396 protein-coding genes, 4 tRNA genes, 2 rRNA genes, 1 other RNA gene, 1 pseudogene and 4 riboswitches (1 of these 408 cut by a window edge) are annotated in these 458765 nt (G+C 65.0%); of the genes and pseudogenes, 183 read left to right on the top strand and 221 right to left on the bottom strand.

The annotated features are described in order from the left end of the window. The 10 genes from katG to C8C95_RS19840 all read right to left on the bottom strand — a co-directional run. Positions 1-473, bottom strand: the 5' portion of a protein-coding gene (gene katG, locus C8C95_RS19885; RefSeq protein WP_116749707.1) for a catalase/peroxidase HPI. 1729 nt of this gene lie to the left of the window's left edge; 473 of the gene's 2202 nt are visible here — the first part of the coding sequence; its start codon is at positions 471-473; the stop codon falls past the left edge of the window. Between the two features lie 175 nt (positions 474-648). Beyond that, on the bottom strand, positions 649-1566 hold the full coding sequence (locus C8C95_RS19880; RefSeq protein ID WP_116749706.1) for an SMP-30/gluconolactonase/LRE family protein: 918 nt from the start codon (positions 1564-1566) through the stop codon (positions 649-651). Positions 1567-1586: 20 nt separating this feature from the next. Further along, positions 1587-2495 (bottom strand): amidohydrolase family protein, encoded by a 909-nt coding sequence (locus C8C95_RS19875; protein WP_116749705.1) that lies wholly within the window; start codon positions 2493-2495, stop codon positions 1587-1589. A 3-nt stretch (positions 2496-2498) separates the two neighbouring features. Beyond that, entirely contained in the window at positions 2499-3455 is a 957-nt protein-coding gene (locus C8C95_RS19870) for a tripartite tricarboxylate transporter substrate binding protein (protein ID WP_108499564.1), read from the bottom strand. Positions 3456-3644: 189 nt separating this feature from the next. Next, positions 3645-4652: a tripartite tricarboxylate transporter substrate binding protein gene (locus tag C8C95_RS19865; RefSeq protein WP_116749704.1), complete on the bottom strand. Its 1008-nt coding sequence runs from the start codon at positions 4650-4652 to the stop codon at positions 3645-3647. Between the two features lie 63 nt (positions 4653-4715). After that, positions 4716-5666: an NAD(P)-dependent oxidoreductase gene (locus C8C95_RS19860; RefSeq protein ID WP_207780624.1), complete on the bottom strand. Its 951-nt coding sequence runs from the start codon at positions 5664-5666 to the stop codon at positions 4716-4718. Then, positions 5663-6349, bottom strand: a complete 687-nt coding sequence (locus C8C95_RS19855) for an RraA family protein (protein WP_116749703.1) — start codon at positions 6347-6349, stop codon at positions 5663-5665. The genes C8C95_RS19860 and C8C95_RS19855 overlap by 4 nt, the downstream gene beginning before the upstream one ends. Before the next feature lie 56 nt (positions 6350-6405). Further along, a complete protein-coding gene (locus tag C8C95_RS19850; protein ID WP_116749702.1) occupies positions 6406-7413 on the bottom strand; it encodes a tripartite tricarboxylate transporter substrate binding protein in 1008 nt (335 codons plus the stop codon). Positions 7414-7425: 12 nt separating this feature from the next. Then, positions 7426-8346: an amidohydrolase family protein gene (locus C8C95_RS19845; RefSeq protein ID WP_116749701.1), complete on the bottom strand. Its 921-nt coding sequence runs from the start codon at positions 8344-8346 to the stop codon at positions 7426-7428. A 40-nt stretch (positions 8347-8386) separates the two neighbouring features. Next, positions 8387-9394 carry a tripartite tricarboxylate transporter substrate binding protein gene (locus C8C95_RS19840; protein WP_116749700.1) on the bottom strand — a complete coding sequence of 336 codons (1008 nt, stop codon included), beginning with the start codon at positions 9392-9394 and terminating at the stop codon, positions 8387-8389. A 134-nt stretch (positions 9395-9528) separates the two neighbouring features. Between C8C95_RS19840 and C8C95_RS19835 the strand changes: the two genes are divergently transcribed. The 3 genes from C8C95_RS19835 to C8C95_RS19825 are packed head-to-tail and all read left to right on the top strand — an operon-like array spanning position 9529 to position 11724. Further along, a complete protein-coding gene (locus C8C95_RS19835) occupies positions 9529-10374 on the top strand; it encodes an IclR family transcriptional regulator (protein WP_243415730.1) in 846 nt (281 codons plus the stop codon). Positions 10375-10420: 46 nt separating this feature from the next. Then, positions 10421-11002 (top strand): peroxidase-related enzyme, encoded by a 582-nt coding sequence (locus tag C8C95_RS19830; RefSeq protein ID WP_116749699.1) that lies wholly within the window; start codon positions 10421-10423, stop codon positions 11000-11002. 8 nt (positions 11003-11010) lie between these two features. Continuing rightward, positions 11011-11724, top strand: a complete 714-nt coding sequence (locus tag C8C95_RS19825) for a hypothetical protein (protein WP_116749698.1) — start codon at positions 11011-11013, stop codon at positions 11722-11724. 111 nt (positions 11725-11835) lie between these two features. Here C8C95_RS19825 and C8C95_RS19820 read toward each other — a convergent pair whose 3' ends face one another. The 3 genes from C8C95_RS19820 to C8C95_RS19810 form a co-directional block, all read right to left on the bottom strand. Then, positions 11836-14997 carry an EAL domain-containing protein gene (locus tag C8C95_RS19820; RefSeq protein WP_116749697.1) on the bottom strand — a complete coding sequence of 1054 codons (3162 nt, stop codon included), beginning with the start codon at positions 14995-14997 and terminating at the stop codon, positions 11836-11838. 414 nt (positions 14998-15411) lie between these two features. Then, complete coding sequence (locus tag C8C95_RS19815; RefSeq protein ID WP_116749696.1) at positions 15412-15837, bottom strand: acyl-CoA thioesterase; 426 nt, start codon at positions 15835-15837, stop codon at positions 15412-15414. A gap of 20 nt (positions 15838-15857) precedes the next feature. Beyond that, positions 15858-16640 (bottom strand): SDR family oxidoreductase, encoded by a 783-nt coding sequence (locus C8C95_RS19810; protein ID WP_116749695.1) that lies wholly within the window; start codon positions 16638-16640, stop codon positions 15858-15860. 139 nt (positions 16641-16779) lie between these two features. Between C8C95_RS19810 and C8C95_RS19805 the strand changes: the two genes are divergently transcribed. After that, positions 16780-18480 (top strand): electron transfer flavoprotein-ubiquinone oxidoreductase, encoded by a 1701-nt coding sequence (locus C8C95_RS19805; protein ID WP_116749694.1) that lies wholly within the window; start codon positions 16780-16782, stop codon positions 18478-18480. Between the two features lie 94 nt (positions 18481-18574). Here C8C95_RS19805 and C8C95_RS19800 read toward each other — a convergent pair whose 3' ends face one another. The 10 genes from C8C95_RS19800 to C8C95_RS19755 form a co-directional block, all read right to left on the bottom strand. Beyond that, positions 18575-20248 (bottom strand): methyl-accepting chemotaxis protein, encoded by a 1674-nt coding sequence (locus tag C8C95_RS19800; protein ID WP_116749693.1) that lies wholly within the window; start codon positions 20246-20248, stop codon positions 18575-18577. Between the two features lie 124 nt (positions 20249-20372). Continuing rightward, positions 20373-24026, bottom strand: a complete 3654-nt coding sequence (locus C8C95_RS19795; RefSeq protein WP_116749692.1) for a hydantoinase B/oxoprolinase family protein — start codon at positions 24024-24026, stop codon at positions 20373-20375. A 44-nt stretch (positions 24027-24070) separates the two neighbouring features. Further along, positions 24071-24643 carry a hypothetical protein gene (locus C8C95_RS19790; protein ID WP_116749691.1) on the bottom strand — a complete coding sequence of 191 codons (573 nt, stop codon included), beginning with the start codon at positions 24641-24643 and terminating at the stop codon, positions 24071-24073. 51 nt (positions 24644-24694) lie between these two features. Then, the gene (locus tag C8C95_RS19785) at positions 24695-25660 is read right to left on the bottom strand and encodes a TRAP transporter substrate-binding protein (protein WP_116749690.1); all 966 of its coding nucleotides are present in this window, start codon (positions 25658-25660) and stop codon (positions 24695-24697) included. Between the two features lie 42 nt (positions 25661-25702). Then, positions 25703-27001, bottom strand: a complete 1299-nt coding sequence (locus C8C95_RS19780; protein ID WP_200947593.1) for a TRAP transporter large permease subunit — start codon at positions 26999-27001, stop codon at positions 25703-25705. A 21-nt stretch (positions 27002-27022) separates the two neighbouring features. Beyond that, a complete protein-coding gene (locus C8C95_RS19775; RefSeq protein WP_056640579.1) occupies positions 27023-27532 on the bottom strand; it encodes a TRAP transporter small permease in 510 nt (169 codons plus the stop codon). Positions 27533-27643: 111 nt separating this feature from the next. Then, positions 27644-28609 (bottom strand): TRAP transporter substrate-binding protein, encoded by a 966-nt coding sequence (locus tag C8C95_RS19770; RefSeq protein WP_056640576.1) that lies wholly within the window; start codon positions 28607-28609, stop codon positions 27644-27646. 24 nt (positions 28610-28633) lie between these two features. Next, on the bottom strand, positions 28634-29428 hold the full coding sequence (locus tag C8C95_RS19765) for a putative hydro-lyase (protein ID WP_116750376.1): 795 nt from the start codon (positions 29426-29428) through the stop codon (positions 28634-28636). 305 nt (positions 29429-29733) lie between these two features. Beyond that, positions 29734-30645 carry a LysR family transcriptional regulator gene (locus tag C8C95_RS19760; RefSeq protein WP_116749689.1) on the bottom strand — a complete coding sequence of 304 codons (912 nt, stop codon included), beginning with the start codon at positions 30643-30645 and terminating at the stop codon, positions 29734-29736. A gap of 253 nt (positions 30646-30898) precedes the next feature. Beyond that, entirely contained in the window at positions 30899-31357 is a 459-nt protein-coding gene (locus tag C8C95_RS19755; protein ID WP_056067700.1) for an Lrp/AsnC family transcriptional regulator, read from the bottom strand. Between the two features lie 446 nt (positions 31358-31803). Between C8C95_RS19755 and C8C95_RS19750 the strand changes: the two genes are divergently transcribed. The 10 genes from C8C95_RS19750 to C8C95_RS19705 all read left to right on the top strand — a co-directional run bounded on the left by C8C95_RS19750 (position 31804) and on the right by C8C95_RS19705 (position 44014). Further along, entirely contained in the window at positions 31804-32775 is a 972-nt protein-coding gene (locus tag C8C95_RS19750; RefSeq protein ID WP_060986836.1) for a TRAP transporter substrate-binding protein, read from the top strand. Positions 32776-32900: 125 nt separating this feature from the next. After that, the gene (locus tag C8C95_RS19745; protein WP_060986835.1) at positions 32901-33395 is read left to right on the top strand and encodes a TRAP transporter small permease; all 495 of its coding nucleotides are present in this window, start codon (positions 32901-32903) and stop codon (positions 33393-33395) included. Between the two features lie 85 nt (positions 33396-33480). Beyond that, positions 33481-34758, top strand: coding sequence for a TRAP transporter large permease (locus tag C8C95_RS19740; RefSeq protein ID WP_116749688.1), 1278 nt, complete (start codon positions 33481-33483; stop codon positions 34756-34758). 5 nt (positions 34759-34763) lie between these two features. After that, positions 34764-34868, top strand: a riboswitch (glycine riboswitch). A 13-nt stretch (positions 34869-34881) separates the two neighbouring features. After that, positions 34882-35012: riboswitch (glycine riboswitch) on the top strand. A 49-nt stretch (positions 35013-35061) separates the two neighbouring features. Further along, positions 35062-36204 (top strand): glycine cleavage system aminomethyltransferase GcvT, encoded by a 1143-nt coding sequence (gcvT, locus tag C8C95_RS19735; RefSeq protein ID WP_116749687.1) that lies wholly within the window; start codon positions 35062-35064, stop codon positions 36202-36204. Positions 36205-36291: 87 nt separating this feature from the next. Then, positions 36292-36666 (top strand): glycine cleavage system protein GcvH, encoded by a 375-nt coding sequence (gene gcvH, locus C8C95_RS19730; RefSeq protein WP_116749686.1) that lies wholly within the window; start codon positions 36292-36294, stop codon positions 36664-36666. 114 nt (positions 36667-36780) lie between these two features. Further along, on the top strand, positions 36781-39669 hold the full coding sequence (gene gcvP, locus C8C95_RS19725; protein WP_116749685.1) for an aminomethyl-transferring glycine dehydrogenase: 2889 nt from the start codon (positions 36781-36783) through the stop codon (positions 39667-39669). A gap of 170 nt (positions 39670-39839) precedes the next feature. Beyond that, positions 39840-40247, top strand: a complete 408-nt coding sequence (locus tag C8C95_RS19720) for an FKBP-type peptidyl-prolyl cis-trans isomerase (protein WP_116749684.1) — start codon at positions 39840-39842, stop codon at positions 40245-40247. A 4-nt stretch (positions 40248-40251) separates the two neighbouring features. Then, on the top strand, positions 40252-41295 hold the full coding sequence (locus tag C8C95_RS19715) for a MerR family transcriptional regulator (protein WP_116749683.1): 1044 nt from the start codon (positions 40252-40254) through the stop codon (positions 41293-41295). Between the two features lie 78 nt (positions 41296-41373). Beyond that, positions 41374-42654 (top strand): acyltransferase family protein, encoded by a 1281-nt coding sequence (locus C8C95_RS19710; protein WP_116749682.1) that lies wholly within the window; start codon positions 41374-41376, stop codon positions 42652-42654. Further along, positions 42644-44014, top strand: a complete 1371-nt coding sequence (locus C8C95_RS19705; RefSeq protein WP_279323247.1) for an MFS transporter — start codon at positions 42644-42646, stop codon at positions 44012-44014. Before C8C95_RS19710 ends, C8C95_RS19705 begins: the two co-directional genes overlap by 11 nt. A gap of 63 nt (positions 44015-44077) precedes the next feature. On the opposite strand, the gene C8C95_RS19700 is transcribed toward C8C95_RS19705, so the two are convergent. Continuing rightward, on the bottom strand, positions 44078-44734 hold the full coding sequence (locus C8C95_RS19700) for an NAD(P)H-dependent oxidoreductase (RefSeq protein WP_056067837.1): 657 nt from the start codon (positions 44732-44734) through the stop codon (positions 44078-44080). Between the two features lie 249 nt (positions 44735-44983). On the opposite strand from C8C95_RS19700, the gene C8C95_RS19695 reads away from it, so the two are divergent. After that, positions 44984-47185: an ATP-binding protein gene (locus C8C95_RS19695; RefSeq protein ID WP_116749681.1), complete on the top strand. Its 2202-nt coding sequence runs from the start codon at positions 44984-44986 to the stop codon at positions 47183-47185. Beyond that, entirely contained in the window at positions 47172-47834 is a 663-nt protein-coding gene (locus tag C8C95_RS19690) for an RluA family pseudouridine synthase (RefSeq protein WP_116749680.1), read from the top strand. The genes C8C95_RS19695 and C8C95_RS19690 overlap by 14 nt, the downstream gene beginning before the upstream one ends. A gap of 72 nt (positions 47835-47906) precedes the next feature. Here the strand turns inward: C8C95_RS19690 and C8C95_RS19685 are convergent, their stop codons facing one another. Next, a complete protein-coding gene (locus C8C95_RS19685; RefSeq protein ID WP_099730069.1) occupies positions 47907-48812 on the bottom strand; it encodes an EamA family transporter in 906 nt (301 codons plus the stop codon). 75 nt (positions 48813-48887) lie between these two features. Between C8C95_RS19685 and C8C95_RS19680 the strand changes: the two genes are divergently transcribed. The 4 genes from C8C95_RS19680 (at position 48888) to C8C95_RS19665 (ending at position 52652) form a co-directional block, all read left to right on the top strand. After that, positions 48888-49403, top strand: a complete 516-nt coding sequence (locus C8C95_RS19680; protein ID WP_099730068.1) for a MarR family transcriptional regulator — start codon at positions 48888-48890, stop codon at positions 49401-49403. A gap of 39 nt (positions 49404-49442) precedes the next feature. Beyond that, the gene (locus tag C8C95_RS19675; protein ID WP_116749679.1) at positions 49443-50204 is read left to right on the top strand and encodes an SDR family NAD(P)-dependent oxidoreductase; all 762 of its coding nucleotides are present in this window, start codon (positions 49443-49445) and stop codon (positions 50202-50204) included. A 91-nt stretch (positions 50205-50295) separates the two neighbouring features. Beyond that, on the top strand, positions 50296-51480 hold the full coding sequence (gene bktB, locus C8C95_RS19670; RefSeq protein ID WP_056746178.1) for a beta-ketothiolase BktB: 1185 nt from the start codon (positions 50296-50298) through the stop codon (positions 51478-51480). A gap of 188 nt (positions 51481-51668) precedes the next feature. Beyond that, a complete protein-coding gene (locus C8C95_RS19665; protein ID WP_056746179.1) occupies positions 51669-52652 on the top strand; it encodes a tripartite tricarboxylate transporter substrate binding protein in 984 nt (327 codons plus the stop codon). Between the two features lie 67 nt (positions 52653-52719). On the opposite strand, the gene C8C95_RS19660 is transcribed toward C8C95_RS19665, so the two are convergent. The 4 genes from C8C95_RS19660 to C8C95_RS24020 all read right to left on the bottom strand — a co-directional run bounded on the left by C8C95_RS19660 (position 52720) and on the right by C8C95_RS24020 (position 57869). Continuing rightward, on the bottom strand, positions 52720-53157 hold the full coding sequence (locus C8C95_RS19660) for a universal stress protein (protein ID WP_099730067.1): 438 nt from the start codon (positions 53155-53157) through the stop codon (positions 52720-52722). A gap of 123 nt (positions 53158-53280) precedes the next feature. Then, entirely contained in the window at positions 53281-54060 is a 780-nt protein-coding gene (locus tag C8C95_RS19655; protein WP_116749678.1) for a 2OG-Fe dioxygenase family protein, read from the bottom strand. Positions 54061-54182: 122 nt separating this feature from the next. Beyond that, complete coding sequence (locus C8C95_RS19650) at positions 54183-54674, bottom strand: hypothetical protein (RefSeq protein ID WP_056067657.1); 492 nt, start codon at positions 54672-54674, stop codon at positions 54183-54185. Positions 54675-54878: 204 nt separating this feature from the next. After that, positions 54879-57869, bottom strand: coding sequence for an EAL domain-containing protein (locus C8C95_RS24020; protein ID WP_116749677.1), 2991 nt, complete (start codon positions 57867-57869; stop codon positions 54879-54881). Between the two features lie 95 nt (positions 57870-57964). On the opposite strand from C8C95_RS24020, the gene C8C95_RS19640 reads away from it, so the two are divergent. Continuing rightward, the gene (locus C8C95_RS19640) at positions 57965-58339 is read left to right on the top strand and encodes a PilZ domain-containing protein (RefSeq protein ID WP_056067655.1); all 375 of its coding nucleotides are present in this window, start codon (positions 57965-57967) and stop codon (positions 58337-58339) included. Positions 58340-58424: 85 nt separating this feature from the next. Here the strand turns inward: C8C95_RS19640 and C8C95_RS19635 are convergent, their stop codons facing one another. Together C8C95_RS19635 and C8C95_RS19630 are read right to left on the bottom strand one after the other, a co-directional pair. Then, positions 58425-60110: a long-chain fatty acid--CoA ligase gene (locus C8C95_RS19635; RefSeq protein ID WP_116749676.1), complete on the bottom strand. Its 1686-nt coding sequence runs from the start codon at positions 60108-60110 to the stop codon at positions 58425-58427. Positions 60111-60232: 122 nt separating this feature from the next. Continuing rightward, positions 60233-60742 carry a hypothetical protein gene (locus C8C95_RS19630; protein WP_133246250.1) on the bottom strand — a complete coding sequence of 170 codons (510 nt, stop codon included), beginning with the start codon at positions 60740-60742 and terminating at the stop codon, positions 60233-60235. Positions 60743-60758: 16 nt separating this feature from the next. Here C8C95_RS19630 and C8C95_RS19625 point away from each other — a divergent pair, with 16 nt between their 5' ends. Beyond that, on the top strand, positions 60759-61766 hold the full coding sequence (locus C8C95_RS19625) for a LysR family transcriptional regulator (RefSeq protein ID WP_165836559.1): 1008 nt from the start codon (positions 60759-60761) through the stop codon (positions 61764-61766). A gap of 14 nt (positions 61767-61780) precedes the next feature. Here C8C95_RS19625 and C8C95_RS19620 read toward each other — a convergent pair whose 3' ends face one another. Both C8C95_RS19620 and hrpA read right to left on the bottom strand, forming a co-directional pair. Beyond that, positions 61781-62743, bottom strand: coding sequence for a tripartite tricarboxylate transporter substrate binding protein (locus C8C95_RS19620; RefSeq protein ID WP_116749673.1), 963 nt, complete (start codon positions 62741-62743; stop codon positions 61781-61783). Positions 62744-63081: 338 nt separating this feature from the next. Continuing rightward, positions 63082-67080, bottom strand: coding sequence for an ATP-dependent RNA helicase HrpA (gene hrpA / locus C8C95_RS19615; protein WP_243415787.1), 3999 nt, complete (start codon positions 67078-67080; stop codon positions 63082-63084). A 512-nt stretch (positions 67081-67592) separates the two neighbouring features. Between hrpA and C8C95_RS19610 the strand changes: the two genes are divergently transcribed. The 3 genes from C8C95_RS19610 (at position 67593) to argA (ending at position 69933) form a co-directional block, all read left to right on the top strand. Further along, a complete protein-coding gene (locus C8C95_RS19610) occupies positions 67593-67838 on the top strand; it encodes a hypothetical protein (RefSeq protein WP_116750373.1) in 246 nt (81 codons plus the stop codon). A 164-nt stretch (positions 67839-68002) separates the two neighbouring features. After that, entirely contained in the window at positions 68003-68500 is a 498-nt protein-coding gene (locus C8C95_RS19605; protein ID WP_116749672.1) for a hypothetical protein, read from the top strand. 86 nt (positions 68501-68586) lie between these two features. Next, positions 68587-69933: an amino-acid N-acetyltransferase gene (gene argA, locus C8C95_RS19600; RefSeq protein ID WP_015014347.1), complete on the top strand. Its 1347-nt coding sequence runs from the start codon at positions 68587-68589 to the stop codon at positions 69931-69933. On the opposite strand, the gene bla is transcribed toward argA, so the two are convergent. Continuing rightward, positions 69930-70844, bottom strand: a complete 915-nt coding sequence (bla, locus tag C8C95_RS19595; RefSeq protein ID WP_116749671.1) for a class A beta-lactamase — start codon at positions 70842-70844, stop codon at positions 69930-69932. The genes argA and bla overlap by 4 nt on opposite strands. Before the next feature lie 113 nt (positions 70845-70957). Here bla and C8C95_RS19590 point away from each other — a divergent pair, with 113 nt between their 5' ends. After that, positions 70958-71848: a LysR family transcriptional regulator gene (locus tag C8C95_RS19590; protein ID WP_116749670.1), complete on the top strand. Its 891-nt coding sequence runs from the start codon at positions 70958-70960 to the stop codon at positions 71846-71848. A gap of 86 nt (positions 71849-71934) precedes the next feature. Here C8C95_RS19590 and C8C95_RS19585 read toward each other — a convergent pair whose 3' ends face one another. Next, a complete protein-coding gene (locus C8C95_RS19585; RefSeq protein WP_116749669.1) occupies positions 71935-73563 on the bottom strand; it encodes an HD family phosphohydrolase in 1629 nt (542 codons plus the stop codon). 91 nt (positions 73564-73654) lie between these two features. On the opposite strand from C8C95_RS19585, the gene C8C95_RS19580 reads away from it, so the two are divergent. The 3 genes from C8C95_RS19580 to C8C95_RS19570 all read left to right on the top strand — a co-directional run bounded on the left by C8C95_RS19580 (position 73655) and on the right by C8C95_RS19570 (position 75730). Then, positions 73655-74656, top strand: a complete 1002-nt coding sequence (locus C8C95_RS19580; protein WP_116749668.1) for a rhodanese-related sulfurtransferase — start codon at positions 73655-73657, stop codon at positions 74654-74656. After that, complete coding sequence (locus C8C95_RS19575) at positions 74653-75324, top strand: glutathione S-transferase (RefSeq protein ID WP_116749667.1); 672 nt, start codon at positions 74653-74655, stop codon at positions 75322-75324. The genes C8C95_RS19580 and C8C95_RS19575 overlap by 4 nt, the downstream gene beginning before the upstream one ends. Before the next feature lie 187 nt (positions 75325-75511). After that, positions 75512-75730: a hypothetical protein gene (locus C8C95_RS19570; RefSeq protein WP_116749666.1), complete on the top strand. Its 219-nt coding sequence runs from the start codon at positions 75512-75514 to the stop codon at positions 75728-75730. 134 nt (positions 75731-75864) lie between these two features. On the opposite strand, the gene C8C95_RS19565 is transcribed toward C8C95_RS19570, so the two are convergent. The 6 genes from C8C95_RS19565 to C8C95_RS19540 form a co-directional block, all read right to left on the bottom strand. Further along, positions 75865-76401 (bottom strand): disulfide bond formation protein B, encoded by a 537-nt coding sequence (locus C8C95_RS19565; RefSeq protein WP_056746679.1) that lies wholly within the window; start codon positions 76399-76401, stop codon positions 75865-75867. Between the two features lie 56 nt (positions 76402-76457). After that, positions 76458-77582, bottom strand: coding sequence for a sulfate ABC transporter ATP-binding protein (locus C8C95_RS19560; RefSeq protein WP_116749665.1), 1125 nt, complete (start codon positions 77580-77582; stop codon positions 76458-76460). Between the two features lie 12 nt (positions 77583-77594). Beyond that, a complete protein-coding gene (cysW, locus tag C8C95_RS19555) occupies positions 77595-78497 on the bottom strand; it encodes a sulfate ABC transporter permease subunit CysW (protein WP_116749664.1) in 903 nt (300 codons plus the stop codon). Beyond that, positions 78494-79363, bottom strand: coding sequence for a sulfate ABC transporter permease subunit CysT (gene cysT, locus C8C95_RS19550; RefSeq protein ID WP_056746214.1), 870 nt, complete (start codon positions 79361-79363; stop codon positions 78494-78496). The genes cysW and cysT overlap by 4 nt, the downstream gene beginning before the upstream one ends. A gap of 37 nt (positions 79364-79400) precedes the next feature. Then, on the bottom strand, positions 79401-80405 hold the full coding sequence (locus C8C95_RS19545; protein ID WP_056067832.1) for a sulfate ABC transporter substrate-binding protein: 1005 nt from the start codon (positions 80403-80405) through the stop codon (positions 79401-79403). A gap of 231 nt (positions 80406-80636) precedes the next feature. After that, a complete protein-coding gene (locus C8C95_RS19540; protein ID WP_116750372.1) occupies positions 80637-81221 on the bottom strand; it encodes an alpha/beta hydrolase in 585 nt (194 codons plus the stop codon). 289 nt (positions 81222-81510) lie between these two features. On the opposite strand from C8C95_RS19540, the gene C8C95_RS19535 reads away from it, so the two are divergent. The 4 genes from C8C95_RS19535 (at position 81511) to C8C95_RS19520 (ending at position 85944) form a co-directional block, all read left to right on the top strand. Continuing rightward, positions 81511-83172 (top strand): methyl-accepting chemotaxis protein, encoded by a 1662-nt coding sequence (locus C8C95_RS19535; RefSeq protein WP_116749663.1) that lies wholly within the window; start codon positions 81511-81513, stop codon positions 83170-83172. 141 nt (positions 83173-83313) lie between these two features. Continuing rightward, positions 83314-84222: a hypothetical protein gene (locus tag C8C95_RS19530; RefSeq protein ID WP_116749662.1), complete on the top strand. Its 909-nt coding sequence runs from the start codon at positions 83314-83316 to the stop codon at positions 84220-84222. A 97-nt stretch (positions 84223-84319) separates the two neighbouring features. Beyond that, the gene (locus tag C8C95_RS19525) at positions 84320-84859 is read left to right on the top strand and encodes a sigma-70 family RNA polymerase sigma factor (protein ID WP_116750371.1); all 540 of its coding nucleotides are present in this window, start codon (positions 84320-84322) and stop codon (positions 84857-84859) included. Then, complete coding sequence (locus C8C95_RS19520; RefSeq protein WP_116749661.1) at positions 84856-85944, top strand: ankyrin repeat domain-containing protein; 1089 nt, start codon at positions 84856-84858, stop codon at positions 85942-85944. Before C8C95_RS19525 ends, C8C95_RS19520 begins: the two co-directional genes overlap by 4 nt. Positions 85945-86047: 103 nt before the next feature. On the opposite strand, the gene C8C95_RS19515 is transcribed toward C8C95_RS19520, so the two are convergent. Beyond that, on the bottom strand, positions 86048-86917 hold the full coding sequence (locus C8C95_RS19515) for an HDOD domain-containing protein (protein ID WP_056746683.1): 870 nt from the start codon (positions 86915-86917) through the stop codon (positions 86048-86050). A 164-nt stretch (positions 86918-87081) separates the two neighbouring features. Beyond that, on the bottom strand, positions 87082-88029 hold the full coding sequence (locus tag C8C95_RS19510; RefSeq protein ID WP_056746686.1) for a LysR family transcriptional regulator: 948 nt from the start codon (positions 88027-88029) through the stop codon (positions 87082-87084). Between the two features lie 132 nt (positions 88030-88161). On the opposite strand from C8C95_RS19510, the gene C8C95_RS19505 reads away from it, so the two are divergent. Further along, positions 88162-88806, top strand: a complete 645-nt coding sequence (locus C8C95_RS19505) for an NAD(P)H-dependent oxidoreductase (protein ID WP_099730040.1) — start codon at positions 88162-88164, stop codon at positions 88804-88806. A 190-nt stretch (positions 88807-88996) separates the two neighbouring features. Here the strand turns inward: C8C95_RS19505 and C8C95_RS19500 are convergent, their stop codons facing one another. The 4 genes from C8C95_RS19500 to C8C95_RS19485 all read right to left on the bottom strand — a co-directional run bounded on the left by C8C95_RS19500 (position 88997) and on the right by C8C95_RS19485 (position 94379). Further along, the gene (locus C8C95_RS19500; protein ID WP_116749660.1) at positions 88997-91303 is read right to left on the bottom strand and encodes a bifunctional diguanylate cyclase/phosphodiesterase; all 2307 of its coding nucleotides are present in this window, start codon (positions 91301-91303) and stop codon (positions 88997-88999) included. Positions 91304-91588: 285 nt separating this feature from the next. Beyond that, a complete protein-coding gene (locus C8C95_RS19495; protein WP_056067616.1) occupies positions 91589-92425 on the bottom strand; it encodes a MetQ/NlpA family ABC transporter substrate-binding protein in 837 nt (278 codons plus the stop codon). A 233-nt stretch (positions 92426-92658) separates the two neighbouring features. Then, on the bottom strand, positions 92659-93747 hold the full coding sequence (locus tag C8C95_RS19490) for a DUF6817 domain-containing protein (protein ID WP_116749659.1): 1089 nt from the start codon (positions 93745-93747) through the stop codon (positions 92659-92661). Positions 93748-94070: 323 nt separating this feature from the next. Next, positions 94071-94379, bottom strand: coding sequence for a hypothetical protein (locus C8C95_RS19485; protein WP_060985737.1), 309 nt, complete (start codon positions 94377-94379; stop codon positions 94071-94073). 284 nt (positions 94380-94663) lie between these two features. Here C8C95_RS19485 and C8C95_RS19480 point away from each other — a divergent pair, with 284 nt between their 5' ends. Both C8C95_RS19480 and C8C95_RS19475 read left to right on the top strand, forming a co-directional pair. After that, the gene (locus tag C8C95_RS19480) at positions 94664-94957 is read left to right on the top strand and encodes a DUF4148 domain-containing protein (protein ID WP_015013846.1); all 294 of its coding nucleotides are present in this window, start codon (positions 94664-94666) and stop codon (positions 94955-94957) included. 215 nt (positions 94958-95172) lie between these two features. After that, positions 95173-96401: pseudogene (locus C8C95_RS19475) on the top strand (IS3 family transposase). A gap of 110 nt (positions 96402-96511) precedes the next feature. Here the strand turns inward: C8C95_RS19475 and C8C95_RS19470 are convergent. The 4 genes from C8C95_RS19470 to C8C95_RS19455 form a co-directional block, all read right to left on the bottom strand. After that, positions 96512-97651, bottom strand: a complete 1140-nt coding sequence (locus C8C95_RS19470) for a zinc-binding dehydrogenase (protein ID WP_116749658.1) — start codon at positions 97649-97651, stop codon at positions 96512-96514. 124 nt (positions 97652-97775) lie between these two features. Next, positions 97776-99002 (bottom strand): MFS transporter, encoded by a 1227-nt coding sequence (locus tag C8C95_RS19465; RefSeq protein ID WP_243415785.1) that lies wholly within the window; start codon positions 99000-99002, stop codon positions 97776-97778. 96 nt (positions 99003-99098) lie between these two features. After that, a complete protein-coding gene (locus C8C95_RS19460; RefSeq protein ID WP_207780622.1) occupies positions 99099-100229 on the bottom strand; it encodes an alpha/beta hydrolase in 1131 nt (376 codons plus the stop codon). Between the two features lie 66 nt (positions 100230-100295). Further along, positions 100296-100649 carry a cyclophilin-like fold protein gene (locus C8C95_RS19455; protein ID WP_165836557.1) on the bottom strand — a complete coding sequence of 118 codons (354 nt, stop codon included), beginning with the start codon at positions 100647-100649 and terminating at the stop codon, positions 100296-100298. 213 nt (positions 100650-100862) lie between these two features. Here C8C95_RS19455 and C8C95_RS19450 point away from each other — a divergent pair, with 213 nt between their 5' ends. The 3 genes from C8C95_RS19450 to C8C95_RS19440 all read left to right on the top strand — a co-directional run bounded on the left by C8C95_RS19450 (position 100863) and on the right by C8C95_RS19440 (position 102711). Then, positions 100863-101753, top strand: coding sequence for a LysR family transcriptional regulator (locus C8C95_RS19450; protein ID WP_116749655.1), 891 nt, complete (start codon positions 100863-100865; stop codon positions 101751-101753). Between the two features lie 150 nt (positions 101754-101903). After that, positions 101904-102383: a MerR family transcriptional regulator gene (locus tag C8C95_RS19445; RefSeq protein ID WP_116749654.1), complete on the top strand. Its 480-nt coding sequence runs from the start codon at positions 101904-101906 to the stop codon at positions 102381-102383. After that, positions 102310-102711, top strand: a complete 402-nt coding sequence (locus tag C8C95_RS19440; RefSeq protein WP_116749653.1) for a carboxymuconolactone decarboxylase family protein — start codon at positions 102310-102312, stop codon at positions 102709-102711. Before C8C95_RS19445 ends, C8C95_RS19440 begins: the two co-directional genes overlap by 74 nt. 85 nt (positions 102712-102796) lie before the next feature. Here C8C95_RS19440 and C8C95_RS19435 read toward each other — a convergent pair whose 3' ends face one another. From C8C95_RS19435 to C8C95_RS19425, 3 genes are all read right to left on the bottom strand, one after another. After that, positions 102797-103402 (bottom strand): isochorismatase family protein, encoded by a 606-nt coding sequence (locus C8C95_RS19435; RefSeq protein WP_116749652.1) that lies wholly within the window; start codon positions 103400-103402, stop codon positions 102797-102799. Between the two features lie 80 nt (positions 103403-103482). Continuing rightward, positions 103483-104307 (bottom strand): pirin family protein, encoded by an 825-nt coding sequence (locus C8C95_RS19430; RefSeq protein ID WP_116749651.1) that lies wholly within the window; start codon positions 104305-104307, stop codon positions 103483-103485. A 31-nt stretch (positions 104308-104338) separates the two neighbouring features. Further along, the gene (locus C8C95_RS19425) at positions 104339-105412 is read right to left on the bottom strand and encodes an alkene reductase (RefSeq protein WP_116749650.1); all 1074 of its coding nucleotides are present in this window, start codon (positions 105410-105412) and stop codon (positions 104339-104341) included. 247 nt (positions 105413-105659) lie between these two features. Between C8C95_RS19425 and C8C95_RS19420 the strand changes: the two genes are divergently transcribed. Further along, entirely contained in the window at positions 105660-106556 is an 897-nt protein-coding gene (locus tag C8C95_RS19420) for a LysR family transcriptional regulator (RefSeq protein WP_116749649.1), read from the top strand. Between the two features lie 5 nt (positions 106557-106561). Here C8C95_RS19420 and C8C95_RS19415 read toward each other — a convergent pair whose 3' ends face one another. Together C8C95_RS19415 and C8C95_RS19410 are read right to left on the bottom strand one after the other, a co-directional pair. Next, a complete protein-coding gene (locus C8C95_RS19415; RefSeq protein ID WP_116749648.1) occupies positions 106562-107143 on the bottom strand; it encodes a DUF1566 domain-containing protein in 582 nt (193 codons plus the stop codon). Positions 107144-107253: 110 nt separating this feature from the next. Next, complete coding sequence (locus C8C95_RS19410; RefSeq protein WP_116749647.1) at positions 107254-108228, bottom strand: LysR substrate-binding domain-containing protein; 975 nt, start codon at positions 108226-108228, stop codon at positions 107254-107256. A gap of 166 nt (positions 108229-108394) precedes the next feature. Here C8C95_RS19410 and C8C95_RS19405 point away from each other — a divergent pair, with 166 nt between their 5' ends. The 4 genes from C8C95_RS19405 to C8C95_RS19390 all read left to right on the top strand — a co-directional run bounded on the left by C8C95_RS19405 (position 108395) and on the right by C8C95_RS19390 (position 112791). After that, complete coding sequence (locus C8C95_RS19405) at positions 108395-109483, top strand: tartrate dehydrogenase (protein ID WP_116749646.1); 1089 nt, start codon at positions 108395-108397, stop codon at positions 109481-109483. A 41-nt stretch (positions 109484-109524) separates the two neighbouring features. After that, positions 109525-110829: a glycerate kinase gene (locus C8C95_RS19400; protein ID WP_116749645.1), complete on the top strand. Its 1305-nt coding sequence runs from the start codon at positions 109525-109527 to the stop codon at positions 110827-110829. A 61-nt stretch (positions 110830-110890) separates the two neighbouring features. Then, positions 110891-111925, top strand: a complete 1035-nt coding sequence (locus C8C95_RS19395) for a tripartite tricarboxylate transporter substrate binding protein (RefSeq protein ID WP_116749644.1) — start codon at positions 110891-110893, stop codon at positions 111923-111925. 86 nt (positions 111926-112011) lie between these two features. Continuing rightward, positions 112012-112791, top strand: coding sequence for a GNAT family N-acetyltransferase (locus C8C95_RS19390; protein WP_243415729.1), 780 nt, complete (start codon positions 112012-112014; stop codon positions 112789-112791). Between the two features lie 158 nt (positions 112792-112949). Here the strand turns inward: C8C95_RS19390 and C8C95_RS19385 are convergent, their stop codons facing one another. The 7 genes from C8C95_RS19385 to C8C95_RS19355 form a co-directional block, all read right to left on the bottom strand. Next, entirely contained in the window at positions 112950-113615 is a 666-nt protein-coding gene (locus C8C95_RS19385) for a methionine ABC transporter permease (RefSeq protein WP_056067588.1), read from the bottom strand. Positions 113616-113630: 15 nt separating this feature from the next. Further along, positions 113631-114677, bottom strand: a complete 1047-nt coding sequence (locus C8C95_RS19380) for a methionine ABC transporter ATP-binding protein (RefSeq protein WP_116749643.1) — start codon at positions 114675-114677, stop codon at positions 113631-113633. Positions 114678-114846: 169 nt separating this feature from the next. Next, a complete protein-coding gene (locus C8C95_RS19375) occupies positions 114847-116055 on the bottom strand; it encodes an MFS transporter (protein ID WP_243415728.1) in 1209 nt (402 codons plus the stop codon). Between the two features lie 216 nt (positions 116056-116271). Further along, entirely contained in the window at positions 116272-117231 is a 960-nt protein-coding gene (locus tag C8C95_RS19370; protein WP_056067582.1) for an ABC transporter substrate-binding protein, read from the bottom strand. A gap of 145 nt (positions 117232-117376) precedes the next feature. Continuing rightward, positions 117377-118378, bottom strand: a complete 1002-nt coding sequence (locus C8C95_RS19365) for an NAD(P)-dependent oxidoreductase (protein WP_116749641.1) — start codon at positions 118376-118378, stop codon at positions 117377-117379. A 21-nt stretch (positions 118379-118399) separates the two neighbouring features. Continuing rightward, a complete protein-coding gene (locus C8C95_RS19360) occupies positions 118400-119548 on the bottom strand; it encodes an acyl-CoA dehydrogenase family protein (protein WP_116749640.1) in 1149 nt (382 codons plus the stop codon). Continuing rightward, entirely contained in the window at positions 119545-120363 is an 819-nt protein-coding gene (locus C8C95_RS19355; protein WP_116749639.1) for a class II aldolase/adducin family protein, read from the bottom strand. Before C8C95_RS19355 ends, C8C95_RS19360 begins: the two co-directional genes overlap by 4 nt. Positions 120364-120597: 234 nt before the next feature. Here C8C95_RS19355 and C8C95_RS19350 point away from each other — a divergent pair, with 234 nt between their 5' ends. Then, positions 120598-121623: an ABC transporter substrate-binding protein gene (locus C8C95_RS19350; RefSeq protein WP_116749638.1), complete on the top strand. Its 1026-nt coding sequence runs from the start codon at positions 120598-120600 to the stop codon at positions 121621-121623. A gap of 119 nt (positions 121624-121742) precedes the next feature. Continuing rightward, positions 121743-122339 carry a molybdopterin-dependent oxidoreductase gene (locus C8C95_RS19345; RefSeq protein WP_116750368.1) on the top strand — a complete coding sequence of 199 codons (597 nt, stop codon included), beginning with the start codon at positions 121743-121745 and terminating at the stop codon, positions 122337-122339. A gap of 147 nt (positions 122340-122486) precedes the next feature. On the opposite strand, the gene C8C95_RS19340 is transcribed toward C8C95_RS19345, so the two are convergent. Continuing rightward, positions 122487-123722, bottom strand: a complete 1236-nt coding sequence (locus C8C95_RS19340; protein ID WP_116749637.1) for an MFS transporter — start codon at positions 123720-123722, stop codon at positions 122487-122489. Positions 123723-123819: 97 nt separating this feature from the next. Here C8C95_RS19340 and C8C95_RS19335 point away from each other — a divergent pair, with 97 nt between their 5' ends. Beyond that, entirely contained in the window at positions 123820-124764 is a 945-nt protein-coding gene (locus tag C8C95_RS19335; protein WP_116749636.1) for a LysR family transcriptional regulator, read from the top strand. 136 nt (positions 124765-124900) lie between these two features. Here the strand turns inward: C8C95_RS19335 and C8C95_RS19330 are convergent, their stop codons facing one another. Then, positions 124901-126403, bottom strand: coding sequence for an HNH endonuclease domain-containing protein (locus C8C95_RS19330; RefSeq protein ID WP_116749635.1), 1503 nt, complete (start codon positions 126401-126403; stop codon positions 124901-124903). 537 nt (positions 126404-126940) lie between these two features. Beyond that, the gene (gene yjjJ / locus C8C95_RS19325; RefSeq protein WP_116749634.1) at positions 126941-128299 is read right to left on the bottom strand and encodes a type II toxin-antitoxin system HipA family toxin YjjJ; all 1359 of its coding nucleotides are present in this window, start codon (positions 128297-128299) and stop codon (positions 126941-126943) included. Between the two features lie 172 nt (positions 128300-128471). Here yjjJ and C8C95_RS19320 point away from each other — a divergent pair, with 172 nt between their 5' ends. Both C8C95_RS19320 and C8C95_RS19315 read left to right on the top strand, forming a co-directional pair. Continuing rightward, entirely contained in the window at positions 128472-129053 is a 582-nt protein-coding gene (locus tag C8C95_RS19320) for a type IV toxin-antitoxin system AbiEi family antitoxin domain-containing protein (RefSeq protein WP_243415727.1), read from the top strand. Next, entirely contained in the window at positions 129050-129898 is an 849-nt protein-coding gene (locus tag C8C95_RS19315; RefSeq protein ID WP_116749632.1) for a nucleotidyl transferase AbiEii/AbiGii toxin family protein, read from the top strand. Before C8C95_RS19320 ends, C8C95_RS19315 begins: the two co-directional genes overlap by 4 nt. 174 nt (positions 129899-130072) lie before the next feature. Here C8C95_RS19315 and C8C95_RS19310 read toward each other — a convergent pair whose 3' ends face one another. After that, positions 130073-131002, bottom strand: coding sequence for a LysR family transcriptional regulator (locus C8C95_RS19310; RefSeq protein ID WP_243415726.1), 930 nt, complete (start codon positions 131000-131002; stop codon positions 130073-130075). Positions 131003-131085: 83 nt separating this feature from the next. Here C8C95_RS19310 and C8C95_RS19305 point away from each other — a divergent pair, with 83 nt between their 5' ends. After that, positions 131086-132102 carry a tripartite tricarboxylate transporter substrate binding protein gene (locus tag C8C95_RS19305; RefSeq protein WP_116749630.1) on the top strand — a complete coding sequence of 339 codons (1017 nt, stop codon included), beginning with the start codon at positions 131086-131088 and terminating at the stop codon, positions 132100-132102. A gap of 44 nt (positions 132103-132146) precedes the next feature. Further along, complete coding sequence (locus C8C95_RS19300; RefSeq protein ID WP_116750367.1) at positions 132147-133787, top strand: FAD-dependent monooxygenase; 1641 nt, start codon at positions 132147-132149, stop codon at positions 133785-133787. An 81-nt stretch (positions 133788-133868) separates the two neighbouring features. Here C8C95_RS19300 and C8C95_RS19295 read toward each other — a convergent pair whose 3' ends face one another. Then, positions 133869-134984 carry an LLM class flavin-dependent oxidoreductase gene (locus C8C95_RS19295; protein WP_056744351.1) on the bottom strand — a complete coding sequence of 372 codons (1116 nt, stop codon included), beginning with the start codon at positions 134982-134984 and terminating at the stop codon, positions 133869-133871. A 343-nt stretch (positions 134985-135327) separates the two neighbouring features. On the opposite strand from C8C95_RS19295, the gene C8C95_RS19290 reads away from it, so the two are divergent. Then, positions 135328-135720 carry a VOC family protein gene (locus C8C95_RS19290; protein WP_056067560.1) on the top strand — a complete coding sequence of 131 codons (393 nt, stop codon included), beginning with the start codon at positions 135328-135330 and terminating at the stop codon, positions 135718-135720. Between the two features lie 168 nt (positions 135721-135888). Here C8C95_RS19290 and C8C95_RS19285 read toward each other — a convergent pair whose 3' ends face one another. The 3 genes from C8C95_RS19285 to C8C95_RS19275 are packed head-to-tail and all read right to left on the bottom strand — an operon-like array spanning position 135889 to position 139018. Next, entirely contained in the window at positions 135889-137097 is a 1209-nt protein-coding gene (locus C8C95_RS19285; RefSeq protein ID WP_243415725.1) for a cytochrome c, read from the bottom strand. 8 nt (positions 137098-137105) lie between these two features. Further along, positions 137106-137909 carry an ABC transporter ATP-binding protein gene (locus C8C95_RS19280; RefSeq protein WP_116749629.1) on the bottom strand — a complete coding sequence of 268 codons (804 nt, stop codon included), beginning with the start codon at positions 137907-137909 and terminating at the stop codon, positions 137106-137108. Then, positions 137903-139018 (bottom strand): ABC transporter permease subunit, encoded by a 1116-nt coding sequence (locus C8C95_RS19275; RefSeq protein WP_116749628.1) that lies wholly within the window; start codon positions 139016-139018, stop codon positions 137903-137905. The genes C8C95_RS19280 and C8C95_RS19275 overlap by 7 nt, the downstream gene beginning before the upstream one ends. 398 nt (positions 139019-139416) lie before the next feature. Here C8C95_RS19275 and C8C95_RS19270 point away from each other — a divergent pair, with 398 nt between their 5' ends. After that, positions 139417-140379: an IS110 family transposase gene (locus C8C95_RS19270; RefSeq protein WP_116749627.1), complete on the top strand. Its 963-nt coding sequence runs from the start codon at positions 139417-139419 to the stop codon at positions 140377-140379. A 34-nt stretch (positions 140380-140413) separates the two neighbouring features. On the opposite strand, the gene C8C95_RS19265 is transcribed toward C8C95_RS19270, so the two are convergent. Beyond that, positions 140414-141439 (bottom strand): ABC transporter substrate-binding protein, encoded by a 1026-nt coding sequence (locus tag C8C95_RS19265; RefSeq protein WP_116749626.1) that lies wholly within the window; start codon positions 141437-141439, stop codon positions 140414-140416. Between the two features lie 204 nt (positions 141440-141643). Here C8C95_RS19265 and C8C95_RS19260 point away from each other — a divergent pair, with 204 nt between their 5' ends. Further along, on the top strand, positions 141644-142300 hold the full coding sequence (locus C8C95_RS19260) for a cysteine dioxygenase (RefSeq protein ID WP_243415724.1): 657 nt from the start codon (positions 141644-141646) through the stop codon (positions 142298-142300). Between the two features lie 26 nt (positions 142301-142326). After that, the gene (locus C8C95_RS19255; RefSeq protein ID WP_116749625.1) at positions 142327-143940 is read left to right on the top strand and encodes a rhodanese-related sulfurtransferase; all 1614 of its coding nucleotides are present in this window, start codon (positions 142327-142329) and stop codon (positions 143938-143940) included. 92 nt (positions 143941-144032) lie between these two features. Here the strand turns inward: C8C95_RS19255 and C8C95_RS19250 are convergent, their stop codons facing one another. Next, entirely contained in the window at positions 144033-144962 is a 930-nt protein-coding gene (locus tag C8C95_RS19250; protein WP_116750364.1) for an aldose 1-epimerase, read from the bottom strand. A gap of 76 nt (positions 144963-145038) precedes the next feature. Next, the gene (locus C8C95_RS19245) at positions 145039-145992 is read right to left on the bottom strand and encodes an SMP-30/gluconolactonase/LRE family protein (protein ID WP_116749624.1); all 954 of its coding nucleotides are present in this window, start codon (positions 145990-145992) and stop codon (positions 145039-145041) included. A gap of 124 nt (positions 145993-146116) precedes the next feature. Between C8C95_RS19245 and C8C95_RS19240 the strand changes: the two genes are divergently transcribed. Continuing rightward, positions 146117-146938 carry an SDR family oxidoreductase gene (locus C8C95_RS19240; RefSeq protein WP_055401789.1) on the top strand — a complete coding sequence of 274 codons (822 nt, stop codon included), beginning with the start codon at positions 146117-146119 and terminating at the stop codon, positions 146936-146938. 980 nt (positions 146939-147918) lie between these two features. On the opposite strand, the gene C8C95_RS19235 is transcribed toward C8C95_RS19240, so the two are convergent. Further along, a complete protein-coding gene (locus tag C8C95_RS19235; RefSeq protein ID WP_056067548.1) occupies positions 147919-148881 on the bottom strand; it encodes a LysR substrate-binding domain-containing protein in 963 nt (320 codons plus the stop codon). Positions 148882-149016: 135 nt separating this feature from the next. Here C8C95_RS19235 and C8C95_RS19230 point away from each other — a divergent pair, with 135 nt between their 5' ends. The 13 genes from C8C95_RS19230 (at position 149017) to dgoD (ending at position 165135) form a co-directional block, all read left to right on the top strand. Next, positions 149017-150468: an aldehyde dehydrogenase family protein gene (locus C8C95_RS19230; protein WP_116749623.1), complete on the top strand. Its 1452-nt coding sequence runs from the start codon at positions 149017-149019 to the stop codon at positions 150466-150468. 78 nt (positions 150469-150546) lie between these two features. Continuing rightward, complete coding sequence (locus C8C95_RS19225; protein WP_116750363.1) at positions 150547-151512, top strand: ABC transporter substrate-binding protein; 966 nt, start codon at positions 150547-150549, stop codon at positions 151510-151512. Positions 151513-151703: 191 nt separating this feature from the next. Further along, complete coding sequence (gene chvE, locus C8C95_RS19220; RefSeq protein WP_116749622.1) at positions 151704-152774, top strand: multiple monosaccharide ABC transporter substrate-binding protein; 1071 nt, start codon at positions 151704-151706, stop codon at positions 152772-152774. 110 nt (positions 152775-152884) lie between these two features. Continuing rightward, positions 152885-154480: a multiple monosaccharide ABC transporter ATP-binding protein gene (gene mmsA / locus C8C95_RS19215; protein WP_116749621.1), complete on the top strand. Its 1596-nt coding sequence runs from the start codon at positions 152885-152887 to the stop codon at positions 154478-154480. 59 nt (positions 154481-154539) lie between these two features. After that, positions 154540-155769, top strand: coding sequence for a multiple monosaccharide ABC transporter permease (gene mmsB / locus C8C95_RS19210; protein ID WP_116750362.1), 1230 nt, complete (start codon positions 154540-154542; stop codon positions 155767-155769). Next, on the top strand, positions 155769-157319 hold the full coding sequence (locus C8C95_RS19205) for a sugar ABC transporter ATP-binding protein (protein ID WP_207780621.1): 1551 nt from the start codon (positions 155769-155771) through the stop codon (positions 157317-157319). Before mmsB ends, C8C95_RS19205 begins: the two co-directional genes overlap by 1 nt. After that, a complete protein-coding gene (locus C8C95_RS19200; RefSeq protein ID WP_116749620.1) occupies positions 157312-158358 on the top strand; it encodes an ABC transporter permease in 1047 nt (348 codons plus the stop codon). The genes C8C95_RS19205 and C8C95_RS19200 overlap by 8 nt, the downstream gene beginning before the upstream one ends. Next, positions 158355-159392, top strand: a complete 1038-nt coding sequence (gene yjfF / locus C8C95_RS19195) for a galactofuranose ABC transporter, permease protein YjfF (RefSeq protein ID WP_116749619.1) — start codon at positions 158355-158357, stop codon at positions 159390-159392. The genes C8C95_RS19200 and yjfF overlap by 4 nt, the downstream gene beginning before the upstream one ends. A 34-nt stretch (positions 159393-159426) precedes the next feature. After that, positions 159427-161160 carry an IlvD/Edd family dehydratase gene (locus tag C8C95_RS19190; protein ID WP_094290549.1) on the top strand — a complete coding sequence of 578 codons (1734 nt, stop codon included), beginning with the start codon at positions 159427-159429 and terminating at the stop codon, positions 161158-161160. A gap of 112 nt (positions 161161-161272) precedes the next feature. Further along, positions 161273-162211: a dihydrodipicolinate synthase family protein gene (locus tag C8C95_RS19185; RefSeq protein WP_116749618.1), complete on the top strand. Its 939-nt coding sequence runs from the start codon at positions 161273-161275 to the stop codon at positions 162209-162211. 11 nt (positions 162212-162222) lie between these two features. Next, positions 162223-163272, top strand: a complete 1050-nt coding sequence (locus tag C8C95_RS19180; RefSeq protein ID WP_116749617.1) for a 2-dehydro-3-deoxygalactonokinase — start codon at positions 162223-162225, stop codon at positions 163270-163272. Beyond that, positions 163269-163928: a 2-dehydro-3-deoxy-6-phosphogalactonate aldolase gene (locus C8C95_RS19175; protein ID WP_116749616.1), complete on the top strand. Its 660-nt coding sequence runs from the start codon at positions 163269-163271 to the stop codon at positions 163926-163928. The genes C8C95_RS19180 and C8C95_RS19175 overlap by 4 nt, the downstream gene beginning before the upstream one ends. A gap of 58 nt (positions 163929-163986) precedes the next feature. Continuing rightward, positions 163987-165135, top strand: a complete 1149-nt coding sequence (dgoD, locus tag C8C95_RS19170; RefSeq protein WP_116749615.1) for a galactonate dehydratase — start codon at positions 163987-163989, stop codon at positions 165133-165135. A gap of 358 nt (positions 165136-165493) precedes the next feature. Here dgoD and C8C95_RS19165 read toward each other — a convergent pair whose 3' ends face one another. Together C8C95_RS19165 and C8C95_RS24015 are read right to left on the bottom strand one after the other, a co-directional pair. Further along, on the bottom strand, positions 165494-167098 hold the full coding sequence (locus C8C95_RS19165) for a sensor domain-containing diguanylate cyclase (RefSeq protein WP_116749614.1): 1605 nt from the start codon (positions 167096-167098) through the stop codon (positions 165494-165496). 373 nt (positions 167099-167471) lie between these two features. Then, positions 167472-167603 (bottom strand): hypothetical protein, encoded by a 132-nt coding sequence (locus tag C8C95_RS24015; protein WP_279323246.1) that lies wholly within the window; start codon positions 167601-167603, stop codon positions 167472-167474. A 336-nt stretch (positions 167604-167939) separates the two neighbouring features. Here C8C95_RS24015 and C8C95_RS19160 point away from each other — a divergent pair, with 336 nt between their 5' ends. Both C8C95_RS19160 and C8C95_RS19155 read left to right on the top strand, forming a co-directional pair. Then, complete coding sequence (locus tag C8C95_RS19160; RefSeq protein WP_116749613.1) at positions 167940-168833, top strand: hypothetical protein; 894 nt, start codon at positions 167940-167942, stop codon at positions 168831-168833. After that, entirely contained in the window at positions 168830-171127 is a 2298-nt protein-coding gene (locus tag C8C95_RS19155; RefSeq protein ID WP_116749612.1) for an ATP-dependent DNA helicase, read from the top strand. Before C8C95_RS19160 ends, C8C95_RS19155 begins: the two co-directional genes overlap by 4 nt. A gap of 245 nt (positions 171128-171372) precedes the next feature. Here the strand turns inward: C8C95_RS19155 and C8C95_RS19150 are convergent, their stop codons facing one another. Next, positions 171373-172887 carry a tripartite tricarboxylate transporter permease gene (locus tag C8C95_RS19150; protein ID WP_116749611.1) on the bottom strand — a complete coding sequence of 505 codons (1515 nt, stop codon included), beginning with the start codon at positions 172885-172887 and terminating at the stop codon, positions 171373-171375. A 10-nt stretch (positions 172888-172897) separates the two neighbouring features. Continuing rightward, positions 172898-173320 (bottom strand): tripartite tricarboxylate transporter TctB family protein, encoded by a 423-nt coding sequence (locus tag C8C95_RS19145; protein WP_056067517.1) that lies wholly within the window; start codon positions 173318-173320, stop codon positions 172898-172900. Between the two features lie 152 nt (positions 173321-173472). Here C8C95_RS19145 and C8C95_RS19140 point away from each other — a divergent pair, with 152 nt between their 5' ends. From C8C95_RS19140 to C8C95_RS19125, 4 genes are all read left to right on the top strand, one after another. After that, entirely contained in the window at positions 173473-174171 is a 699-nt protein-coding gene (locus C8C95_RS19140; protein WP_116749610.1) for a response regulator transcription factor, read from the top strand. After that, positions 174152-175642, top strand: coding sequence for a sensor histidine kinase (locus C8C95_RS19135; protein WP_116749609.1), 1491 nt, complete (start codon positions 174152-174154; stop codon positions 175640-175642). Before C8C95_RS19140 ends, C8C95_RS19135 begins: the two co-directional genes overlap by 20 nt. Continuing rightward, on the top strand, positions 175639-176412 hold the full coding sequence (locus tag C8C95_RS19130) for a YkgJ family cysteine cluster protein (protein WP_116749608.1): 774 nt from the start codon (positions 175639-175641) through the stop codon (positions 176410-176412). Before C8C95_RS19135 ends, C8C95_RS19130 begins: the two co-directional genes overlap by 4 nt. A 120-nt stretch (positions 176413-176532) precedes the next feature. Continuing rightward, entirely contained in the window at positions 176533-177069 is a 537-nt protein-coding gene (locus C8C95_RS19125; protein ID WP_110958943.1) for a hypothetical protein, read from the top strand. A gap of 177 nt (positions 177070-177246) precedes the next feature. Here C8C95_RS19125 and C8C95_RS19120 read toward each other — a convergent pair whose 3' ends face one another. Together C8C95_RS19120 and C8C95_RS19115 are read right to left on the bottom strand one after the other, a co-directional pair. Beyond that, positions 177247-177678 carry a nuclear transport factor 2 family protein gene (locus tag C8C95_RS19120; RefSeq protein ID WP_243415723.1) on the bottom strand — a complete coding sequence of 144 codons (432 nt, stop codon included), beginning with the start codon at positions 177676-177678 and terminating at the stop codon, positions 177247-177249. After that, positions 177675-178685 (bottom strand): zinc-dependent alcohol dehydrogenase family protein, encoded by a 1011-nt coding sequence (locus C8C95_RS19115; RefSeq protein ID WP_116749607.1) that lies wholly within the window; start codon positions 178683-178685, stop codon positions 177675-177677. The genes C8C95_RS19120 and C8C95_RS19115 overlap by 4 nt, the downstream gene beginning before the upstream one ends. A gap of 109 nt (positions 178686-178794) precedes the next feature. On the opposite strand from C8C95_RS19115, the gene C8C95_RS19110 reads away from it, so the two are divergent. Further along, positions 178795-179670 (top strand): LysR family transcriptional regulator, encoded by an 876-nt coding sequence (locus tag C8C95_RS19110; RefSeq protein WP_116750359.1) that lies wholly within the window; start codon positions 178795-178797, stop codon positions 179668-179670. Positions 179671-179712: 42 nt separating this feature from the next. On the opposite strand, the gene C8C95_RS19105 is transcribed toward C8C95_RS19110, so the two are convergent. Beyond that, positions 179713-180669 carry a LysR substrate-binding domain-containing protein gene (locus C8C95_RS19105; RefSeq protein ID WP_116749606.1) on the bottom strand — a complete coding sequence of 319 codons (957 nt, stop codon included), beginning with the start codon at positions 180667-180669 and terminating at the stop codon, positions 179713-179715. A gap of 174 nt (positions 180670-180843) precedes the next feature. Between C8C95_RS19105 and C8C95_RS19100 the strand changes: the two genes are divergently transcribed. Further along, positions 180844-182484, top strand: coding sequence for an argininosuccinate lyase (locus C8C95_RS19100; RefSeq protein ID WP_116749605.1), 1641 nt, complete (start codon positions 180844-180846; stop codon positions 182482-182484). A gap of 58 nt (positions 182485-182542) precedes the next feature. On the opposite strand, the gene C8C95_RS19095 is transcribed toward C8C95_RS19100, so the two are convergent. The 7 genes from C8C95_RS19095 to C8C95_RS19065 all read right to left on the bottom strand — a co-directional run bounded on the left by C8C95_RS19095 (position 182543) and on the right by C8C95_RS19065 (position 190252). Beyond that, the gene (locus tag C8C95_RS19095) at positions 182543-183511 is read right to left on the bottom strand and encodes a CysB family HTH-type transcriptional regulator (RefSeq protein ID WP_056744295.1); all 969 of its coding nucleotides are present in this window, start codon (positions 183509-183511) and stop codon (positions 182543-182545) included. Between the two features lie 191 nt (positions 183512-183702). Next, on the bottom strand, positions 183703-185061 hold the full coding sequence (locus C8C95_RS19090) for a sulfatase-like hydrolase/transferase (RefSeq protein ID WP_116749604.1): 1359 nt from the start codon (positions 185059-185061) through the stop codon (positions 183703-183705). Continuing rightward, positions 185058-186152: an ABC transporter substrate-binding protein gene (locus C8C95_RS19085; RefSeq protein ID WP_116749603.1), complete on the bottom strand. Its 1095-nt coding sequence runs from the start codon at positions 186150-186152 to the stop codon at positions 185058-185060. The genes C8C95_RS19090 and C8C95_RS19085 overlap by 4 nt, the downstream gene beginning before the upstream one ends. A gap of 36 nt (positions 186153-186188) precedes the next feature. Continuing rightward, positions 186189-187022: an ABC transporter ATP-binding protein gene (locus C8C95_RS19080; protein ID WP_116749602.1), complete on the bottom strand. Its 834-nt coding sequence runs from the start codon at positions 187020-187022 to the stop codon at positions 186189-186191. Between the two features lie 142 nt (positions 187023-187164). Then, positions 187165-187968 (bottom strand): ABC transporter permease, encoded by an 804-nt coding sequence (locus C8C95_RS19075; protein ID WP_099729984.1) that lies wholly within the window; start codon positions 187966-187968, stop codon positions 187165-187167. A 13-nt stretch (positions 187969-187981) separates the two neighbouring features. Beyond that, a complete protein-coding gene (locus C8C95_RS19070; protein WP_108497572.1) occupies positions 187982-188863 on the bottom strand; it encodes an ABC transporter permease in 882 nt (293 codons plus the stop codon). A gap of 282 nt (positions 188864-189145) precedes the next feature. Beyond that, a complete protein-coding gene (locus C8C95_RS19065) occupies positions 189146-190252 on the bottom strand; it encodes an ABC transporter substrate-binding protein (RefSeq protein ID WP_116749601.1) in 1107 nt (368 codons plus the stop codon). A 279-nt stretch (positions 190253-190531) separates the two neighbouring features. Between C8C95_RS19065 and C8C95_RS19060 the strand changes: the two genes are divergently transcribed. Next, on the top strand, positions 190532-191389 hold the full coding sequence (locus tag C8C95_RS19060; RefSeq protein WP_108497574.1) for a TauD/TfdA family dioxygenase: 858 nt from the start codon (positions 190532-190534) through the stop codon (positions 191387-191389). Between the two features lie 124 nt (positions 191390-191513). Beyond that, on the top strand, positions 191514-192878 hold the full coding sequence (locus C8C95_RS19055) for an LLM class flavin-dependent oxidoreductase (protein ID WP_056744280.1): 1365 nt from the start codon (positions 191514-191516) through the stop codon (positions 192876-192878). Positions 192879-192934: 56 nt separating this feature from the next. Here the strand turns inward: C8C95_RS19055 and C8C95_RS19050 are convergent, their stop codons facing one another. The 16 genes from C8C95_RS19050 to C8C95_RS18985 all read right to left on the bottom strand — a co-directional run bounded on the left by C8C95_RS19050 (position 192935) and on the right by C8C95_RS18985 (position 205703). Further along, entirely contained in the window at positions 192935-193891 is a 957-nt protein-coding gene (locus C8C95_RS19050) for a universal stress protein (protein WP_116749600.1), read from the bottom strand. 123 nt (positions 193892-194014) lie between these two features. Next, the gene (locus C8C95_RS19045; RefSeq protein ID WP_116749599.1) at positions 194015-194419 is read right to left on the bottom strand and encodes a GreA/GreB family elongation factor; all 405 of its coding nucleotides are present in this window, start codon (positions 194417-194419) and stop codon (positions 194015-194017) included. 399 nt (positions 194420-194818) lie between these two features. After that, positions 194819-195526: an SDR family oxidoreductase gene (locus tag C8C95_RS19040; protein ID WP_116749598.1), complete on the bottom strand. Its 708-nt coding sequence runs from the start codon at positions 195524-195526 to the stop codon at positions 194819-194821. Between the two features lie 131 nt (positions 195527-195657). Then, positions 195658-196659 carry an NADP-dependent oxidoreductase gene (locus tag C8C95_RS19035; protein ID WP_116749597.1) on the bottom strand — a complete coding sequence of 334 codons (1002 nt, stop codon included), beginning with the start codon at positions 196657-196659 and terminating at the stop codon, positions 195658-195660. Positions 196660-196864: 205 nt separating this feature from the next. Continuing rightward, complete coding sequence (locus tag C8C95_RS19030) at positions 196865-197473, bottom strand: TetR/AcrR family transcriptional regulator (RefSeq protein WP_116749596.1); 609 nt, start codon at positions 197471-197473, stop codon at positions 196865-196867. A gap of 340 nt (positions 197474-197813) precedes the next feature. Further along, positions 197814-198029 (bottom strand): molybdopterin-binding protein, encoded by a 216-nt coding sequence (locus tag C8C95_RS19025; protein ID WP_015013774.1) that lies wholly within the window; start codon positions 198027-198029, stop codon positions 197814-197816. Between the two features lie 60 nt (positions 198030-198089). After that, positions 198090-198899 carry an ATP-binding cassette domain-containing protein gene (locus tag C8C95_RS19020; RefSeq protein WP_056067467.1) on the bottom strand — a complete coding sequence of 270 codons (810 nt, stop codon included), beginning with the start codon at positions 198897-198899 and terminating at the stop codon, positions 198090-198092. A 4-nt stretch (positions 198900-198903) separates the two neighbouring features. Continuing rightward, positions 198904-199866, bottom strand: a complete 963-nt coding sequence (locus C8C95_RS19015) for an aliphatic sulfonate ABC transporter substrate-binding protein (protein ID WP_116749595.1) — start codon at positions 199864-199866, stop codon at positions 198904-198906. A gap of 48 nt (positions 199867-199914) precedes the next feature. Then, positions 199915-200781, bottom strand: coding sequence for an aliphatic sulfonate ABC transporter permease SsuC (gene ssuC, locus C8C95_RS19010; protein ID WP_116749594.1), 867 nt, complete (start codon positions 200779-200781; stop codon positions 199915-199917). Next, positions 200778-201152: a VOC family protein gene (locus C8C95_RS19005; RefSeq protein WP_056744268.1), complete on the bottom strand. Its 375-nt coding sequence runs from the start codon at positions 201150-201152 to the stop codon at positions 200778-200780. The genes ssuC and C8C95_RS19005 overlap by 4 nt, the downstream gene beginning before the upstream one ends. 23 nt (positions 201153-201175) lie before the next feature. After that, the gene (gene ssuD, locus C8C95_RS19000; RefSeq protein WP_099729974.1) at positions 201176-202339 is read right to left on the bottom strand and encodes an FMNH2-dependent alkanesulfonate monooxygenase; all 1164 of its coding nucleotides are present in this window, start codon (positions 202337-202339) and stop codon (positions 201176-201178) included. Between the two features lie 46 nt (positions 202340-202385). Next, entirely contained in the window at positions 202386-202526 is a 141-nt protein-coding gene (locus C8C95_RS23740) for a hypothetical protein (protein WP_165836556.1), read from the bottom strand. A gap of 41 nt (positions 202527-202567) precedes the next feature. Continuing rightward, positions 202568-203539 (bottom strand): sulfonate ABC transporter substrate-binding protein, encoded by a 972-nt coding sequence (locus C8C95_RS18995; RefSeq protein ID WP_116749593.1) that lies wholly within the window; start codon positions 203537-203539, stop codon positions 202568-202570. A 58-nt stretch (positions 203540-203597) separates the two neighbouring features. Then, positions 203598-203774, bottom strand: a complete 177-nt coding sequence (locus tag C8C95_RS23735) for a hypothetical protein (protein WP_156379578.1) — start codon at positions 203772-203774, stop codon at positions 203598-203600. Between the two features lie 138 nt (positions 203775-203912). Continuing rightward, on the bottom strand, positions 203913-204503 hold the full coding sequence (gene ssuE, locus C8C95_RS18990) for an NADPH-dependent FMN reductase (protein WP_116749592.1): 591 nt from the start codon (positions 204501-204503) through the stop codon (positions 203913-203915). Between the two features lie 177 nt (positions 204504-204680). After that, the gene (locus C8C95_RS18985) at positions 204681-205703 is read right to left on the bottom strand and encodes a sulfate ABC transporter substrate-binding protein (RefSeq protein WP_116749591.1); all 1023 of its coding nucleotides are present in this window, start codon (positions 205701-205703) and stop codon (positions 204681-204683) included. Between the two features lie 158 nt (positions 205704-205861). On the opposite strand from C8C95_RS18985, the gene C8C95_RS18980 reads away from it, so the two are divergent. From C8C95_RS18980 to C8C95_RS18930, 11 genes are all read left to right on the top strand, one after another. Next, positions 205862-206134, top strand: coding sequence for an oxidative damage protection protein (locus C8C95_RS18980; protein ID WP_010461281.1), 273 nt, complete (start codon positions 205862-205864; stop codon positions 206132-206134). Between the two features lie 193 nt (positions 206135-206327). Further along, positions 206328-208289 (top strand): FAD-dependent 5-carboxymethylaminomethyl-2-thiouridine(34) oxidoreductase MnmC, encoded by a 1962-nt coding sequence (gene mnmC, locus C8C95_RS18975; RefSeq protein WP_116749590.1) that lies wholly within the window; start codon positions 206328-206330, stop codon positions 208287-208289. Positions 208290-208425: 136 nt separating this feature from the next. Continuing rightward, positions 208426-209229 (top strand): sulfite exporter TauE/SafE family protein, encoded by an 804-nt coding sequence (locus tag C8C95_RS18970; RefSeq protein ID WP_056744255.1) that lies wholly within the window; start codon positions 208426-208428, stop codon positions 209227-209229. A 6-nt stretch (positions 209230-209235) separates the two neighbouring features. Continuing rightward, positions 209236-211020 carry a nitrite/sulfite reductase gene (locus tag C8C95_RS18965; protein ID WP_116749589.1) on the top strand — a complete coding sequence of 595 codons (1785 nt, stop codon included), beginning with the start codon at positions 209236-209238 and terminating at the stop codon, positions 211018-211020. Between the two features lie 43 nt (positions 211021-211063). Then, a complete protein-coding gene (locus tag C8C95_RS18960) occupies positions 211064-211450 on the top strand; it encodes a DUF934 domain-containing protein (protein ID WP_116750358.1) in 387 nt (128 codons plus the stop codon). A gap of 49 nt (positions 211451-211499) precedes the next feature. Then, positions 211500-212123 (top strand): phosphoadenosine phosphosulfate reductase family protein, encoded by a 624-nt coding sequence (locus tag C8C95_RS18955; protein WP_116749588.1) that lies wholly within the window; start codon positions 211500-211502, stop codon positions 212121-212123. A 14-nt stretch (positions 212124-212137) separates the two neighbouring features. Continuing rightward, positions 212138-213091: a sulfate adenylyltransferase subunit CysD gene (gene cysD, locus C8C95_RS18950; protein ID WP_116749587.1), complete on the top strand. Its 954-nt coding sequence runs from the start codon at positions 212138-212140 to the stop codon at positions 213089-213091. A gap of 14 nt (positions 213092-213105) precedes the next feature. Further along, a complete protein-coding gene (locus C8C95_RS18945; protein WP_116749586.1) occupies positions 213106-214479 on the top strand; it encodes a GTP-binding protein in 1374 nt (457 codons plus the stop codon). 114 nt (positions 214480-214593) lie between these two features. After that, the gene (gene fdxA, locus C8C95_RS18940; RefSeq protein WP_055393870.1) at positions 214594-214923 is read left to right on the top strand and encodes a ferredoxin FdxA; all 330 of its coding nucleotides are present in this window, start codon (positions 214594-214596) and stop codon (positions 214921-214923) included. Between the two features lie 124 nt (positions 214924-215047). Continuing rightward, positions 215048-216091 carry an NAD(P)/FAD-dependent oxidoreductase gene (locus tag C8C95_RS18935; RefSeq protein WP_116750357.1) on the top strand — a complete coding sequence of 348 codons (1044 nt, stop codon included), beginning with the start codon at positions 215048-215050 and terminating at the stop codon, positions 216089-216091. 55 nt (positions 216092-216146) lie between these two features. Beyond that, positions 216147-216251, top strand: a riboswitch (TPP riboswitch). Positions 216252-216320: 69 nt separating this feature from the next. Beyond that, positions 216321-217601: a cytosine permease gene (locus C8C95_RS18930; protein ID WP_116749585.1), complete on the top strand. Its 1281-nt coding sequence runs from the start codon at positions 216321-216323 to the stop codon at positions 217599-217601. Between the two features lie 80 nt (positions 217602-217681). Here C8C95_RS18930 and thiD read toward each other — a convergent pair whose 3' ends face one another. After that, entirely contained in the window at positions 217682-218557 is an 876-nt protein-coding gene (gene thiD / locus C8C95_RS18925; protein WP_116749584.1) for a bifunctional hydroxymethylpyrimidine kinase/phosphomethylpyrimidine kinase, read from the bottom strand. Between the two features lie 534 nt (positions 218558-219091). Between thiD and thiO the strand changes: the two genes are divergently transcribed. The 4 genes from thiO (at position 219092) to C8C95_RS18900 (ending at position 222196) form a co-directional block, all read left to right on the top strand. After that, entirely contained in the window at positions 219092-220225 is a 1134-nt protein-coding gene (thiO, locus tag C8C95_RS18915) for a glycine oxidase ThiO (protein ID WP_116749583.1), read from the top strand. Beyond that, positions 220222-220419: a sulfur carrier protein ThiS gene (thiS, locus tag C8C95_RS18910; protein ID WP_056067422.1), complete on the top strand. Its 198-nt coding sequence runs from the start codon at positions 220222-220224 to the stop codon at positions 220417-220419. Before thiO ends, thiS begins: the two co-directional genes overlap by 4 nt. 78 nt (positions 220420-220497) lie before the next feature. Continuing rightward, positions 220498-221307, top strand: a complete 810-nt coding sequence (locus C8C95_RS18905; protein WP_116749582.1) for a thiazole synthase — start codon at positions 220498-220500, stop codon at positions 221305-221307. Continuing rightward, positions 221300-222196 carry a thiamine phosphate synthase gene (locus C8C95_RS18900; RefSeq protein ID WP_116749581.1) on the top strand — a complete coding sequence of 299 codons (897 nt, stop codon included), beginning with the start codon at positions 221300-221302 and terminating at the stop codon, positions 222194-222196. The genes C8C95_RS18905 and C8C95_RS18900 overlap by 8 nt, the downstream gene beginning before the upstream one ends. Before the next feature lie 102 nt (positions 222197-222298). Here C8C95_RS18900 and C8C95_RS18895 read toward each other — a convergent pair whose 3' ends face one another. Continuing rightward, positions 222299-224470 (bottom strand): hypothetical protein, encoded by a 2172-nt coding sequence (locus C8C95_RS18895; protein ID WP_116749580.1) that lies wholly within the window; start codon positions 224468-224470, stop codon positions 222299-222301. 106 nt (positions 224471-224576) lie between these two features. On the opposite strand from C8C95_RS18895, the gene C8C95_RS18890 reads away from it, so the two are divergent. The 5 genes from C8C95_RS18890 (at position 224577) to C8C95_RS18870 (ending at position 230276) form a co-directional block, all read left to right on the top strand. Then, positions 224577-226100, top strand: a complete 1524-nt coding sequence (locus tag C8C95_RS18890; protein WP_116749579.1) for a 3-hydroxyacyl-CoA dehydrogenase — start codon at positions 224577-224579, stop codon at positions 226098-226100. 36 nt (positions 226101-226136) lie between these two features. Continuing rightward, positions 226137-226916 carry an enoyl-CoA hydratase gene (locus tag C8C95_RS18885; RefSeq protein WP_056745090.1) on the top strand — a complete coding sequence of 260 codons (780 nt, stop codon included), beginning with the start codon at positions 226137-226139 and terminating at the stop codon, positions 226914-226916. A gap of 183 nt (positions 226917-227099) precedes the next feature. Next, positions 227100-227819 (top strand): Crp/Fnr family transcriptional regulator, encoded by a 720-nt coding sequence (locus C8C95_RS18880; protein ID WP_015013747.1) that lies wholly within the window; start codon positions 227100-227102, stop codon positions 227817-227819. 44 nt (positions 227820-227863) lie between these two features. Next, on the top strand, positions 227864-228949 hold the full coding sequence (locus C8C95_RS18875) for a phosphotransferase (protein WP_116749578.1): 1086 nt from the start codon (positions 227864-227866) through the stop codon (positions 228947-228949). 52 nt (positions 228950-229001) lie between these two features. Further along, positions 229002-230276 carry an acyl-CoA dehydrogenase family protein gene (locus tag C8C95_RS18870; RefSeq protein WP_056067410.1) on the top strand — a complete coding sequence of 425 codons (1275 nt, stop codon included), beginning with the start codon at positions 229002-229004 and terminating at the stop codon, positions 230274-230276. A gap of 36 nt (positions 230277-230312) precedes the next feature. On the opposite strand, the gene C8C95_RS18865 is transcribed toward C8C95_RS18870, so the two are convergent. Then, positions 230313-231041, bottom strand: coding sequence for a hypothetical protein (locus C8C95_RS18865; protein WP_116749577.1), 729 nt, complete (start codon positions 231039-231041; stop codon positions 230313-230315). 233 nt (positions 231042-231274) lie between these two features. Here C8C95_RS18865 and C8C95_RS18860 point away from each other — a divergent pair, with 233 nt between their 5' ends. Next, positions 231275-231892 carry a hypothetical protein gene (locus tag C8C95_RS18860; RefSeq protein WP_116749576.1) on the top strand — a complete coding sequence of 206 codons (618 nt, stop codon included), beginning with the start codon at positions 231275-231277 and terminating at the stop codon, positions 231890-231892. A gap of 294 nt (positions 231893-232186) precedes the next feature. Here the strand turns inward: C8C95_RS18860 and C8C95_RS18855 are convergent, their stop codons facing one another. Continuing rightward, on the bottom strand, positions 232187-234739 hold the full coding sequence (locus C8C95_RS18855) for a penicillin acylase family protein (protein ID WP_116749575.1): 2553 nt from the start codon (positions 234737-234739) through the stop codon (positions 232187-232189). Positions 234740-234852: 113 nt separating this feature from the next. Then, complete coding sequence (locus tag C8C95_RS18850; protein ID WP_207780620.1) at positions 234853-235782, bottom strand: adenylate/guanylate cyclase domain-containing protein; 930 nt, start codon at positions 235780-235782, stop codon at positions 234853-234855. A gap of 401 nt (positions 235783-236183) precedes the next feature. Between C8C95_RS18850 and C8C95_RS18845 the strand changes: the two genes are divergently transcribed. After that, positions 236184-236543, top strand: coding sequence for a hypothetical protein (locus C8C95_RS18845; RefSeq protein ID WP_108498163.1), 360 nt, complete (start codon positions 236184-236186; stop codon positions 236541-236543). 91 nt (positions 236544-236634) lie between these two features. On the opposite strand, the gene C8C95_RS18840 is transcribed toward C8C95_RS18845, so the two are convergent. The 4 genes from C8C95_RS18840 to C8C95_RS18825 form a co-directional block, all read right to left on the bottom strand. Beyond that, positions 236635-237624, bottom strand: coding sequence for an LD-carboxypeptidase (locus C8C95_RS18840; protein WP_116749574.1), 990 nt, complete (start codon positions 237622-237624; stop codon positions 236635-236637). Positions 237625-237708: 84 nt separating this feature from the next. After that, positions 237709-239100 (bottom strand): tRNA adenosine(34) deaminase TadA, encoded by a 1392-nt coding sequence (gene tadA, locus C8C95_RS18835; protein WP_116749573.1) that lies wholly within the window; start codon positions 239098-239100, stop codon positions 237709-237711. 58 nt (positions 239101-239158) lie between these two features. Beyond that, entirely contained in the window at positions 239159-239410 is a 252-nt protein-coding gene (locus C8C95_RS18830; RefSeq protein WP_056067393.1) for a hypothetical protein, read from the bottom strand. 141 nt (positions 239411-239551) lie between these two features. Next, entirely contained in the window at positions 239552-240676 is a 1125-nt protein-coding gene (locus C8C95_RS18825) for a branched-chain amino acid ABC transporter substrate-binding protein (protein ID WP_243415784.1), read from the bottom strand. A 226-nt stretch (positions 240677-240902) separates the two neighbouring features. Between C8C95_RS18825 and C8C95_RS18820 the strand changes: the two genes are divergently transcribed. From C8C95_RS18820 to C8C95_RS18810, 3 genes are all read left to right on the top strand, one after another. Beyond that, positions 240903-242906, top strand: a complete 2004-nt coding sequence (locus C8C95_RS18820) for a U32 family peptidase (RefSeq protein WP_116749571.1) — start codon at positions 240903-240905, stop codon at positions 242904-242906. 169 nt (positions 242907-243075) lie between these two features. Further along, positions 243076-245769, top strand: coding sequence for a cation-translocating P-type ATPase (locus C8C95_RS18815; protein ID WP_116749570.1), 2694 nt, complete (start codon positions 243076-243078; stop codon positions 245767-245769). A 169-nt stretch (positions 245770-245938) separates the two neighbouring features. Beyond that, on the top strand, positions 245939-247222 hold the full coding sequence (locus C8C95_RS18810) for an aminotransferase class I/II-fold pyridoxal phosphate-dependent enzyme (protein WP_056067386.1): 1284 nt from the start codon (positions 245939-245941) through the stop codon (positions 247220-247222). Positions 247223-247426: 204 nt separating this feature from the next. Here the strand turns inward: C8C95_RS18810 and egtB are convergent, their stop codons facing one another. The 4 genes from egtB to C8C95_RS18790 all read right to left on the bottom strand — a co-directional run bounded on the left by egtB (position 247427) and on the right by C8C95_RS18790 (position 251508). Beyond that, positions 247427-248632 carry an ergothioneine biosynthesis protein EgtB gene (gene egtB / locus C8C95_RS18805; protein WP_116749569.1) on the bottom strand — a complete coding sequence of 402 codons (1206 nt, stop codon included), beginning with the start codon at positions 248630-248632 and terminating at the stop codon, positions 247427-247429. Positions 248633-248644: 12 nt separating this feature from the next. After that, positions 248645-249562 carry an L-histidine N(alpha)-methyltransferase gene (gene egtD / locus C8C95_RS18800; protein ID WP_116749568.1) on the bottom strand — a complete coding sequence of 306 codons (918 nt, stop codon included), beginning with the start codon at positions 249560-249562 and terminating at the stop codon, positions 248645-248647. Positions 249563-249801: 239 nt separating this feature from the next. After that, the gene (locus tag C8C95_RS18795) at positions 249802-250392 is read right to left on the bottom strand and encodes an OmpW family outer membrane protein (RefSeq protein WP_015013729.1); all 591 of its coding nucleotides are present in this window, start codon (positions 250390-250392) and stop codon (positions 249802-249804) included. A 129-nt stretch (positions 250393-250521) separates the two neighbouring features. Beyond that, positions 250522-251508, bottom strand: a complete 987-nt coding sequence (locus C8C95_RS18790; RefSeq protein ID WP_116749567.1) for a DUF808 domain-containing protein — start codon at positions 251506-251508, stop codon at positions 250522-250524. A gap of 234 nt (positions 251509-251742) precedes the next feature. Here C8C95_RS18790 and C8C95_RS18785 point away from each other — a divergent pair, with 234 nt between their 5' ends. Beyond that, positions 251743-252432, top strand: a complete 690-nt coding sequence (locus C8C95_RS18785) for a methyltransferase domain-containing protein (protein WP_116749566.1) — start codon at positions 251743-251745, stop codon at positions 252430-252432. Between the two features lie 186 nt (positions 252433-252618). On the opposite strand, the gene purL is transcribed toward C8C95_RS18785, so the two are convergent. Then, a complete protein-coding gene (gene purL / locus C8C95_RS18780; RefSeq protein WP_116749565.1) occupies positions 252619-256626 on the bottom strand; it encodes a phosphoribosylformylglycinamidine synthase in 4008 nt (1335 codons plus the stop codon). A gap of 137 nt (positions 256627-256763) precedes the next feature. Here purL and map point away from each other — a divergent pair, with 137 nt between their 5' ends. Then, entirely contained in the window at positions 256764-257579 is an 816-nt protein-coding gene (map, locus tag C8C95_RS18775) for a type I methionyl aminopeptidase (protein ID WP_056067376.1), read from the top strand. Positions 257580-257674: 95 nt separating this feature from the next. Continuing rightward, on the top strand, positions 257675-260275 hold the full coding sequence (locus C8C95_RS18770; protein WP_116749564.1) for a [protein-PII] uridylyltransferase: 2601 nt from the start codon (positions 257675-257677) through the stop codon (positions 260273-260275). A 33-nt stretch (positions 260276-260308) separates the two neighbouring features. On the opposite strand, the gene def is transcribed toward C8C95_RS18770, so the two are convergent. Continuing rightward, complete coding sequence (def, locus tag C8C95_RS18765) at positions 260309-260848, bottom strand: peptide deformylase (protein WP_116749563.1); 540 nt, start codon at positions 260846-260848, stop codon at positions 260309-260311. 164 nt (positions 260849-261012) lie between these two features. On the opposite strand from def, the gene C8C95_RS18760 reads away from it, so the two are divergent. The 5 genes from C8C95_RS18760 (at position 261013) to C8C95_RS18740 (ending at position 263735) form a co-directional block, all read left to right on the top strand. Then, positions 261013-261088 (top strand) — tRNA-Asn (locus C8C95_RS18760). A gap of 66 nt (positions 261089-261154) precedes the next feature. Beyond that, positions 261155-261230 (top strand) — tRNA-Asn (locus C8C95_RS18755). A 110-nt stretch (positions 261231-261340) separates the two neighbouring features. Next, a complete protein-coding gene (gene aat, locus C8C95_RS18750; protein ID WP_116749562.1) occupies positions 261341-262096 on the top strand; it encodes a leucyl/phenylalanyl-tRNA--protein transferase in 756 nt (251 codons plus the stop codon). Further along, positions 262093-262851, top strand: coding sequence for an arginyltransferase (locus C8C95_RS18745; RefSeq protein ID WP_056744184.1), 759 nt, complete (start codon positions 262093-262095; stop codon positions 262849-262851). Before aat ends, C8C95_RS18745 begins: the two co-directional genes overlap by 4 nt. Positions 262852-262907: 56 nt before the next feature. Then, positions 262908-263735, top strand: coding sequence for an IclR family transcriptional regulator (locus tag C8C95_RS18740; protein WP_116749561.1), 828 nt, complete (start codon positions 262908-262910; stop codon positions 263733-263735). 276 nt (positions 263736-264011) lie between these two features. Here the strand turns inward: C8C95_RS18740 and pbpG are convergent, their stop codons facing one another. The 6 genes from pbpG to C8C95_RS18710 form a co-directional block, all read right to left on the bottom strand. After that, positions 264012-265088, bottom strand: a complete 1077-nt coding sequence (gene pbpG / locus C8C95_RS18735; protein WP_056067362.1) for a D-alanyl-D-alanine endopeptidase — start codon at positions 265086-265088, stop codon at positions 264012-264014. 115 nt (positions 265089-265203) lie between these two features. Continuing rightward, on the bottom strand, positions 265204-266742 hold the full coding sequence (locus tag C8C95_RS18730; RefSeq protein WP_056067361.1) for a 2-isopropylmalate synthase: 1539 nt from the start codon (positions 266740-266742) through the stop codon (positions 265204-265206). A 206-nt stretch (positions 266743-266948) separates the two neighbouring features. After that, positions 266949-267782 carry a CDP-diacylglycerol--serine O-phosphatidyltransferase gene (gene pssA / locus C8C95_RS18725; protein WP_056067359.1) on the bottom strand — a complete coding sequence of 278 codons (834 nt, stop codon included), beginning with the start codon at positions 267780-267782 and terminating at the stop codon, positions 266949-266951. Between the two features lie 192 nt (positions 267783-267974). Next, the gene (gene ilvC, locus C8C95_RS18720; RefSeq protein ID WP_056067358.1) at positions 267975-268991 is read right to left on the bottom strand and encodes a ketol-acid reductoisomerase; all 1017 of its coding nucleotides are present in this window, start codon (positions 268989-268991) and stop codon (positions 267975-267977) included. Between the two features lie 64 nt (positions 268992-269055). After that, the gene (ilvN, locus tag C8C95_RS18715) at positions 269056-269547 is read right to left on the bottom strand and encodes an acetolactate synthase small subunit (RefSeq protein ID WP_015013659.1); all 492 of its coding nucleotides are present in this window, start codon (positions 269545-269547) and stop codon (positions 269056-269058) included. A gap of 144 nt (positions 269548-269691) precedes the next feature. Continuing rightward, positions 269692-271485 (bottom strand): acetolactate synthase 3 catalytic subunit, encoded by a 1794-nt coding sequence (locus C8C95_RS18710; protein WP_116749560.1) that lies wholly within the window; start codon positions 271483-271485, stop codon positions 269692-269694. A 292-nt stretch (positions 271486-271777) separates the two neighbouring features. On the opposite strand from C8C95_RS18710, the gene C8C95_RS18705 reads away from it, so the two are divergent. The 6 genes from C8C95_RS18705 to C8C95_RS18680 are packed head-to-tail and all read left to right on the top strand — an operon-like array spanning position 271778 to position 275309. Next, entirely contained in the window at positions 271778-272347 is a 570-nt protein-coding gene (locus C8C95_RS18705; RefSeq protein WP_056067354.1) for an RNA polymerase sigma factor, read from the top strand. Further along, the gene (locus tag C8C95_RS18700; RefSeq protein ID WP_056067352.1) at positions 272344-272799 is read left to right on the top strand and encodes a DUF3619 family protein; all 456 of its coding nucleotides are present in this window, start codon (positions 272344-272346) and stop codon (positions 272797-272799) included. The genes C8C95_RS18705 and C8C95_RS18700 overlap by 4 nt, the downstream gene beginning before the upstream one ends. A 20-nt stretch (positions 272800-272819) precedes the next feature. Further along, positions 272820-273719: a DUF3106 domain-containing protein gene (locus C8C95_RS18695; RefSeq protein ID WP_116749559.1), complete on the top strand. Its 900-nt coding sequence runs from the start codon at positions 272820-272822 to the stop codon at positions 273717-273719. 37 nt (positions 273720-273756) lie between these two features. Further along, a complete protein-coding gene (locus tag C8C95_RS18690; RefSeq protein WP_082522553.1) occupies positions 273757-274308 on the top strand; it encodes an RDD family protein in 552 nt (183 codons plus the stop codon). Between the two features lie 4 nt (positions 274309-274312). Continuing rightward, positions 274313-274723 carry a diacylglycerol kinase gene (locus C8C95_RS18685; RefSeq protein ID WP_116749558.1) on the top strand — a complete coding sequence of 137 codons (411 nt, stop codon included), beginning with the start codon at positions 274313-274315 and terminating at the stop codon, positions 274721-274723. Next, positions 274716-275309: a TIGR00730 family Rossman fold protein gene (locus C8C95_RS18680; protein ID WP_116749557.1), complete on the top strand. Its 594-nt coding sequence runs from the start codon at positions 274716-274718 to the stop codon at positions 275307-275309. The genes C8C95_RS18685 and C8C95_RS18680 overlap by 8 nt, the downstream gene beginning before the upstream one ends. Before the next feature lie 173 nt (positions 275310-275482). On the opposite strand, the gene C8C95_RS18675 is transcribed toward C8C95_RS18680, so the two are convergent. Beyond that, the gene (locus C8C95_RS18675) at positions 275483-275821 is read right to left on the bottom strand and encodes a P-II family nitrogen regulator (RefSeq protein WP_015013651.1); all 339 of its coding nucleotides are present in this window, start codon (positions 275819-275821) and stop codon (positions 275483-275485) included. A gap of 54 nt (positions 275822-275875) precedes the next feature. Continuing rightward, positions 275876-277534, bottom strand: a complete 1659-nt coding sequence (locus C8C95_RS18670; RefSeq protein ID WP_116749556.1) for an NAD+ synthase — start codon at positions 277532-277534, stop codon at positions 275876-275878. A gap of 80 nt (positions 277535-277614) precedes the next feature. Between C8C95_RS18670 and C8C95_RS18665 the strand changes: the two genes are divergently transcribed. Then, entirely contained in the window at positions 277615-278874 is a 1260-nt protein-coding gene (locus C8C95_RS18665; RefSeq protein WP_116749555.1) for a GNAT family N-acetyltransferase, read from the top strand. 105 nt (positions 278875-278979) lie between these two features. On the opposite strand, the gene C8C95_RS18660 is transcribed toward C8C95_RS18665, so the two are convergent. The 4 genes from C8C95_RS18660 to C8C95_RS18645 form a co-directional block, all read right to left on the bottom strand. Then, on the bottom strand, positions 278980-280731 hold the full coding sequence (locus tag C8C95_RS18660; RefSeq protein ID WP_116749554.1) for a methyl-accepting chemotaxis protein: 1752 nt from the start codon (positions 280729-280731) through the stop codon (positions 278980-278982). 400 nt (positions 280732-281131) lie between these two features. Beyond that, positions 281132-282925 carry a methyl-accepting chemotaxis protein gene (locus tag C8C95_RS18655; RefSeq protein ID WP_116749553.1) on the bottom strand — a complete coding sequence of 598 codons (1794 nt, stop codon included), beginning with the start codon at positions 282923-282925 and terminating at the stop codon, positions 281132-281134. 601 nt (positions 282926-283526) lie between these two features. Further along, entirely contained in the window at positions 283527-285326 is a 1800-nt protein-coding gene (locus C8C95_RS18650) for a methyl-accepting chemotaxis protein (protein ID WP_116749552.1), read from the bottom strand. Between the two features lie 43 nt (positions 285327-285369). Next, on the bottom strand, positions 285370-285909 hold the full coding sequence (locus C8C95_RS18645; RefSeq protein ID WP_243415722.1) for a chemotaxis protein CheW: 540 nt from the start codon (positions 285907-285909) through the stop codon (positions 285370-285372). A gap of 274 nt (positions 285910-286183) precedes the next feature. Here C8C95_RS18645 and C8C95_RS18640 point away from each other — a divergent pair, with 274 nt between their 5' ends. Then, positions 286184-286993, top strand: a complete 810-nt coding sequence (locus C8C95_RS18640) for an alpha/beta fold hydrolase (RefSeq protein WP_108499302.1) — start codon at positions 286184-286186, stop codon at positions 286991-286993. A gap of 193 nt (positions 286994-287186) precedes the next feature. On the opposite strand, the gene C8C95_RS18635 is transcribed toward C8C95_RS18640, so the two are convergent. Together C8C95_RS18635 and ppa are read right to left on the bottom strand one after the other, a co-directional pair. Beyond that, complete coding sequence (locus tag C8C95_RS18635; RefSeq protein WP_116749551.1) at positions 287187-289034, bottom strand: methyl-accepting chemotaxis protein; 1848 nt, start codon at positions 289032-289034, stop codon at positions 287187-287189. Between the two features lie 221 nt (positions 289035-289255). Then, complete coding sequence (gene ppa / locus C8C95_RS18630; RefSeq protein ID WP_116749550.1) at positions 289256-289792, bottom strand: inorganic diphosphatase; 537 nt, start codon at positions 289790-289792, stop codon at positions 289256-289258. A gap of 256 nt (positions 289793-290048) precedes the next feature. On the opposite strand from ppa, the gene C8C95_RS18625 reads away from it, so the two are divergent. After that, positions 290049-292130 carry a sodium-translocating pyrophosphatase gene (locus C8C95_RS18625; protein ID WP_056067326.1) on the top strand — a complete coding sequence of 694 codons (2082 nt, stop codon included), beginning with the start codon at positions 290049-290051 and terminating at the stop codon, positions 292128-292130. Between the two features lie 97 nt (positions 292131-292227). Further along, on the top strand, positions 292228-294597 hold the full coding sequence (locus C8C95_RS18620; protein WP_116749549.1) for a DUF1631 family protein: 2370 nt from the start codon (positions 292228-292230) through the stop codon (positions 294595-294597). Between the two features lie 212 nt (positions 294598-294809). Here C8C95_RS18620 and C8C95_RS18615 read toward each other — a convergent pair whose 3' ends face one another. From C8C95_RS18615 to C8C95_RS18605, 3 genes are read right to left on the bottom strand one after another with little or no spacing between them, the layout of a single operon-like run. Beyond that, positions 294810-296252 (bottom strand): sensor histidine kinase, encoded by a 1443-nt coding sequence (locus C8C95_RS18615; RefSeq protein WP_207780619.1) that lies wholly within the window; start codon positions 296250-296252, stop codon positions 294810-294812. Next, entirely contained in the window at positions 296249-296941 is a 693-nt protein-coding gene (locus C8C95_RS18610) for a response regulator transcription factor (protein WP_116749548.1), read from the bottom strand. Before C8C95_RS18610 ends, C8C95_RS18615 begins: the two co-directional genes overlap by 4 nt. A gap of 24 nt (positions 296942-296965) precedes the next feature. Next, positions 296966-297352 carry a PepSY domain-containing protein gene (locus tag C8C95_RS18605; RefSeq protein ID WP_116750353.1) on the bottom strand — a complete coding sequence of 129 codons (387 nt, stop codon included), beginning with the start codon at positions 297350-297352 and terminating at the stop codon, positions 296966-296968. Positions 297353-297467: 115 nt separating this feature from the next. Between C8C95_RS18605 and C8C95_RS18600 the strand changes: the two genes are divergently transcribed. From C8C95_RS18600 to C8C95_RS18575, 6 genes are all read left to right on the top strand, one after another. Then, positions 297468-297872, top strand: a complete 405-nt coding sequence (locus C8C95_RS18600) for a DUF1924 domain-containing protein (protein WP_116750352.1) — start codon at positions 297468-297470, stop codon at positions 297870-297872. 10 nt (positions 297873-297882) lie between these two features. Next, positions 297883-298407 carry a diheme cytochrome c gene (locus C8C95_RS18595; RefSeq protein WP_116749547.1) on the top strand — a complete coding sequence of 175 codons (525 nt, stop codon included), beginning with the start codon at positions 297883-297885 and terminating at the stop codon, positions 298405-298407. A gap of 157 nt (positions 298408-298564) precedes the next feature. Then, positions 298565-299332, top strand: a complete 768-nt coding sequence (locus tag C8C95_RS18590; RefSeq protein ID WP_116749546.1) for a cytochrome b/b6 domain-containing protein — start codon at positions 298565-298567, stop codon at positions 299330-299332. Positions 299333-299364: 32 nt separating this feature from the next. Then, positions 299365-299529, top strand: a complete 165-nt coding sequence (locus tag C8C95_RS18585; RefSeq protein ID WP_056743520.1) for a rubredoxin — start codon at positions 299365-299367, stop codon at positions 299527-299529. 111 nt (positions 299530-299640) lie between these two features. After that, positions 299641-302172 (top strand): cation-translocating P-type ATPase, encoded by a 2532-nt coding sequence (locus C8C95_RS18580; RefSeq protein WP_116749545.1) that lies wholly within the window; start codon positions 299641-299643, stop codon positions 302170-302172. Positions 302173-302189: 17 nt separating this feature from the next. Next, positions 302190-302576: a VOC family protein gene (locus C8C95_RS18575; protein WP_116749544.1), complete on the top strand. Its 387-nt coding sequence runs from the start codon at positions 302190-302192 to the stop codon at positions 302574-302576. Between the two features lie 43 nt (positions 302577-302619). Here C8C95_RS18575 and C8C95_RS18570 read toward each other — a convergent pair whose 3' ends face one another. After that, a complete protein-coding gene (locus C8C95_RS18570; protein WP_116749543.1) occupies positions 302620-303234 on the bottom strand; it encodes a TetR/AcrR family transcriptional regulator in 615 nt (204 codons plus the stop codon). A 140-nt stretch (positions 303235-303374) separates the two neighbouring features. Between C8C95_RS18570 and C8C95_RS18565 the strand changes: the two genes are divergently transcribed. The 5 genes from C8C95_RS18565 to C8C95_RS18545 all read left to right on the top strand — a co-directional run bounded on the left by C8C95_RS18565 (position 303375) and on the right by C8C95_RS18545 (position 309228). Further along, entirely contained in the window at positions 303375-304196 is an 822-nt protein-coding gene (locus C8C95_RS18565) for a metal-dependent hydrolase (RefSeq protein ID WP_056743529.1), read from the top strand. An 18-nt stretch (positions 304197-304214) separates the two neighbouring features. After that, positions 304215-305657 carry a TolC family protein gene (locus C8C95_RS18560; protein WP_243415721.1) on the top strand — a complete coding sequence of 481 codons (1443 nt, stop codon included), beginning with the start codon at positions 304215-304217 and terminating at the stop codon, positions 305655-305657. Positions 305658-305674: 17 nt separating this feature from the next. Continuing rightward, a complete protein-coding gene (locus C8C95_RS18555; RefSeq protein WP_116749542.1) occupies positions 305675-306661 on the top strand; it encodes an efflux RND transporter periplasmic adaptor subunit in 987 nt (328 codons plus the stop codon). A gap of 216 nt (positions 306662-306877) precedes the next feature. Next, positions 306878-308050, top strand: a complete 1173-nt coding sequence (locus C8C95_RS18550; RefSeq protein ID WP_116749541.1) for an ABC transporter permease — start codon at positions 306878-306880, stop codon at positions 308048-308050. After that, positions 308050-309228 carry an ABC transporter permease gene (locus C8C95_RS18545; RefSeq protein ID WP_116749540.1) on the top strand — a complete coding sequence of 393 codons (1179 nt, stop codon included), beginning with the start codon at positions 308050-308052 and terminating at the stop codon, positions 309226-309228. The genes C8C95_RS18550 and C8C95_RS18545 overlap by 1 nt, the downstream gene beginning before the upstream one ends. Positions 309229-309269: 41 nt before the next feature. On the opposite strand, the gene C8C95_RS18540 is transcribed toward C8C95_RS18545, so the two are convergent. Next, entirely contained in the window at positions 309270-309806 is a 537-nt protein-coding gene (locus C8C95_RS18540; protein WP_056067306.1) for an Mpo1-like protein, read from the bottom strand. 117 nt (positions 309807-309923) lie between these two features. Here C8C95_RS18540 and C8C95_RS18535 point away from each other — a divergent pair, with 117 nt between their 5' ends. From C8C95_RS18535 to C8C95_RS18510, 6 genes are all read left to right on the top strand, one after another. Continuing rightward, complete coding sequence (locus C8C95_RS18535; protein ID WP_116749539.1) at positions 309924-310628, top strand: Crp/Fnr family transcriptional regulator; 705 nt, start codon at positions 309924-309926, stop codon at positions 310626-310628. Between the two features lie 103 nt (positions 310629-310731). Next, entirely contained in the window at positions 310732-312165 is a 1434-nt protein-coding gene (locus C8C95_RS18530; RefSeq protein ID WP_116750350.1) for an aldehyde dehydrogenase family protein, read from the top strand. An 86-nt stretch (positions 312166-312251) separates the two neighbouring features. Beyond that, entirely contained in the window at positions 312252-312878 is a 627-nt protein-coding gene (locus C8C95_RS18525; RefSeq protein ID WP_116750349.1) for a DUF2889 domain-containing protein, read from the top strand. 56 nt (positions 312879-312934) lie between these two features. Next, positions 312935-313696: an SDR family oxidoreductase gene (locus C8C95_RS18520; RefSeq protein WP_056067300.1), complete on the top strand. Its 762-nt coding sequence runs from the start codon at positions 312935-312937 to the stop codon at positions 313694-313696. A gap of 379 nt (positions 313697-314075) precedes the next feature. After that, a complete protein-coding gene (locus C8C95_RS18515) occupies positions 314076-315074 on the top strand; it encodes a hypothetical protein (RefSeq protein ID WP_116749538.1) in 999 nt (332 codons plus the stop codon). Beyond that, complete coding sequence (locus tag C8C95_RS18510; protein WP_116749537.1) at positions 315071-315751, top strand: hypothetical protein; 681 nt, start codon at positions 315071-315073, stop codon at positions 315749-315751. Before C8C95_RS18515 ends, C8C95_RS18510 begins: the two co-directional genes overlap by 4 nt. A gap of 28 nt (positions 315752-315779) precedes the next feature. Here C8C95_RS18510 and C8C95_RS18505 read toward each other — a convergent pair whose 3' ends face one another. Beyond that, on the bottom strand, positions 315780-316643 hold the full coding sequence (locus C8C95_RS18505) for a type IV pili methyl-accepting chemotaxis transducer N-terminal domain-containing protein (RefSeq protein ID WP_243415720.1): 864 nt from the start codon (positions 316641-316643) through the stop codon (positions 315780-315782). Between the two features lie 190 nt (positions 316644-316833). Between C8C95_RS18505 and C8C95_RS18500 the strand changes: the two genes are divergently transcribed. The 6 genes from C8C95_RS18500 to C8C95_RS18470 all read left to right on the top strand — a co-directional run bounded on the left by C8C95_RS18500 (position 316834) and on the right by C8C95_RS18470 (position 321674). Then, a complete protein-coding gene (locus tag C8C95_RS18500; protein WP_116749536.1) occupies positions 316834-317253 on the top strand; it encodes a BLUF domain-containing protein in 420 nt (139 codons plus the stop codon). Positions 317254-317300: 47 nt separating this feature from the next. After that, complete coding sequence (gene moaA, locus C8C95_RS18495; protein ID WP_116749535.1) at positions 317301-318437, top strand: GTP 3',8-cyclase MoaA; 1137 nt, start codon at positions 317301-317303, stop codon at positions 318435-318437. Positions 318438-318678: 241 nt separating this feature from the next. Continuing rightward, positions 318679-319317: a molybdenum cofactor guanylyltransferase MobA gene (gene mobA / locus C8C95_RS18485; protein ID WP_116749533.1), complete on the top strand. Its 639-nt coding sequence runs from the start codon at positions 318679-318681 to the stop codon at positions 319315-319317. A 16-nt stretch (positions 319318-319333) separates the two neighbouring features. Next, entirely contained in the window at positions 319334-319879 is a 546-nt protein-coding gene (locus C8C95_RS18480; RefSeq protein ID WP_116749532.1) for a GNAT family N-acetyltransferase, read from the top strand. Positions 319880-319898: 19 nt separating this feature from the next. Continuing rightward, on the top strand, positions 319899-321254 hold the full coding sequence (glp, locus tag C8C95_RS18475) for a gephyrin-like molybdotransferase Glp (RefSeq protein WP_116749531.1): 1356 nt from the start codon (positions 319899-319901) through the stop codon (positions 321252-321254). Between the two features lie 93 nt (positions 321255-321347). Next, positions 321348-321674, top strand: coding sequence for a thioredoxin family protein (locus C8C95_RS18470; RefSeq protein ID WP_116749530.1), 327 nt, complete (start codon positions 321348-321350; stop codon positions 321672-321674). 156 nt (positions 321675-321830) lie between these two features. Here C8C95_RS18470 and C8C95_RS18465 read toward each other — a convergent pair whose 3' ends face one another. From C8C95_RS18465 to C8C95_RS18450, 4 genes are all read right to left on the bottom strand, one after another. Continuing rightward, positions 321831-324986: an efflux RND transporter permease subunit gene (locus C8C95_RS18465; protein WP_116749529.1), complete on the bottom strand. Its 3156-nt coding sequence runs from the start codon at positions 324984-324986 to the stop codon at positions 321831-321833. Between the two features lie 40 nt (positions 324987-325026). Further along, the gene (locus C8C95_RS18460; protein ID WP_116749528.1) at positions 325027-326451 is read right to left on the bottom strand and encodes an efflux RND transporter periplasmic adaptor subunit; all 1425 of its coding nucleotides are present in this window, start codon (positions 326449-326451) and stop codon (positions 325027-325029) included. 192 nt (positions 326452-326643) lie between these two features. After that, positions 326644-327093 carry a ribonuclease HI gene (gene rnhA, locus C8C95_RS18455; RefSeq protein WP_116749527.1) on the bottom strand — a complete coding sequence of 150 codons (450 nt, stop codon included), beginning with the start codon at positions 327091-327093 and terminating at the stop codon, positions 326644-326646. A 76-nt stretch (positions 327094-327169) separates the two neighbouring features. Continuing rightward, positions 327170-328024 carry a methyltransferase domain-containing protein gene (locus C8C95_RS18450; protein WP_243415719.1) on the bottom strand — a complete coding sequence of 285 codons (855 nt, stop codon included), beginning with the start codon at positions 328022-328024 and terminating at the stop codon, positions 327170-327172. On the opposite strand from C8C95_RS18450, the gene gloB reads away from it, so the two are divergent. Beyond that, on the top strand, positions 328023-328799 hold the full coding sequence (gene gloB / locus C8C95_RS18445) for a hydroxyacylglutathione hydrolase (RefSeq protein WP_116749525.1): 777 nt from the start codon (positions 328023-328025) through the stop codon (positions 328797-328799). The genes C8C95_RS18450 and gloB overlap by 2 nt on opposite strands. Then, the gene (locus C8C95_RS18440) at positions 328796-330325 is read left to right on the top strand and encodes a transglycosylase SLT domain-containing protein (protein ID WP_056743559.1); all 1530 of its coding nucleotides are present in this window, start codon (positions 328796-328798) and stop codon (positions 330323-330325) included. Before gloB ends, C8C95_RS18440 begins: the two co-directional genes overlap by 4 nt. Before the next feature lie 75 nt (positions 330326-330400). Here C8C95_RS18440 and C8C95_RS18435 read toward each other — a convergent pair whose 3' ends face one another. From C8C95_RS18435 to dnaX, 6 genes are all read right to left on the bottom strand, one after another. Next, positions 330401-330553, bottom strand: a complete 153-nt coding sequence (locus tag C8C95_RS18435; RefSeq protein WP_015013605.1) for a DUF3096 domain-containing protein — start codon at positions 330551-330553, stop codon at positions 330401-330403. 211 nt (positions 330554-330764) lie between these two features. Continuing rightward, positions 330765-331820, bottom strand: a complete 1056-nt coding sequence (locus C8C95_RS18430; protein ID WP_116749524.1) for an ABC transporter substrate-binding protein — start codon at positions 331818-331820, stop codon at positions 330765-330767. Between the two features lie 155 nt (positions 331821-331975). Next, positions 331976-332401: an MAPEG family protein gene (locus tag C8C95_RS18425; protein WP_056743563.1), complete on the bottom strand. Its 426-nt coding sequence runs from the start codon at positions 332399-332401 to the stop codon at positions 331976-331978. A 114-nt stretch (positions 332402-332515) separates the two neighbouring features. Beyond that, the gene (recR, locus tag C8C95_RS18420) at positions 332516-333106 is read right to left on the bottom strand and encodes a recombination mediator RecR (protein WP_056743565.1); all 591 of its coding nucleotides are present in this window, start codon (positions 333104-333106) and stop codon (positions 332516-332518) included. Between the two features lie 243 nt (positions 333107-333349). Then, the gene (locus C8C95_RS18415; RefSeq protein ID WP_055398201.1) at positions 333350-333682 is read right to left on the bottom strand and encodes a YbaB/EbfC family nucleoid-associated protein; all 333 of its coding nucleotides are present in this window, start codon (positions 333680-333682) and stop codon (positions 333350-333352) included. Between the two features lie 229 nt (positions 333683-333911). Then, entirely contained in the window at positions 333912-335960 is a 2049-nt protein-coding gene (dnaX, locus tag C8C95_RS18410) for a DNA polymerase III subunit gamma/tau (protein WP_116749523.1), read from the bottom strand. 102 nt (positions 335961-336062) lie between these two features. On the opposite strand from dnaX, the gene ffs reads away from it, so the two are divergent. Next, positions 336063-336159, top strand: an RNA gene (gene ffs / locus C8C95_RS18405) — signal recognition particle sRNA small type. A gap of 171 nt (positions 336160-336330) precedes the next feature. On the opposite strand, the gene C8C95_RS18400 is transcribed toward ffs, so the two are convergent. The 3 genes from C8C95_RS18400 to C8C95_RS18390 form a co-directional block, all read right to left on the bottom strand. Further along, positions 336331-337647 (bottom strand): TIGR03862 family flavoprotein, encoded by a 1317-nt coding sequence (locus C8C95_RS18400; protein WP_116749522.1) that lies wholly within the window; start codon positions 337645-337647, stop codon positions 336331-336333. 105 nt (positions 337648-337752) lie between these two features. Further along, positions 337753-341262, bottom strand: coding sequence for a UvrD-helicase domain-containing protein (locus C8C95_RS18395; RefSeq protein ID WP_116749521.1), 3510 nt, complete (start codon positions 341260-341262; stop codon positions 337753-337755). Beyond that, positions 341259-343877 (bottom strand): PD-(D/E)XK nuclease family protein, encoded by a 2619-nt coding sequence (locus tag C8C95_RS18390; protein WP_116749520.1) that lies wholly within the window; start codon positions 343875-343877, stop codon positions 341259-341261. The genes C8C95_RS18395 and C8C95_RS18390 overlap by 4 nt, the downstream gene beginning before the upstream one ends. A gap of 110 nt (positions 343878-343987) precedes the next feature. Between C8C95_RS18390 and trxA the strand changes: the two genes are divergently transcribed. The 5 genes from trxA (at position 343988) to C8C95_RS18365 (ending at position 349384) form a co-directional block, all read left to right on the top strand. Beyond that, positions 343988-344320, top strand: a complete 333-nt coding sequence (trxA, locus tag C8C95_RS18385) for a thioredoxin TrxA (RefSeq protein WP_116749519.1) — start codon at positions 343988-343990, stop codon at positions 344318-344320. Positions 344321-344597: 277 nt separating this feature from the next. After that, positions 344598-345860, top strand: coding sequence for a transcription termination factor Rho (gene rho / locus C8C95_RS18380; protein WP_056067265.1), 1263 nt, complete (start codon positions 344598-344600; stop codon positions 345858-345860). 92 nt (positions 345861-345952) lie between these two features. Next, on the top strand, positions 345953-346207 hold the full coding sequence (locus C8C95_RS18375) for a type B 50S ribosomal protein L31 (RefSeq protein WP_015013594.1): 255 nt from the start codon (positions 345953-345955) through the stop codon (positions 346205-346207). A 109-nt stretch (positions 346208-346316) separates the two neighbouring features. Then, on the top strand, positions 346317-348017 hold the full coding sequence (locus C8C95_RS18370) for a hypothetical protein (RefSeq protein ID WP_116749518.1): 1701 nt from the start codon (positions 346317-346319) through the stop codon (positions 348015-348017). Continuing rightward, positions 348017-349384 (top strand): MATE family efflux transporter, encoded by a 1368-nt coding sequence (locus tag C8C95_RS18365; RefSeq protein ID WP_116749517.1) that lies wholly within the window; start codon positions 348017-348019, stop codon positions 349382-349384. Before C8C95_RS18370 ends, C8C95_RS18365 begins: the two co-directional genes overlap by 1 nt. Here the strand turns inward: C8C95_RS18365 and phoR are convergent. From phoR to pstS, 7 genes are all read right to left on the bottom strand, one after another. Next, positions 349338-350681: a phosphate regulon sensor histidine kinase PhoR gene (phoR, locus tag C8C95_RS18360; protein ID WP_116749516.1), complete on the bottom strand. Its 1344-nt coding sequence runs from the start codon at positions 350679-350681 to the stop codon at positions 349338-349340. The two genes, C8C95_RS18365 and phoR, sit on opposite strands and share 47 nt — an antisense overlap. Positions 350682-350847: 166 nt before the next feature. After that, the gene (phoB, locus tag C8C95_RS18355; RefSeq protein ID WP_015013590.1) at positions 350848-351555 is read right to left on the bottom strand and encodes a phosphate regulon transcriptional regulator PhoB; all 708 of its coding nucleotides are present in this window, start codon (positions 351553-351555) and stop codon (positions 350848-350850) included. 21 nt (positions 351556-351576) lie between these two features. Further along, positions 351577-352278, bottom strand: a complete 702-nt coding sequence (gene phoU / locus C8C95_RS18350) for a phosphate signaling complex protein PhoU (RefSeq protein ID WP_010457902.1) — start codon at positions 352276-352278, stop codon at positions 351577-351579. An 11-nt stretch (positions 352279-352289) separates the two neighbouring features. Beyond that, positions 352290-353072, bottom strand: coding sequence for a phosphate ABC transporter ATP-binding protein PstB (pstB, locus tag C8C95_RS18345; RefSeq protein WP_056067255.1), 783 nt, complete (start codon positions 353070-353072; stop codon positions 352290-352292). A gap of 67 nt (positions 353073-353139) precedes the next feature. After that, positions 353140-353994 (bottom strand): phosphate ABC transporter permease PstA, encoded by an 855-nt coding sequence (gene pstA / locus C8C95_RS18340; RefSeq protein WP_116749515.1) that lies wholly within the window; start codon positions 353992-353994, stop codon positions 353140-353142. A gap of 41 nt (positions 353995-354035) precedes the next feature. Beyond that, positions 354036-355055, bottom strand: coding sequence for a phosphate ABC transporter permease subunit PstC (gene pstC / locus C8C95_RS18335; protein WP_116749514.1), 1020 nt, complete (start codon positions 355053-355055; stop codon positions 354036-354038). A gap of 80 nt (positions 355056-355135) precedes the next feature. Next, positions 355136-356158, bottom strand: coding sequence for a phosphate ABC transporter substrate-binding protein PstS (gene pstS, locus C8C95_RS18330; protein ID WP_108499680.1), 1023 nt, complete (start codon positions 356156-356158; stop codon positions 355136-355138). Between the two features lie 261 nt (positions 356159-356419). Here pstS and C8C95_RS18325 point away from each other — a divergent pair, with 261 nt between their 5' ends. Both C8C95_RS18325 and C8C95_RS18320 read left to right on the top strand, forming a co-directional pair. Further along, complete coding sequence (locus C8C95_RS18325) at positions 356420-357898, top strand: Ppx/GppA phosphatase family protein (RefSeq protein ID WP_116749513.1); 1479 nt, start codon at positions 356420-356422, stop codon at positions 357896-357898. A gap of 52 nt (positions 357899-357950) precedes the next feature. Then, on the top strand, positions 357951-358490 hold the full coding sequence (locus C8C95_RS18320; protein WP_116749512.1) for a hypothetical protein: 540 nt from the start codon (positions 357951-357953) through the stop codon (positions 358488-358490). Between the two features lie 64 nt (positions 358491-358554). Here C8C95_RS18320 and sixA read toward each other — a convergent pair whose 3' ends face one another. From sixA to C8C95_RS18295, 5 genes are all read right to left on the bottom strand, one after another. Next, complete coding sequence (sixA, locus tag C8C95_RS18315; protein ID WP_056067241.1) at positions 358555-359019, bottom strand: phosphohistidine phosphatase SixA; 465 nt, start codon at positions 359017-359019, stop codon at positions 358555-358557. Further along, positions 359016-361076 carry a polyphosphate kinase 1 gene (ppk1, locus tag C8C95_RS18310; RefSeq protein WP_116750347.1) on the bottom strand — a complete coding sequence of 687 codons (2061 nt, stop codon included), beginning with the start codon at positions 361074-361076 and terminating at the stop codon, positions 359016-359018. The genes sixA and ppk1 overlap by 4 nt, the downstream gene beginning before the upstream one ends. A gap of 174 nt (positions 361077-361250) precedes the next feature. Continuing rightward, positions 361251-362342, bottom strand: coding sequence for a glycosyltransferase family 1 protein (locus C8C95_RS18305; RefSeq protein ID WP_116749511.1), 1092 nt, complete (start codon positions 362340-362342; stop codon positions 361251-361253). Continuing rightward, complete coding sequence (locus tag C8C95_RS18300; RefSeq protein ID WP_116749510.1) at positions 362339-363208, bottom strand: UDP-2,3-diacylglucosamine diphosphatase; 870 nt, start codon at positions 363206-363208, stop codon at positions 362339-362341. The genes C8C95_RS18305 and C8C95_RS18300 overlap by 4 nt, the downstream gene beginning before the upstream one ends. A 3-nt stretch (positions 363209-363211) precedes the next feature. Next, entirely contained in the window at positions 363212-364051 is an 840-nt protein-coding gene (locus C8C95_RS18295; RefSeq protein ID WP_056067235.1) for a GNAT family N-acyltransferase, read from the bottom strand. Between C8C95_RS18295 and C8C95_RS23570 the strand changes: the two genes are divergently transcribed. The 3 genes from C8C95_RS23570 to C8C95_RS18285 all read left to right on the top strand — a co-directional run bounded on the left by C8C95_RS23570 (position 364050) and on the right by C8C95_RS18285 (position 369626). After that, a complete protein-coding gene (locus C8C95_RS23570) occupies positions 364050-364232 on the top strand; it encodes a hypothetical protein (protein WP_133246249.1) in 183 nt (60 codons plus the stop codon). The two genes, C8C95_RS18295 and C8C95_RS23570, sit on opposite strands and share 2 nt — an antisense overlap. Positions 364233-364247: 15 nt before the next feature. Beyond that, positions 364248-367199: an EAL domain-containing protein gene (locus C8C95_RS18290; RefSeq protein WP_116749509.1), complete on the top strand. Its 2952-nt coding sequence runs from the start codon at positions 364248-364250 to the stop codon at positions 367197-367199. A gap of 195 nt (positions 367200-367394) precedes the next feature. Next, positions 367395-369626: an EAL domain-containing protein gene (locus tag C8C95_RS18285; RefSeq protein WP_116749508.1), complete on the top strand. Its 2232-nt coding sequence runs from the start codon at positions 367395-367397 to the stop codon at positions 369624-369626. Positions 369627-369688: 62 nt separating this feature from the next. Here C8C95_RS18285 and glmM read toward each other — a convergent pair whose 3' ends face one another. The 4 genes from glmM to C8C95_RS18265 form a co-directional block, all read right to left on the bottom strand. Beyond that, positions 369689-371023, bottom strand: a complete 1335-nt coding sequence (gene glmM, locus C8C95_RS18280) for a phosphoglucosamine mutase (protein WP_116749507.1) — start codon at positions 371021-371023, stop codon at positions 369689-369691. Positions 371024-371113: 90 nt separating this feature from the next. Next, complete coding sequence (gene folP / locus C8C95_RS18275; protein ID WP_116750346.1) at positions 371114-371944, bottom strand: dihydropteroate synthase; 831 nt, start codon at positions 371942-371944, stop codon at positions 371114-371116. A 123-nt stretch (positions 371945-372067) separates the two neighbouring features. Beyond that, the gene (gene ftsH, locus C8C95_RS18270; RefSeq protein ID WP_056067227.1) at positions 372068-373987 is read right to left on the bottom strand and encodes an ATP-dependent zinc metalloprotease FtsH; all 1920 of its coding nucleotides are present in this window, start codon (positions 373985-373987) and stop codon (positions 372068-372070) included. Positions 373988-374167: 180 nt separating this feature from the next. Then, positions 374168-374824: an RlmE family RNA methyltransferase gene (locus C8C95_RS18265; RefSeq protein ID WP_116749506.1), complete on the bottom strand. Its 657-nt coding sequence runs from the start codon at positions 374822-374824 to the stop codon at positions 374168-374170. A 105-nt stretch (positions 374825-374929) separates the two neighbouring features. Here C8C95_RS18265 and C8C95_RS18260 point away from each other — a divergent pair, with 105 nt between their 5' ends. After that, positions 374930-375403, top strand: a complete 474-nt coding sequence (locus C8C95_RS18260) for a YhbY family RNA-binding protein (protein WP_056067223.1) — start codon at positions 374930-374932, stop codon at positions 375401-375403. Beyond that, positions 375403-376179 (top strand): glycosyltransferase, encoded by a 777-nt coding sequence (locus C8C95_RS18255; protein WP_116749505.1) that lies wholly within the window; start codon positions 375403-375405, stop codon positions 376177-376179. The genes C8C95_RS18260 and C8C95_RS18255 overlap by 1 nt, the downstream gene beginning before the upstream one ends. A gap of 79 nt (positions 376180-376258) precedes the next feature. Here C8C95_RS18255 and C8C95_RS18250 read toward each other — a convergent pair whose 3' ends face one another. The 20 genes from C8C95_RS18250 to rpsB all read right to left on the bottom strand — a co-directional run bounded on the left by C8C95_RS18250 (position 376259) and on the right by rpsB (position 397174). Then, the gene (locus C8C95_RS18250) at positions 376259-376705 is read right to left on the bottom strand and encodes a DUF4149 domain-containing protein (protein ID WP_116750345.1); all 447 of its coding nucleotides are present in this window, start codon (positions 376703-376705) and stop codon (positions 376259-376261) included. Positions 376706-376733: 28 nt separating this feature from the next. Then, positions 376734-377210, bottom strand: a complete 477-nt coding sequence (gene greA / locus C8C95_RS18245) for a transcription elongation factor GreA (RefSeq protein WP_056067220.1) — start codon at positions 377208-377210, stop codon at positions 376734-376736. 201 nt (positions 377211-377411) lie between these two features. Beyond that, a complete protein-coding gene (gene carB, locus C8C95_RS18240) occupies positions 377412-380657 on the bottom strand; it encodes a carbamoyl-phosphate synthase large subunit (RefSeq protein ID WP_116749504.1) in 3246 nt (1081 codons plus the stop codon). Beyond that, positions 380657-381820 (bottom strand): glutamine-hydrolyzing carbamoyl-phosphate synthase small subunit, encoded by a 1164-nt coding sequence (gene carA, locus C8C95_RS18235; RefSeq protein WP_116749503.1) that lies wholly within the window; start codon positions 381818-381820, stop codon positions 380657-380659. The genes carB and carA overlap by 1 nt, the downstream gene beginning before the upstream one ends. A gap of 265 nt (positions 381821-382085) precedes the next feature. Then, the gene (locus C8C95_RS18230; protein WP_116749502.1) at positions 382086-382859 is read right to left on the bottom strand and encodes an RNA methyltransferase; all 774 of its coding nucleotides are present in this window, start codon (positions 382857-382859) and stop codon (positions 382086-382088) included. Positions 382860-382879: 20 nt separating this feature from the next. Next, a complete protein-coding gene (gene rnhB, locus C8C95_RS18225) occupies positions 382880-383512 on the bottom strand; it encodes a ribonuclease HII (RefSeq protein WP_108498900.1) in 633 nt (210 codons plus the stop codon). Continuing rightward, positions 383478-384641, bottom strand: a complete 1164-nt coding sequence (gene lpxB / locus C8C95_RS18220) for a lipid-A-disaccharide synthase (RefSeq protein WP_116750344.1) — start codon at positions 384639-384641, stop codon at positions 383478-383480. Before lpxB ends, rnhB begins: the two co-directional genes overlap by 35 nt. 10 nt (positions 384642-384651) lie before the next feature. Then, on the bottom strand, positions 384652-385440 hold the full coding sequence (gene lpxA, locus C8C95_RS18215; protein WP_116749501.1) for an acyl-ACP--UDP-N-acetylglucosamine O-acyltransferase: 789 nt from the start codon (positions 385438-385440) through the stop codon (positions 384652-384654). A 21-nt stretch (positions 385441-385461) separates the two neighbouring features. Continuing rightward, the gene (gene fabZ, locus C8C95_RS18210; RefSeq protein ID WP_116749500.1) at positions 385462-385902 is read right to left on the bottom strand and encodes a 3-hydroxyacyl-ACP dehydratase FabZ; all 441 of its coding nucleotides are present in this window, start codon (positions 385900-385902) and stop codon (positions 385462-385464) included. A gap of 16 nt (positions 385903-385918) precedes the next feature. Next, positions 385919-386902 (bottom strand): UDP-3-O-(3-hydroxymyristoyl)glucosamine N-acyltransferase, encoded by a 984-nt coding sequence (lpxD, locus tag C8C95_RS18205; protein ID WP_116749499.1) that lies wholly within the window; start codon positions 386900-386902, stop codon positions 385919-385921. 24 nt (positions 386903-386926) lie between these two features. Then, positions 386927-387448 carry an OmpH family outer membrane protein gene (locus C8C95_RS18200; protein ID WP_056067203.1) on the bottom strand — a complete coding sequence of 174 codons (522 nt, stop codon included), beginning with the start codon at positions 387446-387448 and terminating at the stop codon, positions 386927-386929. Continuing rightward, a complete protein-coding gene (gene bamA, locus C8C95_RS18195) occupies positions 387448-389745 on the bottom strand; it encodes an outer membrane protein assembly factor BamA (RefSeq protein ID WP_116749498.1) in 2298 nt (765 codons plus the stop codon). The genes C8C95_RS18200 and bamA overlap by 1 nt, the downstream gene beginning before the upstream one ends. 45 nt (positions 389746-389790) lie before the next feature. Further along, positions 389791-391155, bottom strand: coding sequence for an RIP metalloprotease RseP (rseP, locus tag C8C95_RS18190; protein WP_116749497.1), 1365 nt, complete (start codon positions 391153-391155; stop codon positions 389791-389793). 29 nt (positions 391156-391184) lie between these two features. Beyond that, positions 391185-392363: a 1-deoxy-D-xylulose-5-phosphate reductoisomerase gene (gene ispC / locus C8C95_RS18185; RefSeq protein ID WP_116749496.1), complete on the bottom strand. Its 1179-nt coding sequence runs from the start codon at positions 392361-392363 to the stop codon at positions 391185-391187. Then, positions 392363-393217, bottom strand: a complete 855-nt coding sequence (locus C8C95_RS18180) for a phosphatidate cytidylyltransferase (protein ID WP_116749495.1) — start codon at positions 393215-393217, stop codon at positions 392363-392365. Before C8C95_RS18180 ends, ispC begins: the two co-directional genes overlap by 1 nt. A 27-nt stretch (positions 393218-393244) precedes the next feature. Further along, the gene (gene uppS, locus C8C95_RS18175) at positions 393245-393976 is read right to left on the bottom strand and encodes a polyprenyl diphosphate synthase (RefSeq protein ID WP_056067194.1); all 732 of its coding nucleotides are present in this window, start codon (positions 393974-393976) and stop codon (positions 393245-393247) included. 23 nt (positions 393977-393999) lie between these two features. Continuing rightward, positions 394000-394560, bottom strand: a complete 561-nt coding sequence (frr, locus tag C8C95_RS18170) for a ribosome recycling factor (protein ID WP_056067192.1) — start codon at positions 394558-394560, stop codon at positions 394000-394002. A gap of 49 nt (positions 394561-394609) precedes the next feature. Next, the gene (gene pyrH, locus C8C95_RS18165) at positions 394610-395332 is read right to left on the bottom strand and encodes a UMP kinase (protein ID WP_008906712.1); all 723 of its coding nucleotides are present in this window, start codon (positions 395330-395332) and stop codon (positions 394610-394612) included. A gap of 56 nt (positions 395333-395388) precedes the next feature. Continuing rightward, positions 395389-396315, bottom strand: a complete 927-nt coding sequence (tsf, locus tag C8C95_RS18160) for a translation elongation factor Ts (RefSeq protein ID WP_015013552.1) — start codon at positions 396313-396315, stop codon at positions 395389-395391. A gap of 106 nt (positions 396316-396421) precedes the next feature. Beyond that, positions 396422-397174 carry a 30S ribosomal protein S2 gene (gene rpsB / locus C8C95_RS18155; RefSeq protein ID WP_056067188.1) on the bottom strand — a complete coding sequence of 251 codons (753 nt, stop codon included), beginning with the start codon at positions 397172-397174 and terminating at the stop codon, positions 396422-396424. A 187-nt stretch (positions 397175-397361) separates the two neighbouring features. On the opposite strand from rpsB, the gene C8C95_RS18150 reads away from it, so the two are divergent. The 3 genes from C8C95_RS18150 (at position 397362) to C8C95_RS18140 (ending at position 401629) form a co-directional block, all read left to right on the top strand. Further along, positions 397362-398717: an amidase gene (locus tag C8C95_RS18150; RefSeq protein ID WP_116749494.1), complete on the top strand. Its 1356-nt coding sequence runs from the start codon at positions 397362-397364 to the stop codon at positions 398715-398717. A 52-nt stretch (positions 398718-398769) separates the two neighbouring features. Further along, on the top strand, positions 398770-400002 hold the full coding sequence (locus C8C95_RS18145; RefSeq protein ID WP_116749493.1) for an FAD-dependent oxidoreductase: 1233 nt from the start codon (positions 398770-398772) through the stop codon (positions 400000-400002). An 85-nt stretch (positions 400003-400087) separates the two neighbouring features. Beyond that, entirely contained in the window at positions 400088-401629 is a 1542-nt protein-coding gene (locus C8C95_RS18140; protein WP_116749492.1) for an NAD(P)H-hydrate dehydratase, read from the top strand. Between the two features lie 3 nt (positions 401630-401632). On the opposite strand, the gene C8C95_RS18135 is transcribed toward C8C95_RS18140, so the two are convergent. Then, a complete protein-coding gene (locus C8C95_RS18135) occupies positions 401633-402373 on the bottom strand; it encodes an AraC family transcriptional regulator (protein WP_116749491.1) in 741 nt (246 codons plus the stop codon). 122 nt (positions 402374-402495) lie between these two features. Here C8C95_RS18135 and C8C95_RS18130 point away from each other — a divergent pair, with 122 nt between their 5' ends. Further along, complete coding sequence (locus C8C95_RS18130; RefSeq protein ID WP_116749490.1) at positions 402496-403506, top strand: alpha/beta fold hydrolase; 1011 nt, start codon at positions 402496-402498, stop codon at positions 403504-403506. A gap of 93 nt (positions 403507-403599) precedes the next feature. Here the strand turns inward: C8C95_RS18130 and rnr are convergent, their stop codons facing one another. Beyond that, the gene (gene rnr, locus C8C95_RS18125) at positions 403600-405933 is read right to left on the bottom strand and encodes a ribonuclease R (protein WP_116749489.1); all 2334 of its coding nucleotides are present in this window, start codon (positions 405931-405933) and stop codon (positions 403600-403602) included. A 19-nt stretch (positions 405934-405952) separates the two neighbouring features. On the opposite strand from rnr, the gene C8C95_RS18120 reads away from it, so the two are divergent. Together C8C95_RS18120 and C8C95_RS18115 are read left to right on the top strand one after the other, a co-directional pair. Continuing rightward, positions 405953-406037 (top strand) — tRNA-Leu (locus tag C8C95_RS18120). A gap of 186 nt (positions 406038-406223) precedes the next feature. Beyond that, positions 406224-406308, top strand: a tRNA-Leu gene (locus tag C8C95_RS18115). A 150-nt stretch (positions 406309-406458) separates the two neighbouring features. On the opposite strand, the gene C8C95_RS18110 is transcribed toward C8C95_RS18115, so the two are convergent. Next, positions 406459-409239, bottom strand: coding sequence for a DUF349 domain-containing protein (locus C8C95_RS18110; protein WP_116749488.1), 2781 nt, complete (start codon positions 409237-409239; stop codon positions 406459-406461). Between the two features lie 952 nt (positions 409240-410191). Here C8C95_RS18110 and C8C95_RS18105 point away from each other — a divergent pair. The 4 genes from C8C95_RS18105 (at position 410192) to C8C95_RS18090 (ending at position 414206) form a co-directional block, all read left to right on the top strand. Beyond that, positions 410192-411037: a lytic transglycosylase domain-containing protein gene (locus C8C95_RS18105; RefSeq protein ID WP_056743637.1), complete on the top strand. Its 846-nt coding sequence runs from the start codon at positions 410192-410194 to the stop codon at positions 411035-411037. Between the two features lie 84 nt (positions 411038-411121). Further along, positions 411122-411275: riboswitch (ZMP/ZTP riboswitch) on the top strand. 35 nt (positions 411276-411310) lie between these two features. After that, entirely contained in the window at positions 411311-412555 is a 1245-nt protein-coding gene (gene glyA, locus C8C95_RS18100; RefSeq protein ID WP_116749487.1) for a serine hydroxymethyltransferase, read from the top strand. Positions 412556-412579: 24 nt separating this feature from the next. Continuing rightward, positions 412580-413029 (top strand): transcriptional regulator NrdR, encoded by a 450-nt coding sequence (gene nrdR, locus C8C95_RS18095; RefSeq protein ID WP_015013541.1) that lies wholly within the window; start codon positions 412580-412582, stop codon positions 413027-413029. 274 nt (positions 413030-413303) lie between these two features. Next, a complete protein-coding gene (locus C8C95_RS18090; RefSeq protein WP_056067168.1) occupies positions 413304-414206 on the top strand; it encodes a DMT family transporter in 903 nt (300 codons plus the stop codon). A gap of 47 nt (positions 414207-414253) precedes the next feature. Here the strand turns inward: C8C95_RS18090 and C8C95_RS18085 are convergent, their stop codons facing one another. Beyond that, entirely contained in the window at positions 414254-416059 is a 1806-nt protein-coding gene (locus tag C8C95_RS18085; protein WP_116749486.1) for a bifunctional metallophosphatase/5'-nucleotidase, read from the bottom strand. A gap of 36 nt (positions 416060-416095) precedes the next feature. After that, entirely contained in the window at positions 416096-417193 is a 1098-nt protein-coding gene (gene aroC, locus C8C95_RS18080; protein WP_116749485.1) for a chorismate synthase, read from the bottom strand. 204 nt (positions 417194-417397) lie between these two features. Between aroC and C8C95_RS18075 the strand changes: the two genes are divergently transcribed. After that, complete coding sequence (locus C8C95_RS18075) at positions 417398-419635, top strand: EAL domain-containing protein (protein ID WP_116749484.1); 2238 nt, start codon at positions 417398-417400, stop codon at positions 419633-419635. Between the two features lie 63 nt (positions 419636-419698). On the opposite strand, the gene C8C95_RS18070 is transcribed toward C8C95_RS18075, so the two are convergent. Continuing rightward, positions 419699-420148 (bottom strand): CBS domain-containing protein, encoded by a 450-nt coding sequence (locus C8C95_RS18070; RefSeq protein WP_015013536.1) that lies wholly within the window; start codon positions 420146-420148, stop codon positions 419699-419701. A gap of 158 nt (positions 420149-420306) precedes the next feature. On the opposite strand from C8C95_RS18070, the gene C8C95_RS18065 reads away from it, so the two are divergent. The 3 genes from C8C95_RS18065 to C8C95_RS18055 all read left to right on the top strand — a co-directional run bounded on the left by C8C95_RS18065 (position 420307) and on the right by C8C95_RS18055 (position 422947). Beyond that, positions 420307-421617 (top strand): O-acetylhomoserine aminocarboxypropyltransferase, encoded by a 1311-nt coding sequence (locus C8C95_RS18065; RefSeq protein ID WP_116750343.1) that lies wholly within the window; start codon positions 420307-420309, stop codon positions 421615-421617. Positions 421618-421619: 2 nt separating this feature from the next. After that, on the top strand, positions 421620-422438 hold the full coding sequence (locus C8C95_RS18060; protein WP_116749483.1) for an alpha/beta hydrolase: 819 nt from the start codon (positions 421620-421622) through the stop codon (positions 422436-422438). 161 nt (positions 422439-422599) lie between these two features. Then, positions 422600-422947 carry an Mpo1-like protein gene (locus tag C8C95_RS18055; RefSeq protein WP_116749482.1) on the top strand — a complete coding sequence of 116 codons (348 nt, stop codon included), beginning with the start codon at positions 422600-422602 and terminating at the stop codon, positions 422945-422947. 104 nt (positions 422948-423051) lie between these two features. Here C8C95_RS18055 and C8C95_RS18050 read toward each other — a convergent pair whose 3' ends face one another. After that, positions 423052-424302 (bottom strand): YihY family inner membrane protein, encoded by a 1251-nt coding sequence (locus C8C95_RS18050; protein ID WP_116749481.1) that lies wholly within the window; start codon positions 424300-424302, stop codon positions 423052-423054. A 21-nt stretch (positions 424303-424323) separates the two neighbouring features. Here C8C95_RS18050 and C8C95_RS18045 point away from each other — a divergent pair, with 21 nt between their 5' ends. The 4 genes from C8C95_RS18045 to C8C95_RS18030 are packed head-to-tail and all read left to right on the top strand — an operon-like array spanning position 424324 to position 427366. Further along, entirely contained in the window at positions 424324-424764 is a 441-nt protein-coding gene (locus C8C95_RS18045; RefSeq protein ID WP_116749480.1) for a DUF2069 domain-containing protein, read from the top strand. 57 nt (positions 424765-424821) lie between these two features. Continuing rightward, entirely contained in the window at positions 424822-426237 is a 1416-nt protein-coding gene (locus C8C95_RS18040; protein ID WP_116749479.1) for an FAD-binding oxidoreductase, read from the top strand. A gap of 19 nt (positions 426238-426256) precedes the next feature. Then, a complete protein-coding gene (locus tag C8C95_RS18035; RefSeq protein ID WP_116749478.1) occupies positions 426257-426724 on the top strand; it encodes a GNAT family N-acetyltransferase in 468 nt (155 codons plus the stop codon). 21 nt (positions 426725-426745) lie between these two features. Next, entirely contained in the window at positions 426746-427366 is a 621-nt protein-coding gene (locus tag C8C95_RS18030; protein WP_116749477.1) for an SMI1/KNR4 family protein, read from the top strand. Between the two features lie 143 nt (positions 427367-427509). Here the strand turns inward: C8C95_RS18030 and C8C95_RS18025 are convergent, their stop codons facing one another. The 11 genes from C8C95_RS18025 to C8C95_RS17975 form a co-directional block, all read right to left on the bottom strand. Further along, positions 427510-427998 carry a GNAT family N-acetyltransferase gene (locus C8C95_RS18025; protein ID WP_116749476.1) on the bottom strand — a complete coding sequence of 163 codons (489 nt, stop codon included), beginning with the start codon at positions 427996-427998 and terminating at the stop codon, positions 427510-427512. Next, on the bottom strand, positions 427995-428270 hold the full coding sequence (locus tag C8C95_RS18020; RefSeq protein WP_116749475.1) for a hypothetical protein: 276 nt from the start codon (positions 428268-428270) through the stop codon (positions 427995-427997). Before C8C95_RS18020 ends, C8C95_RS18025 begins: the two co-directional genes overlap by 4 nt. Before the next feature lie 72 nt (positions 428271-428342). Beyond that, positions 428343-429377 (bottom strand): PfkB family carbohydrate kinase, encoded by a 1035-nt coding sequence (locus C8C95_RS18015; RefSeq protein WP_116749474.1) that lies wholly within the window; start codon positions 429375-429377, stop codon positions 428343-428345. Between the two features lie 28 nt (positions 429378-429405). After that, the gene (gene xylB, locus C8C95_RS18010) at positions 429406-430890 is read right to left on the bottom strand and encodes a xylulokinase (RefSeq protein WP_116749473.1); all 1485 of its coding nucleotides are present in this window, start codon (positions 430888-430890) and stop codon (positions 429406-429408) included. A gap of 126 nt (positions 430891-431016) precedes the next feature. Continuing rightward, a complete protein-coding gene (locus tag C8C95_RS18005; RefSeq protein WP_069105340.1) occupies positions 431017-431952 on the bottom strand; it encodes an AraC family transcriptional regulator in 936 nt (311 codons plus the stop codon). Positions 431953-431981: 29 nt separating this feature from the next. Continuing rightward, entirely contained in the window at positions 431982-433385 is a 1404-nt protein-coding gene (gene dalD, locus C8C95_RS18000; protein ID WP_116749472.1) for a D-arabinitol 4-dehydrogenase, read from the bottom strand. A 19-nt stretch (positions 433386-433404) separates the two neighbouring features. Next, positions 433405-434151, bottom strand: coding sequence for an SDR family oxidoreductase (locus tag C8C95_RS17995; protein WP_207780618.1), 747 nt, complete (start codon positions 434149-434151; stop codon positions 433405-433407). A gap of 5 nt (positions 434152-434156) precedes the next feature. Continuing rightward, positions 434157-435200: an ABC transporter ATP-binding protein gene (locus tag C8C95_RS17990; protein WP_116749470.1), complete on the bottom strand. Its 1044-nt coding sequence runs from the start codon at positions 435198-435200 to the stop codon at positions 434157-434159. A gap of 160 nt (positions 435201-435360) precedes the next feature. After that, the gene (locus tag C8C95_RS17985) at positions 435361-436206 is read right to left on the bottom strand and encodes a carbohydrate ABC transporter permease (RefSeq protein ID WP_056067136.1); all 846 of its coding nucleotides are present in this window, start codon (positions 436204-436206) and stop codon (positions 435361-435363) included. Between the two features lie 15 nt (positions 436207-436221). Beyond that, entirely contained in the window at positions 436222-437085 is an 864-nt protein-coding gene (locus tag C8C95_RS17980) for a sugar ABC transporter permease (protein ID WP_116749469.1), read from the bottom strand. Between the two features lie 146 nt (positions 437086-437231). Then, on the bottom strand, positions 437232-438563 hold the full coding sequence (locus C8C95_RS17975; protein WP_116749468.1) for a sugar ABC transporter substrate-binding protein: 1332 nt from the start codon (positions 438561-438563) through the stop codon (positions 437232-437234). Between the two features lie 439 nt (positions 438564-439002). Here C8C95_RS17975 and C8C95_RS17970 point away from each other — a divergent pair, with 439 nt between their 5' ends. Then, on the top strand, positions 439003-439296 hold the full coding sequence (locus tag C8C95_RS17970) for a DUF4148 domain-containing protein (protein ID WP_116749467.1): 294 nt from the start codon (positions 439003-439005) through the stop codon (positions 439294-439296). A gap of 103 nt (positions 439297-439399) precedes the next feature. Here the strand turns inward: C8C95_RS17970 and C8C95_RS17965 are convergent, their stop codons facing one another. Next, positions 439400-439912, bottom strand: coding sequence for a GNAT family N-acetyltransferase (locus C8C95_RS17965; protein WP_116749466.1), 513 nt, complete (start codon positions 439910-439912; stop codon positions 439400-439402). Positions 439913-440024: 112 nt separating this feature from the next. Here C8C95_RS17965 and C8C95_RS17960 point away from each other — a divergent pair, with 112 nt between their 5' ends. The 4 genes from C8C95_RS17960 (at position 440025) to xth (ending at position 442952) form a co-directional block, all read left to right on the top strand. Then, on the top strand, positions 440025-440894 hold the full coding sequence (locus tag C8C95_RS17960) for a thymidylate synthase (RefSeq protein WP_116749465.1): 870 nt from the start codon (positions 440025-440027) through the stop codon (positions 440892-440894). Positions 440895-440963: 69 nt separating this feature from the next. After that, on the top strand, positions 440964-441572 hold the full coding sequence (locus C8C95_RS17955) for a DUF4337 domain-containing protein (protein WP_056743682.1): 609 nt from the start codon (positions 440964-440966) through the stop codon (positions 441570-441572). A gap of 32 nt (positions 441573-441604) precedes the next feature. Continuing rightward, a complete protein-coding gene (locus C8C95_RS17950; RefSeq protein ID WP_116749464.1) occupies positions 441605-442093 on the top strand; it encodes a dihydrofolate reductase in 489 nt (162 codons plus the stop codon). 79 nt (positions 442094-442172) lie between these two features. Next, positions 442173-442952 (top strand): exodeoxyribonuclease III, encoded by a 780-nt coding sequence (gene xth, locus C8C95_RS17945; RefSeq protein ID WP_116749463.1) that lies wholly within the window; start codon positions 442173-442175, stop codon positions 442950-442952. A 146-nt stretch (positions 442953-443098) separates the two neighbouring features. Here xth and C8C95_RS17940 read toward each other — a convergent pair whose 3' ends face one another. The 13 genes from C8C95_RS17940 to C8C95_RS17880 form a co-directional block, all read right to left on the bottom strand. Further along, positions 443099-444046 (bottom strand): PA2169 family four-helix-bundle protein, encoded by a 948-nt coding sequence (locus tag C8C95_RS17940; RefSeq protein WP_056067120.1) that lies wholly within the window; start codon positions 444044-444046, stop codon positions 443099-443101. 228 nt (positions 444047-444274) lie between these two features. Further along, entirely contained in the window at positions 444275-445912 is a 1638-nt protein-coding gene (ntrC, locus tag C8C95_RS17935) for a nitrogen regulation protein NR(I) (protein ID WP_116749462.1), read from the bottom strand. 51 nt (positions 445913-445963) lie between these two features. Beyond that, the gene (glnL, locus tag C8C95_RS17930) at positions 445964-446989 is read right to left on the bottom strand and encodes a nitrogen regulation protein NR(II) (protein WP_043566259.1); all 1026 of its coding nucleotides are present in this window, start codon (positions 446987-446989) and stop codon (positions 445964-445966) included. An 81-nt stretch (positions 446990-447070) separates the two neighbouring features. Further along, positions 447071-447592 carry a hypothetical protein gene (locus tag C8C95_RS17925; RefSeq protein ID WP_056067114.1) on the bottom strand — a complete coding sequence of 174 codons (522 nt, stop codon included), beginning with the start codon at positions 447590-447592 and terminating at the stop codon, positions 447071-447073. Between the two features lie 222 nt (positions 447593-447814). Further along, positions 447815-449230, bottom strand: a complete 1416-nt coding sequence (glnA, locus tag C8C95_RS17920) for a type I glutamate--ammonia ligase (RefSeq protein WP_056067757.1) — start codon at positions 449228-449230, stop codon at positions 447815-447817. A gap of 172 nt (positions 449231-449402) precedes the next feature. Further along, entirely contained in the window at positions 449403-450224 is an 822-nt protein-coding gene (locus C8C95_RS17915) for a molybdopterin-binding protein (RefSeq protein ID WP_116749461.1), read from the bottom strand. After that, on the bottom strand, positions 450221-451162 hold the full coding sequence (locus tag C8C95_RS17910) for an EI24 domain-containing protein (RefSeq protein WP_116750342.1): 942 nt from the start codon (positions 451160-451162) through the stop codon (positions 450221-450223). The genes C8C95_RS17915 and C8C95_RS17910 overlap by 4 nt, the downstream gene beginning before the upstream one ends. Before the next feature lie 35 nt (positions 451163-451197). Further along, complete coding sequence (locus C8C95_RS17905) at positions 451198-452211, bottom strand: sterol desaturase family protein (protein ID WP_116749460.1); 1014 nt, start codon at positions 452209-452211, stop codon at positions 451198-451200. A gap of 97 nt (positions 452212-452308) precedes the next feature. Continuing rightward, entirely contained in the window at positions 452309-453130 is an 822-nt protein-coding gene (locus tag C8C95_RS17900) for a polysaccharide deacetylase family protein (RefSeq protein WP_116749459.1), read from the bottom strand. Positions 453131-453153: 23 nt separating this feature from the next. Next, positions 453154-454140: a YncE family protein gene (locus tag C8C95_RS17895; RefSeq protein WP_116749458.1), complete on the bottom strand. Its 987-nt coding sequence runs from the start codon at positions 454138-454140 to the stop codon at positions 453154-453156. A gap of 273 nt (positions 454141-454413) precedes the next feature. After that, entirely contained in the window at positions 454414-455166 is a 753-nt protein-coding gene (locus tag C8C95_RS17890) for a 16S rRNA pseudouridine(516) synthase (protein WP_116749457.1), read from the bottom strand. A 97-nt stretch (positions 455167-455263) separates the two neighbouring features. Further along, positions 455264-455376 (bottom strand): 5S ribosomal RNA (rrf, locus tag C8C95_RS17885). A 143-nt stretch (positions 455377-455519) separates the two neighbouring features. After that, positions 455520-458398 (bottom strand): 23S ribosomal RNA (locus C8C95_RS17880). Positions 458399-458765: the final 367 nt, after the last annotated feature.

The raw sequence follows: 458765 nt of genomic DNA, 5'->3' as shown, positions 1-458765 counted from the left end.
GCCACATTGCCGGTCAGGATCATCAGGTCGGCCCACGAGATCTTGCGGCCGTACTTCTGCTTGACGGGCCACAGCAGGCGGCGCGCCTTGTCCAGGTTGGCGTTGTCGGGCCAGCTATTGAGCGGCGCAAAACGCTGTTGCCCAGCTCCCGCGCCACCACGGCCGTCTGCCAGACGATAGGTGCCCGCGCTGTGCCAGGCCATGCGCACAAACAGCGGTCCATAGTGCCCAAAGTCTGCGGGCCACCAGTCCTGCGAGTCGGTCATCAGTGCGCGCAGGTCGGCCTTCACAGCAGCAAGGTCGAGGCTCTTGAATTCTTCGGCGTAATTGAAGCCGTCTCCCATCGGGTCGGTGAGCGGGGAGTTCTGGTTCAGGGGGCGGAGATTGAGCTGGTTGGGCCACCAGTCGGCATTGCGGGGGCCCGTGGGCACGGCCTTGGTGTGGTCAAAGGGGCATTTGGCTTCGGTCGTCATGGGTCATCTCCTGTGAAATCGCGTCGGCAAAACGTATCGACAGGGCAGATGGTAGGAAGCAAACGATGACAGGTAAATTGAATCGATTGAATCCCATTAATAGCCAATATCAATAGATCATCATCCTTTCATTGATTTCGTTGCGATACCCAGACAAGTTGAGGCTGGGGCAGCGTCAACGCGAACGCGCCAGCGGCAGCCCAGGTGCACCCATGTCAGCCCTCAGGATGCGCCCATGGGTAGAGTCGGTGACATACACCGTGGTACGCCCTGCCCCGCCAAACGCCAGGTTGGTGGTGGAGCTGCCCGGTACGCCGCGCAGCACCTGCACGGGCTCGGCCCGGTGGTTGAGCACCCACACATAGCCCAGGCCCGGGTTGGCCACCAGTAGGTGACCCTCGGCATCCACGGCCAGGCCGTCGGGGCCGCTGGGGCCATACGAGGTGAAGAACTGGCTGACCTTGGCCACGCTGCCATCGGGCAGCAGCGGCACGCGCCACACGCAGTTGCCGCGCGTCACGGCGAGATACAGCACACGGCCGTCGGGCGACAGGGCCACGCCGTTGGGGCTGGGCACGTTGTGCAGCAGCAAGTCGAGCTGACCATTGGGCCGCAGGCGGTACAGGCGGCCACTCGGGTCGTGCAGGCCGCTTTGGCCCTGGTCGGTGAAGTAGAGGTTGCCTTCGGCGTCAAAGATCAGGTCGTTCACACCCTTGAAGCGCTCGCTGTTGCGGCGCTGCAGGTACGGGGTGACCGCACCCGTGGCTACATCCAGTTGCATCAGGCCGTTTTTGTAGTCGGTGATGAGCAGCGTGCCGGGCTTCAAGAACTTCAGGCCGTTGGGCTCGCCGTCGTACTCGGCCACCAGCGCCCAGTCGCCCTGCGGGTTGATGCGAAAGACCCGGCCCCAGGGGATGTCGCTGACGTAGAGGTTGCCTGCGTCGTCGAACACCGGGCCTTCCAGAAACGAATCGGTGATGGTGCCGCCCCGGTTGGCGTCAGCCCAGTCGCTGCGCTCGCGGCGGCGAAAGTGCTCGGGCATGGTGGTGAACAGGTCGAGATCGCGGACCTCAGGGGCTTGCAACAAAAACATGGCGGGTCTTTCCAATTCGTTCAGGCGGCGGGAGCGGTATCGAAACCATACAGCCGCGCCGGGTTGTCGACCAGGATGCGGTCCATGGCCGCGTCGCTGCCAGCCCAGGACTGCAGCAGGTCCACCAGATCGGCGTCGTTTACGGTGCCAGGCGTCTCGGTGGTGTGCGGCCAGTCGCTGCCCCACACCAGGCGCTCTGGCGCGGCCTGCACCAGGGCCTGGCCCAGCGGCAGGGTGTCGGCGTAGCTGGGGCCATGCACGGCTGAGCGCATGTAGGCGCCCGAGAGCTTGACCCAGGTGTTGCCACCATCGAGCAAGCCGCGCACCACGCCGTAGGCCTCTGCGGCCGGGCCTTCGGCGGGATCGATGCGGCCCAGGTGGTCGATGACCAGGGGCACAGGCAGCGCATGCAACTGGGGCGCGAGCGCGATGAGTTGCTCAGGGTGCGCAAAGACCTGGATATGCCAGCCCGCGCAGGCCGGGTGCTCGGCCACCTTGCGGGCCAGGGTGGAAAGCATGGCGGGCGTGGTGGTGCCCCACGATTGGGGCGAGACGAAATTGACCCGCAGCCCGCGCACACGGCGTGCGGCCAGGTGGCTCAGCTCGTCGGCGCTCACGTCCTCGCCCACCACAGCCACGCCTCGGGAATCCATGCCCAGTTGGTCCAGCGCATCCAGCGTGCAGGCGTTGTCGGTACCGTAGGTGGAGGGCGTGACCACCACCGTGCGCGTGGTGCCCAGGCGGGCCTGCAGCTGCCGGTACACCACCACGGGCGCCACCGGCGGCGTGCGCGGCCAATGGGCTGACGGCGCAAAGCGCGGGTCAAAGATGTGCATGTGGCTGTCGCACGCGCCGGGCGGCAGCTGGCGCTGCGGGCGGTTCAGGCCCACGGAGTGGGGCACGGGGGTGGTCAGCGCTGGCAAAGGCATCGCTCAATCCAGCTTGATATTGCCCTTCTTCACCACCTCGCCCCACTTCGCGTCTTCCTTCTTCAGGAAGGCGGCAAAGTCTGCGGGCGTCGAACCGATGGGCTGGGCGCCCAGGTCGGCCAGGCGCTGCTTCACTTCGTCTTCTTTCAGCACCTCTTGCAGGGCCTGCTGCAGTTTGGTGGCCACGTCGGCAGGCACGCCCGCTGGCAGGAACACGCCGTTCCACTCATAGGCCTCATAACCGGGGATGGCCGCCTCGGCCACCGTGGGCACATCGGGCAGGCGCTTGGAACGCTCAGGGGCCGAAACGGCCAGCGCGCGCAGCTTGCCACCCGCCACATGCGGGTAGGTGGCGGCCACGGTGCCGAACATGAAGTCCACCTGGCCAGCCATCACATCAGTGATGGCCGGGCCGCCGCTCTTGTAGGGCACGTGCACCATATCGAGGCCCAGCTTCTGGGCCATCAGCTCCGCCGCCAGGCGCTGCACCGTGCCGCTGCCGCCCGAGGCAAAGTTGATCTTGCCCGGCTGCGCCTTGGCCTTGGCGATCAGCTCGCCCACGTTTTTGTAGGGTGCATCGGCCTTCACGATGAGCACGTTGGGCGCCAGCAGCACCAGCGACAGCGGCTGCAGTGCGTTGGCGGCATACGGCATCTTGGGGAACAGGTGCGGGTTGATGGAATACGGCGTGGCGTCGTACAACATGGTGTAGCCATCTGCCGGGGCCTTGGCCACAAAGCTGGCGCCGATGGTGCCGCTGGCACCGGCCTTGTTGTCCACGATCACGCTGCCGCCGAGCTTGGCGCCCAGGCGGGTGGCCACCACACGGGCCACGGCATCGGCCGCGCCGCCGGGGGCGTAGGGCACGACGATGGTGATGGGCCGCTCAGGGAAGGCGGCGTGGGCCACGCCAGCGGCCAGGGCGCAGGCAGCGATCAGGGGTTTGAGGAAGCGGAACATGGGGGTCTCCTTGGGTAGCATTCAATCAACAAGAGAAGGAAGGCGGTAGCGGTGTTTCACGTCGCACGGTGCGTGCGCGGGCAGCCGTGCTAGGGCCGCCCCGCAGCACCGGCTGCGTCCCCCTTCCCGCTTTGCATCGCAAAGCGAGAGAAGGGGGAAGGCGCAACGCGCCTCAGGGGGTTGTCCGAGTCAATCTGCTTTGAGATCGAGCGCTTTGGCAATCTGGCTATACGTCGCAGCTTCGCGGGCCACACGGGTCGCAAAGGTATTGCCACACACCGATTCGGCATCCATCCCCAGGCCGCGCAGCTTTTCAGCGGCCGATTCGCTCTTGGCAAAGTCAGCGGCCGTGCGCTCCAGCGCCTGGGCGATGGGCTCGGGCAAGCCTGCGGGGGCCAGCACGCCGTACCACACGTCGGCAGCGTAGTTGCCACCTCCTGCCTCGGCAAACGTGGGCACCTCGGGCACCAGGGCCGAGCGCTGGGGCGCGCCCACGGCCAGCGCGCGCAGCTTGCCGCTCTTGATCTGCGGCAGCACCGAACCCAGCGTGGCAAACGAGCTGTCGAGCTGGCCGCCCATCAGGTCGGTCACCACGGGCGCCGCGCCCTTGTAGGGCACGTGGTTGAGCTGCAGGCCCTGGGCGCGGGCAAAGATCTCGGTGGCAGAGTGGCCCGAGCTGCCCACCCCGGCCGTGCCTGCTGTCACGCGGCCGGGCTCGGCGCGGGCCTTGGCTTGGTAATCGGCCAGTGTCTTGACCGGCAGGCTGGGGGCCACCACCAGCACCGTGGGGCTGCTGGCCACCGTGCACAGGGGGCGGAAGGACTTCACCGCATCGAACTTGACGCGGCCCTGGCACAGCGCCGGAATCATGGTGTGGTTGGTGGCGCCGAACAGCAGCGTGTAGCCATCGGCCGGGGCGCTGGCCACGGCCTGGGCAGCAATGATGGTGCCCGCGCCCGGCTTGTTGTCAATGATGAAGGGCTGGCCCAGCGCCTTGCTGGCGTGGTCGGCAAAGGCGCGCGCCACCACGTCGGTGGGGCCACCGGCGGCAAAGCCCACCACCAGCTTCACGGGCTTGGTCGGATAGGCTGCTGCGCCCGTTTGCGCGCAGGCGGCGCCAGACGCTACTAAAACAATAGCTGCCAGCGCATGATTGACTAGCGCAAGAGGCCTATTTTTCTTGAAATTGCGTGCCATGGTCTGTTGTCTCCTGTGCAGCCGGGCACCCTGCCCGGCCATGTTCTTGGGGCAGGCCGGCGCTCAGACGACGGCTACTGCATGCGGTGCACGTGCCAGCACGGCCAGCAGGTTCTTCGCCGCGCCCACGCCCATGTTCACGTAGGCATCGCTCGTCACGCCGCCGATGTGGGGGCTGAGGATGAAGCGCGGCTCGCCCTGGAAGGGGTGGCCCGCCGTCATGGGCTCGACCGCAAAGCTGTCGAGCCCGGCCGCCATGACCTGGCCCGAGCGCACGGCAGCCAGCAGTGCGGCCTCGTCGATCAGGCCGCCGCGTGCGGTGTTCACCACAATCACGCCGCGCTTGCATTGCGCCAGCGTGGTGGCGTTCAGCAGGTTGCGGTTTTCGTCGGTCAGCGGGCAGTGCAACGAGATGGCATCCGATTCGCGCCAGATCGTCTCCAGGTCCACTGCCTGCACATAGGCGGGCAGGTTCTTGGCAAACGGATCGAAGCCGATCACGCGCATGCCCAGGGCGTCGGCCATCTTGGCAAAACGCAGACCGATGGCGCCCAGGCCCACCAGGCCCACCGTGCGGCCACCCAGCTCCAGGCTCTTGTGCGTGGCCTTGTCCCAGTGGCCAGCGTGCATGCGCGCATCCAATGCCACCACCGATTTGGCGCAGGCCAGCAGCAGGGCCAGGGCCTGCTCGGCCACGGCGGCGGCGTTGGCGCCCACGGCGGCCACCACCTCAATGCCACGGGCTTTGGCAGCCACCTTGTCGATGGTGTCGGTGCCGCTGCCGTGCTTGGAGATGACCTTGAGCGCGGGGGCCGCGTCCATCACCGCAGCGCCCACCTTGCCGTAGCGCACGATGATGGCCACGGGGTTGTGCGCACCGCACAGGGCCACCATGTCCTCTTCCGTCGGCGTCTTGCCTGCGTAGACGATCTCGTAGCCTGTGAGCAGGTCGAGGGCTTGTTGCGCCAGGTCGGCGCCGGTCACGATGATGACGGGGTGGGTAGCGTTGCTCACAGCGATTCCCCTTCCTTCAAAACACCCGCAGCGCGCAGGGCTGCAGGCAGCCATTTCGATGCGGTGTCGCCACGGGCAATGGCTTCGATGCGGGCGGCTTCGTCGGCCACCTTCTTGTCGGCCAGGGCCAGCATGGCGGGGGCTTTTTCGCGCTCGATGACGACCACGCCATCGGCATCGCCCACCACCAGGTCACCGGGGTTCACCACCGCGCCACCGGCGCTGATGGGGTGGTTAATGCGGCCGGGCACGTACTTGGTCGGCCCTGCAGGGTTGAAGCCCGCGCTGAACACGGGGAAGTCCAACTCCAGAATTTCCAGCTTGTCGCGGATGGCGGCGTCCACGATCACGCCCGCCAGGCCACGCTTCTTGCAGGCGCTGAGCATCAGCGTGCCCATCAGCGCGGCGGTCTGGTCGCCCTTGCCGTCAATCACCAGCACATCGCCCGGCTGTGCCAGGGCGATGGCGGCGTGGATCATGAGGTTGTCACCGGGGCGCACTTCCACCGTGAAGGCGGGGCCTGCCACCTTCATGTTCTGGTGCACAGGAGCGACGCGGCCATGCATGGTGCCGCGGCGGCCCGCCACGTCGGCCAGGATGGCGGCTTGGAAGGTGGAGGCTTTGGCGACGACGTCGGCGCTGACGCGGTCAATGGTGCGGATGATTTCAGGGAGTTGGCTCATAGGGATGGTCCGGTTGAACGATGGAATGAAGAAAGGAAATAAGAGAACTGCGGTGGTCAGTCGGCTTTGATGCCGCCTTCTTTGATCACCTTGGCCCACTTGGCGGAGTCAGCCTTTTGCAGGTCGCCCAACTGCTGGGGCGAGCCACCCACCAGCGTCACGCCCAGCTTGTCGGCCAGGGCCACAAGGGCCGGGTCTTTCAGCGCGCCGGCAATTTCGCGGTTCAGGCGCTGCACGATGGGGGCGGGTGTCTTGGCTGGCGCAAACACGGCCTGCCACTGCTCCACCACAAAGTCTTTGAGCCCCGCTTCGCCCATGGTGGGCACGGCAGGCAGGGCTTTGAGGCGCTGGGCCGACGTGACGGCCAGGGCGCGCAACTTGCCCGACTGCACATGCGGCAGGGCAGCGGCAACGGGGGCAAACATGAACTGCACCTGCTCGGCCAGTGTGTCTTGCAGCGCGGGGGTGTCGCCCTTGTAGGGCACATGGATGAAGCGCGCACCGGTTTGCTGCGCCAGCAACTCGCCCTGCATGTGCAGGATGGTGCCGTTGCCGCCCGAGGCAAACGCCAGCTTGCCGGGCTGGGCCTTGGCAGCGGTCAGCAAATCAGCCACCGTTTTGAACGGCTGGTTCACGCCCACCACCAGCATGTGCGGGATGGTGCCTACGGTGATCACGGGCTCAAACGCCGTGATGTGGTCATAGGGCAGCTTGGCCATCAGGTGCGGCGCAATCGCCTGCGGGCCGATGGACGTGCCCAGCAGCGTGAGACCGTCGGGTGCCGCCTTGGCCACATAGGCTGCGCCGATGGTGCCCGTAGCCCCGGCCTTGTTGTCCACGATGACGTTGGTGGACAGGGCTGCACCCAGCTTGAGGGCGATGTTGCGGCCCAGCACGTCGGTGCTGCCACCGGCGGGGTAAGGCACCACCCAGGTGATGAGCTTGCCCGCAGGCCAATCGGTTTGCGCCCATGCAGGCAACCCCGCGCCGGCCAAGGCCAGGGTGGTCAGCAAATGGCGGCGCTGCACGCCGTGCGCGGAAAGATGGGATGCCAAAGAGGTCATGGTGCAAGGCCCTCAGACAGGGATAGGGGTTGAAGAAGTCGATACCGGCGCAAAGCCGTAGAGTTCGGCGGGGTTGGTGACCAGTACGCGGCGCAGCGCATCGGCACCGGCTTGATCGCACCAGCGTGCCAGGGTGTCGATCTGCAATGCGTCGTCGGGCAAGGGGTGCAGGCCAGCGCTGGCGGTGGCGTGGGGCCAGTCGCTGCCCCACAGCACGCGCTCTGGTGCCGCACGCAGGTAGCTGGTGGCCAGCGCGTCGAGCGCGGGGTCATCCACCGCATGGGTGGCACTGACGATGTAACCGCCCGAGAGCTTGACCCAGGCCCGGCCCTTGCCCAGCAGTTGCAGCAACAGTGCGTGGGCAGGATGCTTTCCTGCCTGCTCGAGTGCAACGCGACCCAGGTGGTCAAACACCAGGGGCACAGGTACGCCGCGCAATACATCTCCCAAGCTGGCCAGCATGTCGGGAGCCATCAGCAGTTGCAGGTGCCAGCCCCAGGGCGCAATGCGCCGGGCAAGGGGAAGGATGGAGTCCACTGAGCCGGTGACGCCCAGCGACAGGTTGAGCCGCACACCGCGCACGCCTGCGTCGTGAAGGGTTTGCAACTGTGCGTCGCTCTCGCGGCCGTCGATCACGGCCACGCCCCGGGCCTGTCCACCCAACGCAGCGAGTCCCTGCAGCATGCAGCGGTTGTCCGCACCGTAGGTGGATGGCGTGACCAGCACCGCGCGCTCGGTGCCCAGGCGCTGCTGCAGCGCGCGGTAGTCGCTGGCCGACGCATCGGGCGGCAACAGCCTGGCGCCGGGCGCAGCAGGAAAGCGCTGGTCGTACACATGCACGTGGCAGTCGCACGCCGCCGCAGGCAGTGCGGTACGGGGCGCCGTCGTTCCCAGAGAGAACGGTACGGGCGTGACAAGACGATCGCGGGTCATGGCGATGGGCAGTCAGCGGGGGATGAACGTGGCGGCTCGATCAGTCCAGGCTGGCGCCAGAGTCCTTCACGATCTTGGACCAGCGGGGCACTTCGGTGCGCAGCAGTGCCGCAAACTGCTCGGACGTGCCCCCGAGGATGTCGCCGCCTTCGGAGCGCAGCTTGTCCGCCACGTCCGGTTGCTTGAGGGCCTGGTTCACGGCCTTGTTCAGCTGCGCCACGATGGCCGCGGGCGTGCCCGCAGGGGCCAGCACACCGAACCAGGTCACGGCCTCAAAGCCCTTGAACCCGGACTCCGCCAGCGTGGGCACATCCGGCAGCTGCGCCGAGCGCTGGGCCGAGGTGATGGCAATGACCTTGAGCTTGCCATTGCGCACATGGCCCAGCAGCGTGGGCACGGACGACATGTACAGATCAATCTGCCCGCCCATCAGGTCCGTCATGGCCTGGGCCGCGCCCTTGTAAGGGATGTGGCGCAACTGGATGCCAGCAGCGTTCTCTGCCAGCTCCCCGGCCAGATGGGCCACGGTGCCGTTGCCCGAATAGCCCAGCGTCAGGGCATCAGGCTTGCCCTTGGAGGCAGCCACCACATCGGCAAAGGTCTTGAAGCGCGAATTGACTGGCACCACCATCACGATGGGCGAGGACGACACCAGCGCCACCGGCGCCAGGTCCTTGAGCGGGTCGTAGGGCAGCTTCTTGTACAGCGTGGGGTTGATGGCGAGGTTGCTGGTCTGCCCCATCACCAGTGTGTAGCCGTCCGGGTCGGCCTTGGCCACAGCGTCCACCCCCAGGTTGCCACCGGCGCCGGGGCGGTTGTCCACGATCACGCTCCACTTGTTCTGGTCGGCCATCTTCTGCGCCACGGCGCGGGCGATCATGTCGGTGCCACCGCCGGGGGGGAACGGAACAATCAGGCGGATGGCCTTGGCGGGGTAAGCCGTCTGAGCCTGCGCAGCGCCGTGGGGCACGGCCACGGCCGCAAGGCCCAGGAAAGCGGCGCACAGGCGCGCACTCAAAGAACGTGAAAGCGATGAAAAAGCGGTCATGGATTTGTCTCCGTTATGGTGGTTCGTCACGCCGGTCTGCAAGGGCCTGTTCGGGCCTGGCGCCGTGGTGTGCGAATGTACGCACGCGTTTCAACCCATACAATGCAGTTGCACACAATGAAACGAATTGCGCCATGAGCAACCCACCCTCCTCGCCTGTGCGCCCTGCCCCGCGCAAGGCCACCCAGCCAAATGCCACCACTGCCGGGGCCGATGAAAGCGCAGACGGGCCGACCTATGCGGCGACCAAGGACACCGGTGGCGTGATCGCCGTGACGCGTGCGCTGCAGGTGCTGGAGGCCTTTGCGCTGGGCGAATCCAGCCTGTCTCTGGCAGAGCTGAGCCGCCGCTGCAGCCTTCACAAGACCACAGTGCTGCGCCTGGCCCGCACGCTGGCGCAGTCCGGGTTCATGGTGCAGCGCGAAGACGGCGACTGGCGCCTGGGCCCGGCCGCAGGCTGGCTGGGTGCGCGCTACCAGGCAGGCTTTGACGTGCAGAACGTGCTGGAGCCCGCGCTGCGTGAGCTGACCCTTGCCACCGGCGAAAGCGCTGCGTTTTATGTGCGTGAAGGCAATGTACGCACCTGCCTCGTGCGCGTGGAAGGCCCGCAGGCGCTGCGCCACCACGCCCGCATGGGCGAAGGACTGCCGCTGGACAAGGGATCGCCGGGCCGCGTGATCCTGGCGTTTTCGGGCGAGCCGGGCAAGGCCTATGAGGAGATCCGCAAGAAGGGCTACCACTGGTCCATTGGTGAACGGGAACAGGGCGTGGCCACCGTGTCGGCGCCGGTATTTGGCATGCACTGGCGGCTCATGGGCTCGGTGTGCATCTCAGGCCCGGCCTCGCGTTTGCCCGCCGAAAAGCTCGAAGCGCTGGCGCACACCGTGGTCGCTGCAGCGACACAGTTGTCCTACGCGCTGGCTGGCAGTTCGGCCGCGCCGGCCCATGCCCCCGTGCGGGCGACGCAATGGCATCCCTGATACTTGCATCCGTTATCCACCCCACACAAAAACCGAGGAGACTGCCGTGAGCCGCTACCCCTTCCCTGACCTGAACACCCTGCCCGAGGACATCCGCGCGCGGATTCTTGAAGTGCAGGAGAAGGCGGGATTCATCCCCAACGTGTTCCTCGCGTTTGCCCGCCGGCCAGCGGAATGGCGTGCATTCTTTGCGTACCACGACGCGCTCATGCTCAAGGAAGAAGGCAGCCTGACCAAGGGCGAGCGCGAGATGATCGTCACCACCACCAGCGCGGCCAATCAGTGCCTGTATTGCGTGGTGGCGCATGGCGCGATCCTGCGCATCTACGAGAAGAAGCCGCTCATCGCCGACCAGGTGGCGGTGAACTACCGCAAGGCGGACATCAGCCCCCGGGAGCGGGCCATGCTCGACTTCGCCATGAAGGTGTGCCAGAACGCCCACGAGATCGACGACACGGATTTCGAGGCCCTGCACCCCCATGGTTTCGATGACGAGGACATCTGGGACATCGCCGCCATCACGGCATTCTTTGGCCTGTCCAACCGCATGGCCAGCTTTACGGGCATGCAGCCCAACCCAGAGTTCTATCTGATGGGCCGTGTGCCCAAGGCCAAGCCTGCAGCCTGATCCAAACCATGCGCTCCGCACGAACGATCTGGCTTTGGGTGCTGGCCGCCCCTGCGGTACAGGCCGCAGGGTTTGGGCCACCGGAGGGCACGCTGCCCTTTCACCCTTTGACTGTGGCCGTGCCCGCTGGCGCGCTGTCGCCGTTGCGGTCCGCCTCGCTCTTCCGCGAAGAATCCAGCACGGGGGCGGCGCCCACTTACTACCTCGGTGCGGGTGTTGCAGGCTCGCGCCTGCAAATCCCTGACTCGCCGGGCGCTACGGCGTGGCAGGTCGTACCCACCGCCGATTGCGTACGCCTGGAGCCCGTGCCCCCCGCACTGCTGCACACCCCGTCCGTGCAGGCAGTGCTGGTGCAACAGAATCCGCTGCCCATGGAGTGCGCTGCCGCCTTCGAGGGGAGCTGTACCAGCCGTGACGACAAACTGCGCATCACCACGACCTTCGATGGCCGGCGCCGCGCGGCGCGCGTGGGTGGCGGCTTTTTCGGCACCGAAGGCACCATAGACACCACGTTCTACACGGGCGTGCGCACCCTCAGCATCGAACACCTACCCAGCCGTCTTGTGCTGCGCATGCAAGAACGCCTGAACAACAGCAACGGCTACAGCGCACCGCAGACAGCCATCCGGTATTTGCCAGAGCTGCAGCGCCTTTTGCTGCTGGGCGCCTCAGAGGCACAGGGCATGCCTCTGGCGCAATGTGTTGCCCTGCCCTCACGATAAAGGTCGTCCCACTGCGACTCAACGGACCGATACCCGCGCGATGCCCGGCATGACCTCAGGACCTCAGGACCTCAGGACCTCAGGACCTCAGGACCTCAGGACCTCAGGACCTCAGTCCGGCAAGTCTGCATCAGTCTCGCGCACCCAGGGCTGCTGCGCCTGCCACTGGTCCAGCCAGCCAGGCACCTGCTGCGCGGGCATGGGCCGCGCAATGCCATAGCCCTGGCCCAGCACACAGCCCATGGCCAGCAGCGTGCGGCCGTGGTCCACGGTCTCCACACCTTCGGCAATCACCTTGCGGTTGAACGCTTTGGACAGGCCCACCACACCCTGCACAATGGCCAGGTCGTCGCGGTCTTCGAGCATGTCGCGCACAAAGCTCTGGTCGATCTTGAGCAGCTCTGCAGGCAGCTTTTTCAGGTAGGTCAGCGACGAATAACCGGTCCCAAAATCGTCCAGAGCAAACCGCACGCCCAGTTCGGCGCATGCGTGCATCAGGCCAGACACCTGGGCCATGTCCTGCAACGCGCTGGTCTCCACAATCTCCAGCTCCAGCGCCGACGAAGGCACCGAGGGATGCGCGGCCAGTGCCTGGCGCAGCTTGTGCACAAAGTCCTCTTGCTGGAGCTGCTTGGAGAACACGTTGACGCTGACCGGCATGCGCAGCCCCACCGCCAGCCACTGCGCCATTTGCGATAGGGCCATGTCCAGCACCCGCTCGCCAATCGCAATCGCCATGTCGTGGTCTTCAATCACCGGCAGGAACTGGCTCGGGGCCAGCAGGCCTCGCTGCGGATGCAACCAACGGACCAGCGCCTCCATGCCCACCACCTCACCTGTCTGCATGTTGACCTGGGGCTGGTAGTACAGCACCAGCTCCCGCTGAGCGATGGCGGTGGCAATCTGCTCCAGGCTTTCGCGCTTGATCCGGATGGCTGCATCGCTGGCCACATCAAACAGGTGGAACCGATTCTTGCCCGCCTGCTTGGCCAGGTACATGGCCTGGTCGGCATGGCGGATGAGCTGCTCTGAACTGGAACCATCCTGCGGGTAGATGGTGACGCCGATGCTGGCAGACACCTGCAGGGATTGCCCGCTTACCTGCAACGGCTCGGCCGCCACCTGCAACAGCCGCAACAGCAGGGGCTCGCAGTCCTGCTCGGCTGTCAGGTCGGTCATGACGGCCACAAACTCGTCCCCACCAATGCGCGCCAGCGTGTCGCCATCGCGCAGCGCAGACCGCAGACGCTTGGCAATCGCCACCAGAAACTCGTCGCCCGCCGCATGCCCATACCGGTCGTTGATGTCCTTGAAGCCATCCAGATCCAGAAACGCCACCGCCAGCGACTTGTTGCGACGCACACAGTGCGCCATGGCCTGCTGAAGCCGGTCGGCGAGCAGAACGCGGTTGGGCAGGTGCGTCAGCATGTCAAAGTGCGCCACCTCGGCCAGCTGCTCGTTGATGCGGCGCATCTGCGCATTGGCAGCCTCCAGCTCGGCCTGGCTGCGCAGGCGCTCCGTGATGTCGCGAACGATCATGCTGCTGTATTGGCGGCCTTCACTGTCCCCATAGATGCTGGAGCTGATCTCGGCGGTGAAGTGGCTGCCATCACCCCGGACCATGGTCAGCAGGCCGGCGGCCTGCCCCCTCTGCTGGCGCTGTACCAGCAGCTCCTGCAACCGGGGGTCGGCAGGGTCGGCCAGCCCCGTGCGCCCCCGGGCGATGATTTGTGCCTCGCTCAGGTCAAACAGTCGGCAAGCCGCCTGGTTCACGGCCAGCACGGCGCCATCGGGAGAGGTCAGCAACACGGCGTCCATGCTGTTGTCAAACAGCGCCTGGAACTTGAGTTCGCGGTCCTGCAGCTGCGATGTCAGCTTGCGCCGCATGGTGATATCGACAAAGGTCACCACGATCTTGTCGAGCGCTCCCACCGGCGTGAACCAGGGGTCGGCACGGCACAGCACCCAGCAGATGTCGGCGTCTTTGGAGCGAACAATGCCCACCACGATGCCGTTGACCGGTTCGCGGGTGGCAACCACGCGTGAGGCGGGGTAGTCAGACACCGGCATGGTCTGGCCTTCCTCGTTCAGGAAGGACCAGGCCGGGTCAATCAGCTGCTTGCCGGTCATCTGCTCAAAGCTCAGCCCCAGGAGGTTGCTGGCCTCGGCGTTGCACCGCACCACCGCACCCGTCGCATCGTGGATCACCAGGCCCGTCATCAGGTTGTCGATGAGCGACCGCTGCTCGGTTTCACTGTCGCGCAGCACTTGTTCCACCACCAGCCTTTGCTGCGCACTTTCGCTCTCGCGGCGCGCCAGGCGCAGCGACACAAACTTGATGAACGCCAGCAGCAGGGCCGTCAGCGCCAGTGGAGTGTCGATGCTGCGGGCCCATACCTGCCAGAACCGGCGCTCGGACTGGCCCACAAACACCGTCACTGGAAGTTTTTCGAGCCGGTGAAAAAGGTTCACGAAGTTCTGGCCGTTGAGCAGCGCGTTGGGCCCTTCCACCCGCCCTTGCACAGGAAACTGTTGTTGCGTGAGATACCGGATCAACGCCCCGGCACGGCGCGTGCCGTATACCTCGTCCTTGGTGACTGCGGCGGGCACCGGAAAGCGGGTCATCAGGTAGCCATCGTCACGCAGCACGCCCACGGTGAGCTGCTGCACCAGCGGCGCGTCTTTCCAGAGCGACTCCAGAAAATCCACAGGGAATACATCGGTCAACACGGCCTGCGCCTGGCCTTTTTGATCCCGCAGCACATAGCGCAGGGTGAAAACCCAGTCCTTGTTCAGCGCATCGCGCTGCGGCCGCCCCAGGTAGATATCGCGCAGGTCCGGGGCATCGTGCGCAAAATCCTGAAAGCTGGGTTGAGCAGCCAGACTGGGGAGGCCCTGCAAGCTGGGCGTGTGCGACGAGGCCAGTAATTGGCCGTTCATGTCGCTCACGTAGGTCTGGCTGACTTCGGGGCGGTACTTGAGGTAGTCCACCAACAACTGCTGCACCTGCGTCAGGTTGTCGATCCCCCCGGGTGAAATCGCAATGGTCTCAGCCAGGCTCAGCATGCCCGCGCGCTTGGAAAGAAAGAAGGTGTCCAGCGTCCGCGTAAGCAGCACCAGGTTGGACTGCATGTGCTCCTCTTCACGGTCCTTGACCTGCCCCCATTCGTCAAAGGCGTACAGGCCAAACATGAAGAGAACCGACACGATGACCAGATTGGTCACCTTGTTGATGCTGCTGGCAGCCGCGCTTGCTGGGATGGTTGAATTCATTCAGAAAGCACAAAGCAGCACGTCGGTGCGGTGTTGAAAATCCCCTCCCCGGCTCTATTCGTTTTCTTCTATCGTTGCCGAAGTCATCCTAACAGGTAACAAAAAGAACGGGGGGGGGGTTGAATGAGAAGGCGCGGTATGGGATCGGCGGTATGGGCACAGTGCTCCGCGCCTCGGTGCCAGTGGGGCCGTATTCACTGGCTAACGCAGGGCCACCAGCAGAGGGAAGAAGTGGCACGGGTGCTGGGTGCGGGCAGAGGCTTGCCTTCCACCGTGCCGTCAAATCACTGGTGCAAATCGCCCAATTACTATCCTTTTTATAGCAACCAATGCATATACCACGAGCACTTCCAGCCGAATAGTCCAAAAATGAGCCTCCCCCCCGCCATAGGGCTCAAGTGACGGGACGGACGGTCAGCTGGCCGTCACCAGCGTCCGCATCCAGTCGGGCAGCGGCGCCGCCTTCTGCTGCGGAAAGTCCACCCAGATCGTCGTAGCTCCGCCCGCTGCGCATATCACGCCTGGCTGGCCCACGCGCTCCATCGTGCCCCAGGTCTCGAACGTGGTGCGGCCCGGGTCGCTCACGTAGAGCTTGAGCAACACGTCGGCCGGGTATTCGAGCTGCTTGTAGAAATTGCAGAACGCATTGACGACGACGGGCCCCTGTCCGCGCGGGTCGGGGTTGCAGCCCACCGACACCATCCACTCAATGCGCGCGGTTTCCAGGTACCGGAAGTACACGGTGTTGTTGACATGGCCCATCGCATCCATGTCGCCCCAGCGCACCGGGAACCGCATCTCAAAGACCAGCTTCTTGACCTCAGGGATTTCGATCTTCATACCCGCTCGTGCCCCAGGGATCAGACCGCGAAGCCGTCGTCGGCTGCGATCACCGCGCCGTTCACAAAATGGCTTTGGTCGCTGGCCAGCATCACCAGCAGCGCATCCAGGTCCTGCGGCTGGCCCACGCGCTTGCGCGGCAGCATGTCCATGAGCTTTTTGCCCTGCTCGGTCTGCCAGTGGTGGTGGTTGATTTCTGTGTCGATGTAGCCAGGGCAAATGGCGTTCACGTTGATGCCGAACCGGCCCCACTCCAGTGCCATCGCCCGGGTCATCTGCACCACGGCGGCCTTGCTCATGCAATAGACACCGATCTGCGGCAGCACCTTGAGGCCCGCCATCGACGCGATATTGATGATGCGACCGCCGGTGAAGCTGCCCGGCGCTGCACCGCGGGAGCGGGCCAGCATGCGCTTGCCCACCTCTTGCGCCACAAAGAAGGCGCCCTTCACGTTGGTATCGAAGATGAAGTCATAGTCCTCGGGCGTCACGTCCTGGATGCGCTGCGTGGTGCTCACGCCCGAGTTGTTCACCAGGATGTCGATGGAGCCCATTTCGGTCTCGGCATGGGCCACGGCGGACTTGATGGAGTCGTGGTCGGTCACGTCCAGCTCGATCACATGGGCGTCACCGCCCTCGCCTTCGATGCGCGCGCGCAGCTCCTTGAGTTTTTCCACCCGGCGGCTGGCCAGCACGACGCCTGCACCAGCGCGGGCCAGGGTGCGGGCAAACTGCGCGCCCAAGCCGCTAGAGGCGCCCGTGATGAAGGCCACGCGGCCGGACAAGTCGATGCTATATGCCATTTAGAGTCTCCCTACTGATCAAAATAGAACGGTCGTTCGATTGTCTATATTCCGTGAATACAATCAGTCGCCAGACAGACAGGGCGCGGTCGGCGCTCTGTAGAAAATAATCCATTATCAAACGCCCGACGAGAAGCCCATGACCAACGAAGAAATCCTCGCCCAATACGGCCCCCGCGAATCCATGGAATACGACGTGGTGGTCGTTGGCGGCGGCCCTGGCGGCCTTGCCACTGCGATCCGCCTGAAGCAACTGGCGGCCGAAAAAGGCCAGGACGTCTCGGTGGTGGTGCTCGAAAAAGGGTCTGAGCCCGGTGCGCACATCCTGTCGGGTGCCATCATGGACCCCAAGGCCCTCACCGAGCTGATCCCCGACTGGAAAAAGCGCGGCGCGCCCCTGAACCAGCCCGTCACCGACGACGCCTATATCTTCCTGAGCGAAAAGTCGGGCTTTCGCGTGCCCAACATGTTCCTGCCGCCGTTTGCCCACAACCACGGCAACTACATCATCAGCCTGGGCAACCTGACCAAATGGCTGGGCGAACAGGCCGAAGCCCTGGGCGTGGAAATCTTCCCCGGCTTTACGGCCGCTGAAGTGCTCTACAACGACAACGGCTCCGTCAAGGGCGTGGCCACGGGCAACATGGGCATTGGCAAGGACGGCGAGCCCACCGAGAACTTCCAGCTCGGCATGGAGCTGCTGGGCAAGTACACCGTGTTTGCCGAAGGCGCACGCGGCCACCTGGGCAAGCAGCTGATCGCCAAGTTCCACCTCGACAAGGACCGCGACCCGCAGAGCTTCGGCATTGGCGTGAAGGAACTGTGGGAGATCGACCCCAAGAAGCACCAGCCCGGCTTTGTAATGCACACCGCTGGCTGGCCCATGGAGAACGACACCTACGGCGGCGCCTTCCTGTACCACCAGGAGGGCAACAAGGTGGCACTGGGCTTCGTCACGGGGCTGGGTTATGCCAACCCCTACCTGAGCCCGTTCGAGGAGTTCCAGCGCTGGAAGACGCACCCCAACGTCCGCTACTACTTCGAAAACGAGAAGGGCGAGATCACGGCCAAGCGCCTGTCTTACGGTGCACGTGCCATCAACGCCAGCGGCATCAACGCCCTGCCCAAGACCGTCTTCCCAGGCGGCGCCCTGGTGGGCTGCAATGCCGGCTACCTGAACGTCGGCCGCATCAAGGGCAGCCACGCCGCCATCAAGACCGGCATGCTGGCCGCCGAAGCCGCCTATGACGCCGTGGTGGCAGGCCGCCAGCACGACGAGCTGACCGCCTACCCCGAAGCCTTCGAAAAGAGCTGGCTGCACACCGAGCTGAACAAGGACCGCAACTTCAAGAACTGGTTCAAGTACGGCCTGACGACGGCCACGCTGATGAACGGTTTCGAGCAGTTCGTGCTGCGCGGCCACATCCCCTGGACGCTGCACCGCGACAAGCCCGACCACGCGTACCTGAAGCCTGCGGCCGAGTGCAAGCCCATCGTCTACCCCAAGCCCGATGGCAAGCTCACGTTTGACCGCCTCTCCAGCGTGTTCATCAGCAACACGAACCACGAAGAGAACCAGCCCGCCCACCTCACGCTCAAGGACCCGAGCGTGCCGGTCAACATCAACCTGGCCAAATACGCCGGCCCCGAGGCGCGCTATTGCCCGGCGGGCGTGTACGAGTTTGTGCCCGACACGACCAAGGGCGGTGATGCCCAGCGCCTGCAGATCAATGCGCAGAACTGCGTGCACTGCAAGACCTGCGACATCAAGGACCCCACGCAGAACATCGTGTGGGTCACGCCGGAAGGCGGCGGTGGCCCGAACTACGCGGGCATGTAAGCACCGTCAAAATTCATAGCACCTTGCGCTTGAAGGGCCTGCACTGCAGGCCCTTTTTTATGGAGATCAGCGCTGATCTACAGCGCAACGCCCGTCACGCGGCGGCGCGCGTGAGCTGAAACTGTCCCATCGCACCCGCCAGCCGGTTGGCCTGGTCCTTGAGGCTCTGGGCTGCTGCGGCGCCCTGCTCCACCAGCGCGGCGTTTTGCTGCGTCATGTGGTCGAGCTGGTCCACTGCCTGGCTCACCTGGCCGATCTGTGTGCTCTGCTCGCTGCTGGCCTCGTTGATCTCGGCCATCAGCGTGGTCACACGCTCCACGCTTTGCACGATGTCGCCCATCGTGGAGCCTGCGGTGACCACCAGCCGGGCGCCGTCACTGACCTTGTCCACGCTGGTGGAGATCAGCGCCTTGATCTCGCGCGCCGCGTTGGCACTGCGCCCGGCCAAGCCGCGTACCTCGCTGGCCACCACGGCAAAGCCACGCCCTTGCTCGCCCGCACGGGCCGCCTCCACAGCCGCATTGAGCGCGAGGATGTTGGTCTGGAAAGCAATGCCGTCGATGATGCCCACGATGTCGGCGATCTTCTTGCTGCTGGCATTGATCTCTTCCATGGTCTTGACCACCTGGTTGACCACTTCGCCCCCCTTGCTGGCCACCTCGGTGGCGTTGAGCGCCAGCGCGTTGGCCTGGCGCGTGCTGTCGGCATTGGCGGCCACCATCTGCGCCAACTGGGCAATGCTGGCCGCCGTCTGCTGCAGGTTGCTGGCCGCGTGCTCGGTGCGCATGCTCAGGTCGGTATTGCCCGCGGCCACTTCGGAGCTGGCCACATGGATGGATTCGCCCGAGTCGCGCACCTCGGTCACCACGTAGTGCAGCGACTCGACCATCTTGTCCAGCGCGGTGAGCAACTGGCCGATCTCGTCGGTGCGCTGGGTTTGCATGCGCACCGTGAGGTCGCCCCGCGCCACCACAGCGGCCGCCTCGGAGGCCTGGCGCAGCGGCAGCACGATGGAGCGCCGCAGCAGCCAGCCAAACAGCGCCGACAACGCCACCACCACCAGCACCGCCACGGCACTGATCCATTGCGCACGGGATGCATCGGCAATCATGCTGTCCCCCGCCTTCAGAGATGACTGCTCGGAAGCTGCGAGCAACTGGTCGATGGACCGCAGGTATTGGGTCAACGCTGCTGCGTGTTCCTGCAGCTCTTTCTGGCTGATGATCTTGGCTTCCAGGGCGTTTTGCACCAGCGCGTCCCGCAGCACTGCATATTTCTGGCGTTCGGCCTGGGCCTGCGCCCACAGGGGCCTGGCGCTCTCGCTGGAAGACACCTGCGCCAATGCCTCGTCGATGCGCTTGCGCATTGCGTCTTCGGCGGCGATCTGGTTGCGCATTTCGGCCACCAGGGGGAACACGTCGGACGAGAGCGTGGCGCGCAACGCAATCTGGCCGATATAGACCGACTGGGTTTTCCAGTCGCGCACGGTGCGTTCGATGGGCAGTTGCTCCGTGGTCAACAATGTGGCCTGGCGGCTCGTGTCCTGGCCTGTCAGCCAGGTGGTGGCCCCCAGCAGCGCCACCGCAAAGCCCAGGATGCCAAAGCTGGCCGCCAGCTTTTGCCCCACGCTCAGCGTGCGGCTGCGCCGCGCAGGTGATACGCCCTGGGTGGCCTTATCTGACGCGGCGCGGCTCCACTCCGCCTCTGCAGGTGCGGCACGGAAAGCAGCGCCACCAGGCGCCCCGGAAGTGGCTGGCAAATAGTTCATGAGCGTTCTCCTGGTTCGTTTCCCACACCGTGCGGGGGCCTGAGACGGCAGGCGCTGTACCCATTGCGACCCGCAGGTTCGATGCGCACAGCACATGCCCCACAGGGGGCAGTTGCCTATCGCGTCATGACGTGACGCATTCACCAAAGCCGCCACCGCCTGGGGTTGCGATCTCAAACACATCTCCGGGCTCCATCAGCGCCGCACCGATGTGGCCCAGTTCCTCCACCTGGCCGTTGACGCGCAGCACGCGGTTGGCGCCAGGCTTGCCGGGCTGGCCGCCAGCCATGCCAAACGCAGGGTTCAAGCGCCCGTTGGACAGGATGCTGGCCGTCATCGCCTCCAGAAAACGCACGCGCCGCACGCCACCATCGCCGCCCGCCCAGCGGCCCGCGCCGCCGGACCCGCGCTGGATCTCATAGCTGTCGAGGACCACCGGGAAGCGGAACTCCAGCACCTCGGGGTCGGTCAGGCGCGAGTTGGTCATGTGGGTCTGGACCACGCTGGTGCCGTCAAAGCCACGCACGACCTGGCCCGAGGCGTCCAGCACCGCGCCAGCACCGCTGCCGCCAGCAATGGTTTCGTAGTACTGGTACTGCGCATTGCCAAAGGTGAAGTTGTTCATGGTGGGCTGGCTGCCAGCCATCGCGCCCAATGCGCCAAACAGCGCGTTCGTGATGCAGGTGGAGGTCTCCACATTGCCCGCCACCACCGAAGCCGGCGGATTGGGGTTGAGCATGGAGCCTTGCGGAATGATCACCTGCAGGGGCTTGAGGCACCCGGCATTGAGCGGAATGTCATCATCCACCAGCGTGCGGAACACATACAGCACCGCCGCCATGCACACAGCACGCGGGGCGTTGAAGTTGTTCATCTGCTGCGGGCTGGTGCCTGCAAAGTCGATGACCGCACTGCGCTCGGCCACATTGACCTTGACCGACACGCTGATCTGCGCGCCGTTGTCGAGCGGCAGGGTGAAGCTACCGTCCTTGAGCTGCGTGATCACACGGCGCACGGACTCTTCGGCGTTGTCCTGCACATGGCGCATGTAGGCCTGCACGACATCCAGGCCAAACTGGTCCACCATCTTCGACAGCTCTTGCACGCCCTTCTCGTTCGCAGCGATCTGTGCGCGCAGGTCGGCCAGGTTTTGCTGCGGGTTGCGGCTGGGGTATGGCGTGGTGCCGCCGCCCGTGGCCAGCAGGGTGCGCACCTCCTCTTCCAGAAAGATGCCCCGGTCCACCAGCTTCACGTTGTTGATCTGCACGCCTTCTTCATCAATGCGCGTGGAGAACGGTGGCATGGACCCTGGCGTGGTACCGCCAATGTCCGCATGGTGGCCCCGGCTTCCCACATAAAACGTGGGCTCGTTGCCCTCGGCCACATACACCGGGGTGATCACTGTCACATCGGGCAGGTGGGTGCCACCGTGGTACGGGTCGTTGAGCATGTACACGTCGCCCGGGTGCATCTTGCCCGCGTTCTCGCGGATCACGGTCTTGATGCTCTCGCCCATTGACCCAAGGTGCACGGGCATGTGGGGTGCATTGGCGATCAGGTTGCCGGCCGCGTCGAACAGCGCACAGCTGAAGTCCAGACGCTCCTTGATGTTGACCGAATACGCCGTGTTCTGCAGCTGCAGCCCCATCTGCTCGGCGATGTTCATGAACAGGTTGTTGAACACCTCCAGCAGCACCGGGTCCACCGTGGTGCCCGCGGCGTACTGCACCTTGCGGGCCGTCACGCGGTCCAGCACCAGGTGGTCCAGGTCGGTCAGGCGCGCAGACCAGCCGGGCTCCACCACGGTGGTGGTGTTCTTCTCAGCAATGATGGCCGGGCCGGGGATCACGTCGCCGGGGTGCAGGTCCTCGCGCACTACCAAGGCAGCGTCGTGCCATGCGCCGCCCGAGTACATCTTCACCATCTCGCGCTGCGGGTGCTTGCGGTGCGGGTGCACGGGCAGGCGCGGCTCGGCGGGAGCGTCGCCTGCAATCATGGCTTCGACCGACACAGCCTCCACCACCAGGCCCTTGCCCGCCATGAGGAACGCAAAACGCTGGCGGTAGGCGGCCTCAAAGGCCGTCTGGATGCTGGCCATGTCGCCAAAAGGCACCACCAGGGCCGAGTCGGTGCCCTCGTAGCGCACATGCACGTTGTGGCGCACCTGCACCGGGTTCGCACTGACCTGTTGGCGCTCCAGCTCGGCCTGCGCGGCAGAACCCAGCGTATCCAGGCGCTCAGCGATCAGTGGCAGGGATTCAGCCGCCAGCGGCATCTCCACCGCCTGCTCGCGGATCACGGTCTGGTCGGCAAGGCCCATGCCGTAGGCGCTGAGCACCCCAGCCAACGGGTGTACAAATACGCGCGACATGCCCAGCGCATCCGCCACCAGGCAGGCATGCTGCCCACCGGCGCCACCAAAACACTGCAGGGTGTAGCGCGTCACGTCGTAGCCGCGTGCCACGCTGATCTTCTTGATGGCGTTCGCCATCTGCTGCACGGCAATCTGGATGAAGCCTTCGGCCACTTCTTCGGGCCTGCGCTGGGTCTGGGCAGCAATTTCTTCAAATCGCGCGCGCACCGCATCGGCGTCCAGCGTTTCGTTGGCTGCGGGGCCGAACACACTGGGGAAGTAACGGGGCTGCACCTTGCCGACCATCACGTTGGCATCGGTCACAGCCAGCGGGCCGCCGCGGCGGTAGCTCACCGGGCCTGGATTGGCGCCTGCGCTCTCAGGGCCGACGCGAAAACGGGCACCGTCGTAGGCCAGCACCGAGCCACCGCCAGCCGCCACCGTGTGGATGCTCATCATGGGGGCGCGCATGCGCACACCGGCCACGTGGGTCTCAAACTCGCGCTCGAACGCACCGGCGTAGTGGCTCACATCGGTGGACGTTCCGCCCATGTCAAAACCAATGACCTTCTCGTGCCCGGCCAGGCCCGCCGTGCGCGCCATGCCCACAATGCCGCCTGCGGGGCCGGAGAGGATCGCGTCCTTGCCCTGGAAGGTGCCTGCATCGGTAAGACCACCGGAGGACTGCATGAAGAACAGCTTGACGCCCGGCATCTCGCTGGCCACCTGCTCCACGTAGCGGCGCAGGATGGGAGAGAGGTAGGCATCCACCACCGTGGTGTCGCCCCGGCTCACGAACTTCATCATGGGGCTGGTTTCATGCGAGGCACTGATCTGCGTGAAGCCCACCTCCTTGGTAATACGCTTTGCTGCCTGCTCGTGCTGCGTGTAGCGGTAGCCGTGCATGAACACAATGGCCACGCTGCGCAGCCCGCGCCCGTACGCCGCCAGCAGGTCACCCCGCAGGGTGGCTTCGTCAAGGTTCTGCAACACATCGCCATGGGCACCCATGCGTTCGCGGGCCTCGATCACTTCGGTGTAAAGCAGCTCGGGCAGCTGGATGTGGCGGTCAAACAGGCGTGGGCGGTTCTGGTAGGCAATGCGCAGCGCATCGCGAAAGCCGCGTGTGGTGACCAGCAGCGTGGGTTCACCCTTGCGCTCCAGCAGTGCGTTGGTGGCCACCGTAGTGCCCATCTTCACGCATTCCACCAGCGCGGGGGTCACGGGCTCGCCGGGCTTCAGGCCCAGCAGGTGGCGGATTCCCGCCACAGCGGCATCCTTGTACTGCTCGGGGTTCTCGGACAACAGCTTGTGGGTGGTGAGCGATCCATCGGGCCGCTTGGCCACGATGTCGGTGAATGTGCCCCCACGGTCAATCCAAAACTGCCAGCGGGGAATATGGGTAGAGGGTGCAAGTTGTGTCATGGTGTTATGGGTTGAAAAATGAAAAAAAGCGGCTGGTGCGTGACTCAGGCGGCCAAGGCCAGGGATGAACAGGCGGGTGGGCGTGGCACCCGGTCCAATTCCTCAAGCATCGTGCGCACAGCAGGAATGGAAGGTGCCGTTGCCATCACCTGGTCCATACCGCACCAGGGGCGGTCAAGCGCTGCAATCCAGGGCATCACAACGTGGATATCCGACGGCGGCAGCGTCTGCATGGTGCTCACGACGATGCTCAATTCCTGCGCCAAGCGCGAGGCTGGCGCAAAACGCCAGTGGTACTGGCCGCAACCCAGGCGCACAGCGCGGCTGTCCTTTTCCGTCATGGCCACGAGCCAGGAGCAGTGAAACTCAGCGCACGTAGGATTCGGAGGATCGGAAAGGCAGAAGCTGTAGACGTTTTCATACGTGCGGCCGAAGCGGCGCACCAGGGTTTCGGCAATAGCGTCGCGGCCGTGGGCCACGGGCGGAAAATCCATGCCGCCCTGCCGTACCTCCATGCGCAGCAGCGCACCGCCAGCGAAGGCCCGCTCCATCAGGTGGGGGCGGTTGCAGTCCTTGGCCAGCAGATACATCTCGACGGTGTCTGAAGGGGTTTGCATGGTGACTCCTTGATGGTTTCCGTATGCTTTACAGGTGATTCCCGCGATGACTTAGCGCTGCGTGTAGTACGGGATGAAAATCTGATTGGCCTCACTGCCCACCGACCGCACCCACTCTCGGGAGAACCGCTCGCCCAGGCGCTTGAGCTCGGCATCAAAATCCGCCGGCGCACGATCGACCTTGATGCCCTTGCGCTGCAGCTCGGCCACCGACTCTTCGGCCACTGCAGCACTCATTGCCCAACCCCGTGCCTCCGCCTCGGCGGCAGCCTTGGTGACCGCTTGGCGTACGGGTGCAGGCAATGCATCAAAAGCCTGCTGGTTCACAAAAACGATGTTCTTGGGAAACCAGGCATTGATGCCGTAGTACTGCTTGATCTGTCCCCAGACCTGGTTCTCAACCCCGGTGAGGGCCGAGGTGATCATGGAATCGAGCTTGCCGGCCGACAGGGCCTGGTTGACTTCGACCATGGGCACATCCACGGGCGTGGCGCCCAGCAGTTCGGCAATGCGCACGGTCCCGGGGTTGTAGGTGCGCATGCGCGTGCCCTTGAAGTCTGCGGACGAGCGCACGGGGGTGATCGAGAACAGCCCCTGCGGGGGCCAAGGCACTGCGTAGAGCGCTTTGAGCCCCTTGCTTGCCATACGCATCTCGATCAACGGACGCTGCACATCCCACATGCGCCGCGCGTCGGCATAGCTGCGCACCACAAAGGGCACGGCGTCCGCCCCGGCGATGGGGATGTCTCGCACCAGGTTGGTCATGATGGTCTCTCCCGCCTGGGCCTTGCCCTCCTGCACGGCCTGGGGAATCTCGTTCAGCTTGAACAAGGCGTTGTTGGCATGGACCTCGATGCGCAGCGCGCCTGCCGAGGCACGCTCCACGTCTTGCGCAAACTGCACGAGATTGCGGGTATGAAACGACTCCGCGCGGTAGCCCGTGGCCAGCTTCCACTGGGTCTGGGCGTGCAGCACCGGGGCCACAGCGAACGCGGCCAACAACACCAAGGTCTTCATGGGGAACTCCTGTGCGGACGTTTCAGGCGTGGGTGCGGGGGGTCAGCCCTGCATCTGGCGGGGCAGCCAGAGCACGACATCGGGCACGAAGTACGTCATCACGACGGCCACGATCATCAGAGCGAACAGAGGCAAGGCCGTGCGTGCAATCCAGGTTACTTCGCGCCGCGTCATGCCCTGCAACACGAAGAGGTTGAAGCCCACGGGCGGCGTGATCTGCGCCATCTCGACCACCAGCACGATGAAGATGCCGAACCACACCAGGTCAAAGCCTGCAGCCTCCACCGTGGGCAGCAGCACCGCGATGGTCAGCACCACCATGGAGATGCCGTCCAGGAAGCAGCCCAGCACAATGAAGAACACGATGAGCAGCAGCATCAGCGCAAAGGGCGACAGGTGCAGCGCCCCGATGAACTCGGCCAAGTGCCGTGGCAGGCCGATGAAACCCATGGCCAGCGTGAGGAACGCGGCACCGGCCAGGATGAGGCCGATCATGCAGTACACGCGGCAGGCGGCGACCAGCCCTTCCTTGAAGCGCTCCCAGTTCAGCGAGCCCTCGATCTTGGCCAGGATCAACGACCCGGCCACACCCAGCGCCGCAGCTTCGGTAGCGGTGGCAATGCCGCTGTAGATGGCGCCCAGCACCACGACGATGAGAGACACGACGGGAATCAGGTGGCGGGAGGCATACAGCTTTTGCACAAAGCTGAGGCGGGCGTCAGGCGCAGGCACCTTGTCCTTGTTGAACAAGGCCCACACCACGATGTAGCCCATGAACAGCGCAGCCAGCATCAACCCCGGAATCACTCCTGCAAGGAATAGCTTGGAGATCGACACGTTTGCTGCCACGCCGTAGACGATCATGATGATCGATGGCGGAATCAGCAGCCCGAGCGTGCCCGCACCGGCCAATGTGCCCACGGAGATGTCTTCGGGATAGCCGCGCTGCTTGAGTTCAGGCAGCGTGATCTTGCCGATGGTGGCGCAGGTGGCGGCCGATGAGCCCGAGATGGCCGCGAAGATGGTGCAGCCCACCACGTTGACGTGCAGCAGGCGGCCGGGCAAGCGCTCCAGCCAGGGCGCGAGGCCCTTGAACATGCTGCTCGACAGCTTGCTGCGGAACAGGATCTCGCCCATCCACAAAAACAGCGGCAAAGCCGTCAGCGTCCAGCTGGAGGTCGACCCCCAGATCGTCAGCATCATGCTGTCGCCCACGGGGCGGTTGGTAAAAAACTCCATGCCGACCAAAGCCACTGCCAGCAGTGACAGGCCGATCCACAGGCCCGATCCGAGCACTGCGAACAGCACCACGATCAGACCCAAAGCGATGATGACGTCCATGATGAAGTCTCCTGGATCGGGTTATTCGGAACGTGCGGCTTCGGACACCGCCATGAAGGCCGTTCCCTGGAAGCGCAACACCAGCGCATGGGCAAACGCCAGCGCAAAACCAATACAGCCCATGGCCATGCTGATCTGGGGAATCCACAGCGGTGACGCGTCGGCCGCAGGCGAGATGTCATGGGTGATGTAGGAGATCCACACCGAACGCACGGCATAGCAGGCGATGTACACGGACAGCACCAGTGCGCTGACCAGGCAGAACCACTCGAAGGCACTGCGCCAGCGGGCGGGCAGCCTGTCCAGGATGAGCGTCACGCGGATGTGATCGCCGTTTTGCAGCGTGCTGGGCAGTGCAAAGAACAAGGCGGCGGCAATGGCGTAACCCGCGTAGGCGTCGAGTCCGTCGATGTTGAGGTGGATGACTTCGCGGGCAAAAACGCCCAGCGTGACCGCGCCGAACGCGGCCAGCATCGACAGGCCGGACAGCAGCATCAGCAGCCTGTAGAAATTTCGGACGAGCTTGTCCATGGCGTACTCCTGTAACGCTTGAAAAAGAGGGGGAGCGGTAACGAGATTGCGGGGGTAGCGCGCGGTGCGCTACCCGGCCCCGTGGGGGCCTTCAGACATGTTCAGACGCGACTACTTCTTGCGGTAGGCGTCGATGATGGCCTGCCCCTCGGCACCGGCCGATTTCACCCAGTCGGCGGTCATGGATTCGCCGATGCTCGCCAGCTCCTTCTTGATGCTGTCGCTGGGCTCGGCCACTGTCATGCCCTTGGCCGACAGCTCCTTGATGAACTCCTTGTCCACACGCTCGCTGGTGGCCCAGCCGCGTTCTTCGGCGGCAGCTGCGGCTTTGAGCACGGCATCCTGCAGGGGCTTGTCGAGCGCGTCAAAGGCCTTCTGGTTTACCACCGTGGCATTGCGCGGCAGCCACGCGCTGACGGGGTAGAAGTACTTGACCTGCTCATACAGCTTGGACTCCACGCCGCTCGCGCTCGACGTCAGAAAGTTCTGCACCGTGTTGGTCGCCAGGGCCTGGCCCAGCTCGGACAGCTGGATCGTCACGGGCTGTGCCTTGAGCAGCTGGGCAATGCGCGTGGTGGCAGGGTTGTAGGCGCGCATCTTGGTGCCCGCAAAGTCTGCGGGCGTGCTCACCGGCTTGAGCGAATACAGCGACTGGCCAGGCCATGGCACCGAGAACAGTACCTTCACGCCCTGGGCGGCGAGCAGCTTCTCTTGTGCGGGCTTGGCGGCCAGGTACAGGCGCTTGGACTCTGCGTAGGTGGTCGCCAGGAACGGGATGGAGTCCACGCCAAAGAGCGGGTTCTCGTTGGTGGCGCCCGACAGGATGAACTCGGCCGAAGGCACCTGCCCGGTCTGCACCGCGCGCTTGATTTCGTTGGCCTTGTACAGCGAACCACCGGGGTGCAGGGTGATCTTGAGCTTGCCGCCGGTGAGCTTGTCCACTTCATCGGCAAACTGCTGCACGTTCTGCGTCTGGAAGCTGTTGGCGCCGTAGCCGGTGGGCAGGTCCCACTTGACCTGGGCTTGGGCCGCACACACGCTGAGGGCAGCCGTCATACACAGTGCAAATTTTTTCATGGGGAGACTCCTGGGGTAAGCCGCTTAGAAGCTGGCGAGTTGGTGGTTGAGAAGGTCGGTGATCAGCATGCAACCCGGGGCATGCGTGATGCAGAAGGCCGGTTGGGCGTTGAGGATGGCCGATTGCGGCGTCACGCCGCAGGCCCAGAAAACAGGGATCTCACCGGGCATCAGCGCTACGGCATCGCCATAGTCGGGCCGGGACAGATCGGTGATGCCGATGAGAGCCGGGTCACCAATGTGCACGGGTGCGCCGTGCACGTTGGGAAACCGCGAGGTGACCTGCACCGCCCGAATCACATCTGCTGCAGGCATGGGACGCATGGTCACCACCATGGGGCCACCGAAAGGGCCCGCCGGCTCGGTTTGCACATTGGTGCGGAACATGGCTACGTTCTTGCCTTCCTCGACGTGGCGCAGGCGGATGCCTGCCTCGATCAATGCGGACTCGAACGAGAACGAGCAACCGAGAACGAAGGTGACCAAGTCAGAGCGCCAGAGGCTGGCGATGTCCGCCACCTCTTCCGACATTTCACCGTGACGCCAGATGCGATAGAGCGGCACATCGCTGCGAATGTCGATACCCTTGCCCAGTGAAGGCAAGGTGAACTGTCCGGGCTCACTGACCGCCAGCACAGGGCAAGGCTTGGGGTTGCGTTGACAGAACCGCAGGAAGTCACTGGCAAGCACCTCGGGCAGGATGACGACGTTGCCCTGAACATGGCCATCTGCGAGGCCACTGGTGTGCGATGTCCACAGGCCCTTGCGGATGGTGTCACGGACATGGATCGGGTTGCTGGCACCTTCAGGACCAAACACCGCGAGCGAATTTTCTTGAACGAAGTCCACCGTTTTTCCTTGCATTGAGAAATGTCAATTGCATGACGTTGGGCAGATTGTGTTGGGGTGAGAACGACCCTGGCAAATTCAAAAAATTTCTATCACGTCATCGATTTTTTCCATGCACTCCATTGGGGATAGGCGAACCATCTTGGTGCCGAGGGAAAACCCTGAGAGAAAATTTACGGGTAAACCCTGACACCACCGAACCATTGGAATGCCGGAGAAAAAAACGTATGCCGAGCGCACCCGCCAGGGTGCGTCGAGATGTTTTGACAGAAGGCTCAGCCCTTGCGAGGGCGGCGGGCTGGCGCGGGCTGTTGCTGCTCGATGAAGTCCAGCGCCGAACGCACCACGGCCTCCATGGCGGGCGATGAAGGGTCTTCGCGGTAGCTCACGTGGATGGGCAACGGCCGCAATGCCGTGTCGCACACCAGGGCACGCAGGTCGGGGAACGCCAGCAGGCGCTGCACTGCCAGACGCGGCAGCGTGGCCACGCCAAAGCCGCCTTGCACCAACTGCACCATGGCAGAAATCGACGAGATGGTGTGCACACAACGCGGCTCTACTTGGGCCTGGCGCAGCGTGTCGAGCAGGGACACGTGCGGCTGCGAGCCACGCTGGAAAGTCAGGATGTCAGCGCCTGCAAAATCCTCCAGCGCATAGCGGCGCTTGCGGTGCGTTTTGCTGTTGCCCACAAACACCATCTCCATGGGCGTCACCGCCTGGCTGCGAATACCATCCGCCGCCGCCGGCAGGGCTGCGAACACGGCATCCAGCGTGCCGCGGCGGATCTGGTCGAGCAACACCGGGGTGGTCTCGACCGTCAGCTCTAGCTCCAGCAACGGGTTGTCCTTGCGCAGCTGTTCCACCCACGGAATGAGCCATGAGTGCAAGACCGATTCGATGGCCCCCAGGCGGATCGACACCTCCAACGGTCCGCCCGATCCCATCTCGGATTTGAGCTGGCGCTGCAGCTCCAGCATGCGCTTGGCATACACCAGGAACCGGGCACCGGCCACCGTGAGTTTGAAATGCTTGTCGCGCCGGTCCAGCAATAGCACGCCCAGCTCTTCTTCGAGCGCGGAGATGCGGCTGGACATGGCGGACTGGGTCAGAAACAGCTTCTCGGCAGCGCGTGTCACGCTCTTGAGAGAGGCCACCCAGTAGAAGGCTTCGACAAAACGCAGGTTCATGGTGTTCTTCGGAAGGGCTGGGTGTACTTTTACTCAAACGGCTCTGCGCACTGCCCAGACGGGCGCACTGCGATGGTGCGCGGTGTGGGAATCCACCCGCCTTTTTCCGGCAGACACTGCGCTGCAAAAGCCATTGTGCCGTCGCATTTCAAGGTCACAACGCAGAACTGCTCGCAGTTGGGGCGCTGACCAAAAGTGCGTTGCCAGTTTTCTGCAAGGAATCTGCGGCGCCTTGCCACGCCACACCACCGGCCTACCCGGTGAACAAGGGCAGGTCTGCCTTCTTCAAGGTCCGCAGCACAAAGCTGGAGCGGCTGTGCCGTATGCCTTTGATCTTGTAGAGCTTCTCGCGCAGCAGGCGCTCGTAATCGCGGGTGTCCTTGACGACGATGCGCAGCAGGTAGTCGTAGTCACCGGAGACCAAGTGCGCCTCGATCACTTCGGGAATGCTGGCCAGTGTCTCGCCAAACTTTTCGAGCGTGTTGTCCGAATGGCTGTCGAGGGTGACCTGCACCAGTACCGTGTCGGCCAGGTCAAGGGACTGAGGATTGATGCGCACCGTGTAGCCCTGGATGACACCCGCCTCTTCCATCTTTTTGATGCGCCCCCAGCAGGGTGACGGGCTCAGGCCCACGGCCTGCCCTATTTCTTGCAGGCTGGCGCGAGCGTTGGCCTGCAAGACAGCGAGAATTTTTCTATCCAGTCGATCCATCGGCCTGATTATTCAGCAAATCATTCAGATGCAGAAAATTATTCTGCATATCCAACAGAATGCGCCAAATTCAGCAAATTCATCTGCAGCACCCGGCGCATACTTCTTCCATCAAGGCGCTCTTACCGGAGCGCACAAATTGACAAGGCCCCGGCTGGTTACCGCCAGCACGGGGCCCTTGGCATTCCAGATGCCTCCCCAGATTGAATAGCCGCTTGCATCCGTCGGCGGCATGCGTCCTGTGTCCGAACCTCGGCGCCCCATTCCAAAGAGGTGTCGCCAATGCAACTGCAAACGCTGGGTTGACCAGTTGATAAGCACGCTTACCAGCACAAACCCGGATGCCTGCGGCCATGCTGCACCGCCATAATTTGACGGAGGCCAGGGGTGGCTCTGCCAGGAGCCCAAGTGCCCCATTCCCTGCCCCAACATCAACAGGAGACACCATGCAATTGACCAAACTCGTCGTTGGACTGAGCCTCGCGCTCGGCTTTGTGGCCACAGCTGCAGCGCAGACCACCATGCGCATCAGCATCTCGACGGCCCAGAACTCCCACCAGGGTGTAGCCATCGACACGTTTGCCAAAGAGGTCGAAAAGCGCACGGGGGGCCGCTACAAGATCCAGACTTTCTACAACGGCGCCTTGGGAGGCGAGCGCGAATCGATCGAAGCCGTGCAACTGGGCACCCAGGAACTGGCCTTCAGCTCCACAGGCCCTGTGCCCAACTTTGTGCCCGAGACCAAGATCCTGGATGTCCCCTTCCTGTTCCGCGACAAAGCCCATGCACGTGCGGTGCTGGACGGTCCTATCGGCCAGGACCTGCTGTCCAAATTCGACGCCAAGGGCTTCAAGGCACTGGCCTGGGCCGAGAACGGCTTCCGCCACATGACCAACAGCAAGCGCGACGTGAAGGAGCCCGGTGACCTGAAGGGCCTGAAGATGCGCACCATGGAAAACCCCGTGCACATTGCCGCGTACAAGGGCTTTGGCATCATCACCACGCCCATGGCCTTCCCTGAAGTGTTCACGGCGCTGCAACAGGGCACCGTGGACGGCCAGGAGAACCCGCTGTCCGTCATCATCTCGGCCAAGTTCGACCAGGTGCAAAAACACCTCACCCTCACCGGCCATGTGTATTCGCCCTGCATCTTCGTGATGAACAAGGCAGCTTTCGACAAGCTTTCGGCAGCCGACAAGCAGGCCTTCATTGACGCAGCCAAGGAGGGCACCAAGGCCAACCGTGCACGTGTGGACGAAGACGACGCCAAGGGCGTGGCTGACCTGCGCGCCAAGGGCATGACCGTGATCGACAATGTGGACAAGGCCAAGTTTGTGGCGGCTCTGGCCCCTGTGAACGCCGAGTTTGAAAAGCAGTTCGGCAAGGCTGCCATCGACAAGATCCGCGACGTCAAGTAATTTGGGTCTTTGCTATTACGTTTGTAGCTGATAACGCCCGTAGCCATTGCGCTATCGGGCGTTTTTATTCTTGAGCCATCGCTGGTTCTGATCACCTCCTACCTGCCCATGGTTGGCACCGCCCCATGAAAAACGCTTTTCTTACCTTTGAGCGATGGACCACCTTCATCGCCATGCTCGGCGCTTGCGCCATGTTGACCCTGGCCTCGGCCCTGGGCATGTTCCAGATCGTGACGCGCTTTGTGCTGGAGCAGCCCGCCGAATGGACCGAAGTGCTCATCCGCTTCAGCCTGATCTGGATGGTGTTCCTGGCCATCCCGGCCGCGTTTCGCCAGGGCGCGATGGTGAGCGTGGACGTGCTGTACCGCTGGAGCCCGCCACGCATCAAACGGGTGCTGGACTGGGTGGTCGCACTGGCGGCCCTGGCCCTCATCGGCATCATCATCTGGTACGGCTGGGACTACGCGCAGCGCGGTGGGGTGCAGAGCATGGCCGGGCTGGAGTCCGTGTCCATGTTCTGGGCCTACCTCGCCATGCCGGTGGGGGGGCTTTTTTGCATCGTCGGCATCATTGGCAACCTCATTGATCCCCTGCGTATGGAACTGGAGACTGCTCAATGAACGCCGCGCCGAGCCGCCTCAAGCCAGTGAACGGCCCCCTTGGGGGGCAGCGAGGACATGCAATGCCGAGCGTGGGGGTCCAACTATGAGCTTGGTCATGATTTCAACGATGGTGCTGTGCTTTGCACTCACCGTCTCGGTGGCCGTGTCCATCGGTTTGGCGTCCATCCTGGGCATCCAGGCCTCCAACGCGAACATGCTCATCTCCGTCAAGGAGATGTTCGGGGCCATCAACAAGTTTCCGCTCGCAGCCATCCCCTTCTTCATCCTTGCGGGCAACCTGATGGAGACCGGAGGCATCTCGCGCCGTCTGGTGGAGTTTGCCAAGAGCATCGTCGGCGGCGTGCAGGGCGGCCTGCCCATGACCTGCGTGCTGACCTGCATGATCTTTGCGGCCGTGTCGGGCTCGTCGGTCGCCACCACGTTTGCAATTGGCGCCATCCTGATTCCTGCGCTCATCAAGCATGGCTACCCCACCAGCTACGCCGCCGCGCTGCAGGCCACCAGTGCCGAGCTGGGCGTGATCATCCCTCCCTCCATCCCGATGATCCTTTACGGCGTGAGCGCCGAGGTGTCGATTGGTGAGCTGTTCATCGCTGGCTTTGGCCCCGGGCTGCTGATCAGCGGTGCACTGATGCTGTTTGTCTGGCTGTACTGCAAGTACAAGGGCTGGGGCAAAAACGACGGCGATGGGCGCATGCCCTTTGGCAAAGCCACGCTGCAGGCGGGCTGGGCATTGCTGATGCCCGTGATCATCCTCGGCGGCATTTATGGCGGTGTGTTCACCCCCACCGAGGCATCGGCCGTTGCAGTGTTCTATGCCTTGATTGTGGGTGTCGTGATCTACCGCGAGATCAAGCTCAAGGACCTGTTCGCCATCCTGCGCAAGTCGGCCATCTCATCGGCAGTGATCATGTTCATCATTGCCAACGCAGGGCTGTTTGCGTTCCTCATCACGCGGGCTGGCGTGCCAGACGCGATTGGCAGGTGGCTGGAGGCCGTGCTGCAGTCCCCCGCCCTCTTCCTGCTGGGCGTGAACGCTGCGCTGTTCGTGATTGGCATGTTCATCGAGACCAGCGCGGCGATCATTGTGCTGGCCCCCATCTTGGCGCCCGTGGCCATGCACTTCGGTATTGATCCTGTGCACTTCGGTCTCATCATGGTGGTGAACCTGGCACTTGGAATGATCACGCCGCCTTTTGGAGTGAACCTGTTCGCAGCCTGCACGGTGGCCAGAATCTCTCTGGACCGGATCATCAAGCACCTGCTTCCCTTTGTCGGAGTGATTCTGGTGTGCCTGATGATCATCACCTATGTGCCATCGATCTCGCTGGCACTTCGGGATCTGGTCTACGCAAAGTAGTTAGAATCGCCGGGTCAGGAGAGAGTGCTCCGTCTTTTTACGTGACGCGCAGCACCGCCGAAGGCGCAGGCACCCGCCGAACGCTCAGGCAAAAGGACTGGCAACCGCCCGCAGCGATGCGGGCGTTCCCTTGCTGGAGAGAGATGGCCCCACAGTAAAAACCTGTGTGCAGGCCATCCACCGAAGGAGCAAACCGCACGGCCAGCCAGGGCGCTGCGGTGAATCTCTCAGGTAAAGCGGACAGCAGGGCAAATCCCGTGACCACGTTGATGGTCGCGGCCCCCATTTGCCCCGGAGTCCGCCATGTCAGCCACCGTCCCCCTGCTAACCACGCCCCTGAACGCCCTGCACATCGAGCTGGGTGCCCGCATGGTGCCTTTTGCAGGCTATTCCATGCCCGTGCAGTACCCCGCAGGCCTGATGGCCGAGCATGTGCACACCCGCACCGCAGCCGGCCTGTTTGACGTGTCGCACATGGGCCAGCTCAAGCTTGTCGGCGCCGACGCTGCTGCGGCGTTTGAAACCCTGGTGCCCGTGGACGTGATCGACCTGCCCGTGGGCAAACAGCGCTACGGCCTGCTACTCACCGATGAGGGGACCATCATCGACGACCTGATGTTCTTCAACCAGGGCGTGGTGGATGGCGAACCCACCCTGTTTGTCATCGTCAACGGCGCCTGCAAGGTCGGCGACATTGCCCATATCCAAACCCGCATTGGCCAGCGCTGCAAGGTGGTGCCCATGCCCGACCACGCCCTGCTGGCGCTGCAGGGCCCACAGGCCGCCATCGCCCTCTCCCGCCTCGCGCCCGGCGTGGAGAAGCTGGTGTTCATGACCGGTGGCGCATTCAACATTGCTGGCTGCGACTGCTTTGTGACCCGCAGCGGCTACACCGGCGAGGACGGTTTTGAAATCTCCGTGCCCGCCGCGCAGGCCGAAACGCTTGCCCGCGCCCTGCTGGCCCAGCCCGAGGTCAAGCCCATCGGCCTGGGCGCTCGCAACTCGCTGCGCCTGGAGGCTGGCTTGTGCCTGTATGGCAATGACATCGACACCAGCACCACGCCATCCGAGGCCGCACTGAACTGGGCGATCCAGAAGGTCCGCCGCACCGGCGGCGCGCGGGCGGGCGGCTTCCCGGGCGCCGACAAGGTGCTGGCGCAAATCGACAACCCTGCCAGCCTTTCCGCCAAGCGCGTGGGCCTGGTGGCGCTGGAGCGTGTGCCGGTGCGCGAACACACCGAACTGCAAAGCACGGACGGCCAAAAGATTGGCGAGGTCACCAGCGGCCTGCTGGGGCCCACCGTGAACGAACCCGTGGCCATGGGCTACGTCACGCCCGCCTTTGCAGCCATCGGCACCCGTGTCAATGCCATCGTGCGCGGCAAGGTGGTGCCCATGGAAGTGCGCGCCATGCCCTTTGTGCCGGCCAATTACTACCGCGGCTGATTTCGCCAGGCGCATCGACCGGACTGCGCCCGCACCCGCTTACATTGCAGATTCCTTTACTTTTTTCCTTTGCTTGAGGAGCTTCCCATGACGATCAAATTCTCCAAAGACCACGAGTGGATCAACACCACTGATGCCAACGCCTCGGTGGTGGGTATCACCGTTCACGCGCAAGACGCGCTGGGCGACGTGGTGTTTGTGGACCTGCCCGAAGTGGGCAAGAGCTTTGCCCAGGGCGAAGTGGCCGGCGTCGTCGAATCCGTGAAAGCCGCCGCCGATGTGTACATGCCCGTCACCGGCGAAGTGGTGGAAGTGAACGAAGCCCTGCGCGCCGACCCGTCGCTGGCCAACAGCGACCCGCTGGGCGCTGGCTGGTTCTTCAAGGTCAAGCTGGCCGACGCGAGCCAGCTCGACGCCTTGCTGGACGAAGCCGCATACACCGAGTTCGCCAAGAACGCCTGATCCCTGCCAATTGAGAGGGCATGGCGCCGGGCCATGCCCGGCACGCCGCCCTGCTGGGTGCGAGCCCTCTCCCCGGCAACGCCCCCAACCCGCTGCGACCTACGAGACTGCCCCATGCTGATGCAATCCGCCACCCCCCTTGGCGCGCTTGAAAACGCCACCGAATTCCTGCCCCGCCACATCGGCATCGACGCGGCCGACGAAGCGCACATGCTGTCGGTGATCGGCGAGGCCTCGCGCCGTGCGCTCATCGAATCCATCGTGCCGCGCTCCATTGCACGCAGCCGGGGCATGGACCTGCCTGCGCCGCTCACCGAAGCGGCCGCATTGGCAGAACTCAAGGCCATCGCGGGCAAGAACCAGCTGCTCAAGAGCTTCATCGGCCAGGGCTACTACGGCACGCACACGCCTGGCGTCATCCTGCGCAACATTCTGGAGAACCCCGCCTGGTACACCGCCTACACGCCCTATCAGGCCGAAATCTCCCAAGGCCGCATGGAGGCCCTGGTCAACTTCCAGACCATGGTGTGCGACCTGACGGGCATGCCGATTGCCAACGCATCCATGCTGGACGAAGCCACCGCCGCCGCCGAGGCCATGACGCTGGCGAAGCGCTCGGTCAAGAGCAAGAGCAACGTGTTTGTGGTGGCAGGCGACGCGCACCCGCAAACCATTGAAGTCATCCAGACCCGCGCCAGGCCCCTGGGCCTGGAAGTGCGCCTGGCCAATTCGGCCGAGGAATGGAACACCCTGCTGGACGGCGATTACTTTGCCGTGCTGGCCCAGTACCCCGCCACCAGCGGCCGCATTGACGACCTGCGCGCTGACGTGGAAAAAACGCATGCCAAGCAGGCCGCCTTCATCGTGGCGGCCGACCTGCTGGCGCTGACGCTCATCACCCCGCCCGGTGAACAAGGTGCCGACATCGTGGTGGGCACCACCCAGCGTTTTGGCATGCCCATGGGCGCCGGTGGCCCCCACGCCGCCTACATGGCCTGCCGCGACGAATACAAGCGCAGCCTTCCCGGCCGCCTGGTGGGTGTGAGCGTGGACGTGCATGGCAAACCTGCCTACCGGCTGGCCCTGCAAACCCGCGAACAGCACATCCGCCGCGAAAAGGCCACATCCAACATCTGTACGGCCCAGGTGCTGCCCGCCGTGATCGCCAGCATGTATGCCGTGTACCACGGCCCCGAAGGACTCAAGCGCATCGCACAGCGTGTGGCCAGCTACACCGCCATCCTCACGCAAGGGCTGCAGCAGCTGGGTGCGCCTGTGCGTGCACAGGCCACGTTCGACACCGTGAGCCTGCACACCCAGGGCGCTACACAATCCATAGCAACCAAGGCAATCAGCCTGGGCGCCAACCTGCGGATTTACTTTGAAGAGTACCTGTGCATCTCGCTGGACGAGACCACCACACGCGCCGACATTGAGCTGCTGTGGAAGATCTTCGCCAAGGACGGCCAGGCGCTGCCCACCTTCGATGCGTTTGAAAAGGGCGTGGAGCCGCTGATCCCCACAGAGCTGCGCCGCACCAGCAGCTACCTCACACACCCCGTCTTCAACACCCACCATTCCGAAACCGGCATGCTGCGCTACATCCGCCAGCTGTCCGACAAGGACCTGGCACTGGACCGCAGCATGATCCCGCTGGGCTCGTGCACCATGAAGCTCAACGCCACCAGCGAGATGATCCCCATCACCTGGCCCGAGTTTGCCAACGTGCACCCCTTCGCCCCCGCTGACCAGCAACAGGGCTACAAGCAGCTGGACGAGCAACTGCGCGCCTGGCTGTGCCAAGCCACGGGCTATGCAGGCATCAGCCTGCAACCCAACGCAGGCTCGCAAGGTGAATATGCCGGCCTGCTGGCCATCAAGGGCTACCACGAATCGCGCGGCGAAGGCCACCGCAACATCTGCCTGATCCCCAGCAGTGCACACGGCACCAACCCCGCCAGTGCCCAGATGGTGGGCATGCAAGTGGTGGTGACCGCCTGCGATGCCAACGGCAACGTGGACCTGGTGGACCTGAAAGCCAAGTGCGAACAGCACAGCGCCAACCTGGCCGCCGTGATGATCACCTACCCCAGCACGCACGGCGTGTTCGAGACCAGCGTCAAAGAGCTGTGCGCCCTGGTGCACAGCCACGGCGGCCGCGTGTACGTGGACGGTGCCAACATGAACGCCCTGGTGGGCGTTGCGGCCCCCGGCGAGTTCGGTGGTGACGTGAGCCACCTGAACCTGCACAAGACCTTCTGCATTCCCCACGGCGGTGGCGGCCCCGGCGTGGGCCCTGTGTGCGTGGTGCAAGACCTGGTGCCCTTCCTGCCGGGCCATGCCACGGCGGGCGCGCCTGGTGGCGTGGGTGCCGTCAGCGCCGCGCCGCTGGGCAACGCAGCCGTGCTGCCCATCAGCTGGATGTACATCCGCATGATGGGCGCCGAAGGCCTGCAAGCCGCTACCGAGATCGCCATCCTGAGCGCCAACTACATCAGCGCGCGCCTCAAGGACCACTACCCCACGCTGTACGCGAGCGAGAACGGCCATGTGGCACACGAGTGCATCCTGGACCTGCGCAGCCTGAAGGACACCAGCGGCGTGATGGCCGAAGACGTGGCCAAGCGCCTGATTGACTACGGCTTCCACGCGCCCACTCTGAGCTTCCCGGTGCCTAACACGCTGATGGTGGAGCCTACCGAGAGCGAAACCCTGTCCGAGCTGGACCGCTTCATCGACGCGATGATCGCCATCCGCGAAGAGATTCGCCAGATCGAAGCAGGCAAGCTGCCGCAGGACAACAACCCGCTCAAGAACGCCCCGCACACCGCAGAAAGTCTGCTGAGCGGCGAGTGGAACAGCCCCTACACCCGCGAGGCAGCTGCCTACCCCGTGGCTGCGCTGCGCAGCAACAAATACTGGTCGCCAGTGGGCCGCGTGGACAACGTGTGGGGTGACCGCAACCTGAGCTGCAGCTGCATCCCGGTGAGCGACTACGCCTGACCCTGCAGCGAAGGCCACGGCGGCATGGTCTGCCGCCACAGCCCTTGCTCTTGCAAGCCCTGGAGCCCGCTCGCCCAGGGTTTTTTTCGTTGGGAGCCCGTACTGACAGGTGCAGGAACACGCATAAGATCGCGGGCTGCGTTGTGATTCACCCTTTTTAGGAGCCTCCTTTGCGAAACCTCTTGTGCCTTCTGCTCGCCACCGCTGTGATCGCCCCCGCCGCCATGGCCCAGACCTCCAAACCCGTCACCACGGCCAGCGGCCTGGTCTATGAATCGCTCAAAGACGGCACGGGCGAATCGCCCAAGGCCACCGACACGGTCAAGGTGCATTACAAGGGCACGTTCCTCGACGGCAAGGAGTTCGACAGCTCCTACAAACGCGGCGAACCCACCTCGTTCCCACTCAATGGCGTGATCCCTTGCTGGACCGAAGGCGTGCAGCGCATGAAGCCGGGCGGCAAGGCCAAGCTGACTTGCCCCCCAGGCATTGCCTACGGTGCCCGGGGTGCGGGTGGCGTCATTCCCCCCAACGCCACGCTGAATTTCGAGATCGAGCTGATCTCCGTGGGCCGCTGACCCCATGCTGCTGAAGGTCGGTGACCTCGCGCGGCGCACCGGCCTCACGGTGCGCACATTGCACCACTATGACGAGGTCGGGCTGCTCAAGCCCTCGGGCCGGTCGGACGCGGGGTACCGCCTGTACAGCCAGGCCGACGTGCAGCGGCTGCATGGCATCCAGACCATGCGCCAGATGGGCCTGGCGCTCAGCGACATTGCCGAGCTGCTGGCGGGCGAAGGGGTGGCACCCCAGCGCATCATCGGCCAGCAGATCCGGGCGCTGGACCAGCAGATCACCCAGGCCACAGAACTGCGCGGGCGCCTGACCATGCTGCGCGACGGCCTCATGGCGGGTGCTGAGCCCGACATGGGCAACTGGCTCGAGGCGCTGGCGCTGATGACCACCTACGGCAAATACTTCAGCACCACCGAACTCAAGCAGATCTTCACCAACTGGAGCCTGATCGAGGCCGACTGGCTCGTTGTCAAAGACCTGGTGCGCAGCGCCATGGACCGCCAGCTACCGCCTGATGCGCCCGAGGTGCAGGCACTGGCCTACCGCTGGATGGCGCTGATGCTGCACTGGATGGGGGGCGACCTGGACCTGCTGGACCGCTGGGGCCACATGTTTCGCACCGAGCCCAGCGCGCAGGGGCGCAACCACGCACCGCCCGGCGACATGATCGAATACGTGGAAACCGCCATCAAGCTGCGGCTGGCGCTGCTGGAGAAGTACCTGACCCGCGACGACCTGCGCACGCTGGGCCATGTGCCGCACACCGCGTGGGCGGCACTGGAACGTGACGTGCAACAGTTGCTGGACCGCCAAATCCCCACTAACCACACCGACGCAGCGGCTGCGGCCCTGCGCTGGAACACGCTGTTCGACCAGCTGACCCGCGGCGATGCGCAATTGCGCAAAAAGCTGCTCACAGCGTCGGCCAACGAGCCGCTGCTGCAGGCGGGCTCGCCGCTGAGCGCGCCCGTGCGCGCCTACCTGCAGGCGGCGCTCGCGCTGGCCACACCCACTCCCGCCATGGCTGCGACAGTCGCTGCGCGCCGCTGAGACACTCACACCGTCTGCAAAAAAACCGCTGGAAAGTACTTGACCCTCACGCAACGTGAGGCCCCACAGTCGGTCCCCATGAACGGATTGACACCCTCTTCCAGCCCCTCCGCCCCCACCCGGCGGTTGCACGCCCTGGACAACCTGCGCGCCACCATGATGTGGCTGGGCATCGTGCTGCATGTCTCGGTGCTCTACATGAGCCGGCCGTCGCCCCTGCCCTGGCACGACGACCGGTCCAGCCCGCTGGCGGACCTGCTGGTGGCGGTGATCCATGCCTTTCGCATGCCCTTGTTCTTCATCCTCGCCGGGTTCTTTGTAGCGGCGCTGGTCCAACGCCAGGGGCTGGCTGGCATGGTGCGCAACCGCCTGCGCCGTCTCGGTCTGCCTTTTGCGCTGTTCTGGCCGCCGCTGTTCGTGGCCTGTGCGCTGCTCGGGCTAATGTTCCTGCACCGCATGGCCTATGGCACCTGGGGTGTAGACCGCAGCCTGCTGCCCCGAGGCCCCAACGTGCCCCAGGGCCCAGCCACCATGCACCTGTGGTTCTTGTGGATGCTGCTGTGGCTGGCGCTGCTGACGCCCGTGGCGTGGAGGGCGGTACGCGCATTGCCCGCAGGGCTGCAGCAGGCCCTGCAACGCGGTGCCCTCTGGCTCGGCGGCACACCTGCGGGCCTGCTGATGCTCACGCTGCCCCTGGCGTGGATTGGCGCGGGTTACGACCACGGCATCGTCACGCCCAGCGGGTCCTTCCTGCCACCGCTGGCGGAATGGATACACAACGGGCTGTTCTACGGCTTTGGCCTGTGCCTGCACGTGCACCGCAAGGCGCTCATGGCGCGCTACGAACGGCACTGGCCTGCGCTGGCCGGCTTGGGGCTGGTGGGCTTTCTGGTCACTGCACTGCTTTCGGAAGTACTGGCTCAGCCCGAGGCATCGGCCTTTGTGCTGGTGCTGGTCACCGGGGCGTTTACCGATCTTCTGGCCGCACCCGTATCGGCCACGCGCCACCTGCAGTTCTGGATGGCCCTGGCCTACAACAGCGCGTCGTGGCTCTGGAGCTTTGCGCTGATCGGGCTGTTTCTGCGCCATGTCGGCCAGCCCCGTGCCTGGCTGGCCTACCTGGCCGACAGCTCGTACTGGGTGTACCTGGTGCACCTGCCACTCACGATGGGCCTGGGTGCGCTGCTCTACAGCCTGCCCGTTCCAGCCCCGGCCAAGATGCTGATCAATGTGCTGGCCACGACCGCCCTGTGCCTGGCCAGTTACCACCTTTGCGTGCGTTTTACCGCTGTGGGTCGCTTGCTCACGGGGCGCACGCACACCCGTCATTCTTTGGGAGACCTCGTTCATGCGACCTGACACCTCACCCCGTCCTGCCCAGCCACCCGGCGCAGGCCCTGCAATCCCACCCTCAGACCCGCGCGCCGCGCTGCTGCAGGACCCCAACTTCCGCTGGATGATTGGCGGCTCTGCCCTGTCCATGCTGGGCGACCAGTTCACGCTGATCGCACTGCCCTGGCTGGTGCTGCAGATGACCGGCGACACGCTGGTGCTGGGCACCGTGCTGGCACTCATCAGCGTGCCGCGCGCCTTGTTCATCCTGATCGGCGGCGCGCTGGTAGACCGCCATTCGCCCAAGCAGGTGCTGATGATCACCAAATACGTCAACTTGGTGCTGCTGGCCGCGCTGGCGGGGCTGGTGTTTGCGGGCACGCTGTCGTTGTGGATGGTGTACGCGCTGTCGCTGGGCATCGGGCTCGCCACGGCCTTCAGCATTCCGGCGGGCACGGCCATGATGCCGTCGGTGGTGGCACGCCCCCAGCTGCAGGCCGCCAACGGCATCAGCCTGGGCCTGCGGCAGCTGACGATGTTCCTGGGGCCCTTGCTCGCGGGACTGCTGATTGCACTGTTTGGCGCGGGGGATGCAACCGGGGCGGCTACCGGCAGTTCGACACATGCCAACGCCACCGGCATCGGCATGGCCTTTGCGCTGGATGCGCTGAGCTTCGCCGTGTCGGCCTGGACGCTGTCCAAGGTACAGCCCCACGCAGGCCTTGCGGGCGCTTCAGCCCCCACGGCCGCACCACAGGCGGTGCTCGCCTCGGTGGCGCAGGGCCTGGGTCACTTCTGGCGCGACAGCGAGCTGCGCACCTGCTTTTTGTACTGGAGCGCCATTGCCCTGTTCATCATGGGCCCCATCCACATCGCCATTCCGGTGCTGGCCAGCAGCAGCCCGCAGCTCGGTGCCGCCGCCTTCGGCATCATCGTGGGCGCCCATGGTGCGGGCACGCTGCTGGGCATGGTGGTGTCGGGCATGGTGCCCCGGCTGCGGTTCGGCAGCCTGGGCATGACCATTCTGGCGTTCGACGCCATCATTGGCGCGCTGTTCATGCCGCTGGGTCTGATCACCGCCGTGTGGCAAGGCGCGGTGCTGATGCTGGTCATCGGACTGCTCGGCGGCTTCATGCAGGTGAGCGTGTTCACATGGATCCAGCACCGGGTACCCCCCGCCCTGCTGGGCCGCGCGATGAGCCTGTTCATGTTCATCTTCATGGGCCTTGCGCCGATCTCTGCCGCCGTGACGGGCTGGGTGATGAAGAGCATCACGCTCACCCAGCTGTTCGCGGCCAGCGGCGGAACGCTGGTGGTGCTGGCGGCACTGGCTTTTGTGCTCACACCCATGCGCCGCGTGACGGACGCAGCGCCCGCCACACGCTGAGGCTCCCCACGCAAAAAAGACTGGACCACTGTCCAGCCTTTTTTGTGCCTGAGGAGGAGATCCTCAGACTTCGGTCACGAACTGCTCGCGGGGGCGGCGCACCTTCTTCAGGTTCACCAGCCAGTCGCCTTCGTCGGCGCGGTAGCCCAGCGGCAAGATGGCGACGCTGCGCAGGCCGCGCGCACGCAGGCCCAGGATTTCATCCAGCGCGTTGGGGTCGAAGCCTTCCATGGGTGTCGAGTCCACTTCTTCAAACGCTGCAGCGATCAGGGCTGCACTCATGCCGATGTAGGCCTGGCGGGCTGCGTGCTGGAAGTTCACTTCGGCGTCGCGCTGGGGGTAGCTGCTGAGCAGCATCTGGCGGTAGTTTTCCCAGCCTTCGTTCTTGAAGCCACGCTGGTCATTGGTCAGGTCGAACATCATGTTGATGCGGTCGGCCGTGTAGTTGTCCCAGGCCGCAAACACCAGCAGGTGCGAGCCATCGGTGATCTGGGCCTGGTTCCAGGCGATGGGCTGGATCTTGGCGCGCACGGCGGGGTCGGTCACCACGATGATCTCGAACGGCTGCAGGCCGCTGGAGGTGGGCGCCAGGCGGGCGGCTTCAAGAATGCGCTCCACCTTCTCTTGCGGCACCTTCTTGGCGGGGTTCATCTTCTTGGCGGCGTAGCGCCATTGCAGCTTGTTCAGCAGGGGTTGGGCGAGAGTGGTGTCTGTGGTCATGGCAGCGTCCTGAAAGAAGTTGTGGATCAAGGGATGTATCGATGGTGGAACTGTAGGCACCCCACGGTGGTTCGGTAAGCCCTGCCAAAGAAACGGATTGTTCGCAATTCATCAACAATCAACCCACAAGCGCTTTGCAACCGCGCTCTGATGGTGCAGCCGCCATTGCGTGGTGCCAGATGGGCAGGCGTACACTTGAGAAAGCCTGGGCGAGCGCCCGGGCACGCACCCGGCTGACCGCGCCCCTTCATGAGTGAACCCGACCTGTCTTTTCTGGACCCTGCAGGCCGCCAGCCAGCAGCCGCAGAGCACATGCCTCGCCCGCCTGTCCCCCACTCCCGCACGCCCGGCGCTTCGGCAGAGGGCCTGGTGGCCGAACTGCGCGCCTACCAGGCCGAGCTGGAAAACCAGAACAAGGTGCTGCGCTACAGCCAGGCCGTGGCCGAGAGCGCGTACGAACGCTTTGAGACCCTGTTTGCCAGCGTGCCGCTGGCCCTCATGGTGGTGGACGACCACGACATGGTGGTGCAGGCCAACTCCATGGCGCACCGCTCTTTCCAGCCCACCGAGCGCGACCGGCCACTGACCGCGCTGATGCCTTTTGTGTGCCCGCAAGACGCCGCGCGCGTGCGCGAAGCCTTTGCCCAGGCGCACGACCTGGGGCACAGCGAGGTCAAGGAGGTGGTGTTCACCATCAGCAGTGCCACGCGCATCACCGGCGGCCTGCACATTGCCCACATCGATGCACCGCAGACCAGCGGGCCGCCGCTGTCGCAGTTTTTGTGCGCGGTGATCGACCAGGGCCCGCTGCTGGCCGAGCGCCAGGCCTTGCAGCACAGTGCCGAGACCCTGCAGCAGCGCAATGAGCAGATCCGCGCCAGCGAAAAGCGGCTGGAGGCCGTCATCAACTCCGCGCTGGACGCCATCATCTGCGTGGACCAGCACCAGCGCATCACCGTCTTCAACCCCACGGCGGCCGCGCTGTTCCAGTGCAGTGCCAGCGACGCGCTGGGCAGCACGCTCGACCGTTTTTTGCCCGACGCTGCGCAGGCGCTGGCATTTGCCCAGCTCACCACGCAGGCCCTGCTGGGCGAGATGACGGCCCTCACCGCCAGCGGCAAGGAGCTGGCCGTGGAGGTGAGCGTATCGTTCGAACGCCATGCTGACGGGGAAACCACCACCGTGTTCGCCCGCGACCTCACCGGTCGCAAGAAGGCCGAGGCGCACCGCAATGAGCTGGAGGCCCAGCTGCGCGAGTCGCACAAGATGCAGGCCGTGGGCACCATGGCCGGGGGCATCGCGCACGACTTCAACAACATCCTGGGCGCCATTCTGGGCAATGTAGAGCTGGCCAAGGCCGACTGCGCTGCAGGCTCGCCCGTGCTGGAGAGCCTGCTGGAGATCGACAAGGCCGGCCGCCGCGCGCGCGACCTGGTGCGCCAGATCCTCACCTTCAGCCGCAACGAGCCCCCGCAGCGCTCGGCCGTGTCGCTGGCCGAGGTGGTGCACGACACCGAGCGCCTGCTGCGCGTGACCTTGCCTCCGGCCATCGAGCTGCACATGCAACTGCAGGCGGGCCTACCGCCCGTGCTGGCCGATGCCACGCAGGTCGAGCAGGCCCTGCTCAACCTGTGCACCAACGCCGTCCATGCCATTGGTACCGAGCGCGGCAGCATCCACGTGGAGGCCGCCACCGTGCAGCCCGACCAGCGCCTGACCGAGCGCCTGGGCCTCGCGCCCATCGACTACGTGGCCCTGACAGTGCGCGACACCGGCCCCGGCATGGACGCTGCCACGCTGGAGCGCATCTTCGAGCCCTTCTTCACCACCAAGCCCGTGGGCCAGGGCACCGGCCTGGGCCTCGCGGTGGTGCATGGCGTGATGCGCACACACGAAGGCGGCGTGGATGTGCAAAGCGCGCCGGGCCAGGGCAGCCGGTTCACGCTGTACTTTCCGGTCGCCACCGGTGCGACTGCTGGTGCGCAGCCCAGCCCCGCCGCGCAGGCCGTGCCACTGGCCGCCACGACGTCTGCACCGGAGCCTGCCGAACCACCCGGCGGTGCGCCGGGCAAGAAGCACCATGTGATGTACGTGGACGACGACCAGGCCCTGGTCTTCCTGGTGCAGCGCCTGCTGCGCCGCCGGGGCTACGAGGTGAGCGGTTATACCGACCCGCACGAGGCCACGGCTGCGTTGCGGGCTGATCCGCAGGCCTATGACCTGCTGGTCACCGACTACAACATGCCCGGCTTCTGCGGCGTGGACCTGGTGCGCGAGGCCCGCCTCATCCGCCCCGACCTGCCCGTGGCCCTGGCCTCGGGTTACGTCACGGCAGAGATCGAACAGGCCGCGCTGGCCGAAGGCGCGCAAGCCCTGATCCACAAACCCAATGACGTGGAAGAACTTTGCGCCACCGTGCAGCGGCTGATCGTGGGCCATGACCCTGCCTGAACCCGTGGCAGATGGCGTACAGGCGCTGTACGAAGACGACGACCTGCTGGTGCTGTGCAAGCCCTCTGGCCTGCTGTGTGTGCCCGGCCGGGGCCCCGACAAGCAAGACTGCCTGAGCGCACGCGCACAGCAGCGCTGGCCCGGCGCGCTCATCGTGCACCGGCTGGACCAGGCGACCTCGGGCCTGGTGCTCATGGCGCGCCACATCGACGCACAGCGGCGCCTGGGCCACGCCTTTGCCGAGCGCCAGGTGCACAAGCGCTACCAAGCGGTAGTGCAAGGGCTGCTGGGCACAGCGGGCGGCGACTGGAGCGAGATCGACCTGCCCATTGCCGCCGACTGGGAGCGCCGCCCGCTGCGCGTCATCGACCACGCCGTGGGCAAACCCAGCCTGACCCGCTGGCGTGCACTGGCGCAAGACGCTACGGCTCAGACCACGCGCATCGAGCTGGAGCCCATCACCGGCCGCACCCACCAGTTGCGCGTGCACCTGGCCGCCATCGGCCACGCCATCCTGGGCGACGGGCTGTATGCCGATGCCGCCACGCAGGCACAAGCCCCGCGCCTGCTGCTGCATGCCTGTCACCTGGCCTTTGCGCACCCCACCACCGGGGAGCAGGTAGCGCTGGAGTGGGCGGCCGATTTCTAGCCAAATTGCCCGCCAGCGCTAGTGGAACATGCACCAGTCGCTATCTATTCAATAGCAAACAGTAGTTGCTGATCAGCGCCCGCCCGGCGGCATGGCGCGCGACATGGCCCACTGCACGGCCAGGATGCTCGCCAGCACCACCAGCATGCCCACCAGCGACACCCCCGTCATGGCCTGGCCCAGCAGCGCCCAGCCCAGCAGCACCGCCGTGACCGGGCTCAGCAACCCCAGCGACGACACCGCCACCGACGGCAGGCGCGCAATGCCACGGAACCACAGGGCATAGGCCACCAGCGCGCCCGCCAGGCTGAGGTACAGATAACCCGCGATGTGGGTGGGGGTGAGTGCAGGCAAAGGCGGGTCCACCGCCCAGGCCACAGGCGCCAGCATCACGCCCCCTGCCAACAGCTGCCAACCGGTAAACGCCAGCACCGGCAAGTCAGACCGCCAGCGCCGCGACCAGAACGTGCCCGCTGCCATGCACAGCGTGCCCACCAGCGCGGCGGCCACGCCCACCATGTCCCAGCGCGCACCGGGTGACAGCAGCAGCGCCGCCATGCCCAGCACACCCAGTGCCCCGGCCGCCAGCGCCAGTGCGGGCGGGCGCCGGTGGTCCAGTGCCCAGGTCAGGCCCATCACCACCAGCGGGCCCACGGCACCCACCACCGCAGCCACGCCACCGGGTAACCGGTAGGCCGCCACAAACAGCAGCGCCTGGAACACACCAATATTCAGCGCCGCCAGCACCATCAGGCGCCGCCACCCCACCCAGTCGCCCCAGGCCGGCCAGCGGCGGCACCACAGCACCAGCAGCAAGCCCGCGGGCAAGGTGCGCAGCAGTGCGGCGGTGAAGGGCCGGTCGGGCGGCAGCAGCTCGGTGGTGACGATGTAGGTCGAGCCCCAGATGACCGGTCCGAGCGCTGTGGTGAGCGCATCCAGCCAGGTTGAGGAACTTGCAGAAGCACGTGAAGCAGCCATATATTTATCTTCAAATCAAGACAAAAACTCTACCATACAATCTCGAGTTCAAGACAAATCAACCACCACAAGCCCATGGCCACCCCACGCCAACCCGACGCCGTCGACGCCATCCTGGCCCAGTGGAAGCGCGAGCGCCCCGACCTGGACGCGAGCCCCATGGGCCCCATCGGGCGCATCAAGCGCTGCGCCGCGCTGCTGGAGCGGCGGCTGGATGAAACCTTTGCCGAATTCGGCCTGAGCCGCTGGGAGTTCGACATGCTGGCCACGCTGCGCCGCAGTGGCGCACCCTACTGCCTGGCGCCGACCACGCTGTTCTCCACGCTCATGGTCACGTCGGGCACCATGACGCACCGCATGGCCAAGCTCGAAGCCCAGGGCTGGATCGAGCGCCTGCCCAACCCTGCCGATGCCCGCAGCTCGCTCGTGCAGCTCACGCCCCAGGGGCTGGAGCTGATCGACCGCGCCGTGGAAGCCCATGTGGCCAACGAACACCGCATCCTTTCCGACCTCAAGGCGGCCGATCTGGCCGAGCTGGATGCACGGCTGGCCATGCTGCTGTCCGCTTTGGAGTCACGCAGAGGCCAGTGAAGACACCCGCCCCTGTGTACTGCGCAGTAACATGGCGGGATGCCTCAAAACCACCTCTACATCCTTACCGGCGCATCGCGCGGCATGGGCCTGGCCATGGCTCAGCAGCTCTTGCGCAGCGGCAATACCCTGATCTGCATCGCCCGCAGTGCCAACGATGACCTGACCGCCGAGGCCCGGGCCGCAGGCGTCGCCATCGAACAGTGGCAGCAAGACCTGTCGCAGGGCGAGCAGGCGGCCCACAAGCTGCAAGCCTGGCTGCAGGCCCAGGGCCCGCAGGCGTTTGCCAGCGCCACCCTCATCAATAACGCGGGCATGATCCCGCGCATCGCCCCGCTGTCGGCCAGCGACGCGGAAGACCTGGCCACCGCCCTGCGTGTGGGGCTGGAAGCGCCCATGCAGCTCACTGCTGCTTTCCTGGGCGCGACGGACACCTGGACGGTGCCGCGCAAGGTGCTCAACATCTCCTCGGGCCTGGGCCGCCGGGCCATGGCCTCGCAGGCCGCGTACTGCGCCGCCAAGGCGGGCATGGACCATTTCACGCGCTGTGTGGCGCTGGACGAGGCCCTCAAGCCCCATGGGGCCAAGGTATGCTCGCTGGCTCCCGGTGTGATCGACACCGACATGCAGGTCCAGCTGCGCGGCGCCGACCCGGCCGCCTTCCCAGACCGCCAGAATTTCGCCAACCTCAAGACGGGTGGCCAGCTCACATCGCCTGCCGACGCCGCCACCCGCGTGCTCGCCTGGCTGGAGCGCGCAGACTTCGGCACCAACCCGGTGGCCGATGTGCGCGAGGCGTGAGCCCATTTACTCCTACTTTGATAGCTGCAACCGCATGATTCACTAGCGCTTGCAGTCATTTTTACCTGAATTTCTCTGAAAGGACCTCCCCATGACCCGTGAAGTCGTCGTCGTCAGCGCAGTGCGCACCGCCATTGGCACCTTTGGTGGCAGCCTCAAGGACGTGCCCCCCACCGAACTGGGCGCACTCGTCGTGCGCGAATCGCTCGCCCGCGCCAACGTGGAAGGCAAGGACGTGGGCCACGTGGTGTTCGGCCACGTAGTCAACACCGAGCCCAAGGACATGTACCTGTCACGCGTGGCAGCCATCCACGGCGGCTGCGGCGAAGGCACGCCCGCCTACAACGTCAACCGCCTGTGCGGCTCGGGCCTGCAGGCCATCGTCAATGCCAGCCAGTCCATCCTGCTGGGCGACACCGATGTGGCCATTGGCGCCGGTGCCGAGAACATGAGCCGTGTGCCCTTTGCCAGCCTGAACATGCGCTGGGGCGCCCGCATGGGCGACACCAAGATGGTGGACATGATGATCGGCGCACTGCACGACCCCTTCCACAACATCCACATGGGTGTGACGGCCGAGAACATCGCCGCCAAGTGGGGCATCAGCCGCGAAGACCAGGACAAGCTGGCGGTCGAGAGCCACAACCGCGCCGAGCGCGCCACGCAGGCCGGTGTGTTCAAGGACCAGATCGTGCCCGTCACCCTGAAGAGCAAGAAGGGCGACGTGTTGTACGCCACCGACGAGCACTTCCGCCCCGGCGCCACGATGGACGACCTGGCCAAGCTCAAGCCCGTTTTCATCAAGGAAAACGGCACGGTCACCGCTGGCAACGCCTCCGGCATCAACGACGCCGCCGCTGCCGTGGTGCTGATGGAAGCCGGTGCCGCCAAGGCCCGTGGCGCCAAGCCCCTGGCCCGCCTGGTGGCCTACGCCCACGCGGGCGTAGACCCCAAGTACATGGGCATCGGCCCCGTGCCCGCCACGCAGCTGGCGCTGAAGAAGGCCGGGCTCACCGTGGCCGATCTGGATGTGATCGAAGCCAACGAGGCTTTTGCCGCCCAGGCCTGCGCCGTGACCAAGGATCTGGGCCTGGACCCGGCCAAGGTCAACCCCAACGGCTCGGGCATCTCGCTGGGTCACCCCATCGGCGCCACCGGTGCGCTCATCACCGTCAAGGCCATCCATGAGCTGCAACGCATTCAGGGCCGCTATGCGCTGGTGACGATGTGCATTGGCGGCGGCCAGGGCATTGCGGCGATTTTTGAGCGCCTCTGACCTGCACGCGGGTGCGCACACTGCCATCGCCACCCGCGATGCTGCCACCTGCTATTGGCAATGCGAGCGCCACAGTCGATCAGCGATCATTGGCGCCCGCTGCCCCAGATCAGCCGGGCAACCGCAGCCGCACCCAGCGGCCTGGCGGCGACCCGCACACCACTGAACCGACGGAGACACCTCTCACCATGATGCGCACCCTGCTTTCCTTCACCGCCCTCGCCTTCGCGCTGGGCACCACGGCCCACGCCCAGGCGCCTGCGCCCGCTGCGGCATACCCCGCCAAGCCCATCCGCCTGATCGTGCCCTTCCCGCCCGGCGGCGGCACCGACATCCTGTCGCGCCTGGTGGCCACCAAGCTCACCGAAAGCGCCAAGTGGACCGTGGTGGCCGACAACCGCGCCGGCGCAGGCGGCACCATCGGCATTGGCGAGGCCGTCAAGGCTGCGCCCACGGGCTATGACCTGGTCATGGGCCAGAAAGACAACCTGGTGATCGGCCCCTGGCTGTACAAAAACCTGCCCTGGGACCCCACCAAGGACCTGACCGCCGTGGCCCACGTGGCCTACACGCCCGTGGTCATTGCCACCAGCGCGAACTCCAAGTTCAAGACGCTGGCCGACGTGGTGGCTGCTGCCAAGGCAGCGCCCGGCACCATCACCTATGGGTCGCCCGGCAACGGCACCTCGATCCATCTGGCAGGCGACCTGTTCGAAAAGGCTGCGGGCATCAAGCTCAGCCACATCCCTTACAAGGGCTCCAACCCTGCGCTGATGGATGCGCTGTCGGGCAACGTGGACCTGCTCATGTCCTCGGTGCCATCGGCCATGGCCCAGATCAAGTCGGGCAAGCTGCGCCCGCTGGCCGTGACATCGGCCAAGCGCAGCTCGTCCATGCCCGAAGTACCCACCGTGTCCGAGTCGGGCTTCAAGGACTTTGATGTGAGCACCTGGTACGGCGTGTTTGCGCCCGCAGGTACACCGGCCACCGTGGTGAACGTCGTCAACGCAGAAATCAACAAACTGCTGGCCACCCCTGAGATGAAGGCCGCCATCCACGCCCAGGGCGCCGAGCCGGAGGCCATGTCTTCCGCTCAGTTCAACACCCTGCTCAAGACCGACTACGCCAAGTGGAAGGGCATTGTGGAAGCCTCGGGCGCAAAGATTGAGTGACCCTCTGCGGCGCTTGCTGCAATAAAAAACGGCTCCGAAAGGAGCCGTTTTGCATGGGGCAAAACAATCAGTCCCGCACCACCAACACGGGGATGTGCACCACACCCAGCACACGCTGCGTAACGCTGCCCAGCACCAGCTTTTCCAGGCCGCGGCGGCCATGGGAGCCCATCACGATGAGGTCGGCGCCAGTGCTCTCCAGCGCGCGCAGGATGCCGTCGTGCACCGCATGCCCCTCGCCCACCACGGTGGTGACCTGCACACCCGCATCGGCCATGGCCTTCTTGGTGGCGTCCAGCGCGGCATTGGCCTCGGCTGTGGCGGCGCTGATGTATTGCGCCTGGCCGTAAGCAAAGTCGGCGCCCACGCCGGTGAAAGGATACGGGTCGATCACATACACCGCCGTGACGGCGCTGCCAAAGGTCTTGGCCAGGCCTGCGGCCTTGGACACGGCCAGCATCGAGGTCTTGGAACCGTCGACAGGAACCAGAATGTGTTTGAACATGGTGCTACTCCTTGAATGAGGGGTGAGACCAGGCTTGTGGCCTGACCATGGGCGACAGTGTGAACCGCCACCATACCCCGCATCTTGATTCGCATCAAATCGGATGCACTTCTGCCGCAGTGTTCAGGCCCCGGACGGCGCCAGCCCCACCACGTCCGCGCCCTGGAAGTTTCCACGGCGGCAGGTCACCACCAAGGTGTCGCGGTAGCCTCCGTCCTTGAGCGGCTGGATGGGCGTGGACTCGTGGATCATGCGCGCGTCGTCCAGCAACAGCAGCGACCAGGGCTGCGTCAGCGTAAAGCGCTGCCCGGCAGGGCCGTTGGCCTCAAACACCCGCGTCTCGCCCCCCTTGACGCCCTCGCGCCCCACCAGAAACACCGCCACCAGATCCACGCCGTCGCGGTGGGCACCTTCGGGTGTGGGGCGGCCAATGCCGTCGGTGGTGTCGATGCGGAACTGGTGTGCCTCTACAAACCAGGGCACCGGTGCCTGCGGCCCGGCAAACACGGCGTCCGACACGCCCGCCAGCGCGACGAGCAACTGCTGCCACACGGGCTGCGCCACGGTGGCAGGCTCCATGGGGGCAAACCAGCGCTCCATGCCGCCGTGCAGCGCGTTGTACTCCACGGGCTGCCAGTGGGCACGGTGCGGCACCTGCTCCATCCGGCCCTCCTGCAGCACAAAGCAGGCGTGGCGACGGCGGCGGTAGCGGCCACCGTCCTTCAGGAATTCATCAGGCGGCAAGGCTGCCCAGTCGCTGTTGAGGGCCAGCAGCGCCGACAGGTCACAGCCAACCCACTCGGCAACGGCCTCAGGGCTGAGCACGGCAAAGCCGCTGCTTTGCAGCTGGCTGGCGACGTCAGCCGGTGTAGTGAAAGGGGGAGAAAAGGAGACTTGGGCCATAGAGGCCCGAGCTTAACCGCAGCCGCCACCACAGGTTCTGCGATGGCGCAAACAGGGTGGGTGCAGTGTGGGGGCCGCATCCGGATCCAGGCAACCGGCCAGCCCCCGTGGTCGCAAGCCGCTCAGTCCCGGTTGCCATGGCCCTTGCCACGGCCTTCACCCTTGCCATGCCCGCGGTCATGGTCACGGTCGTGTTTGCCACCGCGTCCACGGTCGTCATCCCAGCGATGGTCATCGCGCCCGCGCGGACCCTGGTACGGGTTGCCACGGCGTGGGGGCGGCTCCTGCACAAAGTACACCGGCTGGCTGCAGGCGTTGTAGCGAGCGCAGTGTTTGCCCCAGTTCTTGGCGTGGCCGGGCGGCACATACAGGTAAATGGGCGCACGCGGCACCACCACAGCAGGGCGCTGGATGATGACAGGCTCTGCGTAAATCAGCGGCGGTGGCGGTGCATTGCCAATGTTGATGCGGCCATACACGCCGGGTGCCAGTTCGCCCCCCACGGTGGCATTGACGTAGGCCTGCGCATGCGCGCCGCCCGCCAGGCCGAGGAGCGCGGCCGCAGCCGCACCCGAAACAAGAAGACGGATCGTGGGAAACATGGTGTTTTTCATGGAAAGCTCCTGCTGACTGCCACGCCGTGCACACAAACAGTGCGTGCACAGGGAGGGCGGCCCCGTGTGAGTCACAAGGCTTCCTGTACCTTACACCTTTCAGACGCTACAAAATGTCAGCCAATGGCGACAGTTGTTGGCGCGAGATGAGGTACCGCAATGCCTTGGCTGCCGACGCCTAAGCCCGATATACGTCCACCGGCATCACGACGCCGTTGCACTGGCAGCCGCCTGCTGCAGTGCCTCCGCCGGCCCGGGGCGCCCGAACAGGTAGCCCTGCCAGGTGTGGCAGCCCAGCCCGGCCAGCATGTCGCGTTGCTCCTGGGTTTCGACCCCCTCGGCAATCACCCCCAGGTCCAGGCTCTGGGCCAGGGTCACGATGGTGCGGGCAATGCTGGCGTCATTGGCGTCGGTGAGCAGGTCGCGCACAAAGCTTTGGTCGATCTTGAGCTGGTCCAGCGGCAAGCGCTTGAGGTAGCTCAGGCTCGAATAACCCGTGCCAAAGTCGTCCAGCGAGAAGCCCAGGCCCGACGCACGCAGGGTGTCCATGCGCTGGATGGTGTCCTCCACATCGTTCAGCAGCAGGGTCTCGGTCAACTCCAGCTTCAGCCGGTGCGGGTTGGCGCCGGTTTCTTCCAGCACGCCCAGCACTTCGTCCACAAAGTGGCTGTGGTGGAACTGCCGTGCGCTCACGTTCACGGCCAAGGTCCAGTGGGCAGTCTGCGGATCGCGTGCCCACTCCACCAGTTGCAGGCAGGCCGTGCGCAGAATCCACACGCCCAGCGGCACGATGAGGCCCGAGGCTTCGGCCACTGGAATGAACTCGGCGGGCGACACCAGCCCGCGCTGCGGATGCTGCCAGCGCACCAACGCCTCGGCGCCCACAATGCCTCGCTGCTGGTGAATCTGTGCCTGATAGTGCAGCAAGAATTGCCCCTCGCGCAGCCCGTCGCGCAAGCCCGCCTCCAGCAGCGTGCGCGCGGTCACGTTGGCCTGGGTGCGCGGGTCAAAGAACCGCAAGGTGTTGCGGCCTGCGCCCTTGGCCTGGTACATCGCCATGTCGCCGTGCTTGAGCAATTCGTCCACCGAGCCACGTGCATCGGCATAAAGCGCAATGCCTATGCTGCAAGAACTGTGGTGCGAATGGCCGTCGAGCTGGTAGCTCTGGCTGAGAGCCTGCAGCACCGTGCGCCCCACTGTTTCGGCCTGGGCTGCCGCTTCGTGCGCCTGCGGGCTGAGCCCCTCCAGCAGCACCACAAATTCGTCCCCACCCAAACGCGCGACGGTGTCGCCCATGCGCACGCAGCCCCCCAGGCGTGCGGCGACCTGGCGCAACAGCTGGTCGCCCAGCTCGTGGCCCTGGGTGTCGTTCAGGTCCTTGAAGTTGTCCAGATCCACAAACAACAACGCACCGCCCGCGCCTGAGCGTGCGCTGGCGGCCAGGCTGTGTTGCAGGCGGTCATTCATCAACCGACGGTTGGGCAGGCCCGTGAGCGGGTCGTAGAAGGCCAGCAGGCGAATTTCTTCTTCGGCAGCCTTGCGGCTGGAGATGTCCGTCTGCGTGCCCACGTAATGGGTGATCTCGCCGCGTGGGGAACGCACGGTGGTGATGGTGATCCAGGCCGGATATTCGGTGCCGTCCTTGCGCCGGTTCCATACCTCGCCCTGCCACATGCCGCTGGAGTGCAAGGTGTTCTTCATGGCCGCGTAAAACGACGCGTCCTGGCGGCCCGAGTGCAGCAGGCGCGGCGTCTGGCCCACCAGCTCGTCCACCGTGTAGCCGGTCAGCCGCGCGTAGGCCTGGTTGGCTTTGAGGATCCTCTGGTCGGGCCCTGTCACGATCATGCCCTCGAACGACTCAAACACCGTGGCAGCAATCTGCAGCGATTCTTCGGCCTTGCTGCGCTCGGTGATGTCGGTCGAGATGCCACACAGCGCATAAATGCTGCCATCCGCGTGGCGCAGCGGAATCTTGATCGACAAAAACGCGCGTGTCTCGCCCGTGGCGGCGGGCGTGTTCACCTCCTCCGCCTCCAGCGTCTCGCCGTCCTCCAGCACCCGGCGGTCATTGGCCATCAGCCTTTGCGCCGTGGCTGCGTCGAAAAACGCTGCATCGTCATGGCCCAATACCTCGTGCGCCGGCCTGCCAAAGTAATGCAGCGTGTGGTGGTTGGCGTACTTGTAACGGTAGTCCTTGCCCTTGATGTAGATGAACGCGCCAACACTGTCCAAAATGGTGGCGAGCTTTTGCTCGCTGTCCCGCAAGTGGCGCGTACGCTCTTGGACCTGGCGACGCAAGATCGCAACCATCAACGCAGCCAGCAAGCTGAACGCCACCAAGCCCGCAAGCCCCCGCCACACCCAGGGGGAAATCTGCACGCCAGGGTCTTGCCCGCCCCAGTGGCGCATCACCTGGGCATAGGCCGGGTCGGCGCCACTGCGCCAGTTCTCGACGGATCGGTCAATGGCCGCCAACACATCTGCATTGCGACCGGGGCCGGTCGCAAAGAACAGCGTAGCGGGCTGGAACACAATGCCCGTGTCCACCACGCCATAGCGGGCCGAATGGAAATTGCCGAACAGATGGTTGGAGATGACCGCATCGGCCTCGCCCCGCTGCACCATGGCAAACGCATCTATCAGGCTGGGCGCATCCACCAAAGTCACCTGGATGCCAAAGCTGTCCACCATGTTCAGGAATGTGGACCGCTGCACGGAGCCCTTGAGCACCGCGACCCGCTTGCCCTGCAGGTCAAACAACGAGTAGATGGGCGCGCCTGATGTCCGGTAGATCTGCGACCAGCTGTGCAGCACTGGCAGGCGGTGAAAGTCGTACAGGATCTCGCGCTCGGGCGAGCGAGCCACATCGGGCATCAGGTCGAGCCGGCCCTCGCGCAGCGCATCCAGGCAGTCCTGCCAGCTGCAGGGCACATATTTGATGGTCCACTGCTCGCGCGCAGCCACCAATTGCAGCAGATCCACAAAAATGCCTGCGGCCTTGCCGTCGGCATCCACAAACACCTTGGGTTCGTTCGAGTACACGCCCACGCGCAGCTCGCGGGGCGCTGCGGCAATGCTGGCGCTGGCCGTCAATAGGGCCGCCCACACAATGCCTTTGAGCCACGCGGCACAGCGCCGCACCAGCCAGTTCACGCCAGGTTTCACACCGGCCCCCCCAGGTGATGGAGAAACCATGTTAACGAATGCTTGCAAAAACCTCCAAAAATTAACTGCCGCGTGCCGGTTGGGGTAGCATGTGCCCACCCCCCCGCCCCGCCCAGGAGACAGCGATGCCCCATGAACGCCGCCACTTCGTCCGCGTTGGTTTTGATGCACCGGCCCTGCTGACCACGGCCACCGATGCGTTCAGCGTGCATGTGCTGGATTTGTCGCTCAAGGGCGCGTTGATCATGGTGCCCGCGCAGGCCACGCTGGGGCAAGGCACGTTGTGCCAACTGACCATCCCCCTGGCCGACACGGGCAACCACATCGCCATGTCCACCGAGGTGGCCCACGTGCAGGGCCTGCACACCGGGCTGCTGTGCAAGGGCATTGACCTGGACAGCGTCACCCACCTGCGCCGTCTGATCGAGCTGCAACTGGGCGACCCCGCCCTGCTGGAGCGGGACCTGGGCGAACTGACCATGGCGGGCGCGGCGCACTGACGGCCGCCGCAGGGCTCGTCACCGCCGCCGTAGCGGCATCTCTTTTCTTCTCGGCGCGTTTGTCAAACCGGCGGGTGCCAACCCGTCACTGCGCTTCCTGCTCCTGCAGCGCCCGCCACATCACCTTGCCACTGCCGCTCTTGGGCAGCGCCGGCACAAACTGAACGATGCGCGGCACTTTGTAGACGGCCATGTTCTCGCGGCACCAGTCGATGATCTGCTGCTCGGTCGTGTCCTTGTGGGTAGCGCGCAGCACCACCACCGCCTTGACTGTCTCGCCCCGGTAGCTATCCTTGGCCGCGATGATGCAGGCCTCCTGGATCGCAGGGTGGCGGAACATCAACGCCTCGACCTCGGCCGGCCACACCTTGAAGCCGCTGGCATTGATCATGCGTTTGAGCCGGTCGGTCAGGAAGAAGTACCCATCCTCATCCATGCGCCCCAGGTCGCCCGAGCGGAAGAACCGTTTGCCCTCGAACTCGATGAAGGCTGACGCCGTGGCATCGGGCCGCTTCCAGTAGCCCTCGAACACCTCGGGGCCATGGATGATGATCTCGCCCTGTTCGCCTACTGGCAGTTCCTGCAGCGTGTCGGGGTCAATCACCCGCGCATCGGTGCTCATGAACGGAATGCCCAGGCACTGCTGCTTGGGTTGGTCCGGCGGGTTGGCGTGCGAAGGAGCGGCCGTTTCGGTCAGGCCATAGCCCTCGGCATACCGCAGGCCATATTGCTCCAGAAGGCGCTGCGCCACGGCCTGCGGCATGGCCGCCCCCCCGCCACCGATATAGGCCAGGCTGGAGAGGTCATAGCTGGCAAAGTTCGGGCTGCCCAGCAGGTCAATGACCATGGTGGGAATGTTGGTCCAGGTGGTGACCTGGTAGCGCGATATCAGGCGCCCGGCCAGGTCGCGGTCCCAGCGGGGCATGATGACCAGCGTGGCGCCGCAGTAGATCGACGTGTGCATCACGCTCACCATGCCGGTGATATGGAACATGGGGACCACCGCCAGTGTCACATTGTCGGCAGACCCATTGCCCCACAGGCTGGCGGCCACCGTGTTGTGCATGATGCTTTTGTGCAGGTGTATGCAACCTTTGGGCAGCCCCGTGGTGCCACTGGTGTAGGGCAGCAGCGCCAGGTCGGCCGGGCCTACCAACAAAGCGGGGGGCGCATCAGTACAAGCCAGGGCATCTGCCCAGGCGTGGGCTTGCCCGCCCTCCAGCGCCGGCAAGGGGTGGCGCGTGCCCAGCCAGTCCATCCACGCCTCGGGCGGCGCATCCATGCCGGTCACGGCCACGTCAAACGCATCCGAGAACTGCGTGACCACCAGATGCGCCAGCCGCTCGCCAGGGGCCAACGCATTGCTGGCCTTGGCCATCTCCGGGGCCAGATCACCGGTGGTGATCGCCACCTTGGTGTCAGGATCGGTGATGTAGTGCTTGAGCTCCTCAGCCCGGTTCATGGGGTTGACCGGCACCACCACCGCATTAGCGCGCAGGATGGCAAAGTGGGCCATTACCAGCTGCGGGCAGTTCTGCATGCACAGCACCACGCGGTCGCCCCGCTGCACGCCCAGTTGCGCCAGCCTGGCGGCCAGGCGCTCAGCGCTCTCCATCAACTGGCGGTAGCTCGTCGTGCTTCCAAAAAACACCAGCGCCGCCTTGTCGGGGTAGCGGCGTGCATTGGTGGCCAGGTTGTCCCACAGCGAGGTGGCAGGCAGTGTGATGGCGTGGGGAAGGCGGCGGGGCCAGAACTTGTAGTGAGGGCGCATGGGGCAGACAGACTCCTTGTGCCCTCCAGCCTAGATGCCGCGCCCTGCTCGGGCAATGGGGATGCCCCGCGCCCGCGTCACCAAAGTGACCCCAGGCCCCAAAGATCATGCCCGCCGCGGCACTATCCGGTGATCGCCTTGACCTCTCCAGCGGGCAGGATACGGGCCTCGATCACTGAAAACGAGCCCCCCGCCAGAAGCACGTGCCGAACCGAGAAGCCGGCGGCTAACAGCAGGCTGTGAAAATCCGTCGCCGTGCGCACGCTGCCCATCAGGTCCGACCAGCCTCCCCAGGCTTGCGGCGACCACCACTGCGCATGCGAACTCAGTCCCAGTGCGGCATCGCGGCGTAGCAGATCGCCGGTTGTGGTCAGTCTGCACTGCCCGTGGCCGTCAAGACCCAGCACGCCCAGCGCGGCGAGGCCGCGCAACAACCGATGCAATGCGTCTGCATCGCAGTCACAGACCTTGACCAGATTGACCACCTGCATCACGCCCGAGGCCACATGGTCCGCCAGACCCAATCTGGCCGCCACGCCGATCGCCTGCGTGGCCCAGCTACCGCCAATCAGCTCCAACAGCTGGTGCGCAGCGGCGCGCTGCTCGGCAGTTGCCAATGTCTGCATGGTCACGGCACACTCCCTCGAAATGGACAAGCTCAAAGCCATTCAGTATTTCCTCGCCGCCACGCAGGCCGGCAGCCTGTCGGCTGCTGCGCGCCAGCAGAATGTAAGTTTGCAAGCCGTGGCCAAGCTGGTGGGAGCGCTCGAAGCACAGCTCGGCACCAAGCTGTTCCAGCGTGGGAGTCGCGGGCTCGCGCTGACCGCCGACGGCGTGCAGTACGCCGAGGCCTGCGCGCCGTTGCTGGCGCAATTGCAGGCTGCCGATGACGGGCTGCGTCAGGCCCGGCAGCGCCCGCAGGGCACGCTGGTGATCGGCGGTACGCCTTTCTTCTTGCAGCACTTTGTCGTGCCGGCACTGCCGGCCTTTCATGCCAACCATCCAGACCTGACGATCGACCTGCGCACCGTCGTCCATCTGGAAGAAGCCGCCGCGCGTGAATGTGATCTCCTTGCACTGCATGGATGGTTCGAGGCCGGCGACTGGGTTCGAAGAGAGTTGCCGGTAATGCCCCAGGTCACGGCAGCCACTTCCGCATACTGGAAGCGCTACGGCATGCCGCGTCACCCGAGTGACTTGGCCGACCACAATTGCCTCTGCTACCGCAACCCCTACGGCAAGCTGCTGGACCTTTGGCGATATGGCCAGACTGGCAAACAGGGCCACGTTGTCGAGCAGGTGGTTGTGCGGGGTTGGCTGCATTCGAACCATCGTGACCACCTGCTTGAACTGGCTTTGGGGGGCGCAGGGGTGATGCGGATTGCACATGTCTCAGGGCACGTTGATCCAACCCGTGGGTTGCTGGTGCCGGTGCTGCTGGACTGGGAAGTGCTGGACCCACCGCCGCTGGCCCTCTATTTCCGCCCCGAACTGCGCAGAACCTTGCGCTTGCGTGTCTTTGCAGATTTTGTTGCGGCCCGCTGCGCCGATCTGGCGCAACAGACAACGGCCCTGGGACAGTCGAGCGTTGACAGCAGGCCCGCATGGCACCATGGCAGCAGTCGGCGCGCATCGAGCTGGCTGACCCAGCGCTGAACACCTTCACGCAATCAATCGATGCTGGCGCCAGTCTCCCGGACGTACTGAACATATTGGGCCTCCGCTTGCAACATCAGTTCGCGGGTCTCGGACGGTGCGCGTGCAGATCCAAAGATCATCAGCTGCTCCATTTCCTGCCTGAAGTCGCTCGTCTGAACGGCTTGGCGCACAGCAGCGGACAGGCGTTCAACGATTTCCGAAGACAGTTTGGGAGGTCCCAGCAGGAAGTGCGCCGTGATCAGCGGGCCCGCCGAGACCCCGGACTCGGCCAATGTAGGTACCGCCGGCAGCGAGGCGATGCGTTCGGCCATGCTGCAGCCGAGCATCGTCAGACGTCCTGACCGGACATGGGGCATGCTCGCCCCCAGCGGCAAAACGGCCGCCTGCACGCGCCCCTCCAGCAGGTCCGGCATCATCTGCGGAGCGCCCTTGTAAGGCACACGCTCCAGCTTGAAGCCCAGCGCGCCAGTGATCTGGCCCGCCACCATGTCCTCCGAGACGTTGTTAGATCCACGCATCAGCGGTTGCGCGCTGGCTTTTGCGTAGGCCGCAAACTCGGTCAGCGTCTTGGCTGGCAAGCTGCCGGGCACAACCAGGCATTGCGTGTTGCCACCGAGGGTCGATATCGGCGAGAACTCCATGAGGGACTTGTAGGGTGCCGCCTTGCTCAAGTGCGGCAGGCCCGCGTTGGAGGCCAGGGCAAAGAGCAAGGTGTAGCCGTCCGGAGCAGCCCCCAGCACCGCACCCGCGCCGATCCCGGTGTTGCCTCCAGGGCGGTTCTCCACCAGTACCTGCTGGCCGAGCCCCGCACTCAAACCCTTGGCCAGCGCACGCGCCGCGGCATCGCTCGGACCGCCAGCGATGATCGGAACGATCAGCCGAATGGGCTTGTTCGGATAGGTGGTCTGTGCCCCGGCCGAAGCCGTGAGTACCGTCAGCACGCCCACCACAATGCCTGTCTTCAGTCGGTTCATTGCATGCCCCCAAGCAGAGTCAATGGAGCGCAGTATGGACGGCAGAAGCCACGCAAGGAAGACGGTTGACGTTGTGGCTGGCCTGAACTTCTGGTTCAGCCTGCGTCTTGAACAAAACTGCGATACCAGCGCCTCAATGTCGCACGCCGAGGGCGGCAACTACCAGCCGCCAAGATGCCGAAGTGCAGCGATGGGGCCACCGCAGACAGCTGGCACTACCTTGCAGCCGCTCGCCCCATAGCAGCACGCACACGCCTTAAGCAGGCGCCGGTCGCGATCGGTTCACTGAGCCAACGTTCTCCCACCTCGGGCCGAGACGAAGGCTTCTTTTCTCCATTTCAGCTCTGAATTTGCGCCCACAGCTTGTCCAGCCGCTTCACGCTGACCGGCTGGGGCGTGCGCAGCTCTTGCGCAAAGAAGCTCACGCGCAGTTCCTCCAGCAGCCAGCGCAGCTCTTGCATGCGGGCATCCACCGCGCCCTTGCGCTCGGCGACCAGGCGCCAGTAGCGCTGCTCTTGCGGGCGCAGCTCGGCCAGCTTGGCGGCGTCGCGGGCGGGGTCGGCGCGGTATTTGTCCAGGCGCAGGGTGATGGCCTTGAGGTAGCGGGCGTAGTGGGCCAGTTGCGCCCACGGGGCCACGGCGATGAAGTTCTTGGGGACCAAGCGTTGCAGCTGCTGCATGGCGTCCGCTGTCGCGTCGGGCGCGTTCTTGGTGTCTTTGATCTTGCGCGCGGCGGCCGCGTATTCAGTAAGGATGGTGGCAGCCAGGCGGGCGACCTCGTTGGCGATCAGCGTGAGGCGGCCCCGGCCTTCTTCCACGCGGCGCTTGAAGGCGTATTCGTCGGTGGGCAGCGGGTCGAGCAAAAAGGCGCGATCCAGCGCCACGTCGATGATCTGGGTGCGCAGCTCTTCCTGTGTTCCCAGCGGCATGTAGGCCACGGCCATCTTCTGCAGGTCGGGGATGTTCTTTTCGAGGTACTTGAGGGCGTCCTTGATCTGCAGCGCAAACAGGCGGCGCAGGCCCGCGCGGTGCTTGGCGGCAGCCACTTCGGGTTCGTCGAAGACTTCGATGGTCACGGCGTCGCCGCCGTCGATGAGGGCCGGAAAGCCGATCAGCGTCTGGCCGGCCTTCCTGATCTCCATGAGTTCGGGCAGCTCGCCGAATGTCCAGGTGGTGTAGCGCTGGCCTGCAGGGGTCGATGGTGCAGCGGGTGCGGAATGCGTCGTGCTGCCTGGCTTGGCCGCTGGGCCTGGCCCACTAACTCCTGATTTGATAGCACCATGGGCATAATTCTCCGGCGCTTGCGGCGCTTTTTGCTTCAAATCTGCTGCATCGGCGGCTGTACTGCCCAATTTGAGCCCCGCCAGCGCCTGGAACGCGCCCCGCGCCTTGGCGCCCCACTCGGCCTTGAGTGCGCCCAGGTTGCGGCCATGCCCCAGCTGGCGGCCATGCTCGTCCACCACGCGGAAGTTCATGAACAAATGGGGGCTGAGCATGTCGAGCTTGAAGTCGGCGCGCTTCACGTCGAGCGAGGTTTCGTCGCGCACCTGCTTGAGCAGCACCTCGGTCAGGCTGCCGGTGCCAAAGCGCTCGGGTGCGCCCAGCAGCTCGGCCAGGCGCGTGGCGCTGTCGGGCAGCGGCACAAAGCGGCTGCGCGGGCGCTGGGGCAGGCTTTTGAGCAGGGCCTGGATCTTGTCCTTGAGCATGCCGGGCACCAGCCACTCGCAGCGCTCGTCGCTCACCTGGTTGAGTACAAAGAGCGGGATGGTCACGGTGATGCCGTCACGCGCATCACCGGGCTCGTGTAGATAGCTGGCAGCGCAGTCCACACCACCCAGGCGCACTGTTTTGGGAAAGGCGTTGGTGGTGATGCCTGCGGCCTCGTGGCGCATCAGCTCTTCGCGGGTGAGCTTGAGCAGATCAGGCTGTTTTTTACTTTCTTCGCGGTACCACGCCTCAAAGCTGTGGCCGCTACAGACATCGGGCGGCAGCTGCTGGTCGTAGAAGGCGTAGATGAGTTCGTCGTCCACCAGCACGTCCTGCCGGCGGGATTTGTGCTCCAGCTCTTCGACCTTGGCGATCATCTTCTGGTTGGCGGCCAGGAAGGGCAGGCGCGTCTCCCAGTTGCCACCCACCAGGCCTTCGCGGATGAACACCTCGCGCGCAGCGTGCGGGTCTACCTTGCCAAAGTTCACGCGGCGGTTGTTGTAGACCACGATGCCGTAGAGCGTGGCGCGCTCCAGCGCCACCACCTCGGCGGACTTCTTCTCCCAGTGCGGGTCCAGCAGCTGCTTTTTGAGCAAATGGCCGCCAATCTGCTCCAGCCACTGCGGCTCGATGGCGGCGATGCCCCGGCCAAACAGGCGCGTGGTCTCGACCAGTTCCGACGCGATGATCCAGCGGCCGGGCTTTTTGTTCAGGTGCGCGCCGGGGTGCTTGTAGAACTTGATGCCACGCGCGCCCAGGTACCAGTCTTCCTCGTCACTCTTGCAGCCTACGTTGCCCAGCAGCCCGGCCAGCATGGACAGGTGCAGCTGCTCGTAGCTCGCGGGTTGCGTGTTGATCTGCCACTTGTGCTCGGTCACCACCGTGAGCAGCTGGGTGTGGATGTCGCGCCACTCGCGCAGGCGGCGGATGCTGATGAAGTTCTGGCGCAACAGCTGCTCGTACTGGCGGTTGCTGAGCTTGTGGGTGGCGGCTGGGGCCACAGCGGCACCTGCGGGTGCAGGTGCAGGAGGCGCTGCCGCTGGACTGCCCCCGCCGCTGCGCTGCGCCACCGGCAGATACGCCTGCGAAGGCGCCTTCTGCGCGGCCATGGCCTTTTGGGCGCGGGCCGACGGCAGGCTGGGCGCCCCGCCCCGGGCCTCGTTGATCCACTTCCACAGCTTCAGATACCCGCTGAACTCGCTCTTGTCGTCGTCGAACTTGGCGTGCGCCTGGTCGGCCTGCTGTTGTGCCTCCATGGGGCGGTCGCGCACATCCTGCACGCTCAGTGCGCTGGCGATGATGAGCACCTCGTCCAGCGCCTTGCGGTCGCGCGCCTCGATGATCATGCGGCCCACGCGCGGGTCGAGCGGCAGGCGCGACAGCTCCACCCCCATGGGGGTGAGTTCGTTCGCATCGTCCACCGCACCCAGCTCGGCCAGCAGCTGGTAGCCGTCGGCAATCGCGCGGCCCGAAGGCGCCTCGATGAACGGGAACTGCGTGACATCGCCCAGGTGCAGCGACTTCATGCGCAGGATGACGCCCGCCAGCGAGCTGCGCAGGATTTCGGGGTCGGTAAAGCGCGGGCGGCTGTTGAAGTCCGCCTCGTCGTACAGGCGGATGCAGATGCCGTTGGCCACGCGCCCGCAGCGGCCCGCGCGCTGGTTGGCGGCGGCCTGGCTGATGGGCTCCACCAGCAGCTGCTCCACCTTGCTGCGGAATGAATAGCGCTTGACGCGCGCTGTGCCTGCGTCAATCACGTAGCGGATACCCGGCACCGTGAGCGAGGTCTCGGCCACGTTGGTCGCCAGCACGATGCGGCGGCCCGTGTGGCCGTCAAAGATGCGGTCCTGCTCGGCCTGACTGAGGCGCGCGAACAGCGGCAGCACCTCGGCATTGCGCATGACGGGCTGGTGCGAGAGGTGCTTGCGCAGGTGGTCGGCAGCCTCGCGGATCTCGCGTTCACCGGGCAAAAAGACCAGGACGTCGCCCGCCGCATTCCCCTGCCACAGCTCGTCCACGCCATCGGCAATGGCCTCGTTCAGACCGTAGTCGCGGCTCTCTTCGAACGGGCGGTAGCGCTGCTCCACCGGAAACGTGCGGCCCGACACCATGATGACCGGGGCCGGACCCTTGGCGCTTTCAAAGTGCTTGGCAAACCGGTCGGCATCAATCGTGGCCGATGTGACGATGACTTTCAGGTCCGGCCGACGCGGCAGGATCTGGCGGATGTAGCCCAGCAAGAAGTCGATGTTGAGGCTGCGTTCGTGCGCCTCGTCAATGATGATGGTGTCGTAGTTTTTCAGCAGCGGGTCGGTCTGCGTCTCGGCCAGCAAGATGCCGTCGGTCATCAGCTTGACGGACGCATCGCGGCTCAAGCGGTCCTGGAACCGCACCTTGAAGCCCACCACGTCGCCCAGCGGCGTGTTCAGCTCTTCGGCAATGCGCTTGGCCACGCTGCTGGCCGCAATGCGGCGTGGCTGGGTGTGGCCAATCAGCTGCCCTTTCTGTCCCGGCTTGGCATTGCACTTGCCACGGCCCAGCGCCAGCGCAATCTTGGGCAGCTGGGTGGTCTTGCCCGACCCCGTTTCACCGCAGACGATGATCACCTGGTGCTTGGTGATGGCCTCCATGATCTCGTCGCGCTTGCCCGACACCGGCAACGACTCGGGGAACGTGATGCGCAGCGGCGCTGGCGGCGCGGCGGGTGCAGATACGGGTGCAGATACGGGTGCTGGAGCAGGAACGCGGGACAACGCAGGCAAACGCGGATCAGAAGAAGACATAGGCCCGCATTATCGATAGCAGCACCCTGCCCCCTGCGCTGCATCTGTGCTTTTGGTACGACATTTCGCCGCGTTTTCAGCGCTTTTCGTTGCCAAAGCCCGCCAGCGCCGCCAAAATCGCGCCCATTCTTCGCAAGCCCCTGTTCAGCGCCACCCTCGGCGCACGGCCCGAACGAACCCCTGGAGGTCCCCGACATGTCTGCCCTTTACGCCGCACCCGTCTGACCACAGTCCACCGCCCCGGCTGGATTGTGCACACACAGTTCAGCCATGGCAAATGCACCCGCGCACTCTTTCATGCGCTCCGCAAGCCCTGGCTCCATCGCCGGGGTTTTTTGTTTGTGGAGTACGTGCACACCATGAGTGCCAAAAAACTGTCTCGGGCCTTCGCCCAGGGCGAAATCAAGAAGCTGCGTCGCATGAAGCAGCCCCTGGTGCTGAAGCTCGAAGCCTCGGGCCCGCCCCGAAACCCTGTGGCCGCAGCGCTGGCCCAACGCAGCCTGTCCAGCGCGGCAGGCAAGCACATCCGAAGCCGTGGGGCCCAACGCCGTGCGGACAACGTCGCCCTGCGCAAGGCGATACAGAGCCCCTTCTTGAGCGATTGACATGTCGCCATTCATCCACCCACCCACTGCCGCCACACCAGCGGCATCTCACCACGCGCCTTACACCCGGAGCGGCAGCACCCTGCGGGGCGTGACACCCAGCCATGCAACAGCTAAACCATCACACCACCGCCGCATCGGGGCGCAAACCACCAAGGATCACCATGGCCAGCGGGTTTTCCGAGTCCAGTGACGGGCTGCACTACGCAGAGCACATCTCGGTGCCGATGCGCCTCTTTGTGGGCGCCATTGCGCTGGGCATGTTCCTGATTCCTGTTCCCTTTGTGATGCACGCCACGGCCCGGACGCCGTGGCTGCACCTGCTGTTGGCCGCCGCGTGTGTGGTGGCGGCCTGCGCCATGGGTGCGCTGTTTTTGGCGATTGCTCTGGGGCGGGTGCTGACGCTACATTTCGACCCAGCCAGGCGCCAGGTGCGGCGCACCTCGCGCTGGCCGCTGGTGGGCCGCACTGTGCACATTGCGTTCGATCGCTTTGCACCACCAGAGGTGGTGGAACGCACCTCAGAAGACGGCCCCTACCATGTGCTGCGCCTGACAGTGCGTGGCGAGCGCCCCATGCACCTGGGCGGGTTTGACCGGCGGGAAGATGCCGAACGCTGGCGCAGCCGCATCGCAGCGCTGTTCGTTGGTCACCCTGGCTGAGCGTGCAAATCCCCGCACCCGGTCGCTAAGGACACTTATCATTCGCTCCTCGCGCATTACCACCACTGCCCCAAACACCTTTCTCCATGTCCGCCGTCTTCAATTTCACCTTCGTCCCCTGGTTCCGCTCGGTGGCGCCCTACATCCACAAGTTCCGCAACCAGACGTTTGTGATCGGGCTGACGGGTGAGGCGATTGCGGCCGGCAAGCTGCACAGCATTGCGCAAGACCTGGCACTGATCCAGGCCATGGGCGTGAAGATCGTGCTGGTGCACGGTTTTCGCCCGCAGGTGAACGAGCAGCTGGCGGCCAAGGGGCATGCGGCCAAGTATTCGCATGGCATCCGCATCACTGACTCTGTGGCGCTCGACTGCGCGCAGGAGGCCGCCGGGCAGTTGCGCTACGAGATCGAGGCAGCGTTCAGCCAGGGCCTGCCCAACACGCCGATGGCGGGCGCCACGGTGCGCGTGATCTCGGGCAACTTCCTCACGGCGCGGCCCGTGGGCATTGTGGATGGTGTGGATTTTCAGCACTCGGGCCTGGTGCGCAAGGTGGACGTGGCCGGCATCCAGCGCACGCTGGACATGGGCGCGCTGGTGCTGCTGTCGCCGTTCGGCTTTTCGCCCACGGGGGAGGCCTTCAACCTGAGCATGGAAGAAGTGGCCACCAGCGTGGCCATCGAGCTGCGGGCCGACAAGCTGATCTTTTTGACCGAGGTGCAGGGCATCCGCATGTCGCCCACCGAGCCCGAGAGCGACGACAACCCCATTGACACCGAGCTGCCGCTGGCCGCCGCGCAGGCCCTGCTGGCCCAGTTGCCGCCCGCCCAGCAGCCCACCGACACGGGCTTTTACCTGCAGCACTGCGTGAAGGCCTGCAAGGCCGGCGTGGAGCGCAGCCACATCTTGCCGTTTGCGGTGGATGGCTCGCTGCTGCTGGAGGTCTATGTGCACGACGGCATCGGCACCATGGTCATCGACGAAAAGCTGGAAGAGCTGCGCGAGGCCACGATTGACGACGTGGGCGGCATCCTGCAGCTGATCGAACCCTTCGAGAAGGACGGCACGCTGGTCAAGCGCGACCGCACCGAGATCGAGCGGGACATCGCCACCTACACCATCATCGAACACGATGGCGTGATTTTTGGCTGCGCCGCGCTCTACCCCTACCCCGAAGCCAAGACGGCCGAGATGGCCGCCGTGACGGTATCACCGCAAAGCCAGGGCACGGGCGACGGCGAAAAGCTGCTCAAGCGCATCGAGCAGCGCGCGCGCCTGCTGGGGCTTGACAGCATCTTTGTGCTGACCACCCGCACCATGCACTGGTTCATCAAGCGCGGCTTCTCCCCCGTGGATCCGGACTGGCTGCCCGACGCCCGCAAGCGCAAGTACAACTGGGACCGCAAGAGCCAGGTGCTGGTCAAGAAGCTCTAAGCACGGGTGAAAGTCTCGCGTGCGGCCGCCACGGCGCGCGCCACCTGGGCAATCGCCGCATCCCGCTGCTCGGGCGGCGCAATGGAGCGCGTGAGGTAGCAGGTCACCAGCACCGGTGCGCCGCCGCCTTGCGGCCACAGCACGCCGATGTCGTTGGCCGTGCCGCTGTCGCCCGCCGTGCCCGTCTTGTCGCCCACCTTCCAGCCCGGCACACCGGCGCGCAGGCGTTTGTCGCCCGTGCTGGTCTCCACCAGCCAGCGCTGCAGCCAGGCCCGGGACATGGGGCTGAGCGCGTTACCCAGCACCAGTTTTTGCAGGGTCTGCAGCATGGCCAGCGGAGTGGTGGTGTCACGCGGGTCGCCCACGGCAGCCTCATTCAGCGTGGGCTCGGTGCGGTCCAGCCGCGTGACCTCGTCACCCAGCGAACGCACGAACGCGGTGAACCCGGCCGGGCCGCCATGGCGGGCCAGTAGCACATTGGCAGCGGTGTTGTCGCTCAGGCTGACGGTGGCAGAGCACAGCTCACCCACCGTCAGGCCGCCACCATCGCCCGCGCGCGGGCCGCTGACGGGCGAGTACGCCACCACGTCGGTGGCCGGGTAATGCACGCGCGCATCCAGCCGCTCCTTGCCCTGGTCCACCAGAGCCAGCATCCAGCCGGCCAACACCAGCTTGAAGGTGCTGGCCATGGCAAAACGCTCGTCCTGCCGCCAGCCCAGCGCCAGGCCCGACCCGGTGTCCAGCATGGCCACCCCCAGGCGGCCCTGGGCGGCGCGTTCGATGCTGGCGAGGGCATCGTTCCATGCGCTGGCGGTCTGCTCGCGGCGGTCTGAGTTGCTGGCAGCTGCACAACCCCATAACGGCATGGCCGTGGCGGCCATCAAACCCAAGGAAAACTGTCTTCTTTGCATATCGATTGAAAGCGTAGTGGGGAACAAGGCCCGAACGATACGGAGGTTCAGCCCCCAGTACCATCGACAATAATTGCCAAAAGCCCCAAGAAAAACTTTGACCTTTTGGCGCCATGCACCTGCCACTCAATGCCCTGCGGGCCTTCGAGGCCTCGGCCCGCCACCTGAACCTCACGCGCGCAGCCCAGGAGCTGCACGTGACCCAGACCGCCGTGAGCCAGCACATCCGCAAGCTGGAGGACCGGCTGGGCAAACCGCTGTTTCGCCGCCTGCCACGCGGCCTGGCGCTGACGGATGAAGGCCAGGCCCTGCTGCCGGTGGTGGTGGAATCGTTTGGCAACCTGCAGCGCGCACTGGAGAAGCTGGGCGACACCCGCCCGCGCGAGGTGCTGACCGTGGGCGCCGTGGGCACATTCGCGGTGGGCTGGCTGCTGCCCCGGCTGCGCGACTTTCAGCAGGCCTGCCCCTTTGTGGACCTGCGCCTGCTCACGCACAACAACCGGGTGGACATGGCGGGCGAAGGGCTGGACTACGCCATCCGCTTTGGCGACGGTGCCTGGCACGGCACGCAGGCCGACCGCATCATGGATGCGCCCATGTCCGTGATGTGCTCGCCCGCCTTGGCCCGTGGCCTGCGCACGATGGCCGACCTGGCGCGCCAGCCCTTGCTGCGCAGCTACCGCACCGACGAATGGACGGCCTGGTTCGAGGCTGCGGGTGCGCCATGCCCCGTGGTGCGTGGCGCGGTGTTCGACTCGTCCCTGACGCTGGCCGAAGCGGCGGCGCAGGGCGCGGGCATGGCACTGTTGCCAGTGAAGATGTTCGCGCGCGAACTGCAGCAGGGCCGCCTGGCGCAGCCCTTTGCACAAGAGCTGCACCGGGGCGCCTACTGGCTGACCCGCTTGCAATCGCGCACCACCACGGGGGCCATGGCAGCGTTCCGGGACTGGCTGATGTCACAGGCCAGCGTCACAGTGGGTGCCGGGGCTGAAGAATTGGAATGATTTTGGCCGGTTGCGCTAGTGGATCATGCCCTATAAGCTATCAATTACATAGCAAACATACGCCGTGATGCACGGGTGCAGCGGTGTCAAAACCCCATCGCCGCCACATCCACCCCGTCCACCTGCCCCGCATCCAGAAACTGCTGGCCATAGCGCAGGTACACCCCTTCGCGCACAAACACCTCGAACAGGTCGGGGTCGATGTGCCCGTTGTCTCGCATCCTGCACATGATGGCCAGCGCCTGCGACAGGGTCATGCCACTCTTGTAGGGCCTGTCTGCGGCCGTCAGCGCCTCAAAGATGTCGGCAATGCCCATCATGCGGGCCTGCAGCGACATCTGCTGGCGCGTGAGGCCACGCGGATAGCCCTTGCCGTCCATGCGTTCGTGGTGGCCCCCAGCGTACTCGGGCACGTTCTGGAGGTGGCGCGGCCAGGGCAGCGTCTCCAGCATCTTGATGGTGGCAACGATGTGGTAGTTGATGGTGTCGCGCTCGGCCTGGTTCAGCGTGCCGGAGCGGATGGTGAGGTTCTCCACCTCCTCCCCCGTCAAAAAGCTCGTTTGCACACCCTGCGGGTTGCGCCAGTGGCGCATGGCGGCAATATCGCGCACACGCTGCTGGTCTTCGGGGCGCATGGCCTCGGTGCCGGTGTTGCTGCGGCGCAGAAACTCGCGGTCTTCCTCCAGCGCATGGATCTCGTGCTGCAGGGCCTGCAGCTCCTGGCCTTCAGCCCGTGCATCCACCACCGGACGCAACGCCAGCTGGCGGCGCAGCGCGGCCAGTTCGGCATCGCGCTTGAGCACTTCAAACCGCGTGTCCACCAGGCCGATGCGGTCGTAGATGGTCTGCAGCTTGGTGGCCTTGTCCACCACGTGCACAGGCGTGGTGATCTTGCCGCAGTCGTGCAGCAGGCCCGCCATCTTGAGCTCGTAGCGGTCGCGGTCGCTCATCTTGAACGCGGCCAACGGCCCTTCGCGCGTGGCATCCACGGCCTCGGCCAGCATCATGGTGAGCGCGGGCACGCGCTGGCAGTGGCCGCCGGTATAGGGCGATTTTTCGTCGATGGCCAGGTTGATGAGGTTCACGAACGACTCGAACAGGCGTTCGAGCTGCGTGATGAGCAGCCGGTTGGTGAGCGCAATGGCCGCCTGCGAGGCCAGCGACTCGGCCAGGCTCTGGTCGGCCTGCGAGAAGGTGATGACCTCGCCCGTGTCCGGGTCGCGCGCATTGATGAGCTGCAGCACGCCGATGAGTTCGAGGTCGTGGTTCTTCATCGGCACCGTGAGGAACGACTGCGACCGATAGCCCGTGCGCTGGTCAAACGCGCGCGTGCCCGAAAAATCAAACCCTGCCGCGCTGTATGCGTCGGCAATGTTCACCGTGCGGTCGTGGATGGCCGCGTGGGCCGCCACCAGCGAATCATTGGGCCCGCCGTCGGCCGTGCGCAACGGTAACAGCGGCAGGTCGATGGGTTTGCCCGTGGTGCCCCCCAGGTTGATGCTCAGCGAGTCGGTGCGCAATATCTCGAACTTGAGGGCCGACTGGTCTTCCGTCACGCTGTAGAGCGTGCCGCCGTCGGCCCCGGTGATGGTCTTGGCGGCCTCCAGGATGTTCTCCAGCAGCCGGTCGATGTCCCGCTCGCGCGAGAGCGCAGCGCCAATGCCGTTGAGCTGCTCCAGCCGACGGAACAGATTGAGAGTGGATTCCTTGCTCATGCGACCACCTTGCAAGCAGCGTTGGTAACCCCGCATCGTAACGAAAGGTGACAGCTATCATCCCCCTTCCTGTTTCAAAAACGCCTTTTTCGTGGACTCGGTCACACCCCGCTATCTCACTGCCGCGCTTTATCAGTTCGTGGACCTGCCAGACTTTGCCGCCCTGCGCGAGCCCCTGCAGTCCCTGTGCGACGCGAACGGCGTGCGCGGCATACTGTTGCTGGCGCCCGAGGGCATCAACGGCACCATTGCGGGCGAACCGCAGGGCGTGCATACGGTGTTGGCCTGGCTGCGCAACGATGCGCGCTTTGCCGCCTTGCAGCACAAGGAGGCGCTGGCCGAGCGCATGCCCTTCTACCGCATGCGTGTACGGCTCAAGCGCGAGATCGTCACCCTGGGCGTGCCGGGCCTGAACCCTGCACGCAACGCGGGCACCTATGTGAAGCCCGAACACTGGAACGCCCTCATCGACGACCCGGGCGTGGTGGTGGTGGACACGCGCAATGACTACGAGGTGGGCATTGGCACGTTTGAGCGCGCCATCAACCCGCACACGCAGACCTTTGCGGAGTTTCCGGCCTGGGTAGAAAAAGAGAAACAATCCGGCGGCGTGCTGGCGGGCAAGCCCAAAGTCGCCATGTTCTGCACGGGCGGCATCCGCTGCGAAAAGTCCACCGCGTTCCTCAAGTCGCAAGGCTTTGACGAGGTATACCACCTGGAAGGCGGCATCCTCAAGTACCTGGAAACCGTGCCCGAAGAATCCAGCCGCTGGCACGGTGACTGCTTTGTGTTCGACGAACGCGTGTCCGTAGGCCATGGCCTCGCACCGGGCCACCACCAGCTGTGCCGATCCTGCCGCATGCCGCTGGGCGAAGCCGAGTTGCAATCACCGCACTACGTGCCCGGTGTGAGCTGTCCGTATTGCCACGGCACCCGCACCCCCGAGCAGGAACGCGCCCTGGCCGAGCGCGAGCGGCAGATGCAGCTGGCCCGGCAGCGTGGGCAAGAGCACATCGGCGCGCAGCAACCCGGCCGCCCCACACGCGCTGTGGCCAAGCACGCGGAGGACGATGGCATGGATGGCACAACATGACCGCGCTGCCCGTCCTGTACTCGTTCCGCCGCTGCCCCTATGCCATGCGCGCCCGCCTGGCCCTGGCCGTGAGCGGCCAGGTTTGCGAACTGCGCGAGGTGGTGCTCAAAAGCAAGCCCCAGGGGTTGCTGCAGGCATCGCCCAAGGGCACGGTGCCCGTGCTGGTGTTGCCCAGCAGCCAGGTGCTGGAGCAGAGCCTGGACATCATGCTGTGGGCGCTGCGACAGCACGACCCTGAAGGCTGGCTCACCCCCAGCCATGGCAGCCTGGAAGACATGCTCGCGCTGATTGCCGAATGCGATGGCCCGTTCAAGCAGGCGCTGGACCGGTGCAAGTACCCCAGCAGATACCCGGACGCTGACATGGGCGCGGAACACGCCCAAGCCGTGGCCTGGTTGGGTGCGCTGGAGGCGCGCCTCTCACCACATCAGCCTTACCTGTTCGGCACCAACGCGGCCCTGGCCGACATGGCGATTGCGCCTTTTGTGCGGCAGTTTGCAGGCATTGATGCCGACTGGTGGACCGCACAGCCGTGGCCCCGCCTGCAGGCTTTGCTGGCGCAATGGCAGGCCAGTCCGCTGTTTGGCCAGGTGATGCCCAAACTGCCCGCATGGGTTGACGGTACGCAAGGCGTACCGTTCCCGCATGGCACCGTTATGTCAGGCTGAAGCGGTCGCACTGGAACCGCTTGAGATTGGTGCTTTGGGTACCATCTCTTCTACAAAACACCATGCTCCGTGACGCTAGAGGTTGCCACGGAGCAACCCCTCTTCGCTTCATGCACAGCACAGCCTCCTCAGGGCTTTACCGCGCAGAGCCATCTCCAAGCCACCCCATCGACCCTGTAGCCCCTGCATGAAAATCATCGACGAAATGTTGAACCTGGACCTGCTCACACACGAGCAGCACCTGCAAATCAGTGCATGGATCGCGCGCTCCGCGTCGCCGGAAGAGATATTGCAAATGCCTGCGCCACTGTGGCAGGCCGTAGAACGCGCCAGCCAGACCATGGGCATCAACGAAGACCTTCTGCGTACGCCATCGCTGGACGCCGGGGACGTGGTGCTTGGATAGCCAACCTTGTGCGCTTTCATGCGGCCAGGTGGAACTGCGCTCGGAGCAGGAACACCGGCGCTGGCAGCCCTTCCCATAACGAAAAAGGCGCTCCCTGGAGCGCCTTTTTCATCCAAGCCCATGCCTCACAGGCATCAAGCCATCGAATAACCAGAGCCTCGCTTGTTGCCACCCTTCAGCGCCCGCACCAGCACAGCCAGCAGCACCAAGCCAAACCCCACGAAGCAGATGAACGACCAGTTGGCAATCGAGCCACCCAGGAAGGTCCAGTCGATCGCAGTGCAATCGCCCGAGCCCCGGAAGATCATGGGGATGGCGCGGCTGATGGGGTAGTTTTCGATCATGCCGTAAAAGTCGCGGCCGCAGGTAGCGATCTCCGGCGGGTACCACTGCAGCCAGCTCTGGCGAGCCGCCACAAAGGCGCCAAACCCGGCAGTGATCACGGCCAGCACCGCCCAGGTCATCCACCAGCCCCGATTGCCTCGCGCACTCGCCAGGGCCGTGAATACAGCAACACCAATGAGCGCATACCGCTGCACGATGCACATGGGGCAAGGCTCCAGGCCCACCACATGCTGCAGGTACATGCCAAACGCCAGCATCGCCACACAGGCCACGCTGATCAGCGCCAGCACGCGACGCGGGGCCTGATCAATCCAGTTCAACACCATCATTCTTGTCCCTCGAAACCGCAGGTTACCCAGAGAGGCCTCGAAGGAGAAGCAACTCAGATACCGGCGGCGTGATCCAGAAAAACGCGGGCGCGGCGTGGTGTCACCACCAGCGTCTCACCCTCCTTGAAACCCATGTCCTTGAACTGCTGCGCAGGGATCTGCGCTTCGATCAGGGATTCTGGGGACGCATTGTCCGCTGGTTTGTGATCGTCGGTCGGAATAAGTTCCAGGCGCGCAATGGGGCCCACCACAATGGCGCGGCTCAGCTGGGCCACGATGCCACGGGGACGGCCTTCGGCGTCCAGGCCCGCGCCGGGGGAGTAGCGCTCCACGTCCAAGTCGTGCGGGCGCACATAGGCAAAGGCCTTGGCGTTCTGCGCCGCCTGGTGCTCGGGCGAGTCAAGCTGCATGCCGTCCAGGTGCACCAGGCCTTCGTGGGCGCGGCCGTGGAACAGGTTCACGTCACCCAAAAAGCCGTAGACAAACGGGCTGGCAGGCTGGTCCCAAACCTGCTGGGGGGAGCCGCTTTGCTCGATCTTGCCCTGATTGATCACCACCACGCGGTCCGCCACTTCCAGGGCTTCTTCCTGGTCGTGGGTCACGAAGATGCTGGTCACATGCAGCTCGTCGTGCAGGCGGCGCAGCCAGCGACGCAGCTCCTTGCGCACCTTGGCGTCCAGCGCGCCAAAGGGTTCGTCCAGCAGCAGCACCTTGGGCTCCACAGCCAGCGCGCGAGCCAGCGCAATGCGTTGGCGCTGGCCGCCCGAGAGCTGCGAGGGGTAGCGCTCGGCCAGCCAGTCGAGCTGCACCAGCTTGAGCAGGTCCATGACCTTCTGCTTGATCTGCGCTTCGCTGGGGCGCTCGCCGCGGGGCTTCACGCGCAGGCCGAAGGCCACGTTCTCGAACACGGTCATGTGGCGGAACAGCGCGTAGTGCTGGAACACGAAGCCCACGTTGCGCTCGCGCACATGCACGTCGGTGGTGTCTTCGCCGCTGAAGTGGATGGTGCCCACGTCGGCCGTCTCCAGGCCCGCGATGATGCGCAGCAGCGTGGTCTTGCCGCAGCCCGAGGGGCCGAGCAGCGCAATGAGTTCGCCCGAGGCAATGTCCAGGCTCACATCGCGCAGGGCCTGGAAGTCTCCAAACTGCTTGCTGACGTTACGGATTTCGATGCTCATGTTCTGTTTCCTTCACACGCCAGCGGGCGCGGGGCGCTCGGGCGGCAATTCGGCGGCGGCCTTCAGGGCCTGTTCGTTGCGGTGCTCGGCAATGGTCTTGATGACCAGGGTGACCAGGGCCAGCAAAGCCAGCAGCGAGGCCGCAGCAAACGCAGCCACGGACTGGTACTCGTTGTAGAGAATTTCGACGTGCAGCGGGATGGTGTTGGTCTGCCCACGGATGTGGCCCGACACCACCGACACGGCACCAAACTCGCCCATGGCTCGCGCGTTGCACAAGATCACGCCGTATAGCAGGCCCCACTTGATGTTGGGCAGCGTCACATACCAGAAGGTCTGCCAGCCGCTGGCACCCAGCACGATGGCGGCCTGCTCCTCGTCGTTGCCCTGCGCCTGCATCAGCGGGATCAGTTCTCGCGCGATGAACGGAAAGGTCACAAACACGGTGGCCAGCACGATGCCGGGCACGGCAAAGATGATCTTGATGTCATGCGCCTGCAGCCACGGACCAAACCAGCCTTGCGCGCCAAACATCAGCACATAGATCAGGCCCGCCACCACGGGCGACACCGAGAACGGCAGGTCCACCAGCGTGGTCAAGAAGGCCTTGCCCTTGAACTCGTACTTGGCAATGCACCACGCGGCTGCCACGCCGAACACGAGGTTCAGCGGTACAGCGATCAGCGCAGTGATCAGCGTGAGCTTGATGGCCGACCAGGCATCGGGCTCGCGCAGGCCCTCCAGGTACGCGCCAAAGCCCTTGCGCAGCGCCTCTGCAAACACGGCGGCCAGTGGCAACACCAGGAACAGCAGCATGAAGGCCAGCGCGATGGTGATCAGCGTATAGCGGACCCAAGGCGCCTCGGTGGTGCCAGCCTGTGCGCGGCGAACGGTTCGCGAGTTGTTGCCACTCATGCTGGAGCCCCCGCGTGGCGTCGCTGCCATGCCTGTAGTGCGTTGATGATCAGAAGCAGGATGAAGGAGATGACCAGCATCACCACGGCCACGGCCGTGGCGCCGGCGTAGTCGTACTGCTCCAGCTTGCCGATGATGATGAGTGGCGTGATCTCGGACACCATGGGCATGTTGCCCGCAATGAAGATCACCGAACCGTATTCACCCACGGCCCGCGCAAACGCCATGGCAAAGCCGGTGAGCAGCGCAGGCGTGATGGAGGGCAGGATGACCTTGGTGAACGTCTGCAGGCGTGTGGCGCCCAGGCAGGTGGCGGCTTCTTCAAGTTCCTTTTCGGCGTCTTCCAGCACCGGCTGCACGGTGCGGACCACGAAGGGCAGGCCGATGAAGATCAGCGCGATCACGATGCCCGCCGGCTTGAACGCGAGCTGGATGCCCATGGGCTCCAGAATGCTGCCCACCCAACCATTGCCTGCCAACAGTGCGGTCAGCGAGATGCCGGCCACAGCGGTGGGCAGCGCAAACGGCAAGTCCACCAGCGCGTCCACGATCTTCTTGCCCGGGAACTTGTAGCGCACCAGCACCCACGCGATCAGCAGGCCAAACACCAGATTGACCAGCGCCGCGAGAAACGATGCGCCAAAGGTCAGCCGGTACGACGCCATCACACGCGGTGCGCTGATGGCCGCCCAGAACTGGTCCCAGGTGAGCGTGAAGGTCTTGAAGATCAGTGCCGACAGCGGGATCAGCACGATGATGCTCAAGTAGAAAAGGGTGTAGCCCAGTGACAGCCCAAAGCCAGGCAGCACGCGCTTGGGCGCGCGCCGTCCGGCCGGGGCTGCGGCCACAGCGGTCGCAGTGGTCATAGATGCAGTGGTGAGTCGGGAAAAGCGCTGGGCCTATTTACTTGGCGCCGGGCGTGTACAGCTTGTCGAACTGGCCGCCATCATTGAAATGCACCTTCTGCGCTTCGGTCAGCGAGCCGAAGTACTTGGCCACCGTGAACTGCTTGAGCGGCTTGAAGGTGTCGGCGTACTTCTTGAGCACGGTCTCCGAACGGGGGCGGATGGCGTGCTTGGCTGCAATCTCTTGCGCTTCTTCCGAGTACAGGTAGTCCAGGTAGGCCTTGGCCAGTTGGGCCGTGCCCTTCTTGGCCACGGTGCGTTCCACCACGGCCACGGGGTTTTCAGCCACCACGCTCACCGAGGGGTAGATGGCATCGACCTTGCCCGCGCCGAACTCGCGGTCGATGGAGACCACCTCGGATTCAAAGGTGATCAGCACATCGCCCTGGTTGCGCTGCAGGAAGGTGGCCGTGGCATCGCGGCCGCCCTTGGCCAGAATAGGCACGTTCTTGTACAGCTTGCCGACAAACTCGGCGGCCTGCGCCTCGGTGCCACCCTTTTCACGCACGGCGCCCCAGGCGGCCAGGTAGGCATAGCGGCCGTTGCCGCCGGTCTTGGGGTTGACCACGATCACCTGCACGCCGGGCTTGATGAGGTCGTCCCAGTCTTTGATGTTCTTGGGGTTGCCGTTGCGCACCAGGAACAGCATGGTCGAAGTGGTGGGCGATGCGTCGTGCGGGAACTTCTTGGCCCAGTCCTTGGCAACCACGCCGTTGTCCGCCAGAAACTGTACGTCGGTGGTGGTGTTCATGGTGACCACGTCAGCAGCCAGGCCGTCGTTCACGGCACGGGCCTGGGCGCTGGAGCCGGCGTGCGACTGGTCGATCTTCACGTCCTGGCCGGTGGTCTTCTTGTAGTGCGCAGCGAAGGCCACGTTGTAGTCCTTGTAGAACTCGCGGGCCACGTCATACGACACATTGAGCAGCGAATTTTGAGCGGCAGCCATGCCGCTCGCGGCCAGGGCCAGAGAGGCCAGGAGGGTCTTGAGTTTCAAAGAAGTCATGGTGAAGTCGCCCAAAAAATGCAGGAGATTCCGCATTGTGCGGACCACCCCTTAAAACTCAAAAGAATATATTCTTGTTAATTAATCGAGAATTGGCATATAGACATCTCGAAGGGCGTGCCGGCGCCATGGCCCCAAACCGCACACTAGCTGCCCGGGCCTGACATTTCGGGTCCTGCAGGCTCCAAGCGCTGGTAACACATGCGCCGACAGCTATCGATTAGATAGCAATCAGGCGGCGGCCGGAGAAACCTGCGAATACCCTGGCGCTGGCTGGATGGTGCTGTGGTCGCCCTCCAGAGACTGCAGCAATGCCCAGCCCAGCGGCCATTCGCCATGGCCCGAGTCAATATTGATATGCCCCGCGTTCTGCATGCGCACAAACTCGCTGCCCCAGGCCCTGGCATAGGCGCCCGCTAGGCGAATGGGACAAAACGGGTCATTGCTGCTGGCCACCACGATGCTGCGGTAAGGCAACGCCGCGTAGGGCACGGGGGCAAAGTCGCTCAGGATGGCGCGGCGCTCGGGGTCGGCAGGAGCCACCAGCAAGGCGCCGCACACCTTGGCTGCAGCCTCCGGCCCCATGTGGGTGGTGGCAATACAGCCCAGGCTGTGCGCCACGATCACTACAGGGTGCGTTGCGGCCAGCACCGTCTTCTCCAGCTGGCTCACCCAGGCTGAACGCGTGGGCGTGATCCAGTCGTCCTGCACCACGCGGCGCGCGTGGGGCAGGCGCTCGGCCCACAGGCTTTGCCAGTGGCCGGGGCCCGAATCGCGCCAGCCGGGGACGATGATGATGGTGGTGGTGGTGGTCACAGGCAGGGATTCTGCGAGCCAGCCTTTAAAACCCAAACGACTTAATTCTTGTTATTTAATCTCCAAATCATCTAAAAAAGCGACTTCTGCTTGCCTCTTTCAAGCAATGACTATTGAGTAAATAAATTAAACCAACCGGTTTAATTTCAAACCGACGCGTACAATGTAACGAATTGCAAACAAGACACCTGGCGCCGTTCCGCACGACGGCCGCTGGTTGGGTTTGCATTGGCGGCTTGTCCCAGGTCGGTTCTTCCTTAGTCATCTTCACTTCAAGAGGCACCTTTCAATGCACACATGGAAAATCAGCCAGCGCCTGATGGCGGGCTTCGGTTTGGTCATCGTGGTCCTGCTCGGCATGTCGGTCTACAGCGTGCTCATTGCACGGGGCATTGATGCCGCCCTGACCGCCAATGCCACCCAAAACGCCGTCATCCAACGCGCTGCCATCAACTTCCGGGGCTCGGCGCACGACCGCTCCATCGCGGTGCGCGACGTGGTGCTGGCCCCCAACGACGACGCACGCAAGAAGGAAATCGAATCCATCGCACGGCTGGCGGACTTCTACGCCCAGTCCGCCACGCAGCTGGACAGCGTGCTGAAAACCGCCAAGGAGATTCCGCCCGAAGTGGCCCCTATGGTGCAGTCGCTCAAAGACATTGAAGCGCGTACGGTAGCCACCACTAGCAAGGTGGTCGCGCTGATGCAGTCCGGCGACCGCGCAGGCGCTGAAGCCATGCTCTGGACCGAGGCCAAGCCCCAGTACGAGCAATGGCTGGCAGCGGCCAACAAGCTCATCGACTACGAAGAAGCGCGCATCATCAAGAACAGCCAGACGGCCAACCAGGACGCGAGCCAGTTCACCGGCGTGATGCTGTCCATCACGCTGTTGGCGGTGCTGATCAGTGTGGCGGTGACGGTGCTGGTATCACGCAGCATTGGCCGCGAGCTGGGCGCTGAGCCCAGCGAAGTGCGCGCGGTGGTGCAAGCCATCCAGCAGGGCAACCTCACCACCCCAGTGCAAGTGAAGGCGGGCGACACCGGCAGCGTGATGGTGGCCGTGCGCGACATGCAACAGCGCTTTCATGAACTGGTCTCGGCCGTGCGCGACAACATTGCGCAGCTACGCACCACCAGCGACGACATCAGCAGTGGCAACCAGAACCTGGGCCACCGCACCGAACAAGCCGCCAGCAGCCTGGAGCAAACCGCCGCCAGCATGGAAGAGCTGACCGCCACCGTGCGCCAGAGCGCCGACTCGGCCCGCCAGGCCAACCAACTGGCCACCACCGCCGCCAGCACCGCCACCAAGGGCGGCGAGGTGATGCAGCAAGTGGTGAGCACGATGCAGGACATCCACCACAGCAGCCAGAAAATCGCCGACATCATCGGCGTGATCGACGGCATTGCGTTTCAGACCAACATCCTGGCGCTGAACGCTGCCGTGGAAGCAGCGCGCGCGGGTGAACAGGGGCGCGGCTTTGCGGTGGTGGCCACCGAGGTACGCAGCCTGGCACAGCGCAGCGCCGAGGCCGCCAAGGAGATCAAGGCGCTGATCCAGTCCAGCGTCGACAAGGTGGACTCGGGCACCCAGCTCGTGGCCAACGCGGGCGAGACCATGAACGAGATCGTGCAAGGCGTGCAGCGCGTGAACGGCATCATCGGCGAGATCAGCACCGCCGCTGCCGAGCAGAGCGACGGCATCTCGCAGGTCAACGTGGCTGTGACCCAGCTGGACCAGATGACGCAGCAAAACGGCGCGCTGGTGGGTGAAAGCACCGCTGCCGCAGAGAACCTGCGCCAGCAGGCCCAGCGGCTGGCGGAGCTGGTGGCCGTGTTCCAGGTCGGCGGCAGTGCTTCAGCAGGCATGGGACTCGATGCACCGCGTGCCACGCCAGTACATCGTGGCAATGCCCTGCCCGTCCCCGGCGTGCGACGCCTCGCACACTGAGACAGCATTGCGGACAGCAGGTCCGCCAGGGTGGGTGCAATGAGGTGCTGAAAAAATTCTTGAATTTTTCGGTACCCCTCAACCCCATTGCCCCGCCCCGTTCGTTTCACCCAGCACCACCACTTTTTTGATGGAGCTGCCATGAAACCCCGTTCACTCACCCTGCACGCCCTCGCCGCCCTGACAGCACTGCTGGGCCTGGCCCACCTGCCTGCCCAAGCCATTGGCCGCCTCGCCGACGTGACCATCGTGGACCGCGACACCGGCGCCACGCTGCCGGTGCACTACGCCCGGGGCGAATACTGGGTGGCCGGGCGGCCCGGGGCGCGGTATGCCATCACGGTGCGCAACCGGTTGGGCGAGCGGGTGCTGGCCGTGCCGTCGGTGGACGGCGTGAATGTGCTCAGCGGCGAAACCGCTGCGTGGGACCAGCGCGGCTATGTGTTCTCGCCCTATGAGCGTTACCAGATCACCGGCTGGCGCAAGAGCGACAGCCAGGTGGCGGCCTTCGAGTTTTCGCACATCGCCAACTCGTATGCCGCCCGCACGGGCCGCCCTGCGCATGTGGGCGTGATTGGCGTCGCCCTGTTCCGCGAACAGCCACCGATGCCCCAGCCTGCCCCCGCCATCACCCCCGAGCCCTACAGCCAGCGCCGCGACAACAGCCTGGGCCTCGGGCGTCTGCGGGAGGACCCCGCATCGCCCGCAGCCGCTGGGGCTGCCGGTGCGCCTGCTGCCCCAGCCCCATCGGCCGAGGCAGAGTTCTCTGCCCGCTCGCAATCTGCCGACAGTGTGGCCAAGGCCGTTCCCATGCCATCGGCCAAGCTAGGCACGGCGCACGGCCAGCGCGAGACCTCGGTTGTCACCCACACCAGCTTCACGCGCCTGCAAGAGCAGCCCAATGAAATCATCAGCATCCGCTACGACAGCCGCGAGAACCTGATCGCCAGCGGCGTGATCCGCGAGCCCATCGCCCGCCCCCACGTGCCCCATGTGCCGCGCGCGTTTCCGCAGTCGGACAACCTGTCGTACGTACCCGACCCACGGTAGGCCTGGGCCGGCCCGTGAGTGCATGAGGGTTTCGCATAATGCCCGGGTGCCTGCCGCCCCACCCTCTCACGATGCCTACGACGCCGACGAAGCGCTGATGCTGCTCTACGCCGGTGGCGACATGGCCGCGTTTGACCGGCTGTACGCCCGGCACGAGCTGGCCGTGTGGCGGTTTGTGTTTCGCAGCGTGAAGGTGCAAGCCGTGGCCGACGACCTGCTGCAGGACGTGTGGTTTGCGGTGGCGCGCAACGCTGCCCGCTACGAGGTCAAGGCCAGGTTCCGCACCTGGCTGTTCACCTTGGCACACCACCGGCTGGTGGACCACCTGCGTACCGCCAAACACCATGCCAGCCTGGATGCCAGCGACGACGATGCGCGCAGCTTGGCAGACACGCTGGTGGCGGACTCGGGCTTTGGGCCCGTGCGCCAGCTGCAGTCGCGCGAGCAGGCCGCCGCGCTCATCGCCGCCGTAGAGCAGTTGCCGCCAGAGCAGCGCGAGGCCTTTTTGTTGCAAGCCGAAGGAGATCTGAGCGTGCAGGAGATTGCCGAGACCACCGGCGTGAACTTTGAAACCGCCAAAAGCCGCCTGCGCTACGCGCGGGCCAGCCTGCGCCAGCACCTCAAGGAGTTTGTATGACCCGGCAGGATGACGAACTGGTCCGGCGCTACCACGAGGCCAGCGAACAGGAAGGCGCCCGCCCCGGCGTGCATGTGCGCGATGCCGTGCGTGCGCATGCACAGATGGTGGCAGCGGCTGCGGCATCAGCCACCCCGGTAGCAGCCCCTGCCGCCAACCAGGCACGCTGGAAGATTTCGGCCCTGGCCACCTTGGCCGTGGTGGGGCTGACTGGCTTGCTGATGCTGCAGTTTGAGCGCGGCACGCCCGAAGAGCGGGACACCGCTTTCAGTCACCGCCGGACCGAGTCGCCTGCGCAGGCTCCCACGGTCCCTGCCCCTGCGGCCACACCGACGCTCCCGCCACCGGCAGAGCCCCCATCGGTCACTCCGCCTGCACCGGAAAGCGCGCAGAAAAGTACGCGGAACAGCGCCGGCCCGTCGGCCGACGCCATGCTCCCCAAGCCCGCCACGGTAGCCCCCCCCGCGCCTGCGCAGACACCAGCACCCGCCCAGCCCGTAGCCAAGCCGGCTCCTGTGTCGCCTTCCACTGAGCAGGAAGCCCTGTCAGCACGTCGCGCAGCCGGGGCCCTCTCCGGTTTCCCAGCATCACCCCCCATGCCCTCGACGGCCGCAGCCCCCCGCGCCGAATCCAGTACCGAAAGGCGCGAACGCGCATCAGTCTCCCCTGCACCAGCCCTTCAAGAAACCGCTCCGGCTGCCCCCGCCGCAGCAGCTGCACCAGCCACCCGCGCCCCGCTGGCTGACTCTGCAGCGCGCGACCACCAGACGGCGGCTGCAGCCCCTGCCATGTCAAAAAATCTGGGCGCGGCCTCGCCCAACACCATCTGGGAGGCCGCCCGCTCGGGCCAACCCCAGCAGGTCGAAGCCCTCGTGCAACAGGGCACGCCAGTGGATGCCCGCGACCCCGAAGGAAAAACCGCCCTGATGCTGGCCGCCTTGAACGGCCACACCGCCACTGTGCAGCGGCTGCTGGCGCTGCGCGCCGACCCGGCGCTGGTGGACCGCGAAGGTCTGAATGCGGCACAGCTCGCGGCACAGCGGGGGCACACGCGCCTGGCAGAGCTGCTGGAAGCGGCCCGCTGAAAAGCGCACCAGCAGATCTCGCAGTGCCCACGTCATGTCCGCAGGGGGCGGGCGTAGCTGCCCCGCTCGGCGGTAGCGGCGAGTCAGTTGCTCGTCGGAATCATTAGAACCGCACTGCCTCAAACGCGGGGTGCAGCGCGTCGATCCAGTGGTCCAGCTCGTCCTGCGTCACATGCAGGTGGTCCATGCAGGCTTGGCCGTGTTGGGTCCACTCGCGCGTGGGGGCCAGGCCGTCGTGCTGGTTGACCAGAAACTCGGCCAGCAAGCCCAGCGCCACCAGGTGGCGCACGGTGGGATCAAACTGCTCGTCGTTCAGGCACGCAAAGTCGTGGTGCAGCCAGATGGCCTGGGCCACGTCGCCCGGCAGGTGCCAGGTGCGCGCCACGATGGCGCCCATCACCGCATGGTCGGTGCGGTGGCTCGCGTTCTCGGTCTGGGTAAAGGTGCGGTCCTTGCGCGCCAGGGCCTCGGTCACGGTGCCCGCGTAGCCACGCACCGCCTTCACCAGCACCGGCATGCCCACATGGCAGAACAGCCCGAAGCTGTAGCCCAACCCTGGGTCCAGGCTGTAGAGCTGGTGGCCGATGTGCTCGCACGCAATGGCGCGGCGCTGCGAGCTTTCCCAGAAATGCTCCAGCAGCGGCGAGCGCACCTGCAGCGCGTTGCGCGTGATGAAGGCAGACAGCAGCTCCACGGCCGGCTGCAGCCCCAGCACCGTCAGCGCCATGCCCACGGTCTGCACCGGTTGGGCCAGGCCGTACAGCGGGCTGTTGGCCAGCCGCATCACGGCGGCGGCCAGGGCTACGTCGGAGGATGCCAGTTGCTCCAGCGCGGTCGAGTCCAGCTCGGGCGCCGCCACGATCTGCTGCAGGCGCAGCAGTGACTCGGGGCACGGCGGGATCACGATGGCGCGCACGGCAGGGTGCACGCGGGCTTGCCGGATGTCTTGGTCGATGGGGTGTGGAGCGGTCACAAAAAGTCCCCGGGCCGCCGCGTGTGCCGACCACACGGACGGGCGCAGCCCGCACAGTTGCAATTCGTTGCATTGTGGCGCCAAAAAGCGCTTTGCCCACCGAACCCGTGCACAAGCGCAGGCTTTGCGCCCAGCGCCTCAGAACCTGCCCTTTGAACAGGTTCTCAGATATTGGCGCCGTCGAGCCCCTGCAGGGCCTGCCGCGTGCTCAGGCTGCTCCGGCCGGGCATGGCCTCGCCCAGGTAGTCCAGAAAGCGCCGCACCGCGGGCGACAGCCCCCGGCGGGAGGGGAACACGGCATGCACGATGGCGGGCGCCGGCGCCCAGTCGGGCAGCACCCGCACCAGCTTGCGCTCGCGCATTTCTTCCTGGCACATGTAGTCGGGCATCCAGCACACCCCCGTGCCGGCCACGGCCGCGTATTTGAGCGTGAGCAGATCGTCCGCCACATAGCGCGGCGTGTGCTGCACCACCTGGTGCACGCCGCCCGGGCCGATCAGGTTCCAGGTCGATCGGCCATCGGGGGCCGACATGGCGATGCTGTCGAGCTTGGCCAGGTCGTCCAGCGTTTGGGGCGTGCCCTGGCGGATCAGCAGCTCGGGGCTGGCCACCAGGATCTGCGTGGTGTGGTCCAGCCGCTTGACGACCATGCTGCCGCTGTCGTCCACCGAGGGACGCACGCGCAGCGCCACGTCGATGCCCTCTTCCACCAGGTTGACCGCGCGGTTGCTCACCAGCATGTCGATGCGCACCTCGGGGCAACTGGCCAGGAACCTGGGGATCAGCTCGGCCACCACGGTCTGCGCCAGCGTCACCGGGCAGCTCACGCGGATGGTGCCGCGCGGCACGGTCTGCACCTGGGCCACCGTGTCGGCCGCCGCCTGGGCCGATTCGCGCATGGCCTGGCAGTGGCGCAAATAGGCTTCGCCCACTTCGGTCAGCGAGAGCTTGCGGGTTGTGCGCTGCAGCAGGCGCACGCCCAGCTGCGTTTCCAGGTCGGACACCCGGCGCGACAGGCGCGATTTGGGAATGCCGAGCGCGCGGCCCGCAGCGGCAAAGCCACCGCGCTCCACCACTTCGGCGAAATACAGCATGTCGTTGAGATCTTGCATGGGCTTCATCGTCCTATGGATAGAACAATCTATCGCAAGTTCACTACCTTATCAACAAATTGATCCATCCCCACAATTCATCCCATGGCCACACGCTGTGGCTCCGATCCACAGAACCCCAGGAGTTCCCTCATGCAACTGCTTCACGTCGACTCTGCCATCACCGGTGATCAATCCGTGTCCCGCCAACTGACTGCCCGCACCGTGACCGCCTGGCAAGCCGCCCACCCTGGCACCACCGTGCAATACCTGGACCTGGCCCAGCAAGCGCCTTCGCACCTGTCGGCCCAGTCGCTGGGGTTCCGCACCGGCCAGGCCGCTGCCACCGAGGCAGAGCGCGCTGAAAACGCACTGTCCGAGGCCCTGGTGAGCCAGTTCCTGGCCTCCGACGTGATCGTGATTGGCGCGCCGCTGTACAACTTCTCCATCCCCAGCCAGCTCAAGGCCTGGATCGACCGCCTGGCGCAAGCGGGCCGCACCTTCAAGTACACCGAGAAGGGCCCCGTGGGTCTGGCCGGTGGCAAGACGGTGATCGTGGCCTCCACCCGTGGCGGCGTGTACTCGACCAGCGAAGGCGGCCAAGCGATGGAGCACCAGGAGAGCTACCTGAAGGTGGTGTTCGGCTTCTTCGGCATCACCGACGTGCGTTTTGTGCGTGCCGAAGGCGTGGCCATGGGCCCGGACGCCAAGGCGGCCGCACTGGCCTCGGCCAACGTGGAAATTTCCACACACACCAGCGTGGCCGCCAACCAGGGTCGCGTGTCGCAGGCCGCCTAAGCCCAGCGGCAACAACGGCGCGCAGGGCACAAGCCCTGCAAGCCCCCTCCCCAAACCCGGCCCTGTGCCGGGTTTGGGCTTTTATCAGGGAAAAACGGCCGGATGCGCTAGTGGAACATGCCTGAGCAGCTATCATTTTTGATATGCCACACACGGACCATGCCGCCCCCACGCCACACCGTGCCTGCAGTCACTGCGCAGCGGGCGGCGCCTGCCGCTGCAACCATTGCTGGGCCAGTGGCCCGGGCGCCAGGGCCGGTGCAAACAGCCAGCCCTGAAAACGCTCGCAGCCCATGCGGATCAACAACTGCAGCTGTTCCTCGGTCTCCACGCCTTCGGCCACCACCTCCAGCCCCAGCGTGCGGGCCAGGGCGTTGACGGTGGCGCAGATCTCGCGGTCGTTCACGTCCACCACGATGTCGCGCACAAACACCTTGTCGATCTTCAGCTCGCTCACCGGAAGGCGCTTGAGCTTGATGAGCGACGAGTGGCCGGTGCCAAAGTCGTCGATCGACAGCGCAAAACCCGCGTTCTTCAGATCGAGCGCGATGGCGTACAGGGACTCGTCCAGCAGCTGCGACTCGGTGATCTCCAGCACCAGGCCGGCGGGCGCCACCCCGGCGCGCTGGGTCACGCCCAGCAGGGTCTGGGTAAAACCCGGCTCACGCAGCTGGATGGTGGAGACATTGACCGACACCACGGGCACCTGCCAGCCCTCGGCACGCCACTGTGCCATCTGGCGGCAAGCGGTCTCGAACACCCACAGCCCGATGGGCACGATGAGCCCGCTCTCCTCGGCCAGCGGGATGAACTCGTCGGGCGGCACCGCCTTGCCATCCACCGACCAGCGCAGCAGCGCCTCGGCACCCACGGTCTGGCGCTGCTGGTTGAGCTGGGGCTGGTAGACCAGCGCGAACTCGCCCGCCTGCAGCGCGTTGTGCAAGCGCCGGCGCAGCTCCAGCCGCCCGCGCGTGATCTGCGTGAACTCCTCGATGTAGAAGCGGTACGAGCCCCGACCTGCACTCTTGGTGGCGTGCAGGGCCGAATGCGCGTGGCGCACCAGCTCCACGCTGTTGGCCGAGTCGTCCGGGTACAGGCTGATGCCCAGGCTGGCACCCATGTATTGCGCACCCACCTCCGACAGCTCCCACGGCCGCGCCAGGCCCTCCACCAGCGAAGCCGCCAGTTGCGCCAGCTCGGTGCGCGACGCCGGCCGCAGCAGCATCACCGTGAACTGGTCATTGGCCAGCCGCGACACCAGGCCCTGCCCCGCCAGCAGCTGGGTGATGCGTTGCGCCACCTCGCTCAGCAGCGCGTCTCCCACGCGGTGGCCATAGGTTTCGTTCACGCTCTTGAAGTGATCCAGGTCGATCAGCATCAGCGCCACGCGGCGGTTGGTGCTGTGTGTGTCGCGGGCGGCCTCGGCCACGGCACGCTCCAGCGCGTCTTCAAAGTAGCGGCGATTGGGCAGGCCGGTGAGCGCATCAAAGTGCGCCACGCGGTACAGCTGCTCCTCGTTGCGCAGCACAGCGGCCTCGGCCGTGCGCAGGCGGTTGAGCAGGGTCACCACAATGGTCTGGCGCAGTGCAGCCAGCAGCAGCACCAGCAGGCAGCACACCAGGATCAGCGCCTGCATGCCTGCCCTGCCATCGGGCGCCACAAACAGCAGCACCAGGGTGATGGCCGCCAGCGTCATGGACAGCAGTGGCACGTAGTTCATGACCTGGTCGCACTGGCGGCGGTAGGCCGAATCTGCCGACATCTCAAACCGCAGCCAGCGTGCGCCCCAGCCCAGCACCAGCGCCGACGCACTGAAGCTGGCGTTGAACCAGATGCCCGGCTGCACCGTGTTGCTGATGACCATAAGGTTCCACTGCATCCAGCTCAGGCCAAAGCCCAGCAGGCCCAGCAGCACCAGCGCATGGGACCGGTCGATGCGCACCCCCACCGTCGGAACAGCCAGCGCCGTGACGCCCGCCGCAGCGAGAAACCCGGCCGGGTACAGCACCAGCACCGTGCCCACGGCCAGCGAGTCCACCTCGCCCGAGGGCAGGTAGATCACCAGCGTGAACGCCAGCAGCGCCAGCACCGTGCCGCCAAAGTCCAGGGCCGCCGGGTAGGCCCGGTCGCGCGACAGGCGCGCAAACGTGGCGCGGATGACGGTGGCAGCCCACAGCGGCCCCCCCGCCAGAAACAGCAGGTCGGCGGGCGCGGGGAATGGGTTCCAGTCCAGCGCCACCTGCACGTTCCACACCATTTGCCCCAAGGCCACCAGCACCGCAAAGATCAGCAGGCCGGTGTGCAGCGCGCGGTCGGTGGGCGGCGCCAGCCGCCAGCCACGCCAGGCCCAGAAGGCAGACAGCCCAAACGCCAGCGTCCAGGAGGCGTTGTCCAGAAACAGCCGCACGCCCGGTGCCGGTGCCCACAGTGACGCAACGAACAACAGCGTAGTCGCACTCAACCAGACCGCTGTGAGGATTCGTTCCGCGAAGGGCATGGTGGAGGGGATGCTGTTACTGGACGTTACCCTCTCATTGTGTATGCAAGCGCGACACCACAGTTTTCCCAGCGCAACGCAGGGGAATGGTGTTGGCGAACCGCTATCATTTAGATAGCTATTTGCGCTTTACGGAAAAGCGCATAACGCCAAAAATACTTGGATGTTTGACTGCTGTCGCAGTCGCTTTTTCCGCCCCTCCCCCCTTGCGGGAGAGAGGGCGAAGCAGCAACCAGTCCGCAGAGCCACAGCGCCCTTCATCGCAGGGCGCTTTTGCGATCAGCTTCAGAAGCCTGGCAGCACCGAGCCCTTGAATTCGGTCTGGATGAACTTCTTGACTTCTTCCGAGTGGTAAGCCTTCACCAGCTTGGCCACCCAGGGCTTGTCCTTGTCGGCTTCACGCACGGCGATCAGGTTGACGTAGGGGCTCTTGGCGTTTTCTTGTGCAATGGCGTCCTTGCCAGGGTTCAGGCCGGCCGACAGCGCAAAGTTGGTGTTGATGGCCGAGGCGTCCAGATCGTCCAGCGAACGGGGCAGCTGGGCGGCGTCCAGTTCAACAAACTTGAGCTTCTTGGGGTTGCTCACCACGTCCAGCGGCGTGGCCTTGAGGCCCGCGCCGTCACGCAGCTTGATCAGGCCCTTGTCCTGCAGCACCAGCAGCACGCGGCCGCCGTTGGTGGGGTCGTTGGGAATGCCGAACTTGGCGCCTTCCTTCAGGTCTTCCAGTTTCTTGACCTTCTTGGAATACAGGCCGATGGGGAAGTTGACGGTGTAGCCCACCGACACCAGCTTGTAGCCACGGTCGGCCACTTGCGCATCGAGGTAAGGCTTGTGCTGGTAGCTGTTGGCGTCCAGGTCGCCCGCAGCCAGCGCGGCGTTGGGCTGCACGTAGTCGCTGAACTCGACGATCTGGATCTTGAGGCCGTCCTTCTCGGCAACCTTCTTCACCTGCTCGAAGATCTGGGCGTGGGGGCCGCCGGTCACGCCCACCTTGATGGGCTTGTCCTGGGCCATGGCGCCGGACGAGAAAGCGGCAGCAGCGGCCAGGGCCAGGGCGGATTGCAGGAGAAGGCGCTTGTTGTTGTTCACAGGGAAAACCTTTCGTTGAGAGATGGTTCGCATCCTAGGGTTTCCCCGATAAAACTGGAACAACTAAGTTTTCATTTCATTACAACCCATTCGAATAAGAAGACAAGGCCCGTGCCCCCACCCCCACCTCATGAAACTGGCGCCCGCCCGGCGAGGGCAGCCGAGCAAGGGCCGCCCCGCAGCGAGGGCTGCGTCCCCCTTCCCGAATCGCGCAGCGATTCAAGAGGAGGGGGAAGTGGCGCAGCCACTCAGGGGGATGTTCCAAGTCACCCACGCAGTGCCACGTTGTTCAGCTTGTCCAGCCGCTCGGGCCAGGTGCCTTCCACCGTCGCGCCCTGCAGCAGGATGCGCGTCCAGGCCACCCAGGCGTCCCACTGCACGCGCTTGTCCCACGCATTGCCCCAGGCGCTGAACAGGTGCAGCGCGCTCTCGGCGGCGGCCTTGGCGTCGTCCTTGCGGCCAGCCGACAGATACAGCTGCGCCAGCACCATCTGCGGCTCGCCCACCCAGGGGTTGTGGCGCACGGCGCTTTCCAGCACGCCGGTGGCCACGTCCAGGTCCACCAGCGGCTGGTCTTGCTGGATGACAGACCAGTACAGCGACGTGGCCGCCGCCTCGTTGGCGGCCGACAGGTGCTGCGAGCAATGTGCAAACACGGGCGGCATGGGCAGCACGTCCTTCAGCCCTGGGTGCTGCAGCGCTTTGGCCAGCCCGTTGATCTGGTGCACCATGCGCCCCGACGGCCGCATGGGCCCGGGCCAGAGCGATGCAGCCCAGTGCGCCTTCTGGTTGCGGTGCTGCACGTCCGGAAAGCGCGAAAAGATGTCGTCTTGCCAGCTGAACCACTGCTCGATGGTGTCGGCCATGCTCACGATGATGAAGGCCGCCACCTCGTAGGGCGTGAGCACGTGGTCCTGCCCGTCTTTTTGCAGCACCAGGCTGCCGTCTGCTTCCAGCGCATGGGCCAGCACTTTTTGCACAAACTGCGTGCGCGACTGGGTGCAGAACAGGTAGACCAGGTGCTCGGCCGACTCGCCCGCAATCTCGCGCACCCGGGCGCGCTCCTTGGCAGGGTCGAACTTCACCAGGTCCACAAACGCATTGCCATACACACTGTGCAGCAGCCCCAGCAGGCGCACGTCGCGCGGCTGCTGCCACACCGTCAGCGTGCGCGTCACGCCCACCAGGTGGTGGCGAAACGTACCCGCCTTGTGCCAGTCCTGCCCCACATTGCGTGCAAGCACCGTGGGCAGCACGGGTGCCAGCTCGGGGTCGCGGGTCAGCCATTCATCGTCCAGCAGCGGCAACGCGCGGGCAAACAGGTCAGGGTCCAGGGGGTGAAGCGGCAGGGTCATGGGGTTGTGTCTCCGGCGTTGAGGGTGCAGGGAATGCAATGTACACACAGTATCTGCCCCCACGGCGGTTGCGCAAGCACGAGGGCGACCCGGCCCGTACACCCCGCACGCGCCTGCACGGCGGTTCGGTCAGCCCCATTGCGTGCTGCGGGCCTTCAGGCTCAGAGGCTGAGAGCTTTTTAGCCGGGCCCGAAAGGCGCGCCCATACGCCTCGGATCTAGGCGCAAAGCACAGCCATAGCTCAGGCTATGGCGAGCATTGGTAACGACGAGCCGGGGCGTATGGGCGTGCCAGGCGGGCGTGGATAAAGGACTCTCAGCCTCTCAGACCAGCCGCACCTCAAAGTAAGCACCCTCACCCTCCCCCAAGTCCCGGAACCCGGCCTGCCGGGCCGCCACGCTGGCCTTGCCCCATGCCTTGAGCAGGGTGAGATCGCCCGGGGACACCACCTCGGGCGGCGACTCCTCCAGGCTCTGCATGGTGTCCAGCGCGGCCGCCACCTGTTCGGGGCCGCCCAACTGCTTTTCCAGGGCCCTGGCGTACCGGGTTTCGGCGGCTATGCGCTCCTTGGCCGGAAGCTCCTCGGGGTAGTCGCGGAGGTTGACGACGTACGTGGATTCGATGACTTGCATGGCGCTGCTTCTCCTGTGGTTTGATACTGTATAAATATACAGTTTTTTCCAACAAAATTCGAGCGCTGAAAGATTCCCCGCAGAGTGCGGGAGGAAGGAAAGATTGTTCTCAATACTGGAACAGTTAGTTTGCGACTAGGTGGTTTTTCCCTGAACACCATCGGCGTACAGTTCATCCCATCGATGAGCCGAACCCGCAAGGCGACTCACCGAACCCGGTTCAGGAATGGTTTTTGACCCGGCTTTTTTGAGACGCTTTTTAAGTTTTTTTAAGGATTTTCATCATGAACAAGACCGCCCGTTTCCTCTCCGTCGCCGCTGTTGCCGCTTTCGCCGCCTTTGGCGCCCATGCTGACGAAGCCGATGGCTCGCAATTTGCTCTGAAGTTCGACACGAACCGCACCCGCGCTGAAGTGCAAGCCGAAGCTGTAGTGGAAGCCAAGACCCACAACATGGAACCCGCAGGCTCGCGTGTGGTGACCTACAAGTCCACCGCTGACCGCGCTGCCGTGCGTGCACAGGCTGCCGAAGCCGTGCGCACCGGCCAGATCCCTTCGGGCGAATTCAGCGCCATGTAATTTGGCAGACCAACTGCTTGGGTTGGATTGAAGCAGTTGCGGGACTTCCCAGGGTGGTGGCACTTCGCGCGGTGCGGGTGCTGCTGCCATGGGGAGTGTTAACTGAACCGCAGGGGCGGGCAGGCAAAAAGGGCTCCCTTTGGGAGCCCTTTTTGTTGGGTGTGACCCGTCCTACCCGGCGTTGACACATGGACCTTTCAAAAAGGGCATGTGTCATGGAATCAAGTGTCAAACGCACGCAGCGCGACTACACGCTGGCCTTTAAGTTGGCGGTGGTGGAGCAGGTGGAAAAAGGCGAGCTCACGTACAAACAGGCGCAGCAGCGCTACGGTATCCAGGGCCGCTCGACGGTTCTGGTCTGGCTGCGCAAGCACGGTCGCCTGGGCTGGAGTCCTGCGGCATCATCTGCAGCCATGCCGATAGACAAGAAGAACACTGGGGCTCTCACGCCCGAGCAGCAGATCAAGGCCCTGCAGGTGCAGCTCGCACAGGCGCAGGAGAAGGCCAGGCTATTCGAAGCCGTCATCGACGTGCTGCGCAAGGACTACGGGGTGCGCGTCGTAAAAAAGCCTTTGGGCAAGTCCTCGCGCAAAACCTTGTCACAGGGTTGAGCGTGAAGAGGGCTTGCCAGCACATGGGCCATAGCCGGCAGGCGTATTACCAGGGCAGGCGCCGCCAGGCCGATCGCCTCGCGAACGCGCAGGCGGTGGTGGAGTTGGTGCGCGAGCAGCGCATGCGTCGGCCACGCATCGGCACGCGTAAGCTGCACTACCTGCTGCAGGAGCCGCTGCAGCGCTGAGGCATCGACTTGGGCCGCGATGCAATGTTCGACGTCCTGCGCAACGCCAGGCTGCTGGTGGCGCCCCGGCGGGCGTACCACAAGACAACAGACAGTCACCACCGCTTCCGGCGCCATCCGAACCTGCTCAAAGCCGGGCCACAGCAGGTTCGCGCCAGCGCCAGCGAACAGGTCTGGGTAGCAGACATCACCTACCTGCCCACACACGGCAAGTTTGTTTACCTGAGCCTGGTCACGGATGCTTATTCCAGAAAGATCGTCGGCTGGCACGTGCATGAGAGCATGCAGACCGAGGAGGTGGCGCAGGCCATGAAGATGGCGCTATCGGGGCGACAGAGCAGTCGGCAGCTGGTGCACCACTCCGACAGGGGTATCCAGTACTGCTCGACGTATTACCAGGCCCTGCACAAGCGCCATGGCGTGATCTGCTCGATGACGGACGGCTACGACTGCTACCAGAACGCGCTGGCCGAGCGGGTCAACGGCATTCTGAAGACCGAGCTCTTGTTGCAGCGCCCTGCGGATCTCGCCCAGGCCAGACGCATGGTCGAGCAGTCAGTCGACATCTATAACTGCGAGCGACCTCATCTGTCGCTGAAAATGCAAACGCCCGATGCAGTGCATCGGGCGTCATTAGTCGGATAGTCCGGCTGGAGTTTTAAACCGTCCTGGGTGTCAACGCTATTCAGGACGGGTCATGCCTGCCGTGTAGCCGCGCCCCCCCAGGGGCGCCAGGCGCGCCCCTGCAAAGTCGCTTACAGCGACGGGTCGATCAACACCTTGGCGCCGGTGTTGCGCGGGCCGTAGAACGCGATGGACTCGGCACTCAGCACCCCTGCCAGCGACACGGTGCGCGCGTAGTGGCTGGCGAACGTGGTCTTCAGCTCGGCCGCCACGCGCTGGCGCAACGCCTGGGTGGCCTCTTCGCCGATCTTCTGCAGAAACGGAAACAGCAGCCATCCACCCATGCCCCAGGCCATGCCAAAGGTGCGGTGCACTTCGGTCGGGCGCGTGTCCAGGTGGCCGTACAGGTACACCTGCTTGTGCACTGCCGAGCCGTAACGGCTGTATTCCTTGGCCTTGCGGTTGATGGCGGCCTCCATGCACTGCAGGATCTGCCCGGCCAGCGTGCCGCCGCCCGTGGCATCAAACGCAATGGTGGCGCCCGTGGCGGCCAGCACGTCGGTCAGTTCGGCCATGAAGGTGGGCGCGCTGCTGTCGCACACATATTGGGCGCCCAGCTCGCGCAGCAGCGCCGCCTGCTCGGGCTTGCGCACGATGTTGACCAGGCCGACACCGTCTTTCTGGCAAATCTTGAGCAGCATCTGGCCCAGGTTGCTGGCTGCCGCGGTGTGCACCAGCGCAGTGTGGCCCTCGCGCTTCATGGTCTCCACCATGCTCAGCGCCGTCAGCGGGTTGACAAAGCACGATGCGCCTTCAGCCGCCGTGGTCCCGGGCGGCAGCGGCAGGCACTGCGACGCAGGCATGGCGCGGTATTGCGAATACATGGCGCCGCCAATCACCGCCACCGTGCGGCCCAGCAGCGCCTGCGCGGCAGGCGAGCTGCCTGCGGCCACCACCAGGCCCGCGCCCTCGTTGCCCACCGGCATGCTCTGGCCCAGGCGTGCCGCCATGCCCGGCATGGCGCGCTCAGGGATGCGGGCCGTGGCCACCGGCCGCTCGGCCGTGCCCGTGACCTGCACGGTGGACAAGTCGGCGGGGCCCAGCAGCAGGCCGATGTCCGACGGGTTGATGGGTGTGGCTTGCATCTGGATCAGCACTTCGTCGGGCCCTGGTGTGGGCACGGGTGTCGGCTCCAGGCTGATCTGCAAGGTGCCATCGGCTTGCACAAGCGAGCGCAACTGCAGCGCGGTGGTAGGGATGGAGGGGTTCATGGAGGACTCGCTGTGGGGTGATGAAAATGGGGCCGCGCGCATGGAGCGACGCGACGTGGAGGGAGGCTGCGGTGCCAGGAGGTCACAGCCTCCCCACCGGAACCCGCCATTTTTCATCAGGACGCTAGGTTTTGCTGTCCCCTCTGTTTTGCACCCCATACGAGGTCAGCTTGCTCGCGCGTGTGCAGCCTGTCTCTCTTCCTCCATCTGAAACAGCATCGCCCTCGGCCATGCCAGCGCGCCAGGTCAGTAAGACCAGCAAAGCTGCCAACAGCAACAAAAAAGCGCTAACGAAAAATGTGATCTGGTAGCCGCCATGGTCAAACAGCAGGCCGCCCACCGTAGAGCCCAGGCCAATAGCCAGCTGGACCACCGCCACCATGAGGCCGCCCCCAGTTTCGGCGTCGTCCGGCATGGAACGGGCCACCCATGTCCACCAGCCCACAGGCGCGGCCGTGGCTACCAGGCCCCACACGCCCAGCAAGGCCGTGACAGCGGTGAGCTGGTCACCCAGACTGACCAGTGCGATAGCAATGAGCGCCATCAAGGCGGGTGCCATGAACAGCGTCGTATAGAAACCTCTGGCCAGCGCCATGCCGACCAGCGCAGTGCCCACAAAGCCCGCCACCCCGATCACCAGCAGGATGAACGATACCGTGAACCCACCCACCTGCGTGACAGTTTCCAGAAATGGCCGCAGGTAGGTAAACAACACAAACTGCCCCATGAAAAAGCAGCCCACGGCCAGCATGCCCACAGCGATCACCCGGCACCGCAGCAGCCTGACAACCGCACCACCAGAGCCCCCCGCGCGCTGCAGCCCGGCAGGCATGGGCGGCAGGCTCACCCACTGCCAGATGAAAGCCACCACCGCCACCGGCACCAGCCCCCAGAAGGCCCCACGCCACCCGACCACGGCACCCAGATAGCTGCCCAACGGCGCCGCCACCACCGTGGCCAGTGCGTTGCCACCATTGAAAATGGCCAAAGCCCGTGGCACCTGCTGCGCAGGCACCAGCCGCATGGCCGTGGCGGCAGACAAAGACCAGAAGCCGCCCACCACCACCCCGATGAGCGCGCGACCAGCCATGTACACCGCGTAATTCGGCGCCAGAGCAATGACCGCGCCAGAGAGGCACATCAGCGCTGTGAGACCCAGCAACAAGATCTTGCGGTCCACTCGGCCTGACAACGCCGCAATGCTCAGGCTGGTGAGTACGGCGAAGGCGCCCGATATCGCAATGCCCTGCCCGGCCCAGCCTTCGCTGACCCCTAGGTCTGCGGCCATGGAGGTCAGCAGGCTGACGGGCATGAACTCCGATGCGATCAGCGCAAACACGCAGAGCGTCATCGCAAAGACACCGCTCCAGCGCGCAGGCTGCACCGCTGCACCCACCGCACCGTCAAAATCGCCCGACGGCGCAGCACATACCTGAGTGGTCATCGTTTATGCCAGGTGCTTGCCAAAGAACGCCGTCAGCTTGTCCCACGGGATCAGGTTCACGCGGTCATACAGATCCACGTGGCCCGCGCCGGGGACGATGTGCAGCTCTTTGGGCTCGGCAGCACGTTGGAAGGCGTCTTCGCTGAACTCCTTGGAGTGCGCCTGATCGCCCGTGATGAAAAGCATGGGGCGCGGAGAAATCGTCTCGATGTCATTGAACGGATAGAAGTTCATGAACTTGACGTTGCTGGTCAGCGTGGGGTGGGTGGTGGTCAACGGCGAACCGCCCTTGGGAGTGAACTCGCCACGCGGGGTGCGGTAGAAGTCGTAGAACTCGCGTTGAATGGGGTGCGTGTCTGCCGTCAGCTGGTGCACCGTGCCACCGGTGTACTGGGTGGCACCGCCGGTGAACTCCACATACCGCTGCTCGGCAGCGGCGGCAATGATCTGCTTGCGCAGCTCCACGGTTTGCGAGTGGTTGAGCGCATCACGGTTGGCAGCGCCCATGTCGTACATGCTGACCGTGGCGATGGCCTTCATGCGCGGGTCGATCTTGGCAGCGCTGATGACAAAGCTGCCGCTGCCGCACACACCAATGGCACCGATGCGCTCGCGGTCCACCATCGCCTGCGTGCCCAGAAAATCCACCGCTGCACTGAAAGCCTCGGCATAGATGTCAGGCGCCACTGCGTTGCGCGGCTGGCCGTCACTCTCTCCCCAGAAAGGCAGGTCCAGCGACAGCGCGACAAAACCCTGCTCCGCCATCTTGGTGGCATACAGGTTGGCGCTTTGTTCCTTGACTGCGCCCATGGGGTGGCCCACCAGAATGGCCGGATTTTTTTTGCTGCGGTCCAGGTTCTTGGGCACAAACAGGTTGCTAGCCACCGCCATGCGGTACTGGTTTTTGAAGGTCACCTTGCGCACGGTCACCTTGTCGCTTCGGTAGAAATTGTCGGCACCGCTGACCTTGCCGGGTGCTGGCTGCAGCCCCGCTGTCATCGCACCGCTGCTCGCAGCAGACAACCCGCCGATTGCTGCGGCACCAAAGCCCGCTCGGATGAGGAAACCGCGCCGGTCCGAGGTGGGCGGGTCCGTAACGGGGTCGGTGTTCAAGGCGTTGAGGGTGTTGTCCATGTTCGATGCTCCTGTGGATGGGGGAATTCGGTGTCAGTGTCGAGAGGGGGCGAAGACGGCGACCGTTCAATCGCTGGCACGCTCAATGCGCACGGTGAAGGGCCCCGGCCGTTGCAGGGCTGCAAGGCCGCTGTCCACCTTGCCAAGGCGGACCAGGCCTCGGTCGTGAACAGTGCCGCTCAGATAGATCGCCAGGTTGCCCCACGGCGCGTAGTAAGCGATGTCACCGGTCACAGGGGTCATGCCCGTCGATGCGGCCGGGGTAGACAACTTGCGCGGCAGTGTGGCAATGCGCTCGATCTCCGCATAGTTCTGCAGCGTCAGCGACAACGGCAGTTGGGCCAAAAAATCGCGCGTGGCGGCGTTGTTATCCAGGATGGCGGTGGCAATGGCGCCGTCGGTATGCAGTTGAATTTTCATGGAGCCCTGCTGTGCAAAGGTGGTAGCTGGCGTCCCCGCAGCTGCCAGGGTGAATGCCACGGCGACACCCGTGAAGGCAAGGCGTTGGAAGGGGTGGGTGCTGATGCGTTGTGCCATGGCAAGAAGTTTGCCCAGCACTCGCCGCACTGACTAGATAATGAATGACGAATAGGTTTATAAGAATGGCTAACCAATCAACCCACAGAACCTGCCATGGCGCGACGCAACCTGAACGACTTGCTGGCCTTTGTCACCGTGGCGCGCGAGGGCAGCTTCACCCGGGCTGCAGCCACGCTGGGCGTCACGCAGTCCGCCCTGAGCCAGACCATCCGTGGCCTCGAAGAGCGCCTGCAGATCCGGCTGCTCACACGCACCACGCGCAGCGTCTCGCCCACGCCAGCGGGCGAACGCCTGATGCACGCCATCGGCCACCGCTTTGACGAGATTGAGGCCGAACTGGATGCCCTGACCGCACTGCGCGACAAACCCGCAGGCACTGTGCGCATCACCTGCGGCGATCACGTCATGCACACCACGCTGCTGCCCAAGCTCATGCCGCTGCTGCACGACAACCCCGACATCACGCTGGAGTTCGACATGAACTACGGCTTTCGCGACATCGTGGCCGACCGTTTCGATGCCGGGGTGCGCCTGGGCAACACCATCGACAAGGACATGATTGCCATGCCCATCGGCCCGCCGCTTCGCATGGCCGTGGTCGCATCGCCCAGCTACTTTGCCGCCCATCCCATTCCCAAAACCCCGCACAACCTGACGGCGCACCGCTGCATCAACCAGCGCATGCCGACCTCGGGCGGCCTGTACGTGTGGGACTTTGCGCGCAAGGGCAAACAGGTCAACGTGCGGGTAGATGGCCCGCTGATCTTCAACACCGCCCCGCCCCAGGTCGATGCAGCGTTGGCCGGGCTGGGCATTGCGCTACTGCCCGAGGACGAGCTGGGCACCCACATCGAAGACGGTCGCTTGGTGCGGGTGCTAGAAGACTGGTGCCCGTCGTTCGCGGGCTACCACCTGTACTACCCCAGCCGGCGCCAGCCATCACCCGCGTTCTCGCTGGTGCTGCAGGCGTTGCAGCTGCATTGAAAAGACTACTCGCAAGCCACGCGGGTGGCAAAAGGTCGCGAGGCTGCGGAAGCGAGAAATGGCTAGACGATGGCCTTTTGCGGCGCCTCGTCACCATGGACTGATTCAGCACTTGACTTAGAGTGCACTCCAACTTTCAGAATCGTTCCCATGGCATCCCTCCTCACCATTGCCGAAGTCGCCAAACGCACCAGCCTGACCGCACACACCCTGCGCTACTACGAGCGCGCCGGTTTGATTGCGCCGGTAGCCCGTGCACCCGGTGGCCAGCGCCGCTATGCGGCGTCGGACATGGAATGGATCGGATTCCTGCTGCGCCTGCGCGAGACCCAGATGCCCATCGGGCAGATGCAGGCCTTTGCGCGGCTGCGCAGCGAAGGGAACGCCACCACCCCTGAGCGGCGCCAGTTGCTGGAACAGCACCTGGCGCAGGTGCTGGCAACGATCACCACGATGCAGCAAGCCGCACAGGCGCTGCAAGCCAAGATCGCGCACTACCAGGGCCTGGAAGCTTCCCTTCGGTCCACCCCGTCGTCCACCCACCAAGGAAGCTCCCATGCCCCCCGAAACCCAACCCCGCTATCTCCAGGGCCTCGCCAAGCTGCGCGAAATCGACGGCCACGCGGGTGAGCGTGTCGTCGCCAGCCTGGCCGACATCGCCCCCGACTTTGCACGCTACCTGATCGAGTTTCCGTTTGGCGACATCTATTCACGCCCCGGACTCGATCTGCGCAGCCGCGAGATTGCAGTCATCGCCGCACTGACCGCGCTGGGCAACGCCACGCCACAGCTCAAGGTGCATTTGCAGGCGGCGCTGAATGTGGGCGTCACCCGCGAAGAGGTCGTGGAGGTGCTGATGCAGATGGCGGTGTACGCAGGCTTTCCGGCCGCGCTCAACGGACTGGCCGCAGCACGCGAGGTGTTTGCAGCGGCCGACGCGCAACCAGAGACCGCTTGAAGCGCCCTGCCGTCCCGCCCTGTCCGGCCTGATGCGCATGGAGAGCGGCGACCGCCTATCTGGCGGCCCCCATTCACATCGATCGTCAGGCGATGCCTGCACCCAGCGCCGGGAACACATCCGTGAACAGCAGGGTGATCAGCTGCTGGCCGGTGGGCGTAGACCAGTCTTGCGCAATTTCAGCCATCAGCGTGTTGGTGGCGGTGAGCACGACACCGGCGTCGTGCATGCGCTGGCGCGAGAACTCTTCGGACAGGTCGCTGGGCGAGCCGGAGGCGTCCATCACCGCCTGCACACCGAAACCTTCCTTAGCGGCATCGATGGCCGGAAAGATAAGGCAGACGTCGGTGGTCACGCCAGCCATGATGAGGTTCTTGCGACCGGTGGCGAGCACCGCCTTCTTGAAGTCGGGGTAAGCCCAGGCGTTGACCACGCCAGGGCGCTTGATGCGAGCGTCATGGGCCTCAGGGAGAATCTTTGCAATCTCAGGAAGGATGGGGCCCTGGGCGCGGTCTTCCTGGCTGGACGTGATGACGACGGGCATGTTGAGAATCTTGGCCATCTTCGCCAGGGCAATCGACTGCTTGGCCGCCAGTTCCCTGTCGATGTTCTTGATGAGCTGCATGGTGCCGACCTGGTGGTCGATGAGCAGCAAGGCAGAGTTTTCGGCGGTGAATGTTTCAACTTTCATGGTGTAGCTCCTGAGTACCTAAGTGGTCAATGAATGAAATGGGGCGTAGGGGACACCCGCCCCGGCGGTGTGTGGCGCCCTTACAGGCTTCCCAACTCGCCACGTTGATAGGCGGCGGCTGCTGCAACCAGGTGATCCTGGTTGGCAAACGCCATCGGTCCGTTCGACACAACAGGCTGGTGCAGGGGTTGACCGATGAAGACGGCCACCTTGGCTCCGCTCGTCCTGGCCATCAGCTTGTGGGTCGTCGCCTCCGCGCTGGTTGGCAGGACGGGGGCGCTGAGGTCATCGAGACCGAACACCTCGCCATCAATCTCAGCGCTGCCAAACACCGGCATGAAGAACGCCCGTTGACCGGCGGGCACCGGTATGTCCACCGATGCCCATGGCTCCAGCGTGACATCCAGCAGGGTGACGTCGGTCGGAGGAGTCAATGGCGACTTCGCGTCTCCAAAGCTTCCCAATGGCACACGCACTCTGGCCCCTGAACGATGGATGACAGGCACATCTTGCGGGCGCAAAGTCAATGCGAACGGAGCATCGGTCTGGCGGGCCTGCGGCAAGTTGACGAAGATTTGCAGCAGGTGCGTGGTGCTTCCCAGGACGGCCGGGTTTTCTTCATGCACCACCCCGCGCCCTGCAGCCGTCCAGTGCAAGCCACCTGGTTCAATCAAGGTGCGATTGCCTTGCGAGTCGCGGTTGGCGATGCCTGTTTCCGAGTCCAGGAAAAGGTAGGTCACAGCAGAGAACCCGGCATGCGGATGCGGCGGGAAGGTGGGCGCACTCATCCAGGCGTGGTCAATGCCCATGAAGGGATCGAGCAGCGCTGGATCGGCGCCGTGCAAACGGTAGGCGCGGAACTGCGTTCCCCTGTTGGCGCGCTGCATGCGGGCAATGGTGGTCATTGGTGATCTCTCCTTGTAGCGCCAGGGCACCTCAATCGACTTCGGCGGGCTTCAGCACGGGATAGTCGATGTAGCCCCTGGCAGTCGGTGGTGCGAAGAACGTGCTGCGGTCAGGTGCGTTGAGCGCGGCGCCCACGCGAAAGCGCTCCGGCAGGTCGGGGTTGGCAAGAAACGACGCACCAAACACCGCAGCGTCGGCCTGCTTGTCTTGCAGCAGCTTCTCGGCGCTTTCCTGCGTGAGGCCGCTTCCCGCCAGGTAGGTGCCGTTGAACAGGGGTCGCAGCACGGCGTGGTAGTCCACGGCAGGGTTACCGAACAGTGCGACATGCAGGTACGCCAGGCCCCGGTCGCGCAGTTGACCCACGAGGTGCGTGTAGGTCTCTGGGGGCGCGGCATCCGTGATGCTGTTGTAGTTCATCTCTGGCGAAATCTTGATACCGACACGGTCTGCGCCGGCTTCGGCGGTCATGGCGTCCAGCACCTCCAGAACGAACCGCGCGCGGTTCTCGACCGAGCCGCCGTACAGGTCCGTGCGCTGGTTGCTTCCCGAGGACAGGAACTGTTCGGGAAGGTACCCCGACGCAGCGTGCAGCTCGACACCGTCAAAGCCCGCGTCGAGGGCCCGGCGGGTGGCCTGGCGGTAGTCGTCGATGACCCCGGCAATTTCTTCCAGACCCAGCGCACGGGGCGTCACGAAGTCCACCTGACCCGTCGGTGTCCAGGCTTGCCCCTCGGGCTGGATGGCGGAGGGCGCCACAGGCGTCTGGCCATGGAGCAGCGAAGGGTGCGACACACGGCCGCAGTGCATGAGCTGCATGAAGATGCGCCCGCCACGGGCATGCACCGCCTCGGTCACTTTCTTCCAGGCCACGACCTGGGCTTGCGTCTCGATGCCGGGCGTGTTGACGTAGCCCTTGCCCAGGGCCGAAGGAAACACGCCCTCGGTGATGATCAGACCGGCACTGGCGCGCTGGGCGTAGTAGGTCACCGTGATGTCGCCCACCACACCGTCATCGCTGGCGCGAGAGCGTGTCATGGGAGCCATGAGGACGCGGTTCGGGGCGACGAGACGGCCGATGCGGACGGGAGTGAACAGGGGGTTCATGGGGATTCCTTGGGTTTGAGGTTGGGGTTGGCAAAGAGGCCGCGATGGCCCGTTCAACAGCGCGGGCCGCCTGGAGCATCCCGCTCAGCGGGAACACGCCTTGTGCTTTTGCGGGTGCGGGATAGAACTGCTGTGCTGGTGAACATCGAATCGGTCCTGTGACTGCGATGTCGGTATTTTTTATTATTCCCACCAAGAGATAAATACATCAAAATGGCAATCATTGATTCAAAAATGGAGCAATCAATTGGAGTTGCTGAATGACATGGCGCTGTTTGTGGAAGTGGCACAGGCACGCAGCTTTCGGGGCGCGGCCGATGTGACCGGCGTACCGAACTCGACCCTGTCACGCAGGATCAGCGCACTGGAGAAAGCCATCGGCCTGCGACTGCTGCATCGCACGACCCGCAAGGTCGAACTCACGGAGGCCGGGCAGCTGTATTACGAGCGCAGCCGACGGATCGTGGATGAAGCGCGCATAGCACACGAACAGCTCAGCGAAATGCTCGCGCAGCCCAGCGGCGTGCTGCGCGCATCACTCCCGGTCGATTTCGCGACCATCTACATGGCCCCACTGGTGGCAGACTTCGCGCGCCGCTATCCTGGCATCAGCTTCGATTTCGACCTCACTCCCCGGCGGGTAGACCTGGTCTCCGAACCGTTTGACGTCGCCATCCGCATGGGTGAACTCCGTGACTCCAATCTGATTGCCCGGCTGCTGGCCAGGCTGTCGGTGCAGGCCTATGCGTCACCCGGCTACCTGAAGGTGTCGGGAGTCCCAGAACACCCATCGCAACTGTCCGGGCACGAGTGCCTGGGGTTTGCCAAGGCCGCCACCTGGGAGCTGCACCGGGGCGAAGAAACCGTGAGGGTGGAAGTGGGCGGGCGGTTTCTGGTCAACAGCGTGGGCATGTTTCGCAGCCTGGCCACACTGGACATGGGCGTCGTTCTCCTGCCCGCAGAAATCGTGGCCGATGATGTGGCGGCGGGCCGCCTGCAGAAGGTCCTGCCGGAGTGGGCGGGCAAGCCGACGCCGGTCTATGCGCTGACGGAAACCCGCTTGCTACCCGCCAAGGTGCAGCGCTTCATCGAGTTCCTGCAGGAGCGCCTGGGACAGCGCGGCGACGAGGCGCGCGCAGGCTGAGGCCCTTACCGCCCTACCGGCATCGGCCGCACCAGCCGCACGGGCAGCTTGCTGGCCCGCGCGGCATCGCCGCGCGCCTCGCCGGTGGACAGGTTCACCGCCCAGCCGTTGATCATGGCCGCCTGCCGTGCGCCGTCGCCTGCGCGGCCCTGGGCGATGTTGCCGTAGGTGTAAGGGTTGACGCTGGGCGCGCTCACGTTGGCAGTGGACGACCAGTGCCACTGGCCCGGCGCCGCCGGGAACAGGAGGGGGTTGAGGCCCGGGGGCGACAGCGCCTTGTCCACCAGCCGCTGCAGCTCTGTCGCACGGGGCAGGCGCCAGCCTACACCCTCGGCCTTCCAGCGGTCAGAGGCCAGGGCCGTGGCCTCGGCACGGTCCAGCAGCAGGGGCTGGCCCGTGCAGGTTTTGCCGGTCCATTGCATGCCCTCCACACAGCGTGGCCAGGCCAGGCCGGCACGCTGGTCCAACACATAAGCGCCATCGGCGGACAGGGACCAATCGGCTGCCACCTGCGAATCGGCGGCCTGCGCAGGCCCGGCAAACAGGGCAACCAACAGCGGGGGGATGAGCGGCAACAACGTTTTCATGGGCAAAGCAGGGGCAATGAAAGCCAGGTACAGGTCCGGGGGCAGAGAGGCATCACAGGATGCCTCGGCAACACCCTAACCCGGCAGCGGCCCGCGCGCCACCCATCAGGTCAAGAAACCCGCACGGCCCGCCGCTTGTCCGTGCGGCCACCCACGCCCACTCCTGCCAGCGTGCCTGACGCGTCCAATGCCTCGGCCAGGAACCCCACAAACGCCTGCACCCGCGTCGAAAACTGGTGCCGCTGCGGGTACACCGCGTAGATGTCGGCCGCAGGCGTGTGGTACTGCGGCAGCACGGGCTCCAGCAGGCCCTGGGCCAGATGGCGGTTCACGTCCCACTCGGCGCGCATCACGATGCCGTGGCCTTGCAGCGCCCACAGTACAGCGATCTCGCCGTCGTTGGTGGTGAGGTTGCCGGTGATCTTGATCGACTCGGTGTGCGCCTTGCTGCCACGCCCGGTGGTCAGGCGCCACAGGCCGTAGGCCTCGTCGCCCTGGCGGATGCCGATGCACTGGTGCTCCATCAGGTCGCGCGGCACGCGGGGCCTGCCATGCTGCTCCAGGTAGGCGGGTGCGGCGCACAGCACGCGCCGGTTGGGTGCCATGCGGCGGGCAATCACGCGGCCGTCGGGCGGCTCGCCAAAACGCACGCACACATCGTAGGCATCGTCGGTGATCGGTGGCGGGTGCACCGACAGCTGCAGCTGCACATCCACTTCGGGGTACTGGCGCACAAAGTCCGAGATCACGGGCGCAATGTGCATGCGGCCAAAACCCAGCGTGGCATTCACGCGCAGCAGGCCCTTGGGGCTGGCCTTGGACTGCACGATGAGTTCGTCCAGCGCATCGATCTCGCGCAGGATGCGGCGCGCGTGCTCCAGCAGCAGCTCGCCCTCGGGCGTGAGGCTCATGCGCCGGGTGGTGCGGTTGATGAGCACCACACCCAGGCGCTTTTCCATCTGCGCCAGGTGTTTGCTCACGGCGGCGGTGGAAACACCCATTTCGCGCCCGGCGGCGCTCAGGCTGGGGCTGGCCGCCAGTGCCGAGAAGAAGCCCAGTTCTGCGGGCTGGATGGTGGAGCTCATCGCCGCATTATCAACTGCAGGTTAACGATGGATTCACTTGGCCGCCATTTTTACAACGAGCGGATGCCTACAGTCGCTCTCACTTTTTTGTTCCACCCGCTTTTCGCGGCCCGACATCCCCACAGGCCTTTCCCGACGCTTTCACACACCAAGACCAGAGACCTTCATGAAAATCTACCAAATCGCCACCATCCCCGGAGACGGCATCGGCAAGGAAGTGATTCCCGCCGGCCAGCGCGTGCTCGAAGCCCTGGCCGCCCGCCATGCGGGCCTGCAGTTCCAGTTCGAAAACTTCGGCTGGGGCGGCGACTGGTACCGCGCCCACGGCGTGATGATGCCGGCCGACGGGCTTGATGCGCTGCGCGGCAAGGATGCCATCCTGTTCGGCTCGGCGGGCGACCCGGACATCCCCGACCACATCACGCTGTGGGGCCTGCGCCTGAAGATCTGCCAAGGGTTCGATCAGTACGCCAACGTGCGGCCCACGCGCATCCTGCCGGGCATTGATGCGCCCCTGAAGCGCTGCACTCCCAAGGACCTGGACTGGGTCATCGTGCGCGAAAACTCCGAGGGCGAATACTCGGGCGTGGGCGGCCGCGTGCACCAGGGCCATCCCATCGAGGCGGCGACCGATGTGTCCATCATGACCCGCGTGGGGGTGGAACGCATCCTGCGCTACGCCTTCCGCCTGGCCCAATCCCGCCCCCGCAAGCTGCTCACCGTCATCACCAAGAGCAACGCGCAGCGCCATGCCATGGTGATGTGGGACGAGATTGCCGCGCAGGTGGCCACCGAGTTCCCCGACGTGAAATGGGACAAGGAGCTGGTCGACGCCGCCACGGCCCGCATGGTTAACCGCCCAGCCACGCTCGACACCATCGTGGCCACCAACCTGCACGCCGACATCCTCAGCGACCTGGCCGCCGCGCTGGCGGGCAGCCTGGGCATTGCGCCCACCGGCAACATCGACCCCGAGCGCCGCTACCCCAGCATGTTCGAGCCCATCCACGGCTCGGCGTTCGACATCATGGGCAAGGGCCTGGCCAACCCCATCGGTACCTTCTGGTCGGTGGTGATGCTGCTGGAGCACCTGGGCGAGGCCGACGCCGCGCGCGGCGTGATGCAGGCCATCGAACAGGTCACCGCCAACCCTGCCCTGCACACCCGCGACCTGGGCGGCACGGCCACCACGGCGCAGGTGACCGACGCCATGTGCGCGCTGATCAGCAGCACGCAGTTGCAAAAGGCCGCCTGAGCTGCGTGGCTCCAACACACTGCGCCCTGCCCCTCGACCCGATGAGCACACACATCGACACCCAGGCCCGCCACTGGCTGCGCAGCATGTTCGACGCCGCCATCGCATCCGCGCAGCCCGCGATATGTCTGCCGCCGCACCTGCCTGCCCCGCCCCGGGGCCGCACGGTGGTGATCGGCGCGGGCAAGGCATCGGCGCAGATGGCGCAGGTGCTGGAAGCCCACTGGCCCACGCCGCTCTCTGGCGTGGTGGTCACACGCTACGGGCATGCTGCCGCCTGCCAGCACATCCGCGTGCTGGAGGCTGCCCACCCCGTGCCCGATGCGGCGGGCCTGGCGGCTGCGCAGCAGATGCTGGCCGCAGTGGCGGGCCTCACAGCGGACGACCTGGTGATTGGCCTGTGGTCGGGCGGCGGCTCGGCGCTGCTGCCCTTGCCATTCCCTGGGGTCACGCTGACAGACAAGCAGGCGCTCAACCAGGCCCTGCTGCGCAGCGGCGCCAGCATCGGCGAGATGAACTGTGTGCGGCGCCACCTCTCGGCCATCAAGGGCGGGCGGCTTGCCCTGGCCTGCAGCCCCGCCCGCGTGGTCAACCTGGTGATGTCCGATGTGCCGGGAGACGACCCGCTGGACGTGGCCTCAGGCCCCACCGTGGCCGACCCGACCACCCGTGCACAGGCGCTGGCCATCTTGCAGCGCTACCGCATTGCGCTGCCACCCGCCGTACTGGCCGCACTGGACACTGCCGCCAGCGAAAGCATCAAGCCCGGCAACACCCGGCTGGGCCCCATCACCACCCATGTCATTGCTACACCCGACCTGGCCCTGCAGGCAGCCGCCCAAGTGGCGCGCCAGGCGGGCATCGAGCCCACGCTGCTCGGCGATGCACTGGAGGGCGAAGCCCGCGACATGGGCACCGTGCTGGCCGGTGTCGCCCGCTACGCCGCCAAGGCCCCGTCACCACGGCACCGCGTGCTGCTGAGTGGCGGCGAGAGCACCGTCACCCTGCGCCCGCCGGCACCAGGGCAAGCCATGCCAGCCCCGGGGCGCGGTGGGCGCAATGTGGAATGCCTGCTGTCCCTGGCCCTGTCGCTCAAGGGCTTGCCCGGCGTGTACGCATTGGCCGGAGACACCGATGGAATCGATGGCCTGGAGCCCGTGGCAGGCGCCATCGCCACGCCCGACACGCTGGAGCGCGCCTCAGCACTGGGCCAACACGCCACCGCAGCGCTGGACGCACACGACGCCCACTCCTTTTTTGGCGCGCTGGGCGACGCCGTGGTCACCGGGCCCACGGGCACCAACGTCAACGACTTCCGCGCGATCCTGATCGCAGCCACGGGCTGACGCCATGCACCGACGTCCCTAGCCCAGCAACCACAAGAACCACAACCCAACGGAGACAACCATGACACGCATTGCAACCCCGCACCACCCACCATCAACGCCGCCCACAACGCCCTCCACACGCCGGCACCACCTGCTGGCGCTGGCCGCCCTGGCTGGCGCTGCCTGTGCGCTACCCAGCGCACCGGCGCAAGCGCAGGCCTGGCCGGCCAAACCCGTCACCATCGTTGTGCCCTTTGCGGCCGGCGGCACCACCGATGTGCTGGCCCGTGCGCTGGGCGAAAAACTGGGCACGGCCCTGGGCCAGCCCGTGATCGTGGAAAACCGGGGCGGCGCGGGCGCCACCATCGGGGCCGACTACGTGGCCAAGGCCCCCGCCGACGGCTACACGCTGCTGATGGGCGCGGTGCACCACACCATTGCAACGAGCGTGTACAAAAAGCTCAACTACGACTTTCAAAAGAGTTTTGCACCCATCACCACCGTGGCGCTGGTGCCCAACGTGCTGGCCGTGAGTGCGGCCACGCCCGCCAAGGACGTGAAGGAGCTGGTGGCGCTGATCAAGGCCACGCCCAACAAGTTCTCCTACGGCTCCAACGGCGCGGGCACGGCGCAGCACCTGATCGGCACGCAGTTCGCCACGTCCATCGGCCAGCCCCTGCTGCATGTGCCCTACAAAGGCAGCGGCCCGCTCACCACCGACCTGCTGGGCGGGCAGGTGTCGATGTCGTTCGACACCGTCACCCCCGTACTGCCGCACATCAAGGCGGGCAAGCTGCGCGCCCTGGCGGTGACCACGGCCAAGCGCTCGTCCACCCTGCCCGATGTGCCCACACTGCAAGAAAGTGGCTTTGCGGGCTTTGACATCGGTACCTGGTTTGGTGTGCTGGCCCCCGCCCGCACGCCCGCCGATGTGGTGGCGCGGCTGAACACCGAAATGGTCAAGGTCATCCAGTCGCCGGACTTTCAAAAGCGCATGCACGACATTGGCGCCGAACCCATCGGCAACACCCCCGCGCAGATGGCCGAGCAGATTGCGGCCGACACCGCACGTTTTGCCAAGCTGGTGGCCGACAACAAGATCACCACCGACTGACCGAGGGGCCAAGAGCAGTTGCACAGAGTTGTCGCACAGGGTGGCTGGCGAGGTGAATGGTCAAGGTGGGTTGGTATAAACCAACGATGACCGACACCGCCGCCCTCATTGCCAACACCGCACCCGCTGCCCTCGTCCGCGCGCTGGAAGAGCGCGCCTTCAACGCCTGGCCTGCGCACCAGACGGTGTTTCACCGGGGCTGGGTGTTCCGGCTGTCAGGCGGCTACACCAAGCGCGCCAACTCGGTCAACGCGCTGGTGCCCGGCGCACCGTTTGACGGCGTGCGCGAGGCGGCGGCGGCGCTGTATGCGCGGCATGGTTTGCCCGCTGTGTTCCGCATCTCCCCCCTGGCTCCGGCCGAGGCCGACCAGGAGCTGGCGGATGCGGGCTACCAGCATTTTGACCCCTCGCTGGTCCTGCACCGGCCGCTGGCGCCGGGCTCGGTGCCCCGGCCTGATGGCACCGCCGTGGTCAGCACTTCGCCCTCGCCCGCGTGGCTGGAAGGTTTTGCGGCGGCCAACGGCGTGGCGCCGCACCACCGCAACCTGCACCGCGGCATCCTGGACGCCATCGCCCACCCGGTGGGCTATGCGCTGCAACACGACGCCCAGGGCCACGCCGTGGGCTTTGGCCTGACGGTGCTGGAACGCGGCGCGGTGGGCCTGTACGACCTGGCCGTGGCGCCTGAGCACCGGGGCGGCGGACGCGGGCGCGCGCTGGTGCAGGCGCTGCTGCACTGGGGCATGGAGGCCGGTGCAACCAGCGCCTACCTGCAGGTGCGGGCGCAGAACACGCCTGCGCTGCGGCTGTATGAATCGATGGGGTTCAAGACGGCCTACGGCTACCACTACCGGGTGCCGGGCTGAGATTGGCTTCTGCACCTCTCCCAGAGGGTGCGAGAGAGCCAGGACCAGCGCAGAGGCCCACGCAGTGCCTTCACGCGTGGGTTGGAAGCCAAACAGGCCGCAAGCGCTAGTGGATCATGCGCCGGCAGCTATTGATTCAATAGCAAATCATCCACCACTCAACGGTGGCTGAGCTTGCGCACCGCCCAGTCGCCCAGGCTTTGCACGGCTTGCACAAAGAAAATCAGCACCAGCACCACGGCCAGCATGATCTCGGGCAGAAAGCGCTGGTAGCCGTAGCGGATGCCCAGGTCGCCCAGGCCGCCGCCGCCAATGGCACCGGCCATGGCCGAGTAGCCGGTCAGGCTCACAAACGTGATGGTCAGGCCCGCCACGATGCCGGGCAGCGCCTCGGGCAGCAGCACCTTCCACACGATCTGGCTGGTGGTGGCGCCCATGGCCTGCGCGGCTTCGACCAGGCCGTGGTCCACCTCGCGCAGCGCGGCCTCGACCAGGCGGGCCACAAACGGGGCAGCGGCAATGGTCAGTGGCACCACGGCGGCGGCGGTGCCGATGGACGAGCCGGTGATGAGCCGCGTGAACGGGATGATGGCCACCAGCAGGATGATGAAGGGTGTGGACCGCACGGCGTTGACCAGCCAGCCCACCAGCTTGTTGACGGGGCCGTTCTCCAGCACACCGCCGTCATCGGTCAGGCGCAGGAACACACCCAGCGGCACCCCCAGCAAGCCCCCCACCAGGCCGGAGATGCCGACCATGATGAGCGTCTCCCACAGCGACGAGGCAAACAGATCCAGCATGGCTGGCGTGAAGTTGTTGAACATGATGTGTGCTCCCTCTTAACCGGCCACGGCCACTTCTTCCACCTCGACCCCGCCCGCGCGCAGGTGCGCCACGGCGCCCCGCACGCTCTCGGCCTCGCCACTGGCGTACACGGCCAGCGAGCCAAAGGTTTCGTCCTGGATCTCATCCACCTGCCCGTGCAGGATGCTCATGTCCACGCCAAACTGGCGGATCAGCTGCGACAGGATGGGCTGGTAGGCGCTGTCACCCGCGTAAGACAGGCGCAGCAGCTGGCCGGTTCGTCCTGCGCTCAGTTGGCCTGCCAGCTTGCGCACATGGTCCAGCACGCTGGCGGGCAGCTCTTGCGGCAGGATCTCGTCGATCAGGCTCTTGGTGATGGCCTGCTGCGGGCGGGTGAACACGTCCAGCACGCGGCCCTGCTCCACGATGCGGCCCGCTTCGATCACAGCCACACGGTCGGCCACCTGCTTGATAACCTGCATCTGGTGGGTGATGAGCACCACCGTCAGGCCCAGCTCGCGGTTGACCTGGCGCAGCAGGTCGAGGATGGAGCGCGTGGTTTCCGGGTCCAGCGCCGAGGTGGCTTCGTCGCTCAGCAGCACCTTGGGGCGGCTGGCCAGCGCGCGCGCAATGCCCACGCGCTGCTTTTGCCCGCCGCTGATCTGCGCGGGGTAGCGGTCGGCCAGGTGGGCCAGGCCCACCAGCTCCAGCAGCGGGTTCACACGCGCGCGGATGGCGGCCTTGTCCATGCCCGCCAGCTCCAGCGGCAGCGCGGCGTTGTCAAACACGGTGCGTGACGACAGCAGGTTGAAGTGCTGGAACACCATGCCGATCTCGCGGCGCGCCTCGCGCAGCTGCGCGTCGTTCAGCCGGGTCAGGTCCTGCCCGCCCACGATGACCTGGCCCGTGGTGGGCCGGTTGAGCAGGTTGATCACCCGCACCAGCGAGCTTTTGCCCGCGCCGCTCTTGCCGATGATGCCGAACACTTCGCCCGGCTGGATGGTGAGGTCGATGCCCTTGAGCGCCTCGACCGGGCCTTGTGAGCCCTGGTAGGTTTGGGTGATACCCCGTAGTTCGATCATGAAACACAAAGGGCCGCCACACGCCGGGCGGCGCGGGTTCGGCCCCAAAAGACACAAAGATCAGGGAATGTACTATTGCGCCATAAAGAATCAAACTATCAAAAAATAAAGTAATAAGACATCAAAGTTATTTGCGCATTGCAGCCGACGCGATGCAGCCAAGTCTGGTCTACGCCCCCGCAGGCGCCGCCACCCTGCCATTCACCTTGCGCGACACCAGCGCGCCCAGCACCAGCACCCCCAGCGCCGCCACCGAGAACACGGGCGCAATCCAGCCCCGGTCCACACTGGCCGCCACCAGCAGCACCCCCAGCGACTGCCCCAAAAACAGCAGGCACGCAAACAGCGTGACGGCCGTGCCCCGCGCCTCCGGCGCCATCTGCGTGGCCTGCACCTGCAGCGTGTTGTGCAGCATGTAGAACCCCACCCCGGCAAAGAAGCAGCCCAGCACGCCCCAGGCCGCCACCGGCCCCCAGGCCAGCAGCAACAGGCCGGCGGCAATCAGCGACGCACCCACCAGCGCCAGGCCCCGCTCGCCCAGCAGCGCCAGCCAGCGGCGCGCCAGCAGGCTGTAGATGAGCCCGCCCACGCCATACAGCACCATCACCCCACCGGCGGCCGAGGCAGACAGCCCAAACCCGTCCACCATGCGTGCGGGCACAAAAGCCAGCGTGCCAAAGGCCAGCGCGCCCTCCACCGCCACCACGGTCAGCACCCAGCGCACCCGGGGCATGCGCAGCAGCGCGGCCGTGTTGGCCAGGTACGCCGACAGCGAAAAAGCGGGTGGCACCGCACTGCCAGCCGCAGGCGCTGGCGTGCCGGCAGCCATGGCGCGGGACTGCCGCCACAGCAGGCTGGCAGCCGTCAAAAACAGCAGCGACAGCACCACAAACGCCGCCCGCCAGCCCAGCGCCTCCACCGCAAAGCCGCCAAACCACTGCCCGGCCATCATCCCCGACACCGTGGCCACCATCAGCTGCGCCAGGGTCTCCTGCCGCTGCTCGTACGGCACGTTGTCGCCAATCCACGCCATCGACAGCGGAATGATGCCCGCCGCTGACGCCCCCATGGCCGCACGCGCCGCCACCAGCACCGGCAGCGTGGGCGCCAGCGCCGTCACGCCGCTGAAGAGCGCACAGGCAAACGTGGCGCCAATCACCACGCGCACCTTGCCCAGCCGGTCGCCCAGCGGGCCATAAAACAACTGCAGCACGCCATAAGACACGGCAAACGCCGCAATGACGGCCGAAGCATCGCCCGTGGTGACAGCAAACTCGCGAGCCAGAGACACCAGCATCGGGTCGCACACACGCATGGAGGCCATGCTGCAAAAGGCTGCCAGGCTGATCACTCGCAGCATCGTCGAAGAAGAGGTCATATGACCCGATTGTGGTGCGGCTGGCGCAAGGTTGCTGGCGCGGGGCGGCATGCACCCCGGTGGCTCAAGGTCAGGGAGGGGCGCGTTGGACACACCAGCGCGTTCCGTTGATGGTTGGCGAACGACATCCAGCGCATCAACCCGCCCAACGCCCACCGGGACGGACGGACTGCAAACGGCGAATGCCGAACGGCGAACGGTCGGGAGCAGACGTCCTCAGCCCTTACCCCCATTGAAACTGGTGTCGAACGTGCCCCGCACATCCAGCCGCTGCTTGATGAGGCCTGCCGCCAGGTAAAAGTCGGCCGTCTTCTGCTGGTCGGCCAGCACCTGGGCGTCGATGTCCTGCCAGCGGGTGGCGCGGCGCTCAAACTGCAGCTGCGCCGCATCGGCCGGAATGCCCACGATGCGCGCCAGCGACTGGCCAAACGGCTTGGCGTTCTGGTACGACCACACCTGCGCACGCGCCACGCGCTCCTTGAAGTCCGCCAGCGCCGCACGCTTTTCTGCCAGGGCCGCATCGGTGGCTGCCAAAAAGCTCAGGCCCGACCACAGGCCCCGGCCGCTGACCAGCACGCGCGCATGGCCGCTGGTCTCGGCCAGCGCGGTGTAGGGCTCCCACGTGGCCCAGGCATCGACCGAGCCCTGCGTCAGCGCCAGCTTGGCGTCTGGCGGCGGGATGAAGCGCAGCTGCACATCGTCGGCCTTGAGGCCTGCCGACTCCAGCGCCTTGAGGGTGACCAGATGGCCGATGGAGCCCCGGTTGGTGGCAATGCTCTTGCCCTTGAGGTCGGCCGCCGTCTTGAGCGGCGAGTGGGGCGCCACCAGCACGGCCGTGCCGTAGGCATCTGACCGGCTGGCCGCAAACGCCTTGACCCGGCTGCCCGCCGCCAGCGTAAAAAGCAGCGGCGCATCGCCAATGGGGCCAAAGTCCACCGCGTTGGCGTTGAGCGCCTCGGCCAGCGGCGCAGCCGCCGGGAACTCGCTCCACTTGATGTCGTAGGGCAGGTTCTTGAGCTCGCCCGCTGCGTCCAGCAGCGCCTGCAGCCCACCCTTCTGATCGCCCGCACGCAGCAGCACGCGTGACGAGGTTTGGGCATGGGTGAGAACGGGCGACAGGAATGAACTGGCAGCGACCGAGGCGGTCAGCAGATGGTGGAATTGGCGGCGCAGCATGGTGTGGTCAATGAAGGCAAGGTTGATTCGGCATTCATTGCATCACCCACCCCGCGCGGCGCCAACGAAGGCTTGCAAGCATCCATATGCGGTTTTCGCATGCGCGCGCGGGGTGTGGGTGGGGTGGCCCGCTGGCCTGCGGCGCTCAGTAGCCGCGCACCCTGTCCACCACGTCGTGCAGCGGCAGCCCGGCCACAAAGCGCTGCAGGTTGTCCACAAACTTGCGCGCCGTCACCTCCGCAGCCCCTTGTGCGGCCCACGACACATGCGGCGTGATGCGCACACGCGAGTGGTGGTACAGAGGGTGGCCGTCGGGCAAAGGCTCGGGGTCGGTCACATCCAGCGTGGCGCCCGACAGGCGGCCCGCATCCAGCGCATGCAGCAATGCCTGCTGGTCCACCAGGGCGCCGCGCGCAATGTTCACAAGGTGCAGCCCCGGCCGCGCATGGGCCAGCGTGGCCGCGTTGATGAGGTGGTAGGTCTGCGCGGTGATGGGCAGGGCCAGCACCAGGTGGTCAGACGCCGCCAGCAGCTGCTCGATGGAGCCCACCGCCTGCACGCCTTCATCCCCTTCACCCCCTCCATCCACCCGCGCACCCCCACGCCGCAGCGCCACCACCTGCATGCCCAGCGCCTGTGCACGCACGGCCACCGCGCGGCCAATGGCGCCATAGCCCGCAATGCCCAGCGTGCGGCCCTGCAGGGTGCCGGGCAGGTGCTGGTCCACCCGCGCAAAGGTCTCACGCCATGGGTCGGCCCCTTGCACGCGCAGTGTGTCCCAGTCGCGCTGGTGTGCCAGCAGCGCCGTGATCACATATTCGGCAATGGGCACAGCCGCCACACCGCGTGAACATGTCACCAGCGGCACCTGCAGCAACCACGGCGGAAAGAAGTCGATGCCCGCCGACGCCACATGCACCCACTGCAGGCGCCCCGGCCAGCCCGCCGGGGGCTGCGCGGGCGCATTGCGCCAGCCATTGCGCGGGCCGGTGAACAGCACATCGGCATCAGCGGCGCGCTCCCACGCAGGCGCAGCGGCATCGTCGGCCAGGGCCACGGGCAAGCCCGCTGCGGCCACCAGGGCATCGGCCTCGGCACCGGTCTGGTTCAACACCACCAGGGGGCGGGGGGCCAGCACGGCATTCATGGTGTATCCGTTCTCATCGTCTCAGCCCAGGCCCAGCGCGCGGCGGCCTGCGGCAATGTGGGCGCTGTCCTCCTGCGGGGTGTGCACACGGCCACACAGCACATCGCGCAGGTGGCGCTCCAGCGGGTTTTTGCGTGCCAGGCCGTGGTTGCTGGACAGCTGCAGCGCCGCCTGCACCACGTCGATGGCGTTCTGCGTGGCCACGGTTTTGACGAGGCCGCTGTCCACCGCAGGCACCAGGGTGCCGGTGTCCAGGTCATGCGCCACGCTGGCGATCAGCCGGTCGTTGGTGAGCAGCAGGGCCTCGATGCGGCCAACGGCCTCCTGGGCGCGCGGCAGGCTGGACAGGGGTGCGCCCAGGTTGGCGGGCGTGCGCTCGCGCAGAAAGCGCACCACCCAGTCGCGCGCCGCGCGGGCCACGCCGGTGTACAGCGCGCCCAGCATCACCGTCATCTCGGCCAGCATGGCGGGCTCGCCACGGGCCCAGTCCTGCGGCAGGCGCACATCGAGCGCGTGGTCGTGGGGGGTCAGCACGTCCTGCAGGATCACATCGTGGCTGCCACTGGCGCGCAGGCCCAGGTGGTCCCAGGTGGCGTCGATGCGGATGCCGGGCGAACCGGCCCGCACCAGGAACGAGCCCACGCGCGGCACCTCTTCATCGGTGCGGGCCCACACCACATACCAGCGCAGGATGGGCGCGCCGGTCGAATACACCTTGTGCCCGCTGATGCGCCAGCCCTCGGCCGTATGCCGCGCCACTGTTGCAGGCAGGCCGCCACGTGCGGGCGAGCCCAGCTCGGGCTCCACGCGCAGCGCATTGATGAGCGACACCTCGTTGTGCGACTCCTGCACCAGCTGCCGGGCCAGCGCCTGCGGCCAGGGGGAGCCGGGCCGCCCCATGCCGCGCTGCTGGATGTACTGCATGGTCAGCACCAGCGCGGTGGCCGGGCAGCCCTGGCCCACTGCGCCAATCACCTCGCCCAGTTGCGCGGCCGACGCGCCCTGCCCGCCCAGCGTGCGCGGCGCGGCCAGCGCCAGCAGCCCGGCCTGCTGCAGGTCGGCAAAGTTCTGGTGCGGAAAACTCCCGTCCCGGTCGTGCGCCACGGCGCGCTCGGCAAACTCCACCGCCAGCGTGCGCGCCACCTGCCCCCAGGTCAGCGGCGCGTTCATTGCAGCACCTCGGGCTGCTGCCGCACAAGGATGTCGAACATGCTCCTGAAGGCAAACTGCGCACCGCCGGGCCCGCCAATCTGCGCATGCGTGTGCTGCGCGATCTCATGGCGAATGGGTTGGGGAGTGCCCGCCGCCTCGGCCAGCAGCTGGGCCTGGCAGGCGTTCTCCAGCGCGATGTACCACCACGCTGCCGCCTCCACCGACGGCCCCGCCGTCAGGATGCCGTGGTTCTGCAGGATCACCGCCTTCTGCGCCCCCAGCGCCTTGCCAATGCGAAAGCCCTCGTCCGTCTCCAGCACCACCCCCGTGAAGTCGTCGAACAGCGCGTGGTCTTCATAGAAGATGCACGAGTCCTGCGTCAGCGGGTCGAGCTTGCGGCCCAGCGCAGACCACGCCTTGCCGTATGTGGAATGGGTGTGGGCCGCAGCAATGATGTCGGGCCGCGTCTCGTACAACGCCGCGTGGATGGCAAACGCCGCGCGGTTCAGCGGGCCCTGGCCGATGACGATCTCGCCTGCGGCGTTCACCAGCAGCAGGTCGGACACCTTGATCTGCGAAAAATGCACGCCCAGCGGGTTCACCCAGAAGTGGTCCGTCCACTCCGGGTCGCGCGCAGTGATGTGGCCTGCCAGCCCGTAGTCAAACCCCTGCTGTGCAAACAGCCGAAAGGCCACGGCCAGGTTCTCCTGCCGGTAGCGGCGCTCGGCCTGCACCGTGGGGCGCGGGCTGGGCGCATCAAACCAGTCCTTGCGCTGCGGCGCGGGGTTGCGGGCGAGGTCGGTGGCGGGCAGGGGCTTGAGGACGGCAGACATGGGCGGCGGCTTTCCAGATCGGTGATGTGGACGAAAGAGAAACGAACCCGCCCACCATAGGGGCGCCCCCGCCCCGCGCCAACGAAGAAATCCGCGTGACCACATGCGGTTTTCGCATGCACCACGGTGGGTGCTGCGTTTGCCGCATATCGATGCTACGCAATGGTCTTTGCGCTGCCGCCGGGCTTGTTGGAACCTTGTGGCTTGACACACCGATCCACACACCAGCCTGCCATGCACCATACCCCTTCTTCACTGAACCGCCGCCATCTCCTCCAAACCGGCCTGGGCGCCGCCGCATGGGCGGCCACAGCGGGTGTGCCCGCAATGGCGGCATCGCCCGGCACGCCCGACCTTTCCAAGGTCACGCTGCGCATTGGCACCTACAAGGGCCTGTGGCGCGCGCTCATTGCCGCATCGGGCCAGGGCAACACTCCCTACCGCATCGAATGGCGCGAGCTGAACAACGGCGTGCTGCACATCGAGGCCCTGAACGGCGACGCGCTGGACCTGGGCTCGGGCAGCGAGATCCCTGCCCTGTTTGCCGCCCGGCAAAAAGCGCAGGTGCGCTTCATCGCTGTAGTGCGCGAAGACCTGAACAATCAGGTCACCCTGGCCCGCAAAGACGCCCCCATCCAGCGCATTGCCGACCTGAAAGGCAAACGCGTGGGCTATGTGCGCGCCACCACCTCGCACTACTACCTGAGCAAGCAGCTGGCCGAAGCGGGCTTGTCGTTTGCCGACATCACGGCCATCAACCTCACGCCGGCCGACGGGCTCTCGGCCTTTGACCGGGGCGACCTTGATGCCTGGGCCATCTACGGCTACAACGGCCAGCTGGCGCGGCTGCGCTACGGCGCCCGCGTGATCAAGACCGGTGTGGGCTACTTGTCGGGCAACTTTCCCATCTATGCCAACCCGCGCGCGGTGGACGACCCCGCGCGCCACGCCGCCATCAGCGACTACCTGCTGCGCCTGCGCCGCGCTTACCAGTGGGCCAACGGCAACTACCTGGACTACGCCCGGGCCCAGTCGGCCGAAACCCGCGTGCCCGTGGGCGACCTGATCGAGCTGTGGAACAGCCGCAGCACCGACTACGACCTGCGCCCCGTGGACGACGCCGTGGTGCAAGGCCACCAGGCGGTGGCCGACACCTTTTTGCAACTGGGCGTGCTGGACGGCCCCGCGCAAGTGGCGCCCCTGTGGGACCGCAGCTTCAAAAACGTGTTGCGCCCCTTCGCGATCGACAAGGCGGCCTGACACGCACAAACACCCCCGCCGCCGCAGCCACATTCCGTGCCACTTTTTGCGTGGCGGGGAGCACCGCTTGCGCTTACCATGCGCCCCTGATTTCCATCAAGGAGGACCCTCCCATGAGCATGAACAAGCGCAATTTCGTCGCCGCCGGCATGGGCCTGGCAGGCCTGTGGACTGCCGCGGGCAGCAGCCACGCCGCCACACCGGCCAAGGCCCCCAGCGGCCCGACGCTGCTCACCATCAGCGGCGCCATCACCCAGTCCAACCGCGGCGCGCTGGACACCACCATCGACCAGATGATGGGCAAACACGGCATCCAGTTTGACAAGGCCTTCGCGCTGGACGCCGCCGCCCTGGCGCGCATGCCCGCCGTCACCATCAAGCCCACGCTCGAATACGACAGCAAGCCCCACACGCTCAAGGGCCCCCTGCTCACCACCGTGCTGGCCGCCGCCGGTGTGGCAGCGGGCAGCCCCGTGCAACTGGGCCTGCGCGCGGTGGACGGCTACAACGTCAACATCAGCATGGCCGACGTGCAGGCCTACCGCATGATCGTCGCCACCCACATCGACGGCCAGCCTATGGGCCTGGGCGGCCTGGGCCCCCAGTGGGCCGTGTACGACGCGGACGTGCTGCCCGCCTTCAAAGACAAGCCAGTGAAGGAGCGCTTTGGCCTGTGCCCCTGGGGGCTGTACCACATCGAGGTAAAGAAGGCCTGAGCCCGCGCAGGCCCACCGCCGACGGGCCGGTGCATAGCAAAGCACCTCAACCCCGCACCCAACAAAAAGAGCGACCCCAGGGTCGCTATTTTTTTGATAGCTGCCAGCGCATGATTCACTATCGCTACAGCCATATTTCGCCAAAAATCAGCCCCGGCGCCGCCCCATGCGCACCGCCAGCGCCGCCAGCGACCCCACGGTGGCCAAGCCCACCACCCCCAGCCAGCCCCACTGCGCCAGCGCCAGGCTGCCCAGCGCCGCCCCGGCCGACATGCCGATGAACATGCCGGTGAACAGCAGCGCATTGAGCCGGCTGCGCGCCGCGGGGTCGATGCCGTACACGATGGTCTGGTGCGCCACCAGCGTGGCCTGCACGCCAAAGTCAAAGCCAATCGCGCTGACCACAATCAAGCCCAGCTGGGCCTGCGCAGGCAGCAGCGGTGCCAGCGCCATCACCGCAAACGACGCAGCGGCAAGGCCTGCGCCATAGCGCGTCACCACCTCGGGCCCGCGCTTGTCGGCCAGGCGCCCGGCCAGCGGGGCTGCCAGTGCACCCGCCGCCCCAGCCAGGCCAAACGCGCCCGCCGCCGCCGTGCCCAGGTTGAACTGGCTCTGCAGCATCACCGCCAGCGTGGACCAGAATGCGCTGAAGCCCACGGCCAGCAGCCCCTGCGCCCAGGCCGCGCGGCGCAGCGCCGCGTGCTGGCGCCACAGCGCCACCATGGAGCCGATCAGCGCGCCGTAGCCCATCTGCGTTGTGGGCGCAAAGCGCGGCAGCCCGCGCCACACGGCCACCGTCAGCAGCGCAATGGCCACCGCCGCCGCCACATACACCGTGCGCCAGCCCCACTGCTGCGCCACAAAACCGCTGACCACGCGCGACAGCAAAATGCCCAGCAGCAGCCCCGTCATCACCGTGCCCACCATGCGCCCGCGCTGTGCGGCCGGGGCCAGTGTGGCGGCGGCGGGCACCACGTCTTGCGCCACCGTGGCCGCCAGGCCCACGGCCAGGCTGGCCGCCAGCAGCGCACCCATGCCGGGCGCCAGGCCGCTCAGCAGCAGCGCCAGCATCAGCGCGATGGACTTGATGACAATGATGCGGCGCCGGTCAAACCGGTCGCCCAGCGGCGCCAGCAGCAAGATGCCCAGCGCATACCCCAGCTGCGTGAGCGTGGGCACCAGCCCCACCACGCGGCTGTCGGCCTGCATATCGGGCCCCAGCACGCCCAGCATGGGCTGGCTGTAGTACAGCGACGCCACGCTCAGCCCCGCCGTGGTCGCCAGCAGCAACAGCAGCGGCGCACTCACCGCCCCCTCCGCAGGCGGCGCCACCGGGGCCAGCCCCGCTGCACCGCTTGCATGCACATTTTGAATGGAAGACATCACAACACCATTGGTTAGAAAGGAATGGTGCGATTTTTCTAGCCCACCGCTGCGCTGGGTAGTAGGCTGAATTGCAGATTCGTTATACGCTTAGCGTATGACCAACACCCTGCCAGCCTTGCAACCCGGCGCCGACCGCATCGAGCTGATGCAGACTTTTGTCCGCATCGTCGAGGCCGGCAGCCTGTCTGCCGCCGCCAAGCAACTGGGCACCAGCCAGCCCACCGTCAGCCGCCGCCTGCAGGCGCTGGAGCGCAGCCTGGGCATCAAGCTGCTGCAGCGATCCACCCACGTGATGAAGCTGACCGAAGACGGCGACCGCTGCTTTGCCCACGCCAAGGCCCTGCTGGAAGACTGGCGCGCCATGGAGGACGACCTGCGCGGCACCGCCGACACCCCGCGCGGCACCCTGCGTGTGCTGGCGCCGCACGCCTTTGGGCAAGACCAGTTCATCGCCCCGCTGATGGCTTACCTGCGCCGCTACCCCGAGGTGGACGTGGAATGGATGCTGCACGACCGCCGCCCCAACTTCATCGCCGAAGGCATCGACTGCGCCATCCAGGTCGGCGCAGTGGACGACCCCAGCGTGGTGGCCGTGCGCCTGGCCGAAGTGCCCCGCATCGTGTTGGCCGCTCCCACCCTGATGGCCGGGCGCCCCACGCCACGGCACGCGCAAGACCTGCAACCCCTGCCCTGGCTGGCCCTGAGCACCTTCTACCGCCGCGAAGTCACGCTAACCCAAGAGCCCGGCGGCGAGGCTCACACCTTTGGCATCACCCCCCGTTTGGCCACCGACAGCCTGTACGCCCTGCGCAGCGCCGCCCTGGCCGGGCTGGGGGCGTGCATTTCATCGGCGTGGATCGTGGACAACGACGTGCGGCAGGGGAACTTGCTGCACCTGGTGCCCAACTGGCACGCGGCGCCACTGCCGGTGTACCTGGTGTACCCGTATGCGCGGTTTTATCCGGCGCGGTTGCGGCTGTTTTTGGAGGCAATGCGGGGGGCGATGCCGGGGTTGGTGGGGATGCGGGCGGTGGGGTGAAGGTTGTTGGGAGTGACAGTAACCGGCCAGGAACGACCTGCGGCGGCAGATAAAAGCGGACGCTCAACGTAGAAGTCACCGGCGCTGCGCGGTTCTATCGCGCAGCGTCCGCGTGGACGACCGGGTTAGAAACTCATTACTGACCGTAGATGACATATTTCTCCGTCAACCCTTTCCGCATAAATAGATCATCCTGTTTCTTTGCAGAAACCAATAGGCTATCTATTTCACCTTCGGGTTCATCCCACATAGGATGGCTGAACAGCCGATTTAAACACTTGCTGATGATCGCCTCTTGATGTGACGTAATGGGCGATCGGTACAGTATTTTTTCACGCTCCTCATTTGTCATAGTTTGAAGCGCAAAATATAAAATGCTCTTCAGATAAGGTGACCAAGTGAGAACAGAACCTTTATGCCAGATTCTTCTTGCCTTCAACTGTTCATTGGAAAGGGTCTTGCCTTTGGCATTCTGCACCCAGTTGTCAAGACAAGCTTCTTGCGCCAGCAATGCGGTTACGGCGGCAAAATTCTGAGCTTCGGCATTCCTGTAATCTTGTTCCGAAGTGAATTTCGCGGAGGAGGGCTCTAGATACAAGGTTGACGGAAATACTGTCTTATTCAATAGGTCGATAGTTACGGGGTAGCTGGCATCTTTAGACGCCTCCGCAACGTACTTATCCAATTTAGAACCATCGAGTGCGGAGTTCTTGATTGCACTCCGAAGCATCTCTTTAGCTTCAGATTTGGTAAATTGTTTTTGCATGGCGAGAAAATTAACAAAATTTTCTTCTGTATGATTTTCCGAAGGCTTGGTGGAAATAAATTCCTCAAGAAACTCTTTGTAAATAACCGATAAGCGATCAAGGAGTGTTGATGTGTAAAAAGGGACCTGTTTTAGTTTGGAATGCGCCTCTAGGTTGGTAATCATCAAAGCATCGAAGAGCTTTTTTGATCCCTCTTGATCCCCTGGCGAAATATAGACCTTGACATCTACTTCGCTGTGATTGTTCAGCACTTGAGCTGCGAGCTTATGCTGGCCATCAAAAAGTTTGAGCCGGTTGTCTAGCAATCTCGCAATTGAAGGCGCAAGTTGTGGATGATTTTTAAGATGATCTCGAATTGATATTAAACGCTTGTAGTCGATTACACGAGGTTGCAATCCCTCTTGATCGTCATTTTCGAGCCATGCAATAGGTATTCGACCGTAGAAGTAGGCGACGCCCAGAATTTCGTCCTGAAATAGGGGGAATTTTCTTGAAATCTGTCCGTCCTCAACTGTAATGTTTTCACCACTTTTGGTCGTATGAGTATTCCGTCTTTTGACTTCTTTAAGCTCCAGAATGTCTTGCAGCTTGATGTTGTTCTTCTTGTTTTCGAATAACCGCTCCAGCCTGCTGTTGTCCCTGACCTCGTAGAGCGACTGGTCAGATTTCCGCCGGTTGTGTGTTTTTAGAACGATACGAATGTTGGATGTGCTCGTATCGCCATCCTTAGAATACGGGTTAATGTGGTCAAATTCGATCTCATCTTGGTCCGAAATGATGTCTCCGGAGATAAAGCATCGCAGCGAGCCATCGGGCAAGAGTTGCTGTTGCCGAACAGTCGATTTTTCTGACTCAGTCAATTGTCTTTTCATTTTAGATAATCACTTTCAGTAAGGCTGACAATTTCTAATGTGATGTATCCCGCAAAACTTGCGAGACAAATGGACTGCGCGGGATATTCTGGACACTGATTTCTCCTAGAAGTAGCTCGCAGCATAGGCGTGCAGGCATCGCCTGTTCAAAAATCTAGGTATAAAAATTCCGCGAAACCCGGCACGCTTCAAGTCGGCAAACTATAGCTTGCCAATAGGCAGAGACTGGGATTTTCAACAGCATGTTTGGAATGGTGAGGCAGCAGGCAGCAAATCAATGGCAGCTTCCGGGTGGCGCTTCTCAACGGCGGCTCAGGATCGATAGCGGCCAATCCTCTCGCATTCATTTCGAAATTCAAAGAAAAAGAGCGCAACAACATTCGCTCTCAACTTCATAGCTGATACCGCATCTAGACAAGCGCTATCGGCATATTTGGCATTGAATCCGTTTCCAAAACCCGCTCTTGCCCCGACGGATCTGGTCTCCGCAAACACCATCGCCGCCAGCCCTTGCTGCGTAACCCGCCGGTATCTGGCCTAAAGCACGAGCCGCCCGATCCGTTCCCCAGCCACTGTCACATGGCGCATCAACTCAGCCTTGCACATGTCAAAACCTGCGCTGAATCCTTCCTCGCCATCCAACCGACGAACAAACACTCGGGCCATCGCGAACGCATCTTTCCAAGCCGCCGCGCTGACCTGCTCCCCCACCGTCAGTTCAAGCGTCCGATCCGGCAAGCCTCCCCCCGCCGTGGGTGCAAACGCCATGGGCGTCATGTCATACGCAGGCGCCAGCTCGTAAGGCCGTTGCCCCTCTGACAAGCACGACAGATTGCCGCTGTCCATGTCGGCGTTGCCGATCAGGGTGCCAAACGCCCACAGCAGGCAGGCTGTGTCGAAGGCCTGAGGGGTGATGACCCCGGACTTCAGCAACGCCCTGGCAATCACCGGCCAGTTGCCGCCGCTGCCGACAAACTCGGCGTCCAGTGCGGCGAAGGAATGCAGCGCCCTGCGTCCGCGCGCGCCCAGCCGGTCAAACCGTTGCACCTCCAGAAATCGTTGGGTGCCGTGCATCCAGGTCATCGACTGCGCGGCAGCCACACCATGCTCGCGCAGCACCTGCAGGGCGATGTGTTCGGCCAGCAGCAGGTCGCGCCAGCGGGCGCTCACGGGGGTGTCAAGTTCTGCGGTGAACTTGACCATCACATGCGCGGCGGTGCCATCGGCCTGCTCGGCGTAGGCGGTGAACTTGGGCTGCTCGCCCGCGGCTGACGAGCCCGCCACTTCGCCGCGCGCGGCCAAGTCGGCCAGCTGGGCGTAGGCGTGCAGCTTTTGCGCAGCTGGAATGGGCACCGGGTCGGGCGCGTTGACGAACTGGTCGCGCGCGGTGGGGCCGATGAGCAGGTTGCCGGGCATGTCGTCGCCCTGGTCCAGGATGGCGCGCAGCGCGTGGGTGTCGCTCCAGTCGCCCAGCCGCTCGGGCAGGCCCAGGCGCTGGCCGTGCCGCTGGCAGTAGGCGCGCCCCAGGTAGCCCTGCGGGCGCATGTCAAAAATCCACCACGGCAGGCCGTCGCTATGCAGCCGGGCCCCGCCCGCTTCGACCATCACAAAGCCCTGGGGGCAAACCGGGACCAGGGTGCCCAGGGTTTCCAGTGCGCCCTGGGCGGTGACGCGGTAGACGGCGGCCTCCAGATCGGCGCGCTGGGGATCGCGGAGCGTGTATTGAATAGATCTTGCAGCGCCAAAAGGCACCACCTCGTCACCCAGCGCGCTAAGGGCCCGCGAGACGGTGGGCTGGCTGACCTGCAGCGCCTGGGCCAGCGCCTGCGCCTTGGCAGGACCGGGGCGCAGCAGGGGGCGGATGGCGTTGGCGTAGGTTTGGGCGGCGGAGGGCATGCCTTAAGGATACGCCGGTTGAATGGAAAACTGAATAGATAAAAGAATAGATTAAGCAACCTGGATCAAAGCCTGGTTTGTTGCATTTTTTAGTTATTTATTGACAAACAACTATCTAATACAACAAACTTGTGGCGTGCCACCAGCCCCCCTCACCTCCCAAGAAAACACGGTGCTTGAGCTTGCCCAACACCAACCCCTGCTCCGCGCGCGCGACCTGAGCGCGCATGGCCTGCCCACGGTACTGCTGACCCGTTTGGTTGCCGCAGGCAAGCTGGACCGCGTGGCACGCGGCATGTACAGCCTGCCAGGCCGTGCCGTCAGCGAACACCGTTCGCTGGCCGAGGTGGCGCTGCGTCTGCCCAAGGGCGTGGTGTGTTTGCTCTCTGCTCTGCGCGTGCATGGCATTGGCACGCAAGCGCCGTTTGAGGTGTGGATGGCGATACCGCCGAACACGCCCACCCCGCGCCCGGGCCAACCGGCGCTGCGTGTGGTGCGCATGTCTGGCGCGGCGCTGACGGAAGGCATCGAACGGGTGGACATTGACGGCGTGCAGGTACCGGTGTTCAACGCCGCCAAGACGGTGGCGGACTGCTTCAAATACCGCAACAAGATCGGGCTGGACGTGGCGCTGGAGGCGCTGCGCGATGGCTGGCAGCAAGGCAAGCTGCCCATGGATGCACTATGGCACTACGCCACGATCAACCGCGTGGCCAATGTGGTGCGACCTTATCTAGAGAGCGTGACGGCATGAGCCAGCGCAATGTGGCCGCCTCCATCAGCGCGCGGCTCAAGCTGTACGCCGATGCGCACCAGCAGGACTTCAACCTGACGCTGACCCGCTACGGGCTGGAGCGGCTGCTGTACCGGTTATCGATCTCGCCACACGCCGACCGCTATCTGCTCAAAGGCGCCCTGCTGTTCTCGCTGTGGTTCGACCAGCCCCACCGGCCCACGCGCGATGCGGACCTGCTGGGTTTTGGACCGGATGACGTTGAATCTGCCGTGCTGGCGTTCCGCGAGATATGCCAGATCGAGGTGGACGATGGTTTGGCGTTTGACCCGGCCTCGGTCAAGGGCGCCACCATTCGCAAAGAGGCGGGGTACGGCGGTGTGCGGGTGGACCTTCTGGCCACGCTGGATGGCGCACGCATTGCGCTGCAGGTGGACATTGGTTTTGGCGACGCCGTGACCCCGGCGCCCGAGGCGGTGCACTACCCGGTGCTGCTGCCAGACTTGCCTGCGCCCCAGTTGCGCGCTTACCCCAAGTACACGGTGGTGGCAGAGAAGCTTCATGCGGTGTGCCTGCTGGGCATGGCCAACACGCGCATGAAGGACTACTTTGACCTGTGGGTGTTGCTGACCGAAGGCGTGTTGGACCCGCAAGAACTGCACCGCGCAGTGGCTGCCACGTTTAATCGGCGGCACTTAGCCCTGCCCAATGCTATTCCCTCAGGCCTGAGCGACGCATTTGCACAGGATGCGGCCAAGCAGAAACAGTGGGCCGCCTTTCTGAAAAAGAACCGCCTGCAAGCCTTGGACCTGGCAGAGGTGGTGGAGGTGCTGCGCAGCGAGTTGCAGAAGCTGTTGGGGCTATGAAGCGACAGACCGATGGGATGAGGGGGGCGAATGGTGCTCAACAACTGCGTGCCATGTCATATCCGCTCCTAACTTGATAGCTGCCTCGGTATGTTTTTCTGGCGCTTGGTGCACATTTCGCACTGAATCTCAGCCCCGCACCTTCCCAGCATCATCCCAAGACGGTTCAGGCTTTCAAGCAGGCAACCGCACCGCAGCCTCCCGCAACGCCTCGGCAAACGCCATGGCCGCCGGTTGTTGCTGCGTGCCCCGGCGGTAGGCCAGGTACAGGTCCAGATGCACCACGGGCTCGCGCAGCATGGCGACACCCAGGCCCTGGCGCAGGCATTCTTCCAGCGCGAACGAGGGCACGATAGCGCTGCCACGGCCGGCGCGCACCATGCCGATGAGGGTGCCGATCAGGTTCATGCGGGGGCGCTCCTGGTGGGCCAGGCCCAGGCGGGAGAGCTGCTTTTCGATGACCACCTGTATGGGGTTGCCCGACGGCAGGCTGACCAGAGGCACGTCTTTGAGTCGGCTCCAGGGCTGGCTGTCGGACAGCTGGCCGCTGGTGTGCGCCGCATCGGGCGGGCTGATGCGCATGAGGCGGAACTTGCACAAGGGCTGGCGCGACAGCCCCACGGCGGGTTTGACGAAGAAGCCAAAGCCGATGTCGGCCTCGCCGTCGAGCACGCGCTGGCGCACGGTGCCTACCTCTACGTCGCTGAGCTGCACCTGCACGCCGGGGTGGCTTTGCGCAAAACCGCGAATCACCTCGGGCAGCAGGCTGGCCGAGATCATGGGCGTGGCCGCCACCAGCAGGCGCGAGCGCACGGCGGCCTCGTTGCCGTCCAGCACGGCGCCCAGGGCGCGCAGCTCGCCCACCACGCGCTCGGCCACGGGCTGCAGGCGGCGCCCGGCCTCGGTCAGCGTGATCGACCGGGTGGTGCGGTCAAACAGGCGGGCACCCACCTGGTCCTCCAGCTCCTTGACCAGCATGCTCATGCCCGAGGGCGACAGGTGCACCTGCTCGGCTGCCTTGGCAAAGCTTTGCAGGCGCGTCACCTCCAGAAAAGCGTGGAGCTGGCGGGTACTGACATTCATCAGCTTTGATGAAGAATTCATCAGAATTTTCCGTTTGATCAATGTCAAGAGTGTCGTTGTAATTGTCCTGTAACGCCCTTCCAACGACTAGAGAGACAAGCCCCATGCCCCAGCTGCCCACCCTGCGTGCCAACGCGCACACGCCCTCCCCCCAACGCCGCAGCCTGGTGCTGGGTGCGCTGGCCGCCACGGCTGCCGCCGCCACGCCCTGGGCCTGGGCGCAGACGGGGGCCGATGCGCCGGTGCGGCTGGTGGTGCCGTTCACGCCCGGCACGGGCATCGACCTGATTGCGCGGCAAATTGCGCAGCCGTTGTCTGACCGGCTCAAGCGCCCGTTTTTTGTGGAGAACAAGGCGGGGGCGTCCGGCATCATCGGCACGCAAGAGGTGGTGCGCGCCACGCCCGACGGCACCACGCTGCTGGTCAGCGTGAACACGCTGGTGATGAACATGGCGCTGTACCCCAAGCAGGGCTTTAACCCGCTGACGGACCTGGTGCCGGTGAGCCAGACGAGCTGGGGGCAGCTGCTGCTGGTGGCGTCGGCCGGGTCGAAGATCGAATCGCTCAAAGACCTGATGGACCGCGCCCGGGCCAAGCCCGGCTCGCTCAACTATGGCTCGCCCGGTGCGGGCACGCCGCACCACCTGGCGATGGAGCTGCTGAAGAACCGGGCCAAGATTTCGCTCACCCACATCAGCTACCGGGGCACCGCCCCGGCCGTGACGGACCTGCTGGGCGGGCAGATCGACGCGATGTTTTTGCCCATCCACGTGGCCTTGCAGCATGTGAAGGCGGGCAAGCTGAAGGCGCTGGCGATCAGCTCGGACACGCCGCACCCGCTGCTGCCCGAGGTGCCGTCGCTGGGCACGCTGAAGCTGGGCGACCTGAACGTGGACATGTGGTACGGCGTGTTTGCCCCCGCAGGCACACCCCGCGCCATGGTGGACCGGCTGAACACCGAGCTGCGCGACGTGCTGGCCTCGCCCGCCGTGGCCAAGTCGTTCGAGACCCAGGGCATGACGCCCGCCCACAGCTCGCCAGACGCCTTCCAGAAGCTGGTGACGGCTGACGCCAAGCGCTGGGCCGACCTCATCAAGGCCCAGGGCATCACCGCAGAGTGATCTCACGCACCACCAAGCAGACCGTAGCGAAGAACACCAACAACATGAACCAGCAAGCAACCGTGGCGCCGCAGCAGGACGCCGAAGTGATCATCGTGGGCGGCGGCCCGGTCGGCATGGGCCTGGCCATTGAGCTGGGCCAGCGCGGCGTGAGCGTGATCGTGGTGGAGCGCTATGCGCAGCCCCAGCCCATCCCCAAGGGCCAGAACCTCACGCAGCGCACCATGGAGCACTTTCACTTCTGGGGTGCCGAAAAGCAGCTGCGCGCGGCGCGCACCATCCCGGTCGAATACGGCATTGGCGGCCTGACCGCACATGGCACGCTGCTGGGGCCCTACAGCTACGACTGGCTGCAACGCGACCTGGTCAAGCCCTACTACTTCACTGCCAACGAGCGGCTGCCGCAGTACGCCACCGAGGCCGTGCTGCGCCAGCGCGTGGCCCAGCTGCCGTCGGTGCAGACCCTCTACGGCTGGGAGACCAGCACCGTGGCGCAAGATGACGCGGGCGTGTCCGTCACCATCCAGCAGCGCGGCGACGGCAAGGCCCAGCGCGTGCTGCGCGGCGCCTATGTGGTGGGGTCGGACGGGGCGCGGTCGGTGGTGCGCGAGCAGGCGGGCATCACCCACACCCGCACCGACCACGACCGCATGATGGTGCTGCTGGTGTTCAAGTCGCAAGGCCTGCACCAGCTGCTGGAGCGCTACCCCGGCAAGTCTTACTACAACGTGCTGCAGCCCGAGCTGAAGGGCTACTGGAAGTTTCTGGGCCGGGTGGACCTGGGCAGCACCTGGTTCTTTCACGCCCCGGTGCCGCCAGGCACCACCAAGGACAACTTTGACTTTGCCGCCTACCTGCACGAGGCGGTAGGCGCGGAGTTTGAAGTGGAGTTTGAGCACATCGGCTTTTGGGACCTGCGCTTCATGCTGGCCGACAGCTATCGCAAGGGCCGGGTGTTCATCGCGGGTGATGCCGCCCACAGCCACCCGCCCTATGGCGGCTATGGCGTGAACTCGGGCCTGGAAGACGCGCGCAACCTGGGCTGGAAGCTGGCCGCAACGCTGCAAGGCTGGGGCGGCGAGCGCCTTCTGGACTCGTACGACGCCGAGCGGCGCCCGGTGTTTGCGTCCACCATCAACGACTTCATTGCGCGGTCCATCGAGACAGACAAGGAGTTTCTGGACACCCACGACCCGGCGCGCGACCAGGCCGCGTTTGAGGCCGCGTGGCAAGCGCGCGCCCAAGGCGCCGTGGGCGAGGTGCATGCGTTTGAGCCGCACTATGAGGGCTCGGGCATCGTGTGGGGCAGCGAGGGCCGCGCCAGCAGCGCCCAGGGATCGCACCGGTTTGAGGCGCGGCCTGGCCACCACCTGGCACCCGCCACGCTGCCCAGCGGGCGCAATGTGTTTGAGGAACTGGGCCCGGGCTTTTCGCTGCTGGTGGTGGGCGGCGACGGCGCCCACGCGCCATCGGTGCAGGCCTTTCGCGAGGCGGCAGCGGGCATGGGACTGCCCCTGCGGCTGGTGGACTGTGGTGACGGGGGCGAAGGCACCGAGCCTGCGCGCTATGGCGCACCGCTGGTGCTGGTGCGGCCCGACCAGTTTGTGGCCTGGACAGCGCCTGCTGGCGGCCCCGTGGTGACCGCAGCGCAAGCCCGCGACGTTCTGGCGCGCGTGGCGGGGTAACCGCACGGGCGAGGCCGCTGCGTTAGCGGCAACGCCCCAGCCCGGGAGTGATCCAGGCCAGGGCGCCAGGCAGCCAATCGCTCAGGCGGCCTTGCGCAGCGCGGCGGGCGCCACCGGTGTCTGCTGCCCGTCGCGCTCTGCCACCTTGGCGCGCACCAGGGGCAGCAGCTCGCGGCCGTACTCGATAGCGTCCACCAGCGGGTCAAAGCCACGGATCAGGAAGGTGGTGATGCCCAGGTCGTAGTACTTGAGCAGTGCGTCGGCCACCTGCTCGGGCGTACCCACCAGCGATGTGGAGTTGGACCGGCCGCCCAGCTCGCGCGCAATGGCCGTCCACAGGCGTTCGTCCACGCGGTCGCCCTTGGCGGCGTCGGCCAGCAGGCGCTGCGCGCCTTCGCTCTGCTGCGGGCCTACGCCACGCGAGTAGCCTTGGCTCACACGCAGGCGGCGCGTGTCTTCCAGAATGCGTTCGGCCTTGGCCCAGGCTTCGTCCTCGGTCTTGCCCAGGATGGGGCGGAACGAGATGCTGAAGTCCACATGCCGGCCCTGCAAGGTGGCCTCGGCGCGCACACGGCGCACCAGGTCGCCCGCCTGGGCCAGCGACTCGCCCCACAGCGCGTACACGTCGGCATGTTTGCCGGCCACCTGCAGCGCGGGTGCAGAGGCACCGCCAAAATAGATGGGCACGCGCTGGCCTTGCAGGGGCTTGACTTCCGACACCACCCCCTTGGCGCGGTAGTAGGTGCCTTCGTGGTCAAAGGGTTTGTCTTCAGCCCACACGCGGCGCAGGACGGTGAGGTATTCGTCGGTGCGCGCATAGCGCTCGTCGTGGTTCAGGAAGTCGCCATCGCGCTGCTGGTCTTCGTCCGAGCCGCCGCTGATGTAGTGCACGGCCAGGCGGCCGTTGGTGTAGTGGTCCAGCGTGGCCAGCTGGCGCGCGGCGAGCGTGGGCGCCACAAAACCTGGGCGGTGCGCCAGCAGGAACTTGATCTTGTCGGTGACCGATGCCGCGTACGTGACGGTCAGCAGCGTGTCGGGGCTGGACGAGCTGGCAGGCACCAGGATGCGGTCAAACCCCGCGTGCTCGTGCGCCTGGGCAAACACGCGCACATAGGCGGGGTCCACCGCCGGGCCCTTGCGGGCGATGGTTTCAGAGACTTCGTGCGGCTGGATCATGCCGATGAACTGGACGGGCATAGCGGGCTCCTGTGGCGATGGGGTGAAACAAGGTTGGGTGAAGGGTTGGCAACGTCACGCGTGCGGGACTGCAGCCATGATCTGCCCGCCCCTGGCGCGCGCCAACGAAGAAAAACGCGTTTGCAAAGTTGTGCGGCGCATAGGCCCCGCTGTGCACGGCGAAGGGGGTACACCGCCGCCGTGCGCGCCGCTATGCTGTGGCTGGTTGCCATCCAGACTCCGCCGCCTGGCCGTCAGCGTCGGCATGGTCGGCCAGTGCGTTGCCGACCTGAACGCCTGGCCCTGGCCTCTGGCACCTCGCAACAGCCTGCCCGCTTCGCATCCAGAAAGGACCCCACCCACCATGCTCTCGCACGTTTTTGTTGGCATCACAGATTTCGAGCGCGCCCTGGCGTTCTACCGGCCGGTGCTGGCCTCGTTGGGCATTCAGGAGCGCTTTTGCGAAGCCGAGCGGCCCTGGGCGGGCTGGGAGTCCACCCCCGGCCCCCGGCCGCTGTTTGTGATTGCCCGCCCGTTCAACGGCGAGGTGCCCCACCCTGGCAACGGGCTGATGGTGGCCTTCATGGCCGCCACGCGCAGCCAGGTGGACGCGGCCCATGCGCTGGCGCTGAGCCTGGGCGGCCAGTGCGAGGGCCGCCCCGGGCTGCGGCCCGAGTACCACGCCAACTACTACGGCGCGTATTTTCGGGACCCGGACGGCAACAAGCTGTGTGTGGCGTCGCACGGACAGGCGTAGCGCAGGTCGGCACCGGGCGGGCGAAAAGCCCCTGCGCTGCTCATTTAAGGAAAAATGGCCTCAAGCGCTAGTCGATAAAGCGCTGGCCGCTATTCTTTTAAGAGCAACCTGAATGCGACTCAGGCGTTCGCTCGCGGCCGACTGCCAACACGCTGGTGGCAGGCACTGTCAGTGCGGGAAGCCGCCCCGCACCAGCCGCACGGGCTCTGCGTCCATGCGGCGAATCAGCGCCTGCAGGCCATCGCCCGCAGCGTTGGCAGCTACATCGGCAGAAGGCAGCTGCTGGGCCGCTGGCGCAGTGCGGCAGACCAGATCGTCCTCCGACCATGCGGCCTTGCCCGGCTGGCCCCGTGCGCGCAGCCAGCCCGCGCGGTCTGCGATGAGCTGGTGGCCGGGCAGGTCGCTGGCGGGAACGCCCAGCACCAGGGCCAATGCCAACGGCGCTGCGGTATCGGTGGTCAGGCATTCCGCATCGGCGGCAGCAGCATCGGGAGTGTGCGGCGCGCCAGGCCCGGGGTGCGCCACCACCAGCGAGACAAGGCGTGGGTCATCGGCGGGCAAGGGGCTGCCGCTGCCTGGCAGCACCACGCGCAGCCGCTGCCCCACCAGGCTGCGCGCCGTGTGCTGGCGCCCCTGGCGGCACAGCACGGCCACGTCGGGCAGGCGCACCGGGCGGTCCCAGGTGCCCGATTCGCGCAGCATCTGGCCTGCGGCATGGGCTTGCAGGTAGTCCAGCACCTCCCACACCTGCGCGTCGGTGAGCTGCGTGGTGTCAAAGCCGGGCATGGTCTGCGCGCCGTTGCGGCCCTGCATGCCGTGGCGCACGCGCCAGAAGAGTTCGCCGTCCAGCCGCTTCCACAGCAGCGCGCCGTTCAGGTTGGGCGGCCACATGGCCAGCCGGGCTGCATCGGGCCCTTCGCCGTTGGCACTGGCGCCATGGCAGCGCACGCAATGCTGCTGGTACACCGCCTGGCCGCGCACGATGCCCTGCGCAGTGAAGCCCGTGGGTGACTGGTGCAGGCTGGTGGCCACGGCGGGCGTCAGCAGCAGGTGGCGATGGGGCCAGGGCGCAAACACCACCAGTGCAGCGGCCAGCCACCACAGCGGCTTGCGGCCGCGCCGCCACGCCACGGATGCCGCCAGCGCCAGCAGCGCCACACCCACACACAGCAGCGACAGCAGCACGCGCCGCGCGTGGCCGGCATCCACCACCAGCATCTCGGCGGCCACACGGTGCGCAAACGGCCAGGCGGGCTGGCCGTGCACATCGGGCGTCAGGCCAACCACATACAGCAGCGCGCGCAGGCCCTGCTGGGTGGCCTGCAGGCCTTCGAGCAGAGCGGCCAGCCACTCGGGCGGCAACGACAGCCAGGCCAAGGCGGCGGCTACCAGCTGGCGTCCAGCCCCAGCAACGCCAGCGCCTCGTGGCGCAGGGCCGCCAGGCGCGGGTCGCCCCGGTGGCGCGGGTACGGCAGGTCGTTGACCAGCACCTGCTTGACGCGCGCGGGCCGGTCAGAGAACACCACCACGCGCTGCGCCATGAACAGCGCTTCCTCCACATCGTGCGTGACGAGCAGGGCAGAGAAACCCGCACGCTGCCACAGCTGTACCAGCTCGGTCTGCATGGACAGGCGCGTGAGCGAGTCGAGCTTGCCCAGCGGCTCGTCCAGCACCAGCAAGGTGGGGTCGTTGACCAGCGCACGCGCCAGCGCCACGCGCTGCGCCATGCCGCCCGACAGCTGGTGCGGGAAGGCCTTGGCAAAGTCCTGCAGCCCAACCAGGGCCAGCGCTTCATCCACGCGGTGGCGCTGGGATTTGAGGATGCCCCGCGCCTGCAGGCCCAGGGCCACGTTGTCCCACACGGTGCGCCAGGGGAACAGCGTGGGGTCCTGGAACACCACGATGCGCGACGGGTCGGGCTGGGTGATGGGGGCGCCATCCTGCAGCAGCTCGCCGGTGGTGGCGGGCTCCAGCCCCGCCACCAGGCGCAGCAGCGTGCTCTTGCCGCAGCCGCTGGGGCCCAGCAGGGCCACGAACTCGCCGGGTGCTATGGACAAGTCCAGCTCGTCGATCACGTGCAGCGGGCCTGCGGGCAGGTCAAACCAGTGGCTGACATTGCGCACGTCAATGCGTGCGCCGGTCACACGGGCCGCCGTAGAGACTTCAGGAATCGTCGCGGAACTCACCATTTCACCACCCCCTTCTGCCACGACAGCACCCTGTCGCGCAGCACAAACAGCAGCGTGATCACGCCCGAGAACAACAGCGCCATCACAATGAGCGCCGCATACATGTTGGGATACGCCGCCCAGCCCTGCGCCCAGGTGAGGTACCAGCCCAGGCCCGCTTTCACGCCCAGCATCTCGGCCACCACCAGGGTGGAGAACGCCGCGCCCAGGCCCATGAACAGGCCCACAAACACCTGCGGCAGCGCCGCCGGGATGGCCACACGCAGCACCAGAAACCAGGGCGACGCACCCATGGTGCGGGCCACGTCATAAAAGTTCTTGTGCACCCCGGCCACGCCCGACCAGGTGAGGATGGCCACCGGGAAGGCCGTGCCCAGCGCAATCAAAAAGATCGCCGTGGACCAGCTGGACGGAAAGAAATAGAAGCTGACCGGCAGCAGCGCCGTGGTAGGCACCGGGCCCAGGATGCGCAGCACCGGGTGGATCCAGTAACTGGCCTGGCGCGACCAGCCGATCAGCACGCCCGTGACAAAACCTGCCGCCGCTCCGATGGCAATGCCCAGTGCCAGCAGGCGGATGGAAGCGCCCGCGCTCTCCAGGAGGCGCGGCCAGTCGGTGGCGTACACCTCCACCAGGCTTTGGGGCGGTGCAAAAAAGGGCGGCGGCAGCGTGCCCAGCTTGGCGGTGAACACCTCCCACACCGCCAGGCCGACGGCAATGGCAACCAGCCACGGTCCAGCCGCACGCACGCGGCGCACCACGGCAGCCAGCGGACGGGCCAACACCGTCAGCGCCAGCAGCAACGCCGACACGCCCCCCGCACCCCAGGCGAACTCTTCGGTAAACGCCCATTCGCTGAAACCCGCCGGCTTGTTGGGCCACAGGCCCGTGAGCAAGGCCAGCCCCGCCCAGGCCACGGCGGCGGCCAGCCCCGCCCACCAGACCCCCTGAGCCGCTTTGGCCGCCTTGAAGTCGGGCGCGGTGGCAGGCTGCGCACCCGCAGCACGGGGCGCACCGGATGATGGGCTGGGCGCACGCAGCGGCGGCTGCGAGGGCTTGGGGCTGATGCCCGGCGGGGCGCCCAGGATGTTGTCGGCAACAGTGCTCATAGTCGGGTCCAGTCAGATCGATTCAGGTCCAGTGGTATTCATTCATCACGGTGAATGTTTGGCCATAGCCGCGCGAGGTGGGCGCGGCCCATGCGAGGGCTGCCGAGCAAGGGCCGCCCCGCAGCGAGGGCTGCGTTCCCCTTCCCGAAGTCGCGCAGCGATTTCGAGAGAAGGGGGAAGGCGCGAAGCGACTTGTATCTTCCATCCGACCCTCGCGGTAAAGTTTGATTGCCCTTTTGGGGGTAGCCAGACCGGTCCGTGCAGTTTGGTAGCGACTGGGGTGTTCGAGCCCGTCCCTGAGTACATAACGCACGGCTGCCGCGCTGGTCTTCATGAAGCCCGAACGGTTACGCGCGCCGCCTTCGAGCGCGCATGTACAAGCATGGGAGCTGAAGATCATGTCTGCTTTTTCACTGACGGTAGGCATCGACGTGGCCAAGGCCCACGTGGATGTCTGTGTGCTGGGCGCCGACAGCGGTGCGCAGCGGTTTTCCAATGACCCCGATGGACACTCGGCACTGGCGGCCAGTTTGTTGCCCTTGGGGGTTGACCTGGTGGTCATGGAGGCTACCGGTGGCTATGAGGCTGCCCTGGCCTGTGCGTTGCAAGCCTCGGGCCTGCCTGTGGCCGTGCTGAACCCGCGCCAGGCGCGTGACTTTGCCAGGAGCATGGGCCGTCTGGCAAAGACCGATGCCGTGGATGCGCGCATGCTGGCCGAGATGGCAGCGGTGTTGGTGCGCCGCGAGGATTTGGCGCGCTTTCTGCGCCCTGTGGCCGATGAGTGTCAGCAGTGGCTGGCGGCTTTGGTCACGCGCCGCCGTCAGTTGCTGGCCATGCTGGGCAGCGAACGCCAGCGTCTGCAGATCACGCCCACAAAACTGCACCCCAGCATCGAGGCCATCATTGCCGCCATCAAGGCCCAACTCCATGATCTGGAGGCACAGATGGTGGGCCATGTGCGCGAGCACTTCAGCGAACTCGACGGGTTGCTGCAATCGACCAACGGCATAGGTCCTGTGGCCAGCGCAACGCTGATTGCCCAGTTGCCTGAACTGGGTCGGCTCAATCGCCGCGAGATAGCGGCTTTGGTGGGCGTGGCCCCTATGTCCAACGACTCGGGCAACCGTAAAGGCAGGCGCAGGGTGCAGGGCGGGCGTTTTGAAATTCGGCGTGCGCTGTACATGGCGACCCTGACCGCCACGCGCTACAACCCCGTCATCCGGGCGTTCTACGAGCGCCTCAAAGCCGCAGGCAAACTGCCCAAGGTAGCCTTGGTCGCTTGCATGCGCAAGCTGCTGACCATGCTCAACGCCATGGTCAGAACCGGGAAACCTTGGGATGCTTCGCTTCATCGCGCTTGACTTTGAAGACGGTTACTCAGGGGGGTGCCCTTTGCTACACCAGCACGTCAGCGTGGACGTGGGCCGCGAAGCGCGCAGGGTCGGTGCCGGGCTTGAGCACGCCCACCAGCTTGAAGTCGCGGGCATAGAACTCGATCTCCTGCCGCAGCGCCGTGCCCACCGGGTGGCTGCGGTGCGTGAGCGTGCCCAGCACGGCGCGCAGGTCCTCCTGCGGCACCTTGGAATACGGGCTGAAGATGCGCGCCGTTTCGTTGGGGTTGTCGGCCACAAAGTCCGACGCCTCGATGATGGCGCGGGTCAGCGCGGCTGCCGTGCCCTTGTCGTTGCGCACCATGGCGCCGCTCACGCCCAGCACGCAGCAGGTCTTGGCCGCGTATTCGCCCGACAGGTTGGACGCCAGGTCCACCAGGCCCTTGGTGCGGCGCTGGATCAGCAGCAGGTTGGGGTCGCCATCGGCAATGGCCTGGGCCTCGCCTTTTTCCACCGCCAGGCCCAGCATGTCGCCGGGGAACTGGCGCCAGGTCACGTCCTTTTCGGGGTTCAGCCCGGCCTTGGTCAGCAGCACCGAAAAGAAGTTCTTGCCGGGGCTGTTGAGGTCCGACACCGCAATGGTCTTGCCCTTGAGCTTTTGCAGGCTGGTCACGCCCGCGGCCTCGTAGCCCACCAGGCGCGAGCAACCGCCGTGCGAGCTGCCCACCAACTTCACGTCAAAGCCCGACTCCAGCGGCTTGATCCAGCGGTGCACCATACCCAGGCCCGCGTCGGCCTTGGAGGTGGCGATGGTCTCCAGCAACTGGTCGGTGGAGCCCGCAAAGTTGATCAGCTCGACCTTGAGACCATGTTTTTCAAAAATGCCGCGCTCGATGGCGACCGGCGCGGCCGACAGGCAGATGGCGTTGGCGTTCCACGCCAGCTTCACTTCGCGCAGCTTGCCGGCGGCCAGCACGTGGCTGCCCACCACACTCGACGCCCCCACCACGCTGGCCGCGCCCGCTGTCTGCAACAGCTGCCGGCGCGTCCAGCGCCCTCCCACCCCACCTTGGTTTTGAAGCTTGCTCATGTTGTGCCCTTTTGGTTGTCAAATCCTGATCGGCGCTGCGATTGCCCGTGAATTCCTGTGGATGCCTGCGAGCCGGTCCGCACCGCCGTTACGATGGATTGGCATTGAACTGAAAGACGCCTCGCAACAGAACGAAGAAAAACAGGGATGCATATGCAAAACACGCAACACACGGGCAGCCCGGGCGCTGGTGCAATACCGGGCATGAGTGCATTGCCCAACCCATCGACCCCACCCACGTCCCCCTCCGCCCCCCACACCGCCCGCCTGCGCCACTTTGTGCAGCAGCTGGCCGCGCTGGTGGAGCAGCGCCTGCCCGAGCCCGACACCCTGGCCCAGGGCGCCACGCTGCTGGGCGCGCTGGTGGCCCATGACGACTGGCTGCCCGACACCTATGCCCAGCCCCACCCCGAGCGCTACCAGCAGTACCTGCTGCATGCCGATGCGCTGGGGCGCTTTTCGGTCGTGAGTTTTGTGTGGGGCCCCGGCCAGGCCACGCCCATTCATGACCACACCGTGTGGGGCTTGATCGGCATGCTGCGCGGCGCCGAGGATTCGCAGGCCTATACCCGCACGCCCGACGGCCGCTGGGCACCGCAGGGCGCGCCCGTGCGGCTGCAGCCGGGCCAGGTGGAGACCGTCTCGCCCAACGACCCTGCCATAGGCGATGTGCACCGCGTAAGCAACGCGTGGGAGGGCCACACCTCCATCAGCATCCACGTGTACGGCGCCAACATTGGCGCGGTGCAGCGCAGCGTGTACCTGGAGGACGGCACGCGCAAGCCATTCATCTCGGGCTACAGCAACGGCACCCTGCCCAACCTCTGGGACCTGTCCAAAAACCCTGCACCGGCTGCCTGAAGCCGATCCGACCCAACACCAAGACCATGACCGCTCCCGCCCTGCCCCAGACTTCGTTCCACCAGGTTCGCGAGGCCCTGCTCGCCCGCCAGGAAATCGCCTTGCTCGACGTGCGCGAGGAAGACCCGTTTGCCCAGAGCCACCCGCTGTTCGCCGCCAACCTGCCCGCCGGCAAGATCGAGCTGGAGGCGTGGACGCGCATTCCGCGCCGCGACACCTTCATCGTGGTGTACGACAACGGCGAAGGCCTGGCCGAGCCCGCCGCGCGCAAGCTGCAGCAGCTGGGCTACACGCAGGTGACGCTGCTGGCCGGTGGCCTGCAGGGCTGGCGCGATGCGGGCGGCGAGCTGTTCATCGACGTGAACGTGCCCAGCAAATCGTTTGGCGAGCTGGTGGAGGCCGAGCGCCACACGCCCTCGCTGGCGGCCGAAGAGGTGCAGGCGCTCATCGACGCCCAGGCCGATGTCGTGGTGCTGGATGCGCGCCGGTATGACGAGTACCACACCATGAACATCCCCACCGGCGTGAGCGTGCCCGGCGCGGAGCTGGTGCTGCGCGCGCAGGCACTGGCGCCCAACCCGGCCACGCAGATCATCGTGAACTGCGCGGGCCGCACGCGCAGCATCATCGGCACGCAGTCGCTGGTGAACGCGGGCATCCCCAACCCGGTGGCGGCCTTGCGCAACGGCACCATCGGCTGGCTGCTGGCCGGCCAGACGCTGGAGCGCGGCGCCACCCGCCGCTTTGACCCCGCCGTGCATGCCGACCGCGAGCGCGCGCCCCAGCAGGCACGCAGCGTGGCCGACCGTGCGGGCGTGCAGCGCGCCACCCGCGCCGACCTGACGCGCTTTGCGGCCGAGGCGCAGCGCACCACCTACCTGCTGGATGTGCGCACGCCCGAAGAATTTGCCGCAGGCCACCTGCCCGGCTTTCGCAACACGCCCGGCGGCCAGCTGGTGCAGGAGACCGACCACACCGCCGCCGTGCGTGGCGCGCGCATCGTGCTGGTGGATGACGACGGCGTGCGCGCGAACATGAGCGCATCGTGGCTGGCGCAGATGGGCTGGGACGTGTGGGTGCTGGACGACGCGCCCGCCGCCGACTTCAGCGAGACCGGCGCCGTGGCCAACACCGTGCCCGAGCCCGAAGGCCCCATCGCCTGGGTCACGCCCGCGCAACTGGCGGCCTGGCTGAACGAAGAAAGCAAAGAGCGCCCCGGCCACACCGCCGTGCTGGACCTGACCACCAGCGCCAACTACGTGCAGCGCCACATCCCCGGCGCGTGGTTCGTGATCCGCTCGCAACTGGCGCAGGCCGTGGCCAGCATTCCCAAGGCGCAGCGTTATGTGTTGACCTGTGGCAGCAGCCTGCTGGCACGCTATGCCGCGCAGGACCTGGCTCGCCTGACGGGTGGTGCCGAGGTGGTGGTGCTGGAGGGTGGCACGCTGGCCTGGATTGCCCAGGGCCTGCCGCTGGAGCATGGCGAGACGCGCCTGGCCTCGCCACGCATCGACCGCTACCGCCGCCCGTACGAAGGCACCGACAGCCCGCGCGAGGCGATGCAGGCCTACCTGGACTGGGAGTTCGGGCTGGTGGAACAACTGGGGCGCGACGGCACCCACGGGTTCCGGGTGATCTGATTTACTATCGATTTAATAGCTGCCAGCGCATGATTCACTAGCGCTACCGGCTGATTTCTCTATAAACCCACTCCGGGGCGCCCCCAGGGCGCTCACAACGCCCCGTACCGCCACGACACGTTCATCGCCAGCACCTCGCACTGCGCCAAGGTGCGCAGGCCGGGCTGGCCCGGCTGGTGAAAGGCATCGATGGGCTGGGTGATGGGCTCAAAGCAGAACGCCGGGCCCTGTGGCGGGCGGTACACCAGGCAGTAGTGGTGGGCCGCGCCGCCGTCCTTGTCAAAGTCCGGCATGTGGGCGGTGAGGCGCAGCCCGCGCTCGGGCCAGTCGATCTGCGCGGTGCCGCCCCAGCCGGTGTAGGCGTTGTCGATCAGGCCGCCATGTGCGGGGGCGCCTGCATTCAAGTCCCAGCCAGGCGGAAACTGCTGCGTGTGCTCCGTGGGCAAAGGGTCGTCGCCGCACAGCCACACGCCTTGCACCGGCGCCTTGATGCGCGTGCGGGGCGTGCGCGGAAACCAGGGGTGCAGGCCCAGGCCGTAGGGCAGCGGCTGCTCGCCCAGGTGCCGCACCTGCACCGACTGGTCCAGGCCGCCCTCCACCAGGCGGAAGGTCTGCACGCATTCGTACTCGTAGGGGTTGCCGTCAAAGCGCTCGGAGCGCAGCTGCATCTGCAACGTGCCGGGCGCGGGCTGGGTCAGCTGCCAGGGCTGCAGCCACCCGTCGCCGTGGATGGGGTACGGCTCGCCCACGCGGTTGGGACGCATGGGGTGGAACTGCCCCGCATGCTCAAACCCGCCGCCGCTGACGCGGTTGGACCAGGGCACCATGGCAAAGGATGCAAGCTGGTACAGGTCGGGCGTGGCTCCATCCCACGGCCGCCACAGGTCGATGCGCGCATCAGCCTCTTGCGGGTCGTCGATCTGCCAGGCTGCCACGCTGCCGCCCAGTGTGGGCACCAGGCCCAGGTGCTGCCCCGCGTGGTGCAGCCAGACGATGGGGTGGGATGAAGAGGCCTCGGTCATGGGCGGTGTGCTTTCTGCGGGATGGAGAAAAAAGGAGGCGGAGCCATGGGCCTCGCTGCTGCGCGCGGGGCCGGCATCAGCCGCCAAACAGATGCGCGGGCAGTCCGGGCGTGGTGACGTCCACGGCAAACAGCGCACCGGCCAGCGGCTCGGCCGCGAGCTGCTCGGGCGCGAGGCCGGTGCGGGCCGAGGTGATGTACAGCGTGCACAGGTCCGCACCGCCAAAGGCGCAGTTGGTGACCTGGCTCACGGGCAGCGGGATACGGGCCAGCTCGTCGGCCGTGTCGGCGTCGTGGCAGGTGACGCAGCCGCCACCCCAGTGCGCCACCCACAGGCGGCCCTGCGCATCGGTGGTCATGCCGTCGGGCACGCCGTCAGCCGCGGGCCAGCGCTTCCACAAGGTCTTGTCGCTCACGATGCCGGTGGCCGGGTCGCAGCGGTAGCGATAGGTGGTGCCCTGCACCGTGTCGTTGAAAAACATGGCCGGGCCTTGCGCGGTGGTGGCCCAGGTGGGGCCGTTGGTCACGGCAAAACCATCGTCGTGCCGCACGCAGTGGCCGCTGGCGGTGTAGGTGTAGAGCGCGCCCGTGGGAGCCTCGCACGCAAAGTCCATGCTGCCACCCCAGAAGCGGCCCTGGGCGTCGCACTTGCCGTCGTTGAATCGGTTGCCTGTGCGCTCTGGCTCGGGCTGGTGCAGGTAGCGCGGGGCGATGTCAGCAGCGGGGTCGAACAGTGCAAAGCCCCGGCGCAGGGTGACGATGAAGCCGGGGGCGTTGGTGCGCTCGGCAATGGCAGAAATCTCTTCGTCAAACGTCCAGCGCTGGTGGGCGCTGGTGGCCGGGTCCCAGCGGTGCAGCTCGCGCTGCAGGATGTCCACCCAGTACACGGCCTGCTCGCGCACCGACCACATCACCCCCTCACCCAGTGCGTTGCCCAGTGTGACCACGCAGCGCACGGCGCCGGTTGTTGTGGGAGCAGAGGCGGACGCGCCGCTGGACGGTGGGATGGGGGTATCCAGCGAAGGGCGCACGTTGGTTGTCTCCGGTCGTTTTTTTGCATCGGCCTGCCACCAGGCACTTGACGAGCGGCATCTTATCAACGCCAATTGATGCTTGAAATGAATTTTTTTGCCATTGATTGATTGCAATATTGATATGACACAGCTTTTTACCCCCTCCTCTTCCTCGACCGACGCCACCGGCGCCCCCCAGGGCCTGGCGAAATTCCCCAGCCTGCAAGGCCGCGCCGTGTTTGTGACTGGCGGCGGCAGCGGCATTGGCGCGGCCATCGTGGCGGCGTTTGCCGAACAAGGTGCCCGCGTGGCGTTTGTGGACGTGGCGCGCAACGCCAGCGAAGCCCTGGCCCAGCACATTGCCGACGCAGGCCTGCCCCGCCCCTGGTGGCGTGTGTGTGATGTGCGCGATGTGAACGCCCTGCAGGCCTGCGTGGCCGAAGCGGCGGCCGAGCTGGGCAGCGACTTTGCAGTGCTGGTGAACAACGTGGCCAGCGATGACCGGCACACGCTCGAATCCGTGACCCCCGAGTACTACGACGAGCGCATGGCCATCAACGAGCGCCCCGCCTTCTTTGCCATCCAGGCCGTGGTGCCCGGCATGCGCAGGCTGGGCGCGGGCTCGGTGATCAACCTGGGCTCCACGGGCTGGCAGGGCAAGGGCACGGGCTACCCCTGCTATGCCATTGCGAAGTCGTCGGTGAACGGCCTCACGCGCGGGCTGGCCAAGACGCTGGGGCAGGACCGGATCCGCATCAACACGGTGTCGCCGGGGTGGGTGATGACGGAGCGGCAGATCAAGCTGTGGCTAGATGCCGAGGGCGAGAAGGAGCTGGCGCGCAACCAGTGTTTGCCGGACAAGCTGCGGCCGCATGACATTGCGCGGATGGTGTTGTTTTTGGCGTCGGACGATGCGGCGATGTGTACGGCGCAGGAGTTCAAGGTGGATGCGGGGTGGGTTTGATTTTTTGAAGTCTTTTTGGGCTCTGGCGCTTATCCATTAAGCGCTGGTAGCTATTGTTTTTGTATTTTCTGGTGATCTACGAGCGTTCGAGCTGATCCTGTATGAGCCGGCGCGCGCTGGTTTGAGAGGCATGCTTGGATTCAGGGCGGAGGCCGGGAGTCGCCCGGCGTGCGAGTAACTTTCTTTCGCTTGCTCGACAAGAAAGTCACCAAAGAAAGGGCGGCCCTACTGTCTGCGACCCCTTCGCTTCGCTACGGGGCAACCTGGGGTGCTCGGTCACGGGGTGCACCGCAGAACTCGCTGCGCGCCTGCGGCGCTTCGCTCGAACAACTGCGGTGAGTCAGTTCACGAAGCATGCGTGTCCTTCGGCACACATGCCACCCCGCGCCCTGCGCGCCCCAGGCGCATCCAGAAGGGAACCCGGGGAGCGGACATCCACACGGGCCATTGCTTCGCTGCGCTACGCTCGGCCCCGTCTCGCGGGCGCAAGCGCCACGCGCTGCGCAGGCCAGGCCGAGCGCAGCGATGGCCCGAGGGCTGTTCGGTTGTTCGGTTGTTCGGTTGTTCGGTTGTTCGGCTGTCCCACCCCTGCTGGCTGCGCCTGCGGCGGGGCGGTTGCGGGGTGGCACGCGCGTCGGAGCGCGCGTGCTTCGTGCTCTGACTCGCCGTGGCTGTCCGAGCGGCGCGCGCAGCGCAAAGCGAGTTCCACGGCGCACCCCGCAACCGACACGACGCAGGTCTGCCCCGAAGCGCAGCGCAGGGGTCGCAGACTGGGGGTCGCCTTTTCTTTGGTGACTTTCTTTTGGCGAAGCAAAAGAAAGTTACTCGCTCGCCGGGCGACTCCCGGCCTCCGCCTTAGAACCAGACACGCAGCGAGATGTGCAACCCATACCCAACGCAACAATCAAAAAAGCACTACAAAATCAATAGCTACCAGCCCATATCCCCCTAGCGTATCCAGCCAACAACAACCTAAACCATCAATCCCCCACCTCCAACCTCCGCCCATACTGCACCAGACTCGTCTGCTTCAACGCCTTCATCATCACCTTCGCCGCCGGCGACAGCAGCCGGTCCGACCGCGTGATGATTCCGAACGCATCCATATGGCACGGCATCGCCAGCGGCAACACCGTCACGATCCCATGCGCCGCGTAATAGCGCGCCACATCCTCCGCCACCACCGCAATCATGTCGCTCTGCTGCAGCATGCGCGTGATGAACAACAGCGCCGATGTCTCCACCGTGTGCAGCGGCGGCGCCAGCCCGTCCTGCTGGAACATCAGGTCAAACCGGTGCCGCAACACGCTGCCCGCTGGCGGCACGATCCAGCTGGCCGACACCACGTCGCGCAGCGTCAACCCGGTCATGCTCGACAGCGGGTGGCCCGGGCGCGTCATGGCGCAGACCAGCTCCTCCGTCAGCGACTCATAGCGCAGGTTCTCCTTGTCGTGCTCCTCGTAGAGGCGGCCCACCACGATGTCGAGCTTGCCCTGCTCCAGCCGCTCCAGCAGCACGGGGCTGGTTTCGATGTCCAGCGAAATGCGCAGGCTGGGGTGCTCCTGCTTGACCTGCGCCACGGCGGCGGGCAGCAGACTCAGGCCGGGTGAAGTGATGGCGCCGATACCCACCTGGCCGTAGTGCCCGCGCTTGAGCGCACCGATCTCGTCGTGCGCCTGGTTCAGGTTGGCCAGGGCCATGCGCGCGTGGCGGATCATCGTTTCGCCGTACCAGGTGGGGCGCATGCCACGCGGCAGGCGGTCAAACAGCGACACCTCCAGCACATCCTCCAGGTCCTTGAGCAGCTTGGAGGCGGCCGGCTGGGTCATGCTGAGCACCTGGGCGGCGCGGTGGATGTTGCCCTCTTCGGCCAGGGCCACCAGCAGCAGCAGTTGGCGCGTCTTGAGGCGGGCGCGGATGAACCAGTGGTTGTAGGTGCTCATGAATGGGAGGACGGGAAAAAAAGGGAGGGGTTTTCCAGAATGCAAAGAACGATATGTATTTTGTCTAAAAAACGATTGGATTGATATCGAAACCTTCCATAGACTTCGCCGCAACTGCAACAAAGGCCTCTCTCCATGAAGCTCGGCGACCTCCAGCTCAGCCCCCGGCACCTGATCAACGGCCGGTGGGAAATCGGCACCACCACCGGCATCAGCACCAACCCGTCGGACACCCGCGAGGTGGTGGCCGAATACGCCCGCGCCGACCGCAACCAGACCGAGTTGGCCGTGCGCGCCGCGGCCGACGCGCTGCCCACCTGGAGCCAAAGCACGCCCCAACGCCGCGCCGACGTGCTGGACATGATCGGCAGCGAGCTGCTGGCACGCAAGGACGAGCTGGGCGCACTGCTGGCGCGTGAAGAAGGCAAGACGCTGCCCGAAGGCATCGCCGAAGTGGCACGCAGCGGGCAGATCTTCAAGTTTTTTGCGGGCGAGGCGCTGCGCATCCAGGGCGAGCTGCTGGCCTCTGTGCGCCAGGGCGTGCAGGTGGACGTGACCCGTGAGCCCGTGGGCGTGGTGGGCATCATCGCGCCGTGGAACTTCCCGTTCGCCATCCCGGCCTGGAAGATCGCCCCTGCCCTGGCCTACGGCAACACCGTGGTGTTCAAGCCCGCCGAGCTGGTGCCCGCCTGTGGCTGGGCGCTGGCCGAAATCATCAGCCGCAGCGGCCTGCCCGCCGGTGCCTTCAACCTCGTCATGGGCAGCGGCCGCGAGGTGGGCCAGACGCTGGTGGATCACCCGCTGGTCAATGCGCTGAGCTTTACCGGCTCTGTTTCCACAGGCGACCGCATCTTGCGCGCGGCCTCAGCACGGCGCGCCAAGGTGCAGCTGGAGATGGGCGGCAAGAACCCGCTCATCGTGCTGGCCGACGCCGACCTGGACCAGGCGGTGGACTGCGCGCTGCAGGGCTCGTATTTCTCCACCGGCCAGCGCTGCACCGCATCGAGCCGTCTCATCGTCGAGGCCGAGGTGCACGACGCCTTTGTGGCGCGCCTGCGCAACCGGCTGGCCAGCCTGAAGGTGGGCCACGCGCTGGAGCGCGGCACCGAGATGGGCCCGGTGGTGGATGACAACCAGCTGGCACAAAACCTGGATTACATCGACATTGCGAAGAGCGAGGGAGCGGAGCATGTCTGGGGTGGCGAGCGCCTGGAGCGCCCCACCCCAGGCCATTACATGAGCCCAGCCCTCTTCCTGGCCCGCCCCGAGCACCGCGTGGCGCGCGAGGAAATCTTTGGCCCCGTGGCCTGCGTGCTGCGGGCCGACGACTACGAGCACGCACTGGCCTTGGCCAACGACACGCCCTTTGGCCTGTGTGCGGGCATCTGCACCACGTCGCTCAAGCGCGCCATGCACTTCAAGCGCCACGCCGCCGTGGGCATGACCATGGTGAACCTGCCCACGGCGGGTGTGGACTTCCATGTGCCTTTTGGTGGCCGCAAGGAATCCAGCTACGGCGCCCGCGAGCAGGGGCGCTACGCCGCTGAGTTCTACACCACCGTCAAGACGGGCTACATGCTGGCTTGAGCCCTGCCCTTTTCGAGCGTTCCTTCTTTCCATCCCGCAACCATCGTCAACCAACCATTACAGACAGGAGACAAGATGATGAAAATGAACCGCCGCACCGTTGCTGCCGCCTTGGCCAGCGTGCCCGTGGCCGCCTTGCTGCCCGGCACTGCCTGGGCGCAAAAGCCCCTCGTGCTGGGCTTCAGCCAGGTGGGGGCCGAGAGCGAATGGCGCACCGCCAACACCGAGTCCATCAAGTCGGCCGCCAAGGAGGCGGGCATCGAACTGAAGTTCTCGGACGCGCAGCAAAAGCAGGAGAACCAGATCAAGGCCATCCGCTCGTTCATCGCGCAGAAGGTGGACGTGATTGCGTTCTCGCCCGTGGTGGAGTCTGGCTGGGAGCCCGTGCTGCGCGAGGCCAAGGCCGCCAAGATCCCCGTGGTGCTGACCGACCGCGCAGTGAACACCAAGGACACATCGCTGTACGTGACTTTCATGGGCTCGGACTTTGTGGAAGAAGGCCGCAAGGCCGGCCGCTGGCTCGTGGAGAAGATGAAGGACCAGAAGGGCGAGGTCAACATCGTCGAGCTGCAAGGCACTGTGGGCTCCGCCCCTGCCATCGACCGCAAGAAGGGCTTTGAAGAAGTCATCAAGGCCGACCCCAAGTTCAAGATCATCCGCAGCCAGACCGGCGACTTCACCCGTGCCAAGGGCAAGGAAGTGATGGAGGCCTTCCTGAAGGCCGAGGGCAAGAAGATCAATGTGCTGTACGCGCACAACGACGACATGGCGATTGGCGCCATCCAGGCCATCGAAGAGGCCGGCATGAAGCCCGCCAAGGACATCGTCATCATCTCCATCGACGCAGTGAAGGGCGCGTTCGAAGCCATGATCGCCGGCAAGCTCAACGTGAGCGTGGAGTGCAGCCCCCTGCTGGGCCCGCAGCTGATGAGCGCTGTGAAGGACATCAAGGCAGGCAAGGCCGTGCCCAAGCGCATCGTGACCGAAGAAGGCATCTTTCCGATGGAAGTGGCGGCGAAGGAAATGCCGAACAGGAAGTATTAACCCCCTGAGGCGCTGCGCGCCTTCCCCCTTTCTCTCGCATCGCTGCGCGATGCGGGAAGGGGGACGCCACCAGTGCGGCGGGGCGGCCCTTGCACGGTGGCACTGGCATTAAACCGTGCCAGTTGCGACGGCCTGCGGCGGACTTCAGGCGTCTATCAAAAAAACAAATTCACACCAGGAGACAGACTCAAATGAAGCGTGCAATTTTCAAGGCCGTGTTGGCCACCGTGACACTGGCTGCCGTCGGAGCCACGTCCGTGGCATCGGCCCAGGACAAGGGCACCATCGGCATCTCGATGCCCACCAAGTCCTCGGCGCGCTGGATTGCCGATGGCGACAACATGGTCAAGGTGCTCAAGGACCGGGGCTACAAGACCGACCTGCAGTACGCCGAAGACGACATCCCCAACCAGCTCGCGCAGATAGAGAACATGATCACCAAGGGTGCCAAGGTGCTGGTGATCGCGTCGATTGACGGCACCACGCTGTCCAAGGCGCTGCAAAACGCGGCCGACAAGGGCGTGAAGGTCATTGCCTACGACCGTCTCATCAAGGGCTCGAAGAACGTGGACTACTACGCCACGTTCGACAACTTCCAAGTGGGTGTGCTGCAGGCCACCTCCATCGTGGACAAGCTGGGTCTCAAGCAAGGCAAGGGCCCGTTCAACATTGAACTGTTCGGCGGCTCGCCGGACGACAACAACGCCTTCTTCTTCTACGACGGCGCCATGAGCGTGCTGCAGCCCTACATCGACAGTGGCAAGCTGGTGGTGCGCAGCAAGCAGACCGGCATGAACAAGGTGGGCACGCTGCGCTGGGATGGCTCGGTGGCCCAGGCGCGCATGGACAACCTGCTGTCGGCCTACTACGGCAAGGACAAGGTGCATGCGGTGCTGTCGCCCTATGACGGCATCTCCATCGGCATCCTGTCCTCCCTCAAGGGCGTGGGCTACTGCACCGCCCAGCAGCCCTGCCCCGTGGTCAGCGGCCAAGACGCAGAGGTGCCTTCCATCAAGTCCATCCTCAAGGGCGAGCAGTCTTCCACCGTGTTCAAGGACACCCGCGAGCTGGCCAAGGTGGCCGCCAACATGGTGGACGCCGTGCTGACGGGCAAGCAGCCCGAGATCAACGACACCAAGACCTACAACAACGGCGTGAAGGTGGTGCCCTCGTACCTGCTCAAGCCCGTGTCGGTGGACGTATCCAACTGGAACACGGTGCTGGTGGGCAGTGGCTACTACAAGGAGTCCCAAATCAAGTGAGCGCGAGCGGCTTCTGCATGTAGAGCCGCCGCCTGCGAATGCTGCTGGGGCAGCGCAGGCGGCGTGCAACCGGGATGGGGCCAGAGGCCCCGCCAACAGACTGAGAGACCATGCTTCTTGAAATGCGGAACATCCGCAAAACCTTCCCTGGCGTGGTGGCGCTGAACCAGGTCAACCTGCAGGTGCAGGCCGGGGAGATCCATGCCATCGTCGGCGAAAACGGGGCGGGCAAATCCACGCTGATGAAGGTGCTGTCGGGTGTGTACCCACACGGCAGCTACAGCGGCCAGATCCTGTTCGACGGGCAGGAGCGCGAGTTTGCGGGCATCCGCGACAGCGAGCACCTGGGCATCATCATCATTCACCAGGAGCTGGCGCTGGTGCCGCTGCTGTCGATTGCCGAGAACATCTTCCTTGGCAACGAAACCGCGCGGCACGGCGTCATCGACTGGATGGCTGCGCACAGCCGCGCCCAAGCGCTGCTGCACAAGGTGGGCCTGCGCGAGTCGCCCGACACACCGGTGGGCCAGCTGGGTGTGGGCAAGCAGCAGCTGGTGGAAATTGCCAAGGCGCTGTCGCGCAAGGTGCGCCTGCTGATCCTGGACGAGCCCACCGCCAGCCTGAACGAAAACGACAGCCAGGCCCTGTTGGACCTGCTCCTGGAGCTGAAAGCCCAGGGCATCACTTGCATCCTGATCTCGCACAAGCTCAATGAAATCTCGCGCGTGGCCGATGCCATCACCGTGCTGCGAGACGGCAGCACCGTGCAGATGCTGGACTGCCGCGAAGGCCCGGTGAGCGAAGACCGCGTGATCCAGGCCATGGTGGGCCGCGAGATGAGCGACCGCTACCCCCAGCGTCAGCCGCAAGTGGGTGACATTGTTTTTGAGGTGCGCAACTGGCGCGCCCACCACCCGCAGCGCAGCGACCGCGAGCACCTCAAGGGGATCGACCTGAACGTGCGGCGCGGCGAGATTGTGGGCATTGCGGGCCTGATGGGAGCAGGCCGCACCGAGCTGGCCATGAGCATCTTCGGCCGCTCTTGGGGCCAGCGCATCAGCGGCGAAGTGCGGCTGCACGGGCAGCCCATCGATGTGAGCACAGTGGAAAAGGCCGTGCGCCATGGCCTGGCCTATGTGACCGAAGACCGCAAGGGCAATGGCCTGGTGCTGAACGAAGACATCCAGTTCAACACCTCGCTGGCCAACCTGCCGGGCGTGTCGTTCGCCAGCGTGATCGACAGCGGCCAGGAACACCGCGTGGCACAGGACTACCGCGAGAAGCTGCGCATCCGCTGCTCGGGCGTGGACCAGAAGACGCTGAACCTGTCGGGCGGCAACCAGCAAAAAGTGGTGCTGAGCAAATGGCTGTTCACCAGCCCCGAAGTGCTCATCCTCGACGAGCCCACGCGCGGCATCGACGTGGGCGCCAAGTACGAGATCTACACCCTCATCGCCCAGCTGGCGGCCGAGGGCAAATGCGTGATCGTGATCTCCTCCGAAATGCCCGAGCTGCTGGGCGTCACGGACCGCATCTATGTGATGAACGAAGGCCGCTTTGTGGCCGAGATGCCAACTTCAGATGCCTCGCAAGAAAAGATCGTGCGAGCCATCGTGAGTACCCCCCCTGAGGCGCTTCGCGCCATCCCCCCCAAGGGGGACGCCGCCAGTGCGGCGGGGCGGCCCTTGCACGGTGGCCGCGCGTAGCTGCAGCGCCCCTCTTCAGCGCCTGATGAACCGCACAACGCATTGAACTGATGACCGAAATGAGCCAGACCACCCATCCACCCGCCAGCACGCTGGCCGACGGCAGCACGACAGCAGCGGCGCGGCACGACAAATCGCTGTTGCAGCACCTGCAGCACAACCTGCGCGAATACGGCATGTTGATCACGCTGGTGGCCATCATGGGCTTCTTCCAGTACATGACCGAGGGCACGCTGATGCAGCCCTTGAACCTGACCAACCTGGTGCTGCAGAACAGCTATATCGTCATCATGGCGCTGGGCATGCTGCTGGTCATCGTGGCCGGGCACATCGACCTGTCGGTGGGCTCGGTGTGTGGTTTCATCGGCGCACTGGCCGCGGTGCTGATGGTCGAATACAACTGGCACTTTGTGCCCGCCACGCTGGTGTGCCTGCTCTGCGGCGGGCTCATCGGCGCCATTCAAGGCGGGTTTGTGGCCTTCTCGCGCATCCCCTCGTTCATCGTCACGCTGGCGGGCATGCTGGTGTTCAAGGGACTGGCGCTGGCGCTGCTGGCGGGTCAGTCGGTGGGGCCGTTCCCCTCGGCATTCCAGATGCTCAGCTCGGGCTTCATCCCCGACCTGTTCAGCGTGGAAGGCCTGCGCCTGACCTCGCTGCTGCTCGGCGCTGCCGTGGCTGCGGCCCTGGCCGTGGGTGGACTGCGCCAGCGCGCCAACCGCCTGCGCCATGGCGTGCAGACGGAGCCCGCTGGTCTGTTCGTCGCACGCACGGTGGTGTTTGGCGGGTTGCTGGTGTACTTCAGCTACCTGCTCGCCTCGTACAAGGGCCTGCCCAACGTGCTCATCGTGATGGCGCTGCTGATCGTGCTGTTCGACTTTGTCACCAGCCGCACCACCGTCGGCCGCCGCATCTATGCCATGGGCGGCAACGAGAAGGCGGCCAAGCTCTCGGGCATCAAGACCGAGCGGCTCACGCTGTATGCCTTCATCAACATGGGCGTGTTGGCAGCCCTGGCCGGGCTGGTGTTTGCGGCGCGGCTCAACACCGCCACGCCCAAGGCGGGCCTGGGTTTTGAGCTGGACGTGATTGCTGCCTGCTTCATCGGCGGCGCATCGGCATCGGGCGGCGTGGGCAAGGTGATGGGCGCGGTCATCGGCGCCTTCGTGATGGGCGTAATGAACAACGGCATGTCCATCCTGGGCATCGGCATCGACTACCAGCAGGTCATCAAGGGCGTCGTTCTGCTGGCCGCCGTGCTCGTGGACGTTTACAACAAGAACAAAGCGTGATGACCCCCATGGACGCGTCCACCGCTCACGCCCCAGCCGCAGCCCCGGTGCTGCAGCTTTCGGGCATCCACAAGCAGTTTGCAGGCATCCCCGTGCTGCGCGATGTGCAGCTCAACCTCTACCCTGGCGAGATCCATGCGCTGATGGGACAGAACGGTGCGGGCAAGTCCACCCTGATCAAGGTGCTGACAGGCGTGTTGGAGGCCAGCGGCGGCCAGATGCGGCTGGGCGGAGCAGCGGTGTGGCCGGACTCGCCGCTGGCGGCGCAGCGCCTGGGCATCAGCACCGTGTACCAGGAGGTCAACCTTTGCCCCAACCTCTCCGTGGCCGAGAACATCTTTGCAGGCCGCTACCCGCGCTGCGGCATTGCACAGGGTTTTCGTATCGACTGGGCCACGCTGCACCAGCGCGCCCGCGATCTGGTGGCGCGCATCGGCCTGCAGATCGACGTGACGCGCCTGCTGTCGGACTACCCCGTGGCCGTGCAGCAGCTGGTGGCGATTGCGCGCGCACTCAGCATCGAATCGCGTGTGCTGATCCTGGATGAGCCCACCTCCAGCCTGGACGACGACGAGGTGCAAAAGCTCTTTGAGGTGCTTCGGCGCCTGCGCAGCGAGGGGCTGTCCATCGTCTTTGTGACGCATTTCCTGAACCAGGTGTATGCCGTGTCCGACCGCATCACCGTGCTGCGCAACGGCAGCTGGGTGGGCGAGTGGCTGGCCAAGGACCTGGGCCCGCAGGCGTTGATTGCTGCCATGCTGGGCCGCGACCTGGCCGCTGCATCGGAGCGACCCGCACCAGCACCCGCCGTGGACAGCCGCCAGGCCAACCTGCTGCAAGCCGAGGGCCTGGGACAAGACACGCAATTGCAGCCGCTGGACCTGCAGATCCGCGCGGGCGAGGTGGTGGGCCTGGCGGGGCTGCTGGGCTCGGGCCGCACCGAGCTGGCGCGTCTGCTGTTTGGCCTGGAGCAGCCCGACCGGGGCGCGCTGCGCATCGACGGGCAGGTGGTGAAGTTTGCCAACCCCATGGATGCGATCCGCCATGGCCTGGCCCTGTGCCCTGAAGAGCGCAAGACCGACGGCATCGTGGCGGAACTGTCGGTGCGCGAGAACATTGCGCTGGCGCTGCAGGCCCGCATGGGCGTGGGCCAATTTCTCTCGCGCGCCGAACAAACGGCGCTGGCCGAACGCTATGTGAAGCTGCTGGGCATCAAGACCGAGACCGTGGACAAGCCCATCGGCCTGCTCTCGGGCGGCAACCAGCAAAAGGCCATCCTTGCGCGCTGGATGGCCATCGAGCCGCGCCTGCTGATCCTGGACGAACCCACGCGCGGCATCGACGTGGCCGCCAAGCAGGAAATCATGGACCAGATCCTGCGCCTGGCCCAGGGCGGCATGGCCGTGCTGTTCATCTCTTCCGAAATGAGCGAGGTAGTGCGCGTGGCGCACCGCATCGTGGTGCTCCGCGACCGCCACAAGGTGGGTGAGCTGCCTGCGGGCAGCAGCGAAGACGCCGTCTACGACCTGATTGCTGCCGAACATGTCTGAACGCTCCCCTTCCCTCTTGATAGCGCTGTTGCGCCACCGCCTGGCCTGGCCGCTGATCACGCTGGCGCTGCTGCTCATCGTGAACACGGTGTTCAACAGCAGCTTTCTGCACATCGAATGGCGTGACGGGCATCTGTACGGCAGCCTCATCGATATCCTGAACCGCGCTGCACCGCTGGTACTGGTATCGCTGGGCATGACGCTGGTGATTGCCACGCGCGGCATCGATATTTCGGTGGGCGCGACGGTGGCCATTGCAGCGGCCGTGGCCGCGTGGCTGATTGGCGGCTCGGTGTCGAGCACCGAGAGCCGGTTTCCACTGCCCGTCGCCATCCTGGGCGCCATCGGCGTGGCACTGCTGTGCGGCTTGTGGAACGGCGTACTGGTGGCCAAGGTGGGCATGCAGCCCATCATCGCCACGCTGATCCTCATGGTGGCGGGCCGGGGCATTGCCCAGCTCATCACCGACGGGCAGATCATCACCATCTACTACACGCCCTACTTTTTCATGGGCGGTGGGTACCTGGCAGGGCTGCCGTTCTCTGTGTTCGTAGTGGCCGCAGTCTTCGTGGTGCTGTACCTCGCCATCACGCGTACGGCGCTGGGCTTGTTCATCCAGGCAGTGGGCATCAACCCCACGGCGGCGCGGGTGGCGGGTGTGCAGGCGGGGCGGCTTATCGTGGCGGCCTATGTGTTCTGCGGCGTGTGCGCGGGCATTGCGGGGCTGCTGATCAGCTCCAACGTGAAGAGCGCGGATGGCAACAACGCTGGACAGCTGCTGGAGCTGGACGCCATCCTGGCCGTCACGCTGGGTGGCACCGCCCTCACCGGAGGCCGATTCAGCCTGGTGGGCAGCGTGATTGGCGCACTCATCATCCAGACGCTGACCTACGCCATCTACTCGCTGGGCGTGCCGCCCGAGATCAACCTGGTGGTGAAGGCCGTGGTGGTGTTCATCGTGATGCTGCTCCAGTCGCCCGAGTTCCGGGCGCAAGTGGGCGCCCTGGCACGCCGCCCCGGCGCGGGAGCTTTGCCATGAGCGCCGTGCCCAAGACCGCAGGCTTCGGCACCGTGAACCACCCTGCCCCACAGGCCACCGCCGCGCGCGCGCGGTTCAACCCCAAGTACCTGCCGCTGGCAGCCACCATCTCGCTGTTCGTGGCCATGGCCACGCTGGGCTCGGTGCTGTACACCGGGTTCTTCTCGGCCCAGGTGTTCCTCAACCTGCTGATCGACAACGCCTTCCTCATCATCGTGGCGGTGGGCATGACCTTTGTGATCCTGTCGGGCGGCATCGACCTTTCGGTGGGCTCGGTGGTGGCGCTCACCACCATGGTGCTGGCCGCGATGGTGGAACACCGGGGCTGGAACCCCATGGTCGCCATCCCGCTGGTGCTGCTGATGGGCACAGCATTTGGCGCGTTCATGGGCTTCCTCATCGAGCGCTTTCGGCTGCAGCCCTTCATCGTCACGCTGGCAGGCATGTTCCTGGCGCGCGGGCTGTGCTACCTGATCAGCATCGACTCCATCAGCATCACCCACGAGGGCTACTCCGAGCTGGCCCAGTGGCGCCTGCCGCTGTGGGAAGGCGCATCCCTATCGCTGGGCGCGCTCATCGCCATTGCCGTGCTGCTGGTGGCCCTGTTTGTGGCGCACTGCACGCCGTTTGGCCGCAACGTGTACGCGGTGGGCGGCAGCGAGCACTCGGCTGTGCTCATGGGCCTGCCGGTGCGCCGCACGCTCATTGGCGTCTACACGCTCTCGGGCTTTTGCTCAGCGCTGGCGGGCGTGGTGTTCACGTTCTACATGCTGTCGGGCTATGGCCTGCATGCTGTGGGCATGGAGCTGGACGCGATTGCCGCCGTGGTCATTGGCGGCACGCTGCTCACGGGTGGCGTGGGCTATGTGGCGGGCACGCTGTTTGGCGTGCTCATGCTCGGAATCATCCAGACCCTGATTTCCTTCGACGGCACGCTCAGCTCCTGGTGGACGCGCATCGTCGTTGGTGTGCTGCTGTTCGCTTTCTGTCTGCTGCAGCGGCTGCTCTCGCGCCGCTCGGGCAAGGCCCGTTGAACCTTCATTTCTCCCCTTTCTCTCGCACCCCACCATGACCACCCCCAAGCGCAAACTTCGCTCCGCCGAATGGTTCGGCACCGCCGACAAAAACGGCTTCATGTACCGCAGCTGGATGAAGAACCAGGGCATCCCCGACCACGCGTTCGACGGCCGCCCCGTGATCGGCATCTGCAACACCTGGTCCGAGCTGACCCCGTGCAACGCCCACTTTCGCAAGATCGCCGAGCATGTGAAACGCGGCATCTACGAGGCGGGTGGTTTCCCCGTCGAGTTCCCGGTGTTCTCCAACGGCGAATCCAACCTGCGCCCCACGGCCATGCTCACGCGCAACCTGGCCAGCATGGATGTGGAAGAGGCCATTCGCGGCAACCCCATCGACGCGGTGGTGCTGCTGGTGGGCTGCGACAAGACCACGCCCGCGCTGCTGATGGGCGCGGCCAGCTGCGATGTGCCGGCCATCGTGGTCACGGGCGGCCCCATGCTCAACGGCAAGCTCGACGGCAAGGACATCGGTTCGGGCACCGCCGTATGGCGCCTGCACGAATCGTTGAAAGCCGGCGAGATCAACGAGCACCAGTTCTTTGCGGCCGAGGCCGGCATGTCCCGCTCTGCCGGCACCTGCAACACCATGGGCACGGCCAGCACCATGGCCTGCATGGCCGAGTCGCTGGGCACATCCCTGCCGCATAACGCGGCCATCCCAGCCGTGGACTCGCGCCGCTATGTGCTGGCCCACATGTCGGGCAAACGCATTGTGGAAATGGCGCACGAAGGGCTCACGCTCTCCAAGATCCTGACCCGCGAGGCATTCGAGAACGCCATCCGCACCAACGCTGCCATTGGCGGCTCGACCAACGCCGTCATCCACCTCAAGGCCATTGCAGGCCGCATCGGCGTGCAGCTCGACCTGGAGGACTGGACCCGCATCGGCCGGGGCACACCCACCCTGGTGGACCTGCAGCCCTCGGGCCGCTTCCTGATGGAAGAGTTCTACTACGCAGGCGGTCTGCCCGCCGTGCTGCGCCGCTTGGGCGAGAACGGCCTGCTGCCCCACCCCAACGCACTCACCGTCAACGGCAAGAGCCTGTGGGACAACGTGCGCGAAGCCCCGCAATACAACGACGAGGTGATCCGCCCGATCAACAACCCGCTGATTGCCGACGGTGGCATCTGCATCCTGCGCGGCAACCTGGCGCCGCGTGGCGCGGTGCTCAAGCCCTCCGCCGCCTCGCCCGAGCTGCTCAAGCACAGGGGCCGCGCCGTGGTGTTCGAGAACCTGGAGCATTACAAGGAGCGCATCGTCGATGAAAACCTGGACATCGACGCCAGCTGCGTGATGGTGCTCAAGAACTGCGGCCCCAAAGGCTACCCCGGCATGGCCGAGGTGGGCAACATGGGTCTGCCACCCAAGCTGCTGCGTCAGGGCGTAAAGGACATGGTGCGCATCTCCGACGCGCGCATGAGCGGCACCGCTTACGGCACCGTGGTGCTGCACGTAGCGCCCGAGGCCGCTGCACTCGGCCCCCTGGCTGCTGTGCGCGACGGCGACTTCATCGAGCTGGACTGCGAGAACGGCCGCCTGCACTTGGACATCAGCGACGAGGAACTGGCCGCGCGCCTGGCTGCCTTGGCGGGCACGGACAACGGCGGGCGCGGTGGCTACCAGCGCCTGTATGTGGACCACGTGTTGCAGGCCGACGATGGGTGCGACTTTGACTTCTTGGTCGGCTGCCGGGGGGCCGCTGTGCCCCGCCACTCACATTGATGCGCCCTTTGAGACGCTCGCAGCACTCAATTGCTACAGATTCAATAGCTGCCAGTGCATATTCGACTAGCGCTATAGGCACATTTCACTCAAATTCTTACCCGCACCCGCCATGCCAGCCACCCATTCCCTCCAGAACCCTCGCTACCGCGGCATCTTCCCCGTCGTGCCCACCACGTTTCATGAGGACGGCACACTCGACCTCGACAGCCAGAAGCGCTGCCTCGACTTCATGATCGACGCCGGTGTGGATGGCGTCTGCATCCTGGCCAACTTCTCCGAGCAGTTCTCGCTGTCCGATGCCGAGCGCGAAGTCCTCACCCGCACATCGCTGGAGCACGTGGCGGGCCGCGTGCCCGTCATCGTCACCACCACCCACTACGGCACCCGCGTGTGCGCGGAGCGCAGCCGCGCCGCACAGGACATGGGCGCGGCCATGGTGATGATCATGCCGCCCTACCACGGCGCCACCTTCCGCGTGCCCGAGGCGCAGATCTACGAGTTCTATGCCCGTGCGTCCGATGCGATCAGCATCCCGATCATGGTGCAGGATGCGCCCGCCAGCGGCACGGTACTGTCGGCCCCGTTCCTCGCGCGCATGGCGCAGGAAATCGAGAACCTGGCCTACTTCAAGATCGAAGTGCCCGGCGCCGCCAGCAAGCTGCGCGAGCTGATCCGCCTGGGTGGAGACGCCATCGAAGGCCCGTGGGACGGCGAAGAGGCCATCACCCTGCTGGCTGACCTCGATGCGGGCGCCACGGGCGCGATGACGGGTGGTGCCTTCCCCGACGGCATTCGCCCCATCATCGAGGCGCACCGCCAGGGCGACATGGAGCAGGCGTTTGCGCTCTATCAGCGCTGGTTGCCCCTCATCAACCACGAAAACCGCCAGGGCGGCATCCTCACGGCCAAGGCGCTGATGAAGGAAGGTGGCGTGATCGCCTGCGAGGCAGGCCGCCACCCCTTCCCGGCCATGCACCCCGAGGTGCGGCGCGGCCTGATCGACATCGCACGGCGGCTGGACCCGCTGGTGCTGCGCTGGGCCCGTTAAGCGGGACACCCATGGCGCCTGCACGTTATCTGGTGCCCGCCGAGGCGGGCCTGATTGCCCTGGACTGGGGCACCAGTGCATTGCGTGCCTTCCGCATGGGCGCGCATGGCGAAGTGCTGGAGACCCGGCACCGCCCCTGGGGCATCATGAACCTGCCCCCGGCCGCGAGCGATGTAGCCGATACGGAACCCAGCGCCGCATTTGAACGCGCACTGCAAGACACCTGCGGCGACTGGCTGGCCACCACACCTGGCCTGCCCCTGCTGGCCTGCGGCATGGTGGGCAGCGCCCAGGGCTGGCGCGAGGCCAAGTACCTGCCGACGCCCACATCGCTCGATGCACTGGCGCGGGGCCTGACACTGGTGGAGCGGCGCGACGGCCCGCCGCTGCACATCGTGCCGGGCCTGTTGCAGCAGGGCGCGCTGCCCAACGTGATGCGCGGCGAAGAAACCCAGGTGCTGGGGGTGCTGGCAGGCCTTGCACTGCCTGCAGATGCGCCCGTGCTCATCGGCCTGCCCGGCACCCACAGCAAATGGGTGCTGGCACGCCGGGGCCGCATCGAACAGTTCCACACCTTCATGACCGGCGAGGTGTTTGCCGCACTGCGCGGCCACACGATTCTGGGCAAGACCATGCAGGCTGCAGCGGCACCCGACGACGATGCCTTTGCGCGCGGGCTGGAGGTGGCGCGGGGCAGCGATGCCGCGCTGGGACTGCTCTCGCACATCTTCAGCACCCGCACGCTGGGGCTGACCGGCGCGCTGGCGCCTACCGCGCAAGCGGACTACCTCTCGGGCCTGCTGATCGGGCACGAGGTGGCGAGCCTGAGCCGCGCACAGGATCGAACCCCAACAACACCACCAACGCTGGTGCTGTGCGGCGAGCCCGACCTGTGCCGCCGCTACGCCGTCGCGCTGCAGACCCGTGGCTTTGCCGCACCCACCATCGCCACGCAGGCCACGGCCACCGGGCTGTGGCAGATCGCGCTGGCGGCAGGGCTGGTCGTTGCGCCCGCACCCACCTCCTCACCCCCCTTCACCGCCGGGAATCTGGCTGCATGAACCCCATCGACAAAGCCCTGTTCCACATCCTGCAGCGCTGCGGGCTCATCGCCATCCTGCGCGGCGTGCAGCCGCACGAGGTGGTGGCCATCGGCCACGCGCTGTACGACGCGGGGTTTCGCATCATCGAAGTGCCGCTCAACTCCCCCGAGCCGCTGGCCAGCATCCGCGCGCTGCGCGATGCACTGCCTGCCGACTGCCTGGTGGGCGCAGGCACCGTGCTCTCCATCGATGCCGTGGCCGACGTGGCCGCAGCCGGTGGGCAGATCATCGTCATGCCCCACAGCGACCCCGATGTGATCCGCGCTGCCCGCGCTGCCGGCATGGCCTGCGCGCCCGGCGTGGCCACGCTGACCGAAGCCTACGCCGCGCTGGCAGCGGGCGCCAACATGCTCAAGCTCTTCCCTGCCGAGGCGCTGCCGCCCCATGTGCTCAAGGCCTGGCGCGCCGTCATCACGCCGCCCATGGCGCTGGTGCCCGTGGGCGGCATCGTGCCCGAGAGCATCGCGCCCTATGCCGCCGCTGGCGCCAGCGGCTTTGGCCTGGGCTCGGCCCTGTACCGGCCCGGCGACCAGGCCCCCGAAGTCGCGCACAAGGCGGCAGCGTTTGCGCGGGCGTGGCAGGCGTCCTTTGGCACCGCGCCCGCCACGGCCTGAACCGCCCCCCCACTCGTTCCAGCCAATCCAGCACTTCTGAACCGACTGCCCATCCCCCATGAAGATCACCCGACTCACCACGTTCATCGTCCCGCCGCGCTGGTGCTTCCTCAAAATCGAAACGGACGAAGGCATCACTGGCTGGGGCGAGCCCGTGCTGGAAGGCCGCGCGCACACCGTGGCCGCTGCGGTCGATGAACTGGCTGACTACCTCATTGGCAAAGACCCACGCCACATCGAAGACCATTGGACCGTGCTGTACCGGGGCGGCTTCTACCGGGGCGGCGGCGTGCACATGAGCGCGCTGGCCGGCATCGACCAGGCGCTGTGGGACATCAAGGGCAAGGCGCTGGGCGTACCCGTGTCCGAGCTGCTGGGGGGCAATGTGCGCAGCCACATCAAGGTCTACAGCTGGATCGGCGGAGACCGCCCCAGCGAAACGGCCGCCGCCGCCCAGGCCGCCGTGGCACGCGGCTTCACGGCCGTGAAGATGAACGGCACCGAAGAGGTGCAGTACGTGGACAGCTACGACAAGGTGGAGCGCTGCCTTCAAAACGTAGCCGCCGTGCGCGAGGCCGTGGGGCCGAACGTGGGGATTGGCGTGGACTTTCACGGCCGCGTGCACCGGCCCATGGCCAAGGTGCTGGTCAAGGAGCTGGAGCCCTACAAGCTTATGTTCATCGAAGAGCCTGTGCTGAGCGAACACGAAGAGGCGCTGAAGGAGATCGCCGGCATCTCATCCACCCCCATTGCCCTGGGCGAGCGTCTGTACTCGCGCTGGGACTTCAAGCGCGTGCTGCAGGGCGGCTATGCGGACATCATCCAGCCCGACCCCTCACACGCAGGCGGCATCACCGAAACCCGCAAGATCGCCAGCATGGCCGAGGCCTACGACGTAGCCCTGGCCCTGCACTGCCCGCTGGGCCCGATTGCACTGGCGGCCAACCTGCAGCTGGATGCGGTTTGCTACAACGCCTTCATCCAGGAGCAGAGCCTGGGCATCCACTACAACCAGGCCAACGACCTGATGGACTATGTGTCCAACCCCGGGGTGTTTGCGTACCAGGACGGCATGGTCGCCATCCCCACGGGGCCGGGGCTAGGCATTGAGGTGAACGAAGACTATGTGCGCGAGCGGGCGCAGGAGGGGCACCGGTGGAGGAACCCCGTGTGGCGGCACCGGGATGGAAGTTTTGCGGAGTGGTAAGCGGGTTGGGATCTCCGTCAGTGGATTCGGTGGTGAGGGGCTGCTTTAGAGTGCAAGCCGCCTTCAATGCCGCCGTGAGATAAGAGCCGTTCAATGCGAAGGTTGTCTTTCAAAATCGCCGCGGAGAAGTTCCTTGAACTCAATCGTTGACACATCCACTCTGCTCACAGAAGGACGGAGACGCGGATGGCCGCCTCTTTTGCGGTCTCCTCCTGTTGCTCCAACTACCGCAGTGGCGGAAATCTCCATCCTTTAGTGAGGCTGCCCCCGTGAGCCCAGTGCGCATCAAAGCAGATGACAGCTTGGAAGGAGTCCGTTCCGTCCCAGGTCCTGGATGGCGACGGAAAGCTCCTGCAAGCTAAATGGCGGTTCGTACGCGCCGCTTGCCGGCGGCCTTGGCGCCATACATCGCTTGGTCGGCTTTGCGCAACAACGTATCCACGTCTGTCGCAGTGCCCGGAAAGTGGGATACGCCAATGCTGGCTGACACCTCTGCACGGCGTCCATCCAGAAAATAGGGTTGCGAAATCAACTCCACCAACCGGGTGGCGAATACACGCGACTGCTCCAGACTCGAATGGATCAGAGCCACAGCGAACTCATCCCCCCCGAGTCGCGAACAGATATCAGATGTCCGGCAGGCCTTGGCGATGCGCTGCGACACCTCGCGCAGCAGCTGGTCTCCAGCTGCGTGGCCTAGCGTGTCGTTCACGGCCTTGAACCCATCCAGGTCGATGAAAAGAGCACAAAGCTCGTCATTGTTGCGCTCGCAGAGAGCCAAATTCTGTGCAACTGAGAGACGAAACAGCGTCCGGTTGGGCAACCCCGTAAGGCTATCGTGATGTGCGTCGTACTGAGACTTCCGAAGCGAATCGGATGCGTCCAAGAGCGCCTGGCGCATGGCGTTGGCCTCCTTGAAGTGCAACAGAGGGATGTCCAATGGAACACCGGAAACCATATCCACTGCAGGCTGGGCCAACGCAGTGATCGACCTTGCCACCCTTCCGCCCACGAACCAGGCCAGCCACAGACCCAGGCCGAGCGCGCCCAGTGTTGCGAGAACCAATCGAAGCAATGTCTGGCGCAGACCTGCTGTCAGTTCCGCCTTGGGAATCCCCACGGCGACGCCCCAGTGTGAGGTCGGCGATCTGCTGTAGGCCGTCAGTACGGGGACGCCGTCAAGCGTGACGGACTCCAGACTGCCTTCGCCGGACGTCTGCATCCGCGCTAACAAGGCTGGAGCGACGGGTTTGCCAAGAAACTTCTCAATCTCATGTGACCGAGCCACGATCCTATTGTTACCGTCGGTGATAGCAACGCGCCATGACTCGGGAAAAGCGTTGGCCTTCAGCAAGGCCATGAACTGCTGGTGTGTGTAGGTGGCGTTCAGCGAGTATGCAATGGACTCATCGACCCGCACCGGTACGCCAACGGTGAAGATCCGCTGGTTGGTGATCGGTCCCACGAACAGGTCTGAAACACCAGGCTTTCCTGTTTCCAGAATTCTCTCCAGGAGCTTGGCGTCCGCTACCTTAGGCAGTGGGCCGCCATATGGAACGCGTGTGGAGAGAAGAATCTGACCGGATCTGTCGAGGACGAGAATGCTGTCCGCTCGCACGTTCGCCAGCGCCTCGAGTGCGCGACGGTGAAACCCTTCCAGGTCACCTGTCGCCAAGCGGTGAGAGGTGCTGAGGGCCAGAAGCGCCGATTGGGCTGCTGCAAACTCCCGGTCTACCGAAAGCACCAAGCTTTGCGCTCGGTTGATCGCAGATTTGGAAAGCTGGATCTGTTCTCGCTCGTAGTAATTGAGGAACAGTAGACCCGCGACAAGTGAGATTGGGAGGACACAAACAACCACCAATAGCGCCAGCGTGGCACGGATACTGGGAGCGCCCTTGGTCGAAATTCTCAGCCAACGATGAGGCAAAGGCGCCGCACTGGGGGGCTGAGGTGAGAAAGCCATGCCGGGTCCTACGTAGTTACGCACGTATTGGAGATCTGCATCCAGGCCTCGGTCGGTCCCCCGCAGCCGTTTGCGGGATGCGCTCCATTCTGACCGTATGGTATCGCCAAGCTGACTGGCGGGTCTGGCTAGATAGCTATAGGTATCCGGTTCGGCCGCGGCACTTGAAACTCCGCCCCGCGTATGTGGATATGAGGCAACGGGTCGAGACAATGGGCACGGATTTCTTCAGTGGTTTCGCACCTATCTTGCGACGGCTGTGTCGATTGCCTGCGTGGGTTCACGGGCCGCTGCCTGAGCATCCCTGTGAGCACAAAAAAAGGGCTGGTGTCCATGGACGCCAGCCCTTCTTGAGAAAGCTAGGCTTTACCTATCAATCACAGCAGCCCAGCATTTCCATGCAGCACTCAGCGAGTTCTGAGCAGCAATCGGTTTGGGCCATGGCCACGCCTGCAATCGAAAGCAAGAGAGCGGCCACACTGAACTTCAAAAGTTTGTTCTTCATAGGAATGTTCCTGTTTAGGTTGAATGGAAATTGAGAAATCAACCCAAACCTAGTCAGGAGGTCGCCACACCGATGCCCGCCAAGAAGTCCAGCCTTTTACAGAGCCGTCGGGCATGCCTGTGGACTGAGGTGAATCCGACCTGCGGGACAGCGTGGAGGTCATCAGGTGCAAGCCGCAGGGTTGGCAGCCCGGAATAGCTACCAGTGCATATTCATCGTGCACCAGATGCCAATCTGACCTAATTTCGTCTGCGCTCCCCTTCCGCCCATCCGAAGAGCAGCGCCAGCAGGATACTGTGATTAAAATCAGTATTCCGCCAGCCCACCCAACCCGCCATGACGGTGCTGCCCTCCCCCACTTCGGACTCCCCGCCCTCCACCCCCATCACCCGCTTTCACCGCGCGCGCCTGATGCAGATCTGGCGCTCGGCAGGCTGGCCGTGCAAGGATGGTCTGGAGGTTGACTTGCTGGCTGCGGGCCTCATCAGTCTGCACATTGCAGCCGATGGTTGCGAGACCCTGCGCCTCACCGACGAAGGCATCCGCACGCTGGCGCAGGCCCGCCAGCGTGGCGTGCGGGCACTGAGCCTGCACGACCGGCTGGGGCAGAAGTTTGCGGCGCAGTTGCTGGCTTCCGGGCGCATCGTATGGACCGAACTGTCACTGCGCGCGGTGATCGACACCGTGCCGATGGGGGATGTAGTGCCGCCTGCGGCCACAGCCGATGCACCCGCCAACACCGCGCCCGCCATGGCACCGCTGTGGGCCGAGGATGACCACGCCCCCGCTGCCCGCGCCGCCGCCAACGTGTGGCGCATGGCCCGGCCCGATCTGTTCTCGGTGCGCAACACCTCGGTGCCCGCCTACTTGCAGCCCATGGTGCATGAGGTGAAGGCGAGCCGGGCCGACTTGCTGTCGGACCTGCGGCACGATGCCAAGCGGCAGGCCTACCAGTGGCTGTGCGAGGAGTGCTACTACGTGTTCCCGGCGGGCATAGCCGAGCCCGAAGAGATCCCTGAGCACTTCGGCATTTGGGTATTGCACGGCAGCGTGGAGGACGGGCGCTTTGAGCTGCTGCGCCCCGCGCGGCACAACCGCTGCACGCTGCCCTTTGCGGTGTGGATGGCGCTGTGCAAGGCCACGCCGCTGCGCAGCGATGACGACATGGCTCAGACCCATTTGGGCGAGCCTGCTCCTCCCGCCACCGACACCCCGACCACCCCGCCATGACCTATACCGTGGCGGTGCGCGAGCTGTGCGAGTTCACCGCCAAGCAGGGCGACCTGGACCTCCGCTTCACGCCTGCGCCCACCGCGCTGGAAGGTATGGCAGGCCATGCCGTGGCGGCAGCGCGCCGGGGTGCAGGCTATCGCGCCGAAGTGGCACTCAGCGGCAGCTACCAAAGCCTGCGCGTGCGCGGCCGGGCCGATGGCTACGACCCCGCGCAGCAGCGCATCGACGAGGTCAAGACCTTCAAAGGGCGGCTGGACCGCCAACCCGCATCGCACCGCCACCTGCACTGGGCGCAGGCCAAGGTGTATGGCTGGCTGCTGTGCGAGCAGGAGCAGCTGGCGCACATCGACGTGGCACTCGTCTACCTGGACGTGGGCACGCAACAAGAGACGGTGTTCACCGAGCGCTGCAGCGCGGCTGACCTGCGCCAGCACTTCGAGGCCCAGTGCCAGCGCTTCATTGCCTGGGCCGAACAGCAGATGGCCCACCGCGCGGCACGCGATGCGGCGCTGACCACGTTGGCGTTTCCCTTTGGCGACTTTCGAACCGGCCAGCGCCCGCTGGCCGAGGCCGTGTACAAGACGGCAGTGGCGGGCCGCTGCCTGCTGGCCCAGGCGCCCACGGGCATTGGCAAGACCATGGGCACGCTGTTCCCACTGCTCAAGGCTGCGCCTGCGCAGCGCATCGACAAGGTGTTCTTTCTGGCCGCCAAAACCTCGGGGCGGCAGATGGCGCTGGATGCGCTGGCGCGCCTGTCCGACAGCGCACCGCCGCTGCGTGTGCTGGAGCTGGTGGCGCGCGACAAGGCGTGCGAACACCCAGACAAGGCCTGCCACGGCGAATCCTGCCCGCTGGCCCGGGGCTTTTACGACCGGCTGCCTGCCGCCCGCGCTGCCGCCGTGGCCCCCGCCAGTGCAGACAAACCCGCGCCCGTCCTGCAACAAGCCCGTGTGCGCGACGTAGCCCTGCAGCATGACGTCTGCCCCTACTACCTGAGCCAGGAACTGGCCCGCTGGGCCGATGTGGTGGTGGGCGACTACAACTACTACTTTGAACTGGGCGGGCTGCTGCACGGCCTGGCCCAGGCCAACCAGTGGCGCACGGCGCTGCTGGTGGACGAGGCCCACAACCTGGTGGAGCGCGGCCGCAAGATGTTCACCGCCGAGCTGCACCCCGCCGCCTTGGCCCAGGCCCGCAGCAGCCCCACCGCCGCGCAGCATGCGCCGGTGAAGAAGGCGCTGGACAAGGTGCGCCGCGCCTGGGTGGCGCTGGACAAGGCGCACCCGGCCCCGTACACGGTGCTCGAAACCTTCCCCGACAAGCTGCTGGCCGCGCTGCAGCAGTGCACCACCACCCTCACCGAACACTTCACCGACCACCCCACGGAGCCGGATGGCGCGCTGCAAACCTTCTATTTCGACGCCCTGCACCTGCAGCGCATGGCCGACCTGCTCGATGCGCATTCGATGGTGGACATCACCCAGGCTTCTGCCGCCCACCACCAGCGATCCTCCAAACCCGGCGATTCCGTAATCTGCATCCGCAACGTGGTGCCCGCGCCCTTTCTGCAACCCCGCCTCGCAGCGGCACACACCAGCACCTTGTTTTCGGCCACGCTGCAGCCCGCGCGCTACTACGCCGACCTGCTGGGCCTGCCCGAAGGCCACATGTGGGTGGATGTGGAATCGCCCTTTGCCGCGCACCAGCTGCATGTGCAGGTGGCGCGCCACATTTCCACACGCTACCCGCACCGCGCGGCGTCCCTCGCGCCCATCGCCACGCTGATGGCGCAGCAGTTTCGCGAGCGGCCCGGCAACTACCTGGCGTTTTTCAGCAGCTATGACTACCTGCAGCAGGCTGCCGCATTGTTTGCGCAGCAACACCCCGACGTGCCGCACTGGTGCCAGTCGCGCCGCATGCTGGAGGGCGAGCAGCGCGATTTTCTGGCGCGCTTTACCGACAGCAGCCAGGGTATTGCCTTTGCTGTGCTGGGCGGCGCGTTTGCCGAGGGCATCGACCTGCCGGGCAAGCGGTTGATTGGCGCCTTTCTGGCCACGCTGGGCCTGCCGCAGGTCAACCCCGTCAACGAGCAGATCCGCGGGCGCATGCAGGCGCTGTTTGGTGCGGGCTATGACTACACCTACCTCTACCCCGGCCTGCAAAAGGTGGTGCAGGCCGCAGGCCGCGTGATCCGCACGCCCAGCGACGAGGGCGTGGTGCACCTGATGGACGACCGGTTTGCGCAGGCCCTGGTGCGTGCGCTGCTGCCTGCATGGTGGCAGGTGGACTGAGAGGCTTAGAGGCTGAGAGTCTTTTGCCTATGCCCGCCTTGCACGCCACCACACCGCTGCTCGTCGTTGCAAATGCGCGCCATAGCCCAAGCTATGGCTGTGCTTTGCGCCTCGATCAGCGGTGTGATGGCGCACCTTTCGGGCACTGACAAAAAACTCTCAGCCTCTGAACCAAAAAAAGGCCGGTCACCCATTGGGGACCGGCCTTGCAAAGGCCGCCAAAGCGGCACACAGAGAGTCAATCTTCAGGATGCAACGGGGTCCGTCACCACCAGCTCCTTGGCCTTGCCACGCTGGCGGAAAAACGCCACCGTTTGCCACAAGACGAATGCGGCGATCAGGCTGATCAGCGTGCCGCTGATAGGACGGTTGATGAACACCTCAAAGCTACCGCGCGACAGCAGCATGGAGCGGCGGAAGTTCTCTTCGAGCATGGGGCCCAGGATGAAGCCCAGCATCAGCGGCGAGGGGTCCATCTCCAGCCGCATGAACAGGTAGCCCAGCGCACCAAACGCTACGGTGATGAACACGTCGTCCAGGTTGTTGTTGATGCTGTAGGTGCCAATGCAGCAGAAGAACAAGATCGCGGGGAACAACACGTTGTACGGAATCTTGAACACCGACAGCCAGTAGCGCACCAGCGGCACGTTCAGCACCAGCAGGAAGCAGTTGCCGATCCACATGCTGGCGACCAGACCCCAGAAGAGTTCGGGGTGGCCGGCAATCATGTTGGGGCCGGGCTGGATGCCCTTGATGATGAACGCGGCCATCATCAGCGCCATCACGGCGTTCTCGGGGATACCGATGCTCATCAGCGGGATGAAGCTGGTGCGTGCAGCCGCTTCGTCCGCTGCAGCCTGGCCAGCCACGCCTTCGATGCAGCCGGTGCCGATTTCGTGGCGGTACTTGCTGACCTTCTTGTCCAGCGCATAGGCCGCAAACTGGGCGATCACGGGGCCGCCGCCGGGCAGGATGCCCAGGATGGAGCCCACCACGCTGCCACGCAGTGCGCTGGGGATGATGCGCTTGAACTCGGGCCAGGTGGGCATGAGCTTGATCTTGCCGTTGAAGGGCGAGCGCTCTTCACGCGAGTCGAGGTTCTTGGCGATCTCTGCAATGCCGAAGCAGCCCAGCGCAATGCTCACAATGCCCACGCCATCAGCCAGGAACGGAGCGTCCCAGGTGAAGCGGGCCAGGCCGCTGTTCACGTCGGTACCGATGGAGCCCAGCAGCACGCCCACCATGCACATGGCCAGGCCATTGAGCAGGCTGCCGGTGGTCACAAAGCTCACGCACACAAAACCCACCAGCATCAGCGCGCAGTAGTCGGCAGGGCCGAACAAAAAGGCCACCTCGCCCAGGCTGGGCGCCAGGAACGCCAGCACCACAATGGCCACCGTGCCCCCGATGAAGCTGGAGAACCCGGCGGTGAACAGGGCCAGCCCCGTTTTCCCTTTCAGCGTCATCGCATACCCGTCGATACACGCCACGATACTGCTCGCATGCGGGATCTTCATGGTGATGGCGCTCACGCTGTCGCCGTATTGCGCACCGTAGTAAATACCGGCCAGCATGATGAGTGCGCCGGTGGTGTCGATGGAATAGGTCAGCGGCAGCAGCAGGCTGATGGTGGCCAGCGGGCCCAGGCCCGGCAGCAAGCCCACCAGGGTGCCCACCGTGCAGCCCAGGGCGCAGAACATCAGGTTCTGCAGCGTCAGCGCGTGGCTGAAGCCAAACGCGAGGTTGTTCAAGACTTCCATGGCGGCGACCTCAGTACAGCGGCAGGCTCACGCCCAGCAGCTTTTGGAATGCGAACGCGATGCCGACCAGCACCGCAGCGATCTTCAGGTTGCGCTTCCACGAGTACGACGTACCCGCAAACCCCGAGCAGAACACCAGAAACACGATGCCCGCGATCATGTTCACAAAGTGCGACAGCGCCGCAAAGCCACACAGGCTGCCCAGAATGATGGCGATGTTGCGCACCTGGAAGTCCATGGGCACCGGCGCCACCAGGCGCGCGCGCACCACGGTGATGACCCCGATCACAAACAGCATGCAGCTGACGATGAACGGGAACATGCCCGGCCCTGCGCGGCCGAGCGTCCCCAGCGAATAGCTCATGGACGGCAGGCCGAAGCCCAGCGCCAAAGCCATGAGGGCAAAGCCTCTGAGTAGATTGCGGTTGATCATGTAAAGGTTGTCTCCTGATAGGCTGGACGACCCCATCCGGCGGTGCAAACGGCGCGCAGGGCTGGGGTATGCTGACGGGCAGACTATCTCCATCGAACCTGATCGCAGGCTGATCTTGGCCATGCGTAATTTCACGTAGAACCCCGACCTCCATGCGCCTCCTCTTGGTGGAAGACGACCCGGTGCTCAGCCGCACCATGGCCCAGGGCCTCGAAAACGCGGGCCACCGCGTCGAGCTGGCCCATACCGTCGAAGAAGCCCAGCACTGGTGGGCCGTACAGGCTTTCGACGCCGTGCTGCTGGACCTGAACCTGCCCCACGCTGCCCACGCGCGCAGCGGCCTGGGCAGCGGCCTCACCGCCCTGCGCAGCGCCCGTGCGCGCGGCGACCGCACTCCCGTGCTGGTGCTCAGTGCCCGCGACAGCACCGAGGAGCGCATTGCCGGGCTGGACGCCGGCGCCGACGACTATCTGGGCAAGCCCTATGAACTCAAAGAGGTGGAAGCGCGCCTGCGCGCGCTGCTGCGGCGCGCCAGCGGCACCGCCGACATCGTCACCGTGGGCCAGCTGGTGTTGGACCGCCAGGCGCGCCGCGTCAGCGTGGCCGGGCAACCGCTGGAGCTGCCCGCGCGCGAGTTCGACCTGCTGTGGGAGCTGATGACCCCGCCCGGCCGTGTGCTGAGCAAGGGCGACCTGTCCTCGCGCCTGTCGGACGGCGGCGAAGTGGTGGGCGAAAACGCGCTGGAGGCCTCGTTCTCGCGCCTGCGGCGCAAGATTGCAGGCAGCGGTGCGGCCATCCGCACGCTGCGCGGACTGGGCTACGTGCTAGAGGATGACGTTGGCCAGCCCTGAACCCGGCACCGCACCGCTGCACCCGCAGCCGCCTGACCTGCGCCAGCGCATAGGCCGGCGCGTGCTGCTGTCGCTGGTGCTGATCTGGGGGCTGGGCAGCACCGTGGTGCTGGGCGTGGGCAACCACTTTGTGGCCGAGGCGTTTGACCGCGCCTTGCTGGACGACGCCCACGCGCTGGCGGCCCATGTGCGCGGCGGCCAGGCGGCTGACCCACCAGGCACCCTTCTGCAGCTCGACCTCACCCCGCGCGAGGTGGGCCTGCTGCGTTTTGACCAGAGCGAAACCGTGTGGTTTGCGGTGTATGCCGCCGACGGCAGTTTCATCGCTGGCGACTCGCACCTGGCGCCGGGCGTGGTGGCGGCGGGCAGCAGCCACGCGTTTTCTCACCTCTCGCAAGACGGGCGCGAGATGCGGCGCGCCACCTTGCAGATTGCGGGGCCGCCGTCGTTCACCGTCGTCATCGCGCAGACCACGGCAGAGCGCACGCAGCTGCTGCGCAGGCTGCTGGTGTACTCGGGCCTTGCCCAGCTGTGGCTGCTGGTGGTGCTGGGGTCATGGCTGCTGCGCGGCATAGAGCGCGACCTGCACCCGCTGGGGGCGCTGCAAGACGCCATGGACCAGCGCGACGCCGCCGACCTGCAACCCCTGCCTCCGGCGCTGACGCAGCAGGCCAGCACCAGCGACGTGCAACGCCTGGGCGTGGCCCTGGACGGCTTGCTGGCACGCGTGCAGCAAAGCCTGCATGCGCAGCGCGAGTTTGCGGGCAACGTGGCGCACGAGCTGCGCACTCCGCTCGCAGGCATCCGCGCCCAGGCCGCCCACGCGCTGGCCCACAACGACCCGGCCGTCTGGCGCAGCGAAATCGAGGGCATCGCCCAAGCCGAACAGCGTGCCAGCCGCACCGTGGACCAGCTGCTGGCCCTGGCCCGCGCGGCCGAGGGTGGCATCGCGCTGACGTTGCAGCCCTTGGCCTTGCACACGCTGGTGCGCGACGTGCTGCTGCGCTACCTGCCACGCGCCGATGCCCTGGGGGTGGACCTGGGCGCCGAGGGGCTGGACCAGGCCGTGGTGGTGCGGGGCAACACGGCGCTGGTCGAAGGCATCCTGAACAACCTGCTGGACAACGCACTGCGCTACGGGCGCGGCACGCCGCCCCGCATCACCGTGGCGCTGCACACCGAGCCCGGCTTTGGCGTGCTGCGCGTGACCGACAACGGCCCCGGCGTGGACGCCACGCTGGCGCAGCAGCTGCAACAGCGCTGGGCGCAGGGCGACCAGGGCCAGCGCCTGGGCCAGGGTGCAGGGCTGGGCCTGGCCATCGTGGCGCGGTATGTGCAGCTGATGGAAGGACGGCTGGAACTGGCGGCAGCCAGCGACACAACCGACGGATCTGGCCTAGCGGCCAGCGTGTGGCTGCCGTTGGCGCCCAATGCGCCTGCCCCCTCCAGCACGCTCCCCACAACCCCATGACGAGCCCGCCCGACCCAGCACTGACCGAGGCAGAGCGAGCGGCCTTCCTGCAGTCCATCGCCCGCGTGCGCAGCGCGGCCGGGCGGGCCCTGCGGGCAGCACAGACAAATGCCGTGCAAGGTACAGCAGCCCATGGCACCGGCGCCATCGCCACCGGCCAGGCCCCCGACGCCACCGAATCCGCAGCCCAGGCTGCAGTCGATTTCATTGCGCAACTGCACCAGGGCCTGGACACCGTGGCCGAACAGGCCCGCACCAACGGCCCCCAGCCAGCATGCCAAGCGGGCTGCGCGCACTGCTGTCACCTGCGCGTGGAGGCGACCGACCCCGAGGTGCTGCACATTGCCCAGCACCTGCAGACGCTGCCCAGCGCAGACCAAGCGACAACCCTGCGGCGTCTGCAACAGCATGCGGCGGCGGCAAGCGTGGGCACCACGCGCCAGCCCTGCAGCTTTCTCGTCCATGACCGGTGCGCCATCTACAGCGTGCGCCCCGCTGCCTGCCGCAAGGCGCATTCCTTGTCGGCTGCGCACTGTGCAGAGCAGTCGCCCACCATCCCGCAGAACCTGCGCCTGCTGGTGGACGCCGAAGCACTGATGGCGGGCACCGCCCTGGCCTACCGCGACCAGCCCCTGCCCGCCAGCGCCCACGAACTCAACGCCGCCGTGCTGGCAGCGCTGGATGGCACAGCGTCGCCCCCAGCTGGCGCCCTGCTGCGCTGGTACCGGGGTGATGAAGGCGCGCTGGCCCTGCGCGGCACGCCGCCGTAAAAGCCTGTGCGCCTTGATATCCGTCAAGACCCGCCGCGGCCAGCCGCCCACAATGCAGCCAGCCCCGCAACAGTCTGGCCGTGCGGCCAAGCTGCGCAACGAACCACCGCCTCACGCCCGATGACCCAGCCCCCAATCCGCCCCTGCGCCCTCCTCCAGCTGGCAGCCGCTGCCGCTGTGGCGGCGGGCCTCGCAGGCTGCAACAAGCCCGAAGCCACCGGCCCCGCCACCACCGGCTTCGATGCCATCACCACCGCCTGCACCCAGTTCCTGGCCGCACGGCAACCCCATGTACTGCCCGGTGCAGCGGGCGACTGGACCCTGACCGGTTACAGCCCCGCCCTGGTCCAGCCCGAAGTCACACGCACCGAATCCACTGTGACGCCTTATGTGGGCAAGCTCGTCATCAAGGACAACGAGGCCCAGGCTCATGCACCGACGCAAGCCGCTGCCCAGGCCATCACCCTCACCCCCGCACACCTGCTGTCCAACCGCACGCACACCTTCATCTACAGCTTTGACGGCACCCAATGGCGCTGGCAAAACGGCCAGCGGCTGACGAAGATACCGGGGCAGAACGACCGGCTGGAGGCCGTGACGCTGGCGGATGTCTCAGCAGCAGGGCCCAGGGGGTTTGCGGGGTGCCTGCCGCGTTGAGTCGGATCAAAATGCTCTCTTTTCGATAGCTGCCAGGGCATGATTCACTAGCGCCTGAGGCCGTTTTTGCTCAAATTCCGCTTCAACACAGCCCAACGCTGCCTCGTGCAGCCCGGTGCAGCCTGGCGTCGTACGCCAGCCCTGAGGGTCGCCGCGTAGCCAAGCCATCCACACCGCTCATTCCAGGTCGGCATCCAGCTGAGCGATCAAGCCCTGCGCATCCACGGAGATGTCCAGGTTGCCGATCTCATGACCAAAATCCCCCGTGAAGTCCACCCGCACCCTCGCGCGCTGCGGCCCGATGCGTTGCATCGACAGGAACCGGGTCACCGTCTGGTAGCCAACGAAGTACTGTTCTACATAGCGGCGTATTCCGGCATGGCCATCAAAAAGTTGGCCCGTGGAGGGGTCGTCGATCACGGCGTCATGCGCAAAAAGGCCGAGCACCTGCTCCACCGCAAACGCATTGGTGGCGGCGATCAACGCATCGGCCACGCACCGCAGGTGTTCGTGCGTGGGGTCCATCGCGCCACGCCGCGTGGCTGCTGCGTCGTCCCCGCTGGCTGGCGCGCTGGCACTTTCTGCAAAGGGTTGGCCTGGCTTGCTCATGGCAGCACGCTCACCACCACCTTGCCGCGGGCACGGCCCTCGGCGACCAGAGCGTGTGCCGCTTCGGCCGTATCCAGCGTGAAGCTGGTCGGGTCCAGCAACGGCACCAGTTGCCCCGCTTCCGCAAGCGTGGTGGCCTGCTCCATGATCTCGCCATGGTGTTCGCGAAACTCCCCGGTGAGGATGGGAAGCAGCGTGAACACGCCCGAGAAGGTCGCGCCCCGGAACGACAGGGGCGCCAGCTTGTGGGTGCCCCAGCCCAGCGACGTCACAACATGGCCCGAGTAGCGGCGGACGGCCACAAACGACGCATCCAGCACCGGCCCCCCGACGGTGTCGTAAACGATATCGAAACCCTGGCCGTCGGTGAACGCGTTGACATAGGCCTCGACCGAGGTTGCTTCATGGTCGATGGGCGTCGCGCCCAGGGACCGGATGTAACCGGCCTGCGCAGCCGTGCCCGTGGCAAACACCTCGGCACCCCGCGCACGGGCCAGCTGCACGGCCACATGGCCCACGCCACCGGCGCCGCCGTGCACCAGCACCTTGTGCCCGCTGCGCACGTTGGCGCGGTCTACCAGGCCCTCCCAGGCGGTGATGAAGACCAGCGGCAAGGCCGCTGCCTGGCGCATGGTCAGCCGGCCTGGCTTGTGGGCCAGCAGCCGGGCATCCACCGCTGCGTATTGCGCCAGGCTGCCTTGCAGCCCGCCGATGCCGCCGGTAAAGCCATACACCGCATCCCCCACCTTGAAGCGAGAGACGCCCTGCCCCACCTCCTCCACCACGCCCGCGAGGTCCATGCCCAAAACGGCGGGCAGTGGTTGCTGGGCGTGCTCGGCGGCGCCGGCGCGGATCTTGGTGTCCAGCGGGTTCACACTGCTGGCGTGGATGTGGACCAGCACCTGGCCTGCGTCGGGCTGTGGCCGCGGCAGCCAGGTAGAGGTCAATGCGCCGTTGGGGGCGGCGAGCACCAGGGCCTGCATGGTGGGGGCGGTAGGGGTGGACATGGCGTTTTCCTTCGTGGGGTTGAACAGTGCCGCCAGTTTTCACCTTTCTCTTTTGAATGAAAAGCCACAAGATTGAAACCTTTCCATTCACTTTTGTATGATGCAGCCGATGAACTGGGATGATGTACAGGTGTTCTTGGCCATTGCCCGGCACGGCACGCTGGGTGCCGCAGGCCGCGCCCTCCAACAAAGCCAGCCCACCATGGGCCGCAGGCTGAAGGCGCTGGAGCTTTCTCTGGGCCACACCCTGTTCCAGCGGACTTCCGAGGGCTTCGTCTTGACCGACGAAGGAGCCGCCGTGCTGCGCCACGCCGAGGGCATGGAAGCGCAGGCGCTGTCGTTCTCCCGCCAACTGGACGGCGCAGACCAGCAGCTGGAAGGCGCGCTGCGGGTATCGACCTCCGACTGGTTTGGTCTGCATGTGCTGGCGCCGCTTTGCGCAGCGTTTACCAACAACCACCCTCGGGTCACCATCGAACTCCTGACCGATGCGCGCCTCTTCAGCCTGGCGCGCCGCGAGGCGGACCTGGTGGCGCGCATCGTTCCTTTTGACGAGCCCGATGTGATACAGCGGCGGCTGATGCATGTGCCCTATGCGCTGTACATGCAGCGGGGCGCAGACATGCCCACGGACGATACGGACGTTCGCCTCATCACCATGGACCTGGGATTCAGCGAGATGCCGGACGCGGCCTGGCTGCGCGAGGCCTTTCCTTCGGCGCGCATCGCGTTTCGCAGCAACAACCGGCACGTGCAGGCCGTGGCCTGCGCATCGGGCGCGGGCCTGGCCGTACTGCCTTGCCCGTTGGGTGACTCGCACCCCGGCCTGCAAAGGGTGGAACGTACCCCAGCGCCGCCAGGGCGCGATGTGTGGCTGGGTTACCACCGGGACCTGCGCCGGGTGCCCCGGCTGCGCGCGCTGGTGGAAATGCTGATGCAAGCGCTGGGCCCTGCTCAGGGCGATGCAGGCGACCAGGGCGGCTGACAAAACGCCGGGAGCGCCGTCGCAGCGCTTGGCTGATGGCGGTCAGCGACCCAGCCCCGCCCCAACGGCCAGCACATGCTCGATGAAGCTGTGACACGGGTGGCTCTGGTGCGCCAGCACATCTGCCTTGACCAAGATGCCCAGCGGCCCCACCGCCTGTGACTTCCACGGCAACACCGCCAGCTCTCCACGCTGAACCAGCGGCCGCAGCAGGCTGGCGGGCGCGCACATCAGCATGTCGCTGTCGGCCAGCATGGCGTATGCAATCTCGGTCGAACGGCTCGACACGCGGCACAGCTCGGGCACACCACCCAGTTCATCGAAGAGGCTCTCCACCTGCTGGGGTCCCAGCCCGGTCAGGGGTGGGGCCAGCCAGCGCTGCGCCAGCAGCTCTGCGGCGGTGACGGTGGCCTGCCGGGTCAGAGGATGCTCCGGGCGACAGGCCACCACAAACCCATCCTGCAGCGCGGCGCAAAACGCGAACCCTTGCGGCAGCGGGGTCGGTTCGCGGCAGATGGCCAGGTCCAGCGTCCCCTCCTGGATGCTCTCCAGCAAATTGTCGATCGTGACCTCGTGGACATCGATGGCCGCATCCGGATGTACGGCAACGTAGGTCGGGATGGCCATCGTGAGCAGGCCGTTGATGCCCGCCGCAATGCTGCCAATGCGGATCAGCGCAGACGCTGCGCCCTGCTGCAACAGCGCAGCATTGCCTGCGGCGGCCTGGAGCGGAACCAGCGATGCGCGCAACAGCGGCAGGACCGCCTCTCCCAGGCGGGTCAAGCGCATGCCCTTGGAGTGCCGCTCGAACAGAGGCCCGCCCAGAGAGCTTTCCAGCTCGACCAGCGCATGGGTCGCGGCGGGCTGGCTCAGGCCAATGGAGGAAGCCGCCCGGTGCAGGCTCTGCAGGTCGGCGATCGCAATGGCCAGCTGCAGGTGCTTGAGGCGCACCCGCCCCAGGATGCGGTTGAACAGGACGGAAGGCGTCAAATCTGGCATGAGCTATTCAGAAATTGAATTCACTTGAAAAACAAGCATTGGCCTTGCGGCGCCTGCTATGGAACGATCGCGCGCTGGCAAGGGGCAAACCCACGCCAGATGCATTCAATTAACGAATATTATTCCAGCACCAGCCTGCCGCTGGATGCAAGAGATCTCAGGAGACAAACCACCATGCCATCACCTCAGCGCCAGCCCCTGCGCACGATCACCTTGCGCCCCACCCACTTCCTGCTCGCCCCGGTCGTGGGCGCACTCCTGGCCATGGGCCAGGCACAGGCCGCTGACACCCTGGACACCGCCTGCAAGACCACCGCCGAATGCCAGGCACAGGTCGCCAAGATCCAGGGGCTGGTCAAGGGGGACGCCACCAGCGCCTTGTCCAAGTCGCAGGACACCTTCTACTGGTTTGGCCGCATCAACATGGCATCGACCGTGGTCAACGTGGAGCAAGGCATCATCCCCAAAGCCCAGGCGGGCCGCATTGCGAGGGGCGTGGAGTTGTCGATCACGCAGGCGACGGCCCCGGGCGGCAAGCGCCCCACCGATGTGCTGCAGGTCGAGAAGATCATCACGGACGCCGTGGGCCCCGAGGCCACGCTGATCCACACCGGACGCAGTCGCCAGGACATCCACTCCACCTTGAACGCCGCGCAGTTGCGCCTGGAGATGCTGGACTTTGCCGATGCGCTGGACCAGGTGCGCGCACGGCTCATCACCATCGCACAGGCGCACACCGCCACCTATGTGCCCGCCTACACCAATGGCGTGCAGGCCATGCCCATCAGCTATGGGCACTACCTCATGGCGTTTGCCGATTCGTTCGCCCGCGACTCGGCACGCATCCGCGAGGCCTATGCCCGCATCAACCTCAGCCCCATGGGCACGGCGGTGCTGGCCAACTCCAGCTGGGGCATCAATCGGGAGCGCCTGGCGCAACTGCTGGGGTTTGACGGGCTCATCGTCAACTCGCTGGATGCGGGGCAGATCAGCACCTACGACATCCCGATCGAGGCCACGTCCATCGCCAGCTCCACCGCCATCCGCGTGGGCGCTTTCATGCAGGATGTGCACACCCAGTACCACCAGACCCGGCCATGGCTGCTGCTGGCGAGCTCCAAGACCTACACCAGCAGCGCCATGCCGCAGAAAGCGAACCCGGGCATCATCCAGAACACCCGCGCCAAGGCCAGCGATGTGGTGGCGTCGGCCCAGGCATCGCTGTGGCGCGCCCATAACGTCACGCCCGGCATGATCGACTACAAGAACACCTGGAGCCCCGGTAGCGCCAAGACTTTTGTCCAGGGCGTGGAGATGCTGCAGCAGTTGGCCGATGTGCTGGACTCGCTGCGCATCGACCCGGCCCGCGCGCTGGACGAACTGGAATCCGAATGGACCACGTCGATGGAGCTGGCCGAAACCCTGCAGCGCACCCATGCCATTCCGTTCCGGGTGGGCCACCACTTTGCGTCGGACGTGGTGGTGTATGCCAAGGAACGCAACATCCGGCCCAAGGACTTTCCGTACGCCGAAGCCGTGCGCATCTACCGCGAAGCCGGCAAAAAGTACGACATCAAGGACCAGCGCCTGCCGCTCACGGAGAAGGAATTCCGCCGCGCCCTGTCCCCCGCCGAGATGGTGCAGACCCGCACCGGCACAGGCGGCCCCCAGCCCCAGGAGGTCGCGCGCATGGTGGCCGCTGCCAAGGACACGCTGGCCAAGGACCGCGCCTGGTCGGGTGAAGCCCGACAGCGCCTGCTGGCCGCCGAGGCGGCGCTGAACGCGGCGTTTGAGGGCGTGAAGTCATTGCCCTGAACGGGGGATGCCCGGGGGCGGGCCTGAGGAGAAAAAGAAACCGGCGGCGTCGCCGGTGTCATTCCAGCCTGCGTCCGTCGGTGTCATCTGCCACGCCATCACCGCCCTGCTGCACCGCTTTTTCGACCGCTTCGCGCGTGAGCGTCGGCACAAAGCTTTCAATGAACCGGTAGGCATAGCCGCGCAGCCAGGCGCCGCGCCGCAGGCCCAGGCGGGTGAGGTTGACCTCGAACAGATGGCCCGCGTCGATGAGCCGCAGGTGGCGGTCGCGCTCTTCATCGACCGCGATGGACGCGACGATGCCCACGCCCATGTCCAGCTCTACATAGGTCTTGATCACGTCAGCGTCCATGGCGGTGAGCACGATGTCGGGCGCAATGCCTTCGCGCGCAAAGGCCTCGTCGATGTGCGCACGGCCGGTGTAGCCCAGCTCGTAGGTGATGATGGGGTATTGCGCCAATTGCTCCAGCGTCACCGGGCCGGGCAGATCGAGCAGGCGGTGGCCCGGGGGAACCACGATGCTGTGCGTCCAGCGGTAGCACGGCAGGGTGACCAGGGCGTCGTAGCCGGCCAGCGCCTCGGTGGCCACGCCGATGTCGGCCTCGCCGGACAACAGCATCTCTGCCACCTGGCGGGGCGAGCCCTGGTGCAGGTGCAGCGACACCTGCGGGAACAACGCCCGAAAGTCGCGCACCACCTGGGGCAGCGCATAACGCGCCTGCGAGTGCGTGGCCGCCACCGACAGGCGCCCCTGCGCGCTGTCGCTGAAGTCCTGACCAGCGCGCCTGAGGTTGTCGGCCTCCAGCAGCAGGCGCTCTACCGTGGGCAGCAGCACTTCGCCAGGCGGTGTCAGGCCCGTGAGGCGCTTGCCCGCCCGCACAAAAATCTCCACGCCCAGCTCTTCCTCCAGCTCACGGATCTGGCGGCTCACCCCGGGCTGCGAGGTGTGCAGGATGTGTGCCACTTCGGTCAGGTTGAAGCCCCGCCGCACGGTTTCGCGCACAGAGCGCAGTTGCTGAAAATTCATGGATAAAAGCCGGTCTCACAATGTCGATGTGACTGCCACCGCGCGGGGACCGTGTTGGCGACGGCCCCATGCGTTCCGTAGCCAGACAGCCCGTAGCGCAGGGGCCTATAAATACTATGTTTTTGATAGCATCAAGCGCATATTCCACTAGCGCATCATTCACTTTTCTTTGGTTTTTGCCCGTGCGGGCCTTACATGCCCCGCTGGGACAGGCCGGGCACATAGCGGTCGGCCTGGATGTCGGGCGACAGCCCGTGGGTGATGACCTCGTCGGTGATGGGCAGGAACTGCGCATTCCACTGCTCCCACGCCGTGCGCAGGCGTTCAAACACTTCGGGGTGCTTGTGGCGCAGGTTGGCGCGCTCCAGCGTGTCGTCTTCCACGTCGAACAAAAACTCGTTGTCGTTGATGCGCAGGTACTTGAAGCGGCCCTCGCGCACGGCGCGCTGGCGCTGCGACTTGTAACGCCAGAACAGCGTGCGCGGGTGTGCGGGCGCATCGCCCAGCAGCACTGGCAGGATGTCCTCGCCGTCGGGCGGGTAGTCGGCATGGGGCGCCACGCCCGCAGCGGCCAGCAGCGTGGGCAGCCAGTCCATGGTGGCGGTGACCTGGTCGCTCACCTGCGGTGCAATGCGCGCAGGCCAGCGCAGCAGCGTGGGCACGCGGATGCCGCCTTCGAGCAGCTCGGTCTTCTGGCCGGTGAAGGGCCAGGTCTTGGAAAAGCGCTCGCCGCCGTTGTCGCTGGTGAAGACGACGATGGTGTTGTCGGCCAGGCCTTGTGCCTTGAGGGCATCCAGCACCTGGCCCACTGCCTTGTCGAGCGAGCGCACCATGCGCGCATAGGTGGCCAGGTTGCCGCCGTCGTAGTGGAAGAGGTCCTTCAGGCCCAGCGAGATCTCTTCGTCCTCCGGACCCACCCAGGGCCAGTGGGGTGCGGTGAAGTGCAGCGACAGAAAGAACGGCTTGGCCGCGCTGCGCTCGCCGATCCAGCGCGTGGCCTCATCGGCCAGCAGCTGGGTGTAGTAGCCCACGCGCTCCACCGGCACCTCGCCTTCGTACAAATCGCGCGCCACGGCATCGCCCACGCCGGGCTTGTGCGTGAAGTAGTCGATGGCACCGCCATAGTTGCCAAAGAAGCGGTCGTAGCCACTCTTGAGCGGGCCGAAGGTGGGCAGGCTGCCCAGGTGCCACTTGCCAATCAGCGCCGTGTCATAGCCCGCATCGCGCAGCAACGATGGCAGCGTGGGGTGCTCGGGCGGCAGGCCGTGCACATGGGCCTTGCGCACCAAGGGTTCCTCCAGCCCGCCGCGCAGCCGGTACTGGTTGCGCCCGGTGATGAGCGCAAACCGCGTGGCCGAGCACACAGCCGAGTTGGCATAGGCCTGGGTAAAGCGCACGCCCTCGCCCGCCAGCGTATCCAGGTGCGGCGTGGTGAAGTCGGCCTGGCCGTACACGCTCAGGTCGGCCCAGCCCAGGTCGTCGGCCAGGATAAAGACGATGTTGGGCGCTTGGGTGGATGCGGAGGCGGCCACATTGGTGGTGATGCTCATGCAGCCCCCTTAGCCTTGCCGGCGGCATCGGTCTCGCGCCACTGCTTGTCGAGCTTGAGGTCCTTGAGGGCCTGCTGCACGAAGGCGGGCTGGAACCAGGCCTTCACGTCAAACGTCTGGCGGATCAGCCCCAGCTTGACGCCGTCATCCAGCACGCCCTGATAACCGGCGATGAAGCCCTCGTCGAGCAGCGGCGAATATCGGGCGTTCAGGTTGTCGCCCGCCAGTTCTTCGCGGAACGAAAGCTCGGGGTTGCCGCTGTTGTCGGCGTACAGCTTGATGAGCGCCTCGCGGTTGCCCTCTTGCGAAGACCAGTGGGCGGCGCGCACCAGCTGGGTCACCAGGCGCTGGGTGAGCTGCGGGTTCTGTGCAACGAAATCTTCGGTGGCCAGGATGCCGGAGTTGATGGTGTAGTCCGGTCCACGGCCCTTGGTGCTCAGCGCAATCTGCACTCCCTGCGGTTTGAGCAGAAACAGGTCCGAGCCCCCGAACGTGGCGTCGATCTGCCCGGCCACCACGGCGGCCTTGGAGGTGGGCCAGTCCATGTTGATGAGCTTCACGTCCTTTTCGGTCAGGCCCGCCGTGGCCAGCAGGTTGTCGAAGGTGCGCTGGTAGGCGGTGCCCTTGAGCACCGTGACCTTCTTGCCCTTGAGATCGGCCACGGTCTTGATGCTCACGCCCGGCGCCGTGGCCAGATAGCTGTTGCTGCCCCGGCCCGTGGCCGCAATGAAGCGGGTGGGCAGACCGCGCGCGCGGCCAATGACGGCGGCAAGGTCGCCCAGAGAGACGATGTCGAGCTGCTTGGCCGACAGCGCCTCGTGCACGGCCGGGCCTGCGCCGCGAAAGAAGTTCCACTCGATCTTGATGCCGTCCTTGGCAAATTCATCTTCCAGCCACTTGTTGGCCTGCAGCACCGCAAACACGCTGCCGCCCGGCGAGGGCTTGCCGGCCGTACCCAGGTCGGGCGAGCCGATGCGGATGACCTTGGCGGGCGACTGGGCGCGCAGCACCATGGGGGCAGCCAATGCGGCAGCGCCAGCCACCAGCAGCGAACGGCGCGTGGAAAAAGCGAGGGGGTTTTGTTGTGTCATGGGAATCTCGGGGATCGGTAAAAGGGGAACAAACAATCAAACGGCAAATTGCCACTGCGCGGCAGGCGCCAGCTGCTCGCCGCGCTTGAGCGGCGGCTCGGCCAGGTCGGCCGCCGGGTGGCCGGAGAACTCGCGCAGCACGCTGTCCTTGATGGCGGTGAACGCGTGGGAGGTGCGCTCGCGCGGATGGGGCAGCCCCACCGGCACGGTGCGGCGGATGCGGCCGGGGCGCGGCTCCATCACGACCACGCGGTCGCCCAGGTACACGGCCTCTTCCACGTCATGGGTCACCAGGATCATGGTGATGCCCTCCTGCTGCCAGATGCGGTGCAGCTCCTGCTGCAGGTGGGCACGGGTCATGGCGTCGAGTGCGCCAAAGGGTTCGTCCAGCAGCAGGATGTCGGGCCGGTTGACCAGCGCCCGCGCAATGGCCACGCGCTGCGACATGCCGCCCGAGAGCTGGTGCGGGTAGGCCGTCTCAAAACCTTGCAGGCCCACCAGCGCAATGTGCTCGCGCACGGTGGCGCGCTGCTGGCCTTCGGTCAGGCTGGAGTTGAGCAGGCCCAGCGCCACGTTCTTCTCGACCGTGAGCCAGGGGAACAAGCGGTGCTCCTGGAACACGATCCCCCGGTTGAGGCTGGTGCCCACAATGCGCTGGCCGTTGAGCAGGATCTCGCCCTGGTAATCGCCCTCCAGGCCAATCACCAGCCGCAGCAGCGTGGACTTGCCGCAGCCGCTCGAGCCCACGATGCTCACGAACTCGCCGGGCTCGATGGTGAGGTGGATGTCCTGCAGCACGGGCAGGGCTTCGCCCTTGACCTCGTACTGCTTGTTCAGGCCGCGAATGGCCAGGGTACCGGCGTGTGCCATGGTGTGTTCCTTTTCAAATGACGTTGTTCTCAGCAATGGCCCGCAACTGGCGCGGCCCAGGCCAGTGCCCCCGGGGAGCTGGCTTTGCCAGGCCCCTGGGGGCGTCCCCCTGAGGGGGATGGCGCGCAGCGCCTCAGGGGGCTCAATACCTTGCGATCGTGCGATCACGCCAGGCCAGCAGGCGCTTTTCCAGTGCGGCCAGCAGCGCGTTCAGTACAAAGCCCACCAGGCCCACCACCACCACGCCAAACAGCACCAGGTCCATCCAGAAATGCTCGCGCCCATCGATCAGCGTGTTGCCAATGCCCTTGCCAGAGGCCAGCAGGTATTCGGCCCCTAGCGTGGCCAGCCAGCTGTAGATGAGGGAGAGCTGGATGCCAGTAAACAGTGAGGGCGCGGCGGCTGGCGCCACCACACGGCGCAACGTTTGCCACACGCTGAACTCGTACACGCGGGCCACCTCCAGGTACTCACGCGGCACGCTGCGCAGGCCCTCCAGCGTGTTGAGCACCACCGGAAAGAACGCCGCCATGGCCACAAACGCTACCTTGGCGGTATCGCCCAGGCCAAACCACATCGACAGCATCGGAATCCACGCAAACAGCGAGATCTGCTTGAGCGTGTGGAACGTGGGCCCCACCAGCCGCTCGGCCCAGCGCGACCAGCCCAGCAGCGCACCCACCGCCAGCCCGATGCCGGAGCCAATGCCGAACCCCCAGGCCATGCGCCACAGGCTGGCCGACAAGGCCACCCACAGTTCGCCGCTGACAACCTGGCCCACACCGCGCTGCCATACGGCCAATGGCGATACCAGCAGGGGCGAATCGGACGCCCCCGAAGCCACCACCGCCCACCACACCGCCAGGATCAGCACGGGCAGCACCCAGCCCCGCAGGCGTGCGGGCACTTTTTGGAACACGTTGCGTTGCACGTTCACAGAAGACATTGGCACACCCCGTTCACAAACCCGGCTTGCGCCAGCGCAGCAGCCAGGCCTCGGACACGGCGAGCAGCTTGTCGATCACAAACCCCACGATGCCCACGGCCAGCACGGCGGCCAGCACCACGTCCAGCTGAAAGAGCTGGCGGCCATAGACGATGAGGAACCCAATGCCCTCCGATGACGCCAGCAGCTCCACCACCACCAGCGCCAGCCAGGCATGCGTGAGGCCATAGCGCACGCCGTTCCAGATGGGTGCCGTAGCCGCCGGAAACACCACCCTGCGCAGCATCTGCCAGCGGGTGAAGCCATACACACGCGCCACCTCCACCAGCCGGTTTGGCACGTTCTGAATGCCCTGGCAGGTGTTGATGGCCACCGGCACCAGGGCCGCCTTGGCGATCAGCAGAAACTTGAGCCCCTCGTCAATGCCCACCACCAGGATCAGCAGCGGCAGCCAGCCGATCACCGGCACCTGGCTGAAGGCCTTGAACAATGGGAAGAAGTAGTCACGGAATGTCGGCGACAGGCCCATGGCACCACCCAGCACCAGGCCCAGCGACAGGCCGATGCCAAAGCCCGCAAACACACGGACCATGCTGATGCGCAGGTGGTCCCACAACTCTCCGCTGGCCAGCAGCTCGCCAAACACCTTGAACACGGCGGCGGGCGGGGGCAGCACCTGCTCGGGCACCCAGCCCCACAGGGCGGAGAGCTGCCACAGCGCCAGCACGGCCAGCGGAAAGGGCCAGGCCCAGAGCGAACGCCTCGCCCAAGTCCAGGCAGCGTTTTGCCTTGCCGCTACGGGGCGGCGCGTGGGGGCATCCGGCAGCGCGTCCAGCGGGCTCACGGGGCTGCCTGGCCCGGCCGCGTTCAGTGCGGGTATCGCCATCTTTTGCATTTCCTTTGTGGGTGGTGGAGCTGCTACCACCTGGGGTGAGCGCAGCGCCATCGATAACAACCAAAAGAAATGTAAAAGACGTTTGTTATAAAAATAAATGGTTAATACTCATATGCAATGACAAAGATGTTTGCGGCATGAGCAGCGACGCCTGCGTTATGAGGTTGCCTCGGCGCAGGCACAAAAAACCCGCCGCGCACAAGGTGCGGGCGGGTTGCAACGAGCGGTGGTGAGTGGCTTTTTCCCGGGCTTGGACACCGTGGTTCGGATTGGAGACCTGGATCAAGGGGCGGCGACCAGATCCCCGTTGGCGCCATACACGGGCCAGTAGCTCTCCAGTTTCAGTTCCTTGAGAGCAGCGTTCAGATAGCGGCGGTCAAACCAGCTATCGATCTCTGGCTTCTTGCGGATGAGTTTGAGCTTGTGGGCCTCGTCAGCCGCGTCCTTGTAGCGCGCCACCAGAAATGGGTCGAGCAGTGGCGACAGGCGCACGCGCAGCGGCTGGCCAATGAAGTCTTCGCGCCACACCTTCTCGGCGTACTCGGCCTTGCCCCACTGCGCAAACAGGTCGGCTCGGCGATTTTCGTCGGAATATTTATGGGCGTACAGCACCACCGTCTTGACCACGCGCTCCACCGCCTTGGGGTGGCGGGCGGCGAAGTCGTCGGTCACCAGCAGCGCCGTCTGGCGGGTGTACTTGTAGGAATCTTCTGCAGCCGACCACACCACCTTGGCCAGGCCCTGGTCACGCAGCTTGAAAAAACCCACATAGCCAAATGCGGCGTCGATGTCCTTGCTGACCAACGCCGCCTCAGCGCTGGGCAAATCCAGATTGAGCAGTTTCACATCGCGCTCGCTCAGACCCTTGTCGGCCAGCGCGCGCACGGCTGCCAGATGCAGGTTCGTGCCCTTGAATACGGCCACCTTGCGGCCCTTGAGGTCTTCCAGGCGGCGGATGTTGGAGTCGGGCGGCACCGCAAGGTAGAGCCCGCCGCGCACGCCACTGCCCAGAATGATCTTGGTCTTCACGTCACTGGCCCGGTGCACGATAGAGGGCAGGTCGCCCTGCCACGCAAAGTCCAGTTGCTTGTTGACCAGTGCCTCATTGACGGCCGGGCCTGCGCCCTTGAAGAAGGTCCATTGCACCTTCACGCCGTCCTTCTTGAACTCTTCTTCCAGCCCGCCATCGGTGTAGGCCAGCGCGGCCGAGGTGCCACCATGGCGCACCGGGTCGCTGCCCACACCGCCGGTGGCGATGCCGATGCGGATCACCTTCAGGGGATCTTGCGCCTGTGCGGCTGCGCTACCCGCCCACAGGCCCAGGGCCACCGCTGCGCTGGCTGTCGTGGCAGCCGCCCAGAGCGCTGTTTTCCATTGCGTTTTTTTCATCTGTTGACCCTTCGTGCCTGTTGTTTTGCCTGTTGTCGTTCCGGTGTGCGTGCGCAATGTGCTGCACACGTCGCCGATCACTCTAGGCAGGCCCTGCGCGTGGGCCAACGACCAAAAACAGATATCCAAATTTGCGGATGGCAGGCCCACGCGCGCCAGTGCAAGGCGCAGTTTTCCGACTATGCATATGCGAACTGCTTCGTTGATGCGCGTCCTTTGCGCTGTCCCAATCGTGTGGGAGTTCTCTTTCATCACCCCACCGTTTCAGAAAGCAGCGCCATGTCCAAGATCAACGATTTGCACCCCACGTTCACCCGCTTTGCGGTAGAGCCCTACACCCCCACCATCGGGGCAGTCATCCACGAGCTGGACCTGCGCCAGCCCCTGGACGCCGCCACGCAGGCCGAGCTGCGCCAGGCACTGGCCGTGCACGAGGTGCTGTTCTTCCGCGACCAGCACATCACGCCGCAGCAGCAGGTGGACTTCACCCGCAGCTTTGGCAATGTGGCCGAGGTGAAGGCGTTCTTCCCCCGGCTGGAGAGCCACCCTGAGATCGAGATCGTGGAGAGCACGGCCGAGCGCCCCAAGGCGTCCAACCAATGGCATGCGGACATCACCTGGCGCGAGCAACCGCCGCTGGGCACCAGCCTCTATGCACAGGTGATCCCGGCCAGCGGCGGCGACACGCTGTGGGCCAGCCTCACGGCCGCGTACGCCAGTCTGCCGCCCGCCTTCCAGGCTTACCTGGAAACGCTCACGGCCGTGCACACCTGGGAGATCAGTGGCTGGACGGAGTACCTGCTGCGCAAGGACGCCAGCGGCGAAGAACTGAAGGCCGCCCGCGCCAAGTACCCGCCCGTGGAGCACCCCGTGGTGCGCGTGCACCCCGTCACGGGCAAGAAGATCCTGTACGTGAACCCCACCTTCACCAGCCACATCAAGGGCCTGCACCGCACGCACAGCGATGCGCTGCTGACCCAGCTGTTTGCCCTGCCGCAGGTGGCCGAGTTCCAGGCCCGCCTGCGCTGGGCGCCTGGCACGCTGGCCGTGTGGGACAACCGCTCCACTCAGCACTACGCAGTGGGCGACTTCTTCCCGCAGCACCGCAAACTGCATCGCATCACTATTACCGAGTAGCCCCCCTGAGTCGCCTTCGGCGCCATCCCCCTTAGGGGGACCAAAGCCGGTTCCACGGGTGCACTGGCCTGGGCCGCGCCAGTGTCGAAGGCCGCGAGCCATCTCCACAAGTTTGGAATCTCACATGACCCAACCCGACACATCCAGAAAACTGCGCCTCGGCGCTTTCATCATGGCCACGGGCCACCACGTGGCCGCCTGGCGCCACCCAGGCTCGCAGGTCGATTCAGGTGTCAACATCGATCACTACATCGAGGTCGCCAAAACCGCCGAACGTGGCCTGTTTGACCAGGTGTTCGTGGCCGACAGCCCCGGCGTGTGGCACAAGGGCGACCGCGAGTCCTTCAGCCGCCAGGGACGTATCTCGCACTTCGAGCCCGTGACGCTGTGGGCAGCGCTGTCGGTCGTCACCAAGCACATCGGCTTTGTGGCCACAGCCTCCACCACCTACGAAGACCCCTACCTGCTGGCGCGCAAGTTTGCGTCGCTGGACCACATCAGCAAGGGCCGGGCCGCCTGGAACGTGGTGACCACCAGCGCCGAAAACGTGCACGGCAACTTTGGCCTGGACACGCACCCGGACCCTGCCACGCGGTACGAGCGCGCCCACGAATTTGTGGACGTGGTCAAGGGGCTGTGGGACAGCTTTGACGACGACGCCCTGGTGCGCGACCAGACAAGCGGCATCTACTTTGACCCCGACAAGCTGCACGCACTCAACCACGTGGGCAAACACCTCAAGGTGCAAGGGCCGCTCAACATCGAGCGCTCGGTGCAAGGCCACCCAGTGATTGTGCAAGCCGGCTCTTCGGAAGACGGCAAGGAACTGGCCGCCGCGACGGCCGAAGCCATCTTCACCGCCTGGACCAGCCTGGCCGAGGCCCAGGCCTTCTACAAGGATGTGAAGGGTCGCATGGCCAAGTACGGCCGCAGTCCTGAAGAACTGCTGGTGCTTCCCGGCATCTCCCCCGTGATTGGCCGCACCGAGGCAGAAGCCCAGGCCAAGTGGGCCGAGCTGCAGGCCCTGATCCACCCCAGTGTGGGCCTGGCCACTCTCACCCCCTTCTGGCCCGGAGAGGACCTGTCGAAGTGGAACCTTGACGCACCTCCGCCGTACATCCCCGAGCCACCCAAGGGCATCAACAGCCGCGCCCACGTGGTGCTGGAGCTGGCCCGGCGAGAGAAGTACACCGTGCGTCAGCTGTACGAATACCTCGCCGGTGCACGCGGCCACTGGGTGGTGATCGGTACACCCGAGACCATTGCCGACCGCATGCAGGAATGGTTTGAGAACGGGGCGGCGGACGGCTTCAACGTGATGCCGCCTGTATTGCCCCAATCACTCAACGAGTTTGTGGACCTGGTGGTGCCTGAACTGCAGCGGCGCGGCCTGTTTCGCACCGCCTACGAAGGCACCACCCTGCGGGAGAACCTGGGCCTGGCACGGCCCGCGAGCCGGTACACAACGCTGCTCGCGAAGGCGGCCTAGGCCTCATGCACGCCGATCCCAAGGACCTCGGCAGGGCTGTCCACAGGGCTCCTTCGTCATGTGCCACCCTGCAGCGCCGCAGGGTTGGGATGACTCGGCAGGCGCGGCTGGCCTGCCTTGACACGGCGCACGGGCAGATCGGTCGCCAGGCGTTTCAGGGCGGCCCCCCGGGATGCGGACCGAAAGCCGTGCGGTACCACCAGCACGTCCGTGCGGGCTTCACGCAGGATGCGTTGCGCAACGCGCTCGAACAGCCAGTCTGCCCACCGGGACGCGGGATGCTTGCCCACAACGATCAGGTCGGCCCCGACCCCTTGCTGCGCCACCAGCACCTGCCGCGCCGGGTCGCCCCGGCCTATGGAGGATGAAAGCCGGTTGCGCCGCGCATCGTACGAGTCGGTCAGCGTGAACATGCGGTCCTGCGCATGGCGCCTGCACTGCTCGCGGTAGATCTGGATGGCGCGTTCCGACACTTCGGCATAACGCAGCTTGCCCTCATTGGCAGTGCTGACGGCATGGAACAGTTCCACACGTGCGCGGGGGTGGAGCGCCAGGCCCAGATCCACCAGGCGATGCGAAGCCTGAGAAAAGTCCACCGCCACCATCAGGCTCTGGTAGGGTTGTGCCGCTGCGCTACGCACCACGATCACGGGGCGCTGGCAGGCACGGAGCAACTGGATCGCAGGGTGCGCGCCGAACCAGGCACGCAACCCGCGCTGCGGGGCCATGCCCCACACCACCAGGTCGTGACCCGCTGCCGCGCGGGCGATATCCGCCACCGTGCAATCCATGCGTGTTCCGGCATCAACAGGAATCTGGTGGCGCTGCCGAATCTGCAGCGCATGGTGCGACAGTCGCACGGCCACGTCGGGTGGCGGCACTTCGCCGGGTTGGGAGAGATACACCAGCTGCAACGCAGCCCGATGCTCTGCGCCCAGCAGCGCCGCACGCGCCAGCGCGTGCCCTCCATGTTCAGAAAAGTCGGTGACGGCAAGGATGGAACGAGGGGTCATGGGGGTACGTCCTTCTGTGGTGAACAACGCGCACTCCTCCAACGGCTGCCAGTGCGATTGGCGCCGGTCTGGTGAGAAGTGATCTGGTGGTACGGCCCGCAGCGGGCCGGCGTGCAAAGGCGACTAGGTGAGGTAGTCGCCTGTGGCCTCGGGCTGGTACTGGATGCTTTCGATGGTGGCGGAGCAATCTTCGCCATGGGGCGTTTGCCAACGGGCCACGTCCCCGGCCCGCAAGCCCAGCAGGCTGATGCCGACCGGCGACAGCACCGAGATGAAGCCCGCCGCAGGCTCAGCGTCCTGCGGGTAGCACAGGGTCAGCACCTGGCGCCGGTGGGTGTGCTGGTCCACCAGTTCCACGCGTGAATTCATGGTGACCACGTCTGCCCGCACGGTGCGCGGGCTGGTGATATCGGCGTTGGCCAGCAGGTCGTCCAGCAAGGGGGCTGGCCGGTTGCCGACCAGCTTGGTCAGGCGCGAATAGTCCAGGTCGGTGAGCGTGCGCTCGCCAGGGGTCACAACTGCATGCATACAAAGCACTCCATCGAATGCGGCGGTGCCCCGTGGGGACAAGACGGCCGCTACCGCGCTTGGCTGGTGCCCGGCGGTGGATGGTTGCGCTACAAGGGGATGAGGAGAGAGGGTGCCGCCGGGCTCAGGAATGTGCTGGCGTCAGCTGACGACGCGCGTTCTTCTTGGCCACCGCTCGCGCGCAGGCCGCTGCGCGGGGCAGCACAGCCAGGGCGGCAAAAGGGCAAACCAGAAGGGTCGTCATGGGCCCGAGTGTAGGCAACACGGGCGGTTCTGGGGGCAATAGCCCCAGGGTTCTTGCCAGATACCCGGCGGCTGGGTGGCCGGGTGGCCGATCTTTGTCGCCACCAGGGGCCACCCAGAGCGTCACGCCAGCTGGGTGGGCCCTGCACGGCGCACTCAGGCCACTTGCGGCAGGTAGCTGGGTCGCGTGGCTGTCATCGCGAGCTTGACATGCTGTGTGAGTTCATCGGCCAGCACCTCGTCCGCGCCTGCTTCCAGGCCATCCAGCGCGCGCCGAACGATCTGAACCGGGCTGGTCTTGGGCACGTCAAAGCCGCGCGTTAGGTCGGTATCCACATACGCCATGTGCAGGCCCAGGACCTGCGTGTTTTGCGCGGCCAGCTCATGGCGCAGTGCATTGGTGAGCGACCAGGCCGCAGACTTGCTGGCCGAGTAAGCAGCCAGCTCGCCGCCATTCACCCACGACGCCACAGACAGCACGTTGAGCAGCGCCCCGCCTCCGTTGGACTGCAGGACCGGGGCAAAGGCTTTGCTGACACGCAGCACGCCAAAGACATTGGTCTCAAAGATGCGGCGCATGACCTCTTCGCTGTCGGCCGCCAGAAACCCGCCGGGCTGGGCGATGCCCGCGTTGTTGATCACCAAAGTCACGTCAGACGCCTGCGCGGCGGCAGCCGCCACCTCTTCGGGGTTGTTGACGTCCAGGCGCAAAGCCTGCACGCCGGGTTGCGGGACGATGGTGGACGGATCGCGCGCGGCGGCGTAGACCTTGCGCGCACCGCGTGCGAGCAGCTCGCGAACAAAGGCCAGGCCAATGCCGCGATTGGCACCGGTGACGAGGACAACAGCGTTTTCGATCTTCATGGGAATCTCCAGGGTTGGGGTGAGACTGAACAGGGATATGCGAGGGCTGAGCAAGGGATGGATATGGAGTGAGGGCTCGATAGGTGCGAGATAAATGGGAGATAGATGCGAGGCAGCAGCAAGCGAGCAGCTCAGCGCAACTTGACCACGACCTTGCCCTTGGCACGGCCGGTTTCCACGTAGGCGATGGCTTCGTTGGTTGCATCGAAGGGAAACACCTTGTCGATCACCGGGCGTATGGCCCCTGCATCCACCAGACGCGTGATTTCCTGCAGCTGGCTGCCCTGCGCACGCATGAACAGGAACGAGTAGCCAATGCCCAGCACTTGGGCACGGCGCCGGGTACCGGCGCTCAACAGCCGGAACACCATCCGCAAGAAGCCCGACGCATGAAGGGTTTCGCCGAATGCGGGATCGGGCGGGCCCGAGACGGAGACAAGTTGGCCTCCGCGCTTGAGCACGCGCAGGGACTTGGCCAGCGCCTTGCTGTCCTGGCTGTGCAGCACCACGTCATAGTTGCGCAGCACGTTTTCAAAATCTTGCTGGCGGTAGTCGATGACAACGTCCGCGCCCAGGCTTTGGACCAGTGCGGAACTGCTCGCGCTGGCAGTGGTGGCCACGGTGGCGCCCAAGTGCTTGGCCAGCTGGATGGCGATGCTGCCGAGCCCCCCCGACCCTGCCTGGATAAAAACCTTCTGCCCTTTGCTGACCTGGGCCTTCTCCACCAGCGCCTGCCATGCCGTCAAACCCACCAGCGGGATCGACGCTGCCTCTTCCATGGTCAGGCTGCGGGGCTTGAAGGCCAGCGAAGACTCCTTGACCGCAATCAGCTCCGCAAAGGTGCCGATGTGAAAGTCGTCCGCCCGGGCATAGACCTCGTCCCCCGGCTTGAACTGCTGCACGCGCGGCCCTACCCGCACCACCACACCCGCCACATCGTGCCCAAGGATGAGCGGCATCTTGTAAGGCAGGAGGAGCTTGAACTCACCATCTCGGATCTTGGCGTCGAGCGGGTTGACGCCCGCTGCATGGACCTCCACCAGCACCTCATCGTCGCGGAGGGAGGGAGCGGGAACATCAGTAGGCCTGAGCACGCCCTTTTTGGCATACCGATCCAGGACAAACGCTTTCATGGGGTTTCCTTTGCTGCAAGGGATTGCATGGCCGCGCGGCAGAGCCACGTGGACTGGAGAGGCTTCACCAAAAATGCCGCCCCTCCATGACGCACCAGGTGCTGTGCAGGGGTTGGGTTGCAATTTCGCATGATAAACATCATATGTAATGACAAAAAAATGCGTGCCATCGCACGATCAAGAAGAGGCTGGGTGTGAATCCGCGTTATGCCGTTTCCGCCGGCAACAGGTGCTTGAGCGCGGCTTCGCGCAGGCTGTCGGACAGCGCGGCGTCGTCCACAGCGCGGGCAAGCACGAGCGCTCCCACCATCGTGGACAAGGTGACAAGCGCTTGCTCATGCGTTTCTGGCTGGCCCCACTGGGGTGACTGGCGCGCAATCAGATCGACCATTTCCTTGATGTGCCGGGTGGAGACGCGCCGCACCTCAGGGGACTGGCGCGAGGTTTCGGAGCCCAGCGCGGCCAGGGGGCAACCCGTTTCGATGCTCTCGACATGTTCGCGCGAAAGGTAGGCCTTGAGCACGGTTGCCATCGCCTGCGAGGCGGGCTCCCCCGCCACAGCGCCCGCCACCGTCGCTACAGACTGAGCGCACGCCTGTGTTGCCGCTTCGGCGAGCATGGCCTCGCGAGACTCGAAGTGCGCATAGAAAGCGCCATGCGTCAGGCCTGCTTCCTTCATGATGTCCGCAACCCCGGTGCCATGGTAGCCCTGGCGACGGATCGCCCGCGCCGCCACCGACACGATGCGCTCATGGGTCGCTTCTTTGGCGGCGGCTCGGGCATTGGGCTGTTTATTTCGCATGACGCTTATCATACATAAATTCACCATCCAGTGCAACGGCGCTTCGTCCAAGGGGTTACACACACGCCCGTGCATCGTTCCCCCCAAAAAAACAGGCCCCTGTGGGGCCTGAAATACGAGGAGCGCCATCAACAGGTACGTGATGGGCGGTCAACAAGAAGGCGGGCTGCGGCTGTCTTGATGAGCCCCCAGCCCTCCCCTCCTGCGATGCGACCGTTTCCAAGCGAGCTATTCGCCTGTCGCAGTCTTCGTCCAAAGCACCGCAGGCCCCCGCACGCAGCGGGTCGCTTCAAACGCCCGCTTTGCGCGCGATTCAGCCGCAACACCAGCGATGGCTGCGGGCCGTGCTCCATCACAGCTTGGCGATGGACACCTCCGTGGACTTGACCAGTGCGACTACATCGGAACCCACGACCAAGCCCAGGTCGTCCACCGAACGGGTGGTGATGACGGAGGTGACGATGCCCCAGGGGGTTTCGACATCGACCTCGGAGACGACATCGCCGCGAATGATCTCGCGCACTTTGCCCTTGAACTGGTTGCGTACGTTGATGGCTTGAATGGACATGGGGTTCTCCTTGAATAGTCCGTTGAAAAATGAAAACAGTGGGTGAGAGAAACAGAAAAATCACACCGCCCAGCGCAGGCCATGCGCTGGCACACCTGGCCATGGCGCCTCGTGTGCGGGGTCGCCATCGGGCTTTTGCAGCACGCGGTCCAGGATGCGTTTTTCGATGGCAGCAAACGCGGCGTCACCGTGCGAACGGGGGCGTGGCAGGTCGATGCGCTGGTCCAGCGCGATCTGGCCGTCTTCGATCAGGATCACGCGGTCGGCCAGGGCCACGGCCTCTTGCACGTCGTGGGTGACCAGCAATGCCGTAAAGCCACTGGTGCGCCACAGGCCTTCGATGAGGCGGTGCATCTCGATGCGGGTCAGTGCGTCGAGCGCACCAAGGGGTTCGTCCAGCAGCAGCAGGCGCGGGTTGTGCACCAGCGCACGCGCCAGGGCCACGCGCTGGCGCTGGCCGCCCGACAGGCGTGCCGGCCATTCGCCCAGCCGGTCGCCCAGGCCCACGCGCGCCAGCACGTCGGCCGCGGCGCCGCGCCGCTCGGGCGGCAGGCCCAGGGCCACGTTGTCAGCCACACGCTTCCAGGGCAAAAGGCGCGAGTCCTGGAACATGATGCGGGTGTCACCGCTCAGGCCGGTGATGTCCCGGCCGTCCAGGCGGATCGCACCGCCAGAGACTGACTCCAGGCCCGCCACCAGGCGCAGCAGCGTGCTCTTGCCGCAGCCACTGCGGCCCACAATCGCAACGAACTGGCCGGGTTCAATCGTGAGCTCGGTCTTCTTGAGGACATCGCGCGTGCCGTAGCGCTTGTCCACACTGCGCACTTCCAGGCGCACGCCCTGCGCTGTGTTGGGATCGTTCTGGCTCATGGCGTCAGGCTCCGGGTTTGAAGAGAGGCACATCGAGGGCATTCACGCGCCTGGGCAGCAGCTTCTCGGCCAAAAAGGCATCCGCAATGCGCTGTTGCTCGGCAAGGGCTGTGGGGACCACGGCGCGCACCTCATAGCTGCGGCGGCTATTGGCCAGCTCGATCACGCCCGCATCCAGCCCCCACACCGGTGCCAGCAGCGCGGCTGCGTCCTTGGGACTTTGCTTGACCCAGGCACCGGCCTTCTGCAGCTCGTGGAAGAACACACCGAGTACATCGGGTCGGGCCTTGGCATAGGGAGTCCCGGCCAGGTAATAGCGCTGGTAAGACGCCAGCTCACGCCCGTCGGCCAGCACCCGTACCGCCGACTGCTTTTGCACGGCGGCCAGGAACGGGTCCCACACCACCCAGGCATCAATGGCGCCACGCTCAAAGGCTGCGCGGCCGTCGGCCGGCGTGAGGTAGGCGGGCTCGATGTCCTTGAACGTCAGGCCGGACTTCTCCAGCGCTGCAATCAGCAAGAAGTGCACGCCCGCCGCCTTGGCAAAACCGATCTTCTTGCCCTTGAGGTCGGCCACGGTCTTGATGGGTGAATCGGCACGCACCACGATGGCCTGGGCGGCGGGCGATGGCGATTCCTGCGCCACGAAGGTGAGGTTGGCGCCGGCCGCCTGGGCGAAGACGGGCACGGTGTCGGCCACGTCGGCACTGACATCGATGTTGCCCAGGTTCAGGGCTTCGAGCAAAGGCAGGCCACTGGTGAACTCGTGCCACGAGACCTTGACGTTCAGCGGTGCCAGCAATTGCTCCAGCGTGCCCCGTGTTCGCAGGATGGTGGTGAGCGTGGATGATTTCTGCAAACCAATGCGCAGGATCTCGGGCTTGCCTTGCGCCGCAGCCAGGCCGCTGGACAGGGCCGCAAGGGCACCGAGCACGGTGCGCCGATGAATCAGGAAAGGAAGGGTCATGGTCGTGATGAATGCGTTGTAGGAATGTCGGAGTCAGGGCCTCGCAGCTCAAGCCGTCTGGTAGCCGGGGTGCCAGCGCAACCAGTAGCGCTCCAGCCCCTTGGCAAACACGTCAGCCAGCTTGCCCAGCAACGCGTACAGCAAGATGCCCACGAGCACGATGTCGGTCTGCAGGAACTCACGCGCATTCATCGTGAGGTAGCCAATACCCGCCTGTGCCGAAATGGTCTCTGCCACGATGAGGATCACCCACATCAGGCCGAGCGAGAAGCGCAGTCCCACCAGGATGCTCGACAAGGCGCCGGGCAGAATGATCTGGCGGTACAGCTGCCAGCGCCCGAGGCCGTAGGTGCGGCCCATCTCAATCAAGCCCGGGTCCACATTGCGGATGCCGTGGAAGGTGTTGAGATAGATCGGGAAGAACACCGACACGCTGATGAGGAACAGCTTGGCCGATTCGTCGATGCCGAACCACAGGATCACCAGCGGAATCAGCGCCAGCGCAGGGATGTTGCGCACCATCTGGATGGTGGAGTCGAGCAGCGTCTCGAACAGCTTGACCGAGCCGGTGAGCAGGCCCAGCAGCAATCCCAGCCCGCCCCCGATGGCCAGACCCGCCAGCGCCCGGCCTGCGCTGACCTTGACGTGGGTCCACAGCTCGCCGGACAGGGTCAACGTCCAGGCGGCCTTCACCACCTCCAGCGGTGCAGGCAACACGCGGGTGGACAGCCAGCCCGAAGAAGAGGCGATCTGCCACAACACGATGAGCCCTAGAGGCACGGCCCAGGGCAGCAGACGCTGCGCCACATTGGCCACAAAGCGGACCGGCGACGCTGGGAGCCAAGGCCCTTCGAGCGGGAGATCGACGGAGTCCGCCACAGGCGATATCTGCAGCTCTCGGGTGGTCTGTGTCATGGTGTGATGTCCTGTTCGTTATCGGGCTCCAGGAACTCCAGCTGGTTACCCGCCGGGTCCTTGACGTAAAAGCGCAGGTAGCCGGGCAGCGCGCGGTTTTCCACCAGCGGCAGCTCGGCCTGCAGCAGGCGGTGGCGCAGCGCGGGCAGGTCCTGCACCTCGAAGGCCAGGTGCGACACCGCAGGCGCCGGTTGCCAGTGCTCGGTAGGCACCAGATCGATGCGCTGGGTGCCCGCAGCAAACCGCAGCGTGTTACCGGCCTGCAGGCGCACCTCCGGCAGACCCAGCAGGCTGGCGTAAAAGCGCCGGATGGGCGCCTCGGCCCCAGCCGGGAAGGCCAGTTGCACGTGGTTGATGGACTGGATGCTCATGGCATATCTCCTGCGGTGCCGATTCAGCTTTGCGACGCACGGGGCACAAAGTCATTGGCCACGGTCTCGCCAAACGGCCCCAGCGGGTTGCCGCCAGAGAGCTTCTCGCGCACGCCCACGGGCAGCAGCGGGAACACCAGCTCGGCAAACCGGTAAGCCTCTTCCAGGTGCGGGTAGCCCGAAAGCACAAAGGTGTCCAGCCCCAGCGCCGCGTATTCCTCGATGCGCGCCGCCACCGTTTCCGGGTCACCCACCAGCGCCGTGCCCGCACCACCGCGCACCAGGCCCACACCAGCCCACAGGTTGGGGCTGATCTCCAGGTCGGCGCGGCTGCGCTTGACGCCACCCGCATGCAGCTGTGCCATGCGGCGCTGGCCTTCGGAATCCATGCGTGAGAACACCGCCTGGGCACGCGCCACGGTCACGTCGTCCACATGGCTGATGAGTTCTTCTGCAGCGGCCCAGGCCTGGTCTTCGGTTTCGCGCACGATGACGTGCAGGCGGATGCCAAACTTGACCGTGCGGCCCCGCTTTGCAGCGCGGGCGCGCACGTCGGCCACCTTCTTGGCCACTTCGGCGGGGGGTTCACCCCAGGTCAGGTAGGTCTCCACCTGCTCGGCCGCCAGGTCGTGGGCGGCGTCGGACGACCCACCGAAGTACACCGGTGGATGCGGCTGCTGCAAGGGCGGAAACAGCAGCTTTGCGCCCTTCACCGTGAGGTGCTTGCCCTCGTAGTCGAGGCTTTCGCCCTGGTGGCTGCGCGTGAGGATTTCTCGCCAGATGCGGATGAACTCGGCCGACTGCTCGTAGCGCGTGGCGTGGTCCAGAAACACGCCGTCGCCCTCCAGCTCGGCCTGGTCGCCCCCGGTCACCAGGTTGATGAGCAGGCGCCCGCCCGAGAGCCGGTCGAACGTGGCGGCCATGCGTGCAGCCAGTGCGGGCTGGTGCAGGCCGGGGCGCACCGCCACCAAGAACTTGAGCTTCTTGGTCACGGCAAGCAGGCTGGACGCGACCACCCACGGGTCTTCGCAAGAGCGGCCGGTGGGGATAAGAACGCCCTCGTAGCCCAGGCTGTCAGCGGCAACCGCCACCTGCTGGAGATAGTCATGGCTGAGCTGGCGTGCGCCTTTGGCGGTGCCAAGGTAGCGGCTGTCGCCGTGGGTGGGAATGAACCAGAAGATTTGCATGGGACAGGTCTTTTCAAAACGGGATCTCAGCGAGGTCCGAACGAAATCAGTAGGAGATGGCAAAGCCGAACTGGGGCGGGCGCAAGACCGCGCGCCGCTGCTGACCGTTCAGCCCCCAGGCGGTGGCCGTGACGCACAGAACGCGTCGCAGCTGGGCGTGCAACGGGAAAGGCATGGGCGCAGGCATGGCAAGCTCCTTGGAACGTGTTTGTGGTCTGGGTGGTGGGGTTACAGCAGATCGACCGGCGCGGCGTGCAGCAGGTTGAGCTTTTTGGGGATCAGCTTCAGGTCGAAGAAGGTGTCGGCAATGCCTTGCTGCTCGGCCAGGATCTCGCGCGTGACCGGGGCGGTGCCGAACTGCGCGCGGTTCAGGTAAAGCTCGGTGATGGACTTGTCCAGCCCCAGCACGGCAGAGAGCTCTGCGGCTGCAGCCGCCTTGTTCTTGGACGCCCAGGTGTCAATCGCGTTGACCTCTTCGATCGCAATGCGCAACACATCGGTGTTCTTGGTCGCGAAGTCGCGCGAGGTGAAGTAGTAGGCGCGGTTGTTGACCACACCCGTGGCGTCGGCCAGCAGGCGGGCATCCAGCGTCTTCTGGGCGGCAGCGAGGAACGGGTCCCAGATGATCCAGGCATCGACTGCGCCCTTTTCAAACGCGGCGCGCGCGTCGGCTGGGGCCAGGAAGACAGACTGCACGTCGCCGTATTTCAGGCCATTCTTCTCCAGCAGCTTGACCAGGAAATACTGCACGTTGGAGCCCTTGTTGTAGGCCACGCGCTTGCCCTTGAGGTCGGCCACGCTGCGGATCGGGGAGTCCTTGGGCACGATCACGGCCTCCAGCGCGGGGCGCGGCACCGTGGCGCCAGCGTAGACCAGCGGCGCGCCAGCGGCCTGGGCGAAGATGGGCGGGGCTTCGCCCACGTCGCCAAAGTCGATGGAGCCGACGTTGAGCGCTTCCAGTTGCACGGGGCCGGCGTTGAACTCGGTCCAGGTGACCTTCACGCCCAGCGGGGCCAGTCGCTTTTCGAGCGTGCCACGGCCCTTGAGGATGGAAAGCCAGCCCTTTTGGTGGCCCACGCGCAGCACGCGGCCGGGCGCAGTCGTTTGTGCAAGGGCCGGGGCCCCCGTGACGCCGAGAGCGGCGGCGGCCAGACCGGTGAGCAGCGCCTGGCGGCGATGAAGAGAGAAATGTGTCGTCATGGTGATGGTTTGTTTCTAGAAAAATGGGGCGGCAAAAAGAGGCCAAAACTGTGGGAGTTCAGCCCGCGACAGGCACTACCGGCATGAGCAAGAAGGCACCGATGACCACGAGCGAAGCCACCACCAGCAAGGCAACACCCAGCCAGCGCAGGGCGTCGCGCAAACCCAGGGGTCGGTCTTCAAGGACCGATGGAGCCTGTGGCTGTGCGGACAGAGGGATTGCGTCACCGGACATGAACAGCACCTTTTTTTGTACAAGCAGGCAACAGCCCACCCTGCCTGCGCTCAGCGGGCATTACCAGGAAAACAATGGAAAGGAGGAAGGCGGGCGGAGCGTGGGCACCCGCGGCCAGGGCCGCAGGCGCGCGGTCCGTCAGACGCTACATCGCACTTGCGAGAAATGCACGGGCGCGAACCGTGTGGCCTGGGCGAGCGATGGGCGAAGGGTTTCGGTGACCAGCACGTTCACCGCGTCATCCAGCCGGGCGGCAATGTCGGCCTGCACGTGGTAGGTGCCCTCAGGCGTCAGCGTGACCTGGGCGTCGGTGGCGTAGATGCCGGGCAGGATGCTCTTGGCACCCAGCGACTGCAGCACGGGGCGCAGCGCGTAGTCCAGCGCCAGCATGTGGTGCGGGCTGCCGCCCGTGGCCAGGGGCAGCACGGTCTTGCCCTTGAGTGCTGTCTGCGGCAACAAATCCAGAAACACTTTGAGCACGCCGCTGTACGCCGCCTTGTAGACGGGCGTAGCCACCACCAGGACGCTGGCATCTGCCACCTGGTCAATCGCCTTCACCACGGTGGGATGGCCAAAATCGGCCAGCAACAGCGCCTGGGGCGACAGGTCGCGGATATGGATGCGATCCACCAGCGCGCCGCGCACCGACAGGCGCTGGGCCACGGCGTCGAGCAAGGCGGCGGAGCGGGAGCGCTCTGAAGGGCTGCCAGCGATGAGCAAGGCGGACATGGTGTTGGTTCCTTTGTTACTACTGTTTTGATAGCTACCAGCGTATGACGGACTAGCGCTTGAGCTTGTTTTTCTTATAAAAAGGACAAACAACGCCCCGCCCGGCCCGTTGGGGCCAGGGTTCTTCCATGGAGGCTGGAGCATCGCCCCAGCCACCTTCGGGGCGGTTGGGCCTGCTTACTTGCGCGTATAGATCTGATCGAAACTCGCGTTGTCCGCAAAGTGGTCCTTGGCAGCCTTGTCCCAGCCACCGAACGCGTCGTTGATGGTGAACAGGTTCAGCTTGGGGAACTGCTTGGCGTATTTGGCCTTGGCCTTTTCGGACACGGCGGGGCGGTAGAAATGTTTGCCCGCAATGTCCTGGCCCTCTTCGGTGTAGAGGAACTTCAGGTATTCCTCGGCCACGGCGCGCGTGCCCTTTTTGTCCACGTTCTTGTCCACCACGGTCACAGCGGGCTCGGCCAGGATCGAGATGGACGGAGCAATCACGTCGAACTTGGTGCCAAATTCCTTTTCGAGCAGGTAGGCCTCGTTTTCCCAGGCGATCAGCACATCACCCTGGTTGCGCTGGGCAAAGGTGATGGTGGAGCCACGCGCGCCAGTGTCCAGCACAGGCACGTTGCCATACAGCCTGGCCACGAAGTCCTTGGCCTTGGCGTCCCCGCCGTACTTGCGCTTGGCGAATTCCCAGGCGGCCAGGTAGTTCCAGCGCGCGCCGCCCGAGGTCTTGGGGTTGGGCGTGATCACGCTGATGCCGGGCTTGACGAGGTCGTCCCAGTCCTTGATGCCCTTGGGGTTGCCCTGGCGCACCACCAGCACGATGGTGGAGGTGTAGGGTGAGCTGTTGTGCGGCAGGCGCTTTTGCCAGTCCTTCGGGATCCAGCCGCCGTTGGCGTGCAGCGCGTCGGTGTCGCCAGCCAGCGCCAGGGTGGCCACGTCGGCATCCAGCCCGTCAATGATGGAGCGCGCCTGCTTGCCCGAGCCGCCATGGCTTTGCTTGATGGTCACGTCCTGGCCGGTCTTGGCCTTCCAGTGCTTGGAGAAAGCCTGGTTGAACTCCACATACAACTCGCGGGTGGGGTCGTACGACACATTGAGCAGCGTCACAGACTGTGCAAACGACGGCAATGCCGTCAGGGCCAAACTGCCCACCAGGGCGGCAGCGAAGGGAAACTTGATAAAGTCGCGGCGAAAGTTCATGGGAGGCCTCTTTTTTGGGAATGTATTTCGGTGCAAAACACCGATGGAACGCATTCTGGAAGGCCCTCTTCAAAACTGGAACTACTGAGATTTCAGTTCTTTATATCCAAAACATCTGAGCAACCCCTGTTTGCTCGCTCCATACAAGGAAACACCCCATGGCACGCACCGTCCAATGCATCAAGCTCGGCAAGGAAGCCGAAGGCCTCGACTTTCCGCCCTACCCTGGCGAGCTGGGCAAGCGCATCTGGGAGAGCGTGAGCAAGGAAGCCTGGGCCGGCTGGCTCAAGCACCAGACCATGCTGGTCAATGAAAACCGCCTGAACCTGGCCGACGCCCGCGCCCGCCAGTACCTGGCCCGGCAGATGGAAAACCATTTCTTTGGCGGCGGCGCAGACGCCGCGGCGGGATACGTCCCGCCCAGTGCGTAATGGAGCGAAGCGCAGTGCAGCGCTGCAAAAAGTGGTTTCGCTAAAACCACTTTTTTGGCAGCGGTGCTGACGCTGCAGCGGGATACGTCCCGCCCAGTGCGTGACGCAGCGCAACACACCCCGGAGCGGTTCGCGGTAAAAACCGCCTTCCCTTTCCAACAGGCCGGCGCCACGCCGGCCTGTTGCCGTTCTCATGACTGAATCCATCGAGTGGCTGCCGGACGGCACCCCCTACAGCCCCCGCTTCGGCGACCGCTACCACAGCGAAAACGGCGGCCTGGACCAGGCCCGCAGGGTGTTTCTGAACGGCTGTGGCCTGCCCGAGGCCTGGGCGGGGCAGCCGCAATGGCGCATTCTGGAGACCGGGTTTGGCTTTGGCCTGAACTTCCTGGTGACCTGGGCCGCCTGGCGGGCCGACCCCGCGCGGCCCACGCTGCTGCACTTCGTATCGACAGAAGCCTGGCCCGTGAGTGCAGCCGATCTGCTGCGTGCCACCTCGGTCCACCCCGAGCTGGCGCCGCTGGCCGAAGCACTGCACCAGCAATGGTGGGGCCTGCTGCCGGGCGTGCACCGGCTGCGCTTTGATGAAGGCCGGGTGCTGCTCACCCTGTATGTGGGCGACACCCAGGCCATGCTGCGCCAGCAGAACCTGACGGTGGATTCCATCTACCTCGACGGTTTCAGCCCCCAGCGCAACCCCGAAAGCTGGGACCTGCACACTCTGAAGGCCGTGGCGCGCTCTTGCCGTCGCGGTACACAGCTCGCCACCTGGACCATCGCACGCGCCGTGCGCGATGCCCTGGCGCAATGCGGCTTTGAAGTGACCCGCGTGCCCGGCGTGCCGCCCAAGCGCGACAACCTGCACGCCACTTACAACCCACGCTGGGAGCCGCGCACCACGCGCCAGCCTGCGGTGGCGCCCGAACCCGCCCTGCCCGGCCCCTGCATCGTGATCGGCGGCGGGATTGCAGGCGCCGCCGCCGCTGCCAGCCTGGCCCGGCGCGGCTGGCAGGTCACCGTGCTGGACCAGGCCGCCGAGCCCGCTGCAGGCGCATCCGCCCTGCCCGCTGGGGTGTTCGCGCCCCATGTGTCGCCCGACGACAGTGTGCTGTCGCGCCTGTCGCGCAGCGGCATCCGCTCCACGCTGGAGCAGGCCCGCTGGTTGCTGAACGAGGGGGTGGACTGGGCGCATTGCGGCGTGCTGGAGCACCGCACTGACGGCAGCCCTGGCCTGTCACCCGATTGGACACAAGGGCCGGGTGCCGCCTGGAGCGAGCCTGCCCCCCCCGCTGCCCTGGCGGCTGCCCAGTTACCGCCCGACGCAACCGCCTGCTGGCACCACCAGGCGGGCTGGGTGCGCCCGGCGCGCCTGGCCAGGGCCCTGCTGGGCCAGCCTGGCATCCAATGGCGGGGGAATTGCGCGGTGGCCCAGCTGCGGCGCGTGGAGACACCCGCCGCGACACACAGTCCGGCCATCACCACGTGGCAAGCGATCGATGCCCACGGCCAGGTGCTGGCAGAGGCGCCCACCGTGGTCATTGCGGCAGGCGCGGGCAGCGCGGCGCTGCTGAACCACCGCTGGCCCCTGCAGCCGGTGCGCGGCCAGGTGTCGTGGGGCGTGCACGCCGACCCGGCAACACCGCAGCTGCCATTGATTCCGTTCCCGGCCAACGGCAACGGCAACCTGGTGCCCCGTTTCCCCCTGGGCGACCAAGCCGACAGGGATCAAGGCTGGGTGATGGGCTCGACGTTCGAACGCGATGTGCAGGCCCTGCCGCCCAGCACAGCCGACATCCACACCGCCCATGCCACCAACTGGGCCAAGCTGCAGGGCCTGCTGCCCGGCATCGCGCCCCAGCTGGAGCCTTTGTTCACCCAGGCGCTGGCCGTGTCAGCGCCTCAGCCCGCCCCGGGCGAGTCCCCGGCTCTGCGCACCTGGGCCGCCGTGCGCTGCACCGCGCCCGACCGGCTGCCTCTCGTGGGCCCGGTGGATGCGGTCCACCTGCCGGGCCTGTGGGCCAGCACGGCCATGGGCGCACGGGGGTTGACACTGGCGCTGTTGTGCGGCGAACTGCTGGCCGCCCGGCTGCAGGGCGAGCCGCTGCCGCTGGATGCGCGGCTGGCCAAGGCGCTGGGCACCGAGCGCCTGCCGTAACACCCTCTCGGCAAGTGGGTGGCCAGCGGCGGCCACCCCGCCAGCCCGCGCCAAGCCTTGCTTATAAACAAATAAGCATATTGGCAGAGCGAAACAATAGTTTGCATCCATAAGAAGCCCCTCTACATTCGCCGCCATGCATGAATTGGCGTTTGTTTTTGCGGGCTTTGCCGTCGGGCTCATCGTTGGCCTGACCGGTGTGGGCGGCGGCTCGCTCATGACGCCGATCCTGATCTTCTTCTTCGGCATCAAGCCCCACATGGCGGTCGGCACCGACCTGCTGTTCGCGGCCTTCACCAAAATGGGCGGCACCGTGAGCCTGGCCCGCCAACGGCTGGTGCCCTGGAAGGTTGTGGGCCAGTTGTGCGCCGGCAGCATTCCGGCGGCGCTGCTGGCGCTGTGGGCGCTGAAAGTCCTGGGGCCCGCCAGCGGCACGGCACAGGCCATCATGACCACCACGCTGGGCTTTGCCCTGCTGCTCACGGCGGCGGCCACGCTCTACAAGGTGGTGGCGTTTTCTGCCCAGCGCCAGGCGGCCGAAGCCGCTGCCCGCAAAAGCCACACCGGAGACCCCACCCGCCCCCGCCACTGGAGCCTGCCGGTGCTGCTGGGCGCCGTGATCGGCACGCTGGTGACCTTTACCTCGGTGGGCGCAGGAGCCATTGGCGTCACGGTGCTGTTGCTCGTCTACCCCATGCTGCCGCTGCCACGCATCATCGGTGCCGACATTGCCTATGCCGTGCCGCTGACCCTGGTGGCGGGCCTGGGCCACGCATCCCTGGGCTCGGTGGATTGGCCTTTGCTTGCACAATTGCTGGCTGGCTCGCTGCCGGGCATCTGGCTGGGCTCTCGCCTCGTCGCCCGTACTCCTGAGCGCCTGATTCGCTCCGCCTTGTCCATTCTGCTGGCCTGGGCAGGCTTCAAACTGATTCTGATCTGAGTCCCTATGTACCAATACACCGCTTTCGACACCCAGTTCGTGAAACAGCGTGCCGCACAGTTCCGTGACCAGCTCACGCGCTGGCAGACGGGCAAGCTGAGCGAGGACGACTTCCGCCCCCTGCGCCTGCAAAACGGCTGGTACGTGCAGCGCTACGCGCCCATGCTGCGCGTGGCAGTGCCTTATGGCGAGATCGCCAGCCGCCAGCTGCGCGTGCTGGCGCAGATTGCCCGCGAATACGACGAGCCCGAAGCCGCCGTCTTCAAGGCCGCCATGGAAGGCCAGGGCAAGCTGGGCACCACGTTCCTGCCCACGCACTGCGCCCACTTCACCACCCGCACCAATGTGCAGTTCAACTGGATTCCGCTGTCCAAAAGCGCCGACGTGATGGACCTGCTCGCCAGCGTGAACCTGCACGGCATCCAGACCAGCGGCAACTGCATCCGCAACACCACCACCGACGCGCTGGCAGGCATCGCCGTGGACGAGATCGTGGACCCCCGCCCCTATGCGGAGCTGATCCGCCAGTGGTCCACGCTGCACCCCGAGTTCGCGTTCTTGCCTCGCAAGTTCAAGATCGCCATCACCGGCGCCAAGGACGACCGCGCAGCCACCGGTTGGCACGACGTGGGCCTGCACCTGGTCAAGAACGATGCGGGTGAGATCGGCTTCAAGGTGTTTGTGGGCGGCGGCATGGGCCGCACGCCGGTGATTGGCACCGTGATCCGTGAGTTCCTGCCCTGGAACCAGATCATGAATTACATCGAGGCCATCGTGCGCGTGTACAACGAGCACGGCCGCCGCGACAACAAGTACAAGGCCCGTATCAAGATTCTGGTGAAGTCCGAAGGCCAGCAGTACATCGACGATGTGGAAGCCGAATACCGCCAGATTCTGGAGATCGACGGCGGCCCCCACACCATCCCGCAGGCCGAATTTGACCGCGTGGCCGCCTGCTTTGTGGCACCGAAGCTGGCTGACATTGCCGACGTGGCGCCAGAGGCCCTGCAAGCCCAGCTGGACGCACAGGCCGCAGAACACGTGATGTTTGGCCGCTGGCTGCAGCGCAATGTGCACCCGCACCAGAACCCCCAGCTGCGCGCCGTGACGCTGTCGTTCAAGCGCCCCGGCCAGTCGCCCGGCGACGCCACCAGCGACCAGCTCATCGCCCTGGCCGACCTGGTGGACAAGTATTCCGCCGGTGAGGCCCGCGTGACCCACGACCAGAACGTGCTGCTGCCCTGGGTACACGCAAGCCGTCTGTTCGACCTGTGGCAAGAAGCCAAGGCCCTGGGCTTGGCCAGCGCCAACGTGCAGTTGCTCACCGACATGATCGCTTGCCCCGGCGGCGACTTCTGCGCGCTGGCCAACGCCCGCTCGCTGCCGATTGCCGAGGCCATCACCCAGCGCTACCAGGACCTGGACGAGCTGGATGACATCGGCGAGATCGACCTGCACATCAGCGGCTGCATCAACAGCTGCGGCCACCACCACAGCGGCCACATCGGCATCCTGGGTGTCGATAAAGACGGCAAGGAGTGGTACCAGGTCACGCTGGGCGGCTCCGACGGCTCTGACCTGTCGGGCGCTGCCGTGGCCGGCAAGGTGATTGGCCCATCGTTCTCGGCGGCCGAAGTTCCGGATGTGATCGAGGCCGTGCTCGGCACCTACCGCGACCTGCGCGAAAGCGGCGAGACCTTCCAGAACACCGTGCGCCGCACTGGCCTCGACCCGTTCAAGGAAGCCGCCAAGCAGGCACGCCACAAAGACGAAACCCTGGCCACGGCCTGAAGCCGAGCTACTCCGCTCCCCCGATCCCGGAACGATGATGAACCTGAAACTTCTCGCATCCCACGAACACCAGCCCCCGGCAGAAGGCGACGCCCGCGCGGTGGCGCTGGCCAACGATGCCGACGCCCTAGCCCTCACGCTGGAAGGCGTGGAGCGTGTGGACCTGCACTTCCCCAACTTCACCGACGGCCGCGCGTTCAGCCAGGCCTTCCTGCTGCGCCGCCGCCGTGGCTTCAAGGGCGAAATCCGCGCCACCGGCGATGTGCTGATCGACCAGCTGGTGCAGATGCAGCGCACGGGTTTTTCCAGCGCTGTGTTGCGCGAGGGCGTGGACGCTGCCGATGCGCAGCGCCAGTTTGAACGCTTCCCCGGCTTCTACCAGGGCGACGCCGTGAACCCCCAACCCCTGTTTGCCGCCAAGGCCGCCTGACAGGCGCACCGCCCACGCGCCCACCGCACCGAAACACGAGCCCCTCACCATGAGCCACATCGATCTCGCACGCATCAATGCCGAACTCGGCCACAACGCCCAGGGCCTCGTGCAATGGGCACTGGGCCTGGGCCAGCGCCCCATCGTCACCACCAACTTCCGCCCTTTTGAAGCCGTGATCCTGCACATGGTCACGCAAGTGAACCCTGACGTACCCGTGGTCTGGATGGACAACGGCTACAACACCGAAGCCACTTACCGCTTTGCCGACGAGGTGACGAAGCAGCTGGGCCTGAACCTGAAGATTTACCTGCCCTTGCGTTCGCGCGCCCACCGCGAGGCGGTGGACGGCCCCACTCCCGCACTGGACGATCCACGCCACGCTGCCTTCACCGAAGAGGTGAAGCTCGAACCCTTTGCCCGCGCCCTGCGCGAGACCGCGCCGCAAGTCTGGTTCACCGCCCTGCGCGCCACCGACACCGCCGTGCGCGCCCAGATGGACCCGGTGACCATCAACCCCGATGGCCTCATCAAGGTGGCGCCGCTGCTGCACTGGTCGTCCAAAGACCTGCACGAATACTGTGTGAAGCACCGCCTGCCCAACAACTTCGACTACGTGGACCCCACCAAGGGCGAAGACAACCGCGAGTGTGGCCTGCACATTGCCCACTGACCCCAGGTCCGACCATGAATGCCCGCACCGACTCAGCGCTGCTTGAGAAAACCAACAACATGAGCTACCACCTCAACAACTCCCACCTCGACGCCCTGGAAGAAGAAACCATCTTCATCCTGCGCGAAGTCGCCGCCGCCTTCGAGCGCCCCACCCTGCTGTTCTCGGGCGGCAAGGACTCGCTGGTCATGCTCAAGTGCGCAGAAAAAGCGTTTGGCGCAGGCCGGATTCCCTACCCGCTCTTGATGATCGACACGGGCCACAACTTCCCCGAAGTGACGGATTTCCGCGACTTCCGGGCGAAGGAGCTGGGCGCCGAACTCATCGTGCGCAGCGTGGAAGATTCGATGGCGCGCGGCACCGTGCGCCTGGCCCACCCCGGCGAGTCGCGCAACGTGCACCAGTCGGTCACGCTGCTCGAAGCGATTGAAGAGTTCCGCTTTGACGCCCTGATCGGCGGTGCCCGCCGCGACGAGGAAAAGGCGCGCGCCAAGGAGCGCATCTTCAGCCACCGCGACAGCTTCGGCCAATGGCAGCCCAAGGCCCAGCGCCCCGAGCTGTGGACCCTGTTCAACACCCGGCTGCAGCCCGGCGAGCACTTCCGCGTTTTCCCCATCAGCAACTGGACCGAGCTGGACGTGTGGCAGTACATCGACCGCGAGAACATCGCTCTGCCCAGCATCTACTACACGCACAAGCGCCAGGTGGTGGACAAGAAGGGCCTGCTGATGCCTGTGACCGAGCTGACGCCGGCACGTGAAGGTGACGTGGTGGAGACGCGTGACGTGCGCTTCCGCACCGTGGGCGACATCACCTGCACCGCACCGGTGGAAAGCACCGCCGCCACTCCGGCCGAGATCGTCATCGAGACCCTGGCCGCCGACGTGAGCGAGCGCGGCGCCACGCGCATGGACGACAAGACTTCCGACGCTTCGATGGAGAAGCGCAAAAAAGACGGCTATTTCTGAGACGGGTACTTCCGATGACCACTACCAATTCGATAGCTGCCAACGCTTCCCAGACGGGCGCAAAGGCCCAGAATGACCATATCTCTGCCCTCAAGTTCATCACCTGCGGCTCGGTGGACGATGGCAAGAGCACGCTGATCGGCCGTCTGCTGGTGGACAGCAAGGCCGTGCTGCAAGACCACCTGGCCGGCGTGCAGCGCCAGGGCGAAACCGACCTGGCCCTGCTGACCGACGGCCTCAGCGCCGAGCGCGAGCAAGGCATCACCATCGATGTGGCCTACCGCTATTTCGCCACCGAAGAACGCAAGTTCATCATCGGCGACGCCCCCGGCCATGAGCAGTACACCCGCAACATGGTCACCGCCGCCAGCAGCGCCGACGCTGCCGTGGTGCTGGTCGACGCCACCAAGCTCGACTGGAAGAACCCCAACCTGGCCCTGTTGCCACAAACCCGCCGCCACAGCCTGCTGGCCCATTTGCTGCGCGTGCACTCGCTGGTGTTTGCCGTGAACAAGCTCGACGCAGTGGCAGACCCCGTGCTGGCGTGGAAACACATCCAGGGCGCATTGCAGTCCTTCGCGCAAGCGGCCGGCATTGCCGTGCGCGCCACCGTGCCTGTCTCCGCCCTCAAGGGCTGGAACGTGGTGGACGCCCATGCGGGCTGGTGCGGCTACGAAGGCCCCACGCTGCTGCAGGTGCTGGAAGTGCTGCCCAACACCCCCGCCGACACAGTGCTGGCCCCCGCCTTCCCCGTGCAGTGGGTCGAAAAATTCTCGTCCTCATCGGACACCAGCCAGGGCCGCCGCGTGTTCTGGGGCCGCGTCGCCGCAGGCAGTTTTGCGCCTGGCACCGCCGTGCAGGTCTTCCCCAGCGGCCAGCTGGCCACCGTGGCCCAGGTGCTCGATCACGCCCGCCGCCCCACCGATGTGCCCGCCGGCACCAGCGCGGGCATCATCCTCGACCGAGAGGTGGACGTGTCGCGCGGCGACTGGATTCTGGCCGCCCCCACGGCAGCCGCTGCACCTGCCGCCGATGACGACTTCGGCGACACGCCCGCTGCCGCACCGGCCTGGCCCGCCAGCCGCGAGCTGCAAACCACCATCGCCTGGATGGACGATGAACCCCTGGTTGCCGGCCGCGTGTACTGGGCGCTGCACGGCCACCGCTGGGTCAAGGCCAAGGTGAAGGCCGTGGTACACAAGCTCAACATCAACACGCTGGCCGAAGAAGCGGCCACGCAGCTTGACCCCAACGCCATTGGCCATGTCCTGCTTGTGCTGCAAGAGGCCATTCCGGCCGCCCCGTTTGGCCAGGCGCGTGTGCTGGGTTCACTGATTCTGGTGGACACCGCCAGCCACAAAACCGCCGGCGCCGTATTGGTCAACTGACCTAAATCAGCCCCCAAACCTCCAGTCACCCCATCGGGGTGAGGGACCCTGTAACCAAAGGTCGGTGAAAGCTTTTAAAATCGAGGGTTTTCACCGACCCACACAACTCCTGTCATGACCCACGTCGTCTCCGAAAACTGCATCAAGTGCAAGTACACCGATTGTGTGGACGTGTGCCCCGTGGACTGCTTCCGCGAAGGCCCGAACATGCTCGTCATCGATCCCGATGAGTGCATCGATTGCGCCGTCTGCATCCCCGAGTGCCCGGCCAACGCCATCTTTGCCGAAGAAGACCTGCCGGCCGACCAGATCGCCTTCATCAAGCTCAACGCCGACCTGGCCTTTGCCGACGGCTGGAAGAGCATCACCAAGCGCAAGCCGGCGCTGCCCGACGCCGACGAATGGAATGGCAAGCCGGGCAAGGTCAACGAACTAGTCAAGTGACCCCTCTGAGTCGCTTCGCGCCATCCCCCAAGGGGGACGCCACCAGTGGCCTGGCAAAGCCAGTTCCACGGTGGCACAGGTCTTTGGCAGCGCCAGTTTCGGGCGCTGCGCGCGTGGCTTGAGCATGATTCAAGAAACCGACGCCGTCGTCATCGGCGCGGGTCCCGTGGGCCTGTTCCAGGTCTTCCAGCTGGGCCTGCAAGGCATCACCGCCCACCTGATCGACGCCCTGCCCCATGCGGGCGGCCAGTGCGTCGAGCTGTACGGCGACAAACCCATCTACGACATCCCGGGCATCCCGGTGTGCACCGGGCGCGAGCTGGCTGGTCTGCTGCTTCAGCAGATCGCGCCGTTCAAGACCCACTGGCACCTGAACACGCTGGTGTCTGCCCTCACCGTGCAAGCGGACGGGCGCCTGCTGGTCGAAACCTCGCAAGGCGCACAACTGCTGGCCCGCAGCGTGTTCATTGCCGCAGGCGTGGGCGCCTTTGTGCCGCGCACTCTCAAGGTGGACGGCATCGAACGGTTTGTAGGCACCCAGGTCCACTACCAGGGCCTGCCCGCCACAGTGGATGTGACCGGTCGCCACGTGGTCGTGCACGGCGGCGACGAGCCCACCGTGGCACGCGCCGTGGAACTGGCCGAACAAGGCCAGGCCGCCCGCGTGAGCCTGCTGCATCGCCGTGACGTTTTCCAGGCGCCTGACGCCTTGCTGCAACGCCTGCAGCAACTGCGCGACGCAGGCCGCATCCACGTCGAGGCCGCGCAGATCACCGGCATCGACACTGCGGGTGACCGCCTCACTGCATTGCAGGTCGTAGATGCGGACGGCAGCACCCGCGCCCTGGCGCTGGACCTGCTGGTGGCGGTACTGGGCATTTCGCCCCGCCTCGGTCCCATCGCCGACTGGGGCATCGCCATGGACCGCAAGCAGCTGGTGGTGGACACCGAAGCCTTCCGCACCAGCGTGCCCGGCATCTACGCCGTGGGCGACATCAACACCTACCCCGGCAAACGTAAGCTCATCCTGTGTGGCTTCCACGAGGCCACGCTGGCCGCCTTTGGCGCGGCCGAAGCGCTCAAGGGCGACAAGGTGGCCCTGCAATACACCACCACCAGCCCGCGCCTGCACCAGTTGCTGGGTGTGGCCCCGGCCACCGCTGCCTGACTGGGCGCGCGACGGCCGCACACCACTACAATCCGCAGCGCGCTGCTTTAGCAAGCGCTACCGCTAGGGGTGTCGATGTGGGCCCGCCCGCTTCGACTGAGAGAGTCCCTTTGAACCTGATTGAGATCATCCTCGCGCAGGGAAGCAAGTCCGCCATGGCACGGCCCTGAACACTTCAGGGCGCACTGGTGGGCGGCCCCTGCTCTGTATCTGCTTACGGAGCCATTCCATGTCCTCATCGCCTGCCACGCACGCCACCAACGAAGCGCTGGCTCCCGTCTCCCCCGATCGTCGCGTCTTCCAGTGGCATGACCACGCTTCGCTCTGGTTCAGCCTGGGCGTGGGCCTGCTGGTCATGCAGGTGGGCGCCTACCTGATGCCTGCGCTGGGCACCAAAGAGGCACTCATCGCCATCGTCGCCGGTTCCATAGTGGGCGCGGGCCTGCTGGGCTGGGTGGCCAAGCTGGGCTGCGACAGCGGCCTGGCCAGCGCCGGGCTGATGCATGCCGTGTACGGCCGCACGTTTGCCAGCCTGCCGATCATCCTGAACATCGTGCAGCTGGTGGGCTGGGGCACGTTCGAGCTGGTGGTGATGCGCGATGCCACCGTGGCCATCGGCCAGCAGTCGGGCGCCATGGCCGGTGCCCACTGGCCGGTGCTGGCCACGCTGCTGTGGGGCGGCGTGGTGATGCTGCTCATCAGCGGCTCGATGGTGCAGCTGGTGCGCAAGCTGATTGCGCGCATTGCCCTGCCGCTGGTGGTGTTGTCGCTGCTGTGGCTGTCGTGGCAGTTCCTCTCGCTGGCGCAAACCCAAGGTTTTGAAGCGCTGTGGACACGCAAGGGCGACGGCGGCATGGGCGTGCTGCCTGCGCTGGACCTGGTGATCGCCATGCCCATCTCGTGGCTGCCGCTGGTGGCCGACTACGCGCGCCATGGCAAGAACGGCGGCTCCGCACTGCGCGGCACCTGGCTGGGCTATGCGTTGGCCAACATCTGGTGCTACAGCCTCGGTGTGCTGGTGGCGCTGACCTTGCCCAGCCAGGACCTGGTGCAGGCGCTGCTGCTGGCCCAGGGCGGGCTGATTGCGCTGTCGCTGATCCTGATCGACGAGGTGGACAACGCCTATGGCGACGCCTATTCGGGCGCCGTGTCGGCCCACAGCCTGCTGCCGCGCTGGGGCGTACGCGCTTGGGGCCTGCTGGTGGCCGCGCTGTGCACCGGGCTGGCACTGGTGCTACCCATGCACAGCCTGGAGCCGTTCTTGCTGCTGCTCAGCTCGGTGTTCGTGCCGCTGTTTGGCGTGATCCTGGGGCGCCTGGCCTTCGGCACCGATGCGCCCGCCCTGCTCGCGGCTGCGCGCAAGGTGAATGTAGCGCCCGTGGCCATCTGGCTGGCGGGCATCGCGGTGTACCACCTGGCACCCAAGGCGTTGCCCGATGCGGGCTCTGCCCTGCCCGCACTGGTGTTCAGCTTTGTGCTCGCCTGGGCCACGAGGCCCAAGGCACACTGAACCAATCAATCACTATAAAAAGATGAGCACTCAGCGCATGATTGACTAGCGCTTGAGCCTCAAAACACCCAAAAATTGCTCTACAGTGCCTGAAACACTCGCTGCGCCGCGGGCGCGTAGCCGTGGTTGAGGGGACCATGGCCGTGGCCGGTGGTGACATCCGCCCCGGCAGCAATGGCCCCCAGGATGTAGGCCCGTGCCTGCTCCACGGCCTGCTGCAGCGGCTGGCCCAGTGCCAGCTGCGCGGCAATCGCTGACGACAGGGTGCACCCGGTGCCATGCCCGTTGTGGGTGGCAATGCGTTGTGACTGCAACCGGTGGCCCTGTCCTTGTGCGTGTTCCCCGCCTTGCACGGCCAGCACATCCACCACCCAGTCGCCCGGAAGGTGCCCGCCTTTGAGCAGCGCGGCGCGGGCGCCCAGTCGCAGCAGGTCTTGCGCGGCCAGCTCCAGCGCCTCCACGCCCTCGATGCTTCGCCCCAGCAGCCAACCGGCCTCGTCCAGGTTGGGCGTGACCACTTCGGCCAGCGGAAACAGCTCCTGGACCAGCACGGCCACCGTCTCCTGGGCAATCAGCCGATCGCCACTGGTGGCCACCATCACCGGGTCCAGCACCACGTGCGGCAGCTGATAGGTCCGAATGGCTTCTGCCACCACGTGCACCACGTCCGGTGAGTGCAGCATGCCGATCTTGACGGCGTCCACGCCAATGTCCTGCACCACCGCATCGATCTGGGCCTTGAGCATCTCGGGCGGAATGCCGTGGATGCCTATCACCCCACAGGTGTTCTGGGCCGTGATGGCGGTGATGGCCGTCATGCCATAGCAGCCCAAGGCACTGAAGGTCTTGAGATCGGCCTGGATGCCCGCGCCACCGCCGCTGTCAGACCCGGCAATGGAGAGCACGCGTGCGTAGCGGTGGCCCGTGGAGGGCAAGGAGATCGTCGGTGAAATCATGGCAAAAATTATGGCCTATGCGCCACGTCAAAACGGGGCGCTTAGGGGATGTGCTGTAATTCATTTTCCGGACGAAACAGGGGTGTCCCACCCTAGAGCCGGTTCCAAGTCTTTTTGGAGACTGCATTGGAGTGCAATCGGGATGAGTGAATGCTTCGGGTGCGCCGCATGGGCTCATGCCCATGCAAGCAGTCGGGGCGTCCAATCGCCCGATTTCACTCCAACCCTTCGGGCAAGTGCCTTGCCGGGCGGTCTGCGGCGTTGCGGCGCTTGTTGATAGTCGAGCTATCAACTGCGCACCGCGCCTAGCACCCCTTCCCGGCAAGGTACTTGTGCAACTCCAAAAAGACTTGGAACCGGCTCTTGGCACGCGACTGAGAAATACCCTGGGGCCCGCACAGAACCCTGTGCACTGCGGCACACGCAGCAGCCCCGCTACCCGATCCAGGTCATGCTGGCGTGGGGAGTTTCCATCAACGGTGACCCCGTTTTGTCCATGGCTGCTTGCCACTACATGGACACACTGACGGAGCTATGTCACTTCCACCTTCTTCCTTTGCCATACTGGGCGCAGGGCTCATGGGCCGTCTGCTGGCTGTGGAGCTTGCGCGTCTTGGGCACCGTGTAGACATCTACGACGCGGGCAGCCCCGCCGCCGAAAACTCGGCCGCCACCGTGGCTGCGGCCATGCTGGCCCCGCTGGCAGAGTCTGCGATCACCGACCCCGGCGTGGTGCGCATGGGCCACCACGCGCTGACCCGCTGGCCCGAGTTGCTGGCAGCCCTGTCAGAACCCGTGTTTTTTCAGCAAGCCGGCACGCTGATCGTGTGGCACCGCCAGGACGCGGCCGAAGCCCAGCGTTTCACCCGCCAGCTCGAAAACAACCAGCGCGGCCTGCCCGAGCTGCCCGCCCTGCAAAAGCTCGACAGTGGCGCCCTGGAGCAGGTGGAGCCCGCCCTTGCGCACCGCTTCAACCAGGGCCTGTACCTGCCCGGCGAGGGCCAGCTGGACAACCGCCAGTTGCTGGCCGCCCTGGTGGTGGAAATGGAGCGCCTGGGAGTGCGCATGCACTGGCACACGCCCCAGTCGCCCGAAGCCTTTACGCCCGGCGCACCCGGCCAGCCTGACCGGGTGCTGGACTGCCGGGGCCTGGGCGCCAAGGGCCAGTGGAGTGCCTTGCGCGGCGTGCGTGGCGAAGTGGTGCGCATCCATGCGCCCGACGTCACGCTGCAGCGCCCCACCCGGCTGGTGCACCCGCGCTACCCCATCTACATTGCGCCCAAGGAAGACCATCTGTTTGTCATTGGCGCGACCGAGATCGAGTCCGACGACCGCTCCCCGGCCAGTGTTCGCTCCACCCTGGAACTGCTGAGCGCCGCCTATGCGGTGCACCCCGGCTTTGGCGAAGGCCGCATCCTCGAGCTGGCCACGCAGTGCCGCCCCACGCTGCCGGACAACCTGCCCGCCATCCGCCAGACCCGCCCGGGCGTGCTGGAGATCAACGGTCTGTACCGCCACGGCTTCATGATCTCGCCCGCCATGCTGGATGTGACCCTGGAGGTGCTGAACACGGGACAATCGACCCTGTCCGAACGTTTTGACCTCCGGCTGGAACTGGAGCCAGCCGCACCCGCCCCGACCGGCGTTGCAGCCCCCGCATTTGCATGAACATCTCGATCAACCAAATCCCGCACGAACTGCCCGAGGGCGCCACCGTGGCCGATGCTGTGGCCGCCATCGAAGCGCGCCCCCCGTTTGCCGTGGCGGTGAACACCACTTTTGTGCCAAACACCCGCTACGCCGCCCATGCGCTGCAGCCTGGCGACCGTGTGGAGATCATCTCGCCGGTCACGGGCGGCTGAATCAGCCAAAATTCAATCAAAAGAGCTGTAAGCGCTTATAAATCATGCACTAGCAGCTACAAAAATCATAGTAAACCAATGACCACTCCGACGCCCCAAGACCCGCTGGTGCTGTATGGCCAGACGTTCGCCAGCCGCCTGCTGCTGGGCACCTCGCGCTACCCATCGCCCGCCGTGCTCGAAACCGCTGTGCAACGCGCCAAGCCCGCCATGGTTACGGCATCCCTGCGCCGCCAGGGCAGCAACCCGGCCGAAAGCGGCAGCAGCTTCTGGGATCTGCTGCGCAAGCTCAACGTGCCCGTGCTGCCCAACACCGCCGGCTGCCACAGCGCGCAAGAGGCCATCACCACCGCCCAGATGGCGCGTGAGGTGTTCAACACCCCCTGGATCAAACTGGAGCTGATCGGCGATGACTACACCCTGCAGCCGGACACGCTGAACCTGGTGGGCGTGGCCGAGCACCTCATCAAGGAAGGTTTTCAGGTACTGCCTTATTGCACCGAAGACCTGGTGCTGTGCCAGCGCCTCGTCGATGTGGGCTGCCAGGCCGTGATGCCTTGGGCCGCCCCCATCGGCACCGGGCGCGGCCCGGTCAACCCCTATGCGCTGCAAACGCTGCGCGAGCGCCTGAACGTGCCCATGCTGGTGGATGCCGGGTTGGGCCTGCCCTCGCACGCCTGCCAGGTCATGGAATGGGGCTACGACGGCGTGCTGCTGAACACCGCCGTGGCTCTGGCACAAGACCCGGTGGCTATGGCCGGCGCATTTGCCAATGCCGTCAGCGCCGGGCGCGCAGCCCGCCTGGCCGGTGCCATGGCCGCACAAGACGCCGCCCAGCCCAGCACCCCCGTGCTGGGCACCCCTTTCTGGCACCACGCCCATGCATGACACCACCACCCTGGCGCAGGCCATCCTGAGCCACCACGCGGCCCCCTTTGCGGGGTTTGCGCCCGAGCCCGTGCCAACCCCCACGTTGCAGGACCCTGTCTACCTCGCCGCGCTACAGGCCTGCAGCCAGTTGGGCTTCATCGCCCATGACGCCGAATGCCTGGCCCGCGCCTGGCAGGCGCGCGCGCTGCGCACTGGCAGTGCACAGCCCGAGCAATGGCCGGACGAGCCCCAGGACTTTGGCCTGCAGCGCCTTCCGCGCGCCCAGCAGTTTGCCGCGTGCCCCGAGCGCCTGGGCCTGTATGCCGTACTGCCTGACGCCCAGTGGGTGGGCCGCATGGCACGCGCCGGGGTGCCCACAGTGCAGTTGCGCTTCAAATCGGACGACGCCCGCGCCATCCGGGCCGAAGTCCAGGCCGCCGTCGAGACCGTGCAAGGCACGGGCGCACTGTTGTTCATCAACGACCACTGGCGGGATGCGATCGATGCAGGCGCCTACGGCATCCATCTGGGCCAGGAAGACCTGGACGCACTCACTGCCGAAGAGCTGCAGACGCTCCACCGCTCCGGCCTGCGCCTGGGCGTGAGCACCCATGGGTATGCCGAAATGGTGCGTGCCGACGCCGTGGGGCCCAGCTATATCGCGATGGGTGCCGTGTTCCCTACGACCCTCAAAAAAATGGCTACCGCGCCCCAGGGCGTGGGCAGGCTGGGCGTGTATGCGCGGCTGATGCGGCACTACCCGCAGGTGGCGATTGGTGGGATCAGCGCCGAGCAGTTCCCCACGGTACTGGCCACTGGCGTGGGTTCCGTGGCCGTGGTGCGGGCCTTGGTCAACGCGCCGGACCCTGAAGCATCGGCCGCAGAGCTGATGGCGCTGATGCGGTGACGGCTGGGTGGCGATAGCGGCCACGGCGGCTATCGCGCATCCCTCTCGACCATCGCAGCGCCCCCTGGATAGTCGCCGGGTGGCCGATTGGTCGCCTGCTCGCTACTTGTTGTCGGGCTTCTTCATCTGCTCCAGCTCAAGGCGGAGCTCCATGAGATCGTTCTCCATGCCAAAGCCGACCGGCTGGCCCGCTGGCGGCGGCGCCGTCACGGGCACCGGGGGCAGATCGCTCAGCGTGAGGCGGGGGGGGTCCGACAGATCCAGGTCGAGCGGAATGCCCCGCGAATCCTCGCCTACTGCTGCTGCGGGCCTGGAGGGAGTGGCTGCAGAGCGCACGGGCTCCTGCTGGGCCTTCATCGCGAACTCGAACTCCAGGCTGGCTGCCAGTGAATCAAGCGGCTGGTCGTCGTGCAGCGCCACCGGTGTATGAGCTGCAGGCGCCACCAGTGTCTCGGACCGGGGCGGTGCCAGGGGCGTCGTCCGCTTGCGCGGGGGCGCTGCACCGCGCGCGCTGGCGGGCGTGGTCTGTGCAATCGCCAGCAGCAGCAACAGATCGTCATAGGCCGCCAGATCAAACGGCTCCACCGCTTCAGCGCCCGTGCGGCGAAACAGGAATTTCTCCAGCAGGCCCAGCACCGCAGGCGTTGTCCACTCGGCCTCGATCTCGGCGAGTGCGTCGGTGTAGTGGTACAGCATGCGGCCCGTGCGGTGAAAGCCCGCAAACTCCGGCACTTGCGCGTTGAAGGACTGCATGAACTGCGTTCGCAGCTGCGCAAACTCATCCACACGACTGAGCGTGTGGTACAGCCGCAATAGCTCCAGGTAGGCCAACGGAGAGGTCTGGCGGTGCTCGGCAATGTGATTCTTCAGCACCTCGATGGCCTGCTGGTGCTCGCCCACCGAAACAAAAAATTCAGCCTGCTGCTGGATGTCAAACAGCTCTTCAGGGTTGACGATGTGGGAAGCTACCGAGGCGGCAGCCGGCGCGGAAACCGACTTCGCCTGCAAGGGAGCGGGAGCACTCGCCGCCGGGCTGGTCGCTACGAAGCGTGGTTCCACGGCCGCAGCGGCTGCCTTGCGCAGGGGCGTGGCACCGGACTCGGGGTTCGCCGCGACGGCATGAGGCTGGGTTTCCGACGGCAGCCACGTGTCGCCGGGATGGGGGGTAAGACTGACCGCTTCTTCATGCGCCGATGCTGCATCGCCACGTGCGCCCAAGGCCACAGAATCGCGCCACGAACGCACTGCCTTGTCAGAGGCGCTGCGCATCCGCGACCACATCCATGCCACCCCCGCCAAGGCCAAGGCCAGCAGACCGCCCAAGGCATATACCACCGTCGCAGGAAAACGCTCCTGTTCCATCGCCTCCAGCTGCTGCTGCAACTGGCCAGCGGCTGCACGGTCCTTGGCGGCCTGTGCTCGCAATGCGGCGGTGTCCGATTCCAGCGCCTTTAATCGTTCGCCGTCTTTTTGCAATTCTTCCGGCTGCGCGTTCAATGATCTCCACAACGCGGCAGCCTGGGTGCGCAGGACCGACATCTCTTCAGAAGGTGCCGTGGGTAGCTGCGCGGTAGAGCGCAACGCCACAGGACTGTCCAGCCAGGTATCCAGGGGCTCAACCACCAAACGCGAGCGCGCTGCAGGTGCAGCGGCCACCACCGACTTGCCAGGTGCTGCCGTACCCACACGCGCGGAAGGCCGCGCGGCAGCTGCAGAGCCGGGAGCGCGGCTCTCAGCGGAGGGCGAGCCCAAGGCCCTTGCCGGTGCAGGCGCCTTGTCACGGGGCCTGGTGGCCTGCATCGCACCGGCGGCAGCCGCAGATGCGCTGCCACTACCCTGTGAAGGCGAACGCTGTGACTCTGAAGCTGCGCTGGGGGTTGCTGCAGGAAGCCGCGCCAAGTCCACCGGGGACGCAGAGGCGGACCGGGTGACGGTGGTCGGCAAATCCGAGAGGAAGGTGTAGCTGCGCGTGGTTTTTCCGTTGCACCCTGCGGTCAGGGTCACGGTGAGAACCGGTTCATCCAGCGATACCGAGGCCAGCACGCGGACCCCTGAAGGACGCCCACGCACCTCGGGCAATGGGACCACTCGCACCTTGCTGTCACTGATGGCGTTGTCGCCTGCCACCAGCTTGGCCGTGACGCAGGACGATGCGACATCCGTGCCCGGGTCGGGCTGCAACTCGAACGAGAGATCGACCGGGGCGCCCAGCACAACCGTACCACTACCATTGCCCAGGGACAGCGCCGAAGCACCGGCTGCAAGCGCCCACAATCCTGGTCCAAAAACGGTGTTACGGATTTTCACAATCAATTCTGTTTTTCGGTCCGGAGGATTCTTGCACATAAGACCCAGATAAGGCCAGAGCCATAATGCCGCTATGAAAATTCAGTTTCCCAACATCGCCATCGTGGGTACCGGTGCCATGGGCCGAGGCATCGCACAAATTGCTGCCCAGGCTGGCAGTCAGGTTTTTCTGCTGGACGCAAACCCCGGAGCCGCCGACGCCGCACGGGCCGCCCTGCAGGAGCAATGGAACAAGCTGGTCGCCAAGGGCCGGATCGAAGCGGACCAAGCCACAGCACTGACCGCGCGGCTGCACCCCGTCAAAACAGCGGCAGACCTGGCGGCCTGCGATCTGGTGGTGGAAGCCATCGTGGAGCGGCTGGATGCCAAACAGGCCCTCTTCGTCGAACTGGAAGGGGTGGTGCGCGCCGATGCGGTGCTGGCCACCAACACGTCCTCTCTGTCCGTGACGGCCATTGGCGCAGTCCTCAAGCGCCCCGAACGCCTGGCCGGGTTCCACTTCTTCAACCCCGTCCCTTTGATGAAGGTGGTGGAGGTGATCGCGGGCCTCAAGACAGATCCAGCGATCTGCAATGCGCTGGCCGCGTATGCCAAGGAAATGGGCCATACCCCTGTACAGGCGCAGGACACCCCTGGCTTCATCGTGAACCACGCGGGGCGCGGCTTCGGCACGGAGGCCCTGCGCATCGCGGGCGAAGGCGTGGCCGATTTCGCTACCATCGACCGCATCCTTCGCGACCAGGTCGGCTTCAAGCTGGGGCCCTTCGAGTTGATGGACCTGACGGCGCTGGACGTGTCGCACCCGGTCATGGAGTCCATCTACCGCCAGTACTACGATGAACCCCGTTTCCGCCCCAGCGTGATCACCGCGCAGCGTCTGGCGGGGGGCGTGGTGGGCAAGAAGGTGGGCGAAGGCTTCTATCGCTACGTGGAGGGCACAGCGCAGGTGCCTGCCGAGGCGCCTGCCCCCGTGGTCAACGACATTCCGCCCGTGTGGGTGTCCCCGCGCGCTGCACGCCGGGCCGAGCTGTACCAATTGCTCAAGGACCTGGGGGCCACCATCGAGACCGGCCAATCCCCCTCCCCCCAGGCCATCACGCTGGTTGCCCCGCTGGGCTTTGACGTGACCACCGTCGCCGTGGTGGAGCGGCTGGACCCAGCCCGCACCATCGGCATCGACATGCTCATCGATGACGCCGCGACCAAGCGCCGCGTGCTGGCCACCAACCCCGCCACGCGCGTTGACATCCGCAACGCGGCGCATGCGCTGTTTGCGCGCGACGGCAAGGCTGTCAGTGTGACCCGTGACAGCGGTGGTTTCGTCACGCAGCGCGTGGTGGCCACCATCGTGAACATCGCCAGCGACATCTGCCAGCAAGGCATCTGCACCCCCAAAGATCTTGAGACCGCCGTCACCCTGGGCCTGGGCTACCCGCTGGGCCCCCTGGCCATGGGCGACCGCTGGGGCCCCACCAACATCCTGGAAGTGTTGTTCAACATGCAGACCGTGTATGGCGACACGCGCTACCGCCCCAGCCCGTGGCTGCGCCGAAGGGGTGCAATTGGCCTGAGCCTGAGCCATGTCGAAGAAGACTGATTGCCAAGCACCACGGCCACCTCACTGAACACCACCATGCCCGCAGAACTCCAGAGCACCAGCCAGGGCCAGACCCTGATCCTGACCCTTCGCAACCCCGAGCGGCGCAATGCCATCGACCCGGTAATGTATGCCGCGGGTGTGGAAGCACTGGGCGTGGCCGAAAGCAGCCCTGACATCCGCAGCGTGGTCATCACGGGCGCCGATGGCATGTTCTGCTCGGGCGGCAATCTGCAGCGCCTGCTGGCCAACCGCCAGGAAGCGCCGCAGGTGCAGGCACAAAGCATTGAAGGCCTGCACAACTGGATCGAGACCATCCGCACCTACCCCAAGCCGGTGATCGCCGCCGTGGAGGGCGCGGCAGCCGGTGCAGGGTTTTCGCTGGCACTGGCCTGCGATTTCATCGTGGCGGCCCGCAATGCCGTGTTTGTGATGGCCTACAGCAACGTAGCCCTGTCGCCCGATGGCGGCGCCAGCTGGAGCCTGGCCCACGCGCTGCCCCGCCAGATTGCCACCGAGATCCTCATGTGCGGGGACCGCATCGGCGCAGAACGCCTGCACGCATTGGGCCTGGTCAACCGCCTTGCCGAAGCAGGCAATGCACTCGACACCGCCCTGGCGCTGGCTGAGCAGCTCAATGCCCGTGCACCCAATGCACTGGCCAGCATCAAGGAGCTGCTGAACGAGGCTCCCCATGCCCAGCTCACGCACCACCTGGGCCATGAGCGCGACCACTTCGTGAAGAACCTGCACCACGCCAATGGCGGCGCAGGCATCTCAGCGTTTCTGGAAAAGCGCGTGCCCCGCTACGAGTAGCGCTGCACCACAAACGCCTCGACGCATCCACCGTCGCAGACCCATCAACCCCCGGTACGCTGCCACCCAGCGCCGGGGGTTTTCTTTTGGCCTACGCGCAGACACGCAGGTGACAACCCTGACGCATTGCGCAGGTCCCTGACGCGACAATGGGCCTGTTTCTAGTCACCCAAAAGACAGGCCATGGACGACCCGATTCTTACTATCGAAGAACGTGAAGCGATCAACTCCGGTCGCTGGTTTTCATCACTCTCACCTTCGCTACGCCACGACATCCTGCGATGTGCATACGTCAAACGCTTCAAGGACGGCGGCCTCATCGCCGCACGCGGCGACCCGCCCGAGGAGTGGATTGCTTGCGCGCGCGGTGCAGTGCGGGTGAGCTCCACATCCATCTCGGGCAAGCAGATCACGCTGACCTATGTGGAGCCGGGCATCTGGTTCGGCGATGTGGCGATCTTCGATGGGGACCGGCGCACGCACGACGCCTACGCGCACGGCGACACCACGATCCTGTGTGTGGCCAAGGCCGATTTTCGCAAGATCCTGGCCGTGCACACCGAGCTGTACGAAGCGATGCTGCGCCTGCATGCGCGGCGCATTCGCCAGCTGTTCGGGCTGGTGGAAGACCTCAACACGCTGCCCCTGCGATCGCGCCTGGCCAAGCAGCTGGTGCACCTGGTACGCAGCTACGGCGTGCCCAGCCTGTCGGACGGCAGCGAAATGCGGATCAGCCTGCAATTGGCGCAGGAAGAACTGGCACAACTGCTGGGTGCGTCGCGGCAACGCGTGAACCAGGAACTCAAGGCCATGGAACGCGAAGACGCCATCCGCATCGAGCCGGGCGGCCTGGTGGTGCGGGACCGCGAAGCCCTGATGCGCATCGCTGAAGCCGACAACTGACTCACTTACCCCATCACTGACAGCCAGAACCTTCATCCGCCTCCATGAGCAACTTTGACCATTTCGTCGGCACCCGCCCTGTTTCCGATCAGCACGCCTTTGACCTCGAAACGCTGACTGCATGGCTCTCCAGGAACATGGAGGGCTTTGCGGGCCCGCTGACGGTAGAGATGTTCAAGGGCGGGCAGTCCAACCCCACCTACAAGCTCATCACCCCCGGCGCCAGCTACGTGATGCGAGCCAAGCCCGGGCCCGTGGCCAAGCTACTGCCTTCAGCACACGCCATCGAGCGCGAGTTTGCGGTGATGAGCGGCCTGTACGGCACCGACGTTCCCGTGCCGCGCATGTTTGTGCTGTGCGAGGACGAGTCGGTGATTGGGCGTGCCTTCTACGTAATGGAGTGCATGCAGGGCCGCGTGCTGTGGGACCAGTCCCTGCCCGGCATGACGCCAGCTGAACGCGGTGACATCTACAACGAGATGAACCGGGTGATCGCGGCGCTGCACACGGTGAAATTTGCGGACCGAGGCCTGGCCAACTATGGCAAGCCCGGCAACTACTTTGACCGCCAGATCGGCCGCTGGAGCAAGCAATACGTGGCCTCCATCACGCAGCCCATCGAAGAGATGGACCGCCTCATGGAATGGTTGCCCGCCAACATGCCCGCCAGCGCACGGGACGAGGGCCATGTGTCCATCGTGCACGGCGACTACCGCCTGGACAACCTGATGTTCCATCCCACCGAGCCCCGCGTGATCGCCGTGCTCGACTGGGAGCTGTCCACACTGGGCCATCCGCTGGCGGACTTCAGCTACCACTGCATGAGCTGGCACATTCCTGCCTCGCTGGGTCGTGGCATTGCGGGGTTGGACCTGGGCGCACTGGGCATTCCCGACGAAGACACCTACATCCGCCTGTACTGCGAGCGCACCGGCATCACCACCCCCGATGCGCTGCGTGCCGACTGGAACTTCTACCTCGCCTACAACATGTTCCGCATCGCCGCCATTTTGCAGGGCATTGCCAAGCGGGTAGAGGCTGGCACGGCCTCCAGCGCCCAGGCCAAGGCCTCGGGCGACACCGCGCGACCCATGGCCCAGCTGGCCTGGTCCTTCGCGCAACGCGGCTGAACACACGACGCAACACCAGCGCCGCCCACGATTACCAACGGAGAAGAAACCCATGGACTTTGACTACTCGCCCAAAACCAAGGAACTGCAGGCCAAGCTGCTCCAGTTCATGGATGACCACATCTATCCGAACGAGTCTGCCTACAAGGATGAGTTGGCCGCCAACACCGTCGCAGGCAAGCGCTGGAGCGCGCTGAACACCATCGAGAACCTCAAGCCCAAGGCCCAGGCCGCCGGGTTGTGGAACCTGTTCCTGCCGGTCGACAGCGCCGCAGCATCCGGCTATGCAGGTGCCGGCCTGACCAACCAGGAATACGCACCGCTGGCCGAAATCATGGGCCGCGTGCCATGGGCCAGCGAGGTGTTCAACTGCTCCGCGCCCGACACCGGCAACATGGAAACCATTGCCCGCTACGGCGACGAAGCCAACAAGGCCCGCTGGCTCAAGCCCCTGCTCGAAGGCAAGATCCGCTCGGCCTTCGCCATGACCGAGCCCGATGTGGCATCGAGCGACGCCACCAACATCGAGACCCGCATCGAGCGCCAGGGCGATGAGTACGTGATCAACGGCCGCAAGTGGTGGATCTCTGGTGCGGCCGACCCGCGCTGCGCCGTGTTCATCACCATGGGCAAGACCGACCCCGAAGCCCCGCGCCATTCGCAGCAGAGCATGGTGCTGGTGCCCGCCGACGCCCCTGGCATCAAGATCATCCGTCCGCTGAATGTTCTGGGCTATGACGACGCCCCGCACGGCCACGTCGAGATGACCTTCGAGAACGTGCGTGTGCCCGTCTCCAACATCCTGCTGGGCGAAGGCCGTGGCTTCGAGATCGCCCAAGGCCGCCTGGGCCCTGGACGCATTCACCACTGTATGCGCCTCATTGGCCTGGCCGAGCGTGCGCTGGAGCTGATGTGCAAGCGCGCATCGTCACGCGTGGCCTTTGGCAAGACCGTGGCCCAGCAGACCGTGACACAGGAGCGCATTGCCGAGGCCCGCTGCAAGATCGACATGGCGCGCCTGCTCACCCTGAAGGCTGCCTGGCTGATGGACGTGGCTGGCAACAAGGTCGCCAAGACCGAGATCGCCATGATCAAGGTGGTGGCCCCCAGCATGGCCTGCCAGGTCATCGACTGGGCCATGCAGGTGCACGGCGGTGGCGGCATGTCTGACGACTTCCCGCTGGCCTATGCCTACGCCGGTGCGCGCACCCTGCGCTTTGCCGACGGCCCGGACGAAGTGCACCGCAACGCCATTGCCAAGTGGGAGCTGGGCAAGTACGGCACCTACGGCCGGGACGCCGCCGTGCCGGTGACCCGCGGTAGCTGACGCTCCACGGCACAGGACACAGGACCCGCAGACGCTCTACTGCGGGTCTTCAGCGTCTCCCGTCGCCCCGCCTGCGGCAGCAGGGGGCGGCAGGTTGTGTAATGCCCCTTGGGCAGCCGCCAGCAGCAATTGCGTGGCCTGGGCGATCTCCGTCAGGCTGCGCTGCGTGTGCTCCATGCGCAGGTACACCTTGCCGCGTACCAGCATCAATAGCAGCGGCGACTGCGCCCGTACCTCCCCGCCCTCACCTTCCACGACGTTGAGCAACTGGGATACCACCGGCGCATGGATCCAGCGCTGCGCGGTCTCCATGCGCTCGGCCACCACCGCAAAGTGCTGGCGAAACGAGGCCGGCAGGCCCGGCCAGGTCACCTCTTCAAACATGGCCAGCCAGCGCATTTCCTCGGGCAGGCTGGCATTCACCGTGGTCTGCAGGGTGTCGGTGATGGCGTTGTAGGCATTGCCCTCCAGGGACTCCTGCAAGGGGCGGTTGAGCACCATCACCGCCGCGTCCGGGTCCACCCCCAGATCGGCGCGCCCCCGCAACTCCAGGCCGCGCACATAGTCACGCGTGGGGTTGCCGCATTCCAGCCGCCACGGGTGGCCATTCAGGTCGCCCCCCAGGTCAAAATGCCCGTCCACCGCCTGCGGCACCACCGCCAGGCGCTGGGTGGCCGCCCAACGCACCACCTCCTGGTTGGACACGGGCCGTGCGGCATTCGGGCCACCGGGCAGATGCAGCGCTTTGCGAAGACGGTCAAACATGGCGATTCGAAGCCCAAGGCTTCGCGGAAGTCACGGATGCAGGCATTATTGGGGGCATCGGCCGCTGCGGCAAACCGGCGGAACGCCTTCTGTGACCTGGTTCACCATGCCGGAAGGGCAAAGCGGCGAACGGCTGGTGCGGCCACTGCCCACGCGCATGGGCACTGCACCGCGCCGGAGCAACCCCGCCGCATTCACTTTTGGCGATCTGAACAGCCCACATGCTCTTCTCTATGGACCGCAGACTTGCCCTCATCACCGTGGCTGGTGCGCTGGCCGCTCCGGGGACCGCCCTGGCGCTGCCCGACGATGCATCGGCCCGGGTGCGCCAGCTGGTGCGCTGGTCCACCGCGACGGCCGACCACCAGGGCTTGCCGTTTGCCGTGATCGACAAGCCTGCCGCGCGCATCCACGTATTTTCGGCACAGGCCCAGTGGCTCGGCAGCGCGCCCGTGCTGCTGGGGGCCGCTGCGGGTGACCGCTCAGCCCCGGGCATCGGGGCCAAGCCTCTGTCCCACATCCGCCCGCACGAACGCACCACCCCTGCAGGCCGCTTTGTGACCGAGCCTGGCCGCAACCTGCAGGGTGAAGACATTGTGTGGATCGACTACGACGCTGCCGTCTCACTGCACCGGGTGCGCAGCGTGAGCGCCGCAGAGCGCCGCCTACAGCGCCTGGCAAGCTCCAGCACCCGAGAAAAACGCATCAGCTATGGCTGTGTGAACGCACCCGCAGCGTTTTACGACCAGTTCATAGCCCCCTGGTTCGGGCGGGCGCCTGGGGTGATCTACGTGCTGCCGGACACCGAGCCTTTCGCTACATTTTTTGAAGCAGCCAGCGCATATGAGTAATGCGCTACCGGCTCATTTCGCTCAAAAATGCGCACCCAGGAGCCACTGCACAATAAAACGGCCATTCCGCACGGTCATGCAGTGGGCTCCATCCGTTGCGGCTCCCGGTCAGGCCTGAAAAGGCGCGATGACGAAGCCCATTCAAGTGACCATGTAAGGGTCAGACATCTGCGCCCACAGACCGGAAGTGCAGTGATTCACCGTGACGTCTTCCCAATGCCGGTAGTTGGCCTGCATGCCTCAAATCTGCTCGATCTCCAGGACCCCACCCGCTGGGATTCTTCGGCCCCGGGGTTACGGTGCAGCCGGTGCGGGGGCCAGCGTCAGCTCATGGGACCAGCGAGCAGGCTGGCGCTGCAGGGCACGGTAGCCAGTCTGCGCCCAGGTGCTGCTCATATCGCGGTAACGCGGCGAAAACACCAGGCCGCTTTGCCCTGTCTGGTAGATGAAGCGCGACTGCTCCAGGTCGGCCAGGTCGTACACCGCGCGCAGCGATGCGGCGTGGCGGTTCACAAACGGCCCCTTGGCTTCGCCCGCGTTGTACTGCCCCACGTTGACGGTGTAGGCGTCGCCATGCGATGGCTCGCTCACGTCAAAAAAGCGGGCCAGTGCAGGCACATTGCCAAATGGCCGGTGCACGCTGAGTGCCGGGTGCGCCGCGCCCCAACGCCATTGCGCGGGGTCTGCGCCGTACGCCGCCTGCAGCCGGTCGAGCGCGCGTCCCAGGGCTGCGGCAGACTGCTCTGCACACGTTGCGGGCTGGCACCACCAGGGGTCGTTGCGCTCCAGTATGCCCTCCAGCGCGGCCCGGTAGTCGCGTTTGCCATAGGTGGCGGTGAACCGCGCCTCGCCGATGCGCGGCACGATCAGGCCCCGCGCCAGCTCGTCGGTCCATGCGGCAAACACCAGGGGCGCAGCCTTGCCCGCATCCATCACACCGTCAAAGCCTTGGAGCTGCTCCTGCGCAGCTGCGGCCAGGGGGTGTGATGACTTGGCCTGCTGCAGATAGGGCAGCAGCTTGCGCGTGGCCAGTGAGGTCACATCGCGGTGGATGGCCTGCATGCTCGCGGCATCGTGCTTGTCGGTGGCCTCGATCAGCTGCGCAATGCGTTCGTAGCGGTAAGGCAAGGCCCAGTCTTGGGTCAGGTAGTGGGGATAGTCGGGCGCCGTCACCCGCTGGTTGGCGGTGGCTATCCAGCCCCGGGCGCCGTTGTCCTCCGGCGTCTGGTCGTACGGCAGCCACCCCTTCCAGTCGTACCGGGCGTCCCAGCCCGGCGAAGGCGCCACGCCCCGGATGTCGTTGGCAGGGTCTCGCACGGGCGCGCGGCCTGCGGCCTTGAAGCGGATGTTGCCCTGGTCATCGGCCGCCACCACGTTCTGCATCGGCGAGTGGTAGTGCGAGAGAGCCGCGAACAACGCGTCCACCGATTTCGCCTGGTTGGTCTGGAGGCCCGCCAGCACCGTCTGGTTGTCGGCATCGAGCGCGCTCCAGCGCAGCGCCAGCACGTATTTGCCGAGGTCTAGCACGTCGGCATGCGACTTCTGCGCGTCGCTCAACACGGGGCCGTGCCGCGTGCTGCGCACCTTCAGGGCGACATCGGCCTGCCCTTTCACACGGATGGTTTCGTTGCGCACCGTGAAGAGCGCCCAGCCCTCGGGCGTGCGGTACTGCGACGCGTCGGCGGGGTTGATCTGCTCCAGGTACAGGTCCTGCACGTCCGGGCCCGTGTTGGTGAAGCCCCAGGCCAATTTGTCCGTACGGCCCAGCACCACAAAGGGCATGCCGGGCAAGGTGGCGCCCACCGCGTCGATGGCGCCGATGGGGGTGCCGTCAGACGCCTGGCCTGCGGGAGCCTGCAAGCCCGCAAAGTACCAGATGGCGGGTGCCGACAGGCCCAGGTGCGGGTCGTTGGCCAGCAGCGGTTTGCCACTCACGGTGCGGGTGCCTGCCAGCACCCAGCTGTTGCTGCCCTTGCCCTCGTTGGTGCCCGCATTGCGAGTCAGCTCGTCGGCCCAGGCCAGCATGCCGGCACTGATCTGGCGGGACAAGGGCCCGTCGCCCAGCGCGGCAGATGCAGCCTCCCGATCGGCCAACGCTGTAGCTGCGGACGGTGCAGCAGAGGCGTTGGCATCGGTGGCCCGGTACACCCCCAACTGCCGGTACAACGCGGCCAGGTCGGCCGAGGCTGCGGGGCGCTCGCCCGGGTACGATGGCATCAGTTGCCACAAGCGCTCGGTGTCCAGCGTTTTCGCAATGGACAGCCGCGCAAACTCGTTGCCCCAGTTGCCGCCCAGGTCCAGCGCCATCATCAGCGCCCAGCCCACGCTGTCCTCGGGCTCCCACACGGCGCCCGTGGCCCCACCCGGCTGAACGCCCAGGATATGGAACTCCGGCGGCAGCGCCTGGGGGCGGTTCTGGTGGAAGGCATGAATGCCCTGGCTGTACGCCTGTAGGGCCTCCTGGGCATACAACGGCAGGCCTGCGTACTGCCGCTTGGCCGTGCCCATGATGTCCAGCGTGCGCATGAGCTTGTCAGTCTCCAGCGTGGCCGGCCCAAACACTTCGGACAGCTCGCCGTGCATCACGCGGCGGTTGAACTCCAGCTGCCAGGTGCGCTCCTGCGCATGCACGTAGCCCATCGCAAACCAGGCGTCTTGCGGGCTCTGCGCGCGAATGTGGGTGACGTCTGCGCCATCGCGCTGCACCTGCACGGCCTGGCGCAGGCCCTTCACGACCAACTTGCCATCCAGTGTCGCAAAGCTGCGCTGTACATACACGGCAGCCCCCGTGCCAACCAGCAAGGCCGCCACCACCAGCCCGACGGCCGTTCGCTTCATCCACGCCATGTCTCGTGTCTCCTGATTGTTCTGGGTTGTTTGTGTGGGTTCGGAAGTGAAAGGGCTGCGCGCTGACCGGGAGTCCGCCGCGCTGTGACAGCTGTCGGCGGCAGCCGACGGCCTCAGCCCAGATGAACGCTGGTGCCGGCGACCTGAAAGTTCATGATCGGAGCACTGGCCTCGGTAAAGGGAACCCCCAGCGCAATCTGCCCCGTGCCATGCAGGATGCAGGCATCGCGGCGCAGCCGCACGGGCGAGTCGCTGCCGTCAAACCGCACCCAGGTGCCGAAGCTGCTCATGTCGGTCAGCACGAACCCGCTGTTGCGCCAGTCGATGCGCGCATGCAGCCGTGAAACGCGGGGGTCATTGATGCACAGCTGGGCATGGTTGGCGCGCCCCACATGCACGGGCGCATCCGACGAGGTGAACGACATGTCCACCCCATGCCAGGAAAACTGGATCTGCCCCAGGATGGAATCGGCCGGAGCAAAACTGCTGACCAGCGCCGCCTGCATGGTGAGCGAGTCGGGCTCTTCGTTCTCGCGCCACTCCACCTGGTAGAGCATCTGCAGCTCGGCCTTACCGCGGATTTCCATCAGGCCCAGCTTGCGATACCACACATCGGCAGCGGCCCCCGCCAGCAGCACAGTCGTCTCGGTGGCCCAGATTTCGGCGGGGCCCGCGCGCTCGCACAGGCGGGAGGCCACATTGACGGCATCACCGTAACAGTCGCCATCCACATCGACCACCTCGCCACTGGCCACTCCCACGCGGATGTCCATGCGCAGCGGCTGCGGCCACCGGTCCAGACGCGCCTGGTGCTGGCGCAGCATGTGGGTGGTGGCAGTCACGGCACTGGCCGCATCACCAAACACACACAACACCCCGTCGCCCAGCTTCTTGACCACGCGCCCCGCATGCGCCTCGATGGTGTCACTGATCCACTGCGTGACCTGAGTCACCGCCTCGGTGGCGCGCTCGTTGCCCAGCGTTTCATACAACGAGGTGCTGCCCGAAATGTCGGCGAAGACCACCGTTGACAACACACTCATGAACGATGGCCGATTAGTAACATCATGTGAACCAGTTTAGTGCAAGCTCAACGAAGACGCACCTAACAAAGCGTCAACAATCCTTTGCCAGGGTCTTTACGGGCCACGCGCCCCGGTACTTGCGGCCTCACTGCAGGCGCTAATGGCAGCGGTAGGCGTGGAGGGTGCGCACCTTGGGTGCCCGAAGGTGCTGGCAAAACACACGCCGAGCAGCGCACCTGTTCGCCCGCTTGCCTCGCGTCAGGCCGCCGCAAGCATTCGCGATGAATTGCGTAAAAGTTCGCAACAAACGGGGGCGCCGTGTTGTCTTTATGCAAAAACAGGAGCGTCACCCTTGCGTCAATCCTCACTCCCGCTTACTTTGATCGACCCTGTTACAAAAATCGCACAGCCCACCGTCCATGCGCTGGAACAAGCCCAATCTCCGCAACAACCTGCACGACCTGCTCGGTCGTGACAAGCCGTCATCGACGGCCTGGGTGCGCGACCAGGGTCTGGAAGAGGTGCGGCGTGCCATGCTGCACAGCCTGATGGGGCTGACCGGCTGCGAAGTGGCGCGCATGAACATGCGCCTGCGCTACGCGGGCGATATTGAAGCGCTGTGGTACCTGCGCAGCGATTTGCTCGACACGCTCACCCTGCTGCGCGGCGAGGCCATCGCGCAGACGGTGCTAGACCGGGTGACGCCGATGTTCCAGGGGCAGTTGCCGCTGTCGCTGCGGGTGCCACAAATGCCCAACGCACCCCGCGCGCACCTCTGAAACCCTGAGATTGCAGCCCTGACGGCCGGGGCCGGTCACCACGCCGCACCGGCATCGTGCCACGCAGCGGCCCCGGGTTAGCGCCGCCTGTTCAGTGCTGGTGGCCCCAATAGATCAGCGCATCACGCTCTTCCACCGACAACGACACCGTTGCACCCACGGGCAGCAGCACCTTGGTCTCGACATGCCCAAACGGCAGGTTGGTCAGCACGGGCGCCTTGATCTGGGTGCGCAGCCAGTCCACCACCGACTGCAGCTTGTAGCCCTTGTCGTGCGGCGCCAGCTTGAAGTTGGTGAACTGCCCCAGCACCACGGCTTTCTGCTGGGCCAGCACACCGGCGTGCAGCAGCTGGGTCAGCATGCGCTCAACGCGGTAGGGATGTTCGTGCACATCCTCCACAAACAGCACCCCGCCCTTGACCTGCGGGAAGTACGGCGTGCCGACCAGCGAAGCCAGCACCGCCAGGTTGCCGCCCCACAGGGTGGCGCTTTTCACATAGACGTTGGGCACAGCAGGCTTGCCGGTAGTGGCATGGGGCTTTTCCTTGTGCATGCGCCAGCCCGTGCCTTCACCGTGGCCGGTCAACAGGTCGTCAAAGCAGGCTTCCATGATGTCGTCGGGCGCGCCCTCCACGCCAAAATCGGCCCCCAGCGACGGCCCCGCCCAGGTGGTGGCCCCGGTTTTGGCCAGCACGGCGAGCTGGAAGGCGGTGAAGTCGCTCACGCCCACGAAGTGGGTGCCCTTTTCGATGGCCTTGGCCACCGCCTTGTAGCGGATGCCCGGCAGGATACGCGTGAGGCCATAACCCCCGCGCGAGATCAGCGCCACATCGGCGCCGCTGGCCGCCGCACGGTGGATGGCGGCCAGCCGGGTGGCGTCGTCGCCCGCAAAGCGCGTGTGTGTGGCCAGCGCGTCCACATCCACCTCCACCTCATGGCCCTGGGCCTTGAGACGGGCGATGCCCCGCTTGAAGGCGGCCTTGTCGCGCACTGCACTGGAAGGCGAGTAGATGTAGATGTGCTTGGGACCGTGGTCGTGGTCGTGGTCGCACTGCGAGGGATCGTGATGGTGGTCGTGCAAAGCGCTCAGGCCCCGGTGGGGCCTGCTCCGTAAACAGGGGGGATGCCCGCTGCCCCATGCAGTCAAGGGGCACGAGCGGGCACATCAGTGCGTGAAGTATTCCACAGCCTGTGCAGCAATGGCCTCGCCATGCTCCTGAACAAAGTGGCCCGCATGCGGCAGCACCACCGGCTCGGGGCATCCACGGATGTTGTGTTGCAGCGCCCGCATGGTGGGCAGTCCCAGCACGGGGTCTTGCGCCCCCACCACCATCAGGCTGCGGCCTGGCCACCGGTGCTGCCAGAAATCGCGGGCTTCACGCGACAGCGCCGCACCGGCGTCATCCAGGGCGGCAGGGACACGTTCAGGGAACGCACGCAGCGCAGCCCGGTAACCTTTATCCGGAAAGGGGGCATCGTAGGCTGCGCATTCCGCAGCGCTCAGGTGCGGGTTGCCGCGTGCCAGCAGGCGCCCCACCCCGTACAGCGGCTTGTCCCGGCACATCGCACGCCAGTCCACAAAGCCCTGGGGCAACGGTGCATCGCCTGTGGCCAGCAGCGTGTTCATCACCAGCAGGCCGCCAAACCGCTCGGGCATCGCCACGGGCAGCGTGAGGCCCAGGATGCCACCCCAGTCCTGCACCACCAGCACGACATTGCGCAGGTCCAGCCGCTCGATCAGCTCCAGCAGCACCTGGCGGTGCCATTCGAACTGGTGCGCACCTTCCTTCTTGGGCTTATCGCTTTTTCCAAAACCGATCAGGTCGGGCGCCACCACGCGGTCGCCTGCAGCCAGAAAGGTGGGCAGCATGCGGCGATAGAGGTAGCTCCAGGCCGGGTTGCCATGCAGACACAGCCAGGTGCGCGATGCGTCGCGCGGGCCTTCGTCCAGGTAGTGCAGGCGCAGGCCCGCCAGACTCGGCAGGTCGCTGACGTAGTGGGGAGCCCAGGGGTAGCCGGGCAGGTTCGCGAAAGCCGCATCGGGTGTACGCAAGGCATCGTCACGCAGGGGGTGGCGGGCCAATGCCTCGGCGCGTTGCTGGCGGCGCCGCTGCGCAAAAAAGTGGCTCAGCAGGCCGCCGCACTCCTCGGCCAGCACCCCGCCCTGCACCTCGGTCTGGTGGTTGATCTCGGCATGCCCAAACAGGTTGAGCACCGAGCCTGCCGCCCCCGTCTTGGGCTCCATCGCACCAAACACCACCCGTGCCAGGCGGGCATGCAGCATGGCGCCACCGCACATGGCGCAAGGCTCCAGCGTCACATACAGGCTGCAGCCGTCCAGCCGGTAGTTGCCCAGGCGCAGCGCCGCAGCACGCAGGGCCACGATCTCGGCATGGGCCGTCGGGTCGTGGCCTTCCACCGGGGCATTGCGGCCAGTGGCGATGACCTGGCCGTCCTTGACCACGATGGCGCCCACAGGCACCTCGCCCGCGCTGGCTGCGGCTTGCGCCTCGGCCAGGGCCAGTCGCATCCAGTGCGCATCGTCGGCTATCTTCATTACTATATTTTCAATAGCATCCAAGGCATGAAATATGTGCGCTTAGAAGCAATCTGGCTTATTTTTTCTCGTCTTCAGGCATGGGGCGTGCCTGTTGCATCAGGCCTTCTACCTGCTGCTTGACCTGCTGCTGCATCTGCTGGCTCTGCTCACGCACCGTGCCGGTCGGCGCCGACGCAGGCCCCGCCGCGCCTGTGGCGGTTTGCAATGCGGGCACGGGGGCGCGCGTGGCCGCCAGTTGCTTCTTGGCCAGCAGGCCCACGATGGCCAGCACCACCACCAGTCCGACCAATCCAAACATTGCGCGCATACCAGGGCTCCTTGGCGGGCACCGGGGGCCCGCGCGTTCTTGCGATGGGATCTGACTGTAAAGCCAAACGCCGCACGCAAAAACGGCCGCAGGGAGCGGCCGTGGGGTCAGGAGTCGCTGAAGCAACGCCGGAGAGTGACCTCAGTTCAATGCCACGCGGCTACCGTCCTTGAACGTGTACAAGGTCACGGCGGGCGTGGTCAACTCGCCCTTGGCGGTGAAGGCGATGTTGGCGGTCACGCCCTTGTATTCAGTCTTGACGAGGAACGGCGCGAACACCTTGGGGTCCACTGAGTTGGCGCGCTTCATCGCGTCAGCCAGCACCATGGCGGCGTCATAGGCATAGGGGCTATAGATCTGGAACTGGCCGGGGAACTTGGCGTCGTAGCGCTTCTTCCAGTCCGAGCCGCCCTGCATCTTGTCCACCGAGGCACCGCCCGTCGCGCAGGTCACATTCTTCAGCGCGGGGGTCTTGCCCGACAGTTCGGGCAGCTTCTCGGTGCACAGCGCATCACCGCCAAAAAACTTCACGTTGCCCAGGCCCAGCTGCTCCATCTGGCGCAGCATGGGGCCAGCTTGGGCGTCCAGGCCGCCGTAGAAGATCGCGTCGGGCTTCTTGTTCTTGATGGCGGTGAGGATGGCCATGAAGTCGGTGGCCTTGTCGTTGGTGAACTCCTCGGCCACCACTTTCAGGCCCTTTTGTAGCGCCGTCGCCTTGAAAACCGAGGCCACGCCCTGGCCATAGGCCGTGCGGTCGTCGATGATGGCCACGCTCTTGAGCCTGAGGTGGTCCGCACCAAACAAGGCCAGGGCAGCACCCAGCGCGTTGTCGTTGGCGATCAGGCGGAAGGTGGTCTTGTGGCCGGGCTTGGTCAGGTCGGGGTTGGAGGCAGAAGCCGTGATGTGTGGCAGGTCGCACTTGGCGTAGACCGCCGAGGCGGGAATGGACGTGCCCGATTGCAGGTGCCCTACCACGCCCGCCACCTTCTGGTCGCACAGCTTCTGGGCCACGGCGGTGGCCTGGCGTGGGTCGCCCGCGTCGTCTTCGGCCGCGATTTCAAACTTGATCTTCTTGCCGCCAATGACGAGGTTCTGGGCGTTCAGGTCGTCAATGGCCAGACGCACACCGTTTTCCGTGTCTTTACCGATGTGGGCAATGCCGCCCGAAACCGGGCCCGCATGGGCGATCTTGACGGTCTGTACGTCCTGGGCAGAGGCCAGATGGGCCGCCAGCGCAAGGGCGGTCAGCGCAGAAATTCGGAACAGAGGCGAAGAAGCGAAAACGGGGCGCAGCACAGTACAAAGTCTCCTGGGTCGGTCAAAGCATCCTGTTGTGCACCGAACTTGTACACAACAAACCCCACATCGTAGCCACCTCAGCCCTCGTTTTCGCAAAATTACTAAGCAAACTTAGTAATTTGCTCCGGCATTAACCGGGCTAATACGTCCGGCGCGCACCGCCCGCCCAGGCAGGCTGGGATAATCACGCCCCATGTCCCTCCTGCCCCACCAGCTCGAACTGCTCTCGCCCGCGCGCGACGCAGACATTGGCATCGAAGCCATCAACCACGGCGCCGATGCCGTCTACATCGGCGGCCCGGCCTTTGGCGCGCGGGCCAGTGCGGGCAACGACATTCGGGACATCGAGCGCCTGGTCAGACACGCGCACCGCTTCAACAGCCGCATCTTTATCACGCTCAACACCATCCTGCGCGACGATGAACTGGAGGCCGCGCGCAAGATGGCCTGGCAGGTGTACGAGGCGGGCGCGGATGCATTGATCATCCAGGACATGGGCCTGCTCAAAATCGACCTGCCGCCCATCCAGCTGCACGCCAGCACCCAAACCGATATCCGCACGCCCGAAAAAGCACGCTTCTTGCAGGACGCGGGCCTGTCGCAGATCGTGCTGGCACGCGAGCTGACGGTGCAGCAGATCGCCGCAGTGCACAAGGCGCTGGGGCCCGTGGATGCGCCGGGGCGCGCCAACATCGAGTTCTTCATCCACGGCGCGCTGTGCGTGGCCTACAGCGGCCAGTGCAACATCAGCCATGCGCAAACGGGCCGCAGCGCCAACCGCGGCGACTGCAGCCAGGCCTGCCGCCTGCCCTACCAGGTGACCGACGCGCAGGGCCGCTTCATCGCGCACGACAAGCACGTGCTGAGCATGAAGGACAACAACCAGAGCGACAACCTGCGCGCACTCATCGATGCGGGCGTGCGCAGCTTCAAGATCGAAGGGCGCTACAAGGACATGGGCTACGTGAAGAACATCACCGCCCACTACCGCACCTTGCTCGACGAGAGCATCGAAGAGCGCGAGGCCCAAGGCCGGCCGCTGTCGCGCTCGTCCAGCGGTCGCACCACCTTCACCTTCACGCCCGACCCACTGCAGAACTTCAACCGCGAGTTCACCGACTACTTCGTGACGGGCCGCAAAGAAGACATCGGCGCGTTCGACACCCCCAAGAACCCCGGCCAGGCCATCGGCTGGGTGACCAAGCTGGGCCCAGACTTTGTGGAGCTGGAACTGAGCGACCCGGCCACCGTGCTGCACAACGGCGACGGCCTGTGCTACTACGACCTGCACAAGGAACTGGTGGGCATGGCCATCAACGTGGCCGAGCCGGTGTCGGCCCGCAGCGTGGGCCAGTGGCGCGTGTACCCCAAGGACCCGATGGACGGCTTCAAGGACCTGCGCAAGGGCACCGAGGTCAACCGCAACCGCGACATGGACTGGGTGCGCACGCTGGAGAAAAAGTCCAGCGACCGCCGCATCGGCCTGTGGGCGCACCTGAGCGAAACGCCCACTGGTTTCAGCCTGATGCTGACCGACGAGGACGGCAACGTGGGCTGTGCATCCGTGCAGCAACCCCACCAGCCAGCCACTGACGCGGCCAAGGCCGAGGCCAGCCTGCGCGAGCAGCTCGGCCGCTTTGGCGCCACGGTGTTTGCGGTGCATGACATTGCGCTGCAGCTCTCGCAGCCGTGGTTTGTGCCCGCCTCGGTGCTCAACGCCCTGCGCCGCGATGCCGTGGCCGAACTGGAAGCCAACCGGGCCCACAACTTTGCCCGCCTGCCGCGCGCCACGCCAGTGGAGCCGCCTGCGCCCTACCCTGAGGACACGCTTTCTTTCCTGGGCAACGTGTTCAACCACAAGGCCCACGACTTCTACGTGCGCCACGGTGTGAAGGTGATCGCTGCGGCGTACGAGGCGCACGAAGAGGAAGGCGAGGTCAGCCTCATGATCACCAAGCACTGCGTGCGCTTTTCCATGAGCCTGTGCCCCAAGCAGGCCAAGGGCGTGACGGGTGTGCAGGGCACCATCAAGGCCGAACCCTTGATGTTGATCAATGGCAAGGAAAAGCTGACCTTGCGCTTTGACTGCAAGCCCTGTGAAATGCATGTGGTGGGCAAGATCAAGCGCCAGGTGCTGAACCAGGTGCCAGAAGCCCCGCTCCAGTTCTACAAAGCCCGGCCGCAAGTCGCGCACTAAGAGCGGCTAACAAAACTCCCCTGGCGTCGTTGTCTCGCCTTGTCGTACTACTTGTACTGCCTGCGGCGAAACGCCTAGCCAGGGCCGCTTCGCTGAGTTTTGTTAGCCGCTCTAAGGCAACGCGAAGAAGCCCTTGTGTGGGCGTGCGGCCCGTTTCACCGATCGCCGCATGTCCCCATCCACCGCGCCGCACCTGCACCCCACCGACGCCGTGGCCCATGCCCATGGCGTCAACCCTGACGCAGGCCTGCATGCCGACGAGGCCCAGCGACGCAGCGCCACCCATGGCGCCAACGAGTTGGCCGCATCGCAGGACCGCCCCTGGTGGCGCCTGCTGGCCGACCAGTTCAAGGACTTCATGGTGCTGGTGCTGCTGGGCGCGGCCGTCATCTCGGGGCTGGTGGGCGAGGTCACCGACACGCTGGTCATCCTCGTCATCGTGGTGCTCAATGCCGTCATTGGCTTTGTGCAGGCCTGGCGCGCCGACCAGGCCATGGCTGCCCTGCGCCAGCTGGCGGCGGCGCACGCCACCGTGCTGCGCGGCGGTGCCGTGCAGGTGGTGCCTGCCACCGTGCTCGTGCCCGGCGACATCGTGCTGCTGGAGGCGGGCAACCAGATCCCGGCCGACCTGCGGCTCATCGAGATTGCGCAGTTGCAGGTGGATGAATCGGCCCTCACGGGCGAGTCCGTCACCGTAGCCAAACAGACCGAAGCCCTGGCAGCCGAAGACGTGGGCGCGCTCGGCGACCGCACCAACATGGCCTTCAAGGGCACCACCGCCACCCACGGCCGCGCACGCGGCCTGGTGGTGGCCACCGGCATGCGCACCGAGCTGGGCAAGGTGGCCACGCTGCTTGACACCGGCGACCGCAGCACGCCGCTGCAACTGCGCCTCGCTGCGTTTGGCAAGCGCCTGGCGATAGCGGTGCTGGGCATCTGCGCGGTGATCTTCGTGGTGGGGGTGCTGCGCGGCGAGGCGCCGCTGCTCATGGCCCTCACCGCCATCAGCCTGGCGGTGGCCGCCATCCCCGAGGCCCTGCCCGCCGTGGTCACGGTGCTGCTGGCCCTGGGTGCCCGCCGCATGGTGGCAGTGCATGCCCTGGTGCGGCGCCTGCCCTCGGTGGAGACCCTGGGCTCGGTCACCACCATCTGCTCGGACAAGACCGGCACCCTGACCCAGAACCGCATGCATGCCGAGTTGCTGCTGGCCCACGGCGTGCGCTGGGTGCCTGGCGACCCCCTGCCCGGCACCGCCCACGCCGAGGCCCTGCGCGCCGCCGCGCTGTGCAACGATGCCACGCTACAGGCAAAGAACGAAGAGGGTCCGTCAGGCACCCAGTGGCTGGGCGACCCCACCGAAACCGCGCTGGTGCTGGCCGCCCACGCGGGCGGGCTGGACAAGGCCCTGCTTGACGCCGCCAGCCCCCGCGTGCAGGAGCAGCCCTTTGACTCCGACCGCAAGCGCATGACCACCTTCCACCGCGCTGCCGATGGTTTTGTGGCCTACACCAAAGGCGCGCCCGAATCCGTGCTGCCCCGCTGTACCGCCCACTGGACGCCCGAAGGCGCTGCCCCAATCGACACCGCCAAGGTCCTCGCCACCGCACAGCAGCTCGCCGCCCAGGGCCTGCGCGTGCTGGCCCTGGCCCGCCGCAGCCACGCCCGCCTGCCCGACACCAACGACATTGAGGCGGTAGAAAACCAGCTGGAGCTGCTGGGCCTGATCGCCCTCATCGACCCACCCCGCCCCGAGGCCCAGGCGGCAGTGCGCGACTGCATCAGCGCGGGCATCACGCCAGTGATGATCACGGGCGACCACCCCGCCACCGCGCGCGCCATTGCGCACCGGCTGGGTATCGTGCGCAGTGCCGATGCTCCGGTGCTGACCGGCGCCGACCTGGCCACATTGGACGATGCCGCGCTGCGGGCCAAGGTAGAGCAGGTGCAGGTCTATGCCCGCGTGGACCCGGCGCAGAAGATCCGCATCGTCGAGGCCCTGCAGGCCCAGGGCCACTTTGTGGCCATGACCGGCGATGGCGTGAACGACGCCCCGGCGCTCAAACGCGCCGACATCGGCGTGGCCATGGGCCAGGGCGGCACCGACGTGGCACGCGAGGCATCCAGCCTGGTGCTGCTGGACGACAACTTCGCCACCCTCGTCGCGGCGGTGCGCGAGGGCCGCCGCATCTACGACAACATCCGCAAGTTTGTGCGCTACGCGATGACGGGCAACTCGGGCGAGATCTGGACCATCTTCCTGGCGCCGCTGTTGCTGTTGCCCATCCCTTTGCTGCCCATTCACATCCTGTGGGTCAACCTCGTCACAGATGGTCTGCCCGGCCTGGCGCTGGCGGCCGAACCGGCCGAGCGCGGCATCATGCAGCGCCCGCCCCGCGCGCCGCGCGAGAGCCTGTTTGCCCATGGCATGTGGCAGCACATATTGGGCGTGGGCCTGCTCATCGGCGGGCTGTGCCTGGCGGTGCAGGCCTGGGCCCTGCACACCGGCCACACGCACTGGCAGACCATGGTGTTCACCGTGCTCACGCTGGCGCAGATGGCACATGTGATCGCCATTCGCTCCGAATCCGAACCCATCTGGCGCCTAGGCCTGCTGAGCAACCGCCCGCTGCTGGGTGCCGTGCTGCTCACCTTTGCGCTGCAGATGGCCACCATCTATGTGCCCTGGCTCAACCCCATCTTCCGCACCGAGCCGCTGAGCCTGGGTGAGCTGGTGCTGTGCATCGGCGCCGCGCTGGTGGTGCTGGTGGTCGTGGAAATCGAGAAGGCCTGGCGCCGCAGCCAGCAGGCGCGGCGCACCACCCCAGAGCCCATGGACAGCGCCATGGACGAGCCCTCGGCCTGAAAGAGTCCAGGGCGCACAAGAACGTCATAAGCACATAGCCAACGATTCGATGACGCCAGGGGTCCAGGGTGCCAGAATGGCCCGCGCCATCGGCACATCGGGCCTCATCCAGCAATGGGCCGAGCCCGGTTGTTCCACTCCCATCCCTTCAATGAAAGAGACAGCACCCATGCAGATCGAAACCCTGGCCGTACACGCAGGCTACAGCCCCGACCCCACCACCAAGGCGGTGGCCGTGCCCATCTACCAGACGGTGGCCTACGCGTTTGACAGCGCCCAGCATGGCGCCGACCTGTTTGACTTGAAGGTGCCGGGCAACATCTACACCCGCATCATGAACCCCACCACCGACGTGCTCGAAAAACGCGTCGCGGCGCTGGAAGGCGGCATTGCCGCGCTGGCCGTGGCCTCGGGCATGGCCGCCATCACCTACGCCATCCAGACCATTGCCGAGGCGGGCGACAACATCGTCTCGGCCAGCACGCTCTACGGCGGCACCTACAACCTCTTTGCCCACACGCTGCCGCAGCAGGGCATCACCACCCGCTTTGCCGACCCGCGCGACCCGGCCAGCTTTGCGCAGCACATCGATGCGCGTACCAAGGCGATCTTCATCGAGTCCATCGGCAACCCGCTGGGCAATGTGACCGACATCGCTGCGCTGGCCAAGGTAGCGCACGACCACGGCGTGCCGCTGATCGTGGACAACACCGTGCCCAGCCCCTACCTGCTGCGCCCCATCGAGCATGGCGCCGATATCGTGGTGCACTCGCTCACCAAGTACCTGGGCGGCCACGGCAACAGCGTGGGCGGCGCGATTGTGGACAGCGGCAAGTTCCCGTGGGCGGAGCACAAGACACGCTTCCCGCGCCTGAACGAGCCCGACGTGAGCTACCACGGCGTGGTCTACACCGAGGCGCTGGGCCCCGCCGCCTTCATCGGCCGCGCGCGCGTGGTGCCACTGCGCAACACGGGTGCGGCGCTGGCGCCGCTCAATGCCTTCCTGATCCTGCAAGGCATTGAAACCCTGGCGCTGCGCATGGACCGTATCTGCGACAACACGCTGGCCATTGCCCAGTACCTGCAAAGCCACCCCAAGGTCGAATGGGTGCGCTACGCCGGTCTGCCCGACCACCCGGACCACGCGCTTGTGCAACGCCAGTCAGGCGGCAAGGCATCGGGCATCCTGAGCTTTGGCGTGAAGAACAGCGACGCCGACCCACGTGCGGCCGGGGCGCGCTTCCTGGATGCGCTGCAGCTCTTCACGCGCCTCGTGAACATTGGCGATGCAAAGTCGCTGGCCACCCACCCAGCATCCACCACCCACCGCCAGCTCAATCCCGAAGAGCTGGCCAAGGCGGGCGTGAGCGAAAGCATGGTGCGCCTGTCGGTCGGCATCGAGCACATCGACGACCTGCGGGCCGACCTGGCCCAGGCACTCGACAAGGTGTGATGTGCGAATGGCCATGCGCCCCCACAGGCGCATGGCCAGGCACCTGTCACCGTACTTTTGAGGCTTTTTGCGTCCAAGCGCTAGTGGAATATGCGCCAAAAGCTACACATTTGATAGCAATCAAGACCACGGCACGCAGCGATACCGTCATGCCGGCCCCAGCGCGGCGGGTCGATGGCGGCCAGCGCCAGGCGCTGGCGGCCTTCAGCCGAGGTCGCGTGCCAGCCGAATGCCGGTGAACTGCCAGCGCGCCGTGGCCGGAAAGAAGTTGCGGTAGGTCAGTCGCTCGTGCCCTGGCGGCGTGGCGCTGGACGAGCCCCGCAGCACGTACTGGTTGACCATGAACTTGCCGTTGTACTCACCCACGGCGCCTTCGGCCACCCGGAAGCCGGGGTACGGCGCGTAGCTCGACTGCGTCCACTGCCAGGCAGCGTCGTGCCACTGCGCCATGCCAGCGGCACCCTGCGCGGCCGCATGCTCCCATTCGGCCTCGGTGGGCAGGCGCGCGCCCACCCAGCGCGCGTAGGCATCGGCCTCGTAGTACGACAAATGCACCACCGGCTGGTTGCCCTGTAGCGGTTGCAGGCCGGCCAGCGTGAACTGGTGCCAGGCCCCGTCGACGCGATGCCAGTACAGCGGCTGCTCCAGACCCTGCGCCGCCCGCCAGTCCCAGCCTTCGGCCAGCCAGAGCAGTGGGTTGCGGTAGCCGCCACCTTCCAAAAACGCCAGATACTCGGCCTGCGTCACCAACCGCGAGGCCAGCGCGTAGGGATGCAGATACACACGATGGCGCGGGCCCTCGTTGTCAAAGGCAAAGCCGCTGCCAGCGTGGCCGATATCGGCCAGCCCCCCGTCAAAGGAATGCCACGCCAGTGTTTGGTCAGCCTCGGGCGCCACAGCGTCTGAAGGCTTGGCATAGGTAGGGAACAAGGGGTTGCAGGACAGCAGGTGCAGGATGTCGGTGAGTATCAGCTCCTGGTGCTGCTGCTCATGCTGCAGGCCCAGCTCGATCAGGCCACGCAGCGCAGCGTCGTGCGCCACAGTGGGCCACAGGCGCGCCATGCGGGCGTCCACGTCGGCCCGGTAGGCGAGCACCTCGTCCAGCGATGGCCGCGTGAGCAGCCCGCGCTGCGGACGCGGGTGCTTGGCGCCCACACCGTTGTAGTAGGAGTTGAACAGCACCCGGAACGCCGGTGCAAACGGCTGGAAACCTGGCTCGTGGGCTTCGAGCACAAAGGTCTCAAAGAACCAGGTGGTGTGGGCCAGGTGCCATTTGGTGGGACTGGCGTCGGGCATGGACTGCGCGGCGCAGTCCTCCGGCGACAGCGGAGCCGCCAGGGCCAGCGAGCGGCCGCGCACGGCGGTGTAGCGCGCCAGCAGCGTGTCGAATGCGGGGGATGTCACGGTCATGGCAGCCACCGGTCAAGGACGGGCGTGGACCACCGCGAACCAGCCCCGCTCGTCCGTCCACGCCTGGGCCTGCGCAAAACCGGCGCGCGCAAGCATGTCGGTGAACACGGGCAACGGGTACTTGTAGCTGTTCTCGGTGTGGATGCGCTCGCCCTGGTCGAACCTGCGACCGCCGCCGGGCCAGCACACCTCGGTGTCAGAGGCAGCCTCCAGGTGCATTTCGATGCGCGACGCCTCGGTGTTGAAGAACGCACGGTGCTGCCACTGCGCCACGTCAAAGTCGCTGCCGATCAGGCGGTTCACATGCCGCAGCACATTGCGGTTGAACTCGGCGGTGACCCCCGCTGCATCGTCGTAGGCGGCTTCGAGCACCGTCACATCCTTGGGCAAATCGATGCCGATGAGCAGGCCGCCATCGTCGTCGATCAGCTCGCGCATGTGGGCCAGCAGCTCCAGCGCGTGCGGCGGGTCGAAGTTGCCGATGGACGAGCCAGGGTAGAACACGAGGCGCCCGGTGCGGGGAATGTCGTCAGGCAGTGACACCCCCAGGGTCATGTCGCCCGCCAGCGCGCGGGCATCCAGCGCCGGGAAGTCGTCGCGCAGCCCTTGCACCGCCTGCTCCAGAAAATCCGCCGAAATGTCCACGCCCACAAAACAGGCCGGCTGCACCAGGCGGCACAGGGTGCGGGCCTTCTGGCAGTTGCCCGCGCCCAGTTCGATCAGGGTGCGGCCTGCGCCCACGGCGCCCGCGATGCTGTCTGCATGTGTCTGCATCAGCGCCATTTCGGTGCGTGTGGGGTAGTACTCCGGCAGGCGTGTGATGGCTTCAAACAGCTGCGAGCCATGCTGGTCGTAGAAATACTTGGGGGAGATGCGTGCGGGCCGCTGGGTCAGTCCGCGGGTGATGTCGGAATAGCGAGGCAGGAGCATGGGTCGTCAGGACGTTGGGGCGGCAGCGCCGCCGGGTGGTCAAAAGCAGAGGCACCTGGAGCGCCCACATTGCGGCACGCCCCACACGCTCCCCTGCCCCATTGTGCGTTGCCTCGCTGACTGCCGTGTGTAGGCCATTTCCGCACCCACAAAAAAAGGCTGGCGCATGCGCCAGCCCTTCAGACCCTTGGAGAACTTTTATTGTCAGGAACGCAGGGCCCGCCTGGGGCCCTGTGCCCTTAGAAGCGCCAGCCCAGACCCACGCCCACCAGAACGGGGTCCACCTTGAAGGTGCCCAGCTTGGCACCGCCTGCGCTCACGTCGGTCTTGATGAAAACCTTCTTCACGTCGAAGTTGAGGTACAGGTTCTTGGCCAGAGGGATGTCCACACCCACTTGCAGCGCGGGGCCGAAGCTGTTGCGGTCAATGCTCACGCCTGCGGGCAGGTTCACGCTCGAGAAACGCGTGTAGTTCAGGCCCGCGCCCACGTAGGGCTTGAAGCCGGGGGCATCAAAGTGGTACTGCGCCAGCAGTGTGGGGGGCAGGTGCTTGAGCGTGCCAATGGCTGCGCCGCCAGCGCTGAGCGTGTGCTTCTGGGGCACGGTCAGGATCAGCTCGGCCGCGATGTTCTTGTTGAAGAAGTAGGTGACATCCACTTCAGGGATGGTCTTATTGTTGACCGACAGGCCCAGCGGTGTGCTGTCCTTGTTGGCGCTGTCCAGGTGCACCGCACGTGCACGGACCATCCAGGGGCCTTCAGCCTGTTGCGCCAGGGCAGCGCCAGAAGAGAGGGCACAGAGAACGGCGACAGCCAGCAGGTTCTTTTTCATGGTATTTCGCATCGGTTGGACGGGGACGACCCCCGTGCATGCATTGAACCGCTGCGGCCACGACCCGGCCTTGCCTTACCTCAAGCCCTCGGTAGTAACCCTTAGACCTAGATCAAGGAATACCCACTATCAAGCTGTGGACTTGCCCCGCAGGCGCTGAACCAGCGTCCACCCGGCCAGCACCAGGCCACCCGCCACGATGCCCACCACGGCGTTCAGCAGGTTGGGCACCAGCACCGCCCACAGCCCACCCACGGGCCATTGCGCCGCTGCCGTACCTGCAGCCTCAACCGCATGGTGCAACGCAGGCACGCCGTGCACCAGAATGCCACCGCCCACCAGAAACATCGCCGCAGTGCCCGCAATGGACAGCCCCTTCATCAGCCAGGGTGCTGCGCGCAGGATGCCCGATCCCAGGGCGCGCGCGGCGCTGCTGGCCTTGTTGTTGAGCCACAGGCCCAGGTCGTCCAGCTTGACGATACCCGCCACCAACCCATAGACACCGATGGTCATGATGACGGCGATGCCCGACAGCACCGTGAGCTGCTGCACGAAGGGCGCAGCGGCCACCGTGCCCAGCGTGATCGCAATGATTTCGGCCGACAGGATGAAGTCCGTGCGCACGGCGCCCTTGATCTTGTCCTTTTCAAAGGCCACCAGATCCACCGCCGGATTGGCATTGGCCTTGGCGTGGCTCTCATGCTCGGCCTCATCCTCATGCTGGGCGTGCAGCAGCTTGTGCGCTACCTTCTCAAAGCCCTCAAAGCACAAGAAGGCGCCCCCCACCATCAGCAGCGGCGTCACGGCCCACGGCGCAAAGGCGCTGATCAGCAGCGCAGCGGGCACCAGGATGACCTTGTTGATGAACGAGCCCTTGGCCACCGCCCACACCACCGGAATCTCGCGCTCAGCGCGCACCCCGGTCACCTGCTGGGCGTTGAGCGCCAGGTCGTCCCCCAGCACGCCCGCCGTCTTCTGTGCAGCCACCTTGGTCATCACCGACACATCGTCGGCCATGGCAGCGCTCTTTTTGGCCGCCACCTTGGTCATCAAGGCCACATCGTCGAGGATGGTGGCGATATCGTCGAGCAAAGCAAGCAGGCTGCCAGCGGCCATGGGAAGTCCTTGGGATGAGTCGCAAAAAAATGCGGCGAACAAGCCGCCGGTGTGCGCCGCACTATAGCAACGCACAGGCAACCGCCGCGCAAGCCCCCATCGTCGTGCAGCGGCCATGCCATTCGCAGATAGCCCCACATTGCCTGCGGGCATGCCTGCCCAGCCACAAGGCGCATACTCGCGCCCTCATCCACTACCCGCTATGGGGCCTTCTGCGGGCTTCACCGCCCCGCCATGCCCGGCTACCTGACCAAACAAGAAGACATCGCCATCACCGGCGCGGCAGACCTGATCATCCAGTCGCTGCTGGATAAGCAGCAGTTTGCCGACCCGCTGGGCGCCGCCGAGGCGCTGGGCATCTCATCAGCCGCCTGGCCCCTCTTCGGCCTGTTGTGGCCGTCGGGCGCGCAGCTGGCCCAGCGCATGGCCAGCCGCCCCCTGCTGGCGGGCGAACGTGTGCTGGAGATCGGCTGCGGACTGGGCCTGGCCAGCCTGGTGTGCCACCGGCGCGGTATCGATGTCACCGCCAGCGACTGCCATCCTCTGGCCCAACAGTTCCTGCAGGAAAACGCGCGCTTGAACGGCCTGTCACCCGTGAAGTACCGCACGGGTCAATGGGGCTCGGACGCGCCAGCACCGGCCAACGCGGTGCAAGGCCAGTTCGACCTCATCATCGGCAGCGATGTGCTGTACGAACGCGACGCTCGTGCGTCCCTGGCCACCTTTCTGGACCACCACGCAGGCGACGGCGCGCAGATCTGGATCGTGGACCCGAACAGGGGCAACCGCTCCACCTTCCATAAGCAGATGGCTGTGCACCGTTTCGATGTGATCGAAGAGCGACTGGACCACCCCGCCCTGGCCGATGTGCCGGCGTACAAAGGGCGGCTGCTGATGTACCAGCGCACCTTAACAGCGGCCTGAACACGACTTTGAAGGGTTGGCCCGGCGCGATAGCGCCACCATCAGACCGCCGAGCCCGCGCACCCTAAGCGCCAGGGCAGCCGAGCAAGGGCCGCCCCGCAGCGAGGGCTGCGTCCCTCTTCCCGATTCGCGCAGCGAATCGAGAGAAGGGGGAAGCGGCGCAGCCGCTCAGGGGGATGCCCCCTGCTACCCCACCCACTTGCGCGCGTTGCGCCAGATGCGCATCCAGCCGCTGTACTGCGCCTTGTCTTCGCTGGTCCAGCTCATCTGCACGTTGCGGAACACGCGCTCGGGGTGCGGCATCATGGCCGTGAAGCGGCCGTCGGCAGTGGTCACTGCCGTCAGGCCACCCGCGCTGCCGTTGGGGTTGAAGGGGTACTGCTCCGTCGCGCGGCCATGGTTGTTCACGTAGCGCATGGCGGCGATGGCCTTGTCGGCGTTGCCCCGGTACTTGAAGTTGGCATAACCCTCACCATGCGCCACGGCGATCGGCAGGCGGCTGCCCGCCATGCCCTGCAGGAACAGGCTGGGTGATTCAAGCACTTCCACCAGCGACAGGCGGGCCTCGAAGCGCTCGCTCTGGTTGGTGGTAAAGCGTGGCCAGTCTTGTGCACCGGGGATGATGTCCGCCAGCTCAGCAAACATCTGGCAGCCGTTGCACACGCCCAGGCCGAACGTGTCGGTGCGACCGAAGAAGCCCTGGAACTGTGCGGCCAGCACCGGGTTGAAGGTGATGGACCGCGCCCAGCCAATGCCAGCGCCCAGCGTGTCGCCATAGCTGAAGCCGCCGCAGGCCACCACGCCCTTGAAGTCTTCGAGCTTGACGCGGCCGGTCTGCAGGTCGGTCATGTGCACGTCGTAGGCCTCGAAGCCCGCCTCGGTGAAGGCGTAGGCCATCTCGATGTGCGAGTTCACGCCCTGCTCGCGCAGGATGGCGACCTTGGGTTTGGCCAGGTTGAGGTACGGCGCGGCCACGTTGTCGGCCGCGTCGAACGTGAGGTGCACGTGCAGGCCCGGGTCGGTGGGCTCGCCCGCTGCAGCGTGCTCGGCATCGGCGTTGGCGGGGTTATCGCGCTGCTGGCAGATCTTCCAGCTCACCGCATCCCACACCTGGTGCAGGTCGGCCAGCGAGGCACTGAACACGGCCTTGGCATCTCGCCAGACCTGGAGTTCGCCCTTGCCTGCGTCGATTTCGGACGACACTGGGCGCGTCTTGCCCACGAAGTGGCTGAATTTGGACAGGCCATGCTCGCGCAGCACCTGCATCACATCGTTGCGCTCGGCGGTGCGCACCTGCAGCAGCACACCCAGCTCTTCGTTGAACAGCGCCTTGAGCGTCAGTTCTTCACGGCGGGCACTGACCTGCTGCGCCCAGTTCTTGGCGTCACCGGTTTCCATGCGGCTGTCGCTGATGCCGTCGCCTTCAGTCACCAGCATGTCCACGTTGAGCGCCACGCCCACATGGCCTGCAAAGGCCATTTCGGCTGCTGCGGCCAGCAGGCCACCATCGCTGCGGTCGTGGTAGGCCAGGATATGGCCCTTGGCGCGCAGTGCGTTCACGGCGTTGACCAAGTTGACCAGGTCTTTGGGGTCGTCCACATCGGGCACCACGTCGCCGCTTTGCTCCAGCGTCTGGCCCAGGATGCTGCCGCCCATGCGGTTCTTGCCCTTGCCCAGGTCGATCAGCACCAGCGTGGTATCGGCCTCGGTGGCGTTGAGCTGGGGAGTGAGCGTACCCCGCACGTCGGACAGCGAAGCAAAGGCGCTCACGATCAGGCTGACGGGCGAGGTGACTTTCTTCTTGTCGGAACCTTCATTCCACTGCGTGCGCATGGACAGACTGTCCTTGCCCACGGGGATGGACACGCCCAGCGCGGGGCACAGTTCCATGCCCACGGCCTTCACGGTTTCGTAGAGCGCAGCGTCTTCGCCGGGCTCGCCGCAGGCGGCCATCCAGTTGGCCGACAGCTTCACACGCGGCAGCTCAATGGGCGCAGCCAGCAGATTGGTGATGGCCTCGGCCACGGCCATGCGACCCGAGGCGGGCGCGTTGATGGCGGCCAGCGGCGTGCGCTCGCCCATGCTCATCGCTTCACCCGCAAAGCCCTTGTAATCGGCCAGCGTCACGGCGCAATCGGCCACGGGCACTTGCCAGGGGCCGACCATCTGGTCGCGGTGCGACAGGCCACCCACGGTGCGGTCGCCAATGGTGATGAGGAAGCGCTTGGAGGCGACCGTGGGATGGGCCAGCACATCGATCACGGCCTTTTGCAGCGGCACGCCGGTCAAGTCCATCGGTGCAAATTCGCGCACCACGGTCTTCACGTCGCGATGCATCTTGGGCGGCTTGCCCAGTAGCACGTTCATGGGCATGTCCACGGGGAGCTTCTGGTCGTCGGCCGTGGCAGCGGGGTCGTGCAACACCAGCTGGCGCTCTTCGGTGGCCGTACCGATCACGGCAAACGGGCAGCGCTCGCGTTCGCAGAAGGCTTTGAACTGCTCCAGCGATTCGGGCGCAATCGCCAGCACGTAGCGTTCTTGCGACTCGTTGCTCCAGATTTCCTTCGGGCTCATGCCGGACTCTTCGAGCTGCACGGCACGGAGGTCAAAGCGCGCGCCGCGGCCAGCATCATTGGTCAGCTCGGGGAAGGCGTTGGACAAACCGCCCGCGCCCACGTCGTGGATGGCCAGGATGGGGTTGTTCGTGCCCTGTGCCCAGCAGTGGTTGATGACCTCTTGTGCACGGCGCTCGATCTCAGGGTTGCCGCGCTGCACCGAGTCAAAGTCCAGCTCGGCCGCATTGGTGCCGGTGGCCATGGAGCTCGCCGCGCTGCCGCCCATGCCGATGCGCATGCCGGGGCCGCCCAGCTGGATCAGCAGCGAGCCTGCAGGGAATTCGATCTTTTTCGTCAGCTCTGCATCGATCACGCCCACACCGCCCGCGATCATGATGGGCTTGTGGTAGCCACGCTGCACACCGCCGACGTTCTGCTCGTACTCGCGGAAGTAGCCGTTCAGGTTGGGACGGCCGAATTCGTTGTTGAACGCCGCGCCGCCCAAGGGGCCTTCGACCATGATCTGCAGCGGGCTGGCAATGTGCTCCGGCTTGCCCACGGTGCTGCCCCAGAGCTTGGACACGGTGAAACCCGTGAGGCCCGCCTTGGGCTTGGAGCCACGGCCCGTGGCGCCTTCGTCGCGGATCTCGCCGCCCGCGCCGGTCGATGCGCCTGGGAAGGGCGAGATGGCCGTGGGGTGGTTGTGCGTTTCCACCTTCATCAACACATGCTGGGTAACGCTACTTTTTTGATAGCTATTAGCGCTTGATTCACTAGCGCTTGCGGCCATTTTTGCCACAAAACGCTCCACCTGATGGCCTTCCATGACCGAGGCGTTGTCCGAATACGCGATCACCGTGTGCTGGGGCGCCAGCTGGTGCGTGTTGCGGATCATGCCGAACAGGCTCTTGCCCTGCGCCACGCCGTCAATGGTGAACTCGGCGTTGAAGATCTTGTGGCGGCAGTGTTCGCTGTTGGCCTGCGCGAACATCATCAGTTCCACGTCGGTGGGGTTGCGCTTCAGGCCCGTGAAGGCGGTCACGAGGTAGTCGATTTCATCGTCGGCCAGGGCCAGGCCGAAGCGGGTGTTGGCCGCTTCGAGTGCCGCGCGACCACCGGCCAGCAAATCCACATGCTCCATGGGCGCGGGCTGCAGTTCGGTGAACAGGGCGGCTGCGGCGCTGCGGTCGGCCACCACCGATTCGGTCATGCGGTCGTGCAGCAGGGCCGCGATCTGGCCCAGTTGCTCGGCCGTCAGCTCGGGTGTCTTGCCCAGCAGGCCGGATTTCAGGCTGATGCGGTACTCGGTGATGCGCTCAACACGGCGGATGGCGATGCCGCAGTTGCGCGCAATGTCGGTGGCCTTGGAGGCCCAGGGCGACAGCGTTCCCAGGCGGGGCGTAACGATGAGCGCGGCGCCGTCTTCAGGGCCCGCGTAGGGGTCGCCGTAGGTCAGCAGCGCGGCCAGGCGTTCTTGTTCTGCAGGAGTGGGGGCCGCATCGGTGGCGACCAGGTGCACGAAACGCGCTGCAATGCCACTGATCTTGGGGTGGATCGCCTCCAGGGCGGGTTGAAGTTGCTGGGCGCGGAAGGAGCTGAGGGCGTTGCCGCCCGCCAGCGTGGTCATGTGCAAGGTCACGGTAGCGGCCTGTTGGGGGGTGTCAGGGGTAGAGGGTGGCTCCGGGCACCAGCGTGCAACCAGCACCGGAGCCCTCCATTTTACCGGGCATGGCCGGGCCGCCTGCGCAGCCGGGGGCCCAATGGGATAATTGCGCCATGAGCATCACCATCAAAAGCGCCGAGGACATCGAGGGCATGCGCCTGGCCTGCCGTCTGGCCTCCGAAGTGCTGGACTACATCACACCGCACATCAAGCCCGGTATCACCACCAAAGAAATCGATCGCCTAGGCGCCGAATGCATGGCCCAGCAGGGCACCATCTCGGCCACCGTGGGCTACCAGCCACCGGGCTACCCGCCCTACCCGGCTTCGCTGTGCACCTCGGTCAACCATGTGGTGTGCCACGGCATCCCCAACGACAAGCCGCTCAAGAAGGGCGACATCGTCAATGTGGACGTGACCGTGATCACCAAGGACGGCTGGTACGGTGACAACAGCCGCATGTTCCTGATCGGCGAGTGCTCGATCGCTGCCAAGCGCCTGTCAGCGCTGACGTTTGAAGCCATGTGGCATGGCATCGTGCAGGTCAAGCCCGGCGCGCGGCTGGGGGATATCGGCCACGCGATCCAGAAGTTTGCCGAAGGGCACGGCTTCTCGGTGGTGCGCGAGTTCTGCGGCCACGGCATTGGCCAAAAGTTCCACGAAGAACCCCAGGTGCTGCACTATGGCAAGCCCGGCACGCTCGAAGAACTGGTACCCGGCATGGTGTTCACCATCGAGCCCATGATCAATGCCGGCCGCCGCGAAGTGAAGGAATTTGGCAACGACGGCTGGACCATCGTGACCAAGGACCACAGCCTGTCAGCCCAGTGGGAGCACACGGTACTGGTCACGCCCACGGGGTACGAGGTGATGACGTTGTCAGCGGGTTCGCCCCCGTTGCCGTCCTTTGTGACCGCCACCAAGACCTGAGGCGAGCGCCGGGCCGCCGGTTCCCGCGCAAAAAGGCAGCCGCTTGCACAACTCTTGCATGGCTTTTTCATGGCCTCCCACGATACTTACCGACCATGACTGAACTCCATGCCCTGCGCGACGCCTACCGCAGCGACAAGGCCGCGCTGCTGGCGGCCATGCAATCCACCGGCGCATCGACACGCGGCATCCGTGTGCTGCTGCGCAAGCTGTCGTCGCTGGCGGGCAACCTGCTGCAGACCCTGTGGCAGCGTGCTGCGCTGCCCAACGACATGGCCCTGGTGGCCGTCGGTGGATTTGGGCGCGACCAGTTGTTCCCCTATTCCGATGTCGATGTCCTGCTGCTGCTGCCCGACGGCACGGCGCCCGAGGCCGGCAGTGCCTTGCGCACGAAGCTGGAAGGCTTCATCGGTAGCTGCTGGGACACGGGCCTGGAGATCGGATCGAGCGTGCGCACGGTGGCCGAATGCCTTGCCGAAAGCGCGGGCGATGTCACCGTGCAGACCTCGCTACTCGAATCGCGGCTGGTGTGCGGCAGCGCCGCGCTGTTTGCAGAATTCCAGCGCCAGTACCGCGCACAGATGAACCCCCAGGCGTTTCTGGTCGCCAAGACCCTGGAGATGCGCCAGCGCCACACCAAGTACGAGAACACGCCCTATTCGCTGGAGCCCAACTGCAAGGAGTCGCCCGGCGGGCTGCGGGACCTGCAGATGATCCTGTGGGTGTCGCAGGCTGCCGGGCTGGGCAGCAACTGGAAGGAACTGGCCACCAGTGGCCTGGCCACGGCCTTTGAAGTGCGCCAGATCGAGCGCAACGAGGCGCTGCTGTGCCTGATCCGCGCCCGTCTGCATGCGGCTGCCGGGCGGCACGAAGACCGGCTGGTGTTCGACTTGCAGACCGCCGTGGCCGAGTCGTTCGGCTACCGCTCGCAAGCACCCGATGGTTCGCGCCTGCCCATGCGGGCCAGCGAAAGTCTGATGCGGCGGTACTACTGGGCAGCGAAGGCCGTGTCGCAACTCAGCCAGATCCTGCTGCTCAACATTGAAGAGCGCCTGAACCCATCGACCCATGAGCCGCGTCCGATCAACGAACGGTTCTTTGAGAAGGCGGGTCTTATCGAGGTGGCCAGCGACGACCTTTACACCCGCGACCCGCATGCGATCCTGGAGACCTTCCTGCTCTACCAGACCACGGTCGGACTCAAGGACCTGTCGGCGCGCACCTTGCGCGCGCTGTACAACGCACGCGGCGTGATGGACAGCGCCTTCCGTCGAGACCCGGCCAACCGCGATGCCTTCATGCGCATCCTGCAACAGCCCTCGGGCATCACGCACGCCATGCGGTTGATGAACCAGACCTCGGTGCTGGGACGCTACCTGTGGCCGTTCCGTCGCATCGTGGGGCAGATGCAGCATGACCTGTTCCACGTCTACACGGTGGACCAGCACATCCTGATGGTGCTGCGCAATGTGCGCCGCTTCTTCATGGCCGAGCATGCGCACGAATACCCCTTTTGCTCGCAGCTGGCGGGCGGCTGGGACAAGCCCTGGATTTTGTATGTGGCGGCGCTTTTCCATGACATTGGCAAGGGACGCGGTGGCGACCACTCGCAAATCGGCGCAGAAGAAGTACGGCGCTTTTGCCGCCAGCACGGCGTGGACCGCGAAGATGGCCGGCTCATCGAGTTTCTGGTGCGTGAGCACCTGACCATGAGCACTGTGGCGCAAAAGCAGGACCTGAGCGACCCCGATGTGATTGCTGCCTTTGCACGCCGCGTGGGCAATGAACGTAACCTCACGGCCATGTACCTGCTCACGGTGGCGGACATCCGTGGCACCAGCCCCAAGGTCTGGAATGCCTGGAAAGGCAAGCTGCTGGAAGACTTGTACCGCGCCACGCTGCGCACCCTGGGTGGCCGCGCACCCGATGCTGCGGCCGAAATCGAAGCCCGCAAGCGCGAGGCGCTGGTGCTGCTGGCGCTCAACGCCCTGCCCTTTGAAGCGCACAAGGCGCTGTGGGCCACGCTGGATGTGAGCTATTTCATGCGCCACGACGCTGCCGACATTGCCTGGCACACACGCCACCTGTCGCGCCATGTGGGCACGGCCAAGCCCGTGGTGCGCGCCCGCCAGTCGCTGGCGGGTGATGGGCTGCAGGTGATGGTCTACGCCGCCGACCAGGCCGACCTGTTTGCACGCATCTGCGGCTACTTCGACCGTGTGGGTTTCAGCATCCTCGATGCGCGGGTGCACACCGCCAACAATGGCTATGCGCTGGACACCTTTCAGGTCGTGGCCTCTTCGGCATCGGAGCAGCCAGGGCACTACCGCGAGCTGACCCACATGGTCGAGAGCGACCTGATGCGCGTGATCGAGGAAGGCGGCCCTTTGCCAGAACCCACCCGCAAACGGGTGTCACGCCGGGTCAAGAGCTTTCCTGTAGCGCCCCGGGTGACCTTGCGCCCCGACGAAAAGGCGCAGCGCTGGCTGCTGGCGATCTCGGCCAGCGACCGTGCCGGTCTGCTCTATCTCGTGGCACGCATCCTGGCGCAGCACCACCTGAGCGTGCAACTGGCCAAGGTCAGTACCCTGGGCGAGCGGGTGGAAGACACCTTTCTCATCCAGGGCCCAGAGCTGCAGAACAACGCCCGCCAGATCCAGATCGAAACCGAGCTGCTGCAGGAACTGTCGTCCTGACCGCGCAGGGATAGGCCAAGGAGAGGATCTCTATCAGTCGTCTTCGGTGGCACTGATCTCCGGGAACAGCACCTCGGTAAACCCGAACTGCGTGAAATCACGCACCCGCATGGGATACAGCTTGCCGATCAGGTGGTCGCATTCGTGCTGTACAACGCGCGCATGGAAGCCCTCTACCGTGCGGTCAATGGGGTCGCCGTACAGATCGAAGCCTGTGTAGCGGATGCGCGACCAGCGGGGCACCTTGCCGCGCAAGCCCGGCACGGAGAGGCAGCCCTCCCAGTCTTCCTCTTCTTCCACCCCCAGGGGCGTGATCACCGGGTTGAGCAGTACGGTGGGCGGCACAAGCGGCCGATCCGGATAGCGCGGATTGCGGTCATTGGAACCAAAGATCACCAGTTGCAGATCCACCCCAATCTGCGGCGCGGCAAGGCCGGCTCCGTTCACGGAGGCCATGGTCTCGAACATATCCCGCACCAGCTGATGCAACTCGTCAGTGTCGAACGCAGTGACAGGCTGCGCCACGCGCAGCAGGCGGGGGTCGCCCATTTTCAAAATGGTGTGGATGGTCATGAAATATGAGACAGGCTTGGAGACAAGGCACAGACTGCCAAATTGGCAGCAGGATGCCCAGCATATCGCGCCATACAGCTTCAGGTTGGCGCGTGGGTTTGCAAACCGATGCAGTCAGTTTTGTGGATTCGGCACAATTTTTGTGTATATAATCTAAGTCTTGTTCCTCGATAGCTCAGTCGGTAGAGCGCCGGACTGTTAATCCGTAGGTCCCTGGTTCGAGCCCAGGTCGAGGAGCCAAGAATTTGCAGGCCCTGCATGAAAAAGCGGGGCCTTTTAATTAGTCAGTTGATAGATACCGATCATTCCTCGATAGCTCAGTCGGTAGAGCGCCGGACTGTTAATCCGTAGGTCCCTGGTTCGAGCCCAGGTCGAGGAGCCAATCTGAAAAAGCCCCACACTTTCTGAGTGTGGGGCTTTTTTGTTGGCCGCCCCCACCACGCAGCGTGCCAGTGCGTGCCAGACAATAGTGCCTTTGCGACACACACCCGCATGCCCCCGCAACTCCCCTGGCTCGAACCTGACGACCCCCTTCCCGCCCCGACCCTTGCGTGGGGAGAGGGTGACCCTGCGCCGGGACTGCTGGCCGCAGGTGGTGCACTGGATGTGGACAGCCTCCGTGCCGCGTATGCGCAGGGTACTTTTCCTTGGTATGGCCCTGGGCAACCCATCCTGTGGTGGGCACCCGATCCGCGCATGGTGCTGCCAGTGTCGGAATTTCGGCTGCATCGATCACTGAACAAACGGCTGCAGGCGTTTCGCAGACAGGCGCATTGCGAAATACGCGTCGATAGCGCATTCCACGAGGTCATCACGGCTTGTGCCACCATGGAACGCGAGGGCCAGGCTGGAACCTGGATCGTGCCGGAGATGGTGAACGCCTACACTGATTTACACCGAGCAGGCCATGCCCACAGCGTGGAAACCTGGGTGGACGACCAACTCATAGGGGGCCTGTACTGCGTGGCGCTGGGTCGTGCGGTGTTCGGAGAATCCATGTTTGCCCATGCGACCGACGCCTCCAAGATCGCTCTTGCAGCCTTGGTCTGCCTTTGCCGCCGCCATGGCATCACCCTGATTGACTGCCAGCAGAATACGCAGCACCTGACCTCCCTGGGCGGCCGGGAAATACCCCGCGCCGATTTCCTGGTGCATGTGGACAAAGCGCGACAACAGCCTGCCATCCCCTGGAGATTTGAGCCCGTATACTGGAACGAGCTGCTGCCACCCAAGATCGATCCGGCATGACGCAACTCAATGACCTTCCACTGCAGACCCTGCAGTTTTACGCGACAGCCCCCTACCCCTGCAGTTACCTGCCGGACCGTCAGGCACGATCGCAGGTCGCCACCCCCAGCCATCTGATCCAGAGCGATCTCTATTCCGACCTCGTAACCAAAGGGTTTCGCCGCAGTGGCATGTTCACCTACCGCCCCTATTGCGACGGATGCCAGGCGTGTACACCGCTGCGGGTCCTGGTCAACGAATTCAAGCCTGATCGCAGCCAAAGACGCGCGGCAACACGCCACGGCCAACTGCAGGCCCGGGTGCTACGGCTGTGTTTTGTGCCCGAACATTACCAGCTGTACCTGCGCTACCAGAACGGCCGCCATGCAGGCGGTGGCATGGACCATGACAGCATCGACCAGTACACACAGTTTCTGCTGCAAAGCAGGGTGAACTCGAGACTGGTGGAGTTCCGCGAAACAGACGCATCAGGCGAACCCGGTGCGCTCAAGATGGTCTCCATTCTTGACGTGCTCGATGACGGCCTGTCTGCCGTGTATACGTTTTACGAACCCGAGCCCCATTGCAGCTACGGCACCTACAACGTCATGTGGCAAATTGCGCAAGCCCATGCACTGGGCCTGCCCCATGTCTACCTGGGGTACTGGATAGAAACCAGCCCCAAGATGAACTACAAGGCACGCTTTGTGCCCCATGAAATCCGTACCGATGGGCTATGGCACCGGGTAGCAGACACCGGCCACGCGAGCACCTGAATACGCGTTAACATTTCACAAGATAAAATGTGGCGGCCTTCGAACCATAGCCGCTCATGAAAAAAACCGATTCCAGCATCCCTCTCAAACCCAGCGTTCAGGTGCTTGAGCGCATGTTCACTCTGATCGATGTTCTGGCTTCTCGTGAAGAGGCGATTTCCCTCAAGGAAATCAGCGAAAAGACTGGGCTGCACCCCTCTACGACTCACCGCATCCTGAACGACCTGACCATCGGACGGTTTGTGGACCGCCCCGAATCGGGCAGCTACCGGCTCGGCATGCGACTGCTGGAGCTGGGCAACCTGGTGAAGGCACGCCTGAGCGTTCGTGATGCGGCGCTGACCCCCATGCGCAGTCTGCACAAGCTGATCCAGCAGCCCGTGAACCTGAGCATGCGCCAGGGCGATGAGATTGTGTATGTGGAGCGCGCCTACAGTGAGCGGTCGGGTATGCAGGTGGTGCGAGCCATTGGCGGCAGGGCACCACTGCACCTGACCTCTACAGGAAAGCTCTTCCTCGCACTGGATGACCCCCAGCGCGTTCGTGCCTACGCCACCCGCACCGGTCTTGCAGGCCACACCCGCAACAGCATCACCCAGCTGCCCGTGCTGGAGCGAGAACTGGCAAAGGCCCGGCAATACGGCATTGCCCGCGATAACGAAGAGCTTGAGTTGGGCGTGCGCTGTATGGCAGCCGGTGTGTATGACGACCAGGGAAAACTGGTAGCAGGCCTGTCCATTTCTGCCCCCGCTGACAGACTGGATGAAGGCTGGCTGCCCAAGCTGCAAGCAACGGCGAACGAAATTTCACTGGCCCTGGGCCATACGCCAAGTACCGACGCCAGTCATAACCCAATCACCAACCAACGCACCGAATTGCGCTGATATTCTGCATCCACACCCCATTTGCCAATGGCGCCATGGGGGGGGGCCGCAGTGGCGTATTGAGGCATCGAGGCAGGCGCTGCACGGTGTGGGAGGGACACGCGCAGCAGGCCTCCGGCATGGTCTTGCCAGCTCATCGCATCCCAACCCATTCAAGACAAGAGATGCCCGCTGACCGGATTTACCCAAGACCGTTTGCGAGGCCGGACTCGCACTACAAAAGAAAACGCCTGACAGGACCAGCCTGTCAGGCGCATGTGCGGAGATGTCTGCCTATCAGCCGTTGTTGCTCCGTACCGCCTGTAAAGGTGCGGCCAGCGAAGGATTCGACTCCACCCAGCGGCGCACCCGCTCGGCATCGCCCAGTCGACTGAATTTACCTGCAGAGTCCAGGAACACCATGATCAATTTGCGTCCCGCCACCTGGGCTTGCATCACCAAGCAACGCCCTGCCTCGGAGATATAACCGGTCTTCTGCAGACCGATGTCCCAGGTAGGATTTTTCACGAGACCGTTGGTGTTGTTGTACTGAAGCGTCTTATGCCCCACCGCCACTTCATAGCCGGGGGAAGTGGACAGCTCGCGCAACAAAGGATCTCCATGCGCCACACCCACCAGCGTTGCAAGATCGCGGGCACTGGACTGGTTACGGCTGGACAGACCCGTGGGCTCCACATAGTGAGTATCGTTCATGCCCAGCGACTTGGCCTTGGCGTTCATTTGCGTCACAAAGACCTCCAAACCACCCGGGTAAGTACGACCCAGTGCATGGGCTGCCCGGTTCTCGCTGGACATCAGCGCCAAATGCAGCATCTCGCCACGCGTTAGCGTGGTACCTACGGTTAGACGCGACCGACTCCCCTTTTCGGTGTCTACATCGTCCTGCGTGATGGTGACAGGTTCGTCCATGGGCAACTTGGCCTGCGAAATCAGCATGCCCGTCATGAGCTTGGTCAGCGAGGCGATGGGAAGCACAGCCTGATCGTTCTTGCGGAGCAACACCTCATGGGTGTCTTGGTCCACCACCAGCGCAACGCTGGACTTGAGGTCCAGCGGATCATTGACCTCGTGCAAGCCCGCCATCTGGCCGAAAGAGGGCTTGGCTGGAACAAACGCCACCTTGGTAGGTGCTTTGGCAGTCCGGGCAGCGACGCGCGTGGGCTTGATGCTGGCGGCCACCTTGCGTGGTGCCACGGCACGCTTCGCGTTGCTTGCGCTGACCTGCTGTTTTTTGACCCCTGGCTTTTTGACATCTGCCGCATGCACAGAGGGGGAAATGAGGGCAGCGCTCACGAGCGCGAAACCCATCCACTGGAAAAATCGATTCACTGCAGCGTTGCGGCGATGGTGCATCAAAGTGCTCCAAACGGTAAGAATTATTGAGCAGTGTACAGAATCAAAAAAAGTCGCGCAAGATCAATACCTTGCGCGACTTTCCGAGAAAGTGAGTGAATTATAAATTGATCACTCAGCCTTGTGCGGCCACCCGATCGGCTTTACTTTGTAACTTGTTCAAAGCGCTAAGGTAGGCCTTCGCCGACGCCACGACGATGTCTGGGTCCGCGCCCACCCCATTCACCACACGCCCGCTGTTCTGCAACCGCACCGTGACCTCGCCCTGGCTCTCGGTAGAGCCACTGATGGCATTGACGGAATACAACACCATTTCGGCGCCACTCTTCACATGCGATTCGATGGCCTTGAGCGAGGCGTCGACAGGACCGTTGCCCTCGGCCTCGCCGCGCACTTCTTGCCCATCCACGGTGAACACAATACGTGCACGGGGCTGCTCACCGGTTTCGCTTTGCTGGAACAACGATACGAACCCGTATTGCTCTTTTTCAGCAGTCACGCTCTCGTCGCTCACCAGTGCCAAGATATCTTCGTCAAAGATCTCGCTCTTGCGATCGGCCAATTCCTTGAAGCGCGTGAAAGCGGTGTTGACTTCGGTTTCGCTGTCCAGGCTGACACCCAGTTCCTGCAGGCGCTGTTTGAAGGCGTTACGACCACTGAGCTTGCCCAGCACGATCTTGTTGGCGCTCCAGCCCACATCTTCCGCCCGCATGATCTCGTAGGTATCGCGTGCCTTGAGCACGCCATCCTGGTGGATACCGCTGGCATGAGCAAATGCGTTGGCACCCACCACGGCCTTGTTGGGCTGCACCACAAAACCAGTGGTCTGGCTGACCATGCGGCTGGCTGCGACAATGTGCTGGGTATCAATCCCCAGTTCAAGGCCAAAGTAGTCACGGCGGGTCTTGACTGCCATCACGACCTCTTCGAGGGAGCAATTACCGGCGCGCTCACCCAGACCGTTGATGGTGCATTCGACCTGCCGCGCACCACCAATCTTCACACCGGCGAGCGAGTTGGCCACCGCCATGCCCAGATCATTGTGGCAATGCACCGACCAGATCGCCTTGTCGCTATTGGGGATGCGCTCGCGCAGTGTCTTGATGAAGTTGCCGTACAGCTCCGGAACGGCATAGCCCACGGTATCAGGCACGTTGATGGTGGTGGCACCTTCTGCAATCACGGCTTCCAGCACGCGGCACAAAAAGTCGGGGTCGCTGCGGTAGCCGTCCTCAGGGCTGAACTCGATGTCACCCACCAGGTTGCGGGCGAAACGGACCGACTGTTTGGCCTGCTCCAGCACCTGGTCAGGCGTCATCCGCAGCTTTTTCTCCATGTGCAACGCCGAAGTGGCAATGAAGGTGTGGATGCGGGCACTCGCCGCGCCCTTGAGGGCCTCGGCAGCGCGTGAAATATCACGATCATTGGCCCGAGACAGGGAACAGATGGTGGACTCTTTGATGGCGTTGGCAATCGCCTGCACGGCTTCAAAGTCGCCATTGGAGCTGGCTGCAAAACCGGCCTCGATCACATCCACCTTCAGACGCTCGAGCTGGCGGGCAATGCGCAGCTTCTCGTCCTTGGTCATCGAGGCACCGGGAGACTGCTCCCCATCGCGCAAGGTGGTATCGAAAATGATCAGTTTGTCAGCCATGTTGTTCTCCTGGTATCAGTGGGTGGGGCCCCGCAACGTAGAAATCTGGCGCCCAAAACAAAAGGCCCGTCGCGGGTGCAAACGGGCCTTTGTGGAAAAGTGTGCGCGTGCGCCTACTGTCTCCGCCCGTGGGGAGGTAGCAGTAGCGCCAAAGCAAACAAATCCATATCGCGCAATGTAGCACAACTGGCCGGATATCACGGCCATCACTTGTGCAGACCGCGCTCGTCGGGTTCGTCGGTAGAGGTGCTGATCACGCTGCTGTGCTGCCCTTTGGCCTTGCGCCAGGCGTACACGCCATAACCACTCAGGCCATAGAACACGAACACACCAAACAGCACGATAGGGGGGTGAATGTTGATGACAGCGATGCCCAGCGCGATGAGCACGATGGCAGCAAAAGGCACGCTCTTTTTCATCTGCACATCCTTGAAGCTGTAGAACGGCACATTGGTCACCATGGTGAGCCCTGCATACAGCGTGAAGGAGAACATGATCCAGGTCACCTGGCTCCATGTCAGCCAGTGGTCTTCGCCGGGACGCACGCCCAGCTCGGTCATCAACCAGATAAATCCCGCCACCAAGGCCGCAGCGGCTGGTGAAGGCAGCCCCTGGAAATAGCGCTTGTCCACAACGCCCGTATTCACGTTAAAGCGCGCCAGGCGAAGCGCCGCACAGGCGCAGTACACAAACGCAGCAATCCAGCCCCATCGGCCCAGACCCTGCAGGGACCACTCATAGGCAATCAGGGCAGGCGCAGCACCAAAGGACACCATGTCGGACAACGAGTCCATCTGCTCGCCAAACGCACTCTGGGTATTGGTCATGCGGGCCACGCGCCCGTCCAGGCTGTCGAGCACCATGGCGCAGAAAACGCCTACCGCTGCTTGATCGAAACGGCCATTCATCGCCATGACGATGGAATAGAAGCCACCAAACAGCGCCGCCAGTGTGAACAGGTTGGGAAGGATGTAGATGCCTTTGCGCCTTTTGCGCACCATCACACCGGGGTTCTCGGTGGACTCATTGCCGTCATGCATCAAACAGACCTCCAGCGCTTGCAAATATTGCACAAGCAGCTATTAAATTTATAGTATTGAACCATTTCCCGCAGGAATGCCGACTGCCAAGCGCGCAAAAGGCGAAGGCCGCAGTGTAGCGCCTGCCCACCATGCCGCCCGCCAATGAAAAAGGCCACCGAAGTGGCCTTTTGACGCTTCAGAAACGAAACATCAGTTGCGGGTCTGGTCGACCAGCTTGTTCTTGGCGATCCAGGGCATCATGGCGCGCAGCTGGCCGCCCACCTTTTCGATGCTGTGGTCGGCCGTGTTGCGGCGGCGGGCCGTCATCGATGGGTAGTTCAGGCGGCCTTCCTGGATGAACATCTTGGCGTAGTCACCGTTCTGGATGCGCTTGAGGGCATTGCGCATGGCAGCGCGCGACTGCTCATTGATCACTTCAGGGCCGGTCACGTACTCGCCGTATTCGGCGTTGTTCGAGATCGAGTAGTTCATGTTGGCAATACCGCCTTCGTAGATCAGGTCCACGATGAGCTTGAGCTCGTGCAGGCATTCGAAGTAGGCCATTTCGGGCGCGTAGCCGGCTTCGACCAGGGTTTCGTAACCCATCTTGATCAGCTCCACCGCACCGCCGCACAGCACGGCTTGTTCGCCGAACAGGTCGGTCTCGGTTTCTTCCTTGAAGTTGGTCTCGATGATGCCGGCCTTGCCGCCGCCATTGGCTGCTGCGTAGGAGAGCGCCAGATCACGGGCCTTGCCGGACTTGTCTTGGTGCACGGCCACCAGGTGAGGCACGCCGCCGCCTTGGGTGTAAGTGTTGCGCACAGTGTGGCCTGGGGCCTTGGGGGCGACCATCCACACGTCCAGGTCAGCACGGGGCACGACTTGGTTGTAGTGCACGTTGAAACCGTGGGCAAAGGCCAGCGAAGCGCCTTGCTTGATGTTGGGTTCGACGTTGTTCTTGTACACGGCTGCGATGTCTTCATCGGGCAGCAGGATCATGACCACGTCAGCGGCCTTCACGGCGTCGTTGACTTCCAGCACGTTCAGGCCAGCCTTGCCGACCTTGTCCCACGAGGCACCGCCCTTGCGCAGGCCGACCACCACCTTCACGCCGCTGTCGTTCAGGTTTTGTGCGTGGGCATGGCCCTGCGAGCCGTAGCCGATGATGGCCACGGTCTTGCCCTTGATCAGGCTCAGGTCGGTGTCTTTGTCGTAGAAAACTTTCATGGGTCGCTCCGGTTGAAATGCGTTGTTGGGGGGGATTGAAATGGGAAAAACGGGGTGAATTGTCTTACACACGCAAAATGCGCTCGCCCCGGCCGATGCCGCTGGCGCCCGTGCGCACGGTTTCCAGGATGGCCGTGCGGTCGATGGCTTGCAGGAACGCGTCGTTCTTGGACTGGTCGCCTGTCAGCTCGATGGTGTAGCTCTTCTCGGTCACGTCGATGATGCGGCCACGGAAGATATCCGCCATGCGCTTCATCTCCTCGCGCTCTTTGCCCACCGCGCGCACCTTCACCATCATGAGCTCACGCTCGGTGTAGGCACCTTCGGTGAGGTCAACCACCTTGACCACTTCAATGAGGCGGTTCAGGTGCTTGGTGATCTGCTCGATCACGTCATCGGAGCCCGTGGTCTGGATGGTCATGCGCGACAGCGATGCATCCTCAGTGGGCGCCACGGTGAGCGACTCGATGTTGTAGCCACGGGCCGAGAACAGACCCACAACGCGGGAAAGAGCACCAGGCTCGTTTTCCAGCAAGACAGCAATGATGTGTTTCATGATGAAGAGATTCCTCTTTTTGCTGCCCTCCCCCATGCACGGTAATGCATGGGCTTGGCAGGCAATAGATTCGTCAAAAATTTAGATGCTATCTATTCGATAGCTGGTAGCGCATAAAAAACATGCGCCTGAGGCCGATTTGGCTTAAAGGTCTTCCGACCCCAGCAGCATTTCGGTAATGCCCTTGCCGGCCTGCACCATCGGGAACACGTTCTCGGTGGGGTCGGTACGGAAGTCCATGAACACCGTGCGGTCCTTGAGCTTGCGGGCTTCGCGCAATGCGGGCTCCACGTCCTTGGGGTGTTCGATCAGCATACCTACGTGGCCATAGGCCTCGGCCAGCTTCACGAAGTTGGGCAGCGCGTCCATGTAGCTGTGGCTGTACCGACCGGAGTATTCGATCTCCTGCCACTGGCGCACCATGCCCAGATAACGGTTATTCAACGAGCAGATCTTGATCGGCGTGTTGTATTGGAGGCAGGTGGACAGTTCCTGGATGTTCATCTGCACCGAGCCTTCGCCGGTAATACAAAACACTTCGGACTGTGGCTTGGCCAGCTTGATCCCCATGGCATAGGGAATGCCCACACCCATCGTGCCCAGACCACCGGAATTGATCCAGCGGCGCGGCTCGTCGAAGCGGTAGTACTGCGCCGCCCACATCTGGTGCTGCCCCACGTCGGATGTGATGTATGTATCACCATCCTTCGTCATGTTCCACAGCGTCTCTACCACGTACTGTGGCTTGATCACATCGCCGCTGCCCATGCTGTACTTCAGGCACTCGCGCTTGCGCCAGCCTTCAATAGTGTCCCACCAGGCAGCCAGGGCACCGGCGTCAGGGCGGGTGCTGCTCTCGCGGATCATGGAAATCAGCTCGGTGAGCACGTCCTTCACGTCACCAACGATCGGGATGTCGACCTTCACGCGCTTGGAGATGCTCGACGGGTCGATATCGACGTGGATGATCTTGCGGTCGTTCTGCGCGAAGTGCTTGGGGTTGCCGATCACCCGGTCGTCAAAGCGCGCACCCACTGCCAGCAGCACGTCGCAGTTCTGCATGGCGTTGTTGGCTTCGATGGTGCCGTGCATGCCCAGCATACCCAGGAACTTGCGGTCCGATGCGGGGTAGGCCCCGAGACCCATCAGCGTGTTGGTGACCGGGTAGCCCAGCATGTCCACCAGCGTACGCAGCTCGTTGGTGGCGTTGCCCAACAGCACGCCGCCGCCCGTATAGATGTAAGGGCGCTTGGCCGCAAGCAGCAACTGCAGGGCCTTTCGGATCTGTCCGCCATGGCCCTTGCGCACGGGGTTGTACGAGCGCATTTCTACCGTTTGCGGGTAGCCGGTGTAAGGCACCTTCTTGAAGGAAACATCTTTGGGCACATCCACCACCACAGGGCCTGGGCGGCCGGTACGGGCAATATGGAAGGCCTTCTTCATCGTCGCGGCCAGGTCGCGCGGGTCCTTGACGAGAAAATTGTGCTTGACGATGGGGCGGGTGATACCGACCGTATCGCACTCCTGGAAGGCATCAAGCCCGATGGCGGGCGTGGGCACCTGACCAGAAATGATCACCATGGGGATCGAATCCATGTACGCGGTGGCGATGCCGGTCACGGCGTTGGTCAAGCCGGGGCCCGAAGTGACCAAGGCCACGCCGACTTCACCCGTGGCGCGAGCGTAGCCGTCGGCAGCGTGCACGGCGGCCTGTTCGTGACGCACCAGTACGTGCTGGATGGTGTCTTGCTTGTAGAGCGCGTCGTATATGTACAGAACCGCGCCGCCAGGGTAGCCCCAGATGTACTGGACGTTCTCTGCCTGGAGGGCCTTGATGAGGATCTCAGAACCCATGAGGTCCTGCGAACCGGAAGCGGGAGATGTGTTGCCCTGCGAAGCAGCGGCTGCTGAAGAGATTTCAGCCTTGGGGATTTCCATGATCGATCAACCTTTGTGAATTTCTCTGACGAAAAACCTTGGGTGCCCCTCGCACGCGCTCTTGTGAAGCCAGCTTGGAACTTGAGGCCAAGGACATGGGCGGGATGATTGCCGCGCCGGACCGTGACCCGTTTGCCTTTTGAATTGCAGGTGGATTATCGCACTGCAACACTCACAAAACGCTCCGCAGCCGAAAAAAACTCCGGCGGGTGCGATAATCTGCGGTTTTACGGCGCCGTTGAGTTGCGAAACTGCAGATATCTGCGCCGATCTCCTCCCGGGCTGACCCGTCTTGGCAACCGAACAAGAACTTTCCGATTTCCTCAAAAGCGTAGAAAAGCGCGCGTTCAAGCGCTCGGTCTACCACGTTCGCAACGAGGAAGCGGCGCTCGACATCGTGCAAGACAGCATGCTCAAGTTGGCCGAGCACTACGGGGACAAACCGGCGGGCGAGCTGCCCATGCTGTTCCAGCGGATTCTTTCCAACTGCACCCTGGACTGGTTTCGCCGCCAGAAGACGCGCAATGCACTGTTTTCGAGCATGAGCGACTTCGAAGGCCCAGGTGAAGATGGCACGGATTTTGATCTGCTCGAAGCGTACTCAGGGACAGAAGACGGCGACAAAGCCGAAAGCGCGGAAGACCTGACCCGCCGGGCCCAGATATTCCAGGGCATTGAAGAAGAAATTGCAGAGTTGCCACCACGTCAACGGGAAGCGTTCCTGATGCGTTATTGGGAGGAAATGGACGTCGCAGAGACGGCTGCCGCCATGGGCTGCTCCGAAGGCAGTGTCAAAACACACTGCTTTCGCGCCATACAAACCCTCAGCAAGGCACTGAAGGCCAAAGGAATCGAGCCATGAAGAACACTGTACAGACCCCACCGACCCAAGCTGAAGCTGCTGCCGAGCGCTTTGCGCTGCGCGTCACGGCGCGCCTGTCCAGCGGCACCGACGCCCTGCCCTATGACATCTCCGAGCGGCTGCGCGCCTCGCGCATGCAGGCGTTGGCCAAACGCAAAGTCACCGCGCCAGTGCATCGCACCGCCCCCGCAGCAGTGGTGGTCAACGCAGGCAGCACCGCCACACTGGGCCGTGGCGGCGAAGGCGGTGGCTGGTGGAATGCCCTGGTGTCCGCCGTGCCTCTGCTGGCGCTGGTCGTGGGACTGGTGGTCATCAACATCGCGCAGGACGAACGCAGTGCCAACGATGTGGCCGAGGTAGATGCCGCTCTGCTGACCGATGACCTGCCTCCCGCCGCTTATTCGGACCCAGGCTTCGTACAATTCCTCAAGACCTCCGCGCAGTCAAACTGACCTGCCTGACTCTGGACTGCATGCACCCAAGCCCCTCTGAAGCTCCCTCCACGCTGCCAGCCTTCGTGCTGGCATTGGCGCTTCTGGGTGCGCTTACTGCTGGTGGCTGGCAGGCGTTGGTGCAGATGCGCATGGCCCCCAGCACAGTGCTCCAGGCGGGCGCTGAGGCCGCAGTGGCCCGCCCCAATAACGCCCGCACAGACCTGTCTGCCGTGAACATGCCCCCTGCCACGGAATCAGGACCAGGCTGGGGCACGCTCACCACGGCGCAAAAACTGGCGCTGTATCCGCTGTCGGAACGCTGGGCGCTGATCAGCGAAGCCCAAAAACGCCGCTGGCTCGACTTGGCCATCAACTACCCCAGTCTTTCGGAAGAGGAACAACGCAAGTTCCATGACCGCATCACCGACTGGGCCAATCTGAGTGCCCAGCAGCGCAACCAGGCACGCTTGAACTACGCGGTCACCAAGCGCCTGGCTGGGGACGACAAACGGGCGCAGTGGGAGGCCTACCAGGCACTGTCTGACGAAGAGCGCAAGGCGTTGGCCTCCAAGGCGACCCCCAATCCCCATGGGGCTGCCACGGCCCTGCGCCCTGTCTCGCCCAAAAAGCTGGCCCAGGTGCCCGCAGCAACGCAAGCCAACCCCGATCGGCCCAACGCCCCCAAGATTCCACCGGTGGTAGACCACTCGCCCCGCGTTGCGGCCCCTGTGCCTCAGCCGACGGCGCCTGCGATGCCATCCACCCCCGCATCCGCAGCGCCGGCAACCTCGACGGGTGGCGTGGAAACAGCGCCCGTGGCGATCCCCAGTGCGGTGCCTGCTGTACTTCCGCCCCTGGGCTCTGGCGGAGCCGACAGCACGGGCTCGCCCGGCACCCCCGCGGTAACACCTGACACCTCCGGCCTGTATCCTCAGTAGGTTTCAACCTGCCCTGGCCCGACGGGCCTGACCTGGAATGTCTGTTTCTCCCTCTCCCACCACGCCCCAGCCTGCGGCCAACGCATCAAGCGGTGTCCTTGCGGGCGGCCCCACGCCCAACCTGTGGCGGCGCATGGCCTGCTGGCTGTACGAAGGCATGCTGATGTTCGGCGTGGTCTTTATCGCCGGGTACCTGTTTGGCACGCTGAGCCAGACGCGCAATGCGATGGACAACCGCCATGCGCTGCAAGCCTTTCTCTTTGTGGTGTTCGGTATTTATTTCACCTGGTTCTGGGCCAAAGGCCAGACCCTCGCACAGAAAACCTGGCACATCCGCGTGGTGGGCACTGCAGGGCAACCCATCAGCCAGCCGCGCGCCTTGTTGCGGTATGTATTGAGCTGGCTGTGGTTTCTGCCGCCGCTGGCGGCAATCGCACCATTTTCCCTGTCGGGGGGTGAGTCCGCCGTGATCGTGCTGGGCTGGGTGGCCATCTGGGCGCTGCTCAGCCGGTTCCACCCCACGCGGCAGTTCTGGCACGACGCGCTGGCCGGCACCCGGCTGGTGCACTACGAAATTCCCAAAAAATAAGCGCATGCAACCCTCCTCCCCTTCTCCGGACTCTCCGGCCAACCCCCAAAAGGCGCGCTCGGGCCTCAATCGCATCTGGCATGCCGCCGGCTATTCCATGGAAGGGCTGCGGGCCGGCTGGAACGAGAAGGCCTTCCGCCAGGAAGCCATCGCCGCCATGGTGCTGCTGCCGCTGTCGCTCTGGCTGGGCCGCAGTTGGGTCGAAGTCGCCTTGTTGGCGGGCTCCGTGGTCATCGTGATGATTGTGGAGTTGCTCAACACGGGCATCGAGACCGCCATCGACCGCATCGGGCCCGAGTGGCATGACCTGTCCAAACGCGCCAAGGACATGGGCAGCGCAGCGGTTCTGCTGGCCTTGCTGCTGTGCATTGGCATCTGGGCTGCCGCATTGTTTCAGAGGTTTTTCCATGGCTGAACCCACTTTTTCTGTGTGCGTATATTGCGGATCGCGCCCCGGCGACAACGCCGCCTATGCCCAGGCGGCGCAGGCAGTGGGCCAATGGATCGGCGCCCACAACGGACAACTGGTATACGGCGGTGGCCGCAGTGGGCTGATGGGCACGGTGGCCGAGGCAACGCATCTGGCGGGCGGCCGGGTGGTGGGGGTGATACCGCAGGCGCTGGTGGACAAGGAGCTGGCCAACCGCCAATGTGACGAGCTGCACATCGTGCAGACCATGCACGAACGCAAGGCCATGATGGCAGAGCGCAGCGATGCCTTCCTCGCCTTGCCCGGCGGCATCGGCACGTTTGAAGAACTGTTTGAGGTGTGGACCTGGCGCCAGCTGGGCTACCACGACAAGCCCTTGGGCTTGCTGAATGTGGCGGGCTACTACGACGGCCTGCTGGGTTTCTTGCAGGGCAGCGTGGTCAGTGGCTTCATGGGTGAATGGCAGATGGGCCTGTTGCATGCATCCACCGATGCAGAGGGCCTGCTGCGCACGCTGGTGCAAGATGCGGGGCCTGACCAAGCGCCCGTCCCGCTGCGCTCGGTGATCTGACTCCCCGCACTCCGAAACTCGAGCGGCCCACAAGCCAAGGCCACCGAGCAAGGGCCAACAGACTGCGCATGCGGCGCTTCGCTTGCTTGCGCTGGCGTTACCTCCCTTTTCTCGAATGGCGCAGCCGTTCAAGAGAAAGGGCAAGGTAAGAAGCGACTCAGGGGGTTGTCACCTCAGACCGCTGCGTCGTCCAGATCGCCCGTGCGAATGCGCACCGTGCGCTCCACGGCGGTCACAAAAATCTTGCCGTCACCGATCTTGCCGGTGCGCGCCACGTTCACGATCGCGTCCACGCAGCGGTCCACATCCTCGGACTTGACGACGACCTCGACCTTCACCTTGGGCAGAAAGTCCACCACGTATTCCGCGCCGCGGTACAGCTCGGTATGGCCTTTCTGGCGGCCAAAACCCTTCACTTCGGTCACCGTGAGGCCGGTCACGCCGCATTCGGCCAGGGCTTCGCGGACTTCTTCGAGCTTGAAGGGCTTGATGACGGCGGTGATCATTTTCATGGCGGGTCTCCTGGAGGATGTAAAAAATCGGGCTGGGGGCACGGCGCCGAAGCGTCACGCCCTGAATTTGCTGGTGATAGGGTAACGCCAGTCCTTGCCAAAGCTGCGGCGCGTGACACGAATCCCTACCGGCGCCTGGCGGCGTTTGTACTCGTTGAGCTTGATCAGGCGCGTCACGCGCTCGACATCGGCCCGGGCGAAGCCGCTGGCAATGATGGACTCGATGGGCTCATCGTTTTCCATGTAGCGGGCCACGATGGCGTCCAGCACCTCATACGGCGGCAGGCTGTCCTGGTCCTTCTGGTCGGGCCGCAGCTCGGCACTGGGCGGCCGGGTGATGATGCGCTCAGGGATGGGGCTGGCGCAGGTGCCATACGGGTCGTTGGCATTGCGCCAGCGGGCCAGATCAAACACCCGGGTCTTGGCCACGTCCTTGATCACGGCAAAGCCGCCGGCCATGTCGCCGTACAGCGTGCAGTAGCCGGTGGACATCTCGCTCTTGTTGCCGGTGGTCAGCACGATGGCGCCGAACTTGTTGGACAGCGCCATCAGCAGCGTGCCCCGGATACGTGCCTGCAGGTTTTCTTCGGTGGTGTCTTCGGGCAGCCCGGCAAACTCGGTGGCCAGCGCGGCCTTGAAGGCCTCGAACTGCGGCTTGATCGAAATCTCGTCGTAGCGCACGCCCATGCGCGTGGCCATGTCGCGCGCGTCGATCCAGCTGATGTCGGCGGTGTAGGGCGACGGCATCATCACCGTGCGGACCTTGTCGGCACCGAGCGCGTCCACCGCAATCGCCAGCACCAGCGCCGAGTCGATGCCGCCCGACAACCCCAGCAGCGCGCCCGGGAAGCCGTTCTTGCCCACATAGTCGCGCACACCCAGCACCAGGGCATCCCACAGGTCGGCCTCCAGCGTGCGCTCTGGGGCAACCTCTGCTGTAATTTTGATAGCACCCTGGGCAAATTCGACTAGCGCATAGACCAGCTTTTCTACAAAAGCAGGGGCCCGAGCCGCCACCGAGCCGTCGGCGGCCAGCGCAAACGAGCGGCCTTCGAACACCACCTCGTCCTGCCCGCCCACCAGGTGGGCGTAGACCAGCGGCAGGCCCGTCTCGACCACACGGGCGCGCATGGTGGCCTCGCGCTCCGTGCCCTTGCCCAGGTGGAAAGGCGATGCATTGATGACTGCCAGCAACTGCGCACCGGCGGCAGCGGTATCGCGCGCGGGGGTGGCAAACCAGGCGTCTTCGCACACCAGCACGCCCACCTTCACGCCCTCCACCTCGAACACGCAGGGCTTGCTGCCCGGCACGAAGTAGCGCCGCTCGTCAAACACCTGGTAGTTGGGCAGCTCGCGCTTGGCATAGGTCTGCTCGATCTTGCCGTCGCGCACCACGCTGGCGGCGTTGAAGCAGACGCTGAAGGCCTGGGCGCCAGGGGCCATGGCCTGCGGGTGGCCCAGCACGATGGCCAGGCCTTTCAACCCCGCAGTCTCGCGGGCCACGGTTTTCACGGCATCATCGCAGGCCGCAATGAAGGCAGGGCGCAGGAACAGGTCTTCGGCCGCGTAGCCGCAGATGGCCAGCTCCGGTGTCAGCAACAGGCGAGCGCCCTGGGCATAGGCCTCGCGGGCTGCCGCAATGATCTTTTGGGCGTTGCCGGGCATGTCGCCCACAACAAAGTTGAGCTGCGCAGTGCAAATGGAGAGCGTCATGGAACTGGAATCGGCCCCTGAGGCCAGGTTGAATACCGCCGTTGCAGGCCCGCAATCAAAGGTGCATCACAGGGGCCTGCATGGCTGAAGCTGCCATTATCGCCCGCGTGCTCCCCTCCGTGCTGGACGTGGACACTACCGCCTGGAACCACCTGCTGGCGCAGCAAAGCCACCCCACGCCCTTCATGCGGCATGAATACCTGGCCGCGCTGGAAAGCAGCGGCAGCGCCACGCCGCGTACCGGCTGGACGCCCCGCTTCATGACGCTGTGGGACGGCGACACCCTGGTGGCCGCCTGCCCTCTGTACCTCAAGAGCCATTCGTACGGCGAATATGTGTTTGACTGGGCCTGGGCCAGCGCTTACGAGCAGCACCGTGTGCCCTACTACCCCAAGGCCGTCATTGCCGTGCCCTTTACGCCCGTGCCGGGCAGCCGGCTGCTGGCCCGCGATGCCGCCACGCGCGCCCTGCTGGTGCAGGCGGTGTGCCAGTGGTGCGAGCAAGAAGACGTGTCGTCCGTGCATGTGCTGTTTGCCAGCGATGACGATGTGCTGACCAGCGCACAACAAGACCTGATGCTGCGGCACACCGTGCAGTTTCACTGGAAGAATGAGCGGCCCACGCTCCCTGTGGCCCAGGGTGTAGTCGCCACCGACGGCGAAACCCTGCGCTACCAGGACTTTGACCAGTTCCTCGCCAGCCTGTCGCAAGACAAACGCAAGAAGATCCGCCAGGAGCGCCGCCGCGTGGCCGATGCCGGAGTCACCTTCCGCTGGTCACGCGGGGCGGACATCAGCGCTGCAGACTGGGATTTTTTCTACCGCTGCTACGAGCGCACCTATCTGGAGCACGGCAACCCGCCCTACCTCACGCGCGACTTCTTCGCCCGCATGGCAGCGGATATGCCCGAGGCCTGGCTGCTGTTTGTGGGGGAGCGGGACGGGCGGCCTATTGCTAGCAGTTTGATAGCTATAGGCGCATATTCATCTAGCGCATCAGCCCCAAAAGACGCTGAATCAGGCCCCGAATCACGCTCCGAGCTGGTGGCCTACGGCCGCTACTGGGGCGCGCTGGAGCGCGTGGACTGCCTGCACTTCGAGGCCTGCTACTACCAGCCGCTGCAGTGGTGCATCGCCCACGGTGCCGTGCGGTTTGAGGGGGGCGCCCAGGGCGAGCACAAGATGGCCCGCGCGCTGCTGCCCGTGCAGGCCACCAGCGCGCACTGGCTGGCACACCCGGCATTTGCTGAGGCGGTGCAGCGCTTTCTGGACCGCGAAGGCGCGGGCGTGGAAAGCTACCTCGGCGACCTGCAAGCGCGGAGCCCCTTCAAGGCCGCCTGACCTGCAGTGATCAGGCAGGACGCGCGGACGAGATCAAAGCCAGGCTTGAACCAACACACGGCGAAGGCAGAGCCCGTCACGCCTGCCGAGGGCGGCGAGTCACTGTCAAAAACTCTCCCAGTCAGCATCATTGCCGCTGCCCGAACGAGCTGGCGCCGTTGACACAAGAGCCGGTGCGGGCTTGGCGGCCGCACGCAGGGGCGGCACCTTGGACGGGGCCACAGAGGCTGGTCGGCTGGAACCGGCCAAGGCCTTAGATGGGCCTGCAGCCTTGGGCACATACGCAAAGGCAGACGCAGCCGGCTGCGCAGCCTGCGCTGGCGACAGCTTGAAGAACGCCACCGTGCTCACCAGGTCCTGCGCCTGGTTGTTGAGGCTGGCAGCGGCGGCGGCCATTTCTTCCACCAGGGCAGCGTTTTGCTGGGTGACCTGGTCCATCTGTGTCACAGCCTCGCCCACCTGGGCCACGCCCTGGCTTTGTTCAGAGCTGGCGGCACTGATCTCGCCCATCAAATCCGTGACACGTTTGATGGAGCCCACCACCTCGGTCATGGTTGCACCCGCCTGATCGACCAGCGTGGTGCCTGCGGCCACGCGTTCCACGCTGTCGTTGATCAGGGTCTTGATCTGCTTGGCCGCGTCGGCCGAACGGCCCGCCAGGCTGCGCACCTCGGACGCCACCACTGCAAAGCCCCGGCCCTGCTCGCCCGCACGCGCTGCTTCGACGGCCGCGTTCAGCGCAAGGATGTTGGTCTGAAAGGCAATGCCATCGATCACACCGATGATGTCGGCGATCTTGCTGCTGCTGTCGTGGATGCCCTTCATGGTGTCCACCACCTGGCTCACCACCTCTCCGCCATGCACGGCCACCGTCGATGCGCTCTGCGCAAGCTGGTTGGCCTGGCGGGCGTTGTCGGCGTTCTGGCGGACGGTCGAATTGAGCTGCTCCATGGATGCTGCCGTCTCCTGCAAGGCGCTGGCCTGCTGCTCGGTGCGAGCGCTCAGGTCGTTGTTGCCCTGAGCGATCTCCGACGACGCCGTGGCCACGTTCTCGGAGCCGGAGCGCACGTGCCCCACGATGCGCGACAGGTTTTGCTGCATTTCGTCCAGCGAGCGCAGCAGCTGGGCCATCTCATTGCGGCCATCGCCCACGTCGGGAATCTGCACCGACAGATTGCCGTGGCTGATTTCATCGGCCGCCCGCACCGCACGCTGCACCGGCCCCACGATGGAACGCGTGGTCCACAGCGCAAACAGTGCGCCCAGCACCACCGACACCACCGCCCCCAGCGCCAGCACCCACTGGCTGGTGCCTGCGGCCTGGATGATGGCGCCCTCGAACTCATCGAGCTGCTTGTGCGTGTTGTCCGCCACATCGGCCAGCGACTGCAGGTAAGCGGTGGCCAGGGGCTTGAGGTCGCTGTCCACCAGCGCAAACACGTCTTCCCCGGCCTTCTTGCGCTCCAGCAATTTGGCGCGCGCGTCCACATAGGCCTTGCGGGTCACCGCCACACGTTCCATCAGCGCCTTTTCGGTGGGGTCGTCCACCAGCGCCTCCAGCTTCTTTTGCGCCTCGCTGGCCCGTTGGGACGTGGTGGCCATGTCGGCCGTGAGCGACTGGATGTAGCCCGCATCCGTGGCCTTGAGCGACGCCGACGCCCGCACCCAGTTCAGGTCGATGGCCGCCTTCCACTCCTGCGCCAGGGCGTTGCGCTCCATTTCGACAGTGGCAATGCGACTGCTGGCCTCCTTGAGTACCGCCAGTCGCCAGACGCCGGTGGCGGCGATGGTGGCGGTGATCAACAGCACAAGGCCAAAGGCCAGGCTCAGCCGCGCTCCGATTTTCAGGTTGCTCATGGGAATCTTTCGTGGTTTTTATGGGGGCTTTTGCCAGCCATGGGTGCGCCGATGTGGTGCCACGCACCTGCGCGGGACCACAAGGAATCAGCGGCTGGAATGTGATAATTATATCATATTTATGATAAATATGATTTCATCAATTTGAATCATCGCAAGAGAGTCGACGGCCCACTGCGCAAACGCTGCGCCGGTGGGGGCATGGGTGCGGCCCCCTGTGTCAGCCGTGGGGATATCAAAACAGCGCACAAGGCCCCGTGCGTGCAGCGCACGCACGGGCTGGAGTGCTACATCGCGGGCGCTGTCGGCGCAGTGCCAGGCGCTGAACCAACTTGGGGAAGTCTACGCCCCAAAACGGGGCGCTACGCTTACAAACGGTGCAGGCATGGCCTGCCGTCGGTCAAAAGCTCTCCCAGTCGTCCTCGGCACCGGCGGCCACTGCTTGTGGGGCCGCTTTGGATGCGGCGCCCGCGGCCTTGGTGGTGGCACTGGCAGCAGGTGCCTTTTTGGCGGCAGGAGCAGAGGGAGAGCGCAAAGCAAGGGTTGCCTTGCTGCCCGCCGCATGGCTGCCCATCGCCGCCTTGCGCGTGTCCGCGGCGGGCGCAGGGCGCGGCACCGAGTCCACAGCGCCGCCAGGCTGCGATGCCCGTGCCTGGTCGGCCGTGAGCTTGAACACCGCCACCGCCCCCACCAAGGCCTGGGCCTGGTGGCTCAGGCTGCTGGCAGCAGCCGCCATTTCCTCGACCAGCGCCGCGTTCTGCTGGGTGACCTGGTCCATCTGCATGACGGCCTCGCCCACCTGCGACACGCCCGTGCTCTGCTCGCTGCTGGCGGCGCTGATCTCGCCCATGATGTCCGTCACGCGGCGAATGGCGCCCACCACCTCGGTCATGGTGATGCCCGCCTTGTCCACCAGCTGGGTGCCCTGCTCGACCCGCTCCACGCTGGCAGTGATGAGCGATTTGATCTCTTTGGCCGCCTCGGCGCTGCGCTGGGCCAGATTGCGCACCTCGCCCGCCACCACCGCAAAGCCCCGGCCCTGCTCGCCCGCGCGGGCGGCCTCCACGGCCGCGTTCAGCGCCAGGATGTTGGTCTGGAACGCAATGCCGTCAATCACGCTGATGATGTCGGCGATCTTTTTGCTGCTGTCGTTGATGCCCTTCATCGTGGTCACCACCTCGGCCACCACATCGCCGCCCTGCCCCGCCACGGTGGATGCGCTCATCGCCAGCTGGTTGGCCTGGCGCGCGTTGTCGGCGTTTTGCTTGACGGTGGAGCTCAGCTCCTCCATCGACGCAGCGGTTTCCTGCAGCGCGCTGGCCTGCTGCTCGGTGCGGATGGACAGGTCGTTGTTGCCCGATGCGATCTCGGCACTGGCCGACGCCACGCCCTGGGCATTGCCACGCACGCCCGACACCACATGCGCCAGGTTGTCCCGCATGGCGGTGAGGCCGCTGAGCAACTGGGCGATCTCGTCTTTGCCGCGCGCATGGATCGCCACGGTCAGGTCGCCCTGCGCCACCGCGTCGGTGATCTGCACCGCATCGCCCAGCGCGCGCGAAATCTGCCGGATCATGGCGCCGCCCATCAGTACCGCCAGCACGATGCCCGCCACCACGGCCGTGACCGCCAGTGCGCGGATGGTCTGGTAGCTGGCGGCCGCACTGTCGTACTCGGCCTTGGCGCGGTCCAGCTGCACCTGCATCAGCTGGCCCAGCACCTCCTGCAATGGGTCGATGGCGGGGTACATCTCCTTGGCCGCAAACGCGGTCAGGGCCGCCACATCGCCCGACTTGAAGTGCCCCGCCAGTACATCGGTGGCCGCATCTGCCTTGGCCTGCAGCGGCTTGAAGCGCTCGACCAACTGCGTTTCCTCCGGCACCAGCTGGGTGGCCAGATAGGCCTTCCAGTTGGCCTCGATGGCCTTGCGCGCATCGGCCACCGACTGCAGGCCCTGTGCGGGTGTCAGCGTACCGTCACGCACCTTGTGGGCCGTGTCCACCACATTGACCGCATACATGTCCGCCACCACCTTGATCTGCTTGAGCGGCACCACCCGGTCGTCGTATACCGACTTGAGCCCGGCATTGGAATTGCCCATGCCATACAGCCCCGCCACGCCCACCAGCAACACCAGCAGACACAAGGCCGCAAGCAAACCCGCCAGGCGGGTGGAAATCTTGAACTGGTTCATGACAACACTCCTGAGGGAAACAAGCAAACAGGCTGCGCCCGGCTGGCTGCGCACCAGCGGTTGGAAAGGGGCATACGGAGAGCGCGCGGCAGACTCAGGTGCGGCCAGGGCGGCGCCCCGGTTGGCGTCGCAGACCACACGGCAGGCGCATGGGAGCTCGCACTGGTGATGATGGGGCGGCCACCCATGCACGTGCGCGACGCGTTGAAACCTCGGTCCATTGCAGAACTCCTGTGGAGAACGGCGCCAAAAAGGAATGTCCACCCACCGACGGGCCGCGCGCCGTGGCGGGCCCGCTCAGCATAGCGCTTTCCGTTACGTTTGCGTACAAATCGCCCGCCAACATTGGCGCGCCGCTGCCCATAACGGCAACTCGCCATCACGCACCTGCAGCAAGCATCGCGCCAGCGGTGGCAGACCCACCCCACGCATGCCTTCCGCCATCACCAACAAAGCGCCCGACCACAAAAAAGCACGCAGAAGATAGCCCCCCTCTGCGTGCTTTCTTGCTTTGTTTTTGATAGCTTTCAGCGCATGTTCCACCTGCGCTTGCGGCCGTTTGGACCTGATTTCTTCACCCAGGGGCCTGCGCAGCCCTTGGTCAGAAGCTCTCCCAGTCGTCGTCGCTTCCTGCAGCCTTGGGTGCCGGTGCCGGGCTGGGCGCTGCGGGCTTGGCGGCAGTGGAGGCTGCCGGGCTGCTGGCCTTGGGCGCCGCCAGGCTGGCGGCTGGTTTGCTGCCGGTCTTGGCGCTTTTGCCCAGGCTGGTGCTGCGGGCCGGGGCTTTGTAGCTGGGCGCTGCTATGGGGGTGCGGGCGGGGGCTGCCGTGTGGCGGTTCTGGCTGTAGCTGCTGTTCGTGCTGCTGGCGTCGAGCTTGAACACGGCCACGGCGTTGACCAGTTCGCCGGCCTGGGCGTTCAGTGCGCTGGCGGCCGCGGCCATTTCTTCCACCAGGGCAGCGTTTTGCTGGGTGGCCTGGTCCATTTGCGTGACGGCTTCTCCCACCTGGCCGACTCCTGCGCTTTGTTCGCTGCTGGCGGCGCTGATCTCTCCCATGATGTCGGTCACGCGCCGGATGGCGCTGACGACTTCGGTCATGGTGGCTCCGGCCTTGTCGACCAGGGCGGTGCCTTGTTCCACGCGTTCTACGCTGGCGGTGATGAGGGCTTTGATTTCTTTGGCGGCTTCTGCGCTGCGTCCTGCCAGGTTGCGTACTTCTCCGGCCACCACGGCAAAGCCCCGGCCTTGTTCGCCGGCGCGGGCGGCTTCCACGGCTGCGTTGAGCGCCAGGATGTTGGTCTGGAAGGCGATGCCGTCGATGACGCTGATGATGTCTGCAATCTTGTTGCTGCTGGCGTTGATGCCTTTCATGGTCTCGACCACTTCGGCCACCACGTCTCCGCCTTGCACGGCCACGGTGCTGGCGCTCACGGCCAGCTGGTTGGCGGCTCTCGCGTTGTCGGCGTTCTGGCGCACGGTCGAGCCCAGTTCTTCCATCGAGGCGGCTGTTTCTTCCAGCGCGCTGGCTTGCTGTTCCGTGCGTGCGCTCAGGTCGTTGTTGCCTGAGGCGATCTGTGCGCTCGCTGAGGCCACGCCTTCGGCGTTCTGGCGCACCGAGCTGACGGTGTTGACCAAGCTTTGCTGCATGCGCTGCAGGGCGCTGAGCAGGTGGCCGGTTTCGTCCTTGGACTGCACGACGATCTGGCCGCTCAGGTCGCCACTGGCCACACGGTCGGCCGCTTCCACCGCCTGCGCCAGGGGGCGGGTGATGGAGCGGATGATGGTGATGGCCAGAAAGATGGCGATGGCGATGGCCAGCGCACCCGCGATGAGCACATCGCGCTGCAGCGCCGCAGCGGCGGATTCCGCGCGCGCGCCGGCGTCCGCCGTTCTCTGTGATTGAAACTCTAACTGGTCATCTATCGCTGCCATGTAGGCCCGTTGCGCAGGGCGAAGCTGATCCTCCAGCAGCTTCAGGGCTTCGTCCCGTTGACCTTGCTGGAGCACTGTCAGGTATTGATCTCGAAGCTTGACGAAATCGGCACGCCGCTGCTGCATGCGCGCCAGGATTTCCTTGCCTTTCTCTGAGGTGATCAGAGTATTCAAGGTTTTGTACTGCGCCTCCACATCCGCGGAAGAACTAGAAAGCTGACTTGTCGCCGACTTCACGATCGACTCTGTCGTGAAGATCGCCAGATTGCGCACCTGGATGGCTTGCTCATTCACGCCGTCGTTGAGTGCTGACAGGGCTTGGGTAATAGGTACACGAACATCAATGACGTCTTTGAGCTCCGCACGCTGGTTCGCAGACCGCACGAGACTCACTGCCCCCAACGCGACCAACAGAAGCACCATGACGGCAAATGACACGGCCAGTCGGGTTGAAATCTTTAACTGATTCATCCTTCTTCTCCTCTGGGTTGATGTTGTGTGGGTGGATGGCAGGTTACCCGTGTGCCGTCTTTGTCACCAGTCCTATTTCGTCGCTGCTCAGCAACGCTACGATGTCCATCACGATCAGCATGCGCTCGCCCAGGCTGGCAATGCCAGTGACAAAGGCCGGGTCCACATGGCCCTGTCGCTCGAACTGGGGCGTGGGCTTGATGAGGTCGGGTGTGAGCGAGACCACATCGGCCACCGCATCCACCACCGCGCCAATCACGGTAGAGCCGATGTCCAGAATGATCACCACGGTGAAGTCGGTGTAGCTCGCTTCAGGGCATTGCAGCTTCACCCGCAGATCCAGGATGGGCACGATGCGGCCGCGAAGATCGATCACGCCCTTGATGAAGTCGGGCGATTGCGCCAGGCGCGTGGGTCTCTCGTATGAGCGGATCTCCTGCACGCGCAGGATGTCAATGCCGTACTCCTCCGCACCCAGGCGGAAAGTCAGGAATTCACGATGGGCTGCGGTGGGGCTTGGGGCCAGCGCGCGGTGCGCAGAGTGGGTGGCGGCAGGCGCAGCGGCGTCGGCAATAGCGGTCATGGCGCGGGCTTTCAGGCGGTTGGAACGGGAGGGTTGCGAACAGCGCCAGAACGCGACGAACGCAAAAGCTATCCAAAGCATAGCAGCGCACGGTTGCAAAATGTGACATTCGCGGGCAATCCCCCCCGCAATCCGAAGGGGACTCCCCCGGCCCGGGCGGGGGCAATTGGAGAGCTTGCTCCATTTCGCGCCCCGCCTTGGTGCGCAAAAACTGCTACCGTCGCACAACCCGCCTGCCTTGCCCGGCAGGCGCCCGTTTTGGAACGACGACTTGATGCCTCTCTTCTCCGACCGCAAATCCGCCGCCCCTGACCACATGCCACCGCCCAGCCTCCCCCTGCTGGCGCTGGAGCTGCGGGCCCCCTGGGAATTTGGCGCCGTGCTGCCCGCATGGCCCGTTCTGCAGCGCGCTCCACTGGGCGATGGCCACACGGTCATCGTGTTTCCAGGCCTGACAGCTGGCGACGCCACCACCCTGCCCCTGCGTCGCTACCTCGAATCGCGCAACTACAACACGCTGGGCTGGGGCCAGGGCCTGAACCTGGGGCCGCGCGATGGCGTGCTGGAGAACGCCAAGGCCCAGCTGCAGCAAGCGGTGGATGCCAGCGGCCACAAGGTGAGCCTGGTGGGCTGGAGCCTGGGCGGCATCTACGCCCGCGAGCTGGCCAAGGAAATGCCGGACCTGGTGCGCTGCGTGGTGACCCTGGGCACCCCGTTTGCCGGGCCCCACACCTCCACCAACGCCTGGCGCATTTACCAGTTCGCCAGCGGCCGCAGCATCGAGCGCGAAACCGAGAACTACAACCTGCCCGAAGCCCCTCCGGTGCCCACCACCAGCATCTACTCCCGCACCGATGGCGTGGTGGCGTGGCGCGGCAGCATCCAGGCGCCCGCCGACCACAACCCCCACACCGAGAACATCGAGGTGGTGGCCAGCCACTTTGGCATCGGCCTGAACCCCAGTGCCTGGTGGGCCGTGGCCGACCGTCTGGGCCAGCCGCACGGGCCAGGCGTGGTGTGGCAGCCGTTCCAGCGCCCGCAGTTGCCAGGGCTGCATCTGGTGTATCCAAACCCGCACCGCTGAGAGCAGTACGGAAAAGTCCCCTGCCGTACCCGAAGGGACGGCGCATTCCTAAGTGCCACGTAAAAAAGCACGCAGAAGGTGTCCCCTCTGCGTGCTTTTTTACTTCTCTTTTGATAGCTGTCCGCGCATTTTCCACCTACGCTTGCAGCCGTTTTGACCTGAATTCTTCATCCAGGGGCCTGTCTGGCCCTCGTCAGAAGCTCTCCCAGTCGTCGTCGTTGCCCCCTGCCTTGGCCGGTGCCGGGCTGGGCGCTGCCGGTTTGGGGGCTGCGGCGCTGGCTGCTGGGGCCGCTGGTGCTGCGCTGCCGGTCTTGGGCGCTGCCAGGCTGGCGGCGGGTTTGGTGCTGCTGCTCTTGGCGCTGCTGCCCAGGCTGCTGCGGGCCGGGGCTTTGTAGCTGGGCGCTGCCATGGGAGGGCGGGCGGGGGCTGCGCTGGTGCGCGCCGGGCTGTGGCTTGATGTGCTGCTGGCGTCGAGCTTGAATACGGCCACGGCGTTGACCAGTTCGCCGGCCTGGGCGTTCAGTGCGCTCGCAGCAGCGGCCATTTCTTCCACCAGGGCAGCGTTTTGCTGGGTGGCCTGGTCCATCTGGGTGACGGCTTCGCCGACCTGGCCGACACCTGCGCTTTGTTCGCTGCTGGCGGCGCTGATCTCTCCCATGATGTCGGTCACTCGCCGGATGGCGCTGACGACTTCGGTCATGGTGGCTCCGGCCTTGTCGACCAGGGCGGTGCCTTGTTCCACGCGTTCCACGCTGGCGGTGATGAGGGCTTTGATTTCCTTGGCGGCTTCTGCGCTGCGTCCTGCCAGGTTGCGCACTTCTCCGGCCACCACGGCAAAGCCCCGGCCTTGTTCGCCGGCGCGGGCGGCTTCCACGGCCGCGTTGAGCGCCAGGATGTTGGTCTGGAAGGCAATGCCGTCGATCACGCTGATGATGTCTGCGATCTTGTTGCTGCTGGCGTTGATGCCTTTCATGGTCTCGACCACTTCGGCCACGACGTCTCCGCCTTGCACGGCCACGGTGCTGGCGCTCACGGCCAGTTGGTTGGCGGCGCGGGCGTTGTCGGCGTTCTGGCGCACGGTGGAGCCCAGTTCTTCCATGGAGGCCGCCGTTTCTTCCAGGGCACTGGCCTGCTGTTCTGTGCGCGCGCTCAGGTCGTTGTTGCCGGAGGCGATCTGCGCGCTCGCTGAGGCTACGCCTTCGGCATTGCTGCGCACGCCCGACACCACCCGAGCCAGGTTGGCGCGCATGTCGCCCAGCGCGTTGAGCAGCTGGCCCATTTCATCCTTGCCGCCCGAAGGCACTTCGGTCGCCAGGTCGCCATCTGCAATGGCGCGGGCAGCCAACACCGCATGGTGGGCCGGACGGGTCACGGCGCGAGTGATGGCAACGCCCAGCACGGCGGCCAGTGCCACGCACAGCGCAAGTGTGCCCAGCACCCAGGCGCGCGCCACATTGAACACCCTCATCGCTTCCTCGTTGGCCTGCAAGGCCGCGTCCGCATTGATCTTTTGCAGCTCGCCCAGCGTCTCGGCCGTGGCCACAAAGGCCGACTCCGATTCGCCCGCATACAGCATGCTCAAGGCGTCAGCAGTCAGCTCCATGGTCTCGGCGGTGCTGAAGTCCACGCCCTTGGCAATGTCCGCCAACTTGTCCTGCAGCGCCACATAGGCCGCCTTGCGGGTCTTGTAGGCGTTGAATACCTCGCGCTCCTTGGGCATGTCGATGAGCGGTTCGTAGACCGCTTCGACTCTGCTCAAATCTTTGTGGCGCGCGGCAACCTGCTCGGCAAACGCCTTGACCTCGGCCGAGCTACGCGCAGTGACCATGCCCGCCTCGGCACGGCGCATGCGGTTGAGCAGCACGCGCAGCTCGCCCGTTTGCGTGACACTGGGCAGCAGGTTCGTGGCAATCTCCTCGGCGTTGGCGTGGATGCGGGACATCTGTACCAGCGCAATAGCCCCGAGCAAGGCGGTCAGCAACACCACTGCCAAAAAACCCGCTGCCAGCTTCACGCCAATGCGCAGATCAGAAATTTTCATGAATCACCTCAAAGTACCTCGAAACACCGGAACAGCCGCAGTCATGTAACAAAATGCAGTCTATCAGCGCGCCCAGCCGCACATGGCGCGGCTTTTCCCTACCCTGGCAGGGTGCCACCCACAAAAAAACACGCCACCCGAGGTGGATGGCGTGCTTTTATTTTGATAGCATCCAGTGCATATTGCACTAGCGCTACGGGCAGAAAGCGCCCAAAGGGCTATCAGGCCTGCGACTTCTTGTAGCTGTCGATGCCGTCGGTGATTTCCTTCTTGGCGGCGTCGATGCCTTCCCAGCCCAGCACCTTGACCCACTTGCCCTTTTCCAGGTCCTTGTAGTGCTCAAAGAAGTGGGCGATGGCGTTGCGGCGCATGGCGTTCACATCGTCGATGCTCTTCCAGTGGTCATACATGGGCAGGATCTTGGACGTGGGCACAGCAATCACCTTGCCATCCACACCGGCCTCGTCTTCCATCATCAAGATGCCCAGGGGGCGGCAGGGCACGACCACGCCGGGGAACAGCGGGTAAGGCGTGATCACCAGCACATCGACCGGGTCGCCGTCGCCCGACAGCGTCTGCGGCACATACCCGTAGTTGGTGGGATAGTGCATGGCGGTGGTCATGAAACGGTCCACAAATATGGCGCCCGATTCCTTGTCCACTTCGTACTTGATCGGATCGGCGTTCATCGGAATCTCGATGACGACGTTGAAGCTGTCAGGAACGTTCTTGCCTGGGGGGACGTTGTTGAGGGACATGTCTTTGGATAGTGGTTTGTTGACGATAACCCGCGAGGCCTTCGGCACTGATGCAGCGCAACGAAGCGTCGGGATTAACCCTGATTTTAGGCGCACGCCCCTTTCTGCCCGCTTGCAAACCGGCGTTTGCCTGTAAATTGGGCCTGTTGGCCAATCGGCTCCTGCGCGAAACGCATGGGTAGCACGAGGAAGCAACGCAGCGGGGAAGCCACCGATGCGTTGGTCCCCCTCCGTGCAACACACCAAGGAGAATTGAATGGCTGCAAGTTCAGCACTGACATCCCCTCTCATCCTCGCCCTCGTTTGCGGGCTCATCGCGGTGGCCTACGGCATCTGGGCCCGGGGCTGGATCCTTTCCAAAGACCCGGGCAACGCCCGCATGCAGGAGATTGCCGCCGCCATTCAGGCCGGCGCCGCCGCCTACCTGGCCCGCCAGTACAAGACCATTGCCATCGTGGGCGTGGTGCTGGCGGTACTCATCGGCGTGTTTCTGGACGGCACCACGGCGGTCGGTTTTGTGGTGGGCGCCGTGCTCTCAGGCGCCTGCGGCTTCATCGGCATGAACGTCTCTGTGCGCGCTAATGTGCGCACCGCGCAGGCGGCCACCCAAGGCATTGGCCCCGCGCTGGATGTCGCGTTCCGTGGCGGTGCCATCACCGGCATGCTGGTGGTGGGGCTGGGTCTGCTGGGTGTCACGGGCTTTTACTGGTTCCTGGCGGGCAATGGCAACCACACGCCCACCACCCATCTGGCCACGCTGCTCAACCCGCTGATCGGCTTTGCGTTCGGCTCATCGCTGATCTCGATCTTTGCACGCCTGGGCGGTGGCATCTTCACCAAGGGCGCAGATGTGGGCGCCGACCTGGTGGGCAAGGTGGAGGCTGGCATCCCTGAGGACGACCCGCGCAACCCGGCCGTGATTGCCGACAACGTGGGCGACAACGTGGGCGACTGCGCGGGCATGGCGGCCGACCTGTTCGAGACCTACGCGGTGACACTGATCGCCACCATGGTGCTGGGCGCCCTGATGGTGGCCACGGCCCAGGTCAATGCGGTGGTGTACCCGCTTGCGCTGGGGGCGGTGTCCATCGTCGCATCCATCATTGGCTGCTTCTTCGTCAAGGCAACGCCCGGCATGAAGAACGTGATGCCCGCGCTGTACAAGGGCCTGGCGATCGCGGGCGTGCTGTCGCTCATCGCTTTCTACTTCGTCACGCTGTGGATCATGCCGGACAACGCGGTCACGGCCACGGGCACCCAGCTGCGGCTGTTTGGTGCCTGCGCCACCGGCCTCGTGCTGACGGCCGCGCTGGTCTGGATCACCGAGTTCTACACCGGCACGCAGTACTCGCCCGTGCAGCACATTGCCCAGGCGTCCACCACCGGCCACGGCACCAACATCATTGCGGGCCTGGGCGTTTCGATGCGTTCTACGGCCTGGCCCGTGGTGTTTGTGTGCACGGCCATCATCGTGTCCTACGGCCTGGCTGGCCTGTACGGCATTGCGGTGGCAGCCACGTCGATGCTGAGCATGGCGGGCATTGTGGTGGCGCTGGATGCGTATGGTCCCATCACCGACAACGCGGGTGGCATTGCCGAAATGGCCGAGCTGCCCAGCAGTGTGCGCGACATCACCGACCCGCTGGACGCCGTTGGCAACACCACCAAGGCCGTGACCAAGGGCTACGCCATCGGCTCGGCCGGCCTGGCTGCACTGGTGCTGTTTGCCGACTACACCCACAAGCTGGAGAGCTACGGCAAGGCCATCACCTTTGATCTGTCGGACCCGCTGGTCATCGTGGGCCTGTTCATCGGCGGGCTGATTCCGTACCTGTTCGGCGCCATGGCCATGGAGGCTGTGGGCCGTGCCGCAGGCGCTGTGGTGGTGGAGGTACGCCGCCAGTTCAGCACCATCAAGGGCATCATGGACGGCACGGGCAAGCCCGAATACGGCAAGGCCGTGGACATGCTGACCACCGCCGCCATCAAGGAAATGGTGATCCCCAGCCTGCTGCCGGTAGTGGTTCCCATTGTGGTGGGCCTGCTGCTGGGGCCCAAGGCGCTGGGCGGCTTGCTCATGGGCACCATCGTCACAGGTCTGTTTGTCGCGATCAGCATGTGCACCGGCGGTGGCGCGTGGGACAACGCCAAGAAGTACATCGAAGACGGCCACCACGGCGGTAAGGGCTCTGAGGCGCACAAGGCCGCCGTGACCGGTGACACCGTGGGCGACCCCTACAAGGACACGGCCGGCCCGGCCATCAACCCGCTGATCAAGATCATCAACATCGTGGCACTGCTCATCGTGCCGCTGGTGGTCAAGTTCCACGGCGGGTAAAACCGCCCCACCATCGTCAAAAAGGGGCCTCTGGCCCCTTTTTGACGCGTAACATCGCATCCACTGCAGCAGCCACTGGTATCGCGCTCCACTGAAGATGGCCTTGACACACACCACCCTGCCCGCCCCGGCCCCGACCGACAGCCCCGCTGCGCCCCAGCAGCGCATCGTCCAGATCGCGCTGGCCCAGGCCCGGCCTGTGGTGGAGCGCGTCATTGAGGCCACGCGCGTGTCCCTGCAAGCGCGCCTGGACAGTGCCCGCACCCCCGGCGAGCACCATGCGATGCAGGAGGCACGGCAGCAACTGGTGCGGCTGGCATCGGTGATGGCAGATCGCTACCCCGACGCACTGCGCAAGGCGCTGGACCAGGACACGGCACAGGGCGACGACAAGCCCACGCGGTCCCTGTTCACCGTGCACTTTGACGACCTCGAACTGATGGACGAGGCGCAGATCAACGACAGCGTGGAGCGCGCACGTGCCCGTCAGGTACTGATCTCTGCAGTGGAAGGTCCGCTGGCTGACCTGGACGCGTTGGTGTGCGCGGCCCAGGGGCTGTCCCGGGTGCAGCCGGAGCACAACCCGCTGCGCCCCGACGTGTTCTTGCAGGCTCTGCAGTCCGTGGTGTCGCAAATGCAGGTCACACCCCAGGTGCGCCACGACTGGGTGGGGCTGATGGCACAGGCATTGGGCGCCGAGCTGCGCAGCCTGTACCTCGCGCAAATCGACCAGCTCAAGCAAAGTGGTGTGAAGCCTGTGGGCTACGCCATGCGGCAGGCCACGGGCGAAGTGGTCTATGTGGCGCCGGCCGACGCCGGGGCGTCCCCCGGTTTTGCAGCCGACAACGACTTGTACGTGTCGTCCACCAGCACGGGCGACCCGTTGCTGACGCTGGACCGCCTGCGCCGCCTGCTGCTGGGCGAGTTCAATGACGCAGCCGCCCCTACTGACATGCACGCCAGCGGCGACAACCCCCAGGAATCTTTCGCAGCCCGGTTTGACCGGGAGTTTGAACACCCGTCACAAGGTTTGCCGCAGATCGACCCACCGGCCACGGATTTCGCGATGACGGTGCCCGCAGCGTTTGAGGCGCTGCAAGAGATGAACCAGGTAGGCCAGATGATGGAGCGCCTGGGCACGCCACGCCCGCCCGCCGCCCCTGGCGCAGACGGCCACTCCGCCGCCGCGCAGCGGGCGCAGGTGCAGGGCCTGGGCCAGGCCTTGAGCATGGAGGTGGTGGCGCTGATGGTGGACAACATTGCGCGCGACACGCGGCTGCTGTGGCCGGTGCAACAGTTCATCCGCGCGCTGGAGCCGGCGCTGATGCAGCTGGCACTGTCCGACCCGCGCTTCTTCAGCCACAAGGAGCACGCCGCACGCCGCCTGCTGCAGGACATCACCGACCGCAGCCAGGCCTTCAACAGCCCCGAAGCCCCTGGTTTTCAGAGCTTCATGCGCTCGCTCATGCACATCGCAGGCCCGCTGGCCACCGCCACCATCGACAGCGCTGATGACTTTGAACAAGTGCTGCAGCAACTGCACGCCAAATGGGCCGAGAAGGACCAGGCGCTCAAGCAGGAGCGCTTGCGCGCCATCGAGGCCCTGCAGCACGCAGAGCAGCGCCATCTGCTGGCCGCACAGATATCGCGCGAGATCTGGCTGCTGCCCGACATCGGCAAGGTGCCGGACGCCATCTCGCGCTTTTTGCTGGGCGCATGGGCCCAGGTCATGGCGGAGGCGCGTCTTTCGGACAAATCAGGCACGACCGACCCGGGCCGCTACCAGGAACTGGTGGACGCGCTGATCTGGAGCGTACAACCCGAACTGACGCGCGCCAACACGGGCCAGCTGGCTCGCCTGCTGCCCAAGCTGCTGGCCAAATTGCGCGAAGGTCTGGCGTCCATCGACTACCCAACAGACCGCACGGAGGCTGTTTTTGAGCTGCTGATGCAACTTCACCAGCAGGCCTTCAAACCCGGGCCCAGGGTGGCTGCGCCAGCCCCTGCAGCCGCAGCGACTTTTGCAACGCCCGCGGCAGAGCCGCAACAACCGGCGCCCCTTGATGACGACGACCCCTGGGTTGCGCCCTCCGAAGCGAGGGAGTCCGGCTACATCGATATCTCGCAATCGCCCGAGAGCGAGGGCGCAGACACGGCCCCTGAGGCTGCCCCCAGCAGCGCTGCGCCCCTGCCGCTGCCCGCCGCCACCATCACGGTGGGCACCTGGGTCAATCTGCAGGTGGCGGGCCAGTGGGAGCGCACACAGCTGTCCTGGATCGGCTCGCACGGCAACCTGTTCCTCTTTACCAGCGCCGCTGGCCGCACCCAGTCGATGACCCTGCGGCTGCTGGACCGGCTACTGCAACGGGGAGCGATGCAGGTGCTGGCCGAGCACACCGTGGTGGACAACGCCCTGGACGCCGTCGCTCAGACAGCCATGCAAAACAGCGTGGAAAGCAGGCACTGAAGGCCGCTTGCACAACAAAAGTGGTCAAACACGGCAGACGGTGATACCCTGTCTCCATCACTCCAAGGCTTTGTAAAATTCAGGGGAATTTGTCAGGGCCTTAGCCCGCTTTGGCGGGCTTTTTTAATGGGTTTCCGCTTTGGCGGTTTTTCTCTAGGCGCCCCGCCCAGCGGGACTTTTTTGGCGTGTCGAGCAGCCGCAGCCACTGCGGCTCAGAGAGCGCTCGCAGCAGGAAGGGTGAGCGTCGCCCGCAAGCCGCCAAGGCCTGCGGGTTCCAGATCCAGCCGCCCCCCATACAAAGCTGCCAGGTCCTGCACGATGGCCAAGCCCAGTCCCGTGCCGGGCACGGTTTCATCCAGGCGCACGCCGCGTTCCAGCGCCTGATCACGTTGCGCGGCATCAATGCCGGGGCCGTCGTCTTCCACCGCAACCACCAGTTGGGGCTGCGCAGCGCCCGATCCGGCGGGCAGCAGTTGCATCTGAAGCCGCACCGCAGCCTTCGCCCACTTGCAGGCGTTGTCCAGTAGGTTGCCCAGCATTTCCTGCAGGTCCTGCGCCTCGCCCGCAAAGAAAAGCGGCACCGCTGAAGACTCGACACTGATATCGAGCAACCGGTCCGCATGCACCTTGTTCATCACGCGCACCAGCCCATCCACTACCGGCTGCAGCGGCGTGCGCTGCCCAGGCAAGCGCGCAGATGCCGCCACCCGCGACCGCGCCAAGTGCCAGTCGATGTGCCTGCGGGCCACCACCACCTGCTCTCGCACCAGCGCCGCCAGCTCCGGGCCATCAGTGGGCTGTTGTGTGCGGGCCGCGTTCTCCAGCACCGTGAGGGGCGTCTTGAGCGCATGGGCCAGGTTGCCCGCCTGGGTGCGTGCCCGCTCCACCACCTCGCCATGCCGGCGCAGCACGGCGTTAAAGTCGTCGACCAGCGGCTGCACTTCCGCAGGGAAGCTGCCTTGCAATTGCGAAGCCCGCGCTTCTTGCACATCCTGCACCGCGCGCTGTAGCGCCTGCAGGGGCTTGAGCCCCACCGCCACCTGCGCCCAGGCGGCGGCCACCAGCAGCAATAGCAACACCGCCAGCGACAGCCCCAGCACGCCAGTGAACCGGGCCGTGGCTGCCTGCGTGGCCTGCAGGTCAGCGGCCACAATCAAGCGCCAGCGCGCTGCATGCACGCCCTCGGCGCGCACCGTGCGCTCCAGCACCAGCAAAGGCACGCCCTGCGGGCCTGTTATCTCATGCACATGCACGGTGCCATCGGCCAACGCATCCACCTGTAGCGCCAGGCTGGTGTCCCACAACGAGCGCGATCGCAACACCCCTGCCCGCTCCCGCCCATCGGGCGCCATGGCGTCCACCTGCCAATACAGGCCGGAGTAAGGCTTGAGCCAGCGCGGGTCAGACAGCGCCTCGGCAGCAATCACCGGCCGCCCCTGGGCGTCAAACTCCAGCCGCGCCGTGATCTGGTCCAGCTGCAGCTGCAGCGCAGCCTGAAACTGCTGCTGCACATGCTCGCGGAACAATCCGCTCAGCACCAGCCCAGCGAGCACGATGGCCACGGCCGCACCCGCCAGCGTGACGGCCAGCAGCCGCACCCGCAACGACCGGGACCAGTGCACGGGCGGAGCAGGTGGCACAGCTTGCGCGCTCATGGCGGCACCAGGCGGTAGCCCATGCCACGCACGGTTTCGATGCGTGCCGAATCCGTCAGGGCAGCCGACGAAGCCGCAGGAGGCAACATCTTCTTGCGCAAGCGCCCCACAAAGACCTCAATGGTGTTGGAGTCCCGATCAAAGTCCTGCGCATAGATGTGTTCGGTCAGCTCCGCGCGTGACACCAGCACGCCAGGCCGGTGCATGAGGTAGTCGAGCACCTTGTACTCATGCGCTGTCAACGTCACCGGCTGGCCCGCACAGGTCACGCGGCCACTGCGTGTGTCCAGCGACCAGTCTCCACACTGCAGCACGGCCGACGCTTGCCCGCTGGCGCGGCGGATGAGTGCGCGAAGGCGCGCCAGCAGTTCTTCGAGATGAAAGGGCTTGGTCAGGTAGTCGTCGGCACCGGCATCGATGCCTGCGACTTTTTCGTGCCAGTTGTCGCGCGCGGTGAGGATCAGCACCGGCATGTTGCGCCCCTCGGCCCGCCACCGCTTGAGCACCGTGAGCCCGTCCACCACGGGCAGGCCCAGGTCCAGCACCACGGCATCCACTGCCTCGGTGTCGCCCAGAAACTGCGCGTCGCGTCCGTTGTCTGCCTCGTCCACCGTGTAGCCCGCGCCGTGCAGGGCATTGCGCAACTGGGTGCGCAGCAGCGTGTCGTCTTCTACCAGCAGGATGCGCATGGAGGTGTCGTGGTCGGAAGGGTGTCAGCGATTGTCACGGCTTCGCTGCTGATCTTCGCGCGATTCTCGGGATCGCACACGCAGCACCTCCGCCGTGCGCGCATCGAGCTTGACCTTGGTCAACTGCCCGGCAGGCGTCAGCAGCTTGATCTCGTAGATCCAGCGCTCGCGCTCCTGCTCCAGCTCCACTTCCAGCACCTGGCCAGGTACCTCGCGCTGCAGACGTTCCAGCACGACGGGCAGTGGCAACACCTGGCCCGCCTGCACGGCCTGCCGGGCGCGGTCGTGGTCTTCCTTGCCGCTGGCCCAGGCGGACGGCACGGCCAGCGCGGCAGCCCACAGCACACACGCCGCCAAGCACATGCGCCGGACATGGCGGCCCGCACAAGCAGCGTGGAAGGAGAAAGGCATGGGCGCATTGTCCTGCGCGATATCTGAACGGCCGATGAACAGCCCTTTCACACGCCGTTCAGGCGGGGATTTCAACAATGCCTGCACAAGCGATGAAACCCCCAAGGACCACAGCATGACTTCCCTTCGCACCCTGACTCTGGCCGCGCTCTGTGCACTTGCAGCCACCAGCATCAGCCACGCCGCTGACACCACCGCAGCCCAGCAGCTCGCCCACTGGAGCGCACAGGCCGGCAGCCCAGGCAATGCCGACAAAGGCAAGGTGTTCTTCAACGCACGCCATGGTGGCGAATGGTCTTGCGCATCCTGCCACGGCACACCGCCCACCGCACAGGGCAAACACGCCAGCACCGGCAAGCCGATTGCGGCCCTGGCGCCGGCCTTCAACCCCAAGGCATTTACCGACACCGCCAAGGTGGACAAGTGGTTCCGCCGCAACTGCAACGACGTGGTGAGCCGTGAATGCACAGCAGTGGAAAAAGCCGACGTGCTGGCCTACCTCAACGCCCTCAAGCCCTGAGACCGACACCATGCAAAAACCAGCCCCGTTGCGCCCTGCGGCCCTGGCCGCAGCTGTGTGCGCACTGACCCTGCTGTCACTCTCCAGCGCCCATGCAGACAGCGGGCGCGCCATGCCCCGCAACGTGCCCAGTGCCTACACACAGGAATGCGCCGCTTGCCACACCGCCTACCCGCCGGGCCTGCTGCCCGCAGCATCCTGGAACCGCGTGATGACGGGCCTGGACAAGCACTACGGCACCGACGCATCGCTGGACGCTGCCACCGTGCGCCAGCTCAACCAGTGGTTGCAGGCCCACGCCGGCACCTACAAGCGCGTGAACGAAGAGCCACCCGAGGACCGCATCACCCGCTCGGCCTGGTTTGAACGCAAGCACCGAAAGATCGAACCCGCCACCTGGAAACTCGCCAGCGTGAAAAGCGCTGCCAACTGTGCGGCCTGCCATACGGGCGCAGACCAGGGGCAGTTTGACGAACACAACCTGCGCATGCCGGTAGGGCTGGATACCCGTTCCCGCCGCGCCTGGAACGACTGAGAGCGGTGAACAGAACTCTTCTGGCGTCGTTGCTGTGTCTTGTCGTACTGACCGTACTGCCTGCGACACAGCGCCTCGCCAGAACCGCTTCGCTGAGCCCTGTTCGCCGCTCTCGATCTGCATTGAATCTGACCTGTATCCGATCAAGGAAAACACGATGAACAACACACCCACCCTCCATCCCGCCGACGCCTCGGCACAACCCGCGCCCGCGAAGGCTCCCAGCCGCCGGGTGACCGATGCGCCCACGCGCATGTTCCATTGGCTGTTTGCACTGAGCTTTGCCGGGGCCTACGCCACGGCCGATGGCGAGCACTGGCGGCTGCTGCACGTCACGCTGGGCTACACCATGGCGGGGCTGCTGGGCTTTCGGCTGCTGTACGGCATCTTCGGGCCGCGCACCTCGGGCCTGGGCCTGCTGGGGCGCAAGTTGGCGGGGGCGCCCGCATGGCTGCGCTCCCTGCCCCAGGCCACATCGGTCACGCAAATCAACTGGCGCCAGGGCCAGAACCTGCTGATGGCGCTGGCCATCGTGCTGCTGCTGGCGCTGGTGGTGCCCCTCACCCTCAGTGGCTACGCCACGTACAACGACTGGGGCGCTGCGCTGGGTGGCCACTGGATGGGCGAAGCGATGGAAGAAGTGCATGAGTTCTTCGGCAACGCCCTGCTGTTGGTGGTATTGGCCCATATTGCGCTGATTGCTGGCTTGAGCGTGCTGCGCCGCAAGAACCAGGCCCTGCCCATGCTGAGCGGCCGGGTGGAGGGTAAGGGGCCCGACCTGGTCCCCAAGAACCGCACCTGGCTCGCCGCCCTGCTGCTGATCGCAACCCTGGCCTTTGGCGCCTGGCAGTGGCAGCAGTCGCCCAGCGGCTGGGTTGCCAACGGCACATCGACCGAACGCCAACGGCACCACGATGACGACTGACGCAGAGCCACCGAACACGAAGGAACCGCCCTATGAAAATCTACATGTGTGCCGTCTGCGGCTGGATCTACGACGAGGCTGCGGGCCTGCCCGACCACGGTATCGCACCCGGCACCCTCTGGGCCAACGTGCCCGACGACTGGCGCTGCCCCGAATGCAATGTTGGCAAGGCTGACTTTGTGATGTGCGAGGTGTGAAAGAGAGGTATCGGGTGCGGCCCACTGCGCTGCGTCAGGGCTGCAGACATCGCTGCGCGGTATAACCGTTACACCATTGCATCCTCTGTGCAACGCAGCCTCACACCCCCCATGCCACCTACCGACTCCCCCACCGGGCTCGACCCGGCCATGGCCGCCCAGCGCCTGCGCGACGAGGGGCCCAACGAACTGGGCATCACCCAGCGCCGCACGCTGCGCGACATGGCCAGGGACGTGGTCACCGAGCCCATGTTCCTGCTGTTGCTGGGCGCAGGTGCCATCTACCTCGCCATGGGCGACGCGCACGAGGCGCTGATCCTGCTGGGCTTTGTGGTGATCATCATGGCGATAACGGTGCTGCAGGAGCGCCGCACCGACAACGCGCTGAACGCCCTGCGCGACCTCTCCAGCCCCCGCGCGCTGGCATTGCGCGGCGGCACCCTGGTGCGCATTGCAGGCCGCGACGTGGTGCGCGAAGACCTGCTGATGATTGCCGAGGGCGACCGCATCCCCGCCGACGGCACGCTGCTGCAAGCCCACGAGCTGGCCGCCAACGAGTCGATGCTGACCGGCGAGTCGGAGCCTGTGGCCAAGCAACCTGCCGACAAGGTGTTTGCGGGCACGCTGGTGGTCAGCGGCCAGGGCCTGCTGCGGGTGACCGGCGTGGGACGCCACACCGAACTGGGCCGCATTGGCCAGTCGCTCGACACCATTGCCCTGCAGGCCTCGCCGCTGCGCGAGGAAATGGCGCGGCTCACGCGCAAGCTGGTGGTCATTGGCCTGTCGCTGTGCGCGCTGCTGGTGGCCCTGTTCTGGGCGCTGCGCGGCGACTGGCTGCAGGCCGTGCTGGCAGGCATCACGCTGGCCATGGGGGTGCTACCGCAAGAACTGCCCGTGATCATGATCATCTTCCTGGCCCTGGCCGCGCGGCGGCTGGCGGCGCAGCAGGTGCTCACGCGGCGGCTCAACGCCATCGAGACACTGGGCCAGACCACCGTGCTGTGCGTGGACAAGACCGGCACGCTCACCCAAAACCGCATGGCGGTGGCGGCGCTCTGCATTGCGGGCCAGGAGCTGGATGTGCAACACCTGCCAGCCGCGGCGGATGGCAGCGCGCTGCCCGATGCTTTCCACGAACTGCTCGAATACGCCGTGCTGGCCAGCGAGATAGAACCGCACGACCCCATGGAGCAGGCCTTTCACCGCATGGCGGCCGACCACCTGGTGGACACCGAGCACCTGCACCCCGCATGGTCGCTGGCGCGCGAGTACGAGCTGTCGCCCCAGCTGCTGGCCATGAGCCACCTGTGGCGCGACGGCACCTCGGCGCACGACACCGTGGCCACCAAGGGCGCGCCCGAAGCCGTGGCCGACCTCTGCCATCTGCCCGAAGCCGAGCGCGCCGCCGTCAGCGCCCAGGCCGCACGCCTGGCCGACCGGGGCCTGCGCGTGCTGGGCGTGGCCAAGGCACGGCACCGCACGCAAGACACCTGGCCCGATGCCCAGCACGACTTTGACTTTGAATGGCTGGGCCTGGTGGCCCTGGCCGACCCGCTGCGCCCCGAGGTCCCCCAGGCCGTTGCACAGTGCCGCCAGGCGGGCATCCGCGTGGTGATGATCACCGGCGACCACCCTCGCACCGCGCGCGCCATTGCCGCCCAGGCGGGCATCGCTAACGACCGCGTGATCACCGGCGACGAGTTGGTCCACATGCCGCCGCAGGTGCTGGCCGACGATGTCCGGCAGGTCAGCGTGTTTGCGCGCATCAAGCCACACCAGAAGCTGGCGCTGGTCGAAGCCCTCAAGGCCCAGGGCGAGGTGGTGGCCATGACGGGCGATGGTGTGAACGACGCCCCCGCCCTCAAGGCCGCACACATCGGCATCGCCATGGGCCAGCGCGGCACCGATGTGGCGCGCGAGGCCGCTGCCCTGGTGCTGCTGCACGACGACTTCGCGGCCATCGTGCTGGCGATTCACCGGGGCCGGCAGACCTTTGCCAACCTGCGCCAGGCCATGGTCTACACGCTGGCGGTGCACGTGCCCATCATTGGGCTGGCGCTGCTGCCGGTGCTGTTCGGGCTGCCGCTGGTGCTGGCGCCGCTGCACATCGCGTTTCTGGAGCTGGTCATCGACCCGGCCTGCTCCATCGTGTTCGAGGCCGAAGAAGGCGCTGCCGACCTCATGCAGCAGCCGCCGCGCGCGGCCGACGAACCCCTGCTGTCCACCCGCCACATCCTGCTGAGCGTGCTGCAGGGCAGCGTGGTGACCGCTGCCGTGGTAGGCCTGTATGCCTGGCTGCTGCGCCAGCCCCCACATGCCGCCACCGCCAGCACGGCCGCGTTTGTGGTGCTGGTGGCCGCCAACGCCGCGCTCATCCTGCCCAGCCGCAGCAGCCAGACGGGTTGGCGCAGCCTGTGGGCAGGCCTCACACCGGTCAGCCTGTGGGTGGCAGGCGGCACGCTGGCCGCGCTGGCGGGCATCACCACCGTGCCCTGGCTGGCCAATGCTTTCCGATTTGTGCCGCTGTCGCCCCTGCACTGGTTCATGGCCCTGCTGGCCGGGCTGCTGCTCACGGTGGTGTTTACGGCCAACAAGCGCTGGCTGCAGCCCGCCACACTGGCGCGCCACACTTCCCTCGCCTGATCCTCCCGCCCTACACCATGCCCATTGTTCTGGAATCCATCGACCACGTCGTGCTCACCGTCGCCAGCATCGACAAAACCATTGCGTTTTATGAGCGTGTGCTGGGCATGACCGCGCGGGAGTTCAAGCCCCAGCGGTACGCGCTGCACTTCGGCGCGCAAAAGATCAACCTGCACGAAGTGGGCACGGTGGTGGACCCCAATGTGCGCCACGCGACGGCGGGCTCCGGCGACCTGTGCTTTCTCACCCAGATGCCGCTGGACGACGTCATCGCCCACCTGCATTCCGAAGGCGTCCCCATCGTGCAAGGCCCGGTGGGCGCAACGGGCGCCCGCCACCGGTTGCGCTCGGTCTACATCTACGACCCGGACGACAACCTGATCGAGATTGCCAACGAGGTGTGAGGCGCTGGCTGCACCGATCGCAGTACGGTCTCCAACACAACGATCAGAACTCGGCCGAGATCGCCGCCCGCAACAACGTTGCCGCGGGCTCCACCAGCTCTTGCAGCTGCCCGGCCCGGTCCTGCTCGATGGAGTGCAGCACCATCTCGTTGATGCCCCCCACCACCGCCATGGCCATCATGGGCTGCAGGGGCGTCTTGCGTTTGCGCTCACCCGCGCGGTTGTTCACCACGTCCAGCATCAGGTCGGCCAGTTGCTGGTTGGCGCGGCGGCGCGCGGCCAGCCCCGTGGGGCCCAGGCCCAGGATGTCGATGAACAAGGTGCGCAGCAGCACGGGGTTGCGTGCCAACACGCCAAAGTAGGCTGCCATGGCCTGCTCCACCTGGGCCTCCCAGTCACTGTGCGGGTCAATGGCTGCGCGCAGCACCGCTATCGCGTTGCCGCTGGCCGCCTCGTACAGCGCGGTCAGGCACTCGGCCTTGTCGGCAAAGTTTTCATAAAAGGTGCGGCGCGACACGCTGGCTTCGCGCACGATGTCGGCAATGGTGGTGTCGGCATAGCCCTTGGCGGCCACGGCGCGCGCCATGCCCTCCAGCAGGCGGGCGCGGTGTTCGGTGCCCGCAGCGGGCGCAGCAATTGGGGCGGTGACGTCACTCATGGAGGCTGATCGCAATGCAGAATATTCGACGAGGTACTTGACAGTACCATAGTTGATCTGCATCATACACATCCACCGGTACTGCAAAGTACCAAATCCATGCACCACCGCGCGGCCCCCTTGCGCCAGGAGCTTTCTTCATGACCGAACTCGTTGTCCGCCGCCTGCTGATCGACCTGGAGACGCCGTTTGCGCGCCACTGGTGTGGTGGCGACGCGTTTCGCTCTGCGCTGTTCAACGCGCTGTCGATGAGCTTTCCGGTGGGCGAGCAGTTCTTTATCGACGCCGTGCGTGACGGCCACAAGGCCCTGCCCCCCGACAGGCAGGCGCAGTTTGCCGACGAAGTGCGTGGCTTCATCGGGCAGGAGGCCACACACCGCCGCATCCACGCGCTGTTCAACGGCCACCTCGACCAGCAGGGCCTCGCCAATGAATGGGCCCCGCGTGCGCAAGAGCGCATGAAGCTGTTTGCGGGCGCCGACCCACGCCATCCGCTGGCTGTGACCGCTGCCAACGAGCACTTCACCGCCCTGCTCGCCGAATGGCTGCTTGCCCACCCCGAGGTGCTGCAGGGCGCCGAGCCGCGCCTGGCCACGATGTGGCAATGGCACTGCGCCGAAGAGTCCGAGCACAAGAACACGGCCTTCGACCTTTACCAGGCCCTGGGCGGCAACCACGAGTGGCGCATCACCTGGTTCCGCCGCATCACGGTGGTGTTCCTCGGCGATGTGCTGCGCCAGACGGTGCTGAACCTGCGCCGCGATGGCTCGCTGTGGAAATGGAGCACCTGGACCAGCGCCGCACGCACACTGTTCGGCAAGGGCGGCCTGGTGCGCGAGACCTGGCGCCCCTGGCGCGAATACCTGCGCCCCGACTTTCACCCCAGCCAGCACGGCACCGACCTGTCGGCACGCTGGCTGGCAGAGCACAGCAACGCCTACACCCCCGTGGGTGCGCGCTGACAACCACGACCTGACACCATGACCCATCCCACCACGCCCCGGCACACAGGCCGGGCAGGCGCGGCTTTGCTCTGCCTGCTTGCATCGACCGCCTTGGCCCCCTTGACCCTGCTGCCCCTGCAGGCCCACGCTGGTCCCCTGGCATTTGATGCCGCTCTGCAGCAGCTGCAGCAGCGCTCCGACCAGCTGGCCGCATCGCGCAACGCCGTCGAAAGCGCCCAGCTGCGCCGCGACGCCATGCAGCGCCTGGGCGGCCCGGTGGTCAACCTGAGCGGCGCCGCCTACACCTACAACGCCAACCTGGACGTGGACCTGAACCCGCTGAACCGCGCCCTGCCCGGCGTGCTGTCGCAGCTGCCGCCCCAGCTGGCGGGCTCACTGGCCCAGTTGCCCCACCTGCCGTCCAGCTACACGCTCAACCGCAGCAAGAGCGACACCACAGCCTCGGTCTCTGCCATTTGGCCGATCTACATGGGCGGCGCCAGCAATGCGGCCCGGGGCCTGCTGGATGCCCAGGCGCAAGAAGCCCAGGCCGACGCCGCCAAAACCGGCCATGAGGCCACTACCCTGCTGGTGCATCGCTACTTTGGCGCCCAACTGGCGCAGCGCGCTGCCCTGCTGCGCGAATCGGCCCTGGCGACCATCGAACAGCACGACGCTGCCGCGCAGAAGATGCTGGACGCCGGCGTGATCGCGCGCGTCGAACGCCTGCAGGCCCGCTCCGCACTGGAAGAGGCCCGCCGCAATGCCCGCAAGGCCCGCGACGATGCCGAGCTGGCCGCCACGGCGCTGACCCGCACCCTGAAGGCGTCCGACCCCGTCACGCCCACCAGCCCGCTGTTTGTGCTGAGCCAGCCGGTCGAGCCCCTGCCCCACTTCATCGACACCGCTTTGGCCCACCACCCAGGCTTGGACAAAGTAGCCGCCAAGAAAGAACAAGCCACCCAATTGCACGCCGCCCAGGAGGCACTGCGCAAGCCCCAGGTGTTTGCGTTTGGCCAGCGCCAGCTCAAGACCGGCCGCGATGCCGACTGGGTGGCCGGCGTGGGCGTGCGCTGGACGCTGTGGGACTCCATCGACCGCAACGCACTGGCCGAGTCATCCAACCGCCAGATCGAGCAGGCTGAGCGCACCGGTGCGCAAGCGCAGAACGACATTGCCCTGCTGGTGGAAAAACGCTGGCAGGCCCTGGAGCAGGCGCGCCGCGCCTACTTTGCGCTGCAGCCGGGTCTGGAGCTGGCCGACGAAGTGCTGCGCCTGCGCATCTCCGGCCTGAAGGCCGGCACCAGCACCACGCTGGACTTGATCGACGCACAGGTCAACCAGGCCAAGGCCCAGACCGAACGCGCCCAGGCCGCCCACGACTACGTGAAAGCGCTGGCCGATCTGCTGGAGGCCTGCGGCCTGTCGGAAGACTTTGGCAAATACATGGCGCGCGCTGATGCGGTGCGGGTGGAATGAGTAAAGGTGGAACGAACATGAGCAAGAACAACAGCAAAAAGGCGGCCGTGATCGGCACGGTGGCCTTTGTGGCCGTGGCAGGCTTTGTGGGCTTTGGCCTGTGGAAGGCCTCGCAGCCTGCACCCGAGGTGTTCCAGGGCCAGATCGAAGCGCAAGAGGCCGACATCGCCCCCAAGGTCACCGCGCGCATCGCCCAGATCCTGGTGAAGGAAGGCGACCAGATCGCCGTGGGTGCACCGCTGATCCGCATGGACAGCCCCGAGGTGAAAGCCAAGCTGGCGCAGGCCACCGCTGCCCAAGAGGCTGCCCAGGCCGTGGCCGCCAAGGCCGAGAGCGGCGCCCGCCCGCAAGAGATTGAAATGGCCCGCCTGAACTGGCAGCGCGCCGTGGCCGCCGCCGATCTGGCCGAATCGTCCTTCAAGCGGGTGGACGGCCTGGCCCGCGAGGGCCTGGTGGCGGCGCAAAAACGCGACGAGGCCGAGGCCAACTTCAAGGCCTCGCGCGACCAAGCACTGGCGGCCAAGGCCCAGTACGACCTGGCCCGCGCCGGTGCCCGCAGCGAAGACCGATCCGCCGCCAGCGCCCAGGCGCGCCAGGTGGCTGGCGTGGTGGCGGAGGTGCAGGCGGCCCAGGCCGAGACCGAGCTCAAGAGCCCCGTGGCCGGCGAAGTGGCCAAGGTGCTGGCCCGCACGGGCGAGTTGTCGCCGCAGGGCGTGGCCGTGGTCACGGTGGTGGACCTGAAGGACCAGTGGGTGGTGCTGAACGTGCGCGAAGACCGCCTGCAGCGCTTTGCCATTGGCAACGAGTTCGACGCCACGCTGCCCGCGCTGGGCGGCAAAACCGTGAAGTTCAAGGTCTACCACACGGCTGCGCTGCCCGACTTTGCCACCTGGCGCGCCACACGCGCGGGCCAGGGTTTCGACGCCCGCACGTTTGAAGTGCGCGCGCGCCCGGCGGCCCCCATCGAAGGTGCACGCCCCGGCATGACGGTGCTGGTGAACTGAAATGCGACACCCCGCTGAGCGCCTTCGGCGCTTCCCCCCGCTCTCGCAACGCTATGCGTTGCGGGCAGGGGGACGCAGCCCTCGCTGCGGGGCGGCCCTTGCTCGGCTGCCCTCGCCGGGCCGCGCCTGTTCCGAATTCCGCGACGGGAGTGGAGCGCGATGGAAAACCGATCCAAGAAAGTGCCGCCAGCGCTTCTCTTACAAGCGCAAAAAGCTATGAATTCAATAGCAAACAGCCTTCGCCGCGAAGCCCGCCGCCTAGCGGCCGATCCGTGGGACCTGGCCATGGTCACCTGGGTGCCGCTGCTGGGCGTGGCGCTGCTGTGGTGGATCTTCTCGGCCGGCCTGCCGCGCCACCTGGCGGTGGGCGTGGTGGATGACGACCACTCCAGCCTGTCGCGCCAGCTGGTGCGCATGCTGGACGCCACACCGGGCGTGCAGATCACCCAGCACTTCACCAACGCGGCAGAGGCCGAACGCGCGCTGCGCGCGGTGGACGTGTACGCCGTGGTCTCCATCCCGCGCGACTTTGCGCGCACCGTGAAGGAAGGCCGCGCAGCGCAGGTCACGCTGCTGCACAACGCGCAGATGTCCACCCACTCGGGCCTGCTGCAGCGCGATGTGCGCACGGCCGTGGGCACCTTGTCGGCGGGTATCGAGATGGCCGCGCGCAACAAGCGCGGCGAAAGCGCCCAGGCCGTGCACGTGAGCATGGAGCCCATCCACACGCAGATGGTGGCGCTGTTCAATGTGTCCAGCAACTACGAGCAATTTCTGGGCGCGGCGCTGATCCCCGCCCTGCTGCACATCCTGGCCATGACGGCCGGTGCCTGGACGGTGGGCCGCGAGCTGCGCGACCGCACGCTGGGCGAGTGGCTGGGCGCAGGGGGCTGGGTGCGCACTGCAGGCGCGCTGGTCGGCAAGCTCGCCGTGCCCTGGGTAACACTCACGCTGGTGGGCCTGCTGGCGCTGGTGGGCATCACCTGGGGCCGGGGCTGGCACCCGCCGGGCAACCTGTGGTGGGTGGCTGCGGCGCTGGCGCTGCTGATAGCGGTGTCGATCACCGCAGGCGCTGCGCTGGCAGGCATCACGCGGTCGCTGCGCACCGCACTGTCGGGTGCGGGCTTTTTTGCAGCCCCGGCGTTTGCGTTCAGCGGCGTGGCGTTTCCCCTTGCGGGCATGCCCGGCAGCGCACGCGCGTGGGCCGAAGCCATGCCGTTCACCCACTACATCCGTCTGCAGATCGAGCAGTTGCAAATGGGCGCACCGGTGGCTACCAGCGTCTCGACGATGGTGGCGCTGACCATCGCCACCACCGCGCTGTGGCTGATAGGCGCCACCGCGCTCACGCTGGCGCACAAGCGCCCAGACACCTGGGGAGGCCGCTGATGAACACACCGATGCAACCCATGCCGGTGACCACGCCACCCCACCAGGGCCTGCTGGGCGCCTGGCTGCAAGCACTGGCCACCGTGGTGCGCGACAAGGGCGTGCTGCTGCTGTTGGTAGGAGCGCCCGTGCTCTACGGTTTTTTCTACCCCTGGTTCTATGCCGACGAGGTGCTGACCCGCGTGCCTGTGGCCGTGGTGGATAGGGACCACACCAGCCTGTCGCGCCAGATCACCCGCTTTGCCGATGCCGACCCCCGCATTGAAGTGCGTTTTGTCGCCGCCAGCGAACGCGAGGCGCAGGAGGCCCTGTGGCGCGGAGAGATCGAAGGCTACGCGGTGATCCCTGCCGGGCTCAAGCGCAGCGTGGTGCGCGGCGAAAACGCCGTGGTCAGCATCGAGGCCAACGGCGCCTATGCGCTGCTCAACAAGGCCGTGCAATACGGCTTTGCGGAAGCCGTCGGAACGGTGTCTGCCGGGGTCGAGATCCGCAAGCTGCAGGCCAGCGGCCAGAGCGCCCCGCAGGCCCGCGCCAGCCGCGCGCCGGTGCAGCTGCAGATGGTGGCGCTGTTCAACCCCACCGAAGGCTACGGCAGCTTTGTGGTGCCCGCCGTGGCGCTACTCATCCTGCAGCAGACCTTGCTGATGGGCGCTGCGATGCTCACCGGCACCTGGGTGGAAAGCGGCCAGCACCGTGCCCGCGCCACCACCTGGCTGGGCCGCCTGCTGGCGCTGTGCACGCTGGGCTGGGCCAGCGGCCTCTTCTACTTTGGCTGGATCTTTGTGCTGCACGACTACCCGCGCGGCGGCAACCCGCTGGGCGCACTGGCGCTGCTGGCCTGCTACATCCCGGCCATCGCTGCGCTGGGTGTGTTGTTAGGGCTGTGGTTTGGCAACCGTGAACGCGCGCTGCAGGTGCTGCTGTTCACCACACTGCCCATCGCGTTCGTCGCAGGCTTCTCGTGGCCGGTGGAGGCGCTGCCCGAGCCGCTGCAGTGGCTGCGCTGGCTGCTGCCCAGCACCTCGGGCGTGCAGGCGTCGCTGCGGCTCAACCAGCTGGGCGCGCCGCTGTCCGCCGCGCTGCCTTACCTGTGTGCGCTGGTGGCGCTGGGTGCGGTGTGCGCAGGGGCCGTGCTGGCCCTTGCGAGGCCCTCAAGCACTTTGCGCCCTGGTGCCTAAGCAGCACAAGCAGCAAACGCGGCGGAGCGCGAGCGCAGAGCTTACTGAGGGTGGGCAGCAGCCTGTTGCCCGGTACGCAAGCGCACCGGGCCGCTGCGCTCTTCCACTGCCGCCTGCACCTCCTTGCGCAGACCCAGTGCAAACGCCCACTCGGCCACCACAAACAGCGGGCCCACGATCAGGCCCACCAGGTCGTCCACAAAAGCGGGCTTGCGGCCTTCGTAGTAGTGGCCCACGAACTGGATCACCCAGCCCACGGCAAACAGGCCGATGCCCGTGGCGAGCCAGACGGCCAGGGTCTGTGCCGCCACCCATTGCCCGCCCACCAGCATGGCGGCCAGCAGCGCGGCCATGGCCAGGCCAAAACGCATGTCCAGTCGGAAGTAGAAAACACTGGCCACCAGCGCTGCCAGCAGCGCCGGGCTTAGCGGCAGCGCACCCACCATCCATGTCGGGCGCGACAGCAGGATGACGACCGCGAACATGATCATGGGCACGCCCACAAAATGGGTGTGGATGTTGCGCGGGTCGCGGTGGTAGTCGGCGTATTGGGAGAGGTGGTCGATCAGGGTTTTCATGGGTGTCTCCAGCATGTGTTTTGCGCAGCATCAATACTCGCTCTCAGGCCGCGCCAGCGTCTGTCGTGCAGACGACAAAAAGCCGCCGCGCACTCCTGCCCCGTTCAATCGCATCCCATGTCCACCCCTTCCGCCTACCTGCCTGTCCTCCAGTCTGGCCGCTGGTTTGCCCACCTGCCGCCCGACTTTTCCCAGCCGCTGATTGCCATGGCGCAGTTGCGCCATCTGCCGACGGGCGAGGTGCTGTTCCGGCGCGGCGATGCGCCCTGTGGCCTGTATGCCGTGGTGCGCGGCGCGGTCAGCATCTCGGGCACCGGGGGGCGGGCCGACGAGGCGCGTGCAGCGCTGCTGATCCGCCTGGAGCCGCCACACTGGTTTGGCGAGATTTCGGTGTTTGACAACTCGGCCCGCACCCACGATGCGCAGGCCACCGAACCCACCACCCTGGTGCACATCCCGCACGAGCGGCTGCAGCACTGGCTGCAGGCCCACCCGCAGCACTGGCATGCGCTGGCCTTGTTGATGACCGACAAGCTGCGCTCGGCCTTTGTTGCGATGGAAGAGCTGGCCCTGCTGCCCGCCCCGCAGCGTCTGGCGCGGCGCCTGGTGATGATGGCCGAGGGCTACGGCCAGTGGACGGCAGAGGGGCAGTCGCGCCGCGTGATCGAGATCTCGCAAGAGCAGCTGTCGCTGATGCTGGCGATCTCGCGCCAGACCACCAACCAGATCCTCAAGGACCTGGAGTCGCGCCGCCTGGTGCGCGTGCAGCGCGGCGAGGTGGAGATTCTGGACCTGGCCGGCCTGCGGGATGCCTGCGCCTGATTACTATTAAATCGATAGCAACCAAGGCATATTGCACTAGCACATCAGCGTGTTTTCACACAAATACTAAGCACACATTCCATTTCCGGGCAAAATGGCGGCCATGCAACTGAACTACATCGCCAACGCCTCGGTGCCCTCGTCTTCGGGCCGCACGATCCCCGTGATCGACCCGTCCGACGGCCAGCCCTTCGACGAGATCCAGCGCAGCAACGCCGACGACATCGACGCGGCGGTGCATGCAGCCCGCCAGTGCTACCACGCGGTGTGGCAGAAGCTGGCCCCGGTGGAGCGCGGCCGCCTGCTCCAAAAGCTTTCGGCCAAGATCCTGGAGCACGCGGACGAGCTGACGGCGCTGGAGCAGCGCGACTGCGGCAAGCCCACCAAGCAAGCACGCGCCGACGCCATTGCGCTGGCCCGCTACTTCGAGTTCTACGCCGGTGCGTGCGACAAGTTCCACGGCGAGACCATCCCCTACCCCGACGGCTACAGCGTGCTGACCTGGCGCGAGCCCCACGGCGTCACGGGCCACGTGATCCCCTGGAACTACCCCATGCAGATCTTTGGCCGCAGCGTGGGCGGCGCCCTGGCGGCGGGCAATGTGTGCGTGGTCAAGCCAGCCGAAGACGCCTGCCTCTCGCTGATCCGCGTGGCGCAGCTGGCAGCGGAGGTTGGCTTTCCTGCAGGGGCGCTCAACATCGTCACCGGCTACGGCCACGAGGTGGGCGACGCGCTGGCGCGCCATCCCGGCATCGACCACATCAGCTTCACCGGCAGCCCCAAGATCGGCACGCTGATCCAGCAGGTGGCTGCCGAGCGCCACTGCCCCGTGACGCTGGAGCTGGGCGGCAAGAGCCCGCAGATCATCTTTGCCGACGCCGACCTGGACGCCGCCATCCCCGTGGTCATCAACGCCATCGTGCAGAACGCGGGGCAGACCTGCTCGGCCGGTTCGCGCGTGCTGATCGACTCGCTGATTTATGAACCCCTGCTGGAGCGCCTGGGCAAGGCGTTTGAAAAGCTGCGCGTCGGCCCCGCTGCCATGGACCTGGACGTGGGCCCGCTGATCCGCCAGACGCAGCAGCAGCGCGTGTGGGACTTTTTATCGGACGCGCAAGTGGCCGGCATCCCCATGGTGGCCCAGGGCGTGGTGGTGGACGACGCGCCCGAGACCGGCTACTACCAAGCCCCCACCTTGCTGCGCGATGTACCCGTGGGCCACCGCCTGGCGCAGGAAGAAGTCTTCGGCCCCGTGCTGTCGGCCATGGCCTTCCAGGACGAGGACCACGCGGTGGAGCTGGCCAACGCCACGCAGTTCGGCCTGGTGGCCGGCATCTGGACGCGCGATGGTGCGCGCCAGTTCCGCATGGCCAAGCGTGTGCACAGCGGGCAGGTGTTCATCAACAACTACGGCGCGGCCGGCGGTGTGGAGCTGCCGTTTGGCGGCGTCAAATCCAGCGGCTATGGGCGCGAAAAGGGCTTTGAGGCGCTGTACGGCTTCACCACCTTGAAGACCGTCGCCATCAAGTACGGTTGAAGCACCACAAGGTGTCCCGCCCGCGCGCGACGGCATGGGCAGGCCCCGCTAACCTCGGCTGCTTCTGTACGACGATTTTCTTCCCCATGCCCCTGAGCCCCCCCGCCCCTCGCACCCTGAAGCATGTCCGCCGGGTGAACTACCAGGGCTTTGAACGCGACGATGGCCTGTGGGACATCGAAGGCGAGCTACACGACAGCAAGGCCTACGACGCCCCCTCGCACCGCGACCCGACGCGCACGCGCCTGGCAGGCGAAGCCATCCACCACATGTGGCTGCGCGTGACCGTGAACCGCCAGCTGGTGGTGCAGGCGGTGGATGTGTCCATGGATTCACACCCGCTCAAGGGCTGCACCGAGGCCCAGGCAGCGCTGCAGCGCATGGTGGGCTGCAGCATGGCACGCGGCTGGCGCCAGGCCATCCAGAAACACCTGGGCGGCGTGGAAAGCTGCACGCACCTGCGCGAACTGCTGTTCAACCTGGCCACGGCAGCATTCCAGTCGGTGCCTGCCGTGTTTGCTGCCAGCCACCCCGACGAGCCGCCACGCCATCTGGGCCAGTGCACGGGGTGGGACTTCAACGGCAATGGCGTCAAAGAGTTCTTTCCGCAGTTCTATGGCCGGGAGCCCAAGGCACCCGCCCCGGCAGCCCCTGCGGCCGATACAGCTTCGGCCACTGAAATTTCAGCCCCATCGGGCACTAGCGCTAGCTGAATATGCGCTGGTAGCTATCAATTTTGATATATCACCACAACCCATCGGAGACACCCATGCGTGTGCAGAACAAATCCATCATCGTCACCGGCGCTGGCAACGGCATTGGCGAAGGCATCGCCAAGCGCCTGGCCGCTGAAGGCGGCAAGGTCATCGTCAACGACATCAATGAGGTGGGAGGCCAGCGTGTGGTGGCCGAGATCACGGCCGCCGGCGGCACCGCCGCGTTCTTCAAGGCCGACGTGACGAAATCCGCCGAAGTGAAGGCGATGGTCGACGAAGCCGTGCGCCTGTACGGCCGCCTGGACGTGGTGGTGAACAACGCAGGCTGGACGCACCGCAACCGCCCCATGCTCGAAGTGAGCGAGGACGAGTTCGACAAGGTCTATGCCATCAACATGAAGAGCATCTACCTGAGCGCCATCCACGCCGTGCCCGCACTGCGCCAGGCGGGTGGCGGCAGCATCATCAACATCGCCTCCACCGCCGGGCTGCGCCCCCGCCCAGGCCTGACCTGGTACAACGGCTCCAAGGGCGCCGTCATCATCACGAGCAAGTCCATGGCCGCTGAGCTGGGCCCGGACAACATCCGCGTGAACTGCATCAACCCCGTGTTCAACCCCGACACGGGCCTGGCCGCCGAGTTTGCGGGCGGCCCGGTGGACGATGCGCGCCGCGCCAAGTTTCTGGCCACCATTCCGTTGGGCCGCTTCTCCACCGCGCTGGACGTGGCCAACGCCGCGCTGTACCTGGCGAGCGAAGAGGCGTCGTTCATCAGCGGCGTGTGCATTGAGGTGGATGGCGGGCGCTGCGTTTAAGTCAGCAAGCAAACAAACAGGCGTCGCGGCATGCTCTGTGAAGCAGCCACCACGCACCTTTTTGAGCGGCCCAATCCGCACTGGGGCAGTGCGGATTAATTTGACGGTGCAGGCCCTGCTGCCTATAGTGCGCCCGATGTTTGCGAGCCACTCTCCCGCCACAGCCGCCAGCGCGACCGCGCCGCTGCGCCGTGCCGCGCGCTCGCAGGCCACGCTCCAGGCCGGTGACCGCGCTCTCTGCACCCTCGCTGCAGATTCCTGAGCCCGGCGACACCCCCTCCCCTCCGCATTCTTTTCGCGCACCTCTTGTCGCCGGGCCCCACGCCCAGCGCCAGCTTGCGCCTTGGCCACGGCCGGGGCGCGGACGTCAGGAGTGTCCATGCCCCCGTTTCCTTCGGGCGAGATTTCGCTCGCCCCGTGCGCGCCCGCGCACCCACTTGCTGCCCCTGCGCTCGCGCGCGACGGTGCTGTCGATCAGGCCGTGGCCCACGCAGCCGCCGCCGACATCACCCGCCAGTTCATCCGTGCCAAGCAGCCCTGCGCCGACGGGTACCGCTGGTACCTGCGCCGCCAGGAAGGCGCCAGCAACTACCAGGCGCTGCTGGACGACCTCGTGCGCGAGGGCCGGGTGGAAGACGCGTGCTGGATGCTGGACCAGTTCGGCCCCACCAACGATGTGCTGGAGGTGGACCACCTGGAGGCAGACGCGCTGGTGTTTGCCGGCAGCGTGCGCTGCCGGGGCCATGCCGACGTAGAAGGTGTGCTGCGCACGGGCCGCAGCCTGAGCGTGCTGGGCGGCCTGCGGGTGGGTGGTGCACTGCGCGTGGGCGAAGACCTGCGCGTGGCAGGCGCGGTGCGCTGCGAGGGCAGCGCGCGGCTGCAGGGCGATGTGCGCGCGGGCTGGTCGCTGACCGTGGCTCAGCGGCTGCAATGCACGGGCAGCCTGCGCGTGGGCGGGGAGCTGGACTGCGGCGCCGCCGTCCAGATCGGCGGCCACTGCCGGGTGGCCCAGGATCTGCGCGTGGCGGACGACCTGGGCTGCGAAGGCGGCCTCAAGGTGGGCGGCCACCTGCATGCCGGCGCGGCCCTGCAGGCGGCCCGGGGCCTGTGGGTGATGGGCGATGTGGACTGCAAGGGCCACCTGCAGGTGGGCTGGGGGGTGCGGGCCGGTGGGCATATCCACGCCAGCGGGGCCATCCGTGCGGGAGAGAGCCTGTGGGCGGGCGACACGATTGCCGCGGGCGAAGCCTATGGCGTGTATGCGGGCCTGGATGTGCCCTTGCCCGACTGGCCCCACAGCGCCCAGGTCAGCGCCCGCGAACACCCCGCGCGCCTACTGAGCGGCTGCTGGGCAGGCGGCCCGGGGAGCACGCCATGACGGCCAACACCTTCTGCCTGCACCTGCCAGGCCATGCCACGGCCACCAAAGCGCAGTCCAGCCCAGGCCTGCGGGGCCGCTGGGCCCAGTGGCTGACCGAGCTGCGCATCGACGTGGACCTGTCGGGCCGCGACATCCAGCGCGAGTTCGATGCCCTGTACGACCGCATCCGCACCAACCACCGCACGCGCGACGCGATGCAGCCACTGCCCCTGCATCTGCGCGGGCTGGTGTTCCGCCTGCGCGAGGCCGATGGCGAATATTTTGTGTACGCCATCGACCCGCTGCGCAACCGCATCGTGGCCTACACCGTGTTCAACCGTCTGGTGGAGGTGGACCGCCGCACCGACCGCCACCTGCGCGCACCCCACACCAAGGTAGCGCACGGCTACCGGCGCATGGGCATTGCCACCGCCATCTACCGCTGGTGGCTGGACTCTGGCCGCAGCCTCATGACTGGCGCACGCCAGTCTGCCGGCGCGCACGGCCTGTGGATGGCCCTGGCGCGCGCCTATGAGCTGGCAGCGGTCCGCATCGACGCGCACAAGCGCGTGCAGCACTTGCCGCTGCCACCGCCGCCGGGATTTTTCGACGCGCTGGATACGCGGCTGGTGCTGGTGGGACGCGATTGCCGTTTGGCGGAATTCACGCTGCCTGCCGCCTGTGGCGGCGACTGACCGGATGCGCCCAGCCGTGCGGTGCGGCTCAGCCCAGCACCTCGCGCAGGGCGGCCTCGTAGAGGCTGGTGAGCTTGTCCATCACGCCCAGCAGGCGTTCGCTGGTGGTCGCCACGGCACTGAGCCCTGCGTCATCGGCCGGTCGGCGCAGGGCGGAGTCGAAGAACAGCCACTGCGAGTCGGCCAGCTCCAGCTCGCTGCGGATGGCAGGCGTGGACACGGGTGCGGCCTTGAGCGTCTGCAGCGCCTGCCGGAAGTCGGCCGCATCGGCCACCAGCTGCGCGTGCACCACCTTCGACTCCACCTTGGCAGCACTCAAGAAATAGTTTTTGGCCAGGCGCTGCGACAGCATGCGCTGGCGGCCCGCCAGGTTGACCAGGCGGGCGCTGGGGGCCTGTGCCATCTTCTCGATGGACTCGGTCACAGCCTGGGCCACCAGCAGCGTGCGGTCCGCCTGCTCGGAGGCCGCAACGACCAGGGCGGTCTGGGTAGCGGGCGCTGCAGTCAGCTGGTTGAGCAGCGCAAACTGCTTTTGCACTTCTTCCAGCTGGCGCCCCACATCGGCAGGCCATTGCCCTGACTGCATGCCCCGGGCCAGCTCGTTGCTGCCCGACTGCGCCATCTTGCGGGCCAGCCCCATCACATCCACCGCCGCGCCGGGCAGCACCTGCAGGTACTGCTGGCAATAGGCCTTGGCCATGCGTTGCGACAACGCACGGAACCAGCCCGCATAGTTGATGGCACCGGACAACCCCATCTGTGCCTGGGCCCCACCGGCCACAATCGCCCAGGTGGGCAGCAGGATGCCTGCCGCCACCCACTGAACCGCCACGCGGCGCTGACAGGGCATGGCGTCGGCGGAGAACCTGTTCAATACCTCGCGAACTGGCATGGGAACCCTTTGAAATCGGATGCCTGCATTGTTGCGACGCAGCATTTCCATGCCCTGCGCCAGATCAAAGCGCCCCGCCATCCGCCGCAATCGTTTGCGCTGCAGCAACAAATCCGCCTTCAAGGTCATTCGCAGCAGGGCCTACAGGCACCCGTCAAACCTGACACACTGCGCCGCTCAGGAGACGAACATGTTGATACAACTGACCTACGCCAGCCGCACCTCCCGCGTGCTCGGCCCTGCGGACATCAAGGACATCTTGAGCGCCTCGCAGCGCAACAATGCCCGCGCGGGCATCACCGGCGCGCTGTGCCTGAACAACGGCATCTTCTTGCAGCAGCTCGAAGGCGACCGTGCTGCCGTCAACGCGCTGTACCACCGCCTGCTCAAGGACACGCGCCACAAGGACACGGCCGTGCTGGACTTTGGCGAGATCCCGCACCGCCGGTTTACCAGCTGGTCCATGGGGCTTCTGGGCTCGTTGGACGCCAACCGCCAGCTGTTCCTCAAATACTCCAGCACCCCCGATTTCGACCCGTTCAGCATGAACACCTTGACGCTGCGCAGCTTCTTTGACGAGATCCTGCAGAACGTGCGCTGGCTGGAGTGAGAAAATGCGGGGCATGTGCCCTCCCGTCCTGCTGAACGAGCCCACCCATGTCTGAACGCGTGATTCCGCTGGTCGATGAGCGCCTGGCCGCGCTGGCAGCCACGGTGCCAGCGCGGCTGGTGAGCCCCACGGGCCAACTCACCGACACGCGGGGCCGCCCGCTGCGCGACCTGCGCATCAGCGTGACGGACCGCTGCAACTTCCGCTGCAACTACTGCATGCCCAAGGAAGTGTTCGACAAGGACTACCCCTACCTGCCGCACGGGGCGCTGCTGAGCTTTGAAGAAATCACGCGGCTGGCGCGGCTGTTTCTGGCGCACGGCGTGCGCAAGATCCGCCTGACCGGCGGCGAGCCCCTGCTGCGCAAGAACCTCGAAGACTTGGTGGCGCAACTGGCCCAGCTGCGCACCGTGGACGGCGTGGCGCCCGACCTCACGCTCACCACCAACGGTTCATTGCTCGCACGCAAGGCCCAGGCCCTGAAGGACGCGGGCCTGAACCGCGTGACGGTGAGCCTGGACGGCCTGGACGACACCATCTTTCGCCGCATGAACGATGTGGACTTTCCGGTGGCCGATGTGCTGGCCGGCATCGAGGCCGCGCATGCGGCGGGCCTGTCGCACATCAAGGTCAACATGGTGGTCAAGCGCGGCACCAACGACCACGAGATCTTGCCCATGGCGCGGCACTTTCGCGGCACAGGCACCACCCTGCGCTTCATCGAATACATGGACGTGGGCGCCACCAACGGCTGGCGCATGGACGAGGTGCTGCCATCGGCCGAACTCATCGAACGCCTGCGCGCCGAACTGCCGCTGGTGCCGCTGGACCCGAGCAGCCCCGGCGAAACCGCCGAGCGCTGGGGCTATGCCGATGCGCAGGGCCAGCACGATCCCGCACTGGGCGAGGTCGGCGTGATCAGCAGCGTGACACAGGCCTTCTGCCACGACTGCAACCGCGCGCGCCTGTCCACCGAGGGCAAGCTCTACCTGTGCCTGTTTGCCAGCCAGGGCTACGACCTGCGCAGCCTGCTGCGCGGCGGCGCAAGCGATGCTGACATTGCCTCGGCCATCGCCCCCATCTGGCAGCAACGCAACGACCGCTATTCGGAGCTGCGCAGCAGCCTGCCCGCCGACACCGGCCAGGGCGCGCGCCGCGTTGAGATGAGCTACATCGGGGGCTAGTGTGCTGTCCCGCAAATAACTGCACATGAAATCGCGTCCTCACCCCCAAGGCTGCGTTGCAAATCCTCGCGATAGCTACGGCTATCACTGCGGTTTGCGCCTTGCCCTGGGCGCGATGCCATCGATTTCATTTCGTGCAGCTATTTGCGGCACAGCACACTAGCAGCTCTGTCGAAAAAGCGTTGCGCTCATGCACAGCGCCGGCTATCCAGCACACGACCCATTGCCCACAGGATTTCAATTGATCAATCAGCAAGACATTACCGGCCTGGTCCTCGCAGGGGGCCGCGGCTCCCGCATGGGCGGGGTGGACAAAGGCCTGCAGAACTTTCGCGGCCTGCCGCTGGCCTTGCACACGCTGATGCGGCTACAGATGCAGACCGGTGCCACCATGGTCAATGCCAACCGCAATCTGGCGGCCTACGAGGCCTTTGGCACGCCGGTGTGGCCGGACGTGCTGAGCGACTACGCCGGGCCCCTGGCAGGCTTTCTGACCGGGCTGGAGCGCTGCGAAACCCCCTGGCTGCTCACGGTGCCCTGCGACACGCCGCTGTTTCCGCTGGACCTCGCCCAGCGCCTGGCGGCAGCGGCAGACGCCGAGGGCGCCGACATTGCCATGGCCGCAGCCCCGGAAGACGACGGCAAGGGCCAGATCACCGTGCGCCCGCAGCCGGTGTTCTGCCTGCTGCGCGTGGACCTGCTGGAAAGCCTGGTCGCCTTCACCCAGGCCGGTGGCCGCAAGATCGACGCGTGGACCGGCCAGCACCGCTGCGCCATCGTGCCGTTCGACCGGCCGGGCGACAACCCCCAGGCCTTTTTCAACGCCAACACGCTGGCCGAGCTGCACGCGCTGGAAAACAGCAGCGCGCCCCAGGCCTGACCCGCGCGCCAACCCCATGAACAGTCGCCCCCCGGTGGACGCTGGCGCGGTGCAGATCCGCCCCCTGGTTGCCGCAGACGCATTGGCCTACAAGGCTTTGCGGGACGAGGCACTGCGCACAGCGCCGGATGCCTTCACCTCGGACTACGAATCCTCCGTGGGCCGCGATGCCAGCGAGTACGTGGCGCGTTTCGGCGCGCTGGAGTCCGGCCAGTTTTTCCTGGGCGCCTTCGACACGGCGGGCCAGCTGCTCGGCTGCCTGGGCTGCGAGCGCGAGCAACGCACCAAACAGCGCCACTGCGCGGTGGTGGTCGGCATGATGGTGTCGCCTGCTGCGCAGCGCCGGGGCGTTGGCCGGATGCTGGTGGAGGCCTGCGTGCAGGCCGCCAGCCAGGTGTCGGGGCTGACCCAACTGGTGCTCACCGTCACCGCGTCCAACCAGCACGTGGTGCGCCTGTACGAGCAGGCCGGGTTCCGCCCCTGGGGCCTGCTGCCCAACGCCATCGTGGTGGATGGCGTGGGCTACGACAAGCTGCACATGGTACGGCTGCTCTCCCACTGACTTCAAGCGAATCCCACCCATGAAAACCATTGCCCAGATTGCCGCCGAGTTGCAAGGCTACGACCCGCAGGCCCTGAGCGCCGCCGATGTGAACCAGTTTCTAGACCGGCTGGTTGAGCCCGTCACCGCCACCGAAGTGCTGCCGCTGTTCAGCGCGCTGGGCCGCGTGCTGGCGCAGGATGTGATCTCGCCCGTCAGCGTGCCGCCCCACGACAACTCGGCCATGGACGGCTACGCTTTTGCGGGCGCGCAACTGGCGGCTGGGCAGCCGCTCACCCTGCGCGTGGTGGGCACCGCCCTGGCGGGCAAGGCCTGGGCAGGCACGGTGGCTGCGGGCGAATGCGTGAAGATCATGACCGGCGCCATCATGCCCACCGGGCTGGACACCGTGGTGCCGCAGGAGTTCACCACCACCGCTGCCGACGGCCACGTGACCATCGCAGCCGATGTGCTGCGCGCCGGAGACAACCGCCGCTTCAAGGGCGAGGACATCATGGAAGGCCGCGTGGCCCTGGCCCGTGGCGAGTTGCTGACGCCCGCCGCCCTGGGCCTGGTGGCCAGCCTGGGCCTGCCCACCGTCACGGTGGTCCGTCGACTGCGGGTGGCGTACTTTTCCACCGGCGACGAGATCCTGAGCCTGGGCGAGGCTCCCCGCGAAGGCGCCGTGTACGACAGCAACCGCTACACCGTGTTCGGCCTGCTCACGCGCATGGGGGTGGAGGTGATTGACCTGGGCGTGGTGCGTGACGAGCCTGCACTGCTCGAAGCTGCCTTTCGCCAGGCGGCCCAGCAGGCCGACGCCATCATCACCAGCGGCGGCGTGAGTGTGGGCGAGGCCGACCACACCCGCACCATGATGAAAAAGCTGGGCGACGTGGCCTTCTGGCGCATCGCCATGCGCCCCGGCCGGCCCATGGCCGTGGGGCGCATCGGCAACGCAGAAAGTCAAGCTGTTTCGACCTCAAGCGCTAGTGCATCATGCGCCGGCAGCTATCACAATAATATCAACGCACCCACCGGTGGCGCTGTACTGTTTGGGCTGCCCGGCAACCCCGTGGCGGTGATGGTGACCTTTCTCGCCTTTGTGCGCCCCGCCCTGCTGCGCATGATGGGCAGCACCCGCGCGGCGCCCCCGCTGCTGCGCGCCATCAGCACCGAGCCCATGCGCAAGAAGCCCGGCCGCACCGAATACCAGCGTGGCCTGGTCACCACTGCCGCCGACGGCACGCTGCAGGTACGCACCACCGGCAACCAGGGCTCGGGCGTGCTCAGCTCCATGGTGCAGGCCAACGGGCTCATCGTGTTGCACCACGGGCAGGGCAATGTGGCGGTAGGCGACGCCGTGGATGTGATGGTGTTTGAGGGCGTGATCTGACACGGTAATGCGCAGCAGGCCGGTGCATGTCATCTGCCGCCGGATTCACCTGAAAACCGCCTTGCACAACAATCCCAGACAACGTATCGCGCCATGCCCTACGCCGCCCAACACCTTGCCCCCCCCCCATCCCGAGACGATGTGGACCGCCTGCCCGGCGCCACAGTGGTCGAGTTCGGTACCCCCTGGTGCGGCCACTGCCAGCGCGCTCAGCCATTGATCGAAACCGCCCTGAGGGACCGCGCGGACATTGCCCACGTCAAGGTGGAAGACGGCCCTGGCCAGCGCCTGGGCCGAACGTTCGGCGTGAAGCTGTGGCCGACACTGGTCTTTATGAAGGACGGCAAGGAGGTGGCACGCCTGGTGCGCCCGCAGAGCGGCCAGGAATTGCAGGACGCGGTGCAGGCGGTGCTGGCCTAAGCCACCCGCACTGCAACCCGCTGGACCCAGACCGTCCTCACGCTGGCACTGCACAACAGAAAGCAGAAAGCAGAAAGGGCCCTGCCGGGCCCTTTCTTGTCTTGTCTTGCTTTGCTTTTGCTGTTTTGGCAGCTCGCTTTGCACTCCCACTGAAGTCTACTTGGCCACATAGTCGTGCGGGTGCAGCGGGTGGGCCGGCTGATCCACGGCCACCGCTGTGTTGGCCCCCGGCACCGCCTTGCGGGCAAACAGCGTGTACATGGTGGGCACCACAAAAATGGTGAGCAGCGTGCCCAGCGACATGCCGCCCACAATCACCCAGCCGATCTGGGTGCGCGTTTCGGCACCAGCACCAGTGGCCAAAGCCAGAGGAATGGCACCCAGCACCATGGCCCCCGTGGTCATCAGGATGGGGCGCAGTCGCTGGGCCGAGGCCTTGACCAGCGCGTCCACCATCTCCATGCCCTCTTCGCGCAGCTGGTTGGTGAACTCCACGATCAGGATGCCGTGTTTGGTGATCAGGCCCACCAGCGTGATCAGCCCGATCTGCGAATAGACGTTGAGCGAGCCGCCGCTCCACTTGAGCGCCAGCAGCGCACCGATCATCGACAGCGGCACCGACACCATGATGACCAGCGGGTCGATGAAGCTTTCGAACTGCGCGGCAAGCACCAGGAAGATGAACACCAGCGCCAGCACAAACACCACGCCCAGCGCGCCTTGCGAGTTCTTGAACTCCCGCGAGGTGTCGTTCAGGTCGGTGGTGTAGCCGGGCTTGAGCACCTTGGCCGCCGTCTCGTTCATGAAGGTGATGGCCTGGCCCAGCGAGTAGTCGGACGACAGGTTAGCCGTGATGGTGGCCGAGCGGCGCTGGCCAAAGTGGTTCAGCTCGCGCGGGCTCACGCTTTCGCGCACGTTGACCAGGCTGGTCAGCGGGATCATCGCGTCGTTGCGGCCGCGCACATAGATGGTGTCGATGTTTTCAGGCGTGGTGCGGCCCCGGGCCTCGGTCTGCACGATCACGTCGTACTGCTCGGCATCGCGTTTGTAACGTGTGACGGTGCGGCCGCCCAGCATGGTCTCGATGGCTTTGGCCACCACTTCCACGCTCACCCCCAGGTCGGCGGCGCGTTCACGGTTGACTTCGATGCGCAGCTCGGGCTTGTTCAGGCGCAAGTCCACGTCGGGGGACACGATGCCGGGGTTCTGCGCGATCTCGGCCATGAATGCGGCCACCACCTTGCTCAGGTTCTCGTAGCTGTCCGAGGTCTGGATCACGTAGGTGAGGGGTCGCGAGCGAAAGCCCTGGCCCAGCGACGGCGGTGTGATCAGAAAAGCATTCACGCCGGGCAGGCCCGCCACCTTGGGCTGCACCTCCTTGGCCAGGGCCAGCGTGGTGCGGTCGCGCTTTTCCCAGTCCACGGTGCGGTAGATGACGCTGCCCTGTGCCACCGTGGGGTTGCCGATGTTGGCAAACACGCGGTCGAATTCGGGGTAGGTGTTGCCGATCTTTTCCAGCTCCAGCGCATACCGGTTGGTGTAGTCCAGCGTGGCGCCGTCGGGCGCGGTCACACTGGCCAAAATGGTGCCCCGGTCTTCCAGCGGCGACAGCTCCTGCCGCATGCTGGGGAAGACCAGCACCAGCGCCGCGCCGCTGAGGGCCATGACGCCCAGCACGATCCAGCGGGCCTGGAACAGCGCACCCCGCACGCCACTGCGCCCCGCGCCCGCCCCACCCCAGCGGGCCGTGACGAGCCAGCGCAGCAGGCGGCCATAGGCGTCCGACAGGGCCGTGAGCCAACGCTCCATGGAGCGGTCAAACCAGTTGGGATTCGGGTTGTGCTTGAGCAGCAGTGAACACATCATGGGCGAGAGCGTCAGGGCCACAAAGCCCGACACCACCACGGCCCCGGCCAGCGCCAGTGCAAACTCCACAAACAGGCGCCCCGTGCGGCCTGGCGTGAATGCGAGCGGCGCATACACCGCCACCAGCGTGAGCGTCATGGCCACGATGGCAAAGCCGATTTCACGGGCACCCTTGATGGCGGCCGAGAACGGGTCAAGCCCCTCTTCGATGTGGCGGTAGATGTTCTCCAGCATCACGATGGCGTCGTCCACCACCAGGCCAATGGCCAGCACCAGCGCCAGCAGCGTGAGCGTGTTGATCGAAAAGCCCGCCAGTGCCATCAGCGCAAAACTGCCCACCAGGCTGACCGGGATGGTGATGATGGGGATGATGGACGCCCGGAAGGTGCGCAAGAACACAAAGATCACCAGGGCCACCAGCACAACGGCCTCAATGATGGTGGAGTACACGCTCTTGATGGAGCGGTCGATGAACAGCGAGTTGTCGTTGGCAATGTCGATGCCGATGTCTGGCGGCAAGTCGGCCTTGAGCAGGGGGATCATGGCGCGCACGCCCTTGGACAGCTCCAGCGGGTTGGCCGTGGCCTGGCGGATCACGCCCACCGAGATGGCATCGCGCCCGTTGAGCCGCACGCGGCTGCGGTCGCTGGCGGGGCCTTCTTCCACCCGCGCCACATCGCGCACACGCACCGAGAACCCGTTGACCGTGCGAATCACGATGTCGGAAAACTGGGCTGGGGTTTTCAGGTCGGTCTGCGAGGTCACGCTGAACTCGCGCTGTTGCGACTCGATGCGGCCCGCGGGCAGCTCCAGGTTGTTGCGGCGGATGGCGTCTTCCACGTCCTGCGTGGTCAGGCGGTAACCGGCCATGCGTTCGGGGTCCAGCCACACCCGCATGGCGTATTTGCGCTCGCCGTAAATCGGCACGTCGGCCACGCCGGTCACGGTCTGCAAACGGGGCTTGACGATGCGATTGATGAGGTCGTTGACCTCCAGCGGGGTGCGCGTGTCGCTGCTGAAGGCGAGCCACAGCACGGGCGATGCATCGGCCTCCACCTTGGCAATCACGGGCTCATCCACCGCGAGCGGCAGGCGGTTGCGCACACGGGCGGTGCGGTCGCGTACTTCAGCGGCGGCGTTGTCAGCGTCCTTCTCCAGGCGAAAGCGCACGCTGATCTGGCTTTGCTCGGCCCGGCTGATGGAGGTGATCACATCCACGGCGTCGATACCGGCGATGGAGTCTTCGAGCGGCTTGGTCACCTGCGATTCGATGACCTCGGCCGACGCGCCCGCATACCGCACGCTGACGGTCACCACGGGTTCGTCGATCTTGGGGTATTCGCGCACCGACAGGCGTGTGAAGCTCACCGCGCCAATCAACAGCACCAGCAGTGACAGCACGGTGGCAAACACCGGCCGGCGGATGGAGATTTCAGCGAGTTGCATGGCAGTCCAGAGGCATCAGAGGGTGACGACAGGCAGTCCGTCAGACGGGAGGGCGGCTGCCAGTGGGCGTGGACCGGCTGGAGGTTCCGGCCAGCTGGCAAGGGTTGGGGCCGGGCAGCGGATCGGTTTCGCTGCGAGCCGCCATCATGCTGGCCCCCGAGGGGGCGGCAGCAGGAGATGGAGATGCCGATGCCACAGAGGCGCTCGGCGCAGGCGCAGGCGCATCAGCCACTGGTGCTGCCTTTTGGCCCGCCCCAGTCGCAGCACCTGAAGCGCCCGAAGCCGACCGCGTTGCCGCGGCCGCCGCACCACCGTTGCCCTGCTTGCCCAGCTCCACCACGCGCACCTCGGTGCCGTCCTTGCGGATGCGCTGCTGGCCCGCCGTGACCACCAGGTCTCCAGCGCTCAAGCCGTCCACCACCTCCACCCACCCAGGTGAACGGACGCCCAGTTTGACCGGCGTGCGGCGCGTCACCTTGCTACTGGGCTCCTTGCCTTCCACCACTTTGAGCACATAGGGGCTGGTGCCGTCAGGCACGATGGCTTCCTCGGGCACCACAAGCGCGTCGCTGCGTTCGGAAAACACGGTCGTCACCCGCGCGAACATGCCGGGGCGCAGCTGTAGGCGGCGGTTGTCGATGCAGCCACGCACCGCGATGGCCCGCCCATCCGCATCGATCTGTGGGCTGATGGCCTGCACCACGGCGGCGTAACGCGCGCCCGGTAGTGCATCAAACGTGACCTGCGCGGTCTGCCCCGGGCGCACCTTGCCCTGCAACCGCTCGGGCAGGCGGAAATCGACATACACCGCATCAAGGTCTTCGATGTTGACGATATCGGCCCCGTCCTTGAGGTAGTCGCCCACGTTCACGCCCCGAATGCCTGCGATGCCATCGAACGGGGCCAGGATCTTGAGGCGCTGGGCCGTGGCCTGGGCCAAAGCCAGCTTGGCCTGGGCCACTTCGAGGTTGGCCGCACTCTCGTCCACCGAACGCTGGCTGATGAAGCCCTGGGCCACCAGCTCCTGATTGCGCTTGTGGTTGGCCCGCGCAATCGACAACTCGGCCTGGCTTTGCTGGATCTGCGCACGCGGCAACTGGTCATCCAGCTGCACCAGCACTTGCCCGCGCCGCACACGCTGGCCGTCACGGAAGTTGAGCTGGGTGACGCGCCCGCCCACCTCGGGCCGCAGCATCACGCTCTGGCGCGACCGCAGGCTTCCCACGGCTTCGGCATCGTCGCGCAGCGCCATCTGCCGCACGGTCACCGTTTCCACGGCCACGGGGCGGCCAGAACCAGCGGGCGCGGTGCCACCAGCCGATGCGCCAGCGCCTGCACCGCCCGCCCCGGCCTCGGTACGCTGCTGCGGCTGCACGGGCTTCTGCAGCCACCAGGCAGCGCCCGATGCGGCAGCGATGCCGATGACAGCGAAAACGAGGTACTTGTACTTGCTCTTGGACGCCATGGGTCAATCAATCCAGTGAGGTGGGATGCGCAGTCACACAATGTAACAGTGGGTGTGTGCAGCCGCAGCCACCCGCAGCAATATCCCGGAGCATTCGCCGCTGGTGTGTGATGGCCGTACTGGCCGCATTGGACGCGGGCGCAAAAAAAGCCTCCGAAGAGGCTTGCATGCGGTGAGCAGCTGGCGATGGATCTACCTGCGGCCCAGGGCCTGGTCCACGCCCCGGTTGGCCAGCGCGTCGGCCCGCTCATTGCCCGGGTCGCCCGAATGCCCTTTCACCCAGCGCCATTCGATCCGGTGTCCGCCGGTGCTGACCAGCGCATCCAGCCGCTGCCACAGCTCCACGTTCTTGACCGGCTGCTTGGAGGCCGTGCGCCAGCCCTTGGCCTTCCAGCCATGGATCCACTCGGTAATGCCCTTGCGCACGTACTCGCTGTCCAGGTACAGCGTCACGGCACAGGGGCGCTTGAGGGCCGACAGCGCCTCGATCACCGCCATCAGCTCCATGCGGTTGTTGGTGGTACCCAGTTCGCCGCCAAACAGCTCTTTTTCGGTCGCGCCAGAGCGCAGCAACACGCCCCACCCGCCGGGGCCCGGATTGCCTTTGCAGGCGCCATCGGTGTAAATATCTACCTGGTTCAAACTCTGTTCCTGACAATGAGGTGGATGGTTGCCATGACGAGGCATGGAAGCCCACGGCAACCGCGAAAGGCTGTGCTCAAGGCTTGTGCCGGGCTGCAGTGGGCGCAGTGCGCGAAGGATTCACCCCGCTTTGAGACACCCGGTTGGCGATGGGCACGGTGCCTGCAGCACGCTGGCGGTGGGTGCGCCAGGCGGGCTCCAGCAAGCGCATGCCATGCACCCGTTTGACGGCCACCAGAAAATACGCGGCACCCAGAATGGGCCACCATTTCTCGCCCAAAGGGTCCATCCAGCCAAAACGCTCCAGCCACTGCGCGCTGCGCACCGCTGGACGATAACAGCCAAATCGGGCAGATTCGACCTCGAAGTTCAAAAGCCGCAGCCAATCGCGCAGGCGGCGATAGCCGATGAACTCGCCCACGTCGGGCAGGTACAGCGTGCCCCGCCCCAGGCGCTGGTACAGCCGCGCGCGCCGCTGCCGCAGGCCCCACAGGCTGGTGGGGTTCAGGCCGCTGATGACCACACGCCCTTCAGGGACCAGCACCCGCTCCACCTCGCGCAGCGCGGCATGGGGGTCAATGCTCAACTCCAGCGTGTGGGGCAACACCAGCAGGTCCAGGCTCGCTGCGGGGAAGGGCAAGGCCACAGGCTCGGTGAGCAGGTCCACCGCGCGGCGCTGCAGCGGCCCATCGTCATCACCGGTCTCCACAAAGGCGATGGAGCCCTCCGCGGCCTCCTGCCCCATCGCAAGCCACTGGTGGGGCATGCGGTTGGCGCGCAGGCCGTCCAGCAGCGGCATGCCGAGCTGGAGACTGTGATAGCCAAAAATATCGGCCACCGCCTCGTCAAAGCGTGCCTGCTCCCATGCGAGCAGGTAGCGGCCAGGGGGGGAGTCGAACCAGTGGTGCAAACCTATAATTTGATCGCTCATGAACTTGCTACCGCTGCCCGCCTTTACCGACAACTACATCTGGATGCTGCACGACGGCCGCCAGGCCATCGTTGTGGACCCGGGAGAAGCCGCGCCGGTGGAGCAGGCCTTGCACCGCTGGGGCCTGTCATTGCAAGCCATTCTAGTCACGCACCACCATGCCGATCATGTCGGCGGAGTCGATGCCCTGCGCCAAGCCACCGGGGCACAGGTGTATGGCCCAGCGCGGGAGCGCATGCCCGAGCCGCTGGAGCGGCTGGCGCAAGGCGATACCGTCAACGCGCTGGGGCTTCAGTTCCAGGTCATCGACGTGCCAGGGCACACGGCGGGCCACATTGCCTACTACTGCCCCGAGATGGACGGAGCGCCCCTGCTTTTTTGTGGCGATACGCTGTTCTCAGGCGGTTGTGGCCGGCTGTTTGAAGGCACACCTGCGCAAATGCTCGACTCGCTGGACCGGCTGGCGGCACTGCCTGGCAACACCCGGGTGTGTTGCACCCACGAGTACACACTGTCTAACCTGAAGTTTGCGCGGGCCGTGGAACCTGGCAACGCCGCCCTGCTCCACTACAGCAGCCGATGCGAAGCCCTGCGGGCGCAGAACCAGCCCACACTGCCTTCGCACATGGCGCTGGAGCGAGACATCAACCCCTTTCTGCGCGTGCGGCAGGACCCGGTGGCGCAAGCCGCCCAGGGCTACGACGCGCAGGTGCCCCTTGACGACGCCGTAGCGGTGCTGGCCGCGCTGCGTCAATGGAAAAACGAGTTCCGATGAAAATTTTGCACATTGCCTGCCTGGCCGGCCTTCTGTGGCTGACAGGCTGCGCCACTACGGGCTCGACGCCCGACCAGGCTTCCGCCAGCGGAAACACCACCAGCACCAAGGGCCCTGCGTCGCCCCACACCCCTGTCATCCCCAACGGCCCGCTCAAACCCATCACTGCCGCGCAAGCCACGAGTGGCGAGGTGGCATCGCTCTCGGCCCCCGCCGACTTGTGGGACCGCATCCGGCGTGGCTTTGCCATGCCCGACCTGCAGCATGAGCTGGTACAGGACCGCGAGCAGTGGTACGCCACGCGCCCCGACTACATGCAGCGCATGACGGAGCGTTCCAGCAAGTACCTGTTCCATATTGTTGAAGAGCTGGAACGCCGGGGGATGCCGACCGAACTGGCGCTGCTGCCCTACATTGAAAGCGCGTTCAACCCCCAGGCCGTATCGAGCGCCAAGGCCGCAGGCATGTGGCAGTTCATGCCTGCCACGGGCAATTATTTCGACCTCAAGCAGAACGCCTTCCGCGACGACCGTCGCGACGTGCTGGCGTCCACCCGGGCGGCACTCGACTACCTGCAAAAACTCTACGGCATGTTTGGCGACTGGCACCTTGCCCTGGCCGCCTATAACTGGGGTGAAGGCAGCGTAAGCCGGGCCATTGCCCGCAACCAGAAGCTGGGCCTGGGCACCACTTACACCGACCTGAACATGCCCGCGGAAACCCGCATGTATGTGCCCAAGCTGCAGGCCGTCAAGAACATCGTGGCCAACCCCGATGCCTTCCGCACCGAGCTGCCCCTGATCGAGAACCACCCCTACTTCCAGACCGTGGACATCACGCACGACATCGATGTGTCGCTGGTGGCCACACTGGCGGGTATTCGCGAGGAAGACTTCCGTGCCCTCAACCCGTCGTACAAGCGACCCGTGATCCTCGCCGCCGGGACGCCGCAAATCCTGCTGCCCTGGGACAACGCCAAGGTCTTCCAGCGCAACCTGGAGGCCAAGCGTGAAGGCCAGTACGCGAGCTGGACCGTGTGGTCTGTGCCCACCACCATGACGGTGGCTGAGGCGGCACAACGTGCCGGCATGAGCGAGGCGGATCTGCGCAGCATGAACAACATCCCGCCGCGCATGCTGATCAAGGCGGGCTCGGCGCTGATGGTGCCCCGCTCCACCACCACCCGGCAAGACGTGTCGTCCCACTTGGCCGACAACGGCCAGCTGAGCCTTACCCCCGAGATCGTCACCCGCCGCACCACGGTGCGGGCCGGCAAGGGCGACACGGTGGCCAGCATTGCGCGGCGCTACAAGTTGGCAGCCGCCAACGTGGCGGACTGGAACGATGTGCGGGCGAATGCCGCATTCAAGGTAGGCCAGCAGATTGTGGTGTACCTGCCGGTACGCCAGAGTCAGGCGCGCAGCAGCGGCGGCAGCGCTCGCGCATCGGCCGCCCCCGCGGGCAAACGCCAGGCTCCAGCGCCTGCGCGGCGTGGCGGATCCCCCTCCAAGGTCAAACGCCGCTGAGCCGCAGGCGCCTCAGTAAAGCCACCTGGGCCCGGCGAAGCCCGGCATTGCTTGGCCGGTCGCTGGGCCCCCGCATCAGAACCGGAGCGTGTGCATGCCCAGCAGCCCCAGGATTCCCATGATGATGAGATAAAGCGCCACGATGGTGCTGAGCAAACGCGGCATGACCAGAATGAGGATGCCTGCGATCAGGGAGACGAGCGGGCCGATGCTGAGGCTCAGCGACATGGTGGATAGTCCTTGAAAAATGGCACGGGAATGGCGCAGCACAAGTGCTGCGTGTGTAGCCTGCGCAATGCGTATCGCACGGTGTGATTGCGGTGCAGTGGCAGGTGGGCAGGCGGCTGACACTGTAGTCGATGCCAGGGCCCTCAGAGCCTGTTGACGGTCTCGCAGGAGAGGTAAGCAGGCCCTTGGGGTCTCCCGCCGCAGCGGCTTGTCAGACGCTGTACTTTTGGCGGGCTTTGCGCACCAGATCGTTGCTGGACGTACGCGCCAGTTCGACCTTGGCCTCGGCCAGTTCGGGCAACACGCGCGACAACACCCGCAGTGCGGTAGCCGGGCCTTCGTCCGGCATCAGGCCGTTGGTGGAGTAGGTCTCGCGCACCCGGCTGAACGCCGCCAGATAGAGCCCCCGGTCGCCCATCAGGTAGGCGGGAGGCACCGCCTTCACCAGGTCTGCCGGTGCTGCCGTCTGCAGCCACTTGAGCGCATGCACAACGCCATTGACCAATGCCTGGGCCTGGGCAGGCTGCTTCTGGATGAAGGCCTGCGGGGCATACAGGCAACTGGCGGGCATGGTGCCACCGAACATGTCCTGCGCTGCCTTGAGAGAGCGCAGATCGCCCACGATGCGGGTGTCAGCCTTTTGCTCCAGCAAGGTCATGATGGGATCGGCATGGCACAGTGCATGCACCTGGCCGGAACGCAGCGCGTTCATGGCATTGGTGCCCGAGCCCACCCCCACAAAACCCACATCGCGCAACGGCACGCCCGCACGCATCAGCATCAGGCTGGCTGCCAGGTGGGTGGATGAGCCCACCGACGACACCCCCACCTTGCGCCCCGCCAGGTCGCCCAGGTCCTTGTACGCAGGCACCGACCGCAGGGACACACCCAGCGCCAGCTGCGGGGCCCGCCCCTGCAGCACCAGCGCACGGTATGCATGACCTCGCGCCTGCGCACGCAACACGTGCTCGAAGGCACCGGAACAGACATCTGCCGCACCGTCCTGTACCGCCTGCCAAGCAAGCGCTCCCGCAGAATAGTCCCGCACCACCACGTCCAGGCCTTCCTGGCGGAAGTACCCCAGCGCATCGGCCAGCGCCAGCGGCAGGTGGTACAGAACGCCCTGCCCTCCGACCGCCACGGTCACCCGCCCGAGAGCAGCACCATCGGTCTGCGCACGCACCCGGATGGCAGGCGCCCACACCGCAGCCGCCGACAAGGCAGATACGGCGCCAAAGGCGCGGCGGGTGAGTGGAGGCAGGGACATGGAATCAGGCAAAAAGACAATGCTGCATTGCAACAATCGTGCCGCAGCACAGGCGAAACCGCATCAGGGTGAATCCCTGCGGGTTACTACGTACCGAGATAGACAGCCTTCAACCGCAGCACACCGCAAGACGGGTGGCGCGCCCCCCGGGGCGCTCAACGGTAACCGATGAACAGGATGGCAATATTGACCAGAAAACCACCGGCCCAGACTGCGCTGCGGGCCATCGGCATGTCGGCCACGTACATCATCACGTAGAAGATGCGCAGGAAGACATACAACAACGCCAGCAGGTCCAGCAACGTCTGCCCCGCGCCCAGCAGGTGCGCAATGATGACCGCGCCGATGAAAAACGGCAGCGCTTCAAAGCTGTTGGCCTGCGCTGCGTTGGCGCGTCCGCGCCAGTCGGTCTGCCGCGAGAGCCAGCCGCGCGGATCGTGGTTGTCAAAACCGCCTTCTTTGCGGGACTTGCCAAAGTTGCCACTTTTGGCCAACCAGGCACAAGCGATGGGCAGCAGTGCTGCGAACAGCACGCACCAATAGGCCACGGTGAACCGCGCGACGTGCAAGGTGGTATTCATTTTCGAGGCTTTTGAGGGCAACAGCGCAGCAAATACAAGCGCTGGTAGCTATTAAATTGAGAGTATTTTAGCCGCAGACATTGTCGGGGCGACGGGCTGGCAGGCGCCTTGGCGTCACCGGCGATCCACCAGCGCATGCGCGATCGTTCCCAGGTCCACGTACTCCAGCTCACTGCCGACAGGCACGCCGCGCGCGAGCCGCGTGACATGCAACCCACGGCTCTTCAGCGCCTCGCTGATCACATGCGCAGTCGCCTCCCCCTCGGCATTGAAGTTGGTGGCCAGGATCACCTCCTGAACGGTGCCATCCGTGGCGCGCTCCATGAGCTTGTGCAGGCCGATCTCCTTGGGACCGACACCATCGAGCGGGCTGAGCCGCCCCATCAACACGAAGTACAACCCCTTGAAGGCCCCCGTGCGCTCCAGCGCAGACTGGTCAGCGGGCGTCTCCACCACACACAGCCGCGTGGCATCGCGGTCAGGGTCCAGGCAGGTGCTGCACACCTCCGCCTCGGTGAAGGTATGACAACGCGCGCAGTGGTGCACCGTGCCCACCGCTTCCGAGAGCGCACGCGACAGGGTCAGCGCGCCTTCGCGATCGTGCTGCAACAGATGAAACGCCATGCGCTGCGCAGACTTCACCCCCACCCCCGGCAACCGGCGCAGAGCCTGGATCAAAACGTCGAGGGAGTTGGTGGTGGACATGGAAACGAGCGGTGCAGGAAAGATGCGAGGAACGAGCGGGGCAAGGCTTCGACAAGCTCAGCCCCAAAGGATGCCAGCAAAACAACAGGCATGTGGTCCTTGCCTTCACACCCCGCCCTCAAGGGCGTAGCGAGCGGGATCAGCTGCCAGGCGGACGGAGCACAGCCACCGGAACGTACTTGAAGTACGCGAGGATGGCGAGCACCGCCCAACGACGCAGATGGCCCGCTCGGTAGCTAACCCTCAGAAAGGGAATTTCATGCCGCCGGGGAGGCCTGGCATACCTTGCGTCAGCTTGCCCATCTTCTCCGAAGATGTCTCCTCCGCCTTGCGCACCGCCGCATTGAACGCAGCCGCCACCAGGTCTTCCAGCATGTCCTTGTCTTCGGCCAGCAGGCTCGGGTCGATGGTGATGCGCTTGACGTCGTGCTTGCAGGTCATGACCACCTTCACCAGGCCCGCGCCCGATTCGCCTTCCACTTCAATGAAGGCCAGCTCGTCTTGGGCCTTCTTGAGGTTGTCCTGCATGGCCTGGGCTTGCTTCATCAGGCCGGCGAGTTGTCCTTTGTTGAACATGGTGTGGTTTCCTTTGCTTTCTTTCTGGTTGATCGATTCCCACGTGGGGACTGAAATTCAGTATCCGAAATTCACGGTATTGTGCTTTGCACCGTTAGCGGCCATCGAAACTGCCGCTGCCCAGACCAGTGCTCCCGCGCAAGGGCCGCCCCGCCGCGCTGGGAGCGTTCCCCTCCCGCGAAGCGAGAGAGGGGGAAGGCGCCGAAGGCGACTCAGGGGGTGTTTCATCTCACGCGGGCTTGATACTGCCCGGCACGATTCTCGCGCCGTAGTCACGCATCAGCGATTGCACGAAGGGATCGTTGTGCACGATTTCTTCCGCGCGGCGTTGGCGCTCGGCGGCGGCGGCGGCGTTGCGACGGGCGGGGCTGTCGATGACCACGCCCACTTCCACGCTGATCTGGGTCGCATGGCCCGCAGCTTCAAGGGCCGCACGCAGGCGCTCGCGCGCCGTGGGCTGGTTGAGCGATTCGCGCTCGACGCGCAACAGCCAGTGACCACCGTCGCGGGCCACCAGCTGCGACTGCAGGGCCAGTTCGCGCACCAGAGCCGTGATGGCCTCTGCTGCCACCAGTTGCTGCACCGTGGCATGCCAGACGTCCCCCTCTTCGGTGGGGGTGTAGCGGGCAGATACCGGGGTCGGTGCAGACAGTGGAAGCGGCTGCAACCGCTCGCCGGGCTCGGGGGACTCACGCACCGGGATTGCTACATATTCAGGAGCATTCTGTGCTTTGAATGATTGCGCTACACCGGGATTTTGATCAAACCTCTCGGTGGTGCGTACCGGCAACGCCGTGGCAGCGGGTGCAGCCGCAGTGGTCACAGTACCGGGCTCGTCAGAACCTGGCCATGGGGGTGGCTCAGAATCGTTGAACGACTCTGACGGATGGTCTCCGGCGCCAGAAGGTGCGGTGCCTGCAGCGACTGCTTGAACGGGGGCCGGAACTGCAGGCGCGGGGGCCGCAGACGGGACTTGCTGGGCAGCACGCACCGGAGCTGCAGGCGCCGACGGTACAGGCAGGGCCTGGGGGGGCTTCACCGCTGCCCCTCCCACAGGCCCTGGCGTGGCCACCACTGCAGCAGGGGCTGCAGCAGTTGATGCAACAGCGCCTGAGGGGGGCGTTTCAGCCCGCGTCAGAGTTTTTTTTTCAGCCGATTCGCCGATGCCGCTGGCAGGCTTGAAGGCCAGCAGGCGCAGCAGCACCATGGTGAGTGCCGCGTACTCGTCGGGCGCCAGGCCCAACTCGCCGCGCCCGTGCAGGCACAGGCTGTAGAGCAACTGCGTTTCATCGGCGGGCATCAGTGCAGACAGGCGGGCTGTTTCAGCAGCCTCGGGGTCGTCTGCGTCCACGGCACCGGCCATCTGGGGCACGGCCTGGAACACGGCCATGCGCTGCAGCACGGCACTCATCTCTTCGAGCGTGGAGGCGGCAGACAGCCCGTTCATGCGCAGCGTGTCCGAGGTCTCCACCACGGTTTTCCCGTCACCCTGGGCGAGCGCTTCGATGAGCCGGAACACATAGGAGCGGTCCACCGCACCCAGCATCTGGCGCACACCGGCTTCCTGCAGCTGGCCGCTGCCAAAGGCAATGGCCTGATCGGTCAGCGACAGTGCATCGCGCATGGAGCCGCGCGCAGCGCGCGAGAGCAGGCGCAGCGCCTGGGGCTCGGCAGGCACGTTCTCGGTCGCCAGCACCTGCGTGAGGTGCGAGAGGACGGTTTCAGGCGCCATGGGGCGCAGGTTGAACTGCAGGCAACGGCTCAGCACCGTGACCGGCACCTTCTGCGGGTCGGTCGTGGCCAGCACAAACTTGAGGTACTCAGGCGGCTCTTCCAGCGTCTTGAGCATGGCGTTGAACGCCGTGTTGGTCAGCATGTGCACTTCGTCGATCATGAAGACCTTGAAGCGCCCCTGCACCGGCTTGTAGACCGCCTGCTCCAGCAGGCTTTGCACTTCGTCCACGCCCCGATTGGAGGCCGCGTCCAGCTCGGTGTAGTCCACAAAGCGGCCGCTGTCGATGTCGGTGCAGGCCTGGCACACGCCGCAGGGCGTAGCGGTGATGCCGCCAGTGCCGTCCGCCCCCTGGCAGTTGAGCGACTTGGCCAGGATGCGCGACACCGTGGTCTTGCCCACGCCGCGCGTACCGGTAAACAGGTAGGCGTGGTGCAGGCGCTGCTGGGTCAGCGCATTCGACAAGGCCTGGACCACATGTTCCTGCCCCACCATCTCGGTGAAATTGCGGGGACGGTACTTGCGGGCGAGCACGAGGTAGGACATGCGGGCGATTCTACGGGCTGGGCCATGCGCCCCTGGCGCCGCCAGGGCAAACAAAACAGCCGCTGAAAAATCAGGGCCTCCATCCGACGTACAATCAGCGGTGACGGGCCTCCTCGCATGGTGAAGCGGCCAACCGGGTCAGGTGGGGAACCAAGCAGCCCTAACTGTGGAGTCAGTGCCGGGGGTAAGGCTCGTCAACTTCTTTTTTTTGCGCGGTCGCGCAAAAATTCCCATATCCAGCATTTCCGTAGTGCGCCTCAGCGCCTTCTCATTCCGTTTCCAAATCATTCGTGTCTAGGCGCGAAGCCGCAGACAGTGCTGTAGCACGGCAAGGCGAAGCAACAACGACACGGGTGATTTCGAGACGGAATCAAGCCCCTGCGGACTGCCCCAGCCAGCGCAGCGCCCCCTCTCCCGCCACACGGCCGCTGGCCATGCTGGCGGTCAGCAGATAGCCCCCGGTGGGCGCCTCCCAGTCCAGCATTTCGCCCGCGCAAAACACACCTGGTAACGCCGTCGCCATGAGGTGTGCGTCCATCGCTTCAAAAGCCACACCGCCCGCCGTGCTGATGGCCTCGTCCAGCGGGCGCGTGGCCACCACGGTGATGGGTAAGGCTTTGATGGCATGGGCCAGTGCCACGGGGTCGTTCATTCCGTCCTTGCCCAGGTGTTCGTACAGGATGCCCGCCTTGATGCCATCCAGGCCCAGGCGGCTCTTGAGGTGGCTGGAGAGCGACCGGGAACCGCGCGGGTGGCGCACTTCCACCAGCACGCGCTCAGGCGCATGGTCGGGCAGCAGGTCGAGGTGGAACGTGGCGTGGCCATGGGCCTCCACCTCGTCGCGCAGCAGGTGCGACGCGGCATAGACCAGGCTGCCTTCCACCCCTGTGGCCGTGACCACAAACTCGCCCCGGCGGCTGAAGCTGTGGCCCCGGCTGTCGGTAAAGCTGAGCGCCACGGTCTTGAAGGGCTGGCCCACAAACTTCTCGGCAAAATGCGGCGTCCAGCCCACGGTGGGCGCAGGCGTGCGGCCCAGCAGCTCCTGCAGAAAGGCGCGGCGCGTCTCGCCCGCAGGTGCGTCTGCACGCAGCACATCAAAGCCGCAGTTGGACGGGCGCAGCGGCGCCACGGCCACACCCTGCTGCGCCAGCAGCGGCACCCAGGCACCGTCAGACCCCAGGCGTGCCCAGCTGCCGCCGCCCAGCGCCAGCACCACCGCCTTGGCCGCCACCCGCACCTCGCCAGCCGGTGCGGTAAAGCGCAGCGCCCCCTCCTCGGCCCAGCCCAGCCAGCGGTGGCGCATGTGGAACAGAACCCCTTGCCCGCGCAGGCGCTGCAGCCAAGCGCGCAGCAGCGGCGCGGCCTTCATGTCGGTGGGGAACACGCGGCCCGAGGTGCCCACAAAGGTCTCCACCCCCAGCCCCTGCGCCCAAGCGCGCAGCTCAGGGCCGCCAAAAGCCTGAATCAGAGGCTCAATCTGTGGTTCGCGCCCGGCATAGCGACTCACAAAAGGCGCGTGCGGCTCGGAATGCGTGAGGTTGAGCCCGCCCTTGCCCGCGAGCAGAAACTTGCGGCCCACCGAAGGCATGGCGTCAAACACGTGCACGGCCACCCCCGCCTGGGCCAACACCTCTGCGGCCATGAGACCCGCCGGACCACCGCCGACGACGGCCACGTCGCACTGCAAAGCCTCCGCAGACTGGGCAAGTGCAGGGGATGTATCGGAAGGAGGAAGGGGGTGGGACACGTAAGGGCCTTGCTGAATAAAGGAGCGCGTTGCGGGGGCGGCACGTCAGAACAGGGAGCCTTGCGGAGAATCCGCAGGGCCTGGCGCGGTGGGCGCGCGCTCTGGTTGTGCTGGAGCAACCGGCGCAATGGGGGCAACGGGCGGGCGAGTATGCCCCACCACAAGGGCCTGGGCCGCCGATGCCCCTGCTGAGCCCGGCGTATCGCCCACCATTACCAACCGCCCATCGCCCGTGAGAAAGGCGGCATGCACCACCTCGCCCGGCATCAGGGCCTGTACGGCTTCGCGGTAACGCTGCAACTGGGCCACCAGTGCCTGCTGGCGCTGGGGTTGGGTGGCGCTTTTGTAATCCAGCACCCACCAGCCGGCCTCTGCATCGCCGGCGTGTGCCGCGCGGCGCTGCACCAAGCGGTCGATGCGCAGGCTCTGCCCCTGGTAGTGCAGCGGCGCTTCGTTGATGGCGGTCTGCACCAGGGCAGCGTCCCACGCCCAGGCCCCCTCGCCCGCCAGAATGGCCTGCGCCATGCGGGCGGCCAACTCGGCGGCAGCGGGGGCAATGTCGTGGTCCAGAGCCAGGCGGGCAATGCGCGCGGCAGCCCAACCCTGGGCGCGCAAGTCGGCCAGTGGGGCACCAGCCACGCCGGCTTGCTCCAGCAGCTGGTGCATGGCATCGCCCTGGCGCGACAAGGGGGTGGATTCTCCGTCGCCCGGCATGGCCACAGGGCTGTCGCCCGGCAATCCCGCATCGGTTTGCACGCGCGCGCTTTGCAGCGCCTCGGGCAGCGCGGGCAGGCAGGGGATGGTGAAGGTCTGGGCGGGCGCTACGGCCGCCACGGCATGTTCTGCGGGGGCCAACGCCTGCGTGTCCACTTCAGTGACCAAGGGAGCGAGCCGATTCCACCAACTGCCGGGGGCCGAGTTACCGGGCTGCACAGACGACAGGGCCAGGCAATGCTTGGCACGCGTCATGGCCACGTAGAGCATGTTCAGTTCCTCGCGGCTGCGGGCCTGCTGCTCGGCGGCGAGCGCATCCACTGCGCTGGGTGGCGGGTTCGATTCGCTGGCCAAAAAGACGAAGGCAGACGGCACGGCCTGCTCGCCAGGCCAGTCCACCAGCACGCCCATGGTCTCGGCCTTTTGTGGACGGGTGTCGGTATCGAGCAGCAGCACGCAATCGGCCTCCAGCCCCTTGGCACCGTGCACCGTCAGCAAGCGGATGGCCTGCGCATCCGCCCGGCCTGGGGCGCGCACACCGCCCTTTTTCATGGCCCGCACAAAGGCATAGGGCGTGAGGTAACGCCCCCCGTCGTGCTGCAACGATGCCGCCAGCAGTGCGCGCAGATTGGCCTGCACGGACTGGCGCTGGGTGACAGGTGCTGCGGCAGCAAAGCGGGCCAGCACGTCACCGTGTTCGTAAATGGTGTGCAGCGCGTCGTGGGGCGGCAAAGTACCCACCCACGTCTGATATTGGGCCAAAACGGCTCCAAGCGCTTGATATTCATTCGCTAGCAGCTCACTTTTCAATAGCAACTCAAACCAGCTACAGCCCGCGTGTTCCGGCTGGCGGAGCAACAACGCCAGCGCGACCAGCGCGTCGTCGCCCAGTCCAAACAGGGGTGACTTGAGCGCGCGTGCCAAAGACAGGTCGTGTGTGGGCGACACCAGTACGTCGAGCAGCGCCACCATGTCCTGCACCTCGGGCGCGTCAAACAGGTCGGCTTTTTCGGGCTGCACACAGGGCAGGTGCAGGGCGCGCAGGGCATCTTGCATGCTGGCCAGGCGGTCGCGCTTGCGGGCCAGCACCAGAACCTCTTTGGGCGGCGTGCCGCTGGCAATCTGCGCGGCCACCCAGGCGGCGGCCTGGGTGCATTCGCGCATGCGCTGGGTTTCTTCGGCCTCGTGGCGCGGTTCGGTCAGGCTGTCGCGCCAGGCCAGCGGGTCGCGCGCTGCGCCCTGGCCATCGTCGTCCGCGTCGGTGATGGCGGGCAGGCGCAGCAGCTGGCCTGTATGTTTCGATTCAGTGGTGTGGTCGCGGAATCCGCTGGTCTCGTGCTGCGCCTGGGCCTCGCCCATCACGGCGTTGACGGCGCCGATCACGCCCTGCGCGTTGCGGCGTGTGTGGTCGCAGCTCAGCAGGTCGCCGCCCAGCCCATCGCGCACAAAGGCCTGCGCGGCGATGAACACCTGCGGCTCGGCGCGGCGAAAGCGGTAGATGCTCTGCTTGGGGTCACCCACGATGAACACGCTGGGCGCGGTAGACCCGCCGCCCGAGCCCGCATAGCCCGACAGCCACGCGTGCAGCGCCTGCCACTGCAGCGGGTTGGTGTCCTGGAACTCATCGACCAGCAGATGGCGAATGCGGGCATCGAGCCGCTCCTGCACCCAGCCCGACAGCACCGGGTCCGCCAGCATGACCAGGGCGGTGCGCTCCACATCGTTCATGTCCACCCAGCCGTGCTGCTGCTTGACGGCCACAAACTGCGCGATGAGACAACGCGCCAGCCGGGCCATGCGCTGCTGGTGCTGCCAGGCCTCGTGCTGGCGGCGGGCGGTGAGCAGGCGCTGCAGTTCGGGCTCGGCCTCTTGCGCGGCGGGGAACTTCTCCAGGTTCTTCGACAGGCGGTCTTCCTTGGCGACGAACATCGCTTTGCGCAGCATGTCCAGGCGCTGGTTCAGGTCGGTGCAGGCCAGGGCGTCGATGATGGCGTCCGCCGCCTTTTGCGGGGTCTTGTTGGACTCGGCGCCCAAGGCGCTGGCACGGTTGCGCCAGCGCTGCTGGGCGGCTTCGGTCTGCAGGGCCTCGGTAGGCTCGGATAAAGCGGCCAGTTCGGGGTAGGCCTGCTGGAACGGCGGCACCGAGGCATCGACCACGCCCGCCTCGTCGGCCAGATCGAACTCCACCCGCTTGGCCAGCGCCGCTGCCAGGGCCTTGTGCGTTTGCGAGCGGCCGTGGCGGGCCACCACGGCTTCGTAGTCGGCGCGCAGGCTGGCGCTGTCGGCCACAGTCTGCAAGAACGGGGGCCACACCTCGCGCACCGCCTCGGCATCGTCTTCGAGCAGCTCAAAGTGCGCGGGCAGGCCCTGCTGCTGCAACAGCGCCAGCGGCGCCGTGCCCAGCAGCGCGGCAAACCAGCTGTGGAAGGTGCGGATCTGCACCGGGCGACCCGCAGTGAGCAGCTGGCGGTATAGATTTTGTAGCGCCTCGCGCTTGTCCGGTGCCCCTTGGGGGCTGATTCCCCTTGCAATCAGCTCGGCCGTGAGTTCCTCGAGCGGCTTGTGGCTGAACTGCTCCAGCCACTCCTGCAAACGCTGGCGCATCTCCCCGGCCGCCTTCTTGGTGAAGGTGATGGCCAGGATCTCGTGTGGCGCGCAGCCGTCGAGCAGCGCCCGCAGCATGCGCGAGACCAGCATCCAGGTCTTGCCCGCACCGGCACAGGCCTCCACCGCCACGCTGCGCGCGGGGTCACAGGCGATGGCGTAGAAGGCCTCGCGCGATACGGGGCGGCCGTTGTGTTCGTAAGCGGCCTGGGCGGGTGGGGAAAGGCTCTCGGTCATGGCGTCTCTTGCGCGGGCAACGCCTGTTCAGCGTCCGCCCAGTAGTCCTTGCGGCACAGGCCGCGCACGGCGCAGAACTCGCACACCGATCCCTCGCCCAGCGCGGGCAGCGGCGCGCCGGCGGCGATGCGGGCCATGTCGTGCTGGATGCCTTCGATCAGCACATCGCGCAGGTGCACCACTTCGTCCTGTTCGTGTAGCTGCGTCTCGCCGCGCTCGCCTACGTTGACGTAGGCAGCGCGCAAGGTGTCGTGGCTCAGCAAGGCGGCGTAGAAGGCCAGTTGCGTGTCCTCCGCCCCGGACTTGATGCGCTGGCGGGTCACGCTGTCGCTTTCGGTTTTGTAGTCAATCACCAGCACCGTGGGCTCGCCGGTGGACGAGACGCCATCGATGCGGTCGAGGGTGCCGATGAGTTCCAGATCGCCCAGCGGCTGGCGGGCCTTGACCTCGGCCTGGCGGAAGGTGGCGCCCTGTTGCTCATGCCCTGCCAGCCATTGCAGGTAGCCGTCGCGCAGTTGCGTCCAGCCTGCGGCAAAGGGCAGAAAGTCGCCGTCCTGCAAACGCTGCTCGCGGGTGACGGCCTCGGCGGCGGCGTCCATGCGCACACGGCGCTCATCCAGACCATCGGTCGGCTCCGCCAGCAAGGCTTCATGAAAATGCTGCAGTACCGCGTGTAGCCAGGTGCCAAAGTTCCGCTTGTCCACCTCGGCGTCCAGCTCGTCGGCCTCGCGCAGGCCCAGCTGGCGCTGGGCAAAGAAGCGGTAGGGGCACTGGCGCAGGTCGGAATACGCGGTGGATGACAGGTGTGCCACCGGCAGCGCCTGGCCCACGGGCAAGGGGCGTAGCGTGGGAGTGGCGACCACCTCGCGCGCACCGCGCTCATCGGATCCTGACAGGGCGGCACCATCCAGTTGCAGGGCGAGCACCAGCGCGCTGGCCAGCAGGGGCTCACCGCCTTCGTCACCGGTGCGCCACAGCACATCCACCACCGGCGTGCGCAGGGCATGGGCCCAGGCGGCACGCTGGGCAGCCTCCAGCGACTGGCGCGTAGGCAGGCCCCATGCCTCGCGCTGGGCCTGTGTCCAGTCGCCAGCGGGTTCGGGAGCAGGTTGCAGGCGCTTTTCATCGCAACCCGGCAACACGGCGGCGGCGAAGGGGCGGCCCAGCAGTTGCGGCATGGGCACCACCACCACGGGGGCACCAGCCGCCTGCGCGGCCACATAGCGCCCGGCCTCCAGCACGTCTTTGGCCCAACGGGTGAATTCGGCCAGTGTCATGCGACGGCCCGCACTGTCGCCCCAGCCGTCCAGCTCTGACTGCTGACCGTCCTGCAGGCGCAGAGCGGCCAGCACCCGCATGCCAGCAGGGTCGGCCTGCAGACCCTGCCATTGGCCCGCCTGCTCCAGCACCGTGCGCAAAGCGGGTAGCCACTGCGCCAGCGGCCGTGCAGCGCGCAGGGTGTTGCGCCATGCTTCTACGGTGGCCACGGTGCGGGCCAGGTGGGGCCGCGCATCCACGTCGCCCGTCAAAGCCAGCTGGGCGGCGGCGCTCCAGTGCTGCACCACACCTTTGCGCAGCCATTGCTCCAGGCGATTGACCTCGCCAGGCATCAGCGCTGGGGTGTGTTTGACCCAGTCCAGCACCTCGTTGGAAGAGGCATTCCACGCAGCGGCCTGCAGCACGGCCATGACCCGTGAAGCGGCGCGCGTGGTGGACAGAATCCAGCCGCTTTCGTCGCGCACCAATACGCCACTGCTGTCCAGGTGGGCCAGGACACGGCGGATCAGTGCGCGGTCAGTGGCCGCGAGGGCCACGGGCACCCGACCCTGCTCGACATGACGCAGCACACAGGCCGCAGCACGGTGCGCCTCGTCTTCGGCGTCCGTTGCGGCGTGCAGGGCCCACTGCGGTGGTGAACCCGCATCACCGACCAACGCGGGGAGCGCAATGCACACACCTTGCTCGCCCCAATGCGCCTGCAGGGCCCGGGTCAGCGTGTCAGACTGAAATCCCTCCAACACCACCAGCGTATCCACCGCCCCGCGAACGCCGGGCTCAAACAGCACATCGGTCGCGTAGCGCGATGCCAGTGCCCATTCCAGCGCCAGGCGAGCCACCAGGGCCTCGTAATGCAGGGCGGTACCTTCTTCCGGCGTGGCCAGCAGCTTCCGAGCCTCGTCACCCCAGGCAGCGCGTAGGGCTGGGGGCACGGCAGCAATCACCGGGGCCAATTGGGCAGCGGCCTCCTGCAGTGGCGTGGCCAGCACTTCGCGCTGCCCGCCCTGCCCCACGCGGTCAAGCAAAGTGCGGGCCGTGAGCGTGTCGCGCGCAACGTCGCCCGCCAGGTCGTCGCCCGTGGGCTCAAACGCTTGCAGCTGGCGGGCCCAGTTGCGGGTGGTTTCAAAACGTGGTGCAAAGCTCTGCGGAAACTGCTGAACCCAATGGCGCTGCGCCCAGGGCATGAGCTGGGCGTAGGGCACCAGCACCACCGTGCGCGCCAAATGGGCACCATGGGCTTGGGCATGCGCGGCCACCCGGGCCAGTGCGCGTTGCCACAGGGCGGTGCTTGCGGCCGCAAATCCACTGGTTTGATCGCTTTTCGCTATGACTGTCATAGCGTCGCAAGACCCGGCCACACCGGTGAACGTGGGATTGGTTTCTGTCACAATGCCCAGACTTTAAACGTACACCGGTCGCAACCCGCCCAAAATCAAGGAATTCCGCCATGGCCAGCGAACTCATCAAACATGTCTCCGACGCCAGCTTTGAAGCCGACGTGCTCCAACCGGGCACCGCCGTGCTGGTGGACTACTGGGCTGAGTGGTGCGGCCCCTGCAAGATGATTGCTCCCATCTTGGACGAAGTCGCAGGCACCTACCAAGGCAAGCTGCAGATCGCCAAGATGAACGTGGACGAGAACCGCGAAATCCCCGCCAAGTTCGGCATCCGCGGCATCCCCACCCTGATGCTGTTCAAGGATGGCCAACTGGCAGCCACCAAGATCGGCGCGATGAGCAAGGCCCAGTTGACCGCCTTCATCGACCAACAACTGGCCTGACCCACTGCCCCAAGCCCCCTCGGTACGAATGCCGATGGGGCTTTTTTGTTAAGCGATAGACCTGCGGGGAAACAACACGCTGGCAGTTGCGCAAGCCCACACCTTGCGCCCCTGAGGCCCCCGCATTTTTTCCTGTCATAATTCCCACAGATCACCGGGCTGCATGCATTGGCAGCCGGACCAAGATCCCTGGCGAGCCGGACCTGCAAACAGCAGCCCATTCGGCATCAGCCCACCTCCCCCAAGATTCATACCAGCTCCGCCAAGGAGTCAATCCATGCACTTAAACGAACTCAAGGCACTGCACGTGTCTGAAGTCCTGAAGCAGGCCGAAGAACTCGAAATCGAAAACACGGGCCGCATGCGCAAGCAGGAGTTGATGTTTGCCATCATCAAGAAGCGCGCCAAGGCGGGTGAGCAGGTGTTTGCAGACGGCGTGCTGGAAATCCTGCCTGATGGCTTCGGCTTTCTGCGCAGCCCGGACACCAGCTTCACCGCCAGCACGGACGATATTTACATCAGCCCCAGCCAGGTGCGTCGCTTCAACCTGCACACCGGCGACATGATCGAAGGTGAAGTGCGCACGCCCAAGGACGGCGAGCGCTACTTTGCACTGACCAAGCTCGACAAGGTCAACGACGGCCCCCCAGAGCAGAACAAGCACAAGGTGATGTTCGAGAACCTGACGCCCCTGTTCCCCAAGGAGCAGATGCGACTGGAGCGCGACGTCAAGAGTGAAGAGAACATCACCGGCCGCATCATCGACATCATCGCGCCCATTGGCCGCGGCCAGCGTGCGCTGATCGTCGCGCCGCCCAAGAGCGGCAAGACGGTGATGATGCAGCACATCGCCCACGCCATCACGGCCAACAACCCCGACGTGCACCTGATGGTGCTGCTGGTGGACGAGCGCCCTGAAGAAGTGACCGAAATGCAGCGCACGGTCAAAGGCGAAATCATCGCCTCCACCTTCGACGAGCCCGCCGCCCGCCACGTGCACGTGGCCGAGATGGTGATCGAGCGCGCCAAGCGCCTGGTCGAGCTCAAGAAGGACGTGGTGATCCTGCTGGACTCCATCACCCGCCTGGCCCGCGCCTACAACAACGTGGTGCCGTCGAGCGGCAAGGTGCTGTCTGGCGGTGTGGATGCCGCCGCACTCCAGCGCCCCAAGCGCTTCTTTGGCGCTGCGCGCAAGGTTGAGGAAGGTGGTTCGCTCACCATCATCGCCACGGCGCTGGTCGATACCGGCAGCCGCATGGATGAAGTGATCTTTGAAGAATTCAAGGGCACGGGCAACTGCGAAATCCACCTGAACCGCCGCCTGTACGAAAAGCGCGTGTTCCCTGCCATCGAGCTCAACAAGAGCGGCACCCGCCGCGAAGAACTGCTGCTGGCCCCCGAGATTCTGCAGAAGACCCGCATCCTTCGCCAGTTCATGTACAACATGGACGAGATCGAGTCCATGGAGCTCATGATCAAGAACATGAAGGCCACCAAGACCAATGTGGACTTCTTCGACATGATGCGTCGCGGGGGCTAATTCTCAGCCTGTGCAATAATAGCGGGCTTTTTCTTGCGGAAAGTACATCGGACTGGCCGGTGCGGCTCCCGCAGTTGACTCAAAGGAAGATCATGAAAGAAGGCATTCACCCCAACTACCGCGAAGTTCTGTTCGTGGACCTGTCCAACGGTTTCAAGTTCGTGACCCGCTCGTGCGTGAACACCAAGGAAACCGAAACCCACGAAGGCAAGGAATACCCGCTGTTCAAGCTGGACACCTCTTCTGAGTCGCACCCCTTCTACACCGGCACGCAAAAGTCCGTGGACAACATGGGTGGCCGCGTGGAGCGCTTCCGCAACCGTTTCGGCAAGACCGCAGCGAAGTAATTCTCCCCTGCGATCCCGCCAAAAAGGCAGCCCGGGCAACCGGGCTGCCTTTTTTCATGGGTTTTGCCTTTATTCTCGGTGGCTCCTTTGCCCAGCCGCCCACTGCCGCGTGACTCCACCCACCCCCGCCATCGTTACCCAGAACGCCGTCAGCCCACTGCCCCGCTGGGCTCTGCTGCTGCTGTGCATTGCCTACGTAGTGCCCGGCTTTGTGGGCCGCGATCCGTGGAAAAACGCAGACGTCACCGCCTTTGGCTACATGCTGGAGCTGGCCCAGGGACGCACTCCCTGGCTGAGTCCGCTGCTCGGTGGCATGCCCCCCGAAACCGAAGGGCTGCTGCCCTACTGGCTGGGTGCCTGGGCCGTGCAGATGGCACCGGCCTGGCTGTCGCCGGAGATGGCGGCCCGCATGCCGTTCATCGCGCTCCTGGTCATCACCCTGATGGCCACCTGGTATGGCGTGTACTACCTAGCCCGCAGCCCGGGTGCCCAACCGGTTGCGTTTGCTTTTGGCGGCGAGGCTTCCCCACTGGACTATGCGCGTGCTATTGCCGATGGCGCCTTGCTGGCGCTGATCGCCTGCCTGGGCCTCGCGCAGCTGTCACATGAGGTCACAAGCTATCTGGCGCAGCTGGGCTGCACCGCTTTGCTGTTTTTTGCGGTGGCCGCCATGCCCCACCGCACCGTGGCGCCCGCCGTGGCCCTGGTGCTGGGCATGGCCGGGCTCACGCTGTCCGGAGCCCCCGCACTCACGGCCTTATTGGGCATGGGTGGCGCGTTGCTGGCACTGTTTGCGCCCGCTGGCAACACCGACCGCCGCTGGCGCTGGGCCGCCGTGCTGGCCGCAGCCACGCTGGCAGCGGCCGCTCTGGCCCAAGGGCTGGACCTGTGGCGCTGGCGTGTTGTGGGGTTCGATGGTGGTGGCAAGGACTGGCTGAGCCTGGCGCGCCTGCTGCTGTGGTTTGGCTGGCCGGCCTGGCCACTGGCACTGTGGACCTTGTGGCGCTGGCGCCAACAGATCTTCAGCCGCCCCGGCCAACGACACATGCTGCTACCCCTGTGGTTCACTCTGGTGTCGATTGGCGCCACCATCACCACCCAGCCGGCCGACCGGGCATTGCTGCTGGGCCTGCCCGCCCTGGCTGCGTTGGCAGCCTTTGCCCTGCCTACGCTGCGCCGCAGCGTGGGGGCCTTGATCGACTGGTTCACGCTGCTGTTCTTCACCGCATCGGCCCTCGCGATCTGGGTGATCTGGATTGCCATGCAGACCGGGGTGCCTGCCAAACCTGCCGCCAACGTGGCCAAGCTGGCGCCCGGGTTCGTGCCGCAGTTTTCTGCACTGGCTTTGCTGGTGGCCGTGGCGGCCACCGTGGGTTGGTGTGGTCTGGCGTGGTGGCGCGCATCCCGCAACCGGGCCCCCATCTGGAAGAGCCTGGTGCTGCCCGCAGGTGGTGCTGCCCTGGGCTGGCTGTTGCTGATGACCCTCTGGCTGCCCCTGCTGGACTACGCACGCAGCTATGGTCCGCAGGTGCGCAGTGTGGTGGCAGCCCTGGGGCCTGAGCCCGGGTGCATTCAGACCGTGGGGCTGAACCGTGCTCAGGTGGCGGCTCTGCAGTTCCATGGACAGCTGTCGCTGCAGCGCGCGGGCCTGCAGGATGAATGCCAGTGGCTGCTGGTGGACAGCGCCTCCTGGCCCGCGTCCGAGCGCATGGTCCGCGCTGAGCTGTGGGAAGCCCGGGCCACGCTGCCCCGCCCCACCGACAAGAACGAGAACCTGCTGCTGTTCCGCCGTGCGGCCCCGGCCCGCTGATGTCGGAGCTGTCCACCATCACCCGGCACGCCGTGACCGTGCTGGCGGGGCAATTGGCGGTCATGGCCTTCGGGGTGACGGACACCATCGTGGCGGGGCGCTACAGCGAATCGTCGCTGGCCGCGCTGTCCGTGGGGTCGGCCATCTTCATCAGTGTGTACGTCGCACTGATCGGCGTGCTGCAGGCACTCCTCCCCGTGTGGGCTGAACAGCGCGGCGCGCAACAGCCTGAGGCCGTAGGCCGATCACTGCGACAGGCCTTGTACCTGTGCGCTGCTGCTTCAGTGGTGGGCATGGCGGTGCTGCTATCGCCAGGCGCGCTGCTGCGCTGGACGGAGGTCCCCCCTGCGCTTCGCCCACAGGTAGAAAACTACCTGGCTGTGCTGGCACTGGCACTCCCACCCGCCCTGCTGTTTCGCATCTACAGCACCCTCAACCAGGCCCTGGGCCATCCGCGTCTGGTCACCTGGCTACAGGTGGGCTCGCTGCTGATCAAGCTGCCGCTGTCGGTGTGGTTCACTTTTGGCGGCGGGGGCCTGCCTGCACAGGGGGTGGTGGGCTGCGCCTGGGCCACGCTGGTCGTCAACTGCAGCATGCTGGCCCTGGCTGTGTGGCTGCTGCGCACGCAGGACATCTATACCCCCCTGGGGCTGTGGCGCCGCATGGAGCCCCCGCACTGGCCCACCATTGCAGGCTTTGCCAGACTCGGGATTCCGGCAGGCCTGGCCGTGATGGTGGAGGTGACCTCCTTCACCCTGATGGCCTTGTTCATCGCGCGCCAGGGCACCACCTCGGCGGCCGCCCACCAGATCGCCGCCAACATGGCTGCCGTGCTCTACATGGTGCCGCTGTCGCTGTCCATCGCCACCAGCGCGCGGGTGAGCTACTGGCTGGGCGCACAGCAGCCCCAGCGAGCCCGTCAGGTGGTTTTGATGGGTTTTTCGCTCGCTGCGCTAGTGGGCATTGCCTTGGCAGCTATATTATTGATAGCAAGATACTCGATCAGCCAGATCTACACCGACAACGCCAGCGTGGCAGCCGTGGCCGGCACGGTGCTGGTCTGGGTGGCGGCGTACCACGCTGCCGATGCGGTGCAGACGCTGTGCGTGTTTGTGCTGCGCTGCTACCGCATCACGCTGGCGCCACTGGTGGTGTACTGCGCGCTGCTGTGGGGGGCTGGCCTGGCGGGCGGCTATTGGCTGGCGTATGGAGGCATCGGGCCTTGGTCGGGTGTGGCTTCGCCCACTCCCTTCTGGGCGGCCAGCGCGGCGGCGCTCGCAGTCACCGCACTGCTGTTCGTCGCCATGCTCTGGCGAGCCATCAACCCGGCAAGGAAAAACCCCGCAAACGGTTGGCCGGGAAGGTGACCGAAAACACCGAGCCCTTGCCCAGCGTGCTCGCAATGTCCAGCGTGGCGCCGTGGCGCTGCAGCACATGCTTGACGATGGCCAGGCCCAGCCCGGTACCCCCGGTCTCGCGCGAACGGCTGCGGTCCACCCGGTAGAAGCGCTCCGTCAGGCGCGGGATGTGCTCGGGCGCAATGCCGGGGCCGGTGTCGTGCACCGAGAACACGGCACTGCCATCCTCCTTGCGCAGCCACTGTACCTCGATGGAACCACCGCCGGGCGTGTAGCGCACCGCGTTGTTGACGAGGTTGGACAAGGCGCTTTGCAGTTCGGCAGGCACACCAGCAATCTCACCTTCGGCCCGCAGCAAATCGGCCGCCGGAAAACGCATCGCATGGGGACGCTGCTGGTTCTGTGTGAGCAGCGCCGACAGGGCGCGGCCCTCTTCCTCGCAACGCTGCATCAGCGACTGAACAGGTGTCCATTCGGCCATGCCGGGCAGCGGGCTGCCCTCCAGACGCGACAGCGTGAGCAGGTCCTGCACCACACTTTGCATGCGCTGCGCCTGCTGCGCCATCATGCCCAGGTAGCGCGAGCGCTCGTCGGCGCTCAGCGGCAAGGTCTGCAAGGTTTCGACAAAACCGGTGAGCACCGTGAGGGGTGTGCGGATCTCGTGCGACACATTGGCCACAAAGTCTCTCCGCATCGCGTCGGCCTGCTCCAGCGCCGTCACGTCGCGCGACAGCAGCAGCGTGCGGCCATCGCCATAGGGGTGCAGGTGCACCGAGATGCGTACGGGCCGCGACGGCGTGCTCAGGCGCCCCTCCAGCACCACGTCGCTGGTGAAGTCCTTGGCGGCGAAGTAAGCCGTGAATTCCGGGTTGCGCAGCAAGTTGCCGATGGACTGCATGACGTCGCGCTGCGCGTCAAAGCCAAACTGGTTGGCCGCCATCTGGTTGCACCATTCGATGCGTCCCTGCGCATCCAGCAGCACCACACCGTTGGGCGAGGCCTGCAGGGCGGCCAGGATCTCCTGCAGCCGGTCCTGGCTGTCCCGAATCTGCGCCTCCTGCTTGCGCAGCAGCCGCCGCGCACGGTCCGCTGCCTCGCCCCAGATGCCACGCATGGACGGCACCGATGCCAGGTCGCCGGTGCGCAACCAGCGCAGCACCCGCACGCCCCGCAGCAGGTCCCAGACGAACCACGCCCAGGCAGCAATGGCGGCCCCCAGCGCGGCGCCCCAGGGCCCGCCTTGCCACCACCCCAGGCCACCACCCGCCAACTGCCACAGCAGGAAAAACGAAATACGCCACAGCATGCGGATTGCAAAGCCTTCTCAGAAACGCCAGGGCCGCGACACGCGCGCCCATTGATCCATCACATCCATCCATCGCCACCACCGATGCACGCCGACCGCAGTGGCCAGCTGCACAGCAGCCATCGAGCGCGTCGCATCACTCACAGGCGGCAGCCCGCCTGCCCCGTCAGGCCGACAGCGGCACCTGGGGTTGTGCAGTGAGCCGGTAGCCCGCGCCGCGCACCGTTTCCACCATCACGGACGCTGCACCCAGGGCCTCGCGCAGGCGCTTGACATGCACGTCCACCGTGCGCTCTTCGATGAAGACATGGTCGCCCCACACCTTGTCGAGCAGCTGTGAGCGGCTGTGCACACGCTCGGCATGCTTCATCAAGAAATGCAGCAGCTTGAACTCGGTGGGGCCCACCTTCAGGGGCTGGCCCTGGAAGGTGACCCGGTAGGTCGCAGCATCCAGCACCAGCTCGCCAATGCTCACGCTGTCGCTCACCTGCTCGGGTGCGCGGCGGCGCAGCACCGCACGGATGCGGGCCAGCAGCTCCTGCGTGGAAAAGGGCTTGGTGATGTAGTCGTCGGCACCGGCGTCCAGCCCGGCCACCTTGTCCGGCTCATCCCCACGCGCGGTGAGCATGAGGATGGGGATGGGCTTGGTGCGGCTGTCTGCACGCCACTTGCGCGCCAGCGACAGACCGCTCTGCCCGGGCAACATCCAGTCCAGCAGGATCACGTCGGGCAGCACGGCATCCAGCTCGCGCTGCGCGCTGTCGCCGTCTTCCGCCCAGAAGGGCTGGAAGCCGTTGTGGCGCAGGTTGACTGCAATCAGTTCGGCAATCGCGGGTTCGTCCTCCACGATGAGGACACGGGGAAGCTTTCTCATGGTGATTTCAGCGCCCCGTACTTACAGCACTGCCGACTCGATCTCGTCGAGGGCTGTGTGGCGAACGTCCTTGCCCTTGACCAGATAGATGATGAGCTCGGCCACGTTCTTGGAATGGTCGCCAATGCGCTCGATGGCCTTGGCGAGGAACAGCAGATCCAGGCTGGGCGAGATGGTGCGAGGGTCTTCCATCATGTAGGTGATGAGCTTGCGCACGAAGCCGTCGAACTCCTTGTCGATGAGGTCGTCCTCTTTGAGGATGGCGACCGCCGCTTTCACGTCCAGCCGTGCAAACGCATCCAGCGTCTTGCGCAGCTGGCCCGAGGCCAGCTCGGCCGCCACCCGCAGGTCGCTCGATGGCAACGAGCGTGGGGCACCGCCTTCGATGATGGAGCGCACCATGCGCGCCATCTTGTTGGCTTCGTCGCCCATGCGCTCCAGATTGGCCGTGGCCTTGGAGAAGGCCAGCAGCAGGCGCAGGTCACGCGCGGTGGGCTGGCGGCGGGCGATGATGGAGGACAGCTCCTGGTCGATCTCGACCTCCATCGCATTGATGCGGGTCTCCATCGAAGCCACCGTTTCCACGGCCTCCAGGCTGAATTGCGACAGCGCGTACACCGCCTGGCGAATCTGCGACTCCACCAAGCCGCCCATTTCCATGACGCGGGCAGAGACGCTGTTGAGTTCGCTGTCGAACTGGGACGAAAGATGTTTATCGGGCATCTGCTGTCTCCTTAGCCGAAACGGCCGGTGATGTAGTCTTCGGTTTCTTTGCGCTCGGGCTTGAAGAAGATCTGCTCGGTCGCACCGAACTCGATCATCTCGCCCAGGTACATGTAGGCGGTGAAGTCGCTGCAGCGGGCGGCCTGCTGCATGTTGTGGGTCACGATCGCAATGGTGTAGTCGTGCTTGAGCTCGTCGATCAGCTCTTCGATCTTGGCGGTGGACAACGGGTCCAGCGCCGAGGTGGGCTCGTCGAGCAACAGCACCGAAGGCTTCACCGCCACGCTGCGCGCAATGCACAGGCGCTGCTGCTGGCCGCCGGAGAGCGACAGGCCGCTCTGGTGCAGCTTGTCCTTCACCTCGGTCCACAGTGCGGCCTTGGACAGTGCCCACTCCACGCGGTCGTCCATCTCGCTCTTGCTCAGCGTCTCGTAAAGCTTCACGCCAAACGCGATGTTGTCGTAGATGGACATGGGGAACGGCGTGGGCTTCTGGAACACCATGCCGATGCGAGCGCGCAGCAGGTTGATGTCTTGCTTGGGGTCCAGGATGTCCTGGCCGTAGAAGCTGATGGAGCCCTCGGCGCGCTGGCCGGGATACAGGCTGTACATGCGGTTGAGCGTGCGCAGCAGCGTGGACTTGCCACAGCCCGAGGGGCCGATGAAGGCAGTGACCTTGTGCTCAGCGATGTCCAGGCTCACGTTGCGCAGGCCCTGGAACTTGCCGTAGAAAAAGCTCAGGTTACGCAGCTCCAGCGCGTTCTTGCTGGCAGTGGCGGTAGCAGTGGCGTTCATTGTCAATTCCTGAAAATGGAGGCAGTCTTGTCGATGGCGTTGGCGTTGGCCGGATCAGCAAAGGGAATCACACGCGGTTCTTTTCGCGCAGGAACACCCGCGCCACGACGTTGAGGATCAGCACCGACAGCGTGATGAGCAGCGCACCGCCCCAGGCGAGGCGAACCCAGTTCTCGTACGGGCTCAGCGCAAACTGGAAGATCACGACCGGCAGGTTGGCCATGGGCGCATTCATGTTGGTGCTGAAGAACTGGTTGTTGAGCGCGGTGAACAGCAGGGGCGCGGTCTCGCCACTGATGCGGGCCACAGCCAGCAGCAGGCCAGTCATCACGCCGCTGCGAGCAGCACGCAGGGTGACCATGGTCGAGACCTTCCAGCGCGGTGCACCGAGGGCAAAGGCCGCTTCGCGCAGGCTGCCGGGCACCAGACGCAGCATGTTCTCGGTGGTGCGCACCACCACCGGCACGGCGATGAGCGAGAGCGCCAGGCTGCCCGCCCAGCCCGAGAAGTTGCCCACGGTCGCCACCGCGATGGCATACACAAACAGGCCCAGCACGATGGAGGGGGCAGACAACATAATGTCCGTCACAAAGCGGGTCAGCTCGGCGGTCTTGCTCTGGTCGCCGTACTCGGCCAAGTACACGCCCGCCAGCACGCCGATGGGTGTGGACACCAGCACCGTGAAGCCCACCATCAGCAGGCTGCCCACGATGGCGTTGGCCAAGCCACCGCCGTCGGAGCCAGGGGCTGGGGTGGACTGCGTGAACATGTTCCAGTCCAAGGCAGCAAAGCCATTGGACAGCAGCACGCTCAGAATCCAGAGCAGCACGAACAGGCCCAGTGCCATGGCGCCCAGTGAAAGGGTCAGGCCAATGGCGTTGGAGCGGCGGCGCTTTTTGTAGAGTTGTTGATTGAATTCCATGGAGCTCGTCTCTGAAGAGGGTCGGGAGCGGGCTGCAGGGCTTACAGGCCCTTGGCCTTCTCGGCGCGCAGCAGCATGATCTTGGCGGCCGACAGCACCACAAACGTGATCACGAACAGCAGGAAGCCCAAGGCGAACAGTGTGGACAAGTGAAAGTCCGCCGCTTCGCCAAACTCATTGGCCAACGTGGATGCGATGGACGTGCCGGGCGAGAACAGAGAGGTGGGCATGCGGTTGGCGTTGCCAATCACAAAAGTGACGGCCATGGTTTCGCCCAAGGCCCGGCCCAGCCCCAGCATCACACCGCCAATCACGCCCTTCTGGGTGTAGGGCAGCACCACGCGGCGCACCACCTCCCAGGTCGTGCAACCCAGACCATAGGCGGACTCGCGCAGGATGGGGGGAACAATCTCGAACACATCGCGCATCACGGCAGCCACAAAAGGCAACACCATGAAGGCCAGCACGATGCCCGCGGCCAGGATGCCAAAGCCGTTGGTACTGCCGCCAAACAGGAAGCCGACCAGCGGCATGGAGCCGAGCAGCTTTTGCACGGGTACCTGGAAATGGTCTGCGAACAATGGCGCAAACACGAACAGGCCGAACATGCCGTAGATGATGGACGGCACGGCCGCCAGCAATTCCACCGCCGTGCCCAGCGGGCGGCGCAGCCAAACAGGGCAGGTTTCGGTCAGGAACAGCGCAATGCCGAATGCCAGTGGAACGGCGATCAGCAGTGCAATGCCTGCGCTGGCCAGGGTGCCGACGATGGCAATCGCCGCACCAAATTCTTCATTGATGATGTCCCACTCAGCGCGCCAGATGAACTGGATGCCAAACTTGTGAAAAGCTGGCCACGCGTAGATGAACAGCGAGACGATGATGCCCAGCAGCGCCACCAGCACCAGCAGCGACAGGCTCTGGGTCAGCCGATGGAAAACGATGTCCTGCAGCCGCTGCCGCTTGGCAATCGACACCATGGACGGTGTGGGGGCGTCCGTCTTCTTGACGGACACGGGTTGCGAACTCATGGTGGTTCCCACGCTCATGTTGACTCCCATCTGGCTTCTGGAGACCCCACAAACCAGCGCCCATCGGCCAGACCTGCCGGCCGATGGGCACTATTCTGGGGCAAACCGCTTTACTTCTTGATTTGCGACCAGACCTTGGAGCGGATCTGGGCCGTCAGAGCGTCAGGCAGCGGCACGTAGTCCAGGTCAGCAGCCATGGTTTTGCCGTTCTTGAAGGCCCAGTCAAAGAATTTCAGGACTTCGGCTGACTGGGCTTTGTCTGCGGGGTCGGCGTACATGAGGATGAAGGATGCCGTGCTCACGGGCCAGCTGTTGGCACCCTTGGCGTTCACCATCGAAATACCCATGCCAGGCACGCTGAACCAGTCAGCGCTCGCAGCAGCCGCTGCAAAGGTGGCATCGTCGGGCGCCACATACTTGCCATCAGCGTTCTGCAGTTGCAGGAACGTCATGTTGTTCTTCTTGACGTAGGCGTACTCCACGTAGCCCAGCGCACCCTTCACACGGGTCACGTTCGCCGCAACGCCTTCGTTGCCCTTGCCGCCCACGGAAGACTGAGCAGGCCACTTCACCGCAGCACCCTTGCCCACCGTATCAGCCCACTCCTTGCTGACGGAGCTCAGATAGTCGGTCCAGTTGAAAGTGGTGCCAGAGCCATCGGCGCGGTGCACGATGGTGATGTTCTGGTCGGGCAGCGTCTTGCCGGGGTTCAGGGCAGCCAGCTTGGCATCGTTCCACTTGGTGATCTTGCCCAGATACATTTCGGCCAGGACGGTGCCGGTCACGCGCAGTTCGCCTGGCTTGAAGCCGTCCAGGTTCACCACAGGCACGGTGCCACCGATGATGGCAGGAAACTGCACCATGCCGTCTTTTTCCAGTTCAGCGCCCGACAGAGGGGCATCGGTAGCGCCAAAAGCCACGGTCTTGGCGCGGATCTGGCGAATACCACCCGAGGAACCGATGGACTGGTAGTTCAGACCCACGCCGGTTTCCTTCTTGTAGGCTTCCGCCCACTTGGCATACATCGGGAAGGGGAACGTAGCGCCGGCGCCGGTGATGTCTGCCGCAAAGGCGTTGCCCACTGCCAGGGCGGCCAGAGTTACTGCGACGGTTTTGAGAAATACGCGTTTCATGAGGTACCTTTCGGCAGGGGTTAACAGGAACAGAGCGAACTCTAGAGGCCTATCGTGACAATTCAGTGACACAAAAAACCAACCTCAGACCATTGCAACACCCCCATGACGCAGCATCGCTGACGTCATGAATGCGTCACACAACCTCGTCACACTCCCGCCATCTCCCGGTCACTTGCCCGCCCAGCCAATGGCGGCCCGCTTAGGATCAGGCCACGCGCATCGCGGTACGATGCCGCACGCAGCTCCCACCAAACACACATGCAGAACGGCACACGCCTCGCCGCAGTCGATCTCGGCTCCAACAGTTTTCGCCTGGAAATCGGGCGCTATGAGTTCGGACACGTCCAGCGGGTGGAATACCTCAAGGAAACCGTGCGCCAAGGCAACGGGCTGGATGAAGATCGAAACCTGACTCGCGACGCCATGGAGCGCGGCTGGGCTTGTCTGGCGCGCTTTGGCGAGCGCCTGGCGGGCTTTCCCCGCGCGCAGGTCCGCGCAGTGGCCACTCAAACACTGCGTGAAGCGCGCAATCGCGAAGAATTCCTGTCACGCGGCAGTGAGGTGCTGGGATACCCTATCGACGTGGTGTCTGGCCCGGAAGAAGCTCGCTTGATTTACCAGGGCGTAGCCCGATTGCTGCCTCAATCGGACGAGCGCCGCCTGGTGGTGGATATCGGAGGTCGGTCCACCGAATTGATCCTCGGCGAGCAATTCACGCCCCACGCGGTGGCATCTTTCCGGGTTGGCAGCGTCGCTTGGTCACAACGGTACTTTGCCAAGGGAGAGTTCTCTGCCCAGGCCTTCCTGGCGGCGGAGATTGCTGCCAAGGCGGTACTCGATGAGGCGCTGGAGACTTTTCGCCCCGATGCATGGGATGTTGCCTATGGGTCGTCTGGCACGGCGGGCGCCGTGGGGGACATTCTGTCCGCTGCAGGAGGTTCGCAGGGTCTGATCACCCGCGATGGGCTGAACTGGCTGCGGGAGCGTTTGCTCCGCGCCCAGAGTGCCGACCGGCTGCGCATGGACGGACTCAAGGAAGAGCGCCGTGCAGTCATCGGGGGGGGCATCAGCGTGCTGCGCGCCATGTTTGACCTGCTGGACATCCATGAGATGCAGGTGGCGCAAGGAGCACTACGCCAGGGCGCCTTGTATGACCTTCTGGATCGGGAGCAACCCGGCACCGACCTTCGCACCACCACCGTCCAAGGGCTGATGCAGCGGTTTGGCGTGGACATGGAGCATGCAGACCGCGTGGCGCGCACCGCCTGCGCGCTGTTTGACCAGGCTGCCCCACCCGGGAGCGAACGTGCCAGCCGCAAGCTGGATTGGGCCGCCCGCCTGCATGAGATTGGCTGCCGCATTTCCCACAGCGACTACCACCGACACGGCGCCTACATTCTCGACAACACTGATGCCGCTGGTTTTGCGGTGCCAGAACTGCACCGCCTGGGAGTGCTGGTGCAGGGGCAGCGGGGCAAGGTACGAAAGCTGGGGGTGGAACTCGACGATCCGATTTTTGTGCTGCAGCTCTTGTGCTTGCGCTTGGCCGTGGCGCTGTGCCATGCACGCCGGGAGCCAGATACCAAAGGACTGTCGTTGCAGCTGGACAGGCAGCGATTTGAGGTCAGCGCTCGCCCGGGCTGGGCCATGGCCTACCCACAGTCGGCCCACCTTCTGCGCGAAGAAATTCAAGCCTGGCAAAAAACCCCCTGGGAGCTGGCTGTGGGCATACCTTGAGGGGAAACAATAAACGATATAAACTGTTTATACCGTTTATCAATCCTCTGTCATGACCACTGCCACTACAACCCCCCACCCCTCCGTCACACCCGCCGCGCCCGCAGCAGCTCAGCCCGCCAAGGCCGTCAAGTCAACCAAGCCGGCAACAGCACCCAAGGCTCCAAAGGCATCCAAGGCTGTCAGGCCCACCAAAAAGGCAGTGGCAGAAAAGGCGCCGACTTCCAAACCAGCCGCTGCGACCAAGCCTGCCAAGGCAGCAGCTGCAGTGAAAACCGGCAAGGCCACCGAGACCAAGGGAAAAAAGCCCAAGCTGGTCCGTGACAGCTTCACCATCCCCAAAGACGAGTACGCGGTGCTCGACACCCTGAAAGACCGCGCCACAGCACTGGCCCACCCCGTCAAGAAAAGCGAGCTGTTGCGCGCAGGGCTCAAGGTGCTGGCAGGTCTGTCAGACAGCGCGTTGCGCAGCGCTTTGCAAGCGGTGCCTTCCATCAAGACCGGTCGCCCAAAGGCCAACACAGCTGAAGCCGCGCCAACTGTCCCTGCCAAGGCAACGACCAAGTCCAGCGGCAAAGCAGAACGCAAGTAAACCTGTCCCGAGACACGGCGTGTCCAGGGGCACGGCTTCGGGCCCTCGGACATCGCCGGGCAAGCTAAAGAAACTCCGGTGACTGCACTGCCATGAGCACGGTCTGGCTGTGGTCCCAGCGCTGGCGCTGGCGCAACCACCACACGGAGCCCTTGCGCACAGGGCACTCGGGGGCCTGTAGTTGCAACAACTGGGCAACGGTCTGGCCCAGCATGGGCTGATGCCCCACCACCAGAACAGCGCCCTTGGCACGCGGCCATTGCACGAGCTCTAGCAAATCCTGTGGTGTACCGCCAGGCAACAACTCGGCGCGCATCTTGAATTTGCGGCCCAAAGCGTGGGCAGTTTGCTCAGTCCGCCGCGCTGGACTTGCCACCACCCTCAGGCCTTCTGGCAGTTGACGATCAAGCCAGGCCGCCATGCGCGCCGCCTGCTTCTCGCCCCGGGCCGTGAGCGGGCGTGCAAGATCATCGCTACCGTCTTCTGCCTCTTCCGCCTCGGCATGACGCCAAAGGATCAAATCCATCATGCGACCCCTGGCTCCCCGCGACCCAGAGCAGGCCGTGGCCCATAGCGCACCATCAACGCGTTTTGGGCACCACTACCGTCCACCGGGTGCACAGCGCGGTCGTAGACGCCTGCGGCATTCAACGTCCAGGCATCGCGGTCATCACACAGGTAGGCCACCAAACATTCATCAATGATTTGCTGGCGCAGCTTGGGGTCAGTCACCGGCCACGCCAGCTCGACGCGGCGCATCATGTTGCGGTTCATCCAATCGGCACTCGACAGATAGAGGTCTTCTTCGCCCCCCGCGCGGAAATAGAAAACACGCGTGTGCTCCAGGAACCGACCAATCACCGAGCGCACCCGGATGTTGTCCGTCACTCCCGGCACCTGCGGAGCCAGCATGCAGGCCCCGCGCACAATCAGATCGATGCGTGCGCCGCGCTGCCCAGCGAGGATCAACGCCCGCATCAATCCCTCGTCGGTCAGAGCATTCATCTTGGCAACGATCCGTGCGTCTTCCCCGCGGCTGGCAGCCAATCCCACGCGCTCGATTTTCTCGATCATGCGGCGATGCAAATGGAACGGTGCCAGCATGAGCTTGCGCAGCTTGGGAGGCCGGTTCTGGCTGGCAAGGTGATTGAAAACACCGTCCATATCGGCAGTGGTTTCTTCATCTGCCGTGAGGTAACTCAGGTCGGTATACAGCTTGGCCGTGCGCACGTTGTAGTTGCCAGTGGAGAGATGGCCGTAACGGCGTAACCGCCGCCCTTCACGGCGTGTGACGAGCAGCATCTTCGCGTGGGTCTTGAGGCCCACGACGCCATAGACCACCTGCGCCCCAATCGACTCCAGCGCCTCTGCCCAATTGATGTTGGCCTCCTCGTCAAAGCGTGCTTTCAGCTCCACCACCGCCATCACCTCCTTGCCTCGGCGTACCGCCTCGCTGAGCAGGTCCATGAGTTCGGAGTCGGCGCCCGTGCGGTAAATGGTCTGTTTGATGACCAGCACGTCCGGGTCGTTCACAGCCTCCCGCAGGAACGCAAGCAAACCATCAAAGCTCTCGAACGGCTGGTGGATCAACACGTCGCGCTCGCGCAGTTGACCCATGATGGACACCCCTGGCTGGAGTTGACGTGGCCAAGCGGAACTCCATGGCGGGAACAGCAACGCGGGATCGTTCACCAAGTCCACCAGCTGATTCAGGCGCACCAAGTTCACAGGACCATGTACACGGTACAAGGCCGCGTTGGGCAGATCAAATTGCTGCAACAAGAAGTCGGACAGGAAGCGAGAGCAACCCGCAGAGACTTCCAGGCGCACAGCCTGTCCGTAATGACGATGCTGCAGGCCCTGCCGCAAGGCGGTGCGCAGGTTACGAACATCCTCTTCGTCCAGTGCCAGATCGGAGTGGCGTGTGACACGAAACTGGGAAAACTCCGTCACTTCGCGGCCAGGAAAGAGGTCTTCCAAATGGGCACGCACGATGCTGGACAAGCTGACGAACAACGCCCCGTCGGACGCAACCTTCTTTGGCATGCGGATCAGGCGGGGCAGTGCACGCGGCACCTTGACGATGGCGATTTCATTCTCGCGGCCGAAGGCATCATGCCCCTTTAGACGCACTATGAAGTTCAACGACTTATTAGCCACCTGCGGAAACGGGTGGGCCGGATCGAGTCCCACCGGAATCAATAAGGGACGGACCTCGCGCGCAAAATACTCGTGCACCCACCGCCTCTGCTCTGCGGAGCGGTCACCATGCGCCACGATGCGTATCCCATGCTTTGCAAATGCGGGAACCAGTGCTTCGTTGTACAGCGCGTATTGCCGCTCTACCAGGTCGTGTACCTGGGCGGACAGGGCCTCGAACGACGCTGCGGTGTAGAGCCCCTTGGTCTCGCCCTTCTTGGCCGCCGTGATGTGCGCTGCGGCACGTACTTCAAAAAACTCGTCGAGGTTGGATGACACGATGCACAGGTAGCGCAGCCGCTCCAGCAGCGGGACATCTGTGCGAACCGCCCAGTCGAACACGCGTTCGTTAAATGCCAGGATGCTGTGGTCGCGGTCCAGAAACATGTGGGGGGCAACGCCCGTGACAGCCCCCACAGCCGCAAAATCGTTGTCATGTGACACGGCGTGCGAGGAGTCCCCGACAGCATCGGGGTGCTCGCGCTGCAAAGGGATGGAATCAACAGGAGGCAGGGGCAGCATGGATACGCGCGTACAGCAATTGCGGGATCGCTGCAGTATTTAACGCCCAGATGACAACTGCGTGACAGACTTTGTGACAGACACGAAAACTCCCTGCGAGCCGGAGCGGGCTGGTACCAGGTACTGTTGAAACAGCCTTGCCGCATGTGCCCAGGTGAACTCCAACGCCCTGCTTCGTGCTTCGGACCTCGGTATGGACAAGGCCTGCTGCGTGGCCGCCAGAAGGCTCGCGTGCAACACACCGCCCATCGGCACCCTGCCGTCCCCAGCACCCAGGACCTCACGCGGACTGTCTTCAGGAAAGGCAGCGACCGGCGTGCCGCAAGCCATTGCCTCCAGCATGACCAGCCCAAAGGTTTCGGAGCGGCTCGGAAACACAAAGACATCGGCCGAGGCGTAGACCTGTGCCAGCGCCTCCCGGTCCAGAATGCCAAGCCAGCGTACCTGCGGGTACTTGGCTTTCAGCCGTGCCTCGAGCGGGCCTACACCACACACCACCTTAGTGCCCGGCATGTCCATCTGCAAAAAGGCATCGATGTTCTTTTCATATGAAATGCGCCCCACATACAGCGCCACAGGATGCGCCAGAACGCCAGTGAGCGGACTCTGACAGACCTCACCATGAAAGCGAAACGCCTGGGTGTCCACACCGTGCGTCCATAACCGCAGTTGGCGAAAGCCCCGCTGCTGCAGCATTTGCAAGACACCCTGCGTAGGAACCATCACCCCCGACGAAGGGCGATGAAAATGCCTGAAAAGCGCATAACCCCAACCCAGTGGTATGCGCAAGGCTGCCTGAAGAATCTCGGGAAACCTTGTATGAAAGGCTGTGGTGAACGCCAGGCCACGCTTGAGACAGTAACGACGCCCCGCCCAGCCCAGAGGCCCCTCGGTCGCCAGATGAATGGCATCGGGCTGCAGGGCGTCCAACTTCTGGGTGAGTAACTTGTAGGGTCGCACCGCTAGATCAATGCCAGCGTAACCGGGACAAGGACGGGTAGAAAACTGACCAGGATGCAGCACCTGCACGTCATGCCCGGCATCTTCCAGCTCTCGCACCAACTCGACCAAAGTGGTCACCACGCCATTGACCTGCGGCAGCCATGCATCAGTCAGCAGCGCAATCTTCATGCGGACACCCGTGTGGCCTGGCTGGACAGATTGGCTACGGGCACAGCGGACCATTGCAACAGCTCCAGCCGACCATCAAGGTGCTCGACGAGTGCTGTGTGGCTCTCCACCCAGTCGCCATCGTTGCAATACAAGGTGCCACCAATCTCGCGCATCTCTGCGCGGTGGATATGTCCGCAGACCACTCCGTCATGCCCGCGGCGACGGGCCTCTGCGGCCACCGCCACTTCAAAATCGGTGACGTAGTTGAGCGCCTTTTTTACCTTGCCTTTCAGGTAAGCAGACAAAGACCAATACGGAAGCCCCATCCGCGCCCTAAGGATGTTGAGATGGCGGTTCAGCTTGAGCGTGAATTCATAGAGGTTGTCACCCACGTAGGCGAGCCATTTGGCACACTGGATCACACCATCAAAGTGGTCACCATGCGTGACCCACAGGCTGCGCCCATCTGCAGTGGTGTGCACAGCATCGGACACCACCTCGATACCGCCAAAAGAATGCCCCACAAAGGCTCGGGCAAATTCGTCGTGGTTACCAGGAACAAACACCACACGACACCCCTTGCGCGCGCGGCGCAACAGCTTTTGCACCACATCGTTGTGCGCCTGTGGCCAGAACCACCGGCGGCGCAACTGCCACCCATCCACGATGTCTCCCACCAGGTACAGATGGTCGCTGGGATGGTGCTTCAGAAAATCCAGAAGCGCTTCAGCCTGACACCCAGGCGTGCCGAGGTGCAAATCCGAAATGAATACCGCACGGAACCGGCGTTGACCGGCAAACGCCGCAAGGGCGTCGGGCTCTGCATCCTGCGGCACCGGGGACTCGTTCAACCAAGGGCCCAGGGCGTCGAACGCGGCACGCACCGTTCAGGCCCCCAGAAAATGCTTGCGGTAGCGGGGATGCAGATCGGCCAGCCGCATCAGCATGGGCAGGTCGGCGGTATTGAAGTCCGGATCCCACGCCGGTGCACCCAGTACACGGGCGCCCAGTCGCAGATAGCCTTTGATCAGGGCCGGTGGGTCCACGGCAATGGATCCGTCCAGATGCTCCACGGGCAACGGCAGGCGTGGCAGCACGTGGTATTCGATGGGTGCCAGATGGGTCTTTCGCACTTGCTGCCAGATGCTGGCCGCCGCGTCGCCGCTGACCACGCCATTGTGAAGCATGGGAATGCTGGCACAGCCGATCATCGTGTCGAGTTCGTTGCGCACCATGAAGTCCGCCAGCGCGCTCCACAGCGCCATGATCACGCCGCCGTGGCGGTGGTCTGGATGCACACAGCTGCGGCCCAGCTCCACCATGCGCGGGCGCAGCGTGCGCAAGCGCGTCAAGTCGAATTCAGTATCGCTGTAAGTTCCGCCCACCCGCTTGGCCTGCGCGGGCGTCAGCACCCGGTAAGTCCCAATGACTTGCTGGCTCGGAGCGTCGCGCACCAGAAGATGCTCGCAATAGTCGTCAAACAGGTCCACGTCGTGGCCAGGAATGGGGGTCGTCAATCGAGCGCCCATCTCTGCCGCGAACACCTCAAACCGCAAGCGCTGCGCCTCACGGACCTCATCCAGATGTCTGGCCCAAGTCACCTCGATAGCACCACGCGCCGGGATAGCATGCACAGCGCCCGGCACAACACCAGAAGGCTGAACAATACCGGTACCTGTAGCCTCCGGCGATGTGGACAACTGCATCAAAGTGGGCAGGTCGTTCATGGACAACGTCTCCTTCGGTAAGAACGGGCACAGCTGGAATTTCCAAACAGAGCGGGAATCCGCTTTCCTGGCCGGGAGTGTGAAAGCCGCGCATGACAAGCCCATGTCTTCGGCGTGTCAACGCCATGACAATGCGCGCTTTCCATTGGCACGAGCCCTCACCAATGGCCTGCATAATTGACTGAGGAACTCCGCCGTGCCGTCCCCCGCCCTGCCCCCCACACGCAGCCCCATCGCAGCCTTTGTGGCTGTGTTTGTGCTGGCAGCAGCCTGCGCTGGTGCTTTGATCTGGACGCTGGAACGCCAGGAACGTGCGCAGCAGCGCACCCAAGCCGCCGATGTGGCGGGCGATCATGTCCAGGCCCTGCAGCGCGCCATCGAGTTGGCACTGTCGGCCAACAACACCCTGGTGGCGCTGGTGCGCCAGGGCCACGGGAACGTTCCCCAGTTCGAAGAAATCGGCGTGCAGATGCTGCCTTTCTACCCGGGCATCGCGGCCATGGGCCTGTCCCCTGGGGGGGTAGTGCAGCAGGTTGTTCCCCGTGCAGGCAACGAAAATTCAATTGGTTTTGACCAGCTCAACGACCCCCGCCAAGGGGCGGAGTCAGCCCGCGCCCGCGAGTCCGGCGTGTTGACGCTGGCGGGGCCCATGGAGTTGGTCCAGGGCGGCCTGGGCGTCGTGGGGCGCCAACCGGTGTACCTGGAAGATGACCTGGGGCGCCGGAGCTTCTGGGGTTTTACTTACGTCACCATCCGTCTGCCCGAGGTGCTGGCCACCGCCCGGCTGCCCCAGCTCAAGGAACGGGGTTTTCACTATCGATTGTGGCGTGTCCGCCCGGATAACAACCAGGAGCAGACCATCGCGACGTCTGACCCTCCGCCCACCGGTGACGCTGTTGGCCGGTCCCTGACCCTGCCCAATGGCCAGTGGACGCTCAGCCTGACACCCGCCAAGGGATGGGGCGCGCCAGATGTACTGGCTCTGCGCTGCGCCTTGGGCTTGCTGTTTGCGTTGCTGATGGGCTACCTGGCGCGCTTGCTCGTCGAATTGAAGGCGCACGAGCGCGGTCTGGCGACACAGGTGGCCCAGCGGACCTCCGAGATCCAAGCCACACAGCAGCAGCTGCGCGCCACCATCGATGCAATTCCCGATCCGTTGTTTGAAATCGACCAGGACGGCCGCTATTGCAGCGTGCACAGCCCTCGTGCCGAGTTGCTCATGGGCCCTGCTGAGCAATTGATCGGCCGCAATGTCACCGAGGTGTTACCCGCCCTGGCTGCACTGACGGTGATGGATGTGCTCAATGAAGCGCAATCCCAGGGATGGTCCACCGGACGCCAGATCATGCTGGACCTGCCTGGCCTGGGGCCCACCTGGTTCGAACTTTCTGCGGCCCGCAAGGCCGGATCAGCGGGAGGAAAACCCCGGTTCATCGTGCTGTCCCGCGACATTTCTGAACGCAAGCGGTCGCAAGAACAACTGCAGCTGACGGCCCAGGTGTTTGACCAGAGCGGCGAGGCCATCGTGATTGCCGACGCGGCCCAGACCATCGTGCGCATCAACCGGGCGTTCAGCCGCATCACCGGCTACTCCGAAGCGGAGGCCGTAGGTCAGTCGATGCGCCTGCTCACGGTGGCAGAGTCCACCCGAGACTTCGACGCCGACCTGGTGTACACCCATCTCACCAAAGAAGGGCACTGGGAAGGCGAAGCCTGGGGCCGCCGCAAGGATGGATCGACCTACCCCCAGTGGCTGTCCGTCAGCCGCGTGCGCGATGGCAATGGCAGCACCACCCACTCCATCACGCTGTTCCGCGACATCACCCAGCAACGCGAGGCTCAGGACCGCATCCAGCGCCTCGCTCATTTCGACCCCCTCACTGACCTGCCCAACCGTGCGCTCCTGGCAGAGCGCGCCCAACGCCACATCGAACAAGAGCAAGCGCGGGGCGGAACGCTGGCCTTGCTGTTCCTGGACCTGGACCACTTCAAGAACGTCAACGACTCGCTGGGGCACCGCATTGGCGACATCCTGCTGGTGGCAGTAGCGCGACGGCTGGAGTCCCTGCTGGGCGCACAGGACACCGTATCGCGCCTGGGAGGGGATGAATTTTTGCTGCTGCTACCCGCTGCCTCGGCCCTGCAGGCGGCCGACGTAGCCAACCGTTTGCTGATGGCCGTGGCGCAGCCGTTTCAGGTGGAGCCTTACGAACTCACCACCACCCTGTCCGTAGGCATTGCCATGTATCCGGCGGACGGAGACTCGTTCGACACCCTGTACCAGCGCGCTGATGCCGCCATGTACCGTGCCAAGCAAAGCGGGCGCAACCGCTTTGGCTTTTTCACCGCCGACCTGGAGGCACGGACCGCCCGAGCCTTGCAGATCGAAAACGCACTGCGCCGGGCACTGGAACGCAACCAGTTCGAGCTGCACTACCAACCCCAGGTGTCACTCACCACGCGCCAAGTGGTCGGTGCCGAGGCGCTGCTGCGCTGGAGCCACCCCGAGCTGGGCATGGTGTCCCCGGCGGAGTTCATCCCTGTGGCCGAAAGCAGCGGCATGATCGTCGCAATTGGCGAGTGGGTGCTGAACACTGCCGTGCATGACGCCAAGCGCTGGCTGGACCTTCAATTGCCACTGCGGGCTGTGTCAGTCAATCTGTCGGCGGTGCAGTTCCGCCACCCCCAGTTGCCCGAGATGGTGACACGCTGCCTGCAACAAGCCGGACTGCCTGCGCGTCGGCTGGAGCTGGAGCTGACCGAGGGGGCTGCGGTAGACGACCCCGCTGCTGCACTGGCCATGATGGACCAATTGCATGACCGGGGCGTTCGGCTGTCGATGGATGACTTTGGCACGGGATATTCGTCGTTGAGCTACCTCAAGCGCTTCCAGATCTACAAGCTCAAGATCGACCAGTCATTTGTGCGCGACCTGGACGACGACGCCAATGACCGGGCCATTGTCAGCGCCATCATCCGCATGGCGCAGGCCTTGGGCATGCAGACGACCGCCGAGGGGGTGGAGACCGATGGCCAGCTGGAGTTTCTGCGCGCGCAGGGCTGCGACGAAGGCCAGGGTTACCTGTTCAGCCGCCCCCTGGCAGCCGATGCCTTTGAGGCCTATCTGCGGGAACACTTGGGACGCTAAAAACGCCGGGCAACGCGTCTCTGCACCCTCTCGCGCCAGAGCTCCTGGCTCCTGGCGACTGCACTTGCATCAGCCGTACGGCAGAACCTGCAGCGCTGTACCTGAGGCATACCCTCAAACGGCTTGTAAGCTGCCGCTGCTACACTTTGGCACACTTTTCTGAGGCCGTCTGGCCCAGCCGCCTGTTCTGGTCTTATGTATTCGCTGTTCAGCACTCCGCCCTCGCAGCGCGCCGGAGTGCCCCCTGACACCCACCTGCAACGCACCTTGCGTGAACAACAAACCCTCCTGGACAGCGCGGGAGTGGGTATCGTGTTCCTGCGCCAGCGCAGCGTGGTGCGCTGCAACCAGCGGTATGCCGAAATTTTCGGCTATGCCAGCCCCGCCCACTTGGTAGGGCTCAACACCGAAGCCTTCTATCCAGACCGGGATGCATTCCGGGACCTCGGGCGCACGGCTTATCCCGCGCTGGCCCAGGGACAGTCATTCCGGATCGAACGCCAGTTGCGTCGTCAGGACGGCACACTGTTCTGGGGCAGCCTCACGGGGCGCCTGATCAATCCGCACGACACCGGAGAAGGCTCGATCTGGATCGTGGACGACATCGATGAGCAAAAGCGTGCCCACGCCGCGCTGAATGCCGCTGTGCGGGAAAAGCAGTTGCTGTTTGACAGCGCGATGGTCGGCATCGTCTTTCTGCGAGACCGGCATCTGACCCGCTGCAACCACCATTTTGAACAGATGCTGGGCTTTGAGCCGGGCGAACTCATTGGCAGCTCGTCGCGTCGCTGGTACGCCAGCGATGCTGCCTGGCAAGAAGTGGGCGACCGCTGCTACCCCTCGTTGGTGGCCGGACAGTCGTACGAGGGCGAGGTGGAGCTATGCCGCAAGGACGGCACCCCTGTGATTTGCGAAGTACGCAGCAAATGCATCGATCCCGCCGACCCTGTCCAGGGGACCATCTGGATCACCATGGACATCACCGATCGCAAACGCGCGCAGGCGGTGCTGGCCCAGGCCCATGAGGAGCTGGAGCGGCAGGTGCAAGACCGCACGCGCGAGCTGCGCGAGACAGTGGAAAACCTGCACCGTGAAATCAATGACCGCAAGGCCGACCAAGAGCGCATTTACTGGTTGGCCCACTACGATGCGTTGACCGGTCTGCCCAACCGTGCCCTGCTGGCAGAACGTGCGCAGCAGGCCATTCGGGTGGCGCAGGAGAACCAGACGCCGCTGGCCGTCATCTTCCTGGACCTGGATCACTTCAAGCATGTGAACGACTCTCTGGGCCACCGGGTGGGCGATGTGCTGCTGGTCGAAATTGCCAAGCGCCTGCGTGCGGTGGTGCGCGACAAGGACACGGTGTCGCGCCTGGGAGGGGATGAGTTCATCCTGCTTCTGCCAGGCGCCGACGCGCGGGGTGCAGCCAGGGTCGCCAGCAAGTTGCAGGAGGCATCCCGTCAGCCGTACCAGATCGATCACCACGAGCTGACCATGGCCCCGTCGATGGGCATTGCGCTGTTCCCCCAGGACGGACACGATTTCGATACTTTGACCCAGTCGGCAGACGTGGCCATGTACCGCGCCAAGCTGGACGGACGCAACACCTTTCGCTTCTTTACCCCCGAGATGCAGGCCCAGTCGGTACGGGCCCTGCAGCTCGAAAACGCATTGCGCCGTGCGCTGGAGCGCGAACAGTTCCACCTGCACTACCAGCCACAGATGAACCTGGCCACGGGTACTGTGCGCAGTGTGGAAGCCCTGCTGCGCTGGCAACACCCCCAGCTCGGTGCGATTTCTCCGGGAGAGTTCATCCCCATCGCCGAAGACAGCGGCCAGATTCTGCAGATCGGCGAGTGGGTGCTGCGCACAGCGCTGGCCCAGCTCAAGGCATGGCGCAGCTGCGGGTTTCCCGAACTCACAATGGCAGTGAACCTGTCAGCCATTCAATTTCGCCAGCCACAGCTGCCAGAGCTGGTGAGCCGGGTGCTCGCGGAGTTTGACCTGCCCCCCGATTCGCTGGAACTGGAACTGACGGAGGGGGTGGCAGTGGACGACCCCCATGCGGCGGTGGCCACCATGGACCAGTTGCATGCGCGTGGAGTGCGGATGTCGATGGACGACTTCGGCACGGGCTATTCGTCACTCAGCCAGCTCAAGCGGTTCCAGATCTTCAAGCTCAAGATCGATCAATCCTTTGTGCGCGACCTGGGCAACGACAGCAACGACCGCGCCATCGTCAGCGCCATCATCCGCATGGCGCAGGCGCTGGGCATGCGTACTACCGCCGAAGGTGTGGAAACCGAGGGGCAACTGGCCTTTTTGCACGAACAAGGTTGCGACGAAGCGCAGGGCTACCACTTCAGCACGCCACTGCCCGCGGAGCAACTGGAACGCTTCATGCGGCAACACACGGCCGCACACTGACCAGCCTCAAGACCCTTTCCAGCGCGGCGGACGCTGCTGCACTCCGCCGATAGACCAAAACTTCAACCCGCGCGGGCTGCGTCGGCCAGGCGCTGAGCGCAAGAGCTGGCCAACTGCGCGTCGCGCGCCTCCACCATCACACGCAGCAGAGGCTCGGTGCCACTGGCGCGGATCAGTACGCGGCCCGAGGAGCCCAACTGCTGCTCCACCGCCTGCGTGGCCTCTGCCAGTAGACGGTTGGCCTTCCAGTCTTGCCCTGGCGCCAATCGGACGTTGAGCAAGACCTGTGGGTAGAGCGTGATGCCTGCCAGCAGCTGCGCCAGCGTGCGGCCACTGCGCACACAAGCCTGCAGCACCTGCAGGGCACTGACCAAACCGTCGCCGGTGGTGTGTCGGTCCAGAGCCAGCAGATGCCCGGACCCCTCCCCGCCCAACACCCAGTGGTGGCGCGCCAGTTCTTCCAGTACGTACCGGTCACCGACCTTGGCGCGTACAAACTTCACTCCTTTCGCCAGTAGCGCCACCTCTACCGCCATGTTGGTCATCAGCGTGCCCACCACGCCAGGCACGTGCTCGTCACGGCCCATGCGGTCTGCGGCCATCAGGTACAGCAGCTCGTCACCGTTGTACAGCCGCCCAGTGGCGTCCACAATCTGCAGCCGGTCTGCATCCCCATCCAGGGCAATGCCATAGTCGGCACGGTTCGCGCGCACAGCGCGCACCAACGCGTCGGGGTGTGTCGCACCGACCTCGTGGTTGATGTTGAGGCCGTCGGGTGCGCAGCCAATCGACAGCACTTCCGCACCCAGCTCGTGGAATACCTTGGGCGCCACCTGATAGGCGGCTCCGTGGGCAGCGTCCACCACAATCTTCAGGCCCTTGAGCGTCAGGTCCTGGGGAAACGTGCTCTTGCAAAATTCGATGTAGCGCCCGGCCGCATCATCCAGGCGCCGGGCCTTGCCCAGGCTGGCCGAATCGACCCAGACGGGTGGTTCGGCCAGTGCGGCTTCCACCGCCAGCTCCCAGGCGTCCGACAGCTTGGTGCCTTGCGCGCTGAAGAACTTGATGCCGTTGTCAGGGTAGGCGTTATGGCTGGCGCTGATGACCACGCCCAGACTGGCGCGCTGCGCGCGGGTCAGGTAAGCCACGCCTGGCGTGGGCAACGGCCCCAGCAGCACCACATCCACCCCTGCCGAGTTGAAACCAGACTCCAGCGCGCTTTCAAGCATGTAGCCAGAAATGCGGGTGTCCTTGCCGATCAACACTGTGGGCCGCTCTTCCGTGCGGCGTAACACGCGACCCACAGCATGGGCAAGGCGCAGCACAAAATCCGGTGTGATGGGCGGCTGCCCCACAGTGCCGCGAATGCCGTCGGTTCCAAAGTATTGGCGTGTCATGTTCTGGCGTCTCCTCGTACGGATCTCAGTATGTTGTTGTCAAAGGCGAGGACCTGGCGCCCCACTACCTGCTCTCGAATCACTGGCCCCTCAGCCAGATCGCTGCATCGCAGACCACACTGCCAGTGCCGCCACCGTCTCGCGTACATCGTGCACACGCACTACCGACGCGCCCCGCTCCACCGCGAGCAAGGCGGCGGCCACACTGGGGACCATGCGTTGGCTCACCTCCAGCCCGGTGATCGTGCCCAGCGATGACTTGCGCGACCATCCCGCCAGCAGCGGGTAGCCAGCGGCCAATAGCTCGGACTGTCGTGCCAGCAACGCAAAGTTCTGTTCCACCGTTTTGCCGAAACCAATGCCCGCATCCAGCAGGATACGAGCCTTTTCGACCCCAAGCACTAGTAGATTATGCGCCTGCAGCTGCAAAAATGATAGCACCTGAGGCACCACATCCCCCCCCATAGGCGCCTGCTGCATGGTCTGCGGGTCGCGGTGCATATGCATCAGGCACACACCACACTGCGGGTGCGCAGCCACCGCTGCCGCAGCTCCTGGCTGCCGCAGGGCCCAGATGTCGTTGACGATGTCAGCCCCCAGATCCAGCACAGCGCGCATGACCTCCGGCTTGTAGGTGTCCACCGAAATCGGGACACCCAGCGCCACAGCCTCACGCACCAAGGGAACGACACGAGACAGCTCCTCATCCAGCGGCACAGCTGGGCTGCCTGGGCGGGTGGACTCACCACCGATATCCAAAATATCTGCGCCCTCTTTCAACAGCTGTTCGCAATGCCGTAGCGCAGCAGCCGTGGAGCCATGGCGCCCACCATCGGAGAAAGAATCGGGAGTGACGTTGACGATGCCCATGACCTGGGGACGGACCAAGTCAATTGCGAAGCGAGAGGTTTGCCAGATCATGCCGATCACACCCGTGCAGATTTCGAAATAGCGGCTCGACAAAGCATTCCGCAAGAAAAAACGATGGTCCCCATGAAAAACGGGGCACAAGGCCCCGTTCAGACGGCTAGACCGCGAGCCTGGTCAGGCCGCCGTCGGTGCGGTGTCCGTGGCTACAGCTGGAGTGCCGCCACTGGAGTTATCACCACCAGAGGGAGGGGTGCGTGGCGTCCAGTCCTTGGGAGGACGAGGTTCCTTGCCCGCCATGATGTCGTCCAACTGTTCGGTATCGATGGTTTCCCATTCGAGCAAGGCCTTGGCCATGGCGTGCATCTTGTCACTGTTCTCTTCGATCAGGCGGCGGGCGAGGTTGTACTGCTCGTCGATGATGCGGCGCACTTCCATGTCCACCTTTTCCATGGTCTGTTCGCTCATGGTGGTGGTCTTGGTGACCGAGCGGCCCAGGAACACTTCGCCTTCGTTCTCGGCGTAAACCATCGGCCCCAGGGCATCGGTCATGCCGTAGCGCGTGACCATGTCGCGGGCGATGTGGGTCGCGCGCTCGAAGTCGTTGCTGGCGCCGGTGGTCATCTGGTTCATGAACACTTCTTCGGCAATGCGGCCACCGAACAGCATGCTGATCTGGTTGAGCATGTATTCGCGGTCATAGCTGTAACGGTCCTGCGCGGGCAGGCTCATCGTCACGCCCAGAGCACGGCCGCGGGGAATGATGGTGACCTTGTGCACGGGGTCGCACTTGGGCAGCAACTTGCCGATCAGCGCATGGCCTGACTCGTGGTAAGCCGTGTTGCGGCGTTCTTCCTCGGGCATGACCATGCTCTTGCGCTCGGGGCCCATGAGGATCTTGTCCTTGGCCTTCTCGAAGTCCTGCATCTCCACGGTGCGCGCATTGCGGCGGGCAGCCATCAGGGCGGCTTCATTACACAGGTTGGCCAAGTCGGCACCGCTCATGCCGGGGGTACCACGGGCGATGATGCCAGGTGCCACATCCTGACCAATCGGGATCTTGCGCATGTGCACATTCAGGATCTGCTCGCGGCCACGGATGTCGGGCAGCGTCACATACACCTGGCGGTCAAAACGGCCAGGACGCAGCAGGGCGGCGTCCAGAATGTCAGGGCGGTTGGTGGCGGCCACCACGATGACGCCCAGGTTGGTTTCAAAGCCGTCCATCTCGACCAGCATCTGGTTCAGGGTCTGCTCGCGCTCGTCGTTGCCACCGCCCAGGCCAGCGCCACGCTGGCGGCCCACCGCGTCGATTTCATCGATGAAGATGATGCAGGGAGCGTTCTTCTTGGCGTTGTCGAACATGTCGCGCACGCGGGCCGCACCCACGCCAACGAACATTTCCACAAAATCCGAGCCCGAGATGCTGAAGAACGGCACCTTGGCTTCGCCCGCGATGGACTTGGCCAACAAAGTCTTACCGGTACCGGGAGGGCCGACCAGCAGCAGGCCACGGGGAATACGGCCACCCAGCTTCTGGAACTTCTGCGGGTCCTTCAGGAAGTCCACGACTTCCTTGACTTCTTCCTTGGCCTCGTCACAGCCGGCCACGTCCGCGAACGTGACCTGGTTGTTGTTCTCGTCCAGCATGCGCGCCTTGCTCTTGCCGAAGCTGAAGGCGCCGCCCTTGCCGCCACCCTGCATCTGGCGCATGAAGTACACCCATACGCCAATCAGCAGCAGCATGGGGCCCCAGCTGACCAGAAGGGTCATGAGCAGGGAACCTTCCTCACGGGGCTTCACGTCGAACTTGACGTTATGGTTCAGCAGGTCGCCCACCAGACCACGGTCCAACACCGAGGCATTCGTGCGGATTTTGCGGTCATCGGTCGTGACCGCCACAATCTCGCCGCCGCTCAGCCCTTCAGGAATGGTGGCGCTTTTGATGCGGTTGTTGCGGACTTCGTCCAGAAACTCGGAATACCCGACGTGGCCTGCACTGGCGCCGCTGCGGGTGTCAAACTGCTTGAACACCGTGAACAGCACCATGGCGATGACCAGCCATACGGCAATTTTTGAAAACCACTGATTGTTCAAGCGGGGCTCCAGTTGCGGGGAACAGAAAACGGACACACTGCCGTCATGGCACACATGTGCGGCCCATTTTAGGTCTTTCAAGCCACGGGGCCAGCCCTATTCCCCCTCACGCCCATGGAATCAGCGCGGGCTTTGGCGCCAAAGTTCACGGATTCTTGACCTGAGGCAAGCCTGAACAGGCTACTTTTTAAGCCCCATCCCCACCAGGAACGTTTCGGAAGACTTGTCGCGCGAAGCCTTGGGTTTCAGGGGCTTGACGACCTTGAAGGTCTGCTTGAACAGGGTGACCAGATCGCTGTATCCGCTGCCATGGAACAGCTTGACCACCAGGGCGCCTTCCGGTTTCAAATGGTTGCACGCAAAATCCACAGCCAACTCCACCAAATGCGCAATCCGTGCTGCATCGGCCGACTCGATGCCCGACAGGTTGGGCGCCATGTCAGACACCACCACGTCCACCACCCGGCCGTCGAGCGCCTGCTCCAAGCGCTCCAGCACCTCAGGCTCGCGAAAGTCTCCGTTCAAGTAGGTAACGCCTTCAATGGGGTCCATGGGCAGAATGTCCAGCGCAATGATCACCCCGTTGAGCTGCCCCGCAGCGGCGCCAGCGGGCGACATGCGCCTGCGCAGATACTGGCTCCACGCCCCCGGTGTGGAGCCCAGGTCGACCACCGTATAACCAGGCTTGATGAGGCCCAGTTGCTCGTCAATCTCCTTGAGCTTGTAGGCGGCACGGGCGCGGTAACCCTCCTTCTGTGCCAATTTGACATAGGTGTCGTTCACGTGGTCGTTGAGCCACGCCTTGTTCACCTTCTTGCTCTGGGTTTTGACTTTCATATGGCGGTATTGTCTCTCGACAATCGCTGTAGCTGGTGACTTGAAAGCCTTGCCGCACTTGGGAGGTGGAGTCACCCCACCACGGGCCGCAGACATAATACGGGTATGCCCCAAATTCAACTGACTCCTGCCGAGCGCCGGGAACAACGCGCCAATGCCCACCACCTGGACCCCGTGGTCCTGATCGGCGGCGATGGCCTCACCCCTGCCGTGAAGAAGGAAATCGACGCCGCCCTCAACGCCCATGGCCTGATCAAGGTGCGTGTTTTCAACGACGACCGCGTGGCGCGCGAGCTGATGTACCAGGAGCTGACCGCCGAACTCAACGCTGCACCCATTCAGCACATCGGCAAACTGCTGGTGCTGTGGCGGCCCCAGCCTGTCAAAGAGCGAACCATCGACGAAGACCGGATGCCCGGCCCACGCGATGTCAAGGTGCTGAAGTACAGCAAACGGGGTGGTCAGCGCCCCGAGATCAAGCAGTTGCGTGTGCTCGGCAACCAGCGCCTCACGTCAGGCGGCCAAATCAAGCGCGCCAAGCCCAAGCAAAAATCCATCAAGAAGCGCCAGGCTGACTGATGACCGCTGAAGCAGCATCTGCAACCATTGCAGCACCTGCCGGCATGGCGCCGACGCGCCACATCCTCTGCATGAAATGGGGCACGAAATACGGCCCCGAATACGTCAACCGGCTGTACGCCATGGTGCGCCGGCATCTGAGCGGAGACTTCCGTTTTGTCTGCCTCACCGATGACAGCACCGGAATCCGTAGCGAAGTGCAATGCCTGCCCATTCCTGCACTGGATCTACCGCCCGGCATTCCCGAGCGGGGCTGGACCAAGCTGGCCACGTTCAGCGCAGACTTGCATGGCCTGCGGGGCACCGCCCTGTTTCTGGACGTGGATGTGGTCATCACCGGCAGCCTGGATGATTTTTTCACCCAGCCCGGCGAATTCCTGATCATTCACGACTACAAGCGCCCATGGCGCATCACGGGAAACTCGTCGGTCTACCGCTTCGAGCTTGGCGCCCATCCTGATGTGCTGGCGTATTTTCGCGAACACTTCGCGGAGATCCGCGCACAGTTTCGCAACGAACAGGCCTACCTGTCCGACTTCTTGCACAAGCAGGGCAAGCTGCAATACTGGCCCGCTGCATGGTGCCCCAGTTTCAAGTACCACGGGATACCGCCGTGGCCCACCAATTACTGGCGCGCTCCGTTGGTGCCCGAAGGCGCACGCATCGTGATTTTTCACGGGGAATGCAATCCCCCGGATGCGCTGGCGGGGAGGCGCAACCGCCGCTTCCGCTACATCCGCCCAGCTACCTGGGTGGCGGAACACTGGCACGAATAGGCGCGGCGGCGGGCAGGCTTGTCCTCAAAAGAAAAGTCCACGCCGCAGTAGGTCTGTCAGCGAGTCACTTGCCTGACCGTCAATCGCTGGCGGACCGCTCTTTCACTGCCGTGTGCGCTCCTGGCCGAAGCGTTTGCCAGAACACTGCCAAGGCGCAGCCCCATTGCACCGCGTACATCACTGTCCCCACGCTGTGCCACAGACGCAAGTCCTGCCGGGCCACAATGCGGGGCGCCACACCAAACTGGTTGAGCAACGCCAGCAGCAGGCCGCCCAGAACGAACAGCATGGCTGCGCGTGCCCACGGATATTGGGTCACCCCATGCCGAGGTCTGGACAGCAGAAGCAGCACCACACAGCACACCACAGCCACCCAGGTTTGCGCCGCAAACAGCCGGGCCGCCATCTGTCCCGCCAGGGAAGGGGATGGCAGAGAGGCGAACAACAGCGGCACCACCAAAAAGCCGATGGTGGTGAGACTGCCCCACCACAAGGCCGCCACCAGAGCGGGAAGTCGCGGGCGCACGCCCAGCCACATGGCAGCCATCACACCATCACTGGTAGCTGACAGCCACCACTTCATAGCGGCGGATGCCACCGGGGGCCTGCACCTCAGCGGTGTCGCCCTCCTCCTTGCCAATGAGGGCACGCGCGATGGGGCTGGAAATATTGATCAGGCCTCGCTTGAGGTCCGCCTCGTCTTCCCCGACGATCTGGTATTTCACCGTGTCGCCCGACTCTTCGTCCTCCAGTTCGACCGTGGCACCAAACACCACCTTGCCGCCGCCATCGACCGCACTGGGGTCGATGACCTGGGCCACCGAGAGCTTGCCCTCGATCTCCTGAATGCGGCCTTCGATAAAGCCCTGGCGGTCCTTGGCGGCGTCGTAATCGGCGTTTTCACTCAGGTCGCCCTGCGCACGCGCTTCGGCAATGGCCGAGATCACAGCGGGACGCTCCACCGTCTTGAGTCGGTGCAGCTCTTCCTTGAGCATTTCGGCGCCGCGCTTGGTAATTGGAATGGTGGCCATGAGATTGAGTCTCCACAAGTCAAAACGGTGAAAGTGCAATGCACTTCCACCGATCTGTCGCCACGCTGCGCCCCGCAAAACACTGGCGGGTGCACATGGCACATCTACAAAAGGAAACCGCCGCACGTTGCCGCGCGGCGGTGTTAGTTCGGCTGCAATTATGCCGTGTTTGCGGCGGCAAAAGCCACCGCAAAAACCCGGTCAGGCAGCCAGTTGAGCGTGCAGTTCCTGCACGGAATACACGTCGAGCTTGTCGAGGTACTTCATGCCCTCGACGGCCGCCTCGGCACCAAAGATGGTGGTGAAGGTGGTCACGCGGGCCAGCAGCGACGAGGTGCGGATCGCGCGAGAGTCTGCAATCGCGTTGCGGCGCTCTTCCACCGTGTTGATGACCATGACAATCTCATTGTTCTTGATCATGTCCACGATGTGCGGACGGCCTTCCGTGACCTTGTTGACCACCACCACCGGGACGCCCGCCTCGGCGATGGCCGCAGCGGTGCCCTTGGTCGCCACCAGGTCGAAGCCGAGCGCCACCAGCTGGCGGGCAATGTCCACCGCACGGGGCTTGTCGTTGTTCTTCACGGTGAGGAACACCTTGCCCGACGTCGGCAGCTTGGTGCCCGCGCCCAGCTGGCTCTTCACGAACGCTTCGCCAAAGGTCTTGCCCACGCCCATCACCTCGCCGGTGGACTTCATCTCGGGGCCGAGGATGGTGTCCACGCCCGGGAACTTGACGAAGGGGAACACGGCTTCCTTCACGCTGAAGTAAGGCGGTGTCACTTCCTTGGTGATGCCCTGCGAAGCCAGCGACTGGCCCGCCATGCAGCGCGCTGCGACCTTGGCCAGCTGGATGCCGGTGGCCTTGGAGACAAACGGCACCGTGCGCGAGGCGCGGGGGTTGACCTCCAGCACGTAGATGACGTCCTTGCCATCCACTTCCTGAATGGCAAACTGCACGTTCATCAGGCCCACCACGTTCAGGCCTTCGGCCATGGCAGCAGACTGGCGCTTGAGCTCGTCCACCGTGGCTTGCTTGAGGTAGTACGGCGGCAGCGAGCAGGCCGAGTCGCCCGAATGCACGCCGGCTTGTTCGATGTGCTCCATCACGCCACCGATGAAGGTCTTGCCTTCGGGGTCGCGCAGGCAATCCACATCGCACTCGATGGCGTCGTTCAGGAAGCGGTCCAGCAGCACGGGCGAGTCGTTGCTCACCTTGACGGCCTCGCGCATGTAGCGCTCCAGGTCGCGTTGCTCGTGCACGATTTCCATCGCGCGGCCGCCCAGCACGTAGCTGGGGCGCACCACCAGGGGGTAACCCAGCGTGGCGGCCTTTTCCAAAGCCTCGGCTTCGGTACGCGCCGTGGCATTGGGCGGCTGGCGCAGGCCGAGGTCACCCAGCAGCTTCTGGAAACGCTCGCGGTCTTCGGCCGCGTCGATCATGTCGGGGCTGGTGCCGATGATCGGCACGCCTTCGGCTTCCAGGCCCAGTGCCAGCTTGAGCGGCGTCTGGCCGCCGTACTGCACGATCACACCGTGTGGCTTTTCCTTGTCCACGATCTCGAGCACGTCTTCCAGCGTCAGCGGCTCGAAGTACAGGCGGTCGGAGGTGTCGTAGTCGGTCGAAACCGTTTCAGGGTTGCAGTTGACCATGATGGTTTCGTAGCCATCCTCGCGCATGGCGAGTGCGGCATGCACGCAGCAGTAGTCGAACTCGATGCCCTGGCCGATGCGGTTCGGGCCACCGCCCAGCACCATGATCTTTTTCTTGTCCGTCGGCGCAGCTTCGCACTCTTCCTCGTAGGTCGAATACATGTAGGCCGTGTTGGTGGCGAACTCGGCAGCGCAGGTGTCCACGCGCTTGTACACGGGGCGAACGTTCAGCGCGCGGCGTGCCTCGCGCACCGATTTCTCGGTGGTCTTGAGCAGCTTGGCCAGGCGGCGGTCGGAGAACCCCTTCTTCTTGAGCGTGCGCAGCGTGTCGGCATCCAGCGTAGCCAATGCCGCATCACCCTTGTCGGCGGCGAGCTGGTCGAGTTCGAGTTCGATTTTCACGATCTCTTCGATCTGCACCAGGAACCACTTGTCGATCTTGGTGAGGTCGTACACCTCGTCCACCGACAGGCCCATGGCAAACGCGTCGCCCACGTACCAGATGCGCTCGGGACCGGGCTCGCCCAGTTCCTTTTCGAGCACTTCGCGGTCCTGGGTCTTTTCGTTCATGCCGTCCACGCCCACTTCCAGACCGCGCAGGGCTTTCTGGAAGGACTCCTGGAAGGTGCGGCCCATGGCCATGACCTCGCCCACGGACTTCATCTGGGTGGTCAGGCGGCTGTCGGCCGTCGGGAATTTCTCAAACGCAAAACGTGGGATCTTGGTGACCACGTAGTCGATCGAAGGCTCGAACGAGGCAGGCGTGGCGCCGCCGGTGATTTCGTTCTTGAGCTCATCGAGCGTATAGCCCACGGCCAGCTTGGCCGCAACCTTGGCAATCGGGAAACCCGTGGCCTTGGACGCCAGTGCCGACGAACGCGACACACGGGGGTTCATCTCGATGACGATCATGCGGCCGTCTTTCGGGTTGACCGAGAACTGCACATTGGAGCCGCCCGTGTCCACGCCGATCTCGCGCAGCACCGCGAGCGACGCGTTGCGCATGATCTGGTATTCCTTGTCGGTCAACGTCTGCGCGGGGGCCACGGTGATCGAGTCGCCCGTGTGCACGCCCATGGGGTCCAAGTTCTCGATGGAGCAGATGATGATGCAGTTGTCCGCCTTGTCGCGGACCACTTCCATCTCGTACTCTTTCCAGCCGAGCAGCGACTCTTCGATCAGCAGCTCGTTGGTGGGCGAGGCTTCCAGGCCGCGCTTGCAGATGGTCTCGAACTCTTCGGGGTTGTAGGCAATGCCGCCGCCGGTACCGCCCAGCGTGAAACTGGGGCGGATCACGGTGGGGAAACCTACGGTCTTTTGCACGGCCCAGGCTTCGTCCATGCTGTGGGCGATGCCGGAGCGCGCGGAGCCCAGACCGATCTTGGTCATGGCGTCCTTGAACTTCAGGCGGTCTTCGGCCTTGTCGATGGCTTCGGGTGTGGCACCGATCAACTCGACCTTGTACTTGTCGAGCACGCCGTTGCGCCACAGGTCCAGCGCGCAGTTCAGCGCAGTCTGGCCGCCCATGGTGGGCAGGATGGCGTCGGGGCGTTCCTTGGCAATGATCTTCTCGACCGTCTGCCAGGTGATGGGCTCGATGTAGGTGACGTCGGCGGTGGCCGGGTCGGTCATGATCGTGGCAGGGTTGCTGTTGATCAGGATGACCTTGTAGCCTTCTTCGCGCAGGGCCTTGCAGGCCTGCACGCCGGAGTAGTCGAACTCGCAGGCCTGGCCGATGATGATCGGGCCGGCGCCAATGATGAGGATCGATTTGAGGTCTGTGCGCTTTGGCATTATTTCTTCTCCATCAGCGCGGTGAAGCGGTCAAACAGGTAGGCGATGTCGTGCGGGCCGGGCGATGCCTCGGGGTGGCCCTGGAAGCAGAACGCAGGCTTGTCGGTGCGCTCCAGCCCTTGCAGCGTGCCGTCGAACAGGCTGATGTGCGTGGGGCGCAGCGTGGCGGGCAGCGAGGCCATGTCCACGGCAAAACCGTGGTTCTGGCTGGTGATGCTCACGCGGCCGTTGTCCAGGTCCTTCACCGGGTGGTTGGCACCATGGTGGCTGTTGTCCATCTTGAAGGTCTTGGCGCCGCTGGCCAGTGCCATGATCTGGTGGCCCAGACAGATGCCGAAGGTGGGCACGCCTGCATCAACGATCTGGCGGGTGGCGTCGATGGCGTAGTCGCAGGGCTCTGGGTCGCCGGGGCCGTTGGACAGGAACACACCATCCGGCTTCATGGCCAGCACGTCGGCCGCGGGCGTCTTGGCGGGCACCACGGTGAGCTTGCAGCCACGTTCGGCCAGCATGCGCAGGATGTTCTTCTTGACGCCGAAGTCATATGCCACCACGTGGAAGCGCGGGGCAGCCTGTGTGCCATAGCCTTCGCCCAGCTTCCACTCGGTCTGGTCCCAGGTGTAGGTCGATGGGGTGGTCACCACCTGGGCGAGGTCCAGGCCCTTCATGCTGGGCGCGGCCTTGGCAGCCGCCAGGGCTTCGTCGATGCGCGCCTGCGTCACAGCCTCACCAGCCGCCAGGCCCAGGATGGCGCCGTTCTGCGCACCCTTGTCGCGCAGCAGGCGGGTGAGTTTGCGGGTGTCGATGTTGGCAATGGCCACCGTCTTCTCGCGCACGAGGTACTGCGAAAGCGTTTCGGTGGATCGGAAGTTGCTGGCCAGAAGGGGCAGGTCTTTGATGATCAGGCCTGCAGCATGGACCTTGTCGGCTTCGATGTCTTCCGCATTGACGCCGTAATTGCCGATGTGCGGATACGTCAGGGTGACGATCTGCTGGCAGTAGCTGGGGTCGGTGAGGATTTCCTGGTAGCCGGTGATGGCGGTGTTGAACACCACTTCACCGACCGTGGTGCCGGTGGCACCGATCGAGTTACCGATAAAGACCGTGCCGTCTGCGAGCGCCAGGATGGCGGGCGGGAAGTTTCCCTTGAGAGACAAAAGCACTGGGTTCTCCGGATGGTTACGGTCGCCCGGCGCCTGCAGACCACTCGCACACTCGAAGCGCGATGGTGCCAATGGCTGCTCTCAGATGGGTTGTTGCTTTGGGTGCGGTCGGGCGACGCTGTTGCGAGAAAAGCTCCCGATTATACCCTCCGTCGCTGACACCTCCGCAATGCACGCCTTGCATAACCCTGATACCAGCGTCTATGACCTGCGAGCCCCAAGCTCGCCTTGGACGCCCACAGCACCGATGCGGGCGCAGACAGCGTCAGCGCCCTGCTCCGCTCGCGTGCAGGCAGATGGCCGCAGCCGCCGCCACATTCAGCGATTCCTCGCCACCGGGTTGGGCAATGCGGATGCGCAAAGAAGCCCTATCTTCCAGAGCCGGGCTGACGCCCTGCCCTTCGTGGCCCATCACCCAGGCGCAGGGCCAGGGCAAGGCGGCGCGGTGCAAGAAGTCGCCCGCGTGGGAGCTGGTGACCAGCAGCGGCACCTGCAGGACCGCGAGGTCGTCCAGCGCCAGCCCCTCGATCAGGTCGAGTGCGAAATGCGCCCCCATGCCAGCCCGCAAGACCTTGGGCGACCACAGCGCGGCACTTCCCTTGATGGCGGCCACCTGGCGGAATCCGAACGCCGAGGCGCTGCGCAGGATGGAACCCACATTGCCCGCGTCCTGCACCCTGTCCAGCACCACGGTGGGCGCATTGGGCTGGAGTGAAGCCGGTGCGGGCAAGTCCAGGATAAAGCCCATCGAGGCGGGCGACTCCAGTCCGCTCACGTCCGCAAAAAGTGCATCGGCAAGGACTATGAATTTTGTAGCTGCACCAGCATATTGCACCTGCGCTTGCGGCCAAAAAGACTCCGAAAACACCGCCACCGATGCCCGCAGCCCCCGTGCGAGCGCAGCGCGGCACAAATGATCGCCTTCAAGCCAGACACGGCCCTGCTTGCGGTACGCCGTCGTGTCCTGGGCCAAACGGCGCAAATCCTTGACGAAGGTGTTATCGCGGGAATGGATGGCGGTCACGGACGAGGAGGTCATGGCAAATTTTCAGCGCGCGGTCAGGATCCGGCGCGCAGGTTCTGGGCCACCGGCGCAAACGAGCGCCGGTGGTAAATGCAGGCACCGTGTTCGCGCAAGGCGGCCATGTGCACGGCCGTACCGTACCCCTTGTGGCCGGCAAAGCCGTACTGCGGAAACTCGTCATGCACCTGCGCGCACCAGCGGTCGCGGTGCACCTTGGCGAGGATGGAGGCCGCCGAGATGGCCGGCACCAGCGCATCGCCCTTGACGATGGCCTCCGCAGGAACGTCCAGCACGGGCAGCCGGTTGCCGTCCACCAGCACCATGGCCGGTTTGAGCCGCAGCCCCATGACGGCACGGCGCATGGCCAGCAGCGTGGCCTGCAGGATGTTGAGCTGGTCAATTTCTTCCACGCTGGCCTCGGCAATGCTGCAGCACAGGGCCTTGGCGCGGATCTCGTCGTAGAGCTTCTCACGCCGCGCGGCCGTGAGTTTCTTGGAATCGGCCAGGCCAGCAATGGGGTGCAGGTCGTCCAGGATCACGGCCGCCGCCACCACCGGCCCGGCCAGGGGGCCACGGCCAGCCTCATCCACGCCAGCCACGAGGCCGGGCGGGTGCCAGGGCAGGCAGGCCTGCTCAGGCAACGGGAGCGAGGATTTTCTGGATCGCATCGGCAGCCAGTTGGGGGGTGTTGCGCAGCAGGCTCTCGTGCAGCGCCGTAAAGCGCTGCTCCAGGGCTGCAATTTTTGGGGGATCTTGGCGCTTTGCGTCCAACCAGTCCAGCGCGGCTGCGCAAAGCGCCTGGGGCGTAGCGGCGTCCTGGATCAGCTCTGGCACCACAAACTCGCGGCACAGGATGTTGGGCAGGCCTACCCAGGGTTGCAACTGCTTGCGGCGCATAAGCCACCAGCTGAGCGGGTGCATGTGGTAGCCGATGACCATGGGCCGCTTGAAGAGCGCGGCCTCCAGCGTCGCGGTGCCGCTGGCAATCAACGTGGCATCACACGCTGCGAGCACCGTGTGCGACTGGCCCGTGGTGATTTGCAAGGCATCGCCCAGACCGCACGCGCGCGCCAACTGCTCGATGCGATCACGCAGTGCGGGCACTGCAGGCACTATCAATTTAATAGCTGGTCGCGCTTTAAGTACTAGCGCTGCAGCCTCAAAGAATGGCCGGGCAATGTACTGGATCTCGGAGGAGCGGCTCCCAGGCAGGATGGCCAGGACTTCGTCCTCATCCTTCAGACCCAATTGCGCACGCGCGGCCGCACGGTCGGGCACCATGGGGATCACACCCGCCAGCGGGTGACCTACGTAGGTGGCGGCAATGCCGTGCTGCGCGAGCAGCTCTGGCTCAAACGGGAAGATGCACAGCACATGGTCCGCGCTGCGGCGGATCTTGTCGACGCGATCCGCACGCCAGGCCCAGATGGACGGGCACACAAAATGCACGGTCTTGATGCCCGCAGCGCGTAAATCGGCCTCCAGGCCCAGGTTGAAATCGGGCGCATCCACACCGATGAACACGTCGGGGCGGTCCTTGAGCAGGCGCTCGCGCAGTTGTTTGCGAATGCCCAGCAACTCGCGCAGCCGGCGCAGCACCTCCATGCTGTAGCCGTGAACTGCCAGCTTGTCGCTGGGCCACCAGGCAGTAAAACCGCGGCGCGCCATCTGCGGCCCGCCAATGCCGCTGGATTGCAGCCCGGGCCAATGCGCCTGCATGCCATCGATGAGCAAGCCCGCCAGCAAGTCGCCCGACGTCTCGCCCGCCACCATGGCGACGCGGGGGGAATCTGCCATCGCCAAGCCCTCAGCGCGCAATGCCGCGCGTGGCGTCGGCCAGGAACCGCTCCATCATCGCCGCGTCGTCGCCGGCCTGCGGCGCGGACTCCGCCAGCTCTGCAATGGCGGCGCGCGCGGCCTCCAGCGTGAGGCCCTGGCGATAGATTAGCTTGTGCATCTGCTTGACCGCCGCAATGCGTTCGGCCGAAAAGCCACGGCGGCGCAGCCCCACCACGTTGTAGCCGCGCACGGCCAAGGGGTTGCCATCCACCAGCATGAAAGGCGGCACGTCTTGCGACACGGCGCTGGCAAAGCCCACCATCGCGTGGGCACCAATCTTGACGAACTGGTGAATGCCGGTGAGCCCGCCCACCGTCACCCAATCGCCCAGGTGCACATGACCTGCCAACGTGGTGTTGTTGGCCAGTGTGGTGTGGTTGCCCACATGGCAATCGTGGGCGATGTGGGTGTACGCCATGATCCAGTTGTCATGGCCCACGGTGGTAATGCCACCCGCCTGGGGCACGCCCAGGTTCAGTGTGCAGAACTCGCGGATGGTGTTACGGTCGCCGATGACCAGTTCGGTCGGCTCGCCCGCGTACTTCTTGTCCTGCGGGATGGCGCCGATGGAGTTGAACTGGAAGATGCGATTGTCAACACCAATCGTGGTGTGCCCATCGATCACGCAGTGCGCGCCGACCGTGGTACCCGCACCAATGGTCACGTGTTCGCCAATGACCGTGTAAGGCCCCACCGTGACCGTAGGGTCCAGGCGGGCGCCGTGCGCAACAATGGCTGTGGAGTGAATATTGCTCACGATCCAACAGGTCTGAACCGGTCAACCGACGTTGCGCATGGTGCACATGAGTTCGGCCTCGCAGGCCACCTCTTCGCCCACGCTCGCGACGCCCTTGAACTTCCAGATGCCACCGCGCACGCGGTCGATGGTGATGGTCAGGACCAGCTGGTCACCGGGCTCCACGGGGCGCTTGAACCGCGCGCCATCAATGCCGACAAAGTAGTAAATGTTGTTCTCATCGGGCACCTTGCCCATGGCATCGAACGCCAGCAAGCCCGCAGCTTGGGCCAGTGCTTCCAGGATCAACACACCCGGCATCACCGGACGGCCAGGGAAATGCCCCATGAAATAGGGCTCGTTGAACGTGACGTTCTTGATGGCCTTGATGCGGGTGTTGCTCTCTAACTCGATCACCTTGTCCACCAGCAAAAACGGGTAGCGGTGGGGCAGTTGTTTGAGAATTGCGTGAATATCCATCATCGAGTTGTTCTTCCGTTCATGCTGCCTTGAGGGCCAGCTCCAGCGCCTTGATGCGCTCGCGCAGGCTGTGCAATTGTTTGAGTGTGGCAGCGTTTTTTTCCCAGCGCGCATTGTCGTCGATGGGGAACATGCCGGTGTACTGGCCAGGCCGGGTGAGAGAGCGGGTGACCACCGTCGCGGCCGAGATGTGCACGTTGTCAGCCAGCTCCAGGTGCCCCAACACGATGGCACCACCGCCCACCGTGCAATGCGCCCCGATGGTGGCGCTGCCCGCCACGCCTACACACCCAGCCATGGCCGAGTGCTTGCCGATACGCACGTTGTGCCCGATCTGGATCAGGTTGTCGAGCTTCACGCCGTCTTCGATCACCGTGTCCTGCAGCGCACCCCGGTCGATGCAGGTGTTGGCCCCAATCTCGACGTCATCTCCAATGCGCACGGCACCCAGTTGCTCGATCTTGACCCACTGCCCGTTCTCAGGCGCAAAACCGAAACCATCAGCGCCAATGACCACGCCCGCATGGACGATGCAACGCGCGCCGATGCTGCAGCCCTCGCCCACGGTGACGCGCGACTTGAGCACGGTATCTGCGCCCACCGAGGCGCCCCGCTCAATCACGCACAGCGGACCGATGGTGGCCGAGGGGTGGACCTGCGCCGAGGGATCAACCACTGCGCTGGGGTGCACACCGGACGACCGCGCGGGCGTATTGCGCTGCCGCCACAACTGGGTAGCGCGGGCGAAGTACACGTAGGGGTTGTCGGCCACGATGCAGGCCCCCCGCGCCAGTGCTGCGTCGCGCATGGCAGGCGCCACAATGACACAGGCCGCCCGGGAGGCGGCCAGTTGCTGTTGGTAGCGGGGATTGCTCAGGAAACTGAGGTCTCCCGGACCCGCAACCTCCAGTGGCGCAATGCGGGCAATGACGGTTTCCCGCGCACCCCCTTCCAGCGAACCACCGAGCGCATCAACAATGTGCCCGAGAAGCAAACTGCTCACGCGCCACCTGTCTTGCGCAGCGGCTTACTTGGCAGCAGCAGCGGCATTCAGGGCCTTGATCACCTTGTCGGTGATGTCGTGCTTGGGATTGATGTAGACGGCCTCTTGCAGGATCACGTCGTATTTTTCGGCCTCGGCCACCTGCTTGACCACCTTGTTGGCGCGTTCCAGCACTTGCGACAGCTCTTCGTTCTTGCGGGCGCTCAAGTCTTCCTGGAATTCACGGCGCTTGCGCTGGAAGTCGCGGTCCTGGTCCACCAGCTGGCGCTGGCGCGCGGTGCGTTGGCTCTCCGCCATGGTGGGTGCTTCACGCTCAAACTTGTCGCTGGCAGTCTTCAGGGTGTTGCCCAGATCCACCAGTTCTTTCTCGCGACGGGAGAACTCCTGCTCCAGCTTGGCCTGCGCAGCCTTGGCTGTGGTGGCTTCTCGGAAGATGCGATCAGTGTTGACGAAACCGGCTTTGAACTCTTGCGCTTGTGCAGGGGCTGCGATGGCAACGGTGCCGAGCAGCAAGGCCACGGAGAGATGGCGAGAAAAGGATTTCATTAGAAAGACGTTCCAATCTGGAATTGCAGTTTCTGGATTCTATCGCCGGCGAACTTGCGCACTGGCTGCGCAAACGCCAAACGCAAGGGGCCGAGTGGCGAAATCCAGCTCAGACCCAAGCCCACGGAGGCACGCATGTCACTGAAGGTAACTTTGTCGTTCTCGCCGTACACATTGCCCACGTCCAGGAACGTGAACACACGCAGGGTCCGGTCATTGCCAGCACCGGGGAACGGAGCAATCAGCTCGGTGTTCAGCGTGATCTTCTTGGACCCACCCAATGAGGCCCCGGTCACATCACGCGGTCCCAGGGTGCCCTGGTCGAAACCACGCACCGAGCCCAGACCGCCCGAGTAGAAGTTCTTGAACACAGGGAACGGACGGCCGTTCAAGCCCTTGCCGTAACCGGCCTCGCCATTGAACGCAATGGTGAAGCGCTTGTTGAGGGGGATGTATTGCTGGTACTGGTAGTTGGCCCGCACGTAGCGTGCATCGCCCGCCACAGACCATTCGGAATTGAGGCGCTGGTACCGGCCGGAGTTGGGCGCCAAGGCGCTGTCCCGGTCGTCACGGGACCAACCCACAGTCAATGGAATCGAGGTGCTGCTGTAGCCGAACTTGTCTGCGTAAAACAGGTAAGTGGCCGGGATGTTCGTGCCGGGCTTGATGCGGGTCTGCTCCAGCCCACCGCCAAAGAACACCGTGTCGGTCTCACTGAAAGGCACACCAAAACGCACGGAGGTCCCAGTGGTGACCAGCTGGTAATTGCCCCCCTGGTCTTCATAGGGCTTGTCGGTGCGGTAGTACACATCGAGAGTACGCGAGATGCCTTCGGGCGTGAAGTACGGGTTGGTGGTGCTGAACACCAGTGTGCGCCGGTACTTGCTCGTGTTGACGTCGATGCCCAGGTAGTTGCCCGAGCCAAAGATGTTTTCCTGCTTGATACCGAACGAGAGAGACGCTTTTTCGGCGCTGGAAAAACCCACACCGAGTTGCAACGAGCCGGTGGGCTTTTCTGCCACGTTGATCACCAGATCGACCTGGTCGGGCGAGCCGGGCACTTCCTGGGTTTCCACGTTCACTTCCGTGAAGAAGCCGAGACGGTCCACGCGGTCGCGGGACAGGCGGATCTTGTCGCCGTCGTACCAGGAGGCTTCGTACTGGCGGAACTCACGGCGAATGACTTCGTCACGCGTGCGGTTGTTGCCACTGACGTTGATACGGCGCACGTAGGCGCGGCGTGCCGGTTCGGCTTGCAGCACAAAATTGACGCGATTGTTCTCGCGATCAATTTCGGGCACAGCCTCCACGCGGGCAAATGCAAAACCAAAGCGGGCAAAGTACTCGGAAAACGCCTTGGTGGTCTCAGTCACCTGGTCCGCGTTGTAGGGCTCACCGGGGCGAATGGTCACCAGCGACTTGAACTCGTCCTCGCGGTCCAGATAGTTGCCTTCGAGTTTCACGCCCGACACCACATACCGTTCGCCTTCCGTCACATTGACAGTGATGGAGATGTCCTGCTTGTCCGGCGAGATGGCGACCTGCGTCGAGTCCACACGGAACTCCAGGTAGCCGCGCTGCAGGTAATACGAGCGCAGGGTTTCAAGGTCGGCGTTGAGCTTGGTGCGCGAGTAGCGATCGGACTTGGTGTACCAGCTCAGCCAGCCCCCCGTGTCCTGGTCGAACAGGCCCTTGAGCGTCGATTCACTGAACGCCTTGTTGCCCACGATGCGCACTTCCTTGATGCGTGCGGGCTCACCTTCCGTGATCGTGAAGGTCAGGTTCACGCGGTTGCGCTCGATGGGCGTGACCGTGGTCACCACCTCGGCGCCATACAGGCTCTTGTTGATGTACTGGCGCTTGAGCTCTTGTTCGGCGCGGTCGGTGAGCGCCTTGTCATAAGGACGCCCTTCCGTCAGGCCCACTTCGCGCATGGCTTTTTTGAGCGCATCTTTGTCGAATTCACGGGCACCGGCAAAGTCCACGTCGGCGACAGTGGGGCGCTCTTCGACCACCACCACCAGAACGTTGCCGCTGGCCTCCAGTCGCACATCCTTGAAGAGACCCAGACCGAACAGCGCACGAATTGCTGCGGCGCCTTTTTCGTCGTTGTAGTCGTCACCCACCCGCAGGGGCATGGATGCAAACACGGTACCCGGCTCCACACGCTGCAAGCCCTCCACGCGAATGTCCTGCACCTTGAATGGCTCCAGAGCCCATGCCGCATTGGCGGCAAAAATCATGGCTGCAACGGCCGATGCGGTACGCACGCCCAGGCGATTGATGTGTTTTTTCATGAATGAAGCGGGAGCCGCAGTTGCAGGGCAAGCGCGGCAAAAGTGTTAGCCAAAGAGCCGGGTGATATCGTTGAACAGAGCTATGGACATCATGACAAGCAGGACAGCAACGCCTCCACGCTGCAATCGCTCCATCCATGCGTCCGACACACCCCTGCCCGTGACACCCTCCCAAAGATAATACATCAGGTGCCCACCGTCCAAGACTGGCAGCGGAAGCAGGTTCAGCACCCCTAGACTCACACTGATCAGGGCCAGAAAGATGAGGTACTGCGTCAGCCCCATGCTGGCTGAGCGGCCTGCGTAGTCGGCAATGGTCAAGGGGCCACTGAGGTTCTTGAGCGACGCCTCGCCGATCACCATGCGGCCCATCATGCGCAGGGTCAGCAGCGACACATCCCAGGTCTTCACCACACCACCCCACAGACCCTCAACCAGCCCGTAGTCCACCGTGACGAATTCTGGTGCAGCTCCCACATAGGCGCCAATGCGCCCCACCGTATTAGCGGGTTCGGTCACAGCCTCGGGCAACACATCCAGTGTCATCACCTGACCACCGCGCTCAACGCGCCATGGCTGCGCCAATGGCTCGTTGCCCCGCACCGACTGCCGGATCAACTCGCGCAATTGCTGGCCGTCCACCACATCGGTCTGCCCCACCTTGAGCACCACATCACCTTGGCGCAGGCCAGAGCGCTCAGCCGCGCTTTGCGCCATGACCTCGCCCAACACAGGGCGGGTCCAAGGTCCCAAGATGCCGACCTTGCGAAACAGCTGGGCATCAGCCTCACGGCTGTCGATCCGGGACATGTCGAGCACGACCTCACGATGGCCCGCACCATGGGCGGACTGGACGTCAAGACGCACGTTCAGCCCCTCAAGCGCACCACGGGTAAGCAGCCACCGCAGGTCTTCAAACGAACGAACTGGCTCCAGATCTTCTGCACCCAATGCGGCGCGCTCTACCAGTTCACCGCCCCGCAACCCGGCACTGTGTGCGACAGAGCCTGCGACCGGGCTTGCCAGAATGGCCCGGGGTTCCTCGACACCATTCCAGTTCACCACCGAATACAGCAGCACTGCCAACAACAAATTGGCGATGGGCCCAGCCGCAACGATGGCTGCTCGCGAGCGCAGGGGCTGGGTGTTGAAGGCCAGATGCCGCTCCTCTGCGGCAACGGGTGCCTCGCGCTCGTCCAGCATGCGCACATAGCCCCCCAATGGGAAGGCTCCCAGCACAAACTCCGTGGGAGACCCCTGGGGCTGCCAGCGCAGTAGCGGCTTGCCGAAACCCACAGAGAACCGCAATACCTTGACCCCACAGGCCACCGCCACGCGGTAGTGCCCGTATTCGTGCACTGCGATCAAAAGACCGAGGGCGACGATGAAGGCAGCGATAGTAAGCAGCATGGATGGATGGTTCCTGAGTGGGCCGGCAGTCAGGCAGCCAGACGGCCCGCCACATGTTCAGCCGCATGGCGGGCCTGGGTATCCAGATCCAGCAACGCGGCGAGCGAATCGGGCTTGGAGGGCGAAACTGCATCCAAAGTTGCAAGGTTGACCGCATGAATATGGTCAAAACGCAGCCGACCCGACAAAAAGGCGCCCACCGCCACCTCGTTGGCCGCATTCAGTACGGCAGTGGTCCCCTCGGCCGCCTTCAGCGCCTGCCAGGACAGGTGCAGGCCCGGGAAGCGAATGGCGTCCGCGTCTTCAAACGCGAGGGCGCTCAGGGTCGAGAAATCCAGCTTGCTGGCCCCGCTGGTAATGCGCTCGGGCCAGGACAGGCCGCAGGCAATCGGCACGCGCATGTCGGGCGTCCCCAACTGCGCCAGGATGGAAGCATCCTTGAACTGCACCATGGAGTGGATGATCTGCTGCGGGTGGATGACCACCTTGATCTGGTCCGGGTGCAGATCAAACAGCCAACGCGCCTCAATGACCTCCAAGGCCTTGTTCATCATCGTGGCCGAATCCACGGAAATCTTGCGTCCCATCGAGAAGTTGGGGTGCGCGCAGGCCTGGTCAGGGGTGATCTGCGCCAACGTGGCCGGATCCCGCTGGCGGAAGGGACCGCCTGAGGCTGTGAGCAGGATGCTGTCCACCCGGTCAGACCAGGTGGCAGGGTCTTCTGGCAGGCACTGGAAGATCGCAGAGTGTTCGCTGTCGATGGGCAGCAACGTGGCACCGCCGTCGCGCACGGTCTGCATGAACAGCCCGCCACCCACCACCAGGGCCTCCTTGTTGGCCAACAGCAATCGTTTGCCCGCGCGCGCCGCAGCCAGACACGGAGCCAGACCGGCAGCCCCCACGATAGCCGCCATTACGGCGTCGACCTCATCATGAGACGCTATGATTTCAAGAGCATCTTGCGCTTTTATCACTTGTGTCGGGAGGCTATTGGCCTGCAATTTTTCTGCCAGCTTCGCCGCATGGGATGCGCTGGCCATCACCGCGTAGCGAGGGCGAAACTGCGCGCATTGTTGCAGCAGCAGATCCACTTGCGTCGCAGCGCTGAGGGCAAACACCTCGAAGCGCTCCGGGTGGCGTGCCACCACATCTAGCGTGCTGGTCCCAATGGAGCCGGTGGAGCCGAGAACGGTGAGTCGTTGTTTCATCATGGGGTCGTCAGGCTCGTGAGCATCATGGCCAGGGGCAGTGTGGGCAGCAAGGCATCCACGCGGTCAAGCACGCCGCCGTGTCCGGGCAAAAGGCCACTGCTGTCCTTGACTCCGGCGCTGCGCTTGATGAGCGACTCCACCAGGTCACCCGACACGCTCATGGCCACCATGAACAACGCCGCAATCACCAGCAACCACCAGCCCTGCTGCGCCATGCGGCTGTAAAAACTGGGCACCGACGCCTGCCAGTGGGCATCCGCTGCCGCCCAAACAAAAGCCATCACCATCACCCCTGCCAGGCCGCCCCACACACCTTCCCAGCTCTTGCCGGGACTGATCGAGGGCGCCAGCTTGCCCTTGGTAAACCGCAATCCGAATGCGCGCCCCGCAAAGTAGGCAAAGATGTCGGCCACCCACACCAGCAGCAGCACCGACAGCAAAAAATTGATGCCCACATTGCGGGCCTGCACCACGGCCAGCCACGCGAGCCACAAGGCAAGCACGCCAGCCACGAGACGCACACCGGCTGGTATGCGGGGCCAGCCGGGCACTCCGGCCTTGAGCAGCCAGGCAGCCGCCAGGACCCACAGCCCGCCGCCCATAACCCACAGGGCAGTCAACGGGCGATCGACCCAGCCCAGCGCCCACGACCCGGCGCACAAGGCCACACAGGCCACACCCACCGCCACGGAACCTGCTTGGCCAAAGCCGCTCAGACGACCCCATTCCCAAGCCCCGGCAGCCATCAGAACCAGCACGACCAGCGTGAACGGTATGGTGTTGGCGTAGAAAAGCGCGGGCAACAAGATGGCCAGCAGAACAAGGGCTGTGATGACGCGCTGTTGAAGCATGGGGGCTTTCAGAACCTGTTCAGGTTCTCAACCCGGCATCGGATCAGGATGCGCGGACAGAATCTGTTCAGAGGTTTTGCCAAAACGGCGCTCGCGGCGGCTGAAGGCGTCGATGGCCTCGTCCAGGGCGGACTCATCGAAATCGGGCCACAGTCGGTCGCTGAAGAAGAACTCGGAGTATGCCGATTGCCAGAGCAAAAAGTTGCTGATCCGCATTTCTCCCCCGGTGCGGATCACGAGGTCGGGGTCGGGCACGTGGGCCAATCCCATCGCATTGTGCAGGCTGGCCTCGGTGATGGGCTCGCCACGGGCAGCTAGCGATGCCGCCGCCTGCGCGATGTCCCAGCGGCCTCCGTAGTTGAAGCACACGTTGAGCACCAGGCGGGTGTTGTCCGCCGTGGCGGCTTCTGCCTGACCCAGGCCGTCTCGCACCTTGGGCGAAAGGCTGCCACGTTCGCCCACAAAATGAAGACGCACGCCGTCTTTCTTGAGCTGGGGCACCTCGCGCGCCAGCGCCATCGCCAGCAGCTCCATGAGGCCGGAGACCTCGTCGGCGGGGCGGTTCCAGTTTTCGGAAGAGAACGCAAACACCGTGAGCACACCAACGCCGCGCTGCACGCAAGCGCGTGCGCAGCGGCGAAGTGAGTCAACCCCTTGCTTGTGGCCGGCCAGACGCGGCAGAAAGCGACGCGTAGCCCAGCGGCCGTTGCCATCCATGACGATGGCAATGTGGTGTGGCACCACCGGAGATACAGACATGGGAATGTTCAAGCCCTGGGGGCTCAAACCGCCATGATTTCCTGCTCTTTGGCGGCCACCAGCGCGTCGATCTCGGCGATGTGCTTGTCGGTGAATTTTTGCACTTCCGTTTCGGCGCGCTTCTGGTCGTCTTCGGACGCCAGCTTGTCCTTGACCAGTTTTTTGACGGATTCGTTGGCATCGCGGCGCAGGTTGCGCACGGCGATCTTGGCGCTCTCGCCCTCGTTGCGCGCGAGCTTCGTCATTTCCTTGCGGCGCTCTTCGCTCATGGGGGGCATGGGCACGCGGATCAGGTCGCCCATGGAAGCCGGGTTCAAGCCCAGGTCGCTTTCGCGAATAGCCTTTTCAATCTTGGCGCCCATGCCCTTTTCCCAGGGCTGCACGCTGATGGTGCGCGAATCGATCAGCGCCACGTTGGCCACCTGGCTCAGTGGAACCAGGGAGCCGTAATACTCGACCTGCACCGTATCGAGCAGGGCCGGATTGGCACGACCGGTGCGAATCTTCTGCAGGTTGTTCTTGAACGCGGTGATGGACTGGTCCATCTTGGTTTCAGCAGTCTTCTTGATGTCGGCAATCGTCATGTTTTCTCCTCGGGCCGACCTGCATGCAATGCAGGCCTTTCCATCGTGATCAAGCGTAAACCAGCGTACCTTCGTCTTCGCCCATCACCACGCGCTTCAAGGCGCCGTGTTTGATGATGGAGAACACCTTCACGGGCAGCTTCTGGTCACGGCACAGGGCGAAGGCAGTCGCGTCCATGATGCCCAGATTGCGGGACATGGCCTCGTCAAAGCTGAGCTTGGTGTAGCGCGTCGCCGTGGGATCCTTCTGGGGGTCGGCAGTATAAACGCCGTCCACCTTGGTGGCCTTGAGCACCAGTTCGGCGCCAATTTCCGCGCCACGCAGGGCAGCTGCTGTGTCGGTGGTGAAAAACGGGTTGCCCGTACCGGCCGCGAAGACCACGACCTTGCCCTCTTCAAGATACTGCAGCGCCTTGGGGCGCACATAGGGCTCGACCACCTGCTCAATGGCAATGGCGGACATCACACGGGCCACCAGGCCCTGCTTGTCCATGGCGTCAGCCAGGGCCAGGGCGTTCATCACGGTGGCCAGCATGCCCATGTAGTCGGCGGTGGCACGGTCCATCCCGACCGAGCCCCCGGCGACACCACGGAAAATATTGCCCCCACCGATCACCACGGCCACCTGGACACCCAGGCGGGTCACTTCGGCGATCTCCTCGACCATGCGCACGATGGTGGCGCGGTTGATACCGAAGGCATCATCCCCCATCAACGCCTCACCAGACAGCTTGAGCAAAATGCGCTTGTGGGCTGGTGCAGCGTTGGACATGGGAAATTTCTCCAGTAAGTGGTACGAGGCTTTGGTGGGGTGGTTACAGGGAACGATCAGGCAGCAGCCTTGGCAGCAGCCACCTGGGCAGCCACTTCGGCAGCAAAGTCGTCCACCTTCTTCTCGATGCCTTCGCCCACCACGTACAGGGTAAAGCCCTTCACGTTGGTGTTGGCAGCCTTGAGCATCTGGGCCACGGTTTGCTTGCCGTCGGCAGCCTTCACGAAGACCTGGTCGGCCAGAGAGACTTCCTTGAGGTACTTCTGCACCGCGCCGTCGATGCGCTTGGCCGTGATTTCAGCGCTTTGTGCAGGCTTGCCGGCAGCCACGAGTTCCTTGTTGGCTTCGTCAGCCTTGCCTTCGGCGACCGAGCGCTCCTTGGCGATCAGGTCGGCAGGCACGTCGGCGCTGGTCAGGGCCACGGGCTTCATGGCGGCCACGTGCATGGCAACGTCCTTGGCGGCGGTAGCGTCACCGTCGAACTCGACGACCACGCCGATGCGCGAGCCGTGCAGGTAGGCTGCCAGGTTGGAGCCGCTGAAGCGCTTGAAGCGGCGGAACGACATGTTTTCGCCGATCTTGCCGATCAGACCCTTGCGCACATCTTCCAGCGTGGGGCCGAAGCTGTCTTGCTCGTAGGGCAGGGCACCCAGGGCTTCCACCGTGGCGGGGTTGTGCAGTGCCACCAGCTTGGCAGCGGCGTTGGCCATGGCAATGAAGCTGTCGTTCTTGGAAACGAAGTCGGTTTCGCTGTTGACTTCGACCAGAGCACCCGTGGTGCCGTCGATGTAGCTGGCGACCACGCCTTCAGCAGTCACGCGCGATGCGGCCTTGCCAGCCTTGGTGCCCAGCTTGACGCGCAGCAGCTCTTCTGCCTTGGCCATGTCGCCGTCGGCTTCGGTCAGCGCCTTCTTGCATTCCATCATGGGGGCGTCGGTCTTGCCACGCAGTTCAGCCACCATGCTTGCGGTAATTGCAGCCATCTTTATTCCTTCAGTATTCAGTTCAGTCAGTTCAGATTCGGGCTAAAAAAAAGGGGGCTCACCAGGGGCCCCGCTTTTGTTCGCGACGGATCGCGCAGCCGGGCTATCAGGCAGCGGCTTCTTGCACTTCCACGAATTCGTCGGTGCTCTCGGCGGTTGCAGCCTTCACGACTTCATTCACGGCGTTGGCACGGCCTTCGATGATCGCATCAGCGATGCCACGGGCGTACAGCGTGACAGCCTTGGCCGAGTCGTCGTTACCAGGGATCACGTAGTCGATGCCTTCGGGCGAGTGGTTGGTATCAACCACACCGATCAGCGGGATGCCCAGCTTCTTGGCTTCGGCCACGGCGATCTTGTGGAAACCCACGTCGATGATGAAGATGGCGTCGGGCAGAGCAGCCATGTCCTGGATGCCGCCGATGTCCTTTTCGAGCTTTTCGATTTCGCGGGAGAACGTCAGTTGCTCCTTCTTGCTCAGGTTCTCGAGGCCAGCTTCTTGCTGAGCCTTCATGTCCTTGAGGCGCTTGATCGAGGTCTTCACGGTCTTGAAGTTCGTCAGCATGCCGCCCAGCCAGCGCTGGTCCACGAAAGGCACACCAGCGCGTTGCGCTTCGGTGGCCAGGATTTCACGGGCTTGGCGCTTCGTGCCGACCATCAGGATCGTGCCGCGGTTGGCAGCCAGTTGCTTGGCGAACTTTTGGGCTTCCTGGAACAGTGGCAGCGACTTTTCCAGGTTGATGATGTGAATCTTGTTGCGATGGCCGAAGATGTAGGGGGCCATCTTGGGGTTCCAGAAGCGGGTTTGGTGACCGAAGTGGACACCGGCTTCCAGCATTTCGCGCATGGTAACGGACATAAAAATACTCCAAAGGTTAGGTCTAAAATCAGCCCCAATATTTGCAGTGCCGTGATCCTCACGAACACTGCAACACCTTGACAGGGCTGCTTTGCGATTGGTCTTGCCGCAGCGGCCACGCCGGTTGTGCAAACCTTGCACCACTGCGCTACTGCTCCCAGCAAAACCCAAAGATTCTAGCACACCCATGCTCCCTGACCTGATCGCCACCCGTGAGCAACTGCGGGACGGCGCCACCACCGCGCCCGCCGAGCTGGAGCGCTGCATCGACGCCGCCCAGGCCGCATCCAACACCCACAGCTTTGTGCGCACGCTCTTTGACGAGGCACGCACCACGGCGGTGCAGCCGGGTGCGGCCCAGTTGCCCCTGGCCGGGCTGGCGGTGTCGGTGAAGGACTTGTTTGACGTGGCCGGCCAACCCACCCCGGCGGGCTCTACCGCGCTCGCAGACGCTCCCGCAGCAGCCGAGGACTGCCCGGCCGTGGCCCGCCTGCGCGCAGCGGGCGCCAGCCTGATCGGCCGCACCAACATGGTGGAGTTCGCGTTCTCTGGCGTGGGCGTCAACCCCCACTACGGCACGCCTGCTGCCTGGGATGCCCGCTTTGGCGCCCTGCCCGGCGCGCCCCGCGTGCCCGGCGGGTCTTCGTCCGGCGCCGGGGTATCGGTGGCCACTGGCGCGGCGTTCATCGGGCTGGGATCGGACACCGGTGGCTCCATCCGCATTCCCGCAGCGCTCAATGGCATTGTGGGTTTCAAGAACACGGCCCGGCTGGTGCCTACCGCAGGCGCCGTGCCGCTGTCCACCACCCTGGACACTGCCTGCGCCATGACGCGCACCGTGCGCGACGCCATCGTGGCGCACGAGGTGCTGGCCTCCCGGCGGGTGACGCGCAGCCTGGAGCCGCTGTCCCAGTACCGGCTGGCAGTGCCGTCCACCCTCTTCCTGGACGGGCTGGACGCCCCCGTGGCGCGCGCCTTTGAGCGCAGCGTGGAAGCCTTGCGCCAGGCGGGCGCACAGATCGACACCATCGCATTGCCCGCCGTGCTGGAGCAGCCCGCCTACGGCTTTGCCGCCCCAGAAGCCTACGCCTGGCACCGCGAGCTGCTGCAGCGCGCAGGCGACCGCTACGACCCCCGGGTGCGCATGCGCATCGAAAAAGGCGCCACGCTGATGGCCTGGGAATACATCGACCTGCTGCAGGCGCGCCAGCAATGGATTGCACGCATGATCGCCGACATGGAGCCGTACGACGCCCTGCTGTCCCCCACCGTGCCCATCCTGGCGCCACCGCTGTCCGATGTCGCTCCTGCAGATGGTGCGGACAAGGCCCGGGACGCCACCCGCGATGCCGAGTTCTTCCGCGTCAACAACCTGCTGCTGCGCAACACCAGTGTGGTCAATCTGCTGGACGGCTGTGCGCTGTCGCTCCCCTGCCACGTGCAAGGGGAACTCCCGGTCGGGCTGATGGTCTGGCACGGGGCGCTCAGGGATGACACGGTGCTCAACATCAGCCTGCAGATCGAGCAAACACTACAAAAATAATAGCTACCAGCGCATGATTCACTAGCGCTACAAGCCAAAAACACCCAAATTCATGAAGATTGCCATCGTGGGCGCCGGCATTGTCGGCGTCACCACCGCGTACGAACTGGCCAGCGACGGCCACGAAGTCACGGTGTTTGAACAACGCAGTGCGGCCGCCGAAGAGGCCAGCTTTGCCACCGCCGGGCTGCTGGCGCCCCACCTGCTCAGCCCCTGGGCGCTGCCGGGCTTCGGCCAGCCGCTGCGGCTGATGGGGACACAGGCCACCCTGCGGCTGGCTGGCGGCCTGACCCGCGCCAACTGGGCCTGGCTGCGGCGCTGGCGCAGCATGGCGCGCAGCCACAGCGCCCCGGCCGCCGCGGTCGAACGCCTGGCGCAATACAGCCAAGCTCGACTGCAGGCCATTGCGAACCAGCACGAGCTGGACTTTGAAGCCAGCGACGGCCGACTGGTGCTGCTGCGCACCGAAGAAGACCGCACCCGCCTGCAGCCCGCACTGCAAGTGCTGCGCGACAGCGGCGTGGCCCTGCGCGAGATCGACGCCGATGCGGCGCGCCAGATCGAGCCCGGCCTGTCGCCCGAGGCGCCGCTGACAGGCGCCATCCACCTGCCCGATGCGCACGCAGGCAACTGCCGGCTGTTCGCGCAGCTGCTGCGCCAGGGCATCCAGGGTGCGGGGGTGCAGTTTGTGTTCAACACCCGGGTGGACCGCGTCGGCACCAGCCCCACCGGCGTGGTGCTGCAGGGCGAAACAGACCTGCGCCGCTTTGATGCCGTGGTGCTGTGCGCCGGCATGGCATCGGCCACGCTGCTGCCCGCACTGGGCCTGGGCCTGCCCATGGCGGCCGTGTATGGCTACTCCGTGAGTGCCCCGCTGCGCGAATCCACCCACGCCCCGCGCGCCAGCGTGGTCGATGCGGGCCAGCAAATCTCCATCACCCGCCTGGGCCAGCGCGTGCGCATTGCCGGTGGCGCTGAACTGGCCGGGGCCGATGCCGAGCACCACCCCCCCACACTGCAGCGCCTGTACCGCACGCTGAACGACTGGTTCCCCGGGGGCGCGCAGCTCTCATCCAACCTGCAGATCTGGCGCGGTGCCCGCACCATGCTGCCAGACGGTGCCCCGGTGGTGGGCGCCAGCGGCGTGCCGGGCCTGTGGCTCAACACCGGCCATGGCGCTGGCGGCTGGGCCCTGGCCTGCGGCAGCGCGCGGGCACTGGCCGACCTGATCGCGCAGCGGGAACCCGAGGTGTCGCTGGACGGGCTGGGCATGCGGCGGTTCTGAACCTTCCGCGCTTTGCCCCCACGGGGCGTCGGCGCACAATGGCAAGCGCGCTGCCGCTGGCAGCAGCCCTTGCCCCCTGCAGCCCATGCACCGCATCACCGCCCACCAGCCTTATCCCCTGTTCAACACGGCCGCCACACGCCGCCTGGAAAAAGCGGCGGCAGCCGCCCTGCCTCCGCACGCGCTCATGCAGCGCGCCGGCCTGGCCGTCGCGCAACTGGCCCAGGCGCTCGCACCCCACGCACGCACCGTGTGGATTGCCTGCGGCCCCGGCAACAACGGGGGTGACGGGCTGGAGGCTGCCATGCACCTGCAGCGCAGTGGCCGCAGAGTGGTCGTGACCTGGCTGGGCCAGCCCGATACGGCCCCGGCGGATGCCAGGGCCTCCTGGCAGCGCGCACGGGATGCGGGCGTATCCTGGGCAGACACTGCCCCCGACGATCTGGGGGCCAACGACCTGTGCATTGATGCGCTGCTGGGCATTGGCGTCTCTTCGTCACCCCACAGCCCCGCACGCGCGCCCGACGCAAGGCTCCAGGCCTGTCTGCAAGCCCTGCACCGCAGCCCGGCCCCCGTGCTGGCCGTGGACCTGCCCAGCGGGCTGGACGCGGACACCGGCCAGTTTGCAGCAGGCCTTGCGCCCGACACCCCAACCCACCAGCACTACCACCTGCACCACCAAGCGCCCCCGCCACGCCACACCCTGAGTCTGCTCACCCTCAAGCCCGGCCTGTTCACCGCCGCCGGGCGGGACGCAGCAGGCCAGGTCTGGCTGGATGATCTGGGCGTAGAACCCGGGCACGAGCCGCCCAACGCCTGGCTCTCCGGCCCCGCCCTGCCCGCCCCCCGCGCCCACGCCAGCCACAAGGGCAGCTATGGCGATGTGGCCGTGGTGGGTGGCGAAGGTTGGGCAACACGCGGTATGGGCATGGCGGGCGCCGCACTGCTCGCGGCATCGGCGGCCCTGCACAGCGGCACGGGCCGGGTGCTGGTGGCCCTACTGGACGATGGGCATCTGCAACTGGACCTGCAGCAGCCCGAGTTGATGTTCCGCCGCTTTGACGCCCTCGCGCTCGAACAGCTCACCGTGGTCTGCGGCTGTGGTGGCGGGCAGGCCATCACACGCGTGCTGCCCGAAGTCATCACCCGCGCGGCCCGACTGGTGCTGGATGCCGACGCGCTCAACACCATCGCCACCCAGGCCGCACTGCACGCGCTGGTGGTGGCACGCGGACAGCACGGGCAACCCACGGTGCTCACACCGCACCCGCTGGAGGCTGCGCGCCTGCTGGGCCTGACCACGGCCGAGGTCCAGGCCCACCGGTTGGATGCCGCGCAGCAATTGGCCAACCAGTTCAACTGCGTGGCCGTGCTCAAGGGTTCGGGCACCGTGGTTGCTGCACCCGACCGCGTCCCGGCCATCAACCCCACGGGCAATGCGCGGCTGGCCACGGCGGGCACGGGCGATGTGCTGGCAGGCATGGTGGGCGCCCACCTGGCCGCCGGTGCCAGCGCCTTGCGCGCGGCGAGTGAAGCGGTGTACCAGCATGGCCAGGCGGCTGATGATTGGCCAGCGCGCCAGGCGCTGACGGCCAGCGCACTGGCGCGGCGCGTGGGCGGAAGCTGAGCCTCAGGCCAGCAAGGTCACCTTCTTGAGCGGCTTGAGCACGCTCGACGGTGTCATGCCAAAGGTCTGCCGGAACATGCGGCTGAAGTGTGCCGAATCAGAAAACTCGCCATGTAGCGCCGCGTCGGTCAGGCGCGGGCTGACCGCCAGCCCCGCCATCGCCAACCGCACCTGGGACCAGACCCGATAGGTGCGCAAGCTCACGCCCATCTCGGCGCGAAACAGGTGGTTGAAACGCGATGCTGAAAGCTGGACGCCCAAGGCCAGGTCACCCCGTGCCACCCGCCCAGCCTGCGGATGGCGCAGCACATGCAGGCTGCGGACGACGCGTGGGTCGAGCGGCGCCACCTCGCTATCGAGCGGGCACCGCAGCAAGGCGGGCAGGTCGAACTGATGCAGATAACCCTCCATGGCACTGCGCGCGCCCACAGGGACTGCGACGTCCACCACCACACCCCCCTCTTGCCCGAACAGCCCCCGCAGGCCGCGCGCCTGCGCCGAATCTGGCTCCAGATACACCAGCGCCACCACTTCACCACAGGGGTCGAACAGGTGCTCCACTGCGGCATCGACCAACGCGCTGTGGCAAGTCTCCACACACCCTGCCCCCCAGCGCACCGCAAACCGGCCCGAGAGCCCCATCAGCAGCACCGGCGACGCATGGCAGTGCCAGCCCGTGGCCGGGATCTCTCCGACGTAGAGCGCGCGGTCAGTGCCCAGGGTCAGTGTGTTGCGTGCCGGCATAGCCCAAACCTACAAGTTTTTTTACAGAGATCTCCGTAGCCTTGCCTCTCCTGCCAGGGGGCCTGCCGGTGTGCAAGCAGGGCCCCTGACGTGTACGCAGCCACATCCCTGGAGAACGCTTCTTGAAACGCATCGCTATTTCTGTTGCAACGGCACTGGTACTGGGCACAGCCGGCCTCTACTACGGGGCCCCTTCACTGTTCAAAGAGCCCCTGCTCAGGGCCAATCGCCATCTGTCTGGCCTGGAAGAAAAAACCACCAACGCGGCGATGCACACCATCCACTACCTGGACAACGGCACGCCCCCAAACCCCGCGCTTCCCCCCCGCAGTGGAGCAGATGCTGGAACGCCCATTGTTCTGCTGCACGGCATATTTGCGGAGAAGGACCATTGGGTCGATTTTGCGCGCCCCCTCACCGGCCAGTACCGGGTGATTGCCCCAGATATCGCGGGCTTTGGCGAAAGCACGCGGCGCGATGATCAAGCCTACGACTATGCGGCCCACGTGACGCGCCTCGCCGCGTTTCTGGATGCACTCGGCTTGGCGCAAGTGCATCTGGCTGGCAACTCAATGGGTGGCACGATCGCAGCGCTCTTTGCCCTGCGGTACCCTGAGCGCGTAGCCAGCGTGGCCTTCATCGGCGCGCCCCACGGCATACGCTCGCCCCAGCCCAGCACCATGGACCGCCTCATCGACGCCGGGCAACGCCCGCTGGTGGCCCACGATGCCACCGCTTTCAAAGCGATGATGGAGTTGGTGTTTGAAAAGCGCCCCTTCCTGCCCTACCCCATCCTGCATGCCTCCGAGCAGGACGCGCTGCGCAACGCTGCATCCAACGCCCGCCTGTGGGACGCGCAGCTGAAAGACCGTTATCTGCTGGAACAACACCTGGGCCACCTGCAGCAGCACCCCACCCTGGTCCTGTGGGGCGACGGCGACCGCGTGTTCGACCGAAGCGGCCTTCAGACGGTGCAGAAGCTGCTTCCGCAGGCACACATCGCCGCGCTGCCCGGCATTGGGCACCTGCCCATGATGGAAGCCCCCGCCGACACGGCACAACGGTATGCGCGCTTTCTGGAGCAATCGAGCGCCCCTCAAGCCGCCAAGCATGCACATTTCAATAAAAAATAGCCGCAAGCGCATGTTTTATATGCGCTTGCAGCTATCAATTAAATAGCAATGGTGAGGCGAACTGGAGGGCCTTGGTCCACCAGCTCGACGACCTCAGCCCCGGCGTGGCTTGCGCGCTTTGCCTTTGCTGGACTTACCCGCCACCGCCTTCTTGACCGATGCTTTGAGCGACTGGATCGGCGAACGCGCGGCCCGCTCGCGGGTCAGGCCTGCCTGCTCGGTGGCAGATGGACCTGCGGCCTTGTCGGCCTTGCGTCCGCCGGACCGACCACCCGCCTTGCGGGCGCCACCACCAGCCCCCTCGGTACCCATACCCTTGTCCTTGAGCGCGCGGCCCAGCAGCTCCTCGCCTTCGCGCACCAGGCGGAAGTCGATCTTGCGTCCGTCCAGATCCACACGGCTCACCTGCACCCGCACCCGCGCGCCGATGGCGTAGCGGATGCCGGTGCGCTCGCCGCGCAGCTCCTGGCGCGCCTCGTCGAACTTGAAGTATTCGCCGCCCAATTCGGTGATGTGCACCAGCCCCTCGACGTACATCGCGTCCAGCGTCACGAAGATGCCGAAGCTCGTCGCAGCACTGACCACGCCACTGTATTCCTCGCCGAGGTGCTCGCGCATGTACTTGCACTTGAGCCAGGCTTCCACATCGCGGCTGGCCTCGTCGGCGCGGCGCTCGTTGGCACTGCAGTGCAGACCGGCTGCCTCCCAGGCCTGGGTGTCGCGGCTGGGCGGTTTCACATCCTTGCGTGGCTTGGTGCCAGGTGCGGCCACGCGGGCCGCCAGCCGTTTGGCCAGCTTGGCATGGGCTTCGCCGGGTGTGGGCAAGGACGGCAGCGCGTACTTCGTCTTGCTCAGGATGGCCTTGATGACCCGGTGCACCAGCAAGTCGGGATACCGACGAATGGGGCTGGTGAAATGGGTGTAGGCATCGAACGCCAGGCCGAAGTGGCCGCTGTTGATGGGCGTGTAGATGGCCTGCTGCATGGAGCGCAGCAGCATGGTGTGGATCTGCTGTGCGTCGGGCCGATCCTTGGTCGCCGTAGCAATCGCCTGGAAGTCGCCCGGCTTGGGGTCGTCGCCAATCGTCATGCCCACGGCCATGGCCTTGAGGTAGTTGCGCAGGATCTCCTGCTTCTCGGGCGTGGGGCCTTCGTGCACGCGGAACAGGCCCGGCTGGCCACCCTGTGCAATGAAGTCGGCGCTGCACACGTTGGCGGCCAGCATGGCCTCCTCGATGAGCTTGTGCGCGTCGTTGCGGGTGCGCGGCACGATCTTTTCGATGCGGCCGTTTTCGTCACACACAATTTGCGTCTCGGTGGTCTCGAAGTCCACTGCGCCGCGCGCCTGGCGCGCGATGAGCAGCGCACGATATACGTCATGCAGGTTGAGCAGGTCCTTGACGCGGTCCTTGCGCTTGCTGGCTTCCGGGCCGCGCGTATTGGCCAGGATGGCGGCGACCTCTGTGTACGTGAAGCGCGCGTGGCTGAACATCACAGCCGGATAGAACTGGTATGCGTGCACCTCGCCCTTGGCGGTGACCAGCATGTCGCAGACCATGCACAGGCGCTCCACCTCGGGGTTGAGCGAGCAGAGCCCGTTGCTGAGCTTCTCGGGCAGCATGGGGATCACGCGGCGCGGAAAGTACACGCTGGTAGCACGGTCGTAGGCATCGATGTCGATGGCGCTGCCCGTTTCCACATAGTGGCTCACGTCGGCAATCGCCACCAGCAGACGCCAGCCCTTGCTGCGGCCGACCTTGGCGGGCTCGCAGTACACGGCATCGTCGAAGTCGCGCGCGTCTTCGCCGTCGATGGTGACCAATGGCACATCGGTCAGGTCCACGCGGCGTTTCTTGTCCTGCGCGCGCACCTTGTCGGGCAGCTCCTTGGCCTGGGCGAGACACTCGGCAGAGAACTCGTGTGGCACGCCGTACTTGCGCACCGCGATCTCAATCTCCATGCCAGGGTCGTCCACTTCGCCGAGCACTTCGGTGATACGCCCCACAGGCTGGCCGAACAGGGCCGGAGGTTCTGTCAGCTCAACCACCACGACCTGCCCGGGCTTCGCGGCGCCCGTGGCGCCCTTGGGGATCAGTACATCCTGGCCATAGCGCTTGTCTTCGGGAGCCACGAGCCACACACCACTTTCCTGCAGCAGTCGGCCGATGATGGGCTGGGGTGGACGTTCGATGATTTCCACAACGCGGCCTTCGGGACGGCCACGGCGGTCCTGGCGCACGATGCGCACGCGCACACGGTCCTTGTGCAGGACTGCGCGCATTTCGTTCGGGGGAATATAGATGTCGCCTTCGCCATCGTCGCGGATGACGAAACCGTGTCCATCACGGTGCCCTTGCACGCTGCCTTCGATCTCTTGCGACAAATGTGTGGCTGGCTGCGTGCCGGGGGTGGATTTTTTGTTATACAATCTTAGTCTTTCCTGAAATGCCCAGGTGGCGGAATTGGTAGACGCACTAGTTTCAGGTACTAGCGAGTAACATCGTGGAGGTTCGAGTCCTCTCCTGGGCACCAAGTTTAACGAGAACCAGCGATGGTTTTCAAAATATCGAAGCCGCTGTACACCCAGCGGCTTTTTTATTTGCTGAGATATTTTGGATGCCCTGCTGCGGCCAAAGATTTTTGAGCCGATGGCACATTTTTTTGAAAACTCTTCAGAAGCCCGAATTTCTTGTCCTATAATTCGAGGCTGATCTGAAAGCCCAGGTGGCGGAATTGGTAGACGCACTAGTTTCAGGTACTAGCGAGTAACATCGTGGAGGTTCGAGTCCTCTCCTGGGCACCAAACATATAAAAAGCCGTTGCATCCGCAACGGCTTTTTTGTTTTCAAACCATCAAAGCAAAGAAAAAAACGAGACCGCCAGCGGTCTCGTTTTTCGTTCTGTCTGCTGCCCTGAGGGTACACGCGCCGCAGCGCGCGCCCCAGCCCTTCAACTACTTGCGCAGCAGCGTCTTGAGCACGTTCTGCAAACGGCGTGCGTTCGCCGCATCGCTATTGCTCGCCAGCACGCGCGCCACATCCTGACCCCAGGTCTGGGTGGGCGCAGGGTCGTTGCGGCGCGTCAGCAACTGCAGTTGCAACATGCGCCGCGCGGCAATGTGCTCGGCAGGCGTTGGGGCCTCGGCCGCCATTTCAAGGCGCAGCAGCGCTTCTGCCGCATCGCCCTTGGGCGCAGCCGACAATGCCTGTGTCCAGGCACTGCGCACCGACGCCGTCACACCCGAACCCAAATCTTGCGTGCCGGGGACCAGCGCAGCATCGCGCTTTTCCCATGCGGTCAACAGCTGGGTCAAGGCTTCGCCGTGGGCCTGTGCAGCCAACTTCTTCAGAGCCAGCTGCGCGTGCTCCATCGCCTCGCGCTGAGCACGGAATGCCGTGTCCCCCAAGCGAGGGCCACGGTCCTCGAAGGCTGGACGATCACCAAAACGGCCTCCCCGGTCAGCGCGATCGCCCATGCGGCCATCACTGCGTGGGCCGCGGGCACCGTCACGGTCGCCCGGACGACCATCGCGGCGGTCACCCGGTCGCGCACCACGGCCGGGGGCCACCGGAGCGTCTTTCTTCATCCCAGGGCGGTCATCCCCACGCACGGCCACAACAGGTCGTGCAGCAGGCTTGGGGGCTGCGGGTGCTGGCGCGGGCGCGGCTGCAGCGGTGTCACCACCTTCCGCAGCCTCGGCAGAGGCCTCCGCTCCAATTTCAGTAGCAGCTGGAGCAGCAGGAGCAGCATTTGCCTGCGCTTCAGCATGCGACTGGGCATCCTTGTTGGCCGTGGCGACCGCTTCAGCCGCCTGGGCCTGGCCGCGCAATGCAGCCTCCAGCGCCTGCATGGCAGCACGGATCTGCTGCGCATCACCCGTGGCGTTGGCAGCCTCCAGAGCCTTGGAGGCGTCCAGAACGACGCGGTCCCGCGCACTCAACTCGGTGACAGCACGGTCACGATCCGCCGACTTGCGGTTGAACGCTTCATCAATGGGCTTGCGGAAAGCGTCCCACAGCTTTTGCTCGTGCTTGCGGTCCAGCGGCACGGTCTGTGCCTCCGCCTGCCAGCGCTGTTGCAACGCCTTGACGGCATCGATGCGCAAAGCGGGTGCCGCGCCCAAGGCTGTGGCCTCGTCGATCATCGCGTGACGACGCGCCAGACTTTCCTTCTGTGCAGCCTCCAGGGGTGCTGCGGCCAGGGCAATGGCCTGTTTCCACAGGGGCTGCAGCTCTGCAAAAATCTTCTCGCCCACATGCCCGCCTTCGCGCCAGCGGTCGCCGAACTGATACAGCGAGCGGTTGATGGCCTTCCAGTCGCCCGATGCAGCGTGTTCTTGCGCCCAGGCCTTGACCTCTTCAATCAGCGCCAGGCGCTGAGCCTTGTGCTCGGCCGCTTCAGTGCGGATCTTGTCCAGCCAGGCCTCGACCACCTTGTGCGCCGCGTTGCAGGCTTCATCAAATTTCTTCCACAGGGCGTGGTTAGGCGCACCACCCTGGTCTGCCTGCTTCCACTGGTCTCTCAGATTGCGCAGGGTCTCCTGCATCTTGCGGCCACCCAGGGCCTGACCCTCGGGGCGGTTGAGCAGCGCTTCGGCCTTGGCCACCAGGTCTTCACGCACCTGGTCGGCACTCCAGCGTTGCCAGCCTTCCAGCTCACCGGCAGCCACCAGCGCCGTGTGCACCTGCTGCTCCAGGGCATTGTCAATGTGTTTGCCATGCACCTTGAGCACGGCGCGCAGCGCAGCCGCTGCGCCAGCGCTGGCCTTGCCATGGCCTTCAGCGGTTTCTTTTTCGAGCGTCGCCAGCGCATCGCGCACCAGTTGGTGCGCCTTTTCGATCACCTCTGGCGCCACCTTGGGTTTGGCGACGCGGGCTGGCTTGCTGGCCGCTGCTGAAGCAGCCGCAGCGGCGGCGGCCTCCGTGGGCAGGCCACGGGCAGCGCGCAATTCGTCCGCCCAAACCGGCACGGGAGGCAGGGGCGCGGAGACATCTTCTGCCGCTGCAGCCGCCTGGGCGACTGCGGGCTGAAAAGCCTCCCACACCACCAGCAACTGGGTGCGAGAGGCATCCAGCAAAGGGGGAAACCGCGCTTCGACGCTCGCCCAGCTCGCATCGCCCGTGAGCTCCTGGGCCTGCTCCTGCCAGCGCGCCACATCGGCACGCAGCAGCTCCAGCGCAGCATGGGCATCACGCCAGGGTTTGGTGGAGAGCACTTCAATGCGCTGCGCCAGCAGCACAGCGGCCTCGCGCTGCACCTGCACGCGGTGCTGCAGGTCTTCAATGACCTTCACACGGTCCGCCAGCTGCACCTTGAGCAGCGACAGCGGCTCGCGCGACAGAGGCGCACCCGCCTTGGCGGCATCCCGCTGCCAGGCCAGGGCATCTGCAATATTGAGCTTGGGGGCCGCCAGCAATGCCTGGGCCTTGTCCGCCCATTCGGCCGCAATAGCCTCCTGCCCCTTGGCACGGCGGATTTCGTCCAGACGTTCGCGCACGGCGCGGGCTGCGCCCTTGTCACGTCCGCTCAACTCCTTGAACACCTCCTGCAGCTGCTCAGACGCTGGGTGCGTGGCCAGCCAGTCACGGATGCGGGAAGCGCGCTCACCCGACGTAGCGGCAGAAAAAGCGCCGCCGGTCAGCGCATCGAGCGGGTGCGGCTCGTGGGTTTTGGCCGGGGCCGGATTCACTTCAGGTGCGTCGGACATTTTGCTGCGGGAAAAAAATGGAAACATGGATCCAATGGATTACGAAGGCGTCCCTGGCGCAGGGCCTGGGGCCGTGCCCGAGCGACCGCACCATGCGCACGCCAGGGCAACAAAAGGGCTATTTTCACCGGATTGGGCCAGCAAGCCATGGCGGGGAGCATCGTCCACACCAGCCAAGTGATCTGGCACAAGGCTTTGCGAGGCAGGCCGCCCCGCCGATGGACCTCTGCGAGAACGCCGCGCGACACTCCGGGCGAAGGGTCGCCGCTCTAGGGAACAGCCCCCATTATCTATATATAAGACAGCGCCGCCCACCCACAAGGCGAAGCACCAATAAGAAAGCCCGACGAGCAGTGCCTGAAGGGCCTGCCCGCCGGGCTTGACGGCTGACACAACGGTCTTTGCCATCGGTCGCGATGCGGAGAGAAAGGTCCGCATGGCGAGGAGGCAAGGTATTGCCTCCAGGGGTTGCCATGGAAGCGGCATCTGCTGCACCTTGGCACTGAATGCCCTCGGAGGGAGACTTCGCTTCGTCTGGCGATGCCTGAAATCTACAGGCGCCTCCACCTTATCAAACTCACTCGGCCAACTCAAATCGGATTCTCAATGGCGGAGAAAAGCCCGATTGAATTTGACATGGTGATGTCAGCCACCACCGGCCCACCCACAGCGCTGAACAGCCCCTCACCCCACAAAAACTGTGATTTTTCACATGTTTTTCATAATTTTTATGTCTTAAAAATAGTTTTGTTAGTATTGACTATGCATTTAGTGAGCTTCTAGAATCCGCCAGCCCCAAAAACAGGGCTAGTTACAAACCCCAATCGCTGCCGAACCCGGCTAAGTCAACCCAGGGCGCCAAGCACTCCACAGACGTGCAGCCCGGACTTGATGGCGTACCAATCCAGGCGATCTGCCAGCAAAGCACAGTCCACTGCGACTGCCCCGCTCCACTGGCCCGCTTCAGAAAGGAAGAGCTATGACAGCGTCAGGAAAAATAGTCTCCGGCGTGCGAACCTTCGCGGCCGACGTGACCGAAGGTTTTCTTGAAATCACCCACAACAGCTTCGCCCTCATCGGCTTGGCCGTTGCCTTTGTCGTCATTGCCCTCACTGCACGGCCCGATCTGCGCCAGGCTGGTGAAGAGCAACTGATGAACTGGCTGCAAGCCCGCCAGGTTGAAATGCTGGGCATGCCCATAGAGCCAGAAGCCAGCGAGCGCGCTACGGCGGTGAACCCCAAGGACCTGCCCAAAGAGCAGGCAGCCGTGGCCTTCTGGCTCAGCAAAAAGTACCGCGTGGCGCCTGAGCCCCTGAGCGCTTTGGTGGCCGAGGCCTACGAGATTGGCACCCGCGCAAAGATCGACCCCACCCTGATCCTGGCCATCATGGCCATTGAGTCGAGCTTCAACCCATTTGCCGAAAGCGCCGTGGGCGCACAAGGGCTCATGCAGGTGATGACCCGCGTGCACACTGACAAGTACCAGAACTTTGGCGGTCACTTTGCAGCCTTTGACCCGGTGAGCAACCTGCGGGTCGGTGTGAAGGTGCTGCAGGAATGCATTGCTCGCGCTGGCTCGCTCGAAGGCGGCCTGCGCTTTTATGTGGGTGCAGGCAACATGGCCGACGACGGAGGCTATGCCGCCAAGGTGATGGCGGAACATTTGCGCCTGCGCCAGGTGGCCGGCGGTCGCGCAGTGCCTTTCAATCCTCCACCCTCCTTGTCTACCCAGGCTCCCGTGCAGAGCATCCCCGCAGCGGTGCCCCGCACCACAGCCCCTGCAGCAGCCAGCGACAAGGTGGCTTTGCTGACACCTGGCCTGTAACCCTGCAGGCTCCCGGCACCCAGGTAACAACCCTGGCGCACAGCGGTTCGGACGGTGCAGCACTGGCGCCGTGTCGGCTACACTAACGGGGTACGCGACTGGCGATAGGCGCAGCATCCAGCCACTGGATGTTGCCGCTGACGTGGAAACCAGCAAGAACCTACTTCTTGTGAACCACTGGGAAGCGTGCCGCAGGGGCCCTGCCCCATGCGTTCAGCCGTTCGCCTGGGCAGCCCTTGTTTCAAGGGACACAAGTTCATAGGACTGCCAATCATGTACGACCGCAAAATTCTTGTCGAACAAACCGACCCCGAGCTGTTTGCCGCCATCCAGGCCGAAAACGCCCGCCAAGAGCACCACATCGAGCTGATCGCCAGCGAGAACTACGCTTCCCCCGCCGTGATGTGGGCCCAGGGCACCCAGCTGACCAACAAATACGCAGAAGGCTACCCAGGCAAGCGCTACTACGGTGGCTGCGAGCATGTGGACGTGGCCGAGCAACTGGCCATCGACCGGGTCAAGCAGCTGTTCGGCGCAGAAGCCGCCAACGTGCAGCCCCACTGCGGCGCATCGGCCAACGAGGCCGTGTTCCTGGCCTTCCTGAAGCCCGGCGACACCATCATGGGCATGAGCCTGGCCGAAGGCGGCCACCTGACACATGGCATGCCGCTGAACATGTCGGGCAAGTGGTTCAACGTGGTGTCCTATGGCCTGGATGCCAAAGAAGCCATCGACTACGAAGCGATGGAGAAAAAGGCGCACGAGACCAAGCCCAAGCTGATCATCGCCGGTGCCTCGGCCTACAGCCTGCACATTGACTTCGCACGTTTTGCCAAGGTGGCCAAGGACGTGGGCGCGATCTTCATGGTGGACATGGCCCACTACGCCGGCCTGATTGCCGCCGGTGTGTACCCCAACCCCGTGCCCCACGCCGACGTGGTCACATCCACTACGCACAAGAGCCTGCGCGGCCCGCGTGGCGGCATCATCCTGATGAAGGCACAGCACGAGAAGGCCATCAACAGCGCCATCTTCCCCGGCCTGCAAGGCGGCCCGCTGATGCACGTGATCGCTGCCAAGGCCGTAGCCTTCAAGGAAGCGCTGCAGCCCGAGTTCAAGGCCTACCAGGAGCAAGTGGCCAAGAACGCCAAGGTCGTGGCTGAGACGCTGACCGCACGCGGCCTGCGCATCGTGTCCGGCGGCACGCAAAGCCACGTGATGCTGGTGGACCTGCGCGCCAAGGGCATTACCGGCAAGGAAGCCGAGGCCGTGCTGGGCGCCGCCCACATGACCATCAACAAGAACGCGATCCCCAACGACCCTGAAAAGCCGATGGTGACCAGCGGCGTGCGCATTGGCACCCCCGCCATGACCACGCGTGGCTTCAAGGAAGAAGAAGCCCGCATCACGGCCAACCTGATTGCCGATGTGCTGGACAACCCCCGCGACGAAGCCAACATCGCCGCCGTGCGTGCCAAGGTCAACGCCCTGACCGCTCGTTTCCCGGTCTACCGTTAAGCAACAAGCCGGTCCTCAGCGCCCATGAAGTGCCCCTTCTGCAGCCACCTCGAAACGCAAGTTGTTGAAACGCGGGTGTCTGAGGATGGGGTCTTCATCCGCCGCCGCCGCCAGTGCGGCGCGTGCGACAAGCGCTTCACCACCTACGAGCGGCCGGAAGTGAACTTCCCGGCCATCGTCAAAAAAGACGGTCGGCGCATTGAATACGACCGCAGCAAGCTGCTGGGCTCTTTCAACCTGGCGTTGCGCAAGCGCCCGGTCAGCACCGACCAGATCGACAGCGCCATCGAGCGCATCGAAGAAAAGCTGCTCAACCTGGGCCAGCGCGAAGTGATCTCCAGCCGCATTGGCGAGCTGGTGATGCGCGAGCTCAAGAAGCTCGACAAGGTGGCTTACATCCGCTTTGCCAGCGTGTACCGCAGCTTTGAAGACATCGACGACTTTCGCGCCATGGTGGATGAGGTGCGCAAGTAGCCAATCGCGCTCCAGGGTGGCCGTCACGCGGATGACCGCCCTGGAGCAGCCCCCGCCCCTGCTACCTCGTCTGGCCAATGCAGAGCGCGGCACCGTTGGCACACATTGCGCACTCCCAGGTTCTGCCATGGCCCTGCGCGTGTGTCGCGCAAGCTACTCTGCAATTGCTACTAATTTGATAGCTATCGCAGCATGATGGACTGACGCTTCAAGCAGTTTTTTGCATCAAAACTGCCATCTAACACTCCGGCAAGCACTGCGCAGGTGCCTGACAATGCGCGCGGTGAAAACCCGCCACTTCCTGCAGCTGGTGCTGCTGTCTGCCCTGTGGGGCGCTTCCTTTTTGTTCATCCGCATCGCCAGCCCGGTACTGGGTCCGAATGTGATGGCCGCGCTGCGCATTGGGCTGGCCACTCTCACGCTGATCGGCATCATGCGCTGGGTGGGTGAGCCCTGGCCCTGGCGCCACTGGCGGGAACTGCTGGGGCTGGGTGCGCTGACGGTGGCAGCGCCTTTTCTGCTGTACGCCTGGGCGGCACTGCACCTGCCTGCGGGCTACAGCTCTCTGCTCAACACCATGGCCGTGCCGTTTGGCGTGATCGCCGCCGCCTGGATGAAGGAAGACACGCTGAGCACGCGCAAATGGGCGGGCTGCCTCTGCGGCTTTGCAGGGGTCGCGCTGATCGTGCAGCTGGGGCCTGTGGCGCCCACCTCGGCGGTACTGCTTGCGGCAGGCGCGTGCGTGACCGCTGCGGCGTGCTATGGCCTGTCTCTCACCTGGATGAAGCGGGCGACCACCCGCATGTCACCGCTGTCGATCGCGGCCGGCATCCACGCCGCTGCCCTGGTTCTGCTGCTGCCCGGGGCGGCCTGGACATTGCCCACCGCACGTTTCACTCCCGAGGCGCTGGCCGCCGTAGCCGTGATGGGCATCGTGACCTCGGGGCTCGCCTACTGGCTCAACCTGCGGGTCCTCAAACATGTCTCGCCCGTGGCCGCCATGAGTTCCGCCTTCATGATCCCGCTGTTCGGCGTGGCCTGGGGTCATATCTTTCTGGGCGAGGCACTGGGGCCGGGCATGCTCTGGGGCGGTGCGCTGGTGCTGGTGGCGACCGGGCTGGTCACCGGCTTCAACCCACTGCAATGGCTGGGAGCGCTGCGCCGCACAGACGACTAAGCGGCGGACTCCCCCACCCAGCGGGCACCCAACGCCTTTGGTGCTCCTCAGCGCGCGGCAGGCGCAACGCGGGTGATGCGGTGGGTAGCGGGTGGTGCCACCGGGCTCTGCAGCCGGAAGTACGCCTCCAGCGCATCCAGGTCCAGCTCACCCACGCGCCGGTCCTGGCCTTGCGTCAGCACCGTGAAGTTGTCACCACCGCTGTCCAGAAAGCTGCTCATCACCACACGCACGGACTGCATGTCTGTCACCGGCGCACCATTCAGCACCATGTGGCTGATGCGCGCCCCGGCGGGCTGGCTCAGGTCGTAGCGGTAACTGAACCCGCTGGACACCGACAACACCCGGGGCCGCTGCACCGTGTTGCCCCCGCTGGCGAACTGCTGCTCCAGCACCGCGCGGATCTGCGCACCCGTGAAGGTCTTGATCACCAGCTGGTTGCCAAAAGGCTGCACCGCATACAGCTGGCCGTAACGCACCAGCCCTTGCTCATCCGGCACCAGGTCAGCGCGCAGGCCGCCCGGGTTCATGAAGGACAGCTGCGCACCACCATCCGCAGGCGCTCGTGTGGCCAGCAGCTGGGCGTCCGCCACCAGATTGCCCAGCACGCTCTCCAGCGCCGCGTTGGGCTGGCGGCGCATGGCCCCTTGGGCCTGCCCCACTGGACGCTGGGCCAGCGGAATGGCGGCAGCGCGGTAGGTGTCGATGATTTTTTGCACGCCGGGATCCGCAGGGAACGTCGGCACGGCCGTGGTCAGCGGCACCGGCCCCTGGGCTCCCGTGAAGGCCTCGCCCTGCACCACCACATTGCGCGCCGTCTTGCTCACCACACGGCGGGTCTGCGTATCCACGCGCAGCTGGATGTCGGTGAGCAGCGTGCCGTACTGGCCTGCGCTGGTCAGCAAAAAGGGCTTGGCCGGGTTCACGCGGCTGTAGTCGCACACATAGGCCTGGTGCGTGTGGCCCGAGACCACCACATCCACGGCCGGGTCCAGGCGCTCCAGGATGGGCACGATGTCGCCCGACAGACCTGCGCAGCTGGTCTCCTGCACGCCCGCCGCGGTGCCCCCGCCTTCATGGATGGCCACCACAATCACATCGGCGCCTTGGGCCTTGAGCTGAGGGATCAGCGCGTTGGCCGTGGCCGCCTCGTCCTCAAAACGCAGCCCAGCGACCCCGGACGGGCTGACCATGGTCGGTGTGGCTTGCAGCGTGAGGCCGATAAACCCCATGGTGACGGTGACACCGCCTTCGGTAAACCGCTTGAGCCCTGTGGCGGGCAGCAGGGTGCGCCCGTCTTCACGCACCGTGTTGGCCGCCAGCAGGCCAAATTGGGCGCCTTCAAAAGGTTTGCTGATGCGGCAAGGCTCGCGCGATGTGAATTTCTCGCAGCCACCGTTCTGCAGCCGCAGTAGCTCTCGCCAGCCCCGGTCAAACTCGTGGTTGCCGACCGCGTTGAAGTCGATCTGCATGCGGTTGACGGCCTCGATGGTGGGCTCGTCCAGGAACAGCGACGACACCAGCGGCGAGGCGCCCACCATGTCACCCGCCGACACCACCGCATGGTGCGGCGACTGGGCCTTGAGGGCAGCCATGGCGCTGGCGAAATACGCCATGCCCCCGGCAGGTGCCAGCACCGGGCCTGTGGGCCCCTGCACCCGATGCGCCATGTGGGGCGGCTCCAGGTTGCCGTGCAGGTCGTTGAAGCCGATGAGGGTGATGTCGATGTGGGCCGGCGCGCTACCCGCCGCAGGGGCGGTGGACGCAATGCCGCTACAGCCAGCCAGCCACAGCGGCACCGCCAAGGCGGCCAGCGCCCTGCGGAGAAAGGCCCGGAACAAGCGGTTGCTCATACAGAGGCACCGCCCCAGGGACGGTGGGAGTTGGTGTTACAGAAACGAGGCCTGGATCGGCGGCACAGGCGGCACCACATCGCCGCATTGGGCACGGTGACGCAGGGCGTGCTCCATCACCACCAGCGCCAGCAGCGCCTCGGCAATCGGCGCGGCGCGAATGCCCACGCAGGGGTCGTGGCGGCCCTTGGTGATGACCTCGGTGCTCTGGCCGTGGATGTCAATGGACTCGCGCGGGCTGATGATGGAACTGGTGGGCTTGATGGCGATGCTCACTTCCAGGTCCTGCCCGGTACTGATGCCACCCAGCACGCCGCCGGCGTTGTTGGTGCGGAAACCCTGGGGCGTCATCGAATCGCCATGCATCGTGCCCCGGTGGGCCACGCTGGCAAACCCGGCGCCAATCTCCACGCCCTTCACCGCGTTCAGGCCCATCATGGCGTGGGCGATGTCGGCGTCCAGCTTGTCGTACAGCGGCTCGCCCAGCCCCACGGGCACGCCCGTGGCCTGCACGCGGATGCGGGCGCCACAGGAATCGCCGGCCTTGCGCAGGGCGTCCATGTAATCCTCGTACTGCGCCACGTCGGCCACGGGGGCAAAGAAAGGGTTGCTGCGCACGTGGTCCCAGCTCTCGAAAGGGATGGGCAGCTCGCCCAGCTGCGTCATGCAGGCACGAAACTGCGCGCCGTACTGCTGGGCCAGCCACTTCTTGGCCACGGCGCCGGCGGCCACGGTGGGGGCCGTCAGGCGGGCGGAAGACCGGCCACCGCCACGCGGATCGCGGATGCCGTACTTGTGCCAGTAGGTGTAGTCGGCATGGCCGGGGCGAAAGCTCTCGGCGATGTTGCTGTAGTCCTTGCTGCGCTGGTCGGTGTTGCGGATCAACAGGGCGATGGGGGTGCCGGTGGTCTTGCCCTCGTACACGCCAGAGAGGATCTCCACCGCGTCGGGCTCGTTGCGCTGCGTGACGTGGCGGCTGGTGCCAGGGCGGCGCCGGTCCAGGTCGGCCTGGATGTCAGCCTCGGTGAGCGGCATGCCGGGCGGGCAGCCGTCAATCACGCAGCCAATGGCCGGGCCGTGGGATTCACCAAAGTTGGTGACTGCGAATAGGGTACCGATGGTGTTGCCGCTCATGGGGCGGGATTATCCCAGAGCCCCGGGTGCCCGACGCACGGCCACACCGGTTTGCTGAGGTGCACTCCCCCACAGCTGCTACGTCACCGCACCCACGAGGCACCAAACGCCCGATACGTGGCGCCCTTGCACAGGCATGACATATCCTGCTTGGCAGGGTTCTGGACGCTTGTTAGCATGTAAACATCGATTTTTGGGATCTCCATGCCCGCCCTCGCACCGCCCTCTCCGGGTCCGATATCACCTTCCCGCACCCTTCTGACTGCCGCCCTGGCAGACGCCCCCCTTCGCCGCGCACTGGACGCCAGCGACAACGCGGTGGTGATGACCAACAGCTCCAAGCGTGTGGTGTATATCAATGAAGGATTCACGCGGTTGTTTGGCTACCAGCCCGCCGAGGTGCTGGGCAGGCACCTGAGCGAGGTCTTGCTCGGCCCCCACTCCGATCCGGACCTGCTCGAAAGCATCCGGGGCAATGTGCTGACCAAAGGCAGTTTTCGCACGGACACCCTGCTTTACAGCAAGGCGGGGCAGCCTCGCTGGGTGTCCCTGGTGATCAATGCGTCCGACGAAAGCTCCGGCGGACCGGGGGGCAGCATTTCGATCCTGACCGACATCACGCTCACCAAGATGCACGAGGTCCTGCAGACGCATGTGCTGGAGGGCATGGTCAACGAGTTGCCCCTGCCCGAGCTGATGGCCCTGGTCTGCCGCGAGGTCGAACGCATCGCGCCCGAGGTCACCGCCACCATCCTGGCGGTGGATGCCCAGGGTCGGCTGCACCCGCTGGCGGCGCCCAGCCTGCCACCCACCATCAGTCATGCGCTGGACGAACTGGCGATTGGCCCCACGGCCGGGTCGTGTGGCACCGCTGCCTTCCGCAACGCGCCCGTGGTGGTCACCGACATGGCCACAGACCCACTCTGGGACGACTACCGCGACCTGTTTGCCGACAGCGGTTTGCGCGCCTGCTGGTCCAGTCCCATTCGCGACCACCGGGGCCAGCCGATCGGCACCTTTGCGTTTTATTTTCGCGAGCCCCGCGCACCCGATGCACTGCACCGCCGCCTGGTGGATGTGTGCCTGCACCTGTGCGCACTGGCCATCGAACGCAACAGCACGCACGAGCGCATCCATCAGCTCGCGTTTTTTGACGTGCTGACCGGGCTGCCCAACCGCGCTCTCTTTCGCAGCAGCGGGGAGCGCGCACTGGCCGACCTGCAGCGGGGGCGCCACACAGGCGCCCTGCTGTTCCTCGACCTGGACCGGTTCAAGCAGGTCAACGACACCCAGGGGCACGCCGCAGGCGATGCGCTGCTGAGCGAGGTGGCCCAGCGCCTCACACAAGGCCTGCGCGCGCGCGACCTGATCGCGCGCCTGTCGGGCGACGAATTTGTGCTGCTGCTCTCCGAATGCACCACCGAACAGGCTGTACAAAGCGCCCACCGCGTGCTGCACGACATTGCCCAGCCGCTGGACATCTTCGGGCAGACCCATGTGCCCCACGCGAGCATCGGCATTGCGATGTTTCCGAATGATGGAGACACCATCGACACCCTGCTGCGCCATGCCGACCAGGCCATGCACCAGGCCAAAAGCGACCATCGCCACAGCCTGCAGCTGTTCAGCGCCGAGATGAACCGCCGTGCCCAGGAGCGCGCCTCGCTGGAGCGCGCGCTGCAGCAGGCGCTGTCCGACCGCAGCCTCACCCTGCACTACCAGCCGCAGGTTCTCAGCAGTTCCCCCGGCACCTTGCACGGTGTGGAGGCTCTGGCGCGCTGGAACCACCCGCAGTGGGGCATGGTGCCGCCGTCGCAGTTCATCCCCGTGGCCGAGGACGCCGGGCTGATCCATGAGCTGACCCTGTGGCTGCTGGACGAAGCCTGCCGCCAGCTGGCGGCCTGGCGCGCTGCAGGCCACGACGTGCCCTGCGTGGCCATCAACCTGTCGGGCCGCAGCTTCCACCGGCCGGAGTTTGCTCATGAGATCAGCGATGCGCTGCAGCGCCATGGCCTGCGCGCCAGCGATGTGCTGCTGGAGATCACGGAGAGTGTGATGATGGATGCGCGACCCGTCACGCTGCAGAACATCGAGGCCCTGCACCACCAGGGCTTCAAGCTGTCGCTGGATGACTTCGGCACCGGCTATTCCAGCCTGAGCTACCTGCACCGCTTGCCCATCAGCGAGCTCAAGCTCGACATGGCTTTTGTGCAGGACCTCACCACCAGCGCCACGGCGCGCGCCCTCACGGTGTCGGTGCTGAGCATTGCGCACAGCCTGGGCATGGTGGTGGTGGCCGAGGGGGTGGAGACCACCGGCCAGCAGCAGTGGCTGCAGGCTCACGGCTGCCCGGTCATGCAGGGCTACCTATTCGGCAAGCCGCTACCACCCGATGAGATCGAGGCCTGGCTCTGCGCCCAGGCGCCTCGCCCCTATCGCTGACTTGGCGAGAGGCACATCTGTGCCGTCACGCCGGGGCGTGGGCCTCGCGCCCCGCCCACAACCTCAGGTACGGGGTTCTTCTTCCGGCCAGTCGCGGATGTAGGCCTTGAGCATCTTGTTCTCAAAGTTCTGGCTGTCCACCACGGCCTTGGCCACGTCATAGAAGCTGATCACGCCCATCAACATGCGGCGGTCCATCACGGGCATGTAGCGCGCGTGGCGGTCCAGCATCATGCGGCGCACTTCGTCCATGTCGGTTTCGAGTGTGCAGGTCAGGGGCGCATCGTCCATGGCCGTGCGCACCAGCATCGTGCCCACGCTGCCGCCGTTCTTGACCAGCGCCTGGATCACTTCGCGGAAGGTGAGCATGCCCACCAGATCGCCGTGCTCCATCACCACCAGCGAGCCGATGTCGCGCTCGGCCATCAGGCTCACGGCACCCGCCAGCGGCTCGTCCGGCGATGCGGTGTACAGGGTGTTGCCTTTGACGCGAAGGATGTCGCTGACTTTCATGGTGCGGAGTCTCCGGGGGATCGGGAAGAATCGGAAAGAGTAGGTGTGGGCCCGCAGCGACCAGCACACCGGCGGGGGCTGCCCAGGTGCTGCAGGCTGTTTGTCAGCAAATATAGCCCACAATGCCCGCCTGCATTGACAACATGGGAGACACACAGATGCCCGGTTACTCCGACCCCGGCTTTGACACGCTGGCGCTGCACGCAGGCGCCAGCCCCGACCCCGCCACTGGCGCGCGCGCCGTGCCCATCCACCTGACCACCTCGTTCGTCTTCGAGTCGAGCGACCACGCGGCGTCCCTCTTCAACCTGGAGCGCGGCGGCCATGTGTACAGCCGCATCAGCAACCCCACCAACGCGGTGCTAGAGCAGCGCGTGGCCGCCCTGGAAGGCGGCGTGGGTGCCATTGCCACCGCCAGCGGTCAGGCCGCACTGCACCTGGCGATTGCCACGCTGATGGGCGCGGGCAGCCACATCGTGGCGAGCACGGCGCTGTATGGCGGATCGCAGAATCTGCTGCACTACACGCTGTCGCGCTTCGGCATTGAGACCACCTTCGTCAAGCCCGGCGACATCGACGGCTGGCGCGCTGCGGTGCGCCCCAACACCAAGCTGTTCTTTGGCGAGACCGTGGGCAACCCCGGCCTGGATGTGCTGGACATCCCCACCGTCTCCGCCATCGCGCACGAGGCGGGCGTACCGCTGCTGGTGGACTCCACCCTCACCTCGCCCTGGCTCATCAAGCCGTTCGAGCATGGCGCGGATCTGGTCTACCACTCGGCCACCAAGTTCCTGTCGGGCCACGGCACCGTGGTGGGCGGCATCGTGGTGGATGGCGGCAGCTTTGACTGGGACGGCCCCAAATCGGCCGGCAAGTTTGCCGAGCTGACGCAGCCCTACGACGGCTTCCACAACATGGTGTTCACTGAAGAGAGCACCGTGGGCGCCTTTCTGCTGCGCGCGCGGCGCGAGGGCCTACGCGACTTTGGCGCCTGCATGAGCCCGCACACCGCCTGGCTCATTCTGCAAGGCATCGAGACCCTGCCGCTGCGCATGGCGCAGCACATGCGCAACACCGAGAAGGTGGTGGAGTTTCTAGCCGCGCAGCCGTTTGTGTCGCGCGTGGGCCACCCCTTGCTCGACTCGCACCCCAGCCATGCCTTGGCGCAAAAGCTGCTGCCACGCGGCGCGGGCTCGGTGTTCAGCTTTGACCTCAAGGGCAACCGCGAGCAGGGCAAGAAGTTCATCGAAACCCTCAAGGTCTTCAGCCACCTAGCCAACGTGGGCGACTGCCGCAGCCTGGTGATCCACCCGGCCAGCACCACACACTTCCGCATGAGCGACGAGGCGCTGGCGGGCGCGGGCATCAGCCAAGGCACGATCCGCCTGTCCATCGGCCTCGAAGACGCCGACGACCTCATCGACGACCTCAAGCGCGCGCTGAAAGCCGCTGAGAAAGCGGGGGCCTGACCATGCACATCCAAGTCAATGGCGCCGCCACCTACTGCTACACCGGCGGCAAGGCATTCGACGCCGCCAAGCCTACCGTGGTGTTCATCCACGGCGTGCTTAACGACCACAGCGTGTGGGCCCTGCAAAGCCGCTACATGGCCAACCACGGCTGGAACGTGCTGGCCATCGACCTGCCCGGCCACTGCCGCAGTGGCGGCGATGCCCCTGCTACGGTGGAGCAAGGGGCGGACTTCATCGGCGCGCTGCTCGATGCAGCAGGCGTGCAGCGCGCGGCACTGGTGGGCCACAGCTGGGGTTCCCTCATCGCCATGGAAGCCGCTGCGCGCCTGAAGGACCGCATCAGCCACCTGGTGCTGGTGGGCACGGCCTTCCCGATGAAAGTGTCGCCCGCGCTCATCGAGGCCTCGCAGACCGACCCGGAGAAGGCGATGCGCATGGTCAATGTGTTTTCCCGCAGCACCCTGTCTGCGCCCCCGTCGGCCCTGGGCCCGGGCACCTGGGTGTTTGGTGCAGGCATGGCGCTGGGGCGCAAGGTGCTGCGCAGCAACACGGCAGTCAACGTGTTCCACCGGGGATTTGTGGCCTGTGACAGCTATGCCGGTGGCGAAGCGGCCATGGCGCAACTGACCTGCCCCGTGCTGTTTGCGCTGGGCAGCCAGGACCAGATGACGGCGCCCAAGGCCGCACAGGGACTCGTCAAGGCCGCCCAGGCGGCGGGCAAGCAGGTGCAGATCGCCCATCTGCCCGTGGGGCACAACCAGATGACCGAGGCGCCTGAAGAGACACTGGCCGCCATCCGGGACTTCCTGGCCCGGTGACTCCCAAACCCCGGCGCGCTGGCAGGCCCGCCGGGGCTTTCAGAACCTGTTCAAAGCGGCAGACCCGTTGGCGACACCACACCCGCACTGCCCCGCTGGTGCGCACCGGGGTCACGGCGTATAACGCGGGCAGAGCCCCAACGCCGCCCGGAGACAACGCCATGACCACCCAGACTGCCACCCCGCAACCAGCGCCCAGCACGGACCCTCGGGCCTTCAAGCGCTTCGCGGACTTCTACCCGTTCTACCTGAGCGAGCACAGCAACCGCACATGCCGCCGCCTGCATTTTGTGGGCTCCTCCCTCACGCTGGTCTGCCTGGCCATGCTGGTGGCCACGGGCAAGCCCCAGTACCTGCTGTACGGCCTGCTCTGCGGCTACGGCTTTGCCTGGGTGGGGCACTTCGGCTTTGAAAAGAACAAGCCCGCGAGCTTCAAGCGCCCGCTGTACAGCTTCATGGGCGACTGGGTCATGTACAAGGACATCTGGACGGGTAAAGTGCCCCTGTGAGATGACTTGGAGCGCCAGAGGCTGGAAGCGCTAGTGCAACATGCCTTAGCAGCTATTACTTATATAGCAATTGACTGCTACTTGAAGGCGGCAGTCCACCCCGGTCAACGCGCCTGCAGCACATCGGCCATGCGCAAGGTTTCCAGCTTCGCGTTGGTCCACAGCGGGCCCAGGCTGTCCACCCGCTGCAGCAGCAAGCGCTGCACCAGGGGCGCAAGCAAGGTGCTTTCCGGGTCGGCCAGCAGCACATAGCGGGACTCGGGCACGTCGGCCGCACTCACCGCAGCATCGGCCACCTGTCCAACCCAGTCCAGCGCGGTCAGGGCTTCCAGCACGGGCTCCAGCTGCAATCCATCGACCCGCAGCAACTGGGCCAGCTGGCTGGGGCGCAGGCCCTTGATGGGCTGCTGGCGCGCACGGTGCAGCGCCTGCAGCACCTCCACCGCCAGCTGGAACGTCCAGCCCGCCACCGTGCCGCGCCGCGCCACCCCCGCCAGCAGGCTGGGCAGGTACGCGGTCACCACAGCACCCAGCAGCACGATGACCCAGGCCACATAGATCCAGACCAGCAAGATGGGCAGCGTGGCAAACGCGCCGTACACCACCGAGTAGGTGGGCACCTTGCCCAAGTACACCGCCAGCACCTTCTTGGCCAGCTCGATGCACACCGCGACAAAAAAGCCGCCCGTCCAGGCGTGCCGCCATTTCACCGGCGTGTTGGGCACATAGTGGTACAGCGACGCCATGCCGCCCGCCAGCACCACAAACTGGATCGAATCGAACAGCAACTGCACGCCGTCCGGCAGGCGCTTGACCAGCCCGCCCGAGGCCGACATCACATACGAAGTGAGGGCCAGGCTCGCGCCCATCAGCAACGGGCCGAGCGTGATGGCCGCCCAGTAGATCAGCACCCGCTGGCCCAGCGGCCGCAGGCGCTGCACGCGCCAGATGTCGTTGAGCGTGCGGTCGATGGTCAGGATCAGTGCCAGCGCCGTGGCCAGCAGGATGCTGAACCCCGCCACGCCGAGGCTGCTGGCCTTGGCCGCAAACTGCGTGAGGTAGCCCAACACCTGCCGCGAGATGCTGTCGGGCACCAGGCTGCTGACCAGCCAGCCCTGGAGCGCATCCTGCAGCTTGCCGAAGATGGGAAATGCGGTGAACACCGCCAGCGCCACGGTGAAAAACGGCACCAGCGCCAGGATGGTGGTGAAGGTGAGGCTGCTGGCCGTGAGGCCCAGGTGGTCCTCACGAAAGCGCTCACGCAGTGTCTGGGCCGTGGTCTTCCATGGGAAGTGCGACAGCTCATTGATCAACGCCTCGGTGCGCGACGCTACTGTCTGTATGGAAAAAGGCATGGCCGATATGATGCCACCCCAATGACCGACTCTCCCACCGCCCCTGCCTCCCCTCTCACACCGTCCGACAACGGCGTTGCCGCCACACGCTGGGTAGCCACCGGCAGCCTGCTCGCCCTGATTGTTCTGTGCCTGGCCTGGGAACTGGTGCTGGCCCCCTTGCGCCCAGGCGGCACCTGGCTGGCGATCAAGGCCCTGCCGCTGTGCATCCCGCTGGCAGGCATCCTGAAAAACCGCATGTACACCTACCGCTGGGTCAGCCTGGTGATCTGGCTGTACTTCACCGAAGGCGTGGTGCGCGGCTGGGGCGACAAGCCCCCATCGCAATGGCTGGCCTGGGGCGAAGTGGCCTTGTGCCTCGTGCTGTTCACCGCTTGCACGCTGCATGTGCGCGTGCGCCAGCGCAACGCCAAGGCAGCCGCCGCTGCGGCAGAAGCCAGCGCTGCGCCACCCGCCCCCTGATATCCATGGCGCAGCCCTCCGCAATCCGATCAACCCACTGAACCCGTCGCTTCACCCATGACCACCTTGCTCGACACCCTGCGCACCATCGTCGGCCCCGCCCATGTACTCAACGAAGGCGACCTCACCGCCTGGGAACAGGACTGGCGCCGCCGCGTGCGCGGCAAGGCCCTGGCCGTGGTGCGCCCTGCCAATACGCAAGAGGTGGCCGATGTGGTCAAGGCCTGTGCGGCAGCGGGCACCGCGATCGTTCCGCAAGGCGGCAACACCGGTCTGGCCGTGGGCTCGACGCCCGATGACAGCGGCACACAGATCGTGCTGAGCCTCACGCGCATGAACGCGGTGCGCAGCGTGGACACCGACAACCTGACCATGACGGTAGAAGCGGGCTGCATCCTGCAGAACCTGCAGGACGTGGCCGAGAAGGCCGGCGTGCTCTTCCCTCTGAGCCTCGCTGCCGAGGGCAGCTGCACCATTGGCGGCAACCTGGGCACCAACGCAGGCGGCACGCAGGTGGTGCGGTACGGCAATGCGCGCGACCTTTGCCTGGGCCTGGAAGTCGTCACCGCCCAGGGCGAGGTGTGGGATGGCCTCAAGGGCCTGCGCAAGGACAACACTGGCTACGACCTGCGCGACCTGTTCATCGGCAGCGAAGGCACGCTGGGCATCATCACCGCCGCGACGATGAAGCTCTACCCCGAGCCCGCCGCACGCCTCACCGCCTGGGCCGCCGTGCCATCCATGGAACACGCCGTGGCGCTGCTGGGCCAGGCGCACAAACAGCTGGGCGCGGGCCTCACGGGCTTTGAGGTGATGGGCCAGTTTGCGCTGAGCCTGGTGGGCAAACACATGCCGCAGCTGCGCGTACCCTTCCTGGGCGACGACAACGCGCCCTGGTGCGTGCTGCTCGAAAACTCCGACAGCGAATCCGAAGAACACGCGCGTGCACGGTTTGAATCGCTGCTGGAGACCGCGTTTGAAATGGGCTGCGTGACCGACGCCGTGGTGGCCGAGAACCTCACGCAGGCGCACCAGCTGTGGCACATTCGCGAGAGCATTCCGCTCGCCCAGGCCGAAGAGGGCCTGAACATCAAGCACGACATCTCGGTGCAGATCTCGCGCATCCCCGCCTTTGTGGCCCACACCGACGCGGTGCTGCAGCGCGAGATCCCCGGCGTGCGCCTGGTCAACTTCGGCCACCTGGGCGACGGCAACCTGCACTACAACGTGCAGGCACCGGCAGAAGGCGACCCCAAGGCCTTCCTGCGCGAGCACGAGGCGCATGTGAACCACCTGGTGTACGAGGCCGTGGCCGAGTTTGGCGGCTCGTTCTCGGCCGAGCATGGCATCGGCGAACTCAAGGCCGACAAGCTCGCCAAGTACCAGTCGCCCGTGGCGCTTGGCATGATGCGCGCCATCAAGCAGGCGCTGGACCCGCAGGGCATCATGAACCCGAAGCGCGTGCTGCAGTAAACCCACAGAAAGCTGACCCATGACCGCTGCCGTGACTGTGCGCCCGGTTCAACCCGAAGACTACGCCGCCTGGCGACCGCTCTGGGATGGCTACAACGCGTTCTATGGCCGCTTTGGCGCCACCGCGCTGCCGGAGCACATCACGCAAGCCACCTGGCAGCGGTTTCATGACGCGGCAGAGCCCATGTTCTGCCTGGTGGCGCAGGACGATGCCAGCGGCGAACTCCTGGGCCTCACGCACTATCTGTTTCACCGCAGCATGACGCGCATCGAGCCCGTGTGCTACCTCAGCGACCTGTTCACCCGCGAAGCCGCGCGCGGCCGGGGCTTGGGACGGGCGCTGATCGAAGCGGTGTACGGCGCAGCGCGCGCCGCCCGATCTTCCCGCGTGTACTGGCAAACCCACGAGACCAACACCGCCGGGCGCCAGCTGTACGACAAGCTGGCCAAGCACCATGGCTTCATCGTGTACGCCCAAGAACTCTGACCGCCGCCCCAAGGACCTGCGATGACCCTGCCCGACCTGCACCGCGCCATTGCCGAACACACCGGCACCTTCCTCTGCGAGCGCATCAACAAGCCGCAAGAGACCAAAACGGTGAATTTTCAGCACCACATCCAGCCCCCCACTGCGCTGGATGCCCCCCTGCCCGGTGTGGGCCAGCTCGCCGCTTTCTACGCCACTTTCGGCGGCGTGCTGCTGTACCACGATGCCGACTCGGGCGACGCCGCCCGCTACATCGCCCCACCCGCTGAATGGCCCACGCTGCAAGAGGCGTTTGAGGGCTGGACGGAACACCTGAGCGACGAAGAACGCGAAGAGATCCTGCCCGACTGGATCGAGCACTGCCAAGTGATTGGCGAGACACCCCATTCGGGCAACTACATCCTGATGGCGACCGATGGCGAGTGCGCCGGCCAGGTGTTCGAGTTCGACCACGATGGTTTTGAGTTCACCCACGCGGCCGACGACCTGGTGGACTATGTGCAGCGCCTGCTCCGCCTCGACAGCCCCACGCTGGCCAACATCGCTTCGCACATGCGCTTCATCGACAAGAACACAGGGGCGCAGTGGTGGATTCTGGAAATGAATGACAACCAGGGCCACCGGGTGCGTACCGACGTGTGAGCTGCGGCAAGGCTGGGAGCACCAATTGCTATAAAAATAAGAGCTTTCAGCGTATATAAATTGGGCGCCAGAGGCCATTTTTACTAAAAATTCGCTCTCTCATCCGTGACACGAAGGGCGACGCCACGGCAGAAAAGGTGAAGTCACAACACCTTGCGCATTGGCTGTGCCTGTAGCCCCGCCCAGGTTTGCACTGCTCCATGCGGCACATAGCCATGGCGGCGATAAAAGGCCTCCGCAGTGCGTGTGCTCTCCAACCCCAAAGCTGCGAGCCCCACCTCGCGTGCATGGGCCTCGACGCGCTGCAGCAGGCCCCGCCCCACCCCTTGGTGCAAGGCCTCTGGCACCACATAGCAAAGCGCCAGCGTGGGCCGCGCCAGCAGCGCAAAGCCCACCATCGTGTCGCCTCGGTATGCCCCCCATGCTGCAGCGCCCGGCGCAGCCATCCACACGGCCAGGTTCTCGGGTGTCTTGTTGGCCAGCCAGGCTGTCAGGATGGCGGCGTCGTTGGCATGGTCGAGCACGCAGCACTGGGTGATGGACTGGCGGGTGACCGTGCAGGCGGCTTCTGCCACATCTGCCCCCACAGGCATGATGCAAAGGGTTTCGGCGGCAGCGTCGGCGGGCGTCATGCCGATGCGGCCCGCGACAGACCAACCAGCAACACCGCTAGCACGGCATAAAACGCGGATCCAGCGATGTACACCCCGGTCGCCGTCACCACGCGTTGACCATCGCGCCGAAACGACAACGCCCCGGCGGGAGCAAACATGCGGGCTTCCTGGTGGCGCACATGCTCAGTGCGCCAGCGGCCCAGGCTGAGCACACGTACCACCAATGCGCCAGTGAATATCAGCAGCACATCGACGGCTGACCACAGCACCGCAACCACAAGATCAGTCATTGGCATCCCCAGCGAATCGGCGACGTTGGATCATAGACGGCCCGCCTCAAGGGTGCGGGCGCAACCCCCGTGTCAGCGCGGGTCTTGGGCTGCGGGATGCTGCTGGCTCCATGCGCGGGCAGCCTCCCAGCCCGGCGGCACGCAGCCTTGCTCCATCACGCACAAACTGGCGCTGGCCAGCGCATGGCACAGCGCCTGCTGGCAGGCATCGGCCGCCAGCGTTTCGACAAACCGCACTAAGCTCGTACCACCCGCGGCCTGCGCCTGCCGCAGCAAATGCGCCAGCAGCCCTGCCAGAAAGCTGTCGCCCGCGCCCACGGTGTCCACCACTGGCAGCGACTGGGCCTCTTTGGCAAAACGCTGTGCGCCGTTACGGTGCAGCAGCCAGGCGCCTTCCGCACCCAGCGTGAGCGCCAGCAGATGGGCCTGTGGGTTGGCGGCCAGCAGGTGCTGTGCGCGGGCCAGGGCATCCACACCAGGCACAGCCAGATGCTCCAGGTCTTCGTCGCTGGCCTTGATGATGTGGGCATGGGCCAGCGCGGCGTGCACCGTGGTGCGGTAGGCCGCCAGGTCGGGCATGACGGAGGGGCGCAGATTGGCATCGACCACCACACAGCGGCCTGCGGCGCGCTGGGCGGCCAGCCACGGCAGGTAGATGGCAGTGTCACGCGCGTCGAGCGCCAGCGCGCCGGTGCACACCAACTGCAGCGCGGGCAGCACGGCGCAGCTATCGCCCAGACCTGCGGCAGACACGGCACGGTCTGCCACGCCTTCACGGTAGAAGGCGTAGTCAGGGTGGCCATGTGCGTCGAGGTTGACCACGGCCAGTGATGTGACCTGCAGCACGGGCTCGGGCTGTGCCAGCACCACGCCGTCAGCCACCAGTTGCGTCGCCAGTTCGCGCCCAAAACGGTCGCGCGACAGGGGGTTGAGGTACTGGGTGCCCACACCCTGTCGCGCCAGCGCGCGGCACAGGTTGTAGAGCGCGCCGCCCAGGCACGGCAGGTAGCTGCCATCGGGGCGGCGGATCAGGTCGATGAGGGCCTCGCCGGCAATGGCGGCGTGGATGGGCGCTGTGCCGTTGGAAATCGTGGATGCGGAAGTCATGGATGTTTGGGAGGAAGCAGACAGTGCGTCAGAACTGCGATTGCAGCGCGGGGTAGAGCGCGACAAAGCGGGCATAACGTTCGGCCAGCTGGGTTTGTTGTGCGGGCTGTGGCATGAAGGTGGCGTCAGCGGGCAGGGGCTCGCACCAATGGGCTTCGTCACCACCGCAGGCCATGGCGGCCAGGCGCGCGGCGCCTAGGGCTGCGGCAGCGTGTGCGCCCTGCGGGCGCTGCAGTGGGGTGCCCAGCGCGCTGGCCAGCAGCTGCGCCCAAGGGTTGCTGCGTGCGCCACCCCCGACGAGCGCCAGGGGCGCATCACTCCGACCTGTGTCACTACCCTTCCCCGGCCCTGCGGCACGCATGGCATTGAGGCCATCGAGCAGGCCAAAGCCCACGCCTTCCATCACCGCATAGGCCAGGTCGGCCGCTTCGTGCTCGGCCCGCAGGCCCATGAACACGCCGGAGGCAGCCGCGTTGTTGTGCGGTGTGCGCTCGCCACTCAGGTACGGCAAAAACAGCGGCGCCTGCGCCTGGCGGGTGGTGTTGAGGACGCTGACGGCGTCAGACAGTTGCGCCTCGTCGCCACGCCCCGTGAGCCGGGTGACCCAGCCAAACGCACTCGCTGCACTGAGCATGACCGACATGTGGTGCCAGCGCTGGGGCAGCGCATGGGCAAAGGCGTGCACGGCGCGCTCGGTGGCGGGCGCAAAAGCGTCCGTCACGCGAAAGACCACGCCCGAGGTGCCCAGCGACACAAAGCCCTGCCCCGCAGTACGGGCGCCCACGCCCACGGCACTGGCGGCGTTGTCGCCCGCGCCAGCGGCCACGACGATGCTGTCACCGAGCCCCCAGCGGCGCGCCACATCGCTGCGCAGCGTGCCGGTGGGCGCACTGCCTTCGGCCAGCGCGGGCATGTGCGATGTATCGAGCCCGCAGGCCTGCAGCATGGCCGGGCTCCAGGCGCGGGCCTGCACATCCAGCCACAGCGTGCCCGATGCGTCGGACATGTCGCTCACCGCATCGCCCGTGAGCTGCAGGCGCAGCCAGTCCTTGGGCAGCAGCACCGTGCGGATCTGGTCGAACGCGGCGGGCTCGCGCGTGCGCAGCCACAGCAGCTTGGGCGCGGTGAAGCCGGGCATGGCGAGATTGCCGGTGATCTGGCGCGAGGTGGGCACAGCCGATTCCAGCTGCGCACATTCGGCGCTCGCGCGGCCGTCGTTCCACAAGATGGCCGGGCGCAGCACCTGGCCCTGCGCGCCCAGTACCACCGCGCCATGCATGTGGCCCGAGAGGCCGATGCCCCGCACCTGCGCCCACGCTGCGGGAGCCTGCGCGCGCAACTGCGCCACGGCAGTCTCCACGGCGGCCCACCAGTCGGCGGGGTGCTGCTCGCTCCAGGTGGGCTGGGGGCGCAGCTGGGGCACGGCGGCATCTGCCGTAGCGACCACAGTGTGCGCATCGTCCAGCAGCAGGAGCTTGACACCCGAGGTGCCTAAATCGATTCCGAGGTACATGGGTGATGGACGGATGTCAGTGATTCACAGTGAAAGCCATGGCCCGGCCTTTGCGTTTGGCGGGCTGCGTGCAGGGGTCACGCAACAAGGGCCTCCCCCCTCTCGGGGTGCAGATCCGGCTGGGGATCAGGAAGTCTTTCCAAACCTTCCAGCGCCCTGCTTGCGGTACTCGCTGGGCGTCATGCCCTTGATGTCCAGAAAGCGGCGGTTGAAGTTGGCCATGTTGTTGAAGCCCACGTCATAAGCAATGTGCGTGATGTAGCGCTCGGTCTCCATCAGCAGCTGGCACGCGCGGTTCACGCGCACCAGGTTCACGAAGTCGGTGAAGGTATTGCCCGTGGCGCGGCGGAAGAAGCGCGAAAAGCGGCTCTCCGTCATGCCCAGCTCTTGCGCCAAGTCGGCTGCCGACAGCGGGTCGGCCAGGTGGTCGGTGATGCGGCTCACGATGGCGTTGATCTGGTCGAGCTGGGTGTCGTTGTCCTCGCTTTGCAGCTGCGTGCTCGACAGCAGGCGAAAGTCGGTGCAGCGCGCCAGGTCGCTCAGGAACTCACAGAAAGCGCCGAACCGGGCGAGCCCCTGGCGCGCCTTGATGCGGTGCCAATGCTCTTGCGCCTGCGCTTCCATGCCAAAGAACTCCACGCCGTGGCGCGCGCGCTCCAGCAGAGGCAGTACCTCGCGCAGCTCGGGGATGGTCTCGCTGCTGGCCACCAGCGGCGCGTGCGAGAACTGGATCACCAGGTCGCGCAGCGGCACGCCGCCTTCGGGCAGGTCCATGCTGATCCAGTTGTGCGGCAGGCGCGGCCCGGTCAGCACCAGGTGGCCGGGCTGGAACTGACCGATCCAGTCCCCCACAAAGACCTTGCCCGAGGTCGCGGTGATCAGGTGCAGCTCGTACTCGTCGTGGTAATGCCAGCGCGCCAGCGGCGTGGGAAACCCGTGCGACAGGCAACGGATGAAGCCCGCCGTCTCGGGCGACTCGTAGCCCAGAGCGGGCGAGCGCACATAGTCGTGCTCCAGCTCGGGCTTGGTCTGGCGCGGGGCGATGGGCGTCTTCACGGTCATGGCGATAGTGGACTCAAATTACACCAGCATCAGGCGCCTGTCCGCTCCGCCACAAAAGCCAGCACGCGGGCATAGGCTTTGCGCAGCGCGTCCAACAATTGGGGGTGGCCGGCCATCTCGCCCCACAGGGTCGTGTCGGCCGCATAGGCCGCCACGGGGTCAGCAGCATCGCAGATGGCATGGGCCACTGCAGGGTCCATGGCCTGGTCCTGGTAGGTGTAGGGGATCTGCCCCGCATGCCAGCGCTGCAGGTAGGCCAGGAACAGGGCTGGCAGCATGGCCACGCTGTCGAACGAATCGCTGCGCGCCAGTCGGTCGCGGATGGTGGGCGCAATCATGCCGGGGATCTTGGAGAACGCATCCATGGCCACGCGCTGGTTGGTGTCCGCAATGGCAGGGTTGCCGAAGCGGTCCAGCACCACGTCGCGGTACTGCTCCAGGTTGATGGGGCATGGCTGCTCTGGGGTGTGGAGCACCGGGATCGCGTCGTCGGTGACGTAGTCGTAGGCCATCTGGCGAATGGCCGCGTCGTGTGTGCCTTCGTGGATGTACTGGTAGCCCGCCAGCGTGCCCGCCCAGGCAATGCAGCTGTGGGTGGCGTTGAGCAGGCGGATCTTGGCCTCTTCGTGCGCCTGCACCGACCGCACCATCTCGACGCCGACCGTTTCCCACGCGGGGCGGCCTGCGATGAAGTCGTCTTCAATGACCCACTGGATAAAGCTTTCACCCATGAGTGCTGCCTTGTCATCCCAACCTGTTGCAGCCTTCACGCGCTCGGCCACATCGGGCGTGGGGCGCGGCGTGATGCGGTCCACCATGGCATTGGGGCTGGAGGTGTTCTGCTCCACCCATTCTTTCAGTGGCGCATCGCCCAGCGCCTCGATGAACTGCAACAGCCCGCCGCGCGAGCGGTCGCCGTTGTGGCGCAGGTTGTCGCAGTTCATCAGCGTCACGGCGCCTGCACCGGCTGCCCTGCGTGTGCGCAGGATGCTGACCAGGCCGCCGTAGATCGTGTGGCCTGCCTGCCCCGCCTTCACGGCCGCCAGGTCGGCCCGCAGGTCGGCAAACGTGGGCCAGTCCAGCTGGTTCTGGGCATCCAGGTAGTAGCCCGCCTCGGTCACCGTGAAGCTGATGATGCGCGTGGCAGGGTCGGCACCCATGGCAATCAGCGGGGCCAGGTCATCCTGGTAGGGGATCACCCGCTGGATCGACTCGATGACGGTGTAGTTGCGCTCGCCTTGGGGGGTGACGGTTTCGAGCGTGTAGCGCCCATCCTGCGCCTGCAGCGCCGCGATGGTGTCGGCCATGTCCGGGCGGAGGTTGCCGCCTGCGATGGCCCAGCCCGTGTCGCCCTGCTGGCGCAATGCGTGAACGTAAACGGCCTGGTGGGCGCGGTGGAACGAGCCCAGGCCCAGGTGCAGGATGAAATTCATGGTGCGTGACTGCGGGTTTCTAGAGATCAAAGTTCGTGGGCATCATCACGACGTCGCGGATGGTCATGCCGCGCGGGCGGGTGAGCATGAAGAGCACCACGTCGGCCACTTCGGAGGCCTCGATGAGGCTGCCGCTGGCCTTGGCCTCGGCGAGCTTTTCCGCGGGCCAGTCGGCCAGCAGCGAAGTGATGACAGGCCCGGGCGAAATGGAGCCCACGCGGATGCCGTGCTTGAAGACCTGGCGGCGCACGGTCTGTACGAAGCAGTTGACGGCCCACTTGGACGATGCGTAGACGGGCTCCCACGGCGTGGGGAAATGCGCGGCCAGCGAGCTGGTGACGATGATGTCGCCCGTGCCGCGCTCGATCATGTGGGGCAGCACGTTGTGCACGTTCTTCATCACCACGTTGACGTTCAGGTTGAGCATGCGGTCGATGGCGTCGGGGTCGGCATCCACCAGGTCGCCGCCCACATACAGCCCGGCGTTGGCGTGGAAGATGTCGAGCTGGCCCGCGAGCGCCAGCGTGCGCTGCAGCAGGCTGGCGCATTGCCTGACATCGAGCAGGTCCAGCACCAGCGGCAAGGCGCCGGGGCCAATGGCTGCACACGCCTTGGCCAGCGCGGCCTCGTCGCGATCGATGAGCACCACGCGCACGCCAGCGTGGGCCATGGCTTGGGCACTGGCAAAGCCGATGCCCGATGCGGCGCCGGTAACGGCCGCCACCTTGCCTTGAAGTTCTTGTCCGGGGTGCATGGGAGCAGTCATGGCGGTCACGCGGTCTGGCGGGCCACCACGCGGCCGTTCGGGTCGAACCAATGGGCTTGCGAGGCATCGATGTCCAGGCAAACCGCATCGCCCGCACGCAGGCTTGTGCGGTCGTTCTGGCGCGCCACAAACTGCGCGCCGCTGGGCGTGCTCACGTAGATCAGCGTCTCTGCGCCCAATGCTTCCACCAGGTCCACCTGGCCCGGCACCGGCGTCGCGCCGGTGTTGCGTACCGTGATGTTCTCGGGGCGCAGGCCGATGGCACCGCCCTCGGCCCCGGCGGGTGCCTGCTGTTGTACAGGCGATGGCAGCTGCGGCAGGGGCACCACATTCATCTGCGGCGTGCCGATGAACTGGGCCACGAACTGGTTGGCGGGTCGGTCGTACAGCTCCAGGGGCGTGCCCACCTGCTCGATGACGCCGTCGCGCAGCACCACCACGCGGTCGGCCAGTGTCATGGCCTCCACCTGATCGTGCGTGACGTAGATGGTGGTGGCGCCCAGGTCGCGGTGCAGCTTGGCGATCTCCACACGGGTCTGGCCGCGCAGCGCCGCGTCAAGGTTGGACAGTGGCTCGTCAAACAGGAACACCTTGGGCGCGCGCACGATGGCGCGGCCGATGGCCACGCGCTGGCGCTGCCCGCCCGACAGCTCCTTGGGCGTGCGCTGCAGGTACTGCGTGAGGTTGAGGATGCGCGCGGCGTTCTGCACCTTCTCGTCGATCACCTGCTTGTCCACCTTGGCGAGCTTGAGCGCAAAGCTCATGTTCTCGTACACACTCATGTGCGGGTACAGCGCATAGCTCTGGAACACCATGGCCAAGTCGCGCTTGCTCGAGGGCTGGTCGGTGATGTCGCGGCCGTCCAGCATCAGGGTGCCGCCGTCGATGTTTTCGAGCCCCGCGATCAGCCGCAGCAGCGTGGACTTGCCGCAGCCCGAGGGGCCGACGAAGACGATGAACTCGCCTTGCTGGATGGTGAGGTCGATGCCCTTGATGGCGCGGTGCTCACCAAAGAATTTCTCGATGCCGCGCAGTTGAAGGTAGGCCACTCTAGTGCTCCGAATAACAGGTTGGTTCCGATCCGCCAGCAGCGGTGGTTTGAACAGGGGCGCAAGGCGCGGTAGCCGCGGAACCGGCTTTGCCGGGCCGCTGGCTGCGCCCCCTGGAGGGGGAGGCGCCGGAGGCGCTTCGGGGGGGAGTCGTGTCCATTTACTTCACGGCGCCAAACGTCAGGCCCTGCACCAGCTGCTTTTGGCTGAACCAGCCAAAGACCACGATGGGCGCAATGGCCATCAGCGAGGCGGCGGACAACTTGGCCCAGAACAGCCCCTCGGGGCTGGAGTACGACGCGATCAGTGTGGCCAGCGTGCCGGCCTTGGCGGCGCTGAGGTTCAGGCTCCAGAAGGCCTCGTTCCATGACAGCACCAGGCACAAGAGGCCGGTGGACGCGAGGCCGCCCATGCCCAGCGGCAGCAGCACCAGGCGCACCTCCTGCCACAGCGTGGCGCCGTCCATGCGCGCGGCTTCCAGAATCTCGCGCGGGATGTCCTTGAAGTGCGAATACAGCATCCAGACCATGATGGGCAGGTTGGACAGCGCAAACACGATGATGAGCGCAAGCTGCGTATCGAGCAGGTGGCTCTTTTGCGCCAGCACATAAATGGGTACCAGCGCGCCCACGGCGGGCATCATCTTGGTCGAGAGCATCCACATGAGGATGTCCTTGGTGTACTTGCCCTTGAAGAAGGCCATGGCGTAGGCCGCAGGCGCAGCCAGCATCAACCCCACCAGGGTAGAGACCACGCTGGTGATGACCGAATTCTTGGCGTACAGCAAGTAGTCGCTGCGCTCCTGCACCTCGTGAAAGTTTTCGAGCGTGGGGACAAAGAACAGCTGCGGCGGCACGGCGATGGCCTGCAACTCGGTCTTGAACGCAGTGAGGAACAGCCAACCCAGCGGAAAGAACAGCAGCAGGGCCACGCCCCAGGCAGCAGCGGTGCGCAGGGCCAGCAGGCCCAGCGGGAAGTTGGAGCGGCGTCGTTTTGTCGTTGTCATGAGCGTTGCCCCGTCTTACTTGTCAAGGTTCTTGCCGACCATGCGGATCAGAAACACCGCCGCGATATTGGCCAGCAGCACTGCGAACAGCGCACCTGCCGAGGCCACGCCCGCGTCGAAGTTGAGCAGTGCCTGCTTGAAGATCAGGAAGGTGACGTTGGTGCTCGCATCGCCCGGCCCGCCACCCGTGGTGGTGTAGATCTCGGCAAAGATGCTGAGCAAAAAGATGAGTTCGATCATCACCACCACCGCCACCGAGCGCGCCAGGTGCGGCACATACAGGTAGCGCAGCTGCTGCAGGTAGTTGGCGCCGTCCATGCGCGATGCTTCGAGCTGCTCGTGGTTCATGCTCTGCAATGCGGTCATGAAGATCAGCGTGGCAAAGGGCAGCCATTGCCACGACACCATGACGATCACCGAGAACAACGGGTGGTCCGTGAGCCAGTCCACCGGGGCCGCGCCGAAGAACATCCACACCTGGGCGAGCACGCCGTAGATGGGATTCATCATCATGTTCTTCCACATCAGCGCGTTCACCGTGGGCATGACGAAAAACGGCGAAATCAACAGCACCCGCACGATGCCCCGGCCCGCAAACGGCTCGTTGATGAGCAGCGCAATCGCAACGCCGAACACCACCGTGATGAGAATGATGCTGCCCAGCAGCAGCAGCGTATTGACCACCGCCGTGCCAAACGACGGGTCGGTGACGAAATACTCAAAGTTCTCCAGCCCGGCAAAGCCCGTCTGGTCCGGCTGCATGAGGTTGTAGCGGATGAGCGAGAAGTAGATCGTCATCACCAGCGGCACGATCATCCACAGGAAGAGCGTGGCCATGGCTGGCGTGAGCAGCAGACGGGGTAGCAGGCGGCGGTTCATGGGAGCCTCAGAAAAAAGTCCAGCGGAAATAGGCGTTCAGTCGGCGTCGCGAGCGGGCCGAGGCGGGGGCGCTGTACCGCAGCCGTACTCCCGTACGGCGAGGAACACCGGCCCCGGATCGGCCCGCGCAGTAGCCGAATGAATGCCTATTTGTAGTAGCCGGCCTTCTTCATTTCACGGTCAGCCGACACCTGCGATGCCTTCAACGCCGCATCCACCGTCGTCTTGCCGGCCAGCGCCGCGCTCATCTGCTGACCCACGGCGATACCGATGGCCTGGAACTCCGGAATGGCCGCGAACTGCACGCCCACATACGGGCTCTTGGGCAAGGTCGAATCCGTGGGGTTGGCCGAGTCGATGGCGGTCTTCTCTGCGGCGGCAAAACGCGCGGCCTTCTGGAATTCTGGCGACGCGTAGGTGCTCTTGCGCGTGCCGGTGGGCACGTTGGCCCAGCCGTTGGTCTTGGCGACCAGCTGGATGTAGTCCTTGCTGGTGGACCAGGTGATGAACTTCTGCGCGGCTTCCACCTTCTTGGACCCTGCGGGGATCGCCAGATTCCACGACCACAACCAGTTGGCGCCCTTGGGCGTGTTCATGGTGGGCGCCTGGGCAAAGGCCATCTGGTCGGCCACCTTGGACTGCTTGGGGTCGGCCACGAACGACGCGGCGATGGTCGCATCCACCCACATGCCGCACTTGCCCGAGTTGGTCAGCGCCAAAATTTCGTTGAAGCTGTTGGCGGACGAGCCGGGAGGGCCATAGTTCTTGAGCAGGTCCACGTAGAAGGTGATCGCGTCCTTCCAGGGCTTGGATTCGAGCTGCGGCTTCCACTGCATGTCAAACCACTGGCCGCCGAAGGTGTTGACCAGCGTGGTCAAGAACGCCATGTTGTCACCCCAGCCTGGCTTTCCGCGCAGGCAGATGCCGTACACGCCGTTCTTGGGGTCGTGCATCTTGGCGGCCAGGTCCTTGATCTGCGGCCAGGTGGGACGCTCAGGCACCTGCACGCCGGCCTTGTCGGCCAGGTCCTTGCGGTACATCAGCATGGAGCTTTCGCCATAGAACGGCGCGGCAAACAGCTTGCCGTCCACCGTCAGACCATTGCGCACGGCGGGCAGCAGGTCATCCACGTCGTAGGCAGCATCGGTCTTCAGCTCCTGCAGCCAGCCCTTCTTGCCCCAGATGGGCGCTTCGTACATGCCAATCGTCATCACGTCGAACTGGCCGCCCTTGGTGGCGATGTCGGTGGTCACGCGTTGGCGCAGCACGCCCTCTTCCAACGTGACCCACTTGAGCTTGATGTCGGGGTTCGCCTGCTCGAAATTCTTGCTGAGCTTTTGCATCTCGATCATGTGGCCGTTGTTCACGGTGGCAATCACGAGTTCGGTCTGCGCATGCGCAGCGGCGCCGCACAGCGATGCCGCCAGGGCGGCAACGGCCAGAGCCAAGCGAGTGTGTAGAAGAGTGGAACGGGGCATCGGAACGTCTCCTGCGTAGTTGGTATGGATCTGCCATTCAACGCCAGTCGAATCTCGGCATTGATGGGCTGAACGATACCGATGCTCTGATGCTCAGTTGATACTTTGAAAAGCACTACACATACTAAATTTCGCCAGAATCTCAGGATTTATACCTAGTCGCATCAATTGGGTATGTGCATTGTGGGCCTGGGGTGCCCGCCCTGGCGCTGCGGGGCGCTGCACACATTTGACCCAAGGGCGCGTCCTGAGTGGGCCTACTGTTTCCCAAACTGGAACAGTCAGTTTGCGACTCAGTGGTTTTTCTCTAAACACCATCGGCGTACAGTTCATCCCATCGATGAGCCGAACCCGCAAGGCGACTCACCGAACCCGGTTCAGGAATGGTTTTTGACCCGGCTTTTTTGAGACGCTTTTCAACTTCAAGGACTTATCAATCATGAACAACACCGCACGTTTCCTCTCCATCGCCGCTGTCGCCGCTTTCGCTTCTTTTGGTGCCCAGGCTGACGAAGCCGACGCTTCGCAGTTCGCCACCAAGTTTGAAACCAACCGCACCCGCGCTGAAGTGGCTGCTGAAGCCGCTACCGTGGCCCAGACCCGCTCGATCGAGCCCGCTGGTTCGCGTGTGGTGACCTACAAGTCCACGGCTGACCGTGCTGCCGTGCGTGCCCAGGCTGCTGAAGCTGTGCGCACTGGCAAGATCCCATCGGGCGAAATCAGCGCGATGTAAGAACGCAGAGCTTCCCCGGTGGTAGCCTCGAACGGTTGCTGGCCTGGACCCCGGACTCTGAAAGGGCTCCCACTTGGGAGCCCTTTTTGCGTGGGCAACCGGCTCAGGCCACCAGCGTCTTGAACATCACATGGGCATCGACATAGCCCAGCGTGTGGTGCCTGAAGGCCCCGGGCAGCGTGCCCACGATCGCAAAGCCCAGGTGCTGCCACAGCCGCACGGCGCGCACGTTGCTCGCCACCACCAGGTTGAACTGCATGGCCCGAAAGCCCATGACCACAGCCTGCTGCTGGGAGTTCTCACACATCAACGAGGCCACGCCCTGTCCCTGCGCTGCCGGCGCCACCACATAACCGCAGTTGCACACATGGGCGCCCTGCCCAGGCTGATTCGGCTTGATGAAGTAGGTGCCCAGAATCTCCCCGCCCACGCCCAGGGCGACAAAGGTTGCAGCAGGCAGATCCACCCAGGCTTTGTGGATCTCGGCCTCGGTGCTGTCGGGGGCAAACGCATACGTGTCTCCCGCCTGGAAGGTGGTGCGCAGGATGGGCCACACGGCGGGCCAGTCGGCTGCTTGGAGGGGCCGGATGGTGACGGAAGTGGCAGAAGTTGTCATTGCTAAGACGGACGATGGAGGGTAAGCCCCGCATTCTCCCGCTCCGCATAAAATCCGCCGTCGGCAACGGCCACCCCTTGATGGCGGCGCCCCACCCTGAGTGATCCATCCCATGACCCAGCCTTCTGCCGCTCCGGCAGCCTCTGCCCTGCCTGCCCGCCCTGTGCGCTCCCAGTACGAAGACTTCATGCGCCATGTGTTCACGCACGGCGTGGACAAGTCGGACCGCACGGGCACCGGCACCAAGAGCGTTTTCGGCCACCAGATGCGGTTTGACCTGAAGGAAGGTTTTCCACTGGTCACGACCAAGAAGGTGCACCTCAAGTCCATCATCCAGGAGCTGTTGTGGTTCCTGACCGGCTCCAGCAACAACAACTGGCTGAAAGAGCGCGGCGTGACCATCTGGGACGAATGGGCACGCGAGGACGGCGATCTGGGCCCCGTGTACGGCGTGCAGTGGCGCAGCTGGCCCACGCCAGACGGCGGGCACATCGACCAGATCAGCGACGTCATCAAGACATTGAAAACCAACCCCGACTCGCGCCGCATCATCGTGAGCGCCTGGAACGTGGCCGAACTGCACAAGATGGCGCTGATGCCCTGCCACGCGTTCTTCCAGTTCTACGTGGCCCCGGCGCAAGAGCCCGGTGGGCTCGGCACGCTGAGCTGCCAGCTGTACCAGCGCAGCGCCGACATCTTTCTGGGCGTGCCCTTCAACATCGCCAGCTACGCGCTGCTGACCCACATGGTGGCCCAGCAATGCGACCTGGACGTGGGCGACTTCATCTGGACGGGCGGCGACTGCCACATCTACAGCAACCACCACGACCAGGTGCAAACACAGCTGGCACGCACGCCCTACCCCTACCCTGTGCTGAACATCAAGCGCAAGCCGGACAGCATCTTCGACTACCAGTTTGAAGACTTTGAGGTGCTGGACTACCAGTGCCACCCGGCCATCAAGGCGCCCGTGGCGGTCTGATCACCGCACCCACGCCCCTGCTGCATCTGCCCCGCTTTCACCCACAACCAATACAACGAGTTTCTATCCATGTCTTCCGGCGGATTCCACGTACACGGCCCCCACGACCACGCGGTCGAACATGCCACCCACGGCCACGATGCTGCACACCACGGCGCGGACCACGGCGGCGGCTCGTCCACCAACAAGATCGCCATGTTCACGGCCATCGTGGCCACGGTGGGCGCCATCTTTGCCTACATGGGCGGCGCCACCCAGGCCAATGCGGGCCTGATGAAGAATGACGCGGCCATCAAGAAGACCGAGGCCTCCAACCAGTGGAATTACTTCCAGTCCAAAAGCACCAAACAAAGCCTGGCAGAGCTGGCCCGTGACCTGACCCCGGCCGAAGCCGAGAAGGTCAAATACCAGGCCAAGATCGACCGCTACGAAAAAGAAAAGAACGAGATCAAGACCGCGGCCGAAAAGCTGGAGGCCGATGCCCACGCCTTCGATCAGCAAAGCGAGGCCCAGATGCACCAGCACCACCGCTGGGCCCAGGCCACCACCGCGCTGCAGGTGGCGATTGCCCTGGCCGCGATTGCGCTGCTGACCAAGAAGAAGTGGCTGGAATACGGCATGTACGGCGTGGCCGCCGTGGGCCTGGGTGTGGGCGCGCTGGCGTTCCTGCACATCTGATCCCCTCCCCATTCAAGCACCGAGCGAGCCCCATGCCCCTGCACCTCATCTACGCCCGCGCGGCCAACGGCGTCATCGGCAAGGACAACCGCTTGCCCTGGCACATCCCCGAGGACATGGCGCACTTCAAGCAGCTCACCCAGGGCTGCCCGGTGGTGATGGGCCGCAAAACCTGGGACTCGCTGCCCGCACGCTTTCGCCCCCTGCCCGGCCGCACCAACATCGTGGTGACGCGGCAGGCCGACTGGCAGGCCGACGGTGCCCACCGCGCAGGCAGCCTGGCCGAAGCCCTGGCGCTGTGCGACGCGGGCAAAACCGTGTGGATCATTGGGGGCGCGCAGATCTATGCCGAATCCTTGCCCCTGGCGGACTGCGTGGAGGTGACGGAGATCGCCCAGGACTTTGACGGCGATGCCTATGCCCCCGTGCTGGGCGCAGAATGGGTAGAAACCGCCCGCGAGCACCACGTGAGCACCAACGGGCTGCCGTTCAGCTTTGTGACCCGTGTGCGCCGCAGCTGACGGCGCAGCCCCATCACTCTTTTACTCACATTTTGATAGCTGCCAGCGCATGATCCACTAGCGCTACCGGCCAAAAACCATGCAAATTGCCACCTGGAACGTGAACTCACTGTCGGTGCGCCTGCCCCAGGTGCTGGCCTGGCTGGCCGCCAACCCGGTCGATGCCCTGTGCCTGCAGGAGCTCAAGCTCACCGACGACAAGTTTCCCCACGACGCGTTGAAAGAGGCCGGCTACGAAGCCGTGGCCTTTGGCCAAAAGACCTACAACGGCGTGGCCATCCTGAGCCGCCACCCGCTGCGCGATGTGGTGCGCAACATCCCCGCCTTTGGCGACGAGCAGGCCCGCGTCATCGCCGCCACGCTGGACACGCCGGCAGGCCCGCTGCGCCTGCTCAACGGCTACTTCGTCAACGGCCAGGAGCCGGGCTCGGAAAAGTTCGCCTACAAGATGCGCTGGCTGCAGGCGCTGCAGGACATGGTGCGCGCCGAGATGGCCGCCCACCCGCGGCTGGTGCTGGTGGGCGACTTCAACGTGGCGCCCGAAGACCGCGACTCGTACGACCCCGAGGGCCTGCGCGAGACCATCCACCACACCACCGAAGAGCGCAACCACTTCCAGGCGCTGCTGGCCCTGGGGCTGTCCGATGCCTTCCGCATGTTCGAGCAGCCCGAGAAGAGCTATTCGTGGTGGGACTACCGCATGCTGGGCTTTCAGAAAAACCGGGGCCTGCGCATCGACCACATTCTGGTGAGCGAGGCCCTCAAGCCCACGGTGACGGCCTGCGTGGTGGACCGCGCTCCGCGCAAGAACCCACAGCCCAGCGACCATGCGCCGGTGGTTGTCACGATGAGCGCCTGATGCACCCTTGAGCCGCTCCGCACGCGACGCAAAAAAGGCTGCCAGAGGAATGCTCTGGCAGCCTTTTTCTTGAGGTCAGCCCTCAGCGCAGCAACCGACGCCCGGTCAGGTGCGGTTTACCCAAGGGTCGCCCTCGGCACCTGGGATCAGGGCCGGGGCGAGAACCCGTCGCGCAGCGCGCGCACCTCGTCATGGTTGCGCTGGGCGCCCTGGGCCTGGCGCTCTACCAGAGCACGCACATCGGCAGGCAGCGTAGCCTTCAGCGCCTTGCGGTAGCGGGCCACCGCAGCGTCCTCGCCACGTTCGCACTCTTCGAGCACGGCCTTATCGTCCTGGGTGGACAACGCGGTCTTCACCGACACCCAGCCCCGGTGCAACGCGCCCGCCACGGTCCCCCCCTGCGCGGGGTCGCCATTGAGGCGGCGGATCTCGTGTTCCAGCTCCACGGCGGCAGCCGCACATTCGCGCGAGTGGCGCTGGAAGATACCCTTGAGCTGGCCCGACTCTGCGTGCTCGGCACAGGCATGGAAGCCGTATTCGCCGTCGCGTGCAGACTCCAGCAGGTCGTTGAGCACATCGACCACGTCTTCGGCGTCGATCACGTCCATCGGGCGGTCGCTGGCCAGCGCAGTGCGGTTGGCGGCGCGCTCCCACGCGGCGCGGGTGGCGGGGCGCACATCGGTCCAGGCCAGGCCATCGCTGCCGTGGCGTGCACGCCAGTCGTCGGCCAGGCGCGGCTCGATGGCGTCAAAGTCGCCCTCGTAGCGGCCTACCGACGACCAGCCCAGTTCATAGGCAGGACGGTATTGGTCGTACGTGCGGCCGCCCACGTAGTAGGGCTCGCGGTGGTAGGTCTCGCGCCAGTAGGCGTCTTCTTCGGTGGGGTTGACGGCCTCGGCAGCCGCCTTGCCTGCCAGGCCGCCCGCCACAGCACCCGCCACGCCACCAATGGCAGCGCCGACCGGGCCGCCAAAAGCACCGGCAGCAGCCCCGGCAGCGGCGCCCCCGAGGGCGGCGCCCACGCCCGTTCCGACGGGGTGAGCACCTGGCTCATTGGTCAAGGGGTCACGGTTGGCATCGTTGAAATCCGACATAGGAACATCTCCGGTTGGTTGACAGTGACTTCATTGTTGAAGCCACCTCCGAAGTGCCGGGTCGGCCCAGGGAGGGCCTGCATGTAGGACATGGCCCGCCATGCAGTGCGATACGCAGCGCGCATCCGGGCCGGGTTACAGCGATGCCACCAACGATGTAGTGGCACCTTGCATTGCTACGATTTCAATAGCTGCAGAGGCATGATAAACATGCGCCCGCGGCCATTTTCATACTTCATCCGGCGCGTCCAGCCCCAACTCCTGGATCTTGCGGGTGATGGTGTTGCGCCCAATGCCCAGGCGCTGCGCGGCCTCCATGCGACGGCCGTGGGTGGCCACCAGGGCCGTGCGGATCAGGCGCGACTCAAAGCGCCGCGTGAGCGCGTCCCACACCTCGGGCTGGCCGCCTGCCAGCAGTTTTTGCGCTTCGGTTTCCAGTGCCTGCTCCCAGCTGTGGGCAGCAGCCACAGGGGCTGCGGTGGCGTCGCCCGACCAGGACGCAACGGCCGCAGGTGCAGACGCCGACACCGGAGCAGACGCCTGCGCTGCAGTGTGCAGGCCACCCACCAATTCGGGTGCAGGCTGCGCCACTGGCGCAACAGGGGCCAGCGGGGCTACCGGCATCGATGTCACCGTGGCCGCCGCAGGCTCGGCACCCGCCGTGGCGCGCACTGGCGGCTGGTACACCGGGGCTTCCAGCACCTCGGGCGGCAGGTCCTGCAGCGAAATCACCTGGGCAGGCGCCATCACCGTGAGCCAGTGGCAGATGTTCTCCAGCTGGCGCACATTGCCGGGGAAGGCAAACTGCTCCAGCCGCGCCAGTGCCGAATCGGCAATGCGCTTGGGCTCCACGCCCAGCTGCCGCGCGCTTTGCTGCAGAAAGTGGCGCGTGAGCATGGGCACGTCTTCATGCCGCTCGCGCAGCGCGGGCAGGCGCAGGCGGATCACGTTGAGGCGGTGGAACAAGTCCTCGCGGAAGCCGCCTTCCTTGACGCGCTGCTCCAGGTTCTGGTGGGTGGCGGCAATCACACGCACATGGGCCTTGACGGCCGCATGGCCGCCCACGCGGTAGAACTGGCCGTCGGACAACACGCGCAGCAAGCGCGTCTGCAAATCAAACGGCATGTCGCCGATTTCGTCGAGGAACAGCGTGCCGCCCTCGGCCTGCTCGAAGCGGCCGCGCCGTTGGGTCTGGGCGCCGGTGAAGGCGCCGCGCTCATGGCCGAAGAGTTCGCTCTCCAGCAGGTCCTTGGGAATGGCTGCGGTATTGATGGCCACAAAGGGGCCGTCTGCAACGGGAGAATGCTTGTGCAGCGCACGTGCCACCAGCTCCTTGCCCGAGCCCGATTCGCCGGTGATGAGCACCGTGACCTGGCTTTGCGACAGCCGCCCGATGGCGCGGAACACGTCCTGCATGGCGGGCGCCTGGCCCAGCATTTCGGGGGTCGCGGTCTGGCGCTCTTCGGTGACTTCTTCGCGCTGGCTTTCTTCCACCGCTCGGCGGATCAGCTCCACCGCCTTGGGCAGGTCAAACGGCTTGGGCAGGTATTCGAACGCGCCGCGCTGGAAGGCCGACACAGCGCTGTCGAGGTCGGAGTACGCCGTCATGATGATGACGGGCAGGCCGGGCTGCAGCTCGCGCACCTTCTCCAGCAGTTGCAGGCCCGAGCCTCCGGGCATGCGGATGTCGCTCACCAGAACCTGGGGGCCCTGGCGCGCGGGGTCGCCTGCGGTGACATCGGCCAGTGCGTCCAGCACTTCGCGCGGGTGCGTGAAACTGCGCGTGGGCAGGTTCTCGCGGGCCAGCGCCTTTTCCAGGACGAAGCGGATCGAGGGGTCGTCATCTACTATCCAGATCGGCTTCATATATTTTTCTTACCTTCCCTGTGGTTGCGTGTCAGGGACCGTCATGCGCTGTCAGGGCAAGGGGATCAGGATTCGGAAGTCGGTGCGACCCGGTACGCTGTCGCATTCGATCAACCCGTGGTGACGCTGCACGAAGGTTTGCGCCAACGTCAGCCCCAGCCCTGATCCGCCGTCCCGACCCGATACCAGTGGATAAAAAATCCGCTCCTTGATGGCATCGGGTACGCCCGGTCCGTTGTCGATGACATGCAATTCCAGTGCCAGCCGGTAGCGCTGCCGGCCGAACGTGACCTGGCGGGCCACACGCGTGCGCAGCGTGATCACGGCATCCCCCTTGGCGATGCGCTCTGACAGCGCCTGGGCTGCGTTCTGCACGATGTTCAGCACCGCCTGAATGAGCTGCGCGCGGTCCCCGCGAAACTCGGGAATCGAGGTGTCGTAGTCGCGCTGCACCTTGAGGCCCTGCGGGTATTCGACCAGCACGAGCGAACGCACGCGCTCGCACACCTCGTGGATGTTCACATCGCCCACCAGGTGCGGGTGGCGATGGGGCGCGAGCAGCCGGTCCACCAGGCTCTGCAGGCGGTCGGCCTCGTGGATGATGACCTGGGTGTATTCGGTGAGCTCCCGGTTGTCGAGCTCCATCTCCAGCAGCTGTGCCGCGCCCCGAATGCCGCCCAGCGGGTTCTTGATCTCGTGGGCCAGGTTGCGGATCAGCTCCTTGTTGGCCTGGGCCTGGTCACGCAGGCGCTCTTCGCGGTCCTGGCGGGCCTGCTGCTCCAGCGGCCACAGCTCCACCAGAATTTCGCCCACCTGCTCGGCATCGGCCACGTTGACATGCACGGGTACCGGGTCCTGGTGCAGGCGCTTCAGGCTGGCCTCGTAGCGCAGCGCGGCAAAGTCCTTGCCCCGGGCGCCCGCCAGTGCGGTCTGCAGCAGTGCCGGGTCGGTGAAGAAGGTAGAGAAGTCCGCCCCTTCCAGGGTGCGGCGCGAGAGGCCCAGTGTGTTTTCCAGCGCGGCATTGGCAAACTGCACCGCGCCATCGTCAGCGCGCAGCACCGCCACCAGGGTGGACATCAGGTCCAGGGAATGAAAACGCCCGGTGTCAGTGCCGGGAAGGTCGGAGGAAGAAGGGGCACTCACACGCAATCACCGCGGTCAGTTGGTGGGTGCAGCAGGGGCAGGCAGGCGGGCAATCTCGCGCTTGATACCCGCAATGTCACTCTCGCTGCGGGCCACGCTGGCCTTGAGTTCGGCCGTGCGTTCGGTGTAGCGCTGGGGGTTGCGCAGATCGAGTGCGTTGCGCTCGGGGGCGCCGTTGTTGTATTCCTTGAGCAGTTCGGCATGGCGCGTTTCCGCCTTGCGCAGCTCGGACTCCAGAATCGCGCGGGCATCCGAGTCGCGGGATTTTTGCTCGTTGTTGCTGACGCGTGGAGCGTTTGCGGGCGAGGTCGCAGACGACGGGGCTGCCGCACCACCCGCTGCAGGAGCTGCGGCAGACGCTGGGCGGGTGCCCTGCACCACGGTAACGTTGCCGCCCTCCACCAGCTTGCAGCCGCGCTCCTTGGCTTGCTGGGCGTTGTTGGTGTATTCGTTGCCGCAACGGTAGATGCGGTCTTGCGCCTGGACTGCGGGGACGGTGGCGGCAATGAGGAGCAGGGTGATGAGCGTTTTATTCATTCGGTTTCCTCGCACTGACATGCAGGGGACAGGGGAGTATCCCCCAATCACCCTACATCTCCAATCCAACAAGGGCAGACCCTTGAAGGGCTGTGTATACGGATGCAACACCTGGCGTCTTGGTTCCGCCGCACGCGTTCGGCGCAGGTAGCGCCGCCGCCCGCCCATGAAAAAAGGCGGCTTGCGCCGCCTTTTCTTGAGCAATGGTCTGCAGGCAGACGATTACAGCGAGTAGTACATGTCGTACTCGACAGGGTGCACTGCCATGCGGAAGCGGGTCACTTCGTTCATCTTCAGATCGATGTAGGCGTCGATCATGCTGTCGGTGAACACGCCACCCTTGGTCAGGAACGCGCGGTCCTTGTCCAGATGTTCCAGGGCCTGGTCCAGGCTGTGGCATACGGTGGGCACCAGCTTGTCTTCTTCTGGAGGCAGGTGGTACAGGTCCTTCGTAGCGGCTTCGCCAGGATGGATCTTGTTTTCCACGCCGTCCAGACCGGCCATCAGCAGGGCTGCGAAGCCCAGGTAGGGGTTCATCAGTGGATCGGGGAAGCGGGCTTCCACGCGACGGCCCTTGGGGTTGGCCACGTAAGGGATACGGATCGAAGCGGAACGGTTCTTGGCCGAGTAGGCCAGCTTCACCGGTGCTTCGAAGTGAGGCACCAGGCGCTTGTAGCTGTTGGTACCGGGGTTGGTGATGGCGTTCAGGGCACGGGCGTGCTTGATGATGCCGCCGATGTAGTACAGCGCGAAGTCCGACAGACCAGCATAGCCATCGCCAGCGAACAGGTTCTTGCCGTCCTTCCAGACGGACTGGTGCACGTGCATGCCGGAGCCGTTGTCGCCGTGGTAAGGCTTAGGCATGAAAGTGGCGGTCTTGCCGTAGGCGTTGGCCACGTTGTGGATCACGTACTTTTGCAGGATGGTCCAGTCGGCGCGCTCAACCAGGGTGCTGAAACGGGTACCGATTTCGTTCTGGCCAGCGCCCGCCACTTCGTGGTGGAACACTTCGACTGGAATGCCCAGGGATTCGAGGATCAGGGACATCTCGGCGCGCATGTCTTGCGTGCTGTCGACGGGAGGCACGGGGAAGTAGCCGCCCTTGACGGTGGGACGGTGGCCACGGTTGCCGCCTTCGAGCTTGGCGCCTGTGTTCCAGGGGGCTTCGTACTCTTCGATTTCGTAGAACGTGTTGTTGGGTTCGGTGCTCCAGCGCACGCCGTCGAAGATGAAGAATTCTGGCTCGGGACCGAAGTAGGCCGTGTCGCCCAGGCCGGAGGCCTTCAGGTAAGCTTCAGCGCGCTTGGCAATGGAGCGGGGATCGCGGTCGTAGGCCTTGCCGTCGGTGGGCTCGATCACGTCGCAGGTCAGGATCAGCGTCGTTTCTTCAAAGAACGGATCGATGTTGGCCGTGCTCGGGTCGGGGATCAGCTGCATGTCGGAGGCTTCAATGCCCTTCCAACCGGCGATCGACGAGCCGTCAAAGGCATGGCCCGAAGTGAACTTGTCTTCGTCGAAGTGAGAGACGGGCACCGTGGTGTGCTGTTGTTTGCCACGGGTATCGGTGAAACGGAAGTCAACGAACTTGACTTCGTTCTCCTTCACCATCTTCATCACGTCTGCAACGGTCTTGGCCATCAGGTTCTCCTGGATAAAGCGCTTGTTGAAAAAAGAGTTTGCCGAAATAAAAGCAGTTTGCGTGCCAGCCGAGTGCAGCACCGCACTATGAAGGAGCGCTACCCGCGACAGGTCGGCGTGGCATACGCCAAAAAGCACCAATATGGTGCAATCCATCTACCAAATCTGAGTCTCACAGGTTGCGCACCAATTCAGGGCCGCAATTTGCACCAAATTCGTGCAATCCTGTTTTCAAAGCCTGCCATGCAGCAGGCACCGAGGACGCGGGCCCTTTGACACCCAGTTCGATATGCCGCCCGTATTGTGGATGATCTACGCTGGGCAAACTGAACACCCGCACATCCGGGTGCGATTTTTCAATCTGCTCCATGAGGGGCGTCAAGGCTGCCTCCATCGCACCATAAACCACCACCGACTGCTCGGTCTGCGGTGCTAGGTTGAAATGGGCTGCGTAGTGGTGCTCCAGCACCCATTCGATCATGGGCCAGGCCATGACTGGGAAGCCCGGAACGAAGTGCACGGCACCGCCCCCAGCCCCGTCGCAACTGAAGCCGGGGATCTTGTTGTAGGGATTGGGGATGATGCGCGCACCCACCGGGAACATGCCCATGTTGAGGCGGTGCACGTTGTCGGACCGGTCGGGCTCATAGGGCACGCCCTGCTCGCGCGCCACATCCTGCATGCGTTCGCGGATCAGCGTCTCGGCTTCTGGGTGCAGGGCCAGATCCCGGCCCAGGGCACGTCCAGCACATTGCCGCGTGTGGTCGTCTGGGGTTGCGCCAATGCCGCCACACGAGAACACCACATCGGCCGACGCGAACGCCCGCTGCAAAGTGGCCGTGATGCGGTCCGGGCTGTCGCCCACATAGTCGGCATAGGCCAGCGACAGGCCCCGCGCCGATAACAGCTCGATCACCTTGGGCATGTGCTTGTCGGCCCTTTTGCCTGACAGTATCTCGTCACCGACGATGATGAGACCAAAGGTGGGGGTCATGGTGGATTGTCTCCAGGGTTCGGATTTGCAGGGGGCCGCAGCGCGGGGGCTGGGGGTGCCGCCATGTTCAGAGCTGGCGCTTCTTTGGGGTGCACAGCCGCTTCGGCCAATGGGGCGGGCCCGGTCATCGGCGCCATGGTGGCCCGCTCGGCACGCAAGCGCTGCAGGGCGGCCAGACCGTAGTGCGTGAACCACAGCGAGGAAAACGCGAACACCAGGGTGTAGATCCAGATCGCCAGCGGCACCAGCACAAAAAACGCGGCGGCAAACACCACGCCCGATGCCCACACAATGCTGGGCGCTGCCCCGAGGTAGCCCGTGACGATGCCAATGCCCAGCAGGCTGCTGCGATGGCGGCGGAATATCTCCAGGCGCTCTTCTTTGCTGGCGTGATCTGCCAGGGCGTCGAACACCATCACCCGGTAGGTCAGCCAACCCCAGATCAGCGGCGGCAGGATGAGCACCAGCGGCGGCACCAGCCACAGCGGAACGGACACCACCAGCGCCACCAGCGCCAACACCGTGGACCCTACCGACCAGGCCACACTCGCAATGAAGGACCCGCCCTTCTTGCGCTCCAGATCCGGAAACCGCCGCGCAGCCACCAATGCCACCAGGGCGGGGGTCATGAGTACCGCTACGGCCAGCAGCGACACCACCACCAGCACAGGCGCCACGGCCAGCACCACCATCAACGGCGCCATGACAGCAGTCACATCCCCCAGGCCCCAGCCCTGAAGCCAACCCCAAACGCTGGCCAGCAACGAGGACGCATCGAGCAATGCGCGCATCCCCTGCACCGCCGCGTCCCAGTAGAAGTAACCCAGGCCGAGTGCCAAAACGGCGATCAAGAACAGAGGCAAGAGCGACAACGCAATCACCCGCGGACGCAGGCAATAGGCAGCGGCACGCCAGAAAGAATCAAGCAGTAATCCCATGGCGGCAAGCATACAGGCAGCGCCCGCCAAGCCGCTCAGGCCTTGCCCAGCAACCTCAGTACGCCCCGCCATTGCTGGGACCAGAACCCCGCGCCGTAGTCGCGCACACGGCCATCGGGGCCCGGCTCGACCTGGTCGCGCACGCCCGTGGGGTCAAAGCGCTTTTCAAAGTTGGCCGTGCCCATCAGCATGTCCCACCAGGGCAGAAGCACCCCGAAGTTGTGGCCGCCGAGCACCACGCGCGGCTGCGCGGCTGGCAAACCTGCTGCAGCGTCAGTCGCTGGCTTGACCGTCTCGTGGCCAATGCCGATGCTGTGGTGCCGGCGGTGAAACCTGGGGCTGATCCAGAGCCGCTCACCCACCTGACCAAACCACAGCCGCACGTTGGCGTGCTGAAAGCTCTCGCTGAGCTGGGTGATAGCCACGATGGCAATGAACTGCCCCGGCGCCACACCAATCAGCTGCGCCACCGTCACCAGAATCACGTCGCGCAGCAGGTCATCAAGCAGGTGGTTGCGGTTGTCGCTCCACATCGTCATCTGCTGCTGTGCATGGTGCAGCGAATGCAGGCGCCACCACCACTCAAAGTGATGCTGCCCCCGGTGGATCCAGTAGTCCACAAAATCGAACACCACCAGATACAGCAGCAAGCTGACCCAGGAGATGTCCGTCACACCCGGCCAGAGGCCATCGAGCTGGAACGTGCTGACACCCGCCACACGCAAGGCACCAAACAGTGAATCCGCCAGCGGATCCACCGTGAAAAACAGCGCCAGCCGGAACAGTCCCAGCCGGTGAATCAGGGTGTAGAGGATGTCAGTGCGGACGGTGGCGCGGTCATTGATCTGCTCCACCGGCCACCAGCGCTGCATGGGGCCAATCACAGCCACGATGACCACCAGCTGCAGCAATCCCACCAGCAGCCAGCCGGAGGCCTCATAGCCGTTCTCCAGCAGGCTGGCCAGCCCTGTGGTGAACATCAGCGGCTGCAGCACGCTCTCAAAAAGCCATTGCTGCACGCTGTCAAATACACCGCCTAGCCATCCCATCGTGTCGCGCTCCCTGGCACCTGGTTATTCATGCAAACATGCGGCGCGTGCGCCCGCAGCCACGGCGCACGCGATCCAACTTGATCCCACAGCCCATCTAGCGAACCTGAGCCGCTGCGGCCGCATAGTCAGGATGATCCCGCAAGGTGCGAAAGCAAAACCCTCGCTGCTTGAGCCCTTCAATCAAAGGCTCCAGCACAGCGGGCGCCCAGGCGTCCTTGCGCGACCAGATCCCCAGGTGCGCCAGCAGGATGTCGCCACTGCGCACATCACGCAGCGCCTTGTTCAGCAGCGCGGTGTTGCTGGCCGTCTCACTGGGCAGCTCATCCCCCAAGAAGCCGGCAGGCGACCACCCCACATGCACATAACCGCAGGCCTTCGCGCTGGCAATCAATTGTGCAGAGGTCTTGCCGCCAGGCGCGCGGAACAGGGGCAAAGGCGTCTTGCCGGTAATGGCCTTCAAACGATCCGCAGCACGGGCAATTTCTTCGCAGTATTCAGCTGCGGACATCACAAAGCTTTGACCCTCACGCTGTCCCGCAGAGGGACGGACCCGAAATGCCGGATGCGACGCGCCGCCAGCATCGGCACGCCAGTAGGTGTGGTTCCAGGTGTGGGAAGCAAACTCATGGCCCTCCGCGGCGCGTGCACGCCACCACGGGGCCCAATGGTCTCCAAGACTTCCATCGCCTTCTTTCGTGCGCTCGTTTGCAGCAAAGAAGGTCACGTGCACCTGCTGGCGCCTGAGCACCTCAGCCACCAAAGGCGCCACTTCCATGTGGCCAGTGTCAAAGGTCAGGTACAGGGGCTTTTTGCATTCATTCTGCGCGGTAGCGCTAGTGAAACATGCCCAAAAAGCTATCAATACAATAGCATCGCGACGCCTGCTGCGTGATCCACAAAAAGCGCTGAGGAACATACCTCTCACCGGCTGTACCGCGCTCAACGTGGCGCGTGTTGCAGGGTCCATACGCCGTGGGGCGATTTACCCACGTTGACCTGGCGCACCACCTTCTTTGCCTGGGTGTCCACCACAGACAGCTTCCGGGCCCAACGCGAACTGACGTAGATATAACGGCCATCCGCCGAAACATCCATGCAATCGGGCCCGCCCGGCACGGGGTACGACTCGACGACCTGCTGGGTGTTCATGTCGATCTTGCTGATCGAGTTGGCCACGCGATTGCTCACATACAGGTGGTGCCCGTCGCCAGCAGCACGAAAGGCGTGAGCACCGTTGCCTGTCTTGATCCGCTTGACGCTGACCGCTTCACGCCCGGAGATATCGAACACCTCCACGCTGTCACCGCCCGTCAGTCCCACAAACAGGTGCTTGCCATCGGAACTGCCGTAGACATCCGCAGGCATGGGGCCTGTTTTGACGCGCCATTTGATGGTCTGGGTGGCAATATCAATCGCCACCAGTTCGTCACTGTCCTGCATGGTCGAATAGACGGTGGTGCTGCGGCTATCGATCCACAGATGGCTGGGGGTGCGCGATGTGGCCACGCGCTGCACCAGGGTCAGGTCCTTGCCGTCCCAGCGGTAAAAGTCCACGTGATTCAGACGGTTGGCGGCCGTGATGAACCATTTCATGTCGGGACTGAATCGCAGATGGTAGGGGTCCACAATCCCACGTACGGTTCGCTGCACCTCGGCGGTACGGGGGTCCACAAACGTCAGCGTGTCACCGAGCGCGTTGGCCACGATGATCGACTTTTCATCGGGGGTCAGATACAGATGGTGCGGCTCTTTACCTGTAGGTATGCGGGCCGTCTCAGTCCAGGTCACCGGGTCGATGACGCTGACGTTGGCCTCCAGCGAATTGAGTACAAAAAGCGGCGGAGCGCCCGCCGCCACACTGGCCAAGGAGTAACACCACCCACCAAGGGCCACAACGCAGATGCGTGCAATCGAGAGAATCTTCACAAAACCACTTTCAACACAGCCTTGAAGTGTAGCGCCGCGCCCAGCGCGGACCCGAGCGACAACACGTAACATCAGGACGATCGTGCTCTCTTTGACTCAGGTCATCCCGGTATTGCGCTGCCTGGGGTGCCAAACCATATCGCAGGGCGAGACCACAACTTGCCAGCAGAGCTCTCCCAGCGTCAGCAGTCAAGGGATCAACGACATGAGGCACAGTGCCCTGGCCGCGCGCTCTGAGCCAGTCAAAAGAGGCCACTCCTCCGGACAACATGCTCAAGCGTTGCTGTTCAACAGTGACAGATCGGAAGCATTGAGCCATCGCCATTGGCCGGGGGCCAAATCCGCAGGCAAATCCATGCTTCCAATGCGAGAGCGATGTAGCCCCTCCACCCTATTGCCAACCGCTGCAATCATCCGCTTGACCTGGTGGTACTTGCCCTCAGTCAGCGTCATATCCAAGCGATGGGAACCCACAATGGAGCAGTTTGCAGCACGCACCGGCGTGGGATCATCGTCCAGCACAACCCCCGCCAACAATTTCGACACCTGTGTCTCGTCCACCGGGTGTTTGGTCGTCACTTGGTAAACCTTCGGAACATGCTTCTTGGGCGAACTCAAGCGATGAATGAATTGCCCGTCATCGCTCAATAGCAACATACCCGTTGTGTCCTGATCAAGGCGCCCTACCGCCTGCACTCCTTGTACCGCACTCTTCGTGGGCCGCTGGCGCAACGGCGGAGGCAGAAGCGTGTAGATGCTGGGGTACGTAGAAGGCTTCTGAGAACACTCCGTGCCGGCGGGTTTGTGAAGCAGCACGTAGGCTTTGGCGTGGAACGGCCAATCCACACCCTGCACACGTAACAGCAGTCCTTCAGTCTCATAGCCTGCGGTAGCCTCCGTGCAGAGCACGTACTCGGCATTGGGCGAAGATGCCTCACGCACCGAGACCCATCCCTGCTGAATAAGGCCTGCGCAAACACGACGCGTACCAAAACCTTGGGAATACAGAATGTCTTGTAGTTGCATGGTCAATACCCGGGGGTCAGCGAGAAGGGATGATTTGTTGTTATCCCAAAGCAAAAAACCCCAGTCATAACTGACTGGGGTTTTCTGGGCTGTAAGAGCCTGACGATGACCTACTTTCACACGGGAACCCGCACTATCATCGGCGCAAAGTCGTTTCACTGTCCTGTTCGGGATGGGAAGGAGTGGGACCAACTTGCTATGGTCATCAGGCATAACTTGGTGCTGGGCAGTTTTTGTGAACTGCCTGGCGAATTCATAGAGTCTGGAATCAGATGTTTGTGTTTTGACTGCGTCTAACTTGGCATAACAGACTTTGAGCTTCACGCTGTGAGCGTGTTGGCTATCAAAGTTATAGGGTCAAGCCGCACGAGCAATTAGTATCAGTTAGCTTAACGCATTACTGCGCTTCCACACCTGACCTATCAACGTCCTGGTCTTGAACGACTCTTTAGGGGGCTCAAGGCCCCGGCAGATCTCATCTTGAAACGAGTTTCCCGCTTAGATGCTTTCAGCGGTTATCTCTTCCACACTTAGCTACTCGGCAATGCCACTGGCGTGACAACCGATACACCAGAGGTGTGTCCACTCCGGTCCTCTCGTACTAGGAGCAGGCTTCCTCAAATCTGCAGCGCCCACGGAAGATAGGGACCAAACTGTCTCACGACGTTTTAAACCCAGCTCACGTACCTCTTTAAATGGCGAACAGCCATACCCTTGGGACCGGCTACAGCCCCAGGATGAGATGAGCCGACATCGAGGTGCCAAACACCGCCGTCGATATGAACTCTTGGGCGGTATCAGCCTGTTATCCCCAGAGTACCTTTTATCCGTTGAGCGATGGCCCTTCCATACAGAACCACCGGATCACTATGTCCTGCTTTCGCATCTGCTCGACTTGTCAGTCTCGCAGTTAAGCACGCTTATGCCATTGCACTATCGTCACGATGTCCGACCGTAACTAGCGTACCTTCGAACTCCTCCGTTACGCTTTGGGAGGAGACCGCCCCAGTCAAACTGCCTACCATGCACTGTCCCCGATCCAGATAATGGACCTAGGTTAGAACCTCAAACACACCAGGGTGGTATTTCAACGTTGGCTCCATGAGAACTAGCGTCCTCACTTCAAAGCCTCCCACCTATCCTACACAGATCTGTTCAAAGTCCAATACAAAGCTACAGTAAAGGTTCATGGGGTCTTTCCGTCTTTCCGCGGGGAGATTGCATCATCACAAACATTTCAACTTCGCTGAGTCTCAGGAGGAGACAGTGTGGCCATCGTTACGCCATTCGTGCAGGTCGGAACTTACCCGACAAGGAATTTCGCTACCTTAGGACCGTTATAGTTACGGCCGCCGTTTACTGGGACTTCAATCAAGAGCTTGCACCCCATCATTTAATCTTCCAGCACCGGGCAGGCGTCACACCCTATACGTCCACTTTCGTGTTTGCAGAGTGCTGTGTTTTTATTAAACAGTCGCAGCCACCGATTTTTTGCAACCCCGTTGGGCTCCCTCTGTACGAGTTCACCTACTTGGGGCATACCTTCTCCCGAAGTTACGGTATCAATTTGCCGAGTTCCTTCTCCTGAGTTCTCTCAAGCGCCTTAGAATACTCATCTCGCGCACCAGTGTCGGTTTGCGGTACGGTCGTCAATAGCTGAAGCTTAGTGGCTTTTCCTGGAAGCAGGGTATCACTCACTTCGTCTGCAAGCAGACTCGTTATCACCCCTCATCTAAGCCCGGCGGATTTGCCTACCAGGCACGACTACAGGCTTGAACCAACATATCCAACAGTTGGCTGAGCTAACCTTCTCCGTCCCCACATCGCACTATTGATCGGTACAGGAATATTGACCTGTTTCCCATCAGCTACGCATCTCTGCCTCGCCTTAGGGGCCGACTCACTCTACGCCGATGAACGTTGCGTAGAAAACCTTGCGCTTACGGCGAGGGGGCTTTTCACCCCCTTTAACGCTACTCATGTCAGCATTCGCACTTCTGATACCTCCAGCATCCGTTACCAGACACCTTCACAGGCCTACAGAACGCTCTCCTACCACTTGCAATAAATTGCAAATCCGCAGCTTCGGTAACTGGCTTAGCCCCGTTACATCTTCCGCGCAGGACGACTCGATCAGTGAGCTATTACGCTTTCTTTAAATGATGGCTGCTTCTAAGCCAACATCCTGACTGTTTTAGCCTTCCCACTTCGTTTCCCACTTAGCCAATTTTAGGGACCTTAGCTGGCGGTCTGGGTTGTTTCCCTCTTGAGTCCGGACGTTAGCACCCGGTGCTCTGTCTCCCAAGCTGTACTCTGCGGTATTCGGAGTTTGCATAGGTTTGGTAAGTCGCCATGACCCCCTAGCCTAAACAGTGCTCTACCCCCGCAGGTAATACTTGAGGCACTACCTAAATAGTTTTCGGAGAGAACCAGCTATTTCCAAGTTTGTTTAGCCTTTCACCCCTATCCACAGCTCATCCCCTAGTTTTGCAACACTAGTGGGTTCGGACCTCCAGTACCTGTTACGGCACCTTCATCCTGGCCATGGATAGATCACTTGGTTTCGGGTCTACACCCAGCGACTGATTCGCCCTATTCGGACTCGATTTCTCTACGGCTTCCCTATTCGGTTAACCTTGCCACTGAATGTAAGTCGCTGACCCATTATACAAAAGGTACGCAGTCACCCTTGCGGGCTCCTACTTTTTGTAAGCATGCGGTTTCAGGATCTATTTCACTCCCCTCCCGGGGTTCTTTTCGCCTTTCCCTCACGGTACTGGTTCACTATCGGTCGATTACGAGTATTTAGCCTTGGAGGATGGTCCCCCCATATTCAGACAGGATTTCTCGTGTCCCGCCCTACTTTTCTCTAACTTAGTACCACACGTCTGTTTTCGCATACAGGGCTATCACCTGCTATGGCCGGACTTTCCATCCCGTTTTGCTAACAGTCGTGCTATCACTAGAAGGCTCTTCCGATTTCGCTCGCCACTACTTTCGGAATCTCGGTTGATGTCTTTTCCTCGAGCTACTGAGATGTTTCAGTTCACCCGGTTCGCCTCGCATACCTATGTATTCAGTATGCGATACCTCTTGCGAGGTGGGTTTCCCCATTCAGAAATCTCCGGATCAAAGCTTATTTGCCAGCTCCCCGAAGCTTATCGCAGGCTATCACGTCTTTCGTCGCCTGTAATCGCCAAGGCATCCACCACATGCTCTTAGTCACTTGACCCTATAACTTTGACATCTCTTTCAAGATATCGCCGTCATCTCAAGGACTTGCCAGGTCTTTCACCTGACGCGTTATGCCGTAATGTGAATAATTCCTCGATATCACTATCAAGAAACATTCGTCATTACTGAGTTCAAATTACCTCGCAATCACTTTCGCAATCACGTTTGCTCATTGAACATTCGTTTTGACGCAATCAAAAATTTGTCACCAGGGGCACGGTCTGCACTAAACCTTTACGAATGTGCAGTTTCCCCTGGCAACTCTGATTTCGACTCTATGAATTTTTAAAGAACAGCCGATTGATCAATCGATATTGATCAACAACAAAGCAGCCTCTTTCAAAGCAGCTTTGGTGTTGAATTTC

The organism is Acidovorax sp. 99, assembly GCF_003096455.1.
In the GTDB taxonomy this organism is placed as follows: Bacteria; Pseudomonadota; Gammaproteobacteria; order Burkholderiales; family Burkholderiaceae_C; genus Acidovorax; species Acidovorax delafieldii.
This window is presented reverse-complemented; position numbering and strand designations above follow the sequence as displayed.

Excerpts from the sequence above, each read along its gene's own strand:
- C8C95_RS19360 (WP_116749640.1), bottom strand. The coding sequence starts at position 119,548 with ATGAACGCGCCGCTGACCTGGGGGCAGGTGGCGCGCACGCTGGCGGTG.
- C8C95_RS18320 (WP_116749512.1), top strand. The coding sequence starts at position 357,951 with ATGACCACTGCCACTACAACCCCCCACCCCTCCGTCACACCCGCCGCG.
- C8C95_RS19405 (WP_116749646.1), top strand. The coding sequence starts at position 108,395 with ATGAAAATCTACCAAATCGCCACCATCCCCGGAGACGGCATCGGCAAG.
- C8C95_RS17980 (WP_116749469.1), bottom strand. The coding sequence starts at position 437,085 with ATGAACCGCCGCCTGCTACCCCGTCTGCTGCTCACGCCAGCCATGGCC.
- rnhB (WP_108498900.1), bottom strand. The coding sequence starts at position 383,512 with ATGCGATCCAGAAAATCCTCGCTCCCGTTGCCTGAGCAGGCCTGCCTG.
- C8C95_RS17890 (WP_116749457.1), bottom strand. The coding sequence starts at position 455,166 with ATGCAACTACAAGACATTCTGTATTCCCAAGGTTTTGGTACGCGTCGT.
- C8C95_RS17915 (WP_116749461.1), bottom strand. The coding sequence starts at position 450,224 with ATGACCCCCACCTTTGGTCTCATCATCGTCGGTGACGAGATACTGTCA.
- xth (WP_116749463.1), top strand. The coding sequence starts at position 442,173 with ATGCAAATTGCCACCTGGAACGTGAACTCACTGTCGGTGCGCCTGCCC.
- C8C95_RS18740 (WP_116749561.1), top strand. The coding sequence starts at position 262,908 with ATGAAAAAAACCGATTCCAGCATCCCTCTCAAACCCAGCGTTCAGGTG.
- C8C95_RS18650 (WP_116749552.1), bottom strand. The coding sequence starts at position 285,326 with ATGAATCAGTTAAAGATTTCAACCCGACTGGCCGTGTCATTTGCCGTC.
- C8C95_RS18425 (WP_056743563.1), bottom strand. The coding sequence starts at position 332,401 with ATGAATACCACCTTGCACGTCGCGCGGTTCACCGTGGCCTATTGGTGC.
- C8C95_RS18745 (WP_056744184.1), top strand. The coding sequence starts at position 262,093 with ATGACGCAACTCAATGACCTTCCACTGCAGACCCTGCAGTTTTACGCG.
- C8C95_RS19585 (WP_116749669.1), bottom strand. The coding sequence starts at position 73,563 with ATGAGCAAGGAATCCACTCTCAATCTGTTCCGTCGGCTGGAGCAGCTC.
- C8C95_RS18075 (WP_116749484.1), top strand. The coding sequence starts at position 417,398 with ATGCCCGCCCTCGCACCGCCCTCTCCGGGTCCGATATCACCTTCCCGC.
- C8C95_RS19365 (WP_116749641.1), bottom strand. The coding sequence starts at position 118,378 with ATGAATGCCGTGCTGGCCCCCCGCCCCCTGGTGGTGTTGAACCAGACC.
- C8C95_RS18785 (WP_116749566.1), top strand. The coding sequence starts at position 251,743 with ATGCCCGGCTACCTGACCAAACAAGAAGACATCGCCATCACCGGCGCG.
- aat (WP_116749562.1), top strand. The coding sequence starts at position 261,341 with ATGCCCCCGCAACTCCCCTGGCTCGAACCTGACGACCCCCTTCCCGCC.
- C8C95_RS18105 (WP_056743637.1), top strand. The coding sequence starts at position 410,192 with ATGACAGCGTCAGGAAAAATAGTCTCCGGCGTGCGAACCTTCGCGGCC.
- egtD (WP_116749568.1), bottom strand. The coding sequence starts at position 249,562 with ATGCTCCTGCCTCGCTATTCCGACATCACCCGCGGACTGACCCAGCGG.
- C8C95_RS18390 (WP_116749520.1), bottom strand. The coding sequence starts at position 343,877 with ATGACAGTCATAGCGAAAAGCGATCAAACCAGTGGATTTGCGGCCGCA.
- glnL (WP_043566259.1), bottom strand. The coding sequence starts at position 446,989 with ATGTCCACCCTGGTGGCGGTGCTGCGCGCTGACGATGGCGCGGTGCAG.
- C8C95_RS19260 (WP_243415724.1), top strand. The coding sequence starts at position 141,644 with ATGAGTGCATTGCCCAACCCATCGACCCCACCCACGTCCCCCTCCGCC.
- C8C95_RS19485 (WP_060985737.1), bottom strand. The coding sequence starts at position 94,379 with ATGCAAGTCATCGAATCCACGTACGTCGTCAACCTCCGCGACTACCCC.
- C8C95_RS19700 (WP_056067837.1), bottom strand. The coding sequence starts at position 44,734 with ATGACCACAGACACCACTCTCGCCCAACCCCTGCTGAACAAGCTGCAA.
- C8C95_RS19205 (WP_207780621.1), top strand. The coding sequence starts at position 155,769 with ATGACCCCCATGGACGCGTCCACCGCTCACGCCCCAGCCGCAGCCCCG.
- mmsA (WP_116749621.1), top strand. The coding sequence starts at position 152,885 with ATGCTTCTTGAAATGCGGAACATCCGCAAAACCTTCCCTGGCGTGGTG.
- rseP (WP_116749497.1), bottom strand. The coding sequence starts at position 391,155 with ATGCTGCTTACTATCGCTGCCTTCATCGTCGCCCTCGGTCTTTTGATC.
- C8C95_RS18415 (WP_055398201.1), bottom strand. The coding sequence starts at position 333,682 with ATGTTCAACAAAGGACAACTCGCCGGCCTGATGAAGCAAGCCCAGGCC.
- yjfF (WP_116749619.1), top strand. The coding sequence starts at position 158,355 with ATGAGCGCCGTGCCCAAGACCGCAGGCTTCGGCACCGTGAACCACCCT.
- C8C95_RS19145 (WP_056067517.1), bottom strand. The coding sequence starts at position 173,320 with ATGATCAACCGCAATCTACTCAGAGGCTTTGCCCTCATGGCTTTGGCG.
- C8C95_RS19680 (WP_099730068.1), top strand. The coding sequence starts at position 48,888 with ATGGCCACCCCACGCCAACCCGACGCCGTCGACGCCATCCTGGCCCAG.
- C8C95_RS19780 (WP_200947593.1), bottom strand. The coding sequence starts at position 27,001 with ATGGACGTCATCATCGCTTTGGGTCTGATCGTGGTGCTGTTCGCAGTG.
- C8C95_RS18180 (WP_116749495.1), bottom strand. The coding sequence starts at position 393,217 with ATGCTTCAACAGCGCGTCATCACAGCCCTTGTTCTGCTGGCCATCTTG.
- C8C95_RS19130 (WP_116749608.1), top strand. The coding sequence starts at position 175,639 with ATGACGAGCCCGCCCGACCCAGCACTGACCGAGGCAGAGCGAGCGGCC.
- C8C95_RS19810 (WP_116749695.1), bottom strand. The coding sequence starts at position 16,640 with ATGGCATATAGCATCGACTTGTCCGGCCGCGTGGCCTTCATCACGGGC.
- C8C95_RS19535 (WP_116749663.1), top strand. The coding sequence starts at position 81,511 with ATGCACACATGGAAAATCAGCCAGCGCCTGATGGCGGGCTTCGGTTTG.
- C8C95_RS18440 (WP_056743559.1), top strand. The coding sequence starts at position 328,796 with ATGAAAATTTTGCACATTGCCTGCCTGGCCGGCCTTCTGTGGCTGACA.
- C8C95_RS18845 (WP_108498163.1), top strand. The coding sequence starts at position 236,184 with ATGCGCTGGAACAAGCCCAATCTCCGCAACAACCTGCACGACCTGCTC.
- C8C95_RS17910 (WP_116750342.1), bottom strand. The coding sequence starts at position 451,162 with ATGGGATTACTGCTTGATTCTTTCTGGCGTGCCGCTGCCTATTGCCTG.
- C8C95_RS23740 (WP_165836556.1), bottom strand. The coding sequence starts at position 202,526 with ATGCCTGCGCCCATGCCTTTCCCGTTGCACGCCCAGCTGCGACGCGTT.
- phoU (WP_010457902.1), bottom strand. The coding sequence starts at position 352,278 with ATGCCCGATAAACATCTTTCGTCCCAGTTCGACAGCGAACTCAACAGC.
- C8C95_RS19295 (WP_056744351.1), bottom strand. The coding sequence starts at position 134,984 with ATGCCCGTCCAGTTCATCGGCATGATCCAGCCGCACGAAGTCTCTGAA.
- C8C95_RS19505 (WP_099730040.1), top strand. The coding sequence starts at position 88,162 with ATGCAACTGCTTCACGTCGACTCTGCCATCACCGGTGATCAATCCGTG.
- C8C95_RS17925 (WP_056067114.1), bottom strand. The coding sequence starts at position 447,592 with ATGAATAAAACGCTCATCACCCTGCTCCTCATTGCCGCCACCGTCCCC.
- thiS (WP_056067422.1), top strand. The coding sequence starts at position 220,222 with ATGAACATCTCGATCAACCAAATCCCGCACGAACTGCCCGAGGGCGCC.
- C8C95_RS18065 (WP_116750343.1), top strand. The coding sequence starts at position 420,307 with ATGCCCGGTTACTCCGACCCCGGCTTTGACACGCTGGCGCTGCACGCA.
- C8C95_RS18555 (WP_116749542.1), top strand. The coding sequence starts at position 305,675 with ATGAGCAAGAACAACAGCAAAAAGGCGGCCGTGATCGGCACGGTGGCC.
- C8C95_RS18255 (WP_116749505.1), top strand. The coding sequence starts at position 375,403 with ATGACCGCTGAAGCAGCATCTGCAACCATTGCAGCACCTGCCGGCATG.
- C8C95_RS19445 (WP_116749654.1), top strand. The coding sequence starts at position 101,904 with ATGGCATCCCTCCTCACCATTGCCGAAGTCGCCAAACGCACCAGCCTG.
- C8C95_RS18655 (WP_116749553.1), bottom strand. The coding sequence starts at position 282,925 with ATGAACCAGTTCAAGATTTCCACCCGCCTGGCGGGTTTGCTTGCGGCC.
- C8C95_RS19450 (WP_116749655.1), top strand. The coding sequence starts at position 100,863 with ATGGCGCGACGCAACCTGAACGACTTGCTGGCCTTTGTCACCGTGGCG.
- C8C95_RS18870 (WP_056067410.1), top strand. The coding sequence starts at position 229,002 with ATGGACTTTGACTACTCGCCCAAAACCAAGGAACTGCAGGCCAAGCTG.
- ssuE (WP_116749592.1), bottom strand. The coding sequence starts at position 204,503 with ATGTCCGCCTTGCTCATCGCTGGCAGCCCTTCAGAGCGCTCCCGCTCC.
- C8C95_RS19800 (WP_116749693.1), bottom strand. The coding sequence starts at position 20,248 with ATGAACTATTTGCCAGCCACTTCCGGGGCGCCTGGTGGCGCTGCTTTC.
- C8C95_RS17985 (WP_056067136.1), bottom strand. The coding sequence starts at position 436,206 with ATGACAACGACAAAACGACGCCGCTCCAACTTCCCGCTGGGCCTGCTG.
- C8C95_RS19565 (WP_056746679.1), bottom strand. The coding sequence starts at position 76,401 with ATGGTGTTGAACTGGATTGATCAGGCCCCGCGTCGCGTGCTGGCGCTG.
- C8C95_RS19425 (WP_116749650.1), bottom strand. The coding sequence starts at position 105,412 with ATGAACCCCCTGTTCACTCCCGTCCGCATCGGCCGTCTCGTCGCCCCG.
- C8C95_RS18620 (WP_116749549.1), top strand. The coding sequence starts at position 292,228 with ATGGCCTTGACACACACCACCCTGCCCGCCCCGGCCCCGACCGACAGC.
- frr (WP_056067192.1), bottom strand. The coding sequence starts at position 394,560 with ATGACGATTGCCGACATCAAGAAGACTGCTGAAACCAAGATGGACCAG.
- C8C95_RS18885 (WP_056745090.1), top strand. The coding sequence starts at position 226,137 with ATGCCCGCAGAACTCCAGAGCACCAGCCAGGGCCAGACCCTGATCCTG.
- C8C95_RS19055 (WP_056744280.1), top strand. The coding sequence starts at position 191,514 with ATGACCCAACCCGACACATCCAGAAAACTGCGCCTCGGCGCTTTCATC.
- C8C95_RS19065 (WP_116749601.1), bottom strand. The coding sequence starts at position 190,252 with ATGAAAAAAACGCAATGGAAAACAGCGCTCTGGGCGGCTGCCACGACA.
- C8C95_RS18430 (WP_116749524.1), bottom strand. The coding sequence starts at position 331,820 with ATGTCCCTGCCTCCACTCACCCGCCGCGCCTTTGGCGCCGTATCTGCC.
- chvE (WP_116749622.1), top strand. The coding sequence starts at position 151,704 with ATGAAGCGTGCAATTTTCAAGGCCGTGTTGGCCACCGTGACACTGGCT.
- C8C95_RS18830 (WP_056067393.1), bottom strand. The coding sequence starts at position 239,410 with ATGCGCGCAATGTTTGGATTGGTCGGACTGGTGGTGGTGCTGGCCATC.
- C8C95_RS19620 (WP_116749673.1), bottom strand. The coding sequence starts at position 62,743 with ATGAACCGACTGAAGACAGGCATTGTGGTGGGCGTGCTGACGGTACTC.
- C8C95_RS18015 (WP_116749474.1), bottom strand. The coding sequence starts at position 429,377 with ATGACTTCCGCATCCACGATTTCCAACGGCACAGCGCCCATCCACGCC.
- C8C95_RS19385 (WP_056067588.1), bottom strand. The coding sequence starts at position 113,615 with ATGTTCAACAACTTCACGCCAGCCATGCTGGATCTGTTTGCCTCGTCG.
- C8C95_RS18970 (WP_056744255.1), top strand. The coding sequence starts at position 208,426 with ATGCATGAATTGGCGTTTGTTTTTGCGGGCTTTGCCGTCGGGCTCATC.
- C8C95_RS18700 (WP_056067352.1), top strand. The coding sequence starts at position 272,344 with ATGAAGAACACTGTACAGACCCCACCGACCCAAGCTGAAGCTGCTGCC.
- C8C95_RS18145 (WP_116749493.1), top strand. The coding sequence starts at position 398,770 with ATGAAGATTGCCATCGTGGGCGCCGGCATTGTCGGCGTCACCACCGCG.
- ppa (WP_116749550.1), bottom strand. The coding sequence starts at position 289,792 with ATGTCCCTCAACAACGTCCCCCCAGGCAAGAACGTTCCTGACAGCTTC.
- C8C95_RS18790 (WP_116749567.1), bottom strand. The coding sequence starts at position 251,508 with ATGGCCGCTGGCAGCCTGCTTGCTTTGCTCGACGATATCGCCACCATC.
- C8C95_RS19875 (WP_116749705.1), bottom strand. The coding sequence starts at position 2,495 with ATGCCTTTGCCAGCGCTGACCACCCCCGTGCCCCACTCCGTGGGCCTG.
- C8C95_RS18855 (WP_116749575.1), bottom strand. The coding sequence starts at position 234,739 with ATGGCGTGGATGAAGCGAACGGCCGTCGGGCTGGTGGTGGCGGCCTTG.
- C8C95_RS18730 (WP_056067361.1), bottom strand. The coding sequence starts at position 266,742 with ATGGCTGACAAACTGATCATTTTCGATACCACCTTGCGCGATGGGGAG.
- C8C95_RS19250 (WP_116750364.1), bottom strand. The coding sequence starts at position 144,962 with ATGACCGAGGCCTCTTCATCCCACCCCATCGTCTGGCTGCACCACGCG.
- C8C95_RS18670 (WP_116749556.1), bottom strand. The coding sequence starts at position 277,534 with ATGACGCTCTCCATTTGCACTGCGCAGCTCAACTTTGTTGTGGGCGAC.
- C8C95_RS19345 (WP_116750368.1), top strand. The coding sequence starts at position 121,743 with ATGAACAAGCGCAATTTCGTCGCCGCCGGCATGGGCCTGGCAGGCCTG.
- C8C95_RS19715 (WP_116749683.1), top strand. The coding sequence starts at position 40,252 with ATGCTGCTGAAGGTCGGTGACCTCGCGCGGCGCACCGGCCTCACGGTG.
- C8C95_RS19015 (WP_116749595.1), bottom strand. The coding sequence starts at position 199,866 with ATGACCCTTCCTTTCCTGATTCATCGGCGCACCGTGCTCGGTGCCCTT.
- C8C95_RS19430 (WP_116749651.1), bottom strand. The coding sequence starts at position 104,307 with ATGACCACCATTGCCCGCATGCAGCGCGCCAACAGGGGAACGCAGTTC.
- C8C95_RS18500 (WP_116749536.1), top strand. The coding sequence starts at position 316,834 with ATGTTGATACAACTGACCTACGCCAGCCGCACCTCCCGCGTGCTCGGC.
- C8C95_RS18965 (WP_116749589.1), top strand. The coding sequence starts at position 209,236 with ATGTACCAATACACCGCTTTCGACACCCAGTTCGTGAAACAGCGTGCC.
- C8C95_RS19115 (WP_116749607.1), bottom strand. The coding sequence starts at position 178,685 with ATGTCCACCCCTACCGCCCCCACCATGCAGGCCCTGGTGCTCGCCGCC.
- C8C95_RS19440 (WP_116749653.1), top strand. The coding sequence starts at position 102,310 with ATGCCCCCCGAAACCCAACCCCGCTATCTCCAGGGCCTCGCCAAGCTG.
- C8C95_RS18625 (WP_056067326.1), top strand. The coding sequence starts at position 290,049 with ATGGCTGCAAGTTCAGCACTGACATCCCCTCTCATCCTCGCCCTCGTT.
- C8C95_RS19300 (WP_116750367.1), top strand. The coding sequence starts at position 132,147 with ATGAACCAGCAAGCAACCGTGGCGCCGCAGCAGGACGCCGAAGTGATC.
- C8C95_RS19155 (WP_116749612.1), top strand. The coding sequence starts at position 168,830 with ATGACCTATACCGTGGCGGTGCGCGAGCTGTGCGAGTTCACCGCCAAG.
- C8C95_RS19175 (WP_116749616.1), top strand. The coding sequence starts at position 163,269 with ATGAACCCCATCGACAAAGCCCTGTTCCACATCCTGCAGCGCTGCGGG.
- C8C95_RS18680 (WP_116749557.1), top strand. The coding sequence starts at position 274,716 with ATGGCTGAACCCACTTTTTCTGTGTGCGTATATTGCGGATCGCGCCCC.
- C8C95_RS19335 (WP_116749636.1), top strand. The coding sequence starts at position 123,820 with ATGACCAACACCCTGCCAGCCTTGCAACCCGGCGCCGACCGCATCGAG.
- C8C95_RS19820 (WP_116749697.1), bottom strand. The coding sequence starts at position 14,997 with ATGAATTCAACCATCCCAGCAAGCGCGGCTGCCAGCAGCATCAACAAG.
- C8C95_RS18585 (WP_056743520.1), top strand. The coding sequence starts at position 299,365 with ATGAAAATCTACATGTGTGCCGTCTGCGGCTGGATCTACGACGAGGCT.
- C8C95_RS18030 (WP_116749477.1), top strand. The coding sequence starts at position 426,746 with ATGACCCTGCCCGACCTGCACCGCGCCATTGCCGAACACACCGGCACC.
- C8C95_RS19390 (WP_243415729.1), top strand. The coding sequence starts at position 112,012 with ATGACCGACACCGCCGCCCTCATTGCCAACACCGCACCCGCTGCCCTC.
- C8C95_RS18945 (WP_116749586.1), top strand. The coding sequence starts at position 213,106 with ATGACCACTACCAATTCGATAGCTGCCAACGCTTCCCAGACGGGCGCA.
- C8C95_RS18035 (WP_116749478.1), top strand. The coding sequence starts at position 426,257 with ATGACCGCTGCCGTGACTGTGCGCCCGGTTCAACCCGAAGACTACGCC.
- C8C95_RS19435 (WP_116749652.1), bottom strand. The coding sequence starts at position 103,402 with ATGAAAGTTGAAACATTCACCGCCGAAAACTCTGCCTTGCTGCTCATC.
- C8C95_RS19705 (WP_279323247.1), top strand. The coding sequence starts at position 42,644 with ATGCGACCTGACACCTCACCCCGTCCTGCCCAGCCACCCGGCGCAGGC.
- C8C95_RS18860 (WP_116749576.1), top strand. The coding sequence starts at position 231,275 with ATGGACCGCAGACTTGCCCTCATCACCGTGGCTGGTGCGCTGGCCGCT.
- C8C95_RS18565 (WP_056743529.1), top strand. The coding sequence starts at position 303,375 with ATGACCGAACTCGTTGTCCGCCGCCTGCTGATCGACCTGGAGACGCCG.
- glnA (WP_056067757.1), bottom strand. The coding sequence starts at position 449,230 with ATGGCCAAGACCGTTGCAGACGTGATGAAGATGGTGAAGGAGAACGAA.
- C8C95_RS18020 (WP_116749475.1), bottom strand. The coding sequence starts at position 428,270 with ATGACTGATCTTGTGGTTGCGGTGCTGTGGTCAGCCGTCGATGTGCTG.
- dgoD (WP_116749615.1), top strand. The coding sequence starts at position 163,987 with ATGAAGATCACCCGACTCACCACGTTCATCGTCCCGCCGCGCTGGTGC.
- C8C95_RS18820 (WP_116749571.1), top strand. The coding sequence starts at position 240,903 with ATGTCCCTCCTGCCCCACCAGCTCGAACTGCTCTCGCCCGCGCGCGAC.
- C8C95_RS19840 (WP_116749700.1), bottom strand. The coding sequence starts at position 9,394 with ATGACCGCTTTTTCATCGCTTTCACGTTCTTTGAGTGCGCGCCTGTGC.
- C8C95_RS19225 (WP_116750363.1), top strand. The coding sequence starts at position 150,547 with ATGAAAATGAACCGCCGCACCGTTGCTGCCGCCTTGGCCAGCGTGCCC.
- hrpA (WP_243415787.1), bottom strand. The coding sequence starts at position 67,080 with ATGGAGGCCATCACCAAGCACCAGGTGATCATCGTCTGCGGTGAAACG.
- C8C95_RS18090 (WP_056067168.1), top strand. The coding sequence starts at position 413,304 with ATGCGCGCGGTGAAAACCCGCCACTTCCTGCAGCTGGTGCTGCTGTCT.
- C8C95_RS19755 (WP_056067700.1), bottom strand. The coding sequence starts at position 31,357 with ATGGATCGACTGGATAGAAAAATTCTCGCTGTCTTGCAGGCCAACGCT.
- C8C95_RS19545 (WP_056067832.1), bottom strand. The coding sequence starts at position 80,405 with ATGACTTCTTTGAAACTCAAGACCCTCCTGGCCTCTCTGGCCCTGGCC.
- C8C95_RS19270 (WP_116749627.1), top strand. The coding sequence starts at position 139,417 with ATGTCTGCTTTTTCACTGACGGTAGGCATCGACGTGGCCAAGGCCCAC.
- C8C95_RS18850 (WP_207780620.1), bottom strand. The coding sequence starts at position 235,782 with ATGAGTGTGTTGTCAACGGTGGTCTTCGCCGACATTTCGGGCAGCACC.
- C8C95_RS19470 (WP_116749658.1), bottom strand. The coding sequence starts at position 97,651 with ATGAACCCCTCCATCCCTACCACCGCGCTGCAGTTGCGCTCGCTTGTG.
- C8C95_RS19690 (WP_116749680.1), top strand. The coding sequence starts at position 47,172 with ATGACCCTGCCTGAACCCGTGGCAGATGGCGTACAGGCGCTGTACGAA.
- glyA (WP_116749487.1), top strand. The coding sequence starts at position 411,311 with ATGTACGACCGCAAAATTCTTGTCGAACAAACCGACCCCGAGCTGTTT.
- C8C95_RS19695 (WP_116749681.1), top strand. The coding sequence starts at position 44,984 with ATGAGTGAACCCGACCTGTCTTTTCTGGACCCTGCAGGCCGCCAGCCA.
- C8C95_RS19085 (WP_116749603.1), bottom strand. The coding sequence starts at position 186,152 with ATGACACAACAAAACCCCCTCGCTTTTTCCACGCGCCGTTCGCTGCTG.
- C8C95_RS19845 (WP_116749701.1), bottom strand. The coding sequence starts at position 8,346 with ATGACCCGCGATCGTCTTGTCACGCCCGTACCGTTCTCTCTGGGAACG.
- C8C95_RS19185 (WP_116749618.1), top strand. The coding sequence starts at position 161,273 with ATGCCAGCCACCCATTCCCTCCAGAACCCTCGCTACCGCGGCATCTTC.
- C8C95_RS17940 (WP_056067120.1), bottom strand. The coding sequence starts at position 444,046 with ATGTCGGATTTCAACGATGCCAACCGTGACCCCTTGACCAATGAGCCA.
- C8C95_RS19200 (WP_116749620.1), top strand. The coding sequence starts at position 157,312 with ATGTCTGAACGCTCCCCTTCCCTCTTGATAGCGCTGTTGCGCCACCGC.
- C8C95_RS18815 (WP_116749570.1), top strand. The coding sequence starts at position 243,076 with ATGTCCCCATCCACCGCGCCGCACCTGCACCCCACCGACGCCGTGGCC.
- C8C95_RS19880 (WP_116749706.1), bottom strand. The coding sequence starts at position 1,566 with ATGTTTTTGTTGCAAGCCCCTGAGGTCCGCGATCTCGACCTGTTCACC.
- C8C95_RS19510 (WP_056746686.1), bottom strand. The coding sequence starts at position 88,029 with ATGCAAGATCTCAACGACATGCTGTATTTCGCCGAAGTGGTGGAGCGC.
- C8C95_RS18935 (WP_116750357.1), top strand. The coding sequence starts at position 215,048 with ATGATTCAAGAAACCGACGCCGTCGTCATCGGCGCGGGTCCCGTGGGC.
- C8C95_RS19570 (WP_116749666.1), top strand. The coding sequence starts at position 75,512 with ATGAAAATCATCGACGAAATGTTGAACCTGGACCTGCTCACACACGAG.
- C8C95_RS18795 (WP_015013729.1), bottom strand. The coding sequence starts at position 250,392 with ATGAAAAAGAACCTGCTGGCTGTCGCCGTTCTCTGTGCCCTCTCTTCT.
- C8C95_RS18645 (WP_243415722.1), bottom strand. The coding sequence starts at position 285,909 with ATGACCGCTATTGCCGACGCCGCTGCGCCTGCCGCCACCCACTCTGCG.
- map (WP_056067376.1), top strand. The coding sequence starts at position 256,764 with ATGAGCATCACCATCAAAAGCGCCGAGGACATCGAGGGCATGCGCCTG.
- C8C95_RS19355 (WP_116749639.1), bottom strand. The coding sequence starts at position 120,363 with ATGTCTGCCGTCCTCAAGCCCCTGCCCGCCACCGACCTCGCCCGCAAC.
- C8C95_RS19750 (WP_060986836.1), top strand. The coding sequence starts at position 31,804 with ATGCAATTGACCAAACTCGTCGTTGGACTGAGCCTCGCGCTCGGCTTT.
- C8C95_RS17900 (WP_116749459.1), bottom strand. The coding sequence starts at position 453,130 with ATGTTCCTCAGCGCTTTTTGTGGATCACGCAGCAGGCGTCGCGATGCT.
- C8C95_RS19490 (WP_116749659.1), bottom strand. The coding sequence starts at position 93,747 with ATGACCCTGCCGCTTCACCCCCTGGACCCTGACCTGTTTGCCCGCGCG.
- C8C95_RS19035 (WP_116749597.1), bottom strand. The coding sequence starts at position 196,659 with ATGAAAGCGTTTGTCCTGGATCGGTATGCCAAAAAGGGCGTGCTCAGG.
- C8C95_RS18450 (WP_243415719.1), bottom strand. The coding sequence starts at position 328,024 with ATGAGCGATCAAATTATAGGTTTGCACCACTGGTTCGACTCCCCCCCT.
- C8C95_RS19560 (WP_116749665.1), bottom strand. The coding sequence starts at position 77,582 with ATGAGCATCGAAATCCGTAACGTCAGCAAGCAGTTTGGAGACTTCCAG.
- greA (WP_056067220.1), bottom strand. The coding sequence starts at position 377,210 with ATGGCCACCATTCCAATTACCAAGCGCGGCGCCGAAATGCTCAAGGAA.
- C8C95_RS18890 (WP_116749579.1), top strand. The coding sequence starts at position 224,577 with ATGAAAATTCAGTTTCCCAACATCGCCATCGTGGGTACCGGTGCCATG.
- uppS (WP_056067194.1), bottom strand. The coding sequence starts at position 393,976 with ATGTCTGTATCTCCGGTGGTGCCACACCACATTGCCATCGTCATGGAT.
- C8C95_RS19635 (WP_116749676.1), bottom strand. The coding sequence starts at position 60,110 with ATGCGCCCTCACTACAAGTTCTGGCCCCGCCGCCTTCCCCACGCCATC.
- C8C95_RS17955 (WP_056743682.1), top strand. The coding sequence starts at position 440,964 with ATGTCTTCCGGCGGATTCCACGTACACGGCCCCCACGACCACGCGGTC.
- C8C95_RS17905 (WP_116749460.1), bottom strand. The coding sequence starts at position 452,211 with ATGGGATGGCTAGGCGGTGTATTTGACAGCGTGCAGCAATGGCTTTTT.
- pbpG (WP_056067362.1), bottom strand. The coding sequence starts at position 265,088 with ATGCACCATCGCCGCAACGCTGCAGTGAATCGATTTTTCCAGTGGATG.
- C8C95_RS19850 (WP_116749702.1), bottom strand. The coding sequence starts at position 7,413 with ATGACCTCTTTGGCATCCCATCTTTCCGCGCACGGCGTGCAGCGCCGC.
- C8C95_RS18525 (WP_116750349.1), top strand. The coding sequence starts at position 312,252 with ATGCCCCTGAGCCCCCCCGCCCCTCGCACCCTGAAGCATGTCCGCCGG.
- C8C95_RS19315 (WP_116749632.1), top strand. The coding sequence starts at position 129,050 with ATGAGCCAGCGCAATGTGGCCGCCTCCATCAGCGCGCGGCTCAAGCTG.
- C8C95_RS18575 (WP_116749544.1), top strand. The coding sequence starts at position 302,190 with ATGCCCATTGTTCTGGAATCCATCGACCACGTCGTGCTCACCGTCGCC.
- moaA (WP_116749535.1), top strand. The coding sequence starts at position 317,301 with ATGTCTGAACGCGTGATTCCGCTGGTCGATGAGCGCCTGGCCGCGCTG.
- C8C95_RS18375 (WP_015013594.1), top strand. The coding sequence starts at position 345,953 with ATGAAAGAAGGCATTCACCCCAACTACCGCGAAGTTCTGTTCGTGGAC.
- C8C95_RS24015 (WP_279323246.1), bottom strand. The coding sequence starts at position 167,603 with ATGAAGAACAAACTTTTGAAGTTCAGTGTGGCCGCTCTCTTGCTTTCG.
- ispC (WP_116749496.1), bottom strand. The coding sequence starts at position 392,363 with ATGAAACAACGACTCACCGTTCTCGGCTCCACCGGCTCCATTGGGACC.
- C8C95_RS18570 (WP_116749543.1), bottom strand. The coding sequence starts at position 303,234 with ATGAGTGACGTCACCGCCCCAATTGCTGCGCCCGCTGCGGGCACCGAA.
- C8C95_RS18110 (WP_116749488.1), bottom strand. The coding sequence starts at position 409,239 with ATGTTTCCATTTTTTTCCCGCAGCAAAATGTCCGACGCACCTGAAGTG.
- C8C95_RS18675 (WP_015013651.1), bottom strand. The coding sequence starts at position 275,821 with ATGAAAATGATCACCGCCGTCATCAAGCCCTTCAAGCTCGAAGAAGTC.
- C8C95_RS19140 (WP_116749610.1), top strand. The coding sequence starts at position 173,473 with ATGCGCCTCCTCTTGGTGGAAGACGACCCGGTGCTCAGCCGCACCATG.
- C8C95_RS19150 (WP_116749611.1), bottom strand. The coding sequence starts at position 172,887 with ATGGAAGTCTTGAACAACCTCGCGTTTGGCTTCAGCCACGCGCTGACG.
- C8C95_RS18980 (WP_010461281.1), top strand. The coding sequence starts at position 205,862 with ATGGCACGCACCGTCCAATGCATCAAGCTCGGCAAGGAAGCCGAAGGC.
- C8C95_RS19500 (WP_116749660.1), bottom strand. The coding sequence starts at position 91,303 with ATGCCCTTCGCGGAACGAATCCTCACAGCGGTCTGGTTGAGTGCGACT.
- C8C95_RS24020 (WP_116749677.1), bottom strand. The coding sequence starts at position 57,869 with ATGGTTTCTCCATCACCTGGGGGGGCCGGTGTGAAACCTGGCGTGAAC.
- C8C95_RS19660 (WP_099730067.1), bottom strand. The coding sequence starts at position 53,157 with ATGTTCAAACACATTCTGGTTCCTGTCGACGGTTCCAAGACCTCGATG.
- C8C95_RS19330 (WP_116749635.1), bottom strand. The coding sequence starts at position 126,403 with ATGAAAAGACAATTGACTGAGTCAGAAAAATCGACTGTTCGGCAACAG.
- tadA (WP_116749573.1), bottom strand. The coding sequence starts at position 239,100 with ATGAAGATAGCCGACGATGCGCACTGGATGCGACTGGCCCTGGCCGAG.
- bla (WP_116749671.1), bottom strand. The coding sequence starts at position 70,844 with ATGCAAAGAAGACAGTTTTCCTTGGGTTTGATGGCCGCCACGGCCATG.
- C8C95_RS19375 (WP_243415728.1), bottom strand. The coding sequence starts at position 116,055 with ATGACCTCTTCTTCGACGATGCTGCGAGTGATCAGCCTGGCAGCCTTT.
- C8C95_RS18520 (WP_056067300.1), top strand. The coding sequence starts at position 312,935 with ATGCGTGTGCAGAACAAATCCATCATCGTCACCGGCGCTGGCAACGGC.
- C8C95_RS18985 (WP_116749591.1), bottom strand. The coding sequence starts at position 205,703 with ATGAACTTTCGCCGCGACTTTATCAAGTTTCCCTTCGCTGCCGCCCTG.
- C8C95_RS19740 (WP_116749688.1), top strand. The coding sequence starts at position 33,481 with ATGAGCTTGGTCATGATTTCAACGATGGTGCTGTGCTTTGCACTCACC.
- C8C95_RS18900 (WP_116749581.1), top strand. The coding sequence starts at position 221,300 with ATGCATGACACCACCACCCTGGCGCAGGCCATCCTGAGCCACCACGCG.
- C8C95_RS19125 (WP_110958943.1), top strand. The coding sequence starts at position 176,533 with ATGACCCAGCCCCCAATCCGCCCCTGCGCCCTCCTCCAGCTGGCAGCC.
- C8C95_RS19080 (WP_116749602.1), bottom strand. The coding sequence starts at position 187,022 with ATGGCACACGCCGGTACCCTGGCCATTCGCGGCCTGAACAAGCAGTAC.
- C8C95_RS19655 (WP_116749678.1), bottom strand. The coding sequence starts at position 54,060 with ATGGCCCAAGTCTCCTTTTCTCCCCCTTTCACTACACCGGCTGACGTC.
- C8C95_RS18545 (WP_116749540.1), top strand. The coding sequence starts at position 308,050 with ATGAACACACCGATGCAACCCATGCCGGTGACCACGCCACCCCACCAG.
- C8C95_RS18665 (WP_116749555.1), top strand. The coding sequence starts at position 277,615 with ATGGCTGAAGCTGCCATTATCGCCCGCGTGCTCCCCTCCGTGCTGGAC.
- C8C95_RS17995 (WP_207780618.1), bottom strand. The coding sequence starts at position 434,151 with ATGACTGCTCCCATGCACCCCGGACAAGAACTTCAAGGCAAGGTGGCG.
- def (WP_116749563.1), bottom strand. The coding sequence starts at position 260,848 with ATGACCATCCACACCATTTTGAAAATGGGCGACCCCCGCCTGCTGCGC.
- C8C95_RS19590 (WP_116749670.1), top strand. The coding sequence starts at position 70,958 with ATGCACCTGCCACTCAATGCCCTGCGGGCCTTCGAGGCCTCGGCCCGC.
- C8C95_RS19070 (WP_108497572.1), bottom strand. The coding sequence starts at position 188,863 with ATGCAAAAGATGGCGATACCCGCACTGAACGCGGCCGGGCCAGGCAGC.
- argA (WP_015014347.1), top strand. The coding sequence starts at position 68,587 with ATGTCCGCCGTCTTCAATTTCACCTTCGTCCCCTGGTTCCGCTCGGTG.
- C8C95_RS18480 (WP_116749532.1), top strand. The coding sequence starts at position 319,334 with ATGAACAGTCGCCCCCCGGTGGACGCTGGCGCGGTGCAGATCCGCCCC.
- C8C95_RS19530 (WP_116749662.1), top strand. The coding sequence starts at position 83,314 with ATGAAACCCCGTTCACTCACCCTGCACGCCCTCGCCGCCCTGACAGCA.
- C8C95_RS19870 (WP_108499564.1), bottom strand. The coding sequence starts at position 3,455 with ATGTTCCGCTTCCTCAAACCCCTGATCGCTGCCTGCGCCCTGGCCGCT.
- C8C95_RS19480 (WP_015013846.1), top strand. The coding sequence starts at position 94,664 with ATGAACAAGACCGCCCGTTTCCTCTCCGTCGCCGCTGTTGCCGCTTTC.
- C8C95_RS18605 (WP_116750353.1), bottom strand. The coding sequence starts at position 297,352 with ATGCCTTTCTCCTTCCACGCTGCTTGTGCGGGCCGCCATGTCCGGCGC.
- C8C95_RS19415 (WP_116749648.1), bottom strand. The coding sequence starts at position 107,143 with ATGAAAACGTTGTTGCCGCTCATCCCCCCGCTGTTGGTTGCCCTGTTT.
- sixA (WP_056067241.1), bottom strand. The coding sequence starts at position 359,019 with ATGATGGATTTGATCCTTTGGCGTCATGCCGAGGCGGAAGAGGCAGAA.
- C8C95_RS19805 (WP_116749694.1), top strand. The coding sequence starts at position 16,780 with ATGACCAACGAAGAAATCCTCGCCCAATACGGCCCCCGCGAATCCATG.
- C8C95_RS19190 (WP_094290549.1), top strand. The coding sequence starts at position 159,427 with ATGACCACCCCCAAGCGCAAACTTCGCTCCGCCGAATGGTTCGGCACC.
- C8C95_RS19610 (WP_116750373.1), top strand. The coding sequence starts at position 67,593 with ATGAGTGCCAAAAAACTGTCTCGGGCCTTCGCCCAGGGCGAAATCAAG.
- C8C95_RS19025 (WP_015013774.1), bottom strand. The coding sequence starts at position 198,029 with ATGTCCATTCAAGCCATCAACGTACGCAACCAGTTCAAGGGCAAAGTG.
- C8C95_RS18880 (WP_015013747.1), top strand. The coding sequence starts at position 227,100 with ATGGACGACCCGATTCTTACTATCGAAGAACGTGAAGCGATCAACTCC.
- rpsB (WP_056067188.1), bottom strand. The coding sequence starts at position 397,174 with ATGTCCGTTACCATGCGCGAAATGCTGGAAGCCGGTGTCCACTTCGGT.
- C8C95_RS19350 (WP_116749638.1), top strand. The coding sequence starts at position 120,598 with ATGCACCATACCCCTTCTTCACTGAACCGCCGCCATCTCCTCCAAACC.
- C8C95_RS18770 (WP_116749564.1), top strand. The coding sequence starts at position 257,675 with ATGACTGAACTCCATGCCCTGCGCGACGCCTACCGCAGCGACAAGGCC.
- C8C95_RS19460 (WP_207780622.1), bottom strand. The coding sequence starts at position 100,229 with ATGGACAACACCCTCAACGCCTTGAACACCGACCCCGTTACGGACCCG.
- C8C95_RS18435 (WP_015013605.1), bottom strand. The coding sequence starts at position 330,553 with ATGTCGCTGAGCCTCAGCATCGGCCCGCTCGTCTCCCTGATCGCAGGC.
- trxA (WP_116749519.1), top strand. The coding sequence starts at position 343,988 with ATGGCCAGCGAACTCATCAAACATGTCTCCGACGCCAGCTTTGAAGCC.
- C8C95_RS18260 (WP_056067223.1), top strand. The coding sequence starts at position 374,930 with ATGCCCCAAATTCAACTGACTCCTGCCGAGCGCCGGGAACAACGCGCC.
- C8C95_RS19255 (WP_116749625.1), top strand. The coding sequence starts at position 142,327 with ATGACCGCTCCCGCCCTGCCCCAGACTTCGTTCCACCAGGTTCGCGAG.
- C8C95_RS19605 (WP_116749672.1), top strand. The coding sequence starts at position 68,003 with ATGGCCAGCGGGTTTTCCGAGTCCAGTGACGGGCTGCACTACGCAGAG.
- C8C95_RS18710 (WP_116749560.1), bottom strand. The coding sequence starts at position 271,485 with ATGGAAATCCCCAAGGCTGAAATCTCTTCAGCAGCCGCTGCTTCGCAG.
- C8C95_RS18810 (WP_056067386.1), top strand. The coding sequence starts at position 245,939 with ATGCAGATCGAAACCCTGGCCGTACACGCAGGCTACAGCCCCGACCCC.
- C8C95_RS18560 (WP_243415721.1), top strand. The coding sequence starts at position 304,215 with ATGACCCATCCCACCACGCCCCGGCACACAGGCCGGGCAGGCGCGGCT.
- C8C95_RS19305 (WP_116749630.1), top strand. The coding sequence starts at position 131,086 with ATGCCCCAGCTGCCCACCCTGCGTGCCAACGCGCACACGCCCTCCCCC.
- C8C95_RS19310 (WP_243415726.1), bottom strand. The coding sequence starts at position 131,002 with ATGAATTCTTCATCAAAGCTGATGAATGTCAGTACCCGCCAGCTCCAC.
- C8C95_RS17950 (WP_116749464.1), top strand. The coding sequence starts at position 441,605 with ATGCCCCTGCACCTCATCTACGCCCGCGCGGCCAACGGCGTCATCGGC.
- pstS (WP_108499680.1), bottom strand. The coding sequence starts at position 356,158 with ATGAAACGCGTATTTCTCAAAACCGTCGCAGTAACTCTGGCCGCCCTG.
- C8C95_RS18325 (WP_116749513.1), top strand. The coding sequence starts at position 356,420 with ATGCAGAACGGCACACGCCTCGCCGCAGTCGATCTCGGCTCCAACAGT.
- fdxA (WP_055393870.1), top strand. The coding sequence starts at position 214,594 with ATGACCCACGTCGTCTCCGAAAACTGCATCAAGTGCAAGTACACCGAT.
- C8C95_RS19240 (WP_055401789.1), top strand. The coding sequence starts at position 146,117 with ATGACACAGCTTTTTACCCCCTCCTCTTCCTCGACCGACGCCACCGGC.
- glmM (WP_116749507.1), bottom strand. The coding sequence starts at position 371,023 with ATGACACGCCAATACTTTGGAACCGACGGCATTCGCGGCACTGTGGGG.
- egtB (WP_116749569.1), bottom strand. The coding sequence starts at position 248,632 with ATGACCGTGACATCCCCCGCATTCGACACGCTGCTGGCGCGCTACACC.
- C8C95_RS19525 (WP_116750371.1), top strand. The coding sequence starts at position 84,320 with ATGCTGCTCTACGCCGGTGGCGACATGGCCGCGTTTGACCGGCTGTAC.
- C8C95_RS19340 (WP_116749637.1), bottom strand. The coding sequence starts at position 123,722 with ATGTCTTCCATTCAAAATGTGCATGCAAGCGGTGCAGCGGGGCTGGCC.
- cysW (WP_116749664.1), bottom strand. The coding sequence starts at position 78,497 with ATGAGTGGCAACAACTCGCGAACCGTTCGCCGCGCACAGGCTGGCACC.
- C8C95_RS19710 (WP_116749682.1), top strand. The coding sequence starts at position 41,374 with ATGAACGGATTGACACCCTCTTCCAGCCCCTCCGCCCCCACCCGGCGG.
- fabZ (WP_116749500.1), bottom strand. The coding sequence starts at position 385,902 with ATGATGGATATTCACGCAATTCTCAAACAACTGCCCCACCGCTACCCG.
- C8C95_RS18550 (WP_116749541.1), top strand. The coding sequence starts at position 306,878 with ATGAATTCAATAGCAAACAGCCTTCGCCGCGAAGCCCGCCGCCTAGCG.
- C8C95_RS23735 (WP_156379578.1), bottom strand. The coding sequence starts at position 203,774 with ATGTCCGGTGACGCAATCCCTCTGTCCGCACAGCCACAGGCTCCATCG.
- bamA (WP_116749498.1), bottom strand. The coding sequence starts at position 389,745 with ATGAAAAAACACATCAATCGCCTGGGCGTGCGTACCGCATCGGCCGTT.
- C8C95_RS18695 (WP_116749559.1), top strand. The coding sequence starts at position 272,820 with ATGCACCCAAGCCCCTCTGAAGCTCCCTCCACGCTGCCAGCCTTCGTG.
- C8C95_RS18055 (WP_116749482.1), top strand. The coding sequence starts at position 422,600 with ATGACCACCCAGACTGCCACCCCGCAACCAGCGCCCAGCACGGACCCT.
- C8C95_RS17975 (WP_116749468.1), bottom strand. The coding sequence starts at position 438,563 with ATGCCCCGTTCCACTCTTCTACACACTCGCTTGGCTCTGGCCGTTGCC.
- C8C95_RS19625 (WP_165836559.1), top strand. The coding sequence starts at position 60,759 with ATGGACAAGCTCAAAGCCATTCAGTATTTCCTCGCCGCCACGCAGGCC.
- tsf (WP_015013552.1), bottom strand. The coding sequence starts at position 396,315 with ATGGCTGCAATTACCGCAAGCATGGTGGCTGAACTGCGTGGCAAGACC.
- ppk1 (WP_116750347.1), bottom strand. The coding sequence starts at position 361,076 with ATGTTTCTGGACCGCGACCACAGCATCCTGGCATTTAACGAACGCGTG.
- ntrC (WP_116749462.1), bottom strand. The coding sequence starts at position 445,912 with ATGAAGCCGATCTGGATAGTAGATGACGACCCCTCGATCCGCTTCGTC.
- C8C95_RS19105 (WP_116749606.1), bottom strand. The coding sequence starts at position 180,669 with ATGCCAGATTTGACGCCTTCCGTCCTGTTCAACCGCATCCTGGGGCGG.
- C8C95_RS18905 (WP_116749582.1), top strand. The coding sequence starts at position 220,498 with ATGACCACTCCGACGCCCCAAGACCCGCTGGTGCTGTATGGCCAGACG.
- C8C95_RS19770 (WP_056640576.1), bottom strand. The coding sequence starts at position 28,609 with ATGAAAAAATTTGCACTGTGTATGACGGCTGCCCTCAGCGTGTGTGCG.
- nrdR (WP_015013541.1), top strand. The coding sequence starts at position 412,580 with ATGAAGTGCCCCTTCTGCAGCCACCTCGAAACGCAAGTTGTTGAAACG.
- C8C95_RS18470 (WP_116749530.1), top strand. The coding sequence starts at position 321,348 with ATGCCCTACGCCGCCCAACACCTTGCCCCCCCCCCATCCCGAGACGAT.
- C8C95_RS18615 (WP_207780619.1), bottom strand. The coding sequence starts at position 296,252 with ATGAGCGCGCAAGCTGTGCCACCTGCTCCGCCCGTGCACTGGTCCCGG.
- C8C95_RS17960 (WP_116749465.1), top strand. The coding sequence starts at position 440,025 with ATGACCCAGCCTTCTGCCGCTCCGGCAGCCTCTGCCCTGCCTGCCCGC.
- C8C95_RS19575 (WP_116749667.1), top strand. The coding sequence starts at position 74,653 with ATGACCGCGCTGCCCGTCCTGTACTCGTTCCGCCGCTGCCCCTATGCC.
- C8C95_RS17965 (WP_116749466.1), bottom strand. The coding sequence starts at position 439,912 with ATGACAACTTCTGCCACTTCCGTCACCATCCGGCCCCTCCAAGCAGCC.
- C8C95_RS19290 (WP_056067560.1), top strand. The coding sequence starts at position 135,328 with ATGCTCTCGCACGTTTTTGTTGGCATCACAGATTTCGAGCGCGCCCTG.
- C8C95_RS18085 (WP_116749486.1), bottom strand. The coding sequence starts at position 416,059 with ATGAGCAACCGCTTGTTCCGGGCCTTTCTCCGCAGGGCGCTGGCCGCC.
- ssuC (WP_116749594.1), bottom strand. The coding sequence starts at position 200,781 with ATGACACAGACCACCCGAGAGCTGCAGATATCGCCTGTGGCGGACTCC.
- C8C95_RS18395 (WP_116749521.1), bottom strand. The coding sequence starts at position 341,262 with ATGACCGAGAGCCTTTCCCCACCCGCCCAGGCCGCTTACGAACACAAC.
- C8C95_RS18600 (WP_116750352.1), top strand. The coding sequence starts at position 297,468 with ATGACTTCCCTTCGCACCCTGACTCTGGCCGCGCTCTGTGCACTTGCA.
- C8C95_RS18660 (WP_116749554.1), bottom strand. The coding sequence starts at position 280,731 with ATGAGCAACCTGAAAATCGGAGCGCGGCTGAGCCTGGCCTTTGGCCTT.
- C8C95_RS19380 (WP_116749643.1), bottom strand. The coding sequence starts at position 114,677 with ATGATCGAACTACGGGGTATCACCCAAACCTACCAGGGCTCACAAGGC.
- C8C95_RS19685 (WP_099730069.1), bottom strand. The coding sequence starts at position 48,812 with ATGGCTGCTTCACGTGCTTCTGCAAGTTCCTCAACCTGGCTGGATGCG.
- pstA (WP_116749515.1), bottom strand. The coding sequence starts at position 353,994 with ATGGAATTCAATCAACAACTCTACAAAAAGCGCCGCCGCTCCAACGCC.
- cysT (WP_056746214.1), bottom strand. The coding sequence starts at position 79,363 with ATGACCACTGCGACCGCTGTGGCCGCAGCCCCGGCCGGACGGCGCGCG.
- carB (WP_116749504.1), bottom strand. The coding sequence starts at position 380,657 with ATGCCAAAGCGCACAGACCTCAAATCGATCCTCATCATTGGCGCCGGC.
- folP (WP_116750346.1), bottom strand. The coding sequence starts at position 371,944 with ATGATCTGGCAAACCTCTCGCTTCGCAATTGACTTGGTCCGTCCCCAG.
- C8C95_RS19455 (WP_165836557.1), bottom strand. The coding sequence starts at position 100,649 with ATGAAAATTCAACTGCATACCGACGGCGCCATTGCCACCGCCATCCTG.
- C8C95_RS19180 (WP_116749617.1), top strand. The coding sequence starts at position 162,223 with ATGGCGCCTGCACGTTATCTGGTGCCCGCCGAGGCGGGCCTGATTGCC.
- C8C95_RS18305 (WP_116749511.1), bottom strand. The coding sequence starts at position 362,342 with ATGAAGATTGCGCTGCTGACTGATGCATGGCTGCCGCAGGTCAATGGC.
- ilvC (WP_056067358.1), bottom strand. The coding sequence starts at position 268,991 with ATGAAAGTTTTCTACGACAAAGACACCGACCTGAGCCTGATCAAGGGC.
- C8C95_RS18875 (WP_116749578.1), top strand. The coding sequence starts at position 227,864 with ATGAGCAACTTTGACCATTTCGTCGGCACCCGCCCTGTTTCCGATCAG.
- C8C95_RS19235 (WP_056067548.1), bottom strand. The coding sequence starts at position 148,881 with ATGAGCACCTACAACCACTGGTTCATCCGCGCCCGCCTCAAGACGCGC.
- C8C95_RS18640 (WP_108499302.1), top strand. The coding sequence starts at position 286,184 with ATGCCTCTCTTCTCCGACCGCAAATCCGCCGCCCCTGACCACATGCCA.
- C8C95_RS18265 (WP_116749506.1), bottom strand. The coding sequence starts at position 374,824 with ATGAAAGTCAAAACCCAGAGCAAGAAGGTGAACAAGGCGTGGCTCAAC.
- pssA (WP_056067359.1), bottom strand. The coding sequence starts at position 267,782 with ATGCATGACGGCAATGAGTCCACCGAGAACCCCGGTGTGATGGTGCGC.
- C8C95_RS19280 (WP_116749629.1), bottom strand. The coding sequence starts at position 137,909 with ATGGTGAGTTCCGCGACGATTCCTGAAGTCTCTACGGCGGCCCGTGTG.
- C8C95_RS18460 (WP_116749528.1), bottom strand. The coding sequence starts at position 326,451 with ATGGCGTCCAAGAGCAAGTACAAGTACCTCGTTTTCGCTGTCATCGGC.
- C8C95_RS18040 (WP_116749479.1), top strand. The coding sequence starts at position 424,822 with ATGACCACCTTGCTCGACACCCTGCGCACCATCGTCGGCCCCGCCCAT.
- ilvN (WP_015013659.1), bottom strand. The coding sequence starts at position 269,547 with ATGAAACACATCATTGCTGTCTTGCTGGAAAACGAGCCTGGTGCTCTT.
- phoB (WP_015013590.1), bottom strand. The coding sequence starts at position 351,555 with ATGAGAAAGCTTCCCCGTGTCCTCATCGTGGAGGACGAACCCGCGATT.
- C8C95_RS18505 (WP_243415720.1), bottom strand. The coding sequence starts at position 316,643 with ATGCCAGTTCGCGAGGTATTGAACAGGTTCTCCGCCGACGCCATGCCC.
- C8C95_RS18045 (WP_116749480.1), top strand. The coding sequence starts at position 424,324 with ATGACCGACTCTCCCACCGCCCCTGCCTCCCCTCTCACACCGTCCGAC.
- mmsB (WP_116750362.1), top strand. The coding sequence starts at position 154,540 with ATGAGCCAGACCACCCATCCACCCGCCAGCACGCTGGCCGACGGCAGC.
- lpxB (WP_116750344.1), bottom strand. The coding sequence starts at position 384,641 with ATGGCAGATTCCCCCCGCGTCGCCATGGTGGCGGGCGAGACGTCGGGC.
- C8C95_RS18515 (WP_116749538.1), top strand. The coding sequence starts at position 314,076 with ATGCCCCCGTTTCCTTCGGGCGAGATTTCGCTCGCCCCGTGCGCGCCC.
- C8C95_RS18540 (WP_056067306.1), bottom strand. The coding sequence starts at position 309,806 with ATGAAAACCCTGATCGACCACCTCTCCCAATACGCCGACTACCACCGC.
- C8C95_RS19090 (WP_116749604.1), bottom strand. The coding sequence starts at position 185,061 with ATGAGCATCACCACCAATGTGGCCGCCTCCGCATCCACCCAAGCGCCC.
- C8C95_RS19045 (WP_116749599.1), bottom strand. The coding sequence starts at position 194,419 with ATGCATGCAGTTGTGACCCCTGGCGAGCGCACGCTCACCGACCTGGAC.
- C8C95_RS19100 (WP_116749605.1), top strand. The coding sequence starts at position 180,844 with ATGCCATCACCTCAGCGCCAGCCCCTGCGCACGATCACCTTGCGCCCC.
- gcvH (WP_116749686.1), top strand. The coding sequence starts at position 36,292 with ATGACGATCAAATTCTCCAAAGACCACGAGTGGATCAACACCACTGAT.
- C8C95_RS19030 (WP_116749596.1), bottom strand. The coding sequence starts at position 197,473 with ATGATAAGCGTCATGCGAAATAAACAGCCCAATGCCCGAGCCGCCGCC.
- C8C95_RS19400 (WP_116749645.1), top strand. The coding sequence starts at position 109,525 with ATGAGCACACACATCGACACCCAGGCCCGCCACTGGCTGCGCAGCATG.
- C8C95_RS18580 (WP_116749545.1), top strand. The coding sequence starts at position 299,641 with ATGCCACCTACCGACTCCCCCACCGGGCTCGACCCGGCCATGGCCGCC.
- C8C95_RS19795 (WP_116749692.1), bottom strand. The coding sequence starts at position 24,026 with ATGACACAACTTGCACCCTCTACCCATATTCCCCGCTGGCAGTTTTGG.
- C8C95_RS18510 (WP_116749537.1), top strand. The coding sequence starts at position 315,071 with ATGACGGCCAACACCTTCTGCCTGCACCTGCCAGGCCATGCCACGGCC.
- C8C95_RS17970 (WP_116749467.1), top strand. The coding sequence starts at position 439,003 with ATGAACAACACCGCACGTTTCCTCTCCATCGCCGCTGTCGCCGCTTTC.
- thiD (WP_116749584.1), bottom strand. The coding sequence starts at position 218,557 with ATGATTTCACCGACGATCTCCTTGCCCTCCACGGGCCACCGCTACGCA.
- C8C95_RS19275 (WP_116749628.1), bottom strand. The coding sequence starts at position 139,018 with ATGAGCACTGTTGCCGACAACATCCTGGGCGCCCCGCCGGGCATCAGC.
- C8C95_RS19665 (WP_056746179.1), top strand. The coding sequence starts at position 51,669 with ATGATGCGCACCCTGCTTTCCTTCACCGCCCTCGCCTTCGCGCTGGGC.
- mnmC (WP_116749590.1), top strand. The coding sequence starts at position 206,328 with ATGACTGAATCCATCGAGTGGCTGCCGGACGGCACCCCCTACAGCCCC.
- C8C95_RS19760 (WP_116749689.1), bottom strand. The coding sequence starts at position 30,645 with ATGAACCTGCGTTTTGTCGAAGCCTTCTACTGGGTGGCCTCTCTCAAG.
- C8C95_RS18295 (WP_056067235.1), bottom strand. The coding sequence starts at position 364,051 with ATGAACGACCTGCCCACTTTGATGCAGTTGTCCACATCGCCGGAGGCT.
- dnaX (WP_116749523.1), bottom strand. The coding sequence starts at position 335,960 with ATGTCCTACCTCGTGCTCGCCCGCAAGTACCGTCCCCGCAATTTCACC.
- C8C95_RS19835 (WP_243415730.1), top strand. The coding sequence starts at position 9,529 with ATGAGCAACCCACCCTCCTCGCCTGTGCGCCCTGCCCCGCGCAAGGCC.
- C8C95_RS19095 (WP_056744295.1), bottom strand. The coding sequence starts at position 183,511 with ATGAATTTTCAGCAACTGCGCTCTGTGCGCGAAACCGTGCGGCGGGGC.
- C8C95_RS19060 (WP_108497574.1), top strand. The coding sequence starts at position 190,532 with ATGTCCAAGATCAACGATTTGCACCCCACGTTCACCCGCTTTGCGGTA.
- C8C95_RS18005 (WP_069105340.1), bottom strand. The coding sequence starts at position 431,952 with ATGACCGTGAAGACGCCCATCGCCCCGCGCCAGACCAAGCCCGAGCTG.
- C8C95_RS18025 (WP_116749476.1), bottom strand. The coding sequence starts at position 427,998 with ATGACGCCCGCCGACGCTGCCGCCGAAACCCTTTGCATCATGCCTGTG.
- recR (WP_056743565.1), bottom strand. The coding sequence starts at position 333,106 with ATGTCCACCACCAACTCCCTCGACGTTTTGATCCAGGCTCTGCGCCGG.
- C8C95_RS19520 (WP_116749661.1), top strand. The coding sequence starts at position 84,856 with ATGACCCGGCAGGATGACGAACTGGTCCGGCGCTACCACGAGGCCAGC.
- C8C95_RS19160 (WP_116749613.1), top strand. The coding sequence starts at position 167,940 with ATGACGGTGCTGCCCTCCCCCACTTCGGACTCCCCGCCCTCCACCCCC.
- phoR (WP_116749516.1), bottom strand. The coding sequence starts at position 350,681 with ATGCTGTGGCGTATTTCGTTTTTCCTGCTGTGGCAGTTGGCGGGTGGT.
- C8C95_RS19370 (WP_056067582.1), bottom strand. The coding sequence starts at position 117,231 with ATGCTGCGCCGCCAATTCCACCATCTGCTGACCGCCTCGGTCGCTGCC.
- C8C95_RS19815 (WP_116749696.1), bottom strand. The coding sequence starts at position 15,837 with ATGAAGATCGAAATCCCTGAGGTCAAGAAGCTGGTCTTTGAGATGCGG.
- glp (WP_116749531.1), top strand. The coding sequence starts at position 319,899 with ATGAAAACCATTGCCCAGATTGCCGCCGAGTTGCAAGGCTACGACCCG.
- rho (WP_056067265.1), top strand. The coding sequence starts at position 344,598 with ATGCACTTAAACGAACTCAAGGCACTGCACGTGTCTGAAGTCCTGAAG.
- C8C95_RS18535 (WP_116749539.1), top strand. The coding sequence starts at position 309,924 with ATGTCCACCCCTTCCGCCTACCTGCCTGTCCTCCAGTCTGGCCGCTGG.
- C8C95_RS19465 (WP_243415785.1), bottom strand. The coding sequence starts at position 99,002 with ATGACGCTCTGCGTGTTTGCGCTGATCGCATCGGAGTTCATGCCCGTC.
- bktB (WP_056746178.1), top strand. The coding sequence starts at position 50,296 with ATGACCCGTGAAGTCGTCGTCGTCAGCGCAGTGCGCACCGCCATTGGC.
- C8C95_RS19855 (WP_116749703.1), bottom strand. The coding sequence starts at position 6,349 with ATGAGCCAACTCCCTGAAATCATCCGCACCATTGACCGCGTCAGCGCC.
- C8C95_RS19265 (WP_116749626.1), bottom strand. The coding sequence starts at position 141,439 with ATGAGCAAGCTTCAAAACCAAGGTGGGGTGGGAGGGCGCTGGACGCGC.
- C8C95_RS19790 (WP_116749691.1), bottom strand. The coding sequence starts at position 24,643 with ATGCAAACCCCTTCAGACACCGTCGAGATGTATCTGCTGGCCAAGGAC.
- pstB (WP_056067255.1), bottom strand. The coding sequence starts at position 353,072 with ATGAACGCCACTGCTACCGCCACTGCCAGCAAGAACGCGCTGGAGCTG.
- C8C95_RS19865 (WP_116749704.1), bottom strand. The coding sequence starts at position 4,652 with ATGGCACGCAATTTCAAGAAAAATAGGCCTCTTGCGCTAGTCAATCAT.
- C8C95_RS18530 (WP_116750350.1), top strand. The coding sequence starts at position 310,732 with ATGCAACTGAACTACATCGCCAACGCCTCGGTGCCCTCGTCTTCGGGC.
- C8C95_RS19020 (WP_056067467.1), bottom strand. The coding sequence starts at position 198,899 with ATGAGCCAGAACGATCCCAACACAGCGCAGGGCGTGCGCCTGGAAGTG.
- C8C95_RS19050 (WP_116749600.1), bottom strand. The coding sequence starts at position 193,891 with ATGACCCCTCGTTCCATCCTTGCCGTCACCGACTTTTCTGAACATGGA.
- C8C95_RS19785 (WP_116749690.1), bottom strand. The coding sequence starts at position 25,660 with ATGAAGACCTTGGTGTTGTTGGCCGCGTTCGCTGTGGCCCCGGTGCTG.
- C8C95_RS19075 (WP_099729984.1), bottom strand. The coding sequence starts at position 187,968 with ATGTCTTCTGTGAACGTGCAACGCAACGTGTTCCAAAAAGTGCCCGCA.
- gcvT (WP_116749687.1), top strand. The coding sequence starts at position 35,062 with ATGTCAGCCACCGTCCCCCTGCTAACCACGCCCCTGAACGCCCTGCAC.
- dalD (WP_116749472.1), bottom strand. The coding sequence starts at position 433,385 with ATGAATTTCATCCTGCACCTGGGCCTGGGCTCGTTCCACCGCGCCCAC.
- C8C95_RS18140 (WP_116749492.1), top strand. The coding sequence starts at position 400,088 with ATGCACCGCATCACCGCCCACCAGCCTTATCCCCTGTTCAACACGGCC.
- C8C95_RS18285 (WP_116749508.1), top strand. The coding sequence starts at position 367,395 with ATGTATTCGCTGTTCAGCACTCCGCCCTCGCAGCGCGCCGGAGTGCCC.
- C8C95_RS18955 (WP_116749588.1), top strand. The coding sequence starts at position 211,500 with ATGAGCCACATCGATCTCGCACGCATCAATGCCGAACTCGGCCACAAC.
- cysD (WP_116749587.1), top strand. The coding sequence starts at position 212,138 with ATGAATGCCCGCACCGACTCAGCGCTGCTTGAGAAAACCAACAACATG.
- C8C95_RS19110 (WP_116750359.1), top strand. The coding sequence starts at position 178,795 with ATGAACTGGGATGATGTACAGGTGTTCTTGGCCATTGCCCGGCACGGC.
- C8C95_RS19230 (WP_116749623.1), top strand. The coding sequence starts at position 149,017 with ATGAAGCTCGGCGACCTCCAGCTCAGCCCCCGGCACCTGATCAACGGC.
- aroC (WP_116749485.1), bottom strand. The coding sequence starts at position 417,193 with ATGAGCGGCAACACCATCGGTACCCTATTCGCAGTCACCAACTTTGGT.
- gloB (WP_116749525.1), top strand. The coding sequence starts at position 328,023 with ATGAACTTGCTACCGCTGCCCGCCTTTACCGACAACTACATCTGGATG.
- C8C95_RS18635 (WP_116749551.1), bottom strand. The coding sequence starts at position 289,034 with ATGAAAATTTCTGATCTGCGCATTGGCGTGAAGCTGGCAGCGGGTTTT.
- C8C95_RS19650 (WP_056067657.1), bottom strand. The coding sequence starts at position 54,674 with ATGAAAAACACCATGTTTCCCACGATCCGTCTTCTTGTTTCGGGTGCG.
- C8C95_RS18930 (WP_116749585.1), top strand. The coding sequence starts at position 216,321 with ATGTCCTCATCGCCTGCCACGCACGCCACCAACGAAGCGCTGGCTCCC.
- C8C95_RS19410 (WP_116749647.1), bottom strand. The coding sequence starts at position 108,228 with ATGAGCTCCACCATCCAGCCCGCAGAACTGGGCTTCTTCTCGGCACTG.
- C8C95_RS19120 (WP_243415723.1), bottom strand. The coding sequence starts at position 177,678 with ATGAGCAAGCCAGGCCAACCCTTTGCAGAAAGTGCCAGCGCGCCAGCC.
- C8C95_RS19825 (WP_116749698.1), top strand. The coding sequence starts at position 11,011 with ATGCGCTCCGCACGAACGATCTGGCTTTGGGTGCTGGCCGCCCCTGCG.
- C8C95_RS18070 (WP_015013536.1), bottom strand. The coding sequence starts at position 420,148 with ATGAAAGTCAGCGACATCCTTCGCGTCAAAGGCAACACCCTGTACACC.
- C8C95_RS18060 (WP_116749483.1), top strand. The coding sequence starts at position 421,620 with ATGCACATCCAAGTCAATGGCGCCGCCACCTACTGCTACACCGGCGGC.
- C8C95_RS18590 (WP_116749546.1), top strand. The coding sequence starts at position 298,565 with ATGAACAACACACCCACCCTCCATCCCGCCGACGCCTCGGCACAACCC.
- C8C95_RS18995 (WP_116749593.1), bottom strand. The coding sequence starts at position 203,539 with ATGACGACACATTTCTCTCTTCATCGCCGCCAGGCGCTGCTCACCGGT.
- xylB (WP_116749473.1), bottom strand. The coding sequence starts at position 430,890 with ATGTACCTCGGAATCGATTTAGGCACCTCGGGTGTCAAGCTCCTGCTG.
- pstC (WP_116749514.1), bottom strand. The coding sequence starts at position 355,055 with ATGGGAGTCAACATGAGCGTGGGAACCACCATGAGTTCGCAACCCGTG.
- C8C95_RS19745 (WP_060986835.1), top strand. The coding sequence starts at position 32,901 with ATGAAAAACGCTTTTCTTACCTTTGAGCGATGGACCACCTTCATCGCC.
- ssuD (WP_099729974.1), bottom strand. The coding sequence starts at position 202,339 with ATGCAAATCTTCTGGTTCATTCCCACCCACGGCGACAGCCGCTACCTT.
- C8C95_RS23570 (WP_133246249.1), top strand. The coding sequence starts at position 364,050 with ATGGACAACGTCTCCTTCGGTAAGAACGGGCACAGCTGGAATTTCCAA.
- C8C95_RS18690 (WP_082522553.1), top strand. The coding sequence starts at position 273,757 with ATGTCTGTTTCTCCCTCTCCCACCACGCCCCAGCCTGCGGCCAACGCA.
- C8C95_RS18050 (WP_116749481.1), bottom strand. The coding sequence starts at position 424,302 with ATGCCTTTTTCCATACAGACAGTAGCGTCGCGCACCGAGGCGTTGATC.
- C8C95_RS18685 (WP_116749558.1), top strand. The coding sequence starts at position 274,313 with ATGCAACCCTCCTCCCCTTCTCCGGACTCTCCGGCCAACCCCCAAAAG.
- yjjJ (WP_116749634.1), bottom strand. The coding sequence starts at position 128,299 with ATGCCCTCCGCCGCCCAAACCTACGCCAACGCCATCCGCCCCCTGCTG.
- C8C95_RS19395 (WP_116749644.1), top strand. The coding sequence starts at position 110,891 with ATGACACGCATTGCAACCCCGCACCACCCACCATCAACGCCGCCCACA.
- C8C95_RS19135 (WP_116749609.1), top strand. The coding sequence starts at position 174,152 with ATGACGTTGGCCAGCCCTGAACCCGGCACCGCACCGCTGCACCCGCAG.
- C8C95_RS19040 (WP_116749598.1), bottom strand. The coding sequence starts at position 195,526 with ATGAAGATCGAAAACGCTGTTGTCCTCGTCACCGGTGCCAATCGCGGC.
- C8C95_RS18200 (WP_056067203.1), bottom strand. The coding sequence starts at position 387,448 with ATGAAATCCTTTTCTCGCCATCTCTCCGTGGCCTTGCTGCTCGGCACC.
- C8C95_RS19495 (WP_056067616.1), bottom strand. The coding sequence starts at position 92,425 with ATGCGAACCATCTCTCAACGAAAGGTTTTCCCTGTGAACAACAACAAG.
- C8C95_RS18595 (WP_116749547.1), top strand. The coding sequence starts at position 297,883 with ATGCAAAAACCAGCCCCGTTGCGCCCTGCGGCCCTGGCCGCAGCTGTG.
- C8C95_RS19005 (WP_056744268.1), bottom strand. The coding sequence starts at position 201,152 with ATGAGCATCCAGTCCATCAACCACGTGCAACTGGCCTTCCCGGCTGGG.
- C8C95_RS18465 (WP_116749529.1), bottom strand. The coding sequence starts at position 324,986 with ATGCAACTCGCTGAAATCTCCATCCGCCGGCCGGTGTTTGCCACCGTG.
- C8C95_RS18865 (WP_116749577.1), bottom strand. The coding sequence starts at position 231,041 with ATGTTTGACCGTCTTCGCAAAGCGCTGCATCTGCCCGGTGGCCCGAAT.
- C8C95_RS19165 (WP_116749614.1), bottom strand. The coding sequence starts at position 167,098 with ATGGCTTTCTCACCTCAGCCCCCCAGTGCGGCGCCTTTGCCTCATCGT.
- C8C95_RS19640 (WP_056067655.1), top strand. The coding sequence starts at position 57,965 with ATGCCCCATGAACGCCGCCACTTCGTCCGCGTTGGTTTTGATGCACCG.
- C8C95_RS18150 (WP_116749494.1), top strand. The coding sequence starts at position 397,362 with ATGCTCCCTGACCTGATCGCCACCCGTGAGCAACTGCGGGACGGCGCC.
- C8C95_RS18365 (WP_116749517.1), top strand. The coding sequence starts at position 348,017 with ATGTCGGAGCTGTCCACCATCACCCGGCACGCCGTGACCGTGCTGGCG.
- C8C95_RS18135 (WP_116749491.1), bottom strand. The coding sequence starts at position 402,373 with ATGCCGGCACGCAACACACTGACCCTGGGCACTGACCGCGCGCTCTAC.
- gcvP (WP_116749685.1), top strand. The coding sequence starts at position 36,781 with ATGCTGATGCAATCCGCCACCCCCCTTGGCGCGCTTGAAAACGCCACC.
- thiO (WP_116749583.1), top strand. The coding sequence starts at position 219,092 with ATGTCACTTCCACCTTCTTCCTTTGCCATACTGGGCGCAGGGCTCATG.
- pyrH (WP_008906712.1), bottom strand. The coding sequence starts at position 395,332 with ATGTCCAACGCTGCACCAGCCCACAAGCGCATTTTGCTCAAGCTGTCT.
- C8C95_RS19675 (WP_116749679.1), top strand. The coding sequence starts at position 49,443 with ATGCCTCAAAACCACCTCTACATCCTTACCGGCGCATCGCGCGGCATG.
- C8C95_RS18610 (WP_116749548.1), bottom strand. The coding sequence starts at position 296,941 with ATGCGCATCCTGCTGGTAGAAGACGACACGCTGCTGCGCACCCAGTTG.
- C8C95_RS18230 (WP_116749502.1), bottom strand. The coding sequence starts at position 382,859 with ATGACCTCCTCGTCCGTGACCGCCATCCATTCCCGCGATAACACCTTC.
- C8C95_RS19775 (WP_056640579.1), bottom strand. The coding sequence starts at position 27,532 with ATGGACAAGCTCGTCCGAAATTTCTACAGGCTGCTGATGCTGCTGTCC.